Consider the following 367,421-nt stretch of genomic DNA (forward strand, 5'->3'; position numbering starts at 1 on the left):
AGGATGCGGCCTCTGATGCGACGCATGGTGATCGACACCGTGCTGTCGGTCATACTGATCGCCCTGACCGCGCCGTTCGGCCTCGAATGGGTGGCGATCTCACGCGTCATCCACGGTGTGCTTTGGGTGGTGGTCTATGCGCCCCTGATGCGCGAAATGCTCGGCTTGCGCTGGCGTGAGCTGGGCTCGGTCTTCGCCCGCAGCGCTCTGGGCAGCATCGCCGCAGTAGCACCGCTTCTGGTGAGTTACGCGGTCTGGGACGGTCCTGAGCAGATCGGCTTCATGCAAGCCGGCAGCATGGTCGCGCTGGGCATCCTGCTCTGGCTCGGCATCCTGCGCGCGGTGGCTCATCCCCTGCATGACGAGATCGCCGACCTGGTCGGCATCGTGATCCGGCAGCTGCGTTGCATCCGGCATCCTGCAACGCGTTGATTCGCTGGCGCCGAGGACAAGACAGGCGTAGACTTCGCAGCGGGAGAACCGCCATGTCTGCCAGAAGTGCAACCGTGGCATTGAGCATCGCGCTAAGCGTCTGCATCGCGCCTGTTCGTGCTGCCGAGGATACCGCCCCGCTGATCAACCCGGACCTTGTCCAACTGGAAAAGGACCGGACGAACCGCATGACCGTGCCGGTCACCATCGGCAAGCATGGTCCCTTCGATTTCCTGATCGATACCGGTTCGGAACGCACCGTTCTGTCGCGCAAGGTCGCGACCGAAATGGGGCTCCCGGTGACCGGGAGCGGCGTGATTGTCGGCGTGGCCGGATCGCTGCCGGTGGAACTGGTCGATGTGGACGAGCTGACCTTCGGTCGCAGGACATTCTACAGCCTCAACGCCCCCCTGCTCGAGGGTGAGCATATCGGAGCCGACGGCATCGTCGGTCTCGACAGCCTGCAGGAGCAGCGCGTCGTATTCGACTTTGCCCGCAATCGCATGCTCGTGGATGAGGCCAGAAAGAGGACCGGCCTCAGCGGCTTCGACATCGTGGTGAAAGCGCGACGCAGATCGGGCCAGCTCATCATGACCAATGCTCTGGTCGATGGGGTGACGACCGACATCGTTATCGATACCGGATCGGACGGATCGGTCGGCAACCTTGCCCTTCAACGGGCCTTGTCGCGCTCGAGGAAGACGATGACGACATCGCTCTATTCGGTGACGGGGCAGGTTCTCCTTGCTGACATTCGCCTCGCCAAGGTCGTGGAGATTGATGGCATGCGCCTCAACAACACGATGATCGCCTATGCCGACGCGCCCGCCTTCGCGCGACTGGGCCTATCCAAGCGACCGGCCCTGCTGATGGGCATGTCGCAACTGAGGATGTTCAGCCGCGTTGCGATCGACTTTGCCGCACGCCGCGTCCTGTTCGACATGCCGTCGACGATCGCGAGGCTGGACCGCGATGGCTTGCCTTACTGATTGAGGCCCGCTCAGGTCACGGAATGATCGCGGGGGCTGGCACTTGGCCCCAAGCGCCCTATGTGGAGGCGATGCCGCCCGAAACTCCATCGACCTCGCCAGACGCCCGCCACGATGGCTGGCAGACGCTTCGACGCTTCCTTCCCTATCTCTGGCCCGCAGACAATGCCGTGCTGCGGCGCAGGGTCATGGGCGCGTGCCTGATGGTGCTGCTCGGCAAGGCGACGACGCTTGCCCTGCCCTTTGCCTACAAGCAGGCGGTGGATGCAATGACGCTGAACACGGGCAAGTCGCAGGCGGCGCTGACCGTCGCGATGGCCTTCGTGCTGGCCTATGCACTCGGCCGCTTTGCCGGAGTCGCGTTTGACAACTTGCGCAACATCGTGTTTGAGCGCGTCGGGCAGGATGCGACGCGCCATCTGGCCGAAAACGTGTTCGCCCGCCTCCACCGCCTCAGCTTGCGCTTTCATCTTGCCCGCCGCACCGGCGAGGTGACCAAGGTGATCGAGCGCGGAACCAAGAGCATCGACACGATGCTCTACTTCCTGCTGTTCAATATCGCGCCGACGATCATCGAGTTGACCGCCGTGATCGTGATCTTCTGGCTGAACTTCGGGCTGGGACTCGTCATAGCCACCATCCTGGCAGTCATCGCTTACGTCGTGGTCACGCGCACGATCACGGAATGGCGCACGCACTTGCGCGAAAAGATGAACCGGCTCGATGGACAGGCACTCTCGCGCGCGGTCGATTCGCTGCTGAACTACGAGACCGTGAAATACTTTGGCGCGGAATCGCGCGAGGAAGCTCGGTATGCCTCGGCGGCGCGCGCCTATGCCGAAGCTGCGGTCAAGAGCGAGAACAGCCTCGGCCTGCTCAACATTGCGCAGGCGATCATCGTCAACTTGCTGATGGCAGGCGCGATGGCGTGGACGGTGTGGGGTTGGTCGCAAGGCAAGCTGACCGTGGGCGACCTCGTGTTCGTCAACACCTACCTCACCCAGCTTTTCCGCCCGCTCGACATGCTCGGCATGGTCTATCGCACGATTCGCCAGGGCCTCATCGACATGGCCGAAATGTTCCGGCTAATAGACACGCCGGTCGAAGTGGCCGATGTGCCCGGCGCGCCAGCATTGGTGATCCAGCGCCCGAGCGTGACGTTCGACAAAGTCGTGTTCGGCTATGACCGGGATCGCGAAATCCTCCACGGCCTGTCGTTCGAGGTGCCCGCAGGCAGCCGCGTTGCCATCGTCGGGCCCTCGGGCGCGGGCAAATCGACCATAGCGCGGCTGCTGTTCCGCTTCTACGATCCATGGTCGGGCCGCATCCTGATCGACGGGCAGGACATATCGCAAGTGACACAGGCGTCGTTGCGGGCGGCACTTGGCATCGTCCCACAGGACTCGGTGCTGTTCAACGACACCATCGGCTACAACATCGCCTATGGCCGCGACGGCGCAGGACAGGACGAAGTCGACGCGGCCGCGCGCGGCGCATCCATCGCCGACTTCATCGCGCGCCTGCCCAAAGGCTACGACACCGAAGTCGGCGAACGCGGCCTGAAGCTATCGGGCGGCGAAAAGCAGCGCGTCGCCATCGCGCGCACGCTGGTCAAGAACCCGCCGATCGTGCTGTTCGACGAAGCGACCAGCGCGCTCGACAGCCGCACCGAGCAAGACATTCTCACCACGATGCGCGACGTGGCCAGCCAGCGGACCACGCTCTCTATCGCGCACCGCCTGTCGACAATTGCGGATTCGGACACGATCCTCGTGCTCGATCAGGGGCGGCTGGCAGAACAGGGCAGCCACACCGATCTTCTGCGGCGCGATGGGCTCTATGCAGAGATGTGGGCACGACAGGCACAGGAAAGCGCAGAGGTCAGCGAGGCGGCGGAGTAGCGCGCACTGCGCTGGATTGCTTCGTCGCTGCACTCCTCGCAATGACGAATTCTGTTAAGTCCCCAATTTCGTCATTGCGAGCGCAGCGAAGCAATTCAGAGCGGTGCGCACTAACCGCAAATTTCGGCAAACAGGTCGCGCCAGACCGGGTTACCTGCCTCGATCAGCGCAAGCTTTCGTTTGCGTGAACCGCCCTTGATCCGCTTTTCGCGTGTGATGGCATATTCCATCGTGGCGTGCAGTTCGAACCAAACGAGCAGCTTGCATCCGTACCGAGAAGTGAACCCATCAACGATTCCGTCACGATGCTGCCATACGCGTTGAACAAGGTTACTGGTGACACCAACATAGAGCGTCCCATTGCGTGCTGACGCCATGATATAGACCGCTGGCTGAAAATCACGCTTCACCACTCTGGATTGCTTCGTCGCTTCGCTCCTCGCAATGACGAATGGTTTGATATTGGCAGAACCTACTTCACCACATCAGCCTCATGCCACACCACGGCCTGCGCCACCTTGATGCAGTCCATCCCGCCATCATAGGTCATCGAGGGCGAGCCGTAGAGCCGCCAGCCTTGGGCCAGCGCCTCGGACACGCGCTCGCAGAAGGCACGGTCATCCTTGCCGGTGAGCAGGCGGTAGATCGGGCGGTCTTCAGGCGTCTGGTGCATGGGGGTCCTCAAACTTGTGCGCGCCAACAGAAAAGCAGACCATCCTCTTCGTCAAGCCGTTCGCCGGTCCGGGCAAACCCATTGCGTTCAAGCACGCGCTGCGATGCGGTGTTATCGACGCTTGTCTCGGCAACGATCGCGCTCACCCGCCCAATGCCGCGCGCCCATTCGAGCAGAGTCGCGACGGCCGCACCGGCGTGGCCCCTGCCCTGCGAGCCGGGTGCTACGCCGTAGCCGATCTGGACAACGTCGCCACGAACAAGCGCCGTGATCGAGAGCAGGCCGACCACCTCATCGTCCGATATCATCAGCCACGCGGGCGGCGAAAACTGTTCGACCATGGCCTCGGCCAGCCCTGCCAGCATCTCGAGCACCTCAGCACTGGCAACCGGCGTCGCGGCAAGCGCGGTTCCATCGGCCAGTGCCTCGCCCGCGATCATGCTCGTGAAATGCTCCGGCGTTGCAGCCAGAAGCCGAAAGGTCACGTCCGGCGACCTAGTCCTGCCCCGGAAATCGCGCAAAGGTGGGCAGTGCGTGCTGTTCCGCCATCCAATCGATCCGGTCAGCGACCTGAATGTGGCACTGCGGTGGCAACCGGGAAGGATCGTCGAAAGTCGCCGACTGGATGTCGACGATGCCGGGCAGCATCTCTGCATTGCGATAAAACAGCCCCGTCCCGCATTTCGGGCAGAAGCTGCGCATCGCCGAGCCCGACGAGTTGTGCGTCATGACCTCGCCCTGCTCGACGGTCAGTTCACTCTCGGCGAATGCAGCCCAGCCAACCATCGGCGCGCCCGCACTTTTGCGGCAGTCGCTGCAATGGCACAATGCAACGTGCTGCGGCTCACCCTCGACCGAGTAGCGAACCGAACCACAGTGACATCCACCTGCATGCTTCATGAAGCTCACTCCGCTAAGTCGGCGTGAACATTAAAAGAACACTGCGTGGGCTACAAGATATACTTCGAAAGGTCCGCATTCCCGGCAAGCACTGCCAGCTTGGACGCAACATAAGCCTCGTCGACCACGACCGTTTCGCCTGTGCGGTCCTCGGCATCGAAACTGACTTCCTCGAGCAGCTTCTCCATCACTGTCTGCAACCGCCGCGCGCCGATGTTCTCGACGCTTTCGTTGACCTGGGCCGCCGTGCGGGCGATCGCGCGGATCGCTTCGGGCGTCACCTCCAGCGTAACCTGTTCGGTCGCCAGCAACGCGCAATACTGCTGGACCAGATTGGCGCGCGTTTCAGACAGGATGCGCACGAAATCGTCTTCGGTCAGGGCTTGCAGTTCGACCCTGATCGGCAGGCGGCCCTGCAGTTCGGGCAGCATGTCGCTCGGCTTGGCCACATGGAACGCGCCGCTTGCGATGAACAGCACGTGGTCGGTCTTCATCGGACCGTACTTGGTGGCGACCGTCGTGCCCTCGATCAGCGGCAGCAGATCGCGCTGCACGCCTTCGCGGCTGACCGATCCTCCGCGCACGTCGGACACCGCGATCTTGTCGATCTCGTCGAGGAACACGATGCCGTTGGTCTCGGCATTGCGAATCGCCTCGCGCGCGACATCGTCCTGATCCATGCGCTTTTCGGCTTCTTCGTCGACCAGCTTGTCCCAGGCATCGGCTACCCGCATCTTGCGACGCTTGAGGTTCTGCTTGCCGAACGCCTTGCCCATCATGTCGCTGAGGTTGATCATGCCGACACCGCCGCCCATGCCGGGAATCTCCATCGGCATCGAGGGCGCGTCCTCCACCTCGATCTCGACTTCGACTTCGTTCATCGAACCATCGGCCAACCGCGCCTTGAAGCTCTCGCGCGTTGCCTCGCTGGCGCCATCGCCAACCAGCGCCTTGAGCAGCCGGTCCATCGCGGCCTTGCTCGCGGCTTCGCGCACCGCATCGCGGCGGCGGTCCTTCTCCAGCCGGATGGCCTCTTCCACCAGGTCGCGCGCGATCTGCTCGACGTCGCGGCCAACATAGCCGACCTCGGTGAACTTGGTCGCCTCGACCTTCACGAAGGGCGCATCGGCGAGCTTGGCCAGACGGCGGCTGATCTCGGTCTTGCCGCAGCCCGTGGGCCCGATCATCAGGATGTTCTTCGGCGAAACTTCGTCGCGCAAGTCGGCCGAGAGGCGCTGACGGCGCCAACGGTTGCGCAGCGCGACGGCTACGGCCTTCTTCGCGTCGGTCTGGCCAACGATATGTTCGTCCAGCGCGCGGACAATGGCCTTGGGGGTCAGGGATTCGTTCATGGGGATCAGATTTCTTCCAGCGTCACGCGATCGTTGGTGAATACGCAGACTTCAGCTGCAACTTGCATGGCGCGGCGCGCGATCTTTTCCGGGTCGTCTTCGTAATCGGTGAGCGCCTTGGCGGCCGCGAGCGCATAGTTGCCGCCCGACCCGATAGCGGCAATCCCGCCTTCGGGCTCGAGTACATCACCGTTGCCGGTCAGGATAAGCATCGTGTCGGCATCGGCCACGATCATCAGCGCTTCGAGGTTGCGCAGGTATTTGTCGGTGCGCCAGTCCTTGGCGAGTTCGACGGCGGCGCGCATCAGCTGGCCGCGATGCTGCTCAAGCTTGCGCTCGAGCCGTTCGAACAAGGTAAAGGCATCTGCGGTCGCACCTGCAAAACCGGCAACAACCTTGCCTTCTCCAATGCGGCGAACCTTGCGGGCATTCGGCTTCATCACCGTGTTGCCCATGGAAACCTGGCCGTCACCTGCGATGACAATCCGGCCGCTTTTCTTCACCCCGATGATGGTGGTGCCGTGCCACTGGATCAGGCCGTGGCTCGCCCTGCTCTCGTCCATGAAAGGGCATATGGGATGCCCGCTTCAGGGTTCAAGCGTGCGATGCGTCAGCTTCCGTTGGGACCGCTGCCACCGGTCGCGCCGCCAGCGCCGCCGCCAGGGATCGCGCCCACCGCGCCGATGTTGCCGAACAGGTCCTCGAAGAAGCCACGATCGCGGCCCAGCGTCGGCGTTTTGTCCCCTTCGGGCGAGAGGCGGACGACCTTCTCGATGCCTTCGCGGTTGAGTGAGGCGACATTGCCGCGTGCGTCGAAATCGACAACGAGAATCGACTGGTTGTCAGTCTTCGGGCGGTTGAACGGCTTCTGCGTGGTGTTCATCGCGACGTAGTACCAGGTCTGCTTGCCATAGGGGCTGGTGAACGTCGGCCGACCGAGCGTGCGCTCGACCGAAAGCGTGTTGTCCACGCCCGGCTGGACCGAGGCCACGAGAGCTTCATCGATGATATAGCCGCGGTGATCCCTGATGCTGGAACACCCTGCTGCCGCCACGCCCAGGGCCAGCACCGCCGCACCCTGCACCATCAGCCGACTGTTCCGCATTCGATAACTCCGCTTACATCTTGCCTGCACTCATGCCCGTTTGCATCGGGAATGGACAGCCTATATCGGCGGACCCTTAGGGTCCAATCGGGATAACCGCAATGCTGCCCGCAACGCCTCGCCGCGTGCCGCCTTGCCACTGCCTGCTGGACGGCACAGATTTAATCGCCCCTGAACGGGCCTGAAGCCAAGGAAACGCGATGTCATTTTTGGGCAAGCTGTTCGCACGCAAGCGCGACGACCGCGATGTCGCCCGCCCGCTCTGGCACCGGACGGTCGAGATTGCGCGCGAAAAGGAATGGTACCGCGACTGCGGCGTGGCCGACACCGTTGGCGGCCGATTCGACATGATCACGCTGATCCTCTCGATCGTGCTTATCCGGATGGAGCGCGAGTCCGACCTGATCGAGCCATCGGTCCGCCTGACCGAGCTGTTCGTCGAAGACATGGACGGCCAGTTGCGCGAAAGCGGCGTGGGCGATGTCGTCGTCGGCAAGCGGATGGGCCAGCTGATGAGCGTCCTTGGGGGAAGGCTCGGCGCCTATCGCGAAGGATTGGGCGACGAAGCGGTGATGGCCGAGGCAGTCTCCCGCAACGTCACCCTCCATGACGGCACCGATCCCCTGCTGGTCGCGCGCCGTGCTCGCGCATTCGCCGCCGGGCTGGACCTTGTGCCGGCCTTCCGCGTTCTCGATGCGGAGATCGGGAAATGAGCATCGACGACACAGCCGGGCCGGAATTCTCGCATGTCATCGACCTGCGCCAGATTAACGACGAGCCCATCGTCCTCGAACCGGATGAAAACGAGCGCCGCCGCCTCGCAGCACGCTTCGGGATCAGCGCGATCGATGCGATGAAGGCCGACCTGCAGCTCAAGGTTGATGGCAACACCGTCGAGGCCAAGGGCCACCTGACCGCAAGGATCGTCCAGGCCTGCGCCATTTCGGGCGAGGACTTCCCCGTTGCGATCAACGAAGACATCGCGCTGCGCTTCGTGCCGCTATCCAGCCCTCGCGCGCCGGACGAGGAAATCGAGATCACCGCCGACGATTGCGACGAGATCGACTATGAAGGCACAAGCTTCGACCTTGGCGAAGCGGTGGCGCAAAGCCTTGCCCTGGCCATTGATCCTTTCGCCGAAGGGCCTGACGCCGACAGGGCAAGAGCCGAACACAATCTCGGCGGCGATGTCGCTTCCGGGCCATTCGCTGCGCTTGCGGCCATGAAGCCAAGGGACTGAGCGTTTGGCACCTCCCCATGCCCGCTCACGCGACCTGACCAGCGGGCCCATCCTCAAGACACTTGTGCTGTTTTCGGCACCGACACTGGCCTCGAACATCCTCCAGTCGCTCAACGGATCGATCAATTCGATCTGGGTAGGCCGTCTGCTGGGCGAGGGCGCCCTTGCCGCCACTGCCAATGCCAACGTCATCATGTTCCTCGTCTTTGCCGCCGCCTTCGGCTTCGGCATGGCGGCTACGGTCAAGATCGGACAGGCGTTCGGCGCGCGTGACGTGCTGGCCGCCCGGCGAACGTTCGGCTCGGCGGTGGGGTTCTGCGTGCTGCTCTCGCTGGTCGTTGGCACGCTGGGCTGGGTGTTCGCTCCCGACCTGCTCACCGCGATGGGCGCGCCGGGAGAAACCTATATCTACGCGCTGACCTATCTGCGGGTGATCTTTGTCGCCATGCCCGCATCGATGATCACGGTCATGCTCGGCATGGGCCTGCGCGGCGGTGGCGACGCTGCGACCCCGCTCAAGTTCATGATCCTCTCGTCGGTTCTCGACGTCGGGCTCAATCCCCTGCTGATCGGCGGGTTCGGGCCGATCAGGCCTCTCGGGATCGCTGGCGCCGCGCTGGCAACGGCTATCGCCTCGTTCGTGTCGATGGCGGGGATCGTCGCCTACGTCTACGCCAAGGACCTGCCGCTGCGCTTGAAGGGCGCGGAACTCAAGTGGCTCTGGCCGCGCCGCGACGAGCTGCGATACATCCTGACCAAGGGCCTGCCGATGGGCGCGCAGATGCTCGTCATATCGGCGGCAGGCATCATCGCCATCGGCCTGGTCAACCGCGAAGGCCTGCTGGTGAGCGCGGCTTATGGCGCCGCGCTGCAGCTCTGGACCTACCTGCAAATGCCCGCGATGGCGATTTCCGCAGCCGTCAGCGCGATGGCTGCACAGGCCATCGGTGCCGGCCTCGATGACCGACTGGGCAGGATCTCGCGCTCGGGGATCTTCCTGACGCTTTCGGTTACCGGTGCGCTGTGCGCGATCATTCTCCTGTTCGACCGGCCCGCGCTGGAATTGTTCCTCGGCTCGACCAGTCCCGCCGTGGACGAAGCGCGCCATATCCAGTTCCTTGCGAGCTGGAGTTATGTCCTGTTCGGAATCACGATGGTGCTGTTCGGGACGATGCGGGCGGGCGGCGTGGTATGGACGCCGCTGATCATCCTGGCGACGGTCATGTACCCCGTGCGGCTGGGCTTCTACTACGCATTCTATCCCGCGCTTGGAGCAGATGCGCTGTGGCTGGCCTTTCCGGTCAGTTCAGCGATTGCGGTGATGATGTCGGTTTACGCCTATCGCCGCCCGGGCTGGCGCCAGCAGGCGCGGGCCGTTCCGGACGACGAATGCGAGGAAGAGACGCATGCCGACGCCGATACCGCCGGGCGCATGGCACCCAGCATCTGAAACGCAGTCAGCGGCTCTGCGCGCGCCAGCGCTGTACGGTGCGTTCGACCGCCCGTTCCTCGCCGCCGCCCTTGCTCCACAACTCGTAGAATGACGGGTCGTTCGATGCCGGGCGCTTGATCGCTTCGAGTTCATCGAAAGACACGCGCATCGGGATCGAGACGCCCTCGCCCGAGATGATGCACTCGCGGTTGCGCAAAGCCGGAATCGTATCGACAAAGCCGCGCGCGCCTTCGGGCATGGCAGCCTTGACGAAGGCCTGGTCGCGCTCGTTGTTGAGGCGCATCGCGATGATGGTGCCGCACTGCGACAGCACGCCTTCGGCAAGATCCGAGGGACGCTGCGTGATCAGGCCGAGGCTGACGCCATATTTGCGGCCTTCCTTGGCAATGCGCGACAGGATCCGCCCTACAGACGACCCGTCCGAGTTCTTTTCGTTGGGGACGTAGCGGTGCGCTTCCTCGCAGATCAGCAGCACGGGCCGTGTTTCCTCGTCACGCGACCAGATCGCGAAATCGAAGACCAGCCGGCTCAGCACCGCGACAACAGTGGAGGTGATTTCCGAAGGCACGCCGGAAACGTCGATGATGGAGATCGGCTTGCCGTTGGCAGGCATGCGGAAGATCTTCGAGATGAACTCGGCCATCGTATCGCCCACCAACATGCCGGAGAACATGAACTGGTAGCGCGGGTCGCTGCGCACTTCCTCGATCTTGGTCTTGAGCCGCATGTAGGGCACCGAGTTGGTACCCTTGTCGAGCTTGCCCATCTCGTTCTGCAGGATGTTGAGCATGTCCGACAGAAGATAGGGGATCGGCGAATCGACGGTGATCTTGCCGATCTGCTCGGCAAGCCGGTTCTTCTGCCGTGCGGCCAGCAGGCACTTGGCAAGAATGTCCTGGTCTATCTGTCGGTTGGTGCCCGACGAGGTGACGAAGACCTCGCAATGCTCTTCGAAATTCATCAGCCAGTAGGGCATCTGCAGATTCGACACGTCGAGAAGCTGCCCGGTAACCCGGAAGGCGCTGGCATATTCCCCGTGGGGATCGATCATGACGATATGGCCGGCCGGTGCCATCTCGCAGATGCGGTGGAGGATCAGCGCGGCCGAGGTCGACTTGCCGGTGCCGGTCGAGCCGAGCAGCGCGAAATGCTTGCCCAGAAGTGCATCGGGATAGAGCCCGGCGCGAATGTCGCGCGTGGGGAAAACCGTTCCGATCGAAATGTTGGTGCGGCCATCGCTTGCATAAATCTGGCGCAGGTCGTTGCTGGTGGCCGGGTAGACCAGAGCACCGGGCACCGGATAACGCGTCACGCCGCGGCGGAAGCCATAGATCCGTCCGGTGAGCCGCTCTTCCTCGCCCTCGCCCAGAAAATCGATCTGTGCGACCACGCCGCCTTCTACCGAGGTATCCTGACGCTGTGTCCGCACACTGGCCAGAAGCCAGGAATTGCCGACGCGGATCTTGATCTGGCTGCCGACCTTGCCGGAAAGCGCGATCGAAGGATCGGGATCGTTCGAACACTGCTCGAGCCGCGCAAGGTCCAGCCCGATGGCAGAACTTGAGCCCGCAATCTCGCGCACGAATCCAATTGGATGGCGCGCGTTTTCGGAAACCTGCTGCGCCTCGGGCAGGACGAACGGCGCGCGCGCCTCGCGTTCGTTATCGATCGCCGGCTTTGCCTGATCAAATCCCTGCACACCCATGTCGGACATTTAAAGAAATCCCCAGGCCAAACCGGCTCCTTCGTCAGGGGATAGGGGAAACGGGTTAATATCGGCTAAACCAATGGCTCACGCCGCGATACTTACACCAGAGCAAACAAGCGCCCTGCGATCCAACCCATGCCGATCGATACCAGCACGGCAAAGATGCCGTAGATCAGGCCGTTCTCTTCGGCAGCCACGGCAACGAAGCGCTCGAACCCTTCCTTCGTCACATCGACGCGGGTAATCGCCGATGCCACGACCTTGCCATCGCGAATGGCAAATGTTTCGGCAGTATAAGTGCCTACCTGCACGCTTGAAGGCAGTCGCATACGGGCCTGATAGAGCACTTGCCCGCTGATCGTGACCGCGCCTTCCTCCTCGCGATACATGCCCTCGCGGCGCATCAGATCAACAAGGCCGGCAGAGAAGCGATGCTGCTCCTCGGGCTCGATCACGCCGATTGGCGAAAGCTGCAGCCACTTGAGACCAAGTTCGTAGATCGCCGCCGTCTTGTCATCGACGATCTTTCCGATCGGCCGCGACGAGGCAATGGCGAAGTAGCTGGGAGCTGAGCGGAATTCGGTAGAATCCGCGTTGATCCAGATCCCGGCAAGCTTTTGCTTCTCGCGCAGGACGATGGACTGCAGCGGCCCTTCGAGCACGACAACGATATCGTAATCCTGTGCCGCACGGCTGCCTTCGGGGCTGAGGATCGCACCGAACAGCAAAAGGTCGGCCCCGGTGAAGCCTTGCCGCACCTGCACCTTGTGCTGCGAAATCTCGGGCACGAGGATCGGGTCCCGCGCGCCCAGCAGCAGCATGCAGGCAAGGAGCGCCCAGAGCCGCATCACAGCGCAATTACCGTGTAGATTTCATCAGGGCGGTATCCCAGCCCTAGCGCCATCCGCATGGCGACCAGCAGGACGATGACGGCCAGGATCAGACGCAACTGTTCAGGCTTCGCCTTCTGGGCGAACTGCGCACCGATCTGTGCGCCGGTCACCGAACCCACCAGCAGCAGCACCGCCAGCACGATATCCACCGCGCGGGTCGTGAGTGCGTGCATCATCGTGGTTGTCATCGTCACGAACAGAATCTGGAACAGGGACGTTCCGACAACGACGTTGACCCCCATGCCGAGAATGTAGAGCATCGCGGGAACGAGAATGAAGCCGCCGCCGATGCCCATCAGCATCGTCAGGATGCCGGTCAGCAGGCCCAGCAGCAACGGCGCCAGCGGCGAAATGTAGAGCCCCGACCGATAGAACCGCCAGCGCAAGGGCAGGCTTGCCACAAGCGGGTGATGCCGGCGCTTGCGCGCAGGCACGGGCACGCCGGCGCGGTGGGCGCGCAACGCAGTCAGGCTTTCATGCGCCATCAAACCGCCGATGCCACCCAGCAAGAGCACATAGAGAATGTTGATGACCGTATCGATCTGCCCGAGAGCCTGGAGCAGGCGAAACAGCAACGAGCCCAACCCGGTGCCAAGCACGCCGCCTGCCACGAGGACCGCCCCGATATGGTAGTCGATCCCGCCTCTGCGAGCGTGGGCGAAAGCCCCTGAAACACTGGCGCCTGTAACCTGGCTGGCCGCCGAGGCAGCGGCAACGGTCGGCGGAATGCCGTAGAAAATCAGCAATGGCGTGGTCAGGAAACCGCCGCCGACACCAAACATGCCCGAAAGCAGGCCCGTCAGCAGACCGAGGCCGACAATCACCAGTCCGTTGACCGACAGGTTCGCGATGGGAAGATAGACATCCATTGCCGTGCAGACGCTAGGCGCGGGCTGCCGTGCCAGCAACCCCGGACACCGGCGCGACACAAAAAAGCTGTGGTCTCAGAACGACGATGCGATGGTAATCGCCGGTCCCGAACCTGGCCGGGCATTGCCCGCGACCCGGAAGCGCCAGTCGAGCGCAATCCGGCTCGGCACTTCCTCTCCCAGATCTGCCGCGAACGAGACTCTCGGCCCCACGTCAAGCCGCACCGCGCCCTTCTGGCCGCCCGCCCAGAACCCTGCGCCAGCCCGCAAATCGCGCTGCGTCCCCAGCCAGTTGGGCAAGGGATGGTCGACCAGTCCCTGCGCATCGAAGAACGCCGTGCTATCGCGTCCCCCGGCATACCCCGCCTGACCATAAGCCTCCGCGCGGAAGCCGAAGGGCAGTTTCTGCCAGGGAAGCTCCGTTACCACCGTCGCCACAGGCCGCACTCGCATCGGACTGCGGCTGGTATCCTGAAGCCTTGCCTCCACGAGAACGCGCAAGGGGATGCGCGCAACTGGCCTCGCGCCAAGGCCGAGCGCGATTTCCTTGTCGTTGCCCGGCGCGTTGATGGCGAACGATGTGCGCAAATAGCCGTAAGCCGCGTTGTGGTCTCCCTTCCCGAGCCGATAGCGCACGACTGCCCCCGCCTGGCTCGCACCATAGGACGCCGCGCCCGGTGCCTGGGCAGCGGCGCCGCTGCCTCGGCGCATCAGGAGCCAGCGATCGGAACTCCAGCGCGGATCGTCCTTGAGCGGTGACGGGGCCGGTTCGGACGTCGCGGGCGACGCTTCAGGAGGTTTCGGTGGGGGGAGGCGCGGACCGGCAATGGCCGGGTTCATCCGGATCAGATCGCTTGGGGCGGCGAGTTGTCGCACGAGGAACAAGGACTCCCGGTGAGGACGTTCCAGCCTCAAGCCTTGCAACGCTATCGAGGGAATGGAGCCCGCCATCAGCATCGCAGAATTGGCCGCCGATCGCCGGTCGACCCCGGTGACTGCGCTTGCAGCCTTGGTAGCCTGCGCGGATTTCTCGGCCGACCGCGCCTGCGCCATAGCGAGCGCGGGAGGGTCTATAGCCCCCTGCATCACTCCGGGCGACCAGACCGCCGCGCGGACCATGACCCACCCCAAGACGATGGCAAGCAGCGCGACGATGGGCTGTCCGCGCCGTGCAGACGCGGCGTGCGTCATCAGGCCTGGGCCACGACCGGTCTTGCCGGATGAAAGAGGTGGGTCGTATGCTCCCACCTCAGCTTGCCGCCCAGAAGCACCTGCAAATAGGCAACCAGAGCACGGCGACCGGCCATGATCGCGATGATGTTGCCCACCGGAAAGCGGAAGACCGCGCGCACGCCTTCAACAACGCCATACTCGCGCGTGGTGAAACACAGCCGCAGGGCGAGTCGCCAGGCGAAGCTCGCGATATTCAGGCCGAGCAGCCAGCCGACCATCGGATCGGGCGCAATCGGGGCAATTGCGTGCGTGCCTTCGGCAAGCCGCACGAACGGCCAGATCACGATGAGGGAATAGGCTGCCGCCAGCACCAGCGCGACCAGCGGCCCCCGCCGGTCGCGAAGGCGCATCCACAAGTCGCACGGGCGCGCACTCCATCCCAACCTGTCCCAGCCCTGGAACGCGATGCCATGCAGCCAACGCGTCTTCTGCCGTACCGAAGCCGCGAGCGTTGCCGGAAAGAATTCGCGGGTCGCCACGAGTTGGCCGTGCCGGTCGCGCACTCGCAAAAAGCGCGACTTGCCGCCAGTCTCGCTAACCAGAAGCCCGGCCTCATAATCCTCGGTCAGGCAATCGGCGGCGAAGGGTTCGGGCGTTCCCCGTCGCGCCAGAATTCGGTCGATCGCCCGGCGCGAGAACGCGCAGCCCACGCCGGCAGACGGCAAACCGGCACCGATCCAGTTGCGCACGACCATGTCCTTGGCATGGGCCTCGGCGAATTCGTCACAGTAATGGCCGGCGATCCACGGGGAGCGCGCCTGCGGCTCGGCCCGGACAGGAATCTGCACGAAATCGACTTCGTCGAGAGCGCGGTCCATCAACGAAAGCGCGGCTGGATGAACCATGTCCTCGGCATCGTGCAGGATCAGGCACCGGACGGTTTCACCCGAGCGGCGCTCGTCCTCGCACATCGCGCGATAAAGCCGGTTGAGACAATCGGCCTTCGTCGTCGGTCCGTCGCGCGGATGAAGCACGACCCGAAGCCGGGAATCATGACCCATTGCCGTCAGCACAGCCAGCGTCGGCTCGTCATTCCGGTAGACGCCCACGTAGAGCCGGAGGTTGCGTTGTGGCCAGCTTTCCAGGCAATGTCCGACCATCGCACCGATCACGGCCGATTCTCGCCACGCCGGAACGAGCACGGCGGCAATGCCGGACAGTTCGCCCTTTGAATCATCCGTCAGACGAGGGGTCGGCGCCCTGCCGGACAGGCGCAGCCAAAGCCACATGACGTCGACCAGAAGCTCGTCCAGCGCGCCAAGGGCAAACCAGATTGCGGCAAACAGAAGCAGTTCGTGCTCCATGACCGCAAGCCACTGCAATGCCGGTATTGTCGGCGATGCCAGCAAGATCCCTGCCCCCGGAGTTTGACGCGCACCACTCGAGGCGGCACATGATCGCTGGTATGCCCGCTCCCGGCCCTTCGTGAACCAAGGACTAGTTCGAAAATGGCAGAAACTCGGGGACTTAGAGCGCTCTGGCACCGGCTTTCGCACAACGAGGCCGCACCCGGCATAACGCTGATGGTCTGCGCTGCGGTCGCGCTGGCGATAGCGAACTCCCCGCTCGCCCACGCATGGCACGATTTGTTTCACGCTCGCCTTGGCTGGACGCCTGTGCCCAAGCTCGAAAGCGCACATTTGTGGATCAACGACGGGTTGATGGCGGTGTTCTTCTTCGTTGTCGGCCTGGAGATAAAGCGGGAAGTTCTGTCCGGCGAACTGTCCGATGCGCGTCGACGCCGCCTTCCGGTCATCGCAGCCGTCGCCGGCATGGTCGTGCCCGCGTTGATCTACCTTGCCATTACCCACGGTGACCCGGCGCTGCAGCGGGGCTGGGCGATTCCTTCGGCCACCGACATCGCCTTTGCCGTCGGCGTGCTGGCGCTTGCCGGAAAGGGCCTGCCGCCGTCTCTTCGGCTGTTCCTGCTGACCGTGGCCATCGTCGACGATCTTGGCGCGGTCATGGTCATCGCCTTCTTCTACACCAGCGGGATCAAGCTTGCCTGGCTGGGCGCAAGCGCCGCAATCCTCATGGTGCTGGTCCTCGTCAACCGATTGGGCGTGCGATCGCTTGTGCCCTATGTTCTGGGCGCCATCGCCCTGTGGTTCACCGTGCTGCATTCAGGCGTGCACGCAACGATCGCAGGCGTTCTTGCCGCGCTCGCCGTACCGCTCGCGCTCAACCGGCACCATGACAGCCCGCTGCTCAGGCTCGAGCACGCGCTGGTCGCTCCTAACGGCTTCCTGATCGTCCCGCTGTTCGGACTCGCCAATGCCGGCGTCCATCTCGGGCTGCCGGAAGGCGGATCGCTCGCCCTGCCGCTCGGGATCGGTGCCGGGTTGCTGTTCGGCAAGCAGATCGGCATTTTCGGCAGCATCATTCTCGCCGAACGCTTCGGGCTGGCCAATCGCCCGGAAGGTGCGACCCTGCGCCAGTTGTGGGGCATCGCCCTGCTTTGCGGCATCGGTTTCACCATGAGCCTGTTCATTGCAGGGCTTGCGTTTCCGTCCAGCCCGATTCTGGTCGAAGAGGCCAAGCTCGGCATCCTTGGCGGCTCGGCGCTTTCGGCAGTAATCGGAATGGCCCTGTTGAGGGCCAGTCATCTCATCGAGGATTGATCGCAAAAGTCGATCAATGTTCAGATGACAATGCATGAAACCTTTCACCGGATGCCGCGTATAAGCGGCTCATCAAACGGACTCAGGAAAGGGGAACATCATGCCCGGAGACAACGCGAAGAAGGCCCTGATCGAAAGCCTCAATGGCTTGCTGGCCGATTATTTCACGCTCTACCTCAAGACCAAGAGCTACCACTGGCACGTTGCCGGACCGCAGTTCCGCGATCTGCACCTGCTATTCGACGAACAGGCAGCCGAACTCTTCGCACTGACCGACATCATCGCCGAGCGCGTGCGCAAGAATGGCGGAGATACCCTGACCTCGATCGCAAGCATCGCAGGCAAGGCCTCGATCAAGGATGACGAGCGCACCAAGGTGGATGCCATGGAAATGGTAGAGGCGCTGCGCGATGACAACGCCGCGCTCGTCAAGGTCATCCGTGCAGTGAAGGAAGCCGCCACTGCGGCGGGCGACAATGCGACTGAAGGTCTTGCCGATGACTGGACCGATCAGGCCGAACAGCGTGTCTGGTTCCTGACCCAGACGCTCGCCTGATCGTCAGAACCTGCCGCTCGTCCTCAGGCCTACGCCGCCGGGACGAGCGGTAAAGCCGCCCTGCAGCAACGGGCCGGTCGCTTCAGCGGGCAGGCCGGTCAGCGTCAGGTCAGCTTTCCATGTTCCGTCGCCCTCGATCCGCAAGGTAAGGCGCTCCATCCCGCCGGGCCCCTGCATCGGCACGACCAATCCGCCGCGCTCACATCGAGCCTTGCCCGAAAGAGCGATGGTATCGGGCATCAGGGGCCCCGGTGAAGCAAGGGCAAGCCCAATCGAGCCTTGCGCCTCCGCACAGGCGCCATCCTGCATGCGTACCGAAAAGTCGCCAAAGTTGATCGACGTCACGGGCAGGCCGCCCAGGCCACCGGGCAGCGAGACAGCACCGTTCACGCCGGACAAGCGCAGTGCGCCTGCACCGGTCGTCGCGCGCGCGACAAAGGGCGCATCTCCCGATCGCGATAGCGCGAACTGGGCGCGGCCAATCAGGAGCGGCAGGGGCTCGAGTCCCGCCTCGACCGTTCCGAGTGGCAGGGGTCCTACCCTGAGGTTGGCAATACGGCCACTCCAGACCGATCCCTCGATGCTCCGCGCGCTAACGTTGGCGGGTGCGGCCCAGCCAAGCACCAGCCGCAGCGGAAGCAGTACGACGAGCGCAATCACGGTCAACGCCGCCAGCGCAAGCCAGCCCCGACGGGTCATCGCCCGGTCGCGCACGAAGATCCATCGACCGATCATGCCCCGCCTCGCCGCAAGGAAACACTGACCGAGACCGAGCCATCGGGTGCGGGCGTCATCGTCAACTGCTCGACGACCAGGCCCTGCGCCGCAAGACCATCAAGCCACGCCATTGCCGCCGATGGGCGCGCGGTCGGAATCACGAGCACCGCCATGTCGGAGCCCTGACGCTGGTTCGACTGCACGACGAACCCGGCCTCGAGCGCGCTGGCTCCGGCCATCTGTTCGACCGGCCCGGAGAGTGCGTTTACCGATGCTTTCGGCGCAACCTTGAGCGCTGCGAGCCGGGCAGCGATCCGGCCCGCACGCTCGGTCGCCTCGCGATGTCGCACGGCGGCATCATCGAGCGCGGTGCCGACCGGAAGGACGATCCCATAAACCAGCACGATCAGCGCGGCCAGCCCGCCAGCCACGCCGACAAGCCCGCGTTCACGCGCGGTCAGGGCAAGGAACCAGTGCGCCAGGCGTCCCATCATGGTGCCCTCAAGGTAATGGCCGCGACGGTCGCACCGGTAGGATCGGGTGCCAAAGCAGGCGGAACGGTCACTTTCCAGCCTTGGTTCTGCAAGGCAATCAGCACGGCGTTCACGTCTTCCGCGCGCGGCGCGGCAGCGGTGAAACGCAACGTGCCGTCCGCGCCATAGCCAAGATCGCGGAGGCGGACCCCGGCGACCGGGCGCATGGCATCGAACAGGGCAGCGGCGGGCGCGGCAAAGCTCGCCCCACCCTCTCCGCGCCGCGCAAGCTCGGCGTTGAGCAGGCGTTCTGCCATGTCGAGGTCAGTCGCCGCCGGAAAGCGTGCCTGCGCCAGTTCAAGCGCACGCGCTTCCTGCTCCGAACTGTCGAGATTCCATTTCACGATCCACACCAGCATCAGCAGCAGGGCGAGCAGCGCCGCCGTCGCCGCCATCCGCGCAAGTCCCAGCCAGTTGGCAACCCGGAACACCGACACCCGGCGTGGCGCATAGGCGCCCTGGCGCAGGTTGAGCGGCGGCGCGGCATGGACAGCGGCAAGACGCAGGGCGAGTTCGTCGTCGTCCAGGGCAATCTGTTCAAGGTCGCCCGCCAGCGCCTCGACCAGCGCGGCCTCGCCTGCAAACGCCGCCTCGCCCGTGCGCGCAAGCAACTGGCCGCCAAGCTTGCCAAGCGCGAGGACGCCCTCGCTGCCCGGCAAGACGAGCGATGCCGGCACGATGGCCTGGGGATCGAGACCATGTTCGGCCAGAGCGGCGAGCCAGAGGTCCATGTCGCCCGAGCTTACGCTGCACGAGAGCAGGCGTCCCTGAGCCGATCCCACCGCGACATGCCGTTCGACTTGCGAAAGACCACCCTGACTGAGTGCCAGCCGTTCGGCAGCCAGCGCTTGTGCTAACGGCATTTCCGGCAAAAGCCGGTCGCGAACGGGCGCAAGGGCAGCCGGGACCAGCGCAGTAACTTCGCCTACCTCACCCCACGGTGAGGCCTCGCCATTGCCATCAAGCTCATGCTCGCGCCCGACGCCATTTTCGCTCACCAGCCACCAACGCCAGGCATGGCCCGGCTCGGCTGGCAGGAGGACGATCAGGCCGTCTGGAACAGGCGCGGACTGCGGCATCGCCGTGCTTCAGTTCTTGCCGGCGTAGATGTCGGCGGCCAGATCGCTGCCACCGGGCTGGCCGTCGGCACCGAGCGAGAATATCTCGAACGGCTTTCCGTCGCGTCCGGGCACCTGATACTGATAGGCGTGGCCCCAGGGATCGCTCGGCACATCCTTCACGTAACCACCCGAGCGATAGTTCTGCGGCATCGACAGATTCGCTGGCGGCGACTTGAGCGCATTCAGCCCCTCGCCCTGTCCGGGGTAGCTGGCCATGTCGAGCCGGTACATCTCCATGCCCTGCTCGAGCGTCGCGATGTCGGACCGCGCCTTCACCACCATCGCCTTGTCCTGGCTTGGCAGCACGTTGATCAGCACCACGGTGGCCAGCAAGCCGATGATGAAGATCACCACCATCAACTCGACAAGGCTGAAGCCGTTCGCTTCCGGCTCGGTGCCATCCTTCGTCATTCCGATTGGCCTCAGGCAGCGCGGCAATCCGGAGAGTGCGTCACTCCGTCTGGACTGCTGCGTCGCTTCGCTTGTCGCAAAGACGATGGTCCGGGCTTCGGTTCGGGTCATGATCACAATCCGGTCAGGTTCTGGAGTTGCAGGATCGGTAGCAGGATGGCGAGGATGATAAGCGCCACAAGCGTCCCCATCACGACGATGATCGCCGGTTCGAGCAGCGCCATGGCAGCAGCGGTAAAGGCCTCGAACTCGCGCTCGAGATAGTCGGCGGCGCGTTCCAGCATGGTGCCGAGCTGTCCGGCGGCCTCACCGCTGGCGGCGAGATAGACCAGCAACGGCGGAAACGTGCCCGCATCGCGCAGCGCGGTCGAAAGCGAACCGCCGGCGCGAACCTTCTCGGAAATCCTCGCCAGCGATTGCGCCTGCACCGCGTTGGACACCGTGCGCGTCGCCAGCCGCAGCCCGTCGACCAGCGGCAACCGCGCCTCGATCATCGTGGCCAGCGTGCGCGCCAGCGAGGCGGCGTGGACGTCGCGGATCAGCTTGCCGATGAACGGGATGCGCAGCAGCCAAGCATCGAAGCGGAGCTTGAACGCAGGGTTGCGCAAGCCGCGCGCGAAGCCTGCCACCGCCAGCGCCATCAATGCGAGCAGCGCCCACCACCAGGTGCTGAGAAATTGCGATATGCCGATCACCACCCGCGTCAGCATCGGCAGCTGGCGGCTGGCATTGTCGAACTGTTCGACCACGCGCGGCACCACCGAGATCATCAGTCCGGTGACGACCGCAATTGCCACGAGCGACAGCACGATCGGATAGGCAAGCGCGGCGATGATCTTGCCGCGCACCTGCGCCTGCCGTTCCAGCATGTCGGCCAGACGGTCGGCAATCGCGGGAAGGCTGCCCGAATTCTCGCCTGCAGCGATCATCGCGCGGTAGATCGGCGGAAAGCTCGGTTCCTCGCGCCGCATCGCTTCGGCCAAGGGCAGGCCCTCGACGATCCCGGCGTGAACGTTCGACAGGATCGCCTGCGCCCTGGGCTTTTCGGTCTGGCGCGAGATCGTGCGCAGACTTTCTTCCAGCGGGCTGACAGCCATCAACGAGGAAAGCTGCCGCGTGAACAGGGCCAGTTGCTTGGCCGAGAGCCTCGTCGCAAAAAGCGCAATGCCGCTGGTGGAGGTTGCCGCCCGCCGGGCAGAAGCCGCTGCGTCCGGCGTGATGCTCACGACGAACAACGCCCGGGCAACCAGCTTCTCACGCGCCGCAGCCTCACCGGCGGCCTCGATCGCACCCCGCCGCTCGGTCCCCTTGGGATCAATCGCGTGATAGGCAAAGCGCGCCATCAGCTATCGCGCCGCATGATCCGCGCGGCCTCCTCGGGGCTGGTCGTGCCATCCTTGACCATGCGCCGCACAGCCTTGGCCAGAGTCGGCGCATCCGCGAAAGCGTGGCGCGCAATGGCCGCTTCATCGGCGTTGTCGTGGATCATCTGGCGGATCGTATCGTCGACCCGCACTGCCTCGAACACGCCGACGCGGCCCGAATACCCGGTCTGTCCGCACTCGGCGCAGCCCCTTGCTGCATGGACCGTGCGCCCCGTCTTCATGCCCAGCACATCGGCCATTCCGGCATCGAGCGCGCGCTCCTCGCGGCAATGCGGGCACAACCGGCGGACCAGCCGTTGCGCGATCACCGCGCGAAGGGTGGATGCCAGAAGGAACGGCTCCACGCCCATGTCGCGCATCCGGGTGATTGCCCCTGCCGCGTCGTTGGTGTGCACGGTCGAGAGCACCAGATGCCCGGTGAGCGAGGCCTGCACCGCAATCTCGGCGGTTTCACGATCGCGGATTTCGCCGACCATGACCACGTCGGGATCCTGGCGCAGGATCGCGCGCAAACCTGCCGCGAAGGTCAGGCCGACCTTGGCATTGACCTGCGTCTGACCCACGCCGTCCACAGCGTATTCCACAGGGTCTTCCACAGTCAGGATATTGCGCGCGCCGTCGTTCAGCCCGCGCAGCGCGGCGTAGAGCGTCGTCGTCTTGCCCGAACCGGTCGGCCCCGTGACCAGGACGATGCCGTTGGGTTCGGCCAGCGCGCGGCGAAGGGTTTCCTCGGCCTTCGCATCCAGACCGAGGTGCGCGAGGTCCAGCCCGGCATTTTCCTTGTCGAGCAGGCGCATGACCACGCGCTCGCCCGCACGGTTGGGCAGCGTGGAGACGCGCACGTCAACCAGCTTGCCGCCCAGGCTCAGGGAAATGCGCCCGTCCTGTGGCACGCGCCTTTCGGCAATGTCGAGTCGCGCCATGACCTTGATGCGGCTGACCAGCACTGGTGCCACATGCGGTGGCATGCGCAGCTTCTCGGCCAGCACGCCATCGACCCGCATCCGCACGACCAGCGCGGTCTCGTAAGGCTCGATGTGAATGTCCGATACGCCCTGCCGCAGGCTCTCGGCAATCAGCCCGTTGATCAGCCGGATCGCAGGGGCATCGTCGGCGCTGTCGAGCAGGTCTTCGGCACTCGGCAAACCGAGCGCGAGCGGATCGAGCCCGTCGCCGGCAATGCCCATGTCGCCCACCACTTCGGCCGCGCCGTCCATCGCGTAGACTTCGGCGAGAAGCTTCTCGAATTCGCCCGCGCTCACGCAGCGCGTGGCGAGCGGACGGCCGACAACACGGCGCACTTCGAGCAAACCCATCGGATCGGTGCCCTCGCGCATTGCCAATGCCACGGCACCATCGGCCTCGCCTTCGATCAGCATCCCGTGATCGCGTGCAAAGAGATAGGGCACGATGGCGTGCGGCGCCGAAGCTGGCAGGGCGACCGTCATCGCGCCCGCGAGCGGCGTTTCAGGAAGGTCGGCGATGTCCTGCGCGGGCTCCATCGGTTCAGTTCTGCGCGTTGCTCGGCGGGAGCTCCGATTGCTCCAGCGGCCCGGTCGATGCCTTGGGCCGGATCAGCGTGTCGCCCGGGGTTACCACTGCCACTTGCGCCTGCGGGGCCGCCGGAAGCGTCGCACCCATGTAGTCCACGATCAGTTCGTCGATGCTCGGCTCGTGCTTGGGATCGAAATTGGTCTGCGCAGTGCGCACGATGCCGTAGCGCCGCGACGCCAGCGCCGCGCGATCGGCGGCATTGCGCAGGATCGTCGGGCGAATGAACACCATCAGGTTGGTCTTGACCCGGCTGCGCCCGCGCGACTTGAACAGTTCACCCACCACCGGAATGTCGCCGAGGAACGGCACCTTCTGCAGCGTGCGCTGTTCGTTGTCGTCGAGCAGGCCGCCCAGCGCCACGATCTCGCGATCGCCCACGGTGACGGTCGTCTTGATCTCGCGCTTGTTGACGATCAGTTCGTCCGACTTGCTTGAAACCGTGCCCGCGATCGAGCTGACTTCCTGCCGCAGATCCAGCCGGATCATGTTCCCGGCGTTGATCTGGGGGGTTACGTCAAGCTCGATGCCCACGTTCTGGCGCTGGATCGTGCGGAAGGTATCGTTGAAGTTGCCGCCCGAAAGCGCCTCTCCGGTAGAAACCGGGATTTCCTGCCCGAACAGGATCGAGGCGGGCACGTTGTTGTTGGTGGTGATGTGCGGGGTCGAAAGGATGTTCGAATTCTTGTCGCTCTGCACCGCGTTGATGAGCGCGCCGAGATACGTGTTGTTGCCAAGCTCGGTCAGGAAACCGGAATATGCCCCGCGTGCGCCGAGGATCTTGCTCGCCGCGTTCTCGCGCAGCAGATCGCCTGCACTGCTGTTGGTCGTGGTCGTGACGGTGCTGCCGTTCACTACCGTCGTCGTCTGGTTCAGATTGTCGGCCAGCAGCCCGCCCGCGATGTCGATGATGTTGGGCGAGGCGTTGGAGTAATTGGTCACGGCAAAGGGCTTGTCCTTGCCCCCAAACAGCAGCTGCACGCCCAGTTCACGCGCGACGTTGTTCGATACCTCGACGATGATCGCCTCGACCAGCACCTGTTCCTGCGGAATGTCGAGCTGGCGGATCACTTCGCTCAACCGGCGCTGCTCGTCGGCGGGGGCAGCGATGATGATCGCATTGGCCCCAGGGTAGCGCGTGATCGTGGCATTGCCGCGCCCGTTGGCAAGCTTGATCGGACCATTGCCCAGCCCGCCCGTCGTTGCACCGATCGGGCTGGTCGATGACCCGCCGTTCGCCGCCGCGGCACCGGTGCTGCCCTGCGTGCCTGCGGTGGAGGTAGCGCTGCCACCGACGCCCCCCAGCGAAACCGGCGCCGCGCTGGCAGATGCCACCTCGCCGCCGCCGGTCCCGCCGATAAGGCGTTCCAATACCGGCACCAGCGCGGCCGAATCCGCGTAGTCGAGCCAGACCACCTTGATCTCGCCACCGAGCGCGGCCTTGGCATCGAGCTGTCGCGCCATGGACGCCATTCTGGCGAGCGTCGACGCATCGCCGCGCATCAGCACGGCATTGGCGCTGTCCACGGCCACGACCGTTGCCAGCGATCGCGCGCCTTCGCCACCGGCTGGAACGAGTTGGCTCAGCGCAGTCGCGATTTCCCGGGCACCTGCATGTTCGAGGATCAGCGTCTGCGTCGTCGTGCTGTCGCGGTCAATGTCGGCGAGAAGCGCGCGGATGCGGCGCAGGTTGTCGGCATAATCGACCACGACCAGCGAATTGCCCGCCTTGTTCGCCGTGATCGCACCTTCCTTGCTGATCAGCGGGCGCAGCGTCTCTACCGCCTGTGCCGCGTCCACGGTTCGCAGGCGAACGACTTCGGTCACCATCTGGCTCTGCGCCGCGCCCCTGCTGCCGACGCGTGTAGGGTTGGTCGCCGCGCCTTCGGCCGGCTGGATGCGGAACGCGCCGTTGCCGGTCGGCACCGCGACCAGTCCGTTCGCCCGGAGCGTCGACAGGAACACCTCAAAGTATTCGGATCGGCTGAGCGGCCGGTCCGATACCACGCTGATCTTGGCCTGGACGCGCCCATCGACGATGAAGGTACGCCCCGTCACTTCGGCCGCATCGGCCACAAAAGCGCGGACATCCGCATCGCGCACGTTCAGCGTGTATTGCGCCCATGCAACCTGCGGCGTTGCCAGCGCCAGGACAGCTGCTCCGAAGAGCATCTTCGAATGGTTGAGAATGCGAAGTTTCATGGAGCCAATGTTATCGCGAGGGGAAGTTGCCGGTCTCCGCGCCTGACGGTTACCGAAATCGAAGCACCGGGACGCATCGCGCCCGACAGCAGAGCGGCATCGCCGGCGCCGGTCACCGGCTTGCCGTTGACTGCCGTGATCACGTCACCCGGCTGGAACCCCGCTGAGCGGAAGACTGCGCCATCGCCCGACGACAGGACTTCGAGACCGATGACCTTGCCACTTTCGGCCCGCGGACCGAAGTTAACGCCCTGCCGCAGCCGGTCGATACTGATGCCCCCGCCTGCTGCAGCGGGCTGGCCCGGCATTGCGACGGGATTGGCCGCGACCACCCCCTGTGCGCTGGGTGCGGGGCCGGACTGGTCGATATAGAGCAACTCGCGCGTACCGTTGCGCGAAAGTTCGACATGATCGAAAGCCACGCCCGCAAGCGTCACGCCCGGCTGGACTTCGGCACCAGTGCGAAAGACATTCTGCACGCCGTCGGCGCCCGCGATAATCGCGCTCCCACCACCACCAGCTGTTGCGCGCGTGGCGAAAAGCGTCAGGGCAAGCGACGTGACCGCGCCCTCGCCCGGCGCGACCGATGACGGCGGCGTACGGTTGAACGGATCGAGGCTTGCAAAGAGCGCGGCGCGTGCTGTCGGCGACATGTCGCGCACGCCTGCGGGCTGCCATCCGCCCAGCGGGGAAACCGGCGTGACCAGAGCCCAGAACACTGCCGCAGCCAGCCCAGCGATCGCGCTGGCCAGCGCCCACCACAGCACTTCGTGCAGCGGCGGAAAATCCAGGCTTACGCCCGGTCTGGCCAAGTTGAAGCCCCCGAATCTCACGCGCATTATCCCTTCCGATCAACAGGCATACCTTGCCCTCGGCGATTCACAAACGCTGCGGGAGCGATGATCCTGCACAAGTCCGCGTAAGCGGGTGAAGCAACGCTATCGCAGCACATCTGCAGTGCCTCGAGTGATGCAGCGCACGCAGGATGACAACTTTTCGCGCGCGGTCCATTAAGCGGCTCCATGATCCGCTTGCTTCCCCGCTCCGTACACCGCCATGCCTTGCGGATTGCCCACGCCTTGCGGCTCTGGTGGTGGCGCAAGGCGGGGCGCACCGTCCGCGGATGCAATGTAATCGCTGCAAATTCCGTGGGTCAGGTCCTTCTCGTCCGCCACTCCTATCATGCGCGCGATTGCTGGATGCTGCCCGGCGGAGGGCTGGCCGGCAACGAGGATCCCCTTGCCACGGCGGCACGCGAACTGGCCGAGGAAACCGGCTGCATTCTCGAGGAAGCACGGCACCTGGGCACGTTCACGCTCGACCGCAACGGCTGGACCAACCTGATCGAGCTGGTCGTGGGCGAGACCGGCGATATACCGCACGCCGATGGTCGCGAGATCGAGGAAGCGCGCTTCTTCGATCCGCTAAACCTCCCCGAAAACACCAGTGGATCGGTTCGCGCCATGATCTTGCGCTGGCACTGGGTTCAGAACGGCAATTCGGCCTGAATCACCGGCATTGCATCGCTCTCCGACACCTCGTCGGGCTCCTCGCCCTCGAGCGCGGAAAGGGTGAGACCCATCAGCCGGACCGGCTTGGCGAGGGGTAGTTGCGCATCGAGCAACTCGCGCGAAATGCGGGCGAACTCTGCCTTGTCCAAGACCACGCGCGGCAGCGATCGTGATCTCGTGATCGGGGTGAAGTCGTTGAACTTCATCTTCAGCGTCACCGTCCTTCCGCTGGAGCCGCTGCGGTCGATCCGCTCCCACACGATCTCGATGATCCGCTCCAGCGTTTCGCGCAGCGCCGATCCTGACGATATGTCGCGCTCAAAGGTGCGCTCGCCACCCACGGACTTGCGCGGGCGGTCCGCCTTCACTTGCCGCAGGTCGATTCCTCGCGATGCGCGGTAAAGGTAATCGGCGCTGCTTCCGAAGTTCTCGCGCAGGAAGGCAAGGCTGCGGTCGCGCAAGTCGCCTCCGGTTTCGATGCCGAGCGCCGCCATCTTCTCGGCCCCGCGGGGACCGATGCCATGAAATCGCCGCACCGGCAGGCTGGCGACAAAAGTCGCGCCTTCGCCCGGCCGGATCACGCACAGGCCGTCAGGCTTGTTCTGGTCGCTGGCGATCTTGGCGAGGAACTTGTTATAGGACACGCCTGCACTTGCCGTCAGCCCGGTCTCGGCGCGAATGCGCTTGCGGATCAATTCTGCGATGCGGGTGGCCGATCCGATCCCGCGCACGTCGTCGGTCACATCGAGATAGGCCTCGTCCAGCGAGAGCGGTTCTACGTGAGGCGTGTAGTCGAGAAATATCGCCCGGATCTGCTGTGAGACCGACTTGTAGACCTCGAACCGGGCCTTGCGGAAGATGAGATCAGGGCAGAGCTTGGCCGCGCGCACCGAGGGCATGGCCGAACGGACCCCGAACTTGCGCGCTTCATAACTTGCGGCAGCCACCACCCCCCGTTCGGAAGAACCGCCGACGGCGACCGGCTTGCCGCGCAGCGACGGATCGTCGCGCTGTTCAACGCTCGCAAAAAAGGCGTCCATGTCGACATGGATGATCTTGCGCAGGCCTGTCGCAGTGCGGTCCGGTTCGGAGTCGTCTGGCGATGCCTGCATGGGCTGCACCTTAGCGCGTTTCGCATTGCAACATAAAGGGTGGGAATCCGGAGCGTTATGGTCCAAATGACCGTCATGTGTGCTGACCGAACCGCTTCCCGCGTCCCCGAACGCGCCATGGGCCCCCGCGAATCCACCGCGATGATGGCGCTCGTCATGGCGCTGCAGGCGCTCGCGGTGGATGCAATGCTTCCGGCTCTGGGCGATATTGCGCGCGATCTTGCGGTGCCCGATCCCAACCAGCGTCAGCTCGTCATCGGCACGTTCCTGCTCGCTTCGGGCTTTGCCTCGCTAATTCCGGGCTCACTGGCCGACCGCTATGGCCGGCGCCCCGTACTGCTGGCCTGCATCGGGCTCTACGTGCTCTTCTCGCTGGCTTGCGCGCTGGCAACCACGTTCGACATGCTGCTGTACATGCGCATTCTGCAAGCCGTTGGCTGCGGCGGGCTGGCCGTCCTGCCGAGTGCGATCATCCGCGATCGCTTTGGCGGTGACCAGATGGCCAAGCAGATGTCGATCATTGCGGTCGTCTTCCTCGTCGTGCCCATGCTGGCGCCCAGCATCGGACAAGTCGTCCTGCTCTTTGCCGGGTGGCGGTGGATATTCGTGTTCCTTGCCATCATGGCCTGCGGCATGGCCGCCTGGGTTGCGATCCGCCTGCCGGAAACGCTGCACCCGGAACACCGCCAGCCGATCCGGCTCGGCGCGATCGCGACGAACATGATCGGCGCAGCCACGAACCGCGCCGCCATCGGCTATGTCTTCGGCGGCGCCATGACCTTTGGCGCCATGATCGGCTACGTGAACTGCTCGCAGCAGCTTGTCGGCGAACACTTCGGCGCGGGAACGATGTTCCCCGTGCTGTTCGGCTTCTCGGCCCTCATGATGGCGATGGCCAACTTTTCGAACTCGCGCATTGTCGAGCGGTTCGGCGCGCGCCGCGTTTCGCACACGGCGGTTTTCATGTTCATCGTGGTCAGCGCGGTGCAGCTCTGGTTCTCCACGCGCCCTGACGAAACGCTATGGCAATTCATGCCGCTGATCATCACCAACATGATCCTGATCGGCTTCATCGGCGCAAACTTCAATTCGATCGCGCTGCAGCCGTTTGCGCATACCGCCGGGACTGCCAGTTCGATGCATTCGTTCCTGCGCATGGTGATCGGTTCGGTCATGGGCATTTTCGTCGGGCAAGCCTACGACGGCAGTGCCCGCCCCCTCGCGCTGGCCTTTCTTGCCAGCGGCATCATCAGTCTGGCGCTTGTGACATACAGCGAGAGAGGCAAGCTGTTCCGCCGCCTGCACCCGCCGGGCGCGCCACGACCTGTGACCTTCGAGCACTGAGCAGGTGAGCTAGGCCGCGTCGGCGAGGCTCGCCATGGCTTCTGACGCAGGTCCGGGCCGCCCAAAGTGATAGCCCTGCATCAGGCGGACGCCCATGGCGCGCGCGGTCTCGGCCTGCGCCTCGTCCTCGACGCCTTCGATCGTGCAGTCGATGCCAAGCTGCCAGGAGAGCGAGACGATCGTGGCCACCAGTGTCCGCGCGCCCGGTTCGGTGGCCAGCGCGCGCGACAAAGCCTGATCGATCTTGATCATGTCGAGTGGCAGGCGGTGGACCTGGCTGAGGCTCGACCATCCGGCTCCGAAATCGTCGAGCGCGATGCGAAAGCCACGGGCACGAAATGCATTCAATTGAGCTTCCGCGCGCTTGGGATCGTCGATTAGTGCGCGCTCGGTCACTTCGAGGATGATCGAATGCGCAGGCGCCCCCGCCTCCTCGACAATCTTCGCCAGCGATTCGGCGGTTCCGGCGCGCATTACATCGCGCGGCGCGAGATTGATCGAAAGGGTTCGTCCCTGCTCCCATGCCCGGCATTCGGAAAGGGCACGGGCCAGCACCATGCGGGTAAGCTCGCCGGTACGACCGGTCGCCTCGGCAAGGGAAATGAATTGTCCGGGCGCCAGCCAGCGGTCGCCGTCCGGACTCCAGCGGGCAAAGGCCTCGAATCCCGACACGCGTCCGCTGTCGGTCGCGATGATCGGCTGGTAGACCAGCCGGATGCGCTTATCGAGATCGCAATCGTTGAACTGGCGGGTGATGGCCGCGCGGTCCTGCAACTCGGCCTCGTCATCCGGACTGAATACCACCACGGCGCCGTCGGACTGCTCCTTGGCCTTGTACAGCGCCGCGTCCGCCCGTTCGAGGCAGTCGCTTGCGCTTCGACCGGTAATGCGGTGAACGCCGATCGAGCCCGAAAGGCGCAGGACTGCTCCTGCGTGGAGGACCGGCGCACGCAGCGATTCTGCAAGGTCTGTCGCCAGCTGGTGGACCTGCTCATCCCCAAGGCGCGCCTCGATGATGACCGCAAATTCGTCACCGCCCAGCCGGCCATAGCTTCGCACGTGGGCCATGGCCGCCAGGCGGACGGCAACCGCCGCCAGCACCGCGTCGCCCGCGGCGTGGCCATAAGTATCGTTGACGTGCTTGAACCCATCCAGGTCGATAAGGGCCAGCCACGCGGCTGCAGAACCGGAGTGCCCTGCCGCCAGCTCCTCTTCGAGACGCGCCAGAATTGCGCGGCGATTGAGTGCGCCGGTCAAGGGGTCGACGGTCGCCTGCGTCAGGTTCTCCTGCGCCAGTCGGGCGGTCTGCTGCTCGCGCTTGGCGATCTGCTGGCGCGAGAGCTCAAGCCGGACGAAGTCGCGGTGATGGCCGTTGGTGATCAGCAGCAGCAGGGCCGTAACCACGATCTGCACCAGCACGACGGGCACGGCATTGGGATGCCCGCTGAACAACACCTGCCCGGTCGTCGGGATTGTCACCGCAAGTGCGATGCGAAGTGCCGTGAGCGGGGCGTGCCCCAGCCCGAGTACGCCCGAGAACAAGGTCACCGCGATGATATAGTGGATGAACGACTGCTGCGCCTGATTGCCATAGGCGTAGAGCATCATCGCCCAGAGTGCGAACAGGAAGCCCGACGCCGCGCCAACCCAACTCATCACGCGCAGATCGCGCCGCAGCACGACCAGCGAGCGCCGCTCCACGCGTCTTGGCCGCCAATAGGCCGCGCGCCAGAGCGAGAAGGTACCAAGTGCCAAGGGGCCAAACAGGGTCAGCCACGCGGGAGCCACCTGGCGGAACTGCGATGCGACCAGAAGACAGTCGAAGACGACCACTACGTAGAGGAGCGGCAGGCGCTGGGACAAGCTCTTGGCATAGGCAAGCGTGAAGTTGTCGCCCTCGCGCTGGCGCCAGCGACCACCGAATCCCCGACGCACGTCGCCGAGCAATCGCTTCGGCGCGTTCAGAATGCCGGAATCTCGGTAATCCGTCGCCATCGCCCCAATCTAGGCGCGTCAGGTTAACGACGCGTAAGGGCACGCCTCAGGAAGAAAGGGCGGCTACCAGCGCCTTGACCTTTTTCTGCCGCCACTGCGGCAAGGGTGCGACCAGCCAGTAGCCACGCCGCGATTGCTCCGGCTCACCCATCGCAACGACGCGGCCCGAGGCAAGCGGCGCTTCGGCAAGCTGCATCGGAACATGCGCCCGGCCAAGCCCGGCGCGCGCCGCGCTGATCGCTGTCCCCGCATCGCCGACCGAGAAACCGACGTCACCGCCGCCGGGGACTGGATCACCCGGCCAGCCGATCCACGGGCAGTCCGCAGCCGCATCGGGCGCGGCGACCGTCACCATCAGCGGTGCGCCCAAGGGAATGCCTTCGAGGTCCCCCGGTCCTTCGGCCCAGCGTACTGCGAGGTCGAGGTTGGCCTCGGTAAAATCGATGTCAGCATCGCCGCCGACCAGTGCGAAGCGCATCTGCGGATTGCCCGCACGGAACGTGGCCAGCCGGGGCGAGAGCCAGGCCGCGAAGAAATCACGGGGACATGCGATGGTATAGACATGGCTCGATTGCCCGGCCTGTATCGCCTGAACGCCTTCCTCGAAACGCAGGAAGCCTTCGCGGATAGCATCGAGCCCCGAAATCGCCTCGTCGGTCAGTTCCAGCCCTTTCGAGGTGCGGCGGAAAAGAACCACGCCCAGCAGGTCTTCAAGCGCGCGAATCTGCTGCCCGACCGCTGCCGGCGTCACCGCCAGCTCATCGGCGGCGCGGGTGAACGAGAGATGCCGCGCGGCTGCATCGAGCACGCGCAGGCCATTCAGAGGGAGGTGCGTCCGTTTCATCGAGTCCTTGCGTTAGTTCGCAGGAGCCGGGGCCGCCAGTGGAAAGAACGGAATCGCCACGTCGAACAGCCGCCCGTCGGCGCGTTGCATGGTGTAATGCCCCTCCATGCTGCCGTGATGCGTGCCAAGCGGACAGCCCGATACGTAATCGTGCGACTGGCCCGGCTTGAGCACCGGCTGCTCGCCGACAACCCCATCGCCATCGACGAAGTTGACCAGTCCGCGGCCATCGGTGATGCGCCAATGACGCGAAAGCAGCTGGACGGGCTGGTCCGAATCATTCTCGATCCGGATGTGATAGACCCAGAACCACTTGCCCGCTTCCACCCGTGATTGCTCGGGCAGGAAGTTCACGGCAACGCGAACCGTCACCCCGTCCGTGATAGCGGCATGTTGGAAGAGCTGCTTCATGTCCCTCAAACTACCGCACATCGCCGCCTGTTCCAACGGACTTGTGCAACTTTTACGGTTCTTGCCCAAGCGGGCATTCCGGCGCAGAGGCTGAACACACCGTTATGCTGATCCGTGCGCCCGCCATCCTCTGCTCGACCCGCATCCACGGCGAGACCGGCGCAATCGTGCGGCTTCTGACCGCAGACCACGGCCTGGCAGCCGCTTACGTGGCCGGCGCGCGCGGCCGCGAACTTCGCCCCTTGCTCATCCCAGGCAACCTGCTGGAGGTCGAGGTGCGGGCGCGCACCGCCACCCAACTGCCCTCGGCGCGACTCGAACTGGTGCAAAGCCGCGGGCCCTGGCTGTCCGAGCCGCTTGCCAGTGCCGGAATCGGCTGGGCCTGTGCGCTGACCTCCGCCGCCCTGCCCGAGGGTCACGCCTATCCCCCGCTCTATTCAGGGCTTGGCGCGTTGCTGGATGCGATCTGCCATGCGCCCTCGGCACGCGGCTGGGCGCGTGCTCTTGCCGGATACGAGGTGCTCCTGTTGCGCGAGGTCGGCTATGGTGCAGCGCCCCAGCCCCCGCGTGACGAGGCATGGCCCGATTTGCTGGCGCGGCTGGAGCGACAGGGCAAGGCGATCGCCAACCGCCTGCTTGCCGATCGGGCAGGCGATGTTATGGGGTCGCGCGCGATTCTGCTGGATCGGCTGAAGCGCATGAGCGTGACGGGCTAAGGGGTTACTTCATGAAGATTGCAGTTCTGCCGGGCGATGGCATTGGCCCCGAAGTGACGCGCGAGGCAGTCCGCGTGATCGAAGCCCTCGGTCTGGGCGACATCGAGATGAAGGAAGCGCCCGTCGGCGGTGCGGCCTACAAGGCCTATGGGCACCCCTTGCCGCCCGAAACGCTCGAAATCGCGCGGCTGTCCGATGGTATCCTGTTCGGCGCGGTGGGCGATCCCGATTGCGATGCGCTCGACCGCCACTTGCGCCCCGAACAGGCGATCCTCGGCCTGCGCAAGGAACTGACGCTGTTCGCCAACCTGCGTCCGGCGAAGGTCTTCGTCGGTCTCGAGGGCCACTCGGCGCTGCGCCCCGAAGTGGCGGGCGCGATCGACATGGTCATCGTGCGCGAGCTCAACGGCGACGTCTACTTCGGTGAAAAGGGCTTCCGCACCGCCGCCAACGGCGACCGCGAAGGCTACGACGTGATGTCCTACAACGAGAGCGAGGTGCGCCGCATCGCGCACGTGGGCTTCCGTACCGCGATGGGCCGCAACAAGCGCCTGTGCTCGGTCGACAAGGCCAACGTGCTCGAAACCAGCCAGCTCTGGCGCGACGTCGTGATCGAAGTGGCGCGCGAATACCCCGAAGTGTCGCTCGAGCACATGTATGTCGACAACGCCGCGATGCAGCTCGTCCGGGCGCCCGGCAAATTCGACGTCGTGCTGACCGGCAACCTGTTCGGCGACATCCTGTCCGATCAGGCTTCGATGTGCGTGGGCTCGATCGGCCTGCTTGCTTCGGCCTCGCTGGGCGAGCGCCAGACCGCGCACGGCACTTTCGGCCTCTATGAACCGATCCACGGCTCGGCTCCCGATATCGCAGGGCAAGACCTCGCCAATCCGATGGCCACCATCCTTTCGGCTGCCATGCTCCTGCGCCATTCGCTTGGCTTGTCCGCCGCGGCAGAGCGGATCGAAGCTGCGGTTGCGCAGACCCTTGCCGCAGGTGTGCTGGGACGGGACCTCGGCGGAAACGCGGGCACCACGGAAATTGGTGACGCGGTGCTCGCAAGGCTTTAAGGGCGGTCCTGCATGCTTCAACTTGCCGTAATCCTCCCGACCTACCGCGAACGGGCGAACATCGCACCGATGGTCGCGCGCCTTGACGCTGCCCTTCAGGGCGTGGCCTGGGAAGCGATCTTCGTGGACGACAACAGCCCCGATGGCACCGCCGACGAGGCGCGCCGCATTGCACTGGACGATCCGCGCATTCGCGTGATCGAGCGCATCGGCCGTCGCGGTCTTGCCTCGGCCGCGATCGAGGGCATGTGCGCCACCGCCGCGCCCATCGTTGCCGTGATGGACGCCGACCAGCAGCACGATCCGGCGCTGCTGCCGCAGATGCTGGAAGCGGTCTCGGGCGGCGAATTTGATCTAGCCTATGCCTCGCGCTTTGCCGAAGGCGCCAGCACCGAGGCCTGGGGCCGCCCTGATCGCGTAAAGGCATCGGGCATTGCCAACCGTATTGCCAACAAGGTGACGGGCGTCGAGCTGACCGACCCGATGAGCGGCTATTTCATGATCCGCGCAGAAACCCTGCGCGCCGATGCGCATCGCCTGTCGGGCGTCGGCTTCAAGATCCTTCTCGACATTCTCGCGACGGTCGACCGCCCCTTGAGGGTCAAGGAATTCCCTCTCAACTTCGCCGCCCGCACCGAAGGCGAGAGCAAACTGGACCAGACTGTCGTGTTCGAATTCCTCGTTGGCCTCTACGACAAGTGGCTCGGCCGCATCATTCCGACGCGGTTTGCCCTTTTCGGCACGGTCGGCGCACTTGGCGTCGCGGTCCAGCTTGGCGCGCTGTGGGTGCTGCTCAAGCTGATCGCGGGCGAACGGTTCGTCTATGGCAACTGGTCGGAAAGCGCGACGTTCAACACCGCGAACACGCTGGCCGCGATCATCGCGATGACCTTCAACTTCGTGCTCAACAACGAACTGACCTATTCCGACAAGCGCCTGCGCGGCTTCGGCCCGCTGCTGCGCGGCTGGGCGCAGTTCGGCCTGACCTGCTCGCTTGGCCTCCTGACCAACATCGGATCGGCCGCCGTGCTCAAGACCATCGGCTTCCATGCCGTGGTGGCCGTGATTGTCGGCATCGTCCTGGGCTCGGTCTGGAATTTCGCGCTGTCCTCGCGCTTCGTGTGGGGCAAGTACTGATTTGCGTGCGGTTTGGGGCGTTCCCGGACCGCAGGCAATCCTGCTTGGCCTGACCTCCGTCGGCGCTCTGTTCAGCCTCGTCGACACGCCTTACCCCGCGCTCGCGCCACTGCAGAACCTGCCCACGCTGGTGATCGTAGCGGGACTCTGGCTGGCGCTGCGTCGCTGGCCCATGCCGACCAGCGCAGTCGTCTGCATCGCTCTGTTCATGGTCCTGCACACAGTCGGCGGACGCTATATCTACTCGAACGTGCCCTACGAACGCTGGCTCGCAACAGTAGGCCTGCCTTCGGTCGACCACGCGCTTGGCCTCGGCCGCAATTCCTGGGACCGCCTCGTCCATTTCAGCTTCGGTTCGCTCTGGGTCTGGCCCATCGCCTGCTGGCTTTCGCGCCATCGCGGACTCTCGCCGGGCCTTGCCATCTATCTCGCGGTCGAGTTCGTGCTGGCTGGCAGCGCGATCTACGAAATCTTCGAATGGCAGCTCACGGTGGTCATGGCCGGGCCGGATGCTGATGCCTACAACGGCCAGCAAGGCGATATTTGGGATGCGCAGAAGGACATGGCGCTGGCTGGCCTTGGCGCGCTTTCTGCCGTGGCGTGGCTGCGCTTTCGCGCCTACTTCCAGCTGTCCAGCCAGGTGTAGTCCCTGTAGGAATCCTTTCTTGGCAGTTCGCCTGCCGAGATGATCGGGTAAAAGCCGATGGCCATGCCAAAGGCGAGGACCAGCGTCACCTTGCCCGGCCAGCGCAGGCCGAGATCCCACCACTCTGCCAGCACCAGTGCAAGTGCAGCCATGAGAAAGCAGCTGGCGAGCATGTAATGGTAATAGAACTGCACCGGCTTGCCGTTCACCGCCCAGAAGCCGACGAGGAGGACGTAGGCTCCCACCACCAGCAAACGGACCCTGTCGCCCTTCACGCCGTCCCACAGGCAGAACAGCAACGCGGGCAACCCCGCCAGCATGGTGAACGGATTGCCGAGCATCAACACGCCCCGCTGCGCCCCGTCGATCACTTCGTAGAGGAACCAGATCGGGCGGATGTTGGCCACCCACTGCCACCACTGGCTCATGTAGAGGTGCGGTTTCTTCACGCTGTCCTGCAATTGCAACATGTACTGCTGCCAGTGCCACAGCTTGCCCACCGAAAGCGGGGCGACGTCATAGAAGAACGCTGGCAGGAAGGTGGCGAAATAGACCAGAAGAGGCGCCAGCCCCAGCCACACCGCAGCTTCGATCAACGATACGCCCGGCATCGGCCCGGCTCCTGCCGAAGACCACAACAAGCCGATGCGCCTGCCCTTGAGTGCCTCCCAGCGGTTGATGGCGAAAACCAGTCCCGGCAGCGGCACCAGCAGCGCGCCGTTCCATTTCGCGCCAAGCGACAGCCCCATGAAAACGCCGGTCAGTAGAAGGTGCAGGCGCGCTGTTCCGGCCCCACCCGCAGGATTGCGCCAGGCCAGCGCCCATTGCCACATGGCCAGCGCCATGAATCCGCCCATGGCCATGTCGAGCAGGGCGATACGAGCCATGATGAACCAGACGAAATCGGTTGCGACAAACAGGCCGAACAGGATCGTCGCGCTACGCGACAGGCTTGCCCACCACAGCGCGCGCATCATCGCCCACAGTCCGAGGCCGCCCAGCACCGCCGAGGGGAAGCGCCAGCCGAACGGCGTGTCGCCGATCAGCTGCATCGCCCACGCAATGAGCTGCTTGGCGACCAGCGGGTGCTCGGGATTGAGGCGCGCGGTGAGGTCGATCAGCCGGCGCGCAGCGGGCAGGTAGTGGATCTCGTCGAACATCGGCTTGGAGGGAATGCCCAGCCGGTGCAGCACCACGAAGAAGAACGCGGCGGCGATGATCGCGCACCACATGGCAGGATCATGCCCATTGGTGCGGCGGTGAGGTGTGCGAACTTGGAAAGCGGCCGTCATGCCGGGGCACGAATAGGCGCGCACGCCATTGCGCGCAATCCCGCCGCTTGCACGCGCCGACACTCGAAACTAAGGCAGGGCCCATGAAACGCACCACTGGCCAGGACCGCTCGATCACCCGCAATTGGCGCCCCGCGACGCAAGCCATCCGTGGCGGCACGTGGCGGTCCGACATGGGCGAAACCTCCGAGGCGCTGTTCCTGACCTCGGGCTTTTCCTACGACAATGCTGCCACGGTAGCCGCGCGCTTTGCTGGCGAGGCAGATGGCATGACCTATTCGCGCCTGCAGAATCCCACCGTGCAGATGCTGGAAGAACGTATTGCCCTGATGGAGGGCGCCGAAGCCTGCCGCACCCAGGCAACCGGCATGGCCGCGATGACCACGGCGCTGCTTTGCCAGCTTTCGGCGGGCGACCATGTCGTCGCCGCCAAGGCCGCGTTCGGTTCCTGCCGCTGGCTGATCGACAATCTGCTGCCGCGTTTCGGCATCGAAGGCACGACGATCGACGCTTCGGACAACGCGGCATGGGAAGCGGCCATCCGTCCCAACACCAAGGTGTTCTTCTTCGAGAGCCCGGCCAACCCGACGATGGACGTCGTCGATCTCGGATTCGTCTGTGGGCTTGCCAGGTCGCGCGGCATCACCACGGTGGTCGACAACGCCTTTGCCACTTCGGCACTCCAGCGCCCGATGGATTTCGGCGCCGATGTCGTTGCCTATTCGGCCACCAAGATGATGGACGGCCAGGGCCGGGTCATGGCGGGCGCGGTCTGCGGCTCGGCCGACTGGATCAACAACGTTCTCCTGCCGTTCCAGCGCAACACCGGGCCGAACATCGCAGCGTTCAATGCCTGGGTCGTGCTCAAGGGCCTCGAGACGCTGGACCTGCGCATCCACAGGCAGAGCGAGAACGCGCTCAAGGTGGCGAGCTTCGTCGAGCCCCGCGTGCCGCGCCTGCTTTACCCGTTCCTGCCCAGCCATCCGCAATACGATCTTGCAAAGAAGCAGATGAAGGCGGGCGGCACGATCTTCTCGTTCCACCTCGATGGCGGACTTGCGCAGGCCCATGCCCTGCTCGACGCGCTCCAGCTGATCGACATCTCGAACAACATCGGGGATTCGCGCTCGCTGATGTGCCATCCGGCATCGACCACGCACTACGGCGTCGGTGCCGAAACCCGCGCCGACATGGGCGTGGGCGAAGGGATGCTGCGCCTGAACGTCGGGCTGGAAGACCCCGACGACCTGATCGAAGACCTCGATCAGGCGCTGCGCAAGGCTGGCCTCTGACGGCAGTTGCATCGTTGCGTGCTTGCCCTAGAGTGCCGCTCGGGGTGGGTCGCAACGGAGCATGCCAATTTGCTTGCCGAGGCGCATCTTTCTGCGATCATTCAATCTTCCGATGACGCCATCATCAGCAAGGACCTGTCAGGCACGGTCCTGAGCTGGAATCCGGCTGCGACGCGAATCTTCGGGTTCGACGAAGCGGAGATGATCGGCACCTCGATCCGCAAGCTCATTCCGGACGACCGGCAGGACGAAGAAGATGACATTCTCGGCCGCATCGTGCGCGGGGAACGGGTCAAGAGCTTCGACACCGTCCGCCGCCGCAAGGATGGCAGCGAAATCTCGGTCTCGATCACGGTTTCCCCGGTCGTGGATCCTGCAGGAAAAATCATCGGCGCCAGCAAGATCGCGCGCGACATCACCGCACGCGAACGCAACCAGCGCGCCCTTCGCGAGAGCGAGACACGCTTCCGCATGCTGGCGGACAATATCTCGCAACTCGCATGGGTTGCCGACAGGTCGGGCGCGATCGACTGGTACAATCAGCGCTGGTACGATTTCACCGGCGTGCCCGTAGGCTCGACCGACGGCTGGGGCTGGGACAAGGTCCACCACGAAGATCACGTCGCGCGTGTGCAGGAGCATTTCCGCGCAAGCATCGCGGCGGGTCAAGAATGGGAAGATACCTTTCCGCTGCGCCGCCACGATGGCGAATACCGCTGGTTCCTGTCGCGCGCCAAGCCGATCCGCGACGATGAGGGGGAAATCCTATACTGGTTCGGCACCAACACCGACGTCACGGAAATGCTCGAGAAGGAAGAGCAGATCAGGGTCCTGCTGATGGAAGTGAACCATCGCTCGAAGAACCTTCTCTCGGTCATCCAGGCGCTGGCCCGGCGGTCGGGGGGAGGCGATCCCGAATTTCTCAAGCGCTTCGAGAACCGCCTCGCCAGCCTTTCGGCCAATCAGGATCTGCTTGTCCGGCGCGGCTGGTCGACGATCATGATGGACGAACTGGCCGACGCGCAACTGGCGATTCTTGGGCGCGAAAGTCGCGAACAGGTGCTCACGCAGGGCCTGTCCGTTCCGCTCAGCCCGCGAAGCGCGGAGATCATCGGCATGGCGGTGCATGAACTTGCCACCAATGCGCTCAAGTACGGCGCGCTGAAAACGCCCGAGGGGCGCGTTTCGCTTTCGTGGGAAGAAACGGCCGACGGCCATTTCCAGGTCGACTGGCGCGAAAGCGGAGGCCCCGCAATCGTCGCGCCTGATCGCAAGGGCTTTGGCACGACGCTGATCCAGCATATCCCGGCGCGAAGCCTCGATGCCGAAGTCACCCTCGACTACGCGCCGACCGGGCTGTCCTGGCGGCTGCGCTGCTCGATACAGACCGCGCGTGCGCTGGCGAGTTAGCTCTAAGACCTGATACCGGTCACGTTCTCGCCGCTCTTGGCGGCAGCGCGCTTGTCATCGGTGATAAGCTGGTTCTCACCACGCCCCATTGTCCAGTTCTTGCCGAGACGGACCTTGTGGTTGGGCGCACACCAGATCTCGCCCGATTCATCGAGCGCGGTTACCCAGATCAGGTTGTGCTCCTGGCCGTAGTCGATCATTCCGATCGCATAGCCATCGCCCTTGCCCAGCACGTGCAGGGGGATAGTCGGATTGAGTTGCGTAAACACGAAAGGATTTCCCTGACCGCGCCGGATGGCACCGGTTCATCAGGTCAATCGCCGAGCGGTCTTCGCAGTTCCCGCCAGAGGTTAGTCCAGAGGTTACTCGGGTTTCGCAGCAGATTCGAGCGCGGCGATCCGGGCTTTCAGGCTTTCCACTTCCTCACGCGCGGACGAAGCGAGATCCTTGACCGCGTCAAATTCCTCGCGGCTGACAAAGTCGAGACCGCCGAACACTTCCTTGGCCTTCTCGCGGGCGCTCTCGCTGGCCTCGCGGCCCATGCCCGCAAGCGTACCTGCCGCGCTGTTGAGGAGCTTGACGAAGTCGGCGATCAGCGGGTTTTCGCTCTGCATTGTTCAATTCCCGAGTAAGGCGTGTCAGCCCCGCTATGTGGGCGGCAGGACGCGCGCCCGCAAGGGTCAAATCGACACGCGCACCGTACTGGAGGAGCCGAAAGCGCCATCGGCGTCGGGGTTGAGCCGCCCGATTTCGAAGGTCAGCACGCTGGCGAAGCAAACCCAGGCCAGGTAGGGCAGTAGCAGCATCCCGGCCACGGGCCGTATCCGCCAGAACAGCACGATCGTCATCAGGATCGTGACCGCCATCGCCACCGCGATCCAGAACGCCGCGGTGATCTGGTGCATGGCGAAAAACACCGGTGACCAGGAAAGGTTGAGCGCAAGCTGAATCACGAACACTCCAACCGCCAGACCCCGCCCAGCCGCACCGCGTGCCGAAAGGATCATGGCAAGTGAAATGCCCATCAGCAGGTACAGCGCCGACCACACGATCGGAAACGCGATCGGCGGGGGATAGATTGCCGGCTTCACCAGATCATCGAACCAGGGATTGCCCGGACCGCTGCCTGCAGCCTGCCCCGAAAAGAACCCCAGCACGAGCAGCAAGGGCACGGTGAAGAGCGACCAACGCAGGAGGCTGGCACGAAGCTGACCGGAAGAAGCGAGGTAGTTCATGGCACCCGTTTGTAATGCGCAATTGCGCGATTCGCCTTGGATATTGACGGCCCCCAACGCCTTGCGCAATGCGAAGTCGCTCCGACTACAATCCCGCACGGAGACAGTAACCGGGGATAAGTCAGCTTCGTTCCGCCGAAACAAGGAATTCGACGTTTCCTTCAGGGCCCGTGATCGGGCTCGGCACGATCCCCTGGACCACCCAACCCTCGCTTTCGAGCCATTCGCGCACCTCGTCGCAGACACGTTGGTGCAGCGCAGGATCGCGCACCACGCCGCCCTTGCCCACCTCGGCGCGGCCCACCTCGAACTGCGGCTTGATCAGGGCAACAAGCCGCGTCGGGCGTGTCGCCAACGATAACGGCACCTCGAGCACCTTGCGCAGCGCGATGAAGCTCGCATCGCACACCACCCAGGTTGCCGGCCGATCGATGTGGCCCGGCGTGATCACGCGGGCACTGGTCTGCTCGTAAACAGTGACACGCTCATCCTGCCGCAGCTTCCACGCCAGTTGGTTGGTGCCCGAATCAACGGCAAAGACGTGCGCCGCCCCGCCTTGCAGCAGTACGTCGGTAAAACCGCCAGTCGAACTGCCGATATCCATGGCGACGACGCCAGTCGGATCCAGCCCGAAGGCTTCGATCGCGTGGGCAAGCTTGATCCCGCCCCGCGAAACCCACGGGTGGTCGCGCCCACGCACATCGAGCGGAGCATCGGGAGCGAGGGGTTGCCCTGCCTTGGCGATCTTCGTTTCGCCCGAGAACACGAGGCCCGCAAGGATCAGCGCCTGAGCCCGGGCGCGGCTTTCGACAAGGCCACGCTCGACCAGCAACTGGTCGGCCCGGGCTTTCAATTTGGGTTGGCGGGTTGAGGTCACGGCTCGTTACTCCCATAACCCGCCCATGAAGATCAATCGCACCCGCACCTTCGGCCCTGCATTTTCCTGTGCAGCACTCGTGTTGCTCGCATCCTGCTCGGCTCCTCCGGTAGTGCCGCCCCCGCCTCCCAGCGCGCCACGGCCTGCGCCAGCACCGCCGCCCCCCCCGCCGCCGCCGCCCGCCGCGTTCAAGGATTGGCGCGATGCACCGCAGACACCGGGCGATTGGCGACACGAGTTGACGCAGGCGGGGTCGGTGGTGCGCTACGGTTCGCCATCGGGCACGCTGTTTGCCCTTGCCTGCAACCGTGCAGCGGGAACGGTGACCCTGATCCGTACCGGCACATCGACGGTTTCGCTGCCGATGTCGGTCGCCACCACCAGCGAAATCCGCGCGCTTTCTGCTGAGCCCGCCGCACAAGGACAGCCACAATTGCAGGCAACCTTGGCTGCGCAGGACCCGCTGCTCGATGCCATGGCTTTCAGCCGTGGACGCTTTGCCGTGGAAGTGAATGGATTGCCCACGCTCTACCTGCCGGCATGGGCAGAAGTCGGTCGCGTGGTAGAGGATTGCCGCCGTCGCTAGAGACCCGGCCCTTGTGCGGCGGCGAAGCGAAGATACTGACGCCAAAAAAAATCAATGCAAGTCTTGTTGTTCAGATCGAGATGACTCACATTGACCTCAAGGCCGATGGGTTCTTGGTCCCCCGGTCCAGTCATTCGCAAGAGTGGCGCCCTTGGCTCAACAGCGCGAAAGGAGGTGATCCGATGTCTCATGGTTCAGCACAGAGGTCGGTACAGTCCCGCGCGAGGCATTATCGCTGAGTTTCGATTAAGCGATAGAGGCTTCGTGGGCGGCACTTCCGGCCGCTGACCATGCGAAGGGCCGCCCGGATAGACCGGCGCGGCCCTTCACATTTATTACATAACGCTTGCCTTCTGCGCAACAATAGTTCACGGCGCACCATCCGCCGATTCTAGCGCAAGGACCATTTCCCATGGCGACGACCGCCGAAACCAGCCTGACTTTCGCTCGCACGCCTCACCCGGCTCCCGTTGCCGTGGCCGCGCGCGATGCGGTGCTGGCCGATCCGGGGTTTGGTCGCGCCTTCACCGATCACATGGTCGAGATCGACTATGCCGAAGGTCGTGGCTGGCACGGTGCCCGCGTCGTTCCCTACGGCCCGATCCCGCTCGATCCGGCCGCAGCCGTGCTCCACTACGCGCAGGAAATCTTCGAAGGCCTCAAGGCTTACCGTCAGGCCGACGGCGGTATCTCGCTGTTCCGGCCAGAAGCCAATGCCGAACGCTTCAACGCCTCGGCCCGCCGCCTCGCCATGCCCGAACTTCCGCAGGATCTTTTCGTCGAAGCCGTGCGCCAGCAGGTTCTGGCCGACAAGGACTGGTTTCCCAGCGTCGAGGGCGGATCGATGTACCTGCGCCCGTTCATGTTCGCGTCCGAGGCTTTCCTCGGCGTGCGTCCGGCAAAGGAATACAAGTTCCTCGTAATCGCCAGCCCTGCAGGGAACTACTTCAAGTCGGGCGCGCCTGCGGTATCGATCTGGGTTTCGGACTACACCCGCGCCGCCCCCGGCGGCACCGGGGCGGCCAAGTGCGGCGGCAACTATGCCGCCAGCCTCGTCCCCACTGCTGAAGCCTTTGCGCGCGGGCATGACCAGGTTCTGTTTCTCGATGCCGCCGAGCACAAGTGGGTCGAGGAACTGGGCGGCATGAACCTGTTCTTCGTGTTCGACGACGGGTCTATCCTCACGCCTGAACTGACCGGTACGATCCTGCCCGGCATCACCCGTTCGAGCCTGCTCACTCTGGCGGCCGAGGAAGGGCTGAGCGTGCGCGAGGGCCGCTACAGCCTCGACCAGTGGCAGGCCGATGCCGCGTCGGGCAAGCTGGTCGAAACCTTTGCCTGCGGCACAGCCGCCGTGGTCACCCCGGTCGGGAAGGTTGCCAGCCACACAGGTGAGTTCACCATCGGATCGGGCGGCCCCGGCCAGTTGACTCAGAAGCTGCGCCAGAAGCTCGTCGGCATCCAGCGCGGCGAGATCGCCGACACCCATGGCTGGGTCAAGCGCATCGTCTGACGCTGTTGCACGCAAACGAAAAAGGCCCGCCACTCCATTGGAATGGCGGGCCTTTTTCGTAAGCTCAGCGTGCGATCAGAAATCGAACTGCGCGCGCATGCCCAGAACGTCGGCGGAGTAGTTGCGGTCCGTGCCGGCAGCCACTGCAGCATCGTCGATCCACAGGTGGCCATAGTTCACGATGAACCGCACGTAGTCGGTTGGCACCCACAGCAGCGAGGCACCCGCGATCTGCTGGCGACCGCCGATTACGCCCCCACCTGCACCGTCAACGTCGTTGAGATCGAGCCAGTCGTAGCGCACGTTTACCTGAACCGCGCCGATACCGCCCTTGTCCACGCCGTTCTTCGGCTTGATGCGGTTCCACGCGCCGTCGGCAAGCCGATAGGGCAGCGTATCACCCTTGGTGAGGAACATGCCGACTTCGGCATAACCGCCATTGAAGGTCGGGTCTGCAAGCGCGCCGGGGCGGTTGGCCTTCAGCCACTGGGTTTCTGCAGCCACGTGCAGCGGGCCACCCGTCCAGGCGAGCTCGGCGCCATAAGTCGTTTCCGAAACCGCGCCGAACGCCTTGGTGTCCACAAACCGCAGGTCGGTGGTGTGGGTGAACGGACGGGCACGATAGCGGACCGTCGCATAGCCGTCGTTGAGGTCATGGAAGTGGGCCGAACCGCCAACATGGAGCTGGCCACCGAATGCCTTGGGCTGCAGCGCAAAGCGGCCGTCGATCGAATAGCTGTTGTTGCTGTCGGTGTTGAGGTCGGCGGCGTTGTCGGTGAAGGCACCCGCCTGCACCATGACCATGCCCTTCTGGTACTGCGCCGAAAGACCGACGCGACGTTCCAGACCGAATGCCGTGTTGAACGCGGCACGCTCCATGAAGCTAGTGAGCAGGTCCGAGGTCATGTCCTCCATCGAACCGAACGGCTTGTGCTGGCCGAGCGTGATGGTGACGTTCTTGATGCCGTTGTAGGTCAGGTAAAGGTCGGTCAGGTCCACCGCGCTGTTGGCGAAGTCCGCCTCGATGCGATAGCCGAAGTTACCCGGAATGGTGCCATCGGCGCCAAGGTAGGCGCGGCGGAACTCGGTGCCGATGCCGAGGCTCTTGCTGCCGATCGCGCCGGGGGCCTGTACGGTCGCGGTGTCGATTTGCAGACGGCCACGCGGCTTGAAGCTCCACTTGCCCGCCTTGGGGTTCTTGGGATCGACCGGAGCTTCGATGCGGGGCGCACCGTCCCAGGTGATCGCGACAGGGGTCTTGGCCGTGACCGATGCTGCGGGAATCGCGGCAACTGCCGTGGCGGTCGCGTCGGTCTTGGCCCTGGCTTCGGCCAATTGGCCCTGCAGCAGTTCGATCTGCGATTGCATGGCCTGCATTGCCTGCATCTGGCTTTGCATCTGGGCCTGCATCTGCTGCAGCTGCGCCTGCATGGCGGCCAGTTCGGCGTTGCTGCTGGCGGCATGCGCAGGGGCAACCCATCCGGCACCGCAGGCCAGCGCCACGGCAGAAACGCGCGCAGAGACGCATAGGGCAAGCTTCATCGAGAAATCCCTTCGATCGATCCAATCGGATCATGGCCCATTATTGCTGATTCGTTACAGTTTGTTGACGGTGGTCTGTCTGTAATGTCGCGAAGACGCAAACCGTGGTTGCGGTTGCCTTGGCGCAACTCCCGTGGCATCGCTGCGCGCCATGTTAAGCGTGCGGTTAGCTGCACGATCGGAGAGTCGATCCATGAGCATTTCCTTCGAAGGCCGCGTTGCCATCGTCACGGGTGCAGGCGGCGGGCTTGGCCGCGCTTATGCGCTCGAACTCGCCCGCCGGGGGGCGAAGGTCGTGGTCAACGATCTGGGCGGCGCGCGCGATGGCACCGGCCATTCCGACGCCGCTCTGAAGGTGGTCGAGGAAATCGAGGCCATGGGCGGCGAGGCAATGTCGAACGGCGGCTCGGTCAGCGAATACGATCAGATGGTCGAGATGGTCGCACGCGCCAAGGAACGCTGGGGTGGCGTCCACGTGCTGATCAACAATGCCGGCATCCTGCGCGACAAGAGCTTCACCAAGATGGACCCGGCCGATTTCGAGATGGTCGTGCGCGTCCACCTCATCGGCTCGGCTTTCGCCACCAAGGCCTGCTGGGACACGATGCGCGAGCAGAACTACGGCCGCATCCTGATGACGGCGTCGTCCACCGGTCTGTTCGGAAACTTCGGGCAGGCCAACTACGGCGCGGCCAAGCTCGGCCTCGCCGGGCTCACCAAGACGCTCTACCTCGAAGGCGCGAAGAACAACATCAAGGTCAACACGCTGGCCCCGGTCGCCGCCACGCGCATGACCGAGGACATCTTCCCCGAAGAGGCCTTCAAGTTGTTCGGCCCTGAGAACGTGGTGCCCGCAGCGCTGTTTCTTGTGTCAGAGAATAGTCCCACCAACGCCATCGTCGGCGCGGGCGGCGGCGCATACCACGGCGCATGGGTCACGATGAACAAGGGCGTACTACTGGCTCCCGGCGAACGCACCGTGGAAGGCTTTGCGGCCAAATGGGACAAGATCAGCGACCGCACCGGCGATTTCGCGCCCCAGTCTGGCGCGGAGCAGAGTCAGGTAATCATCGGCCAGTTGCAGGCGGCGATGAAGGGCTAGGCGGCGTGGACAAATTCCGGTGAGCGCTGCTGCGTTCAGTCAGGGTCATTACGCTTAGCCGCTTTGACTGCCCAGCGCACGAGAAGGCCGACCCCGATGGCGACAATCGCGGTGGGCAGTAGGACTTGGGTTAGAAAGCCCTTCTTGCACGCGGTGTCCGGTGCGCAGTCGCCCAATGCATCGGCGAGTAGGAGGAACATGAAGACGGGCACGCCCAAGATGGCGGAGGCTATGCATCCCCAACGGCCTTCGACCGTCGCCCCACCTTTATATCCGCCGTCGCTCATTGGCATTGGATAGCCCAATGCCCTGTCAACGCAAAGAAGCCCGTCCATCTGGATGCAAGAACCCGATTGACGCGTGCCGGTGACATTGATTCAAGGCTGCTTTTTGGGAGGCAGGTTTGAGCCGGGGCGATCTGACTGAGACGGAATGGCGCGTTTTGAAGGGATTGTTGCCCATCGAGCCTGAGAGCCGTGGTCGAGGCAGGCCGCCTGAGCAGAACCGCTCAATCATCAACGGCATTTTGTGGCGGCTCCGCTGTGGCGCTCCGTGGCGCGACGTGCCGCCCAAATATGGCAGCTGGAACACCATCTATCGGCGGTTCCGGCGATGGAGCGAAGCCGGGGTCTGGGAAACAGTTGCCGTGACACTCGCAGAAGTCATGGCGGACAGCGGCCACTACAGCATCGATAGCACCACCGTTCGCGCCCATGTGTCGGCAGCGGGCGGAAAAGGGGGACTCATCGACGCGCTCTTGGCCGCTCGCGGGGCGGGTTCACCAGTAAGCTTCACTGTCTGGCCGATGCCCTCGGAAGACCACTCGCCTTCCATCTGACCGTCGGCGAAGCGGCTGACTGCAAAGCCTATTACGCCCTGATCGACCTGCCCGAGCGAGCACCCGACGCTTTGCTCGCCGATAAGGGCTATGATGCCGGCGCAATCCGTGCCGACCTTGCAAAACGGAATATCGAGGCCGTCATTCCTGGCCGGGCAAACCGTCGCTTAAAGATCAAACATGACGGGGCGCTCTACAAGCAGCGCAACCGGATCGAGCGCATGTTCGGCCATCTCAAGATCAACCGCGCCATCGCTACCCGCTACGACCAGCTCGCCAACAGCTTCCTCGGCATGGTCCATATCGCGACCGCCAGATATTGGCTCAAATTTGTCCACGCCGCCTAAGCCAGCTTCAGTACGACCACGATGCCGCCTTTGGGCTGGTTGGAGCCCGTTGTCGTTCTGACGGCATCCGCCCGCGCGCGCGCCAATATTTCTGGTGCCACATCGGCATCATGCATCACTACATCCGCCTGCCCCAACAACCGCGCGGCACGTAATGTCAGATCTTCGGGGTCGTTCGAGGTCAGCGTAATCTCGAACCGCCCGGACTGGCCTTCCGCGCCTGATGCCAGCCAGTCGCCTACACGCCCTTCGCTGCCCGCGCGGAACAGGTCGAGGTCCCCGCCCTCGTCCAGTGCCGCATCGAGGGCACGGCGGCGATCGGCCACCGAGGACCAGCGCTTGCGCATCCCCTCGCGCGCTTCTTCGAGTGCGCTGGCAAGCGCGCCGAGGCCTTGCGGCAGCATCCGCTCCAGCCGCAGGCGCAGGATCTTGGCGAGGCCTGCAGAGGCCCCTCCCGTGCCAACCGCGATCAGCACCGGGTCGCGGTCCAAAATCGAGGGCGTGGTGAAATCGCACAGTTCGGGCCGGTCGACCACGTTGACCAGCAGGCCTGCGCAGCGCAGCCGGATTGCGTCGCCTTCGGCCATCGCGGGATTGTCGTGCGCGATGAACGCAAGGCGCGCGCCGTCGTCGACCCCCGCATTGATGTCGCGGTAGATCACGCCGCCCGCGCGCTCGATCAGGCGTTGCTTGGCCTCGGCGGCATCCCCCTCGCCCAGCAGGATCACCGGCTGGCCCGCGATACGGTGGAAGAGGGGGAGGCTGTGCATGGTCATGGGGTTGTGCGCACGTCCTTCGACAGGCTCAGGACGAACGTGGCCGGGTCTGATCTTCCCTCCCAAACCCGCTCGTGCTGAGCTTGTCGAAGCATGTTTTTCACGCAAGCCACTCCGGCACGCGCTCTGCCGCCAAAATCGTCGCAGGATCGATGCGATCAGCCACCACGGCCCACTTGCCTCCATCCACCATGACTTCGGGCACGAGGGGCCGTGAATTGTAGGTGTTGGCCATCGTCGCGCCATAGGCCCCCGCCGTGCGGAACACGGCGAGATCGCCGCGCCCGACCTTGTCGATGGTCCGCGCCATGGCGAAGGTGTCCGAGCTTTCGCAGATCGGGCCGACGATGTTGGCGGTGAACGTATCGCCATTCGGCTCAACAGCGGCGAAATCGTGCCAGGCATCGTAGAGCGCAGGCCGCGCCAGATCGTTCATCGCGGCATCGACCACGACCCATGGATTGCCCGCACCTTCCTTTACGCGCACGACTTCCGTTACCAGTACGCCGGTATTGCCGGTGATCACGCGGCCCGGCTCGAACATCAGCGTCACGTCCCAGTCCGATGTCACGCGCGCGACCATGGCGGCATATTCGGCGGGCTGCGGGAAGACTTCGCCGGCCTTGTAGGGCACGCCGACACCGCCGCCGAGATCCATGTGGGTCACCGCATGGCCACCAGTGCGAATTGCCTGCATCAATCCACCGACCTTGGTGAAGGCAGCTTCCAGCGGATCGAGTGACGACAGCTGGCTGCCGATGTGCAGCGCGAGGCCGCGCATGTTCAATCCGGGCGTCTCGGCAAGCCGCGCATAGATCGCCGCTGCCCGGTCGAACGGCACGCCAAACTTGTTCTCGGCCTTGCCGGTCGAGATCTTGCCGTGGGTTCCGGCATCGACGTCCGGGTTTACGCGCAGGGCTGCAGAGGCGAACTTGCCCATCGACGCGGCGATCTCGGCAAGCTCCAGGCCTTCTTCCTCGCTTTCGAGGTTGAACTGGCCGATCCCGGCTTCGAGCCCGCGGCGCATCTCGGCTGCGGTCTTGCCGACGCCCGAGAACACGATGCCCTGCGGGTCCATGCCTGCGGCCAGCGCGCGTTCCATCTCGCCGCCCGACACAACATCGGCGCCGTAACCTTCGGCCGCCAGCACCTTGAGCACGGCAAGGTTTGGGTTGGACTTGACCGCGAATGCGATCTTCACGGCGGGCAGAATGCCCAGCGCATCGCGGAACACGCGGGCGTGGCGGGTCAGCGTTGCGCGCGAATAGACGTAGACGGGCGTGCCGACTTCGGCGGCAATCACCGGCAGGGCGACATCTTCGGCATGGAGCACGCCGTTCGAAAGTTCAAAATGATCCATTGGAAATTCTCAAGTCTCAGGGGGCAGGTCGAAAGGATCGTCTTCGCGATCCTGCGAGCGGCGACGCGGCTCGACATTGCGCGCAGGGGCTGCCTGCGCGGGGCTTTTGAGCAGATCGTCCGCACCCGGTTGCACCTCGCGGCCATAGGGGATGGGCGGCGGCGTCTGGTCGGGCGCCAGCTTCAGCTCGGCCCGGTTGCCGCAAGCCCCGAGGGCGAGAGCGACAAGGGTTGCCAGCAAAGATGTGCGCAGAACGCTCAAGCCGATTCCTCCAGCCCCAGCGCCACACGCGCCTGGGCCACGCGCTTCCTTACCTCGTCCGGCGCAGTTCCGCCATGGCTGCAACGCGCCGCCACGCTCGCCTCGACCGATAGCGCGGCATAGACGCGCTCGTCGATGCGTTCGTCGATCGCCTTGAGGTCTTCGATCGAAAGCTGGTCGAGCGCGATCCCGCGCGATTCGGCAAGCTTTACCGCAGACCCGGTGATGTGGTGCGCCTCGCGGAACGGGATATTCGCCTGCCGCACCAGCCAGTCGGCAAGATCGGTGGCGGTGGCATAGCCAAGTTCGGCGGCAGCGCGCATGCGAACAGTGCGGAACGTCGCCTCGGCCACCATCCCGGTCATCGCCGCGATGGACAGCGCGAGCAGCGAGGCAGCTTCGAACACCGGCGGCTTGTCGTCCTGCATGTCCTTCGAATAGGCGAGCGGCAGGCCCTTCATCGTGATCATCAGCGCGGTCAGGCAGCCGACGATCCGCCCCGAATGGCCGCGCACCAGTTCGGCGGCGTCGGGATTCTTCTTCTGCGGCATGATCGAACTGCCGGTCGAAAGGCTGTCGGGCAGCGTGACGAAACCGAAGGGCTGGCTTGCCCAGATGATGAACTCCTCGGCCAGCCGCGAAAGGTGCAGCGAGCATTGAGCTGCGGCCATAAGGAAATCGAGCGCGAAATCGCGGTCGGACACCGAATCGAGACTGTTGTCGGTCGGCCCGTCAAAGCCTAGCGCCTCTGCAGTGCGAAATCGGTCGATCGGGAACCCGGTTCCTGCCAGCGCCGCTGCACCCAGCGGGCTGCGGTTCATCCGCACCCGCGCATCGGCAAAGCGCGAGCGGTCCCGCCCGATCATCTCGTAATAGGCCATCAAATGGTGGCCGAGCGTGACCGGCTGAGCGGTCTGCAGATGGGTGAAGCCCGGCATGATCGAATCGGCGTGCTCACCAGCGCGGCCCACCAGCGCCAACTGAAGCTGCTTCAGTCCGAGTTCGGCCTGATCCATGGCTTCGCGCACCCACAGGCGGAAGTCGGTCGCCACCTGATCGTTGCGGCTGCGCGCGGTGTGCAGGCGCCCGGCCACAGGGCCGATGAGTTCGGCAAGGCGGCTCTCGGTGGTCATGTGAATGTCTTCGAGGTCCCAGTTCTCGGGCACCCCGTTGGCTTCATACTCGGCAGCAACCTTGTCGAGTCCCTGCGCGATCAAGGCCGCATCCTCGGCCGAAACGATGCCTTGGACGCCGAGCATGTCGACATGGGCCTTTGACGCGGCGATATCTTGCCGCCACAGCGCCTTGTCGAAGGGAATCGAGGCGTTAATTTCGCGCATGATGGCCGAAGGGCCGCCTGCGAAGCGTCCGCCCCACATCTGGTTGGAGCCTGAATTGCCGCTCATATCCGTCCGCCCGTCCTCAATGTCGCCCAAGTTGCTGCTTCTGGTCGCGGCCCTCGCCGTCGCGGGGTGCGATAGGCAAGCTGAGCCCGACTCGCAACCGCAGAGCAGCGCGACCCCTACGGAAAGCGCAAGCCAGGGCGAATTCAACGGCACGCTCGATATCGCCAACCGTGGTGCGCAGATGCCCGACTTCACCGTGGCCGACCCATCGGGCAAGACGCTCAAGCTGCGCGACCTCAGGGGCACGCCGGTTCTGGTGAACCTCTGGGCCACATGGTGCGGCCCCTGCGTCCTCGAGATGCCGATGCTCGACAAGCTGGCGGCAGATAGCGCAGGCAAGCTTCGCGTGCTGACGGTTTCGCAGGATATGGCCGGGAACGACAAGGTGGCGCAGTTTTTCGCCGGAAAGAAGTTCGCGCGCCTCGAACCCTGGCTCGACCCAGACAACAATCTCGGCTTCCACTATGAAACCGGCGTGCTGCCAACGACCGTGCTCTATGATGCGCAAGGCAAGGAAGTCTGGCGCATGATCGGCGCGCACGACTGGTCGGGTCCGCGCACCACCGCGATGCTGGCCGATACCTTGGGGCAGTAGCGCCAAACATCATTTGACATATCGGTCCGCGCCACTAGAGCGACCGGCGGGCCACGCGGTCCCAACGCCGCGCGTGCTCTCTGTAAGGAGAGACTACATGTCTGCTACGATTCCGGCTCGCAAGCCTGCGCGCCCGTTCTTCTCATCCGGTCCCTGCGCCAAGCCGCCCGGATACGCCCCCGAAAAACTCGCCACCGAATCGCTGGGCCGGTCACACCGCGCCAAGATCGGCAAGTCGCGCCTTGCGTATTGCATCGACCTGATGCGCGAAGTGCTGCAACTGCCCGATACGCACCGCATCGGCATCGTTCCGGGGTCCGATACGGGCGCTTTCGAAATGGCGATGTGGACGATGCTGGGTGCCCGCCCGGTCACCACGCTGGCCTGGGAATCGTTCGGTGAAGGTTGGGTCACCGATGCGGTCAAGCAGCTCAAGCTCGAACCGACCGTCATGCGCGCCGACTATGGCCAGATCCCCGATCTGAACGCGATCGACTGGTCGAACGACGTGCTGTTCACCTGGAACGGCACGACCTCGGGCGTCCGCGTTCCGAACGCCGATTTCATCCCCGAGACCCGCGAAGGCCTCAGCTTTGCTGACGCCACCTCGGCGGTTTTCGCCTATGATATCGACTGGTCGAAGATCGACGTCGCCACCTTCTCCTGGCAGAAGGTTTTGGGCGGCGAAGGCGGCCACGGCGTGCTGATCCTTGGCCCCCGCGCGGTCGAACGGCTTGAAACCTACACGCCCGCTTGGCCGCTGCCCAAGGTGTTCCGCCTCGTGTCCAAGGGCAAGCTCGCCGAAGGCGTGTTCAAGGGCGAGACGATCAACACCCCTTCGATGCTCGCGGTCGAAGACGCGATCTTCGCGCTTGAATGGGCCAAAGGTCTTGGCGGTCTCGAAGGCCTGAAGGCGCGCAGCGATGCAAACGCCGCGGCGCTCGACAAGATCGTTGAAGAGCGTTCGTGGCTTTCGCACTTGTGCGCCGATGAAGCCACCCGGTCGAAGACCTCGGTGTGTCTCTCGGTCGAAGGCGCGGATGCAGACTTCATCAAGAAGTTTGCCGCCCTGCTCGAAAAGGCCGAAGCCGCCTACGACGTTGCCGGATACCGCGATGCCCCGGCGGGCCTGCGCATCTGGTGCGGAGCCACCGTCAACGCCGAGGACATTGCTGACCTCGGCCCGTGGCTCGACTGGGCCTACGAGACGACCAAGGCCGAACTGGCTACGGCTTAAACCACATCGCTTGGCATCACTCCGAAGCATTGGGGTGATGCCAACGCCTCCCATAAATCGACTGTCACCCTGAACTTGTTTCGGGGTCCATCCCTCCCCAAGCACCGACACTTCATGTCGAGGGATGGATGCTGAAACGAGTTCAGCATGACGAACGCTTTTGCATCGGACTGGATCGAAACATGACCAAGCCCAAGGTTCTCATTTCCGACAAGATGGACCCCAACGCCGCCCGCATCTTCACCGAGATGGGCTGCGACGTTGACGTGATCACCGGCGAAACCCCCGAACAGCTGATCGCCCGCATCGGCGAATACGATGGCCTTGCCATCCGTTCGTCCACCAAGGTGACCAAGGAAATCCTCGCCGCCGCCACCAACCTCAAGGTCATCGGCCGCGCCGGCATCGGTGTCGACAATGTCGATATTCCGGCGGCCTCGGCGCAGGGCGTCGTGGTGATGAACACCCCGTTCGGAAACTCGATCACCACTGCCGAACACGCGATCGCGCTGATGTTCGCGCTCGCTCGCCAGATTCCCGAAGCCAACGCGCAGACGCAGGCAGGCACCTGGCCGAAGAACGGCTTCATGGGCGTCGAAGTCACCGGCAAGACGCTCGGCCTGATCGGCGCGGGCAACATCGGCTCGATCGTCGCATCGCGCGCGCTCGGCCTGCGCATGAAGGTCGTTGCCTTCGATCCGTTCCTGACGCCCGAGCGCGCCATCGAGATGGGCGTGGAGAAGGCCGATCTGGATACGCTGCTGGCCAAGGCAGACTTCATCACGCTGCACACGCCGCTGACCGACCAGACTCGCAACATCCTCAGCCGTGAAAACCTCGCCAAGACCAAGAAGGGCGTGCGCATCGTCAACTGTGCGCGCGGTGGCTTGATCGATGAAGCCGCGCTCAAGGAAGCGCTGGATTCGGGCCAGGTCGCAGGCGCCGCGCTCGACGTGTTCGAAGTGGAGCCCGCCAAGGCATCGCCACTGTTCGGCACGCCCAACTTCATCTGCACCCCGCACCTCGGTGCATCGACCAACGAAGCGCAGGTCAACGTCGCGCTGCAGGTGGCTGAACAGATGGCCGACTACCTTGTCAGCGGCGGGGTGACCAACGCGCTCAACATGCCTTCGCTTTCGGCAGAAGAAGCTCCCAAGCTCAAGCCCTACATGGCGCTGGCGGAAAAGCTGGGCAGCCTCGTCGGCCAACTGGCGCACGACAACCTCACCAAGATCTCGATCGAGGTCGAAGGTGCGGCAGCCCAGCTCAACCAGAAGCCGATCACCGCTGCAGTGCTCGCAGGCTTGATGAAGCAGTATTCGCAGACCGTGAACATGGTCAACGCGCCGTTCCTCGCCAAGGAGCGCGGGCTCGACGTGCGCGAAGTGCGCCATGATCGCGAAGGCGAATACCGCACGCTGGTGCGCGTCACCGTCGGCACCAGCCAAGGCGAACGCTCGGTCGCGGGCACGCTGTTCGGCAACGGCCAGCCGCGTCTGGTCGAAATCTTCGGCATCGGCATCGAAGCCGATCTCGATGGCGACATGCTTTACATCGTCAACACCGACGCTCCCGGCTTCATCGGCCGTATCGGCACGCTGCTGGGTGAAAACAGCATCAACATCGGCACCTTCCATCTGGGCCGCCGTGATGCCGGTGGTGAAGCGGTGCTGCTGCTCTCGCTCGACAACCCGGTTCCGCAAGACGTGCTCAAGGCCGCCTGCGACATTCAGGGCGTCCGCGTGGTCAAGGCGCTGAAGTTCTGATCTTCGGCATCTGACGAACAAGTCGAGGGGCGGGTGCAGCGATGTGCCCGCCCTTCGCGTTTATGCAGTGCCGTTCATCGACATGGCCCTAACTTCCCGCTAAGCGCCCGCGCATGAGCGACGTCGATTCCGATCTGCTGCCTGAGGGCCTCGAAGACCGCCTGCCGCGCGATGCGGCCACGGCAACGCGCGTGATGCGCGCGATCCACGGCACGATGCACGGCCACGGCTATGACCGGGTCATGCCGCCTTCGATCGAATACGAGCGCAGCTTTGCCGCGCGCATGGCCGGTATCCAGTCGCGCCGCATGTTCCGCTTTGTCGACCCGTCCAGCCTGCGGATGATGGCGCTGCGCAGCGACTACACGCCGCAGATCGGCCGCCTTGCCGAGACGCGCCTTGCCGAAGCCCCGCGCCCGTTGCGCCTGTGTTATGCCGGGCAAGTGGTGACGATCAAGGCAGACGGCCTCGATCCTTCGCGCGAAAAGCTGCAGTGCGGCGCCGAACTCGTCGGTGCTGACAATGTCGCCGCCGCCGCCGAAGTCGTGGCACTCGCCATTGAGGCGCTGCAAGCCGCTGGCGCCACCGGCGTCAGCGTCGATTTCACCCTGCCCGATCTGGTCGATACGCTCGCCGTCAAGGCGCTGCCGCTCGATCCGGACAAGGTCGAAGCCGTCCGTCGCGAACTCGACACCAAGGATGCTGGCGGCCTGCGCGATGTAGGCGGAGAAGCCTACGTGCCGCTGCTCTATGCCACCGGCGAATTCGACAGCGCGATCGAGAAGCTCGCCGCGATCGACGCAGGCGGTGCGCTCGCCAGCCGCATCAGGGCCTTGCGCGAAATCGCTGCCAGCCTCGGCGGCGTTGCGCGCCTGACGCTCGACCCGAGCGAACGCCATGGCTTCGAATACCAGACCTGGTTCGGCTTCACGCTTTATGCCGAGGGCGTGCGCGGCATCGTCGGACGCGGCGGCACCTACCGGATCGCCGGCAGCGGGGCGGGCGAAGTCGCGACTGGCTTCTCGCTTTACCCCGATGCCCTGATCGATCTCCTGTCCGCCAGCGAACCCGCCGAAGACCGGGTGTTTCTGCCGCTGGGCCACGATCGCGACGAAGCTGCGCGGCTTCGCTCGATCGGATGGCGCACGGTTGCTGCGCTCAGTGAAATGGACAGCGCCGCAACACTGGGCTGCACTCACGTGCTCGGCGCGGATGGGCCGCACCAGATCTGACGCGAAAACCAGTCGCGCACTTGACTTCGCGCCCCTTACGCCCCTAGGGCGCGGCTCGAAATCCGGGGCCTTTCGTCCCGCTCATCCATCCCGTTTCGCCGAGTCCTGTCGAAGGGCGTCTTGAGGATCCAGCCGCTTGGCGTTGAGGGGGCAGGCTGGAGGAGTATATCCATGGCCAATGTAACCGTGATCGGTGCCCAGTGGGGCGATGAGGGCAAGGGCAAGATCGTCGACTGGCTCGCCAGCCGCGCCGATGCCGTGGTCCGCTTCCAGGGCGGGCACAACGCGGGCCATACGCTCGTCGTGGGCGAGCAGGTCTACAAGCTTTCGCTGCTGCCCTCGGGCATTGTCACCGGCACGCTTTCGATTATCGGCAATGGCGTGGTGCTCGATCCCTGGGCCCTGAAGGCAGAGATCGAGAAGCTGTCCGGCCAGGGCGTTGTCATCAACGCCGAGAACTTCGCGATTGCCGACAATTGCCCGCTGATCCTGCCGCTTCACCGCGATCTCGATGGTCTGCGCGAAACGGCTGCCGGCGCGGGCAAGATCGGCACCACCGGTCGCGGCATCGGCCCTGCCTATGAAGACAAGGTCGGCCGTCGCGCGATCCGCGTTTGCGACCTCGCCCACCTTGATGCGCTCGATTCGCAGCTGGATCGGCTCTGCGCCCACCACGATGCCCTGCGCGCGGGCTTCGGCCAGCCGCCGGTCGATCGCGAAGCCCTGATCAACGAACTGCGGGAAATCGCGCCTTACGTCCTCCAGTTCGCGCAGCCGGTGTGGAAGCGCCTCAACCAGGTGCGCAAGGCCGGTGCCCGCATCCTGTTCGAAGGCGCACAGGGCGTCCTGCTCGATGTCGACCACGGCACCTATCCCTTCGTCACATCGTCGAACACCGTCTCGGGCACCGCTGCCTCGGGCTCGGGCCTTGGTCCCAATGCCACCGGCTTCGTGCTCGGCATCGTCAAGGCCTACACCACCCGCGTCGGCTCCGGACCCTTCCCCACCGAACTTGAGAACGAGACGGGTCAGCGTCTGGGCGAGCGCGGCCACGAATTCGGCACCGTCACCGGTCGCAAGCGCCGCTGCGGCTGGTTCGATGCCGTGCTGGTGCGGCAGTCCTGCGCCATTTCGGGCGTGACCGGCATCGCGCTGACCAAGGTCGACGTGCTCGATGGTCTGGAAAAGGTGAAGATCTGCACCGGCTACCGTCTGCGCGGAAAGGTGCTCGACTATTTCCCCAGCCACGCTGCAGATCAGGCCGAGGTCGAGCCGATCTACGAGGAAATGGACGGCTGGGCCGGCACGACCGCCGGGGCGCGCTCGTGGGCTGATCTGCCCGCGCAGGCGATCAAGTACATCCAGCGCGTGCAGGAACTGATCGAGACCCCGGTGGCACTGGTTTCGACCAGTCCCGAGCGCGAGGACACCATCCTCGTTCGCGATCCCTTCGTCGACTGACAGCCTGCTGGCCCGCTCCTCTTGCCGAGGGCGGGTTGGGATCTGCAGCATTGTGGCCTAAAGCAGGGCCATGACCGTTCGCGCCATGCTGGCCTTGGCCCCACTGGCCCTGTTGCTGAACGCTTCTGCGCGTGCCGACGATCTGCACGCCGAAGACATCCTCTCTGTTCGCGTGGAAAAGGCCGCACGCCGCCTGTTGCTGCTCGGGGCCGACGGTCGTGTCCTGCGCACTTACGATGCAATCCAGCTTGGCGACGAGCCCACCGGCGCCAAGCGTTTCGAGGGCGACGAGCGCACGCCGGAAGGCCGGTACCAGATCGATTTCGGGAACCCGGAGAGCGGTTACCACCTGTCGCTGCACATCTCCTACCCCGATGCGCGCGATCGTGCCTTTGCCGAGTCGCAGGGCCGCTCTCCCGGCGGCCAGATTTTCCTCCATGGCCAACCCAATCAACTCGAAAGAGGGCGAATGTCAGGCGATTGGACCGATGGATGCATTGCCGTGTCCAACGCCGAAATCGAGGAATTGTGGGCACTTGTAGGCGATGGCACGCCAATCGAGATTCTTCCTTGATCCGAAATCGAGGCAAATGTCCTTGACCTGATCCGTGTTTGTTCCACACCTGTTCGCATACGTGGAGCTACTAAGGAACAGCGCAATGGGGCAGGCACTGGCACAGTTCGAATACCCAACCGACGATGTGGCGCTGCTGCGCCCTCTATCGCCGCTCGCCGTTTCGGTCTTCGCAGACCGGGGATACGTGCGGGCCGAAATCGCCGAAGATGCGACGGCGGCGGGCCTGCGCGTTTCGCGCAGCACGGATCTAGGCGCACTTATCGCAGAGCCCGAGCGGCCTCTGGGCGATCTCGTGGTGGTCGATTGCCCGGTGGTCGAGGGCGCTGACATTGCCGCTCTCGTCCATCTCGACATGCGCGTGGCACGAAGCGGGGCGCGCATGATCGTCTCAACCAGCGTGGGTTCGCTCGATGACGTGTTCGGATGCCTTGACCAGTCCGATGTGCAGATTCTCGTCAATCCCAGCCGCGCGGACAGGGTGATCGCACTCGGGCGGCTGCTTCTGGCCGATGGCGCGCGCGTGCGCGAACTGTCCGACCATGATCGCATGTCGCTGCTGCGATTGACCGAGCAGGTATCCCAGCTTGCCCATCAGCTCGAGACGCTCTCGGCCCCTGCCACCGATCCCACCGGGGTGCAGGCTTCGGCGTTCGCCTTCGATGGCACTGGCGCACGCGATCCCGCAACACAGGGCCTGGTGCGGCAATCCCGGCCTGCACTTCCCGATCCCCGGCTGGTGCGCAAGATTATCCGCCAGCGCCAGTTGCGCGCCCGTTTTTTCCAGAGTGATCTTTTCGCCGATCCTGCGTGGGACATGCTGCTCGATCTCACCGCAGCGCGGGCAGAGCACAAGCGCGTATCGGTCACTTCGCTGTGCATCGCCTCGGGCGTTCCGCCCACCACCGCTCTGCGCTGGATCAGCCAGATGACCGAGGAGGGGCTGTTCTGCCGCGCCGAAGACGCAACCGATCGCCGCCGCGCTTTCATCGCCTTGTCGGACAGGGCGGCCGATGCCATGGCCCATTTCTTCGCGGAAGTCGGTAGCGCCGCGAATCTCGTCTGACACAGATATCACGTCCCCGGTCAGGCTATCCCCCCGAGGCCTGATCACCGCGCGCCCGGTCAGCCTCCGCACCGGGCGCGCGCCTGTTCCCGGCCTGTCTGGCGGACACATGACCGGAGCGGACCTCACGACTGAATCGGACTGGCCTGCCGTTGATCTGTCGGCCACGCCGGTCTAGCCAGAGGCAAAGAGGAGAGGTTGATGCGCGGTTTTCTCGTTCTTGCAGGCCTTGCCGTCCTTCCCGCGACTGCCCTTGCACAGGGCGTGCCCGCCTCGGCCCAGGGCGATGTATCGCTCACCATCTACAACAACGATCTCGCGCTGGTGCAGGACGTGCGGCAGATGTCGCTGCCGCTGGGCCGCACACGCCAGGAATTTCCGGACGTATCCGCCGCGATCCGGCCCGAGACAGTCACGCTGAATGCAGGCGGCACCGGCATCATCGAACAGAACTTCGATTACGACCTGCTCACGCCTGAAAAGTTGATGGACAAGGCCGTGGGACAGACTGTCACGATTGTCCGCACCAATCCTGCAACCGGCGCTGAAACGCGGGAGTCTGCGCTGATCCTTGCCAACAATGGCGGCACGGTCGTGCGCATTGCCGATCGGATCGAGGTTCTGCAAAGCTACAGCGCCCGCGTCATTTTCCCCAGTCTGCCCGCAGGCCTGCGCGCTCGCCCGACCCTGTCGGTCACGCTCGACACCACAAGCCCCGGCGCCCGGCCGGTCACGCTCAACTACCTTTCGCGCGGGTTTGGCTGGAAGGCAGACTACGTCGCCCTGTTCGACGAATCCGCGGGCAAGATCGACGTGCAGGGCTGGATCACGCTCACCAACAACAGCGGCACGACGTTTGACAAGGCCAAGGTGCTTCTCGTCGCCGGATCGGTTGGCGATGGAGCGCCTGACTATCGCAGCCCCGATTATCGCCGCCAGCGCCAGATCATGCCCGGAAATCGCCCCGGCACGCAAAGCGCCAACCGCGAAACGCTTGGCGATTTCTACGTCTACCCGATCGCCGGACGCACCACGGTTGCCAATGCGCAGCAAAAGCAGGTAAGCTTTCTCGACGTCGCCGCAGCGCCGGCATCAAAGGCCTACCACTTCCGCAACGGCTGGCTGCAGGGCCAGACCGAGGCGCAAAGCGCCGACACCGTCCTGCGCTTTTCCTCGGCGCGCGAAAGCGGCCTTGGCGATGCACTGCCGGCAGGCACCGTGCGCGTCTACATGCGCGATGCGCGAGGAGCGCCGCAGTTCATCGGCGAGAATACCATCGGCCATACGCCCATGGGTTCCAGTCTCGCGCTGAAGACCGGCGAAGCCTTCGATGTGAAGGTGCTACCCGTGGTCGAGAAGCGGGAACGGATCGATACGGGCGAATGGGAGCGCAGCTCGCGCTATCGCGTCACCGTCAACGGCGAACCCGCGCGCGAGGTCACGCTCGAGCAGGCCAAGGAGTTCTGGCGTACGACCATGACCTACAAGGTCACCAACGCCCGCGCCGTTCCCGTTACAGTCGAGGTCGTGCAGTCTGGCCTCGACAACTGGTGGCACGATGCGCGCGTGCCTTCCGAAAGCATCAAAGGCACGCAGCGTTCGACGGATGAACGCACGTGGAACGTGCCTGTCCCCGCCAATGGCGAGACGACGCTCACCGTCCAGTTCGACACGCGGTATTGAGCGAACAGGTGCGCCGCACGGCCATCCTCGCGTTGCTCCTGTTCGCCACACCGGCCCTTGGGCAGGACGCGGTTACCTCGACCGCGCCAGACAGCGTCTCGGTCAGCGTCTACCGGGCGCCCGACCGGGACAGCGATACCGCAATGGATCTCGACTGGCTGGAAGGCTACGCACTCGTCACCGAGAAACGCACGGTGGATATCCCGGCTGGCAAGGCCACGATCCGCTTCGAAGGCGTCGCCGCAGGTCTGTTTCCGGAAAGCGCAATCGTCACCGGCCTGCCATCGGGCGTGCGCGAGAAGAACCTGGACGCTGACCTCCTTTCACCGCGCAGTATCTATGCCCGGATGTTCGGTCGCCCGGTGATCCTGCGCCGGACGGTGCCAGCGACAGGTGCCGTGCGCGAGGAACGGGCAGTGATCCGCTCGGGGCCCGATGGCGCGGCCATTCTTCAGACTTCGGCAGGGTTCGAAGTCGCCAATTGCGGCGGGCTGAGCGACGAGATTCTCTACCCCGAAACGCCAAAGAACCTTTCCGCCCGGCCCACGCTATCGATCGAGACCGAAAGCGCCGCCGCGCAAAGGGTTACGCTCTTGCTCTCCTACCTCTCCTGGGGCTTCGACTGGCAATCGAACTACGTTATCCGCATGAACCCCGATGGCCGCACTGCGGATCTCTCGGCTTGGGTTACCCTGGCCAGCAGTGATTCCACCAGCTTTCCAGATGCCGAGACGGCCGTGATTGCAGGCGAGGTCAACCGCGAGGATAACGACCAGGGAGAAAAACCGTCGGGCGGTGAACTCGAACTGCGATGCACGCTGTCAACGACTGCTCCTGCGCCGATACCGGCTCCGCCACCGGTGCCCGTCAGTGTCCCTGCCATGATGATGGAATCGGCTGACATCGTCGTCACCGCGCAAGCGATGCGCGCGCCAATGGCGGCGCCTGTCACGGTCCAGCAGGAGGGCTTGGGCGATCTCAAGCTCTACCGCGTTCCGCTGCCTGTCACTGTCGCAGCCAACGCCCAGAAGCAGGTTGCACTGGCCGAAAAGAAGGGCGTCAAGGTCGAAGCGCTTTACCGTGCGGAGGTCTGGGAAGGCAACGTCGACGAAGTGAAGCAACTGCTGCGCACCCGCAACCGCAAGGAAGACGGGCTCGGCCTGCCCCTGCCTGGAGGCCCGGTGACGGTCTTCGAACCGCATGACGATGCCCTCCTGCTGGCAGGGGAAGGCGGCCTTGCCGACCGTGCCGTGGGTGAAGATGTCGAGATCGAACTCTCTGACGCCACGCAGGTGACAATCGAAGCCAATATCGTCGGAAGCACGAACACGACCGAGACCGTCGAACTTGTCGTTCGCAACGCAAGGCCGGTGCCGGTTCGATTCGAAGCCCGCATCGCCAAAGACGCCTCATCGCGCATTGGTTCACCCTCTTCGCGGTTGATCAACAAGGACGGTCGCAGCATCTGGGCCGTAACGCTGCCCCCAAACCACACGAAAACGCTCACTTACAAAGTGGTTAAGCCGGATTAAAAACTTCTCTGTGGTGGTGACATTTCCATCCGGGCTTATATTCCGGAGGAAATGACACTCACGGGCGCAACGGGAAATCTGAAGAGGCGGCACACAGTGGCGCTGGTCATGCTGCTTGTCGCGCTCACGGGCGGTCTTGCCTTGGCCTACTGGCATTCAATCCAGCCCCGAACCAGCGTCGATCGCGCTGGCCGCTATCGCCTCATTGCCTCCAATGGTACCATTTTCGACCGCGCCAGCCTGCGTGGCCACCCCTATCTTGCCTATTTTGGCTATACGCATTGCCCGGACATCTGCCCGGCCATGCTCGCGCAACTCGTCGAGGCGCGCAAACGATTGGGTTTGAGCGACCGGGACCTCCGCATCGTCTTCATTTCGATTGATCCTGAACGCGATACCCCGTCAAGGCTGGCAAAGTTCATTGCCCTGCTTGACGGCCCGGTCATTGCCTTGACCGGTGACCCCGGGGTTATCAGCGAAGTGGCCGACAGCGCCGCCGTATATGTAAAGCGAGTCCCTTCCGGGGATGGCAGCTACACGATCGAGCACACGACATCGGTTTTCGTCTACGACCGAGGCGGCGATTTTTTCGACACGATCCAGCCGAACGCCGGTCGGGAGGGCATTCTCGCCAAACTGCGCGGAGTCATGGCCGATCCCGGGCCTGCAGCGCCTACCCCGGCCGCGTCCGGTACGTCGTAACACTCAGGCGCACGCAACAGTTCTTGCCCGGATCCGGGGCCTGCACGGTTGCAGCGCCGCCCGATCGGGCTAGACAGGGCAAATGGCTGATCCCGCTTCCCTGCTCCATGACGGTTTTCTGCTGCTAGGCTTCGCGCTGGTATTCGTGCTCGTGTTCCGCAGGCTCGGCCTCGGCGCCACGCTGGGTTACCTGCTCGCAGGCGCAGTTGTCGGACCACAAGTCCTGGGGCTTGTCGGAGATGCCGAACAGAAGCTCGGCATTGCCGAGCTTGGCATCACCTTGCTGCTGTTTCTGGTCGGGCTCGAGCTGAATCCGTCGCGACTGTGGCGGATGAAGCGTGACATCCTCGGCCTCGGTCTGCTGCAGGTGACGGCCTGCGGCCTCGCCATCGCTGGCATGGTCGGCCTGACGACCGGGTTCAGCTGGGCCGCAGCCCTTGCGTTGGGACTGCCGCTGGCCCTTTCATCCACGGCGCAGGTCCTTCCGATGCTGCAATCGTCCGGGCGTCTGCGCACGCCGTTCGGAGAGCGCGCCTTCGCGATCCTGCTCTTCCAGGATCTCTCGATCATCCCGATGATCACGATCATCTCGGCGATGAGCCGCAATCCCGCCGATGCCGGCGGCCCTCCCGGCTGGCTGCTTGCGCTCTATACTGCTGCCGCGCTCGCCGGCCTCATCGCCGCGGGTCGCTTCGTCATCCGCCCGCTGTTCCGGCTGATCGGCAACCTTGGCGAGCGCGAAATGTTCGTCGTCGCCGCGCTCTTCACTGTCATGGCATCGGCTGCGGTCATGGAGGCGCTGGGTCTCTCGACGGCGCTTGGAGCCTTCGTTGCCGGCGTCATGCTGGCCGACAGCCCCTATCGCCACGAACTCGAAGCAGACGTCGAACCATTCCGCTCGATCCTGCTCGGTCTGTTCTTCCTCGCGGTCGGCATGATGCTCAACCTGCATGCGATTGCAGAACGGCCACTGTTCGTCATTGGGATGGCGATCGGCCTCATCGTTATCAAGGGCGCGATCATCTTCGCGATCGGCATCGCCTTCCGCATGCCCTGGCGCGGCGCACTCGCGCTCGGCCTGCTGCTCAGCCAGGGCGGCGAATTCGGGTTCGTGCTGTTTGCCCAGGCGCAGGAAGCGCTACTGATCGCGCCCGACGCGGCCAGCCTGTTCGGCGCAGTGGTCACGCTCTCGATGGCGACGACCCCGTTCCTGATGATGGCCACCAGCCGCTTCCGCAAGGAAGCCGAAGTTGCACGCGGCGAGCGCGAAGGCCCCCAGCCTGATGGCTCGAACGCGATCATCGTCGGCTTCGGACGCTTCGGCCAGGGGGTCAGCCAGATGCTGCTCGCCAGCAACATCCCCGTTACCATGATCGACACCGACATCGAGATGATCGACGTTGCCGCCGGCTTCGGCGCGAAGGTTTATTTCGGCGACGGTACCCGGATCGATCTCCTTCGCCAGGCCGGGGCAGACGAGGCCGAGATGATCTTCTTCTGCATCGACGGCGACCAGATCGCACCGGAATTTGTCGAGGCAGTTCACGAATCCTTCCCGCGCGCCGCAATCTACGTCCGCGCCTATGATCGCCGCGCCCTGATCCGGCTCAAGGGCACTCCGGCCAGCGCCGTCGTGCGCGAAGTGCTCGAATCCGCGGTGCGCATGGCGCGCATGGCGCTGAATGACGCGGGTCTTTCCGAAGAGGCGATCAACCGCGCCGAGGATATGTTCCGCGCGCGCGACCGCGAGAGGCTCAAGCTCCAGGTCGAATCCGGAGACATCCGCGTCGCCCGCGACCGCATCATCACCACACCGCAGGCGCCGCAGGACTGACAAGGATCACCACCGCAGGAGTTGACGCCCGCCCCAATCCCGGCAATAGGCGCACGCAGGCCCGGGGCGCTTAGCTCAGTTGGTAGAGCATCTCGTTTACACCGAGAGGGTCGGCGGTTCGAGCCCGTCAGCGCCCACCAGGCCTTTCCCGTCTTCCCACGCGCACTGTCGATCGCAGTGTTAACCCGGCGCTAACCACGCTGTGCAAGACTCTGGCCATGCGCACGAAGGCGATCATGACGCTGTGTCTGACGGCCCTGCTCACAGGGTGCATCGGTTCACCTGAGCCGCCGCGGCGCAAGCCATCACGCAACACCGGTGCCTCGATCACGCAAACGCCGCAAGGACGCGCCTGCCTTTCCAGCCTTGGCGCGACGCAGGCGAATTTCACCCCGCTGCCCGACCAGTACTTCGGTGCGGGCTGTTCGACCCTCAACACCGTCAAGCTCGGCTGGCTGCGCGGTGATGAAGGACGTCTCGATATCACCAATCTGGGTCCGGTGGGATGCCCGGTAGCGAGCGCGCTGCAGGGCTGGGCACGCTTCGGCGTCGATCGTGCCGCGCGCCAGATTCTCGGCAGCCCGCTCGCCCGGATCGAAACGATGGGCAGCTATTCCTGCCGCAATGTTGCTGGAACCGCGCGGCTTTCGGCCCATGCGACGGCCAGCGCCGTCGACGTCGCCGCATTCCGTCTTGCCGATGGGCGACGCATCAGCATCGTCAATGACTGGAACTCGACCTCACCGCAGACCCGCGCCTTCCTGCGGACGATCCGCGACAGCGCCTGCAAGCGTTTCGGAACCGTCCTGACGCCCGACTACAACGCAGCCCATCGTGATCATCTTCACCTCGAACCCGGCGGGCTCAAAGCGTTCTGCCGGTAAGCAAAAAGGGGCGGCCTGTTGGACCGCCCCTGCAGACCGCTCAAAGGTGTCGGGTCAGGCCGCCACGTCCTCCAGCCCGGATGCTTCGATGCGCAGGCGGACTGCTTCGGCTGCGTGGCGAGCGCCAAGCTTGCCCATCATTTTCATGCGATGGATTTCGACGGTGCGCGGGCTGATTTCAAGTTCGCGGGCGATTGCCTTGTTGCTGCAGCCTTCCGCGAGGCGATCGAGCACTTCACGTTCACGGGCGCTGAGGCGCGAGATGCGCTGACGGGCTTCTGCGGCGCGGGCGCGCTGGGCGCGGAATGCGTCAGCCTCGCGCGCGGCACCGGCTACTGCCTCGTTCAGAGGGGCGATCTGCGACGGCATTGCAAGGTAATCGAGTGCGCCAGCCTTGATCGCGCGGACCACGGCCGAAGTTTCAGGCAAATCGGAAATCGCGATCACCGGAAGCCAGTGCCCCGCGTGCATCATCGCCGCGATCAAGTCAGGTATTCCCTGCCCGACCGGTTCATCCTGCGCCAGGACAAGCCCGCCCGATGGCGCGTGCGCCAGCAGCTCTTCAGCATTGGCGTAGATTTCGGCGTGGTGCCCGGCTGCGAACGCGAGGCGTGCGAGCTGGGCCCTGCGGGCGGAGTCACCATCGAGGATGTGAAGGGTTACACGATCAGCCATGCCGCTGATTAACCACGCACTTATGCGATATGGCCACAGGCGTTAGCTTCGTAATGAACTGAATAAGCTGGCAAAGACGGCTCAGCTACACGTTTTTCCTTAGGATGATCTCTTCGGGAACGGACCAAATCGCGTGTGCCGGACCGGTTCATCCGGTGCGATTTGACCGTTTGCGGTCAACAACCGTCGAATCGGATGGCCCGCCGCTTGCTGCGGTTAACCTCGATGTATCGCCGTTGCGCGCATTTGGCTGTCCAAGCGCGATCAGTTGCCGCCCGCCTGTTCACCATCCTGGGCAAAGGAATAATCGGGTAGTGAATGGAATGCCTGGCGCAACGCCTCGCTCCAACTTGACGAGATCGACTTGAAATAGGGATCGCTGGCCAGGATACGACGATTGTGCAGCGGCTCGAACCGGTCGCGTTCCATCACCATCAGGTCGAACGGAAGCCCGACCGAAAGGTTTGCCGCGAGCGTGGAATCGAACGAGACCATCATCAGCTTTACCGCGTTCTCGAAGGTCATCGAGCGGTCATAGCCGCGCAGCAGGATCGGGCGGCCGTACTTGGTTTCGCCGATCTGGAAAAAGGGCGTATCGAAGCTCGCCTCGATGAAGTTGCCTTCAGGGTAGACCATGAACAGGCGCGGCTCCATGTCCTTGATCTGTCCTGCCACGATCATCGATGCGGTGAAACGCGGGCCTTCGCTCTGCATGCCGCCGTCCTGGCGACCCTCGATCACGCCGCGCAGCAGCCCGCCCACCTGGGTGGCGATCTGGAACATCGTGGGGGCTTCGAGGATGGATGGGCGACGATCGCACGGCGCCTTGTTGCGCTCTTCCAGTTGCGAAATCACTGCCTGCGTCGTGGCAAGGTTGCCTGCGGTCATGATCGTGATCTGGCGCTCGCCGGGCACCGACCAGTGAAACATCTTGCGAAACACCGAGATGTTGTCGACGCCCGAGTTGGTGCGGGTGTCGCTCATCAGGACAAGTCCCTTGTCGAGCATCATTCCCACGCAATACGTCATTGGCCTGCCCCGATGTCTTGCCGATGCGATAACCTCGTCCGGCGCGCGCGGCGACTCCGGACCCCCTCGGTCGTCAGCGCGTCCTATTGTTCCACACGCTGCTGCTGCACGGCAAGCTTCACGTGCATGGACTCGTCTCGCGATCCGTACCTTATCCCCGTAATCGGTGCGGCATCGCGATAGTCGCGGCCTGTCGCCACGCGGACGTAGCGCGCATCGGGGCTTATCCCGTTCGAGATGTCGAAGCCGACCCAGCCCAGCCCTTCGACGAACGCCTCCGCCCAGGCATGGCCCGCTTCCTGGTCGACGCGGTCGTCCATCATCAGGTATCCGCTGACATAGCGCGCCGGTATGCCAAGCGCGCGAGCCGCGCCGATGAACACATGGGCGTGGTCCTGGCAGACGCCCCTGCCAGCCGCGAGCACGCCTTCAGCGGTCGTCGCGGCATCGGTATGGCCGGTGGCATATTCAACCCGGCCGCGGATCTGCGCCGACAGGCTGTGGAGCGCTGCCACCGTGTTGCCTTCCGAGGGTAGCGAACCGATCAGGCTGCGCATCCTCTGCCCGGTGCGCGTAAGGTCGGTCTGCTCGAGGAACAGCCAAATGGGCATGAAGCCGGAATGACGACCGATGATGCCAGCCTCGTCGTTGGTGTCGACGATGCCATGGCACCGGATCGTAACTTCGCGGGCACCTGCGTCGAAGGAGATCAACGAGACATGATTGAAATTGGAGTCATCGTATTCGACCTGCAGGTGGGCACCGTCGAACTCCATGTGCCAGTCGAGCACGCGCTGTCCGGACGATGCCTTGGGCGTTAGCCGCAAGCGCTGCATCCCGCGCGATACGGGCTCGGAAAAGACGTAGTGCGTCGTGTGGTCAACCTCGATGCGCATGAAAGTCAGGGCCTATTCGGTGAATCGATAATCGCGCTGGATCTGCAGCGCGAGCGCGGTGTTGGCGCGGATGAACTTGCCGATGAATTCGTGCAGTCCCTGCTCGAAGATGCCCTCGATCGTCGCCTGGTGGAACTGGCAATCGGCATCGCGCAGAATCTCGTGGCTGTGCATCTCGTTGCCGTACTCACGCGCAAGGCTCGAAAGATTGGAGCGCAGCTTGGAATAGCAGAACGCCAGGCTTCGCGGGAAACGGCCATCGAGGATCAGGAATTCGGCGATGCCGCGCGGGTCCATGCGTCCGGCGTTGAGCCAGCGATAGGCACGCTCACCCGCGACCGAGCGCAGCACGTTTTCCCACTGCACGTTGTCGAGGCTCGATCCCACGTAGGAGACCGAGGGCAGCAGCACGTAATACTTCACGTCGAGAATGCGCGCGGTATTGTCAGCGCGTTCGATGAAGCTGCCCATGCGCGCGAAGTTGTAAATCTCGTTGCGCAGCATGGTGCCTTCCATGGCCCCGCGGACCTGGGTCGACTGCCGACGCACCAGATCGAGCACATCGCCCAGCCGCGTTTCTGGCACGGGTCGCGCGAGCGCTTCCTTGAGGCGCATCCAGCCATCGTTGACCGATTCCCACACTTCGCGCGTGATCCCGGCGCGGACCATGCGGGCGTTGAGCCGCGCGGCCTCGGTCATCGCCAGGATGCTGCCGGGATTGTCGCGATCGCGCAGGATAAAGTTGAACACGTGCGGGCCGGTGTACTCGCGTCCATGTCGCGCCTCGAACGCGGGCTGGAGACCCAGCGTGACGATCAGCGAGCGCCATTCGTCGGTCGCGTCCGAAGCCGAACGCGTCAGCGCCATGCGGAAACCGGCCTCGATCAGGCGCGAAATGTTCTCCGCGCGCTCAAGGTAGCGGAACAGCCAGAAAATGCCGTTTGCAGACCGTCCTAGCATTTGATTTCCTTGGGCATCAGTCGTCCAGTACCCAGCTGTCCTTGGTGCCACCGCCCTGCGACGAGTTCACGACCAGCGATCCCTTCTTGAGCGCGACACGCGTGAGACCCCCCGGCGTGATGTCGATGCCGTTGGGGCTGACCAGCACGAAAGGCCGCAAGTCGACGTGACGCGGCGCAAGTCCTGCCTTGGTCAGGATCGGCACGGTCGAGAGCGAAAGCGTCGGCTGCGCGATGTAGTTCTCCGGCCGCGCGCGCAGCTTGGCCTCGAATGCCGCCAATTCCTTCCGCGACGAGGTCGGGCCGATCAGCATGCCATAGCCGCCCGAACCGTGGACTTCCTTGACTACCAGTTCGGCCAAGTTGTCGAGTACGTACTTGAGCGCCTCGGGCTCGGCGCAGCGCCAGGTCGGCACGTTCTGCAGGATCGGCTTCTCGCCGGTGTAGAACTCGACGATCTCTGGCATGAACGAATAGATCGCCTTGTCGTCGGCAATCCCCGTGCCCGGCGCATTGGCAATCGTGATGCCGCCTGCGCGATAGACGTCCATGATGCCCGATACGCCCAGCACCGAATTGGGATTGAACGTCAGCGGGTCGAGGTACTCGTCGTCGACCCGGCGATAGAGCACGTCGATCGGCTGATACCCGCGCGTCGTGCGCATCGCGATGCGCCCGTTCTCGATCCTGAGATCGCTGCCTTCGACCAGCTCGGCGCCCATCTGGTCGGCAAGGAACGCGTGTTCGAAATAGGCCGAATTGTAGATGCCCGGCGTCAGCACCGCGACCACCGGCGTCCGCCCGTCGCACGCAGGCGGCGCGCAGGCCGCGAGGCTGCGGGCAAGACGGCGCGGATAGTCCGAAACCTCGCGCACCCGCACGCGGGTGAACAGTTCGGGGAACATCGCCATCATCGTCTCGCGGTTCTCCAGCATGTAGGAGACGCCGGACGGCGTGCGCGCGTTGTCCTCGAGCACCATGAAATCGTCCTCGCCCGTGCGGACAAGGTCGATCCCGACGATGTGGGTATAGACCCCGCCCGGCGGCGTGAAGCCGACCATCTCGGGCAGGAACGCCTCATTGTTCTTCAGCAGGCGCGCGGGCAAACGGCCGGAACGCACGATTTCCTGGCGGTGATAGAGATCGTGCAGGAAAGCATTGAGCGCGCGCACGCGCTGCTCTATCCCGCGCGAAAGCTTGCGCCATTGCTGCGCGGTGATGATCCGCGGGACCATGTCGAACGGGATCAGCCTCTCTTCGGCGTCCTCGTTGCCATAGACATTGAAAGTGATGCCGGTGCGCCGGAAGAACGCTTCAGCCTCGGTGCCCTTGCGCCGCAAGAGGTCCGGCGGCTGCTCGTCATGCCAGTTGCAGTAACCTGCGTATGCAGGCCTTACCGAGCCGTCGGCTTCGAGCATCTCGTCATAGGACGAGGGCAGAGTTATTTTCATAGGCACATCCCGTCTGGCACCCAAGCTTGCACAACGAATCGGGTTTGCCAAGCGCGCGAATGCTGCACCTGCGAAATATTTTGGAACGGCTGTGGAGGACCGTGCGTGAGCGCGGCCGGACGAGTTCCGATTAGTAGGCGTCGATCAATCGCTTGACGGTATCGGCAACATCGGGGTGCGCGGCGAAGCCAAGGTGCGTGCAACGCAGCGGCACTGCGAGATCGCGTTCACCCTTTCGGCCACGCGCAGACCGCGGCGACACGATCCCGTCACGCGCGCTCCACAGCGCAACCGTCGGCACCGGCGGCTTGACCGACATGTCCTGCCCGATCGGCGGTGCATCGACCGAGTGGCCGGCAATCAACTGATAGGCACGCCAAGCGTTGTTTGCCCGCCGGTCGCCCGAAAACGGAGTGCCCATGGTCACCACCAGTCGGACCGCTTCGGGATGGAGCCGCGCCACTTCGCGCGCAAAAATCCCGCCAAGGCTCCAGCCGACCAGTGCCAGCGGCTCGCCTTCCTTGCGCGCCATCGCGACGACGCGTTCGCACAGGCGCTCAAAGCGCTCTTCGCTAGGGCCGAAGTTGAACCCCAGCCCCCAATCGCTGACCCGGTGACCTGCTGCCTCAAGCACGCGGCCGAGCGGCTTCATCCGCACCGGATGCGTGCCGAAGCCCGGCAGAAGCATGATCGGCCGCGAAGGCCCGGCTGCCTCCACTACGCCGCGCGGACGGCGCAGCGCCTGCCAGTGCTCGACCGGGGTGCGCAGCTCGCCCAGCAACCGCTCCCACGCAGGGCCGCGCGGGCCCTCGGGACGTGGCTGGAACGCCAGTGTCTGTCGCCGCACGAACTCGTCGCGCAGCGCGGCAAGGCGGGCAGAAACCTGCGCGCCTTTATTCCCGCCACTGTCTTGCCTGAACATCATCGCCATTGCCTGCGCCCTATCGGCCTAACCGCGGATGAACGCCAGCACGGTGCAATTGTTTCACATTTGCGTCAAGAAACGGGACATCAGGCAGTTGGGTGCCCTTGGGGAAGTCATGATCAGGATTGCTCGTCGCCCCTGCATTCACCCATGTGCCTGGAAACCAGCCCCATCTGCATGACCATGGCCTTGCCGTTGGGCGCGGTGCCGGTCATGTCCATCGCCATGTCATAATTGTCGGGGCTGTAGGTTCCGGCGAGCGTCATCTTGGCAGTAGTGCCCGCTTCTTCGCCCTTGCCTGCGCAAGTCATTGTGGCGTCGATCTTGCCGCCACCCATGCTGAAGCTGTCATAGCGGCAATCCTCGCCCTGCTGGCCGAAGAACTTGCCGCCGGGCTTCTCGGCCTCTTCCTTGGTCAGGCACGAGGCGAAAGTGCGGGTCTTCCCCAGCATCTTGCCCATCGCGGCCTTTGCCTCGGGCGGCATGCCTTCCACCTCGAACTTCCTGAACTGCATCGTCAGCTCCCAGCGACCGGGATTGAGCTTCATCCCCGCATCGGCAACGGACTTGGCCACTTCCCCGGTGCTGGCATTCTTCTTCTCCACGGTAGCGCCATCGTTGCAGGCAGACAGCATCATCAGCGGGATCAGGGCAATTGCGGCGCGCATGGGCTTCGTCCTTTCTCGTCTCGAACAAGAAGCTATCACCTTGCCCCGAAAGCACCAGTGCGCCCTGTCACTCCGGTTGCGCGGACGCGTTCTGTTCCCCATATCCGCTCCATGGCCGAACTCGTAATCCGCAGGGGGCTCGAAGAGCCCGATACATCCGGCACGTTCGTGCCTCATCGCCCTGCCCGGCCTGACAAGGTCGAGGGCGGACGTCCGTTCAAGGTCGTCTCCGACTACCAGCCCGCGGGCGACCAGCCCACCGCCATAGCCGATCTCGTGGCTGCTGCTCGCGAAGGCGACATGACGCAGGTCCTGCTCGGCGTCACCGGCTCGGGCAAGACCTTCACCATGGCCAAGGTGATCGAGGAACTGCAGCGCCCCGCGCTGATCCTTGCCCCCAACAAGATCCTCGCCGCGCAGCTCTATGGCGAAATGAAGAGCTTCTTTCCCGAAAATGCGGTCGAGTATTTCGTCTCCTACTACGACTATTACCAGCCCGAAGCCTACGTCCCCCGGTCAGACACCTACATCGAAAAGGAAAGCTCGACCAACGAGGCAATCGACCGGATGCGCCACTCGGCCACGCGCTCGCTGCTCGAACGTGACGACGTGATCATCGTGGCCTCGGTCTCGTGCATCTACGGCATCGGCTCGGTCGAGACCTATTCGGCGATGATCTTCGATCTCAAGGCCGGCCAGTCGGTCGACAGCGGCGAAATCATCCGCAAGCTGGTTGCCCTGCAATACAAGCGCAACGACACCGCGTTCGCGCGCGGCACTTTCCGCGTGCGCGGCGACAATCTCGAGATCTTCCCATCGCACTACGACGACACTGCCTGGCGCATCAGCTTCTTCGGCGACGAAATCGAGACGATTGCCGAATTCGATCCGCTCACCGGCAAGACCGGCGCCAAGCTCGACACCGTGCGCGTCTATGCCAATTCGCACTATGTTACCCCCGGCCCGACGATGAAGCAGGCCGCAAGCGCAATCCGCTTCGAACTAACCGAACGGCTCAAGGAGCTGGAAGCGGAAGGCAAGCTGCTCGAGGCCCAACGGCTCGAACAGCGCACCAACTTTGATCTCGAGATGATCGCCGCGACGGGTTCGTGCGCGGGGATCGAAAACTACAGCCGCTTCCTCACCGGCCGCCTGCCGGGTGAGCCGCCGCCGACGCTGTTCGAATACCTGCCCGACAACTGCCTGCTGTTCCTCGACGAAAGCCACCAGACCGTGCCGCAAATCGGCGCGATGGCGCGTGGTGACCACCGTCGCAAGCTGACGCTCGCCGAATATGGCTTCCGCCTGCCAAGCTGCATCGACAACCGCCCCTTGCGCTTCAACGAATGGGACGCGATGCGCCCGCAGACCATCGCGGTCTCGGCCACGCCTGCCTCGTGGGAGATGGAGCAATCAGGCGGCGTCTTTGCCGAACAGGTCATTCGGCCCACGGGCCTGATCGACCCGCCGGTGTTCATCCGCCCGGTCGAGGACCAGGTGCAGGACTGCATCAACGAGTGCAAGGAAGTCGCCGCCAAGGGCTACCGCACGCTCGTCACCACGCTGACCAAGCGCATGGCTGAGGACCTGACCGAGTTCATGCACGAGGCGGGCTTGCGCGTACGATACATGCACTCCGACGTCGAGACGCTGGAGCGCATCGAGCTGATCCGCGACTTGCGGCTTGGCGTCTATGACGTGCTCGTCGGCATCAACCTTTTGCGCGAAGGCCTCGATATTCCCGAATGCGGCCTTGTCTGCATTCTCGACGCGGACAAGGAAGGTTTCCTGCGCTCCGAAACCTCGCTGATCCAGACCATCGGCCGCGCCGCGCGCAACGTCGATGGCCGCGTCATCCTCTATGCCGACCGCATGACCGGCAGCATGGAACGCGCCATCGCCGAGACCGACCGTCGCCGCGCCAAGCAGGAGGAATACAACGCCCTTCACGGCATCACCCCCACCACGATCAAGCGCGACATCCACAACATCGTCGCCGACACCGCCAGCCGCGATGGCGTCATCGTCGACATCGAGGACGGCGAGCGCAACAATCTCGTCGGCCACAACCTGCGCGGCTATATCGAGGACCTCGAAAAGCGCATGCGCAACGCGGCGGCCGATCTGGAATTCGAAGAAGCGGGCCGCCTCCGCGATGAAATTCGCCGTCTCGAAGCCACTGAACTCGGCCTGCCCGAAGCAGATCGAAAAGCCCCGATCGTCGGCCGAAGCAACGAGGGCAAGCCAGGGACAAGGAAGACTCGGTACGGGAAAAGCCAGAAGACGAAGTGGGGGAAGTGATGAGGACCAGGATTATTGCGATTGCCGCGCTCGCTCTCGCCGCCTGCTCGAAATCGCCTGCCCCGCTCACACGTGAGGGCGCGCCCGAGAACGCGGTGCGCATGGCGCTGCCCGAGGGTGAGGCATTGCCGGGCGTGCAGGACGGGTCTTCTCCGGAGGTCTGGGCGGGATCGCCCGATGGCATGTCCGCGCGATTCGGCAAGGCTGGCGAGCAGCCGCTGGTCTCGGTCGCCTGCCGCGATGGCGTGCTGGTGGTGACGCGCAATGCCTATGCACCGGTTGGCGCGCAGGCGCTGTTCGCGCTTGTCGGCAGCGAGGGCATTCTGCGCCTGCCGGTCGATGCGACGGCCATAGCGGGGCAGCGCGGCTATATGTGGCAAGGTACGCTTGCCGCAGACGATGCCCGTGTAAAAGTGCTTGGCGGAGCCTATACCGGAACGCTTCCGGGCGCGGGGATGATCAAGGTCCCGGCCGGCGGCGCGGTCCGCGACGTTATCGCGCGCTGCCGTGCAACCGCTCCGACGAGTGCGCCGGAACCCGTCGCCCCCACGCAAGCGGTTGACTAATTCCGGTATGAAAGCGCGGGAAGAAGTGCGGCTTCAGACCTTGCCGAACTTTGCCTCGTAAGCGGCGGTATCCCCGCTCGCCAGCAACCGTGCCTGTTCGATCCAATTGTCGCGCGTGGCCCGGCCTGCAAACGATCCCAGTTGCGCATCGATCCGCGCGATGTCCTCATCGGACCAGGCCGCGATCTGGGCGTAGCTGGTAATGCCCAGCGAGGCGAGCAGAGCCTTGAGCTTTGGCCCGACGCCCTTGATGCGGCCAAGATCGTCACCTTGCGTCGCTGTGGCGACTGGGGCCGACTCGACAATCTCCTCGCTCGCCGCGGCTGCAACGATTTCGCCAATGCCTGCCATCGTCCCCATGCCCGGCGGCGGGGTTACCAGTGCGGCCGCGCTGGGCGCTTCGATCAGCGCGCTGTTGCGCTCGGCTGGAGCCGCGCCTTCGGAAAGGACATCGACATAATCCCGTCTGGCCGGCGCGGGCTTCGTCCTGCCCCACAGCCACCAGGTGATGAACGCCACCAGCAGGACGATGCCTGCCACCACCACCTGATGGGCCTCGATCAGTTCGCGCATATCAACACACCCCCGTGCAGATCATGCCGCCTGCTGCTTGCGGAACAGCACGCGGTCTTCTGGCCCGAACGAACGGACCCACAACATGTAGCAATAAATACCCAGAATGGCGGGAATGCCGAGCGAAAGTTCGGCCCACTCGGGCAACCACGTTACGGCCGTGCCGACGGCTGCAGCCGGTATGATCGCCCAGGCAAGGCCCCAGCGCCAGTTGCTGATGCTGCGGCCAAGCAACCGCGCAAGCACGCGCGATTTGACGGCCGACGAAAGCCCCAGCGCCAGGGCAAGCGCCAACGCCGCTGCTGCTGCGACATACATCGGTCCCCATCCGGCGTTGCGTGCTGCCACGATAAGCACGATCGTCAGCACCGCCTGGAACGCGATGGTCGCAAGGCTGATCCACAGGTTGCGCATCCGCGCGAGGTAGACGAGAGCTGCCTCGCTGACGACCGCCTTGGACGCCACGACCTCTGCCACCAGCAGGAAAACCAGCGCGGCGGTGCCCGAAACGAAGGCTGGGCCGCCAAGTCCCATCAGCCCCTCGCCCGGAATGCCCAGCGCCATCGCTATGCCGATCTGCGCCGCGCCGATCCAGAAGCCGACCTGGCACACCTGCTTGGCGATCGCGGCGTAGTCCTTGTCCTTGACGCTGCGGGTGATCACCGGCCCCAGCACCGGCTCGAAGCTGGTCTTCAGCTTCTGCGGCAACGAGGCGAATTGTTGCGCGAAATAGTAGATGCCGAGCGGCGCCTCACCCACGAAGAAGCGCAGGATGAATACGTCGAGCTTGCGCGTCCCCCATTCCACGGCGTCAGCTCCGGCCAGCGGCACGTTACGGACCGCCAGTTGCCACAGCAGCATCGGATGCGGCTTCCACGCAGCTGGCAGACCATAGGACCGGACCAGCGAGAACAGCGCTACCGCCGTCGCCGCCCAGACCGACAGGAGATAGGCAAGGCTGAGCCCTGAAGCGGGTGAAACGAAGTAGAACACGCCCGCCGCGATCGAGATCGTCCACGGTTCCACCACAGAGCGCGCCCGCACCGTCGCCCCCACGTCGAACCGATAGGCAAGTGCCGCCAGCGCCAGGTCTCCCAAGGCCAGCCCCGGAATCGCCAGAACCAGCAGCCGATCGGCCAGCGTGAAGCTACTGCTCGGGTACATCGATTGCGGGAAGGCATAGATCACAGCACCCATGCCGAGCGACAGCGCCATCGCCAGCAGGAACGAGTCGCCCACGCTGTTGGCAGGATGCTGGTCGCCTTCGGCCAGTCGCTGCGCAAGGCCGCGCTTCTGCCCCAGCGTTGCCAGCATCCCTGCAAATTCGACCATGACCAGCGCCGAGGCGAAGCGCCCCATGGCAGGCGCTCCATAGAAACGGCTGGCAATGATGAGGAACGGGATGCGCGCCAGAAGACGCAGCAGGAAACCGAGGAAATTCGTGCGCCCGCCCTTGGCCAGCGCGGCAATGTCCTGCTGACCGGATTGTGGTGTCGAAGCCTCAGACAAGCGGGTTTTCCGCCTTCAACGGACGCGACAGCAGCCCTGCCACGACTTCGCGTGCCGGCGCGCCGCCATCCAGCAGAGTCACCACCGCTTCCACGATCGGCATCGAGATTCCGCGCGCGCGCGCAAGTTCCGCCAGCACCGGCGCAGTGAACGCCCCTTCCGCGACCGAATTCTTCGCGCCCAGCACGTCCCCCACGCTCGCGCCCTCGCCGAGCGCCTTGCCCAGCGAGAAGTTGCGGCTCGATGTGGAAGAACAGGTCAGCACAAGGTCTCCCAAACCCGAAAGGCCCGACAATGTTTCCGGCTTGGCCCCCAGGGCCAGTCCGAAGCGCTGCATTTCGGCAAAGCCGCGGCTGATCAGCGCGGCGCGCGCGTTCTGCCCAAGCTGCAGTCCGTCGACCACACCGCAGGCGATCGCCAGCACGTTCTTCACCGCCCCGCCGATCTCGGCCCCGGTTACGTCATCCGAATAATAGGGCCGGAATGCAGGCCGCGCGATCGCCGCCGAAAGGCGGTTCCACTGCGTCTCGCCCCCGGCACAGGCCAGCGTGACTGCCGTCGGCAGACCTGCTGCCACCTCATGCGCGAACGTCGGCCCGGACAGTACCGCAAGGCTCGCGCCGGGTGCCGCATCGCGTGCCACATCAGCCATCAATCGCCCAGTCCCTGCCTCGATCCCCTTCGAGCACAGCACCACGTCGCCATGATCACGGCCGATCCCGGCCAGCACGCGCGCCAGATGCTGTGCTGGAGTCACCAGCAACAGAACCGGCACGCTGGCCATCTGTGCCAGATCGTCGGTCGCGCGGATCGATGGATTGAGCTTGGCCGAGGGCAGGAACAGACCGTTGCGGCGATCGTCGTTGATCTGTGCCACCAGTTCGCTCTCGCGCGCCCACAGCAGGACTTCGCGCCCGTCGCTTGACAGCATCTGCGCCAGTGCCGTGCCCCAGGCTCCGGCGCCCACGACACCAACTTCCAAGGTCATGCCTTCACCCCCGCACCGCGCACCGGCGCGGCGTTGTCATCCAATGGCCAGCGCGGGCGCGCTGCCACATCGAGCGGGTCCGTGTATCCCAGAGCAAAGCGCTCCGCGCCAGCCCAGCCGATCATCGCCGCATTGTCTGTGCACAGTTTCGGCGGCGGGGCGACCAGAGGCAGGTCATGCGCACGGCCCAATGCCTCCAGTGCGCCACGCAGCGCCGTGTTGGCCGCAACCCCGCCTGCCACGACCAACGCGGTCATCCCCGGGGTCGCAGCCTCCAGCGCGATCCGCGTCCGGTCGATCACGCAGTCGATGGCCGCAGCCTGAAATGATGCCGCGATGTCGGCATCGGCATGGATCCCGGCATCCCTGGCCCGCATCACCGCGCTCTTGAGCCCGGCGAACGAGAAATGCACCTCTCCGCTGCCCACAAGCGGTCGCGGCAGGCGCACCGCGCGCGAATTGCCCTCGCGCGCCATGCGCTCCACTGCCGGCCCTCCTGGATAGCCCAGCCCCAGGATCTTGGCGGTCTTGTCGAATGCCTCCCCCAGCGCATCATCGATCGTCGTCGCAAGGCGGCGATATTGCCCGACGCCCGCCACTTCGAGAATCTGGCAGTGCCCGCCCGAAACCAGCAGCAGAAGATAGGGATAGCGCAGGGCAGGATCAGCCAGACGCGGCGAGAGCGCGTGGCCCTCGAGGTGGTTGACCGCGATCAGCGGCTTGTTCGCTGCCATCGCCAGTGCCTTGCCCGTGACAAGCCCTACCATCACGCCGCCGATCAGCCCCGGCCCAGCGGTTGCCGCAATCGCGTCCATATCGCCAAGGCCAAGCCCCGCATCGGCCAGCACCGCCTCGATCATCGGGCTGAGCACTTCGACGTGCGCGCGCGCCGCAATCTCGGGCACCACGCCGCCATAAGGGCGGTGCGCTTCGTCCTGCGAAGCGATGCGCTGCGCCACGATGCGGGTCTCGAGCGACGCGCCATTGCTGTCGATCACCGCGGCCGCGGTTTCGTCGCAACTGGATTCTATGCCAAGGATCAGGGCCATCAGGCGCTTTCCTCTAGAGATAATCCCGTTTACGGCAAGCGGCGCATGACACCTGCCACACCCGAAACGCCGCTGAAGCTCGGCACGCGCCGCTCGCCCCTCGCCATGGCACAGGCCTACGAGGCGCGCGCGCGCCTCTGCGCCGCGCATGGCTGGCCCGAGGACATGGTCGAACTGGTCCCCGTCACGGCCAGTGGCGACAAGGTGCAGGACCGCCCGCTGGCCGAGATCGGCGGCAAGGCCCTGTGGACCAAGGAGCTCGACGCCTGGCTCATCACGGGCGAGATCGACTTCGCCGTCCATTCGATGAAGGACGTCGAGACCGTCCGCCCTGAACAATTCGCGATTGCCGCCGTCCTTCCCCGCGCCGACGTGCGCGACGTGCTGGTAGGTGCGTCCTCTATCCATGCCATCCCGCCCGGTGCGCGCGTCGGCACCAGCGCCCCGCGCCGCGCCGCGCAGATGCTTCACGCCCGGCCGGATCTCACCATCGTCGGCTTTCGCGGCAATGTCGCAACGCGCCTGGCCAAGCTGCAGGCGGGCGAGGCGGACGTCACCTTGCTCGCCGCCGCCGGCCTCGAACGCCTTGGCGAGACCGGCGTCGGCCATGCCCTGTCCGAGTTCGAGTGGCTCCCCGCCCCGGCCCAGGGCGCGATCGGCATCGAATGCCTCGCCGCGCGCGCCGATCTGCGCCACTGGCTGGCGGCCATCGACGACACACCCAGCCACGATGCCATCCGCGCCGAACGCGCGCTGCTTCTCGCACTCGGCGGCAATTGCCACAGCCCGATCGCGGTCCTCACCACCACGCATGACTCCTCGCTCACCCTGCGCGCCGCCATCTACAGCCCCGATGGCGCGGAACGGACCGAGGGACACGAAACCTTTGCGCCTCTCGACGGCGACGGCCCTGCCCGCCTCGCCCGGCGCCTGCTGGCCGAAGCACCCGAGGCGATCACGGTCCATTTCAGCGGAGCACCATGACCACGCTTCCGCTGATCGTGATCCGTCCCGAGCCGGGCAATGCGGCAACGCTAGGCCTTGCCCGCAATCTCGGGCTGCGCGCTCACGGCTTTCCGCTGTTCGACATCGCACCGCGCGCATGGGACCTGCCGAAAGAGCCATTTGCCGCGATACTCGCCGGCAGCGCCAACGTGTTTCGCCACGGCGGGCCGCAACTCGACGCACTCACGCCCATTCCTGTCGCCGCCGTGGGTGAAACCACCGCCGCTGTCGCCCGCAGCGAAGGCTTTGCCGTGGCGCAAATCGGCGAAGGCGGCCTGCAACCCATGGTCGAGGCGCTGCCCCCCGGCACCTACTTGCGCCTCGCCGGTGAAGACCGCGTTGAACTCAACGCGCCCGAAGGCGTGCGAATCACCACGCGCGTGGTCTATGCCGCGCGGCCCTGTCCCATTCCGGGCCCGCTCGAAGCGCTCCTTGCCAAGCCTTGTGTCGTCCTGCTCCATTCGGGCGAGGCCGCGCGCCATTTTGCCCACGAATGCGAACGCCTTGAAATTCCAAGGACAAGCATCCACATCGCCTGTCTCGCGGACCGCATCCGTGATCGTGCCGGTCCGGGTTGGGCCAGCACTGCCACCGCCAGGACAAGAACCGATGCGGACCTGCTGGAACTCGCCGCGCGAATGTGCCAGACAGTGTGACTTCGGGGCGACAGGACAAGAAAAAACGCATGCAGGATTACGGTCATAGCCAGGGCGTGGCACCAGGGCGCAATGGCTTGCGCGGGCGCACCATTGCCGCGCTGCTTGCCACCTGCCTTGTCGCGGGCGCTGCCGGCGCCGCATGGCTTGGCTGGCGCAACGGCCTGATCGAATTCGATGTTTCCGATGGCGTGCCGCAACTCGTCGCCGCGCCCAGCGCCTCGGCCAGCGCTCCTGCCCCCACGGTCGACGTAGCCGCACAGGCCGAATTCAGCGACACCGCAGCCAAGGTTGCCGCGCTCGAACAGCGCCTCGCCGAGCTCAACGCCCAAGCCCTCGCCGCCTCGGGCAACGCCACGCGCGCTGAGTCGCTGCTGCTGGCGTTTGCCGCCCGCCGTGCGCTCGAACGCGGCCAGCCGCTCGGCTGGATCGAGACACAGCTGCGCGCGCGCTTCGGTGCCACCCAGGGCGCTGCAGTCGACCAGATCATCGCCGCCGGAGCCACGCCTGTCACGCTCGCCCAACTGGGTGAGGAGTTCGAATTGCTTGCACCCACGCTTGTCGGTGGCTCGCCAAACGAAGGCACGTGGGACTGGTTCAGCCGCCAGGTCTCCGGCCTGTTCGTCGTCCGCCACGACGACATGCCTTCGCCCACTCCCGAAAGCCGCCTCGTCCGCACCCGCGCCTTCCTTGCCGGCGGCAAGGTCGAAGCTGCCGCCGCCGAAGTCGAGCGCATGCCCGGCAACGCTGCTGCCGCCGACTGGCTGGCCCACGCCCGCGCCTACACCGCCACAGAGCGCGCGCTGGACCAACTGGAAGCGGCGGCATTGATGAACGCGCAGCCACCAGTTGCGACGCCGACGCCCGAGACGCCTTCATCAATCACACCAACTCCAAAGCAGAGTATTGGCGCGACCCGGTCTGAAACAATAATTCCGCCGCCGAATCCTGTGATTTACGATTAAGCCGCCCGCAGCAACTTCGGCAGATCGCCACTCATCCCGCGCGCCTCGTCCATGAACCAGCGCTTCAATGGCCCCACGCGCTGCACGCCGGCCATGCCAAGCCGGCGCACCGCCGAAGGCAGCTTGCCCGGAACGCCAAACAGCCGCGTCAGCACGTCCGTCGCAGTCGCCACCATGAAGGTATCCGCCGCGCGCCAGCGTTCGTAGCGGGCGAGTAGCTGAGCGTCGCCCACGTCCAGCCCCAGCCGCACGCCGTCGGACAGCACCTCGACCAGCGCCGCCACATCGCGCAGGCCGACGTTGAGGCCCTGCCCCGCGATCGGGTGCATCCCGTGCGCGGCGTCGCCGACCAGCGCCAGCCGCTCGTCCACGATCTTCACGGTGTGGTGGAAGTTCAGCGGGTAGGACGTGCGCGGGCTTGCCAGTTCGATCTTGCCGAAGATGCCGTGCATCCGGCTCGACACTTCGTTCAGGAACATCGCCTCGGGCATGGCCAGAACGGCAGCGGCGTCCTTCTCGGCCACGGTCCACACCAGCGCCGAACGGTGCACCCCGTCTGCGCCATCGAGCAGCGGCAGCAGCGCGAATGGCCCTGCGGGATAGAACACTTCCCACGCGACATTTTCGTGGGACTTCTCGTGCGTAAGCCCAGCGATGATCGCGCGATGGCCATAGTCCCACCGCGCTGGCGTGAATCCCGCTTCATCGCGCGTCGGCGATTTGCGACCCTCGGCCCCGACCAGCAGCCGCCCCTTGAGCACGCGGCCATCGGCCAGCGTCACCGCCACGCCATGCTCACCACGCTCGCGCTTCACCACGTTGGCATTGGGGTGGAAGGTGATCGCTTCCTCCTTCGCTGCCACATCGTACATCGCGATTCGCAAGTCGCGGTTGGCGTACATCCGGCCCAGCGAGCCATCCCCTTCGCCCGGCTTGAAGTCGATCCGCCCCGGCTTCATCGCGTCGGTCACGGCAATCGCCTCGATCGGGCAGCCAAGCGGCGTCAGCGCCTCGGCCATGCCCAGATGCGCGTAGAGGTTCCAGCTTGCGGTCGAGATCGCGGAGGCGCGCCCGTCGAAACCGTCAGCCGTCTGTGCGGCGGGGTCGGAATTGTCAACCACGTGGGCACTGATCCCCGCCTTGGCGAGGCCGATCGCCAGCGTCATGCCGACAAGGCCACCGCCAAGGATGACAACGTCGGCGGTAAGGTCATTCATTTCGCGGCTCCACAGGTATTGCCCGGCCCACCATCGAGATCGAGGCAACGCCCGTCAAACGAACCTTCGGGAATCTTCAGGCCGATCAATGCCGCAAGGCTCGGCGCGATGTCCACCGTTTCCACGGCGCTGGGCTGTTCGAACCCGGTCATTCCCTTGCGCCAGAACAGGATCGGCACGCGACGGTCATAGTCCCACGGGCTGCCGTGAGTCGCCACATAACCCGGACCCGGTACCGCAATTGGGACCACTCCGCGCTTCAGGAACACCACGAAATCGCCCGAATGCAGCGGGTTGAACGAAGCGCGTGCGCGCTGCGCCAGTGTCCAGGTTTCCGGTGATCCATGGGGCATCGGCGTCGCCGCAATCTCCGCGGCGGTCAGCGCCACTTCGACTTGCGGATTGGCCTCGAACCACGCCTTGGCATCATCGACGATCCTGCCCTTGAGGCCCGCTGCAACATCCCGGCGCACCCAGTAATCGCCCGAAGCCCCGTCCGACAGGATCAGCCCCTTGGCCTCAAGCCCGTAGCGCTTGCCCAGCACGCCCGAAAGCGCATCAGCCGAAACATCCGCACCGACGCGCGACGACGTTTCAAGCGCCTGTTCGTGCAGCCGCTCAGGGATATCGAACCCGCCGTGATCGGCAGTCAGCACCACCGCATAATCGATCCCGCGCTTGTCGAGGCTGGCGAAGAAATCGCCCAGCGCCATGTCGAGCTGGGTGAGCTGGATGCACATTTCCGCGCCTTCGGTGCCGGTGGCGTGGCCGACATAGTCGGTTGCCGAAAGGCTCACCGCCAGCAGATCGGGCACGGCGCCCTTGCCCAGCTTCTGCTCGTCGACCAGCCCAACGGCCAGATGCAGCGTCGCCCGGTCCAGCCGCGGCGACGCGCGGAAGGCGTCCGCGTCGCCAGCCTTGAGCGCGAAGTGCCCGGTGCCTACGGTCGCCTTGCCCGCCTGAAAGGCGCGATCGGCGCGCGCGCACCACGCGGGAAGCGGGTAGGCTGCCGCACCCTTGCCCAGCGTCGCGGTGATCGCGGCGTTCTGCGTCAGCGCCACCGGGCCGATCTCGCGCCCGGCAAGCGTGACGAACTGCTTGCCTTTCCACCAATAGACCTGATCGATTTCGTGCCCGCCCATCATCAGCGCGCCGCGATCCTTGCCCGAAACCGCGATGTTCCGCGCCGCCGGATTGGCCCGCTTCATCCATTCGCCCAGCGTCGGCACCAGCAGATTGCCAACGGACGCGACATAGTCCTTCGAGCCCGCCACGCGCTTGCTCACATCCTCGGCGCAATAGACCTGCTTCGGGCCCACCGTCACCGACTGGTCGATCCACGAATTGGCAATGATCCCGGTGTGCGCGGGGCGGTTTCCGGTCAGGATCGTGGAATGGCCGGGGCAAGTCTCGGTCGCCGCGTGGCTCTGGTAACCTGCCGGAAACACTGCGCCTTGCGTCAACCGCGCAAGCCCCCCGGTGAAGCGCTGGCGATACTGCGCGAAGATGTCTGCCGAGAACTGGTCGATCGCTATCGCCACCACGAGGCGCGGCGCACCGGACGGTACGCTCTGCGAAACCGCGGGCGCTTCCTGCGCAGCGGCAGGCACGCCCGCAACGGCGACGGAAGCAAGCAGCATGGCGATCTTGCGGGCTTGGCACTTCACGTGGGACATACTCCTTGGGGCAGACCTACTGGACTCATCGGCAGGCCAATCGTAGGACGCCCGAAGAGCGCTACGCATGGCCCCGGTGGCGTTCTCGTTCAAGGGGCCTTGTGGGACCTCCATGTCCGATCGCGCAGTTTGCAGGACGGCCGGGCACAAGATGTCTGGTATCAACATGTTGCGTAGCATAGCGATGTTTGTGACGGCGCTGTTGCTCCCGTTCGGGCTTGCGCTCTGTCCGGCAGCGGCAGCCCCCAACCACATGCGCGCCTCGCTCCTCGCCGAAGGTCCTGTGCAACCCGGGCAGACGGTCACGCTCGCGCTGCTGATGCAGCCTGAAAAGGGCTGGCACGGCTATTGGTCCAATCCCGGCGACGCGGGCTACGGCCTCACGCTCGACTGGACCATGCCCCCGGGCGCCAGCACCGGCACGATGCAGTTTCCCGTGCCGCAGACCCTGCTCATCCAGGGCCTGATGAACCACGTTTACGAACACGATTATGCTGTGCTCGTACCCCTCACCGTGCCCACAAATGCTCGCCCCGGCACACTTTTGCCGATCAGTGTCAAGGCGCAGTGGCTGGTCTGCACCGAGACGATCTGCGTACCCGAACGCGCCGAACTGGAAGGTGCTGTCACAATCGGCCGAGGCACCGGCAACGCGGGCGCTGCCGATCCGCGCTTTGCCGGCTGGCGCGCCGCCCTGCCCGCCCCGCTTGACCGCGAAGGCACATTCGCGCTCGGTCCCAAGGCCTTGCGCATCGCCATACCGTTCCCGGCCAGCGCGCCGCTCGATGGTCCGCATCTGTTTCTGTCGACCGAGCGCCTTGCAGACTACGCCGCGCCCCAGCGCTTTTTCCGCGATGGCGACACGCTGGTGGTGGACGTTCCGCTGGGCAAGGCGTTGGCGCGGCCTGATAAGGTCGAAGGCGTTCTCGCCATGGGCAAGGATGCGGGCGGCATCGCCTTTACCAGCGTACCGGGTCCGGTTCCTGCTGGCGGCAGCGAGGTGGGCGGCGATGCCATCTCGGCCTCGGTGCTTGGCCTTGCCTTGCTCGGTGCATTGCTTGGCGGGCTCATTCTCAACATCATGCCCTGCGTGTTCCCGATCCTCAGCCTCAAGGCGCTTGCCCTGGCGCGCAGCAATTCGCACGACGCCAAGGCCGATGGCCTTGCCTATACCGCTGGCGTTGTCCTCGCCTGCCTTGCGCTTGGCGGCGTAATGCTTGCCCTGCGCGCGGGTGGCGAGCAGGTCGGCTGGGCCTTCCAGTTGCAGGAGCCGGGCGTTGTTGCCGTGCTGCTGCTGCTCGCCGTGGCGATCACCGCCAACTTTGCGGGTCTTTACGAACTACCTGGCCTGTCGCTGGAACGCGGCGCGGGCAAATCCGGCGCGTTCGGTACAGGTCTGCTTGCTGCCTTTGTCGCCACGCCCTGCACCGGTCCGTTCATGGCCGCCGCGATGGGCGCGGCGCTGGTCTTGCCGACATGGGCGGCGCTCGGCGTTTTCGCCGCGCTCGGCCTCGGCCTTGCCCTGCCGTTCCTGGCTCTGGGCTTCGTGCCGGCCTTGCGCCGCCTTCTGCCAAAGCCGGGGGCATGGATGGAGCGCTTCCGCCGGTTCATGGCCCTGCCAATGGGACTGACGGCCCTTGCGCTGATCTGGCTCGCCCGGCGTCTGGGCGGCCAGAGCTTCGCCATTCTTGCAACAGTTGCCGCGCTCGTGCTGATCGGTCTGCTGTGGTTCGTCGGACGCCGCCAGCAACGCGCGCAGGCCGCGCCGCGCTGGGTCGCAGCCGCATGTCTCGCGCTGGTCGCAGGTGTTGCCGTCATCCTGCCGCGCCAGGCGATCACCGATTCGGCTTCAAGCGGAGGATACCTCGACGAGCAGCCCTTCTCGGAGGCCGCACTCGCCAAGGCGCACGCCGATGGCATTCCCGTTTTCGTCTATTTCACGGCCGATTGGTGCCTGACCTGCAAGGTCAACGAAAACATCGCAATCGAAACCGAGAAGACTCGGGCGGCGTTCGGTCTGGCGCAGGTCATGGTCATGCGTGGCGATTGGACGCGGCGAGACCCGGCGATAACCCGCTTCCTGTCTGCCCGGGGCGTAGCAGGCGTTCCGCTCTACCTGTGGTATCCGTCCGGAGGCGGAGAGCCCCGGCAACTGCCGCAAGTGCTGGGGCCTGACACCCTGGTGGAACTGGCCGGCGCACCGGTTGCCGGTTGACCGCTGGTCACTCGGCAACTGACCAAGGCTTGTCCGATCTTCAGCGTCAGAGCGATTGGCCGTCATCCACCGAAATAAACGTCCCCGTTACCTGCCGCGATGCGTCCGAGGCGAAGAACAGCATCATGTCGTCCAACGCGGTGATTTCGGTCAGTCGCTTGCGCGGCCATGAAGCGATCTGCGCCTTGCCACCTTCACTATCGAACCACTCGCCGTCGATCTCGGTGCGGATATAGCCCGGCTGGATCACGTTGACGTTGATCCCAAGGCGCGCCCACTCGCGCGCGAACTGTCGGCCAAGGTGCTGCACCGCCAGCTTCGTCGCGGCATAGGCCGGATCGCCTTGCGCAGTCATCTGCGCGGTGATCGATCCGGTCAGGATGATGCGTCCCTTCTCGCTCTGCTTCGATCCCGCGGCGATCATCCGCCGCGCCCCCTCGCGCGCGGTGAGGTAAACGCCGTTGAAATTCGTATCGACCACGCGGCGCATGGCGTCCGCCGGCAGGTCGATGGACCGCCCCGCCTCTACGATCCCGGCATTGGCCAGCACCACATCGGGCACGCCAATCGCGGCTTCAGCCGCATCGAACGCCGCGATGATCGAACCCTCGTCGGTCACGTCGAGCGCGACGGGCAGCGCCCGACCGCCGCTTGCGGTGATCTCGTCCGCCAGCGCCGCGACACGCTCCACCCGCCGCGCCCCGATCACAACCGCCGCCCCTGCAGCCGCATAGAGCCGTGCAAAATGTGCGCCGAGGCCGGACGACGCGCCGGTGATCAAGGCAATCCGGCCGTCGAGCGAATAGCGTGGGCGGTCCATCACTCTCTCCTGTTCAGGACTGATCGTCTGAGCGCGCCGCTCTGCCCCGCAAACCCCGCAGATCAGTCAGAACTTGTTGTCGCGTGGAAACCCGTTCGGCGGCAACCGTCCCGCAGCACCGCGCGCGACCTTCCACGGCAGCAGGTCCTTTTCGGTTCGTGTGCGGCCGGTATCGCCGCCCATCGCCCAGGAAAGCCCATCCTCCAGCTTCAGCGTGATCACGTCGGCCATGCCGCCATCCTTGTAGCGCTGCAGCGTGACGCCCTGCCCCTTGGCGAGCAGCGGCACTTCGGAAAGCGCGAAAAGCACCAGCTTGCGATTGTCGCCGATCACGGCAACATGGTCGTGCTCGGCCGCGATTTCGCGCACCGCCGCCAGCTTCACGCCCGGCTTGGTCGAAACGACGCCGCGCCCCTTTCGCGTTTCGGCGAGAAGCTCGTCCATCTCGGCGGCAAAGCCCCGGCCCGAATTTGCGGCCAGCAGCAATTGCCCTTTGGGCTTGTAGACCACCAACGCCACGATCTGCGCATCGGGATCGATGTCCACAATGGTGCGGATCGGCTCGCCAAAGCCGCGCGCACCCGGCAGCTTGTCCGCGCCGAGCGTGTAGAACCGCCCGTTGTCCACCGCCACCAGCAACTTGTCGGTGGTCTGGCAATGCAGCGCAAAGGCAGGGCCATCGCCCTCCTTGAACTTGAAGTCGCCATCCAGCGCGAGGTGGCCCTTGGCTGCCCTGATCCAGCCACGCGCGGAAAGGATCACCGTCACCGGCTCCTTCTCGATCATCGCGTCCATGCTGAACTCGCGCGTCGGCGCGGCTTCGGCAATCGTCGTCCGGCGGCGGCCGAGCGGCGTGTCCTCGGCATATTCCTTGCGCAGCGCGGCAAGGTCGCGCTTGAGACGGGTGCGCTGGCGTGCAGGGCTGTCGAGCAGCTTCTGCAGCTCTTCCTGCTCGGCAATCAGCGCGTCGCGCTCCCTGCGCAGTTCCATTTCCTCAAGCTTGCGCAAGGACCGCAGCCGCATGTTGAGGATTGCCTCGGCCTGGCGGTCGTTCAGTTCGAACTCGGCCATCATCACCGGCTTTGGCTCGTCCTCGGTGCGGATGATCTCGATGATCCGATCAAGGTTGAGATAGGCAATGATGTAGCCGCCGAGCAGCTCGAGCCGATTGAGGATCTTGTCCAGCCGGTGCTGCGATCGGCGCAGCAGGATGTCGATCTGACTGATCACCCATTCCTGCAACACCAGCCTCAGGCCCAAAACGCCCGGGGTGCGGCGCGAATCCAGCACGTTGAGATTGAGGCCGAAGCGGTTTTCCAGGTCGGTCAGCTTGTAGAGCGATTCCTTGAGCAGTTCCGGATCGACGTTCCGGCTCTTGGGCACCAGCACCAGCCGGATCTGCTCGTCGGATTCGTCGCGGATGTCCTCGAGGATTGGCAGCTTCTTGTCGGCGATGAGCTGGGCGATCTGTTCGATCAGCTTGCTCTTCTGTACCATGTACGGAATTTCTGAAACGACCAGTTGCCACTGGCCGGCGCTCAGCTTTTCTATCCCGGTTTCTTCCCAGTTCCCGGCTTCGTCGCGCCCGGTAGAGAAGCGCCCGCGCACGCGAATCGCGCCCCGCCCGGTTTCATAGGCGTGCGAGATCACCGCAGGACTATCGACGATCACGCCGCCGGTCGGCAGGTCCGGCCCGTGGAACACTTCCATCAGTGCGGCGTGTTCGGCATGGGGGTTGTCGATCAGCAGCAGCGTCGCGTCGACGATCTCGGCCACGTTGTGGCTCGGAATGTTGGTCGCCATGCCCACCGCGATGCCGCTGGATCCGTTGGCCAGCAGGTTCGGGAACAGGCCGGGGAATATCTCGGGCTCTTCGTCCTCGCCGTTATAGGTCGGCACGAAGTTTACAGTGCCTTCTTCGAGGCCTGCCATCAGCAGCATGGCCGTGCGCGTCAGCCGCGCTTCGGTATAGCGGTAGGCAGCGGCATTATCGCCGTCGATATTGCCGAAGTTGCCCTGCCCCTCAACCAGCGGATAGCGCAGCGACCAGTCCTGCGCGAGGCGGACCATGGCATCATAGACGCTGGCATCGCCGTGCGGGTGATACTTGCCGATCACGTCGCCCACCACGCGCGCCGATTTCTTGAAGGCGTCGTTGGGGTTCAGCTTCAGCTGCCGCATCGCCCACAACAGGCGGCGGTGAACCGGCTTCAGCCCGTCGCGCAGATCGGGCAGCGAACGCGCCGTGATCGTCGACAGTGCGTAGACGAGGTAGCGTTCCGACAAGGCGGAATCGAACGGGGCATCGACGATAGCGTCGAACGGATCGGGGTCGTTGTCGGTGGTGATCGCCATGGCCCCTGCGGCTTAGCAATCCGCCCGCCCGAACGGAAGGGCAAGGCAGAGGCCAGCTCCCGAAAGCCGGGGAACAACCCACCGCACCGTCAATTGTAGGGGGGACACCCGCCGCCGCCCTTTTCGGGCCTTCGCGGGCCGCACCCCATTCTTCGGAGAAATTCCATGACCAAGCGCGTACTCATTCTCGCGACCAACGGCTTCGAGCAGTCGGAACTGATGGGCCCCAAGAAGGCGCTCGAGGACGCCGGCATCGAAACCGTCGTTGCCAGCATCGAACCTGGCTCGATCAAGGGCTGGAAGGACAAGAACTGGGGCGACAGCGTGAAGGTCGATCTCACGCTCGATGCCGTCTCGGCAGAGGACTACGACGCCCTTCTGCTCCCCGGCGGGCAGATGAACCCCGACATCCTGCGGATGAACGACGATGCCATCGATCTGATCAACGACTTCGACGATTCCGGAAAGACCATTGCCGCGATCTGCCACGCCCCCTGGCTATTGGCCGAGGCCGATATCCTTGATGGCCGCACCGTTACCGGCTGGCCCTCGATCCACACCGACCTTGCCAACGCAGGCGCCGACGTGGTCGATCAGGAAGTTGCCATCGACGGCAACTTCATCACCAGCCGCAAGCCCGAAGACATCCCCGCCTTTTCGCAGGCACTGATCGACGCGCTGGCGGACTGATCACATCCAGAATCCCTCTCCCCCTTCAGGGGGGAGGGTCGGGAGAGGGGACTCCGGGCGCCCCTTACCCGAACACACCGGCATAAAGCGCCTCGATCTCCGCGGCATCTGCCAGACGCGGATTGTTCGCAGGAGACCCCGAAGCGAGAGCCTGCCTCGCCATCTCGGGCACAAGCCTCGACCATTCGGCCTCGGCAATGCCGTGGGCACGCGGCGTCGGCACCGCCAGATCCGCATTCAGCGCGCGAAGTTCATCGAGCAGCCGCGCCACGGCCGCCTGATCGCCCTCACCCTCGCTCGCCACGCCCATCGCGCGGGCACAGTCGGCGTAACGCGCCAGCGCGGATGATGCGGAAAACGCCGTGATCGCAGGCAGCAGCATCGCATTGGAAAGTCCGTGCGGCACATGGAAGAACGCACCGATCGGGCGACTCATGCCGTGAACCAGAGCCACGCTGGCATTGGAAAAGGCAATCCCCGCATGATGCGCGCCCACCATCATCGCCTCGCGCGCCGCGCGGTTGCCCGGCTCGGCGCAGGCGGAGCGAAGATTGGGCGCGATCAGCTTCATCGCCGAGAGCGCCATGGCATCGGAAAACGCATTGGCCCGGCGCGAGACGTAGGCCTCGATTGCGTGAGTCAGCGAATCGATCCCGGTATCCGCCGTCAGCCGCGCGGGCTTGCCCATGGTCAGCTCGAAATCGACGATTGCGATGGTCGGCAGGAAGGCAAGGCCTGCGCACAACATCTTCTCGCTGGTCGCTTCATCGGTAACGATGGTGAAGCGCGTTGCTTCCGACCCCGTTCCCGCCGTCGTCGGCACAGCAATGATCGGCAACCCGGGCACGTCGGTTACGGCAGGCGCCTTCATCGTGGGCACGGGGCGCGGTTCCAGCGCCAGCGCGGCGATCGCCTTGGCCGTATCGATCGGACTGCCCCCGCCAAACCCGATCACGCAATCGCATCCGCTCCCGGCCAGCGCCGCGAGCGCAGTCTCCACCACCGCAACCGTCGGATCAGGCACCGTCCCGTCAAAGACTTGCGCGGAAAGACCCGCATCCTCAAGCACGGCCACCAGCTGCGCCACCATGCCCGATTGCACAAGGAACCCGTCGGTCACCACGAACGGCCGGACAAGCCCGCACTGTGCCAGCGCCCCGGGCAGTTCGGTCAATGCGCCACCGCCAATGCGGATCACGCGGGGCAGGTTGATCGCGGCCATGCAGGAGTCCTCTATGCTTCCCCTCATCGGAAGCCCATTCCCCTTGTGGGTGCAAGCCGCGAAAGTGCGAGGGCAATGCAGTCAGGACTGAACTACCGCCGCCCTTTCGCCTCAGCCCTTGCGGAAGTCCGCGACGATTTCCCCGCACTCCGCCAGCTCTGCCTCGTGGCCAACCTCGCGCCAGGTCTCGGCCAAGGCTTCAGCTTCCCATTGCAGCATGGCCGGATGGGCCAGGATATGATCGACCCACGCCTGCCCCTTGCCGACATCGAGCCCATATGTGCGGATACGGAAGGCAACCGGGGCGAAGAACGCGTCGAGCGCGGTAAATGCGGGGCCGGCAAGCCAAGGTCCGCCAAAACTGGCGAGGGCATGCTCGAAAATCTCGCGCACGCGGGCAACGTCGCGCAGCAGGGCATCGCGCATCGGACGGGGCTTCACCCGGACGCCGACATTCATCGTACAATCATTGCGCAGCGCGGAAAAACCGCCATGCATTTCGGCAACGGCGCACATGGCAAAAGCGCGCGCGGCTTGGTCCTGTGGCCAGACGCCGTCGTGACGCTCGGCAAGGTAGAGCGCGATTCCAAGAGAATCCCACACCGTGCGCACACCATCGAGCAGCACCGGAACCTGCCCCGTGGGTGAGAAAGCGCGGAACTCGTCGTAGTTGGTCGGCTTGGTAAAAGGTTCGATCCGGTCATCGAACGCGATGCCGAGCGCCTTCATCAGCACCCATGGCCGCAGCGACCAGCTGGAGTAGTTCCGGTTTGCCGTGATCAGGATGTATGACACCGGAACTCTCCTCTGTGGGTCCTTACTCGACGTAGTGCGCGGTCGTCTTAGCGCGCACGTCCTCGGCGCTGACGCCGGGAGCCAGTTCGACCAGACTGAAGGGCGATGTGTGGTCGGCGCGGGCGAAGACGGCAAGATCTGTTACGATCATGTCCACCACGTTGCGGCCGGTCAGCGGCAAGGTGCAGGCAGGAATGAACTTGGGACTGCCGTCCTTGGCGACATGTTCCATTACCACGATGATCTTCTTGACCCCGGCGACAAGGTCCATCGCGCCGCCCATGCCCTTGATCATCTTCCCGGGCACCATCCAGTTGGCGATGTCGCCGTTTTCGGCCACTTCCATTGCGCCAAGCACCGTCAGGTCGATCTTGCCACCGCGGATCATGGCAAAGCTGGTAGCACTGTCGAAATAGGCCGAGTATGCAAGCTCGCTGATCGTCTGCTTGCCTGCGTTGATCAGGTCGGCGTCTTCCTCGCCCGCGTAAGGAAACGGTCCGATGCCAAGCATGCCGTTTTCCGATTGCAGCGTCACGGTCATGCCCGCGGGCACGTGATTGGCAACGAGCGTCGGGATGCCGATGCCAAGGTTGACGTAAAACCCGTCCTGCAGCTCCTGCGCGGCGCGCGCAGCCATCTGGTCGCGGCTCCATCCGGCTTTCAGCCCGTCATGCGTGGTCATGGATCTGGTGTCTTCCTGCTGATCTTAACGGATGGGGGGCGGCACGAGGAACCAGCCGGCTCCGATATGCTGCTCCAGAGCCAGCGCAACCGGACCGTCCGGATTGCGCAGATAATCGAAAACCTCGTCGAAATCGCCCTTGCGGTCGCCCGCGATGGCCAGCACGCACCAGTCCTGGCTTGCCCGCAGCAGGACTTGCTGCTTGCGCGTTTCGCCCCGGCGCAGGAGCAACGTCTTGTCGATGCCCAGCGGGTCAAGGCCGGTGGCCTTGAGGATCGTGCCAAGGTCCCCGCTCGCGCTCTCGGGCAGCGTTGCGATCCACAAGACAGCAATGCCGGTGCCCCGGATCTTGCGCAGGTGTTCGGCAAGGCCCGGTGCAGGCGACGGCGGATCTGCAAGGTCAAACGGCTTCTCGCCGGGATCGAGATCGATCAGCAACGCGCCGCGTTCGCCGCCGCAGGACTGCATCCGCGGCAGCGAGGCCAGGCTTTGCTGCTCGACCAGGGCCGACCGCCGGGCCTTGCCCGGGTTGGCCGCGCTCGCGACCATGACATATCGCGACATCGCCTCGAAGCCATCACCGTCAACCGGTGTCTGGACCGCGTCAGGCTGTGCAAAGCTGGGCGGGGGAAGCGGTGGCGCGTTGAGCAGCGGAGACGGTGCCGCCTCGGGCTGAGGGGGGGCAACGGTCGGCGCATTCGACGTGAGTGGGGGCGGTGTCGCGGTCCCCTTGCCCACGGTCACAATCGGCCTGACCTTCTTTTTGTCCTTGCTCCCCTTGCCGATGTCGACCGATCGCTTGGCCACGGCGCCACTCGCCGCGAGGGGCACGAGCGCTGCGGCCACGCAGCCACCAAGCTGCGTGGCCGCAAGCGTCAGCGCCAGAATGCCAGACAACGGGCGCAGGGTCATGCCGCCTCGCGCTCGCGCACGGTACGGAATTCGATCTTCTTGTCGTAAGGCGCACCGACAATCATGCGGTGCACGTAAACGCCCGGGAGGTGAATGCTGTCCGGATCGAGCATGCCTGCGGGTACGATCTCTTCGACTTCGACCACGCAGACCTTGCCGCAGGTGGCGGCAGGCACGTTGAAATTGCGCGCGGTCTTGCGGAATGTGACATTGCCGGTCTCGTCGGCCTTCCATGCCTTGACCAGTGCGAGGTCGGCGAAGATGCCACGTTCGAGGACAAATTCCTGGCCGTCAAAGACCTTGGTTTCCTTGCCTTCGGCCACCAGCGTGCCAACGCCCGTCTTGGTGTAGAACCCCGGAATGCCAGCGCCACCCGCGCGCATGCGCTCGGCCAATGTGCCCTGCGGGCAGAACTCGACCTCGAGCTCGCCCGAAAGATACTGACGCTCGAATTCCTTGTTCTCGCCCACGTAGCTCGAGATCATCTTGCGCACCTGGCGCGTGCGGAGCAGCTTGCCGATGCCTTCGTTGTCGATCCCGGCATTGTTCGATGCAAAGGTCAGGTCCTTGACCCCGCTGTCGCGCACCGCATCGAGCAGGCGCTCGGGCACGCCGCACAGGCCGAACCCACCGCAGGCGATGAGCAGGCCATCGCTGAGCAGGCCATCGAGCGCGGCGGCGGCATCGGCGTAAAGCTTCTTCGACATCGGGAAATCTCTCCTGCGTTCAGACGCGCTGGTAGCACGGGGGAGGAATTGAAAAGAGCGATTGTTTTTTATCTGATTCGATAAGACTTACTGATCGAATGAAGCGCATCGCCATTTATCACCTGGAAACCCTGCTGTGGATCGCGCGGCTCGGCACGTTCCGCGCGGCCGCCGAACGGCTCAACACCACGCAGCCTGCCATATCCGCGCGCGTCCGCGAAATCGAGGAGCAACTGGGTATTTCGGTGTTTCGTCGCGAAGGGCGCAACATGGTTCTCACCGCGCGGGGGCGGCGCCTGGTGACAGAATGCGAGCCATTATGGGCAGGCTTCGAAAAGGCGCTGCTCACCGCCTCGGGATTCGAAGGCGCGACCGGCACGGTGCGGATCGGCAGCGGTGAAATCGCCGCCGCCTCATGCCTGCCGGGCTTCGTCCAGGCGGTGGAGACCGACTTGCCCGGCGTCACGCTGGAAATCGAGCTCGATCTGACCGCACGCATGCTCCAGCAATTGCTCGGTGGAACGATCGATCTCGGTCTGCTCGCGGGCCCCGTCGCCAGCCCCGGCATCCGCACGTCCGAAATCGGTTCGGTAGGCTTGGTCTGGGTTGCAAGTCGCGCCACGGCCGAGGCAGGCGGCTTTGCCCAGGGGCTGCCGGTCTGGTCGATCCCCAGCCATTCACCGTTGCACGGCGTGATGCTGGAATCGCTTGCCGAACATGGCATTTCGCCGCGCTCTATCGGCACCTGCAACAATGTGCGCACACTCATCGACATCGTTGGCGGCGGCAGCGGGGCAGCGGTTCTGCCCGAACCAATGGTTCGGGGCCTGCTGACATCAGGGGCGCTTGCCGAAATACTGCCGCGCCCCGCGCGCACGATCCGCTTCGAAGCCGCCATCCGCAGTACCGAAAGTGATCCGGTGGTGTTGGAGCTGTTCCGCCGTGCAGGCGAACTTCGGGTAGATGGATAGACCATCGGCCCGGTGCTACCGCCCCTGCATATCCCGCGCTTCAGTCGGAATATGCACCACCAGCCCATCGATCGCATCGGTCAGTTCGATCTGGCAGGACAGGCGGCTGGTGCGCGTCACGCCAGCGGCAAGGTCAAGCATGTCTTCCTCGTCGTCGACCGCGGCGGGCAGCTTTCCGAACCAGTCGGGGGCGATCACCACGTGGCAAGTGGAGCAGGCCATCTGGCCTTCGCAAGTGCCTTCCAATGGCATGCCCTTGGCTTGGCCCAGTTCGAGCAGGCGCGTCCCCGCCTCGCCTTCAGCGGCAATCTTATCGCCCTGTGGAGTTACGAAGGTGACGCGGACCATGGCTACAAGACTCCCTGAACCCTCGCCGCGGCATGGATTGCCGCTGCGGCCTCGATCAGCTCCTGTTCCCGTGTATAGCGTCCGAACCCAAGCCGGATCGCGGTTTTGCTATCCCTGTCCGAAAGTCCCAGTGCGCGCAAGACATGGCTTGGCCTGCCCGACCCGCTGGCACAGGCCGAACCTGCAGAAAACGCCACACTGCGGCATTCCGACAACAGCCGCCCGACATCCAGCCCCTCTAGCCGTATGTTGAGATTTCCGCGCCAGCGCGCGGTTGCGCTACCGTTCAGTGTCCAGTCCGCAAACAGCGACCGCGCCAACGTCCACAGTGTTTCCACATGCTCCGCATCGCTTTTGCCCAGACTTGTGCACAGTGCGGCTGCCGCGCCGAACCCGGCGCAGAGTGCAGGGCTGAGCGTGCCCGAACGCAAGCCGCCCTCCTGCCCGCCGCCGTGGATCAGTGGCACAATCTCAACCCCGTCCCGCACCCACAGCGCACCTATGCCCTTGGGCCCATGAAGCTTATGCGATGACACCGCGATCAGATCAGCCGCGTCGGGTGCGGCGAGCTTGCCCGCACCCTGCACCGCATCGCACAGGAACAGTGCGCCCATCGCCCGCGCCCGCGCCGCGAGCGCCTCGACCGGCTGGACCGTGCCTATCTCGTTGTTCACCTGCATCACCGCGAGCAGCCCGGTGCCATCGGGGATAGCCACCTCCGGATCGACCAGCCCATCGCCATCCACCGGCAATGACACCATGCCCGGATCGACGAACTTCGCGGTATCCAGCACCGCCGCATGTTCGATGGCGGACACCGCCAGCCGCTTCCGGCTGGACCCGATGATCGCCAGATTGAGCGCCTCGGTCGCCCCGGACGTGAAAACCACGCGACCGCCCGGCGGCAACAGCGCTGCCACTTGCTCCCGCGCCACCTCCACCGCCGCCGCTGCAGCGCGGCCAAAACGGTGCGGGCTGTGAGGATTCGCAAACCCGGCAACATCCGGCCCGGCCAGCCAGGGCATCATCGCCTCGCGCGCTTCGGGTGCCAGTGGCGTCGTCGCCTGATAATCGAGGTAGATCACCCCCGGATCTCCCGCCACACGTCCACGAACCGCGCGATCTCTGCCTCGGTCGTCTCGCGTCCGATCGACACGCGGATGACCTCGCCAAGACCTTCGACACCCATCGCCGTCAGCACATGACTGGCCTTCAAGGAACCCGAAGAACAGGCACTTCCTGCCGATACCGCAATTCCTGCCCCGTCGAAGCGGATCAATTGCGCCGCACTCGATTTGCCGCGCATGCGATAGGCCCCGATCGTCGGGCTTCGCGGCGACTGGGCCGCAATAACTTCCGCGCCCAGATCAAGCAGCTGACTCTCCAGCGATTCCCGCAAACCTGAAGCGCACTTGAGCCATTGATTCCCTGCCTCCAGCGCCGCGGCCATGCCCAGCACCAATGGCAGTGGCTCGGTCCCGGCGCGATACCCGCGCTCCTGCCCGCCACCGGGATGCAGCAGGCCGTACTCGCGCACCAGCAGAGCCCCGATTCCTACCGGCCCGCCGAACTTGTGCGCCGATAGCGCGATCATGTCGGCATCCGGCAGCGCCAGCTTGCCCGCGCCCTGCGCCGCATCGACCAGAAGCTGCGACCTGTGGGCCTTTGCCAACGCCGCGATCGGCGCCAGATCCTGCACCACGCCGGTCTCGCTGTTGACCTGCTGGATCGCAACCAGTGCCGGGCCGCTCATCGCAAGCTCATGGTCCAGCTCGGAAACCTTCACCAGCCCGTCTGCACCCACGCCCAGCCGCATTGCCTCGGGCGCGAGCCGCAACACGGCCTCGTGTTCGACCGCGCTGGCGATGAACCGCAAATGCTTGCCCGGCGACGCATTTCTGGTGGCGATTGCCAAAGCCTCGCTTGCCCCGCTGGTGAAGATCACTTCGCCGCTCCAGCCGAGCGTCGCCTTGATCCGCGCGCGCGCTTCCTCGAGCGCCGCGCGCGCCGCACGGCCTGCCTTGTGCGGGCTGGAAGGATTGGCCCAGATGCGAAAACCCTCTTCCATCGCGGCAAGCGCCTGCGGCAGGATCGGCGTGGTCGCAGCGTGGTCAAGATAGATCGGCAAGGCAAATCCCGGAAAAGTTGCTTTCGTGAGGGTGGTTTCTATATAGCCCTTTGACCAATTCCCAGCCCCGGCAGTGCTCGCCGTCGCGGCCAGAACACAGGCAACCAGGACAGGCAATGCCCTCAGTCATTTTCCCCGGCCCCGAAGGCCGTCTCGAAGGCCGCTTCCAACCCGCATCGCGCCCGCGCGCTCCGGTGGCGATGATCCTCCATCCGCACCCCCAGGCGGGCGGCACGATGAACGATCGCATCACGCAGGCGATGTACAAGACCTTCGTCGCGCGCGGCTTTGCTACGCTGCGCTTCAATTTCCGTGGCGTTGGCCGCAGCCAGGGCAGTTTCGACAACGGCATCGGCGAACTGTCCGATGCCGCTGCCGCGCTCGACTGGGTCCAGTCGATCCACCCCGAAGCCAGCACCACCTGGATCGCGGGCTATTCGTTCGGTGCGCTGATCGGCATGCAGTTGCTGATGCGCCGGCCGGAAATCCGCGGCTTCATTTCGGTCGCGCCGCCTGCAAACATGTACGATTTCAGCTTCCTCGCGCCGTGCCCCGCCTCGGGCATTATCGTGCAGGGCACAGCTGACACGGTCGTCACCCCCAATGCGGTGCAGAAGCTGGTCGACAAGCTGCGCACCCAGAAGCACATCACCATCCATCACGACGAAGTGCCCCGCGCCAATCACTTCTTCGAAAACGAGATGGACGACATGATGCGCGCGGTCGATAACTACCTCGACATGCGCCTCTCGCCGGACTGCCCGATCCGCTGATCGGCGGCAACGCGAACCAAAAACCCCCGCCCTTCCCGGCGGGGGTTTTTGCTTGTCACAAGATGAAATGGTCGCCCGCCGCGCGGACAGTCACATCCGCGATCGAGACGCCCCAAGGCTGGTCGATCGCGTGGATGATCGCATCGGCGATGTGTTCGGGCGCGAGGCTGGCGTAGTCCATGTTCGCGGGATCGAGCCGTTCCGCCGGAAAGGTGCCTTCCGCCATCTGGCCCGACATTGCCATGAACTCGTCGGTGTTCTGGCCAAGGATCCCAACGGCGGCCCCCATGTTGACGATCGTGCCGGACAGGCCCGTGCTCGGCACGCCGGTCGGCTTGATCGTGGTAACCTTGATCCGGCCCCGGCTTTCGACGCGCAGCGATTCCGAAAGGAAATTCACCGCAGCCTTCGACGCGCCATAGACCGCCGCGCCAACCACGGGGAAATTGCCGTAGATCGACGAGAGGTTGACGATCTGCCCGCGCCCGGCCGCCATCATCGGATCGAACGCCGCGACCATGCCGTTGAGCACGCCCTTGATGTTGATGTCGATGCAGCGCTCCCACGCGGGGTAAGCCACCTCGTGATCGGCAATGAACGCAAGCGGCATGATTCCGGCGTTGTTGATCATCACGTCGACCGCGCCGAAAGCCTCGATTGCCATGGCGACGAGCGCCTTGGCAGCGGCAAGGTTGGTAACGTCTACCTCGACCGCCTGGGCCTTGCCGCCATCCCGCACGATCGCATCGACGACGGCCTGGGCCGCCGCGAGGTTGATATCCCCGCACGTCACGCTGGCCCCAAGCGCCGCTGCCTTCCTGGCGACCAGGCTGCCGAAGCCCCCGCCCGCGCCTGTGATGACGATCGATTTGCCCGCGATATGGTTGGTCATGGTCTCTCCCGGATCAAAGTGCCGTTGGCATCGCGTCGATCAGAATGGTCTTCATCTCGAGGTAAGGGAAGAGCCCTTCGGGCCCGCCCTCGCGCCCGATGCCCGATTGCTTGAACCCGCCGAAGGGCAGGCCGAAGTCCATGCGCAAGCCGTTCTGGCCGAAGCCGCCGGTGCGAATGCGGCGCGCGATGCGATAGGCTGCGTCCGCGTCGGTGGTCAGCACCGAACCGTTGAGACCATAGGCGCTGGCGTTGGCGGTGCGGATCGCGTCTTCCTCGTCCTCGACCGGAATCAGACTGAGGACCGGGCCGAAGATTTCCTCCTGCGCGATGCGGCTGTCGTTCCGCACGTTGGCGAACAGCGTCGGTTCGATGAAATAGCCCTGGTTCATGTGGGCCGGGCGCCCGCCGCCAGTGACGAGGTCTGCGGTGCGCTTGCCTTCCTCGATATACATCTCGATGCGTTCGAGCTGGCGCTTCATCGCCACCGGGCCGAGCTGGGTCTCCGGATCATCCGAGTGGCCGATGCGGACCTGCGTCATTTCCGCCGCAATTGCCTCGGCCAGTTCGTCATGGCGATGGCGCGGCACGATAACGCGGCTGAGCATGGCGCAGACCTGCCCCGACATCATCGTGATCGTGCCGGTGAGCATCTTGGCCGCCGCCTCGATCGGGAAGTCGTCGCGAATGATCGCAGCCGACTTCCCGCCAAGCTCGAGCGTACAACGCGCCATGCGACCGCCGCAGACCGAGGCTATGCGCTTGCCGGCAACAGTCGAGCCAGTGAACGAGACCTTGTCGACGCCTTCGTTGCAGACGAGGTGGTCGCTTGCCTCGCGATGGCCGGTGACGAGACCGACAACGCCTGCCGGAATCCCCGCAGCCTCCGCCGCTTCGGCAATGATGTAGGCTTCCAGCGGCGTTTCGGGCGAAGGCTTCATGATCACGGTGCAACCGGTCAACAGCGCGTAAGCGACCTTGTTCGCCATGATCCCGAACGGCCCGTTCCATGGTGCGATTGCTGCGACGACGCCGACAGGCTCGTAGGCGATCAGCGCGGCTTCCGCGGCATGGCTTGGGCGACGTTCGACGAATTCGAACTGTTCGGCAAACCCCGCGATCTGCGCCAGCGCCATCACGCTGCCGCCGTGCATCGGCCCCGCAAACGAGGCAAGCCCCCCCATCTGCGCGGTCCAGGCCTTTGCCAGCTCGGGCACGCGCGTTTCGAGATGCGCGACCATGCGGCGGAAGGCCGCGATGCGCTCGGCCGGCGGCGTCGTGGGCCAAGGGCCGTTATCGAATGCCTCGCGCGCAGCGGCGACAGCGGCGTCCATGTCGGCCTCGTCTGCCTCTGCCACGCGGCCGACGACCTGTTCGGTGTTGGGCGAGACCAGCTCGATCGTGCGACCGGAATGCGCCGGGACCCAGCGTCCGCCGATATAGAGCTTGTCGGGATGTGCGACGTTCACGCCTTCGGGTGTCATCTCGGGATTTCCTCTCACATCGGCGCGAGCGCGCATTCGACACGCTCGATCAGGCCATCGTTGATCTTGTAAAAAATGAATTGCCGCATCTCCTGCACTTCTCCGACCGAAATCGGGAAGAAGCCATGGAGCCCCTGCGCGTCGAGCGCCTCGCGGGTCAGGTCCTTGACGCCTTCGACACGGATGATTGCGTCGATCGCGGTAAGGGTATCGGAGGCGGCGAAGTTCAGCACGCGTACGCTTTCCTTCACGTGATCGTGAAGGAAGGCATAGAAATCCTTGAGAGCCTGGCGCGAGCGGATTTCGACGCCGAAAAATGTCATCAGCGGCGGATCGACATAGAAATCGGCAACCGCGTCATAATCCCTGGCGTTGAAGGCTTCGACATAGCGATCGTAGTCGGCACGGGTCAGCATGGTTCAATCTTTCTTCTGCCAATGCCGCCCCGTGACCGGGTTGGGATAGTGGAAAGGCGGCACAAAGACTTGCGGGTAGGAGCCGTAGTCAACGCTTTGCGGCTCGTCCGGCGCAAACTCGGGCAGTTCCGTGCCCATCGGAATCGCCCCTTGCGCCAGACCCCTGGACCGGTCGGCATAATGGGTCACGAAGCAGTGCAGCTTCGCGATCTTCCACACACCGTCTTCGCGCAAGTAAGCGTTTTCGTAGGTTGCCTCGCCAACCATGTCGACGGCACCGGCAATCGTCACTTCCATGATGGCGCGCCAGCGTCCCCACGCACGGTCGCCATCAAGGGTTATCAGCGGCTGCAGCTGCATGTGATTGAACAGGCTGCCCTCCTTTAGCGAAGGCAGGCATTTCAGGTAAGCGCGTATGCGCTCCTGCCCGCGGTAAAGTCCGCGCGCGGCGATCTCCAGCGTTGCATCGCGGGCGAACAGATCGGCGGCGTCGTCCCACTGCGATTTGTCGACGTAATAGCCATAGGCCGTCTGCAGCCGGACAATGGCGCGCTCGTCTTCGATACGCGCGATGCGTTGCTCAAGCGTCAGCAGTTCGGTCACCACCATCTCCCTCCGCGTCGCTGCATCATCGGCACGACGATATCATTTGTTAGAATAGTGCCAGCATTCCCCGCAAAAGAAAAGGGGCAGCCGTGATGGCTGCCCCCTGATTTTTCCGTCGCCGAGCTGGCGATGACGGATCAGAACTTCTTCTTGACGGTCAGCGCCCATTCGCGCGGACGTCCGGGGTTCCCGAGAACGCTGCCTGCCAGCGTGCTCAGGTCGAACTTCGAGGAGAAGTAATACTTGTCGAACAGGTTGGTCACCTCGAGCGAAATGTCGACGTCACGGTCGGCATTGCGCCACGTCAGGCGAGCATTGGCGATCGTGTAACCTGGCACCTGGCCGAAGATTTCCGAAGCGCTGCCTGCCGCCGGACGAAGCACGTTGCCCGGCAGACGGTTCTGGCGGTTGACGTCGATGCGCGGCGTGAGCGAGCCCGACGTTCCGAGATCGGCCTCATACTGCATGCCGAAGTTCCACTGCCAGCCCTGCGCGGGATCGTTTAGCGCGGTCTTGATGGCCTGGTCCGAAGAGCAGACACCGGCAGGCAGCGTGGTGTTACCCACGACTTGCGGATCCACGCAGTCATAGACGTACTTGAGGTACGATGCTGAAGCGTCGATCGTCAGGCCGGCAACGGGCTGGATGAATGCTTCGAACTCGACACCCTTGATGGTCGCGTCGCCGGCATTCTGCGGCAGGGCGCAGGGGCCGGGACCGCCGAACTGCGGGCAGCTCAGCAGCGTCAGCTGTGCGTCCTTCAGCTTGTTGTAGAAGGCGCTGACGTTGAAGCGCAGCTTGCGGTCGAACAGATCGGTCTTGATGCCCAGTTCGTAGCTGGTGACTTCTTCAGGGTTGAACTCGCGAGCCTGCGCCGCGTTGAACGGACGCGGACCGACGCCGCCCGCCTTGTAGCCCGTGCCGGTGGTCGCATAGACCAGCACTTCGGGCGAGAAGCGGTAATCGACGGTGAAGCGATAGTCCCAGCGGCTGCCGCGGAAGCTGGCCGTCCGGCCCGAGAGCGAGGTGACCGTTTCGGTCAGATCGCCGTTGCCGTTCGAGTCGAACTTGTCCGGACCCGAGTAACCGATGCCATAGACGGCACCCACACCATCGACGAACGGATTGATCGTCCGGCCATCGAGATTGTAGCGGTAGTAGGTGTAGTCCTTGCTGTCCTTGGTGTAGCGGAAGCCACCCGTCAGAGTCAGCGCTTCTGTCGCCTTGAAGATGGCGGTGCCGAAGATGGCCTTCGACTTGGTGCGGACAGGATCGTTGCCGATGAACTGCAGCGGGAAGATCGGGCAGGTCTCCGTGGGAAGCCCGCCGATAAGCCCGCAGACGAAACCAGGCACACCGATCGAAACGTAGCGGATATCCTGCAACGTGTAATAGGTGGTCTGCTCGTCCGAGTAGTAGCCGCCCAGCGTCACCTGAAGCTGGTCGGAAACCTCGGCGTTGATGCGGAATTCCTGGCTCCAGAACCAGTGCGACAGGTTGTTGTTGCCGATCTGCGTGCGCGCGGGCGAAAGGTCACCGTCGATGGTGAAGCTGTTGTCCCATTCGCGGTAGGCGGTGATCGACTGCAGCTGGATAGAATCGTTGAGCTTGAAGTCGATGTTGCCCGAAACGCCCCAGCCTTCGTATTCGTTCTTCTGCTGGCCGTTGACCGTACCAAGCGGCAGGCCGTTGAGCGGCGGGATCAGGCCGGCAATGTACGGGCCGCCGGGCTGGGCAAAGGTGGTGTAGTTGCAGAACTTGCCGCAGATGAAGCGGTTGTCGAACGGAATGCCGTTGACCGTCTGCGTGTTGGGGTTGGCATTGCTGGCGTTGAGCAGAACTTCAGCGCTGCTGTTGCGGCTGTCCTTGTTGTAGTCGGCTGAAATGCTGATATCGAGCGCTTCGCTGGGGTTGAAGCGGACGATCGCCTTCAGCGCCTTGTAGCCGACGTCACCCTGCTTGTAGAGATCGCACTTGGCTCCGCCCGCAAGCGCCGGAACGCCGCTGGCCGGGAACGCGCAGCCATAGTCGATCACGTCGACATAGCCGCCCTGATCCGCAAAAGTGCCCGAAAGGCGGGCAAACAGGTTCTCGGCAAGCTTGAAATCGGCGCTGGCGCGCAGATTGATGCGATTGCGGCTGCCGTATGTGGCCGAGACGTAGCCGCCTTCACCCATGGGCTTGCGCGAAACGAATTTGATTGCGCCGCCTTCCGAGTTGCGTCCGGTCAGGGTTCCCTGCGGACCGCGCAGCACTTCGACGCGCTCGACATCGAGCAGATCGAAGTTTGCACCGGTCAGACGCGGATAATAGACGTCGTCGATGTAGAGACCGACGCCGGGTTCGAGCGCGGGGTTGAAGTCACCCTGGCCCAGACCGCGGATGCTGGCCGAAATCGAGTTGCCGAAAGCGGAGGCCGCCGGACGCAGCACGACGCTGGGCGCCGCCTTGGTGACATCTGCGAGATTGGTGGCGCTGCGCGATTCGATCAGCGCGGCATCGACCGCGGTGATGGCGATCGGCGTATCCTGAAGCTTCTGCTCGCGGAACTGGGCGGTCACCACGATTTCGGCGATCTGGTTCGCGTCCGGATCTGCCTGTGGCTGTGCTTGCTGTGCAACAGCAGTTTCCGAAAGCGCCATTGTCATGGCACCCAAACTGCCAGCAACCAGCAGACGCACGAGTGACGTGGTACGGTTGGCCATTGCCATATCCCCTCTCCTGTTTGGTCCTCTTCGGGACCGTCCTGATGTTTGTTAGTAAGGCATACTAAATTCGACTTGGCAAGCCTAACATTTGCGACGGTAATGCTCCAAGCAACATGATGCAGAAAGTCCACAGACCTCTTGCTCAAGGGCAGGAACGCGGCAATAGATGCGCGCCATGAACGCGACATCGCACCTCCGGCCGAATGATGCCCCTGCCGTTGAAGGCGTGGCCATCGACGGCGACGTTGCCATGCTGGTCGACCTGCTCAAACTTGCCACTTTCATCGGCGGTCCGATGCGCGAAGGTGTGGCTGATCCGATGGGCATCACCGCGACCGACCTGCGCATCGTGCTGGCGCTCGGCGGCGAAGGCGAGCTTGCCGGGCACGAGCTGTCCGAGATCATGGGCGTGGCGCCGATGAACGTGAGCCGCGCGATCACCGGCCTTGCCCAGCGTGGCCTGATTGAACCCGGCCTCGATCGATCGAACCGCAGGCGCAAGCCGGTGCGGCTGACGGCCGAAGGCGAACGGCTGTTCTCGGATACGATCCCGGCAATGGCGAAAGTCGGAGCGGATCTGTTCAAGGGCGTATCGCAGCGCGACCGTGAAGCGTTCCGTCGCGTCGCCGCGGCCGTGCTCGCCCGCATCGGGCGCTGGAGCGTCTGAGGCTTCGCAAGAACGTGCACCGGCGGACTTACCCGATCAGGGCCACTTCTTCTGTAGCGCGGTGAAATCGCCCACAGCAAACGCCTTGGCCAGCACCGGATGGGCGAAGCTCATCGCCACTTCCTGGCGATGCGGCCAGGTCTGGCGCACATCGGTTTCAGGCAGAAGACGATCAGGCCCGATCGGATTTTCGGGGAAGCAGGCCGCGGCAGGCTGGAGATGCGCGGTCGTCTTCGACCAGCCGATTTCGTAATCGGCCTGCCACTGCATCATGTAATCGAGGCGCTTGATCTTCCAGACGCCGTCTTCCTTGACGTAGTCGTTCTCGTAGATGCCGCTTTCCCAGAACTGCTGGGGCACGCCCTCGGGCTTTTCCGCCAGTACGTCGTCATGCCAGCCGCCTGCGAGAATGCCCCGGAAACGCCCCTTTGCGGTCTGCCCATCGGGCGCGATGGTGATCACATCCTGCAGCTGGAAGTGATCGAGCAGAAGCCCGTGGACCGGGCCGCGACGGCCACCGGTGAACAGGTTCTGGAACCACGTGCCATAAAGCCGCATCACCCCTTCGTAGCCGACGTATTCGCCCGAAAGGAACACGACCGCGCCATCCCTGGCGAAGAGCCCGGCCACTTCCTCGGGCCGGTTGTAGTCGATGTAGTAGCCATAGGCCCATTGCAGGCGACGGATGGCGTTGAGATCCTCAAGCTCGGTCACGCGGGCTTCAAGGGCGGCAAGGCGCGTAGCGACATCGGTCATGTTCGACTCTCCCAAGTCGGTGTCTTTGTGGCTGACACTAACAATTGATATGAATTAAGCCAGCAAAAAATGGGCCTGTCAGGGCACCTTGCGCAGGTCCTCCGGCGCGCTAGTCTGCGCGATGGACGGGCACGGAAGGATGGCTGGCGATGTGCGATGAAATGACCGAGGCCGAGAACGCCGCGTGGATGCGGACCCAGGGACTGAACCGCCGGGAATTTGCCGGAATGGGCGCAGGCGTGGCGGCGCTTTCCGTCCTGCCCGGATGCACCACGGCCAAGGACATGAGCGCGGCCACGGCCAGCCGGATGGTGACGATCGACACGCCAAACGGCAAGGCCGATGCTTTCTTCGTCCATCCCGCAAAGGGCAAGCACCCCGCCGTGATCATGTGGCCCGACATTGCAGGCCTGCGCGATGCCTACATGCAGATGGGTACGCGCATGGCAGCGGCGGGCTATGCCGTGCTGGTGGTGAACCAGTATTACCGGTCGAGCCCCGCGCCGATCCTGAATTCACTGATGGAATGGCGCGCACCGGCGGGTCAGGCCAAGCTCAAGCCGATGATCGCAGCTATTACGCCTGCAGGCACGATTTCCGACGCGGCGGCGTTCGTTGGATGGCTGGACGCGCAGAAGGAAGTCGACACGAAAAAGCGCATCGGCACTTGCGGCTATTGCATGGGCGGGCCGTTCACCGTGCGCACCGCCTTTGCCAACCCGGCGCGAATCGGCGCGGCAGCATCGTTCCACGGTGGCGGCCTTGTCGGCACCGATGCGGATGCGCCGAACAAGCTGATTGCCAGCACCAGAGCAGCCTATCTGATCGCTATCGCCCAGAACGATGACGAACGCGCGCCCGACGAAAAGAACGTGCTGCGCGCGGCGGCCGATGCGGCCGGGCGGCCTGCGGAGATCGAGGTCTATCCCGCACAACACGGCTGGTGCACCCTCGACGCGCCAATCTACGACCGCGAGCAGGCGGAAAAAGCCTGGGGCCGGATGCTGGCGCTGTTTGCGGCGAATTTGTGAGGGGTGGGGGCGGCTTTTGCGGTGTTTTGCGCAGAAGCTGCCAGTCCGGAGACGACAACTTTGCGGGCATAAGGTGGACCGCATAAGGATACAGAAATGTTTCGCAAAACCCTCCAAATTGCGTCCCTGTTTTTGACGTTAGGAACCAGCGCCGCATTCGCTGCTCCCACCAACGATCTATTTGAATATTACCCGTTTGCCAAAGATGAATTGACAAAATTCGTCGCATGCAGGGCATTTTATGCTTCTCAGCATTACAATGATCCCGAACCATCTTTGAAAATATCGGAAAAGTCTTCGAATGTATGCAAATTTGAGGCTGACGTTCTTCTTAAAAAAATTCAATCCTCTCCAGATCGATATGCATTTTTGAATCGAATTGACATATTGGTTGCCCGCAAGGTCGATCAAATACGACAGACGGGAATTCCTCAAGGCCCGGGGCCTGTATGGGCTAAATGCGTTACTGAAAAGGTGGATATGAATGAATTCGGAGCAGCAAAATCGCGTGACGCTGTGACTGTTGTCTTCGGCAGTGCGTATGCAGCCTGCCTCCCCGAAGAGCATACACTGTTGGATGTGCTCTCTTTGAGGACTAGCCGCTCTGAGGCTCTGAAAATATTGGAGCGCATGAAGCAAGAAATTGAAGATGGTCTGTATAAAACGCTACAAGCTCAAAGCCGTTAGACAGCGACGCCGACAGTTGCCCATGGTTTGTGGACAGTCCGCTCCCCACCCAAATCGCGCCATAGCGGCTTTTGGAGGCTCATACCAAAACCTGCCGTCACCCCGGGCTTGACCCGGGGTCCCGCTGCCTATTGACCGCCGCCACCAAGAACTTTTGGTGAGAAGAAAAGCGCTGTCGAGGATCAAGTCCGGGACGACGAAGGTTTGATCCAGACGCGATTGAGCCCCTCCCCCTCAAGGGGGAGGCCAGGTGGGGGTGTGCTGCACTGGCGTTGACGCGAGACTTCGCCCCGCTCCCCCACCCCTGCCCCTCCCCGCCGGGGAGGGGTGAAGCGAGAGGTCACGCCCCCCGCAGCATCTCCGCGTTGTCCTCGATCATCTGCCGCACCGAGCGCGCCTTGCGTCCGGTTAGGCTCTCCACATCACCGGTGCACAACTCCAGGAACCCCTCACGAATGGCCGCGCCGAAGGTGACCATGTCGTCGCTGTTCCACGGGATACCGGCGATGGACTGGTCATCGACCGGACGGCGCGGGATGCCCATGGCGTCGAACATGGCGTATTGGGCGTCGTCGTCGAGCGAGACGTATTCGAGCGGTTTGCCGGTCACTTCCGCCATCAGCGCAGTCACTTCGCGGAACGTCTGCAACTCCGGTCCGGTGATGTTATAGGTGCGGTTCTCGTGGCCCTCGCCGGTCAGCACGGCGACGGCGCTTTCTATGCAGTCGTCGCGCCAGACCATGGCCTCGCGGCCCTCGCCGGCGTTGGAGAACCACTTGCCGGTCTGCATCACGCCGGGGCCGGCCATGAGGATCATGGCGTCGGCATAGTGCGCGTCGCGCAGCATCGTCCACGCGCAGCCGCTGGCCTTCATCAGCGCTTCGGTCTCGATGTGATCGTGGCGGACCTCGGCAGGATTGGCGGGATCGTCGATGCCGATGAAGCTGGTGTAGATGATGTGCGCCACACCAGCAGCGGCGGCGGCATCGATTGCGGCCTTGTGCTGCTCCACGCGCGCGCCGACACGGGTGCCGGAGATGAGCAGCATCCGCTCAGCCCCCTGCACCGCTGCTGCCAGCGTTTCGGGCTTGTCGAAATCGCCGTAGCGCACGTCGCAGCCCTGCGCGGCACGGTTTGCGAGCTTTTCCGGCTTGCGCGTGATCAGGATCAGGTCGGCGGCGCGCCCTTGCGCAATCAGGCGATCGGTGACGCCGCGGCCATAGTTGCCCGAAGCACCGGTGATGACGATCCTGCCCATATCAGAGCGCGTCCAGCTGGGCTTGCGGCACCCACCAGCCGTGGACCTGTGGGCGCAGGCGCGTGGGAATGACGACCTTGGCAACCGCGCCGGCGGCGATGTTGCCGGCATCGACCACCCAAGCCTCATGGAGGAACTGGTTGTCGCCGATTTGCTGGTCCACGATGAACACCAGCCAGCCGTCCTTGGCGGGATCGGTGGCGGGGACGTGCACCGGCTCGTTGAACCCGGTCATCGGCGGCAGGGCGAGTGCGTTCGTCACCTGCGGCGCTGGCGTATCCATCCCGTCCAGCCGCAGAAGCATGTTGAAGCTGACGCCGACCGGCCCTGCGAACAGCGGCGGCCCTTGCAGCTGCGGGTTCATCGAGAGCATGAAGCCGGTCTTGTAGGGGCGGCCCTGCAGCTTGGCCGGGATCACCGGGAAATCGCCGGGAGGGCCGATGATCGTTTCAACCACTTCACCGCCATCGGCCCTGGGATCGACCGTCCAGCGGGTGAGCGCGCCGACCACGTCCTGCGGGCCCATGTGGATGCCCGAAGGCTCGCGGATAAAGGCGAAAGCGTTGGTGTTGTTGAGGCAGGCGTCGAAGTGGAGCATGCCGTCGGCATCCTCCCACGCGTTCATCATGTGGTACGAATGGCAGCCCTTGGGGCCCTTGAACCACCTGATTTCCGAAACATCGCCATAGCGCGGCATGACGCCGAGCCAGGAATCGAGTTCGGGCTGGTGATGCCAGTGTTCGCCGCCCGCCTTGAGCCGGTCGAGGTCCGAAGTGGTCGGGTAGATCGGGAACAGCGCATAGTTTTCGCTGATCGTGAAATCGTGCATCATCGCGCAGTAGGGCGCGTCAAACCACTGTTCCGACTTGAGCGTGCCGTCTGGCGCGACCACGCAATAAGCGACCTTGGTCGAGGCTTGGCCATCGGCTTCGTAGCCGTAGAAGAACAGCTCGCCCGTGGCAGCATCAATGCGGACATGCGCGGTCATCGTCTCGCTCTTCAGCGCGCCGCCGAAATCATAGGAGCCGATGGTTTCCAGCGTCCTGGGATCGACGCGATAGGGACGGCCATCTTCCTTGGCCATGAGCAAACGTCCGGCGTGCCAGACCGGCGTGGTGTTGGCCACTGTGCGGTCCGTGCCCTGCACCGAGGGATCATCGGTGAAGGGATTGCGATACTTGCCGAACAGCGCCTTGCCCGCGGCCTTTTCGGCCTTGTAGCGTGCAGTCTCGACGTATTTCTGCACAAAGTCCGCCGTGCCATCGCCGTTGAATGAGAGGCGGCTGACCATGCCGTCTCCCGAAAGGGTGTGGTCGGTTTCGAACATCGGCGCGAAGGCCGGATCGGGCACGGCGCGGTAGAAGCTGCCGCGCACTTCGGCCGGCAGATCGCCCTCGACCTTCAGCCCGTGCAGCTCCGGCTCTTCGCCTACCGGGGCGTTGGCGCCCGTGAAATAGATCGTCTGCGGAAAAGCGCCCATGACCTCAACCTCACCCTATCATTTGTTACTGTTCTTGTAGCGCGTCCCCGCGCAAGATCAAGCCCACCAGAAAGCTGTGGCGCGCATTTCGATACTGACGCGCGGCGGGGCATCGGCAGGGCAGTCGGGCAGGTCGAAAGCGACATGGGGCACGTGGTGGGCACGGGCGGGATCGCTGTCGTTGGTCTTGAACAGGACCGCCTCGTTGATCGTCATGCCCGGATACCAGTGCCAGCGATGGGCGGGATTGTGCGCGACGACCAGACCCTCGAACGACCACTCGGGCTTGCCGGCTTCGTCGAACACCGCGTCGGCCTCGATCAGGTCCTCAGACGCGATGCTGCGTGCATCGCAGAACGCCAGCGGCACGTCCTGCGGCGGCGGCGAGATCGCCCGCCAGACGTTGTAATGGGCGCAGCGCAAAAAGGGCCGCCCCCCGGCACCGCGCGAGGCGAACTGCGCGGCGGTGGGATCGGAAATGTCGATATGCGCAAAGCGCGCGGGCATCGAATTGTTGAGGCTGCCGGCCTTGCCCGACTTCTCCGAGAAACGCAGCAACCCCGGCGCACCGACGTGGACGAAGTCCGCTCCGGTCTGGGCCTGCACGAGATCCTCGATCTCGCGCATGTGCAGCTTTGCCACCTGCTCGCGATCCGCGAAATCGGTGACGGCGCTCTTGTGCGGCACGATCTGGAAGCCTTCGCGGTCAATGGTCGCGCCTGCCACGCGGGCATCGTGCATCGGCATCGGTTGCGGGGCTATGTCCACCTCGTCACGCTCGTGCGCATTGGCATAGTAGCGCGGGCGGGCAAATCTGCGCCCCGAATAGGCAATCAGCGCTTCCATCATGCTCTCCTGTAGCGGCCCGCTTTGGCGCGGGTCCTGCCGGTTCGCCTGGCCTTGCGTGGCACATGCCTTTCGACAGGCTCAGGACGGACGGGCTTCTTGTCTTCATCCACCAAACGAAAAGGCCCGCCGTTTCGGGCGGGCCTTGTCAGTTTCAGCCGGCGGCGAGCTGCTGTTCGAGTTCGCCGAGGACTCGGTAACAGTCGAGCACCTTGGCGACCGAACTGTTGGGTTCGCGGCCCTCGCGGATCGCGGCGATGAATTCGCGGTCCTGAAGTTCGATGCCGTTCATCGAGACGTCCACGTTTGAAACATCGATCGGCTCTTCCTTGCCGTTCACCAGATCGTCGTAACGCGCGATGTAGGTCGCGGTGTCGCCGATATAGCGGAAGAAGGTGCCCAGCGGGCCATCGTTGTTGAACGAGAGCGACAGCGTGCAGATCGCGCCGCTTTCGCTCTTGAGCTGGATCGACATGTCCATGGCGATGCCGAGTTCGGGATGGATCGGGCCCTCGACCGCGTTGGCCTTGACGATCTTGCCAGCCTGATAGGCGAACAGATCGACCGTGTGCGCGGCGTGGTGCCAGAGCAGGTGGTCGGTCCATGACCGCGCCTCGCCCTTGGCGTTCATGTTCTTGCGGCGGAAGAAGTAGGTCTGCACATCCATCTGCTGGATGTTGAATTCACCGCCCACGATCTTGTTGTGCACGTACTGGTGCGAAGGATTGAAGCGGCGGGTGTGGCCGACCATGCAGACCTTGCCGGTTTCTTGGGCCACGCGCAGCACTTCTTGCGAATCCGCCCAACTGTCGGCCAACGGGATTTCGACCTGCACGTGCTTGCCCGCCTTCATGCAGGCGATCGCCTGAGAGGCGTGCATCTGCGTGGGCGTGCACAGGATGACAGCGTCGACATCGTCCCGGGCAAGCGCTTCTTCAAGCTCGGTGCCCGAGTGCTTGGCGCCATACTTTTCAGCGACGGCCGCGGCCTGATCGGCGCGACGACTGATGATCGAGGTGATTTCGACGCCGTCGATGTTCTTGAGGCCGTCGAGGTGCTTTTCACCGAAGGCTCCCGCCCCGGCCAGTGCAATGCGCATTATGTGTCCTTTCCGCAGAAAAGGACCGGGCGACCGGTGAGGCCGCCCGGCAAGGGTGGATGGGGTTCGTCAGTCCGCCGGCTCGAGCACGATGTGCCCGATCGCGGTGTTGGAGCAGGGAATGTGATAATGGCGGTGAAGCGTGTTGACCTTCTTGCCCAGCGCGCCGCGCATGATCAGCCACATCACCATCTCGATGCCTTCCGAACCGGTCTCGCGCAGGTATTCGATGTGCGGGATGAAGCGGACGGCGTCATCGTCGGCCTCGAGCATGTCGAGGAACCTGTTGTCCCATTCCCGGTTCAGCAGGCCGGCGCGCGGGCCCTGAAGCTGGTGGCTCATGCCGCCGGTGCCCCAGATCTGCACGTTGAGGTCTTCGGGGAAGCTTTCGACCGCGCGGGCAATCGCCTCGCCCAGCGCCCAGCAGCGATTGCCCGATGGGACCGGGTAGGTCACGACGTTGACCGCGAGCGGCACTACCTTGACCGGCCACTTTTCGGGCTGGCCGAACATCATCGAGAGCGGCACGGTAAGACCGTGATCGACGTCCATCTCGTTGATGATGGTCATGTCGAAATCGTCGAGGATCAGGCTCTGCGCAATGTGCCAGGCAAGGTCGGCATGGCCTTCGACGTCGGGCACGGGGCGCGGGCCCCAGCCTTCGTCGGCCGACTTGTAGCTCTCGCCGCAACCGATCGCGAAGGTCGGGATGATGTTCGCGTCGAATGCCGAGGCATGATCGTTATAGACGAGGATGACGACGTCGGGTTTGGTCTCGGCCTCCCACTGCTTCGTCCAGTCGTAGCCGGCGAAGATCGGGCCGAAATAGTCGTCGCGGGTCTTGCCCTGGTCGACGGCTACGCCAAGCAGCGGCACGTGGCTCGATCCCACGCCTGCGGTAATGCGGGCCATGTCAGTAGCCTCCCTTGATGGATCGATTGCCGATGGCCGAGCGTCCGCCGTCCAACATCATCTGGCGGTATTCGGGCCAGGTCATGTCGGTCATCGTGCTGACCGCCTCGGCGAAGGGCAGTCCGTCGGACGAAAACAGCTTCGACAGGAAATAGACGTTGCCGCCAAGGTCCAGCAACTTGTTGTAATCGCGCGCCAGAAGGGCCTGTTTGGCATCTTCCGATATTTTCCACTCGTCGAGATAGGCGCGCTCATCCGCCTTGAACCGGTCACGGTTCTCGGCCTTCATCAGGCTCATCGCGAACTGGTTGATCCAGTAGCCCTTGCGGGCGCGGGCAGCAGTGTAGATCCGCGTGCCCGGGATGTCGTCCAGTTCGGCGAGATACTCATGGATGTTCTGCCTGGGCGTGGCGGGATTGTCGGTCACAGGCCCCTCTCCTTCAGCTTGGCATCGAGGCGCGGGAACACCCGGCGGGCGTTGCCCTCGAAGATTGCGTGGCGTTCGGCGTCCGTGATGTCGAGCGCATCGACGTAACGCTTTGTGTCGTCAAAATAGAAGCCGGTGGTGGGATCGATGCCGCGCACCGCGCCAACCATTTCCGAGCCGAACAGAATGTTCTTGTTCTCGATCACGTCGGCCAGCAGGTCGACGCCCGGCTGGTGATAAACGCAGGTATCGAAATAGACGTTGTTCATCAGGTGACCCGACAGGTCAGGCTTCTTGAGCATGTCGGCCAGCCCGCGATAGCGTCCCCAGTGATAGGGCACCGCGCCGCCGCCGTGCGGAATGATGAAGCGCAAGGTGGGGAAGCGGCTGAACAGGTCACCTTCAAGCAGTTGCATGAACGCGATGGTATCGGCCGCAATATAGTACCCACCGGTCGCGTGCATCGCCGGATTGCACGAACCAGAGACGTGGATCATCGCAGGCACGTCGAGCTCGACCATCTTCTCGTAGAAGGGGAACCAGAATTCGTCTGTGAGCGGCGGATGCTTGAAGTGGCCGCCGCCCGGATCGGGATTGAGATTGCAGCCGATGAAGCCCAGTTCGGTCACGCAGCGCTCAAGCTCGGCGATCGACGAGGTCATGTCGGCTTCGGGCGACTGCGGAAGCATGCAGACGCCGGCGAAGGTTTCGGGATAGAGACCAACGACGCGCGCAATCAGGTCGTTGCAGACCTGCGCCCACTTTACCGCGACCGACTGGTCGCCCACGTGAGGGGCCATGGCGGAGGCGCGCGGGGAGAAGATCGTCATGTCCGCGCCGCGCTCCTTGAGCAGGCGCAACTGGTTGCTTTCGATCGTCTCGCGGATTTCGTCGTCGGAAATCTCGGGATACGGCGGGCATTGGGTGCCGGCCTTGAATGCGGCCTTCTGCTTCTCGCGCCATTCGTCATGCGCCTTCGGCAGCACGGTGTAATGGCCGTGGCAGTCGATGATCATGGTCATGCGACTTCAGTCCTCTCTGGGTGGAAGGGAATGGTCTTTCCGGCTTGTTCGCGCTGACGCTGGACCGTGCCTGCGGTCATCACCGGCTCGATGCCGAGGCCGATGAGCGTCTTGGCGGACTCTTCCATCTCGGCGGCGCGGCGCAAGCCATGGGTGGTCATGCGTTCGACGTTGTATTCGGCCCGCTCGGCCCAGCCCTGCGTTTTCTCGCTGGCATCGAGGGAGGACAGGACTTCGTCGACGACGCCCGCCCTGGTGGCCGCCAGCATCATTTCCGCGGTGAGCGCCTCGATACCCTTGACCATGATCGAACGGATCATCTTGATCGCGCTGGCACGGCCGATTTCAGAGCCGACGATGCGTGTCTTCGCAAAGCCCGCCGCATTGAGCATCGCCTCGGCTTGGGCGGCGTGATCGCCCGATATCAGCAGAGGCACGTTCATGCGCGCAGGGTGTACCGGTGCAAGCACGGCGACATCGACGTAGCGCCCGCCCGCAGCCTCGATCGCGCGAGCAGCGGTGCGCTTGGTGTCGGGGGCAACCGAGTTCATGTCGCACCAGATCGCACCCGGCTTCAGCAGCGCAGCGTAATCCTGCGCGGCGGGCAGCGCGGAATCGGCGGTGACCAGGCTGAGCACGATGTCGGCATCGCAAAGCGCATCTTCGGCGGTGGCGCAGGCGACGACGCCCGCTTCTTCCATGACCATGCGGCGCGCAGGGTTCACGTCGAAAGCCAGCGCAGCCGCTTCCCAGCCGGCGGCCTTGGCAAAGGTGGACCCGGCCTCACCGAAGCCGATCAGGGCGATTGTGCTCTCCATGGGGCGGTGTCCTGCGTCGGCGGGCGGGCCGCCACAAATGCAAACATCGCCTGACCCATAAATTTATGCAAAGCCTTCAGCCGCCACCTCGCGCAGGAGTGCGACGAACGCCGCTTGCGGTGCGGTGGGCCGCCAGCCTTCGCGCGTGGTGATCCCGATGGTGCGGGCGACTGGCACCGGGGTGGGACGGGTGGCAAGAACGCCCGCCTGAAGCTCGACCGCAAGCTGCGCGGGCGAGAGCAGCGTCAGGGCATCGGACCCAAGCAGAAGCTGGCGCACAGTCAGGACCGAGCCGCATTCGATGGCGACATGGGGCGGCTCGGCGCCCGCACTGCGCATCATGTCTTCCCAGTAGTGACGCAGGGGCGTGTCGCGGGCGGGGAGTATCCAGGGGAAGCGGGCGAGCGTGGCACCATCCATCACGCTCGACAGCAGCGGATGGCCGGCGCGCATGACCAGCGCGGGCTGATCCTCGAACACGGGTTCCTGTGCCAGATCATCGAGCGTCACAGCTTCGCGCAACGCGCCCAGCATCATGTCGACCTCGCCATCGCGCAAGGGGCCGGAGAGTTCGGAATGACTGCCTTCGACCACGGCGACATCGACGCCGGGATGACTGCGGGTGAAGCGCAGGATCGTTTCGGGAAGCCAGCGCGCGCGGCTCAACGGCATGGCACCAACGACGATGCGGCCCGCCGCCTTGCCCTGCCAGGCGGCGACTTCGGCAAGGCCGCTGCGCAGTTCGGCCATGGCAAGGCCGAAGCCGCGCGCGCGACGCTCTCCGGCAGGGGTGAGCATGACCGAACGGCCCCGCCGGTCGACCAGCCGCTGGCCCAGTGCAACCGACAGGTCTGCCACGGCGCGGTGGAGAGAGGCCGACGACAGGCCGGTGGCCTCGGCCGCCACGGCATAGCTTCCCGCGCGCGCAAGGGCCAGGAAAGCGCGCAGTTGCGTGCCGGTGACGCGGGGGCTGCCGACTTGCACGATAGCGGCTTCGGCACGTGGGGCGAACAGCAGCGCGGGCTCTGTGGGGGTCATTCCCGATGGACCGCGCTCAAACAGGGTGCAGCCAAGGTCTGCCTCGAGCCGGGCGATCGCCTGCGTCAGCGCGGGCTGGGTCAGGTTTACAGCGCGCGCAGCGCGGGTAACGCTGCCATGGCGCACGGTGGCCGCGAAGGCGGCGATGTGGCGGACATTGATCGCGGCCTGGACCATGAGAGGTGACTTAGCATTTCCTTATGGCGGTGAGCAAACATTGCATTGGTGGCGCGGGCGCGGCGGTCGCATGGACAGCGGCATTCAGTTTCGAGGGAGCCTCAAGCATGTCGGGTATCGTCGTCCAGAACATCGAGCGTGCCGATCCTGCGGTGATCGATGGCCTTGCCGCATGCGGCGTTGCCACCGTGCACGAAGCGCAGGGCCGCACGGGTCTCCTCGCCAGCTACATGCGCCCGATCTATCGCGGCGCGCGCATTGCTGGCTCTGCCGTGACGATCAGCGCGGCTCCGGGCGACAACTGGATGGTCCACGTGGCGATCGAGCAGCTTCAGGCGGGCGATATCATGCTGCTCGCTCCCACCTCGCCTTGCGAGGACGGCTATTTCGGCGACCTTCTGGCCACCAGTGCGCAGGCGCGCGGCTGCCGGGGCCTGGTGATCGACGCGGGCGTGCGCGACGTGCGCGACCTGACCGAGATGAACTTCCCCGTCTGGTCCAAGGCGATCTATGCGCAAGGGACGGTCAAGAACACGCTCGGCAGCGTCAACGTTCCGGTGGTCTGCGCCAATGCGCTGGTCAATCCGGGCGACGTGATCGTCGCCGATGACGATGGCGTCTGCGTGGTCCCGCGCGAAAAGGCTGCCGAGGTGCTGGCTGCTGCACAGGCGCGCGAGGCCAACGAGGGCGAGAAGCGCCAGAAGCTCAGCCAGGGTGTCCTCGGGCTCGACATGTACAAGATGCGCGAACGCCTCGAAAAGGAAGGCCTCAAGTATGTCTGAGACGGGCGTCCCCACCGGCGTTCAGTGCATGTGGATGCGGGGTGGAACGTCCAAGGGCGGTTATTTCCTCAAGGACGATCTGCCCGCCGACAGCGCACAGCGCGATGCGTTTCTGCTCGCCATGATGGGCAGTCCTGATCCCGTCCAGATCGACGGGATGGGTGGCGCCGATCCGCTGACCAGCAAGGTTGCGGTCGTGTCGAAATCGGCGCGCGAGGGGATCGATGTCGATTACCTGTTCCTGCAGGTTTTCGTCGATCAGGCCATCGTCACCGACGCCCAGAACTGCGGCAACATCCTTGCAGGCGTCGGCCCCTTTGCCATCGAGCGCGGGCTGGTGGAAGCGAGCGGCGATGAGACGCGTGTTGCGATCTACATGGAGAATACGGGCCAGGTTGCCGTAGCCACGGTCAGTACGCCGAGCGGCAAGGTGACTTACCAGGGCGATGCGAAAATCGACGGCGTTCCCGGAAGCCATGCCGCGGTTCCGCTGGAATTTCGCGACACGGCAGGGTCTTCGTGCGGGGCATTGCTGCCCACCGGCAACGCGGTGGACGTGGTCAATGGCGTGGCGGTGACGCTGATCGACAACGGCATGCCATGCGTGGTGATGAAGGCCGAGGACGTCGGGATTACCGGCTACGAGGACCGCGACTGGCTGGACAATGCGGCCGATCTGAAGGCCAAGATAGAAGCGATCCGCCTGATCGTCGGGCCGATGATGAACCTCGGCGACGTCAAGGAAAAGTCAGTCCCCAAGATGATGCTCGTCTCCCCGCCCAGACAGGGTGGCGCGGTAACCGTGCGCAGCTTCATCCCCCATCGCGCCCATGCCACGATCGGCGTGCTTGGCGCAGTGAGCGTGGCGACTGCCTGCCTGATCGAAGGCTCGCCAGCTGCCGAAGTGGCGCAGATCCCCGATGGTTCACGCAAGCTGCTGTCGGTCGAGCATCCGACCGGTGAAATGAGCTGCGTGCTGGACGTGGACGACCAGGGCGAAGTCCGCACCGCCGCCCTCCTGCGCACCGCGCGCAAGCTGATGGATGGAGTTGTATTCGCATGACCGACCAGAACCGCATCGTCAGCTGGCATGCCAACCCGTCGAAGCCGCGCTACGTGCCGCCGGCTGGCGCGGTCGATGCGCATTGCCATGTCTTCGGGCCGATGGCCCAGTTCCCGTTTTCGGCCAAGGCCAAGTACCTGCCGCAGGACGCAGGGCCGGATATGCTGTTTGCACTGCGCGATCATCTGGGCTTCGACAGGAATGTAATCGTTCAGGCAAGCTGCCACGGCACTGATAACGGTGCGACGCTTGATGCCATCGCAAAGTCGAACGGAAAGGCGCGCGGCGTGGCCGTGGTCGATCCGGCAATCTCCGAGGCAGAGCTTCATGCACTGCACGAAGGCGGCATCCGCGGCATCCGCTTCAACTTTCTCAAGCGCCTTGTCGACAACGCGCCCAAGGACAAGTTCCTCGAAGTCGCGCAGCGCCTGCCCAAGGGCTGGCACGTTGTGATCTATTTCGAGGCCGAAATTCTCGAGGAACTGCGCCCGTTCATGGACGCCATCCCGGTGCCGCTGGTGATCGACCACATGGGCCGTCCCGATGTGCGCCAAGGGCCGGACGGCGCGGACATGAAAGCCTTCCGCGCTTTCCTGAACAGTCGCGAGGACATCTGGTTCAAGGCCACCTGCCCCGACCGGCTTGACGCGATCAAGGAAGGCGGCGCGGGCGATCCGTGGAACGCCTTTGCCGATGCCGTCGCCCCGCTCGTCGCCGACTATCAGGACCGCGTGCTCTGGGGTACCGACTGGCCGCACCCGAACATGGACACCGAGATTCCCGATGACGGGCATCTGGTCGACATGATCCCGCGCATCGCGCCGACCGAGGAACTGCAGCGCAAGCTGCTCATCGACAATCCGATGCGGCTCTACTGGGCGGATTGATCGCGAAAACTGCGGAAGGTGATCGACCAGCGCCGCTGTTCGACCGGCGTTATCGAGTGCTCCCATTCCCAGCGAGCAGGACCGTCGAGGCCATAGGCAGCGCGGGGCGCAAGCGGCACTGTCCGGCGATCGAACCCGCCATCCGCGCGGCGACGTCGCAGACGCAGGACTTCCGGCGCGCCGAGCGACAGCCCGAGTATCCTGCCATATTGCGGACGGTCGCGATGCCAGCCGATGCCGGCGCCCGGATCGTAGCGGAGCACCAGCGCCTGGACGAGATCGCTGGCCGGAAGGCCCGCCCACTGCGCCATCCGGTCGCGCAGGGGTAGCAACCAATCGGGCATGGTCGGCGCAGGAATCACCCGACCGCGCGTGTAATCGTAGTCGCTGCCGAATGCCGCGAACAACCGGCGGCCTTCCCAGCCCTGATACTGGAACGGCTGGAGCGCGCACGCGTCGATACGGGCTGCGAGAGTGGATTCCTCTGCGGGCTCGATCAGGTCGGGACAGGCGGACAGGCCCGGCACAAGTTGTGGGGCGTCGCCGAACAGGTCTGGCTGCAGCAGGCTCATTGCGGCAATATGGGCACGATGAGACAGTCTGCCACAGAAATCGTCATCGCAACGCCAGGCCAGGGACTGCACGAGATCTCGCGCGAGGTTTGCCGGTGGGTCGAGGCGCAAGGCTTCGTCACGGGGCTGCTTACGGTGTTCTGCCGCCACACGTCAGCCTCGCTTGCGATTCAGGAAAACGCGGCAGACGAGGTGCGCGGCGACGTGGTCCGATGGCTCGACCGGATGGCCCCCGAAAGCGCCGCCTATGCGCACGACGACGAAGGGCCCGATGACATGCCCGCCCACCTCAAGGCGATCCTGACCGGGGTCAGCCTCTCGATCCCGGTGGCCGGCGGGCGAGCGGTTCTGGGCACCTGGCAGGGCATCTACCTGTGCGAGCATCGCGATGCTCCGCACCGGCGACGGATCGCGCTGCATCTTATCGGAGATTGAACCGGTGTTTACCACGGGAGCACGCAGCCTTGCTGCGCTTCCGGACTGTTGCGCGGATGCACGTACATTCGATTGGTTAACGCCGCAGTTGCTTGTGTGCGGAGCAATACGAACCTGCAACCTTACCGAAGTTTGGCCTCCCCAAGGCTAGGACCGGCATCAAGCCGATCGTCCTTCGGGGAGCAATGATGTTCAAGTTCAACATATCAGCCAAGTTCGTTGCAGCCTTCACCCTGCTGCTGGCTGTAATGGGAGGCATGGGGGCCTTTGCGATCTCCGAGATCGGCAAGGTCAATGCCATTGCCGCAGAACAGCGCGATCGTTCGATGCCTGCCGCGGCAGCATTGGGCGATGTTCACGCCTACACTTCGCAGTATCGGCTGAAGCAGGACGAGATGTTCTCGGCACCATCGCCCGAGGCGATGCAGCGCAGCGAGAAGCTGCTCAGAAATGCGCGCGCGGCTATCGAGGGGAGCCTGAGCGACTACGACAAGCTTGCTACTTCGCCCGAACAGAAAGCCGGCGTTACGGCAGTGCGTGCAAACTGGAGCACCTTCATCCAGCAGGATGAACAGATGCAGAAACTGGCGCTGTCCGGAAACTCCGCCGCGGCGCAGGCCCTCCACGATGGCGAAGGACTCGACTTCTTCTATGCGCTGGAGGACTCCATCCTGTCCGCGCTTGAAGCCAACAAGAAGGCATCGGACGCGGTGGCATCGCAGAGCGACGCGATCTACGCCTCGGCTCGCAAGTTCATGATCGGTGCGATCGTCTTCGGGCTTACTGTCGCACTCTGCCTGCTCATCTACCTGATGCGCAACATCGCCAAGCCGCTGACGCGCATGTCGGATCTGGTGGCGCGCCTCATTTCCGGCGATCACGCGGTGGTCGTGCCGGGGACCGGCCGGCAGGACGAACTGGGCAGCCTTGCCCGCGCACTCGACCAGTTCCGTGACGTCTTTGCATCCGATCACGCCCGTGCAGACGCCGAGAAGGCCCGCGCCCGCGAGACGCAAGTGACCATCGATGCGATCGGTGAAGGACTGACGGCCCTGGCCGAGGGCAATCTCACGCACCGTGTGGCCGAGAACGGCAGCGGCGCTCTGGCCAAGCTACACGTCGATTACAACGCCGCCGTGGCCGAACTCGAACGCGTGCTCGCCAAGATTGCGGACGGTTGCCACACCATCAAGCTCGGCACCGACGAGATCGCCAGCGCTGCCACCGATCTTTCGCTGCGCACCGAACAGCAGGCCAATTCTCTGGCCGAAACTTCGCGCACGCTCAACGAGTTCACCTCCTCGGTGAAGACCACAGCCGAAAATGCCAAGCAGACAAGCTCGCGGCTTACCGTTGCGCGCAATACTGCCGAGACCGTGGGCGATACCGCCGATCGGGCGGTCGCCGCCATGCGCAGCATAGAGAGCAGCTCGCGTCAGATGGCCGAGATCGTCAACGTGATCGATGGCATCGCCTTCCAGACCAATCTGCTGGCGCTCAACGCCGGGGTCGAGGCGGCGCGCGCCGGTGACGCGGGGAAGGGCTTTGCCGTCGTTGCCACCGAAGTGCGGGCGCTGGCACAGCGGTCTTCCGATGCGGCCAAGTCGATCCGCGAACTGATCGGCAAGAGCACGGACGAGGTCAGCAGTGGCGTGTCGCTGGTGGAATCGAGCGGCGATGCCTTGCGCCAGATCGTGGCCGAAGTGAGCGCCGTGTCCGCGCTGGTCGAGGAAATCGCAGATGCAGCGGGCCAGCAGGCCTCCGGCATCGCGGACATCTCCTCCATGGTCGGGTCGATGGATGCATTTACCCAGCAGAACGCGGCGATGGTGGAGGAAAGCTCTGCCGGTACGCGCAATCTCGCGACCGAGACCGTGTCGCTGGTCGATCAACTTGGACGCTTCCGGTTGGGGTCGACGGGCCTTCCCGCGCCGCTTGCAGCGCCGGTCCGCCAAATGCCCGAACCTTTGGAGCCCGCTTCAAGGCCAGTTGCCTCGCAGTTTGAACCAAGGTTCGAGACCCGCCCTGCGCCGCGACCGCTACCGGTCCATGGCAATGCCGCGCTCGCGCCCGAGGACGACTGGTCCGAGTTCTGAAACCCTGCTCGCAACGTTCCCCCCGAAAACGCAAAAATCACCCATCGCAAGGATTGACGCCATGAAACTGACTGCAAAGTTCGCCCTCGGCCTGACCGCTCTGGCCATTACGACGAGCACTGCGTTCGCCCAATCGGCCGATTGGCAGCGCCAGGTATCGCGGATCATCGCCTCCAAGCAGACCTACCCGCGCTCGGCCCAGATGCGTGGCGAGGAAGGCACGGCGCGGGTCAAGGTCTTCGTCGGCGCCGGCGGCTCCATCGAGCGCACCGAACTGGTCGCGCCGTCGGGTTCGACCGTGCTCGACAAGGAAGCGCTGGCCATGCCGACGCGTGCAGGATCTGTCCCGCCGCCGCCGGGCGGTGCCACCGCTATCGTCGTGCCGGTGACCTGGAAACTGCTCTGAACTGATTTCTTACCCCCCGTCGGCTCCTCTCCCTTGCCGGCGACACGAATGGGGCGGCCCCTTGATCGGGACCGCCCCCTTTTTGTCTTAGCGGACCACCTCGCCACCCTTCATCACGTGAGCGACGCTTTCGAGGGCGGTGATATCGGCCAGCGGATCGCCGGACACCGCGATCAAGTCGGCATAGTGGCCGGGCGAGAGCGCGCCGACGTCCTTGCTCTTTCCGAGAAGTTCGGCGCTGACGGTAGTGGCAGACTGGATCGCCTGCATCGGGGTCATGCCGTAGCGCACCATGTATTTGAACTGGCGCGCATTGAGCCCATGCGGGAAAACGCCAGCATCGGTGCCGTAGCTCAGGCGTACGCCGGCCTTGACCGCCTTGCGGAAGCCCTGCCGCTGTGCCTCGGTCGTCTCATCGTTCTTGCGCAGCATGTCAGCGGGCCAGCCATCGCGTTTCCCGACATCGGCGATGAAGTCCCCGTTGTAGATGTCCATATCCAGCCACACGCCCTTGGCCTTGGCGAGCGCGATGCCTTCATCATCGATCAGGCTGGCATGTTCGATAGCGCGCACGCCTGCATTGATCGCCTGCCGGATGCCCGCCGCGCCGTGGGCGTGGGCGGTGACCCATGATCCGCGCTGTCCGGCGACTTCGACCGCGGCCCTGATCATATCGGGCGTCAGTTCGATCTGGCCGGGCTCGGTGCCCTGTGCAAGCACCGCTCCGGTCGCGATGAGCTTGATCGAATCCGCGCCGTTCTGGAACAGGGCATTGACCTTGCGCGTGGTGTCCTCCGCATTGGTGACGACGCCTGCGCGCATGTCCGCGGGTACGGCCACATCAGGCGCGAAGCCGGTGACCTCACCCCCACCCCCGGGGATGGTGACATAGGCTCCGACTGCGCTGACGCGCGGGCCGATCACGTCGCCGCGCTCGATCGCGTTGCGCAATTCGACATCGGCATATGCGCGGAACGAACCGACATCGTGGACCGTGGTGAAACCCGCCATCAGCGTCCTGCGGGCGTTGCGCGCGCCGATGTAGGCGATTTCCATGGCCGAATGGAGCAGCGGTTCGGCAACGTTGCTCGACTGTTCGACGTCGGCCAGATGGACATGGCAATCGATCAGGCCAGGCAGGACGGTGTAGGCCGACCAGTCCACGATTTTCGCGCCTTGGGGAAGCGGGCCGTCAGGCAGGATCGCAGCGACGCGCCCTTGTTCTACGCGCAAGGTCTGCGCGGTGAGGATGCGGGCGGTTTCGGGGTCGATCAACCTGCCCGCCCGAACGTAGACCGTTTCGGCCTGGACGGCGGCGGGGATCAAGGCGAGGAGTGGGAGCAGGTTGCGCAGCATAGGCGCAGTCTAGCGCCATTGCTGGCCCCGGATAGCGTGTTTTTGGGTTCGTCCCGCCTCTCCCCGAAGGAAGAGGCGGGACCGTAGGCGATCAGCCGACCGAAAACGACAGCGCGCCGTCGCCTTCGTCGATGGTCACGGTGCTGCCGTCGGGGATTTCGCCCGCGAGCAGCCGCTCGGCGAGCGGGTCCTGCAAATGGCGCTGCACCGCGCGCTTCAGTGGCCTGGCGCCATAGACCGGATCGTAGCCCACCCGCCCGAGCCAACGTTTGGCGGCATCGGTAAGCGCGAGCACGATCTTGCGATCCTTGAGCAGCTTGGCCACGCGGGCGACCTGGATCTCGACGATCGGGGCCATATGTTCCTGGCCCAGACGGTGGAACAGGATGATTTCGTCCAGCCGGTTGAGGAACTCGGGGCGGAAATGGCCGCGCACGATGTCCATTACCTGCGGCTCGACGCTCGACACGTCCTGCCCTTCTTCGAGGTTGGCAAGGTACTGACTACCAAGGTTGCTGGTCAGGATGATCAGCGTGTTGGTGAAATCGACCACGCGGCCCTGCCCATCGGTCAGGCGGCCATCGTCGAGGACCTGCAGCAGCACGTTGAACACGTCCGAATGTGCCTTCTCAACCTCGTCGAACAGCACGACCTGGTAGGGTCGCCTGCGAACCGCTTCGGTGAGAACACCGCCCTCATCATAACCAACATAGCCCGGAGGCGCGCCGATCAGGCGGCTGACCGAGTGCTTCTCCATGAACTCCGACATGTCGATGCGGACCATCGCGTTGTCATCATCGAACAGGAAGCCAGCCAGCGCCTTGGTCAGTTCGGTCTTGCCGACGCCCGTGGGGCCAAGGAACAGGAACGAGCCCAGAGGACGGTTCGGATCCTGCAGGCCAGCCCGCGCGCGGCGCACTGCCTTGGACACGGCAAGGACCGCGTCCTTCTGGCCGATCACGCGCTCGCCGATGACATGCTCCATCTTGAGCAGTTTCTCGCGCTCGCCTTCCATCATCCGGTCGACCGGCACGCCGGTCCACTTGCTGACGACCGAGGCGATGTCCTCGGCGGTCACTTCCTCGCGCAGCATCGCATTCTGGCTGACGCCTTCGGCCTCGACCAACTGCTTTTCCAGCTCGGGAATGCGGCCATAGGCAAGCTCGCCCGCCTTGGCGAGGTCACCGGCACGCTGCGCCACATCCAGCTCGCTGCGGGCAGCGTCGAGCGCTTCCTTGATCTTGCCTTCGGCGGCGATCTTGTCGCGCTCGTTCTGCCAGCGGGTGGTCAGTTCGGACGATTGCTGTTCAAGATTGGCAAGTTCCTCGCGCAAGTTGTCGAGCCGGTCTTTCGATGCAGCATCGGTTTCCTTGGCAAGCGCCATTTCCTCGATCTTGAGCTGGATGATCTTGCGATCGAGCTTTTCGATCTCTTCGGGCTTGCTTTCCACTTCCATGCGGATGCGGCTGGCGGCCTCGTCCATCAGGTCGATGGCCTTGTCCGGCAGGAAGCGGTCGGCGATATAGCGGTTGGACAGCGTGGCAGCCGCCACGATCGCGCCATCGGCGATGCGCACGCCGTGATGCAGTTCGTACTTGTCCTTGATGCCGCGCAGGATGCTGATCGTGTCTTCCACGGTCGGCTCGCCCACGAAAACCGGCTGGAACCGGCGCTGCAACGCGGGGTCCTTCTCGACGTACTTCTGATATTCATCCAGCGTGGTCGCGCCGATGCAGTGCAGTTCGCCGCGCGCGAGCGCGGGCTTGAGCAGGTTGGAGGCGTCCATCGCGCCCTCACCCTTGCCCGCCCCGATCAAGGTGTGCATCTCGTCGATGAACAGGATGATCTCGCCCTCGGCACCCTTGACCTCGTCAAGCACGGCCTTGAGGCGTTCCTCGAACTCGCCGCGATACTTCGCGCCCGCGATCAAGCTGCCCATGTCGAGCGCCATCAGGCGACGGTCCTTGAGGCTGTCGGGCACGTCGCCATTGGCGATGCGCAGGGCAAGACCCTCGGCAATCGCCGTCTTGCCCACGCCGGGTTCGCCGATCAGCGCAGGGTTGTTCTTGGTGCGACGGGCGAGGATCTGCACGGTGCGGCGGATTTCCTCGTCGCGGCCGATCACCGGATCGAGCTTGCCTTCGCGCGCGGCCTCGGTGAGATCGCGGGCGTATTTCTTCATCGCGTCATAGGCGTTTTCTGCGCTGGCACTGTCGGCACTGCGGCCACCGCGCAGAGCGGTGATCGCAGCTTCGAGCGCCTGCGGGGTGACATTCGCAGCCTTCAGCGCCTGCCCGGCGGCCGTGGTGGTGGCAAGCGCAAGCGCGACGAGCATCCGCTCGACCGTAACGAAGCTGTCGCCCGACTTGGTGGCAACCTGTTCGGCCTGATCGAGCACACGCACTGCATCATTGTCGAGGCCGGGCGTCTGCTGCGCGCCGGAACCGGATACGGCAGCGAGCTTCGCCAGTGCCTTGTCGACCTCGGCCTGCGCGATGGCGGGATTGCCGCCAGCGCGCTGGATCAGCCCGCTGGCCATGCCTTCGCTATCTTCGAGCAAGGCCTTGAGGATGTGTTCGGCGGTGATCCGCTGATGACTCATGCGGATGGCAACGGTCTGGGCGGCTTGCAGGAAGCCCTTGGCGCGGTCGGTGAATTTCTCGAGATTCATGGGTCGAGTGTCCTCCTGATGCGCACAACATGGTGTGGCTTTTCCGCAACACAAGATGTGTTCCGACGAAATTGCGATACCATCTGTCGGACGGCGTCACGTTGACAGAGCGCAATCCGCGCCCCGCTTTCATGGCGAGGCACGGGCTGCGGTCCGGTCATCTTGTCGGCATGGTTGCCTTGGGCGCGGAAGGCGCAAACTCCTTGCCGAAAAAGCTGTTCGCGTACCAGCGCGGGCGCTCGTTGGCGTTGGCAAGGGTCTGCACCGTGTAGTAATTCACCTTGGCGAAGAGCGCTGCGGCATCCCAGTTGAACGGCAGTTTGAGGTCATCGCTCGGCTGGTGATAATGGTCCTTTAGGAAGCCGCGGAACGCCTTCTCGCCGGGCCCTTCGAAGCCGGTCATCATGAACACCGCAGGCACGCCCTGCTGGACAAAGCGGTAGTGGTCCGAGCGGGTGAACAGGCCTTCCTCGGGCATCGGATCGGGCGAAAGCTTGATGCCCGCCTTGCGCGCCGCTTCGGCCACGACCGGCCCCATCGTAGAGTTTTCCGCGCCGAACGCCACGACATCGGAGAACATGTAGGTCAGGACAGGCATGTCGAAATTGACCACGGCGACGAGATCGGAATTGGCAACAGGATTGCGCGCCAGATAGTCCGAACCGATCAGCCCGCCTTCCTCGCCGGTAAGGGCAGCGAACAGCACCGAGCGGCGCGGCTTTTCCTCGGCAATCGCCTTGGCCACTTCAAGCATGGTGGCAACCCCCGATGCGTTGTCCATCGCGCCGTTGTGCAGCGTGTCCTCGCCCGCCTTTGCATTCTGGCCGTGCACGCCGATGTGATCGAGGTGCGCGGTCATGCCGACGAACTCTCCGGCAAGCTTGGGATCGCTGCCAGGAAGCATCGCGACGACGTTTTCGCTGGTGACGTCTTTCCATGTGCTGGCAAGCGAAAGGCTGGCCTTGCCGGGAAGGGCAAAGCCCTTGGGTCGGCCGCCCTTCCTGTCCGCTTGGGCCAGCACCTTGGCGAGCGGCTTGCGAGCGGCGGCGAACAGCGGCGCTGCAGCCTCGGGGTTCAAGGTAATTCCCGCCTTGAGGGCTGGCGCACGCGAGAACGCCTTGCCGTCGGCCCCGACCCAGCCTTTGGATGGACCATCCGAGATCGCGACGCGCTTGTCCCACGGGCGGCGGCCAGAGTCTTCGTTCGTCGGGATCGAGATGACGGCAATCGCGCCGCGCTTCATCGCCATGACGGCTTTGTCGGAATTGAGATGCGCGCCAAGTTCACTGGGCGTGCCCTTGGGAAAGCCGGTGAGAACCACGACGATCTTGCCCTTTACGTCGAGGCCCTTGTAGTCGTCGAAGCCCAGATCCGGCCGATCGAAACCGAAGCCTGCAAAGACCATCGGGGCGTCGATCGTCACTGACTTGTCGAGCAAGCTGGGTCGCACAAGGACTTGCGCGGTATCCGCCAGAACGGTGTCTTTCCCGCCGTAAGTCAGCGTGAGCCTTGGCGCGCCGTCGAGCCGGGCTTCGCGCACGGTAAGCTTCTGGAAGAAGCTGCCATCGGGTGCAGCAGGCTTGAGCCCCATCGCGATGAACTGGGCGGCGACATAGTTGGCCGCGATGTCAAACCCGCGACTGCCGGTGTCCCTGCCTTCGAGAAGATCGTCGGCCAGGAAAGTGACATGGGCGCGCACGGCCTGCGGATCGAAGACAGGGTTCTGTGCAAATGCGGGGTTGGCGGCGGTGGCAAGCATGGCTGCGATCAGGGCTGACTTGACGTTCATCGGTCTCTCTCGGTCGTTTGTCGAAATGGAGGAAGAAGGCCACGCCCAACGGGCGCGCCCCACTTGCGCGCGCGATGATGGGCACTAGAAAGTTTCTGCACAAACTAAATCTGGTCGCGCTTTTCACTTCCCGAAGGAACGGATTGCCGGCCGGCAAGTCATCCATGAAGGCACACTTCGTGCCGCTTCAGTTTTTTCGGGAACATCATGCAGCGTTTCATCTCCGTCAGCCTGCTTGCAATCGCCGCCGCCATTCCCGCTACAACTGCACAGGCCCGGAACGCCAAACCCGCCCCGTTGGCCGATCTCGTGTCACAGGTGCAGATCCCTTACGAAAGCTTCAAGCTGGACAACGGGCTGACCGTGCTCGTCCACACCGATCGCAAGGCACCTGTGGTGGCTGTGTCGATCTGGTATGGCGTGGGGTCGAAGAACGAGCCCAAGGGCAAGACCGGCTTTGCCCACTTGTTCGAGCATCTGATGTTCAATGGCACCGAGAACGTACCGGGCGATTTCTTCCAGCCGCTCCAGCAGGTCGGCGCGACCGATCTCAACGGTACGACGTGGTTTGATCGCACGAACTACTATCAGACAGTGCCCACGCCCGCGCTCGACATGACGCTGATGATGGAAAGCGACCGCATGGGCCACCTGCTTGGCGCGGTGACGCAGAAGGTGCTCGATAACCAGCGCGGCGTCGTCCAGAACGAAAAGCGCCAGGGCGACAACGAGCCCTATGCCATGGTCGAGTACGAGACCAACGAGACGCTTTACCCGTCCGGCCACCCCTACCACCACGCCACGATCGGTTCGATGGCCGACCTGGATTCAGCCAGCCTCGATGACGTGAAGACCTGGTTCCGCGACAACTACGCGCCCAACAATGCCATCCTCGTGCTGGCGGGCGACATCGATCTGGCGACGGCGAAGGCAAAGGTCGGCAAGTGGTTCGGCGACATTCCGTCTGGCCCCGCGATCAGGCCCGTCAGCGCGCCGGTGCCGACCTTGCCTGCACCGATCGCCAAGACGATCAAAGATCAGGTCGCCACGACACGGATCTATCGCATGTGGGCCATCCCGGGTCTCGACAATCCCGATTACCTGCCGCTCGATCTTGCCGCCTCGGTACTGGGCGGGCTTGCCTCATCGCGGCTCGACGATGCACTGGTACGCCAGCAGAAGGCTGCCGTGTCCGTGGTGGCAGACGCTTCGATCTTCGCGCAGGCCGGGCAGTTTGTGGTCTATGCGGATGTCACGCCAGGACAGGATGCGACGAAGGTTGCCGCAGCGCTTGATGCGGAGATGGCGAAGTTTATCGCCGAGGGTCCAAACGCGGACGAAATGCTGCGCGCGGCGACCTCTGCCACCGCGGGCGAGATTCGCGCGCTGGAGCGGACCGGTGGCGGCAGCGGCAAGGCGCCGACCCTGGCCGAGGGCCTGCTATATAACGGCGATCCGCAGCATTATCGCACGGAACTGGCGCGGATCGCGGCGATGAAGCCCGCCGAAGTAAAGGCGGCCATGCAGAAGTGGCTGACCCGGCCCGCCTTTGCGCTGACAGTCGAACCGGGCACGCGCATTGAAGGTGGCGAGGGGCGCGGCGGATTCTTCACCCGCGAGGCAAGTGGCGGGCACCCCGCCTATTTCCGCGATCCCGATGCCCTGGCCAAGGGAGCGCCGGTTTCCAGCGCAACCGCGGCGGACCGTTCAAAGCTGCCTGATGTGGGCCAACTGGCTCCGCTGGATTTCCCGGCAATCGAGCGCGGCACGCTCAAGAACGGCATTCCGGTCTATTTCGCAAAGCGCACCGCCGTGCCGACCGTATCGGTGCGGGTCAGCTTCGATGCCGGGTATGCTGCCGATCCCAAGACGGCACTGGGAACGCAGTCGCTGCTGCTCAGCCTGATGGACGAGGGCACCGACAAGCTGGATGCGACCGAACTTGCCCGCGAACGCGAACGGCTTGGCGCGAATATCCGCCTTTCCGCCAATGCTGACACGACCTCGTTCCAGATCGATGCCCTGACGCCCAATCTCGCGCCTTCACTTGGCCTGCTTTCGGACGTCGTGCTGCATCCGGCGCTCAATCCGGCCGAACTTGAGCGTGTGCGCGCGCAGCAACTGGCGGGCATCGCCTCCGAGATGAAGAGCCCGGCGGCGCTGGCATCGCGCACGCTCAATCCCGCGCTGTTCGGGAAGGCCTTCCCCTATGCCTTCCCGCCGACCGGCACGGGCGATCCGGCAGTGGTCAAGACGCTGAGCCGCGCCGATCTTGCCGCGTTCCACGCGCGCTGGTTCCGGCCCGACACCGCCAGAATCTTCGTGGTGGGCGACACGTCGCTGGAACAGGTCGTGACAATGCTCAACGGCTCCTTCGGCAGCTGGAAGGCGAACCGCATGGCGCGGCCGACCAAGGACTTCTCGGTCGCCATCCCGCCGGCAAGAGCGCGCGTCATTTTGGTCGACCGTCCCGGTTCTCCGCAGTCGTACATTCTCGCCGGCAAGGTACTCGATGCCAAGGGCACCGACGATCTTCTCGCGCTCAACACCGCGAACGACGTGCTGGGCGGCAACTTTCTTGGCCGGATCAACATGAACCTGCGCGAGGTCAAGGGCTGGAGCTACGGCACCTACAACGGTGTGACCGAGCCGCTCGACCGGATCAGCTTCCGCGTGATCGCGCCGGTGCAGACCGACCGCACTGGCGAGGCGATCGGCGAGATCCGCAAGGAGATCGACGCCTTCACCAGCACGAGCGGCGTGAAGGACGAAGAACTGGACTGGTCAACCAAGGGCAGCGCGCGTGAACTCCCCGGGATGTTCGAAACCAGCGCTGCCGTGCTCGACGGCATGGCCAAGATCATCAATTACCAGCGCCCGGACGACTATTACGAAACGCTCGCCGCACGCTACGGCAAGCTGACGACCACCGAGGCAGACAAGGCCTTCCGCGCGAAGATTTCGAGCGAGGGCATGGTCTGGGTCGTGGTCGGTGACGCCGCCAAGGTAAAGCCCCAGCTTTCCGGCCTTGGCCTTCCGGTCGAGGAAGTCGCCGAAGCAGAGTGAGCCCGTCTTGCTATTGACACTTTTGTAGATAAACTGCCGGAAGCGAATATTTGGGAGACCGAACATGTCCGTTGCCGGCAGCTACAATTGCGTGACCAAGACCCCGATGGGCGACCAGACCAGCACTTTCACGATCGACGTAAACGGTGACACCTTCACCGGCACCAACGCCGGTCAGATGGGGTCGATGGCGGTCGAAAACGGCAAGGTCGACGGCAACGCCCTCACCTGGCAGATGAACATGACCGTGCCGATGCCGATGACGCTCGTCTGCAAGGCGACGATCGACGGCGATACGCTGACCGGCACGGTGACGGCGGGCATGTTCGGGACGTTCCCGATGGAGGGCACGCGGGCCTGATTCAGAGCGGCGTGCGGAATGTCTGATCCGCACTTCGTGCTTTTTTGAAATACCGGACGCAACGAAGGGGAAGGCGCCTGACGCCCTCCCCTTTCTATGCACGCGGCCTGCAGGCCTTGTTCAGGCCAGCTTCTGCTTCAGCAGCTCATTCACCATGCCGGGGTTTGCCTTGCCCTGCATGGCTTTCATCGTCTGGCCGACGAAGAAGCCGAACAGGGCTTCCTTGCCGCCCTTGTACTGTTCGACCTTGTCGGCGTTGGCGGCGAGGATCGCGTCGATCGCGGCTTCGATCGCGCCGGTGTCCGATGTCTGCTTGAGGCCCTCGCGCTCGACGATCACGCCGGCGGCGTCGCCGGTTTCGAGCATCTTTTCGAGGACCTGCTTGGCAATCGAACCGGAGATGGTGCCGTCTGCGATCAGGGCGAGTAGTTCGGCGCCGGCGGCCGGACTGACCGGCGAGTTGCCAAGGTCCTTGCCGAGCTTGTTCAGCGCGCCGAACAGTTCCGAGATCAGCCAGTTGGCGGCCTGCTTGGCAACGTCAGCCTCGGGCTTCTTGGCGCGTGCCGCCGTTTCGGCAAGCAGCACCTCGAACCAGCGCGCGGTTTCGACATCGGCCGTCAATACACCGGCGTTATAGGCCGAAAGGCCCAGTGCGTTCTCGTAGCGGTGGCGCTTTGCGTCGGGCAGTTCGGGCAGGCTCGCGAGGCATTCTGCGAGGAAGGCATCGTCCAGCTCGAGCGGCAGCAGGTCGGGATCGGGGAAGTAGCGATAGTCGTGCGCATCTTCCTTCGAGCGCATGGAGCGGGTCTCGTTGCGATCGGGATCGTAGAGACGCGTTTCCTGCACCACGGTGCCGCCGTCCTCGATCAGTGCGACCTGACGTTTTGCTTCCTGCTCCACCACGGCCATGACGAAGCGGACCGAGTTGACGTTCTTGGTTTCGGTGCGGGTGCCGAATTCATCGCCCGGCTTGCGCACCGAGACGTTGACGTCGGCGCGCATCGAGCCCTGGTCCATGTTGCCGTCGCACGAGCCGACGTAGCGCAAGATCGTGCGCAGCTTCGACAGGTACGCGCCCGCCTCTGCAGGGGACCGCATGTCGGGTCGGCTGACGATTTCCATCAACGCCACGCCCGAGCGGTTGAGGTCGACATAGGACATCGTCGGGTGCTGATCGTGCATCAGCTTGCCCGCGTCCTGTTCCACGTGAATGCGCTCGATCCCGATGGTCTTGGTCGCCTCGGGGTTCTTGTCGTCAAGCGAAACCTCGATCGCGCCCTCGCCCACGATGGGGTGGTAAAGCTGGCTGATCTGATAGCCCTGCGGAAGATCGGCGTAGAAGTAGTTCTTGCGGTCAAACCGCGACCACTTGTTGATCTGGGCATTGATCGCCATGCCGGTGCGCACTGCCTGGCGGATGCACTCGCGGTTGGGCACGGGCAGCATGCCGGGCATCGCCGCGTCGACGAGGCTTACCTGCGTGTTGGGCTCTGCCCCGAAAGCTGTTGCCGCGCCCGAGAACAGCTTGGCATTGGTCGTGATCTGCGCATGGACTTCAAGGCCGATCACGACCTCCCATTCGCCGGTGTCGCCCTGGATACGATATTCGCTCATGGTCATGCCCGATAAGGTGTGTGGGGTGGCTTGGAAAGGGGTCAGTTGGCCGTTTTCGGCTGTTGCTGGCTCACGACGCGGCGCGACCATGCCCGCGCAGGCTGTTCGATCAGCTTTGCGAAAGGAATGGCCGCGGCAAGACACAGCGCCATGATTGCGAGCTTGGCGAAGTTGGCTTGCCAGCCAGGACCAATGAGCGCGTCCTCGCCACCGATGCTGGTTTGCGCGACGACCAAGCCTAAGCGGCCCTGGAGAAGTGCGATGATGTCGAAAACTCGGCCGATCACGAAAATGTGTACCATGTAAAGCGCGTACGAGAGCGTCCCTAGCCACACGAAGGGCTTGAGCAAGAGTATTCGCGAAACCAAACCTTGCTGCAGAGCGGCCAATGCGACGAGCGCTGCAGCCGCGAGGTCGAAAGCGGCCAGATTGCCGCTGCTGCAAAGAACCCAACCGAGCGTGGCGATAGCCGCAAGTTCCAGTGCGGTGGCGGTTTGCGCAGTCACATTAGGACGCGCCTCGCCTAGCGCGCGATAAACGACGACGCCAAGGCCAAACCCGGCGACACCGCGCGCAACGTTGGAGGCGAGGCCGTCGAAGCCGGGGCCGAAGCTTGCAAAGACCAGCAAAGGAAGCGCCAAGCCGAGCCATATGGTCCACGCCCGGTTCCCCAGAAAGTGCCAGCCCAGCGCGGAGAGGACATATAGCAGCATCTCTACGGAGACGGACCAGCTGGGATGATTCCACGTCGGGCCAAGCGACGGGACGATCCCTTGCAGGAGCAGGAACGCGAGTGGCAGATCGACCGGATCATTGCGACCGGCCATCAGGCCGTGGGTCCGCAGATCGGGACGCGCCAGACCGAGCGCAAGCATAGCGATGGCAAAGACCACAAGCATCGTCGCGTGGAGTGGCCAGACCCTGCCCCAACGCAGCCAGAGAAAATGTGGGACGGAGTAGCCAGAGCTGAGCTTCGCGCCATAGGAAGCGGCAATCACAAAGCCCGACAGAACGAAGAACAGGTCGACCATGCGGCCGAAGTTGGAGTCAAACTCAAACGCTGCCACGAATGGCCCTGCATTGGCGGGGATGTGGTGAAAGACCACGCCCAACGCAGCAAGCCCGCGCAGCGCATCGAGGACGGGATAGCGAAAGCCTGCGCCTTCGCCTCTTCCGTCCTGCGCGTTGGTTACCACCACTTCTCGGGACGGGCTGTGAACTGCGCGCGCGCTTCGATCGCGAGGCCCGCATTGAGCACGCCCTGTTCATCGAAGGCCTTGCCGATGACCTGCAGGCCGAGCGGCAGGCCGCTGCGGTCCAGCCCGGCGGGCACCGACATGGCTGGCAGGCCCGCAAGGCTGGCAGGCACCGAGAACACGTCGTTCAGGTACATTTCCAGCGGATCGGCGCTCTTTTCACCCAGCGCGAAGGCCGAGGACGGAGCGGTCGGCGCGAGAATCACGTCGCACAGCTTGAACGCCTCGGTGAAATCGCGACTGATGAGCGCGCGGACTTTCTGCGCCTGCGTGTAGTAGGCATCGTAAAAGCCTGCCGAAAGCACGTAGGTGCCGATCAGGATGCGGCGCTTGACCTCGGGGCCGAAACCGGCGGCGCGGGTGGCGGCGTACATGTCCTGCAGGCCAGCGCCATCGGGAAGGTCACGCAGGCCGTAACGCACGCCATCGTAACGGGCGAGGTTCGACGACGCTTCGGCGGGCGCGATGATATAGTATGTCGGCAGCGCATACTTCGTGTGGGGCAGGCTGATCTCGACGATCTCGGCGCCTGCGTCCTTGAGCCACGCGATGCCATCGTCCCACGACTTCGCAACGTCCGGGTCCATGCCGTCGAGGCGATATTCGCGCGGAATCCCGACCTTCTTGCCCTTCATGTCGCCCGAGAGATTGGCGGTCCATTCGGGCACGGGCAGATCGAGGCTGGTCGAATCCTTGGGATCGAAGCCGGCCATCGCTTCGAGCATGATCGCGCAATCGGTGACGTCGCGCGCCATCGGGCCTGCCTGGTCAAGCGAGGACGCGAAGGCGACGATGCCCCAGCGCGAGCAGCGGCCGTAGGTCGGCTTGATGCCCGAGATGCCGGTGAAGGCGGCGGGCTGGCGGATCGAACCGCCGGTGTCCGTGCCCGTAGCGGCTGGCGCAAGCCGCGCGGCCACGGCCGAGGACGAACCGCCCGACGAGCCGCCAGGGGCGAGCGGTGCCGTGTCATTTGGACGGCGCCACGGCGAAATCACGTTTCCGAAGGCGCTGGTCTCGTTCGACGAGCCCATGGCGAACTGATCGAGGTTGAGCTTGCCGAGCATGCCCGCACCCGCGTCCCACAGCTTCTGCGAAACGGTGGATTCGTACTGGGGCTTGAAGCCTCCGAGAATCTTCGATGCGGCGGTCGTCTGGACATCGCGCGTCGCAAAAAGGTCCTTCATGCCGATCGGCACGCCGGCCATCTTGCCCAACGGCCTGCCGGCAGCGCGCGCCTCATCGACCTTGGCGGCAGCAGCCAGCGCGCTTTCGGGCGTGGTCACGATGAAGGCGTTGAGCGCACCCTGCGCCTCGGCCACGGCAGCATTGAAGGCGGTGGCAACTTCGGTGGCGGAAAAATCGCCCTTGGCAACGCCATCGCGGATGGCGGCAATGCCGAGATCGGTCAGATTGGTCATTATTCGATCACCTTGGGCACGCCGAAGAAGCCGTGTTCGGGGGCGGGTGCGTTGGCCAGCACGGCATCGCGAATGTCGCCGCCGGTCAGCGGATCGGCATTGACCACATCGTCGCGCAGGCGCTGCTGGTTGGGGATGACTGCGGTCATCGGCTCGACGCCGGTCACATCGACTTCGGCCAGTTGCTCGACCCAGGCGAGGATGCCGTTGAGTTCGGGGACCATCGCCTCAAGTTCGGCTTCGCTGACCTTGATGCGGGCCAGCGAGGCGATCTTGGCCACGGTGGCAGTATCTACGGACATGGGCGCAATACTCTTGCGGGAAATGAGGAACGCCGCGCGCTACCAGAGCGCACGGCGTGCTTCAAGCCGAGGAGGACGCTGACGCGCCCGCCCGGCAAGGATCAGGGTTGCGGAGCGCTTTGCGGCATCGGCATCGGCATGGCACCCTCAGGCATCGCACCCGGAGGCATCGGAGCACCAGGTGCGCCGCCAGCGCCGCCCTGCATCTTCTGCATCTGCTCAAGCATCATCCGCTGCTGCTCAAGCTCGGCCGAGCTCTTGTAGTCGATCAGCTCGATCTCGAAGACGAGGTCGGAGTTGGCGGGGATGACGACTTCGCCAGTCTGCGGGTTGCGCTTCTCTTCGGCACCATAGGCCTTCTCGGACGGAATCTCGAGGGTGTACTTGCCACCCTTCTGCATCTTGGCGAGGCCTTCGGCAAAGCCAGGGATCACGGTTTCGAGCGGCAGAACCGCGCGTTCGCCGCGGTCGAATTCCTTGCCGTTGGCGAGGCGACCGACATAGTTGATCAATGCGACGTCGCTCTTCGTCGGCGACGCGCCCGAACCGGCCTTTACCGTCTCGACCTCGACGCCCTTGTAACGCGTGGCATAGGCAACGCCCGAACCGACGAGCACGGCGACGATCACGCCAAGCCAGACCTTGGTGAGCGAGCCCTTTGCAACGGGCTGGAGCGGAACACGGGTGATTTCCGACATGACTTCCCCCTGGAAACGCGACTCGGGCGAGGCGCGCCGGATTCAATGGGTCCCGAACACGAAAAAGGGCGCCGGGGTGCGGCGCCCTCTTGGCCCAACCGGGCTCAAACGGCAAGTGCCAGATGGGGCGTTTCCGCCCCGCCCGGACTTGACCTCGCGCCCTTACTTCGCGCCGTCACGCTCCTGGCGCTTGCGCTCGAGCTTGCGGGCGCGGCGAACGGCGGCAGCCTTTTCGCGAGCGCGCTTTTCCGAGGGCTTTTCGAAGTGGCGACGCAGCTTCATTTCGCGATAAACGCCTTCGCGCTGCAGCTTCTTCTTGAGCGCACGAAGGGCCTGGTCGACGTTGTTATCGCGAACGAGAATCTGCATAAACCGCTACACCTCAATCTGGCGGCGAGAGCCCGCTATGCCTGCGGGAGTCACCCTGATTCGTGGAAACACTAAACGGGCCGAATCCAACAGGATCGGCTCGGACCGGCGGGCCACTACCCAAATCGGGCAGCAAAGGCAAGCAAAGTCGTGCAATTCCCGGCCAGTCGGTTTAAGGGGCGCGGCATGAACCCACCTTCGACATTGCAGGCGAGCACGCTCGTCGCCCTTGGCGGCGCCAGCGGCGCAGTCCTGCGCTTTCATGCCGGCCGCCTGATCGGCACCATTGCCGGCCCCAACGCCGTGTTCCCCTGGGGCACGTTTTCGATCAACGTGACCGGCAGTCTTGCCATGGGCCTGCTGGCGGGATGGCTCGCGCGCCACGGCTCTGGCGGCGAAGCGTGGCGATTGCTGATCGGCGTCGGCATGCTGGGCGGCTTCACCACGTTCTCGGCCTTCAGCCTCGAGACCGCACTGCTAATCGAGCGCGAGCTGATCGGACCGGCGGCGCTCTATGCGCTGGGATCGCTGGTGGCAGGGATCGCGGGCCTGTTCCTTGGCCTTGCGATCACGAGGGCCGTGGCATGAGCAAGGCACCGAAAAAGTCCGGCGACGACCACGTCCGCCAGTTCACCGTCCAGCACGACGACAACGATGTGCGGCTGGATCGCTGGTTCAAGCGGCACCTGCCCGAAGTCGGCTTTGCCACGGTATCGCGCTGGGCGCGCACAGGGCAGATTCGCGTCGACGGCAAGCGCGCCGATGTCGACACCCGCGTAATGAAGGGTCAGGTCCTGCGCGTGCCTCCCGGCGGCGCACTGCCTCCCGGCCCCAAGGGCCAGCGCGTGCGCAAGCCGCTGACCGACGCCCAGATCGAGCTGGCCGAATCGATGGTGCTCGAAAAGGACCGTGCCGCGATCATCCTCAACAAGCCGCCAGGCCTTGCCACGCAAGGCGGCAGTGGCACCTTCGAGCATGTCGACGGACTGCTCGACGCCTACGTGGGCGAGACCGACGCCCGTCCACGCCTTGTCCACCGGCTCGACAAGGATACCTCGGGCGTGCTGCTCGTGGCGCGTTCCGCCACCAGCGCCGCATTTTTCTCCAAGCGCTTTTCCGGCCGCACCGCGCGCAAGATCTACTGGGCGCTGATCGTCGGCATTCCCGACATCAAGGACGGACTGATCGAACTGCCGATCTCAAAGCAGCCCGGCACCGGCGGCGAGAAGATGATGGTGGACGAAAGCGGCGAAGGCCAGTCGGCCCGCACCCGCTATCGCGTGATCAGCCGCGCGGGTAACTCGGCCGCATGGGTCGAGCTCCAGCCGCTGACCGGGCGCACCCACCAGCTTCGCGTGCACATGGCGGCCATCGGCCACCCGATCGTGGGCGACGGCAAGTATGGCGGGCAGGCCGCGTTCCTCACCGGCAGCATCAGCCGCAAGATGCACCTCCACGCACGCCGTCTGCGGATCGAACACCCCGAGGGCGATCTGATCGACGTGACCGCACCGCTGCCTGATCACTTCGCGGCCAGCATGGCGCAAATGGGCTTCCACGAGGAAGAGGGCGATCTGGCGATCGACCCGATCAAGCCGATCCCTGAAAAGACCATGCAGAAACGCGCGGCCAAGGCGCATTCCAAGGAATACCGCAAGGAACGCCGGGGCGAGCGCCGCAAGCGCGCCGACGGCGGCGTTGCTGCTGGCGGCGGTGGACGCAAGGCCACGGGCAAGCGGGCTGTGGCCGAGGCCGCTGCTGCACCAAAGCGCAAGACCGGGCCTCGCAAGAGCGCAGACGGTGCCAGGCCTGCTGGCAAACCGGCTGTCGGAAAGCCGGCTGGCGGCAAGCCTGCGCCGCGCAAGCCAGCGGCACCCCGTTCCGCTCCTCCTCGGCCCAAGGGTCCGCCGAGGGGCAAGGCTGGCTGACGCGCGTCCATGCATCCCAATCCCGCCTTCCGTCACGACGACCGCGCACTGCACGAGGCGCTTATCGCGGAAATCGGTTTTGCCATGGTCTTTGCGGCCACGCCCGACGGTCCGCGCGTGGCGCACGTGCCGCTGGTCTCGACCGGCGATGGCGCGGTGCAGTTTCACCTTTCACGCGGCAATGCCCTGGCGCGGCATCTTGACGGCTTGACTGCGCTGGCCGTGATCAATGGGCCGGACGGCTATGTTTCGCCCCGCTGGTACGCCGATCCGGCACAAGTGCCGACGTGGAACTATGTCGCGCTCGAGCTGGAAGGCCGGGTGCGTCGGATGGACCAGGACGGACTTCAGGCGCAGCTCGAGGCTCTTTCAGCAGCAAACGAAGCGCGCGTGTCTGAAGGCGAGCCATGGACGATGGACAAGATGCCGCCTGATGCCTTGCGCAAGATGATGGCCGCGATCGTCGGCTTCGAGATGGAAGTGCAGGCGTGGCGGCCAACGTTCAAGCTTTCACAAAACAAGCCAGCCGACGAGCGTGAGCGCGTGGCGGCCGGGCTCGAGGCGGAAGGCTCTCCGGCAATTGCCGAACTCATGCGCAGGCTGGTCCCATGAAGCGTCTGATATGAAGCTGGCGATTTTCGATTGCGACGGCACGCTGGTGGATAGCCAGGCCGATATCTGCGCGGCGATGGATGCTGCTTTTGCAGCCGCCGGGCTGATCCCGCCTGAACGTCATGCGACACGCCGGGTGGTAGGCCTTTCGTTGCACGAGGCGATGCGGCAACTGCACCCTGAGGGTGCGCACACGACCCACGCCGACCTTGCCCAGCTTTACAAGGACGCGTTCCGCGCGCGGCGCGATGCGGGCGCGGTAGCCGAGCCGCTTTATGACGGGATCGCCGGGCTGGTCGAGGATCTTGCCGGCGATGGCTGGCAGCTAGCGGTGGCGACGGGCAAGTCGGACCGGGGCCTGGCGCACTGCCTTGCAGCCCACGGACTGACCCGGCATTTCGTCTCGCTCCAGACCGCCGACCGCCATCCCTCGAAGCCCGACCCCTCGATGATCGAGCAATGCATCGCAGATGCGGGCGCTGACCGTGCGCGTACCGCGATGATCGGCGATACGGTCTATGACATTCACATGGCCTGCAATGCCGGCGTGACCGGCCTTGGCGTGAACTGGGGCTACCACGAAAGCGACGAACTGTTCGAAGCAGGCGCCAAAGCGGTCGCGACAAGCGTGGCGCATTTGCGCGATCTGCTGCGGGGCATGGAATGAGCGACGGACGCGACCCTGCGATGGCGCGGTTCGCCGTGCTGCAATTGGTGCGCCTGTCCGGCGCAGTCCTTGTGCTGTTGGGCGTGCTTGTTACCTCGGGCAAAGCCCCTGCGTGGCTCACTGGTGTGCCGGTGGCGGCAGGCTATGCCTTTGCTGCGATCGGCATGTTCGAATTCTTCGCTTTGCCGCGGCTGCTCGCGCGCCGCTGGAGGTCTCCCAAGGAATGAAACGTTTTTACCGGGAAGTGACCGTCGTCGAGGCCGATGGCGGATTTGGCGTGCGGCTCGATGGCCGCGCGATCAAGACCGTGAATGGAAACGCACAGGTCGTTCCGACATGCGCGCTCGCCGATGTGATGGCCGAGGAATGGGCTGGACAGGACGACGAGATCGACCTTTCGCGCTTCCTCTTCCGTGACATGACCGACTACGCAATCGACGTGGTTGCACCTGACCGGGCCGACGCGATCGCAAGCCTGCTGCCTTTCGCCGCGACCGATACGCTGTGCTATCGCGCCGAACCCGATGAGCCTTTTGCAGTCCGCCAGCGCGAGGTGTGGGAGCCGCTGCTGGTGCAGACCGAAGCGCGTCTTGGCGTGCGCTTCGTGCGCGTGGCCGGCGTCATCCACAAACCGCAATTGTCCGGAACGCTGGAGCGAATCCGCGAAGAACTCGACACGCTCGACGCCTTCGCTCTTGCGGCCTTGCGCAACACAGCAAGCCTTGCAGCATCGCTTGTCATCGGGCTGGCAGCGCTGGAGCCCGGCGCCGATGTCGAGGCCTTGTGGAACGCGGCCAATCTCGAGGAAGACTGGCAGGCCGAGCTTTGGGGCAAGGACTGGGAAGCCCTCGAACTGCGCGCCAAGCGGGCGGCTGCTTTTACCGCCGCGGCCCGGTTTGCGGCGCTGGCGCGGGGCTAACTTCCCAACATCCGGACTTAGCCGACCCAGTCGGCCACCTGTCCGGCGACCGTGTTTGCCGCCTCGTTCAGTGCCGGGCCGACGTACTGTGCCTCGGCCTCGGCGACGGGCACCATGCTTTCGAAACGGCGGGTATCGATCCTGCCGCCTCCGGCTTCCTTGACCGCATCGAAGCGGACCACGGCCATGCGCGTGCGGGCATCGTAGCCCATGTCGAGCAGGCGGCCCGAGAGGTGCATGCCGCTGGCGCCAGGATCGCTTTCGATCACCAGTCGGCCGCCCTTGGCTCGGATCGTTTCGGCCAGAAGGCGCTGGAACAGGCGCGAAGGTCGTTCGACCCACATCGTCTTCTTGAGATAGGCGACGTTGGCGTCGTCGATCTGCACCGGCACGCGCGTGACCGCGAGACGCGCTTCGGCCGACGGTTCGAGCACGACGAGCGCGGTCGAGAATGTGCCGCTGGCCGAGGTGCCAGCAGCGGGCGCATTGGCGGGGCGCAGCGAGAGCAGCGTATCGGGCACCTTGGGGCCGAGGCTGACGCAGCCTGCCAGCGCGGCGGAGAGCGAAATCGCGATCAGGGTTCTGGCGTTCATGTCTTGTCGCCTCCTCAGTTCTTGTAATCAGGCAGCTTGGGACCGCCGACAAAGCCACCCACGCCCTGGTCATTGATGCGGTCGGTAACCTCGCGCAGCGACCGGGTGGTCGCCTGGAGATCGCGGATCGCGGCTTCGGCGGCGGGCAGCGTGCGTTCGTTCAACTGGCGTGCGGCGGGCTTGGCCTCGCCCAGCGTCGATTGCAGTTCGTCCGCCGCGCCCTGCGCCGATTTGAGCGTCTGCCGCAACTGCTTGGCAAGGCCGTTGCCTTCGTCGTTGAGCATCGAATCCGCCGAATTGGTCAGCTTCTCGAAACTGGCCAGCGAGTAGTTCGCTTGCCGCAGCGTGGCCTGCAGTTCGGCGAGCGTGCGCTTCACATCGGGCGAGGCATCGGCAAGATTGCCGCTCAACCGGTCGGTATTGGCAAGAATGTTCTCTATCGACTTCTGGTTCTTGTCCGAAAGCACCATCGTCAGGCGTTCGGTCAGGGTCGCGAGGCGTTCAAGCAGGAGCGGCGCGTTCGACAGGAGTTCACCAAGGCCCGAGCGCTTTGTCGGGATCACCGGCACGCCTTCCGGACAAGTCGCCCGCGGGTTTTCCTCAGGGCATTCGATCGGCGGCGCGCCCTTGACCGCGCCGGTCAGCTGAATCGTCGAAACGCCGGTGAAGCTGCCCTGCAGGCTGGCGATGGTACCCTGCAGGATCGGCACCTTCTGGTCGACCGCAATGCGCACGCGCACGAACTCGGGATCGCGCTTCCACAGTTCGATTTCCTTGACCTGCCCGAACGGCACGCCCGAGAACGAGACTTCCGAACCCTTGGCCAGCCCATCGACCGACTGCTTGAAGAAGATGTCGTATTCGTTGAGCTTGCCTTGATTGAGCCGCGCGATCCAGATCGTCAGCACTGCCGTCGCCGCAAGCAGCGCCAGCGTAACCAGACCGACCCAAATGTGGTTTGCCCGCGTTTCCATGGCCTGTCCTTACTCCTCGCCCTTTGGGGGCGTAATTGCTGGTGCGGTTGCGCCATTGCCGGGCAAGGCGGCGCGCACGGCATCGTGCCGCGCTTGTGCATCCTGTGCTGCCCGGCCGCGCGGGCCGTTGAAATATTCCTGGATCCACGGATGGTCGAGCGCGAGCAGTTCGGCAATCGTGCCCACCGCAATCACCTTCTTGTCGGCGATCACCGCCACCCGGTCGCAGATTTCGTAAAGCGTATCGAGATCGTGGGTAATCAGGAAGACGGTCAGCCCGAGCGTCTGCTGGAGCTGGAGAATGAGCTGGTCGAAAGCCGCCGCACCGATCGGATCGAGACCCGCTGTTGGTTCATCCAGGAACAGCAGTTCGGGATCAAGCGCAAGTGCGCGGGCAAGGCCCGCTCGCTTCTTCATGCCGCCGGACAGCTCGGAGGGATACTTGCTCGTCGCCTCGGCGGGGAGGCCCGAAAGCAGCACCTTGTAGCGCGCGATCTCATGGCGCAGGTCGTCGCTGATCTCGGAATAGAATTCGCGCAAGGGGACTTCAACATTCTCGGCGACCGTCAGCGTCGAGAACAGCGCGCCGCCTTGGAACAGCACGCCCCAGCGGCTGCGAATGTCGATATCGGCATCGTCGCGCGCATCGGTGATCGATTCACCCAGCACTTCGACTTCGCCCGATTCCGGGATCTGCAGCCCGATGATCGTGCGCATCAGCACCGACTTGCCGGTGCCCGATCCGCCGACGACGCCGATGATCTCGCCCTTGCGGACGTCGAGGTCGAGCCCGTCATGGATGACGTGATCGCCAAAGACGTTGCGGACGCCGTGGACGCGAATGGGGTATTTGCCGTCAAAGGCGCCGGGCATCTCGGGCAGATCGTGCTCGATGACCAGAGCTTCCGATTCGATCGCGGTTTGTGGCTCGTCCATCAGCCCCACCCGATCTCGGTGAAGAACACCGCGAAAAACGCGTCGAGCACGATGACCGTGAAGATCGCCATGACCACCGCCGCCGTGGTGCGGGTGCCCACTTCCTCGGCGTTATTCTTCACCTGCATGCCCTGGTAGCAGCCTGCCAGCGCGACGATCAGGCCGAACACCGGAGCCTTGGTCAGTCCCACCCAGACATCGTGCAGAGGCACCACTTCCTGGATGCGGGCGAGGAAGGTGAAGAAGGGGATGCCGAGCGTCAGCGTCGAAAGGAACGCGCCGCCGATGATGCCGAGAAATGCGGAATAAAAGCCGAGCAGCGGCATCATGATCATCGTGGCGGCGATGCGCGGCACGACCAGCGCTTCCATCGGCGAAACGCCGATCGTGCGCATGGCGTCGACCTCCTCGGTCAGCTTCATCGTGCCGAGTTGTGCGGCAAAAGCAGAGCCGGAGCGGCCCGCAACCATGATCGCGGTCATCAGCACGCCCAATTCGCGCAGGGTAAGACGACCGACGAGATTGACCGTGTAGATCTCCGCGCCGAACTGGCGCAGCTGGACCGCGCCCTGCTGGGCGATGACGATGCCGACGAGAAAGCTCATCAAGCCGATGATGGCGAGCGAGTTGACGCCGACCAGTTCCATCTGGTGGACCAATGCCTTGCCACGGAAGCGGCGAGGATGGCGGATCAGGCTGCCCACGGAAAGGATGATCTGGCCAAGGAAGCCGATCACCTGCAAAAAACCGGCACCAAGCCCGATCATCACATCGCCGACATGTTCGGGCACGCGCTGCAGCAACGGCAGGCGCGGCGCGCGGATCGAATGAGCGTTGGAATCTGCCTTGCTGATCGCATCGATCAGGCGGCGCGCCTCATCCTTGCAGCCGACCACCTCGGCACCGGTATCTCGCGAGAGGCGCCATACCGTCCAGGCGCCCACGGTATCCATGTCACCCACCCCGGACACATCGATTTTCGCGATGGAATCGCCAAGATCGCGGAGCCGCTTGTCGGTTATGCCCAACGAAGACACGGTCATGGGGCCGCTGAAAGCGAGCACGCTTCCCTCACCCCCGGCCCCCGCCGTCAATTGAAAATCGGTTAATGCCCGCATGTTGTCCGCTTCATGCGGGAATTCGGGCAAGGCGACAAGTGCAACACATGCGCCATAACGCGGGAATTACGCTTGCGGTTCCGCCTAAGCCCTGCTCGCACGCTTGCGGCGACGGCGCTGCAATGGCGCATGTGTGCTTGCAGCGCGAGCGCTGCAATGGCGCATGTGTGCTTGCAGCGCGAGCGCTGCAATGGCAAGGCGCGGCCCCATGAGCGCACAGGATTCCGCAGAACTCGCCAAGACCTTCGAGCCCGCAGGCCTCGAAGCCAAGTGGTATGCCCATTGGGAAGCGAACGGACTGTTCCGCCCCGAGCGGCCAGACGCGGCACCCTATACGATCGTCAATCCGCCTCCCAACGTGACCGGCTCGCTCCACATCGGCCACGCCCTGGACAACACGCTGCAGGACGTGGTGATCCGCTACGAGCGCCTGCGCGGCAAGGATGCGCTGTGGGTGGTGGGCACCGACCATGCCGGCATTGCCACGCAGATGGTGGTCGAACGGCAGATGGAGCAGGCCCAAGACAAGCGCACGAACTACACGCGCGAGCAGTTCGTGGACAAGGTGTGGGAGTGGAAGCACGAAAGCGGCGGTACGATCACCGGCCAGCTGCGGCGCCTCGGCTGTTCGATGGACTGGAGCCGCGAGCAGTTCACCATGGACCCGCATTTCACCCGCGCGGTGGTGAAGGTCTTCGTCGATCTCTACAACCAGGGCCTGATCTACCGCGACAAGCGGCTGGTGAACTGGGACCCCAAGCTCAAGACCGCGATCTCCGACCTCGAGGTGGAAACGCGCGAGACGCAGGGCGGGTTCTGGCACTTCAGGTATCCGCTGGCTGATGGCGTGACGCGCGACGACGGGCTCGATTACATCGAGGTTGCCACCACGCGCCCCGAGACGATGCTGGCCGACATGTGCGTGGCCGTGCATCCAGAGGACGAGCGCTACAAGTCGGTTATCGGCAAGGACATCCTGCAGCCGCTGACCGGCCGCCGGTTCAAGATTGTTGCCGACGAGCACGCCGACCCCGAGCTGGGCTCAGGCGCGGTGAAGATCACGCCGGGACACGATTTCAACGACTTCGAAGTGGGCAAGCGCGCCGGGATCAAGGCAGGCGACATGCTCAACATGTTCGATGCCGAGGCAAAGGTCGTTCAGACGTCCGACGGGCTGGTGCCCGCCGAATTCATCGGGATGGATCGCTTCGATGCGCGCAAGCTCGTGGTGGAGCGGATGAAGGAAGCGGGCTTCCTGATCCCGCACGTGACCCGGGACAAGGAAGACAACGAGGTTCAGCACGATGCCGAACCGCGCACGATCCAGACGCCGTTTGGCGACCGGGGCGGCGTGGTGATCGAACCGTGGCTGACCGACCAGTGGTACGTCGATGCCGAAACGCTCGCCAAGGCGCCAATGGAAGCGGTGCGTTCGGGCGCGATCGAGATCGTGCCGAAGACGTGGGAAAAGACGTTCTTCAACTGGATGGAGAACATCCAGCCCTGGTGCGTTTCGCGCCAGTTGTGGTGGGGACACCGGATTCCGGCGTGGTATGGCTCCGATGGCCAATGCTACGTGGCGGAAACCGAGGAGGAGGCTCAGGCCAAGGCTGGCGCGGGCGTCGCGCTCACCCGTGACGAAGACGTCCTCGACACATGGTTCTCTTCCGCCCTCTGGCCTTTCGCCACGCTTGGCTGGCCGGACGAAGACGCACCGCTGCTCTCGAAGCACTACCCCAACGACCTGCTCGTCTCGGGCTTCGACATCCTGTTCTTCTGGGATGCGCGCATGGCGATGCAGGGGCTGCACTTCATGAAGGAAGTGCCGTGGAAAAAGCTTTACCTCCACGGACTCGTCCGCGCGGCCGATGGCGCGAAGATGTCCAAGTCCAAGGGCAACGTGGTCGATCCGCTGGGCCTGATCGACAAGTACGGGGCTGACGCGCTGCGCTTCTTCATGTGCGCCATGGAGAGCCAGGGCCGCGACGTGAAGATGGATGAGAAGCGCGTCGAGGGCTATCGCAACTTCGCCACGAAGCTGTGGAACGCCGCGCGATTCTGCCAGAGTAACGGGATCACCGGCAGCACTTCGGTGGCCGCACCCGCGGCGACCAGCGCGGTCAACAAGTGGATCATCGGCGAGGTGGTCGAGACGCTCGGCGCGCTCGATCAGGCGATGGCCGACCTGCGCTTCGACGCGGCAGCGAATACCGTCTACCACTTCGTGTGGGACCAGTTCTGCGACTGGTACATCGAACTGGTGAAGGGCAATTTCGACGCCGAGACCAAAGCCGTCGCCGGTTGGGTGCTCGACCAGATCCTCGTCATGCTCCACCCGTTCATGCCCTTCGTGACCGAAGAACTGTGGCATGCGCTCGGGAGCCGGGACGCCGAGCTGATCGTGGCCGAATGGCCGCAGCCGGGAGCGACAGTAGACGCGGCGGCCAAGCGCGAGGTCGAATGGCTGATCGCGCTGGTTTCCAACCTGCGCACTGCCAAGAACGAACTCGGCATTTCGCCCGGCGCGAAGCTTGATGGCTATTTGCCCGATCCTTCGCCGCTCACGCGCGGTATCATCGAGGCCAATCCGGCAGCGATCGAGCGGCTGGCGCGCCTGAACGGCATCCGCTTCGAAGCCGCACCTGCGGGCGCGGCGATGCAGGTTGGCGCGGGCGACGCCAACATCGTCGTGCCGCTGGAAGGCGTGATCGACATCGCGGCGGAAAAGGCGCGGCTCGAAAAGGCACTCGCGGTCTCGCAGAAAGAAGCGAAGTCGCTCGAAGGCCGACTTTCCAACGCTTCGTTCGTCGAGAAAGCCAAGCCCGAAGCGGTTGAAAAGGCACGCGCCGATCATGCGATGCATTCGGCCGAAGCCGAACGGCTTGCTGCAGCGTTGCAGCGGCTGGGTTAATGGTCAACGTCCTGTTCGTGCCGTGCTGACGCTTGCCACCGTCAATCCGGGCGAGCCGGAGATCTTCTCCTCGCTGCAGGGTGAAGGACCGTCGCTTGGGCGGCCTTCGATCTTCGTGCGGCTGTCGCGCTGCAATCTCGCCTGCCGCTGGTGCGACACGGCCTATACCTGGCGCTTCACCGGCGACAATCGCCCGCACCGCGATGAAGTTGCCTTCGAGCGGAGCGAAAACCAGCTTGCGCTGACTGAGGACGAGGTTGCCGCGCTGATCCTCCACCATCCCGAGGACCGGCTGGTCATTACCGGCGGCGAACCGCTGCTGCAGGGCACGGCGCTGGCCAAACTGGTGGCACAACTCAAGTACGCTCGCCCCGGCCTTCACGTCGAGATCGAGACTAACGGTACGGTCGCGCCACACGCGGCGCTCGATGTGCTGGTCGATCAGTATAATGTCAGCCCAAAGCTGGCGCATTCGGGCAATGCGGCGGACCTTGCGCTGATCCCGGCGCGGATGGCGCAATGGGCAGGCGAGCCGCGCGCCTGGTTCAAGTTCGTGGTCGCATCACCGGCAGACCTTGGCGAAATCGCCGACCTGCAGGACCGGTTCGCTATTGCCGCCGATCACCTGTTCGTGATGCCCGAGGGAACCGCCAGTGCTACCTTGCGCGAACGCGCGCGCTGGCTGGCAGAGGAAGCGCTGGAGCGCGGCTGGCGCTTTACCGACCGCCTCCACATCCATCTTTACGGGGATACGCGAGGCACCTGAGCCCCGCGTAATCCTGAGACGGCTACTCAGAACGGGATGTCGTCGTCTAGATCGTCGCCGAAGCCGCTTGCGGCTGCGCCACCGGCAAAGCCGCCAGCCGCAGCGCCACCGCCGCCGCCTTGGTTCCAGCCGCCGCTGCCACCGCGCGAGCCGCCGCCCGATGAGCCGCCTTCGTTCCAGCCGCCCGAACGGCCACCACCACCGCCGCTGCCGCCGCCCGAGGCGCCGTCAAGCATGGTCAGGACCGCGCCGGGGCCCTGCAGCACGACTTCGGTCGAATAGCGGTCATTGCCCGACTGGTCCTGCCACTTGCGCGTGCGCAGCTGGCCTTCGATGTAGACCTTCGATCCCTTCTTGAGGAAGCGTTCGGCAACGCCCGCCAGGCCTTCGCTGAAGATGGCCACGGTGTGCCATTCGGTGCGCTCCTGCTTCTCGCCGGTGTTGCGGTCCTTCCAGCTTTCCGACGTTGCGATGCGCAGGTTGCACACCTTGCCGCCGTTCTGGAACGAGCGAACTTCCGGGTCGGCGCCGAGATTGCCGACGATGATGACCTTGTTGACGCTGCCTGCCATCGAATCGAGTCCCTTCGAATTTGAACGTCGGCCTAGCGCATCGGACCCACGCGGCGCGAGTCACGCCACGGCCTTTCCCACAGCGCAGCGCAGCGCAGGTGGTCTAGCCAAGCCCCAAGGCCGTCGCCGTCCAGAACGTGGCGAGCGAGGCGAGGTAGGCCAGCGCAAAGAGGTAGGCGAGCATGAAGGCGGGCCATTTCCAGCCGTTGGTCTCGCGCCGGGCGACCGCGATGGTCGAGAGACACTGCGGCGCGAATACGAACCACGCGAGGAAGGAGAGCGCCATCGGCAGGGTCCAGTGCGCCTTGAGCTGGTCACCCAAGGCCATGGCGGTCTGATCCTCGTCATCGCTGGCGCCCACGGCATAAGTCGTGGCGAGCGAGCTGACCGCCACTTCGCGCGCGGCCATGGCCGGAATGATCGCAAGGCTCATGTCACGGTTGAAGCCGATCGGTGCGAGCACCACCGAAAGTCCGTTGGCAAGCGTGCCTGCCACCGAAGCGTTGATCTGGTCCTGCCCCGGTTCTGCGCGGGGGAAGTTGAGCAGGATCCACAATGCGATGGTGACCGTGAAGATCATCGTGCCGGCGCGGCGCAGGAAGATCCACGCGCGCTGCCACAGGCCGATCGCGAGATCCTTGACCGTGGGCAACTGGTACTTGGGCAGCTCCATGATAAAGCCCGAAGCCGCACCCTTGGTGACCGAGCGGCGCAGGACAAGCGCGACGACCATCGCGCCGACGATCCCGGCGACGTAGAGCGCGAACAGCACCAGTCCTTGCAACCCGATACCGGGCCCGACCCTATCGTTGGGGATGAAGGCGGCGATGATCACCGCATAGACCGGCAGGCGCGCCGAGCAGGTCATCATCGGGGCGATCAGGATCGTGGTCAGGCGATCCTTGGGATCGGTGATCGAGCGCGTGGCCATGATTCCCGGAATCGCGCAGGCAAAGCTCGACAGCAGCGGGATGAAGCTGCGCCCGGAAAGGCCGACTCCCGCCATCATCCGGTCCATCAGGAATGCCGCACGCGCCATGTAACCGGTCGCCTCCATCGTCAGGATGAAGAAGAACAGGATCACGATCTGCGGCAGGAACACCACGACCGAACCCACCCCGGCAATGACACCGTCGGTCAACAGATCGCGCGCAAGGCTTTGCGGCACGTTGGCGCGGACCAGATCGCCAAGCGCCGAGACCACGCCGTCAAGCGCATCGGCAAAGGGCGTGGCCCAGCTGAATACTGCCTGGAAGACGACGAATAGAAGAGCGAACAGGATCGGCGGCCCTGCCCAAGGGTGAAGCAGGACCTTGTCCATGCGCGCATGGATCCGGTGCTTGGCCGTTTCGGAGATGATCGCTCCGGCTGCGATTTCGTGCGCGAGCATGCGCCGTTCGGGCAGGGTAACGTGGGGGCGCGGCGACGGTGCGTGGGCTTGCGAGCGGTCGCGCGCCTCACCGATGGCGGCAGCCAGCTCGGAAAGGCCGCGCCGGCGCACGGCGACGGTCGGGATTACTGGCACGCCCAGGGCGGCCTGAAGGGCATGGGGATCGATGACGAGGCCGTCGCGCTCTGCCAGATCGACCATGTTGAGCGCGACCACCGTCGGTCGGCCAAGCTCGATCACTTCCTGCGCGAAGACGAGGTGCTGTTCGAGGTTCGAACTGTCGAGCACCAGCACGATCACGTCGGGCCGGGCCTGGCCCTCCTGCTCGCCCATGATGACCTTGCGGGTCACTTCCTCGTCGGGGCTGGCGGCATCGAGCGCGTACGACCCGGGCAGGTCGACCAGCTCGACCGGTTCGCCGGTCGGCAGCAGCAGGCGGCCTGCCTTACGTTCGACCGTGACGCCGGGATAGTTGGCGATCTTCTGGCGCGCGCCGGTCAGCGCATTGAACAGCGCGCTCTTGCCCGCGTTGGGGTTGCCGACCAGCGCGGCGACGGTGGGGTTGCGGCTCATTTCAAGTACTCATGCCGCGATGGTCTCGGCGATCGGTTCGACCGTCATCGCCCGGGCATGGACGCGGCGCAGCGCGACGGTCATCCTCCCGATCTCCACCGCCAGCGGATCACGCCCCATGAATACGCCGCGATAGGCAAGCGTCACCCGCGCGCCGACATCGAGGCCAAGCGCGCGCAGGCGCTGCGCCTCTTCGGCGACGAGCGCGGACCAGTCCACCGCAGCGATTCGCGCAGGCGTGCCGATAGGGAGCAGATCAAGAGTCACCCTTGCGCGCTGCCATAGGGCGGAAGCAATTGCAAGTCGTTCGCAATAGAATTGCGCTGGATCAAATATCGGCCAGCGCCGACGATCAGGTCGCCGGATAGCGCAACCGGCCGAGGAGGCGCGTGAACGAGAAGCTTTCGTCGCGCGGCTTGAGCAGCTTGACCTTGGCTTTTTCGAACTGCATCACGTTCTCGATGCGGCGATCGAGGAAGGCGCGGGCGTCGGTATGGTCCTCGCTCGTGTCCTGCGCGTAGAAGGCCAGCGTCGCTGCGTAGATCGAACCCAGCGTCATGCGCTTGGTGTAGTGGTTGTAGTCGGTCGCCACATCGCCCGCGAGCCGCCAAATGCGGTCCGCGCTCGACCAGCCAAGGCGTGCTGCGGTGCCCACGTTCTGCGGCATCGCCATGATCGAAAGCGCGCGACGCAGGGCCTCTTCATTGCCTTTCAGCGCGTCGAGCCGGAACTGGACAAGACGGCGGATGCGTTCGCGGATCGGCAGGTTGGAAAGCTGCGTGGCCGGAAGGGACTCCGCCATGTCGGCATCGATCCGCGCGATCCAGGCGCTGATCATTGCCATCGGCCCGCCCGAAAAAGCGAAGCGGGCAAGCGCAGGATCGACGCCATCCGCCTGCGCGGCTGCAGCCACCGCCTCCTCGCTCCACCCGTCAAAGGCAACGGCATCGGCGATGGCAGGCGCGAGGCGTAGGCGCAGGTCGTGAAGCGTGGCAGCGTTGGTCATGTCAGAACGAGGGGCCATAGGTCTTCTTGGGGCCGGCGGCCTTGGCGTCCTTGGCGGCGCGTTCGATCTCTCCCAGAACTGGGCTGTTCTTGCCATCGAGCGCGGCGTATTCGCGCGCCGAACGCCCCGAATTGTCAGGCCGGTCCGGATTTGCGCCAGCCTTGATCAGCAGGCGAACAAGCGCGAGATCCTTGCGATGCACCGCGCTGATCAGGGGCGTTTCGCCCGTGTTGTTTGCCTCGTCGACCCGCGCGCCGGACTTGATCAGCTCATCGACGCCCTCGAGAAAACCCAGTTCCGACGCCTGGACCAGCGGGGTCACGCCGCGATTGTCGCGCGCATTGACGTTGGCGCCCTTGGCGATGAGGAACTGCACCCACACGAGATCGCGCCGCGCGACGACGATGTGAAGGCCGGTCTGTCCGGTGGTGTAGTCCTTGGTGTTGACGATCTGTGTGCCAGGCTCGTTCAAAGCCTCGGTCACCTTGTCGCCCTCCTTCTTGCGGACGGCTTCGAGGAACTTGTAGCTGTCCGAAAACTGGGCCTGCGCGGGCACCGACACGGCGGCGGCGAGCAGGATTGCCAGTGCGGCAAGCGGCCTGCGCATGATCGACAGCATTGATTCCTCCTGTTGCGAGCCCCACGGCCTTTGGGCCAAGTCAGGACTCGCCTCTTGCAAGGGCACGGTTAGCAGAGCATGAACCGCCGCGCCATGGCCCTCACCTTTCGATCCCTCGTCGTCGCAGCTGCTGCAAGCTGCACTTTCGCCCTTGCCGCATGCGGCGGTGCGCCCTCCGAGAAAGCGCCGCTCGAAGGCGCCGCGATCGGGGGCGACTTCACGCTGACGGGCAAGGACGGCAAACCGGTGCGCTATGCCGATTTTGCCGGCAAGTACCGCATCATGTACTTCGGCTACACCTTCTGTCCCGACGTCTGCCCGGTCGATCTTCTGAACATTGCGCAAGGGGTCAAGCTGTTCGGCAAGACCCATGGGGATGCAGCCGCCCGCATCCAGCCGATCTTCATCACCATCGATCCCGAGCGCGACACCCCCGAAGTGGTGGGCAAGTATGCTGCTAACTTCGGGCCCACGGTGATCGGCCTCTCGGGAACTCCCGCGCAGATTGCCGCCGTCGCCAAGCAATGGGCAGTATTCCACCAGAAGCGCGATGGGGGCTCGCCGCAGGACTACCTGATGGACCACAGCCGCGCCGCCTATCTGATGGGGCCCGCCGGCGAGCCGATCGCGCTGCTGCCCGCCGAACAGGGTGCGCAGGCCGTGGCAACAGACCTCGCGAAATGGGTGCGCTGAGGCCGCGATGAGCGGTGACCGCTTCTGGGAACGTCCGGTCGAGACACTTGACCGCGAACAGTGGGAAGCCCTGTGCGACGGTTGCGGCAAGTGCTGCCTGCACAAGCTGGAGGACGACGCCACGGGCGATGTCTACCACACCAACGTTGCCTGCCGCCTGCTCGATCTCAAGACCGGCCTGTGCAGCGATTACAAGCACCGCCGCGCCTACGTGCCCGATTGCCTGCGCTTGACGCCGAGGCTGGCGCGCGAACTGCCGTGGCTGCCAGATACCTGCGCCTATCGGTTGCGGGCCGACGGGGAGTCCCTGCCCGACTGGCACTACCTGATTTCGGGTGACCGGGCGACCGTGCACGCCGTCGGTCAATCGGTAATCGGCAAGGCGGTCAGCGAGACGGTGGCGGGGCCACTCGAGGAACACATCGTTCCCTCCGATCACTTCGACGGCGACGACCCGTTCGATGCTTGACTGGCTGCGCCGCGCCGATCCCCGCGCCAAGGAAACGCCTGCCCCGAACAGGATCGCCCCCCGCAAGATCGCGCCACGCACGATCGTGGTGGGCGAGCGCGAACTGCCACTGGTGATCCGCAAGCTGTCACGCGCACGGCGAATGACGCTGCGGCTTGCGCCCGATGGCAGCGAGGCGCGCGTCTCGATCCCCGCATGGGGCCGGGTCGGCGATGCCGAAGCCTTTGCCCGTGACCGCGCAGACTGGCTGGCGGGCCAGCTCGCCAATCTGCCCGAGCCGCGGACCATCGCACCGGGGGCAACCCTCAGCCTGCGCGGCGAAGCGCTGCTGATCGTCTGGACCGAGGTTGCGCGACGCAAGCCGCTCATCGAGAATGGCGTACTGACGATCGGCGGCCCCCGCGAATCGCTGAGCCGCCGCCTGCAACGCTGGCTCGAAGCCGAGGCACTTGCCCTGATGGCAGGCGATCTTGCGCATTATTGTCAGCGTGCAGGCCACGCTGTGCCGCGCCTGTCGCTGTCCCGCGCTCAGCGGCGCTGGGGCAGTTGTGCCGCCGACGGCACGATCCGGATGAACTGGCGGCTGGTCATGGCGCCCGATTGCGTGCGGCGCTCGGTCGTCGCGCACGAGGTCGCGCACATGACCCATTTCGATCACAGCCCGGCCTTCCACGGCCATCTCGACACGCTGTTCGAGGGCGAGGTGCAGGCCGCAAACCGCTGGCTCAAACGCCATGGCCGCACGCTTTACGCGCCCTTCGGCTGATCGCAGGAACGCGGTCTGGCGCTGACGGCCCGCAAGTCCTATCTAGACGCACATGAAAGCCTTCTTCCGCAACGTCTCTCCCCGCCGTGCCATTGCCGATCTGTGGCAGGTCCTCGGCGCGCCGAGCGAATACCGCACGATCGCGCTGGTTCTGGCCGCAATGGTGACCGGCGGCATCTTCTTTGTGATGAGCAACCAGGGCGGTCGAGGGCTACCCCATCCGCCCAAGGTCATCTACTTCCCGAGCTTCCTCGAAGGCCGCACCGACGAGCAGATCCTTGCCGAGAACCGCGCCGCCACGGCCAGGGCCCGCGCCGAGGAAGCCGAAGAAGAGGCCAGCGCCGAACGCGTGCGCCAGATGTACAAGGCCGTGGGCAATGCGACCGGCGTCGACACCAGGACCGCCTACGAAGAAGGCAAGGCGGAACGCGAGGCCGAGCGCCGGAAGCGCGATGCCGCGCGCAAGGCAATCCTCGACCAGCATCTGGTCGACAACCCTGTGTTCGACCGTGCGCAGAAGGCTGAGCAAGACCCGCCGCAATGATCCGGCCGGAAGACACGCGCTGGCTTGATGCGGCGGCCGCCCTGGCCGCGCGCGGTCGCCCCGTCAGCCAGCCCAATCCAGCCGTGGGCGCAGTGATCGTGCTTGGCGGCGTGGTCGTCGGGCGCGGCTGGACGCAGGCTGGCGGAAGGCCCCACGCCGAGGCGCAGGCCCTCGCCATGGCGGGCGATCGCGCGCGCGGCGCAACACTTTACGTGACGCTTGAACCTTGCGCCCACGCCAGCACGCGCGGTCCTTCGTGTACGTCGCTCGTTCGGGAAAGCGGTCTCGCACGCGTCGTAGTCGGGGTGGAAGACCCGGACCCGCGCACCGCGGGCGGCGGGATTGCGGCCTTGTGCGAAGCGGGGATCGATGCCGCGTTGCTGCCCTCACCTGCCGCACGGGAGTCCCTGGCCGGCTATCTGCTCCGCGCCATGCTTGGCCGTCCGCATGTCACGCTCAAACTGGCCGTTTCGCTCGACGGCAGGATCGCGCTGCCCGACGGCACCAGCCGTTGGATCACCGGGCCCGAAGCGCGCGCGCATTGCCATGTCGAGCGCGCACGCGCCGATGCGATCCTGGTGGGCGGCGGGACCCTGCGCGCAGACGCGCCGCGCCTCGACGTCCGCCTTCCGGGCCTTGAGGCGCGCAGCCCGCAGCGCATGGTGCTGACAGCCGGCCCCGCGCCCGCCGGGTGGACGGTTGTCCGCGACATCACTGCATCAGGCGCGTTCGGCGATGCCCAGTACCTGTTCGTAGAAGGCGGCGCGAAAGTCGCGGCGAGCTTCCTGTCCGCAGACATGGTCGACAGACTGCTGATCTATCGCGCACCGATCATCATCGGAGAGGGTCTTGCGGCCATTGGCGACATCGGCCTTCGCGATCTGGCGCAGGCCCATGGGCGCTGGCGCAATGTGGACAGGCGGGCGCTTGGCAGCGATGCACTCGACGTCTACGAGCGGGTGCGCTGAAGGAGATACTTGATGTTTACCGGGATTGTCACCGAAGTCGGCAATATCCTCGCGATCGAGGACAGGGGCGATCGCCACATCACGATTTCCTGCGCGATGGACCCGGCAAAGATCGCCATCGGGGCATCGATCGCCTGCTCGGGCGTTTGCCTGACCGTAGTCGACAGGGGCGGGATCGCCGGCGAAGGCTGGTTCGCAGTCGACGTATCGGGCGAGACCGTCAGCCGTACGGCCCCTGAACAGTGGTCCGTCGGCGCGCCTCTCAATCTCGAACCCGCACTCAAGCTCGGCGATGAACTTGGCGGGCATATCGTGACCGGTCACGTCGATGCGGTGGGCGAAGTCGTGGGTGTCTGCCCCGAAGGCGCATCGCTAAGGTTCGGGATTGCCGCACCGAAAGAACTTGCCCCCTACATCGCAGCCAAGGGCTCGATCACCGTCAACGGCGTCTCGCTGACGGTAAACGAGGTGGCCGATCAGCCTGACGGATCGTGCCACTTTGCGCTGAACATCATTCCACACACCGCGCAAGTGACGACTCTGGGCACGCTGTCACCGGGGCACAAGGTCAATCTCGAAATCGACGTGCTGGCACGCTATCTCAAGCGGATGCAGAGCCTCGCAGCGCAAGGCTGAGCCGCACTCAGGCGCAGCCGAGCACGATCTGCAGCAGTTGTGCGGGCTGATCGCCCATCACATCGTGGCTGGCTTCGGCCTCATGGTATTCCCAAGCCGGATCGTCCTGAACCCGGTCGGCGAACTTGGCGAAGGGCGTCGGCTGCCAGCCATTGGCATAGACGTAGATATGCCGCGGGATCTTAGCCTCCTCGCCGGTAAAGCGCACCGCTTCGACAAGCGTCAGCAACGGGTGGGGTGACAGCACCGGATGTTCGAGCCCCGGCAGAGGAGCAACCGCCCCTGGGGTATGCTTCTGGCTGCCGATGTAGTGGTTGTGTTCCCACTCGCCCGTCAGGTCCCACAGCGACTGACCGTCCTGCGGCAGGAAGGCATCGACATAGACGATGCTTTCGATCCGGCTCCCGAGACGCGTGGCGACGCCGGTGATCACCATGCCGCCCCAGGAATGTCCCACCAGCACGAATCGGCCGAAACCAGCCTCGGCGATCTGCGCGCAGGCATCATCGATGTGCGTGGTAAGCGTGATGCCGGGATGGAACTCGGCCTTGCGCCGCCCCAGTCCGGTCAGGTCGACAGCCAAGGCGCGATGGCCAGCCGCGCGCAGATCGGCCGCGAGCCGATCCCATGCCCAACTGCCGCCCCAGGCGCCGTGGACCAGGACAAAGTCGGTCACTGGTTGATCCCGTGCTTCTTGTTGTAGGCGTGGAGCCATTCGAGCGTCTTGGTGAGCCCGCCGAACGGATAGAAGTGCAAGCGGACCTTGCCGTGCTCAGGGCCGAGCCCCTTTGCGAAAGCATCGACCAGTTTGTCGGGCCCGGCGCTGCCGAGCAGGTTGGTGACCGAGATGCCGTACTTCTTGAGTACCGACGTGGAGGCTCCCACGCCGCAGCGGGCGGCGAATGCCAGAAGACGCTTGATCCCGGCAGGGCCCGGCACGCCGATCCGCACCGGGGCATCGATGCCGCGCGCGCGCAGGTTCTTGAGCCAGGTAAGGAATGCATCGGGATCGAAGCCGAACTGCGTGACGATCAGCGGGGTCATGCCGCGCCTTTCGATTTCGGCGACCTTGCTTTCGAGCACGGCCCAGCATTGCGCCTCGGTCATGTTCGGATGGCCTTCAGGATGGCCGCCGATGCCGATGGCCTTGATCCCCGAGCGCTCGAACGCCCCGGTGGCGATGAGGGCCGAGGTATCGAAATAGGGGCCGACCGGCTCGGGCGGATCGCCTGCGACGATGAAGCAGCGCTCGACGCCGGCCTGTTCGACCACAGCCTTGAGATAACCCTCGAAGTCGTCCTCCGAGGTGATCCGGCGCGCGGAGAAATGAGGCATCGGCTCGAAGCCGAGTTCACGCACCGCCACGGTGGCGGCAACACGGGCGGCGACATCCTCGCCGGGCAGAAAGGTGACTGCTATGGGGGTTTCGGCCGGGATGAGCGGGGCGGCATCGCGCAGCGAAGCCTCGTCTTTCGCGGTCATCTCCAGCGAAAAACCGTCGGTGATCCCGGCGGGCGCCTTGTCCCAGTTGGGATGGAGAAGCGATGCCTTTGCCATGTTCGGGATCCTCTGTGGTTGGAGGCGTTCCGCCCGGCCGCCTTTGCGACGATCCGGGCGGAGCCTGTACTCGTTTTGCCTCAGCGGGCGGTGCGCCAGCCCTCGGCATAGTTCTCACGCGCGACGCGGCTGTAGGGAACCGGCGAAACGATCACGCGGACGTTGAGCTGCTTGTGCGGCTCGACCGTGGTCTTGCGCGTGCCGCCGTTCTCTTCGCCCCAGACGACGTTCAGCTCGGTGCCGAACGGAATTTCCGGATCGATCGTGGCGAGGCTAAGGGCCTGCTTCTCGTTGTAGGAGAAGCCGGTGAACATCGACAGGCCAACGGTCTTGCCGCCAGCGTCGACGACACGGTCGTAGTTCGACGAGGCATAGTTCGCGAGCGGAACGTCGAAGAACTTGTAGGCTTCGCCGTCCGGGTTGAACATCGAGGCCATGATCTTGGCCATGTCCTCGGGGTTCCACGCGAGCGTCACCTTCTTGCGCTGCTCGGCGGGGTTCAGGGCTTCGAGCGCCTCACGACCGTGGAAGTCGTGGTCGAACTTGACGAAGTTGCCGTAACCCAGTTCCCACGGGTTGAGGTAGTAGTCCTCGATGTTGTCGGACACGAACGAACCGCCGATCGAACCGGTGGCTTCGTAGCTGTCAGCCGCAAGCCACTCGCGGAAGCCCTTGAGCTTTTCACCGGTGTAGATGGCGGGCAGCGGCGACGGGATCCAGCCGGATTCCAGCGTGTTCGACGGATAGGCGCGGCTGCCGCAGGCGATCAGGCCGAATTCCTTGCCTGCTTCCAGAATAGCAGCGCGGATCTCTTCCTGCTCGGCATAGGGGCCCCAGATTTCAAGGCCCGGCGCGCCGGACATGCCGTGGCGCAGCGTGCGCACGGTCTTTCCGGCAATGTTCATCGTGCTCATGTTGAAGAACTTGAGCTGTTCGAGCGGGCCGCCGTGCAGCTTCTCGATCACGGCCCAGGCGTTCGGGCCCTGGATCTGGAAGCGCCATTCCTTGCGCGTGACGGGCTTGCCCATCGGGCGCATCGGCGAACGGTCATCGAGTTCGATCTCGCAATCGTAGCCGCCCGTTGCGGCGTGGTAGCGCAGCCAGTTGGATGCAGGCGCGCGGCCGACGTAAGTGAACGATTCTTCTTCTTCCCAGAAGATGATGCCGTCACCGATGACGTGGCCATAAGGCGTGGTCGGCACATACTGTTTGGCCTTGTTGACCGTCCAGCCCTTCGAGCTGTTGATCATCGTGTCCGACAGCAGCTTGGCCGCATCCTTGCCGCGAATGTAGAGATTGACCATGTGGTGCGACTGGTCGAACAGCACCGCGCTGTGCTGCCAGGCCCACTGTTCCGAACGCCAGTTCGAGAACTCCGGTGCGACGACCGGATAGACATAGGCACCCAACTGCGAGTTGCGCAGCATGTCCACCACATTGCCGTTCTGGTTGATTACCTCTTCGAGGTTCTTGGCTGCCATCAGATCTCTCCCGACGTGAAAATGGCTGGTTGATAAATTTGTATGCAACACATACAAGTTTATCAGAGATTCGCAATGCCAAATGTTGCGCCCTATGAGGCGCGGCTCGATGGGAGAGAGACTATGAGCGCATCGTTGATTCTGACGCTGTCCTGTGAGGACAAGCCGGGCATCGTCGCCCGCGTTACGGGCAACCTGTTCGAGGCCGGCGGCAACATTCAGGAGGCGCAGCAATTCGACGATCCGCAGAGCGGGCGCTTCTTCATGCGAGTCGTGTTCAACCCCGGCGAGTCATCGGTAGAAAGCTTCAGGGCAGCATTCGCGCCCGTCGCGCAGCAATTCGCCATGGAGTGGAACATCCGCGACACCTCGGTGAACCGCAAGGTGATCCTGATGGTCAGCAAGTTCGATCATTGCCTGGGTGACCTGCTGTACCGCACGCGAATCGGCGAGCTGCCGATGGAGGTCGTCGCGATCCTCGGCAACCATCCCAAGGAAGCGCTCAACATCTCGCTGATCGGCGACATCCCCTACCATCACCTGCCGATCACCAAGGATACCAAGCCGCAGCAGGAAGCCGAGGTGAAGCGGATCGTTACTGAAACGGGCGCCGAACTGGTTGTGCTGGCGCGCTACATGCAGATCCTTTCGGACGATCTCGCATCGTTCCTGTCGGGTCGCTGCATCAACATCCACCACTCGTTCCTGCCCAGCTTCAAGGGTGCCAAGCCCTATCACCAGGCCCACGCCCGCGGCGTGAAGATGATTGGCGCAACCGGTCACTACGTGACGACAGATCTCGACGAAGGTCCGATCATCCACCAGGACGTCGAGGCCGTCACCCATGCCGACAGTCCCGAGGATCTCGTCCGCAAGGGCCGTGACGTGGAACGCCGCGTGCTGGCCGAAGCCGTACGCCTGCACCTCGAGGATCGCGCCCTCGTCAACGGCACGAAGACGGTGGTGTTCAAGAGCTGATGCTTTGATGCGTTGAATTCGGACGGCGGCGGGAGCACCATGGCTTCCGCCGCCGCTTTTTTCGGTAGGGGAAAGACATGCACGTCAACGCGCTGGACCACGTCAACATCATTACTGACCGGCTCGATGAGACGGCAGAGTTCTATCGTGCGTTGCTGGGGCTGGAGCGGCGCGACGGGCCGCCGCCCCTCACCCCGGACAATGCCCAATGGATGTACGATGCAGGCGGCAAGGCCATCGTCCATATCAACGCGGTCGACTGCCCGCGCGCCTATGACCGCGAGGTCGAGCCCGGCTCCCTGACCGGCGCGATCCATCACGTGGCGCTGAACTGCTCGGGTTATGACGAGACGCTGCGCCGCATCGGTTCGATGGGGCTGGACTGCCAGACCAACCTCGTCGCCGCCATCGGGCTGCGGCAGATCTTCACCGCAGACCCGAACAACGTGTTGCTGGAACTGAACTTCTTCGGCGACTAGGCCGGGATCGCTGCTTCCAGTGCGTCTGCCAATTCGTTCGGCTTCGAGAGATAGGGGCTGTGATCGGCCTCGAGCGTCACCACCTTCGCGCCTGGCGACATCGCGATCATGCGCTGCTGGCTATCGAGCGGAATGGTCCGGTCGAGGGTGCATTCGACATAGGTCCGCGGCAGACTTCCCCAGCGCTCGGGGGTCACGACGACCTTCTGCGAACGTGGCGCGTGCGGTTCGGCAAGCAGCCGTGGCAACACATCGGCGACCAGTTCGGGCGGCGAGACTTGTGCAAAAACCTCTGCAGCATTTTTCGTGTCGACGATCGTCGCGATACCGCCATGAACCTTGCCGATGATGCCATCGAACGCGGGGTTGGGCCCTTCAAGCTCCTTGAACTCGGCGCGGCTCAAACCCGAAGGCAGCATCATCGCACAGATATAGACCAGCGCGTCCATGGCATGTGGATCGCGCTCTGCCGCGGTTGACACGACGAGGCCACCGCGCGAGTGACCGGCCAGCACCACGGGGCCAATGCCTTGCCCTTTCAATTCGCGACAATGCTGCGCAGCAAATTCGCCCCATCCATCAAGCGTGACCGCTGCCATTTCCTCCGCTGTTCCCCCCATTCCCGGCAGCGTCGGCGCGATCACGGTGTGGCCGCGCGCGCGCAGGATTTCCGCAACCGGATCGAAGCACCAGCCGCCGTGCCACGACCCGTGGATCAGCACGAATCCCGCCATCAGCGCACGTGTCCCGACCAGGTGCGCAGGCCCGGCGCGGTGCGGTCTTCGGACTTGAGCGCATCGGCCACGGCGGGACGCGCGGTCACGCGATCGCGCCATTCGCACATGCGTGGTGCGCGCTTTGCCACTTCCATGTCGGGAAACATGCGTTCGACCATCATTCCGCAATGCGAATAGAAATTGATGTCGGCCAGGGTGTAGGTATCGCCCGCCAACCACTTCGTTGCCCCAAGCTGCGCCTCGACCTTGTCTAGCGCGTATTCGATCTTGGCCGTCGCATTGTCGAGATCGGCCTGCGAGAAGCCCGACCGCGCCGTCGCCCATTTCTTGCGCTGATCGGGCAGCGGAATGCTTTCGAGCAGCTTCTCGAAATCGCCACTCTCGATGTTGCGCGCGATCACGCCGACCATGCGGTGCCAGCCATGCATCGAGACGAAGTTCATCACGTGCTCGTCGATGAACTTGTTCCAGTAGCGCATCCGCGCCGCGCCGACCGGATCGCGCGGACGCAAGGGCGCATCTGCGGGCTGGGCGTCGGGAAAGGCGTCTTCGAGGTATTCGTTGATCACCGTGGTGTGGGTGATGATCGTGCCGTCGTGGTCGAGCACGGGCACCTGGCCTTCAGGGTTGATCGCGGTGAACCAGGGCTGGTGCTGCTCGAACTTGTGCAGGTCGACGTAGATGCTCTCGTAGGCAAGGCCCTTTTCCTTGAGCGGGACCATCGATTTGAGCGAATTGGCCAGCGGTTCGGCGTGATAATATTTCAGGGTCATCGCTTCAGACTCTCATGGTGCCGAGCATGCCGCCGTCGACGGCCCAGCTCTGGGCCGTAACGTGGCTTGCGGCGTCGGACAGCAGGAAGGCGGCGACCTGCGCCACCTCGTCGGACGAGCCGGTGCGACCCTGCGGAACGGCTTTCGCCATCTGCGAGGCGGCTTCGGGCGGGAGTCCATCGAGCATAGGCGTCTCGATCAGGCCGGGGAGGATGCAATTGCAGCGCACGCCGAATTCTGCCGCCTCGTTGGCAACCGCGCGCGACAGGCCAAGCACGGCATGTTTGCTGGCCACGTAGCCCGCATTCATCGGAAGGCCACGTTCGCTGGCAAGGCTGCCGGTGACGAGAATCGCGCCCTGCCCCCGCTGCTTCATCGCGGGCAACACGTGCTGGATCGCCCAGAACACCGACTTGAGATTGACCGCCATGACCGCGTCGAAAGCCTCGTCCGTATAGCTTTCGATGGATGCGAACATGCCGCCGATCCCTGCGTTGAGGAACAGGCCATCGACCGGTCCGTTTGCCGCCACTGCCTGGTCGAGCGCGGCGAGAAGCTGCGCCTTGTCGGCAACGTCGGCGGCAGCCCACGCGGTCTTGCCGCCAAGCTCCTTGGCGGCTCGTTCCAGCAGTTCGGCACGGCGCGCGATCAGCGTCACCGTGGCGCCCGCAGCAACGATGCACGACGCGCTGGCGCGGCCGATGCCGGTCGATGCACCGGTGATGACGATGTGCTTGCCCGAAAGGTCTGTCATCTCGCGCTCCTTGCGATGAAGTCGGCCCAAACCCGCGCCTCGGGCCGGTCGTTGCCGTCCGGCGTCCACTGGCGTTCCATGATCGCGCGGGCTTCGGGCTCGGGCATGGCGCGGTAATCGCGATTGAGCCGGTAGAAGAAGGCCGAGACCCGCCAGTTCATGATGCAGTGCACGTGAACGGGGTGTGGCCCCTGCTCGACCGCCATTGCAAAGGCGGTGAAATGGTCTTCGCCGGGCGCATCGAACGGCACGGGAATGTGGGTATAGGCTATCCCGTGCGCGGCAAGCTTGGCCCCTTCGTCCGCCAACGCCTCGGGATGACTTTCGAGCGCGAGATTGACGACATGGGCGACGCCAAGCGCTGCGAGGCGCGCGACGTCCTTGTCCTCGAGGCGGCCCGAGGTGGTCGTCTCCGCATCGAGCCTCTGCCAGGCGCGGATATCGACGGGATCGGCCATGGCCGGGTCAGGCCAGGCCGAGCAGGCGCGCAGCGTTATCCTTCATGATGCCCGGCAGCACCTCTTCCTTGAAGCCGACATTGAGCGCGGCATCGATCCACTTCTGCGGGTGTATCAGCGGGAAGTCCGAGCCGAACAGCATCTTCTTGCGAAGCTGCGTGTTGGCATACTGGATGATCTGAGGCGCGAAGTATTTCGGGCTCCAGCCCGACAGGTCGATGAAGACGTTGTCCTTGTGCAGCGCCATCGACAGGCTCTCGTCGACCCACGGCCAGGACGGATGCGCAAGTATGATCTTCATGTCGGGGAAATCCACCGCGACATCATCGACCAGCATCGGCTGGCCATACTTCAGGCGCATGCCGCCGCCGCCGCGCATGCCGGTGCCCATGCCCGAGTGGCCGGTATGGAAGATGGCAGGCAGCTTGTACTCGGCGATGACCTCGTAGATGGGATAGGCAACGCGGTCGGCCGGATGGCAATCCTGCACGATTCCGTGGAACTTGAAGCCCTTGACACCATAGTTTTCGACCAGATCGCGCGCCTCGCGCGCACCGAACTTGCCCTTGTGCGGGTCGATCGAGGCGAAGGCCATGCAGATGTCGTCGTTCTTGAGCGCCATCTCGGCGACTTCGTAATTCGATACGCGCTTTGCGCCCATGCCGCATTCGGCATCGACCGTGAACAGGCAGAAGGCGATCTGCTGCTCGCGATAGATCTCGACGATTTCAGGCATCTTCGGCCGTTCACGCGGGGCCTTGAAATAGGCCGAGGCGGCATCGAAGAACTTGCCCATGACCGGGTCTTCCGGATCGTGGCACGACACCTCGGCATGGACGTGGACGTCGATCGCCTTGATCTTGGAAAGGTCGATAGGCATGGGCATTACCTCTTTGCTCTCACCCCGTCAGTGGAGAGATAGGAAGGCCTGGCGCAAGGCACCTGGCAGGAGTTGAGAAGGGAGCGGCGCGCGCATCCCCTCTCCCGACCCTCTCCCCCCTGATGAGGAGAGGGCTCTTGCTGGATCAGACCAACGCGTCGCGCTTGACCGTGATGACCTGGCTGTAGGTGAATTCCTTCAGACCCTCGATGCCGTATTCAGCACCGAAGCCCGACTGCTTGTGCCCGCCAAACGGCGCGAAGGGCGACAGGTGGAGGAATTCGTTGATCCAGACAGTGCCGGTTTCAAGCTGTTCGGCAATCGCCACGCCACGATCGATGTCCTTGGTCCAGACCGCGCCCGCCAGGCCGTAGTCCGAATTGTTGGCGCGCGCGATGACCTCGTCGTCGGACGAGAACTTCATCAGCGGCATGACCGGACCGAACTGCTCTTCGGCCACGATGCGCGCGTCTTCGGGCGGATTGTCGAGGATCGTGATCGGCACATAATAGCCCGAACCCGAAGGATCGACGTCGCCCCCGACAAGGAACTTGTAGCCGTTGGCCTTGGCATCCTCGATCAGTTCGCAAACGCGGTCGAACTGCTTCTTGTTCTGGATCGGACCCACGCCGGTGCCCTGGTTGGCACCGTCGCCGACCGTCACGGTCCTGGCATAAGCAGCAATCGCGGCGCTCATCTCGTCATAGATATCCTCGTGGATATAGATGCGCTTGGCTGCAACGCAGATCTGGCCAGCGTTGGTGAAGCTCGACCAGAACAGCTGCTCGGCCACCTTGGCGACGTCGGCATCGGGAAGCACGATCGAGGCGTCGTTGCCACCAAGTTCAAGCGTGATGCGCTTGAGATCCTTCGATGCCCCTTCCATGATCTTCTTGCCGGTCGCGGTCGAACCGGTGAAGGTGATCTTGTCGATATCCGGGTGCGAAGTGATCATCGGACCCAGCGCGTCTTCACCAGTGATGATGTTGACGACGCCTGCAGGCACGATGTCCTTGATCAGCTCGGCAAACTTCAGCGTGGTCAGTGGCGTGAACGGCGAGGGCTTGAGCACGATCGTGCATCCCGAAAGGATCGCAGGCGCGATCTTCTGCACGGCCATCAGCACGGGGAAGTTCCACGGCACGATGCCGCCGACTACGCCGACCGGCACGCGGCGCGTGCGGCTGAGGCGTTCGTCGCTGTCCTCGTTGATCGTCTCTTCGAGGGTCAACGTCGACTGTGCGTTCATCATCGCCGAGCAGCCGCCTATTTCGAACTGGGCCTGCTGATGCGGCTTGCCCTGTTCTGCCGTAAGCAGGCGGAACAGCTCGTCGAAGTTGGCGTCGATGGCGGCGGCCATGGCGCGGATGACGGCGCGACGATCGTCGACCGGAGTCTTCGACCAGGTCTTGAAGGCGGCCCGCGCGGCGGCAACGGCGCGGTCCAGTTCGGCAGCGCCACAGGCCGGGACGCGGCCGATCACCTGCTCGTTGGCCGGGTTGACGACATCGAGCGAAGCTTCGGTCGTGACCAGCTCCCCGTCGATCAGGTTAGGATACAGTTGTGTCATGACTCTCTCCAATCAGTTATGATTGTTCTATCGTATAGCAGTCTCTCAGCGTGCTTCCAACGCTTTGTCTTCATTGGCGCGCTTGATCACGTAATGGCGGATGTTGTCCGCATCCTCGGGCTTGAGCGCCGATTTGAACGAGACCATGCCGTTGTGCTGGAGCGCGCCGTCGATCACGATCGAGCGGATGGCTTCCGGCGCATTGAGCGCAGCCGAGTGGCGCAGATCGGGGTTTACGCCCCCAGCCACCGCGGCATCGCCATGGCAGACGTTGCAGTAACGGCCGAACAGATCGCCACCTGCCGCCACTTGTGCAGGCGTGCCGGTCAGTGCCGGGGGATCCAGCACGAGTTTGGCCATCGGCGGGGCTGCAGGCAGAGTGTTCTTTGCACCGAGCTTGAACACCACGAGACGGCTGATGTTGCGCTGCTGCTTCGCCTTGTGCGCGAGAACGCCGGTGGCCACGTCCCAGACGCCGCCCCAGCCGACCAGCACTGCAACGTACTGTTCGCCACCGATCGAATAGGTCATCGGCGCAGCGATCACGCCCGACTGCACCGGGAACGACCAGAGCTGCTTGCCCTTGTCGGCGGTGTATGCGGCAAAGTTACCTTCGGCGTTGCCCTGGAACACCAGATTGCCAGCAGTCGACAGGATGCCGCCATTCCACGGGCTGGTCATGCTGACCCGCCAGGCTTCCTTCTTCGCCACCGGATCCCACGCGATCAGTGCGCCGGTCGTCGCCTTGAGCGCACCATCACGCGCGGCCTTGTCCGCCGGCATGGAGACGTTGAAGCCGTCGAGCGCGGTCTGGAATCCGATATCGGTCGGCTTCCAGTCCTTCGCCGCAAGATAAGGATAAGCAGCTAGGTTGGCCGGGATGTAGAGAAGACCGGTCTTCGGGCTGAAGCTTTGCGGCTGCCACGAGTGCGCGCCGGCTGCGCCGGGAAGCGAGATGAACGGCTTGCCGGTCTTCTCGTACAGCGCCTCCGGGTTGATCGTTGGACGACCGGTGGCGGGGTCCATCGCCGTAGCCCAGTTGACCGGAGCATAAGCCGTTGCCGAGATAAACTGTCCGGTCTTGGCGTCCAGAATGTAGACATGGCCGTTCTTCGGCGCGTGGAGTGCGACGTGGCGCTTCTGGCCATCGATCATCAGATCGGCCAGCGTGATCTGCGCGTTGGAATCGAAGTCCCAGCGGTCTTCCGGCGTTTCCTGATAGTGCCAGGCGTATTCGCCCGTATCGGCATTCACCGCGACGATCGACGAGGTATAGAGCGTATCGCCCTCGCGTCCGGTGGGCGCAGGGTTCCACGGCTCGGCATTGCCTGTGCCAAAGAGGACGAGGTTGGTGGTCGGATCATAGGTAATCGAATCCCACACGGTGCCGCCACCGCCGAGCTTCCACCATTCGCCGGCCCAGGTCTTGGCGGCGTTTTCCATCGCCTTGTTCTCGAAGCCGTCCGCCGGATTGCCGGGGACCGTGTGGAACTTCCAGACCTCGTTGCCGGTCTTCACGTCGTAAGCCGCGATATAGCCGCGCGCCTTGTATTCGGAGCCGCCGCTGCCGAGCAGGATCTTGCCCTTCACCACGCGCGGCGCGCCGGTGATGCTGTAATCCTGCTGGTTGGGCACGACGACCTTCGACCACAGCACCTTGCCGGTCTTCTGGTCGAGCGCGACGAGACGCCCGTCGAGCGTGCCGACGAACAGGCTGTCACCATAGAGTGCGACCCCGCGATTGACCGCATCGCAGCAGGCGCGGATCAGGGTCTCGCGCGGAACTTCAGGGTCATAGGACCATAGAAGTGCGCCGGTCTTGGCGTCGAAGGCCTTCACCATCGACCACGCGGTGGAAACGAAAAGCTTCCCGTCGTGCATCAGCGGCGTGGCTTCCTGACCGCGTGCCGTTTCCATATCGTGGAACCAGGCGAGGCCAAGCTGGCCTACATTGCCGTCATTTACCTGCGCAAGGGGAGAAAATCGCTGTTCGCCGTAGTCGCGGCCATAGCTCAACCATTCGCCCTCAGGTGCCTGTGCGATCAGCGCATCGGTAACGCCCGATGCGGCAACCGCGACTTCGGCCCCGCCGTCGCTCTTGATGTTGCACGCTGCCAGAGGCAGCAACGCGGCAAATAACGGCAACATTTTCAACCGCATAACCTTAACCTTCTCCCAACTGTCCACTTTCCGGCGGATCAGTTCACCATTCGCTGTGAATCACCCCAATACTTCGTGCGGAGCGCTTTCTTGTCCATCTTGCCTGCTGCGGTCCGAGGAATCGAGTCTACAAATTCAACTGACTTGGGAGCCTTGACCCCGCCCAGGCGCTGCTTGGTGTAGGCGATGATCTCTGCGTCGGATATACCCTCTGCCACCACAACCGCATGGACCTGTTCGCCCCACTTCTCATGCGGGATACCGAACACGCACGCTTCTCGCACTTGCGCCAGTTCGGTGACGGCGGCTTCGACCTCGGCGGTGAAGACATTGAAGCCGCCCGAGACGACCATGTCCTTCTTGCGGTCGACGATGTAGAGGTAGCCTTCCTCGTCGAACTTGCCGACATCGCCGGTGTGATGCCAGCCGAACTTGCGGATTTCAGCGGTTTCCTCGGGCTTCTCGAAGTAGGAATGCGTCACCAGCGCGCCGCGCACGCAAATCTCGCCAGCCTCGCCCAGCGGCACCTGGTTGCCGTCGTCGTCAAGCAGGGCTACCTTGATCGAGCGGGTCGGCTTGCCGCAGGATGCGAGCTTCTCGGGCGCTTCATAAGCAAAGCGCGCAACGTCCTCGGGCGGAAACCACGCCACGATCATCGGGCATTCGACCTGGCCATAGGACTGACACATCGCCGGGCCGAAGATTTCGACCGCCTGACGAAGCTTTTCGGGGCTGCAGGGCGAGCCGACGAGGATGAAAATCCGCAAGGACGAGTAATCGTGATTGCCGATCTCGGGCGAGGCCAACAGCTGGTACATCGCCGTTGGCGGCAGGTACATGTGCGTGACCTTGTAGTCCGCGATCGCTTTGAGCACGTCCTCGGCATCGAAGCCGGGCAGGATCATCTGCGTCGCGCCAAGGCTCATCGTCGAAAGCGCGATCGGACCGGCCGCATGGGTGATCGGCGCGGAAACCAGCGCTACCGGCGCATCCGTGCGTCCACCCATGCCATCGGCAGCAGTCTCGATCATCGTGCCCCAGCCGAGATTGGTGACATTCGCGCCCTTGGACGGACCGGTCGTTCCGCCGGTAGGGAAGATGCCGACCATGTCCATCAGATTGCCGAAGGCATCGATCTCGGGCTCGACGAAGTCTGCTTCGGTGACTCCGGCGATGAACTCCTCGAGGCTCGGGTCATCGCCGATCCGCTTGTCGAGGCACACGAAGTGCTGGAGCGTGGGGCACAGTGCCTTGAGCTGTTCGACCTCGTCGACCTTGGACGAGTGGTAGACCATCCACTTGAGGCGAACGTAATTGATGTAGGCCGCGTTGGCATCGATCGCATTGCGCGTGTTGACCGGCACCCACTTGCCATTGGCGCGCCACATCGCAAGCAGGGCGACCAGCAGCATGCCGTCGTTCGGGCCATAGAGGCCGAGCAGGTCCTGGTTCTCGAAGCCACCCTTCTGCAGCGCGGCGGCGATCCGTTCGGACAGCGCCTTCGTCTCGGCAAAGGTCAGCTTCAGGCCCGTTTCGGTATCGACGATCGCGAGACGCTGCGGGTTGCGGTCGTGACCGCGGTCAAAATAGTCGATGGCGCGCATTGGTTATCCCCAACGGTTGATTTCTGGCCCCGGAGCAAAAGCGCGGAGCGGTTCGGAAACGGTAGCGCGGGCAAGTGCCGCGACGACGGAAGGACGGGCGGCAACACGGTCGAGCCAGGAATTCGTGCTTGCGGCACCGGCAAAGGCATCGGGACGAAGCAGGCGCATTCCCGCAAGCCACGAGAAGGTCACGAGGTCCGCAATGGAGAACGGGCCCATCAGCCATTCGCGACCGTCTGCAAGCTTTGCCTCGCAGCGATCGACGGCGGCATGAACCTTGGCCTCGCTGTCGGCGATCTGCGCGGCATCGATCACATCGTCATGCAGCGCAATCCAGCGCGCGCGCAGGTCATCGGACGCGATGCGCGAGGTCAATGCGGAAAAGGCATCGGCAGGGATTGCCGCAATCGCCGCCTGCGATCCTGCCAGATTGCCAAGCAGCGCCGCAGCGGGCGACAGGCGCTCGGTGATCTGGCGGCACCACATCATCATTTCCCAGTGGGCATAGGCATCGCTCGGCTGAAGACCCGCCCCGCCCGCTGCTTCGTCCATGTACTGAGCGAGAAAGACGGATTCGGTCATGGCCTCGCCATCGATCACCAGTACAGGTCCCTCGCCTTCGACGCCGAGATCGAGCGCGACGGAATCGGACAGGCCGGGAAGCGAATGGCGCTCACCCGCCAACAGGTCGATCGGACGGCATTCCATGGCCAGGCCGGTTTCCTCCAGCGCGGCCAGTACGGTAAGCGAGGCGCCGTTGGGCTGCCCGTGATACAGGATCGTGCTCATCCCTCGATCTCCGCCATGATCAGGCCATAGCGGCTGGCGAGGTCGGTCTTGCCCATCGCCCAAGTCCTTTTGACCGCGTCGCGTGCGTAGACGCGCTTGAGCCAGCGCATGATGTTCGGCGTCTTGTCCTTGCCGGCCAGATCGGGCTGCGACAGCGGCAACGAATAGGTGCTGTTGAAGATGTTGATGTCGGCCAGGGTATACTGTTCAGAGCCAACATAGGGCCGCTTGCCCAGTTCCTCTTCCAGCTTGGCGATGCCAAGGCCGACGCGACGACGGCTTTCGGCCATCTCGCTTTCCGAGAAATCGCCGTTGATCGCCTTGCGCCACGCGGTGCGGCGCTCGGGCAGCGGGATGCGGTCGATAGCTGCGGACAATTCCTCCGGATCGCGCTGGCGCACCATCGGCCCGACAAACACGCTCCAGCCGATCATCGAGAAGCTGGGCCCGAGCCACTGGTCCATGAACTTCATCCACCAGCGCACGCGCCAGCGGTCCTGCGGATCTGTGGGCATGAGATCGGGTCCGGCAAAGCGCTCGTTCACGTATTCCATGATCGCGGTGCTTTCGGTCAGCACGTGTCCGTTATGTGTCATCGCGGGAATCGTGCCTTGCGGATTGATCGCGAGGTATTCGGGCTTGTGCTGATCGAACTGCAGCATGTCGGTATAGCGGCTGGTGAAGGGGATGCCCTTCTCCATCAGCGCAAGCATGGGCTTGCCCGAGTTTGCATTCGGCTCCCAGTGATAGAGGGTTACCTCGTCCATCCGATCGTTGCCTCTCTCCCGATTCCGGTCGTGCCGAAATTTGTTAGTGTTACATACTAAATCAGCGGGAGCGCGGGTCAAGCCCGCATACCTGACAATATGTTGCTCGTGTGCTTGCAGGACTTGGGTTGGCGGCGCACCCGGCGCTTGATCGGTGTTTCACTCAGTGAAACGCACCGGCACGTAAAAAAGGGCACGTCCCCGCGAGGAAACGTGCCCCTTTCCATAAAGCAAGACCACGCGGACTAGCGCGAAGCCATTGACCAGCGGAAGAGGTGCGTGCGGCCCGAGAGTGGGGCGGCCGCGCGCATTTCGTCCGAAAGGCGCAGACCCTGCTCTTCCAGGACCCCCCGCAAGGCTGTCCAGTCGCTCCATCGCGTGAGCCCCGTCACGCGCCGTGGATTGCCGAGCGCGCGCCAGGCCTTTTCGGTGCCAGCAGCAAGATCAAGCTGTCGAAGGCCGGCCTGCGTGGCAGCGAAGGCCACGGATTCGGGAATGCGGCTGTCGAAGATGACCAGCGGCAGGGCCTGTGCAGACATCGCTACGGTCGGCATGGCGACCGCCGTGCCCGCCATCGCCCCGCCCTTGAGCATCGAGCGTCGGGAAAACCGCATCATCCGGCCTTTCCGAGGTACTTCGCCACGGCTTCCAGCTCTGCCTCCGTAATGTCGACCTTGGTCTGCTGCGGCATGGCGCCCTTGCCGATGCGCACCACGGACTTGACGTAGTCTGCCGTCAGGTCTTCGCGATTGGCGAGCAGGCCCTTGTCGGGCGTGTTGCCCGCCATGACCTGTTGCTTGGTCAGCAAGTTGGTGCCCATGCCGCCATTCAGGTGGCAATATCCGCAGTGGACCTCGAACAGCACCTTGCCATCGCCACCGGCCTTGAGCCGGTCACCCTCGGGTGCGACCGGTCGCATCTGGTAGGGCGGCGGCGGGCCTGGGGGCGGCCCCATCGGACCCGGAGGCGCGGCCAGCACGGCAGTTGCGGCAAGGCCTATACCGGCGACGAGCAGGAGCGTTGCGCGGTTCATGCCTTGTTGCTCCTTCCGCGCGCGTCGGCATAGGCAGCGGGCCAGATGCCCTGCTTGCCCGGTGCGATGATCCCGTTGGGATCGAGCGCGTTCTTCACTTTCTCGCCGAAGCGACGCAGCGCGTGGTTGTTGAAGTCGAACGTCTCCATCACCGGGTCCATCCAGCCCAGATGCGTGCGGTATTCGGCGTAACCGGCCTTCGCCGTCTCGACGATCAGCGCGTCGAACAGCTTGCGCATCTTGACGACCTCTTCGGGGTTGTCGCGATCGTACATCAGCATGTTGACGTTGTTGGCAAAGCGCCCGCCGATGGTGAAGCTGGCGTAGAAATCGACGTCGAAGTCGGCGATGATCTTGCGGCTGCGATGCATCTGGTCGAGCACAGCCTTGCCCGTGGCAGGGACAACGGGCGAGAAGCCCATGTGCGCCCCGCGACCGCCGATCCAGTCCGACATCTGCAGCGGAACCGCAGACGGAATGCCCATCGTGGTGTCCACCCCATGGATATAGTCGCCCGGATGCCACCAGTTCTCCGCCGGAGCGGCGTCGAGATGGCGCCTCATCGCCGCCTTGACCACTTCGGCCTTGGCCTTGACCACGCCCTCCTCGCCATAGAGCCGCAGCGCAACCTGCCAGTAGCCGAGCTTGTACTGCTTGAGCAATTCGTCCACGCGCCAGTCCGGGATAGCCGAAGGCTTGTCCCAGAAATCGCGCCGCTGGCCCTTGAGAACCATCTTGCCAAGCCACGATGGGATGAAGACGTTCTGGTCGATCAGGCCGGAAATCTTGAGCGGCGTCACCGTGTCGATCACCCAGCCGATGTCATCGACCTGCGGGATGTCCCAGACCAGTTCGAGCGAACTTTCGGGTGCAGGCTGCAACCACACGCCGGCCTTGGTCACCACGCCGAGATTGGATTGCGTGAAGGCAAGATCGAACGTGGGGCCGTAGCTCATCGGGAAGAGGTGCCACGACGGATTGTCCTTCATCGCACCCATGCCGGTACGCAAGAGATCGCCGTCGGGGAGCACGGCCTCGATCCCGCACAGGTTGCGGGCGTGGAGGCCATAGGGTGTGTAGCCGATGCCGTGTTCCAGCGCGTTGCCCAGAACCGAGCCCCAGGCGTTGCCAGGGACCGACATCCACAGCGGCGCCTTCTCGCGCTGGATGTGCTCGTAAAGATCGAAGAAGCCGACACCCGGTTCGACCACGCAATAGGCCAGCTTCGTATCGAGTTCGAGGATCCTGTTCATGCGGCCAAGGTCGAGCACGACCGTGCCCGGCAGGCGCGGCGCGGCCGTGCCATAGCCAAGGTTCTTGCCACGCGCGACCGGCCAGAGCGGCGTCTTGTGCTCGTTGGCAAGGCGCACGATCGCGCGCACTTCATCGACGCTGGCAGGCGCGACAGCGGCAGACGCCGGCCATTCCTCGGTCGATCCAGGGGCATAGGTATCGGAATAGGCATCGCGATCGGCGTCGCTGTCCATCACCCATTCCTTGCCGACAACGCCGGCAAAGGCGGTCATTGCCGCCTGGAACTGCTTGGGACTGACGCGCGGGGGCAGGTGCAGCTTCACCGTTCAAACTCTCCCGTCATTCTTGTTTCTAACAATTGTTACTGTTTGTAGCGTTCGTCACCGTCGCGTCAAGCGGTCAGGTCAGCGCGTAGTATTTGACGTAATTTCCGTCGGGCTTGCGCTCGCCCACCCCGATGAAGACGTGGCGGGTCAGCCAGTCGTGCTTGCCCGCGCTCGTCTCGAAGGTCGGCTGGGCGCGCAGATAATATTCGGCGTGCGGCACCGGGTCGCCGCCGGCAAAGGCCCAGGCACGCAACCGGTCCATCGTGCCGGGCTCACGCCCCCACAGAAAACCCTTGTTCTGCATGTAGATCAGCGTGCCGTCATCGACCTCGAGCATGTAGCGCGCGTCGAATACCGCAGTGTCATCCGGGCGGAAGAAGGCGTAGTCGCCGCCCGAATTGGGCACCGCGCGGCCTTTCAGGCGCGGCCCTTCGAACTCGCCCTCGTCGACGTAGACCGCGCTGCGCATCCCGCCCGATGGCAGGTCTGGCACCATCTGCACGCGGGTGAAGCGCAGGCGGCAGGCGAAGGCGAATTCCAGGCGGGGATTGTCGAGCGTGGAGAAGTCCATGGTGTGGCTCAATAGTTCGAGAGAATGGTGAGGCTCGGCCCGTCGAGCGGCTTTCCGGCCTTCTGCTTGGCCAGTTCGTCCGCACGGGTCTTGCCTTGCAGGTCGATAAGATAGGCGTGGATCGCGTCGGCATCGTCCACGCTCAGGATATCGTCCCAGCGCGGCATGCCGTTTGGCGTGAGCAGGCCTTCGAGCACGATCTGGCGGAACGCATCGTGCGTTGCCGGCTGCATCCGACGCAGATCAGGCGTGATCGAGCGCGGCTGGTTGGCGTGACAGATCGCGCAATTGCCGAAGAACAGTCCCTGCCCCCGCGCGATGGTTGCTGCGGTGACGCCAGGGGCTTGTGCAGGTGCCTCCGTCGCAACGTCCAGCGCGGGAAGCAGATCGGGCATTTTCACCTTGCCGCCACCCAGCCTGAACACCAGCAACCGGTTCATGTTGCCCCGTGCATAGGCCGCCGAATAGCGCGGCACGAACGGATAACCGCCTCCGCCCCAACCAGCCAGGACCGCGACATATTGCACGCCCTTGACCGAATAGGTCATCGGCGCGGCCATGATCGGGCTGCCGGTATCGATTTCTTTCAGCAGCCTGCCGGTCTTCGTCTCGCGCACGAAGAGCTTGCCGGTGACGCTGCCATGGATGGTCAGGCCGCTGGCGGTGGTGAGCACCCCGGCACGGTCCTGCCAGCCCGCGGTATCGGCCGCCCACACCGTCTTGCCGGTCAACGGATCGATGGCGCGGATCTGCGTCGTCGCGGGATTGCGCTTGGCCTCTGCAAAGGCTGGAAGCTTGCGGACTGCATCGCCGATTTCGGGCGGCAGCGTCGGCAAGGCCGCTTCGACATCGGGCGTGAAGATCAGCGCCGCATCGTTATTGAGTGCGCGCGCGCGCGCCGGCTTCTGGCCCGGCGTCATGAACATCAGATTGCCCATGTCGAGCACCGCGCCGACGTAGAGCCCGGTTGTCGGATCATAGGACGCCGGATGCCAGTTGCGCGCGCCTGGCGTGCCCGGGAAGATGATCTTGGGCCCGGTGGTATAGTCCGCAACCTCGGGCGCGGGGACCGGGCGTCCAGTTACCGGATCGAGTCCCTTGGTCCAGTTCACGCGCACGATCGGATTGGCGCGCAGCAGCTTTCCGTCGCGCCGGTCGAGGATATAGAGGAAGCCGTTCTTGGGCGCATGGAGCAGCACCGGACGGTCCTCGCCCTCGATCGCCATGTGGGTCAGGATCATCGGCTGGGTGGCCGTGAAATCCCAGTTGTCGCCCGGCGTTTCCTGGAAGTGCCATTTCATGCGCCCGGTTTTGGGATCGAGCGCGACGAGGCTGGCGAGGTAGAGATTGTCCCCACCCGAGGGTGAACGCCTCGACGTGGCATAGGGACCGCCATTGCCGGTGCCGACGAGAACCAGCCCGGTTTCCGGATCGAAATTGATCGCGTCCCACGGGCTCCCGCCGCCGCCGATATCCCAGCGGCTGTTCGGGTCCCAGGTCTTGAGCGCGGCCTCGAGTTCGGGCGTTTCCTGAGGCCCCAGCTTGGGATCGTGCGGCAGCACGTGCCAGCGCCAGCGCAGCTTGCCCGTTTCGAGATCGAGCGCGGTGACATAGCCACGCACATCGTATTCCGCGCCGCCCATGCCGATAACGACGACGTCACCCGCGACTTCGGGCGCCCCGGTCGAATTGTCGCCCTTGGCTCGGTTCTCGATGAAATCGCTCTTCCACACGACCGCGCCCGTCCTCGCATCGAGCGCGTACATCCAGCCGTCGAGCGCGGCGACGAAGACCTTGCCTTGCGCCACGGCCACTCCGCGATTGACCATGTCGCAACAAACCGTGCGGTTAACCTGCATGTCGACCTCGGGCTCGAACCGCCACAGTTCCTTGCCGGTTGCAGCATCGAAGGCATAGGCCCTGCCTGCGATGCCCGAGGTATAGAGCACGCCATCGATGACCACAGGCGTGGCTTCCTGTCCGCGCGTGGTGTCGAGATCGACCGACCAGGCAAGGCCCAGTTGATCGACGTTCGCAGCGTCGATCGCGGTCAGCAGCGAATGATGCGTCTTGCCCGGATCGCCACCGGGGCTGGTCCACTGGCTGCCCGCACCCTGCTGCAGGGGCACCGCCGAGACCGCGCAGGCCGCAAGAGCCAGCGCGCCCACGACCAGCGCGCCGCGCCCTCTCGCAAGACTGTGCACGAACGAGGTCATCACGCGGCGCATCACAGCGAATCCCATGGGGACGGCATGCGGTAGGGCACGGTGATGAAGTTCGCCTCGATCTGCTCGATCATGCCGCGATCGATCTTGAACAGTTCCGAGATATAAAAGCTGTGCGGCCGCAGAACCGGGCTTTTCACCGTGCGGCCATCGGTCAGTTGATATTCGCGCAGGCGACCCGAATGGTCGATGAAGCCGAACGCCAGGACAAGGCCGCGCTCTTCGTCCACCAGCGGGAAGCGCCGCGCGCGCAAGTCGTCGTCGTAGCGGTAGTTGCCCATGCGGAACTGCTCTTCGCAGCCCAGCCCCGAAACGGGCACGATCTTGGCGAATTCGGGATTGCGCGTGGTCTGGACGCCGTTTTCCACGCGGTTGCAATCAGGATGGAACTTCGTGTGGATCGTGCCGTCGTTGCGCTGGAGCGTATCGAAGTAGCCGTCGGACAGGCGCACCATCTCCTCGCGTGAAGCCGGCGCTTCGGGCTCGCGGTTGAGAATCGGCTTGTCCCAGTAGCGGCAGTTCTCGAACTTGATGCCGCTGTCCGACTGGCGAACGATCAGCATCTCGCACTCGGCGATCTGGCCTGATCCATTTACCGCAAGGCGCAGCGTGAACGCCGATTCCTCGATCGGCTCGATCACCGTGCCGAAAAAGCCGACCTGCCCCGTTTTCACATCGGCAAAGCGAAGCTGGTAATCGCCCAGCCGGTCGATCGTCCCCCAGACGCCATCGCCGATTTCCAGCATGACGTTGTTCTCGCTGTGGTGCGCCCCCGGCGCCCAGTCGAGCGACTGCCAGTCACGGGCATTCAATGCGGCCAGAAACCGGTCGAGAACAGCGTAGAGCTCTGCGCGGGTCATCACGTCTCCCAAGGATGAATGAGGCTTTGACGGCCTTCTTGATGCAAGGCATACTCTACCAATTGTTATAAATAAAGGGGAGAGAACGCATGTCCCGCACGGCGCAGGAACAGGCCAATCACGACCTCGTGATCGAGATGTACAACAAGGTGCTGATCGCGATGGATAGCACGGCGGTGGACCGCTACATCGCGCCCGAATATGTCCAGCACTCCTCGCTGGCCGAACCCACGATTGATGCGCTCAAGGCCTTTCTCGATCGCGTGCGCGTCGAATCGCCCGATGCGCGGCAGACCATCCACCGCAGTTTCGTCGATGGCGAACATGTGATCGTCCACACCCATGTCGAACGCTGGCCCGCCGACCCGGGGCTTGCCGTGGTCGATATCTTCCGTTGCGAAAACGGCATGATCGTCGAACACTGGGACGTGATCCAGGATGTGCCGGCACAACCGGTCAACCACAACAGCATGTTTTGAAGGGAGAGAAACGATGCGCCTGCTTGCTACAGCGATTGCCCTGAGCCTGACCGCCACCGCCGCCCATGCGGAGGATTGCAAGCTGACCCCCAAGGAGGTCGTCAGCCAGTTCATGGACGAATTCTACATCCAGAAGAAGGTTCGCTCCTCCTTCGAGAAGTGGGTCGATCCGGGCTATATCCAGCACAATCCCTTCGCGGCCACCGGGCGCGACGCCGCGATTGCCTTCCTTGAACCGTTCGTCGCCAACAACCCGTCGCAGAAGACGACGATCCACCGGATTATCGCCGACGGAAACCTCGTTGCGGTGCATAGCCACGGCTGGAACGAGACGGGCGATGCAGCGGCCAAGCGCGGTTTTGCCGTCGTCGACATCTTCCGGGTCGAGGGCTGCAAGGTGATGGAACACTGGGATGTGCTCTCGCCCGTGCCCGAAACCGCCGCCAATACCAACACGATGTTTTGAAGCGATGCGGTTCGACAACAAGTGCGTCGCGATCCTCGGCGGCAACGCCGGGATCGGCCTTGCCGCCGCGAGGATGTTCGCCGCCGAGGGTGCAAAGATTGCCCTGACGGGGCGCAATGCAGAAACCCTGCGCGACGTTGCCGAGGAACTCGATGCCCTGTGCATCCGCTCCGACATGGGCGACCTCGACCAGACCGCCGCAGCCCTTGCCGAGATCGAGGAAGCGCTTGGCGGGATCGACGTCCTGTTCGTCAACGCGGGCGTCGGCGGTTTCGCGATGGTGCCCGACGTAACGCCCGAATTCTGGGACGGCATCCACAGCGTCAACCTGCGGGGCGCTTTCTTCGCGATCCAGAAGGCCTTGCCCCTGATGCGTGACGGCGGATCGATCGTGATCACCGGCTCGATCGGTTCGATGGCCGCTGTGCCAGGCAATGTCGCCTATGCAGCAGCCAAAGCCGGGCTTCGCGCGATGGCGCGGATCATTGGCAAGGAGCTGCTGCCACGCCGCATCCGCGTCAACATGGTCAGCCCCGGACCGACCGATACCGAAATCTTCAAGCGCGACGCCAGCGACGAGGAAATCCAGGGCATGCGCGACATGCTTTCCTCGGTTGTTCCGATCGGGCGCATGGGGACGTCCGAGGAAATCGCACGGGCCGTGCTGTTCCTTGCCAGCGCGGAGGCGAGCTTCATCAACGGCGTCGATCTGTGCGTCGATGGCGGGTGCATCGAGCTGGGGTGATTGAAGCACTTTCCGACCAATGCGGATCATCGTGATTGGTCGGAAAGTGCTCTACTGCTGCGGCCCTTGGGCGGCTGCACCCGCCAGCGTGGTGCCCGCCTTGTCCGGCAAGGTCCAGATGATCAGGTTCATGACCATGATCCCCGCAAGCGTCAGCATCAGTGCCGGACGTTTGCGCTCGCCCCGCCGCAGCAGGAACACCGCCCCGCCGACAAGGGCGATGGCGGCGAGCATCATCAGGGAAAGCGCAGCGTCGAGCATGGGGGCGGATTAACCCCCAAACAGGCCCTTGGCCATACCCGCAAGGTCATTGATCGGATTTCCGTCGCCATCCTTGTCGAGGAAGCCGGTAACTTTCTTCAGGGCGTCGGGGTGCTGGCCGAGCATAGAGGCAAAGCTGCCGAGTGCGCCTTCGCCGCCGATGTGGCTGACGATCTCCTGAAGCTTCGACGCATCGAGGCCCGAATTGGCGGCGGCCGTCTCGATGGTGTCGCCTTTCGACTGATGGCCGGCGGCAAGCGCGGCAATAGCGCTTTCTGCCTGATCGGGATCGAGGCCGACCTTTGCGGCAAGGTTCTTCACGTCGACGTTGCTGGCGACCTGGCCAAGGATCGAATCGAACAGGCTCATCACTATGTCCCCCTTCAAAGGAAGGGCGAGGATAACACCGACCGGTCAGACTTCCAGCGCATGTATCTCCGCTCTGCGACGCATTCCGTCGCGGCGGACGACGAGGGCGGAGTATTCGGGCACTTCGATCCAGGTGGCAAAGTCCCGGGTGAGCGGTTCGGAGGCGACGATGACGCTGTCGGCCCCTGCTGCACCGCCGGTCAGCTTCCATTCGCCGTCGTGCAAACCGTAGTCGCGGCCGAAGGTGTACCACATCGAAAGAAACTCGGTGGTGCCCTGCAACTGCCCGGCATCGAACCGGCCGAAGTCGAAGGTGAAGCGGACGGCGACAAGATTGACGCCATCGCAGAACATCAGGTTGGCCGAGCTGGACCGGGTTATCCCGTGCCGCGCACGCGCCGCGCGCAGGACAGTGAGCGCTCGGCGAATCGCTGCGAGGATCGCGTCGGGCTCATTCACCACGTGCGGATCGGCGAGCGCCGAGACGACCAGCGCGTATATCCATTCGCTGTCGGTCGATCCCTGGATCTGGCGCGCGAATTCGGGGCGCAGGTGCGGAACGAGATCGAAGCGCATGTCGCGGAAACCGGCAAGATCGCCATTGTGCGCCATGCACAGGGGCACGCCCTCGAAGCGGAAAGGGTGGCAATTCTGCTCGTTGACCTGCACGCCGGAATTGTAGGGCACGCCGCGAATGTGCGCGAGCAGGGCCGAAGGGCGAAGCTTGCCTGCCAGCGCCTTGAGATTGCGGTCGAACAGCGCAACCTGCGTGGTGCGATAACGGAACGGCGCCTCCGGCTGATGGCTACCCTCGTCCCATGCTGCCATGCCGAAGCCTGCCAGATTCAGCATCTGCAGCATCTGCGCCCCGATCGTCTGGTTCAACAACGACGAGTCGGGCGAATAGAGCAGGTCCTCGAGAACCACCGGACGCCCGAGATAGCTGAGGATGCGGCACATCAGGCGGCCTCCCCCGCATGATTGAAGCGGCTGAGCGCGAGCGAGCGCCCGAGATGACGATTGGCCTTGCGCTGGTCCTGCACCAGTTGCCGACCCATCGCAGTGTGGAGCCAGGGCAGCCAGGCTGGCCTTTCGCGCTCGAGCTGCTCCAGCGTTTCGGCGGGCAAGTGCAGCAGCAGCGAATCCTCCGCTGCCGTGACCAGCAGCGGCTGGCCCTGCCCGTCACTGTGGCCGGTCAGCCCGACAAAGCAGCCGGGGCCGAACACAAAGACCTGCTCCTGCATCGCACCACGCACCACGCCGGCGCGCACCGCTCCGCGCAGAACAATGTGCAACCCATCCTGAATGTTGCCAGGGCTCGCGATGGTCGCGCCCGCAGCGGTCGCGCAAAGTTGGCCATGGCCCGATACGGCGGTTGCCCCGGTCAGACGCGAAATGCCCGCACACAACGCGGCAGCATCACCTTTCGCGCGGGCAGGGCCAGGTCCGGCATGAAGCTGGCGCAACGCGCCCGGATCGAACAGCCCTTCGGCCACGATCCGTCCCAGTGTCGCTCGGGTCCGCGATGCGACCAGCCGCCGCAGCGCATGGCCCAACCGGATCGCCCATGGCGATCCATCAGCCAGCAGAGCCAGGAAGCGGGCCCGTGGCAAGGCAAGACCTGCCGCATCTTCCACGGCGCGAACGCGCGCTGAACGCGGCCCATCATCGAGTAGGGCGAACTCGCCCACCATTTCGCCGGGACGGATCGCAGACAGGATCGCATCTTCGTCACCGGGCAACCGGGTCGCGATTTCCAGCGACCCGCGTTCCACCAGGTAAAGCGCGTCAGGCGCATCGCCTTGCCGAAACAGCGTCTCCCCCGCCGGCAGCGCGAATCGCGCTGCATGGCCGACAAGGGCCTGCCATTCGTCTGAATCAAAGCCCGCCAGCTGCGGCGAGTTTCGCAAGACTTCTCCCATCGCCGCTCTCCATGCCGAAGGCTGGCGACCCGTTCTGCCTAGTGCCGTGCATGGCGCTGGCTTGCTTTTCGCGTGGGAAAGACTGCGCCGTGTCGGCGAAAGCGTCAATCGGCTTCGCAGAGCGCCTTCAACTGATCGGCACATGCGCCCCAACCAGCCTCGAAACCCATCTCCGCATGCTGGTTCCTTGCCTCTTCGGTCCAGTGCCGGGCGCGGGCGGTATAGCGTGAGCCTTCGCCATCTGGCTCCACTTCCCAGATGCCGATCATGAAGGGCCCGCTGGGAACCAGATCGCCGGTCACCGCGTCGGTCGCAGCAAAGCGGCGGCCTTCGTCCCAGGCCAGATAGATGCCTTCCTGCGGCATCACCTCGCCTTCCGGACCATGCATGGTCATCGCGCTGCGCCCGCCCGGGCGTCGATCCTGCTCGACGATGGTGATGTACCACGGCTTGGGGCACCACCACTCCTCCTGCCGATTGACCATCACGTCCCAGACCTTCTCGGACGGAGCAGCGATGGTGCGGGTGATCGAAAGCTCATTCATGGCAGGTCCTTTCAGTCGCGATCGGGCGCGCCAAGCGGGAAATAGGCGCGGAAGGGGCGGGCATCCTCGACACAGCGCGCCACGGCAGGAATTTCGAGCAGTTCGGCGCGCAGCGCGGCAAGCAGCGGTCGATGATCACCGATGCGCTCGATCCAGTCAGCATAGAACAGGCTGGGTGCGGCGGCGCAGGTGACGATGCTCACGTGAGGCGGAAGGCGATGTTCGCCCAGCCAGTTTTCCAGCCAGTCGTACGCTTGGCGAAGGCGCGCCTTGCCTGCGGCGATCTCGCTCGCGTCCGGTGTTTCGCGCAAGCCCAGTTCGGGCTTGTCACGATTTACGAAGTGGGCGGACACCACGCGCTGCATGTTGCCCATGACATAATTATCGAACACGCGGTCCATCATCCGCGCAACCACCGCTTCGGCGGGGTCGGCTGGAATAAGCGGCGAAACGCCGGGGTAGTGAACGGCCAGATGCTCGACGATCGAGGTTGCCTCGACCACGACCGTGCCGTCATCCTCCAGCACGGGGATGTGCCCGCCGGGATGGGCCCTTCCCGGAAACTGTGCGCACAAGGGCTTGTCTCCGTCCATGCCGACGAATTCAAACGCCGTGCCGTTGGCATAAAGCGGGATCAGCGCCTTCCATGTATAGGATGAAAATGGATGACCATGGAGCCTGAGCATCACGCCACTCCCCTGGCCGCGGCCTCGATCGCCGCGTGGTCAATCTTGTGCATCGTCATCATCGCCTCGAACACGCGCTTGCGCACGGCAGGATCGGGATCGGCCATGCCCGATGTCAGGACTCGCGGCGTGATCTGCCACGAAAGGCCCCACTTGTCCTTGCACCAGCCACAGGCGCTTTCCTGGCCGCCATTGCCGACGATGGCGTTCCAGTAACGGTCGGTCTCAGCCTGCGTGTCCGTCGCGACCTGAAACGAGAATGCCTCGGTATGGGGAAAGATCGGCCCGCCGTTGAGACCGATGCACTTTGCGCCAAGCACGGTGAATTCGACGGTCAGGACAGTGCCCGCGCTGCCGCCGGGAAAGTCGGCCGGAGCGTTGAACACGGCATCCACGCTGCTGTTCGGGAAGGTCTCGGCATAGAACCGTGCGGCGTCCTCGGCATCGCCATTGTACCACAGGCATAGCGTGAGCGGGGCTATCTTGCTTGCCATGGTCACTCTCCTTTTGGCCCGGTAACACCGAACGAAGCTCCCTGGGGATCGGTCGCCACGACGATCCAGTTGCCGCCCGGCACTTCGTGCGGCCCCATCAGCACCGTGCCACCTGCCTGCTCGATCGCGGCCTTGGCCGCCATGACCGATGCAACGCCGAAATAGATCAGCCACGAAGGCTTACGTGCGGGATCGAGGATCGGCATGATCGCGCCGAGCGTCGTGTCACCGAAATCGATGAACGCATACTCGCCCGCCTCGCCCATCGGCATGGCGTTGTTGAACGCGAAGCCGAAATGCCTGGCATAGAAAGCCTTGGCAGCCGCCGGGTCGCTGGTGGCAAGCTCGTTCCAGCGCGCATGTCCGACGCCATCGGCCTTGAACGCCGAACTGGTGGCGTCGGGCCGGTCCTCGGGCGGTTTCGGACGCATCAGGTAGAAACCCGCCCCTTGCGGATCGGTCATCAACGCGAAGCTGCCCTCGGCAATATCGGTGCGCGGCATGCAAGTCCTGCCCCCGTCAGCCTCGATCGCCGAGAGGCTTGCGTCGATATCGGCGACGGCGAGATAGGGAATCCAGCACGGGCTCGCTCCCCCTTCGATCATCGCAGGCGTGAGCCCCAGCACACCGCCGATCATGGCGCCATCAGCCGCCTCGATCATGCGATAGTCCATGGCCGAGCCGGTCTGCGGAGGATGGATGTTCCATCCCACGACCGACTTGTAGAACGCAGTCGCTGCCGTGGCGTCACTGGTCATCAGTTCGTACCAGCAGAAGGGAACGGGATCGCTCATTGTTCCACTCCCAGCGAAAGGAATGTCGAAAAGCCACCGACGATCATCCGCGCGCCATCGAACGGCATGTCCATCGGCATGTCTTCCTGCGAGAACGCCTGCTTCATCGATTCATTTGCCGCATCGCGCGTCGCCTTGTCGGGCCACTCGGCCCAGCTGAACACGATCGTTTCGTCGGCAGTTGCTTCGGTGGCGCGATAGAAGTCGGTGCGCTTGCCGTGGGAGACGTCGTCCCCCCAGGCCTCCACCACGCGCAAGGCGCCGCGGTCGATCAGCATGGCATCGAACTTGCGCGCCATTTCCGTGTACTTCTCGCGATTGGCAGTGGGCACGGCCAGCACGAATCCGTCGATATAGCTCATGGCATCGTCTCCTCGGGGTGGGTCTTTCCGAACAACATCGCAAAATAACGGCGCAAGTGAGCAAGCTGCTCGCGCGCAAGGCTGGCGCCGTCTTCCTCGGGCTGCGTCTTGGCCAGCACGAAGGCACCCTGAATCACTGCCTGAACATGCCGCGCGAGGCTGGCCCCTGTCGTGCCCGAAACGCCGCACTGTGCAATTGCCGCGTCAAGATCGGCCTCGAGCGCGCGGGCATTGCCCATGATGCTTGCCTCGGCGGCAACGCGAATCGCCGCGCTCGAGCGGAACGCTTCCTGCACCAGCGTTCCCGCCACGCAGCTGAAGCTTTCGACCGGCCCACCGATCAAAGCGATGCGCAAGTCGATATAGGCCAGCGCGCGGTCAACGGGATCGGAAAGCCCATGGAACGGCGCATCGGCAAAGAAGGCGCCGGTGCTGGCTGACCAGTATTCGGCGGCCGCCACGCCGAGCGCCTCCTTGGAGGCGAAGTGATGAAAGAACGCGCCCTTGGTCACACCTGCCGCAGCACAAAGCTGGTCGACCGATGTAGCGGCAAATCCATTGGCGCGAATGAGCCTGACCGCAGCTTCGAGCAGCTTGTCCCGGGCGTTCACCGCAGGCGGGCGAAAAGGGCGATTCGGCAACACATGCAAAACATACCGACCGGTTGGTATGGCGCAAGACCCCGGCGACGAGGCGGGCACCCAGTGCGCCCGCCTGCGCGGGTTGCGTTTTTCGTTACATAGCCAGAATGCGCTGGGCGATCGGGTCTTCCTTTTCCGCCACGGCCTGCCAGGCCGGGCGCGAAACCACGCGAGTGTACCACGCCGCCGTCTTAGGTCGGCCCGAGGCATCCACGCCATGCCCGACATAAGCCAGCGTGCGGAAGATCGAGGCGACAGCGATGTCCGCCACACTGAAATCCTCACCGAGCAGCCAGCCTTCATCCGGCACGACCGATTCGAGCCAGTCGATCCAGCGCGGCAGCTCGGCCTCACCCTGAAGAGCAATTGCCTCGTCGCCCCCGACCTTGAGAAGCTTGGGCCCGACCAGACGATTGAACAGGATCTTGAGCCCGGACGCCGCAAGGACGGTATCGGCAAATTCATCCCAGAACACGGCCTTGCCGCGCAGCCGCGCATCTTCCGGGATCAGGCGCGGTTCGGGATACTGCGCATCGAGATAAACCGCGATGGCTGTCGAATCGGCAAGCTGAAACCCGTCATCGTCCATCGCGGGAATTTTGCCCAGCGGGCTGCAGGCGAGGAATTCCGCATCGGTGCTGCCCGGGCCGCCCCGCGCCATCTCGTAGGCAATGCCCTTCTCGGCAAGGATAACCGCCACCTTGCGGACGAAGGGCGAAAGCAGCGCACCGTAGAGCTTCATCGAAAATCTCCCATTCTATCAGACAGGTCCCCTCAAACCTTATTGCAGCGCAAGGCCTGCGCGTATAGGCGAGGCGGTGATGAGCGACCTTCCGAACAGCCACGCGACGACCGTGCTCGCCGCGCCCGACACGCAAATCGATGTCCGCGAGACCTTCGGCATCGACATCGACATGAAAGTCCCGGCTTTCAGCCGCGCGGACGAACGCGTGCCCGATATCGACAATACCTACGTGTTCGATCCGGACACCACGCTCGCGATCCTGGCCGGCTTTGCCTACAATCGCCGCGTGATGGTCCAGGGCTATCACGGCACCGGCAAATCGACTCACATCGAACAGGTCGCAGCCCGCCTCAACTGGCCCTGCATCCGCATCAACCTCGATGCGCACATCAGCCGTATCGATCTTGTCGGGCGTGACGCGATCGTGCTGCGCGATGGCCTGCAGGTCACCGAATTCCGCGAAGGCCTCCTGCCTTGGGCTCTGCAGACGCCGACCGCGCTGGTCTTCGACGAATATGACGCTGGCCGCCCAGACGTGATGTTCGTGATCCAACGTGTGCTCGAAACCGAGGGCAAGCTGACCCTGCTCGACCAGAACCGCGTGATCCGCCCGAACCCGTACTTCCGCCTTTTCGCCACGGCCAATACCGTGGGTCTGGGCGATACTTCGGGCCTCTACCACGGCACGCAGGCAATCAACCAGGGCCAGATGGACCGCTGGAACCTTGTCGTCGCGCTCAACTATCTCGCCGAATCGACCGAGGTCGAGATCGTCACCAAGAAGGTGCCCAACCTCGACCCCAAGATCGTGACCGACATGGTGCGCGTCGCGAATCTGAGCCGTCAGGGCTTCATCAATGGCGACATCTCGACCGTGATGAGCCCGCGCACCGTGATCTCGTGGGCGCAGAACAGCCAGATCTTCAACGACGTCGGCTTCTCGTTCCGCCTCTCGTTCCTCAACAAGTGCGACGAGACCGAACGGGTGCTGGTGGCCGAATACTATCAACGCGTCTTCGGCAAGGACCTGCCCGAGAGCGTCGCTCACAAGAGCTGACCTGGCCGCCGACGACCGACATGCAAAAAAAGGCCCCTGCGATTGCGGGGGCCTTTTTCGTGGCCGGCATTACGCGTTCGGCGTGATCAGGTATTTCTCGCCGGTGCGCCGCGCGTTGTAGTCGGCTGCCGCCTCGCGGGTCAGCGCCTGTTCCAGCGTGACGCGCGCCTTGTAGTTGCTGGCGAAGGTCGTCGTCAGTTCGGCCATCACGCGCTTGCGCATCTTCTCGACGATCTCGGGCCCGAGCCTGCCCATCCACGGCGTAAGCAGCCAGCCCGAGACGTCCCAGCTGAAGCCGAAGTTGCGCGTCAGCACGGTGGGTGACAGGTCCAGCGCGCCATAGATGAAGGCATGCTTGGGGCTGTTCGAGCCATAGCGGCTATAGGCCGCGCCCGAGTTCGAAACCTGCTCCATCACCGTCAGGATCTGGCTGACGAGCTTGCCTCCGCCGATCGCATCGAAGGCCATGGTCGCCTTGGTCGCGCCGATCGCTGCGGCAAGGTCCTCAAGAAAGGTGTCCTTCGAACTGTCGACCACGTGTTCCGCGCCGATGCCCTTGAGGATCGCGACCTGCGCCTCGCTGCGCACGATGTTGACAAGGGGAATGCCATCGGCCTGGCAGATCTTGACCAGCATCTGGCCAAGGTTCGATGCCGCTGCCGTATGGACAAGCGCCTTGTGGCCATGGTGGCGCATCGTCTCGGTAAAGCTGAGTGCCGTCAGCGGATTGACGAACGCCGAAGCGCCCTGCTCGGCGCTGACGCCATCTGGAAGGACCAGGCACATCCGGGCGTCTGCCACCGCATACGTCGAATACATCCCGCCGGGGAAACACGTGACGCGCTTGCCCATCAAACCTTGCGCTTCGGGTGCGTCGCCTGCCGCCACGACCGTGCCCGCGCCTTCGTTGCCCACCGGCATGGCCATGCCGTGGCGCGCCTGCATCGCGCGCACCGCCGGATCGGGCATGCGCGCCACGATCTTGCCAGGCGTGAAGGTGGCGTTTGCAATGTCGGCCGGACCAAACAGCAGGCCGAGGTCTGAAGGATTGATCGGCGCCGCCTCGACCCGGATCACGACCTGCGATCCCGTGGGCGAAGGAACCTCGTGCTCTGCCAGTTCCACGGTGAGAGTGCCGTCCGCATCGAGTTTCGACACGAGTTGCTGGCCGCGAAGCTGGGTCATCTTACTCTCCGGGATAGATTGCTTTTACGAAGTACAGCCCATCAGGTGGGGCGTTCAGTCCCAGTTTGCAACGGTCTTTCGCTTCCAGCGCGTCGACCAGGTCGGCGCGCGTCCACTGCCCCTGTCCGACCATGGCAAGGCAGCCGACCATCGAGCGCACCTGATGATGCAGAAAGCTGCGCGCCGCCGCCTCTACCACCACGCGCTCGCCCTCGCGACGTACCTCCAACCGGTCGAGCGTCTTGACCGGGCTGGCTGACTGGCAATGGACGGATCGGAACGTGGTGAAATCGTGGAGCCCCACCAGCGCCTGCGCGGCATCGTGCATCGCCTCGGCATCTAACGGGCGCGAAATCCGCCATGCCTTGCCCGCATCGAGCGTCAACGGGGCGCGGCGGTTGACGATGCGATATTCATAGGCGCGCCCGGTACACGAAAAGCGCGCGTGCCAGTCCTCGCCCACCTCGGCGCAATCGAGGACGGCAACCGCGTGCCCGCCCATCTGCAAATGCGCATTGAGCGCGCCAGCCATGCGGAACGGATCGAAAGTGCGCGAAAGATCGAAATGCGCGCGCATGCCCAGCGCATGGACGCCCGCATCGGTGCGTCCGGCTGCGTGGAGCCGCACCTCCTCGCCCGTCACGCCGAATGCGGCCTCTTCCACTGCCTGCTGGACGGAGGGACTATGCGACTGGCGCTGGAACCCCGCATAGGCGGCGCCATTCCATTCCAGCGTGAGCGCGAGACGGACCATCAGCCCAGCACCGTCCCCGCCGCAATCGCCCGGCCGCGCAGCAGCGAGGCTGCGTCCATGGCAGGCCGACCCGCTCGCTGGATCAGCGTGGGGCGTATCGCGCCCGAACCGCAGGCGATCGTCAGCGCGTCGTCCATCGTGATGCCAGCAGAGCCCGCTGCGTCCACGACTTGCACCGCCAACACCCGGTAACGCTCGCCTTCGAGTTCAAAAAATGCCCCCGGTGCAGGAGCAAAGGCCCGAACCTGCCGCTCGACGGCAACCGCGTCTTGCGAGAAATCGAGCCGACTCTCGGCCTTCTCGATCTTGTGCGCGTAAGTCACGCCTTCGTCCGGCTGTATCGCTGCGGGATGAGCGGCAAGATCGGCGAGCACCTCGACCATCAGGCTTGCGCCCTTGTCGGCCAGCTCGGTCGTGAGATCGCCGGCGGTCTTGCCCGCAACCGGCGTCTCCACTTTTGCCAGCATCGGCCCGGTGTCCAGCCCGCGCTCCATCTGCATGATTGTCACGCCGGTCAGGTCATCGCCCGCCAAAATCGCGCGCTGCAGCGGCGCGGCTCCGCGCCAGCGCGGCAGTAGCGAGCCGTGGACATTCAGGCACCCAAGGCGCGGCGCGTCCAGCACCGCTTGCGGCAGGATCAGGCCATAGGCCGCGACCACCGCCACATCGGCGTTCAATGCCGCAAAAGCCGCCTGTTCATCGGCACCCTTCAGCGAGACCGGTGTCCGCACATCGATCCCATGCGCCTCGGCTGCCAGTTGCACTGGTGAGGATTGCAGCTTCTTGCCACGGCCTGCCGGACGCGGTGGCTGGCTGAATGCGGCGACCACCTCGTGCCCCGCAGCCACCAGCGCTTCGAGCGTCGGCACCGCGAATTCGGGCGTTCCCATGAAGATGATGCGCATAAGCTGGAAATTGCCCTTCCGTTTGCCGCTCCCGCCCCTATCTGTGCTGCGATGGCATCGCAAGAGATCGAGGCATTATCGGGCGCTCTGGCGCGCCTGCCCGGGCTGGGTCCGCGCTCGGCCCGCCGCGCCGTGTTGTGGCTGATCAAGCGTCGCGAGACTGCGCTCGAACAGCTTCTCAACGCCTTGATGCAGGTGCAGGAACTGCTGGTTGAATGCGACACCTGCGGCAATGTCGATACCACCAACCCCTGCGGCATCTGCGCCGATCCGCGCCGCGACGTGCGCTCGATCTGCGTGGTAGAGGAAGTGGCCGATCTGTGGGCGCTCGATCGCGCAAGGCTGTTCACCGGCAAATACCATGTCCTTGGCGGCAGGCTCTCGGCGCTCGAAGGCGTCCGCCCCGAGGACCTGACCATCGGCAAATTGCTCGACCGCATCGGGCAAGGCGGCGTGGACGAAGTGGTCCTGGCGATGAACGCCACGCTGGAAGGCCAGACCACCGCGCACTACATAGCCGAGCGTCTGGAAGGCGCGACCGTTCGCGTAACGCAACTCGCACACGGCCTGCCGGTCGGCGGCGAACTCGATTATCTTGACGAAGGCACACTGGCTCAAGCACTCAGGGCCCGGCGACCCGTGGGCTGAACCCGCGTCGAGGAGGTTCCGGCATGGCTGTACAGGGAATTGGCGGTTTCTTTTTCCGTGCGAATGATCCCGAAGCACTCGGCAAGTGGTACGAGGAGCATCTCGGCATCGGCGCATGGTGGGAACAGACGCCTGGACCAACCGTGTTCCAGCCTTTCCCGGCCAGCAGCGATTACTTTCCGGCAGACCGCCAGACGATGCTCAACTTGCGGGTTGATGGATTGGATGCGTTGATCGCACAGCTTGAGCAGGCCGGCATCGAAGTGCTGCGCAAGGCCGAATGGGATGGCGAATATGGCCGGTTTGCGCGGATCCACGATCCCGAAGGCAATCCGATCGAACTGTGGGAACCCTGATCGCAGCGGCTAAAACGAATGTTCGGCGTCCCTTGCGACTCCCGTCCATCTTCCTTATCTGCGCCCCATGGCCATCCGCGAAATCATCGAGATCCCCGACCCGCGCCTGAAGCAGGTCTCCGTCCCCGTCGAAAAGTTCGACGACGAACTGCGCACGCTCGTCGCCGACATGTTCGAGACGATGTACGATGCCCCCGGCATCGGCCTTGCCGCGATCCAGGTGGCGGTCCCCCTGCGCGTGCTCGTGATCGATCTCCAGCCCGAAGACCCCGATGCGGAGCCGGTCGCCTGCGATCACGATGGCCACCATCACCATCACACGCCGACCAAGCGTGAACCGCGCGTGTTCATCAATCCCGAGATTCTCGATCCGTCCGAAGAGCACACGATCTATCAGGAAGGCTGCCTCTCGGTGCCCGAGATCTACGCCGAGGTCGAACGCCCCTCGCGCATTCGCGCGCGCTGGCAGGATCTTGACGGCACGTTCCATGAGGAAGAGATGGACGGCCTGATGGCCACCTGCCTCCAGCACGAGATGGACCACCTCGAAGGCATCCTGTTCATCGATCACCTCTCGCGCCTGAAGCGCAACATGGCGATCAAGAAGCTGGAAAAGCTCCGCAAGGTGGCCTGATCTTGATCCGAGCGGGAGACTGAGGATAACTCCGATCTCCCCTTGCCGAATCCAACATTGGTGATACGTTCCCAGTCTGTTCACAACAGATGGAGAACTGTATCGAGAAAGTGTCAGCGCTCAGGGAGCGAATAATACCCGCAGCTTGATTGACTCAATGTCATACGCTCGACGCCAGCCGACCTGAACTCGACAACGCCTGCGAACCGGCAAAAGAACCGGGAACCATAGCAGTCGATGGAATGGTAACTCATGGCAGACATGCATCCCTGACAGAGTCAGCAAAAGCGCTGAAATTTATGCAAAAGGACTTATGCCATGAAAATGTGGCAGCACCTTTTGCGTCAGGAAGACGGGCTCTTCTTTTGGCACATCATCACTTGCTCCGGATATCCGGTTTGTCATTCGACTGTGGGATTTTCTACGGCCGAAGAAGCATATGCGCACATGATGGGTTTCCAACTTAAAGAGCATTTTTGACGCCGGGTCGGTGGGGCATCCCCACCGACTTTGCGGAGACTTGAGATATCTATGCAAGACACATTGAGCCTCATCGCCTTAGTCTTGGCTCTTATTGCTGGTCTGGCGATTGGCTGGTTCCTCGGATCACGGCCTACTACCGAATGGCGCGCACGGTACGACAGCCGTGATGCCGAGGCGAAGGTACATGAAGGCACAGTCAAGGCGATGGCTGTAGATCTTGCGGCAATGAGTGAGCGAGTTCAGCTGTTCGAGAGTTCGATGCGTGAGTTATCGAACCTTCGCACAGAGCATTCCGAATTGATAAAGGCGCTTGCTACTGCTCAACAGCGGGCAACAGATACTGACGCAGTCCGCGCCGAACTGGCGCAGGCCCGGGCCGACCGCGAGGCCTTGCGCACCGCGCTCGAACGCATGAAGGCCGATGCCGAGAACTTTGCCGAACAGAAACGCCTGCTGATCGAAGCGCAGGAAGCCTTGCGCAAGGAATTCGAGAACGCAGGCAACAAGGTGCTCGAAAAGGCGCAGGAAACCTTCCTCATGCGCGCGCAGGCGCGCTTCGAGGAAAGCGAGAAGTCGAGCGCCGAGCGATTGAAGACGCTGCTCTCGCCGGTCGACCAGCGGTTGAAGGCCTACGAGGAGCAGGTCGGCAAGCTCGAGAAGGATCGCATCGACGCCTTCGGCAACCTGACTGGCCTGATTCATTCGATGCGTGATGGGCAGGAAGCGGTCCGCGCCGCCGCCGCGCAACTCGGCAATTCGCTGCGCAACGGGCCCAAGACACGCGGCCGCTGGGGCGAGTTGCAGTTGCGCAACGTGCTGGAGCAGTGCGGGCTTGCCGAACACACCGACTTCGTCACCGAACACTCGGTCGATACCGACGAAGGCCGCCTGCGCCCCGATGCCATCGTGCGTGTACCCGGCAACAAGCTGCTGGTGATCGACGCCAAGGTCTCACTCAACGCCTATCAGGATGCGTTCGAGGCCGAGGACGACGATACCCGCAAGATCGCTCTGAACGCCCACGTCCAGTCGATGCGCAACCATATCCAGACGCTGGGGGCCAAATCCTACCAGTCGCAGTTCGAGGAAGCGCCGGACTATGTGCTGATGTTCGTGCCGGGCGAACATTTCATTGCCGCCGCGCTCGAACGCGATCCGGGGCTGTGGGACTTCGCCTTCGAACGCCGCGTGCTGCTTGCCAGTCCGACCAACCTCGTCGCCATCGCCCGCACGGTGGCGCAAGTGTGGCGTCAGGATGGTCTGGCGCGCGAGGCCCGCGAGATCGGCCGCATGGGCGGCGAACTGTACGATCGCCTCGCAGTAGCCGCCGAACACCTGAAGCGCGTCGGCAACGGGCTCGACAGCGCGGTGACCAACTACAACAAGTTCGTCGGCAGTTTTGAACGCAACGTGCTGTCCGCAGGCCGTCGCCTCAAGGACAAGCATATCGAAATCGGCAAGCGCGAGGTAGAAGAGGTGCCGCTTGTCGAAGCTGCGCCGCGCTATGCCGATGCGGAACCGGCGGCGCTTGCGGCGATTGCCAATGACGAAGGAGAAACGGGCACGTAATGGCCGGACGGGTAACGCCAGCACTCTTTGCCGCCTCGCTCGCACTTGCCGGATGCGGGCCGGATGCCACGCCCGCCCCTGCCCCCACTGCCCGCCCGTCGGCCACCGCCAGCGCCACGCCTGCGCCCGAGCCCTCCGAAGTTCCCGAGCCCGAACCGAGCGCGGAGCCTTCGCGCATCGCCGGTGCCACTTTTGCGCCACGCGATGAATGTTCTTCGGCCCCCGGTTTTACGGCGTTCCGCAAGTCTCTCGTCTCCTCGATCAAGGCGCGCGACGTAGAGGCTCTGGCCGCACTTGCCGCGCCAGACATCACGCTCGATTACGGAGGAGGCAGCGGCACGGAAGAGCTACGCAAGCGTCTTGCCGATCCGGACCGGAAACTGTGGAGCGAACTCGACGGCATCATGCCGTTGGGTTGCGCTGTCGAAGGTGGCCTTGCCGCAATGCCCTGGGTATTCTGGAACGTGCCCGAACAGGTCGACAGCTACAGCGCCATGCTGGTCACCGGCGAGGACGCCGAACTTCTCGACGCAAGCGACCAGAAAGGCAAGGGAAGGAGCAAGGCGCTCGGCCAGATCGGCTGGCGCATCGTCGGCATCGATCCGCTGAAATATGATCCCAAGGCATCGATGACGCAGGTGACGCTCGAGACCGGCGAGAAGGGCTGGGTCGAGAGCCGCCGGCTGCGCAGCCTGCTCGATTACCGGATCATCGCCGAACCCAAGGATGGAAGCTGGCAGATCACAGCATTCATCGCAGGCGATTGAGACCAATCGCCCTATGTCTTCACCTGCAACCTTCGTCATTGCGAGCGTAGCGAAGCAATGACGAGATAGAAAGTTGAACGACCTGGATGGTCACCCGGCCACAAGCTGAAGATCAAGCGCATGACCGCCAGACATCAGGCGCATTGCGGCACCGCTGCGCTGCATTTCCGGCGCGGCGGAAAGCAGAGCGTTGACCGCCTCTTCCTGCTGCCACACCGGCCCTTCGCAGAACATCCGCGTGGCCATCAGCGGCCCTGCGATCAGGCGCGCGCCGTCGACACGATATTCGCCGCCGATGCTGTTGCAGCCGACGCTGGCACCGATCCGATCCTCGTCGAAGCGCATCGTTGCGCGTTCCGGAGCCACGGGCGCGGCGCCATCGATGCGCACGATCGACCAGCGCGTACCGGCAAGGCTTCCCCCGCCCGCGGGCGCTGTCGCACAGCCGCCGAGAACGACGGTCGATGCAAGAACGAGGGCAAGGACTTTGCGCATGAGAGAGACCATACGCGCGCAGGACTGACCGTGCGATTAACCGGACGCTCCGTTTCTATCGCTCGATCGTGGCAAGGACTTCATAAGCCAGGACCGCGCCCGCAACTGCCGCGTTGAGGCTGTCGGCGCGGCCCTTCATCGGCATCGTCACGCGCAGATCGCAGGCCATTTCGTAGTCTTCGGGCAGCCCGCGCGATTCGTTGCCGACCATCACGAAGCAAGGGGCAGCGTAGGGCGCTCCGCGATAGGGCACGGCCTGGCGCAACGATGCCGCCACAAGCTGCCCCTCGTCTTCGCGCAGCCAGCCGATGAATTCGTCCCACCGCGCCTGCGCCAGCCGCTCGGTGAAGATCGCGCCCATGCTCGCCCGCACCGCCTCGACCGAGAACGGATCGACGCAATCGTCGATCAGGATCAGACCGCCTGCGCCCACCGCATCGGCTGTGCGCAGCATCGTGCCAAGGTTGCCCGGATCGCGCATGGCGTGCGCCACCAGCCAGATCGGCGCAGCATTGCGGTCGACCAGCCGGATCGAGGTGTCCCACTCGGCAAAGACCCCCGCCACGGCCTGCGGGTTGTCCTTGCCAGTGACCTTGGCGAGAATGTCGATCGGCAACTCGATCACTTCGCCGCCCGCGGCATCGACTGCGGCTTCTAGTTCATCGAGCAGCGGGTGGCCTTCACGCCCTTGCGCCATGAGCAGTATTTCGGGCAGGCGGCCACCCTCACGCGCATCGGTCAGGAGGCGCAGACCTTCGGCAAGGAACTTGCCTTCGCGCCGCCGGTGCTTCTTTTCGCGCAGAGACCGCACGAACTTGACCGTGGGGTTGGAATAGCCGGTGATGATCTTGCGCGCCATGCCCGCCCCCATGCGTCAGCAACTGCGCTGCGGCAAGACCGATCAGTCTTCCCCGAAGCCGTCCTTGATCAGGCCGGTGAGCTTCATCAGGATGGCATCGGCATCGCCCTCGGGTCCGGCGACCGACACATCGACCGTATCGCCCTTTGCGGCGCCCAGCATCATCAGGCCAAGGATCGACGCACCGTTGGCATCGGTGCCATCCTTGGCCACAATGACCTCGAATTCACCGGGCAGCTTTGCCACGGCGTTGACGAATTTCGCGCTGGCGCGGGCATGGAGACCGCGCTGGTTCACGATCCTTACGGTTTCGCGGGTGACGTAACCCTGTTCTGCCATCTCATGCATCCTGTCCCAGGAATTCCGAAGCGATCGTGATGTAATTACGGCCCGCATCGCGCGCGGCCGATGTCGCTTCCTTGACGCCCATGCAGTTGCGCGCCTTGGCCAGGCGGATCAGCATAGGCAGGTTGATCCCGGCGATGACCTCGACCTTGCCCGCCTGCATCAGCGAGATGGCAAGGTTGGAAGGCGTGCCGCCAAAAAGATCGGTCAGGATGATCACGCCCTCGCCGCTGTCGACGCGCTTGATGGCGTCGGCGATCTCGCGGCGGCGCTTTTCCATGTCGTCATTGGGGCCAATGCAGACGCCTATGACATCGCTTTGCCGCCCGACGACATGCTCCATTGCATGGATGAATTCGTCGGCAAGTGCGCCGTGGGTAACGAGAATGAGACCAATCATGAACGGGGCAGGCTCCGAAGTGCGGCCGGGCATTGTGCCTTGGTCTGCCTGAATGCAGCCTTGGCCGGAATGCGGGGCGCGCAAGACGACTGGGAATCAAAACGCATGGCTTCCAGTACTGCCCCACCCATCTGCTTATCCCTTGCCGCCATGTGCTTGACCGCCTTCCAGCAAGTCAGCCGCCCGTGACGACAGGTTGCGATGCAGCAATGTGGGAGAAAATCCCGCATCACGCAAGGCAGAAGCGATCTGCTCGGCCATGAACACCGAGCGGTGGCGTCCTCCGGTGCACCCGAAGGCGACGTGGACATAAGCCTTGCCCTGCTCCTGATACCGCGGAAGCAGCAGAAGAAGAAGATCGCGGATTCGGGCAAATGCCTCGTCAAATGCCGGATCGCGCCGGATATAATCGCCGACAGGCGCGTCCTGCCCCGTCTGTGGGCGCAAGTCGTCGACCCAGTGCGGATTGTCCAGGAACCGCATGTCGAAGACAAGATCGGCCAGCGGCGGGGTGCCGCGCGAAAATCCGAAACTGCTGATCGTCAACGTGGGTTGCGCGGGCGTTTCGGTGGCGAACTGCGCCCGAATCGCCTGCTGCAGATCGTTCGACGTAAAGGTCGATGTGGTGATCACGACATCGGCCCAGCGGCGCAGCGGTTCAAGCAGTTCACGCTCGGCGGCTATCCCGGTGGCAGCGGGCTTGTCCTCGGACATCGGATGGCGGCGGCGGGTTTCGTTGTAGCGGCGCTCCAGTTCGGTACCGGCGCAATCGAGAAACAGCGTCGTGACCTGGAGATCGCGCCGCTGCGAGAGCTTCTTGACCATTTCGATCGTGCGCGCCGGATCGAAGCCGCGCGTGCGCGTATCGAAGCCGATCGCCATCGGCGCGCCTGATTCGACCCGCGCCGATCCCGGTTCGGTCTCAAGCAGGCGGTCGAGCAGACGGATCGGAAAGTTGTCGATCGCCTCCCAGCCCATGTCCTCGAGCGTGCGCAGCGCGGTCGTCTTGCCCGCGCCGAGCAGGCCGGTGACAAGCAGGATGCGCTGGGGTGACGATTCTGGCGGCATGGGCTGATTCCTTTGCGCCTTCCCAAGGGCCTTGAAAAGTCCGCACGGAAACTTGTCCCGTATCAGGAAATCCGCAACCCGTGCGTGCGCAGCGCCAGTTCGGCACGCAGCGCCAGCACCGGACTGTCGGGATAAAGCCGCAGCATTGGCAGGATCACGCCCGCACGCTCGACCTGTTCCGCCTTCTCGACAAAGCGCGGCGCGTCGGGATCGAGAATCACAAGCAGCGCCACGGGAACCGGCAGGGAAACCGGCATCTCGAGCAAGCCCACATTGCGCACCTCGATACGGCCAGAGGTATTTGGATGCGGCGCCGCGACCAGCATTCCCTCGCACGCCGAAAGCAGCACGCCATCATCGCCGACCAGCCGCGCACCGCGATCGATCAGCGCTAGCGCGAGGCTTGACTTGCCCGTTCCCGGCGCGCCCTCGATCAGCAGCCCCCGCCCGTCGATGGCAACGCATCCGGCCTGGTGTGACGCGCTCATTCGCCTTCCTCGAGAATGAGCGGCAGGCACAGGAGCAGGTTTGCGCCCTGTCTCCCATCGGCGCGATCGGTGACGACCAGCGTGCCGTCATGCGCTTCGGCGATCGTCCGGGCGATGGCAAGCCCGAGCCCGCTGTGCGCGCCGAAGGCTTCCTCGGTCGGCCGCACCGAATGGAAACGCTCGAACACCTTCTCGCGCTCGGTGACGGGTATCCCCGGCCCTTGATCGGATACCGAGAGGTGCGCGGCTTCTTCATCGCCCCACACGACCACCTCTACCGCCCCGCCGGGTGGCGAGAATGACACCGCGTTGTCGAGCAGGTTCTCGATCACGCGCTCAAGCCGTGCGGCATCGCCAGGTACGACAGTATCTCCGCCGCGATCATTGAAGCGGATCGGGGTCGAGACATTGGCCCGCACGTCGCGCGCCCCGACGACCTGCGAGGCGAGCGCCGCGAGGTCGAGCGGTTCGAAAGTCGCGCGGCTCAATTCCGCATCGATGCGGCTTGCGTCCGCGATCTCGGTGATGAGGCGGTCGATCCGCTGCACATCATGCGCGGCGATGTCCGAAAGTTGCCGGCGCAGGGCCGGATCCTCCACCCGCTCCATGCTTTCGAGCGCGCTCGAAAGCGATGCCAGCGGATTCTTGAGCTCGTGCGCGACGTCGGCCGCGAACATCTCGACCGCGTCGATGCGCTGGCGAAGCGCGGTCGTCATGTCCGAGACCGCACGGGCCAGCAGGCCAATCTCGTCGCCGCGATCGGGCAGTCGCGGCACGACGACCTCGCGCTCGCGCCCCAGCCGCACCCTGACCGCGGCGCGGACCAGCGCGCGCAAGGGCTGGACAATGGTGCGCGCAAGAAACAGCGACAGCTGGATCGAGAGGAGCAGCGCGATGCCGATGATGATGACGAGCGTCTGGCGTGCATCGCGGACCGACTGCGTGATGTCGAGCGCGTTGCGCAAGGACAGCAGAACTTCGCCCCTGGCACCAACCGGAGCCGCAGCGGTGATGACTTGCGTTCGATCGGGGGCATAGCGCAGGAACACTTCGGTCCGGCCCGAGGCGCGTGCCGCCTTGATCTCCGGCCAACTCCCGGCCGGTTGTTCCGCCGTATCGCTGTATCGCTCGACGGTCGGCGCGTTGACGATGAAGTCCACGCCGCGATCGAGCAGTCGCGCAGCCTTCTGATACCACGGTTCAGACTCGGGATCGACGAGGGCGAAAGACGGCGGGGCCAGCGCAAAGCTGTCGGCCAGAAGGCGCCCTTGCGCATCGTAGAGGCGCAAGCGCAGGACCTGTTCGGTGCCGATGCGCGCCAGAAGCCTGCGCTGCTGCTCTATCGGTGCGCCATCAAGCGCGTCGGCCGCAATGTCGGCTTCGGCGCGGGCGAGCTTGAACCGCTCTTCGATGAGCTGGGCGCGATAGCTGTCGAGGTAGAAGAATCCACCTGCCAGCAGCGCGAGTGCAATGACGTTGACGAACAGGATGCGCGTCGTCAGCGAAACCCCGCGGATGCGCGGGAGGCGGCGCAAGCGTGAGCGCGGCGGTGCCGGCCCTTCTGCTCCGGCGTCGCGCCCGTCAGTCCTCGGCAAAGCTGTAGCCCGCGCCATAGAGCGTCTCGATCGCGCCGAAGCCGGGGTCGACCGCGCGGAACTTGCGTCGCAAGCGCTTGATGTGGCTGTCGATCGTGCGATCGTCGACGAACACGTCGTCGTGGTAGGCGGCATCCATCAGCTGGTTGCGGGTCTTGACCACGCCGGGGCGCATGGCCAGCGCCTCGAGAATGAGGAATTCGGTAACCGTGAGCGACACCGGCCGCTCATCCCAGGTCACCGCATGGCGGGCAGGGTCGATCACCAGCCGCCCGCGCCGGATCGGCTCGGGCAATGGCTCGCCCGTCTGCTCCTGCTCCTCCGCCTCGCGCCGCACGATATCGCTGCGCCGCAGGATCGCCTTGATCCGCGCCACCAGCAGGCGCTGGCTGAACGGCTTGGCGATGTAATCGTCCGCCCCCATCGACAGGCCCAGCGCCTCGTCAAGCTCGTCATCCTTGCTGGTCAGGAAGATCAGCGGCAGGTCGCTCTTTTCGCGCAGCAGCCTGAGCAGCTCGAACCCGTCCATCCGCGGCATCTTGATGTCGCACACCGCAAGGTCGGGCGGATTGTCGAGCATCGCCTTCAGAGCACTGTCGCCATCGTTGTACAGGCGCGTGACGAAACCTTCGGTCTGCAGCGCGATCGAAACGGTCGTCAGGATATTGCGGTCATCGTCCACCAGCGCGATCGTACGCGGACCGTCGGGAATTTCGGGCCGGGCAATGTGCGTCTGAACCATACACCCTCGATACTTGGCCCCGGCTTCACAAGCAATTGCCTGCGTTGCCACCCAAGTCGGTTACCGTCGAAACTTCGTTGCGCTGCAACTTGCGCGAGGCGCAACTTGCTGCGCAAAAAACTTCGTTGTCGTGTGCCATTTGACGCAGCAAATCGCAGACACTATGCGCCATCGAAGAATCAGCGCATTCGTATTCGCAGTTTTGCACCGATCGGGAACCAATCCCGTTTCGGTGCCGCCATCGGGAGGCTTGAAGTGTCCGATACCAGCCTGAACGTGTCCCTCGCCAGCCAGGGCTTCCCAGAGCCGGCAGAACTGTTCGCCAACCTGGGCACCGCTCCCCTGGTCGAGCATGCCGTCCGCAAAGGCGAAGGGCGGCTCACCCGGGACGGCGCGTTGCTGGTCGATACCGGCAAGTTTACCGGCCGCAGCGTGAAGGACAAGTTCGTCGTCCGCGACGCGACCACCGAAACCTCGATCAACTGGGGCAAGATCAACCAGCCGATGTCGCCGGAGCACTGGGCGAACCTCAAGTCTGATTTCCTTGACGCGATGAAGGGGCAGGAAGAGCTTTATGTCGCCGACCTGTTCGGTGGCAGCCAGCCGGAATACCGGGTCAACGTTCGCGTCATCACCCAGATGGCCTGGCACAGCCTGTTCGTGCGCACCCTTCTGGTCCGTCCGGGCGCGGACGAACTGGCCAGCTTCGTGCCCGAATACACGATCATCAACCTGCCGAGCTTCAAGGCGAACCCGGAACGCCACGGCTGCCGCAGTGACACGGTGATTGCGGTCAATTTCACCGAGAAGCTGATCCTCATCGGCAGCACCGAATACTCGGGCGAAATGAAGAAGGGCGTGTTCGGCCTTCTGAACTACCTGCTCCCGGCCCAGGGCGTGATGCCGATGCACTGCTCGGCCAACATCGGCTCTGACGGCACAAGCGCGATCTTCTTCGGCCTTTCCGGCACGGGCAAGACCACGCTTTCGGCAGACGCTTCGCGTACCCTGATCGGGGACGATGAACATGGCTGGTCGGACACTGCCGTGTTCAACTTCGAAGGCGGCTGCTACGCCAAGATGATCGACCTCTCGGCAGAGGGCGAACCAGAGATCTACGCGACGACCAAGATGTTCGGCACGATCCTCGAGAACGTGGCGATGGACGAGAATACCCGCGAGCTGGACTTCACCGATTCCAGCAAGACCGAGAATACGCGCGGCGCCTATCCGATCGAGTTCATCCCGAACACCAGCGAGAAGAACCTCGGGCCGCCACCGTCGAACATCATCTTCCTCACTGCTGACGCCTTCGGCGTTCTGCCTCCGATCGCGCGGCTGACGCCGGAGCAGGCGATGTATCATTTCCTCTCGGGCTACACCGCCAAGGTCGCCGGCACCGAGATCGGCGTGACCGAGCCGGAAGCCACCTTCAGCACCTGCTTCGGCGCCGCCTTCATGCCGCGTCACCCGTCGGTCTATGGCAACCTGCTCAAGGAGCGCATTGCCAAGGGCGGCGCGCAGTGCTGGTTGGTCAACACCGGCTGGTCCGGCGGCAAGGCCACGCAGGAAGGCATCAAGCGCATGCCGATCAAGGCCACCCGTGCCTTGCTCAACGCCGCACTCGACGGCAGCCTGAACAACGCCACCTTCAAGAAGGACCCCAACTTCGGGTTCGAAGTGCCGGTCGAAGTGCCAGGCGTCGAAACCCGCCTGCTCGATCCGCGCGGCGCGTGGGTCGATAGCGAAGAATACGACCGGACCGCACAGGAACTGGTTCACAAGTTCGTCGACAACTTCCAGCAGTTTGCCGAATACGTCGACCAGTCGGTCCGCGACGCGGCACCTGTCGCGGCCTGATCACACGCTTTTGCGTCCCCGCAAAGGCGGGGACCTCGATCCTGGCAACGAGGCCCTCGCAACAGCGGGGGCCTCGTTTGCTTTGGGGAGTTGCACAGCGATGACCGATCATCCCGTCCGCCTTTTCACCGACAAGGCTGCGATTGTTCGAGTGGGGCTAGGGCTGCTCGACCGGACGCTGCCCAAGGACGACTGGACACATGAGGCCCATCTCGCGGCTTGCCTCTGGCTGGTGCGCGAGCGGCCCGATATCGTCCCGGCGCGCGACCTGCCCGAGATCATCTCGTGCTACAATGAGTCCGTGGGCGGCCAGAACACCGACAGTGCCGGCTACCACGAGACTCTGACCCAGCTCTACGTGCGCGGCGTAAAGGCGTTCAACGACACGCTCCCCGCCGGGATCGCTCTTCCCGACGCGGTCAACGCCCTGCTGAAGAGCGATATCGGCCGTCGTGACTGGCCCTTGCGCTTCTACAGCAGCAAACTCCTGTTCTCTGTCGAGGCCCGCCGCAGCTGGGTGGAACCGGATCTAGTACCCCTGTCCTGACACCCTGCTTCACCTTCAGACGAACGCTGCGCTGGCCTTGAGCAGGTTGTAGGCCTCCACCACCTGCTGGAGTCGGCTCTCGAAACTGCGGTCCCCACCGTTCCTGTCAGGATGGAACTTGCGCGCCAGTTCGGAATAGCGGCTGCGCAGCGCGCGCCGGTCGGCATCGAAGGCAAGGCCCAGCACCTCATAGGCCTTGCGCTCATCCGGGCTGATCCCGCGCCGCGCCGCTTCGGCCGCCTGCTGGTGATCGGCGCGCCGCGCGCGGGCGCGCTTGGCAATCGCCTCGAGCGGATCTTCGAAGTCAGCCCAGCGTGGTGCCTGATCAATCCCGGCATCGGGCCGGAACGCGCGGGTTTCACGCTCCCAGCCGGACAGGGGCGATTGCGCTTTCAGGATTTCCTCAGGCGTCATCCCGGCAAAGAAATCATATCCCGAATTGAACTGGCGAACGTGTTCGAGGCAGAACCAGCGATAGTCGCCCGGACCATCGAAGCCCGGCTTGCGCACGCCCGGCGCGCGGAACTCGCCCGGCTCATCGCAACCGGGGGCATTGCAGAGGCGTCCAGTGCCCTGGACGCGGCCGTGAAACTTGTCATTGCGCATGGAGTGTCCACATGGCGACGGAGCGGCTAGAAGGGAAGTCATGACAGGACCAATTGCACTGGAAATCGAACGGCTTCTTACAGAAGCTCTCGCCCCCACCCACCTTGCCGTAATCAACGACAGCGCAAGCCACGCCGGCCACATGGGCGACGATGGCACTGGCGAATCGCACTTCACGGTGGAAATCGAAAGCGCGGCCTTTGCCGGCCAATCCCGGCTCAGCCGGCAGCGCATGGTCAACAGGGCGCTGGGCGACCTGCCCGGCCAGCGCGTGCATGCCCTCGCGATCAAGGCTCGCGCTCCGGGTGAATAGCCGCCGGATCCGCCGCGCCGCGCGCATCCTTCTGCTCGACGAGCACGACCGCCTGCTCCTCATCCGCTTCGCCCCTGCCGACCGTCCACCGTTCTGGTGCGGCGTCGGAGGCGAATGCGATCCGGGCGAGGATTTCCACGAAGCCGCCGTGCGCGAACTGTTTGAAGAGACCGGCCTGCGCGTCGAAAGCTGCGGCCCGGAAGTCGCGCGCCGGGCAGACGATTATCTCACGCTCGAGGGCGAGCCGATCACTTCGGACGAACGCTTCTTCCGCGTGTTCGCCCGCAGCTTCACCCCCGATACCACCGGTCACACCGCGATAGAGCGCGAACTAATCAAGGAATTTCGCTGGTTTAACCGAGCCGAACTGGCAAACTGGCTCGAGCCGGTGTTTCCCGTAAACATCCTCGAACTCCTCGAATCAGAGGTGCAAGCGTGACCGAACCTTTCATCCAGACGATCACTCCCGTCGCGCACGATCTCGGCGCCTTCGAGGTCCGCCGCGCCATCCCCTCGCGCCAGCGCACGATGGTCGGCCCGTTCATCTTCGTCGACCAGTTTGGCCCTGCGCATCTGCCGCCTGGAAGCGCGATGGACGTGCGCCCTCATCCGCACATCAATCTTGCGACGGTCACATGGTTGTTCGAAGGCGCGATCGACCACCGCGACAGCCTCGGCTCTTTCGCCACGATCCGCCCCGGACAGGTCAACCTGATGACCGCAGGCAGCGGCATCGTCCATTCCGAGCGCTCGCCCGAGACCGAGCGCCCGGGCGGCCCACACCTCTACGGCATGCAGACCTGGCTTGCCCTGCCCGACGGCAAGGAAGAGATCGCCCCCGCCTTCGAACAGATCACCGCCCTGCCGCAGGTGGAAGACGTCTGCGCCAGTGCCACCGTCATCATGGGCACGCTCTGGGGCCAGACCGCACCGACGACGCAACACGCCGCAACGATCTATGCCGAGATCCTTCTGGCTCCCGGAGGCAGCCTGCCGATCGATGCCGATACCGACGAACGCGCGGTCATGCTCGTGGGCGGCGAAGCAAGCATCGACGGACACGCTCTTGCCCTTTACGACCTCGTCGTACTCGCCCCGGGCGCGGTGCTGAAGCTGCAATCCGAAACCGGCGGCCGCGTGATGCTCATGGGCGGTGAGGCCTTCCAGACCCGCCGCCATGTCTGGTGGAACTTCGTCAGCTCCAGCCGCGAGCGCATCAACCAGGCGAAGACGGATTGGCAGGAAGGGCGCTTTCCCAGCGTACCAGAGGACGAAGCGGAATTTATCCCCTTGCCTCGCGTTGCCACGACCGTCAGCTATCCCTGAAAGAAACAAGGAGAGGTGAACGTGGACATGACGAGAGTGAAACTGCCCAGCGGCATCGAACTCGACGTTGTCGACACCGGCCCGCGCGACGCGCCCGTGCTGATCTTCCTCCACGGCTTTCCCGAAAGCCACCGCACCTGGCGCCATCAGATCGCGCATCTCTCAACGCGCTTCCGCTGCATCGCGCCCGACCAGCGCGGCTATCGCGGATCGTCCAAGCCACAGGATGTGGCAAGCTACACCCCCGACAAGCTGATCGGAGACGTGTTCCAGCTTGCCGATGCGCTGGGCGTTGCGCAGTTCACCATCCTCGGCCACGACTGGGGCGGCGCGATTGCCTGGGGGGTGGCGCTGCTGGGACAAGGCACGCGCGTCACTCGCGCGGTGATCGCCAATGCCCCGCACCCCGTCCTCTTTCCCCGCCTGCTCTGGACCGATCCGCAGCAGCGCGCCGCAAGCCAGTACATGCGCGCTTTCCGCGATACGGCCAATGATCAGCTGGTGCGCGAACACGGCCTCGGCGCACTGCTGTTGAAGGCGCTCAACTGGGAGCGTTCGCCGGTGATGGAGGACGAGGAACGCGCGGCCCTGTTCAAGGATTGGTCGAATCCGGACGCCGCCATCGCCATGCTCAACTGGTATCGCGCCAGCCCGATGGCGGTGCCGCCGATGGACGCGCCTTTCGAACTGCCCGCAGGCTATCAGGATGCGCCGCTCCCGCCGCTGCAAATTCCTACGCTTGTGATCTGGGCAATGGACGATCTCGCCCTGCCGCCCTGCAATCTCGATGGCATGGACAGGCTCGTGCCCAACCTCACGCTGGAACCGGTTCACGATTGCGGGCATTTCGTGCCGTGGGAAGCGCCCGAAAAGGTGAACGCGGCATTGGATCGATTTCTTGGCTGAAGACACGACGAAGCAATCCGCCGTCCCTCCCGGTTCGCTGCTGCGCAATCACGATGGCGGCCATGCGCCGGTCAGCTATCTCGAGCTGTTCTTCGATCTCGTCTATGTCTTTGCCATCACGCAGGTTTCGCACTTCCTGCTGATGCACCCGGGCTGGTCCGGCCTGATCGAGGGCGTCGTGCTGTTCATGGCGGTGTGGTGGGCCTGGATGTACACCACCTGGGTCGCCAACTGGGCCAATCCGGAGCGGGTGCCGGTGCGCTTCGTCCTGCTGCTCGTCATGCTCGCCAGCATGATCATGGCCGTCGCGATGCCCAAGGCCTTTGTCCATGGCGACAATGACATGGGACTGGTCTTTGCCGCCAGCTACAGCGGTTTGCAGGTCCTGCGCACCGCGTTCATGGTCTGGGCGATGGGGCGCGACGACCGCGCCGCCGGCATCAACATGGTGCGCATCCTGAGCTGGTTCGTGCTTTCCTCGGGCTTCTGGCTGGCCGGCGCGCTTGCCCATGAAACGCAATGGCGCATCGGACTTTGGCTTGCCGCGCTCGCCATCGAGTATCTTGGCCCCTCGGTCGGCTATCGCATTCCGGGCCTTGGCCGGTCCGATCCGTCCGAATGGCGGATCTCGGGCGGCCACATGGCCGAGCGCTGCGCGCTGTTCATGATCATTGCGCTTGGCGAAGGCATCATCGTTACCGGGGCGAGCTTCGCTGCCCTGCCGATGCAGACGGAACGCATCCTTGCCTTCCTGCTCGCCTTCGTCGGATCGGTACTGATGTGGTGGATATATTTCGATCGCGGCGCGGCGCGGGGCGCCGATCATATCGAACACCATGCCGAACCCGGCCGCATCGCGCGCAATGCCTTCACCTATCTGCACATGCCGATCGTCGCGGGCGTGGTCATCACCGCCGTGGCCGATGCCCTCGTGCTGCAGACGCCCGAGGGCCGCACCTCGACCGGCCTCCTGCTGTTCCAGTCGATCGGCATGCTCGTCTATCTGGGCGGCGTCGGCACGTTCAAGCGGTTCAGCAGCCAGCGCGGCAACTTTCCGATGAGCCACATCGCGGGCGCGGTGATGATAGTCGCGTTGACGGCCTGGACATGGGCGCGGCCGCCGAGCGCCATTGTCTTCGTGGCGCTATCGGTCGCCGTGCTGGCCATCGTGGCCATCTGGGAATGGGTTTCGTTCCACGGCGGCTGGCGCGAAAGGATCGAGGCAGCGGCCGGTCCCGCCGCCTGAGTCCTCAAGCGCCAAACCACTCGACCCACGCGCCATGGGCATGAGCGGTGCCCAGAAGTACCGGCTCCGCCCCGTCCGGCCAGTATCGAACGGTCAGTTCGTGGCGGAACGTCTGCCGGTTGGTTTCCAGCATGACCCACGCCAGCCTGCGTCGGGAATCGGCACGCGCACCCGCCTGCGCCATGGCATCCTCGATCCGTGCCCGCGTTTCGGGCGGCAAGTACTGCCAGACGATCGAATGGAAGATGACGCGCGTGGTATCGTCCTCCTGCGCCGCTGCCAGACGCTGTTCGACCCAGTCTCCTGCATCGGCCTCCACAAGGTCCGGCGCGCGCTCGGCCGCCAGCGCGATCGCCGCATCGATCCGACCGATGCGCTCGGTCACCTCGGCCCAGACATAGGACTTGAGGCGAAGCGCCTGTCCGGCATCGGCCAGGTTCATCGGCGCACGGTCGCATCCCTGCATGCCCACGATTTCGACTTCCGCGCGCGGCGGCGCGTCCCCGCGCCACTCAGGCACGATGCGCATCGGCGAATCGGCAGGACCGGCAATCGTGCCGCCAAGGTTGAAGAAGAACCGCTCCATCATCGTGTTGACGCCTGCGCTCGCGCCCAGCTCGTTCAGTTCGAACCGAGGCCCGACCTTACACGAAAGCCAGAGCAGCGCCGCCATGATCGAGGCCGATCGCCCCGCCTCGTTGGTCTGCGGCGGCCCGTCGAGCCATGGCAACAGGTCCTCGTCATGTTCGCGCGTCATCGCCACGACCAGAGCATCGACCTCCCGCTGATCGGTCACCTCGCCGCGATATACCCCGGCAAGGCGCGTATCCTTGCCGGTAAGCAGCAGATTGTGATGGCCGCCCGCCAGCCGCAGCGGCAGCGCATCTTCCAGCGGCTTTCCCGGCCAGGCGGCGATTCGCGCGCCAACCTGCGTTGTGCCATCCAGCAGCCGCAGTTGCGCCCGCACCACCCGCCCCGTGCAGGGTGCACCATTGTTCGTGGCATGGTCGGCCTGCCAAGCGATGGCCTTTGCGACTTCTTCGATCTCCATGATCGGGTTCATTCGGTTGCCCTTTGCGCCGCTCTGCCATAAGGGCGGCGGGCTATGTCCACCGCCGCACCGCTCGTTTTCGCCCTGCCCAAGGGCCGCATCCTCGACGAGGCCCTGCCTCTGCTCGAGCAGGCAGGGATCGTGCCCGAGGCCGAGTTCTTCGACAAGAGCTCGCGCGCACTCTCCTTCGCGACCAACCGCGCCGACGTGAAGATCATCCGCGTCCGCGCCTTCGACGTCGCGACTTTCGTCGCCCACGGGGCGGCGCACGCCGGCATCGTCGGCTCTGACGTGATTGACGAATTCGACTATGCCGACCTCTACGCCCCGGTCGATCTCGACATCGGTCACTGCCGCCTCTCGGTGGCAGAGCCTGTCAGCATGGTCGAAAGCGGTGCCAACGCGCGCGAGAGCCATGCCCGCGTCGCGACCAAGTATCCCAACCTCACCCGCCGCCACTTCGAGAAGCTGGGCGTGCAGGCAGAGGTTGTGAAGCTCAACGGAGCCATGGAACTTGCGCCCTCACTGGGCCTTGCCAGCCGCATCGTCGATCTCGTCTCCACGGGCCGCACGCTCAAGGAGAACGGTCTGGTCGAAACGAGCCAGATCCTGCCCGTATCGGCACGCCTGATCGTCAACCGTGCGGCCCTCAAGACCGACAGCGCGCGGCTTGGCGGCCTCGTCGATGCGTTTCGCGCCATGGTTTCGACGCGGAAGGCCGCCTGATGCAGCGCCTCAAGTCCAGCGATCCCGATTTCCCGCGCGCTTTTGCCCGTCTGGTCAAGGACCGGCGCGAGAGCGACGAGAACGTCGCGCGCGACGTGCAGACGATCATCGACGACGTTCGCCTGCGCGGTGACGAGGCGCTTGCCGAATATACCGAGAAGTTCGACGGGCACCTGCCTGCAGACGATGCCTGGCGGATTTCGCCCGAGGCCTGTCGTGAGGCCTTCGACGCGCTCCAGCCCGATCTGCGCGCCGCGCTCGAACTTGCCGCCCAGCGCATCCGCGAATACCATCAGGCGCAGCTCCCCGAGGACCGCGACTATACCGATGCCACCGGCATGCGCCTGGGCGCACGCTGGCGTGCGGTCGACGGCGCGGGACTTTATGTGCCCGGCGGCCGCGCGGCCTATCCCTCGTCGCTGCTGATGAACGCCATCCCCGCCAAGGTCGCGGGTGTCGAGCGGCTCGTGGTGGTCACGCCCACGCCCAGGGGTGAGGCCAATCCGCTGGTTCTGGCCGCCGCACACCTTGCCGGTGCCGACGAAGTCTGGCGCGTCGGCGGAGCGCAGGCTGTCGCCGCACTTGCCTACGGGACGAAGCGCATCCGCCCGATCGATGTCATCACCGGCCCCGGCAATGCCTGGGTCGCCGAAGCCAAGCGCCAGCTCTTCGGCGTTGTCGGCATCGACATGGTCGCAGGCCCGTCGGAAATTCTCGTGATCGCCGACAGGAACAACGATCCGCAATGGATCGCCGCCGACCTGCTCAGCCAGGCCGAACACGATCCCGTCGCGCAATCCATCCTGATCACCGACGATGCCGCTTTTGCCGATCAGGTCGCCGACATGATCGGCGTCGAGATCGCGATGCTGCCAACGGCCAAGGTCGCAAAGGCAAGCTGGGACAATCACGGCGTTATCATCGTCGTGGATTCGCTCGATGAAGCACCTGCGCTGGCCAATGCGCTGGCCGCCGAACACGTCGAGATCGCCACAGACAACCCCGAGGTCCTGTTCGACCAGATCCGCCACGCGGGCTCGGTCTTCCTTGGCCGCATGACCCCCGAAGCGGTCGGCGATTACGTCGCCGGTCCCAATCACGTCCTGCCCACGGGGCGGCGCGCGCGCTTCTCCTCGGGCCTTTCCGTTATGGATTTCATGAAACGCACAAGCTTCATCGCGGCAAATGACGCCGCGCTTGCCGCGGTCGGCCCAGCCGCCATCGCACTTGCCGATGCCGAGGGGCTTGCCGCCCACGCCCGCTCGATCGAACTGAGGCTCGGGATATGAGCCGCATTTCCGGCCAGGCCCGTGCTGCCTCGCGGCTCGCCGCCGTCCAAGCGCTGTACCAGCGCGACATGGAGCACACCGAGCTGCACATCCTGCTCGATGAGTTCCACCAGCACCGTCTGGGCGCGGAGATCGAGGACGTCGAATACGCCAAGGCAGACGTCGCCTTTTTCGACGACGTGGTTCAGGGCGTCTATGCCCGCCGCGACGAGATCGACGCGCTGCTCTCGGAAAAGCTGGCCAAAGGCTGGGCGCTGCCCCGCCTCGACAAGACCATGCTGCAGATCTTGCGCGCCGGAACCTATGAACTGATGGCCCGCAACGACGTCAACGTCGGCACCGCGATCAGCGAATACGTGGACGTTGCCCACGCCTTCTTTGACGAGCGTGAGGCCAAGTTCGTGAACGGCATCCTCGACGCCGTGGCCAAGGCGGTCCGCTAACGCGACCTTGGCATCCCCGTTCGAGTCGGGGTGCCAAGGCTGCCGTGACTACAACCGCTCGGCGTGCCAGCGGATGTGATCGTCCATGAAGGTCGAGATGAAATTGTAGCTGTGGTCGTAACCCGGCTGCAAGCGCAGCGTCAGGTCCACGCCCGCCGCCTTGCATGCGGCATCGAGCAGTTCGGGTCGAAGTTGCTCGGCCAGGAACCCGTCTGCATCGCCTTGATCGACAAGGATCGCGCCCGCAGGCCGTTTGCCGTCCTCGATCAGTGCCACGGCGTCATGGGCCCGCCACGCCGCCCGGTCATCGCCCAGATAGCCGCCGAGCGCCTTGTGGCCCCATGGCACCTGCCCCGGTGCGACGATCGGCGCGAAAGCCGAAAGCGACTTGAACCGGTCGGGATAAGTAAGACCCAGCGTCAATGCGCCGTGTCCGCCCATCGAATGGCCGGTAATGCCCATGCGCCCCGTATCGACCGGGAAGTTCGCCGCGAGCAGCGCGGGCAATTCCTCGGCGATGTAATCCCACATGCGGTAATGCTGCGCGAAGGGCGCTTGCGTGGCGTTGACATAGAAACCCGCGCCAAGCCCGAAATCGTAGGCCGCACCCGCATCGTCGGCAACGCCCTCGCCGCGCGGGCTCGTGTCCGGCGCAACGAAGACAATGCCGAGATCGGCGCAGGCCTTGCGATACTCGCCCTTGTCGGTGACGTTGGCATGAGTGCAGGTCAGGCCCGAAAGATAGACCAGCACCGGCAGCTTCGCTCCCGCTTCGGCCTGCGGGGGCAGGAAGACCGAAAAGGTCATCCCCGTCCCCGTCGCGGTCGATTCATGCTTGTACACGCCGAGCGTGCCGCCGTGGGCCTTGCTCGTCGAAACCGTCTCGATTGTCATCAGGCGATAACGTCCAGTGCGCAGAGCTTGTTGCCCGCAGGATCGCGCAGATAGGCAAGGTAATAAGGCGAGCCTGCGCGCGGTCCCGGCGGATCTTCGCAAGCCGTCCCACCAGCGGCCACGCCGGCGGCGTGCCAGGCATCGGCCTGTTCGGGCGTCATGCGGAAGCCGATCGTGCCGCCGTTGGCACCGCAGGCGGGCTCGCCGTTGATCGGCTGGGTCACGATGAACATGCTGCCGTTGTGCTGGTAGATCAGGCGACCCTTGGGATCGGTGATCGCTTCGGGGCCGCCAAAGGCCTTGAAGGTCGCATCGTAGAACTTCTTCGACGCCGCGATATCGTCGCTGCCGACCATGACATGACTGAACACAGGCACTCTCCCTCGATAGGTTGCGAAGTGCGATGTGTGGGGCAATTGCCATGCGGGTCAAGCACCCGTGCGGGAAATCTTTGTTGCACGGGCGTCCGCGATCGGTCCTGTGGCGCGGTGCCGACCGAAATGCCTTGAAGCATAAGGCTTTCATACCATGTAATGGATTGCCATGACCAAGCCTGTCCTGCTCGACCGTCGCCATATGCTGCTCGGCTCCGGGGCCCTTGGCCTTGCTCCACTGTTCCCTGCCTGGGCCCAGTCCGGCCATGGCCATCACGCCAGTCGTGCAGGCGGGCTGGCCGGGCGCAACACTGGCGGCACGCTGTCGGGCGAATCTATCGCGCTTTCCATCGCCGAGGCACGTTATTCGGTCGGCTCGCGCTCGGCCGCGGCGGTTGCGGTCAACGGCACCATTCCTGCGCCTCTGATCCGTCTGCGCGAGGGCCAGAAGGTCCGCATCGCGGTCACCAACCGGCTGAAGGAACCCAGTTCAATCCATTGGCACGGGTTGCTGGTGCCGTTCCAGATGGACGGCGTCCCCGGCGTCTCCTTCCCCGGCATCGATCCGGGCGAAACCTTCACCTATGAATTTCCCGTCGTGCAGTCCGGAACCTACTGGTATCATTCGCATTCCGGCATGCAGGAGGCGGTCGGCCTCTACGGCCCCATCGTTGTAGATCCGGCCACGCCCGACGAGGTGGCATTCGACCGCGAATACGTGTTGATGCTGGCCGACTGGAGCCCGGTGGACCCCCACACCCAGCTGCGCAAGCTCAAGACGATGGGCGGCTACTACAACTGGCAGCGCCAGACGGTAGCGGGACTGCTCAAGGGCAGGGACCAGAGCCTCAAGGATCGTCTGGAATGGGCCAGGATGCGCATGGACCCGACCGACATCTCTGACGTGACCGGCGCGACCTACAGCTACCTGATCAACGGTCACGATACCGCCGCCAACTGGACCGCGCTATTCGCTCCGGGCGAGCGCGTGAAGCTGCGGATCATCAATGCCTCGGCGATGACCAACTTCAATTTGCGCATTCCGGGCCTGCCGATGACGGTCGTGGCAGCCGACGGATGCAATGTAGCCGCTGTTGAAACCGACGAAATCCAGATCGCCATTGCCGAGACTTACGACGTGATCGTCCGACCGACCGAGGCGACCGCTTTCGGGATCGTCGCCGAAGCGATCGACCGCTCCGGTCTGGTCCGCGCAACGCTCGCGCCTCAACTCGGCATGGCCGCCCCCGTGCCCGTCCTGCGCAAGCGTCCACTCCTGACCATGCGCGATATGGGCATGGATATGGGCGGTATGGATATGGACGGCATGGAAGGCCACTCCATGAAGATGCGCGATTTCTCCGCTGCTCCAGGTGTCAAGAAGGGGCCGGGCGTCGCCACCATCTCCCCCATGCCCGCAAATCGCGTTGCCGATCGTGGCACCGGGCTTGAGGACGAGCACCATCGCGTCCTGACGTATGCGGACCTGCGCGCCCGCGTCGCCAATCCCGATCCGCGCACGCCGACGCGGCAGATCGATGTGAACCTCACTGCCAATATGGAACGCTACATGTGGTCCATCGATGGCGACACGATTTCGGGCGGCGCTGACCCGATCCCGTTCCGCACGGGCGAGCGGGTCAGGGTCAACCTCATCAACCACACGATGATGCCGCATCCGATCCACCTCCACGGCCATTTCTTCGAACTGGTCACGGGCGAGCCCGGCCACCGCCCGCGCAAGCACACGGTCAACGTCCTGCCCGGGGGCAAGGTTAGCTTCGACCTTACCGCCGATGCCGAAGGCGATTGGGCGTTCCATTGCCACATGCTGCTGCACATGCATGCCGGGATGATGCGCGTCGTCACCGTCCGCACCGAAAAGGGCGCGGCGTGATGCGCGCATTCGGCACCCTTTGCGTCATCGCTGCCGCCTTCACGGCGCTGCCTGCATCAGCGCAGGAGGTGCAAGACCCCCACGCCGGGCACGACATGGGCGCGATGGAAGGCATGGAAGGTATGGACCACTCCGGCCACGACATGAGCGCAATGGACGGCAAGCCGCAACCCGCGCCTGCCACGCCGCCGATGGACCATTCTGCCCACACCGGCCACGCAATGGCTACAGGTCCTGCCGAAACGATTGGTACTGCGCCGCCGCCTCCTGTCCCGGCCGATCATCCCGCCGATGCGTTCTGGGACAAGGCGCGCATGGACAAGGCACGCGCTGAGCTTGCGCAGGAAAGCCGCTTTTCCGGCGGCGCACTGATCGCGGACCGCCTCGAATACCGGGCGGGCAAGGACCGCGATGGCTATAGCTGGCAGGCAATGGGCTGGACCGGCGGTGACATCGACCGCCTGTCGTTCGAAACGGAAGGCGAAGGCACGTTCCGGGGCGCGGTCGAAAGCGCCGAGGTCCGCGCGGCCTGGCGACACGCGCTCGATCCGTGGTGGAACCTCGAAATCGGCGCAAGGCAGGATTTCGCCCCCGGCCCCGACCGCACTTACGCAGTCGTCGGGATCGAGGGTCTGGCGCCCTACTGGTTCGAGATCGGTGCCCACGCCTTCGTTTCGAACAAGGGAGACGTCCATTTCCGCCTCGAGGCCGAACACGACATGCGCCTGACCCAGCGCCTGATCCTGCAACCCTCGCTTGAGATCAACGCCGCAGCACAGGACGTACCCGAGCTTGCCATCGGCGCGGGACTGGAAAAGATCGAGCTTGGCGCGCGGCTGCGCTACGAGATCGTCCGCGAATTCGCGCCTTACGTCGGCATTCACTGGGAGCGCAAACTGGGTGAAACTGCTCGCCTGTCGCGCGCTGCGGGCGATACACCTTCGGTTGCCAGCGCCGTCGTTGGCATCAGAATGTGGTTCTGATGCGGCTTCCTGTTCCATAATCAGCCCAATGGGGCTGCGCAGACGTATCCTGCTTGCCCATGGGGCTGCCTGCATGCGACTGGAGCAATCCTGCCATCAGAGTCCCGATCCATGAATCCTGCCCATACTGGCGTCATTGCCCAGACCATCCAGCTCGCTCTCGCCCCGGTGTTCGTTCTGGTGGCGATCGGCAACATCATGAACATCCTGACGACGCGGCTTGGCCGCATCGTCGATCGTTCGCGCACCTTGCAGAAGCTGCACGGTGAAACCGCGGGCAAGGCCCACGATGTCGTGGTGATCGAGATTCGCTACGTAGACCGGCGCATTCATCTTATCGGCCGGGCCCTGCTGACGCTGGTCATCTCGGGGCTTGCAATCGGCGTGACGGTCGGCTCGCTGTTCATCGGCGAGATGGCCGGGCTGGAATTGCGCAACCTCACCGGGATCACCTTCTTCGTGGCGATCGCGCTGCTGATGGTCGCGCTGGTCTTCCTTCTGCTGGAAACCCGCATCGCAGCAAACTCGCTGCGTCTTCCGCAGGAACTGCTGGAGCTTGAGCGGGATATCTGACGCAGGATCAGGTCAGCAGCTTGCCCGTCTTTTCCTTGATCACGCCTTCGATCATGCGCTTGGCAAAGCCAAGGCTCGCAGGAAGATCGACATCGACGACCAGTTCGGTGTCGGCAATTTCGACCGAGCAATCGACGCTATAGCCCATCGCTCCCACCGACATGACCATGTGATCATCGTCGGCGAAGTGCGTGGTAATCGTCGCCATGCTCTCGGCCTTGGCCATGGCCGCAGCCGACTTTTCGCGCAGGCGGCGGCGCGCTTCATCGCGGCCGAGCGTATGGGGGATGGCTATGCGCATCAGGCGTCCTTGGGTGCTTGCAACTGGGGTGCGGCGTCTAGCCCTTCGCCATAGCGATAGTCCAGATAGCGCCCGCGCACAGCCAGCGCGTCGAGATCGCCCGCCGCCAGTTGCCGCGTGATCTCGTCGATTTCCTTGCTGATCTTGGCAAGGCCCTCGCCCAGTTGTTCGTCGGCGTTGCGGCCGCCGCGCTCTTCCTTGCGCAAGTGCGGAGGGATCTTGCGCCAGCTTTCGACCATGCCGGGAAGATGCTCGCCAACCAGCCGGCGCACTTCGCCCACCGCAGGTTCGGCCGGATCGATGCCTTCAAGCTGCACGCCCAGTCCATCGAGCTGCACGCCGATCTGGTCGACCAGCCGCACTGCGGGCGCAGGCAACGCGGGCCGCTGCGCTTCCAGCCACAGCTCCGTCCGCCCAACCATCGTGCGCACGTCGCCCGTGTTCAGCGCCGCAAGATCGGGAACCTTGAGCGTGGGATACTTCGCGAAGAACACCAGCACGCCAACAATCGCGAGCGCAAGCATCATCACCCCGGTGAACCCGATGCCGTCGATCACCAGCCCTGCCACCATCGCGCCGACCAGCAGCACGCCGACCGCCATCGCCATGCGCGCCAGCTTCTTTCCCAGATGCTGGCGCTTCAGATCGGCCGAGCGCTGCCCGATCGAGCGGCGCCCGCCCGCCTGCTGGCGCACGAGCGACGACTTCGCGTCTGCAAGGATGCGCGCACTGTCATGCGCCGGGGTATTGGCCATCAGCGCCTCAACCCTCCAGACTCAGCAGTGGTGAGCTTTCGGGGCCCGCCAGCTTGGCCTGCGCCGCCCCTTCGGCCCGCGCGATGTAGCCCTTCGACTTCTCGACCTCGCCCGAAAGCGTGGTCACCGTCTGCTTCATCGAATCCAGTGCCTTCAGCTTGAACGTGTCGATCGTGTCCATCGTGTCGTAGATGTTCTGGAACGCGCGCTGCAGCGTCTCCAGCGGGATCGTGCTCGAAGCCGCCATTTCGTGGATCTTGCCGGTCTGCTCGCGCAGGAGCTTGCCGGTGGAATCGATCATGTTGGCGGTCGTGGTGTTCAGTGCGGTGATCTGCTGCAGCACCAGTCGCTGGTTGGTCATCGCCTGGGCGACGGTTACCGCGGTGCGCAGTGCGGCCACCGTCGTCGTGCTTGCGCGGTCGACGCCCTTGACCAGTTCGACGTTGTTCTTCTTCACCAGATCGAGCGCAAGATAGCCTTGCACCGTGACCGCCATCTGCGTCAGCAGATCCTGCGTGCGCTGGCGCGTGTAGAACAGCGCGCTCTCTCGGATCGCCTTGGCCTTTGCCGGATCGGTATGGTCGAGGTCGGCGGCGGCGTCCTCCAGCTTGGAATCCAGCGTCTTGGAGATGTGGATCATCTGCTCGAGATTGCCCATGGCCTCCCACAGCTTGCCGCGCTCCACGTCGATCGCGGCATTGTCCATCAGCAGCTCGTCCTTGCCCGAAGCCAGCCGTTCGAGGATCGCCTTGATGTGGCCCTGCGCCGATGTGTAGCCATCGAAATAGCGCTTCAGGCTGTTGCCGAAGGGAATGATGCCAAGGAACTTGCGGCCCGAAGACAGCTTGCCCTGACGGCCTGGATCAAGTTCTTCGACCGTTCGGCGCAAGGCGGCCAGATCGTTGCCGACCCCGCTGTCCTTGTCCATGGCGCGGATCGGGCGATCGAGAAAGCGGTTGGCCATCCCCGCCGCCTGCGCAATTTCCTTGCGCCCCATGTTGGTCAGCTGATCGACCTTCTTTCCGAACTCCGGGCTCTGCGCATCCTGCGCGATCAGGTCTGCCACGAAGGCATCGACCTTGGATTCCAGCTTCGACCGGTTTTCGTCCGAAACCGGCACCAGACCTGCTGCCTGCACCGGTGCGACCACCGGCACCGGATCGGGCGGCGTCAGCGTCAACGGAGTGGCGGTTGCAGTTTCCGTAGGTGTCGTGGCCATCGCAGTCTTGCTTTCCGGTAGTGGTCGACCCGCAACATGGGATTTCATCGGGCGCGGTGCAAGCTGTATTATAGCTGCAACACAGCAACCGGCGAAGGGCCATATCGACGCAGGGGCCCTGACGATCCATGAACAGCACCATGACAGACGGCAAGCGATGCGCAATCTTCGGGGCCAGTGGCGGAATCGGCACAGCGCTGGTCGGGCAACTGGCCGCGCGTGACGACGTGGCCGAAGTCCATGCCGTGGCACGCTCCGATCTGGCGGCCAGCGCGAAGATCACGCCGCACCGGTTCGACCTGCTCGACGAAAGCGCGATTGCCGCCGCCTGCGCCGCCATCTCCGGGCCGTTGGACCTCATCGTCATCGCCACGGGGCGTCTTGTTCGCGACACGGGCGAGGGACCCGAAAAATCCTGGCGCGCCCTCGACGCTGCTGCCATGGCCGAGATGTTCGCGATCAACGCCATCGGCCCCGCCCTGATCGGCAAGCATTGCGCGGGGCTGCTGCGCAGGGAAGGCCGTCCGGTCTTCGCCGCGATCTCGGCCAGGGTCGGCTCGATTGCCGACAATCGCCTCGGCGGGTGGCATTCCTATCGCGCGTCGAAAGCGGCACTGAACATGGTCGTGCGCAACTTCGCGATCGAACTCTCCCGCACCAATGCATCAGCGGTCGCCATCGCGCTCCATCCCGGCACGGTCGACACGGCGCTTTCCCGCCCGTTCCAGCGCGGCGTTTCGGCTGACCGGCTGCTGTCTCCCACCCGCTCGGCTGCGCATCTGCTCGATGTGATCGACCGCCTTGATGTCGGCGACAGCGGCAAGTTCATCGCGTGGGACGGAACCGAGCTTCCGTTCTGACGCTTCGAATTTCACACAGTGTAATTTTTCTAGCGCGCACCACTGGTTCTTGCGCCACACGCTGTTAGAGTGCTCTCGATTGTCAAAAGGCGAAGGCGGAGGAACCGCTGCGCATGACGGGATCGAGGAGGCAGGGATGAAGCGATTGATCGGCCCGATACTGGCCGTTGGCGTGATGGCGTGCGCGGCGCCATTGCTCGCAGGGCAGAAACTGGGCGAAGCGCAAGGCCTTCGCACACCCGAACAGATTTATGCCAAGACCTGCGGCTATTGCCACGGGCGTAACGTCGGCCCGATCATCCTCGGTCGCGCTATCCCGGCCGACACCGTCAAGTACATCGTCCGCCACGGCCAGAACGGCATGCCCGCCTTCCGTCCGACAGAGGTCAAGCCATCGGAACTCGATGCCCTGGCCGCTTGGGTTGAAAAGAGCGAAGCGCGCAAGGAGGAGCACGGGCAATGAGCGATATCAACATAGATCGCCGCGGCCTTCTCGGCGCTGGCATCATCGGCGCCGCCAGTCTCGGGCTGGGCACCGGGGCCAGCGCCAAGAACCCCGCCCCGCTCGCGCCCGGCCTGACCAAGGCCGATTTCGCTGGCGCGCTCAAGGCGTTTCGCGGCGTAGTCGGCGCGGAATGGGTGTTCGGTGACGAGGAAGCCGTCGCGCCCTACGCCAAGACCTACATCCCCGACCCCAACGGCTATCACAAGCCGGTCGGCGCGGTCTGCCCGGAAACCGTTGAGCAGGTGCAGGAAATCGTCCGCATCGCCAACAAGTACCGGCAGCCGCTGTGGACGGTCTCCACCGGCAAGAACATGGGCTATGGCATGACCGCCCCGGCCACCCCGGGACAGGTGGTGCTCGATCTCAAGCGGATGAACCGCATTCTCGAGGTCGACGCTGATCTCGGCACCTGCCTGCTCGAACCCGGCGTGACCTACCAGCAGCTCAAGGACTATCTGGTAGAGAACAACATCCCGCTGTGGATCGATGTGCCCACGGTCGGCCCGATTGCCTCGCCTGTCGGTAATACGCTCGATCGCGGCGTCGGCTACACGCCCTACGGCGAACATTTCACGTTCCAGTGCGGCATGGAGGTCGTCCTCCCCGATGGGCAGGTGATGCGCACCGGCATGGGCTCGATCAAGGGCAGCACCGCCTGGCAGGCGTTCAAGTGGGGCTACGGACCCTATGTCGACGGGCTGTTCACCCAGTCGAACTACGGCATCGTCACCAAGATGGGCCTGTGGCTGATGCCCAGGCCCCCGGTCTACAAGCCGTTCATGGTGCGCCACCCGAACATGGAGGACACGCCCAAGATCATCGAGGCGATGCGCCCGCTTCGCGTCTCGAGCCTCGTCGCCAATTGCAACCTGATGATGAGCGCGTCCTACCAGCTCGCCATGTTCAAGCGCCGCAACGAGATCGTGCCTGATGGCGCACCGCTCGATGAAGCGTCGCTCAAGAAGGCGGCCAAGGCCAACGGTCTGGGCATGTGGAACACCTACTTCGCGCTCTACGGCACCGAACAGACCGTCTCCGCGATCGAGCCGATCATCCGCGCGCAGCTTACCGCAAGCGGCGGCGAAGTGATGACCGCCGCGGAGATGGAGGGTAATCCCTGGTTCCACCATCACGCGACCCTTATGGAAGGCGGCCTCAATCTCGACGAGATCGGCCTGCTGCGCTGGCGCGGTGCGGGCGGCGGGCTTGCCTGGTTCGCCCCCGTTGCCGCCGCGCGCGGGATCGAGGCCGATCGCCAGACCGCGCTCGCCAAGGAAATCGTCGAGAAGTACGGCTTCGACTACACGGCGGCTTACGCCATCGGCTGGCGCGACCTGCACCACATCATCGCGCTGCTGTTCGACAAGGCCGACGCCGAAGAGCACCAGAAGGCCGATGCCTGCTATCGCGAACTGGTCACGCGTTTCGGCGCGCAAGGCTGGGCAAGCTACCGCACCGGAGTCAATTCCATGGAGCTCGTCGCACAGCAGTACGGTTCGGTGAACCGCGAGTTCAATGCCAAGATCAAGCATGCGCTCGATCCCAACGGCATCCTTGCGCCCGGCAAGTCGGGGATCATGTGATGGAGCGCTTTGCAGGAAAGGCCGTACTCGTAACCGGCGCGGCCACTGGCATCGGCCGGGCGACAGCGCTCGCCTTCGCCCGCGAAGGTGCCAGCGTGATGATCGGCGATGTCGATGCGCGCGCGCAGGAGACCGTCGACATGATCGTGGCCGAGGGTGGCAACGCGGCCTTCCGCTATACCGACGTACGCAATGCCGCCGAACTCGACGCCCTCGTCGCAGCCTGCGTCGAACGATATGGACGCATGGATGCCGCGTTCAACAACGCCGGCGTCCTCCCGCCCCAGCGCCCGATCCATGAAGTCCCCGAGGATGAGCTGGATCTTGCGATCGATGTCGATTTCAAGGGCGTGTTCTTCGCCATGCAGGCCGAAATCCGCCACTTCCTGAAGGTGGGCGGCGGGGCCATCGTCAACACCGCCAGCGTCGGCGCGCTGATTGCCGACCCGAACATGAGCGCCTATTGCGCGATGAAGCACGCGGTTGCGGGCCTGACCAAGGCGGGGGCGGTGGAGTACGCGCAAGCGAACATCCGCGTGAACGCCATCGCACCGGGCTTCGTCGTCACCCCGATGACGCAGCACTGGGCCGACAGCAATGAGTTCACCCAGATGTTCTTCGCGCAGAACATCTCGGGCCGCGCCGCGCGTCCCGAGGAGATCGCCCCGACCGTGCTGCACTTGTGCTCGGACGGCGCAAGCTTCATCAACGGCGCGACTTTCACCATCGACGGCGGCCAGACCGCGCACTGACCTGGGGGGCGGTCAGCCTGCTGCGGCAGGGTCGACGTGCAACCATGAAGCCTGGCGCGGCGCTCGCCGCGTCCGGCTCCACTCCTCCAGCATGACCGGTGCCAGGTCCTTCAGTTCGGCATGCTGTTCGGGCGTGCCGATGTTGCAGGCCAGTTCAAGTCGGTGCCCGTTCGGATCGAAGAAATAGATCGAGCGGAAGATGCCGTGATAGGTCGGCCCGAGAACCTCGATCCCCTGCGCCTCGATATGTGCCTTGGCGGCAAGCAGAGCGGCCTCGTCCGCCACCTCGAAGGCCAGGTGCTGGACCCACGCCGGGGTGCAGGGATCGCGCCCCATCTCGGGCTGGTTCGGCAGTTCGAAGAAAGCCAGCACATTGCCGCCGCCAGCATCGAGGAACACGTGCATGTAAGGATCGTCCTCGCCGGTCGAGGGCACCTTGTCCTCGGCAAAGGCGGTCACGTAGTCCATGCCGAGCACGCGGGCGTACCACGCTACTGTTTCGGCAGCGTCGCGGCAGCGGTAGGCCACGTGGTGGATGCGGGTCAGCTTCGGCGCCTGCGTCGCTTCGCTCATTTCGCCGTCTCCTCGACCTGCAACACACCGCGCCGCATCTGGTCGCGCTCCATCGACTTGAACAGCGCGGTGAAGTTGCCGTTGCCGAAGCCCTCGTCCTTCTTGCGCTGGATGAATTCGAAGAACACCGGCCCGATCATCGTCTCGGAAAATATCTGCAGCAGCAGGCGAGGATCGCCGTCCTCGGTCGATCCATCTAGCAGGATGCCCCGCCTCTGCAGTTCGGGCACAGGCTCGCCATGCCCCGGCAGGCGCTCTTCCAGCATCTCGTAATAGGTTTCCGGCGGCGGCGACATGAACGGCGTGCCGCTTGCCTTGAGTCGGTCCCAGCATGCCAGCAGGTCGTCACAAGCAAAGGCGATGTGCTGGATTCCCTCGCCATTGTAGGCGCGCAGGAATTCGTCGATCTGCCCGCCGCCCGCCTTTCCTTCCTCGTTCAGGGGAATGCGGATGAGCCCGTCGGGTGCGGTCATCGCACGGCTGGTAAGGCCGGTATATTCGCCCTTGATGTCGAAATAGCGGATTTCCTTGAAGCCGAAGATCCGCTCATAGAACGCAGCCCAGTGCGCCATGCGTCCGCCATAGACATTGTGCGTGAGGTGATCGATCGTGTGGAAGCCGGCCCCCACCGGATGACGGTCGACGCCTGGCAGGTAGCGGAAGTCGATGTCGTAGATCGAGATGTCCTCGTCGTAGCGATCGATCAGGTAGATGATCGATCCGCCGATCCCGCGGATCGCGGGCAGGCGCAATTGCATCGGCCCGGTCTCGACCTGCACCGGCTCTGCCCCGCGCTCGACAGCCACGGCATAGGCCTTGGCCGCATCCTTGACCCGCCAGCCCATACCGCAAGCCGAAGCGCCATGTTCGGCCGCGAAGTAGGCCGCGGGGCTGCGCGGCTCGTAATTGGCGATCAGGTTGATCCCGCCCTGACGCCACAGGTGCGCGTCCTTGGTCCGGTGATCGGCCACATGCGTGAAGCCCATAGCCGCAAACACCGGCTCGAGCAGGCCCGCCTCCGGCGCGGTGAACTCGATGAACTCGAACCCATCGAGACCAAGGGGGTTGGGCAAGCCCGTCACGGGGGATACGTCCATTCGGCATGACTCCTGAAATCGTTTCATCTGATACCACTTCCCGATGGACTTGTCAGCGCAATTCTCACGGGCGCAGAGCGCACGCCCTTTTTGTTATGATATCTTGTATCATTTTTTGAGTCGTTCTAAGTGAGACGCAAGATCAGGCCGCGTTCTCCGGACGGGAATGCAAGCCATGGCAAAAGGTTCGCGCACATGAAGGTTCCGTTTCTCCTCGTAGGCTGCTCGGTGCTGGCAACAGTGGCGCTCGTCACGCCAGCCACCGCCGATGAGGCTCCCGGCGATCAGGACACCCACGCCCAGCCTTCGGCGCAAATCGTGGTAACCGCCGCCTTCCAGCGGGACCGGCTCGATATCCTGTCCGGTGTCTCGGTCATCGCCGGAGAGGAGCTGACTCAGGCCCTGCGCCCCACGCTCGGCGAAACGCTCGACAAGACTCCCGGCGTCTCGGCCACCTCGTTCGGCCCCAACGCCTCGCGCCCGGTCCTGCGCGGTCTCCAGGGCGATCGCGTGCGCATCCTCACCGATGGCATCGGCGCTTTCGATGTTTCCAACACCAGCGCCGATCACGCGGTGGTCATCAATCCGCTGCTGGCCGATCGCATCGAGGTCCTGCGCGGACCTGCCACCCTGCTTTATGGCTCGGCCGCGATCGGCGGCGTCGTCAACGTGATCGACAAGCGCATCCCGCGTGTCGTCCCTGACGAATTCGCCCATGTCGATGCGCTCGCTTCCTACGGCTCTGCAGCGGACGAACGCTCGGCCGGCGCTGCGGTCGATGTGCCGCTCGGCAGCCGCTTCGTCGTCCACGCCGATGGCAGCTATCTCAAGACCGGAAACCTGCGCATCGGCGACCATGTGCTCGCCCCCTCGGCCCGCACCACCGCGCTCGCCAATGCCGGGACCGAGGACGAGGATCAGCTTGCCGAAGGCATCGACCTTGCCAGCAATGCAGCGCTCAAGGGCGGGTTGCCCAATTCGCAGGCCAAGACCTGGACCGCAGGCGTCGGCGCGTCGTTCATCACCGACACCGGCAACATCGGCATCGCCTACAGCCGCTATGACAGCCTCTACGGCATCCCGGTCCGCTATGCGATCGCGCCGGGGCAGGAGCAGGAAGGCCCGCGCCTCGATGTCGCGCAGGACCGGCTGGACCTGCGCGCCGAGGTCGAGACCGGCGGCGGCCTGATCTCTTCGATCCGCGCCCGCGCCGGCTTTGCCAGCTATCGCCACTTCGAACTCGAAGCCGATGGCAGCGTGGGTACGGCCTTCTACAACAAGGGCATCGAAGGACGGCTCGAACTGGTCCAGGCCCAGCGCGGCGCATGGAAGGGCGCCAGCGGCATCCAGTTCTACGCCCGCGATTTCAACGTCGTCGGCGAAGAAGCCTTCCTGCCCAAGAGCAGCAGCACCCAGTTCGGCCTGTTCACCCTTCAGGAGTTCGACCTCGGCGCGCTGAAGATAGAGGGCGGCGCGCGCTTCGAGCACACCGTGGTCGATGCGCGACCCTTGGCGGACCAGCCGCAGTTCGTCACCGCAAGGCGCACATTCGATACGGTCTCGGGCTCGGTGGGTGCTTCATACGCCTTTGCCACCGACTGGCGCCTCGGCCTGAACCTCTCGCGCACTGTCCGCGCACCTTCTGCCGACGAACTCTTCGCCAACGGTCCCCATGCCGGCACGCAGGCCTTCGAGATAGGCAACCCCGATTTCCGCCCCGAACGCGCGACCGGCATTGAGGCCGTATTGAGAGGCAAAGGCGAGGGCTACAGCCTCGAAGCCTCGGCCTATTACAACTGGTTCGACAACTTCATCTACGAGGACCTGACCGGCGCGGTCGAGGATGGCCTCCCCGTCTACCAGTTCACGCAAGGCAAGGCCCGCTACTATGGCTTCGAAATTCAGGGCTCGGCAACGCTTGGGCAAGTCGGGCCGATGACGCTCGTCGCCGATGGCCTTGCCGACTACGTCCACGCGGACATCACCGGCGTAGGCCCTGCCCCACGCATCCCGCCGATGCGGATACAGGGCGGGCTTGCGCTCAACGGCAGCAAGGTCGATCTGCGCGGCGAAGTGGAATGGAGCGCGCGCCAGAACCGCGTCACGCCATTCGAAACACGGACCGCCAGCTTCACGCTGGTCAACGCCGAAATCAACATCCGCCCCTGGGGCACGCAGCGCCCGCTTTCGTTCGCGCTCTCGGCCAACAACATTTTTGACGTCGACGCCCGCCGCCACGCCTCGTTCCTCAAGGACTTCGCGCCCCTCGCCGGTCGCGACATCCGCCTGACCGCGCGGGCGAGTTTCTGAACTTGAGGGGGAAATGGTGGACCCGTCGGGACTCGAACCCGAGACCTACAGATTAAAAGTCCGTTGCTCTACCAACTGAGCTACGGGTCCGTGCCCGGTGCGGCATGGCTGCACCCGGCGTGGCGCGTCACCTAGGGGGCGGGGCGCGGCGGGTCAAGCGGGCGCGCAGATGTTTGAGCGTCAATCCGGTCAATGGGTCGCGCCAGTCGGGCGCAATCGCGCTGGCAGGCCCGAGCACGAAATCGCGCTTGCGGAATTCGCGATGGGGCACAACCAGCCGCTCGTCGGCCCAGGCCCCGCCAGACCACAGCACGATATCGAGATCGAGCGTGCGCGAGCGCCAGCGCTGCCCCATCCGGACGCGCCCGAACTCCGCTTCGATCGCTTGCAGCAGATCGAGCAGTTCCAGCGGCTCCAGATCGCTCTCGATCACCGCCGCGGCATTGGCATAACGGCGCAACGAAGGCCCGACCGGCTTGCTCGATTCGATCCCGCTTTCCGCACGCACCGCCACGCCCTGCCGCGCCAGTTCGTCCAGCGCCGCGCGCAGGATCGCGGCCGGGCCGCCCACGCGCCCATGGCGCTGGTTCGATCCCAGCGCGATCAGGTAGTGGCTCACACGTCCTCGGAAAGGCGCGTGTAAAGCTGCGGGCGGCGATCACGGAAAAAGCCCATGCCCGCACGATGGCGCGCCGCGCGCTCGAGATCGATCGTTGCGCTCAGCACGCCAGTCTCGTTCGCGCCGAATTCCTGGAGGTAATCGCCCCACTCGTCGGAGATGAAGCTGTGGCCGTAGAAGCGCTGGCCATCCTCCGTCCCGATACGATTGGCCGCGATCACCGGCATGCAGTTCGATACCGAATGCCCGATCATCGCGCGGCGCCACATGCGGCTGGTGTCGAGATCGGCGTCGTAGGGCTCGGTGCCGATGGCGGTCGGGTAGAACAGCAGTTCGGCTCCCATCAGCGCCATGGCCCGCGCGCATTCGGGATACCATTGATCCCAGCACACGCCCACGCCGATGCGCGTGCCGAACACGTCCCACACCTTGAAACCGGTATTGCCGGGGCGGAAATAGTACTTTTCCTCATACCCCGGACCATCGGGAATGTGGCTCTTGCGGTAAGTGCCCATCACCTCGCCGTCAGGACCGACCATCGCCAGCGTGTTGTAATAGTGATGCCCGTCGCGCTCGAAGAAGCTCGTCGGGATCGCGATCCCGAGTCCCTTGGCGAGCTTCTTCATCTCGCGCACCGAAGGGTCCTGATCGAGCGGATAGGCCAGCGCGAACAGCGCCTCGTCCTCCACTTTGCAGAAGTAGGGCCCTGCAAACAGTTCGGGCGGCAATACCACTTGCGCGCCGCCGCGCGCGGCTTCTTCCACCAGCGCTGCGACAGCGGCAATGTTTTCGGCTTCGCCTGCGTTCAGGGCGAGTTGCAGGGCGGCGACAGTGATCTGGCTCATGGCCCGGACCTAAGCCGCCGCCGCCCGCAATTCAACCGTCGCTGCTGATCAGGGGCGCTTGCGGAACAGCAGCGTCATCCGGTCGCTCTCGCCGATGGCCCTGAGCCTTGCCTTGTCGGCGTCGTCCTTGGCACCTGCCATGCCCGGAGGCAGGGTCCAGACACCGTCAGGCCAGTTTGCCGGGTCCTTTGGATTGGCATTGGCCTCGCTCTTGCCGACGAAGGTGAAGCCATTCACTTCCATGAACCTGATGACGTCCGCCTCGCGCAGATAGCCCTTGGTGCCATCGGTGAACGAGTAGGGCGCATCCGGCTTGGCGCGATGCTGTTCGATGCCGATCATGCCATCGTCTTTCAGCAATTCGCGCATCTGCTTTATCTCGTGGTCGGCAAGGTTCCACCGGAACAGGTTGTGCATCATGCGCATTACCAGAATGCGGTCGAACGTGCCCTTCTCGCCCTCGGGGATGGTGTCGAGCGCGAAGGCAGAAAAACGTTCGGCCGGCTGATTCGACCAGCCCGCAACTTCGGCAGGATACTTGGTCACGCCTTCGCGAATGCCCGCCTTCATCTTTTCGCCGAACGCTGGCGCGGTGGGATCGAAGAACAAGCCGACCAGCTTGCCCTTGGGGCCAAGATAAAGCCCGAGCAGGCGCGAATACCAGCCGCCGCCCGGCGCATATTCGCCCACCTTCATCGTCGGCTCAACCTGAAAGAACGTCAGCGTCTCGTCCGGGCGGCGATAGACATCGCGCGCCTTGTCGGTCACGCGCAGCGGATCGGCCACGGCCTTGGCCAGCGCCGGATCGATCGCGGTCTTCGCCATCCCCATGGCGTGCCCTTCATGCTGGGCCTGCGCCGGGATCGCGAAGCCGAGACCGGCCGTCACGGCAATCATGGCGAGAGAGGACTTGCGCATCGGGGGGATTCTCCTTGGTGCCGATGACAAGCGCGGTGCGCCTGCCTATCTTGGCGTCATACAAGGAGAATAAGACGCATGAGCGAACAAGCAACGGCCATTCTCGCCGGCGGATGCTTCTGGTGTACCGAAGCCGTGTTCCGTGACGTGATCGGCGTGAGCCGGGTCGAGAGCGGCTATCTTGGCGGGACGGTCGCAAACCCCACCTACAAGCAGGTCTGCTCCGGCACGACCGGCCATGCCGAGGCAATCCGGGTGACGTTCGATCCGGACGTCGTCAGCTATGGCCAGATTCTCGACATGTTCTTTGCCACGCACGATCCCACCCAGCTCAACCGCCAGGGCGGCGATGTCGGCACGCAATACCGTTCAGCCATGTTTCCGCTGGACGATGAACAGAAGGCCGAGGCGCAAGCAGCCATCACCCGCAACCAGCCGAACTGGCCACAGCCGATCGTCACGACGATCGAAGGCCCGGCCACCTGGTATCCCGCCGAGGACTGTCATCAGGAATATTGGGAAGGCGAAGGCCAGCGCAATCCCTATTGCCTCGCGGTCATCCCGCCCAAGCTGATGAAGCTGCGCAAGAGCTTCGCGGACAAGGTGAAGGCCTAAGCCTTTACCCAGCGCGCGGCAAAGAAGCCGTCTATCCCGCCGACTTCGGACAGCATTCCGGGGTCGGCGCGGAAATGGCCCTCCGTCGCCAAAAGACCCGCAGGCAATTCCGCATCGCTGACCGGCTCAGGCGCAAGCTTGTCAAAGGCGCTGGCCCGTGCCTCGCCTTCCTCGGGCTCCAGCGAACAGACCGCGTAGACCAGCCGCCCACCCGGCGCGAGCCAGCCCGCAGCGCGCTCGAGCATCGCCTGTTGCAACTCGCCGAGTTCGCCCATGTTCGCCAGCCGGTGCAGCACGTCGGGATGACGGCGGCAGGTGCCCGTCGCGCTGCACGGCGCGTCGAGCAGGATCGCGTCGAACTGGCCTTGCGGCTTCCAGGTCAGCGCATCGGCCACGACGACCTCTGCCTCCAGCCCGCTGCGCCTGAGATTGTCCTGCAGCCGTTCCACCCGGCGCGCCGACTTGTCGAGCGCGGTGACCTTCCAGCCTGCCGCTGCAAGTTGCAGCGTCTTGCCACCCGGCGCGGCGCATAGATCGAGCGCACGACGGCCATCGCCTGCCCCAAGCAGCCGCGCAGGCACGCTGGCGGCAAGGTCCTGGACCCACCATGCGCCCTCGGCAAACCCCGGCAGCGCCTCGATCGCGCCCGCACGCGCCAGTCGCACATGCCCCGGCGCCAGCGAATGGCCGCCCAGCTTTTCGGCCCACTCCGCCGTCCTGGCGGCATCGCGCAGCGAAAGGTCGAGCGGAGGCGGCTCGGCCAGCCCGCGCGCGATTGCCTCGACCCGTTCGGGCCAGGCAATATCCCAGCGTTCGGCCACGGCATCGGGCAGGCTCGGCGCTTCGGGAAGCTTGGGGTTGGCCTTGGTCACCGCCGAAAACACGCCATGCGCCAGGCGGCGCGGCCCGCCCATCAGCAGCGGCAGACCCGTTGCCACCACCGCGTGGCCCGGCAGGTTCAGCCGCAACGCCTGCGCCAGCATGATTCGCAGCACGCTGCGCACCTTGGCATCGTCGGGCAGGACATCGCGCGTAGCCTGATCGATCAGCGCATCGAGGTCCGCCATCCAGCGCAGCGCTTCCTGCGCGATAGCCGTTGCCAGGGCGCGATCATCACCGCGTTCGATGGCGCGCAGCACAGGCGGCGCGGCCTGATCAAGCGGCTCGCCGCGCCGCAGGACGGCATCGAGCAGCCGCAGCGCGGCTCTGCGTGCAGGGACGCCGGGAATTTCGTCAGGGTGCTTGGAACGGGCCATGGCTTGGGCCTATCGCCCCTGATGCCCGAAATGGCAATTGCGCTTGGACGATTGAGCGCCCATCTGCATGTTCATGGACAAGCCCACTCCCCGCGCCACCCGTCGCCCGGCGGACTTCACACGCCCCGCGCACTGGACCAATGAGCCGATTCCCGCCCCGCAGACAATCGTTCGTGGTGAAGACCCCGACGGCCTCGATCCCACGCGCTTCGGCGATTGGGAAAAGAACGGCATCGCGATCGACTTCTGATCGCTGTGGGGTTCAGCCCGCGATCACGCCCGACGCCGGGTGATGCTTGTCGAGATGCCTGCGCAGGATCTTGAGGTTCTTCGAGTTCGACCTGAAGAAGAAGTCGAACGCATCGCCCACGAACGGCACCGCGCCCAGCGCGGTATCGAAGGCAACGTTGGCACCCATCCGCCAAAGCTTCCACCTGGACAGGCCGAGGTTGCGCGCCTCCCACACCATCCACGCGCCCATCGCAGCGGTCAGCACATCGCCCAGGACCGGCACCAGACCGGCAATGGCATCGAGTCCGACTTCGCGCCGGATACCGGGAATGGTGAAGCTCCGCTCCAGCAGACGCTCCATCATCTCGACCCGCTGCCGCACCGAGGCGGGATCGTTGCCCAGTCCGGGAAGATCGACCGGCATGCGCACGGGGCGGCGAGCGGTGGCATCGGCGGCGGGGAAGATCGGCTTGTCCATGCTTACCTATCTGGGGAGCCATGCCAGCGGCGGCAAGGGATGCCAGCCCCAGGGGTTGCGGGCAAAGCCGGTGGTGCCGCTGCGCACCATCGACCAGCGCAAGGGGCGCGCAATCGGAATGAAGCCATTGGCGGCGGTGATTTCGGCCTCGGCCTCGGCCAGCAGGGCCGATCGCGCCTGCGGATCGGTCGCGCGGCGCGCCTCGGCCACGCGCTCGTCGCCGATCGGGCTGCACACCGCCTTCTGCACGGTGCACGAAAGCTGGTTGAGGAACCACGTTGCCCGGCCATAGCGCGCGGCAACGTCGATCAACCGCAAGTCGGCACGGTTGCGCTCGGGCACGCGACGGGCCGAAAGTCCGATACGGGCAAAACCGTCGCGCAAGGCATCGAACACCAGTGACGATCCGGGTCCATCGGGCATCGCGATGTTGAGCGTGGGCACGCTGCGGCCCGCGCCCTTCCATGCCGCAACCCGCGCGGCAGCCTGCGCCCGACGCTGATCCAGGTTCATCCCCTGCCAGCGTTCGCCGATCGTGCCGAGATCGTCTTCCACGTCGGGGGAAACGATGCGAGTCGTGGCCTGCCAGCCGCCGATATTGAAGCTTCCAAGCAGGGCGTCGCGGTCGATCGCCATCGACAACGCCTCGCGGTTGGCGGCATCGGCCAGAAACCCATCCGCGCGCTCGATCATCAGGCCGAACAGGCCGGTCACGGGATCAAGCTGCACGTTGCCGCGCGTCAGGCCAATGCGCCCGGCGAGCGGCACCGTATCCACGCGCCCGCCCAAGAGCACGTCGACATAGCCATCGTTGAACAGCGCCACTGCCTTGGCCGGCGGCGCAAACGTCACCGACAGGGCCCGCGCGCGCTTGGCAAAGTTGGCCTGCTTGGAAAGCCCTCGAGCCTCGGGCGGGATCAGCGTCATGGAGCGAGTCCCGTCCTCCGCCGTCTTGCCCGCCATCGGCCCGAGACCCCGGCCACCATAGGTCAGACCCAGTTCCGGCTGCGCAAGAATGGTCAGGAGTTCGGGAACCGGCGCGAAAAGATCGATCTCGATGACCCGGTCCGACATCACCCGCACTTCGTCGATCGCTGCAAGATCAAGGCCGAGTGCCGTGCCCTTGAGCGTGGCGATGGTCTTGCGCAGGGCCGCCGCCGCCGTATCGGCAGTGATCCGCTGGCCGTCGGACCAAGTCCCGTCGCGCAGGCGGAAGATGTAACTCTGCCCTTGGTCCGTCACGATCCAGCGATCGGCCAGCGCAGGCACGACCCGGCCCTGCTCGTCGAAGCCGACCAGCCCTTCAACGGTGGCCGAGCGCAACAGCTGGGCCGCAGGGGAAAAGCGGGGACCGCGTTCCTTCAGTGCCGAGGCATCGCCCATTACGGCCACCGCAAGTGTACCGTCACGGCCCGAACCGCAGGATCCGAGCAGGAGGGTGAGCGTCAGGACAATCGTCGAACGGGCAGCCATCGGCCAAGCCTAGCAGAAGGCTGGCACAGGGTCAGCGTGGCAAATGATCAAATCTTGCGAAGTGGGCCCGTGGCCTGATTCGACAGCACCGGCTTGACGAATCGCGGTGTGGCCGGCCCTTGGCCGACCGGCGCACGGGCGGTCATCGGATCGACTTCCTCGATGAAGGCAATGCCGAAGCGATTGTCCTGAATCCAGGCGACAACGCCCTCGACCCAGCCGATGTTGCGCAGGTTCACTTCGACGCGGGTTCCGCGCAGGACCTTCATCGCACCTTCGGCCATCATGCCGCCGGCGGAGAGATTACGCACCTTCACGCGATGTTCGGTATCGGTCCCGACAAGGCGCACCTCGGCCAGGAGGAAAAGGCTGTCACGCCCCAATTGCCGATGGTCCGTCTCAGTCACCAAAGGTCCCGTCGTTCCCAGAGTTCGCCTCAACCTCGCCACGCGCCGGGTGCGCCTGCACACGAAGCAATCGCAGAAATTCGTCGCTTCTTACTAAAGAACCAAGGTAAACAAGGCATTAGCAAGGTCAAGAATTAACCAGACTGTCATGTTTTCACGGGCCGCCCAACGGCGGCCCGCTGCTTACATATCCCGCGAAATTTTCTCGCGCCGTTCGTGCGCTTCCTGCGCTTCGACGGTCATCGTGGCGATGGGTCGCGCAATCAGCCGGCCGAGGCCGATCGGCTCGCCCGTCACTTCGCAGTAACCATATTCACCCTCGTCGATCCGGCGCATCGCGGAATCGATCTTGGCAATCAGTTTGCGCTGGCGATCGCGCGTGCGCAGTTCGATTCCCCAGTCGGTTTCGCTCGACGCACGGTCATTGAGGTCGGGTTCGCGAATCGGACCATCCTGCAGCGCCGAGAGCGTCCCGGCGGCGGCCGAAAGGATCGAGCGCTTCCATTCCAGCAGCAGCTTGCGGAAATAATCCTGCTGCACGTCATTCATGTAAGGTTCGTCGTCGCTTGGCACATAGTCGCCCGGCATCGCGCGTCGCGCCTTTGCCAGTACGTCGATTTCGTCACTCAAGACCCCAGCCATTCGGCCCTCCGCATCACAAGCTATCCGCCCCTCCCGGCTCGCTTCTTTTTCCTTTCGGACGAGCAAGCTCCATTGCTGCGCGCCTATAGGGTTGCCCCGGAATGGGCACAAGCGATTTGGAGACCATCGTGCATTAAGGGCGGCTGAAGAGGTAACCTTTCGGCCCCGGTTATCCCCACCCTGTTCGGAACTTAGCCAAACGTAATCATGCACGTCGGACGCGTTAACCATTTATTGACCAAGATTGGTGACCTTCGCCCTATCGGAGCCTCAAGGCATTTGCGCTCCATGACGGGGGTAAAGGTAAATGGGACAGTCCTGGATCAAGCTGGTCGCCGACGAAACGGCCAAAAGCGCAACCGCCACTTCGACGGCAGCGGCCGACCTTCTGGTCGCCAGTTGCCTCGCCGCTGCGGCCAATGGCGACAGCAACGCACTGTTCGATCTGGGTGTCGCCTACTCCACCGGCAGCCACGGCGTGGACTGCGACATGATCGAGGCCCACAAGTGGTTCAATCTCGCAGCCGTCGGCGGCCACGAGGAAGCCGCTCACTGCCGCGCCGACGTTTCGGACGAAATGACGGCACGCGAAATCGCCGAAGCCCAGCGCCGCGCGCGCGAATGGCTGCGCGCCGGACGCCAAGCCGCCTGATCACTCTTGCCCCTTGGCCGTCTCGCTGCGGGCAACCGCCGCTTCGAACACGGCATACTGCGCATCGAAAGCCTGCCTGAACGCCGGGCGCGCCTCGCCCCTTGCGACGTAGGCGGCGACGATGGGAAACTCATCGAGCAAACCGCTGCTGCGTAGCCGGCGCAGCACGTCGATCACCATGAGATCGCCGGCCGAGAACGGTCCCTCCAGCCATTCCTCCTCGCCAAGGCAGGCGGAAAGATCGCCCAGGCGCTGCCGTATCCGGTTGTCGAGCATTGGTAGCCGCTCATCGTACCAGTTGCGCTCGCGCTCCAGCAGCCATGCCATGGAACGCTCGACGATCGGCGGTTCGATTGTCCCCACCGCCGCAAACATCCACGCGATGACCCGCGCTCGCGCCACGGGATCACGTGGCAACAGGCCCTCGTTCGTCTCCGCTAGATGCAGGACGATCGCGCCCGTCTCGAACAGCGTGAAATCGCCGTGTTCGTAGGTCGGGATCTGGCCGAAGGGGTGACGCTGTCGATGGGCAGGCTGCTTCAGTTCGGCAAATGACAACAGCTTTACATCATAAGGAACGCCAAGTTCGGCAAGCGCCCAGCGGATGCGCGTGTCCCGGGCAAGCCCCTGCCCGCGATCAGGCGAATCGGCAAAAGCGGTGATCGTGGCGAGCATCGGCATTCTCCCGATTTTCAGGACCTTGCGCAGACCAGCCTAACGCCGCCAACGCCACGTTCAAGCAGCGCGTCACCCTTTGCGGAACGGCGTGCGTCCGCCCAGCAGCAACTGGTCCTGCGCAATGCCTGCGCGCTCCTGCGCGAGGAAGTCTGCCACGGCGCGGCGAAACCCCGGATCGACGATGTAGTGCGCAGACCACGTCTGCACCGGTGCATAGCCCCGCGCCAGCTTGTGCCCACCCTGCGCGCCCGCCTCCACCCGGCTCAGCCCCAACGCGATCGCGGCGTCGATGGCCTGATAATAGCACAGCTCGAAGTGCAGGAACGGCTTCTCCACCAGCGCCCCCCAATACCGGCCATAAAGCGCATCGGCGCCGATGAAGTTGATCGCGCCCGCCACCGGCTCACCCTCATGGAAGGCCAGCACAAGCAGTACCTTGTCCGCCATTCGCTCGCCGATCAGGTCAAATGCGGCGCGTGTGAGATAGGGCCGCCCCCATTTGCGTGCGCCGGTGTCCTGGTAGAACAGCCAGAAGGCGTCCCAATGCTCAGGCAGGATCGCATCGCCGTTAAAAGAACGGATTTCCACACCGTCCTGCGCCCGTGCCCGCTCCTTGCGCAGGTTCTTGCGCTTTTCCGAACTCAGCGCGGCAAGGAAATCATCGAAACTGGCATAGCCGCGATTTTCCCAATGGAACTGGATGTCGCTGCGCAACAGCCACCCTGCCTCTTCGAACAAGGGTAACTGGTCGGGCGCGATGAACGTCGCATGGGCCGACGACAGGTCGTTGCTCTCGCACAGCTGCTCAGCCGCGCGCAGAAGAGGCACGGCCAGGTCGGTCCGGTCCCCCAGCAGCAATCGCGGGCCTGTCGCGGGGGTAAACGGCGCGGCAATCTGCAATTTGGGATAGTAGTCCCCGCCTGCCCGCATCCACGCATCCGCCCACGCATGGTCGAACACATATTCGCCCTGGCTGTGGCTCTTGAGATAGGCAGGAAGCGCGGCAGCCGGTCGGCCATCATCGCCTTCGATCACGATCGGCAGCGGCGACCAGCCGGTGCGCGCACCGACCGAGCCCGATTCCTCGAGCAGCGCCAGAAAGGCATGTGAAACGAATGGATTGCCGGAACCGGCCATCCGGTCCCAGTCCGCGGGCGAGATCTCGGAAACGGACTTGTGGATGCGCGCGGTCAGACTCACGCGCCAATCATGCCTTCAGTCCCGCACCCTCGGCAATAGGTCCATCGGCACAGTCGGCAGCACGTGCCGCCAGTTCGGCCGAGCGCACTGTCCAGGTCAGCACCGGAAAGCCGCGCCGCCGCTGTGCATCGACAAAGCGGCTCGGCAGGTCGCGCACGTCCCACGCAAGAAACTGCGGCTTGCCCTGCCAGAACGACAGCAGCAGCTTGATCCGCGCGAGCAGCGTGCGGTTGCCGTTCTCGGTCACCACCAGACCGTGGACGATGTGCGGCGAATAGCGCGCGAACCAGCGCGAAACGCGCGGGTCGAAGCTCATCACCGCCACCGGCCCGCGATAGCCCTCGAGCGCGCGCCGCACCGCAAGGCACAGCGGCGCGGACCGGATTTCGCGCTTTGACTTAACCTCGATCAGCACGGGCACCCGGCCGCCCACCTGATCGAGAAACTGGCGCAAGGTGGGAATGCAATCGCCACTCCCGGTCAGCGCGATCCGGGCGAGGTCCTTGGCCCGCCGCTCGAGCACTGGCCCGCTCTCGCCGGTCAGACGGTCGAGGTCCCAGTCGTGGAACACCACCGCCTGCCCGTCCGCCGTGCGTTGCACGTCGCATTCGATGCCCTGCCCCTGCTCGATCGCGAGCGCAAAGGCGGTGGGCGAATTTTCGGGCACGCCGCTCCCGTGCAGCCCGCGATGGGCGTAGGTCTTGCCCCGCAGCCAGCCCACCCGGCCCTCATCGGGCGCGGGGACCAGCCAGCGGTCAAGCAGGACGGAGGGCAAGGACAGCATCGACTTCAACCGCAGCGCCCAGAGGCAGCACCGGAACGCCCACGGCGCTGCGCGCATGCTTTCCTGCATCGCCGAATGCCGCGACCATCAGTTCAGAAGCGCCGTTGGCGACCTTGGGCTGATCGGTGAAATCCTTGGCCGAACACACGAACGCGCCCAGCTTGACCACACGCTCCACGCGATCGAGCGAGCCGAGTGCCGCCTTGACCTGCGCCAGGATCATCAGCGCGCAGGCCTGCGCGGCAGCCGTGCCCTCTTCAAGGCTCACGTCCTTGCCCAGCCGCCCGGTCACCAGCTTGCCTTCGATGAACGGCAACTGCCCCGAAACGTGCAGCAGCCCGCCTGCTTCCACCGTCGGCACATAGGCGGCAACGGGCGCGGCGGCCTGCGGCAAGGTCAGTCCCAGTTCGGCAAGCCGGGCTTCAACGCTATCGGTCACGCATCTTCTCCATGAATTTGGGCAAGGATCCAGGGGAGCGCCGCTTCCCAATCGTCGATCCGCGCATGGGCATGGCCCGCCTGATGCGCGCAATCGATATGCGGGGCAAGCAGCGGCTCTCCGCACAGGTGCAGGCGGATCACGTCAGGCGTCAGCTGCGACACCGAATCGTGATGCTGCGGCAGGTCGTCGATGAACAGCGCGCGGCTCGGATTGTATTCCTCGAGGATCGCTTTCAGCGCCGGCCCCTTCGGCCCCTGGTTGGTGAAGACGCGGGCATTGATGCCGACATCGGCCAGCTGCTGCGTGCGGGTCTCGCGGCGATGGTCGTTGAGATTGGTCAGGATCACCACATCGGCGTCCTGCGCAATCGCATTGATGCCCGCTACCGCGCCGACGATGGCCTGCTGGCGATACATCTCGGTGTCGAAGAACTTGTTGAGCAGGCTCCAGATCTGCTCGGGCGGCACGAAGCTGCCGTCCCCGGCATAGCGCAGCGCCCTCGAGAAATCGGCATTGTCCATGTGGAAGGTCACGCCTTCCTTTTCGGCCAGCCAGTCGCGGAACGGGGCAACCATGTGCAGCAGCACCTCGTCGCAATCACTGACGATCAGGGGGCGGCTCATGCAAGATCCTTTCGCGCGGCGATGATCGCCTGCGGCGACATGTCGAGAGCGAAGGCCGCGTTGACAAGGTCGGCCTCGTGGTTGGCCAGAAAATCGAGCACCGCACCCTGTACTGCAGGTTCGCCCAAACCGGCCCGCAGTTCCTCGGGCGTCAGCCCGGTCAGCGAAAGGAACCGCTCGGCGCGCGGACCATCGGACAGAACCCAGCCAAGCGCCTGCAGGGCGATCGCGGCGGCATCGGGCGTGGAGGAAGGCTCGCGGATGATTGTCAGGGCCTTTCGCGGGCAATAAGGGTGCCTCGATCGCGGCATCGGTGCCGTTCGGGAACAGGCGTGTCAGTGGCAAAAAGAATTCTGGTTGTCGAGGACAACGACCTCAACCGCAAACTGTTCTGCGATCTCCTGCGCGCCAACGGCTTCGAAGTGGAACCGGTGGCCGACGGCCGCGAAGCGATCGAGAAGACTCGCCTGTTCATGCCTGATCTGGTCATCATGGACATCCAGCTGCCAAACATTTCGGGCATGGACCTGATCGTCGCGCTCAAGGGTGACGACGAACTGAAGACAATCCCGATTCTCGCTGTCACCGCCTATGCCGGAAAGGGCGACGAGGAATCGATCCGCGATGCCGGTGCTGAAGGCTACCTTGCCAAGCCCGTTTCGATCGGGCCGTTCATGGTCGCGGTAAACAAGCTGCTCTGAACGATCACATTGCCGCCGCAACGTTCGATGCGTGCTCGATGATGAAGGTCACCACGGTCAGGCAAAGCCCCGCCATGAAGCTCTTGTAGGCATAAGCCAGATAGCGATACTTCTTGCGCTGCAGGACCTGCCCGTTCTGGTAGATGTCGTGCAGCATCGTGCGGAACACGGTCTCGTCGGCGTGCAATTCGGCCAGGATCGAATCCGTCCACTCGGCTTCGTCCATGTGCGTGAAATAGCCGAAGAACAGCTTGTTGGGCTTGCCATCGTTGATCTTGGCCGCATTCGGCCCGCTTACCGAAGGCAGCACCGCAAACACCGCGCACATTGCCGAGATGAACGCGAAGATCGCCAGCACACCCAGCGACCACGGCATCGTTCCGCTCTTGGCCTGTCCCACCGCGATCGTGAACACGAGGAACGTGGCGCCCATGAGGATCGAAGCCTTGGCATCGGCCATCTGGCTCAGCGTCAGGTTGATCTGTTGCGACGTTCGCACGAGGTGAATGGCATGGTTGGAAAACCCCGTGGGCGAAAGCACCGACGGCGTCGCCTGCGGTTTCGCGGCCTGCGGATCGGTATCTGCCATGGCTCATCCCCTCGAGATATGCGATTTTTCGGTCTAAACCGGGGATGACACAAGCGCGCCGCGCTTGACAAGCGGCGGTATTGGCCGCTTTTCCGCCGCAATCATCTGGCAGGGGCCTTTTCGCCCATTGGAGAAGACATAATGGATCGCGCCGCAACCGCCGAAAAGATCGCCGAACTGATCGGTCCCTTCAACAAGAAGGGCATCGAAGTGACCGAGGCGACGACCTTCGCCGGCGATCTCGAATGGGACAGCCTGACAGTGATGGACTTCGTCGCCGCGATCGAGGACGATTTCGACATCATCATCAGCATGAACCAGCAGGCCGAAATCGAGACCTACGGCCAGCTGATCGACGCGGTGACCAAGCTTCAGGGCTAGGCAGCCTGGTTCGTCATTGCGAGGCCGCAAGGCCGAAGCAATCCAGGGGGCATCGTGAAACGACTGGATTGCTTCGCTCCGCTCGCAATGACGAGTGTGGTTTTGCGACGAATGTGAATTTTCAAACGAAGGTGCCGGAATGACCGATCTCTTTTCGAAGTTCGACCCGCTGATCGAACAGCGGCGCGCGCTGCTTGCAGGCGGGGTCGAGGATCCGTTCAACCTCGTGATGGAGCGGGTGGTTTCGCCCACTGTCGCAGTGTGCAACGGACGCGAGACGATCCTGCTCGGTACCTACAACTACATGGGCATGACCTTCGACCCCGACGTGATCGCGGCGGGCAAGCAGGCACTGGACGATTTCGGCTCGGGCACCACCGGCAGCCGCGTGCTCAACGGCACTTATGCCGGGCACAAGGCCTGCGAAGAGGCGCTCAAGGAGTTCTATGGCATGGATCATGCCATGGTCTTCTCCACCGGCTACCAGGCCAATCTCGGGATCATCAGCACGATCGCCGGCAAGGGTGATTACATCATCCTCGACATCGACAGCCACGCCTCGATCTGGGACGGCTGCAAGATGGGCGATGCCGAAGTCGTGCCGTTCAAGCACAACGACATCGAGGCCATGGAAAAGCGCCTCAAGCGCGTGCCCGAGGGCGCGGGCAAGCTCGTGGTGCTCGAAGGCGTCTATTCGATGCTCGGCGATATAGCCCCGCTCAAGGAAATGATCCGCATCGCCAAGGCGCACGGCGCGATGGTGCTGGTCGACGAGGCACACTCGATGGGCTTCATCGGCCCCAATGGGCGCGGCGTGGCCGAAGACCAGGGCTGCCTCGACGATGTCGATTTCGTGATCGGCACGTTTTCCAAGTCGGTCGGCACGGTCGGCGGCTTCTGCGTCTCGAACCATCCCAAGTTCGAGATCCTGCGCCTTGTCTGCCGCCCTTACGTATTCACCGCATCGCTGCCGCCCAGCGTGGTTCACACCGCCGCCACCTCCATCCGCAAGCTGATGCATGGTGCCAACAAGCGCGCGCATCTCTGGGAAAACTCGCGCGTGCTCCACAAGGGCCTGCGCGATCTGGGCTTCCAGCTCGGCACGGATGAACCGCAGAGCGCGATCATCGCGGTCATCATGCCCGATCTGGAACGCGGCGCGGCCATGTGGGAAGCGCTCCTTCACGAAGGCCTCTATGTCAATCTCGCGCGTCCGCCGGCAACGCCTGCGGGCATGACCCTGCTGCGCTGCTCGCTCTGCGCCGAACACTCTGCCGATCAGGTGCAGACGATCATCGGCATGTTCGAACGCGCCGGCAAGGCCGTGGGCATCATCTGATGAAGCGCGCATTCGCTGGACTGGTTGCGCTGGCACTGACCGCATCGCCGGCGCTCGCGCAGAACCGCACGGCGCCTCCGGTCTTTCCGCCCCCCTCTCCGCCAATCCAGCCTCCGGGCGAAGGCATGATGGACAAGCCCTGCCCTACTGCGGCCGGGCTGTGGTTCGCGCACCCCTATCTTCGCCAGTATGACTGGGCGTGGCAATGCCGGTTCGCCGAAGCCGACAAGCAACTGGCGGCGCCTCCCCGCGTCGTGTTCATCGGCGATTCGATCACCGAGAACTGGGCCGGGCTGGCGCCCGCACTGTTTGACAGCAGCGTTGCAGGGCGCGGGATCAGCGGGCAAACCAGCCCGCAGATCCTCGTGCGGTTCTATCAGGACGTCGTGCGCCTGCGCCCCAAGGTCGTGCACATCATGATCGGCACCAACGACATTGCCGGCAACACCGGCCCGAACAGCGCCGAGATGTATACCAACCATGTCGCCGCCATGGTCGATCTTGCCCGCGTCAACGGCATTGCGGTCGTGCTCGGCAGCGTGCTGCCGGCCGCGAAATTTCCGTGGAAGCCGCAACTCAGCCCGGCCAATCAGGTCGTCGCGCTCAACATCTGGCTCAAGGATTTCGCCAGGGCGCGCGGCGTGGTCTATGCCGATTACCACACGGCACTCGTCAACGCCGAAGGCGGCATAAGCCCCGACCTCGCGCCCGATGGCATCCATCCCAACGCCAAGGGCTATGCCGTGATGGAACCCATCGCGAAGGCGGCCATCGCCGAGGCGGAGGCGTTGGCTGCGGGGGCCAAGCACTAAGTCATAGGCCGCTCGTCAGAGGTTCGGGAACCTCACTTCTGGCACTTCGCGCAGAAGAAGGTGGAGCGCCCGCCCTGCACGATCCGCGTGACAGAGCCGCCACATTCGCAAGGCTCGCCCTCGCGTCCGTAGACTTTCCAGTCCTTGGCGAAATACCCCAGTTCTCCGCTGGGCCGCGCATAGTCGCGCAAGGTCGATCCGCCAGCCGCGATCGATTCGTTCAAAACGTCGCGGATTGCGGGCACCAGCAGGCGCAGCGATTTCATCGTCACCTTTCCGCCCTCGCGCTCGGGATGGATGCGCGCGCGATAGAGCGCCTCGCAGACGTAGATATTGCCCAGCCCCGCCACGATCCGCTGGTCCAGCAGCAGCAGCTTCACCGCTGCGATCCGGTTCTTCATCGCCCGCGCCAGATGCTCGGCGGTAAGGTCATCGCCCAAGGGCTCGGGCCCCAGCGCGGCGAACTGCGGCCAGGCATCGAGCGCTGCCGTATCGACAAGGTCCACCGACCCGAACCGCCGCGCATCGTTGAGCGAAAGTACCCGCCCCTCGCCCGTTTCCAAGACCAGATGATCGTGCTTGCCGATATCCTCGGGATCGATTCGCCAGCGCCCCGACATGCCGAGGTGAAAGACCAGCGTCCGGTCGCGGTCGGTATGGATCAGCCCGTATTTCGCCCGCCGCGAAAGCCCGGTCACGCGAGCGCCGGTCAGGCCTTGCGCCAGATCGACCGGGAACGGACGGCGCAAGTCCGCGCGATTGACCTTCAGCCGCGCGATGACCTGCCCGTCAAGCACGGTTGCAAGGCCTCGGACGGTCGTCTCTACTTCTGGGAGTTCCGGCATATCCTCTCCACCCCTAACACCCTTTGCCGTCCGGGCAATTCCCCACTAAAGGCGCAAGGCATGACCGCTCCCGAAACAGCATCCTTCGGTTACGAAGACATCCCCGCCGCTGAAAAGGAAGGCCGCGTCGGCGCGATCTTCTCGAACGTCGCCGCCAAGTACGATGTGATGAACGATGCCATGTCGGTCGGCATGCATCGGTTGTGGAAGGACAAGTTCGTCCGCCGCGTTCGCCCCAAGGAAGGCGAGACCATCCTCGACATGGCAGGCGGCACCGGCGACATCGCCTTCCGCATGGCCACCTCGGGCGCACAGATCACCGTCTCGGACATCAATCAGGACATGCTCGACGTCGGCATCGAACGCGCGATTAAGCGCGGGATCGACGGCCTTGTCTGGTCGCGCCAGAACGCCGAGGAGCTGACTTTCGGCGACCGCTTCTTCGATGCCTATACGATTGCCTTCGGCATCCGCAACGTTACGCACATCGACAAGGCTCTGGCCGAAGCGCACCGCGTATTGAAGTTCGGCGGCCGCTTCTTCTGTCTCGAATTCTCGACCACGCAGTGGCCGGGCTTTTCCGAGATCTACGACGCCTATTCACACAAGCTGGTGCCCAAGCTCGGCCAGATGATCGCAGGCGACGAGGAATCCTATCGCTACCTGATCGAATCGATCCGCCGCTTCCCGACCATGCCCGAATTTGAAGGCATGATCCGCGCCGCAGGCTTCCGCCATACCAAGGTCGAACCGATCCTGGGCGGCCTCGTCGCGATCCATTCGGGCTGGAAGGTCTGACCCTTTGACCCTTCCCGCCACTCATCTGCGCCGCCTGCTCGGCTGGGGCCGCACGCTTGCCCGCCACGGCGCGCTGCGCGGGATCGAGGCCGATCCGAACACGCCCTCGCCCGTGCGCACGCTGTGCCGGGTGGCGCGGTTCGGCACGATCCAGCCGAAGACGCCGGACTATGCCAATGCCTTCCGCGCCATCGGCCCCGCCGCGATCAAGCTCGGCCAGACGCTTGCCACCCGGCCCGATCTCGTGGGCGAGGAAGCCGCGCACAACCTGCTCGCGCTGCAGGACAACCTTCCGCCGGTCGATTTCACGCTGATCAAGGCCGAGATCGAGCGCACGTTCGAAAAGCCGCTCGAGGCGCTGTTCGCCACGTTCGATCCGGTGCCCGTGGGCGCGGCCTCGATCGCGCAGGTTCACCGCGCCACCACGATCGAGGGCCGCGATGTTGCGGTCAAGGTGCTGCGCCCCGGCGTCCGTGAAAAGCTGGCGCGCGACATCGACACCTATGAGTGGGCGGCCGCGCATCTCGAAGCGCTCGGCGGCGAGGCCAGCCGGTTGCGCCCGCGCCTCGTCATCGCCAACTTCAAGCGCTGGACGGTGCGCGAATTAGACCTGCGGCGCGAAGCGGCTTCGGCGTCGGAACTTGCCGAGACGATGAAGGCCTATGCCGGCTACCGCGTGCCCGCGATCGACTGGGACCGCACCAATGGCCGCGTCCTGACGCTCGACTGGATCGACGGCGTCAAGATCAGCGACACCGCCGCGCTCGACGCTGCCGGGCATGACCGCAAGGATCTCGCCAAACGGCTGGTTCTCGCCTTCCTCACCCAGGCGATCAGCGGCGGCTACTTCCATGCCGACATGCACCAGGGCAACCTGTTCGTGGAAGCCGATGGCACGATCACCGCGATCGACTTCGGCATCATGGGCCGGATCGACCGTCGCGCCCGCCAGTGGCTGGCCGAAATCCTCTACGGCCTGACCACGGGCAACTATCGCCGCGTCGCCGAAATCCATTTCGAAGCGCAATACGTGCCGAGCTATCACTCGGTCGACGAATTCGCCACCGCGCTGCGCGCGGTGGGCGAGCCGATGCGCGGACGTCCGGTTTCCGAACTCTCGGTCGGCCAGATGCTCGACGGGCTGTTTGCGATCACGCGCGATTTCGACATGCAGACCCAGCCACACCTGCTGCTGCTGCAGAAAACGATGGTCATGGTCGAAGGCATCGCCACCCAGCTCGATCCCGAGATCAACATGTGGGACGTCTCGGCCCCGTTCGTGCGCAGCTGGATCCGTGACGAGCTCGGCCCCGAAGCCGCGATCGCCGACCGCATTCGTGACGATGTGCAGACGCTGCTGCGCCTGCCCGACCTCATCCGCCGCATCGAGGACAAGTATCCGCCCAAGGGCGGCGCGCCCGAAGCCCCGCCGCTCCCCGAGATCGACCTGATCGTCGGCCCCGACCGTCGTCGGCGCAACTGGATCGGACAGCTCCTGCCGTTCATGGCAGGCGGGGCCCTTGTTGCGGCTGCCCACGCGCTAGGCTGGCTGGGATAGACCCTTTTTGCGCCATACCTTGTATCCGTTCGTGTCGAGCGTAGTCGAGACACCACAGAACCGCACCAGCGTGTCTCGGCTTCGCTCGACACGAACGGTCGTTTTGCGGTCCTAGGGTCAATTACGCTTGCCCGGCACCGCTCTTTCGCACTTGCGCCTGCCCAAGCGGCATTTCCATGCGCTTGATCTATCGCGCCTGCTCGCGGCGATCATGGTGCTGTTCTGGCACTACCAGCACTTCTTTGTGCCCCCGGTCGAACGCCACTTCAACGTCAACCGCGCGATCCAGCCGTGGTACGAGGCACTGGGCTGGCTCTACGAGCACGGCCACACGGCGGTGCAGTATTTCTGGGCGGTCTCGGGCTTCGTCTTCGCCCACGTCTATCTGTCGGACCCTCGCGCCCACGGCCGGTTCTGGCTGGCTCGCGTCGCACGGCTTTGGCCGCTGCATTTGCTGACGCTGGGCCTGATGGCACTGCTCCAGGGCATCTATGTTGCACGGACGGGCACCGAGTTCGTTTACCACACCAACGATCTCAAGCATTTCGCGCTCTCGATCCCGCTGATGCAGTATTGGGGCTGGCAGGATAACCAGTCGTTCAATGGCCCCTCGTGGTCGCTCTCGACCGAAATCCTCGCCTATCTCGCCTTCTGGCTGGTCCTCCCGCACCTGCGCCGCGCGCCGCTTGGCCTGTCCTTGCCATTTGGTGCGGCGATGCTCTGGCTTACGCTGCAGAACGCACCCGACAAGGACGTGTTCGCCTGCCTCGGCTACTTCTTCCTCGGCACGGCGGCCTATGGCGCGGCGCTCAAGGGCTGGCTGCGCCCTGCCAGCCTCTTGCCGCTCGGGCTGGCACTTTTGCCCATCGCGTTTGCACTCAAGGCGCAATACCGCGATGGCGATGCGGCAACCATCGCCGGCACCTTTGCGGTACTGTTCCTGACGCTGGCGCTCGACCTGTGGGATGAAAGGGGCCGCCTCCAGTTCGGCCAGAAGCTCGGCGATGCCTCTTACGGGATCTACCTGTGGCACATCCCCATCCAGTTGGCGCTCGTGCTGCTGATCGATTCCATCGGCGCGGGCCGCGATCTTGCTCGCCAGCCGTGGTTCCTGATTGCCTATATCAGCGCCGCGATTGCCGCAGGCTTCATCAGCCACGCCCGGTTCGAACGCCCCGCGCAGAAGGCGGTCTTCGCGCTCTGGGCGCGGTGGAAAGCGCGCCAAGGTTAGCGCGCGCGCTCCCTGCTCTGCGTCCCTTCTCCCGGCGTGATATAGATCGCCCGGCCAGCGCTCACGACATCTGCTGTGTGCCACACGCCTTTCGGTACTACCGCAAACTCGCCTGCGCGCAGCGGCACGCGCGATTCACCGCCGTCCAGCTCAAGGATCAGCACCAGTTCTCCTTCGAGCTGGATGATCATCTCCTCGCCCTGCGGGTGGCATTCCCACACCGTCCAGTCGCTTGCGCTGTCAAACATGCTGACCAGCCGTCCCGAGGGAAGTGCTCCCACGCCCGTTTCCCAGAACGCGGCATCTACCCTGACCGGAAGGCACTGGCCCGCGCCGACCAGCTGGGCGAAGTATTCGCCAAGCGCCAGGGCCTGCGAAGTCATCCGGCGATCTCGTTCAGCCGGTGATGCGGAAGCATCCGCCATGCAGCGAGCATCATTATCACGTGGCCCGCCTCTACCGCCATCGGCACCGGCCAGCCGGGATAGGCCCCGGTGACCGCGACATTGATCGCGCGCCCGACGAACGACACGCCGAACAGCAGCGCGGGCACCAGCAGCAGGTCGGCATTGCGCCGCCATGCGCCCCACATCATGCAGAACGCGGCGACGCCGAAGAACGAGGTGAAATCTGCCCGAATCGTCGAAATGCCGGAGATGCCGGTGGCCGCGAGGCCAAAGCCGGTCGCGGCCTGCTCGGGCCCGGTCAGGAAGCTGATAGCCAGGAACAGGTCGAACAGTCCGGCAAGGAACACCAGCGCAGTCAGGACAAGTCTCATGTCATTGCATCCCCTCGATCGTTGATCGCGATGGTGCATCATGGCGAGCGGCCATGCAAAGGGATTAGGTTGGGGGATTGCGCGGTGCCCGCTGCCATTGCACAAGCCGCAGCCATGACAGGCAAACGCATCCTCCTTATCGTCGGCGGCGGCATCGCGGCCTACAAGGCCTGCGAACTGGTGCGGCTGATCCGCAAGGGCGGCGCGGAAGTGACTTGCGTTCTGACCGAGGGCGGATCGCACTTCGTCACGGCCATGACACTGGCGGCGCTCAGCGAGAACCCCGTGCACACGACGCTGTGGGACCTCAAGAACGAAGTGGAGATGGGCCACATCCAGCTTTCGCGCGCTGCCGACCTTGTCGTCGTCTGCCCCGCTACGGCAGACCTCATGGCGCGCATGGCAGCGGGCATTGCCGACGATCTGGCGACCACGCTGCTGCTGGCGACCGACAAGCCCGTGCTCGCGGTTCCGGCAATGAACGTGCGCATGTGGAGCCATGCCGCCACCGTGCGCAATGTCGCCACGCTGCGCGCCTCTGGCGTCACCGTGCTCGATCCCGACGAGGGGGTGATGGCCTGCGGGGAATACGGGCCGGGACGCTTGCCGGAACCGGAGGCGGTCTGGGCGGCGATTGCCGAAATGCTCGGTGCGGGTGCTCCGACAGGCTCAGCACCAACGGATCTCGGTGCAGCGGAGTTTGGCGGCACATCCGCTCGGCCTGAGCTTGTCGAAGGCCGAGCGCAGTCGCTTTCGGGCAAGAATGTCCTGATCACGGCAGGCCCCACCCACGAACCGATCGATCCGGTGCGCTACATTGCCAACCGCTCCAGCGGCAAGCAGGGCTTTGCCATCGCCGCCGCTGCCGCGCGGGCGGGCGCGAAGGTCACGCTGATTGCCGGGCCGGTGAATCTCGACACCCCGCAAGGCGTCACCCGCGTCGACGTCGAAACCGCGCGCCAGATGGCTGCAGCGGTCGATGCGGCGCTTCCTGCCGACGTCGCCATCATGGTGGCTGCCGTGGCGGACTGGCGCTCTGCCGGAGAAGCTGCCCGGAAGATCAAGAAGGACGGATCGGGCGCGGTGCCGCCGCTGCAACTGGTCGAGAACCCCGACATCCTCGCCACGCTGTGCAGATCTGAGCGCCGTCCCGCGTTGGTGGTGGGCTTTGCCGCCGAAACCAACGACGTGCTGGCCCACGCGCAGGCCAAGCGGCTGCGCAAGGGCGCGGACTGGATCGTTGCCAACGATGTCGCGACGCACCGGATGGGCGGCGAGATCAACGGCTTGCACATCGTCAGCGCAGACGGCGTCGAAAGCCTGCCCGAAATGTCGAAGGACGCGGCCGCTGCCGCCCTGATTCAAAGGATTGCCGATGCACTCGCCTGAAGTCCCGGTCCTCGTGAAGCGTCTGCCCCATGGCGAGGGCCTGCCCCTTCCCGCCTATGCGACCGAGGACGCCGCAGGCATGGACGTGGTTTCGGCCGAAGACGTGGAACTTGCCCCCGGCGCGCGTCACGCAGTGGCCACCGGACTCTCGCTCGCGATCCCGCACGGCTACGAAATCCAGGTCCGCCCCCGCTCGGGTCTGGCGCTCAAGCACGGGGTGACCGTGCCCAATACGCCAGGCACGATCGACAGCGATTATCGCGGCGAACTGAAAGTGATCATGATCAACCTCGGGCCTGAGACCTTCGCGATCCGCCGGGGCGATCGCGTGGCCCAGCTCGTCGTCGCGCCGGTCACGCGCGGGTCGTGGGTAGAGGTCAGCGAACTTGACGAGACCGCGCGCGGCCAAGGCGGGTTCGGCTCGACCGGCGGTCTGGCTGCGCTGAAAGGCTGACACGAAAAAGGCTCCGCATCGCTGCGGAGCCCTTCGTCTTCCCGTCAAGGAAACTCAGCGAACCTTCTTCACCGTGGTCTTTTCGGGCGCGATCGAAATGCGCACCGTTTCGCCGTTGTGACCGGGGAAGTCGGTGAACATCGCCTCGACCAGGTTGGGCACGACATAGGACAGGCGATTCGACTGCGAGGCCGCCTCGGCCTTGCCCTCGAACAGGCGCTGGCCATCGGCGCGGCGATCGATCTTCATGTCGACACCTGAGGTGTAGACGGTGATGACATCCACGCCGCTGTTGAAGCCCGAGCCGAAGAAGAACGGGTCATACCAGCCGTAGCCCCAGCCGCGACGACCGTAGAATGCAGGGCGTCCCCAATAACCGCCGCCCCAAGGGCCGCCGTACCACGATCCCCAGTAGGGATCGCTGAAGCCGGTCTGGCGCACGCGCTCACGACCCTGATCGACGCCGTAATCGAAGCGCACGATCAGATCGGCATTCTCGGCATTGGCGGGGGCGTAGCCCAGCTTCTGCATCTGCGCGGCTACGAGCGAGGCATATTGCGAGAATTCGAGCCCACCGGCGTCGCGCGGATCATCGGCGACGACCGCGAAGGTCTGGCCCTGCGGTGCAGGCAACTGGCTCTGGAAACGCGAGACATTGGCATTGAACGGCGATGCGCAGCCACCGAGTGCGGCAAGCAGCAGCGGAACAGCAGCCATTCCGACAAGACGGCGGCGCTTGTTCTGCAGGAACGATTTCATTTTGCGACTCCTCAACTGCAGTCCGCCGCATCGAAGCCCGGATGAGCTTGTCGGACGCGCGCCTGCTTTAGCATGCCGCTTTTATGGACGGGAGGTGCTGAATGCACGTTGAATGGCCCCTGCAACAAATGTTGCACAGGGTTCATGTTCGGCAAGAATTCAGGTTTTGCTTCAGCCCCTTACCAGACCCAGCGCCTTGTAGGTGCGCGCAAGCGTCGGGCCGGCGAGGTCACGTGCCTTCAATGCACCCTTGGCAAGGATCGCGTCCAGCGCCTCGCCATCGACGCGCAATTCGCGATAGCGCGCGGCCATGGGCGAGAGCGTTTCGACCAGCAGTTCGCCGAGCGCAGGCTTGAACTGGCCAAAGCCCTTGCCTTCGAACTGCGCCAGCACGTCTGCCGCGGAAAGCCCGGACATCGCCGCGTAGATACCGACGAGGTTGTTTGCCTCGGGCCGTCCCGCAAGGCCCTCGATCGTGCCGGGGAGCGGCTCCGGATCGGTCTTGGCCTTCTTGACCTTCTGCATGATCGCATCGGCATCGTCGGTCAGGTTGATGCGGCTCATGTCCGACGGATCGGACTTGCTCATCTTGGCACTGCCATCGCGCAGCGACATGATGCGCGCGGCCTCGGGCGGGATGATCGGATCGGGAAGGGTGAACAGCGGCGTATCTTCGGCGCAGAAATCGTTGTTGAATTTCTGCGCGATGTCGCGTGCCAGCTCCAGATGCTGCTTCTGGTCCTCACCCACCGGAACGTGGGTCGCCTGGTAGAGCAGCACGTCGGCCGCCTGCAGCACGGGGTAGGTGAACAGCGCGACCGATGCCCCCTCGCGGTTCTTGCCCGCCTTGTCCTTCCACTGCGTCATGCGGTTGAGCCAGCCCATGCGCGCGGTGCCGTTGAGCAGCCACTGCATTTCGGCGTGGGCGGGAACCTGCGCCTGGTTGAACAGGATCGACTTGTCGGGATCGATCCCGCACGACACCAGCGCCGCGACCATCTCGCGCGTGTTGGCGGCAAGCTCTGCCGGCGAGTGCGGCATCGAGATCGCGTGGAGATCGGCGAGGAAATAGAGGCACTGGCCGCCCTTGGCCGACCATTCGTCTTGCATGCGCACCCAGTTCCGGATCGCACCCAGGTAATTGCCGAGGTGGAGATTGCCCGTGGGCTGGATACCGGAAACGATACGCATCGAAGAGGCCTTCAGTTGGTGCGGCGCCGCCGCAGGAGAAGCTTGAGATCGTCCTTCGAGAATGCCCCCGAAAGCACGGTGGCGAGCCCATAGACGAGCGTCCCGCTGGTGACCAGTGCGGCCATCGCGGCGATGCGGACGGTCCATGTGCCGTGGACATAGGGCATGACGAGGCCCTGGCCCGCCCACATCATGCCGCCCATCGCCAGCGCTGCCAGCGCAAGCCGCCAGGCGCGGCGCTTCAGCCGCGCATCGGCAACGAAGTGCCCGCGCTTGACCAGCGTATGATAGAGCATGCCGACGTTCACCGTCGAGGCGATCGCGGTGGCAAGCGGCGGTCCCATGTGCTGCAGCGGCAGGATCAGCACGAGATTGCCGACGAGGTTCACCACCATCGAAATCGTGGCATAGCGCACCGGGGTCTTCGTGTCCTGCCGGGCATAGAAGCCGGGCGTCAGCACTTTGACAAGGATGTAGCTGGGCAACCCGATGGAGAAGGCAGCGAGCGCCTGTGCGGTGTAGTGCGTGTCGAGCGCATCGAACTTGCCGTAGCCGAACAAGGCAGCGGCGATCGGTTCACCGCACAGGACCAGCGCGGTGGTGGCAGGCAGGGTGAGCAGCAGCGCAAGCTCCAAGCCGCGGTTCTGCGTTTCCATCGCAGCAGCTTCTTCGCCCGCACCCAGTTGGCGCGAGATCGTGGGGAGCAGCACGGTGCCAAGGCCGATACCGATCAGGCCCAGCGGCAGCTGGTTCAGGCGGTCGGCCATGTAGATGTAGGTCACGCTGCCGTGCGCCAGCAGCGAGGCGGCAAGCGCGGTCGAGATGACGAGGTTGATCTGCACCGCGCCTGCCCCCGCCGCGGCGGGCCAGATCAGCTTGAGCAGGCGCTTGACCTCGGGCGAAAGGCGAGGGGCGCGCAGGCGCAGCTTCACGCCGTTCTTGCGGCAGGCCCAGGCCAGCCAGAGCAATTGCAGCGCGCCCGAGACCGAGACGCCGATCGCCTGGTTGCGCGCGGTAACCAGCGGGTCGTCCGAATGGAAGCCGAGCAACGCGACGATCAGCGTGAGGTTCAGCAAGATCGGCGCGGCGGCGTTGACCCAGAACTTGTGCATCGAATTGAGGATGCCGCCGAACAGCGAAACGAGGCTGATCAGCATCAGATAGGGGATCGTCAGCCGCGAAAGATGGACCGCATAGGCAAACTGGTCAGGCGTCACGCCGTTGAACTTGCCCGAAAGCACCAGCGTGACCGGCCATGCGAAGACCTCGAGGAGGACCGTCATCACGATCAGCACTGGCAGCAGCACGGCAAGGGCTGCCTCAGCAAAGTCGAGCCCGTCGCGCAGGCCCTTGCCTTCGGGATCGGCAACCTTCTGGTTGAACATCGGGATGAACGCGGCCGAAAATGCTCCTTCGGCAAACAGCGCGCGGAACATGTTGGGCAGCCGGAACGCCACGAGGAACGCGTCCGACGCAAAGCCTGCGCCGACGAATCGCGCGAACAGGCTGTCGCGCACAAGGCCCAGCACGCGGCTGAGCAGGGTCAGCCCGCCGATCGTGCCAGTGGCCTTGAGGAGATTCATGCTTTCATCTTTTCACCCAAAGCCCGCTCATCCTGAGCCTGTCGAAGGATGCGCGATGTGCAAGCCTTCATACCCGTTCTGAGCGGGATTGGGAGACGTTCGAAAATCAGGCTTCGCCTGCCGGAACCGCCTCGGCGGTTGCCTGGGCCTGCGCCAGCTGCTGCATGTACAGACCGTTGAAGTCGATCGGCTCGAGCATCATCGGCGGGTAACCGGCATCGCGCACCGCATCGGCGATGATGCGGCGGGCGAACGGGAAGAGGATGCGCGGACCTTCGGCGAAGAGGAACGGGTGGGCCTGCTCCTCGGGCACGTTGCGCATGCCGATCAGCCCGCAATAGGCCAATTCGACGATGAAGGCGGTGCCTTGCGCACCCTTCGAGGTCACGTTGATCTTGAGCTCGATCTCGTGGATCTCGGGCTGGATCACGCGAGCCGAGATATTGAAGTCGACCGCCATGTCGGGCGCTTCGGTCCACTGGTAGCTCTCGGGCGCATTCGGGTTCTCGACCGAGAGGTCCTTCACGTACTGCGAGATGAGGCCGATCGCGGGCGAAGTATCTTCGCCGTTGGGGACCGGACCGTTATCCAGATTGAGGTTCGAAATGATGTTGCCTTCTTCGGCCATGATCGGACTGCTTTCTGCGTGGGTTTCCCTTGGCGGCGCGCCTAGCACCACGGCATTCGTGCGGCAATGCGCCTTGTTTGCAGCGCAAAGGCAACATTCCGCCGAAATTCATGCCCGCGTGATCGGCACCAACGGGCATCCACGCGTTGTTCATTTGTATTTCGTACCTATTTGAGGCACGTTGGAATGATGCCACCGACCTTTGCCTGCGGCTTTGGTTGACCGGCCATTTTCGGGATATCTGCGCGTGATTGTTCAAATTGTGATCCTGGCGATGATTGCGGCCTTTCTCGGCCTGCGTCTCTATTCGGTGCTCGGCCGCCGGCCTGAGCGTGACGAGGAACCCATGCGCCGCCGCATCGAACAGCCCGATCCTTCGGCCAAGCAACTGCCGCCCGTGGCACAGCGCCAGCCTGAGGCGGGGTCTGCCGGTGCCCGCCCGCGCGAAGTCGCGCCGCCCGAACCCAACACTTTCGACAACAGCGCCGAGATCGGCGTGCGCGCGATCATCGCGGCAGATCGCCGCTTCGACCTCGCGCAGTTCCTTGCAGGCTCAAAGGCCGCCTACGGCATGACGCTCGAAGCTTTCTGGCGCGGCGACAAGGAAGAGCTGCAGCAGCTTTGCGACGCCGATGTCTATGAAGGCTTTGCCACGGCCATCGACGCGCGCCTTGCCGCCGGCGAAACGGTCGACGCCCGCCTGATCCGTATCGACGAGGCGCGCATCGTTGCCGCTTCGCTTGAAGGGATGACCGCGCGAATCACGGTACGCTTCCTGGCCGACATCGCCTCGGTCACGCGCGATGCGGACGGCCACGTCATTGCCGGCACGCTCGACGACGCGGTCGAAGCGCGCGACCTGTGGACCTTCCGCCGCGACCTGACCTCGCGCGATCCCGACTGGCTGCTCGACGAGACCGACGAAGCCTGAGGCTGGGTCGTGCGGGGGGCTGTTTCGCAACGACACGCCCGACGCGGTGCGGGTTGGCCGATTGTCGCAGCCCTGGCGCTCGCGCTGCTTGGCGGTTGCGTCCGTCTGGTTCCTGAAGGCTCGCGCCCTGCCCCTGCATCACCGCCGGCAAGCGGACCGGTCATCAAGCCGACCTCCGCGCTGGTGGCAGGGGTTATGGCCGGGCCAGTTGCCGCAGGACTGGGCTTCAAGCCTGACAATACGGCCGCAGCGCTGCGCGCTTTCGCCGCGTCCTGTCCGCGCCTTGCCCGGCGCACCGACAATTCGGGCCTTACCCGTCCGGAAGATTGGGCACCCGCCTGCGCCGCCGTCAGCGGCTGGCCCGAAGCCGAAGCCCCGCGCTTCTTCGCTACCTATTTCGAGACGGCGGAAGTGGGCGACGGCGCGGCCTTCGTTACCGGCTATTTCGAGCCCGAGATCGCGGGCGTGCGCCTGCGCCAGCCGGGCTACGACGTCCCGGTCTATGCGCTGCCGCAAGACCTTGTCCGCGCACGTCCCGGCGATGCGCAGCCGCTGCCCGACGGCAAGATGCCACTTGGGCGCTATGACGATGCCGGCGTATTCGTGCCCTATTACGATCGCGGCCAGATCGAGGATGGCGAGCTGGCGGGCAAGGGACTGGAAATCGGATGGGCGGCAGACCCGGTCGAATTCTTCTTCCTGCAGATCCAGGGCTCAGGCCGCCTCCGCGCGCCCGACGGCAGCGTGGTGCGGATCGGCTTTGCCGGGCAGAACGGCCATGCCTACACCGGAATCGGATCGCTGATGCGTGAGCGTGGCCTGATCGGCAACCAGCCTGGCCAGTATTCCGGATCGATGCAGGGCATCCAGCAGTACCTGCGCGACTACCCGCAGGCAGGCCGGTCGCTGATGCGGCAGAACCGCAGCTATGTGTTCTTCCGCGAGCTGACCGGCGCAGGGCCTGTTGGCGCGCTCAACGTGCCGATTGCGGGCCGATCGACCGTAGCGGTTGATCCTGCCTTCGTGCCACTGGGTGCGCCGGTCTGGCTGCAGCTAGATCGCAAGGAAGCCAGCGGGCTGTGGGTGGCGCAGGATACTGGCGGCGCGATCCAGGGCGCAAACCGGTTCGACAGCTTCTGGGGCGCAGGCGAGCAAGCGCGCCAGATCGCGGGCGGGATGAGCGCGCGGGGCCGTGCGCTGATTCTCCTGCCCAAGGGGACGCTGGCGCGTCTGGGCCAGCGCTGATGCGCGCACCGCGAGGGCTTTCGGCCGACGAGGCCGCGCTGTGGGAGAAGGTCGCCGCAACCATCGTGCCGCTCAATCCGGTGCGCAAGGCCAAGCCGGTGCAGGCCGAACCCGCAGTGGTCCATGCGTCGGTGCAGCCCAAGGCGATCAAGGGGCGCGTACCGCCGCCACGCCCGGCGCCGCCACCGCCCTCACCCGTCGCCCGTCCTCTCCAGAGCCACGGGCTCGATTCGACATGGGACCGCAAGCTGGCCCGTGGAAGCATCGCGCCTGACGTGACCATCGACCTGCACGGACTTGGCCTCGATGCCGCGCATGGCCGCCTGAACGGCGGGATCGCGCAGGCGTTGGCGATGGGCGCGCGGGTGATCCTGCTGATCGCGGGCAAACACCGCCCCCACGATGAACACGACCTGCGCGGCTCGCGGCGCGGGGCGATCCGCGCCAAGCTGCTCGACTGGCTGGCGCACAGTGCGCACGCCAGCCAGATCGCAGCGGTGCGCCCCGCACAGCCGCGCCATGGCGGCGCTGGCGCGGTCTACATCGTGCTCAGGAAAGCGCGCTGATCGCTATCCGGCGATAGATGCGCTGAAGCACCGCAAGGTCCGCAATCGCGACGGCCTCGTCCTTTTTGTGCATCGTGGCATTGCACAGGCCGAATTCCACGACCGGGCAAACGCTGCGCAGGAAGCGCGCATCCGAGGTGCCGCCGCTGGTCGAGAGTTCGGGGTCGAGCCCGGTCTCGGCCTTCACCGCATCGGCAATCAGCGTGGAATAGTCGCCCGGCAGCGTGATGAAGCTTTCGCCCGAGATGACCGCGCGAACCTCGCCCTTGTGGCGGCGCGCGATTTCCTCGACCATGGCGACGAGCGTTGCGCCCGAATGAAGGTCGTTGAAACGGATCGAGATTCGCGCGCGGGCTTCGGCAGGGATGACGTTGGTGGCCTTGTTGCCCACCTCGAGATCGGTGATCTCGAGATTCGACGGCTGGAACCATGCGGTGCCGCCATCGAGCACCAGCGCATCGAGATCGGCCAGCAGGGCGACAAGGCGCGGGATCGGGTTGTCGGCAAGGTGGGGATAGGCGACGTGGCCTTGCGCGCCCTTGCACGTGATCCACATGTTGACCGAGCCGCGCCGCCCGATCTTGACCATGTCACCCAGGCGGCGGACCGAGGTCGGCTCACCCACCAGGCACAGATCCGGCTCCGCCTTCAATTCGCGGATCAGGTCGATCAGCGGCACGGTGCCGTAGCGCGCGGGACCTTCCTCGTCGCCGGTGATGATGAAGCTTAGTGTGCCCGCGTCCTGCGGGATTTCCGCCACGGCGGCGACCATCGCGGCGATAGATCCCTTCATGTCAACCGCGCCACGCCCGTAGAGCAGTTCGCCACGCCGCTCGGCCTTGAACGGGCCCGTGGTCCAGCCCTCGCCCGGAGGGACGACATCGAGGTGTCCCGCAAAGGCAAAGTGGCGCGCGCCTTCAGGCCCGCGCCGGATCGCGAACATGTTCTCGACCGGGCCATCGGGCGCCTCGCCCGCGATGAAGCGGTGGATCGCGAAACCCATCGGGGCAAGCATGCCCTCGAGGCAGTCGAACACCGCGCCGGTGGCGGGCGTGACGCTCTCGCAATCGATCAGGGCTTGCGCGAGAACGACGGGATCGCGGTTGGCAGGATCTTGCGACATCAGGCAGCGGGCTCCTCGAACTGCTCGATCACCCAGTCTTCCGCGTCCGCAGCCTGGGCCCAGGCCTGCATCCAGTCATGCGTCCAGACCGCTTCCATGTAGGTCAGCGCAAAGCCGGGGACGGGCACGCCGTAGGTCATGAAGCGCGAGACGACCGGGGCGTAGATCACGTCTGCAGCGCTGAAGGTGCCGAACAGGAACGGCCCGCCCTTGCCAAAGCGCGCCCGCGCCTCGGCCCAGAGCGTGAGAATGCGGACGATGTCGGCGCGGACCTCGGCACTGATCTCGACGCCCTCGACGCGCTTGCGCATGTTCATCGGCAGGCGGCGACGCAGCGCCAGATAGCTTGAATGCATCTCTGCAACCATCGAGCGGGCCATGGCGCGGGCGACGTCGTCCTTTGGCCAGAAGCGGTCGCGCCCGACCTTGTCGGCAAGGTAATCGATGATCGCAAGACTGTCCCAGACCACCGCCTCGCCATCCCACAGGATCGGCACCTTGCCCGAGGACGGGGCGAGATCGTCGCCCTTGCGCATCTCGTCCCAGTCCTCGCCGTAGAGCGGGACCTTGATCTCCTCGAACGCCAGGCCGGACTGCTTGCACGCCAGCCAGCCGCGCAACGACCAGCTCGAGTAATTCTTGTTGCCGATGATCAGCTTCATGCGCGTGCCCCGTTGCCTGGGGGAGCGGTTAGCCGTTCAGATTCGCACTGTCGAGACTGAACGACCTGAATGCGCCGCTTCGCGCCTTCAGATTTCGCTGTCTGCAAGGACTGCGGCGCGCAGTTCCTCGATGCCCATCTTCTTTTCCGACGATGTGACGATGACCTCGGGATAGGCAGCGGTGCGCTTGCGCGCGGCGGCAATGGTTGCGGCGGTCACGGCTTCGAGTTCGCTCGCCTTGATCTTGTCGGCCTTGGTCAGGACGACACGATAGCCGACGCCGGCTTCGTCGAGCATCTGCATCATGTCCTCGTCAACCGGCTTCACGCCATGGCGGCTGTCGATCAGGAGCAGGGTGCGCTTGAGCACGACGCGCCCGCGCAGGAAATCGCGGACCAGCCGGCGCCAGGTCTCGACCACCTTGGGCGGAGCCTTGGCAAAGCCGTAGCCCGGCATGTCGACCAGACGAAGCAGCGTGGGCTCGCCCACCTCGAAGTAGTTGAGTTCCTGCGTCCGCCCCGGCGTGACCGAGGTCCGCGCGATCGACTTGCGGCCGGTCAGCGCATTGAGCAGCGACGACTTGCCGACGTTCGAGCGGCCCGCAAAGGCAATCTCGGGAACCGTCGGATCGGGCAGGAACTTGAGCGCGGGCGCCGACTTGATGAACTCGACGCGGCCCGAAAAGAGCACGCGTGCGCGTTCGATCAGGTCTGCCCGGATGGCGTCTTCTTCGGTCAACGGGTTGCCTTCGGCTTGCGCGCGGACGTGGCCTTCTGATCGCGCGTGGCAACGCGATCGACATCCAGCTGGTCCTTGTCGGCCTGGGCCTTCAACTGCGGGTGCTTGCTGTAGAGATACTTCTGCTGGCCGATGGTCAGCAGGTTCGAGGTGATCCAGTAGATCAGCAGGCCGGCCGCAAACGGGGCCATCACGAACATCATGATCCACGGCATGATCGAAAAGATCTGCTGCTGCGCCGGGTCCATCGCAGCAGGCTGCAGCTTGAACTGGAGCCACATGGTGAAGCCGAGCAGTATCGCGAGCACGCCGATGGCAAGGAAGCTGGGCGGCGTGAACGGCAGCAGGCCGAACAGGTTCAGCACGTGCAGCGGATCGGGCGCGGACAGATCCTTGATCCACAGCGCGAAGGGCTGGTGACGCATTTCAATGGTCAGGACCAGCACCTTGTAGAGCGCGAAGAACACCGGAATCTGCAGGAACATCGGCAGGCATCCGGCCAGCGGATTGACCTTCTCCTGCTTGTACAGCTCCATGATCTTCTGCTGCTGGGTCTGCTTGTCGTCCTTGTAGCGTTCCTGCAGCGCCTTCATTTTGGGCTGGAGCGCGCGCATCGCCGCCATCGAGGCGAACTGGCGCTGGGCGATCGGGAACATCACGCCGCGCACGATCAGCGTGAGCAGGATAATGGCGACGCCAAAGTTGCCAACCTTCTTGAAGATCGAATCGAGCAGCCAGAAGATCGGCTTCTCGAACCAGCGGAACCAGCCCCAGTCGATCGACAGGCTGAAGTTCTGCACGCCTGCGGCCTCGTACTTTTCAAGGACCGCGTTTTCCTTGCCGCCAGCGAACAGGCGCACCGACTGGGTCTGCGCCTTGCCGGGAGCAATCGAGACCGAAGGATAGATCAGGTCGGCGCGGAACACGCCATTGCCGAGCGCGCGGAACGCGGCTTCCGCCTTGGCTCCGGCATCGGGAATGAGCGCGGAAAGCCAGTAGATGTCGGTGAAGCCGATCCAGTTGGCCGCACCCTTGAACGGCACCGCGCCGCCCTGGGCCTCGGCAACGGTCGAGTAATTGTTGTCGAAGTTCACCGATCCGTCGAACGCGCCGATCGGACCCGAGTGGACGTTCCACGTGTCGACGCTCGCGGTCTTGTCGGTGCGGTTGACCAGTGCGAAGGGCTTGACCACGACCGGCGCGGCGCCGGTGTTGGCAACGCTTTGCGTGGCGGTGATCATGTAGTCCGCGTCGATCGCGTAGCGGATCGCAAAGGTCTGGCCCGAGCCATTGGCCCAGCGCAGCGTGACCGGGGTCTGCGGCGTGAGCCTTGCGCCATCGGCGGTCCACATCGTGTTGGCATCGGGCGCGGCCACGCCTTCGCCCACCCAGCCGACCTGTGCAAAGTGTTGCGCGGGCGTGCCTGCGGGCGAGAACAGGCGCACCGGCGCGCTGTTCTTGTCAACGCTCTCACGGTGGCGGGCGAGCGTCACGTCATCGACGAGCGCACCCTTGAGATTGATCGAGCCCTTGAGGCCCGGCGCATCGATGGGAATGCGGTGGCCGGCGGCGAGTTCGGCCGCGAGGTCCTTCTTTTCCAGCGCGATATCAGCCGCGTTCTGCAACCCGCCTTCGCGCGTGGGCTTGGGCTTGTCCGTGCTGGCACCTGCTGCGGCAGGCGCGGCAGCGACGGCGGCGGGCTTGGGCGGCGGCGCGGGATAGAACCAGCGCATGGCCGAATCCCAGCCGAGAAGAATCAGGCCGGTGAGGACCACAGCCAGGATGAGGTTGCGCTGATTCTGCACCGTGTTTCGCGTCCTGTCAGTCAGTGCCGCGCAATCGTGTCGCGGACGTCCAAATCAATCTTGGGGATCGGGCTTCAGGGTACGGGATCGTAACCGTGCCCACCCCATGGGTGGCAGCGCAATAGCCGCTTCGCCGCCAGCCAGCCACCCTTAATCGCGCCATGCTTCTCGAACGCCTCGATCGCATATTGCGAGCATGACGGGCTGTAGCGACAAGTCGGCGGAAGGACCCGGGAAGGGCCCAGTTGCCAGCCGCGCGCGATCAGGATGAGCAGGCGCTTCACTTGCGGGGCTTGCCGCCGGTGCGCCTGCGCGGCGGATCGCCCTTGCCTTCGGCTGCACGCGACAGCGCGACGGCGAGTTCCTCGCGCAAGGCGCCGAAATCGCGCTCCACTCCGCCTTCGCGGCCGATCATCACATGGTCGGCACCGGCAATGCCGGCGGTCGGCAGAGCCTCGCGCAAAAGGGCGCGGAAGCGGCGCTTCATCCGGTTGCGGACAACCGCGTTGCCGATCTTCTTGGTGACGGTGACGCCGAAGCGCATGTCGGCCTCGTCGGCCGGAGCACAATCACGGTTCACCAACAGCACGAATCCGGGCCTTGCGACCCGGATTCCGCGATTGGCGGCAACGAAGTCCGCCCGTTTCCGGATGGTGGCGATTCGGGTCATCCCCGCGACCACTATCCGAAAGATATACTGCCTGGGATCAGGCCGACAGCTTCTTGCGGCCGCGCGAACGACGGGCGGCAAGAACCTTGCGACCGCCAACGGTGGCGGTGCGGGCGCGGAAGCCGTGACGGCGGGCACGCACGAGGTTGCTGGGCTGGAAAGTGCGCTTCATCTGTTTGCTCTTCTCGCTAAAACCAGTGACAGGCAATGATCGCCGCAGACGCGACGTGCCGGAATCAGGTGGTGGCCGATAGGCGAACCCTCAGGTTGCGTCAACCCTGCCGGGGAAGTGGAAGACCTTTCAATACGTTGCCCCGCCATCGCAGAAGCGGTAGGCACGCGCCATGAATAGGGCACCCGAATCCCGGCTGCGCTGGTGGCAGCGTGCCCCGCGCATCCCGACGCTGGCACTTTTCGCGGTGGTGGCGCTCGCCCTGCTTGGCACTTTCGCGCTGATCCTTGCCACGGTCGAGGCCGAACGCACGCAGCGCGAACAGGCGGCGCGCACCAGCGGGATCATCGCCTCGCTCGACGAGATCGTGCGCGCGACGATGAGCGGCGAAACCGGGCAACGCGGCTACTTCATCACCAGCGATACCCGCTATCTGGCACCCTACCGCGAGGGCGAGACACGCTATGCGCAGGAAATGCAGCGCCTGCGCGAGCAGATGGGGACGGGCCTGCCCGAGGAGCAGGCCCGCCTGCTGGCCGAGATCGCGCGGCTGGGCGATGCCAAGTGGGCCGAGATGTCGGGCGTGGTCGAACTGGTGGCGCAGCGGCGGATTCCCGATGCCCATGCACGCGTGCTGTCGGACGAAGGCCAGCTGGCGATGCAGGGCCTGCGCCGCGCGGTCGCACAGCTGGAAAAGATCGAGCGGGTGAAGCTCGACGGTTCGGTTGATCGGGCGGCCATTGCCGAATCGCGCATCCTTCCGTCGCTCGCCGCGCTGTTCGTGGTGATCGTCTGCGCGCTCGCTCTCGGCCTGTGGCAGGCAATCCGCAAGGCCGAGGCCGAGGCGCTGGCCGAGGGCGCAGCAGCGATTGCCGAAGCGCGCGACCGCGCCGACCTGCTCGCCAAGGAGCTGAACCATCGGGTCAAGAACCTGTTCGCTGTCATTCTCGCGATCGTGAAGATGTCGGCCCGCGGCGATACGGCGGCTGCCCCTGCGGTTGACCGGATCGCCAAGCGCATCCATGCCCTCGTTACCGCGCACGAAGTGACGCAGGGCACAGGTCAGGATCAGACAGTCGATTTCGCCGACCTGGTCGGAAAGGTCATCGCTCCCTACAGGTCGAGCAGCGAGCGCTGCGAACTCGAGGGTGGCGAGATGGTCCTGCCCGGTCGCCATGCCGTGCCGCTGGGTCTGGTGCTGCACGAACTGGTGACCAACGCGGTCAAATACGGCGCGTGGTCGCAGGCTGGCGGGCTGCTGCGGGTCTCGTGGAGCCATGCAGACGGTCAGGCGCGAGTCTTGTGGGAAGAACTGGGAGGCGCAACCGTCGCCCCTGAACCCGGCCGCGAGGGCTTTGGCTCGGCCCTGATACGGTCATCCGAGCGGCAGCTGGACGGCACGATCGAGCGCCGCTTCGGCGAGAGCGGAATCGTGGTGGAAATGCACTTCCCGCTGATGGGCGAGGACGGCTGAGCGCCCTCGCCCGGATCAGGGTCATATCCTTGGGGTCAGTGCTTGGATTCGCGGCGTGGCTGGACCATGCCGGGCACAATGAAGCCCAGAGGCCCGGGTTCCATCGCGCGCTTCTTCAATTCGCCCTTCATCCGCCCGTATTCCTCTTCCATCTGGACGGTAACCGTTGCGCGCGAATCGGCCAGCGCCTCGATGAAATCGGCGTTCGTTACGTGCTGGACCTCGCCCCCCGCACGGCGGATGGCGTTGAGGCCGGCGCGGCGCACGACATCTTCCAGATCGGCGCCCGTGAAGCGATCGGTCTCGGCCGCGACGCGATCGAGATCGACGTCATCGGCCAGGGGCATCGCCTTGGTGTGGATGCGCAGGATGTGCGCCCGGCCTTCGGTGCTCGGCGTGCCGACATAGACCAGTTCGTCGAACCGACCGGGCCGCAGCAGCGCCGGATCGACGAGGTTGGGCCGATTGGTCGCGCCGATGACGATGACCGACTGCAGTTCCTCCAGCCCGTCCATCTCGGCAAGGATGGTGTTGACCACCCGCGCCGTCACTTGCGGTTCGCCCTGCCCGCTGCCGCGCGCGGGGACGAGGCTGTCGATCTCGTCGATGAACACGACGCACGGCGCAACCTGGCGGGCGCGGGCGAACAGACGCGAAATCTGCTGCTCGCTCTCGCCATACCACTTGGAGAGCAGGTCCGACGACTTGATCGAGATGAAGTTGGCCTCGGCTTCCTTGGCCACGGCCTTGGCCAGCAGCGTCTTGCCCGTGCCCGGCGGCCCATAGAGCAGGAAGCCCTTGGCCGGACGGATGCCGAGACGGTGGAAAGCCTCGGGGTTCTTCAGCGGCAGTTCGACGCCTTCGCGCAGTTTCTCCTGCGCATCGTCTAGCCCGCCGACATCCGACCAGCTGACGGTGGGCGCTTGCACCATAACCTCGCGCATGGCCGAAGGCTGGACTCGCTTCAGTGCCTGAAGGAAGTCCTCGCGGTCCACGCGCAGGTTGTCGAGCACGTCCTGCGGGATCGTCTGCTGCTCGAAATCGAGCTTCGGCATGATCCGGCGCACGGCCTCGATCGCCGCCTCGCGCGTCAAGGCCGCAAGGTCTGCCCCGACGAAGCCATGCGTGGTTCGCGACAGTTCCTGCAGGTCGACGTCCTCGGCCAGCGGCATGCCGCGCGTATGGATGCCGAGGATCTCGCGGCGCCCCGATTCATCTGGCACACCGACGACGATCTCGCGATCGAAGCGACCGGGACGGCGCAGCGCCTCGTCAATCGCATCGGGGCGGTTGGTCGCGGCAATGACCACGAGGTTGGAGCGGGCCTGGAGCCCGTCCATCAGCGTGAGCAGCTGGGCGACCAGACGCTTTTCCGCCTCGCCGTGCACTTCGCTGCGCTTGGGCGCGATCGAATCGATCTCGTCGATGAAGATGATCGAGGGTGCAGCCTTTGTCGCCTCCTCGAACACCTCGCGCAGCCGCTTCTCGCTCTCGCCATAGGCCGAGCCCATGATTTCCGGGCCGTTGATGGTAAAGAACGAGGCGTCGCTCTCGTTGGCGACGGCGCGGGCAAGGCGCGTCTTGCCGGTGCCCGGAGGCCCGTGCAGCAGCACGCCCTTGGGCGGGTCGACGCCAAGGCGCGTGAACAGTTCGGGATAGCGCAAGGGCAGTTCGACCATCTCGCGCAGTTGGCGGATGGTATCGCCCATGCCACCAACGTCGTCATAGTTGACGTCGGCACGCGACGAGCGCGGCTCCTCATATTCGGGGCGCAGTTCGACGTCGGTGTTCTCGTCGATGTGCACCACACCCTTGGGCACGGTCGAGACCACGGTGAGCCGGATCTGCGTAAGCGCGAAGGCAGGCGCGTTGAGCATCTGGCGCAGTTGCGGCGGCATGTCGTCGCGGCTGACCTGCTGTTGCCCGGCGGTGGCGACGATATCGCCCATCACCAGCGGACGGCCGGCGAAATTGCGCTTGAGGGCAACTGCAGGTCCCTGCAGCCGCAATTCCTTCTGCGCAGGCGCGAACACGACGCGCTGAGCCGCACGCGATTCGATCTTGCGTACCTCGACGTGTTCGCCCGAGCCGACATCGGCATTGGCGCGCTGGAGCCCGTCGAGCCGGATCAGTTCCAGACCCTCGTCCTCGGGATAAGGCTGGATCACGCGCGCGGCGGTCGAGCGCTTGCCGACGATTTCGATGACGTCGCCTTCGGTCAAACCGAGTTGCGCCATCAGGTGGCGGCTGATCCGGGCGATGCCGTGGCCGCTTTCTTCCTGCCGGGCGCCGGCCACCTGCAGGCGTAAGGTACGGCCTTCCGGCCGGGTATCGGTTGCCGCATCTGCCATGAGTGAAATCCCCTTGATCAGTCGTCAGCAACCGATGTGGGATGCGCGCGACAGGATTTCAAACTCGGCAGCGGACGGATGGTTGCGCCGATGGTTGTGCAGGCGCTTGATGGGCCGGCCAAGCTCCCGGAAGAACGGCAAAAAAAAGGCCCGGCAGTTGCCTGCCGGGCCGGAAAGTTTTGGGAGAGGATGCCTGAAAGGCAGGATCTGTATGCTCGGCACACCAATTTTGTGCAAGTGCGAAATGGGCAATCCTGGTTGCGGTTTTTGCAATTTACCCGGCAATCCCCTGAATACCTGCCATTTTATAGTTGTTTCAGACGAAACGATACTTAGCCGTCCCGTTTGCAATGCATTGCTTCGACGCAATGCGACTCGGACTGCTGCGACTGCGAAAAGAGCGTAATGGATATTATCGCCCACAACCCCGCTGGCTGTCCGGCCCGATCCTGCGCACAACCGAAAGAGGATAGACCGTATCGCTCATGCCGTCTGAACAGGTCTCGCGATGCACTTCGAGCTCGATCGGCTTGCCGTCGATCACGCCCGAATAGACGACGCCATCGCTTTCGTCCCGGCGCCAGACGGCAACGGCCTGGGCTGCAGGGGCTTCCGGGGTGGAATAGGAAAGCTTGGTCCCATTGATCTCGGCCGACCAGAACGGCTCGGTGCCGATGGCCTTGAATGCGGTCGGCACAGGTTCAGCGCTGGGCGGGACTTCCCGCGCGGGCGACGGCACGGGCGCACCGGAAGCGAGCGGCGGCGGCATTGATTCGCTTGCTGCGGCGGAAGGCTCGGACTTCTGCGCGGGCGAACACGCGGCGATCAGGGCGAGCAGGGGCAGAATGACGTGATGCTTCATCCGGCCCCTTTCTCCCGCAACCCCGCATTCGCCAAGCCTCAATGCGCCAGCAACAACGGGATCTGCGACCGGTCGAGCATTTCACGCGATACCCCGCCCATAAGCAGTTCGCGCAGGCGGCTGTGGCCGAACAGGCCCATCACGATCAGGCCCGCCCCCACCTCGCGCGCGCATTCTTCGATCGTGAAGGCGATCGAGGCATTGCGTTCCTTTTCATGCACTTCGGCATGAATTCCGTGCCGCGAGAGATAGCAGGCCGCATCGGAAGCGGGGAAGGTGCCATCCTTCTCGCGTACCGTGATCAGGTGGACCCCGCTTGAGCGTGCGAGCAACGGGAGCGCAGCGCGCATGGCGTTGGCGGATTCATGCCCACCGTCCCAAGCGACCAGCACGGGGCCATCGAAAGCCAACATCGCTGACCCGCGCGGTACGGCGAGCACCGGGCTGCGCAACGACAGCACCACTTCCTCGAGCGCGGGATCCTCGAGCGTAGCCACCAGCACATCGGCAAAGCGCGCCGCCGCAGCGGCGGCCTCGACCCGGCCCTGATCCTCGATCCTCACGTCGAAGGCGACGTCCTGCGGAGCAAGGCGTGCGCCGAGCTGGCGCGCAAACTGCTCGTCGAGCTCGCGCGCCTCGCTGATCGCGGTCGCTGAGATCGCCGCGCCGCCGAACGGCTCCCACACCGCCATCTGCGCAAAGGGCGTGGCGATCTGGAACGTGACGTGACCGTCGGTCGCCCGCGCCAGTGCAAGTGCGGTCTCGACGCGATCGTCGAGGGTTTCGGACGTATCGACCGGGCAAAGAATGGAGCGCATGGGGATCCTCCTGTCATGTGATGCACAACCATCCACCCTCACCGTGCGCCCCGCCATGACCTGCGTCAAATAGCGCGCAATCTTGAGGGCTTGCCGGGCTTCAGCGATCGGTTAAGGCGGAGGCCGCTTTCGAGGAGGACCAATGCGCTATTCGGCGGTGATTTTCGATTTCGGCGGGGTCATCACGTCCTCGCCGTTCGAGGCTTTCAACCGGCTTGAGGCTGAGCGCGGGCTGCCGCGGGATTTTGTGCGCCAGGTCAACGCGCGCGACGGCAACTCCAACGCCTGGGCGCTGTTCGAGCGCGCAGAGATCGATGCAGCCGAATTCGACCGCCGATTTGCCGCCGAAGCGCGCGCACTCGGTCATGAACTCGACGGTGCGTCCGTTCTTGCGGTGCTGGCAGGAGCCGTCCGCCCACCAATGGTGGCTGCCCTCGATCGGCTCAAGGCCGAAGGCTACCGGCTCGGCTGCATCACCAACAATGTCCCCTCCGGGCACGGTGCCGGCATGGCCCGCAGCGCCGACGCGCACGACGAACTCGAACGGATCTTCGCGCGCTTCGAGCACGTGATCGAGAGCAGCAAGGCAGGCGTGCGGAAGCCCGATCCGCGCATCTACCTGATGATGTGCGAGCACCTGGGCCTGTCACCCGGAGCGTGCGTCTATCTCGATGACCTTGGCATCAACTGCAAGCCCGCCGCGGCGCTGGGCATGCGGGCGATCAAGGTGACGAGCGGGGAACAGGCGCTGGAAGACCTCGGGGCAGTGCTGGACCTGCCGTTCGACTGAGTTACGCAAGGACGCTCAATCAGTGCCTTCACTGTCCCTGCTGCGCGCGTTGAGCTTGGCCCAAAGACCTTCGGTCCCGGCCTCAACCGCGTTGTTGACGTATTGCGAGGCGACCAGCCAGCCCTTGAACGGACGCAGGGTGGCAAGGCAGCCAATCCCGAGGATCGGCACCGAGGTGATCACGTGCACCCACCACGGCGGCGCATAGGCGACCTCGAGCCAGACGGCGAAGAACGTCAGCGGAAACGCGGTGATGCACAGCGCGAAGAATGCCGGACCGTCGTCGGCATTGGCGAAATCGTAGTTCAGCGTGCACTCGGGGCAGGTCTTCTGCAGCTTCAGCCAGCCCTGAAACATCGAGGCCTTGCCGCAACGCGGGCACAGCCCCTTCCAGCCGCACCGGAATATCCAGTCGAATTTCGGATTTTTGGTGAAAATGGCCATGCCTTGCAATTCCTGTAGGTTAGCAACCGTCCATATGGACCGTCCCGTGCTTGGCAAGTGTGAAGGGGCAGTTGGAACGAAACGCTCCTTTGTGCGATGACACAGTGTGTCAAAACTTTTCCAGCGCTTCCGCGCCCGATTTCTCGACGTGCTCGCGTCGATCTACATCTACAACGAGCATCGCGGTTACACTTCGCTGGATCGCGTGATCGATGCTGTGCGCGTGCGTTGCCCGGATGATCCTGCCTTCATCGCTGCGATCGAGAAGCATCGCGGTGACGAGCGCAAGCACTACGTGATGTTCAAGCGCTGGTTCGAGCTTCAGGGCCGGATGCCGCTCAGCGTCGACAGGACCTGCGGCCACATCGACCGCTTCATCGAGAAGGTATTCGGCTGCTCGATCGACGACCTCGACACACAAGGTGTTATCGCCAGCCCCGAGGCGTTCGAAAAGCTGTGCCGCGTGATCATGCTGACCGAACAGCGCGGCATGCGCCAGGTCGAGATCCTGCTGACTAACAGCCACGTCCGGTCGGACAAGGCGATGAAGCGCATCTTCGAGGTGGTCGAAAAGGACGAGCCCGACCACTGGATGCCCTATGACAAATGGCTGGAAAGGCAGGGCCGTGCCAAGGCCATGTGGCGCGAGCGCTGGGCGGACTACTGGATTCACAAATCGCTGATGCTGATCAAGCTGCCGAGCCTGTTCCTGCTGCGATCAACGCCACGCATGGCGGCGTGGCCTGATGCAGGGGAGGCCTTCGCTACCCACCACCGCTCGTAATGACGAAGGAATCTTGGGCGTTAGACAGCCCTGGCACCTCGCGCTAATCTCCCGCCGGGGGAGAATGGTATGGCAGGGGCAATCGACGACCGCAGGCCAAGCCTGCTATCGCGCATCGTGCGCAAGGCGCTGGTCACGCTTTACCGGATGCGCGGCTGGAAAGCCCATGGGGCACCGCCTGCCGACGGACGCTGCGTCATCATCGCGGCGCCGCACACCTCGAACTGGGATTTCCTCTATTTCATCGGGCTGACCGAGGACCTCGGTCTGAGGCCGCATTTCATGGCAAAGGACAGCCTGTTCCGCTGGCCAATGGGCCGCTTCATGCGCGACATGGGCGGCGTGCCGGTGGTGCGCTCGTCGCGCCAGAACGTGGTGGACACGATGGTGGCCGAATTTGCACGGCGCGACCGCTTCATGCTGACCATCGCGCCCGAGGGAACGCGCGGCAAGGTGGGCCAGTGGCGCAGCGGGTTCTATCACATCGCGCTGAAAGCGGGCGTGCCGCTGGTGGTGGGCATGATGGACTACGGCACCAAGACCGGCGGCCTTGGCCCGGCCATCTGGCCATCTGGCGACTACGAAGCCGACATGGCAAAGATCTTCGAGGTCTATCGCACGGTCACGCCAAAGCATCCCGAGCGTGGCCTGACGCGCCTGCCGGAGAACGCCGATGCCTGACAATTTGCTTCTGGCGTTGCTGATCAACGCCGCCGTGCTCGTGGTCGGAATGCTCGCGCTGTGGCGCGTGGCGATTCGGATCGGCGACGTCAGCTTCATCGATGCGGTGTGGGGCGGCGGCATGGGCCTGCTCGCATTCGTCTCGTGGTTGCACACAGGCGGAGGCCCCGGCACGCGGGCCAACCTGATTGCGGCGATGGCCATGATCTGGGCAGCACGGCTGGCATGGCACCTCTACACACGCTGGCGCGCGCACGGGGAAGACGCCCGCTACGCCAGGATGCTGGGCAAGGCGCGGTCAGAAGGGCGGTTCGGTTCAGCAGCGCTCAAGTACGTCTTTGCCCCGCAGGCGCTGCTGTTGTTCGTGACCTGCCTGCCCGCGCAACTGGGCGTGCTGGCCAGCGGCCGACCCGCACCAGTGGGCGCGCTGGCAATGGCGGGCGCGGCGCTGTGGCTGCTTGGCATCGTGTTCGAGGCGGTGGGCGACGCGCAATTGAATGCCTTTCGCGCCGATCCCGCCAACAAGGGCCGCGTTCTCCAGACCGGCCTGTGGCGCTACACCCGCCACCCCAACTACTTTGGCGACGCCTGCGTCTGGTGGGGCATCTGGCTTGCCGCTGCTGACGCAGGGCTATGGGTCGCGCTGGCGAGCGTGATCGGACCGGCGTTCCTGACCTTCACCTTGACCAAGTGGTCGGGCAAGCCGCTGCTGGAAAAGGGCATGGAAGAGCGGCGGCCGGGGTATGCCGAATATGTGCGGCGCACATCGGGCTTTGTCCCATGGTGGCCGAAAAAGGGCTAGTGTCACGACGCCCCTCGACGGTCACCGCAACAACCTTCAGCGATAGACGCAGGAATCAAGGGCCTCGTTCTTCACCACGGCCACGCGGCGGGCGATCGAATTGCCGTGGCGGCGGGTGAAACCGCCGGCGCCGTTGACTTCGCGCTCCTTGGGCAGCGGCAGCACGGCAGCAATGCGCGCGGCCTCTGTCGCGCTCAGCTTGCGGGCGCTCTTGCCGTAATAGCGCTGGGCCCCGGCCTCGACGCCGTAGGTGCCAATGCCGGTCTCGGCGACGTTGAGATAGACTTCCATGATCCGGCGCTTGCCCCAGACCGTTTCGATCAGGACGGTGTACCAGGCTTCCAGACCTTTGCGGACGTAGCCGCCGTTCTGCCACAGGAACACATTCTTGGCGGTCTGCTGGCTGATCGTGGAGCCGCCCCGGATGCGCCCGCCCTTCTGATTGCGCTTGAACGCCTGCATGATTGCGGCACTGTCAAACCCGTTGTGAAGGCAGAACTTGCCGTCCTCGCCCGAGATCACCGCATCGACCATGTCGCGATCGATGCGGTCGAGCGGCGTCCAGTCCTTGGTCACCGAATTTTCGTCCATCAGCATCGTCAGCGTGATCGGCACGGGCACGAACTTGTAGATCACCACCTGCGCCACCGAGATGAACAGGAAGGCCGCGACGAGTTTCGCGATCAGCCAGCCGAAGCGGCGCAGCGGCCCTGCGGGTGCGGCCTGGGGCCGACGCGGGTTCTTGAGTTCTTCGAGCATGCGCCAGTCAACCTATCCGCGAACCCGCACCGAATGCAATCGGGTCCGTCGCACCGGCGGCTTCATGCCATGTGCGAATGACGGTTGATCCGTTCGGCCAGCCGCTTCAGCGATGGGATCGCGATGCTGCGCCCTTCCTTGACCACGAGCCCTTCCTTCACCAGCAGCGAGAACTCGCGCGTCACGGTTTCGCGATTGGTGCCGATCCGCGCGGCAAGCTCGGCCTGCGTCGGAATGCGCGAGATGGTTGCACCGCCACCTGCACCGGGGGTGCCGGCAAGGCGCAGCAGTTCGGCCTGCAGGCGGGTGCCCACGCCCATCGTCGACAGCTCATAGATGCGGTTGGTGAGATAGCGGACCTGATGCGCGAGATAGCGCGCCAGCCACAGGCTGAGCACGGGTTCTCGCTCGATCAGCGTGACAAAGCTGGGCCCGGGAATGACGACGAGCGTGCTCGGCGCTGTCGCGACGACGTCGGCCGATCGCGGCTGTCCGTCGATGGCGGCAAGTTCGCCGAAGATTTCGCCAGGTCCGATCGCGCGCAACACGGTCTCGCGCCCCTGCGCGGAAACCAGCGAGACGCTGACGCAGCCCTCGACGACAAGATAGACGTCGTTGGCGGGCAGGCCCACCGCGAGCAGGACCTGCCCCTTGCGCACGCGGACCGCGCGCCCGTTCTGGCTGAGTATCTGCCGTACGTCATCTGGCACGGTCAGGTTCGATTCCGGCATTTGCGCCCCAGCCCAAGAAGTTCCCCGGTGCAATGCCTTACAGTCCGGAATGGTACTGTGTCGAGGATCACAATCATCGGGTGTGCTGGACAACGGCGGCGGCACGGCATGCGGGCTATGCATCGCGCCACTGCAACGATTGCCGAGGCCCATGTCCCGTTACCTGATCTGGAATTCCGGACCCGGTCCGCTTGATATAGAATTCAGGCGCGTTGGCGAAGCGGTGCTCAGGCCCTCTCTCCTCATCGTCACGCCGACCGGCACCGTTGCAGTACCACGCGAGGACAGCGACGACGTCGCCCGCTTCCGCCTCTCGGAAAAGGACGTCGAACGACTCCGCGCCTCGGAGGGTGAACTGCGCGCGCCCTGCCTTGCCTTCAGCTGCGACGCGTTTCTCTCCACGGCATCGGCCAAGCGGCGCTGGGGCTGGTCGATCCGCGTATCGCGAAGGGGCAAACCCCTGCCTGGTCAGCATCTCGACGGCACGCCGCTGCCCATGCGGCGCGACGGCTTCACCCGCGCCCGGGTCGGCCGGATTCCGGACCATTCGGTCATGGCGCGCGATCATGACCTGATCGGTCTCGCCTGATGGATTGCATCCAATGCAACGAAATGTCGGAACGCGAACGATTATCGTTGCGAACATCGTTGCAAATTGGGATTGAACCGGTGTCAGGCAGGGCGGCAGGGGTTTCGCCTCGCATGGCATGGGGGCGAAAAGCTGCGCGGTGCAGGGATTGGGCTACGATAGCGCCGGTCGCGGATCCGAATCGGGTCGGACGGCAGCCAATTTTCCGGAAAGTCACGCCGAGCCCAGCAGCGCTCTTTCGGCCGAGCTTGAATCCGTCCGCTTCGCCACGATCCTGTTCGCCGACATCGTCGGCTCGACCTCGCTCATCAGCGCGCTCGATCCCGAAGACGCGCGCGACCTGCTCGACAACTCGATCGGGGTCATCCAGCAGGCCATCCACGAATTCGACGGCCTCGTCGTCCGTGTCCAGGGCGATGGAGTGATGGCCGTCTTCGGCGTCCATCCGGCTGCCGAAGACCACGCGCTCCGCGCTGCGCTTGCCGGCCGCCGCATTGTCGAGCGGCTGAAGAGCGGCGAGCTCGGCGTCCTGCCCGCTCCGCAGGCTAGAGTCGGCCTTCACGCAGGCCCGATCCTGCTGCGCCGCCAGGACAACGATTTCGGCTCGATCGTCGATGTCGTGGGCCACGCCGCCCATCTGGCAGGACAGATCGAAAAACTCGCCCCTCCGGGCAGCGTGGCGATCTCGGCCTCCACCGCATCCTTGATTGCCGAACCGTGCGAGCTGCGCCCGGCTGGCATGGTGCAGGCAGGCACAGACGGCGCGGGCGAAGCCGCCTTCGAACTCCTTGCCATCGACTTTGCCAGCAGCGACCGCGTGCCGGTCAAGGGCAATGCGACCTATCCCGTGATCGGGCGCGACCAGCAGCTCGAGCAGGCGCGCGCGCTTGTCACGCAGGTTGCACGCGGCGGCGCGGCCTCGCTCGCGCTGGCAGGCGAGGCTGGGATGGGCAAGAGTCGGCTCCTGCTCGAAGCCAGCCGCCTTGCCGCAGGGCTTGGCGTGACCTTCGTGGCCATAAGGGGCAATGCCCTGGTCGCGGCCGTGCCGTTCGGCGGCCTTGGCCCGGCAGTGCGCCATCTGGTCGATCTGCTGCGTCCGTTCTGCGCCGACCCGGCTGTCGCAGCCAACCTTTCAGCCGAGCAGTCCGGGTGCCTTGCCGGCTTCGTCGACAATCTCGGCGACTGGTTGCCGCAACTGCCGCCAGGCGATCGCAACCGCATCGCGACCCAGACGATCCTTGCCATCGTGCGTCTGGCAGCCACCCACATGAAGCTCCTGCTGCTCGTCGACGACGTGCAGTACCTCGACAAGGAAACGCTGTCGGTGCTTGCCGGCATCCGGCGCGGTGCCACGGTGGGCATGATCGTTGCGGGCCGGCCGGAAGCGCGCGCGAGAATGGCCACGCTTTGCGGCCAGCCGGTCGAGCTGCCTCCGCTCGAACCGCAGGCCGCGCGCAGCCTCGTCTCGCTGATCAACCGTTTCGCGCCGCTCGAACAGGACGTGATCGAACACATTCTCGAACGGGCCGACGGGCTGCCGCTCGCGCTCCAGGAATTTGCGGTCACCGCGCAATCGGACGCGGGCCTTGCGCGTCTCCCGGCCCGGCTCGACAATCTCCTTGCCGAGCGCCTTGCTTCGCTCGACGAGGATGCCACTCGCCTGTGCCAGTTCTGCGCAGCGCTTGGGCCCGCCTTTCCTGCCGCACGCCTGCGCAAAGGTGCTGCACTCGTGTGCCGCAACCCCGCAACCGCCATTGCGCGTCTGATGGACGGCCGGGTGATCGAGGCGACCTACGGCGACCACGTGCGCTTTACCCACCAGCTGGTGCAGGAAGCCGCCTATCGCACGATGGCGCGACGCCGCCGCACCGCCATGCACCTGCGCGCGCTCGATCTGCTTGCCGACGGCGGGGGCGATACCGAACAGGCCAGCCATGCCGAGCTGGCGACGCATGCGGAAAAGGCCGGCCAACCCCAACGTGCGATCCGTCATCTCTGGGACGCATGTGTCGAAGCGCTGGGAATCGCCGCGCTCGATTCGGTCCTGCTATTCTACCGGCGGGCACGGGACGTCGCCGGACAGCTCGATGCCGGCGCTGCCGCATTCGAGCGCGCGCGCTTCGCCTTGCTGGCGATTGACACGCTTCAGCAGCTTTCGCTCGAACAGGAAACCCGGCCGGAAATCCTCGCTGTTGCAGAGGGCTCGATCGACATGGGTCCGGCAACGCGCACGGTCGCCCGGATCAACATGGCGCTGCTCGACTGGATCAATGGCGATCCGGTGCGCGGCGAACAGTGGCTCGATCAGGCCGAGGCCGATCTCGACAGCTACGAAAGCCTGCCCCGGCGCACCTTTGCCGACGTCGTCGGTGCCTATATCGCCTTCTCGCGCGCGCGTCCGGACGAGGCCATTGCACGGATCGAACGTCTGGGCACCCGTCTGGATGACGGGCTGCGCGGCGCGACCTTTGGCGCGGTGATCGTGATCCCCCACGTTCTCGCGCGCGCCTTCGGTGCCTGGTATCTGGTCGATCTCGGCCAGACCGCCAAGGCCCGCTCGTGGATCGCCGAGGCACTCAACCTGTCGCGGCGCTACAATCACAGGTATTCGCGGCTGCTGGCGGATCTGGCGCACGGCTATCTGCACTATCGCGGTGGCCGGACAGCCCAGGCGCTCGGCATCTTGCGCCGGGCCTATGCCGACTGCCTGCGCAACCATTTCCTCGGCTTCGAACCTGCCTGCGCCAGCTGGCTGGCCCTGTGCCTGATCGAACAGGGGCTGCTCAAGGAAGCGGGAGAGATCGTCGAGGAAACGGTGCGGCGCGGACATTACCGGCACGTACGCACGGCAGCCGTCTATTATCTCCACGAGGCCCGGGCGAGACTGGCACTGGCGCGGGGCGATTTCGACCATGCCGCGGCCTGCGCGGCAGAGGCGCTCGAGCATTGCCGCAATTGCGGGGAAACAATGCACGCGTTCCACGCGCAGGTCCTGCGCGCGCAGGTCGCTGCAGCGCGAGGCGAGCCCATGCCGCCGCACGAGATCGCCGCGCTGGCGCAAGGCATCGCCGGGCTTGGCATTACCACGCTGACGGGCCGACTGGCCTCCCTCGGCGCCCAGGCATGACGAGCGCGGCCGAGATCACGGCCGAGGGGCTGCGACTGCTCGATCCGATGGCTCCGGCTTTGTCGCGATACACGCCATTGGAAGAGGGCAGCGGGATGCGCGTGTTCCTTGCCGCGCGACACGACGCCGTGACCGAAGTGCTGAGCGACGAGGCAACCTTTTCGCTGCGCCATTATGACGAGCTGCTGCAGCAGGTGGCCGGGCCGGTGCGCTATCTGGTCGGCGAGAACGACGCGAACCGAAAACTGCGCTTGGCGCAGCTCATGGCCGCGCAGGCCCACATTGACGCTGTGCGACAGGCACCGGCTTCATCCGATCCCCCCAATCTCGCCCCCAGTTATCGCGCATGGATCGCCGCACTGGCGCGCGAGGAAGCCGATGGCATCCTCGAGATTCTGCAAACCCGCCGCCGCACCGGTGAGACGATCAATTTCGTGCGCGAATACGCCTTCCTGCTGGCCTATCGCATGTCGCGGCGGATTGTCGGCGTTCCTGCTCCGCGCAAGCCCGGCTGGTTCGTGCGGATCGCCGTGATGCTCCGCAATCTCCTGAGGCCGGGGCCATGGGTCCGGCTCAAGGGCGAACTTGGCGCGGCAACGACCGCGCTGATGCTACAGTTGCCGCTGTTCGGTCACGTCTTTGGCACCGTCACCACCAGCCCTGCGCTGCTGCAGGCACTCTGCAAGCCAACGGTGCGCACCGCACTCGATGCCTTCGACGAGGCATGGAACAATCCCGACATCGCCGAGGACACCAGCCTGCTCGCCGCCCTGCGTTCGGTCGAGACCGGTTTTGCCGGGGCCGACGGCTATGCCACGCAAGCGCGCAGCGTCCTGTTCGAACTGACCGGAGCGCTGGTCATGATCGTGGGCAAGGCCCTCGCCGACATCGCCGGCCTCGCCCTTTCGCCGGCCGGTGCCGGTGCCGGAATCGATTGGGACCGGCTGGTGGCACAGCTGTCCGACACGGCGCGAACGCCAGCAGACCATGACGCAACGATCAACGAGATGCTGCGCCTTGCCGGCGGGAGCCGCCTTGTCCGTACCGTGCGCCACGATTGCCATTGGCGCGGCACAGACCTGAAGGCCGGAGACCGCGTTCTGGTGCTTGTCGAATGTGCCTCGCGCGATCCCGCGGTCTTCGCCGAACCCGGCCGTTTTGCACCCGATCCGGCGCGGCCTTATATTACCTCCGGGCCGCTTCAGGGACCGCATGCCTGCTATGGCCGGGTCATCGCCTGGACCATCCTGCGCGAAGCGATCGTCGCGACCGCCGGCAGGATCGTACCCGTCCCCGGCGCAACTCTGGCGACGATCGGCGGACTGCCCGACGACCTGCGTTTCGTTCCTGCAACATGAGGTGACCTGCGTGAGCGTGATCCAGGATTTCGTCACGATCGCGATTCCCTTTTCCGACGACAGCGAATGGTGCTCGATCGCGCTTGCTGACGTGACCAGGGCGCTCGAGGCACTGGGCAATCCGGCAAACGATGGCGTGGCAGATGCCTTGCGCAACACAGGGTGCATTCACTTTGCCAGCATGCACGCCATCGGCCCCGGCGAACCGGGCGGCAAGGCGCATCTCTTGATCGAAGCGACCGTGGACGGAAACGCCGAACAGGGCGTCGAGGCTCTGGCTGCCGCGATCGGCATGGACCTCCTGCCGATCCTGACGATGACCAGCGGGATTTCCGACATCCGCGAAGTCCTGCCGCTGCTCAGAAAGCATAGCCACCGGCTGACCGGTGGGCCGTTCCGCTTCAACCGCGCGCTCGGCGGCCTGCCCTTCAACGGGTTGCCGGGGCTGTCAGTCAAGGCGATCGAGCGCAATCGGCGAATCGTTGCTTGCGCTCGCGAAGTGATCGGACGGCAGCGGGCCATCTCAAGCCTGCATGGCCCGCAGACGCTGTTCTGCGCGGTGGCCAAGGCGCTCGAGGGCACCCTCTCGCAGATCGGAGACAAGGAACCGCCAAGGCTCGCCTTTTCCGAGACGGCTGACGCGCCGTGGCTCGAGTTCGAGCGTTCACACTGGAGCCTCGGCTGGATCGCGCGCGGGCTGAAGCAGGCCTGGCAACTGCTGGCGCTGGCAATCGCCGTCCCCTGGCTGATCGCGCTTGGCGTGCTGTGGGGCAGCGGCCTTTCCTTGCTCGGCGCAGCAGCGGCAGCCATCGTCCCCGGCCTGATCGCCTCGGCCTTGATGCTGGGCCTGTTCGCCGCGCTGCTGCGGCGTGACGAACGGGCCAACACGCCAGTCGATCGCACGCCTTCGGCGGCAGCGCTCGGCGCGATGATGGCGCGGGAGAACCCGGCCAGCTCGGTACAGAACCACATGATCAGCGTGACGCGGCTGCGGGGCGGATGGGTGCGGCGCCTGTCGCTCTCGCTCGCGTTCAGCGCCATCGCGCTGATGGCGCGGATCGGGATCATGCGCAGCGGGTTTCTTGCAACGATCGGCACGATCCATGCGGCGCGCTGGCTGGTGCTGCCGGGCACGCGCCAGCTGGTGTTCTGCAGCAATTACGACGGCAGTTGGGAAAGCTACCTCGAGGACTTCATCACCAAGGCCTCCGAAGGCGTCACGGCGGTGTGGAGCAATGCCGAGGGCTTCCCGAAATCGCGCCTGCTGTTCTTCGACGGAGCGACCGACGGGGACCGCATGAAGCGCTATGCGCGCTGCTCGATGCGGCCGACCGCATTCTGGTTTTCCGCCCATCCCGACCTTACCTGCACCACGATGCGCAAGCACGCGCTGATCGTCAGCGGGCTCCTGTGCAAGGACCGTGTCGAGGCCTCGCCTTCGGACGCCGAAGCATGGCTCGACCTGTTCGGATCGATCCCGCGGCCCGATTACGGCCTGCAGTACGAGGAAATCCAGACGGTCATGTTCGGCGGCCTGCGCCGTCATCCGCGCTCGATGTTGCTGGCCCTGCGCTTCGGCCAACCAGGCTCAGGCGCGGGCGCGGGCCACCCTTACGCTCATGTGCAGCGCTGGCTGGCGGACCTGTTCCGGCAGGATACCATCGCCTTTGGCGACAAGCCTGCCGAAGACTTCGTCTGCAACATCGCCTTTTCCGCCGAGGGGCTGCGCCTGCTCGGGCTCACAGACGAGCTCGATCTTGAAGGCGAAGGCACCGAACAGGGCTTTGCCCCCGCCTTCGCGCTCGGCATGGCGCACGAAAGTCGCAAGCGCCTGCTCGGCGATCCGGCAAATCTCGGCTGGAGCGACGCGGACGCCCATGTCGTGCTGCTGCTCTATGCGAAGAACGATGCGGTTGCCGAGCGTTTCGAGCAAGTGGTCGCCACCGCTCTGGCGGCAGGTCTCAGCGATCCCGTCGCGATCCGCACCGGGCTCGACAGCTTCGACCTCGATGCCTTCAGGCACGCATGGGAACACGGCGACGCCGCCCTTTCCGCACCCGCCGAAGGCAAGGCGGTAACGCCTGCCCGGGCCTCTGCCGATGACGAGCTGACCGCCGAGCCGTTCGGCTTCGTCGATGGCGTATCGCAGCCGCTCGTGCGCGGTTTCCCGGGACGTCACGGCGCCGCCGATCCGATTCATGGCGTCGAGCCGGGCGAGTTCATCCTCGGGTACGCCGACAATCGCGGCTTCTACCCGCCCTCGCCGCTGGTTGCGCGCAGGATGGACGACCTCGGCATGAAGCCCGAGGTGATCCTCCCCGCCCCGCCGACCGACCAGCCCTCACTCTATCCCGACTTTTCGCGCCGCGCCGCCATGGCGCGCGATTTCGGGCGCAACGGCAGCTATCTGGTGATCCGGCAACTCGCGCAGGACGTGGACGGCTTCCGCGAAGCGCTGGACCTCCATGCCCAGGCCGTGTGCCACCAGCCAGACGTAATCAATCCACACAACGGCAGCCTCCACCGCACGCGCGAATGGCTGGCCGCCAAGATGCTCGGCCGCTGGCGCGATGGCTCCTCGCTGGTCGATCATCCTTTCCGACCGGCCTTCAAGAGCGGCGCCGCCGCGATCGCGCGCAACGATTTCCTCTACAAGGACGCCGACCCGCAAGGCCTGCGCTGTCCGTTCGGCGCGCATGTGCGGCGCAGCTTCCCGCGCGATTCGATGGCGCAGACCGATCCGGTCGAACTCTCGGTCAGCAATCGCCATCGCCTGCTCCGTCGCGGACGTCCTTACCTTGGCAAGGACGGCAAAACCGCCGAAGGCACGCTGTTCATGTGCTTCAACGCCGATCTCGAGCGGCAGTTCGAATTCGTCCAGCAGACCTGGGTGGGATCACCGGTGTTCCACGGACTGGAGCGCGAGCCCGATCCCTTCGCCATGCACAAAGGTGACACCGCGCTCGAGAAGCAACGCTTCACCATCCCCGGCCGCAACGCCTCGCTCGAACTGTGCCCCGTGAACCGCTACATCACCCTCCTCGGCGGCGGGTACTTCTTCCTCCCCGGCCGCCACGCGCTGTGGTTCCTCGCCGGCAGCGCCTTTGCCGGAAGCGATGCGAAACTGGCGCTGCCAGAGACGTGTTGATATTCCGGGCAAAGGGATAAGGACAGGAAATCACGTGGCGCGATTGGAAAACGAAACACCTTGGGCCGCACGGCGACGCGTCGCTTTAGCTATCGCAGGAATCGCGTTGCCTTCCCTTATGCGCGACGGATGGACATTCCTCGATGTTGTGGCTTCGGCCTCCAGCATCGCCGCCGGAACAGCAGCCGCATGGTTCATCGAACGGCACACCCATCGTCCGCTTCAGTCATGGCTCTGGCTGACGCTGGGAAGCATCGTGCTTGGCGTTTTACTCGTGCTCTTTCCAGCGCTTGACGGGGCAGCGCCAGTTACGCTTGCTACCCAGACACTGCTTTGGTTTGGCATGGTTTCAATCGCCGGGGCAGGCATATACTGGCTCGAACACGTCGAGCAGCCGCTTCCCTGAACTGAGCCACACACAAAAGACGGCCGGACTTGCGCCCGGCCGTCTTTTATTTCTCACCTTGAACCGGCATTACATCGCCGGGATCAGGCGCTTTTCCGTCGCAATCCGCTGGATCGCCTTCTGCAGTTTTTCAAACGCGCGGACCTCGATCTGGCGCACGCGTTCACGGCTGACGTTATAGACCTGCGAGAGCTCCTCGAGCGTCTTGGGATCGTCGACCAGACGGCGGTCGGTCAGAATGTGACGCTCCCGCTCGTTCAGGCTTTCCATCGCTTCGACCAGCATTTCGTGGCGGTAATGCGCTTCCTCGGCATCGGCCACGGTTTCGTCCTGCAAGGGACGATCGTCGGTCAGCCAGTCCTGCCAGCTGCCTTCGCCGTCCTCGCGCATGGAGACGTTGAGCGAAGCATCGCCGCCCATCATCATCCGGCGGTTCATGTTGATCACTTCCTGCTCGGGCACGCCCAAGTCGGTTGCGATCTTCCGGACATCGTCGGGATGCAGGTCGGTGTCCTCGAACGCCTCGAGGTTCTTCTTCATGCGGCGCAGGTTGAAGAACAGCTTCTTCTGCGCCGCCGTGGTGCCCATCTTGACGAGCGACCAGCTACGCAGGATGAACTCCTGCATCGAGGCCTTGATCCACCACATCGCGTAAGTCGCCAGACGGAACCCGCGATCGGGCTCGAACTTCTTGACGCCCTGCATGAGGCCGATGTTGCCTTCGGAAATGAGCTCGCTCACCGGCAGGCCATAGCCGCGATACCCCATGGCGATCTTCGCCACGAGACGCAGATGGCTCGTCACCAGTTGTGCGGCGGCCTCGGGATCGCCATGTTCCGAATAGCGCTTGGCGAGCATGTATTCCTGCTCGGGCTTCAGCACCGGAAACTTGCGGATCTCCGAGAGATAACGGTTGAGGCTGGCTTCGCCACCCAAAGAGGGGACGGTCAGCGCGGTTCTTTCCTCACTCACCTGAACTTGTCCTTTCTCGCGTCGGTTCCCTGTAGTCGGCCCCCTGATGGGCGACCGGCGGTGGGACCACACATTTGCGGAGCCCCCTTGCGAACGACTCCAATGCTTTTGTCTCTACACCATCGCCAGTACTCTTGCATCCTGCCCTTCAGCGCAGAGTTCGACGATAAGTTCCCGCATATCGACGGGCGTCGGGCTGGTGAAGTGCAGCGCATGGCCACTGACAGGGTGAACGAAACCCAGCTCCGCGGCGTGTAATGCCTGGCGGTGAAAACCGAGTCTCGAAAGCAGCGGCCTGAGCCGTGAGGGTGCGCGTCCATAGACAGGATCGCCCAATAGCGCATGGCCGATTGACGCAAGGTGAACGCGCACCTGGTGGGTTCTCCCCGTTTCCAGCCGACATTCCACCAGCGCCGCACCATCGAGCGCCGCCAATGTCTTGTAATGCGTCACCGCATGCTTGCCCCGGGTGTGGCCGTCGGGACCCTCTTCGACCAGCGCCATCTTCTTGCGGTCGTGGTTCGAGCGCGCGATCGCCCCGCGCACCGTGCCTGCAGGCGGGATCGGCGCGCCGGCGGTCACGCACTTGTAGGCGCGCACGATCGAATGGTCGGCAAACTGCTTCGCCAGCCCTTCGTGTGCCACATCGGTCTTGGCGACGACCAGCAGGCCCGAGGTATCCTTGTCGATCCGATGCACGATCCCCGGCCGTGCCACCCCGCCAATGCCGGAAAGCTGACCCCGGCAATGATGCAGCAGCGCATTGACCAGCGTGCCATCGAGATTGCCCGCCGCCGGGTGAACGACCAGCCCCGCCGGCTTGTCGATTACGATCAGCGCGTCGTCCTCGTAGGTCACGCTCAGCGGTATGTCCTGCGCCACCGCATGGGCGGGCGTCGCTTCGGGCACGCTGATCGTGAAGGCCACGCCCTCGGGCGGCTTTGCCGAGGCATTGGCTGCGCGCACGCCGCCGATCGCAATGCGGCCCTCGCCCAGCAAGGCCTTCACCCGCTCGCGCGACAGCCCGCTCGCCTCGGCCAGCGCCTTGTCGAGCCGCAGCCCGCCGGGCGGGATCGTACCGGAAATGATGCTGTCGGATGCCCCCATCGCGAAGGATATGGGAAGGCCGATGACAACCGGCAAGAGTGCTCAGAAGCTGAAAGTCGTCCGCAGGATCGCGACAAGCGCATCGGGCGCGTCCCGGTCTGCGCCGGGATGCCGAATCCACTGCACGTCGGGCTGAAGCGTCAGCCACGAGAGAAGCTGGTCCGACACGGTGAGTTCGACTGCGGTCTCGTTTCCTGGCTCGACGCCTTGGGCGCGCATCAGGTCGCGGAAATGATCACCGGTCCATGCATGGTGGACACCAAGCGACAGCTGGCTATCGGGACGGCCCGGCAAGGCAGGCGCCATATGCATGCCTGCCTGGAAGCCCGCCCGGAACGGCGTGACATGCGATTCGGACATGCCAACGCGCAGGAAGGCGGTCAGCATGCGGCCCTCTCCCGACAGCAGATCGCCCTCGAGAACGCCGTACACCCCGCGCGAAGCCTCGCGCAGCGGCGTGCCATCCGGCTTCGTCTCGATCAGGTCCTCGGGGTTTCGGGTATAGGTCCATGCGCCAAGCGAGCCTCGCACGCGCCCCTCAGCCCGCCCGACTTCCGCGATCAGCAGCACGCCATCGCGGAAGCTGAAATCGATGCCGCCCTCGTCGCCCAATGTGCTGGCACGGGCGTTCACCACGCCAAGGCGCACAAACGAGCCGCTTGCCCCAAGCGGGACATGCAGGCGTGCGGCGAGCGCGCTCGACGGAAAGATCGACGGCCCGTTCGGCCCCGTCGCCGCAAGTTCCGAGCCGATCCCGAACGGCGGTGCGATCAGCAGGCCAGCCGCTTCGTTGGCATAGAACTCGCTGTTTACGTCATAAAGCCCCATGCGCAGCGAAGCACCTCTACCGAGGTCCTGCTCGACCCAGGCCTCGAACAGCCGCAACCCGGCGTCGGGAACTTCGATGTTGTCGACGCCCTGCAGCGTGCCGATCGAATCGTTGGGACGCGCGCCGCGATTGTCCAGAACGTAGACGTGCGCGCTTGCGCCCTGCCATCCGGCAATGGTGCCCAGGTCGATGTCTGCGGTCACGTCGATGTTCGTCAGCGCGCGCACGGTCCTGACGCCCCCGCCAGCAACCTGTCCCACCGCGTCAACCGTGATCTCGGCGGCGATCTCGACCGGTCGGTCCTGCGCAACGGTCATGGCGGGCAGCAAGCCCGCTGCGGCCAGCGCAGCCAATGCCGACCGCACCAGGATCACGCCGCCTTTGCCCTTGCATTCATTGGATCGTTTACCTTCGGAGCCTCCGCGCCAATCTCGAAACAGTCGAGCTGGCGCATGACATCGCCGATGGATGAGACGACAGTCCGGCTCGCATTGCTGACTTGCTCGGCTACGGTGCTGTTACTTTGGGTGATCTGCTCGATCTGGCGCGAAGTCTCGTCGATCGAGCGCAAGGCGACATTCTGCTCGCTCGCGCCGGCTTCGACCACTTCCATCACGCGGTTGATCTCGTTCATCTTGCCGGTAATCGCGCGCAGGCTCGATCCCGCATCGCGCACCAGCCTTACCCCGTCGCCGACCTCTTGCGACGAGTTGGCGATCAGCGTCTTGATCTCGCGCGCGGCATCGGCGCTGCGCTGGGCAAGCGCGCGCACTTCACTGGCAACGACCGCAAAGCCCTTGCCGGCATCGCCCGCTCGCGCGGCCTCGACACCGGCATTGAGCGCGAGGAGATTGGTCTGGAAAGCGATCCCGTCGATCACGCTGACAATGTTTCCAATCTCCTGCGAAGCCGCCTCGATGCGATCCATCGCCTCTTCGGCGTGCTGGATCACCGCCCCTCCCCGATTGATCTCGGCGCCCACGCTGTCAACCGCATTGCGCGCTGTCGATACAGCCTCGGTCGAGCCGGCGACACGCTGGGCAAGGCTGGCAATGGCAGCCGCAGTCTCCTCGAGGCTCGCCGCCTGATTGGCATTGCGGTTGGAAAGATCCCCTGCTGCGCTGCCGATGTCGCGCGCCACCGCACCCAGCTTCGCAGTCGACTCATACATGCTCGCAAGCACCGTCGCGAGTGCGCCCAGCGCATAATTGAAATCGCACCGCAGCCTTTCGAAAGGTCCGGCCAGAGGCTCGTCGATGCGATAGGCCAGATTGCCGTCCGCAAGCTTGCTGAGTCCCGTGCCGATAGAGGAAACAATGGCACCTGCCTGCCTTTCGGTCTCGGCGCGCGCTTCGGAGAGATTGTCGCGAAGCGCTGTGACCGAACGTGCGAGATTGCCGATCTCGTCGGCACGCTTGCCGGCATCGATCGTCACATCAAGCCGTCCTTCGGCCATGGAGCGTACTCTTTGGGCGATGCCAAGGATCGGATCGACCAGATAGCGGCGGCCCGCACGCGCGATCCAACCCAGCGACAGGAGCACGGCGATCATGCTGGCAAAAGCGATCCAGCGCGCTTGCAGGGCAACGGCGCTGGCGTTGTCGGACGTCTTTTGCGCATGCGCCTGCACCGCATCGGACACCTTCTCCATTTCGCCCTCGAGCTGTTCGAACAGAGCCTGGAACCGCCGGAGCTTGGCATCGTCGGGAACCGTTCCCGCCTTTGCCGCCGACGCGATTTCCCGGCCCGTGGCGACGTAGGCGCGAAAGGCGGGCTCGGCCATGTTGCGCGCCGCTGCGACTATGGGCGCATCGGGAAAGTTCGCGGTGATCGCCATGTGCTTTTCGAAATCGGCGAGTCTCTCGTCGAGATCGGCCGCAGCCTGGGCGGGATCGATCGCCGCGGTCTGGCGCGATGCGATGATGCTGACCACTTCGGCGCGGATGGCATCGTGGCCCATGTCCGCCTCCATGTGGTTGCGCAGCAGACCAGTGGCCGCGTTCACGCCGACGAGAGCCTGTTCCTGACGACTCATGCCGAAGATGCTGAGCGATGTCGATGCGACTGCACCCAGTGCCAGGATCAGGCATCCCGCCCAGACCTTGGCCATGATCGTCTGCTTTCGGAACACCCGACCCCTCCTTGTTGCGTCGCAATTCCGCTCCTGCCCATGGTGGCGACAGGCCCGTGCGGACTTCCAGACCTGCACCATCCTGCCCAAACGAGGTGAAATTCGGCCGTACAGCGGCTTAGGTAATGTCCCTTGAGTGTCCGCGCCCGTTGACCGCCACCATCGACAGGTCTTGTGGTGATGCCAGTGCCGCGCCAGACTGGTGGCGTGAATTTGGTCCTGCCTTACAGCGTTCATGCAAGGATGCTCGCCTGTGCTCGCGATGCAGCGCCGCTGGAGGCCTGCGGCCTGCTCTTGGGCAATGGCTCGCGTATCGAGGAGGCGCGGCCTGCAGACAATGTCGCAGCCGACCCTTTCCGCCATTTCGAGATCGACCCGGCAGCGCTGATCGCCGCGCACCGTGCTGCACGCGCAGGGGGGCCAGAAATTATCGGCTACTTCCACTCGCACCCCAACGGCCTTGCCCGTCCCTCCTCCACCGACGGCGCCAGCGCCGCGAAAGACGGCAAGGTCTGGGTCATCGTTGCGCCGGTCGCCGGGGGGATTATCGACGTATCGTGGGCAATTACGTGTTGGCACGATGGCCAGAACGGGTTCGAACCGCTTTCCTACACCCTCGAGGCTGGCTAAGGCTGTAGGGAATGACGAGAACGACCTCCTCTCCGTGCCGCCCCGAAGCGACCGATCATGCGCGCGGGGACACGGGAAAGGGGCTTCAAGTTTGTTTCTCTGGACAGTGTAAACTGTGTAAACCCCATTAAGCTAAAAGGCCCGTAACCTGAACATGACCGCTTCTCCCGTAGATCTTGCCAGCCTGCTCTGTTCGCGCCTGTGCCATGACATGCTCAGCCCCGTGGGGGCCCTTTCCAACGGCCTGGAACTCCTCGCCGAAGAGAAGGACCCCGAGATGCGCCAGCGCTGCTTCGAACTTCTGGAGCAGAGCGCCAAGGCATCGGCCGACAAGCTCAAGTTCTTCCGCCTCGCCTTCGGCGCGGCGGGCGGCTTCGGCGATCAGGTGCCGGTGAACGAGGCGCGCGCGCTGGTCGATGCGCTGGTCGGCGCCAACGGGCGCGTCAGCGTCAACTGGATGTTCGGCGTGGATTCGCTGGCCAAGCCTGCGGTGAAGACGCTGCTCAACCTCGCACTGATAGGGCTCGATGCGCTGGTGCGCGGGGGCACGCTCGATGTCGGCGCCGAAGTGCGCGACGGATCGACCGAGATCGTCGTGCGCGCCGCCGGACAGCGCGTGGCCTTCGACCCCACGATCGGGCAGGCACTGGAGGGCACGCTGCCCGGCAGTGACCTGTCGAGCCGCACCGCGCCTGCGGCGATGGTCCAGCAACTGGCAGCCTCGGTCGGTGGCGCGGTTCAGGTCCATGTGACCGCCGAAAGCCTCGTCATGGGCGCGGTCCTGCCTTCCGCCTGAAGATGCGCCGCTGGCTCGTCCATCGCGAGGTGCCATCGCCCAACTGGAACGAGCGCAAGCTGCCGATCACGATGGTCGTGCTGCATTATACCGGCATGGAAAGCGCGCGGGCCGCGCTCGACCGGCTGTGCGATCCGGCGGCGGAAGTCTCCGCGCACTACATGATAGACGAGGACGGGACGGTCATCGCGCTGGTCGACGAGGACAAGCGGGCCTGGCATGCGGGACGCGGAAGCTGGCGCGGGATCACCGACGTCAACTCCGCCTCGATCGGGATCGAGCTGGTCAACCCCGGGCACGAATTCGGCTATCGCCCCTTCCCCGATGCGCAGATCGAGGCCTTGTTGCCCCTGCTCGCCGACATCGTGAAGCGCCACAACATTCCGCGCGCCAACGTCGTCGGCCATTCCGACATTGCCCCCGCGCGCAAGGACGATCCGGGCGAGCTGTTCCCGTGGGAACTGCTGGCGCGGCACCGGCTGTGCCTTCCCACGCCCAAGCTGTCGATGCGGCTGCTCTACGACAACGAAGGCGCGTTCTTCCTCGCGCTCGAGCGCTTCGGCTACGACATCACTGACCAGAAGGCGGCGGTGCGCGCCTTCCAGCGGCGCTGGCGGCCACAACGCATCGATGGCGAGGTTGACGGACAGATCGGAGCGTTGCTGTTCGAACTGCTGTTGGAACGCGATCTCGGTCATGCTAGGTGACCGCCCGTGCCAGGGGGCCGGGCAGCCGCGTTGTCGCAAGACACCGAGGAAAGTCCGGGCTCCACGAAACAAGGGTGGCGGGTAACGCCCGCCGGGCCCACGGCTTATCGCCAAGGGTCAAGGGAAAGTGCCACAGAGAGCAGACCGCCTCTCCTTTGAGAGGTAAGGGTGAAAGGGTGTGGTAAGAGCACACCGCGCGACCGGCAACGGAAGCGGCATGGCAAACCCCACCTGGAGCAAGATCGAATAGGGACTGCGCGTTCCCGCAAGGGAACAGGCTTGTTTCGGGCCAGCAGTCCGGGTTGATTGCTTGAGCGTTCCGGCAACGGTCCGCTTAGAGGAATGGCTGCCAGTGCCGACACGGTCCACTTGTGGGATACCGTCGGCGCTACAGAACCCGGCTTACAGGCTCCCTGGCACGTCAATTTCGTATCCCCCGCCGCGCCAAGGCGTTAGGGAAAACCAATGTCCGGTAACCACGACCATCACATTGACGACCACTCGCACGACCACTCGCATGGCCATTCCCACGGCCATTCGCATGCGCCGGCCAGTTTCGGTCGAGCCTTTGCCGTCGGGATCGCGCTGAACCTCGGGTTCGTTGCGGTCGAGGCGATCTATGGCGTGATCGCCGGGTCGATGGCGCTGATCGCAGATGCGGGGCATAATCTGTCCGACGTGCTCGGGCTGTTCATCGCCTGGATCGCCAGCGTACTCGCGGCCCGGCCGCCCTCCTCGCGCTTCACTTATGGCCTGAAGTCCAGCTCGATCCTTGCCGCGCTCGCCAATGCGGCATTCCTGCTGATGGCGCTCGGCGCAATACTGGTCGAGACGGTCCGCCGTCTGGTCGATCCGGAACCCGTTGCGGGCGGGCCGGTGATGATCGTGGCCGCGATCGGGATCGTCATCAACACGGCGACCGCGCTGATGTTCATGCGCGGGCGCAATCACGACATCAATATTCGCGGCGCCTATCTGCACATGGCTGCCGATGCGGCGGTATCGGCGGGCGTGGTCGTTGCCGGGCTGCTGATCACGCTGACCGGCGCGCAGTGGATCGATCCCGTCACCAGCCTCGTGATCGTGGGCATCATCGCGGTGGGGACCTGGGGCCTGCTCAAGGATTCGCTCAAGATGAGCCTGCACGCGGTCCCGCCGGGGATCAATGAGCAGAAGGTCCGGCATTACCTGACCAGTCTCAACGGCGTCGAGGCGGTCCACGACCTGCACATCTGGCCGATGAGCACGATCGAAACCGCGCTCACCGCGCATCTGGTCATGCCGGGCGGCTTTCCGGGCGATGCCTTCCTCCACGCACTGGCGCACGAACTTGAACACGACTTCGGCATTGGCCATGCGACCGTGCAGGTCGAGACCATCGACAGCCACGAGTGCGCGCTAATGAGCGATCAGACCGTCTGACCGTCACAATGGGCCACACCTGATCCTGAGGGCATAAGTCCCAAAGGACATGGTGCGCAGGGTCCGACTTTGAGCCAGATCTTCCTGCGGAGAGGTTCCAACCGGGTCAGATTTACCCCTCCGCCCCGGTTCTCCTTGTGACATTCCGGTCAACTCGTTCCCTTCGGCCGGAGTCCTCTTCCTTTAGCGCGCTGTCCTTTGGGCAGCGCGCTTTTTTTGTGGTGCTTCAAAGGTATGCACCAAGGGTCAGGTCGTTTAGGCGGACGGACATCCCACCTTGGGGGTGGACGGGCAGACCGGCAGCCCCGTTTGACGCGCCGGCCAGACTCATGTTTCCAGCAAGGAGTAACCGATGACCGCCAAGTTCCTGATCGCCGCGCTCGTGGCCACCGCCGCCACCACCGCCCCCGTCTTTGTCGCGCCCGCATGGGCCAACCATCACGAGGAAACCAAGATGGTCGGCGGAGCAGCGATGTATCCGACCAAGACCATCGTCGAGAACGCCGTGAATTCGGCAGACCACACCACTCTTGTCGCCGCCGTAAAGGCCGCCGGCCTTGTCGACACCCTGAACAGCGCAGGCCCCTTCACTGTCTTCGCGCCGACCAACGCCGCCTTTGCCAAGCTTCCCGCCGGCACGGTCGAGACGCTGCTGAAGCCCGAAAACAAGGCAACGCTCGCCAAGGTGCTCACCTACCACGTGGTCGCCGGCAAGGTTTCGGCGGCCGACCTGGTCGCCAGGATCAAGGCCGACGGCGGTTCGACCAAGCTCACCACCGTTGCGGGCGGAACGCTGACTGCCTCGCTGATGGGCAGCACGGTTATGCTGACCGACGAAAAGGGCGGCATGGCGCATGTGACGCAGGCCGACGTGTTCCAGAAGAACGGCGTGATCCACGTAACCGACGCGGTTTCGCTGCCGAACTGAAGCCGGATCCCCAGCCCCTTCCGCTTGCGGGACGGGACCGGGCGCACAAAAATGGGCGGGGCCTTTCGGCTCCGCCCTTTTTCTTGTTCTTGATCAGCAACCGCTCAGGCGGCCTGCTCTTCCTTGCCCTTGAGCACGCGGACCGGCTCCTTGCGGCCCTCGACGACGTCCTTGTCTACGACGATCTCGGCAATGTCGGTCTCGGTCGGCACGTCGAACATGGTGTCGAGCAGCAGGCCTTCGACGATCGAGCGAAGCCCGCGCGCGCCGGTCTTGCGTTCGATGGCCTTCTTGGCAATCGCCTCGAGGGCATCGTCAGTGAAGGTCAGCGCCACGTCTTCGAGTTCGAACAGCTTGGCGTACTGCTTGATCAGCGCGTTCTTCGGCTCCTTGAGTATCTTGACCAGCGCCTCGATATCGAGGTCGTTCAGGGTCGCGATCACCGGCAGGCGGCCGACGAATTCGGGGATCAGGCCGAACTTGAGTAGATCCTCGGGCTCTGCCTTCTGGAGCAGTTCGCCGACCTTGCGCTTATCCGGGTCGGCAACGTGTGCGCCAAAGCCGATCGAGCGCTTCTGCAGACGGTCGGCAATGATCTTTTCGAGGCCCGCAAACGCGCCGCCACAGATAAACAGGATGTTCGTGGTGTCGACCTGCAGGAATTCCTGCTGCGGATGCTTGCGGCCCCCCTGCGGCGGAACGGAGGCAGTGGTGCCTTCCATCAGCTTGAGCAGCGCCTGCTGCACGCCTTCGCCCGAAACGTCGCGCGTGATCGAGGGGTTTTCAGCCTTGCGGCTGATCTTGTCGATCTCGTCGATGTAGACGATGCCATGCTGCGCCTTCTCGACGTTGTAGTCGGAAGCCTGGAGCAGCTTGAGGATGATGTTCTCGACGTCTTCACCGACATAGCCCGCTTCGGTGAGCGTGGTGGCATCGGCCATGGTGAAGGGCACGTCGAAGGTCTTGGCCAGCGTCTGCGCGAGCAGCGTCTTGCCCGAGCCGGTCGGGCCGACGAGCAGGATGTTCGACTTCGAAAGTTCGACCTCGCCGCCCTTGCCGCTGTGCTTGAGTCGCTTGTAGTGATTGTGCACGGCCACCGAGAGCACGCGCTTGGCGCGGTCCTGGCCGATCACGTAATCGTTCAAGGTCTCGAAGATGTCACGCGGGGTGGGTACGCCGCCGTCCTTCTTCCCGGCGATACCGGCCTTGGTCTCTTCGCGGATGATGTCGTTACACAGTTCGACGCATTCATCGCAGATGAACACGGTCGGTCCCGCGATGAGCTTGCGCACTTCATGCTGCGACTTCCCGCAGAAGCTGCAGTAGAGGGTGCTCTTGGTATCCGATCCGGAAAGCTTGGTCATTCGTCCATCCCAGGCGCCCCTCCACGAGGGGCCGGTCCGTCTATCCTACTACCGCAAGGGCATTAATCAACCGGACTCGAAAACAGGTAACAAGGCCTTACCCCCGCGCGCCTTTCGCCAGGCTTAAAGCGCACGAGGGTAGAGCGGAAAAATATCAGGCCGGTGCGCCGCCGGTGCCCTCGCCTTCGCCGACCGAGTCGGTGGCGGGGCGCGATTCGAACACCTTGTCGACAAGGCCGAACTTCATCGCTTCCTCGGCTTCGAGGAACGTGTCGCGGTCCATCGCCTTCTCGATTTCGTCGAGCGAACGGCCGGTGAACTTGACGTAGAGGTCGTTCATGCGCTTGCGGATGCGCAGGATCTCGCGGGCCTGGATCTCGATGTCCGAGGCCATGCCGCGCGCACCGCCCGAGGGCTGGTGCACCATGATGCGCGCGTTGGGCAGCGCGATGCGCATGCCGGGTTCACCGGCGGCAAGCAGGAAAGAGCCCATCGAGGCGGCCTGGCCGATGCACACGGTCGACACGCGCGGGCGGATGTACTGCATGGTGTCGTAGATCGCGAGACCCGCCGTCACCACGCCGCCGGGCGAATTGATATACATCGAAATGTCCTTCGAGGGGTTTTCCGACTCGAGGAACAGAAGCTGCGCGATGATCACCGAGGCCATGTGGTCCTCGACTTCGCCGGTGACGAAGATGATGCGTTCGCGCAGGAGGCGCGAGTAGATGTCGAAGCTGCGCTCGCCACGGCTCGATTGCTCGACCACAACCGGGATCAAAGCACCGGTCACGGGATCGTGGGTAAACTTGCCCTGGGCTCCATAAACACTGGCGCCGGAAGCGCCGAACAGGTCGAGCATGAGAATCCTCATCTGGTTAGGCCTGCTATGTCGCGTGCCACGGCAAGATGTTCAAGGGCGTTAACCGCAAATCCGCGTAAACCCGTGGATCACTGCACTTTGGCCCTGTACAAAGGTGTTGCGATGCATTGCGCGGCCTTGCACTCCAAGTCTCGGGATCGCACGATCGTCAAGTCACGCATCGGGAGTCAGGCGCATGAAATGCAAGGCGATGGTTCTGGCTTTGATGTCAAGCGTCACGCCCCTGCCCGCGCAAGCGCAAACGCCCCTACCCGCGCAGGCGCAATCGGTGGCCGACTACCTCGCGCGGATTGCCGCCATCGACGATGCCGGACCGATGCTCAACGCGGTGCTGGCGATCAATCCGGATGCCGCGCGCGATGAAGCGGCTGCGCGCAAGCTGGCGGGGCCGCTGACGGGCAAGGCGGTGCTGATCAAGGACAACATCGAGATGGCAGGGCCGCTGGCGACGACGGCCGGCAGCCTTGCGCTGAAGGACAACGTGACCGGGCGCGACGCTCCGCTGGTGGCGCGGTTGCGCAAGGCCGGCGCAGTGATCCTGGGCAAGACCAACCTTTCCGAGTGGGCCAACATCCGCTCGTCATCGTCGTCGAGCGGGTGGAGCGCGGTGGGCGGGCAGACCAGGAATCCGCACGCGCTGGACCGGACCGCCTGTGGATCGTCTTCGGGCAGCGGTTCTGCCATTGCGGCGGGGCTTGCCTGGGCAGCGATCGGGACCGAGACCGACGGATCGATCACCTGCCCCGCCTCGGTCAACGGCATCGTCGGATTCAAGCCCACCGTGGGAATGGTCAGCCGCACCCATGTCGTGCCGATCAGCCACAGCCAGGACACGGCGGGGCCGATGACGACCAGCGTGGCCGATGCCGCGCTGCTGATGAATGCACTGGCGGGCAGCGATCCGGCGGACAAGGCAACCGCCGAAGCCGACAGGCGCAAGGTGGATTTCACCGCAGGGCTCGCCAAGGCATCGCTCAAGGGCGTGCGTCTGGGCGTGTTGCGCAAGCAGGCGGGATCGCATCCGGGCGTGCTGGCAGTGTTCGACAAGGCGCTGGCCGATCTCAAGGCCGCAGGTGCCGAACTGGTCGAGATCGACTTTACGCCGCCTGAAGAAATGGGTCGCGACGAGTTTACCGTGCTGCTCTACGAATTGCGCGAAGACATGGGGGCATATCTCGCCTCGCTGCCGGGGACGGGCAAGGCGAAGACGCTGGCGGACCTGATCGCGTTCAACAAGGCACATCCGGAAGAACTGCGCTGGTTCGGACAGGACGTGTTCGAACAGGCCGAAGCGACGACAGACAAGGCGGCTTACGAGAACGCGCGTGCCAATTCGCTGAAGCTGGCGGGCGCAGAGGGCATCGACAAGCTCATGGCCGACAACAAGGTCAGCTTCCTCGTCGCCCCGACCGAGGGACCGGCCTGGCCGATCGACCTGGTGCTGGGCGATCACTTCGTTGGCGTAGGCGCGGGCAACCTGGCCGCGATTGCAGGTTATCCCCACCTGACCGTGCCGATGGGCGCAGTCGAGGGACTGCCGATCGGCCTGTCCATCATGGGGCCCAAGTGGGATGACGCCCGCGTGCTGGGCGCGGGCGCCGCCTACGAACGGGCGCGCACGGTTGCCGTGCCGGTGCCCTCATTCAAGCGCTGGGGCGAATAGGGCGGCGGTTCAATCCGCCTTTGCGACCTCCCGAAGGGCTTCAAGCGCTTCGAACTGGGACTGCAGCGCGCGGTGGCGGGCATTGGCCCGTGCCACGCGGGCGCGTTCGCCAGACTTGCCGGGGCGACGCAGGCGCGCGAGCAATCGGCCTGCCTCGCCCAGCCAATGCGCGATCACTTCACGCAGGGTGCTGCCACGTTGCACGCTCATCGCGCGCGAGCGGGGAATGGTGGTTGCCCCGGCTCCAACGGGATCCATGACCGGGGGCACGGCCGGAGCAGGCTGCGTGGCGGCAACCGGTTCGGGCTTCAGCGCCAGTGCGCGGCCAAGCAGATCGTCAGCGAGCATGACAGGGGTCAACTCCGGAACGGCAAGCGCCGTCAATGCGATGGCGGGCTTGGGTGAAGGCGACTTGCGCGACCGCACGGCAGGGCGTTTCGCCTGCTTGGGCGCGCGTGGCGTGCGGGCCGGGGATTTTCGGGTAGCAACGGTTTTGCGCTTGGCCGGCTTGCGGCGCGTCGACGCCTTGGGGGCGAGTCTGGTCTGTGCTCCGGAGGCAGCGACTTCCGGCCATGGCATCGAGGAAATGATCGCCCCGCGCGGCGCTGGCACGATCAGACCGGCAGGGAATGCGGGCGGGTTGCCGTTGCGGAGGAGGAACGCGGGCTCCTTGCCAACGTGCCCGACACCTGGCGGCGCGGCCTTGCCTTTCTGACGCGGTTTGGATGCAACGCGATTGCGGACCGTGTGCACTGGCAGTCCTCCAAAAGAGAGGGTTCTTGCCATTGGATTCTGACACAGCGCGACTCGGGCGCAATGACCAGATCGGTCAGAATTGGAGCTATCGGCCTATTTCTTAATAACTTACGAATTGATACGCGGTAGAACTACGTAGATTTTGCCCCAAAACGGCAACGGCCCGGTATGCCGAAGCACACCGGGCCGTCCGATATCCCGCCCCGTCGGGCAGGATCAATCCGGAATGGATCAGCCTTCGGCCTTCTTCTTGGCCGGGGCCTTCTTCTTGGGAGCAGGCGCTTCCTCAGCGGCAGCTTCGGCAACCGGCGCTTCCTCGGCAGCAGCCTTCTTCTTCGGAGCAGCCTTCTTGGGCTTCTCCTCAGCAGCAGCTTCTGCGGCAGGAGCCTCTTCGGCAGCGGCCTTCTTCTTGGGAGCGGCCTTCTTGGCCGGCTTGGCCTCGGCGACAGGAGCGCCTTCCTCGGCCTCGATCGCGGCCTGGAGTTCGTCCTTGGTCACTTCACGCTCGGTGACTTCGGCCTTGTCGAACAGGAAGTCGACGACCTTGTCTTCATAGAGCGGCGCACGCAGCTGGGCAGCGGCCAGAGGCTCGGAACGGACGTAATCGACGAAGCGCTGGCGATCCTGTTCACGGTACTGCTGCGCCGCCTGGCGGATCAGCATTTCCATTTCCTGGTTCGAAACCTGCACGCCGTTCGCCTGGCCGATTTCCGACAGGAGCAGACCGAGGCGCACGCGACGCTCGGCGATCTTGCGATAATCGTCCTTCTCGGCTTCGATTTCCTTCAGCGCATCCTCGGGATTTTCTTCACCCTGGGCTTCCTGCTGGAGCTGGGTCCAGATCTGCTCGAATTCGGCTTCGACCATCGAAGGCGGCACGGCGAAATCGTGGCCGGCGGCCAGCTGATCGAGCAGGGCGCGCTTCATCTGGGTACGGGTCAGGCCGGCAGTTTCCTGCTCGAGCTGGCCGCGCAGCAGGGTGCGGAGCTGCTCGAGGCTTTCGAGGCCGAGCATCTTGGCGAAATCATCATTGGCTTCGAATTCGCCTGCGACCTTCACCGCCTTGACCGTGATGTCGAAGGTGGCTTCCTTGCCCTTGAGGTTCTCGGCCGGATAATCCTCGGGGAAGGTGACCGTGATGACCTTTTCGTCACCGGCCTTCACGCCGACGAGCTGTTCCTCGAAGCCGGGGATGAAGCGGCCGGCGCCGAGTTCCAGCGGGGTGTCTTCAGCCGCGCCACCTTCGAAGGCGACGCCATCGACCTTGCCGAGGAAGTCGATGATGATCTGGTCACCATCCTTGGCCTTTGCGCCCTTCTTGGCGTCGGTGAACGACTTCTGGCCAGCGCCGATGCGGGCGACGGCTTCGTCGACCTGCTCGTCGGTGACCGGAACGGTCAGCTTTTCTAGCTTGAGGCCTTCGAGCGAGGGGGTTTCGATCGTGGGCAGGACTTCCAGCTCGACGGTGAGTTCGGCGTCCTTGCCCTCGTCATAGCCTTCGCCCATCGAGACGGCAGGCTGCATCGCGGGGCGCAGCCTGTGGTCGGCGACGAGCTTGTCCATCGCTTCGCGGATCGAGGTCTGCAGCGCTTCCTGATGGATGGCCGGGCCGTGCATCTTGCGCACGAGGTTGGCGGGCACCTTGCCGGGGCGGAAGCCGGGCATCTTGATCTGCGGTGCGATCTTCTTGACCTCACCTTCAACCCGGGCGGCAATGTCCGCTGCAGGGATGGTGACGGTGTAGGCGCGCTTCAGGCCCTCGTTGCTGGTTTCGACGATCTGCATCCTGATCCAACTTTCAGTTAAGTCACTCGCGCCATGCTGGACGCGGCAAAAGCTGTTCGGACGCCGGCGCGCGGACTGGTGCGGGCGAAGGGACTCGAACCCCCACATCTTGCGATGGCAGGACCTAAACCTGCTGCGTCTACCAGTTCCGCCACGCCCGCATCCGGCGAAAAGCGAGCGGTGCCCCTATCGCAGTGTCCGGAAAAGGGCAAGCGCCTTGGATTTGGGGTTGGGATTGGCCTCTTCAACTCTTCGTCATTGCGAGGAGGCGAAGCCGAGGAAGCAATCCATAGCCAGCGCACACCGCCACTGGATTGCTTCGCTGCGCTCGCAATGACGAAAGTGTTGTAACCGTGCGCTTGTCGCCGGAACCTGCTATCCTCGCGGCGAGTTGGGGATGAAACAGCGCTTTCAAGGAGCCGCACGATGGCCACTACCCCCGATTCCCCGCAACCCGACCGAATCGAACCCCAATCGCCGCCGGAAAGCCCGCCGGTGACGCAGCCCGATGAAGTGCCGCCCGCAATCCAGCCAGACGAGACGCCGGTGGTGGAACCCGATCAGGTGGAGCCGGTGAGCCCGCCCGAAGTGGTGCCAACAGCGCCCGACTGATTGATTCGCAAAACAGGCAGGGTGGGCGCCGGATTATCCGATCAGCTTTGCCAGAACCTGCCAGAACCCGATGGTATGTGCCTCGGGCCTTTGCGCTGTCGCCCGATCATCGCTTGCACATTCAAGGCAGTAGGCGCGCATGCCGCCGCCCCTGACGAGAAGGGCAACGTCGGATTCGATGCGCGCGATCAGACCTTGCTGGCGAGCGGAAAGTGCGCCTGCGAGGTCCTGCGCGCGCGCCTCGGTCCCTTTCTCGCTTTCCATCTGCTTGAGGAACTGGACGAAGGGGCTCGGCTCGGTCTGTACGAATTCGGCATGCCATTCGGTCGCACCGGCCTTTTTCGCAGTCCAGGCAACGGCAGCATCGAGATTGCCGAATTCATCGACGAGGCCAAGCTGCCGGGCGGTGCCGCCATCCCAGATGCGGCCCTGCCCGATCTTGTCGATTTCCGCAGGCGTCTTGCCGCGCGACTTGGCGACATAGCCGATGAAGCGGCCGTAGGTCTGTTCGACCTGCCCTTGCAGCAGCGCGCTGACCTGGGGGTTGAGTCCGCCGAGCAGATCGGGCTGGCCCGACAGCGGCGTGGTGCGGACCTGTTCGGTCGTCACGCCATATTCGGGCAGAGTCGCCTCGAAGCTGGGCATGACCGCAAAGACACCGATCGAGCCGGTGATCGTGCTGGGTTCGGCAAAGATGCGCTGGGCGGGAGTGGACACCCAGTATCCGCCGCTGGCCGCAACGCTGCCCATCGAAACGGCAACGGGCAAACCCTTGGCCCGGACACGTTCGACCGCAGCGCGGATGCGTTCGGAGGCCATCACCGATCCGCCGGGCGAATCGACCCGAAGAACCATACCGGCGTAGTCGTCGCTCTGCGTGACGCTGTCGATCAAGTCGGCGATACGGTCACCGCCGGCGGTGCCCGGCCCGGCATCGCCATCGACGATTTCGCCCGCGACGGTCACGACCGCGATGGCCTTGCCCGCCGAGGGCAGCGACTTGTCGGCAAGGTAGGTGTCGAGGTCAGTTGCCTTGAAGGCACCGAGCGGGCCTGATTCATCGGCGCCGACGATCTCGGCAACGCGCTTTCCGAAAGCGATGCGATCGCCGATGCGATCGACCAGGCCCGACTTGACCGCGGCTTGCGCGGCGTCGCCACCTGCATCGGCGACCCACTTGGCCGGATCGGTGAGCGCAGGCTTGATGTCGACCTTGGGCCGTGCGCGCTTCACATCGTCCTGCCAGTTCTGCCAGACCGCACCGAGCACGGCATTGAGCGCATCGCGCGCCTCGGGCGAGGATTCGCTGCGGATGTAGGGCTCGACCGCGCTTTTATAGGTGCCGACCTTGAAGACGTGGGCGTTGACCTTGAGCTTATCGAGCAGACCCTTGTAGAACAGCATCGTGCCGCCGGGTCCGGTTATTGCCGCACCGCCAAGGGGATCGACCCATGCTTCGCTTGCATGGGCGGCAAGCTGGATCGCGTCATCGTTGTAGATCAGCGCGCGCACGAGCACCGGCTTTTTGGCCGCGCGCACCTTGTCCAGAGCAGCGCCGACGCTGGCGACCTGCACGCCCGAGCCGCCTGCGAACTGTTCGAGATCGAGCACGACGGCCTTGATCCGCGTATCGGTTGCAGCGGCTTCGATCGCGCGGACGAGATCGCGTTCGACATATTCGGGCTGGGGCGAATCGCCCGACATGAGCAGGCTGGCAGGCGAAACATCGCTCGCCTCCTCGACGATGCCGCCATCGAGCTTCAGGTACAGCGCACCGTCGCGGACCATGCCCGGGCTGGGGCGCGAGGACAGCGCGGCATAGAGAGCTGCGAAGAACAGCAGCAGCAGCAGCAGGACAAGGCCATCCTTGATGGCGACGAGGATCTTCCAGACCGAACGGGCAAAGCTCATGGTCGCGGACTCTATTGTGGACGAGCGGTCTTTGCCAGCGGGAAACCGCTTGAGCCTGTCCCGCCTGCACACTAGGGGACTGGTTTCAATGCAAAGCCCGAACCCTTCGCAGGCAGGCCGCTACCCAGCGGGCGGTCTTGCCTACCCGCACCGTGACCTGACCGGCATCGGCCAGCTTGCCCGGCATGAGATCCTCTATCTGCTCGACGAGGCCGAGCAATGGGTGGAACTGAACCGGCAGAGCCAGAAGAAGACCGATCTTCTCAGTGGCCTGACGATCATCAACGCTTTCTTCGAAAACTCCACGCGCACGCTGCTTTCGTTCGAGATCGCGGGCAAGCGGCTGGGGGCAGACGTGGTCAACATGCATGCCGCGACCAGTAGCGTGAAGAAGGGCGAGACGCTGATCGACACTGCGATGACGCTGAACGCCATGCGCGCCGATGCCATAGTGATCCGCCATGCGAGTTCTGGCGCGGTGCGGCTGATCGCGGAGAAGGTCGATTGCCCGGTGCTCAATGCTGGTGACGGGCAGCACGAGCATCCGACGCAGGCGCTATTGGATGCACTGACCATGCGGCACGCACTGGGATTACCGGTGGGCTCGGACCTGAACGGGCTGAAAGTGACGATCTGCGGAGACATCCTGCATAGCCGCGTGGCGCGATCGAACATCCTCGCCCTGACCGCGCTGGGCGCCGAAGTGCGCGTATGCGCACCGCCCGCGCTGATGCCCGATGCAGTCGAGGCGATGGGCGTGACGCCGTTCCATGATTTCGATGCGGCGCTCAAAGGTGCCAACGTTGTGATGATGCTGCGGCTGCAGCAGGAGCGCATGTCGGGGCAGTTCATTCCCTCTCCGCGCGAATACCGGCATCTTTACGGGCTTACCCCCGAACGCTTGGGCCGCGCTGAGCCAGATGCTTTCGTGATGCATCCGGGACCGATGAACCGGGGGATCGAGATCGATTCGACCGTGGCCGACCATCCCACGCGCAGCCTGATCACACGGCAGGTGGAGATGGGCGTGGCGATCCGCATGGCCTGTCTCGAAGTGCTGACACGCCGGGCACGCCATGTTCCGGGCTGGGAAGCAGCAGGAGCGGCAGCATGATCGCGCGGCCCTTGACGATCACCGGCGGACGGCTGGTTCTGGAAGCAGGCGAGCCGCAAGCGGGATCGATCCGCTGCGAAGGCGGGCGCATCGTGGCGCTGGGCGAAGTTGCGCCGACCGAGGGTGACGAGGTTTTCGACGCAAAGGGCGCGCTGGTCGCGCCGGGCCTCGTCGACCTTGGCGTCTTCTCGATCGACAAGCCGGCGTTTCATTTCGGCGGGATCACGCGCGCAGGCCTGATGCCCGACCAGGGCCCGCCGCTCGACCATCCGGCGCGCGTCCGATTCGCGGCGCAGTCGGGCAAGCCAGACTTGTGGGTTCACCCGCTCGCCGCCGCCACGCGCGGGCTCGAGGGTGTAGAACTCGCCGAACTGGCGCTGATGCGCGATGCGGGCGCAAAGGCCGTGGCTACAGGACGCGGCTGGGTCGCAGATTCAGGCGTGATGCTCCGGCTGATGCGCTATTGCGCGATGCTCGGGCTGGTGGTGGTGACTCACGCCGAAGACGCCGCAATCACGGGTAGTGCAGTGGCTACCGCAGGCGAAGTGGCAACGCGGCTTGGCCTGCCCGCCGCGCCTGCTGAAGCCGAGGCGCTGGCCGTGGCGCGTGACATCGCGCTTGCGGAGCTATCGGGCGCGCATGTCCATTTTCGCCAGGTAACGACGTCCCGCGCGCTCGATCTGGTGCGCAGCGCAAAGGCCCGGGGCGTGCGGGTGACGGCGGGCGTAACTCCGGCGCACTTCATTCTGTCCGACCTTGAACTCGTGGGTTTCCGCACATTCTGCCGCCTTTCGCCGCCGCTGCGCAGCGACGACGACCGCAAGGCGGTGATCGCCGCGATTGCGGACGGAACGATCGACGTGATCGCCTCGGGCCATGATCCGCGAGGGCCCGAGGACAAGCGCCTGCCTTTTGCAGACGCCGAACCCGGCATGGCCGGTGCCGAAACGCTGCTGCCCCTGACGCTCACGCTGGTCCGCGACGGCGTCATTCCGGTTGCACGGGCGTTCGACCTGCTCAGCGCAAACCCTGCACGCTTGCTCGGCGTGAATGCCGGCGCGCTGGCGACGGGCGCGGAAGCGGATCTTGCCATCATCGATCCTGCGCGTCCGTGGGTGGTTGATTCGGACAAGATGGCAGCCGCAGCAGGCAATACCCCGTTCGATCGCCGTCCGGTCGAAGGCCGCGTTACCGCGCTGTTCAAGGGCGGCGTCAGGATCGACTGAAAAAGCTGGGGCGCAGGAGACGTCTTGCCCCCCGCGCCCCTCCGCCCCCAAACGATGGTTATAGTGCCTTAGCGGCGTGCCATGCGGGTTTCGACCGCACGCTGGCCGGGTGCGACGTCGGCTGAGCCGCGCATGACGAGGCAGACCCCGCCGCGTGCCTTGACCGATCCGCACAGCGAGCTGGCGGCTGCATAGCCGGCAAAACCTGCCGCCTGGACGCGCCAGAATTGGCGACCATTGACCGTGACTTGCGTGGTGACGTTGCGATAATTGACCAGCGCCGGGTTGCGCGAGGAGAAGTGGCGCCATGCACGGCGGGCGCCCTCGGCACTGCCAAACGAGCCAAGCTGGACCAGATGAGTGCCCTTCCCGACCAAGGCAGCAGTCGGCTTGCGAACGGGCGCGATCCCGCGCGGCTGCTCGACCACGCGCGGCGCGACCGTTGCACGGGGCATCGAGACCGGCGCGATCTGCGCAACCGGCTGGGCTGTCGTCGAAGGCGGAAGATCGATCATCGCCAGCTGTTCGGGCTTGCTCTGCGACGATGCGTCTGCAAGCGCGGGCTGCGGCGTCGAAATGTCGGTTGCCGGCAGTTCCTGAACGGCAGCCTCTGCGAGCGGCTCGGCACGCGTTGCTGCTTCGGCAGCGAGCTGCTGCGTGGCCGGGAAATTGGCCAGGGCGAGCGCCGAAGGCTGGCCGACATCGCCGCGAAGGGGCACGGCCAGCAGGCTGGCAACGCGTTCGCGGGTCAGTTCGGACTGGCCCATCATTGCCCACTGCTCCATGCGCTCGCCAAGCTGGTCGGCAGGAAGATCCTGCGCGGCCATCATGCGCGCTTCGCGCCAGTGTCCGCCAAGGGCATAAGCCAACGCCAGATTCTGGCGCATCTTGACCGAGTTGTCGCCGCCACGCAGCGCATCGGAGAGAACCGCAATGCCCTGCGCGGTCTGTCCGGCCAGAGCGAGCGCGAGACCGTAGTCCGACGCTTCGAGCGTATCACGATAGGAATTGAGCGTATCGACCGCTTCGGCATGACGCCCGAGCGCGATGTCGGCGAGCGCGAGGCTTAGCGCGGTGTGGCTGCTGTCCTCGCCCAGTTCCATCGACTCGTCATAAGCCTGACGCGCCGATTCGAAGCGGCCGGCCTTGAGGTAAGCGTTGCCGAGAAGGACACGGTAGGACGCATTGCGCGGATCTGCCAGCACCGCCTTTTCGGCGCTTTCCACTGCCGCCTTGGCGCTGCCCTTTGCGAGCGCGGTCTGCGCCGAAGCCGCAAGCTTTTCGGGGTGCGCGCCCCCGGCGGAACAACCGGTCAGCACGCCGGCCGCGAGCGCCGTCGAGATGACGAGGCGAGCGGCGCGGGAGGGGACGAGAGCGTCGAGAAGGCTGGTCATGGTCCGGATAGTCCTTCGGTCAATCAGTTGCGCGTCGCGCGCCGGGCGAGGTCTTCGATCCCGGGTTGATCGGCGAGAAAACGGTCGAGCGCCTCGAGTACGAGGGCCTGTGCGCTGCGCGATTCGAGCGTGCAGGCAAGGCGCAGGCGGAGGTGGCGATACTGATCGAGCCGCAAGGTAAAGGCCGCCTTGCGACCTTCCTGCAAGGCCGAGCGGACCTCCTTGCCACCCTTGGTACGGCGGCGAGCAGGCGCGACCGAAGCGGACGCAGGCGCAGCAAATTCGGGACTTGCCGCCACGGCAGCGGCAAGAGCCTCGATCTGTTGCACGACGACCGGCGTCTCGGCTTCGACCGGCGCGTCCTCGCCCATGTCGTTCCAGCCAAGATCGTCCTGGGTCACGGCAGGCGCGGCTTCGCCCATGCTGATGAGCACGCGGCGCTGTTCATCGGCACTCAGCGCGAGCTGCGGTCGCATCGCGGGACGGGCCGCGCCCTTGCGGGCGAGCAGTCCCGATGAAAGCGAGGCCAAGGGTTTGGCGGCGCTCATTGGCCCCTCCCCGCTCACGAACCGGCGACGCGGCGGCCGAAGCCGCCCATCGGGCGCTGGGCGCCGCCCGCCATCGGCATGGCGGCGGGCTGCTGCGGCACCGAGAACACTGTGCGGCGGAAATTCTTCTCGAGACGCTCGGAGATGTAGGTCCACAATGCCGTCACTTCGGCGGCGGACTTGCCGCCCGGATCGCACTCCATGACCGTGCGGCCATCGATCATCGACGCTGCAAAATCGGTACGCTGGTGCAGGGTGACCGGAGCAACGGTGCCGTGCTGCGAGAGGGCGACAGCGGCTTCGGAGGTGATTCGCGCCTTCGGGGTGGCGGCATTGACGACAAAGATCAGCGGCTTGCCTGCGCGATCACACAGGTCGACGGTGGCGCCGACGGCGCGCAGGTCATGCGGGCTGGGACGGGTCGGCACGACGATCAGCTCGGCAACCGAAATCACCGACTGGATCGCCATGGTGATCGCAGGCGGCGTGTCGATCACGGCAAGCTTGAAGCCCTGCTGGCGCAGAATCGCAAGATCGCTGGCGAGCCGCGCCACGGTGGTCTGGGCAAAGGCAGGGAATTCGGCTTCGCGTTCGTTCCACCAGTCCGACAGCGAACCTTGCGGGTCGATGTCGATCAGCACGACCGGGCCTGCGCCCGCCCGCTGGGCCTGGACGGCGAGATGGCCGGACAAGGTCGTCTTGCCCGAACCACCCTTTTGCGATGCCAATGCCAGTACGCGCAAAACCAATTCCCCCGAAAATCGCAAACTCCGGCCTATGGATTCGCAGATCGGGTTGAAATTTTGGTTAAGATGAGCGCGACGGCTGCATCAGGATCGGGCTCAGCGATGAAAATGTGCACTGCGCAGCCTCGGGAATGTGCGCTAAGACTTCGCTAACGCCTCGTTGACTATATGCTGCGGCGGTAAAGACCGGCGTCATGACCGGTTGAGACAGGCCCCCTGGGGCAAGCAGGGTTGCAGGATCAACCACGGCCTCAGAATTGCGGGCCAGACCAACAGGGACGGACGTTCTTACCATGGCAAACTACAGGAAGGCTGCGACAGTTCCTCTGGGCCTCGCGCTTGCGCTTGCCGCGAGCCCGGCGCTTGCCGATGTCAAGGCAGGGGTCGATGCATGGTCGCGCGGAGAACATGCCGTGGCCGTCAAGGAATGGCTGGGGCCTGCCGCAAAGGGCGATCCCGATGCGCAGTTCAACATGGGTCAGGCCTTCAAGCTGGGCAAGGGTGTGCCGCAGGACACGGCGCGGGCCGAAGCGTGGTTCCGCAAGGCTGCCGAACAGGGCCACATAAAGGCGGCGGACACGCTGGGCCTGCTGCTGTTCCAGGATGGCCGCAAGACCGACGCCCTGCCCTTCCTCCAGGCCTCGGCGGAGCGCGGTGAGCCGCGCGCGCAATACATTCTGGGCATCGCCCACTTCAACGGCGACATTGTCGGCAAGGACTGGGTCCGCGCCTATGCGCTGATGAGCCGCGCATCTTCGGCGGGTCTCGAACAGGCCACGCGGAGCCTGTCGACGATGGACGGTATCGTTCCGCTGGAGCAGCGCCAGCTCGCGATGTCGTTGAGCGCGGAACTCGAACAGAAGGCGCAAGAGAATCGCTCGCGCCAGTTTGCGGCCTCCGATCTGGGCGTGAGCCCTGCACCGACCGCGCCTTTGCGAAGCTTTCCTGCCGGCACCGCGCTCGAACGCGCCGACTTGCCGCCTTCGACGCCTGCTCAGGGTGGGCCGGTGACCGCCGGGGCCGACTTTGCCAATCCCGTGCCGATGCCTAGCCCGAAGCGGATCGCGGTTGCGCCTGCGCTCGCGACCAAACCTGCTGCAGTCGCGGCGAAGCCGGTGGCCATTTTGGCCAAGCCCGCCACGCCCAAATCCACTGCGCCCAAACCCGCATCCGCTCCCGCACCGGCCGCCAAGGGCAACTGGCGCCTGCAGCTTGGCGCATTCGGCGTGAAAGCCAATGCCGACGGTCTCTGGACCAAGGTGAGGGGGCGACCCGAACTGGCGGGCCACGGACGCATCGATCTGGCCTCGGGCAGCGTCACGCGCCTGCTGGCCGGTGGCTTCGGCAGCCAGACAGAGGCAGACAAGGCCTGTGCCGCTCTCAAGTCTGGCGGCTTCACCTGCCTGGTGGTAAAGCCCTGATGGCTTGGACATTGACCTTCCCCGCAGCCGCATAGAGGCCATCGATTTCCTGCGCGGCGTGGCCGTGCTGGGGATTCTGGCAATCAACGTGACAGGGTTCTGGGGACCGTCGCTGGCGACGTTCTCGCCTGCGATCCCGCGCGCGGAAACCGGCGGCGCGGCGTGGTTCGGCGTGGCCTTCGTGCTTTTCGAGGGCAAGATGAGGGCACTGTTCAGCCTGCTGTTCGGCGCAAGCATGGTATTGTTCGCGCAAGCCGCAGAGCGGCAGGGTGCCGATCCGGACATGGCGCAGGTTCGCCGCCTGCTGTGGCTCGCGCTGTTCGGATACATGCACTACGCGCTGCTGTGGTGGGGCGACATCCTGTTCGTTTATGCGCTGTGCGGGCTTGGCGCACTGGCGCTACGGCAACTTTCGCCCTGGAAGCTGGTTGGCATCGCCGTGCCGTTCTACGCACTGTCGCAGGGCATCGAGGCGCTGCTCGCACTTCCCGGACTTTCAACCGAGCAATCCGTGCTGGCGGGCACTGCCAGTGCAGGCGATATGGCCGAACAGGCGGCGATGATGAGCCGTATCGCGCAATCGGTGGCAGCAGACCTGGCCGTGTTGGAGGCCGGTTTCGTCGAGGCGGTGCGGCTCAAGCTGGCAAGCGCGGCTTTCCAGCCCCTGACTGTTACTCTGGCGACGTTCACTGAAACGGTCCCGCTAATGCTGATCGGCATGGCAATGGTGCGCGGCGGCTTCTTCACCACATGGTCGCGAAGGCGGCTGGCGAGTGTTGCAGTGGGCGGAATCATGCTGGGTGGTGTACCGACGCTGCTGGCACTGCAGTGGCTGGCCGCGCACGATTGGCCGCCCCGCGCGATGTTTCTGGCGATCGAGGACGGGATGGCGCTGCCGCACCTGCTGATGGCTGCAGGTTACGCTGCGGCATTGATGCTGGTTTTTCCAACCGTGAAGGACAGTTCGGCAGGCCGGGCCGTGATCGCCGCCGGACGGTGCGCTTTCACCAACTATCTTGGCACCAGCGTCCTGATGGGCGCAATCTTCTGTGGCTGGGGGTTGGGCCTCGGCCCGGAAATGCCGCGCAGGTGGCTGCCGGTGTTCGTCGTTCTCGGGTGGGCCGCGATGCTCTCCTGGCCGCGATGGTGGCTTGCGATATACAGCCAGGGTCCGCTTGAGGGCCTGTGGCGCAGGCTTGCCCTGCCACGCGTGCATTAACCATGTCCGGAAAGGGTTTGAAGCCCCGCCGTCCCTGTGCGGGACGCCGATTTATCGAGACTCGCAAGCCCATGCGTTAACGCCTATTTCCTAACGTGAAAGGAGCAGCGTGGACATGAGCAAGCAGCAGAACCTCTGGAGCAAGCGCTGGGTGCGCATGCCACTGGGCTTTGTCGCGACCTCGCTCGCCACGCTTCTCGCCTTCCACGCTGGTCAGGACATTGCCGAGATCGCATTCGGCGGCGGCGCGGCTGAGGCTGCGCCGATGGCCGTAGCGGCACCCAAGCCGGTGGCAGTTCCGGCGCTTGCGCAGAAGCCGGTAGACGGCCCGTTCGTGGTCAAGTCGATCCTGCCGATCAATGAGCCGATCAAGTTCGGCAAGTTCTACTGGGACGAAACCCGCGCGCCTGCCACGGGACCGCTGGTGGTGACGGTTGACCTCACCGCCCGCGTGATCAGCGTGTTCCGCGATGGGCACGAGATCGGCGCGGCCGCGATCCTCAAGGGCTATGGCGACAAGCCGACCCCGACCGGGGTGTTCCCGATCACCGAGAAGGACGCAGATCACGTCTCGAACATCTATGACGCGCCGATGCCCCACATGCTGCGCCTGACCAACGACGGCGTTTCGATCCACGGCAGCAAGGTCGAGAAGGGCTATGCCACCAATGGCTGCGTCGGCGTGCCCGACGACTTCGCCCGCAACCTGTTCAAGGTGGCCAGGCTTGGTGACAAGGTCATCATCACCGATGGCCGCAAAATGACCGTCGGCGATCCGATCCTGACCGGCGAACACGCGAGCTGATCACAGGATATCGTAGCCATTGCCAAGGGCGGCCTTCAGCTTCTCGAGCGCCTGGGCCTTCAACTGGTGGACGCGCGGAATGCTGACCGTCAGCACTTCGGCAATTTCAGCCAGATTCAGTTCCTCGACGAAATAGAGCTGGATGATCATCTGCAGCCGCTCTGGCAGATCGGCAATGGCCGCTGCCACGGCACTGCGCGTTTCCTGATCGGCGAGCATGGCAAAGCTGTCGGGCCGATCGTCGGCAAAGGCGGCATTGCTGTCGGAATAGGCATCGTCGATATGCTCGAAGCGCAAGGGTTCGTCGGCTGCCTGCTGATCGGCCAGCTCGCGCTCGGTCAGGCCCATCGCGGCGGCGAGTTCGGCATCGCTCGGCGGGCGGCCAAGCTCTGACGTCAGGGCGGAGGTCTTTTCGCGCAAGGCCCGACGGCGTTCGGAAGCCGAACGCGAGAGCGGGGTCGAGCGGCGCACAAGGTCAACCATCGCGCCACGCACGCGCAGCTTGGCATAGGCGGCAAAGCCGTCCTCGGTAGGTCCGGCATGGCGTTGAGAACACTCGGTGAGCGCAACGAGGCCCGCCTGGATCAGGTCTTCCAGTTCCATTCCCGCCCTGCCCGAGCCGTGGACATGCCAGGCCAGGCGCTTCACCATCGGAAGGAACCTGCGGATGCGGTCAGCGGCCTCGTCCTTCTTGTAGGCCTGTGCGGCGGCAAAGCCTCGTGGATCGTGTTTCATGCGGCAATTCCCTCGGGGATCGGCATCGACTGGGTCGGCTCGGGTTGGGCATCGCCGCCAATGACCGAGATGACCTCGATCGGCTGGGACGGCGGAAGTTCGGAGATGGACAGGACCAGGCACTGCGGCGCGCGCAGGCGCAGCAGGCTGGCCAGCGGACGGCGGGCGCGCGGCTGAACGATCAGCGCGATCGGCGCGGCGCCAGGGCCGCGTTCGGATATGATCGCGGTGATGCGCTCGCCGATGCCACGCGCGAGGTCGGGCTCGATCACCGGCTGGCCGGTGGACGGATCGTGCATGCCCGAGACGATCATCTGTTCGAGGCCTGCTTCGAGCGTGACCACGGGCAGGCGGTCGCTGGGGCCGCAGATGCGCCCGACGACCATCTCGCCCAGCGCCGTGCGCAGGAGATCGACCAGCCGATCGTGGTCGGTCGTCTGCTGCAGCGCCTGGCTCAGCGCCGAAAGGATCGGCAACGGATGGGCGATCGAGATGCCATCCTCGAGTAGCGCGTGGAAAAGGCGGGTCAGGGCGCCCAGCGACATCGGCTGCGGGTGGATCGTCTCGACAAGACCAGCCGAGCGTTCCTTGACACCGTCGAGGATGGCCTTGACTTCGTCGGGTCCGAGCAGCGCCGATGGGCGGTCGCCCAGCACCTGATTGAGATGCGTGGCGATGACCGTGCTCGCATCGACGGTGAGGAAGCCCTCGGCAATGGCGAGATCGCGCTGGGCGGGCTCGATCCAGATCGCAGGGCAGCCGAAGCTGGGGTCGCGGGTCTGTTCGCCGCGCAGGCCATGGTCGGGATTTGCGTCGCCCGCGTCGATCGCCAGCACCTTTTCCGGGCGCATGTCACCTGCGCCGATGGGCACGCCGCCCAGCAGGATGCGGTAGGAGTTCGGAGCGAGCTCCAGCGAATCGCGCACCCGGAACTGCGGCACGATGAAGCCAAAGGTCTGACTGAGCTGCTTGCGCACCCCGGTGATGCGGGCGACCAGTGGAGAGCCGCGCCGTTCATCAACAAGATGGATGAGCCCGTAGCCCATCTCCACGGTGACAAGCGTGTGATCGCTGACTTCGTCGAGCGTGATGCGGCCAGGATCGACTGGGGGCGCTTCCTCGACCACAACCGGCGCTGGACGATCGGCGCGCTTCTTGAGCGTCCACCACAGCCATCCGGCAAGGCCTGCGGCGGGCAGGAAGATGAACTGCGGCATCGCCGGGATCATGCCGATCGCACCCATGACGATGGCCACCGGCAGCCAGATCGCCGGGTTGGCGAACTGCCCGCTGATCTGACCGGTCAGGTCACGGCTGTCCGATACACGGGTGACGATCACGGCGGCGGCAATCGAGAGCAGCAGCGAGGGGACTTGCGCGACGAGCGCGTCGCCCACCGCCAGCGTGACGTAGAACTGCGCTGCCTGCGATGCGGAAAGACCGTGGCTGATCATTCCCAGGCAGAAACCCGCAATGATGTTCACGCCCAGGATCAGCAGGGCGGCGATGGCATCGCCCTTCACGAACTTGGACGAACCGTCCATCGAACCGTAGAAATCGGCCTCGGTCGCCACTTCGCGGCGGCGCGCCTTTGCCTCGTCCGCGGTGAGCAGGCCCGCGGCAAGGTCGGAATCGATCGCCATCTGCTTGCCCGGCAGCGCATCGAGCGTGAAGCGCGCGGAGACTTCCGAGACGCGGCCCGCGCCCTTGGTAACGACCACCATGTTGATGATCATCAGGATCATGAACACGAACAGGCCGACCGCGAAATTGCCGCCGATCAGAAACTCGCCAAAGGCCTCGATCACATGGCCCGCCGCCGCGCCGCCTTCATGCCCGTTGACCAGCACGATGCGGGTCGAAGCGACGTTGAGCGCAAGGCGCAGCAGCGTTGCAAACAGGAGGACCGAGGGGAACGAGGAGAAATCGAGCGGCTTTTCGGCATTCATCGCCGCCATCAGGATCGCGACCGAAAGCGCGATATTGAGGACGAAGAACACGTCGAGCATGATGGTCGGGATCGGGACGACCATCAGCACGATGAGCGTGAGGATGCCGGTGGGAAGGGCGAAGGCGGCGGGCGAGCCGAAACGCTTGAACATTGCCTAGAGTCCCAGCGCCGAGAGACGGCCATAGGCCTGGCGGACATGCGCCGGGGCAGAACCGCCATCGTTGAGGGAAAAGGTCTGGCGCAGGGTATCGGCCATCGAGGCGGCAGGGGCCGGCACGGCATTGCCGGTGCTTGCCGCCGCATTCTGGAACTCGCGGGCAATCGGACCGCCTGCGAACTCTTGCTGCTGCGCGGCGGTGGAAGGCGTGACCCCCATCGATGCAGCCCATTGCAGGGCGTCTTCGCCCGTTCCGACTTCGGCCGCGCCTGCCATGCGCGTGCGGATCAGCGCCATGACTTCGCCAACCGAGCGCGCGGCACCGCCTGCTCCATAGAAGGTCGAGCGGTTGGCGGAGGCAGCGGCGGGAAGAATCGAGGCGGCAGACTGCGAGGGATCGCCGCCGAGCGCGGTCAGAAAGCGGCCGGCCCCTTCAGCACCGAAGAAATGCGCGAGGTAGAGTTCGGCATGGTCGGGCTGACGGCCCAATACGCCGGAAAGAAAGGCGCTGTTGTCGTTGGCCAGTTCGCCCGCCATCAGCGAGGCGACTTGCGGATCGAAGCGCAGGGCCAGCAATTGCGCGCGTGCGGCTGGATCGCGGACCGATCCGCCTTCGATCAGGTCGCTCGCCCAGCCAAGGCCGTGGTCCGCGCCATGCTTGTCGAGCGTGCGCAGCCAGGTCTCGCCGGTGAACTGGTAAAGGCCGCTCGCGCTCGACGTACGGGCGCGGGCACTGGGATCGAGGCTCGATTCAAGCCGCGCCTGAGCCATGAGATATCTGAAATCGACGCCAGTGGCCCGTGCCGCCCCGGCAATCGCGCCGCGCACGGTCGCCCCGGAAACGCCAGGGGCGGCCGGGGCGTTCGGAAAACTTGTTACGTCGTAGGCGCTCACGGCTGATCCCTTCCGGCCGCACGCAGGCGGCATCACGGAAGGGGTTCAGCAAGGCCTGTGCCAAATGGTCAGGCCGTGCGCAGGCGATGGGCCTGCGGGCCCGCGCGATAGAGCGGCGAGGTGCCGGTCAACGCATCGAGGCGCGAGGAAACATTGGCGGCAATCAGGTTGCGCACACGGCGATTTGCCTCGTTCAGACGGCGCGCGGCATCGAGCAGGCCACGGCACTCCTCGTCGACTTTGTCGTTGCCTGCTTCGGCCAGGACGCCGCACAGCTCGGACTTGCTCGAGGCGCAGCCCATGATGAGATCGAGATCCAGCCCGGCAAGCGCATGCCGTTCCTCCTGCAGCACGGCAAGCATCTGCCGAAGCGTCTCTCGCAAGGGGGCGGCGGGAGCAGCAGGGCGCGTGGCGATCTGTGTGGTCATCAGGAGGCAGTCCTCAGCAGCATTCCGGCAGCGATCATGGCGTCGGCGATCTTGGCCGGGACCAGCGGATAGTTGCCCGTCTCGATGGCGTGACGGATGTCCTTGACCCGCTCGACGTCGACGGGCGCGGCAGCCCCGGCATCGAGCGCAGACGAGCGCTGGACCTGGGTGGCCGATCCGGCATTGGCAGCCGCAGTGATCTGCGGATCGACGGCTGCCGGAACCGTCTTGGCGGTGGTTGCAGTCTTGACCTGCACCGGCCCAACCGGGCGCGATGCGCCGATTTCAAATGGCGACATGGTCCGCTCCTAGCGTTTCATGCAGGGAAGGACGGCGCCTTGAACGGGTCTTTAAGGGGCAATACGGAAAATTTTTGCCGGGTGTGTGAACAGACCGGCAAGGCGCACGTCAATCGACCGGCACGACGACAAGTCCGGGACGCACAATGCGGGCGCGGATGGGCGTTGCCTTTACGCTGGTTCTCACGCGAATCCATGCACCGACAGGGCCGGCCTCCATCGCCTCGCCCGATTGCGAGACGGTGAAGCCATCGCCTTCGACGGAAATGGTCAGTGCTTCGCCACGCGCGACCGCAGGCGGCTCGGCAGCCCCGGCGCCTTGCCGGGAGTTAGTGCCGGCAACGGCAACGAACAGCCGCCAGCCGCCGGGATCAGGGCATTGCACCAGCACGTTGTCCTGACGCGTGCCATACCATGAGACGACCAGCGCACCGAAGCAGTTGGCAAGGCGCATGCGGCGATCGACAGGCAAGGCAGCGCCTCCGGGCTGGCCGACGCCTGCGCCGGTGAAGGATGCCACTGCCCTGTCGACGTTTGCCAGATCGTAGAAGCCCGCCTGCGCCGAAGCGGAGCTGGCCGATGCACAAGTGGCAAGGGCAGTCATGAAGGCGAATGCGGATCTCATGGTATTGTCCCGGCAATGAAGTCTGTCGGGAGCGTTCTCGCAATCATCGTGCCAAAGGCGACGGAGCGCTGAGGGTTTCACTCGCATAAGCCAGCGAAACGCTTGCACCCGATCGGACCCCGGGCTCGACCAGGATACGCGCAGCCTTGGCTCGCGCACCCCCGGCCGCGGCAATCTGCATGGCCTGCGCCATCGCCGCCTCGCGCCCATTATCGGCATAGCGCACGATCACCTGCACTTCGAGCCGGGGATCGGCACCGACGCCTGCGAGCCATTGCGCGAGCGGCGGTGCGCCCTCGCCCGCGCTCCACACAGCGACCGGTTCGCTCGCCATGGCGGCCGCGACGGGTGGCGGCGGCGGCGGCACCTTGGCTTGCGTCCCCGACGCGCTGCTGGCCTGTGCAAAAGCCGAAGCGGTGACAAGGAACAGGATCAGGGAGAGATCGGCTAGCGCATATTGCCAGCCGGTCCCGGCGCGCACGATCATGCGTGCTGCCTCGCGCGCGCTGTAATGGGCGTGCGGATGGGGTGGACGCGGTGCGGGAGAGTCGGTTCGAGCTGTGCGGTGAGCCAGTCGATCACTTCCTGCCGCGCAAGTTCCTCTGCCTGTGCCCGGCGTTCGACCATGCGCGCCAGGGGCGCAAACAGCAGATTGGCCAACAGCAGGCCGTAGAGCGTCGTCACGACAGCCATCGAGATCGCCCCGTTGAGCGCCGACGGGTCGAGCCCCGTGGCAGGCAGGCTGCTGAGTGAGACGAGCGTGCCGACCATGCCGAAGACCGGACCCAGTTCCGCCGCCTGTGCCAACGTGCGCACAGCTGCAGTGGCATTCGCCATGCGCTTGCGGCGGTAGGCCTCGTGGCGTTCGATCAGCGGGTCGAGCGAGCGCGAACGGATCATGAGGTCGGTGGCCTCGTCGAACTCGCGATCGCCGGTGGCCTTGGGCGTGACGCGCAGCACGCCATCGCGGCGGATCGCCGTCACCTGACCTGCGAGGTCGGCCTTGCCCTGTTCGCTGGTGAAGCGAGGATGCAGCAGTCCGGCAAGTGCTCGCGCGGTGAGCGCGAGCTCGCGCGGTCCTGCGCGCAGCACGGTAGCCAGCGCGGTCCCGCCCAAAACGATGGTGGCCGACACGCCGTCGATCAGGGGGCTGAATTCCATGGGGCGGAGGTCTCCTCCCATACAAGAACGGCACGAAGCGGCAAGATTTCAGCCCCCAGCCTGCAATTTGCCGCCCTCCGGCAAGCGTTTGCCGCCCGCCACGGGGTTTCCCGCGCGATGGCCGAGCGTTTGCGCACTTGGCACGGGCCTTGCTGAAAGACCGCCAGTGAACCCTGCCGGAAATCCTCTGGCGCGATCAAGGCTTGATACGATGGCTGAATCCCTGTTCGGCATTCACGGCACGGCACTGGAACTGCGCTCGCAGCGCATGGGCCTGCTGACGTCCAACATCGCGAATGCGGCAACGCCCGGCTTCAAGGCCAGGGACATCGACTTTGCCGCCGCGCTGAAAGCACGAACCAGCGGCGCGAGCGACGAACAGGCGATCATGTCTGCCACGCGCTATCGCGTGCCGGTGATGCCGAGCCTCGATGGCAACACCGTGGAAATGGCGACCGAGCAGACCGCCTTTGCCGAAAACGCCGTCGGCTATTCGGCCACGCTCACCTTCCTCAAGGGCCGGGTGGAGACGATCACCCGCGCGATCAGGGGCGAATAATCGATGCCCGCAAACAGCCCCCTCACCCTCTTCCAGGTCACCGGGCGCGCAATGTCGGCGCAGCTCGTGCGGATGAACACGGCCGCATCGAACCTTGCCAACGCAGGCACCGTGACGACAACCGAGGCCGAAGCCTATCGTCCGTTGCGACCGGTCTTTGCCGAGCAGCTCGATCAGGCAAATGGCCTTTCGACCGTGCGCGTGGCCGCTGTGCAGCGTTCGGACGCGACTCCCATCCGCCAGCACGATCCCGGCCACCCGCTGGCCGATGCCAATGGTGATGTCTGGACCGCCCCGGTCGATGAAAACGCCGAGATGGTCGAGATGCTCGAAAGCTCGCGCCAGTACCAGAACGTGGTCGAGGCGATGCAAACCGCAAAGCAGCTCATGCTCGAAACGATGAGGATGAAATAATGTCAGTCGCTTCCGTAACGTCCACTACCGGCGTCAATGGCGCCGCCACATCCTCCAAGGCCGGACAGGGCTGGGGCGCGCTGGGCGCCGAGGACTTCGTCAAGCTGCTGACCACGCAGCTGAGCAATCAGGACCCGACCGACCCGGTCGACAACTCGCAGATGCTGGCCCAGCTCGCACAGTTCTCGTCGCTCTCCGCACAGAACGACATGAAGGACTCGCTCGGCACGATTTCCGCGCAGGGCGACACGCTCGCGCAGATCTCGGCCAAGCTCGACACCCTGAACAGCACTGTCGCCAAGCTCACCGCCACGTCCGCCGCTTCGGCCTGATCCCCAATCCCCGCAGGAGACCCGCATGTCCTTCTATACCTCGCTGAACGGCCTCAAGAACGCCCAGACCGACCTTGGCGTGATCAGCCACAACATCGCCAATGCCGAGACCACGGGCTTCAAGAAGAGCCGCACCGAATTTGCCGACATCGTTGTCGGCAGCGCCTTCACCAATCCCAAGCTGGTCGTCGGCATCGGCGCCGCGGTGGAATCGATCAGCCAGAACTTCGCGCTCGGCCCGATCGAGCAGACCGGATCGGCGCTGGATCTTGCGATCAACGGCGACGGGTTCTTCACCACCAAGAATGTGGTGACCGGCCAGACGATGTTCACCCGCAACGGCAGCCTGACCGTGGACGGAGCAGGTTTCATCTCGGACGGCTCGGGCAATCGCCTGCAGGTCTTCCCTACCGACGCTGCCGGGACAATCACCTCGACCACACCGGGTGACGCAGTCATTCCAGCCTCGAACGGCAATGATGCGAATGGCAATCCGATCGAATTTGCCGGCATCACCGTGGGCGACGACGGCTCGGTGACCGCGTCCTATGCCGACGGATCGAACGTGATCATCGGCAAGGTCGCTCTCGCCAGCTTCATCGCGCCGCAGGGCCTCAAGCAGGTAGGTTCATCCAACTGGGTGACGACCGGCATTTCGGGCACGCCCAACTATGGCCAGCCGAGCACCGGCCAGTACGGATCGCTGCTTTCGGGCGCGCTCGAACGCTCGAACGTGGACATTGCCGAAGAGCTGGTCAGCTTGATCACCGCGCAGCGCAATTTTCAGGCGAACGCCAAGGCAATCGATACCGCCACGCAGATTTCGCAGACCGTGATCCAGCTGCAGAGCTGATCTGATCCCTAACCCGGAAGCCTTGCCATGGACCGCCTGATCTACACTGCCTATTCCGGAATGACCGGATCGACCGTTCGCCAGCGCGTGATCGCCAGCAACATGGCCAACGCCCAGACCATCGGCTTTCGCGCCGAGATGCTGACGGCAACGCCCGTCACGCTCAAAGGGCCGAGCCTTGAAGCGCGTTCGATGACCGAAGGCGAAGTGCGCGGCGCATCGATGGCGCAAGGTTCGCTGATCGAGACGGGCAAGCCGCTGGACGTCGCGCTGTCCGGCGACACCATGCTGTCGATCCAGGCAGACGATGGCAGCGAGGTCTATACCCGGCGCGGCGATCTTGCGGTGAGCGCTGGCGGCGTGCTGCAGAACGGCGATGGCCGCCCGGTGATCGGCGAAGGCGGACCAATCACGGTGCCGCTCGGCTCAAGGGTTACCATTTCCCCCGATGGCGGCGTCAACGTCGCCAATCCAGAGACGCCCGACCAGCCTCCCCAGCTGGTCGGGCGCATCAAGATCGCATCGACCACCGGAAGCAGGATCGAGAAGGGTCTCGACGGCTTCTTCAGGGTAAGCGGTGCCAATGGACAGGGGGGCGGCGTGTTGCCGCAGGACGAGGAAGCCAGGCTGATGGTCGGCAGCCTCGAACAGTCCAACGTCGATCCCACCCGCATCTTGGTCGAAATGGTCGAGGCCCAGCGCCTGTTCGACATCCGCACCAAGGTCGTCAGCCAGGCGCGCGAGGTGGATGAATCCAGCGCCGCGCTGATGCGCATTTCCTGATCCTTTAGGAAGGTAGAACCCCATGCCAAGCTCAGCCCTTCACGTCGCCCGCACCGGGCTTGAGGCGCAGGACACGCGGATGCGCGTGATTGCCAACAACCTTGCCAACATCGGCACCACCGGCTTCAAGCGCGACCGCGCCAATTTCGCCACGCTCGCCTATCAGGATGCCCGCGTGGCCGGGCAGCAGTCGTCGAACGAGACAGCCTATGCCACGGGCCTCAACCTGGGCACGGGCGTCCAGTTGCAGGCAACGACGCGGATCGACACGCAAGGCACGCTGCAGACCACCGGCAATGCGCTCGACCTGGCACTCGATGGCGATGGCTATTTCCAGGTGACGATGCCGGGCGGGCAGCTAGGTTACACCCGCGCGGGCAACTTCAGCCGCTCGGCCGAAGGTACGCTGGTCACGTCGCAGGGATATGCTCTCAACCCCGCGATCACGATCCCCGAAGGCGCGAGTGCGATCACGATCTCGCAAGACGGCACCGTCTCGGCCACGGTCGCAGGCAACACCGAGCCGACCGAACTGGGTCAGATCACCATTGCCAGCTTCGCCAATCCGGGCGGGCTTCGTTCAATGGGCGACAACTTCCTGCAGGAGACCGCAGCGTCGGGCGCGGCACAGGTGGGCATCGCCGGGGATCAGGGCCGCGGCCACATCCAGCAGGGCTATCTCGAATCCTCGAATGTCAACGTCGTCGAGGAGCTGGTCGACATGATCGAGGCGCAGCGCGCCTATGAGATCAATTCCAAGATGATCTCGGCGGTCGACGAAATGCTCCAGAACGCGAACCAGACGCTGTGATCGCCATGAACACGCCTTTCGATCGTCATTTTGCAGATACGCAGGTCGATCCGCTCGAAATGCGACTGGCGCGCCGCCGCCGCAAGAGCGCGATCAGCGCGCTTGTGGCCGGTACGCTGGCGGCTGCAGCAGGAATGTTCCTGAGCGACCCGGCCAGTGCGGCCCGGCCAAAGCCCGGCTTCGAGCCCGCGCTGCCGCAGGCTATCCCGCCGCAGGTGGCCGCGCCAACCGCAGGATCGATCTTCAACGCAAATGCCGGATATGCCGGCCTTGTCGAGGGTCGTCGTGCCCGCTCCATCGGTGATCCCCTGACCGTGGTGCTGGTCGAAAACCTGACCTCGGCCAAGACCGCCGGAGCCAAGACGCAGAAGTCCGGACAGTTCTCGGTGACCCCGCCGACGGCGGGGCCGCTGTCGTTCCTCAACCCCAATGCCCTTAAAGCTTCGGGCGGTTCGTCGTTCAATGGTCAGGGCAACGCCTCGCAGACGAGCACGCTCGCCGGTGAGGTCGCTGTGACCATCGCAGAAGTGCGGGCCAACGGCACGGCGCTTGTCCGGGGGGAGAAGCGCATGATGCTGAGTCAGGGTCAGGAATGGGTGCAGTTTTCAGGGATCGTGCGCCTTGGCGATATCGATCCGGAAAACCGCATCCTTTCCACCCAGATCGCGGATGCGCGTGTCGAGTACACCGGCAACGGTTCGGTCGGGCGCGCCAGTCGCGAAGGCTGGTTGAGCAAGTTCTTCAACGCGATTTCGCCCTTTTGAGGCTGTGACAATGCTGGTTCGGTATCTTCTTTCACTGGCTCTCGGCCTTTTCGCACTCTCCCCCGTGCCGGCGCTGGCCGAGCGCGTGCGCGATCTCGGCGAATTCCAGGGTGTGCGCGCGAACCAGCTGACGGGCTATGGGATCGTGGTCGGCCTCCCCGGCACGGGCGACGACAATCTCGAATACCTGACGCAGGCGATGAAGGGCACGGCCGGACGCCTTGGCGTTCAACTGCCCGCAGGCGTTTCCCCCGGCCTCAAGAATGCGGCGGCGGTGATGATCACCGCAGACCTTCCCGCCTTCGCCAAGCCCGGCCAGCGCATCGACGTGACCGTATCGACGCTCGGCAAGGCCAAGTCCCTGCGCGGCGGAGCGCTGATCATGGCGCCGCTCTATGGTGCTGACGGCCAGATCTACGCGATGGCCCAGGGCAACCTTGCCGTTGGCGGCCTTGGCATCAGCGCACGCGATGGATCGCAGCTGACCGTGAATGTGCCGACCGTAGGCCGCATCGCCGAGGGCGGCAGCGTCGAACGCGCGGTCGCATCCGGGTTCGAGAGCGGCGACGTGTTGCGCTGGAACCTGTTTCAGGCCGACTTCCTGACCGCCCAGCGCGTACGCGATGCGATCAACACCCGCTTTCCCCAGGCGGCCACGATCGAAGACGGCGTGACGCTCGCCTTGCGTCTGCCCGCTGGCGCGGATTCGCGTGCCACGGCGATGGCCTCGATCGAAATGCTCGATATTACCCCGGCTGAGACGGCCGCGCGCGTGATCGTCAACAGCCGCACCGGCACGGTCGTGATCAACAGCGCGGTGCGCCTGTCGCCCGCTGCGATCAGCCACGGCAAGCTTGTCGTCAAGATCGACGAGAAGAGCCAGGTTTCGCAGCCGAACGCTTTTGGCCGCGGCCAGACGGCGGTCACACCCGCCAGCCAGATCGATCTGCAGGAAAAGGAAGCCAAGGTTGCGCTGTTCAGGCCCGGCGCTTCGCTGTCATCGCTTGTCGATGCTCTCAACAAGCTTGGCACGAGCCCGTCAGACCTTGTCGCCATCCTCGAGGCACTCAAGCAGGCAGGCGCCCTCAAGGCCGAGATGGTGGTGATATGAGCACCGTTTCGCCCCCCACCCCTGCGTCCCCCGCGCTTTCGCTCAAGCCCAGGGTGGCAAGCGACCGCGAGAAGCTGGCAGGCGCAGCGAAGCAGTTCGAGGCGATCTTCATCCGCCAGATGCTGGCCAGCGCGCGTGCCACCAATTTTGGCGGAAATGACCTGTTCGGGCAGATGGACCAGACATTCGTGCAGATGCGCGACGAGCGCTTTGCCGAGATCGCATCGGATACCGGCGCGTTCGGCCTGGCCAGGCAGATCGAGAACCACCTTGCCGCGCTGCTTCCTGCAGACGCGGCAAATCCTGCGAAGGGCAAGTAAGCCATGGCTTCCGACCTTCTCTCGATTGCCCGCAGCGGCGCGATGGCCGCCCGCATCGGGCTGGACGTGACCGCGCAGAACATCGCGAACGCCTCGTCCGATGGCTATGTCCGGCGGTCCGCCAGCCTGACCGAGGTTGCGTCCACGGGCGGGGCCTACCGCATCGGCGACCTGTCGCTATCGGGGGTGCGGCTCGATTCCATCACCCGCAATGCCGATGCTTTCCGCCAGGCCGAAGTACGCCGTACCGGCTCTGACCTTGCGCGGGCCACCGCCGAAGTCGAAGGGCTTTCGAACATCGAATCCGCGATCGAGCAATCGGGCGTCTATGACGTCATCGTCGGCTTTGAATCCTCATTGCAGCAGCTGACGCAGGACCCGGTCGACACCGCCTTGCGCGCCTCGGTGATCGAGAAGGCGCGAACGATGGTCGGCACCTTCCAGATCGCCGCGCAGGAGATGGACGCGGCAGGCGATGGCCTGCAGTTCCTGGCAGGCGATGGCGTGACGCAGGTCAACCGCATCGCGCAGGAACTGGCGCGCACCAACACACGCCTGTCGCGCGCGTCGGACGCCAGCAGCGACAAGACCGCCCTGCTCGACCAGCGCGACAAGCTGCTCCAGCAGATGAGCGAGTACGGCAACATCGCCACCACCTTTGCCACCGACGGCACCGTGGCGGTCAAGCTTGGCGGGACAAGCGGCGTCGATCTGGTAACTGGCGGAACGGCTGCATCGGTCTCGATGACCACGGCAAGCGATGGCCAGGTCAGCTTCGCGGTCGGCACCTCGCCGCTTTCGCTCTCGGGCGGATCGCTTGCCGGGCAGCAACTCGCCTTGGGCAAGCTGGCGCAACTGAGGCTCGACGTGGACGGCCTTGCCGAGGATATCGTCAACACCTTCAACGCAGCGCAGCTGACCGGCGACGATCTTGACGGCGATCCCGGGGCGGCGATCTTCTCGGGCAACAGCGCAGCATCGATGGCACTTGATGTCACAGATGTGCGCAAGCTGGCGACGGCTCCGCTCAATGGCACGATCGGCAGCCGCGATGCCACCAACCTCACCGCTATCCGCGCGGCACTGACCAGTCTCAACCCTGCCGATGGGATGGATCAGATAATCTTCGACGTTTCGGGCACACTGGCAGGACGCAAAGTCACGCGGGGTGCGCTCGAGACGATTTCGAACACCGCCAAGGTCGCGCTTTCCGCGCAATCGGGCGTCGATCTCGATGCCGAGGCGGTCAACCTCGTGCGCTACCAGCAGGCATTTCAGGCCTCGGGCCGGGTCATGCAGGTGGCGTCCGACATTTTCGACACCCTTCTGGGAATCAGGTAACCGGCCATGAGCACGATCTACGGCACATCGACCAGCGCGTTCTATGACCGCTCGCTGATGGATCTCACGGCGCTGCGCAAGCAGGCCGAAGAGACGCAGGCCGAACTTTCGAGCGGGCAGCGCCTGCAGCGCTCGTCCGACGATCCGGTGGCTGCATCGCGGCTGCGGCGGCTGTCGCGGACCGATACGCTCGACAAGATCGACGATGCCGCGACCGACCGCGTCACTTCGGACCTGACCCTGACCGACGGCGCCCTGACCCAGTTCGGCAACTACGTGATCAGGCTGAAGGAGCTGACCACACAGGCAGCATCCGAGACGTTGAGCGTCGCACAACGCGCCGGCATCGGCGCAGAAATCGCGCAGATCCATGAAAACCTCGTGGGTCTGGCCAATACGCGTGACAGTTCCGGCGGCGCCTTGTTCGGCGGCGAAGGCGCAGGCGATGCCTATACCGTGACCGGCGGCATCGCTTCCTACGCGGGTACGTCGAGCGCTGGCACCGTTTCGCTCGGTTCGGGGCAGAGTGTTTTGCGCGGCATCACGGGCCCCGAGTTCATGCAATACACATCGGGCGGGACGAGCGTCGACCTGCTCGCGGTCACCAAGAGCCTGGCCGATGCGCTCACATCGGGCACCGGCAGCGCTGCAACAGCCAATGCCGCGCTGACTGCGCTGGAAGACGGACTGCAATCGATCACGACCGCGCAGACCGTGATCGGATCGCGCCTCAACTGGATCGACCTCAACACCGAGCGGCGGACCTCGATGTCCGAACTGCGCACGACAGAGCAGACCGAGATCGGCGGAGCTGACCTCACGGAATCCATCGCGCGGCTGCAGAACACGATGCTCGTTCTCGAAGCCAGCCAGGCAAGCTTCACGAAGCTCGCCACTCTTTCGCTGATGAGCCAGTTGCGCTGATCGGCGCTGCCACACCGGGATAGACCTGCATGTTCGTAATCATCGGCCTTGTCATTCTCCTCGCCATGGTGTTCGGCGGCTTTGCCATCACCGGCGGCGATCTTGGCCCCGTGCTCCACGCGCTGCCGCACGAGATGCTGATCATCGGCGGTGCCGCCGTGGGCGCGCTTGTGACCGGCAACTCGATGCACGAACTCAAGGGCATCGGCGGCGGCTTTGCCAAGACGTTCAAGGGACCCAAACACAACAAGCAGGATCACGTAGACGCGATCGTGCTGTGCACGAAGCTGATGAAGATCCTGCGCAGCGATGGGCCGGTGGCGCTGGAAAGCCACGTCACCGATCCCAAGAACTCGCCAATCTTTGCCGAATTCCCCCGGCTTCTCGCCAACAAGGCGCTGGTATCGCTGATCTGCGATACGCTGACCCTGATCGTGGTATCCTCGGGAACGCTCGAGGTGCACGCGGTTGAAGACGTGATGGATCATGCGATGAAGACGCATTTCCACGAGGAAGCCGAAGCGCAGCACGCGATCCAGGGCCTGGCCGACGCCTTGCCCGCACTTGGCATCGTCGCGGCGGTGCTCGGCGTGGTCAAGACGATGGGTTCGATCGACAAGCCGCCATCGATCCTTGGCGCGATGATCGGTTCGGCACTGGTCGGTACCTTCCTCGGCATCTTGCTGGCCTATGGCATCGTCGCGCCCATCGCGGGACGCCTGAAGCAGGTCCTCGATCAGGACGAGATGATCTTCCAGGCGGTCAAGCAGGTGATCATCGCAAGCCTGCACGGCTGGCCGCAGCCGCTGGTCGTCGAAAGCGCGCGGTCAGGACTTGGGCATTCCTTCCGTCCAGGTCTCTCCGAACTGCTCGACGCGCTGCGCGGACGTTAAGTCATGGCCAAGGCACCGACCAAGGGCAAGAACGAGCCACCGCGCCCGATCATCGTCAAGAAGATCACGGTGGTGGCGGGCGGCCATCACGGCGGCGCATGGAAGGTGGCCTACGCCGACTTCGTGACCGCCATGATGGCGTTCTTCCTGTTGATGTGGCTGCTCGGTGCGACAACCGAGAAGCAGCGCAAGGGCATCGCCGACTATTTCACTCCGACGCTGGTCAAGATGCGGCAGGGCAGTGCGGGCGGTTACGGCGTGCTCGGCGGCTCATCGCTGACCGATGCCGATGACTATCCGCACCGCGCTGGCCAGACCGGCAACAAGACGATCACCATTCCGCGCGACGCCAGCGGTGGCGCGAAGGAAGGCGGCAGCAAGGTCAAGCGCACCCAGGTGATGAAGGAGCGGATTGCCCAGAAGCTGGCAGCCTCCGAGAAGCTCAAGAAGCTCGCTCGGCAGGTGCGCATGACCGAAACCCCCGACGGCATCCGCATCGACCTCGTCGACGATGCCGATTTCTCGATGTTCCTGATCGGCACCACAGTGCTGACTCCCGACGCCGCCGAACTGCTGCGCGCGATCGGACAGGCAGTCGCGCCCGATGGCGGCGAGTTCACCATACGCGGCCACACGGATTCGCTTCCCTGGAAGACGGGCGTTGCCAACAACTGGTCGCTTTCTGCGGGACGCGCGGAAGCCACGCGGCAGACGCTCATGCGTCAGGGCATTGGCGAGAAGCGGTTCCGGCGGATCGAAGGCGTGGCCGACCGTGAGCCCTTGATCGAGAAGGACCCGGCCGACCCGCGCAACCGGCGCATGTCGATCCTCGTGAATTACTGAATGATTTCAGATTGACGACAAATTATTGATATTACCCGGTTGCGAATGCAACTGGATGAGGGCAGCTTCCCGTCAGGCGCGATGAGATGGATCAAAAGGACCGGTCTCGCGCATGTTTGACTGGGAGCCTTGATCCATGAGGAAATTTGCAGGTTTGGCCGCGGTATCCGCTTTGGCCCTGGCCGGGGTGGTCCTTGCGGCCGCAGGTAGCAAATCATCCGTTTCGCCCAACGCAATCGTGCTGCCTGCGACCAAGGGTTCTGCGGCAGGCGTTTCCGCTGCGGCAACGACCGCCGCCGCATCGGGGGCAACGATTCCCGACAGCTGGATCTGCGTGTTCAAGGCCGGCGCCGTTGCGCGTGGAGCCGAGCAGGCAGAGGCCAACAAGGTCGTCGGCAAGGCGGGCGGGCGCATTGGCCATGTCTATCGCCATGCGCTGCAGGGATTTTCAATCAATCTGCCCGCGCAAGCCGCTGCGGCAGTCGCCGCGCACAATCCCAACATCGCCTATTGCGAGGCTGACCAGATCGCAACCGTGATCGATCCGGTCAACGCGCTTGCAAGGCCCGGCGGCGGGGGTGGCAGCACCACCGAAACTACGCCTGTCGGCGTCACCAGCATCGGTGGAGGCACGGCGACCTATACCGGCGCGGGCCGCGCTTTCGTGATCGACAGCGGCATCGATCTGACCCACCCGGACCTCAACGTCGACACCGCGTTGAGCCAGAACTTCGTCTCGCGCGAAACGTCGCCTAACGATCTCAACGGCCATGGCAGCCATGTCGCAGGGACGATCGCGGCCAAGAAGGGCAATGCGATCGGCGTGGTCGGCGTGGCACCGGGCGCGAAGCTTATCGCGGTCCGCGTGCTCGATCGGCGCGGCAGCGGTGCCTATTCCGATGTGATCGCAGGTGTGGACTACGTCGCCTCAATGGGCAAACTGGGCGATGTTGCCAACATGAGCCTGGGCGGACCGGTCTCGGATGCGCTCGACCAGGCCGTGATCAACGCCTCGAACACGAGCAAGGTCCTGTTCGCGCTGGCGGCAGGCAACGAGACGGATGATGCCAACAATCATTCGCCCGCGCGTGCCGACGGCCCCTACATCCTGACGGTGGCGGCGGTAAACAGCACCGATACTTTCGCCAGCTTCTCCAACTATTCGGTCATCAACGATCCGGTGGATTTTGCCGAACCGGGCGTCTCGATCCTGTCGACGTGGAAGGACGGCGGCTACAACACGATCTCGGGCACATCGATGGCAACGCCGCATCTAGCCGGCCTTGTCCTTCTGGGCGGACCTCGTGCAACAACGCGCCTGTCGACGGCCGCCCCCAATGGCGTGCGCTTCCCGATCGGCGTGAAGTAGTGGCAGAGCCTGACTGGCGCTCCCTTTTGGCGCTCCAGTCAGGCGGCTGTTCGTTCTTTCAGCACATAGCCCTCGGCATAGTCCGACACGATCTGGTACTGCCGCGAAATCTTTCGGCGCAGTCGTGATAAGGCCACGCACAGCGATTTGCGGGTTAACTCGCGCACCTGCCCGACCGCAGATTTCTGGAGTTCAGTGGCATGGACGGACTTGTTCTTCCGCGCCGCGAGGCGCGCCAAGAGCAGGAGTTCGCGGTTACTCATCGCCTCCATGGGAATGTCCTCGGCCACATACTTGCGCAGCACCACCCGCAGATCGTCGAGTGGGCCGACCACGCTTAGAGCGTGCCGGTAGTTGCGAATATGTATGGCTGCGACCCGCGCTATGTATTCGGTCCGATGCATGCGGCAATCGACTACCAGATCGAAGCCTGCGTTGAGCAATTGGGCGCGATCGGTCGGCGTACTTTGCGCCATGACCGCGACCTTGATCTTGCTTGTCAGAATGGCGCGATTCCGACGCAACAACTTGCCAAGCCGGACCGGATCCTCTGCATGGGCGATAAAAACGTCATAGCTTTCACGGGCAGCAGAAAAAATATCGGTCTGGCTCTCAAAATAGCGATATTGCATTATATCGCCGTAGAGATCGCGCAGCCATGCCTGGCGCTCTTCAAGACAGCGGTCACGTATGAAGACGATCCTGGCGCGCAACCGCCTGAACTGCCTTTCCATCTCGAGAACTGTTAACGTTCCGGCCTGGGCTAATTTTTGCTCCGCCGACAGCACACGCGCCGAATGAGCAAACGACCTGGCTGCTCCTTGCATTTTATCCCCCAAGGTTTTTTGCGAGCAGGTTCATGCGCTCGCCTCCCTCTGGCGGAAGTGTCTCCAAAACGGTTTAATAAGCCTTCGGCATTTTCGTTTAAATTATGCCAGAAGTGATTTGCATATTGCTAAGTCCTTTTACGCATTTGCAATCCGGTGCCGAGCGCAGCTGCAGACTGCCAGACCAATGCCAACAGCTGACGAATTCAGATTATGGTCTGAGTCGGCCTGAAACGAAGACAACTTACATCCCACAAGACGAAAGGCGGCCTGCAAAATCCGCCCTTCTCGTTAACGACACCGGAGGCGCCAAGAAGCCCGGCGACCCGAAAGGGGTCGCCGGGCGGTTGACGGGCGCCTGGTGGAGACAGGCGCCGGTCGGGGGTTGGTTTAACGCAGGAGCGACAGCACGTTCTGCTGGCTCTGGTTGGCCTGCGCGATCATCGCGGTCGAGGCCTGGCTGAGGATCTGGGCCTTGGCCATCTGCGTCGTTTCGGTCGAGTAGTCGGTGTCCTGGATGCGCGAACGTGCATCGGACAGGTTGGTGATGTTGTCGTTGAGGTTGTTCACCACCGATTCCAGACGGTTCATGCCGGCACCCAGCGTGGCGCGGGCGCTCGAGATCGAGTCGAGTTCCGTGTCGACGGTACCCAGCAGCGTGTTGGCCGCCGTAGCGGTCGATACGTCGTAGGAACCGGCAGCACCGCCGTTGGCAGCCAGCGTGGTCAGGTCTGCCATCGTCAGGTCGACCGTGTCCGATCCGTTGGCGCCGGTCTGGACGGTAACCGTGGCCTGCGAACCGTCGAACAGCTGCACGCCGTTGAACTTGGTGTTGTCGATGATCTGGCCGATCTGCTGCGTCAGTTCGTCAACTTCGGTCTGCATGTAGGCACGGTCGGTGCTGTCCTGATAGGTGCCCGAAGCCGACTGCGCGGCCAGTTCGCGGACGCGCTGCAGCATGTTCGAAACTTCGTTGAGCGCACCTTCCGCCGTCTGGGCGAGCGAGATGCCGTCGTTCGAGTTGCGAACGCCCTGGTTCATGCCCTTGATCTGTGCGGTCATGCTGGTGGCGATGGCGAGGCCTGCGGCGTCGTCCTTGGCGCCGTTGATGCGCTTGCCGGTCGACAGGCGTTCCATCGCCGTGCCGAGCATCTTGTTCGCCATGTTCGACGAGTTGGTCGCCTTGAGAGCGCTGATGTTGGTATTGATAACAGCCATTTTCCTGGTCTCCGGTTGGGTGATGTCGTTCCCGAATGGACTGCCGGTTCAATGGGATGGACGCGGCTGCCAGGACAAAGACCGGCAAAGGCGCGCCGGAATTAAGTGCCGCCCCGGCAAAAGACTGCCGCCTATAGGTATTCGCACTAGGGGTTTCCCGACCCCTTAAAGTTTCGACCTGTTTGTCGGTTACGCGCGAAACAGAGCCCCGGACATGATGGTTAACAGGGGTCTTGAAATGATTCGCGATTGCGGGGCACTTCGCTTCACGGATACAGCGGCAAAAGCACATGCTGCGCTGGTACAGCGCGCGGCATCGGTGCTTTCGAGCTACGGAGCGGAAGGCGAAGTCCTGCTGGCAGACGCCTTCGAGGGGGCCGCCACCGATCCGCGGCGGATGAGCGTGATGCTGGAACGTTCGCCTGACCCCGCAATCGTTCGCACCACCGGCAGCCGCCAGTCCGTGTTGCGTTATGCCGACGGCGCGAGCGAGGCTTCGCTGGCCGCATTGCTGGCAAGTGGCGCCCGCCCCGGCGCACCGATCGCTGCAGACCCTGAAAGCCTTTCAATCCTTGCCCTTGCCGAGCGCATTGCCGCCAGTGACATTCCGGTGCTGATCAACGGCCCCACCGGGACCGGGAAGGAAGTGCTGAGCCGCTTCATCCACGATCGCTCGTCGCGCAAAGACAAGCCATTCGTGGCGATCAACTGCGCCGCCATGCCTGAAGCCATGCTCGAAGCGCTGCTTTTCGGCCATCAGAAGGGTTCGTTCACCGGCGCCAACGCGGCGAGCGAAGGCTTCTTCCGCGCGGCCGACGGCGGCACGCTGCTGCTCGACGAGATTGCCGAGATGCCGCTGACGCTTCAGGCCAAGCTGCTGCGCGCGTTGCAGGAAGGCGAAGTGGTGCCTCTGGGCGCGACCCAGCCGATCAAGGTCGACGTCCGCGTCATCGCATGTGCCAACCGCGACCTGCCGCTCGAGGTTGAGGAAGGCCGCTTCCGCGCCGACCTGTTCTACCGCCTCAATGTCTTCCCTCTGGCCCTGCGCGCGCTGTGCGAACGTCCAGACGACATCGCCCCGCTCGCGTTCGCGATGATGCTGCGCCACGGCACGACTGCATCGTGGATCGCCGACGAAACGCTGGCAATGCTCGCCACGCATTCCTGGCCCGGCAATGTTCGCGAGCTCGAGAACGTGATCCGCCGCGCGCTGGTGCTGGCGGGCAACGCCCCGGTTGTCGGTCCCGAACACATCGTGTTCGACCGCCCCGCCCGTCTGATCTGCGAACCCGTGCAGGCCACTGCGACCGTGTCGGACGGCAAGCTTTCCAACATCGTCCAGATCTCCGAGGCCCGTGCGATCCTCGCCACCCTCGATGCCTGCAACGGCAGCCGCGTTGCCGCCGCCCGCCAGCTCGGCATTTCGGAGCGTACGCTGCGCTACCGCCTCGCCAGCTTCCGTGAAGCCGGTATCGAAGTCAGTGGTCGAGCAGTCGGTGGCCGGCGATGAGCAGCATCGGCGGCATCGGCGGTCGGGCTTCCGGCATTCAGGACATCATGGCCTTGCGCCAGCAGATCATGGAGCGTTCGCAACTGCTCCAGCAGGTCAAGGCGCCCGAGACGGCGCAGGGAACGGCCCCGGCCAGCGAAGCAGGCGGCAGCTTCACGGATTCGCTCAAAGGTGCGCTCGATACCGTCAACTCGAGCCAGCAGAAGGCCAGCGCGATTAGCGAAGCCTATGAAAAGGGCGAAGTCGTCGACGTGGCTAAGGTCATGCTCGCGCGTCAGGAGGCAGGAGTCGCCTTCGAAGCCACGCTGCAGGTGCGCAACAAACTGCTCAATGCCTACCAGGACATCATGAGGATGGGAGTCTGATTAGATGGCCGACACCGCCGATCCTTCCGCCCCCTCCGGCTTTGGCGCACTGACCGACCCTACAGGCGGGAGCTTCGGCTCTCGCGTGAAGACGTTGATGGCCCAGCCGCCCGTGCGCCGGACGCTGCCGTGGTTTGCTGGCGTCTCTGCTGCGGGCCTTACCGCCGTACTGTGGATGACCATGGCCCCGGCCCCGCAGCGGATGCTCTACAGCCAGCTTTCGGACGGCGAGCGCGCCGAGGTCGTCGCCAGTCTCGACAAGGCGGCGATCCCCTACAGCATCGACAACGCGACCGGCGCGGTCAGCGTGGGCGAGGACGACCTCTATCGCGCGCGGATGGCTGCGGCGTCCGATGGTGCGATCGCCACGCCCGAGACGGGCACCCAGATGCTCGACAAGCTGCCAATGGGCGCAAGCCGAGGGCTTGAGGGCCAGCGCCTGCAGGCCGCGCGCGAACGCGAGCTGGAGCTGACCGTCATGGAAATCGACGGGGTCGAGGGCGTGCGCGTGCATCTCGCCGAACCGGAAAAGTCGGTCTTCGTGCGCGATAACGTGGCGCCAACCGCTTCGGTCATGGTCAAGCTCGCCCGCGGACGGCAGCTTTCGGAAAGCCAGGTCCGCGCGATCACGAATCTCGTGGCAGGATCGGTGCCGGGGCTTTCGATCGACGCTGTGCGCGTGGTCGACCAGCATGGCCGCCTGCTGTCCGATGCCGAAGGCGTCGATGGCGACCGCCTGGAATTGCAGCAGCGCATGGAAGAGAAGCTGCGCCTGCAGGTTGCGCAATTGCTGACGCCGATGCTCGGCGACGGCAATTTCTCGTCCGAGATCCAGATCGATCTCGACATGGACCAGATCACCTCCGCGCGCGAAAGCTACGACAAGCAGGGCGTGGTGCGGTCTGAGACGCAAAGCGCATCACAGCAGACCGGTGCCGCGACGGCACAAGGCGTTCCCGGTGTTACCGCCAATACGCCGCCGCCCGCTACCACGGCGCAACCCGGCGCTCCGGCCGGAACGCCTGCCGCAGCGCCGACGACAGGCGCCAACGGCGAGTCCAGTTCGACGCGGACCTACGAGCTTGGCCGCGAGGTCGCCGTATCAAATCAGACGCCGGGCAAGATCAAGCGCCTGTCGGTCGCCGTCGCGCTCAGTGCCGAGACGATGGCGAAGGGCAAGCCGCAGGACATCGAGGCGATCAAGCAGCTGGTCAGCGCTGCCGTCGGCGCGGACCCTGCGCGCGGCGATCAGGTTGCGGTGCAGGTGCGCGCATTCAAGCCCGCCGAAGTTGCGCCCGATCCGTTCTGGGAAACGCCGTGGTTCGCGACGATCCTGCGCAACGCAGTGGCGCTGATCGCCGTGCTGCTCGTGCTGCTGCTGGGCGTGCGCCCACTGATCAAGGCGTTGAAGCGGGAACCCGCCGTGGCTGAGGCGAGTCCCGCCAGAAAGCGCAAGAAAGGTGCCGCCGCCGAAGACGAAGAGGGCGGCGGCGAGGACGAACAGGAAGCGATCACGGCCGATGAAATGGCCGAGGCGCTCCAGCCTGCGCAAAATGCCGAGACAGGCGTGGTCGATGCCGAGGCACTCGCCCGGCAGGTCAGCCTTGCCCAACGGCTCGTGGTCGAAAAGCCCGACAATGCGCTCGTCGCGCTCAAGCAGATGCTCAACACCCCCGAGGAGGAAGCCGCATGAGCGACCTTGCCGAAGCCCCCAACATCACCGATCCCGAACGCGCTGCGGTGATGGTCATGCTGCTCGAGGACGATCAGGCGGCGCAGATCCTTGCGCAGCTCGAGCCTGCCGAACTGCGGCTTCTGGGCGAAAAGATGTGCGCCCTGGGCGAGATCGGCCCGGTCGCCATCGCGCAGGCGATAGCTGGCTTTGTCGAAAAGACCGAGCGCCTCGGCCTGATTGCGCACGACCGCGTCGGCCAGGTGCGATCTTTGATGACCCGTGCGGTAGGCGAGGTGAAGGCCGACAACCTGATGCAGCGCATCCTGCCCGACGATCGCTCACGCACGCCAACCATCGAGCTTGCGCGTTGGCTGACCCCGCAGGTGATCATCCCGCTGATCCGCGACGAACATCCCCAGGCGATTGCCGTCCTGCTGGTCCAGCTCGATCCCGAGGTGGCCGCTGCCGTGCTCCATGGGCTGCCCGATGCAATACAGCCGCAGGTTGTCCACCGCATCGCATCGCTCGGACCCGTCGCGCCCGAGGCGATCACCATGCTCGAGGAGATACTCGACCGGCGGATCGGCGAGTGCCACGGCCAGGCAGCCGTTGCCATGGGCGGCCCGCGCGAGGCTGCAGATATCATCAATGCCTCGGCCCGCACGGTCGAGAAGCGGGTCATGCCCGAAATCGCCAAGCAGGACAAACAACTCGCCAAGGCGATCGAGAACGAGATGTTCAAGTTCGAGCACCTCTTCGCGCTCGACGACAAGTCGATGGGCGCGCTGCTGCGCGAGGTCGACAACGATGCGATGATTGCCGCGCTCAAGGGCATTCCCGAAGAGCAGCGCGAAGTGTTCTTCCGCGCCATGTCGAGCCGCGCCGCAGATGGCGTGCGCGACGAGATCGCGGGCCGTGGCCGCATGAAGATGGCCGAAGTGATCGAGGCGCAGAAGGCCATGGTTACCGCAGCGCGTCGCCTCTCGGCGGAAGGCGTGATCGTGTTCGGTGCCGGCGACGACGATTATGTCTAGCCCCTTGCGCGCGGTTTCACTCGCGGACCTCGGCGCTGCTTCGGCAGGATTTTCGCGCGACCGCCGCTTCTTTCGCGACATCCTGCAGGCATCGCCCCCGCTACCGCCACCGCCTGCGGTCGAGGATCTGCACGAGGAACCTGCCGATCCCGTCGCCGATGCCTGGGCCGAGGGCTATGCGCGCGGTATGGGCGATGCGCAGGAGGCCGCCGCCCAGATCATTGCCGAGCAGGAGGCGGCGCGTTCGAAAATCGAACTGTCGTTGGCAAAACTCGATGCGGCGATGCAGGAGGACCTCAAGGACCGCCTGCGCGAAACCGTGCAGGCGCTGTGCGAGGCGGCGATCGCCCCTGCCGCGCTTGATCCGGAAGGACTTGCCCGTCGCGTGGAGGTTGCTGGCGCAATGCTCGCCCGTGCACAGGATGAGCGCGTGATCCGGCTGCACCCGGAAGACCTTGCGCTTATTGCCGCGCGTCTGCCCGAAGACTGGCATTTCGTGCCTGACGCAGCGCTTGTCCGCGGGTCGGTGCGCGTCGAAGGCGCGGCAGGCGGTGTCGAGGATGGCCCGGAGCACTGGCGCCTCGCAATTGCAGAGGCGCTCCGCCAATGCTGATGGAATCCGCGCTCAATGTATTCGACCGTGCGCTCGATGGCTTTGCCCTCGCCCAGCCCGATTTCACTCCGCCGCGCTATGGACTGCTTGCCTCGTGCGATGGCGGAATGCTGGAAGTGTCGGGACTTGCGGTACCGATCGGCACGCAATGCCGCATCGCGCATGGTTCAGGATCACTGACTGCCGAAACCATCGGCTTCCGTAATGGTCGCACGCTGATGATGCTCCTGGGAGACCCGGTGCTGCTGCGTCCCGGTGCTAAAGTTCGGCCCGAAGGCCGCCCTGGCATGCTGCCGGTAGGCGAGGCCTTCCTCGGCCGCGCGATCGATGGCGAGGGCAAGCCGATCGACGGGCTTGGCCCGATCAATCATCGCCGCGAATGGCCTGCGGGCGGCGTCCGTTCTGCCGCGCTCGACAGGTCTCCCGTGCGCGAGCGCTTCGATACGGGTGTGCGCGCACTCAATGCGTTGACCACCTTCGGGATCGGCCAGCGCATCGGCATCATGGCCGGATCGGGCGTGGGCAAGTCTGTCCTGCTTGACATGATCGCTCACGGTGCAGAGGCCGAAGTGGTGATCGTCGGGTTGATCGGCGAGCGCGCCCGCGAAGTGTCCGACTTCGTCGAGCGGCACATGCACGGCGCCAAACGCGACCGGTCGGTGATTGTCGCCGTGCCAGCGGACCATGCGCCGAACCTGCGCATTCGCGGTGCGATGCTGGCCACCAGCCTTGCCGAGTATTTCCGAGCGCAAGGCAAGCGTGTGCTGCTGATCATGGACAGCCTGACCCGCGTGGCTCACGCCGGGCGCGAAATCGCGCTGCTGCTGGGCGAACCGGGCGCGGCTCGCGGTTATCCCCCTTCGGCGCTGGCCACGATCACCAAGCTGGTCGAGCGGGCTGGCAACTCTGCTGCGAGTGGCGGGTCGGTCACCGGGCTCTACACCGTGCTGGCCGATGGCGACAACCAGGACGACCCGGTGGTGGACACCGCGCGCTCGATCCTCGACGGACACATCGTGCTGTCGCGTGATCTGGCGCAGCGCGGGCAATATCCTGCCATCGATATTGCCGCATCGCTCAGCCGCGTGATGAACGACATCACTGCGCCCGATCACCAGCAGGCGGCACGCACATTCCGCGCGCTGGTCGCCGCTTACGAGGCCAATCGCGATCTGGTGCTGATGGGCGCCTATCGTGCCGGCGCCGATCCGCAGCTCGACCGAGCAATTGCCATGCACGATGCGCTGACGGGCTTCATCAGTCAGCCGCAGCGCGAGATCGTTCCGATGGGTGATTCCGCCACGGCACTGATCCGGCTGTTGGGCGGATGAAGGCCGAACGCGCGCGTCTCGCCCGGTTGCAACGGCTTGAACGCATCCGCGACATCGCGCGCCGCACCGCGCTGGCCGAGGCCGGCAAGGCCGAGGGCACTTTGGCGCAGCTTCAGGGGCTGGTCGAGCGGACCGAGCGCCTCACGGCAGAATACGCGGCGCGGACCGATTTGCCCGATGCCCATGCCCTGCAGCAATTGCGGCACTTCGTGGCGGGACTCGATCGCATCACCACCGGCACGCGCGCCGATGCGGCAAACGCCCGGCGCGTGGCCGATGTCAAGGCGCAGGAAGCCGCTGCCGCAGAGCGTAGACGCGCCGCTGTGGAGGAGCGCGCCGAGGCGCAGGCCCGCCTTATCGCCCGCAAGACTGCCGCCGCCACCGCTCCGCTCGGCGCGCGCAAGGCAACTGGCACGGGTCTTGAATAGACAAGGTTAACGCCGAAGCGACGGAGCCTTGCCGATGTTCGATCTTGCTGCCCTGCCAATGCCTTCCCTGCCAGTGGCTGCTGGCGGCTTCGCGCTGGAAAGCGCAGGAAACGCAGCAGAAACCGGCGAGACGAGGCAATCGGGTGGCTTTGAGGCGCGTCTTGCCATCCAGATTTCCCAGCCGATCAGCCTTGCAAAGGCGCAGCAGCCCGAAGCAGCGAACCCGGCACCATTGCCGGCAAGCGGCAAGATCTTGCCGGATGCGGCAATGCCGCTTGCCGCTCTGACCGCCGCCCTTGCCGTCGACGATCTTGCGGCTGCGTCCGACGCGCCGTTCGATCAGAAAAACGACAATGGCGAGGACACCAGCGCCGAGACGGCCTTGCCCGGGCAGCTGTTGCCTGATCAGGCCATGATAGCGGCGATCCTTGCCGCTCCACGAACGCTTACGGCAACAACTCCCGTTGAGCGAGCCACGAGCGCGCGCATCAATACTGTGGATGCTAGCCAGTCAACCGTGAGGGCGGTCGCCACAAAGGGAGCGGAGGCCACCACGGCTGTGCTTTCAGCGACCGTTGCAATTGCGCGTGCTGCGGTGATCGAAGCCGATCCGTCAGCTTCGCAACCGGTCGACAGCGAAGTGGCCGCACAAGCCGCCGGGGTGCCGCAGGCCGCAGGGGCAAAGGCCGCCCTCGCGAACGAGACCAGCCAGCGTCCCGCACGCCCGCTGCCCGGTGCGCTTTCCGCCAGCGAGAAGACCGACGCGCCATCTGCCCCCGCCGCAACTCTGGCAGCAGAACTTGCCGACGACACCGACACCCTGGCCCCGGTCGAGACCGCCGACGATTTCATCGCTGCGGTTCAGGCCCGTACTGCCGAAACGGCGCAGCGGGCCGAGGTTCCCGCAGGAGTGCGCGCCGAAATCCGGCCTGAGCGGATCGATTTCGCGACGCTGGTCGACACGCTCAACCGTGCGCGCGAGGAGGCAGAGCCCAACAGCGTGCGCGTTGCGATCGCCCATGCCGATTTCGGGCGCGTTTCCATGCGCTTCGATCAGGATGACAAGGGCATGACCATTGCCATGAGCAGCGCTGATCCCGGCTTTGCCCGTGCAGTATCGGCCACCAACGAAGCCGCATCGACCAACACGAGCGCAGACACGCCGCGCGACCAGGCTGCGCAGTCGCAGTCGCGCAATGCAGGCACCGCCGGCGACGGCGCACGACAGCAGCAGCAGCAGCAGCAGGACGCCCGCACGCCAACGGCCGAGCGTCCCGCAGCGCAATTGCGAGACACGCTGCGCCGCGACGCTGACCGCGACGCCCCCGACGGCATCTTCGCCTGATACCTTCTGACATTCGAACCCTGAGAGAACCCGCATGAGCGACAAGGAAGAGAAGCCCAAGAAGAAGGGCGGCGGCATGCTGATGAAGATCGTCATGCCGCTTGGCCTGCTGGCGGTCGGCGGCGGTGGCGTTTTCGGCCTTATGGCAGCAGGCGTCATCGGCGGCGGACATGCCGAGGTCAAGGAAGACCCCAATCCCAAGCTCATCCGCAAGGGCGAGGTCGACCCCTATGCCCCTGCCGCCAAGGAAGGCGAAGGCGAAGGAGGCGGGGCCGATGTGGAGGGTGAAGGCGGCAGCGAATTCCGCACCGTCTATTACAACTTCCCCGAAGACTTCACCTCGAACCTCAAGGATTCGGAGGCGCTGCTTCAGGTCAACATCGCCGCCTCTACACGCCGCGATTACCGCGTGATCATGTGGATGAAGAAGCACGAGCTGGCGATCCGCTCGGCCGTGCTGATCGCGATCGCCGACACGCCTGAGGAAGACGTCTATTCGCCGGTTGGCAAGGATCGTCTGCAAAAACGCCTGACCGCGGCGATCAACAAGGTCCTGACCGGGACCGAAGGCTTCGGCGGGGTGGATGCCGTCTACTTCAAGACCTTCATCGTCCAGTAATCGCGAAAGCCGGCTGCCCGCACATGAAACCAGAACGCGCCTTCATTGCCGAACGTGCCATCGCCCGGCACGATCCGGCCCTGCTGCGCCCCGGCCCGAGCATGGGCGATCTCGTGCCCGCGCTTGCCCGGATGAGCGAGCGCATGGCGCGCACGCTGCGCGGAGCGATCTCGCCGCTGCTGGGTGGAGCCGAACCGCAGATCACGCCGATGAAGCCCATGCAGTCGGACTTTGCCGATTTCTGCGCGGAGATACCGCGCCTTGCCGCCAACAGCCTGTTCCACATCGGCAGCGCGCCGTTCCTCGCCACGATCGAGGGCGAAAGCGTGCTGCGCCTGGTCGACCGCGCGTTTGGCGGCCCCGGCGATACGCCGTCGTCGCTGCCCAAGGAATTCCCGCTCTCTGCCGAACTCATGATCGGCCGGATGGAACAGGTTGTCTCGACCTGCCTCGCGCTTGCGCTGGGCGGGGCAACCGGCGGGACGATCCGTGCAGTTCGTCGCGAGGCCAGCGTTGCCCAGCTGCAAGCGATGCCCGATGTCACCCAGATCGCCGCGCTCACCTTCAACGTGATCGAGCAGGGCCGCATGCCCTGGGCGATCTCGCTCGCCTTCCCGGTCGAGACGCTGGCGCAAGTCTTCGCCCACGGCGAGAGCACGCGTCCGTCGCGCGCACCGCGTGGCCCTTCCTTGCCCACGCAGGCACCGTTTTCCGAGCTGCCGATCGACGTCACCGCGGTGCTGGTCGACATGCGCCTGCCGCTGTCGATCGTCTCCGCGCTCGAGGTCGGTCAGGTCCTGTCCGTTCCCATTGCACGGGCCGTCCCGCTGATCGTCGGCGGCAAGCCCTGCGCGCACGGCACGATCGGCGCGCTCGACGATCGCGTTGCGATCCAGATCAGCCAGCTTTCCTGAATTCCCCAACGAGAGGCCCGACCCAGATGACCTTCCAGCCCCGCGGTTTCGATTTCCTCAAGGATGTCGACGTCCGCCTGACCGTCGAACTCGGCCGCACGTCGATGAAGCTCAAGGATGTGCTCGGACTGGCCGAGGAATCGGTCGTCATGCTCGACCGCCTCACCGACGAACTGCTCGACGTGATGGTCAACGGCAAGCTGATCGCGCGCGGCGAAGTGGTGGCCCAGGGCGACCGCTTCGGCCTGCGCATCGTCGAACTGCTCGGCACCGAGCCCGACGCAGCCGCGCCAGCACCGGCACCGCGCCGCGCCGCCAAGGGGGATGCGGGCTGATGTTCTGGTACATCCTCAAACTGCTGGTCCTGCTGCCACTGATCGGCGGCCTGGCGTGGGCAAGCCTCAAGTTCGCCAAGCGCATGGAAGGCCTCTTCACGGCAGGCAACGGGCAGAAGTCGGTTCGCATCATCGAAACCCAGATGCTCAGCCCCACGCTGCGGCTCGCCGTGCTGGAATTCCACGGCCGCGAGATCCTCGTCTCGGCAGGCAAGAACGGCATCGTCCGCCTTGCCGAAGCCCCCGCGCGTCCGAAAGCGGAAGGGGAGGACGCACAATGAAGCGTCATTTAGTGAAGCGTCTTGTTGCCACGCTGACTGCAACGATCGTCCTTTTGCCGCATTACGCGATGGCAGCCGTTGCTGCCGCGCCCGCCCCGGCGCAGCAGCCTGCGGCAATCTCGGGTGCGCTCGACCGCGCCTTCGGCCAGATCTCGGGCGCGCAAAGCGGCGGATCGCTCTCGCTTTCGCTCCAGCTTCTGCTGGTCATGGGCCTGCTGACGATCCTGCCTTCGCTGGTGCTGATGATGACCAGCTTCACGCGTATCCTCGTGGTGCTCTCGATCCTGCGGCAGGCGATGGGTCTGCAGCAATCGCCGCCCAACCAGGTGCTGATCGGACTGTCGCTGTTCCTCTCGCTTTTCGTAATGGGTCCGACGCTCGACAAGGTGAATGCCAATGCGATCCAGCCTTATTCGGCTGGCCAGATCGGCGCGGAACAGGCCTTCGTGCATGGCGGCCGCGAATTCCACGCCTTCATGATCCGCCAGACGCGCGAGACCGACCTGCGCATGTTTGCCGATATCGCAAAGGCCCCACGCTTCGCCAACGCGGCAGACGTGCCCTGGTCGATCCTGCTTCCGGCTTATGTCACCAGCGAGCTCAAGACGGCGTTCCAGATCGGCTTCATGCTGTTCCTGCCGTTCCTGGTGATCGACCTTGTCGTCTCGTCGGTGCTGATGAGCCTTGGCATGATGATGATGAGCCCGACGATCGTCTCATTGCCGTTCAAGCTGCTGCTGTTCGTGCTGGTGGATGGCTGGGCGCTGCTTATGGGCAGCCTTGCCGCGAGCTTCGGATAGTTGCGATGAACGACACAGCCTCCCTACTGTCGCTGGCCGATCGCATGCTGTGGATCACGGCCCTGGTCGCTGCGCCGATCCTGATCGCCTCGCTTGCCGTCGGCCTTGTCGTCGGCGTGATCCAGGCGGCGACTTCGGTCAACGAACAGACGCTGACCTTCGTGCCGAAGCTGGCGATCACCGCGCTCGTGCTCGTCCTGTTCGGCGGCGCGATGCTCGGGCTTGTCGGGGATTTCACCAAGGAAATCTTCGAACAGATCGCCATGACCGGGCGCTGACAGGGTGCTTCAGCTCAACTTCGGATTTGGCGCGCTCGAAGCCGATTTCTGGCGCTTCGTCTTTGTCATGACGCGGATCGGCGCTGCGATGATGGCCGCGCCCCTGTTTGGCATGGCCACGGTGCCGCCGCAGGTCCGGGTGATCGTGACCGGAGCGATAGCCCTGCTGGTCTGCGCCTGGACGCCGGTAGCTGCTCCGGCTGCGCTCCTGACCTTGCCGGGCATGCTCAGCGTTGCCAACGAAGTGCTGATCGGACTTGCGCTGGGCTTTGCCTTGCAGCTTACGTTCGCGGCGCCCACGCTGGCGGCCGAAATCATCGGCGGCGGCATGGGCATGTCGATTGCGACAACCGCTGACCCCGTCAGCGGCGCAAGCTCGCCTGCCATGGGCCAGTACTTCGCGGTGGTGCTGACGGTGATCTTCCTCGGCACCGGCGCGCATCTCAACTGGATTGCGCTGATCGTCGAAAGCTATCGCACCTTTCCTCCGGGCACGGCCTGGCTTGCACCCGGACGCATGGAACTGATCACGCAGTTTGCCGGCACCATGTTCGTTACCGCGCTGCTGATCGCGTTGCCGGTGACACTGATCCTGCTGCTGGTGCAGGTCACCACCGGGATCATCAGCCGGTCGGCCCCAAGCCTCAACCTGTTTTCGCTCGGCCTGCCTGCGGGCGTTCTTGCGGGCCTTGCCGCGATGATCGCGGCAGCGCCAATGCTGACCGACCTTATGATCGAGATGTCCGCCGGCGCGGTCGAGAATGCCGCTGCCCTGCTGGCGCGCGGAGAGTAACGCGCCATGGCCGAATCCGAGGGCGAGAAGTCCTTTGCCCCTACCGAGAAGCGCAGGAAGGACGCCGCGAAGAACGGCGACGTCCTTCGCTCGCGCGATCTCGCAACTGCCGCCGGCGTACTGGTGGGCGCTGTCTGGCTAAAGTTTGCCGGACCCTGGGTGTTCGACGCGATGCAGGATACGCTGCGCGCCTCGTTGACGTTGGACCGCGCCGCGATCGAGGATTTCGCTCCTCGCAAGTTACTGATCGGGGCAATGATCACCGCGCTGCCGCCCGTATTCCTGCTCGGTGGTCTTGTGCTGGTCGCATCGGTCTTCTCGCAGATCGGCATGTCGGACGGACGTTGGGTTCCCGCCAACCTTGCGCCGAAGGCCTCGCGCATCAATCCGCTATCCGGGCTCAAGCGTATGTTCGGCCCGCAAGGCTGGATCGAACTGGCCAAGGGCCTGGCGAAGCTTGCCCTGCTCGGAACGATTGCATGGAGCTGGGCTTCGGGCGAAGTGTCGCGGCTGGCGGGCCTGGGGCATGGCGACATCCATGGGCAGCTGGTCATGGCCTGGGATGCGATCACCTCGCTCGCCTTTGCACTGGCATCGGGGCTGGTGATGATCGCGCTGATCGATTTTCCGATCCAGTGGATCCGCCGCTTCTTCCGGCTGCGCATGACGTTGCAGGAGATCAAGGACGAATCGAAGGAGTCCGAGGGCTCACCCGAACAGAAGGCTGCCCTCAGGGGCAAGCAGCGCCAATTGGCGATGGGCGCGATGCAGGCGGCGATGCAGAAGGCGCAATTCGTCATCACCAACCCAAGCCACTTTTCCGTAGCGATGATCTATGATCCCGACCTTGCCCCGGCACCGGTCGTGCTGGCCAAGGGTCGCGGCGATAAGGCGCTGGCGATGCGCCAGCTTGCAGCGGAAATGGGCGTGCCGACGCTGGAAATTCCGCCGCTTGCCCGCTCGGTATATTTCACCACGCGCGAAAATCAGGTGATCCGCGAGGATCTTTACTCCGCCGTCGCTGTCGTGCTGGCGTTCGTGCTGTCACTCAAACGCGGCGATGTGCCGGTCCTGCCCCCGATCGACGTGCCGATGCACATGCGGTTCGACGCAGAAGGCCGCCCCGAACTCGTCGCAACCCTTAACCCCGCTGCGGCGCAACCGTCCTAAGGGATCATGGCTACAACCTCGTCCACCTCGTCGACCTCGGCCACAGCCCAGATCATTTCGTCGCTGGGCGCGGGCAGTGGCATCAACACCTCGCAGCTTGCCGAGCAGCTTGCCGCGGCGCAATTCGCAACGCGTATCGATCAGCTTTCCGCAAAGAACGATAAGCTGACCGCGCAGATCTCGAGCGCATCCAATCTCAAGTCGCTGATGAGCACGCTGTCATCGTCGGTCGGGGCGCTTATTCGCACCGGTGATCTTGCCGTGACGCCCGCGATCACCAATGCCAGCGTTGCTACCGTCAGCAAGGGCACGGCGACTGGCAGTGGCACCTATTCGCTCGAAGTGACGAGCCTTGCCAACGCGCAGAAGCTTGTAACGCCTGCCTATTCGTCATCCACCGCAACCGTAGGCGCGGGCACGCTGACTTTGCGCTTCGGAACGGTTTCGGGCAGCAGCTTCACCGCCGATGCAACGCAGGATGCCGTCGACATCACCATTCCCACTGGCGCGACGCTTGCCGATGTTGCCAGTGCGATCAACGCCTCGGGTTCCGGCGTGACGGCCTATGTCGCCAACGGTTCGGCCGGCGCGCAAATTGTGCTCAAGGGCAAGGACGGTGCGACCAGTGGCTTCGTGATCGAGGCGACCGAGACCGCAGGCGAGGAAGGCCTTGCCAATCTGGCCTGGACGCCCGCGACGAACACCACGCATCTCAAGGCAACCGCGAGCAACGCTGCCTACAGCATCGATGGCGTCGCCTACACATCGACGAGCAACACGGCGAACGACGTGGTGCCGGGCCTGAACCTCAAGCTCACCGGCACGAATATCGGCGCGCCCGCAACGGTCAGCTTCAGCGATCCGACGAAAAACATAACCTCGGCCATGACGGACCTGGTCGATGCCCTGAACGAGGTCGTATCGCAATTGACCACGGCGATGGACAAGACCAATGGCGAGCTCAACAACGATCCTGGCGCCCGCGCGCTGCGCACTGCCCTGACCGCGCTGGCCGGCACCAGGATCATGCTCAATGCCGACGACGGCGATCCGGCGACCCTTGGCGATCTTGGTCTCAAGATCCAGCGCGACGGGACTTTTGCGCTCGACAACGACCGCCTCTCGGCAACGCTCAAGGCTGATCCACAGGCAGCCGGGGCGATGTGGACCACCGGCGTCTACGGCGTCTACGGGACGATCGACAAGATTGCGCGTGCCGCATCGTCGACCACAAGCGGTGCTTCGCTTGGCAGTTCGATCACGCGCTACACAGCGCTGCAGAAGACCGTGAGCGAGAAGTCCTCCAGCCTTGCGGACAAGCAGGAGGACATGCGCCAGCGTCTCGTCTCGCGTTTTGCCGTGATGGACACCCGCGTGTCCGGCTCGCAATCCACCCTTACCTTTCTCAAGGCGCAGATTGCCGCCTGGAATTCGACGGGCAATAACTGATGCTGCATCATCGCAATGACCCGACCGAAGCCTATCGCCGCGTTGATTTCGATGCGCGGGTCCGTGGTGCGGATTCGCGTCAACTCGTCGATCTTTGCCTTGAGCAGGTCATCGGATCGGTCGGGCGCGCGATGCACGCGCAGGAGCGCAAGGACAACTCCGCCAAGAGCGCGGCTCTCACCCGCGCGGTTTCGGCGCTCACAGCATTGCAGATGGGTGTCGACATGACGAACCCCACGGCGCCCGCCCTGACTCAGATGTATCAGTCGGCCCGCAACGCGGTGCTCGATTGCGTGACGCGTTTCGATGCCCCAAAACTTGCGCTTATACGCCAGGATTTCTCTGAAATTCGCGAAGCGATGCTGCACGGGATAGTCGCCAGTTGACCAACTCCGACTGCGCAGCACGACGCGCGATCCGAACGGAAAAGAGCCCGGTCGCCAACATGGCGGCCGGGCTCTTCGTTTTCCCGCGCTGCAGGGGACGCGCGGCACGGGAAACTCCAGGATAGGGTCAGCTCATGTTGCAGCATGCGATCAATGCTGCGCCCAGTTCGTCGAGATCGAGTTCGCTTTCGGCACCACCCAGATCGATGGCGGCAGATGGCGCTTCGGAGACCAGGGCGCTCTTGCGGTTCTGCGCGAAGGTCTTGCTGCCGGCGTCACGGAGAATCCTGAGGCCTTTGGCGCCGTCGTTGCCCATGCCGGTCAGCACTGCGGCTGTCGCCGGAACAGAGCCACGCGCGATCGAGCCGAACAAGAGGTTGGCCGAGGGGCGCATGCCCTCCACGGGGTCGCGGTCGATCAGGCGGAGCTTGGCCGGGCTGCCGGGCTCGATAACGACATGACGTTCAGGATCGAACGCGATATGGATAGTGCCGGGGGTCAGCGGCGTGCCGTCCTTGGCGGCCTTTACCGCGCACTTGAGTTCGCCGTCCATGCGCTTGATGAACGTCTCCACCACCGCCGGTTCGGCATTGAGTGCGATGACCGTGGGCGGGCACTTTTCCGGGAAGTAGGCGAGCAGCTGGGTCAGCGCATCGATCCCGCCCATCGACGCGGAAAGCGCGACGAGATGGCCGTTCCATTCGAAATGCGATTCAACGTGCTTGTGCTCGCGCGGGGCGCGGCGATCCTTGACGTTGCTGTTGGCCGCCGCGAGCACGATCTTCCCGAGCTTGCCCACGGTCTTGCTGAACTGTTCGGGCGTCGCCTTCAGCGGCTTGGGAAAGCATTCAACCGCGCCCAGCGCATAGGCTTTCAGCGAGGTCTCGGTTCCGGCCTGGGTAAGGCTCGAAAGCATGACCACCGGGAGCGGCGCCGATCCCATGATCTCTTCGAGAAACTCGATTCCGCTCATGCCGGGCATCTCGACGTCGAGCGTGACGACATTTGGCTTCAAAGCCCGGATCTGATCGCGGGCCTCTGCAGCATTTGCTGCAGCGCCGATCACGGTCACGTTCTTTGCCTGGTCGAGAATGTCGGAGAACAGCGCGCGCATAGCAGCGGAATCATCGACAACCAGAACCCGTGCTTCGTGCATTTTACGATGAACTCCTGCTGTGGCGCATCGGCGCCCTCGACACGTCACTACGGTCGAAGGCGCGAGGAATTCATGTGCCGCACCTTACGTATCTCACCCTAGATGCTGCGAAAGCCGACCTTTGCCCTCCTGCTTTATCCGGTGATCAACACCAGCCGTGGCCGGATTGATCCGGGCCGGTCCAATCCATCCGGAGGGCACCTTTCCGATGTCGTCGATCCTATTGCCAGCCAGGTGTGACCGCGCCGCCGCCGAGGCCCTGCTGCCCGAAATGATTGCGGCGCTCGGCTCGGGACCGTTGATGATCGACGGGCGGGAATGCCAGCAGGTCGGACAGGCGATGCTCCAGTTGCTCGTGAGTGCGCGCCAGACCGGCGATGGTGCAGTGATCACTCCTTCGCCCGCCTTGCGCGAGGCAGTCGTCCTCGCCGGCCTGTCGGACGAGCTTTTCGCAGGGGTCGATGCATGAACGCCGAGGAAATCCAGGCAATCTTCTTCGCCGAGTGCGAGGAGTCGCTCGCCGCGGCCGAACAGGGGCTGGCTGCATGCAAGGAAGGCACGCAGGACGACGATACAGTCAACGCGGTCTTTCGCGGGGTTCATTCGATCAAGGGCGGTGCCGGTGCATTCGGCTATATCGCGCTGCAGGGTTTCACCCACGTGTTCGAAACGCTGCTTTCGGATGTGCGCGACGGAACTGTCGCCATCACCGAACCATTGATCGACCTCATGCTTCGCGCGCTCGACACCCTGAGCGATCACGTGACGGCTGCGCGCGACAGCAGCGAGCCACCCGAGGACGCCGCCCTGCTCGCCGAGCTGACGGCAGCCATGGCCGCGAACGCGGGAGCGCCCACCTCAACGCCACTGGCGGCGGAAGCACCCGCAGGAGAGACGCCGGCTGCGGAGCCAAAGCCTGCATCGGCGGCTGACGATGACTTCGGACTCGATTTCGATCTCGACGCCCTGATGAACGACATCTCGGGCGAAATTGGTGGCGCGGTGGAACCGGCCCCCGTCGAAGCGCCCAGCTGGGAAGTGCGCGTCCGTCCCCACGCACCGGCGATGCGGAATGGCAGCGAGCCTCTGCTGATGTTGCGCGAGATGGCCGATCTCGGCGGTCGCTGCACGGTCTGCGACGTGTCCTCGGTGCCGTCGCTGGATTCGCTCGAAGTTGGCACGGGCTACCTCGGATGGGTATTCACGTTTCCCGGCGCCGTCACTGAGGTGGCCGTTCGCGACATCTTCGATTTCGTTGGGGACGACTGCGCGCTGGCATTTGGCGAGAGTGCCGAGATGCCGGCCGTGCAGTACCCCCCCGCACCTGTCGAACAGGTGCCGACAGCCAAGCCAGCAGCACAGCCGGTCGTCCAGACCGCCGCGCCCCCGCCGCTGCCCGCAACGGCGACCACTCAGGAACCCGCCACTGCCATCGTCGAGAATCAAGTCGCAAGAAATACGCAGGCCCCGCCTGCCCCGCCCGCACCCGGCCAGTCGATCCGCATCGAACTGGGCAAGCTCGACAAGCTGATCGATGCTGTCGGCGAACTGGTCATCGCCCAGGCCATGATGGCCCAGCGCCTCTCGGGTGAAGGCTTTGCCGCATCGGAAGAAATGGCGCTGATCGAGGGGCTTACGCGCGATATCCAGGAATCGGCAATGGCGATCCGCGCCCAGCCGATCGGTTCGGTGTTCAGCCGCGTGCCGCGAATCCTGCGCGAACTGGCCTCGTCCACTGGCAAGCACGTCCGTCTCGAAGTCTCGGGCGAGAGCACCGAACTCGACAAGACCGTGATCGAGCGCCTTGGTGAACCGCTGACGCACCTCATTCGCAACGCGGTCGATCACGGCATCGAACCGGCAGATGAACGGATTGCCGCCGGCAAGTCTGCCGAGGGCACGCTGACGCTTTCTGCCGAGCACCGCTCGGGCCGCATTCTCATCCGCATCGGCGACGACGGCAAGGGAATCGACCGCGAACGCGTCTTTGCCAAGGCGGTCGAAAAGGGGCTGATCGCGCCGGAGACGGTCCTCAGCAAGGAGGAGATCGACCTGCTGATCTTCGCGCCGGGCTTCTCCACCGCGCAACAGGTCTCGAACATTTCCGGCAGGGGTGTCGGGATGGACGTCGTGCGCCAGAACGTGAAGGATCTGGGCGGGCGCATCACCATCGAATCCGAACCAGGCGCAGGCACGACCTTCACCCTGACCCTGCCGCTCACTCTCGCGATTTCCGACGGCATGGTCGTCAATGTCGGTGATCAGACGCTGGTCGTTCCGCTCGCCAATGTTGTCGAAAGCTTGCGGCCCGAACCGCACGAGGTTCAAGGCCTGGGCGCCAGCCGCTGCATGATCAACGTGCGTGGCCGCTTCATTCCAGTGATCCCGCTCAGCGTGGCCGTCGGCGCGGTCGGCGCGGCTGCTCACCCGCAGGACGGGGTCCTGATCGTGGTCGAGACCGAAGGCGCAGGCCGTGCGGCCCTGCTCGTCGATGCGATCTGCGATCAGCGCCAGGTGGTCATCAAAAGCCTCGATACCCATTACCGATCTGTCGAGGGCGTCGCAGGCGCAACTATCCTTGGCGATGGCCGGGTTGCCTTGATCGTCGACGTCGACAGCCTCGTATCGCGCACTCTTGCCTCGAACCCTGCCCCCGCAGCGCTGGCAGAAGCAGCATGAGCCTGATGGAAGCTCTCGACGCGTCGATGCCCGGGGTAAGCCCCGGGGTCTACGACGAAGCCGATTTTCGCGCGATCAGCGAGATCGCCCACGTGGAGGCGGGAATCGTGCTGCCGCCCGGCAAGGCGATGCTCGTTTACTCGCGCCTCGCCCCGCTCGTGCGCAACACCGGCTGCGCAACGTTCGGCTCCTACGTGATCCGCATTCGCGAGGATGCGACAGAGCGCCAGAAGGCGATCTGCGCGCTGACCACCAACCACACCTTCTTCTACCGCGAAGCGCACCATTTCGAACATTTTGCCAGTGACGTCCGTCCCGGCTTTGTCGAGCGGCTGCACGGCGGCGACAAGGTCAGGCTGTGGTCGGCGGGCTGTTCCAGTGGCGAGGAGACCTGGTCCCTGCTGATGACCTTTCTGGGTCCCGACCAGTCCGAAGGCCAGAACATCGCCCGGCGCGATCTGCGTCTGCTCGCCAGCGACATCGCCACCCACGCGCTCACCAAGGCGCGTACCGCAACCTACCGCACCGACGACATCAAGGCAGTTCCCGAATCCTTGCGCCGCAACTGGACGCGTGCCGCAGGCGAAGAATCGACCATCGCGCCCGAAGTGCAGCAGCTTGCGCGCTTCCGCTCGCTCAATCTCCTGGGCGACTGGCCGATGCGCGGACAGTTTGACGTGATCTTTTGCCGCAACGTTATGATCTATTTCGACAATCCCACGAAAGAGAGGCTCGTCGCGCGCTTTGCCGAAAAGCTCGTTCCGGGCGGCTGGCTCTATATCGGCCATTCGGAACGGGTGACCGGGCCTGCGCTCGACCAGCTCTCGACCATGGGACCAACCATCTACCGCAAGGGGCTTGCATGACCATTCGCGTCGTCATCGTCGAGGATTCGCCGACCATGCGCGCGATCCTGATGAATCGGTTGGGCAAGGAGCCCGACATCGAAGTCGTCGCGGCAGCGGCCAATGCCGCCGAAGGTCGCCAGATGATCCGCGAGCTCGACCCCGATGTCGTCACGCTCGACATCGAGATGCCCGGCATGAACGGCCTCGATTTTCTGGCCAAGATCATGGAACTGAGACCCACGCCGGTAATCATCGTCTCGGGATCGACACAGGAAGGCAACGAAATGACGGCCCGCGCGCTCGCGCTGGGCGCGGTCGATTGCTACGCCAAGTCGGGCGGAGGGGCGGGCCTCGACGATGGCGGGCGGCTCGCCGCGATGATCCGCGAAGCTGCCAGGGTGCAGTTTACCGTCCGCGCTCCCGCTGCCCGGCGGGTCGCGCAGGAGGCACGCGGCTCACTGATAGAACGCCCTGCGCTGATCGCCATCGGATCGTCCACGGGAGGGGTCGAGGCGCTTCAGACCGTCCTAGGCAGCTTTCCCGAAGATTGTCCTCCAACGATGATCGTGCAGCACATCAACGCGCGATTCGCGCCGGCGGTGGCGCGCACGCTCGACCAGTCATGCCCGCCACGCATCGTGATCGCCGAACCGGACATGCCGCTGAGACCCGGCCACGTCTATGTCGCACCGGGCGACGATCGCCATCTTTCAGTCGGCGGGTCGGCAAATCTTCATTGCAGGCTGCGTCCCGGCGATCCGGTTTCGGGCCACATGCCGAGTGTTGACGTGCTGTTTTCGTCGGTGGCGGAAGTGGTGGGCGCGCACGGGGTCGGTATTCTGCTCACCGGCATGGGGGCGGACGGCGCACAAGGCCTGCTGGCGATGGCGCGCAAGGGTGCTCACACCATCGCGCAGGACGAAGCGACCTGCACCGTGTTCGGCATGCCGCGCGCCGCGATCAACCTCGGCGCTGCCAAGGTCGTCTCGCCATTGGGTTCGATCGCGCGCCAACTCTTCAGCAAGGCCGCCTGACATGAGCTTCCAGGCTCCCATCACCAGCGCGCCGCCAATCGAGCGGGTGACCGTCATGCAGGGGCAAGCGCTCGCCTCGGCAAAGCCCGCGATCGAATACTCGACGGTCCTGGGCTCGTGCGTGGCCACCTGCCTCTTTGACCCCGAAGCGCATATCGGCGGAATGAACCATTTTCTCCTGTCCGAACCGCCCGCGAACGCTGCGGGCACCCAGATCGATGAACACTACGGCGTTTATCTGATGGAACTGCTCGTCAACGAGATGCTCGCCAGGGGCGCACGAAAATCCGCCCTGAAGGCGCATCTCTACGGCGGGGCCAACGTCAATCGCAACATGATGCGGATCGGCTCGATGAATGCCGACTTTGCCCGCGAATTCCTCCGCCGCGAAGGCATAATGCTAATGCGCGAGGATCTTGGCGGGACGCAGGCCCGCCGCGTCGATTTCCGCCCGGCCTCGGGCCAGGTCCGCTGCCGCACGGTGGAAGACCGGTTCGCGCCTCCTGTTCAACCCACCCCGCGCCCGGCGGTCGCCCACGGCGACGTCGAACTGTTCTGACCGGAAAAGCGAGTCCAAGCATGCACACTACCAGGATCCTCACCGTAGACGACAGCCCGTCCATGCGGGCTCTTCTGAACCATGCCCTTGCCGGTCACGGCTTCGACGTGTCGCAGGCCGAGGACGGCATGGCCGCGCTCGACTGGCTGGCGATGAACGAGGTCGATGTCGTCATCACCGACATCAACATGCCCCGTCTCGACGGGTTCGGCCTGATCGAGCGCCTGCGCGAAGGCAGCCGTCACCGCGACCGCCCTATCCTCGTCCTGACGACCGAAAGCTCCGAGGAAAAGAAGGCACGTGCCCGCGCCGCCGGTGCCACGGGCTGGATCGTCAAGCCGTTCGATCCCGACAAGCTCGTCGCCGCCGTGCGACGGGTTTCCCACTGACCCCCGCTAGAAAGGAGCCAATCCCATGCTGCGCGAACTGATCACATTCGAGGTCGAGGGCCAGGTCTTCGGGCTCGACATCATGGCGATCCGCGAAATCCGCGCGTGGTCGCCGACCACGCGCCTGCCCCGCGTCCCTGCCTATGTCGCAGGGGTGGTGAACCTGCGCGGCACCGTATTGCCGGTGATTGATCTTGCTGCCCGCCTGGGCTGGCGCGCAACCGAAGCCACCCCGCGCCACGCCATTATTGTCACCCAGCAGGGCGCACAGATTTCTGGCTGGATCGTCGATTCGGTCAGCGACATTGTCACGCTCGACAGCCAGACACTGCAACCCCCTCCGCCGACTTCGGCTGGCGATACGGTGGTCCCGTTCCTCGAGGGCCTTGCCGCGATCGAGGACCGCATGGTCATGGTGCTCAACCTTGCCGCGCTGTCGGATGGCGCCGAGATCGCCGAAGCCGCCTGAGCGAAAGGGACCGCTTCCGATGGGCCAAGCCACTCACCGCCAGATCGCCGTCGTGCTCGACGAGCTTGCCGAGGACATCGAGGCACTGGGCACCGCGCTCTGCGACGACATGGCTGTGGCCATCAACCATGTCGACAAGCTTCAGGCGATCGACCTGATAGCGCAGAAGCAGCGTTCTCTTGCGCGGCTGCTTCGGGCCGACCGTCCGACCGAGGAAGTCGAACGCATCGCCATCGATGTCCTGCGCGACCGTCTGCGCCTTTCGGGCTAAAGCCAACCTGCACTGGTTGGTAAAAGGCCAAGTCTTTCATCGGCCAGCACATGTCGTTGGTCGAGCGTGACACGCCAGACCTGCCGTTGTAAGGCACGGCGGGGCATGAAGTTTCCAAAGAAACAATCCGCGCGCCACGGGAGGCGCGCTGCCATCCTCGCCGTGCTTTGCGCGTCCACATCGGTGTTGGCCGCCGAGCCCGATCCGGCGCCAGCGCTCGCCACGAGCGCTCCGCTCCCCGAGACCGGAGAAAGCCGCACAGTCTTCACGCCCGCAGATTTCACGCGCTTTGCCCCACGCAATGCGCTCGACATGCTGCGCCAGGTTCCAGGCTTCTCGATCCGCGAGGGCGAGGAAGCGCGCGGCCTCGGCCAGGCCAGCGGCAACGTGCTGGTCAATTCACAGCGCCTCTCGTCCAAGTCGGACGACATCTTCACCCAGCTCTCGCGCATTCCGGCCTCGACGGTCGAGCGTATCGAACTGGTCGACGGCGCGCGGCTCGACATCCCCGGCCTCACCGGCCAGGTCGCCAATGTCATTGCGCGGACCGACAGCTTCTCCGGCCAGTTCCGCTGGAGCCCCGAGTTCCGCCCGCATTACGCCGACCCGCGCTTTACCAATGGCGAAATATCGCTCTCAGGTCGCCAAGGCCCGGTCGAATACACTGTCAGCCTGGTCGACAATGCCAATCGCGGCGCGGCTGGCGGCCCGACGCTGATCACCGATCGCAACGGCGCCCTGCTTCAGACCCGCGAAGACGTGGTCAAGGCAAGGCGCGACGATCCCAAGCTCGCGGTGCGTCTCGCAATCGATGGGCCCGGTTCGTCCAAGGGCAATCTCAACGGCTCTTTTCAGCGTATCCCTCGCGAGTTCACCGAGCGGTCCGACCGCGTCGATGCCGATGGTACGGTGACCGCGCGCGATCTTGTCGACAAGTCGAGCGAGCGCAACTGGGAGATCGGCGGTGACTGGGACTTCGCGGTCGGCCCCGGCCGCCTCAAGCTGATCGGTCTCAACCGCGAGATCCACAGGCCCTACAGCCAGTCGGTCGTCACGACCTTTGCGGACGGTGGCGCGCCGGTGGGGGATCGCTATGCCGAAACGGCGGACAGTTCCGAAAGGATCGCCCGCGCCGAATACTCGTGGGCGATGCTGGGCGGCGACTGGCAACTGGCCGGCGAAGCGGCGTTCAATGCGCTCGACAACGTCGCCCGCGTAGCCACGCTGGATGCCACAGGGCGGTTCGTCGACGAACCCTTCCCCGAAGGCACGGGCGGGGTAAAGGAGGACCGCTACGATGCGAGCCTGTCCTTTAGTAGGCCGCTTTCCAAAAAGCTGACTGTGCAGTTGATCGCTGGTGCCGAACGGTCGACGCTGCGCCAGACCGGCGCGCCTTCGGGCAATGGCGACGGTCCACTGAGCCGCAGCTTCTTCCGCCCCAAGGGCTCGCTGTCGCTGGCATGGAAGGCATCGAAGACCCTCGATGTCTCGTTCAAGCTCAAGCGCTCGGTTGGCCAGCTTTCGTTCTCCGATTTCCTCGCCCGCCGCTTCCTCGACGATGGCAACGCCAACTCCGGCAATGCCGATCTCGTGCCCCAGCAGGACTGGTCTGCAGAACTCGAGCTGAACCGCAATTTCGGCAAATGGGGCTCGACCAAGCTGCGCCTCGTCGCGCGCGAGATCCAGGACTACGTGACAGTGGTGCCGATTGGCCCCTTCGGCGAAAGCATCGGCAATGTCGGCCGTGCGCGCGAACGCCAGATCGTCAGCAATACAACGCTGCAGTTCGATCCGATCGGCTGGAAGGGTGCCCGTCTCGACGTCAACGTCGAGCTCTACTTCACCAGCCTGAGGGACCCCTTCGACGCGACCCGCGCCATCCCTTTCGGCAGCACAGACCGTTACGTCGAGGTAGAGTTCCGTCAGGACTTTCCCGGCACAGACTGGGCCGCCGGCGCAGATTACGAATACAACCACGCTTCGCGCTACCATCGCCGCTACGAGATCGGCCGCCCCTTCGAAGGTCCGGTCTTCGCTGGGCTTTTCCTTGAACACAAGAACGTCATGGGTCTCACGATCCGCGCAAACGCCCGCAACCTCCTGAACGCCCGCCAACGCTGGGACCGCGAGGTCTATGCCGGGCCAAGGCCGGGATCGCCGATTGCCTTCGTGGAGACGAGAGACCGGCTGATCGGCCCGATTTTCACGCTGACGGTGAAAGGCAGCATCTAGCCACATCAGGCGAGAGCCTGACGTCAAACGCATGGCGGTGTGATGAAAGTCTGGATGCCCCGCGAGGATTCGAACCTCGATAGACGGAATCAGAATCCGTAGTCTTACCATTAGACGACGGGGCAGCGAGAGGCGCGCAATTAGGCGGCGGCCTCCCTTGAGTCAACCCGGTGAAATGGCATTTTTGGGGCTGGCCTTGCGGGCGAGGCGCAGCGGCGCTAGCATTGGTGCCAAGTACCCGGCAGGCATTACGCGGCACGGGAAAACATAAGCGAATACGATCCATGGCGGAGACCAATCCGCCGGCCTCTGGGCACAGTGCGCGATCGAGCAGGAAGAAGGGGCGACGCAAGCCCCGACCGCCTCGAAGCAATGCCGGGAGCACTCTCCCGCCCAAGTCCGCCGGCAAGACCAGCCCGCCCGTGCCAGACGGCGGGGACAAGCAGGCCATCGCAATTGCCCCTGCCATGGCGGCAGAGGCCACGGTTCCTGCGGCCCCGGTTGCCGTCCCGGTGGTCGAGCGTGCACCAACGTGGCAGAAGCCGCTTCCGCACCATCGCCAGGCCTATGCCGCGATCGACCTCGGCACCAACAACTGCCGCCTGCTGATCGCGCGGCCCTCGGGCGAGCACTTCGTGGTGATCGACGCTTTCAGCCGCGTGGTGCGACTTGGCGAAGGTCTTGCGCAGACCGGTCGCCTGTCCGATGCCGCTATGGATCGCGCGCTCGCGGCGCTGCATGTCTGCGCCGACAAGCTGCGCAAGCGCAATGTGCACCTCGCCCGCTCGGTAGCAACCGAGGCCTGCCGCCGCGCCGCCAACGGCGCCGATTTCATCCAGCGCGTTCGCGACGAGACCGGCATCCGGCTCAACATCATCACCGCGCAGGAAGAGGCGCGCCTCGCCGTTCTGGGCTGCCATATCCTGCTCGAGCAGGGCGATGGCCCCGCAATGATCTTCGACATCGGCGGCGGATCGACCGAGATGGTCCTGGTCGAGACCGGGGAAACCGTGCCCCGCATCCTCGACTGGCAATCGGCCCCCTGGGGCGTCGTCTCGCTGACCGAGAGCGTCGGACCGATCGACGATACGCCTGAAGCGCGCGCTATCGGCTATGCCGAAATGCGCCGCCGCGTGGACGAAGGCTTCGCCGATTTTGCCGAGCGCGTGGCGCCCGTGCGCGATGCAGTGCGCGGCATGGGGCGTATCCGCCTGCTGGGCACGAGCGGGACCGTAACCACGCTCGCCAGCCTTCATCTTGAGCTGCCGCAATACGATCGCCGCGCGGTCGACGGGCTGGTGGTGCCCTCCGACGCAATGCGCGACATCAGCCAGCGGCTGTCGACCATGACCCCTGCCGAGCGGGTGGCGCTGCCCTGCATCGGGCGCGAACGCTCCGACCTCGTCGTGGCGGGCTGCGCCATTCTCGAATCGATCCTCGACATCTGGCCTGCCGACCGCCTCGGCATTGCCGATCGCGGCATCCGCGAGGGCATCCTGCGCAGCCTCATGGCTGGCGGAGGCGATCCCGCGCGCGCGCCCCATCAACGGACAAACGCTGCATGAGCCGCTCCGGCAAAGACCCCCACGAACGCCTGCGCACCGCAAAGAAGCGCACCGCGTCCTCGGCCCGCTGGCTTTCGCGCCAGATCAACGATCCGTACGTCAAGCAGGCCCGCGCCGAAGGCTGGCGCAGCCGCGCCGCCTTCAAGTTGATCGAACTCGACGAGAAGTTCGGCCTGCTGCGCGGCGCGCAGCGCGTGGTCGATCTGGGCATCGCGCCCGGCGGGTGGAGCCAGGTCGTGCGCAAGAAGAGCCCTGCGGCAAAGATCGTCGGAATCGACCTTCTGCCGACCGAGCCGATCGAGGGCGTGACCATCTTCGAGATGGATTTCATGGCCGACGAAGCCCCCGAGGCGCTGCAGGGCGCGCTCGATGGCCCGCCCGACCTTGTCATCTCAGACATGGCGGCCAACACCGTTGGCCACAAGCAGACCGACCACTTGCGCACGATGGGCCTGGTCGAGACGGCCGTGGACTTTGCCGTGACGACTCTCGCACCGGGCGGGGCCTTTGTCGCCAAGGTCTTTGCAGGCGGCACGGACACCGAACTGCTGACGATCCTCAAGAGGAACTTCACCACGGTGAAGCATGCCAAGCCTCCGGCCAGCCGCAAGGATTCGTCAGAATGGTACGTTATCGCGCAAGGCTTCAAGGGCCGGGCGCAGTAGCCGACCAGCGATTCGCACAGGTCATGGGTGGCCGAACCGTAATCTGGCAGGACCACCCGATGATACCCTGTCGCGAAGCCTGTTCGCCGCCTTGGCTGTTCTGGCAGGCGCTTCAATAGGCAGCGGTGAAACGCGCACGCGGATGGCGATGTTGTTCAAGCTCGTCGACCATCGCGATGGCATAGTCGGCAAAGCTGATCCGGCTCTCGCCTTTTTCGTCAACAACCAGTTGATCGGTGCCCAGACGGAAATTGCCCGTACGCGGACCTTCCTCGATGAAGGCGGCGGGCGAGAAGAACGTCCAGTCGATCTGCGTTTCCTGCCGCAAGTCCTTGAGGAAGGCGATGCCGCCAAGGATCGCGGGCTTCCACTCGTCGGGCAGGTCCATCGCGTCGAACAGGATCTTGCCCGGCGCCACCTCAAGACTCGCCGCACCTCCCGTCACCAGCAGGCGCGAAACACCGGCGGCCTTGAGCGCATCCAGCAGGGTCTTGGCGGGGATATCGAAGTGCAGCGCGCTGATTACAGCATCGACGCCGTCGATCGCGCCGGCAAGCGACTGCGCATCCGAAGCATCGCCTGCAATCGCGGTCACGCCCGGCGCGGTCTTGATCGCCTCGGGCTTGCGCGCCACGGCGAGGACCTCGTGGCCACGTCGCGAAAGCTCTGCGGTGATTTCGGAACCGGCGCGCCCTGACGCGCCAAGGACTGCAACTTTCATCATCGGACTCCTGGGTAGTTTCCAACGGATACCAAGTGCGCTATCGAGCTCACCTATGCAAGAAGGCACGATTTCCATACCTGGTTACCGCGAGGTAACGCGCGAAGCAGAACCTTCGCCCCGAGGCGATGTCTACGCTGCCAATTGCCCGACCCGGCAGTTGCTCGACCGGATCGCGGACAAGTGGAGCGCGCTGATCCTGCTGCTGCTTTCTGCCGAGGAAATGCGTTTTAACGCGCTCAAGCGGCGCATCCAGGGCGTCAGCCAGAAGATGCTGAGCCAGACCCTGCGCTCGCTCGAGCGCGATGGACTGGTGACACGCACGGTTGTGCCGACAGTACCGGTGACCGTCACTTATGCCATCACGCCGCTAGGCCGGGGCCTGATCGGCGCGATGCGCGCGATGATCGACTGGGCGGAGACCTGCATGATCGAAGTGACCGCCGCCCAGCACGCCTACGATCTGCGGGCGGGTTCGGATCAGGGTTGAGAAGACGGCGCACGCCGACCAAACGAAAAAGGGCGCCCGGATCGCTGCGGACGCCCTTTCGCTATTCTGTCTGTACTCGAAGCTTACTTCTTCGTGTTCAGGTAGGCGATTACGTCGGCGCGCTGCTGCGCATCGGCGATGCCCGCAAAGGTCATCTTGGTGCCGGCGGCGAACTTCGCCGGGCTGGTCAGCCATGCGTCGAGCGTAGCGTCGTCCCAAGTGCCGCCCTTGCCCTTGAGCGCATCGGAGAAGGCATAGCCGCCACGGTCGCCAGCGACCGCCTCACCGGCCACGGCCCACAGGTTCGGGCCGATGCCATTGGCGCCGCCCTGGTCGATGGTGTGGCAAGCCTTGCACTTGGCAAAGACCGCCTCGCCCTTGGCCGCATCACCGACGACGGCAACAGCAGCGGGGGCCGCACCGGCAGCAGGCACCGCAACAGGTGCGGGCAGCGGCAGGTTGGAGCCGAGCGAGTTGAGATAGAGAATGACGTTGGCGCGATCTTCACCCTTGGGCAGGCCCGCGAACGACATCTTGGTGCCGGCGGCGAAGGCCTTGGGGCTCTTCAGCCAGGTGTCGAGCGTGGCGAAATCCCAGTTGCCGCCCTTGCCGGCCAGATCCGCCGAATAAGCGAAACCTGCCGCGTGCTTGCCAACCGGCTTGCCGACGATCCCGTAGAGATTCGGACCGATGCCATTGGCGCCGCCCTGCTCGGCCGTGTGGCAGGCCTTGCACTTGGCGAAGATGGCTTCGCCCTTGGCAACATCGCCTGCGGCAAGAAGATTCGGCAGAGGCAGTTCAGCCGCGCCAGCGCCGCCTTCTTCTTCGACGCCTTCGATCGCGTAGCCCATCTGCTCGGGACGATGTTCCTTGTCGGCGAGGAAATAGTGCGCCGAAAGGCTGGAAAGACCAAGAGCCACGATGCCCCCGAACAAGGTCCACCCGGCGATGGTGTTGAAACGGTCGTCCATTTACGAGCCCCATTGGCGCACGCCGACACCCTGCCGGCCCCCGCGCGAGTTGCGGCACGCTCTAGTCAGCGGCTTGCCGCAGCGCAAGATGCTTTGAGGCCCAAAAGTAATGTCACTTGCCGCAAAACGCGCAGAAGCCTAATCGCGCGGGCATCATGCAGAGCTATCCCGCCCCCGCGCTCGCCCTGGTCGAGCAGATGGCCGCCGCCGCCAAGGCCGATCCGGCTCGTGCCGTCTCGTTCCAGGGCGCCCCTGGCGCCAACTCGCATCGCGCCGCGCTCGAAGCCCTGCCCGATTGCCTGCCCCTACCCTGCTTCTCGTTCGAAGATGCGCTGGATGCGGTCAAGGAAGGGCGCGCAGGACAGGCGATCATCCCGATCGAGAACTCGCAGCACGGGCGCGTCGCCGATATCCACTTCCTTCTGCCCGAAAGCGGATTGTCGATTGTCGGCGAACACTTCCTCGAGATTCATGCCAGCTTGATGGCGTTGGGCGATGGCCCCTTCACGGCGGCCTACAGCCACCCGCAGGCGCTCGGCCAGTCGCGCTTCTACCTCCGCGAACGCAGCATCGTGCCGATGAGCTATGCTGACACCGCAGGCGCTGCCGCCTATGTCGCCGAATTGGGTGATCCGACCGTCGCCGCACTCGCCCCGCGCATCGCGGCCGATCTCTACGGACTCAAGGTGATCGAGGACAATGTCGAGGACGCGCACGACAACACCACCCGATTCGTGATTCTCTCGAAGACCCCACTTGAACCCGCAGCGATCGAAGGACCTGCGATGACCACGTTCGTCTTCGAAGTGCGCAATATTCCGGCCGCGCTCTACAAGGCACTCGGCGGCTTCGCCACCAACGGCGTCAACATGACCAAGCTTGAAAGCTACCAACGCGGTGCGAGCTTTGCCGCGACCGAGTTCTTTGCGGACATCGTTGGCGCACCCGGCGATCCGGCGGTCGATCGCGCGCTCGATGAACTGGGCTTCTTTGCCAAGCGCCTGCGGATGCTCGGCACTTACCCGATGGAGCGTATCCGGGGCTAGTTGCTCTTGCCGGATTCCGGCCTGCGTGCCACGAAGAGCAGGTGACGGCACCTGCGGCGGGAAATACGGCAACGAACGACGCTGCAGCGGCTGATGCCGCATGGCGCGCCATGCGCGATGCCGGTGATATCCAGCTTGCACCCGTCCCGCCCGATCCGCCGCCGGTCTCGCCCGAATGGCTGAAGGCGATTGGCCGTTTCCTCGAATGGCTGCTGTCGCCACTGGGCCGCTTGCTTGGTGCAAGCTGGAGCTGGGTAGAGATTGCATTGCTGGTCGGCGCGGCGATCGGTGTCGCCTGGATCGCATGGAGCCTGCTCTGGCCTCTGTGGAAAGGCCGCAAATCGCGCGGCTCGGCGCCTGCGCCAGAATGGGCACCCGCCCGCGAGGAAGCGCTAGCGCTGCTCGAGGATGCCGACGCGCTCGCTGCCAATGGCCATTTTGACGAGGCCGCGCATCTCCTGCTCCGTCGCAGCGTCGGCCAGATCGCCAAGGCGCGGCCCGATTGGCTGCAACCTTCCAGCACTGCCCGCGAGATCGGCGGCCTGACCGGCCTTCCGCCAAGCGCCCGCCTTGCCTTTGCCGAGATCGCAGCCCTTGTCGAACGCGCCCGCTACGCGCTCCGCGCCCTCGATTCAGGCGACTGGACCCGCGCGCGCGCCGCCTATGCCCGCTTCGCGCTCGAGCGGATCGAGACATCGGCATGAGCGCGCCTGCATCGCCTTTCCCGCGCTCCACCGTGATCGGCATGTTGCTGGTGGGCGCGCTCGCCTTTGTCGCCCTGCTCTGGTTTCTGGGGCACAATACCGGTGGCAGCGGCAACAACGGCGGCGCCCATGTCGGCGGGCACGGCCTCAACGGCTATGCCGGCCTTGCGAAAATGCTCGAGGCCGAGGACCTCGACGTCGTGCGGCAGCGCAACCGCCGCGGCATCGAGACGCAGCCCGGCCTGCTGATTCTTACGCCGCCGCCGGAAGCCGACGGCAAGGAAATCGCCAAAGTGGTCGATGCGCGGCGCTATGTCGGGCCGACGCTTGTGGTCACGCCCAAATGGTTCGCGATGGGCGCCAGCGGCAAGAAGGCCAAGCGCGGCTGGGTCCAGATCCTTGGTACTACCGCGCCCCAGTGGAAGGGCTTTGCCGACAACGTCACGGTCGAGGTCGGCACCGACAAGTCCGCGCCCGCGGGCGGCTGGAGGATCGGGGCCCGGCAGGGCAAGCTGCCCGATGACCGCCAAGTGGAAACCGGGTCGGGCAAGGGCCTGATCCCCATCGTGAATGCGGGCAACGGCAAGGTCCTTGCCGCGTGGCTCGACGACGATGGATATTACCCTGCGCTCAACGATCTTGCCGGCATCGATCCCGGTTATGGTGGCGAGGACGAAGACATCTATCCCGTGGTCCTCGTGTTCGAGCCCGACCTGCTCGACAACTGGGGGCTGGCCGACCGCTCGACCGCCATGCTCGCGCGCGATCTCGTTCTTGCAACGGCTGACAATCGCGCCCAGCCCTTCGCCTTCGACATGACCTTCAACGGTTTCGGCGCGAGCCGGAACCTGCTGACACTGGCCTTCGAGCCACCGTTCCTTGCCGCCACGCTGTGCCTCCTGCTGGCCGCACTGGCTGTGGCCTGGCGGGCGTTCCACCGTTTCGGCCCCGCCCTGCAGACCGCGCCAGAGATCACCAATGGCAAGGCGGCGCTGGTTGCGAACGCCGCCGGACTGATCCGGCGCACCGGCCGCGTCCACCTTGTCGCCGCACCATACGCCGACGCCGCGCGCGACCGTATCGCGCAGGCGCTGGGCCTGCCGCGCGGCACATCTGCCGATGCGACAGAGCGCGCGATCGACGTCGCGCAAGACCGGCGCGGCCTTGTTGGTCCACGCTTCGCCGCCGCTGCCGCACACTTGCGCGCGGCCCGCAAACCCCATGACCTGACCCGGCGCGCCGCCGTGATCCAGCAGATCGAAAAGGACCTGACGTGAGCGATATGACCCTTGAAGACCTCGGCGCGCTCGCCGGCCGCATCCGCGCCGAAGTGGGCAAGGCCGTGGTCGGGCAGGAAGAGGTGCTCGACCATCTCCTCGTCGCCCTGTTCGCGGGCGGCCACGTCCTGCTCGAAGGCCCGCCGGGCACCGCCAAGACCTTTCTCGCGCAGTGCCTTGCTGCCTCGCTGGGGCTGGACTTCGGCCGCATCCAGTTCACGCCCGACCTTATGCCGGGCGACATTCTCGGCTCCAACCTGTTCAATTTCCAGACCAGCCAGTTCACGCTTACGCGCGGGCCGATCTTCCACGAACTGCTGCTGGCCGACGAGATCAATCGCACCCCGCCCAAGACGCAGGCCGCGCTGCTCGAAGCCATGCAGGAACGCCGCGTCACGCTCGATGGCGAAGCGCACGCCCTGTCCGATCGCTTCATGGTCGTCGCAACGCAAAACCCGATCGAAAGCCAGGGCGTCTATCCCCTGCCCGAGGCGCAGCTCGACCGTTTCCTGTTCAAGCTGATCGTGGGCTACCCGTCTGCCGAGGAAGAAGCCCGCATCGTCGCCCGCTATGGTGAAGGCCGAGGCGCGCCCAAGCCAGCCGAACTCGGCCTCACCGCGATAACCGACAGTGCCGAACTCGCCCGCGCCAACGCCGCGGTCGCCAGCGTCACGCTTGCCGAATCGATCGTCGACTATGTCGTCCGACTGGTACGCGCGACCCGCGAGACGGGAGATCTCGTCGCCGGTGCCTCTCCGCGCGCCGCCGTCCTGCTGGCTGGCGCAGCGCGTGCGCGGGCCGCCCTCGATGGCCGCAACTACGTGATCCCAGACGACGTCAAGGCGCTTGCTACTGCCGTCCTGCGCCATCGCCTGCTGCTCAGCCCCGCTGCCGAGATCGAAGGCAAGCAGGTGGAGGCCATCGTCGCTGCGCTGGTCGAAGGCACGGAAGCACCGCGTTGAACCTGCCTGCCGCCCTGTTGCCCACGCAGCGCGCGGTGCTGGTCGTCGCGGGCCTTGCCCCGCTGGCGCTTCTGCTTGCCGCAGCGGCGCCGGGCGCATGGATTGCGGCGCCTGCGCTGGGCGGCACGCTGCTGGTGCTCGTCTTGCTTGACGGAATGTTTGCAGGCTCGCTGGACGATCTGCGCGTGATCGCGCCCGCCGATGCCGAGGTGGGCGAGGATGCAACGCTAACCGTACTGGCCGACCTTGCCCGCGTCGGCCCGCGCGCCCGGCCTGCGGCCGCGCTTGAATGCGATCCGCGCCTCGCGTCGGGTGGCCGGATCGATGTGGCATTGACGCCGGACGAAGGCGCGTGGAGCGGATCGGCCAGACTGACCGCCAACCGCCGCGGCACTGCCGCCGTCAATCGCATCTGGCTGCGCTGGAGCGGACCGCTAGGCCTGGCTTACCGGCAAGTCAGCCGCCCGCTTGTTCAGGCGGTACGCATCTGGCCCAATATCGCCCCGGTCCGCAGCCCTGCGCTCCAGATATTCCTGCGCGATGCCCAGTTCGGCCTGATCGCGCGCCGTATCCGCGGCGAGGGCTCGGAATTCGAAGCGCTCGCCGAATACGAACCGGGTATGGACCGCCGCCGGATCGACTGGAAAAGCTCCGCCCGCCATGCCCGGCTTTTCGCCAAGGAATACGAGGTCGAGCGCAACAACCAGATCGTCTTTGCCTTCGATTGCGGCCAGGCGATGTGCGAACCGATCGACGGACTGCCGCGAATAGATCGTGCCGTCACCGCCGCGCTCACCACGGCCTATGTCGCGCTCAAGGCACAGGACCGCGTTGCCCTGTTCGGCTTTGCCGCGCGGCCTGAAGTCGCCACGCCTTTCGTCACGTCCAGCCGCGATTTCGCCCAGTTGCAGCGGGCCGCCGCGGGCCTCGATTATCACCCCGGCGAACCCAACTTCACGCTCGCGCTGTCCACATTGGCCGCGCGCCTCCAGCGCCGTTCGCTAATCGTGCTGTTTTCCGATTTCACCGACCCCACCAGCGCCGAACTGATGGTCGAGAACGTCGGCCGGCTGGTCGAGCGGCATGTCGTGCTTTTCGTGGTCATGGCCGATGCCGACATGGCGCGCATTGTCTCCGGGCCGGTCGCCGACATGCAATCGGTGGCCGAAGCGGTGACGGCATCCTCGCTCGTCCGCCAGCGCGCGCTGGTGCTCCAGCGCCTGCGTCATCTCGGGGTGCGCGTGGTCGAGGCCCCGCACGACAGGATCGGCACGCGCCTCCTCGATGCCTACCTGGCGATCAAGCGCGAAGGGAGGATCGGCTGACATGGCTTCCACCAGCATTGCGCAGAAGATCGGCGGCTGGTTCTCGAAGGCCCCGGAGCAGGCCGTCACTGCCGAACAGGCCGCGCTGCGCTCCGACCGCTTCCGGCTGGAGCGCGAGAGCGAATGGAAGCGCCTCGAATCCATCGTCACTGCGATGGAGAAAGGGCGGATGCGCCGCGTCCCGGACGATGACCTTCTTGCCCTGCCCGCGCTTTATCGCACCGCCGCGTCCAGTCTCTCGATCGCGCGCGAAACCTCGCTCGACGCCGCGCTCGTCGCCTACCTCGAAGCGCTGACCCAGCGCGCATGGTTCCTCGTCTACGGGCCCCGCGCCTCGTTGTGGTCTTGGTTCAAACGTTTTCTCGGGGGGGAATGGAGCGCTGCGGTGCGCGGCCTCGGTTTCGACATCCTGATCGCGTTCGCACTGATGGTCGCTGGCGTCGCGGTCGGCTGGCTGCTCGTCGCCTCCAACAGCGAATGGTACTACGCGCTCGTCTCCGGCGGCTTTGCCGATGAACGCGTGCCCGGTGCCAGCCGCGAGGTCCTGCGCGGCACCATCTTCGGCAACCAGGGCCAGGAAGGGATGAGCGTCTTTGCCGCCGCCCTGTTCAGCAACAATGCCCAGGTTTCGATCCTGTGCTTCGCGCTCGGCTTCGCCTTCGGATTGCCCACGATGCTGCTGCTGATCCAGAACACCGCGCTGCTCGGTGCGATGCTTTGGCTCTACCACGGACAGGGCCTTCTGCTCGATTTCATCGGCTGGCTCTCGATCCACGGCACGACAGAACTTTTCGCGATCCTGCTTGCTGGCGCTTCGGGCATTCATATTGGCCGCTCGATGGCCTTTCCGGGCAATGCCTCTGTTCTCGATGCAGCAGGATCGGCCGGACGCCGTGCCGCACAGGTGATGACGGGCGTCGTGCTGATGCTCGTCGTCGCCGCGATCCTCGAAGGGTTTGCCCGCCAACTCGTTGATTCAACGCCCTCGCGGCTCACCGTGGGTGGCTTCATGCTGGTCGCGTGGTGTGCCTACTTCTTTGCCTTCCGGCGGGGGATCAAGACCTGATGGCGTTCGCCCTGCCCTATCGCAAGCGATCATCGGCCAACACCCCGCTTGATCATGAGGCGCGACGGCGACGCACGGTCATCACGCCAGAAGGCGTGCCGCTGCCTTTTCTGCTTGCCTCGCGGGGCGCGCGGGCGGCGGCACTGTTCCTCGATCTGGCGATGATCGTCGGTGCCATGATCGGAATGACGGTCATCCTGATGAAGGTGGCCGAGGGCGTGGGGCTGGACTTGAAGGGCAACGATCCGGCCAGCCACGCCGTGCAGGCCCTGGGCGTGCTGTGGATCGTTGCGCTGTTCCTGTTCCGCAATGCCTGGTTTCTGTACTTCGAACTGGGCGCACGCGGCGCAACGCCGGGGAAGCGCATCACCGGCATCCGCGTCGCCGCGCGCGCCAGCAGTAGCGCAGGAGCCCGCCTGACGACCGAAGCGGTGATCGCGCGCAATCTCGTACGCGACATCGAACTGTTCATGCCGGTGATTTTCTTCTTTTCCGCCTGGGCCGAAGGCGGCGACACTGACCTCGCCGGATGGGCTGGCCTTGCATGGTTCCTGATTTTCGCCTTCTTCCCGTTCTTCAATCGCGACCGCTTGCGTTGCGGGGACCTTATCGCAGGAACATGGGTGGTCGAGGCCCCGAAGCGCCGACTGGAGCAGGCGCTTTCAACCGGCGAGGCCGCGCGCGGCCGCTCGCAGGCCACAGGCGCGCAGTACCGGTTCGGTGACGCCGATCTGGCCGTCTACGGGGAGTACGAACTTCAGGTCCTCGAACGCGTCCTTCGCGAAGGACGCGAGGAAGCAATGCGGGACGTGGCGCAGACGATCTGCCGCAAGATCGGCTGGAGCGCAGGCTCGGGAGACGAGCGCGCCTTCCTCGAGGCCTATTACGCGCAATTGCGAGCGCGTCTCGAAACGGGCATGCGCTTCGGCAAGCGCAAGGCAGACAAGCACAGCGGGGGGCAATGACAAATGGGATAGCGCGGTCCGTAAAGGACCGCGCCAGCCAGGTTCAGTTGCGCCATTTCCATGAACGAAGCAGCATGGATCCCAAGACTTTGCGATATTTCGCCCGCTCGCCCGACGCTGCCTCCATCTGCGCCGCAGAGGTAGCCATATACGAATTGTAGGCCTTCTCCCGCGCCTCCTCCTGCGCCGGATCGGCGAATTTGCTGAAACGGGTAACAAGAAAGAAGTCGGGTTCGCCGGGCCGCTTGTTCTCGTTGGTCTGGATTTCGTAACCCGTGATCCATCCCTGCTTCACGGCGAAATCCTGACCTTTGCGCCACATGCCGGCCAGATGGTTCGCATATTCAAGGTCGTGACCATCCTCGACGGAGATCATCGAGACCGTAACGTAATCACCTGGTACAACAGGATATTCCTGGGCCTGGACCGGCATGGCAATTACAAGCAGAGGTAGTAAGAACAACCTTTTCATGACAGCATCCCCCAAGTTGTGCAGAAGAAGTTTTTCTCCGCACGTTCTAACTTGCGTCGGACGACCCTGTTATGACTCGGCTCAAGCGGCAAATGGCTGCGCCTTATCGTGCCCGGAGTCAAATTATTGCGAGGCTCTTGCTTGCACTGAAGTGGTTCGTGTTGTTAGCCGATGCGATCACGATTTGAGGACAGGAGCCATGAACGGTCTGCACATGATCGAGGACGATCTCTCGGGCGAGGCGATCCGACAGCTCGTATCACTGCATCTTGCCGGGATGCATGCGCACTCGCCTGCCTGCAAGGTTCACGCCCTCCCGGTCGACAAACTGCGTCAGCCCGGAGTTACGTTCTTTTCTGCGTGGATCGACTATGATCTGGCCGGAATGGGAGCCATCAAGGAACTGGACGAGCGGCACGGTGAATTGAAATCAATGCGCGTCGCTCCGCAATGGCTGGGCAAGCGTGTGGGCGAGTCCATCCTCCTCCACCTCCTCGCCATCGCCCGATCACGCGGCTACACCCGCGTCAGCCTCGAGACCGGCCAAGGCCCCGCCTTCGAACCCGCGCTCGGACTCTACAGAAAGCACGGCTTCGTCAATTGCGACGCCTTTGCCGACTACGTGCTGGACGATTTCAGCCAGTGCTTGACTCTGGCCTTGTAGGAGAGTTTGCTCGGGGCAACTCTCCTACTGGCTTGCCGGTTAAAGCTTCCCCGTCAATTCC

389 protein-coding genes, 4 tRNA genes and 1 other RNA gene (1 of these 394 only partly in view) are annotated in these 367,421 nt (G+C 64.6%); 188 read left to right on the forward strand and 206 right to left on the reverse strand.

Going from position 1 to position 367,421, the window contains the following annotated elements:
* The 3 genes from AC2A04_RS05505 to AC2A04_RS05515 form a co-directional block, all read left to right on the forward strand.
* Nucleotides 1-432, forward strand: the end of a protein-coding gene (locus AC2A04_RS05505; RefSeq protein ID WP_484211283.1) for an oligosaccharide flippase family protein. The gene continues 1,086 nt to the left of window position 1, outside the view; 432 of the gene's 1,518 nt are visible here — the last part of the coding sequence; the start codon falls outside the window, past its left edge; it ends in the stop codon at nucleotides 430-432.
* A 53-nt stretch (nucleotides 433-485) separates the two neighbouring features.
* Nucleotides 486-1,421: a retropepsin-like aspartic protease gene (locus AC2A04_RS05510; protein WP_484211284.1), complete on the forward strand. Its 936-nt coding sequence runs from the start codon at nucleotides 486-488 to the stop codon at nucleotides 1,419-1,421.
* A gap of 71 nt (nucleotides 1,422-1,492) precedes the next feature.
* The gene (locus tag AC2A04_RS05515; RefSeq protein ID WP_484211690.1) at nucleotides 1,493-3,322 is read left to right on the forward strand and encodes an ABCB family ABC transporter ATP-binding protein/permease; all 1,830 of its coding nucleotides are present in this window, start codon (nucleotides 1,493-1,495) and stop codon (nucleotides 3,320-3,322) included.
* 110 nt (nucleotides 3,323-3,432) lie between these two features.
* Here the strand turns inward: AC2A04_RS05515 and AC2A04_RS05520 are convergent, their stop codons facing one another.
* The 7 genes from AC2A04_RS05520 to AC2A04_RS05550 all read right to left on the reverse strand — a co-directional run bounded on the left by AC2A04_RS05520 (nucleotide 3,433) and on the right by AC2A04_RS05550 (nucleotide 7,352).
* Nucleotides 3,433-3,699, reverse strand: a complete 267-nt coding sequence (locus AC2A04_RS05520; RefSeq protein WP_484211691.1) for a GIY-YIG nuclease family protein — start codon at nucleotides 3,697-3,699, stop codon at nucleotides 3,433-3,435.
* A gap of 95 nt (nucleotides 3,700-3,794) precedes the next feature.
* Nucleotides 3,795-3,995: a DUF1737 domain-containing protein gene (locus AC2A04_RS05525; protein ID WP_465126412.1), complete on the reverse strand. Its 201-nt coding sequence runs from the start codon at nucleotides 3,993-3,995 to the stop codon at nucleotides 3,795-3,797.
* 8 nt (nucleotides 3,996-4,003) lie between these two features.
* Nucleotides 4,004-4,480: a GNAT family N-acetyltransferase gene (locus AC2A04_RS05530; RefSeq protein ID WP_484211285.1), complete on the reverse strand. Its 477-nt coding sequence runs from the start codon at nucleotides 4,478-4,480 to the stop codon at nucleotides 4,004-4,006.
* A 10-nt stretch (nucleotides 4,481-4,490) separates the two neighbouring features.
* Nucleotides 4,491-4,895 (reverse strand): GFA family protein, encoded by a 405-nt coding sequence (locus tag AC2A04_RS05535; RefSeq protein WP_484211286.1) that lies wholly within the window; start codon nucleotides 4,893-4,895, stop codon nucleotides 4,491-4,493.
* A gap of 50 nt (nucleotides 4,896-4,945) precedes the next feature.
* Nucleotides 4,946-6,247 carry an ATP-dependent protease ATPase subunit HslU gene (gene hslU / locus AC2A04_RS05540; protein WP_484211287.1) on the reverse strand — a complete coding sequence of 434 codons (1,302 nt, stop codon included), beginning with the start codon at nucleotides 6,245-6,247 and terminating at the stop codon, nucleotides 4,946-4,948.
* A gap of 5 nt (nucleotides 6,248-6,252) precedes the next feature.
* Nucleotides 6,253-6,810: an ATP-dependent protease subunit HslV gene (hslV, locus tag AC2A04_RS05545; RefSeq protein ID WP_484211288.1), complete on the reverse strand. Its 558-nt coding sequence runs from the start codon at nucleotides 6,808-6,810 to the stop codon at nucleotides 6,253-6,255.
* 47 nt (nucleotides 6,811-6,857) lie between these two features.
* Complete coding sequence (locus tag AC2A04_RS05550) at nucleotides 6,858-7,352, reverse strand: outer membrane protein assembly factor BamE (RefSeq protein ID WP_484211289.1); 495 nt, start codon at nucleotides 7,350-7,352, stop codon at nucleotides 6,858-6,860.
* A 200-nt stretch (nucleotides 7,353-7,552) separates the two neighbouring features.
* Between AC2A04_RS05550 and AC2A04_RS05555 the strand changes: the two genes are divergently transcribed.
* The 3 genes from AC2A04_RS05555 to AC2A04_RS05565 are packed head-to-tail and all read left to right on the forward strand — an operon-like array spanning nucleotide 7,553 to nucleotide 10,042.
* Entirely contained in the window at nucleotides 7,553-8,065 is a 513-nt protein-coding gene (locus tag AC2A04_RS05555) for a ubiquinol-cytochrome C chaperone family protein (RefSeq protein WP_484211290.1), read from the forward strand.
* Nucleotides 8,062-8,592 (forward strand): YceD family protein, encoded by a 531-nt coding sequence (locus tag AC2A04_RS05560; protein ID WP_484211291.1) that lies wholly within the window; start codon nucleotides 8,062-8,064, stop codon nucleotides 8,590-8,592. The genes AC2A04_RS05555 and AC2A04_RS05560 overlap by 4 nt, the downstream gene beginning before the upstream one ends.
* Nucleotides 8,593-8,596: 4 nt before the next feature.
* Nucleotides 8,597-10,042 (forward strand): MATE family efflux transporter, encoded by a 1,446-nt coding sequence (locus AC2A04_RS05565; protein WP_484211292.1) that lies wholly within the window; start codon nucleotides 8,597-8,599, stop codon nucleotides 10,040-10,042.
* A gap of 7 nt (nucleotides 10,043-10,049) precedes the next feature.
* On the opposite strand, the gene AC2A04_RS05570 is transcribed toward AC2A04_RS05565, so the two are convergent.
* The 5 genes from AC2A04_RS05570 to AC2A04_RS05590 form a co-directional block, all read right to left on the reverse strand.
* Nucleotides 10,050-11,759, reverse strand: a complete 1,710-nt coding sequence (locus tag AC2A04_RS05570) for an ATP-binding protein (protein WP_484211293.1) — start codon at nucleotides 11,757-11,759, stop codon at nucleotides 10,050-10,052.
* 92 nt (nucleotides 11,760-11,851) lie between these two features.
* Nucleotides 11,852-12,574 carry a TIGR02186 family protein gene (locus AC2A04_RS05575; protein ID WP_484211294.1) on the reverse strand — a complete coding sequence of 241 codons (723 nt, stop codon included), beginning with the start codon at nucleotides 12,572-12,574 and terminating at the stop codon, nucleotides 11,852-11,854.
* A 26-nt stretch (nucleotides 12,575-12,600) separates the two neighbouring features.
* Nucleotides 12,601-13,515 (reverse strand): sulfite exporter TauE/SafE family protein, encoded by a 915-nt coding sequence (locus AC2A04_RS05580; protein ID WP_484211295.1) that lies wholly within the window; start codon nucleotides 13,513-13,515, stop codon nucleotides 12,601-12,603.
* A 75-nt stretch (nucleotides 13,516-13,590) separates the two neighbouring features.
* On the reverse strand, nucleotides 13,591-14,706 hold the full coding sequence (locus AC2A04_RS05585; protein ID WP_484211296.1) for a hypothetical protein: 1,116 nt from the start codon (nucleotides 14,704-14,706) through the stop codon (nucleotides 13,591-13,593).
* Nucleotides 14,706-16,097, reverse strand: coding sequence for a glycosyl transferase family protein (locus AC2A04_RS05590; RefSeq protein WP_484211297.1), 1,392 nt, complete (start codon nucleotides 16,095-16,097; stop codon nucleotides 14,706-14,708). The genes AC2A04_RS05585 and AC2A04_RS05590 overlap by 1 nt, the downstream gene beginning before the upstream one ends.
* 99 nt (nucleotides 16,098-16,196) lie before the next feature.
* Between AC2A04_RS05590 and nhaA the strand changes: the two genes are divergently transcribed.
* Nucleotides 16,197-17,369, forward strand: coding sequence for a Na+/H+ antiporter NhaA (gene nhaA, locus AC2A04_RS05595; protein WP_484211298.1), 1,173 nt, complete (start codon nucleotides 16,197-16,199; stop codon nucleotides 17,367-17,369).
* A 100-nt stretch (nucleotides 17,370-17,469) separates the two neighbouring features.
* Entirely contained in the window at nucleotides 17,470-17,925 is a 456-nt protein-coding gene (locus tag AC2A04_RS05600) for a Dps family protein (RefSeq protein ID WP_484211299.1), read from the forward strand.
* Between the two features lie 3 nt (nucleotides 17,926-17,928).
* On the opposite strand, the gene gspN is transcribed toward AC2A04_RS05600, so the two are convergent.
* The 8 genes from gspN to AC2A04_RS05640 all read right to left on the reverse strand — a co-directional run bounded on the left by gspN (nucleotide 17,929) and on the right by AC2A04_RS05640 (nucleotide 26,657).
* Entirely contained in the window at nucleotides 17,929-18,660 is a 732-nt protein-coding gene (gene gspN, locus AC2A04_RS05605) for a type II secretion system protein N (protein WP_484211300.1), read from the reverse strand.
* Nucleotides 18,657-19,136, reverse strand: a complete 480-nt coding sequence (gene gspM / locus AC2A04_RS05610) for a type II secretion system protein GspM (RefSeq protein WP_484211301.1) — start codon at nucleotides 19,134-19,136, stop codon at nucleotides 18,657-18,659. The genes gspN and gspM overlap by 4 nt, the downstream gene beginning before the upstream one ends.
* Nucleotides 19,133-20,254, reverse strand: a complete 1,122-nt coding sequence (gspL, locus tag AC2A04_RS05615) for a type II secretion system protein GspL (RefSeq protein ID WP_484211302.1) — start codon at nucleotides 20,252-20,254, stop codon at nucleotides 19,133-19,135. The genes gspM and gspL overlap by 4 nt, the downstream gene beginning before the upstream one ends.
* 9 nt (nucleotides 20,255-20,263) lie before the next feature.
* Nucleotides 20,264-20,707 carry a type II secretion system major pseudopilin GspG gene (gene gspG / locus AC2A04_RS05620; protein WP_484211303.1) on the reverse strand — a complete coding sequence of 148 codons (444 nt, stop codon included), beginning with the start codon at nucleotides 20,705-20,707 and terminating at the stop codon, nucleotides 20,264-20,266.
* Between the two features lie 113 nt (nucleotides 20,708-20,820).
* Nucleotides 20,821-22,050 carry a type II secretion system inner membrane protein GspF gene (gene gspF / locus AC2A04_RS05625; protein WP_484211304.1) on the reverse strand — a complete coding sequence of 410 codons (1,230 nt, stop codon included), beginning with the start codon at nucleotides 22,048-22,050 and terminating at the stop codon, nucleotides 20,821-20,823.
* Nucleotides 22,050-23,540 (reverse strand): type II secretion system ATPase GspE, encoded by a 1,491-nt coding sequence (gene gspE / locus AC2A04_RS05630; protein WP_484211692.1) that lies wholly within the window; start codon nucleotides 23,538-23,540, stop codon nucleotides 22,050-22,052. Before gspE ends, gspF begins: the two co-directional genes overlap by 1 nt.
* Nucleotides 23,541-23,598: 58 nt before the next feature.
* Nucleotides 23,599-25,845, reverse strand: coding sequence for a type II secretion system secretin GspD (gene gspD / locus AC2A04_RS05635; RefSeq protein ID WP_484211305.1), 2,247 nt, complete (start codon nucleotides 25,843-25,845; stop codon nucleotides 23,599-23,601).
* The gene (locus AC2A04_RS05640) at nucleotides 25,842-26,657 is read right to left on the reverse strand and encodes a type II secretion system protein N (protein ID WP_484211306.1); all 816 of its coding nucleotides are present in this window, start codon (nucleotides 26,655-26,657) and stop codon (nucleotides 25,842-25,844) included. Before AC2A04_RS05640 ends, gspD begins: the two co-directional genes overlap by 4 nt.
* Nucleotides 26,658-26,867: 210 nt before the next feature.
* Between AC2A04_RS05640 and AC2A04_RS05645 the strand changes: the two genes are divergently transcribed.
* Nucleotides 26,868-27,353, forward strand: coding sequence for an NUDIX hydrolase (locus AC2A04_RS05645; RefSeq protein WP_484211307.1), 486 nt, complete (start codon nucleotides 26,868-26,870; stop codon nucleotides 27,351-27,353).
* Here the strand turns inward: AC2A04_RS05645 and dinB are convergent.
* Nucleotides 27,332-28,468 (reverse strand): DNA polymerase IV, encoded by a 1,137-nt coding sequence (gene dinB, locus AC2A04_RS05650; RefSeq protein WP_484211308.1) that lies wholly within the window; start codon nucleotides 28,466-28,468, stop codon nucleotides 27,332-27,334. The genes AC2A04_RS05645 and dinB overlap by 22 nt on opposite strands.
* 117 nt (nucleotides 28,469-28,585) lie before the next feature.
* On the opposite strand from dinB, the gene AC2A04_RS05655 reads away from it, so the two are divergent.
* Complete coding sequence (locus AC2A04_RS05655) at nucleotides 28,586-29,812, forward strand: multidrug effflux MFS transporter (protein ID WP_484211309.1); 1,227 nt, start codon at nucleotides 28,586-28,588, stop codon at nucleotides 29,810-29,812.
* Nucleotides 29,813-29,821: 9 nt separating this feature from the next.
* On the opposite strand, the gene AC2A04_RS05660 is transcribed toward AC2A04_RS05655, so the two are convergent.
* The 3 genes from AC2A04_RS05660 to apaG all read right to left on the reverse strand — a co-directional run bounded on the left by AC2A04_RS05660 (nucleotide 29,822) and on the right by apaG (nucleotide 33,062).
* Nucleotides 29,822-31,747: a putative bifunctional diguanylate cyclase/phosphodiesterase gene (locus AC2A04_RS05660; RefSeq protein ID WP_484211310.1), complete on the reverse strand. Its 1,926-nt coding sequence runs from the start codon at nucleotides 31,745-31,747 to the stop codon at nucleotides 29,822-29,824.
* Nucleotides 31,748-31,853: 106 nt separating this feature from the next.
* Nucleotides 31,854-32,651: a LysR family transcriptional regulator gene (locus tag AC2A04_RS05665; RefSeq protein WP_484211311.1), complete on the reverse strand. Its 798-nt coding sequence runs from the start codon at nucleotides 32,649-32,651 to the stop codon at nucleotides 31,854-31,856.
* A gap of 12 nt (nucleotides 32,652-32,663) precedes the next feature.
* Nucleotides 32,664-33,062 (reverse strand): Co2+/Mg2+ efflux protein ApaG, encoded by a 399-nt coding sequence (apaG, locus tag AC2A04_RS05670; protein ID WP_484211312.1) that lies wholly within the window; start codon nucleotides 33,060-33,062, stop codon nucleotides 32,664-32,666.
* A gap of 104 nt (nucleotides 33,063-33,166) precedes the next feature.
* On the opposite strand from apaG, the gene recO reads away from it, so the two are divergent.
* The 4 genes from recO to AC2A04_RS05690 are packed head-to-tail and all read left to right on the forward strand — an operon-like array spanning nucleotide 33,167 to nucleotide 36,631.
* On the forward strand, nucleotides 33,167-33,778 hold the full coding sequence (gene recO / locus AC2A04_RS05675) for a DNA repair protein RecO (protein ID WP_484211313.1): 612 nt from the start codon (nucleotides 33,167-33,169) through the stop codon (nucleotides 33,776-33,778).
* Nucleotides 33,779-33,789: 11 nt separating this feature from the next.
* Nucleotides 33,790-34,848, forward strand: coding sequence for a 3-isopropylmalate dehydrogenase (gene leuB / locus AC2A04_RS05680; RefSeq protein ID WP_484211314.1), 1,059 nt, complete (start codon nucleotides 33,790-33,792; stop codon nucleotides 34,846-34,848).
* A 12-nt stretch (nucleotides 34,849-34,860) separates the two neighbouring features.
* Nucleotides 34,861-35,985, forward strand: coding sequence for a glycosyltransferase (locus AC2A04_RS05685; protein ID WP_484211315.1), 1,125 nt, complete (start codon nucleotides 34,861-34,863; stop codon nucleotides 35,983-35,985).
* Nucleotide 35,986: 1 nt separating this feature from the next.
* Nucleotides 35,987-36,631: a DUF2238 domain-containing protein gene (locus AC2A04_RS05690; protein ID WP_484211316.1), complete on the forward strand. Its 645-nt coding sequence runs from the start codon at nucleotides 35,987-35,989 to the stop codon at nucleotides 36,629-36,631.
* Here the strand turns inward: AC2A04_RS05690 and AC2A04_RS05695 are convergent.
* Nucleotides 36,604-37,986 carry a phospholipid carrier-dependent glycosyltransferase gene (locus AC2A04_RS05695; RefSeq protein ID WP_484211317.1) on the reverse strand — a complete coding sequence of 461 codons (1,383 nt, stop codon included), beginning with the start codon at nucleotides 37,984-37,986 and terminating at the stop codon, nucleotides 36,604-36,606. The genes AC2A04_RS05690 and AC2A04_RS05695 overlap by 28 nt on opposite strands.
* Before the next feature lie 20 nt (nucleotides 37,987-38,006).
* Between AC2A04_RS05695 and AC2A04_RS05700 the strand changes: the two genes are divergently transcribed.
* The gene (locus AC2A04_RS05700) at nucleotides 38,007-39,215 is read left to right on the forward strand and encodes a trans-sulfuration enzyme family protein (RefSeq protein WP_484211318.1); all 1,209 of its coding nucleotides are present in this window, start codon (nucleotides 38,007-38,009) and stop codon (nucleotides 39,213-39,215) included.
* Between the two features lie 18 nt (nucleotides 39,216-39,233).
* Complete coding sequence (locus tag AC2A04_RS05705) at nucleotides 39,234-40,625, forward strand: PAS domain S-box protein (protein WP_484211319.1); 1,392 nt, start codon at nucleotides 39,234-39,236, stop codon at nucleotides 40,623-40,625.
* Nucleotides 40,626-40,627: 2 nt separating this feature from the next.
* Here the strand turns inward: AC2A04_RS05705 and AC2A04_RS05710 are convergent, their stop codons facing one another.
* The 4 genes from AC2A04_RS05710 to AC2A04_RS05725 form a co-directional block, all read right to left on the reverse strand.
* Complete coding sequence (locus AC2A04_RS05710) at nucleotides 40,628-40,894, reverse strand: hypothetical protein (RefSeq protein ID WP_484211320.1); 267 nt, start codon at nucleotides 40,892-40,894, stop codon at nucleotides 40,628-40,630.
* A gap of 93 nt (nucleotides 40,895-40,987) precedes the next feature.
* Nucleotides 40,988-41,239 carry an accessory factor UbiK family protein gene (locus tag AC2A04_RS05715; protein WP_484211321.1) on the reverse strand — a complete coding sequence of 84 codons (252 nt, stop codon included), beginning with the start codon at nucleotides 41,237-41,239 and terminating at the stop codon, nucleotides 40,988-40,990.
* Between the two features lie 66 nt (nucleotides 41,240-41,305).
* Complete coding sequence (locus AC2A04_RS05720; protein ID WP_484211322.1) at nucleotides 41,306-41,860, reverse strand: TspO/MBR family protein; 555 nt, start codon at nucleotides 41,858-41,860, stop codon at nucleotides 41,306-41,308.
* A gap of 121 nt (nucleotides 41,861-41,981) precedes the next feature.
* Nucleotides 41,982-42,737: a TlyA family RNA methyltransferase gene (locus AC2A04_RS05725; RefSeq protein WP_484211323.1), complete on the reverse strand. Its 756-nt coding sequence runs from the start codon at nucleotides 42,735-42,737 to the stop codon at nucleotides 41,982-41,984.
* 25 nt (nucleotides 42,738-42,762) lie between these two features.
* Between AC2A04_RS05725 and AC2A04_RS05730 the strand changes: the two genes are divergently transcribed.
* Both AC2A04_RS05730 and AC2A04_RS05735 read left to right on the forward strand, forming a co-directional pair.
* Nucleotides 42,763-43,323, forward strand: coding sequence for a hypothetical protein (locus AC2A04_RS05730; protein ID WP_484211324.1), 561 nt, complete (start codon nucleotides 42,763-42,765; stop codon nucleotides 43,321-43,323).
* A 412-nt stretch (nucleotides 43,324-43,735) separates the two neighbouring features.
* Nucleotides 43,736-44,836 (forward strand): branched-chain amino acid aminotransferase, encoded by a 1,101-nt coding sequence (locus AC2A04_RS05735; RefSeq protein WP_484211325.1) that lies wholly within the window; start codon nucleotides 43,736-43,738, stop codon nucleotides 44,834-44,836.
* Between the two features lie 75 nt (nucleotides 44,837-44,911).
* Here AC2A04_RS05735 and AC2A04_RS05740 read toward each other — a convergent pair whose 3' ends face one another.
* The gene (locus AC2A04_RS05740; protein WP_484211326.1) at nucleotides 44,912-46,378 is read right to left on the reverse strand and encodes an OprO/OprP family phosphate-selective porin; all 1,467 of its coding nucleotides are present in this window, start codon (nucleotides 46,376-46,378) and stop codon (nucleotides 44,912-44,914) included.
* 193 nt (nucleotides 46,379-46,571) lie between these two features.
* Here AC2A04_RS05740 and AC2A04_RS05745 point away from each other — a divergent pair, with 193 nt between their 5' ends.
* Together AC2A04_RS05745 and AC2A04_RS05750 are read left to right on the forward strand one after the other, a co-directional pair.
* Entirely contained in the window at nucleotides 46,572-47,480 is a 909-nt protein-coding gene (locus tag AC2A04_RS05745; RefSeq protein ID WP_484211327.1) for an SDR family NAD(P)-dependent oxidoreductase, read from the forward strand.
* Nucleotides 47,481-47,883: 403 nt separating this feature from the next.
* A protein-coding gene (locus AC2A04_RS05750; RefSeq protein WP_484211328.1) for an IS5 family transposase occupies nucleotides 47,884-48,665 on the forward strand; the annotation gives its coding sequence in 2 pieces (ribosomal slippage) (nucleotides 47,884-48,208 and nucleotides 48,208-48,665; 783 coding nt in all).
* On the opposite strand, the gene AC2A04_RS05755 is transcribed toward AC2A04_RS05750, so the two are convergent.
* From AC2A04_RS05755 to argH, 4 genes are all read right to left on the reverse strand, one after another.
* The gene (locus AC2A04_RS05755; protein ID WP_484211693.1) at nucleotides 48,662-49,435 is read right to left on the reverse strand and encodes a precorrin-2 dehydrogenase/sirohydrochlorin ferrochelatase family protein; all 774 of its coding nucleotides are present in this window, start codon (nucleotides 49,433-49,435) and stop codon (nucleotides 48,662-48,664) included. The two genes, AC2A04_RS05750 and AC2A04_RS05755, sit on opposite strands and share 4 nt — an antisense overlap.
* A 106-nt stretch (nucleotides 49,436-49,541) precedes the next feature.
* A complete protein-coding gene (gene lysA / locus AC2A04_RS05760) occupies nucleotides 49,542-50,801 on the reverse strand; it encodes a diaminopimelate decarboxylase (protein WP_484211329.1) in 1,260 nt (419 codons plus the stop codon).
* Nucleotides 50,802-50,810: 9 nt separating this feature from the next.
* The gene (locus tag AC2A04_RS05765; protein ID WP_484211330.1) at nucleotides 50,811-51,062 is read right to left on the reverse strand and encodes a hypothetical protein; all 252 of its coding nucleotides are present in this window, start codon (nucleotides 51,060-51,062) and stop codon (nucleotides 50,811-50,813) included.
* Nucleotides 51,059-52,468, reverse strand: a complete 1,410-nt coding sequence (gene argH / locus AC2A04_RS05770; protein WP_484211331.1) for an argininosuccinate lyase — start codon at nucleotides 52,466-52,468, stop codon at nucleotides 51,059-51,061. The genes AC2A04_RS05765 and argH overlap by 4 nt, the downstream gene beginning before the upstream one ends.
* 19 nt (nucleotides 52,469-52,487) lie before the next feature.
* Here argH and AC2A04_RS05775 point away from each other — a divergent pair, with 19 nt between their 5' ends.
* From AC2A04_RS05775 to AC2A04_RS05835, 13 genes are all read left to right on the forward strand, one after another.
* Complete coding sequence (locus AC2A04_RS05775) at nucleotides 52,488-53,063, forward strand: TlpA family protein disulfide reductase (protein ID WP_484211332.1); 576 nt, start codon at nucleotides 52,488-52,490, stop codon at nucleotides 53,061-53,063.
* A gap of 97 nt (nucleotides 53,064-53,160) precedes the next feature.
* The gene (locus AC2A04_RS05780; protein ID WP_484211333.1) at nucleotides 53,161-54,300 is read left to right on the forward strand and encodes a phosphoserine transaminase; all 1,140 of its coding nucleotides are present in this window, start codon (nucleotides 53,161-53,163) and stop codon (nucleotides 54,298-54,300) included.
* 182 nt (nucleotides 54,301-54,482) lie between these two features.
* On the forward strand, nucleotides 54,483-56,066 hold the full coding sequence (gene serA, locus AC2A04_RS05785; protein WP_484211334.1) for a phosphoglycerate dehydrogenase: 1,584 nt from the start codon (nucleotides 54,483-54,485) through the stop codon (nucleotides 56,064-56,066).
* Nucleotides 56,067-56,179: 113 nt separating this feature from the next.
* The gene (locus AC2A04_RS05790; RefSeq protein ID WP_484211335.1) at nucleotides 56,180-57,298 is read left to right on the forward strand and encodes an ATP phosphoribosyltransferase regulatory subunit; all 1,119 of its coding nucleotides are present in this window, start codon (nucleotides 56,180-56,182) and stop codon (nucleotides 57,296-57,298) included.
* A 171-nt stretch (nucleotides 57,299-57,469) separates the two neighbouring features.
* Entirely contained in the window at nucleotides 57,470-58,759 is a 1,290-nt protein-coding gene (locus tag AC2A04_RS05795; protein ID WP_484211336.1) for an adenylosuccinate synthase, read from the forward strand.
* Nucleotides 58,760-58,829: 70 nt separating this feature from the next.
* On the forward strand, nucleotides 58,830-59,333 hold the full coding sequence (locus tag AC2A04_RS05800; protein WP_484211337.1) for a L,D-transpeptidase family protein: 504 nt from the start codon (nucleotides 58,830-58,832) through the stop codon (nucleotides 59,331-59,333).
* Between the two features lie 85 nt (nucleotides 59,334-59,418).
* Entirely contained in the window at nucleotides 59,419-60,399 is a 981-nt protein-coding gene (locus tag AC2A04_RS05805; protein WP_484211338.1) for a MarR family transcriptional regulator, read from the forward strand.
* Nucleotides 60,400-60,600: 201 nt separating this feature from the next.
* Nucleotides 60,601-62,082 (forward strand): DUF4139 domain-containing protein, encoded by a 1,482-nt coding sequence (locus AC2A04_RS05810; RefSeq protein ID WP_484211339.1) that lies wholly within the window; start codon nucleotides 60,601-60,603, stop codon nucleotides 62,080-62,082.
* Complete coding sequence (locus AC2A04_RS05815) at nucleotides 62,079-63,614, forward strand: DUF4139 domain-containing protein (protein WP_484211340.1); 1,536 nt, start codon at nucleotides 62,079-62,081, stop codon at nucleotides 63,612-63,614. The genes AC2A04_RS05810 and AC2A04_RS05815 overlap by 4 nt, the downstream gene beginning before the upstream one ends.
* Before the next feature lie 96 nt (nucleotides 63,615-63,710).
* On the forward strand, nucleotides 63,711-64,316 hold the full coding sequence (locus AC2A04_RS05820) for an SCO family protein (RefSeq protein ID WP_484211341.1): 606 nt from the start codon (nucleotides 63,711-63,713) through the stop codon (nucleotides 64,314-64,316).
* Nucleotides 64,317-64,398: 82 nt separating this feature from the next.
* Nucleotides 64,399-66,150, forward strand: a complete 1,752-nt coding sequence (locus tag AC2A04_RS05825; protein ID WP_484211342.1) for a cation:proton antiporter domain-containing protein — start codon at nucleotides 64,399-64,401, stop codon at nucleotides 66,148-66,150.
* Nucleotides 66,151-66,214: 64 nt separating this feature from the next.
* Nucleotides 66,215-66,290: transfer RNA gene (locus tag AC2A04_RS05830), tRNA-Val, on the forward strand.
* A gap of 78 nt (nucleotides 66,291-66,368) precedes the next feature.
* A complete protein-coding gene (locus AC2A04_RS05835; RefSeq protein ID WP_484211343.1) occupies nucleotides 66,369-67,034 on the forward strand; it encodes an extensin family protein in 666 nt (221 codons plus the stop codon).
* 54 nt (nucleotides 67,035-67,088) lie between these two features.
* Here AC2A04_RS05835 and AC2A04_RS05840 read toward each other — a convergent pair whose 3' ends face one another.
* The 7 genes from AC2A04_RS05840 to AC2A04_RS05870 form a co-directional block, all read right to left on the reverse strand.
* Nucleotides 67,089-67,709, reverse strand: coding sequence for a response regulator transcription factor (locus AC2A04_RS05840; RefSeq protein ID WP_484211344.1), 621 nt, complete (start codon nucleotides 67,707-67,709; stop codon nucleotides 67,089-67,091).
* Nucleotides 67,710-67,973: 264 nt separating this feature from the next.
* Nucleotides 67,974-68,738 (reverse strand): proteasome-type protease, encoded by a 765-nt coding sequence (locus tag AC2A04_RS05845; RefSeq protein ID WP_484211345.1) that lies wholly within the window; start codon nucleotides 68,736-68,738, stop codon nucleotides 67,974-67,976.
* Between the two features lie 83 nt (nucleotides 68,739-68,821).
* On the reverse strand, nucleotides 68,822-69,634 hold the full coding sequence (locus AC2A04_RS05850) for a transglutaminase family protein (RefSeq protein ID WP_484211346.1): 813 nt from the start codon (nucleotides 69,632-69,634) through the stop codon (nucleotides 68,822-68,824).
* Between the two features lie 12 nt (nucleotides 69,635-69,646).
* Nucleotides 69,647-70,594: an alpha-E domain-containing protein gene (locus tag AC2A04_RS05855; protein ID WP_484211347.1), complete on the reverse strand. Its 948-nt coding sequence runs from the start codon at nucleotides 70,592-70,594 to the stop codon at nucleotides 69,647-69,649.
* A 16-nt stretch (nucleotides 70,595-70,610) separates the two neighbouring features.
* Entirely contained in the window at nucleotides 70,611-72,044 is a 1,434-nt protein-coding gene (locus AC2A04_RS05860; RefSeq protein ID WP_484211348.1) for a circularly permuted type 2 ATP-grasp protein, read from the reverse strand.
* Between the two features lie 130 nt (nucleotides 72,045-72,174).
* Nucleotides 72,175-72,969 (reverse strand): esterase/lipase family protein, encoded by a 795-nt coding sequence (locus AC2A04_RS05865; protein ID WP_484211349.1) that lies wholly within the window; start codon nucleotides 72,967-72,969, stop codon nucleotides 72,175-72,177.
* 119 nt (nucleotides 72,970-73,088) lie between these two features.
* Nucleotides 73,089-73,637, reverse strand: a complete 549-nt coding sequence (locus AC2A04_RS05870; RefSeq protein ID WP_484211350.1) for a DUF3617 domain-containing protein — start codon at nucleotides 73,635-73,637, stop codon at nucleotides 73,089-73,091.
* Nucleotides 73,638-73,748: 111 nt separating this feature from the next.
* Between AC2A04_RS05870 and uvrB the strand changes: the two genes are divergently transcribed.
* Nucleotides 73,749-75,938, forward strand: a complete 2,190-nt coding sequence (gene uvrB, locus AC2A04_RS05875) for an excinuclease ABC subunit UvrB (RefSeq protein ID WP_484211351.1) — start codon at nucleotides 73,749-73,751, stop codon at nucleotides 75,936-75,938.
* Nucleotides 75,938-76,504: a hypothetical protein gene (locus AC2A04_RS05880; protein ID WP_484211352.1), complete on the forward strand. Its 567-nt coding sequence runs from the start codon at nucleotides 75,938-75,940 to the stop codon at nucleotides 76,502-76,504. Before uvrB ends, AC2A04_RS05880 begins: the two co-directional genes overlap by 1 nt.
* Nucleotides 76,505-76,537: 33 nt before the next feature.
* On the opposite strand, the gene AC2A04_RS05885 is transcribed toward AC2A04_RS05880, so the two are convergent.
* Genes AC2A04_RS05885 through tsaD form a run of 4 tightly spaced genes read right to left on the reverse strand, consistent with a single transcriptional unit; the run spans nucleotide 76,538 to nucleotide 80,623 of the window.
* Nucleotides 76,538-77,077, reverse strand: coding sequence for a hypothetical protein (locus tag AC2A04_RS05885; RefSeq protein ID WP_484211353.1), 540 nt, complete (start codon nucleotides 77,075-77,077; stop codon nucleotides 76,538-76,540).
* 21 nt (nucleotides 77,078-77,098) lie between these two features.
* Nucleotides 77,099-78,586 (reverse strand): lipopolysaccharide biosynthesis protein, encoded by a 1,488-nt coding sequence (locus AC2A04_RS05890; protein ID WP_484211354.1) that lies wholly within the window; start codon nucleotides 78,584-78,586, stop codon nucleotides 77,099-77,101.
* Nucleotides 78,579-79,574 (reverse strand): NAD(P)H-dependent glycerol-3-phosphate dehydrogenase, encoded by a 996-nt coding sequence (locus tag AC2A04_RS05895; protein ID WP_484211355.1) that lies wholly within the window; start codon nucleotides 79,572-79,574, stop codon nucleotides 78,579-78,581. Before AC2A04_RS05895 ends, AC2A04_RS05890 begins: the two co-directional genes overlap by 8 nt.
* Nucleotides 79,571-80,623: a tRNA (adenosine(37)-N6)-threonylcarbamoyltransferase complex transferase subunit TsaD gene (gene tsaD, locus AC2A04_RS05900; protein ID WP_484211356.1), complete on the reverse strand. Its 1,053-nt coding sequence runs from the start codon at nucleotides 80,621-80,623 to the stop codon at nucleotides 79,571-79,573. Before tsaD ends, AC2A04_RS05895 begins: the two co-directional genes overlap by 4 nt.
* 45 nt (nucleotides 80,624-80,668) lie before the next feature.
* Here tsaD and hemC point away from each other — a divergent pair, with 45 nt between their 5' ends.
* The 3 genes from hemC to AC2A04_RS05915 are packed head-to-tail and all read left to right on the forward strand — an operon-like array spanning nucleotide 80,669 to nucleotide 83,249.
* Nucleotides 80,669-81,607, forward strand: a complete 939-nt coding sequence (gene hemC / locus AC2A04_RS05905; protein WP_484211357.1) for a hydroxymethylbilane synthase — start codon at nucleotides 80,669-80,671, stop codon at nucleotides 81,605-81,607.
* Nucleotides 81,604-82,284: a uroporphyrinogen-III synthase gene (locus tag AC2A04_RS05910; RefSeq protein WP_484211358.1), complete on the forward strand. Its 681-nt coding sequence runs from the start codon at nucleotides 81,604-81,606 to the stop codon at nucleotides 82,282-82,284. The genes hemC and AC2A04_RS05910 overlap by 4 nt, the downstream gene beginning before the upstream one ends.
* Nucleotides 82,285-82,313: 29 nt before the next feature.
* Nucleotides 82,314-83,249 carry a hypothetical protein gene (locus tag AC2A04_RS05915; protein ID WP_484211359.1) on the forward strand — a complete coding sequence of 312 codons (936 nt, stop codon included), beginning with the start codon at nucleotides 82,314-82,316 and terminating at the stop codon, nucleotides 83,247-83,249.
* On the opposite strand, the gene AC2A04_RS05920 is transcribed toward AC2A04_RS05915, so the two are convergent.
* Complete coding sequence (locus AC2A04_RS05920; protein WP_484211360.1) at nucleotides 83,246-84,466, reverse strand: UbiH/UbiF/VisC/COQ6 family ubiquinone biosynthesis hydroxylase; 1,221 nt, start codon at nucleotides 84,464-84,466, stop codon at nucleotides 83,246-83,248. The two genes, AC2A04_RS05915 and AC2A04_RS05920, sit on opposite strands and share 4 nt — an antisense overlap.
* Nucleotides 84,463-86,142, reverse strand: a complete 1,680-nt coding sequence (locus tag AC2A04_RS05925) for an alkaline phosphatase family protein (protein ID WP_484211361.1) — start codon at nucleotides 86,140-86,142, stop codon at nucleotides 84,463-84,465. The genes AC2A04_RS05920 and AC2A04_RS05925 overlap by 4 nt, the downstream gene beginning before the upstream one ends.
* A 166-nt stretch (nucleotides 86,143-86,308) precedes the next feature.
* Between AC2A04_RS05925 and AC2A04_RS05930 the strand changes: the two genes are divergently transcribed.
* Nucleotides 86,309-88,357, forward strand: coding sequence for a protein-disulfide reductase DsbD family protein (locus AC2A04_RS05930; protein ID WP_484211362.1), 2,049 nt, complete (start codon nucleotides 86,309-86,311; stop codon nucleotides 88,355-88,357).
* A gap of 46 nt (nucleotides 88,358-88,403) precedes the next feature.
* Here the strand turns inward: AC2A04_RS05930 and AC2A04_RS05935 are convergent, their stop codons facing one another.
* A complete protein-coding gene (locus AC2A04_RS05935; RefSeq protein ID WP_484211363.1) occupies nucleotides 88,404-89,177 on the reverse strand; it encodes an SDR family NAD(P)-dependent oxidoreductase in 774 nt (257 codons plus the stop codon).
* Between the two features lie 66 nt (nucleotides 89,178-89,243).
* Nucleotides 89,244-91,532 carry a DNA topoisomerase IV subunit A gene (parC, locus tag AC2A04_RS05940; protein ID WP_484211364.1) on the reverse strand — a complete coding sequence of 763 codons (2,289 nt, stop codon included), beginning with the start codon at nucleotides 91,530-91,532 and terminating at the stop codon, nucleotides 89,244-89,246.
* 165 nt (nucleotides 91,533-91,697) lie between these two features.
* On the opposite strand from parC, the gene AC2A04_RS05945 reads away from it, so the two are divergent.
* Nucleotides 91,698-92,222: a type 1 glutamine amidotransferase domain-containing protein gene (locus tag AC2A04_RS05945; RefSeq protein WP_484211365.1), complete on the forward strand. Its 525-nt coding sequence runs from the start codon at nucleotides 91,698-91,700 to the stop codon at nucleotides 92,220-92,222.
* Nucleotides 92,223-92,286: 64 nt separating this feature from the next.
* Here the strand turns inward: AC2A04_RS05945 and AC2A04_RS05950 are convergent, their stop codons facing one another.
* The 5 genes from AC2A04_RS05950 to AC2A04_RS05970 form a co-directional block, all read right to left on the reverse strand.
* Complete coding sequence (locus tag AC2A04_RS05950; protein WP_484211366.1) at nucleotides 92,287-93,444, reverse strand: iron-containing alcohol dehydrogenase; 1,158 nt, start codon at nucleotides 93,442-93,444, stop codon at nucleotides 92,287-92,289.
* Nucleotides 93,445-93,555: 111 nt separating this feature from the next.
* Entirely contained in the window at nucleotides 93,556-94,239 is a 684-nt protein-coding gene (locus AC2A04_RS05955) for a glutathione S-transferase family protein (protein ID WP_484211367.1), read from the reverse strand.
* 22 nt (nucleotides 94,240-94,261) lie between these two features.
* The gene (locus AC2A04_RS05960; RefSeq protein WP_484211368.1) at nucleotides 94,262-94,921 is read right to left on the reverse strand and encodes a CoA transferase subunit B; all 660 of its coding nucleotides are present in this window, start codon (nucleotides 94,919-94,921) and stop codon (nucleotides 94,262-94,264) included.
* A 24-nt stretch (nucleotides 94,922-94,945) separates the two neighbouring features.
* Entirely contained in the window at nucleotides 94,946-95,833 is an 888-nt protein-coding gene (locus AC2A04_RS05965) for a hypothetical protein (RefSeq protein ID WP_484211369.1), read from the reverse strand.
* Complete coding sequence (locus AC2A04_RS05970; RefSeq protein WP_484211370.1) at nucleotides 95,830-96,540, reverse strand: CoA transferase subunit A; 711 nt, start codon at nucleotides 96,538-96,540, stop codon at nucleotides 95,830-95,832. Before AC2A04_RS05970 ends, AC2A04_RS05965 begins: the two co-directional genes overlap by 4 nt.
* A 98-nt stretch (nucleotides 96,541-96,638) precedes the next feature.
* Here AC2A04_RS05970 and AC2A04_RS05975 point away from each other — a divergent pair, with 98 nt between their 5' ends.
* Nucleotides 96,639-97,511, forward strand: a complete 873-nt coding sequence (locus AC2A04_RS05975; protein WP_484211371.1) for a LysR family transcriptional regulator — start codon at nucleotides 96,639-96,641, stop codon at nucleotides 97,509-97,511.
* A gap of 15 nt (nucleotides 97,512-97,526) precedes the next feature.
* Here the strand turns inward: AC2A04_RS05975 and AC2A04_RS05980 are convergent, their stop codons facing one another.
* The 3 genes from AC2A04_RS05980 to AC2A04_RS05990 are packed head-to-tail and all read right to left on the reverse strand — an operon-like array spanning nucleotide 97,527 to nucleotide 99,987.
* Nucleotides 97,527-97,859 (reverse strand): 2Fe-2S iron-sulfur cluster-binding protein, encoded by a 333-nt coding sequence (locus AC2A04_RS05980; RefSeq protein WP_484211372.1) that lies wholly within the window; start codon nucleotides 97,857-97,859, stop codon nucleotides 97,527-97,529.
* A gap of 2 nt (nucleotides 97,860-97,861) precedes the next feature.
* On the reverse strand, nucleotides 97,862-98,944 hold the full coding sequence (locus tag AC2A04_RS05985; protein WP_484211373.1) for a cysteine desulfurase family protein: 1,083 nt from the start codon (nucleotides 98,942-98,944) through the stop codon (nucleotides 97,862-97,864).
* A complete protein-coding gene (locus AC2A04_RS05990; protein ID WP_484211374.1) occupies nucleotides 98,941-99,987 on the reverse strand; it encodes a cysteine desulfurase family protein in 1,047 nt (348 codons plus the stop codon). The genes AC2A04_RS05985 and AC2A04_RS05990 overlap by 4 nt, the downstream gene beginning before the upstream one ends.
* Nucleotides 99,988-100,103: 116 nt before the next feature.
* Between AC2A04_RS05990 and AC2A04_RS05995 the strand changes: the two genes are divergently transcribed.
* On the forward strand, nucleotides 100,104-100,760 hold the full coding sequence (locus AC2A04_RS05995) for an alpha/beta hydrolase (protein WP_484211375.1): 657 nt from the start codon (nucleotides 100,104-100,106) through the stop codon (nucleotides 100,758-100,760).
* A 55-nt stretch (nucleotides 100,761-100,815) separates the two neighbouring features.
* Here the strand turns inward: AC2A04_RS05995 and AC2A04_RS06000 are convergent, their stop codons facing one another.
* The 5 genes from AC2A04_RS06000 to AC2A04_RS06020 form a co-directional block, all read right to left on the reverse strand.
* Nucleotides 100,816-101,652: an SDR family oxidoreductase gene (locus tag AC2A04_RS06000; protein ID WP_484211376.1), complete on the reverse strand. Its 837-nt coding sequence runs from the start codon at nucleotides 101,650-101,652 to the stop codon at nucleotides 100,816-100,818.
* 13 nt (nucleotides 101,653-101,665) lie between these two features.
* Nucleotides 101,666-103,135, reverse strand: a complete 1,470-nt coding sequence (locus AC2A04_RS06005; RefSeq protein WP_484211377.1) for an aldehyde dehydrogenase — start codon at nucleotides 103,133-103,135, stop codon at nucleotides 101,666-101,668.
* Between the two features lie 14 nt (nucleotides 103,136-103,149).
* A complete protein-coding gene (locus AC2A04_RS06010) occupies nucleotides 103,150-103,551 on the reverse strand; it encodes a nuclear transport factor 2 family protein (RefSeq protein ID WP_484211378.1) in 402 nt (133 codons plus the stop codon).
* A 3-nt stretch (nucleotides 103,552-103,554) separates the two neighbouring features.
* A complete protein-coding gene (locus AC2A04_RS06015; protein WP_484211379.1) occupies nucleotides 103,555-104,160 on the reverse strand; it encodes a nuclear transport factor 2 family protein in 606 nt (201 codons plus the stop codon).
* A 134-nt stretch (nucleotides 104,161-104,294) separates the two neighbouring features.
* The gene (locus AC2A04_RS06020; RefSeq protein ID WP_484211380.1) at nucleotides 104,295-106,862 is read right to left on the reverse strand and encodes a TonB-dependent receptor; all 2,568 of its coding nucleotides are present in this window, start codon (nucleotides 106,860-106,862) and stop codon (nucleotides 104,295-104,297) included.
* A gap of 178 nt (nucleotides 106,863-107,040) precedes the next feature.
* On the opposite strand from AC2A04_RS06020, the gene AC2A04_RS06025 reads away from it, so the two are divergent.
* A complete protein-coding gene (locus AC2A04_RS06025; RefSeq protein ID WP_484211381.1) occupies nucleotides 107,041-107,532 on the forward strand; it encodes a MarR family winged helix-turn-helix transcriptional regulator in 492 nt (163 codons plus the stop codon).
* Between the two features lie 36 nt (nucleotides 107,533-107,568).
* Here AC2A04_RS06025 and AC2A04_RS06030 read toward each other — a convergent pair whose 3' ends face one another.
* A complete protein-coding gene (locus tag AC2A04_RS06030) occupies nucleotides 107,569-108,288 on the reverse strand; it encodes a nuclear transport factor 2 family protein (protein WP_484211382.1) in 720 nt (239 codons plus the stop codon).
* Between the two features lie 149 nt (nucleotides 108,289-108,437).
* Between AC2A04_RS06030 and AC2A04_RS06035 the strand changes: the two genes are divergently transcribed.
* Both AC2A04_RS06035 and AC2A04_RS06040 read left to right on the forward strand, forming a co-directional pair.
* Nucleotides 108,438-109,319 (forward strand): dienelactone hydrolase family protein, encoded by an 882-nt coding sequence (locus AC2A04_RS06035; protein ID WP_484211383.1) that lies wholly within the window; start codon nucleotides 108,438-108,440, stop codon nucleotides 109,317-109,319.
* Nucleotides 109,320-109,415: 96 nt separating this feature from the next.
* Nucleotides 109,416-110,006 carry a hypothetical protein gene (locus AC2A04_RS06040; RefSeq protein WP_484211384.1) on the forward strand — a complete coding sequence of 197 codons (591 nt, stop codon included), beginning with the start codon at nucleotides 109,416-109,418 and terminating at the stop codon, nucleotides 110,004-110,006.
* 340 nt (nucleotides 110,007-110,346) lie between these two features.
* On the opposite strand, the gene AC2A04_RS06045 is transcribed toward AC2A04_RS06040, so the two are convergent.
* From AC2A04_RS06045 to ligR, 9 genes are all read right to left on the reverse strand, one after another.
* Nucleotides 110,347-111,264: an NAD(P)H-binding protein gene (locus tag AC2A04_RS06045; protein WP_484211385.1), complete on the reverse strand. Its 918-nt coding sequence runs from the start codon at nucleotides 111,262-111,264 to the stop codon at nucleotides 110,347-110,349.
* A gap of 1 nt (nucleotide 111,265) precedes the next feature.
* Complete coding sequence (gene nov2, locus AC2A04_RS06050) at nucleotides 111,266-112,744, reverse strand: lignostilbene-alpha,beta-dioxygenase NOV2 (protein ID WP_484211386.1); 1,479 nt, start codon at nucleotides 112,742-112,744, stop codon at nucleotides 111,266-111,268.
* Nucleotides 112,745-112,801: 57 nt separating this feature from the next.
* A complete protein-coding gene (locus tag AC2A04_RS06055; RefSeq protein ID WP_484211387.1) occupies nucleotides 112,802-113,590 on the reverse strand; it encodes a CmcJ/NvfI family oxidoreductase in 789 nt (262 codons plus the stop codon).
* A 154-nt stretch (nucleotides 113,591-113,744) separates the two neighbouring features.
* Nucleotides 113,745-114,689, reverse strand: a complete 945-nt coding sequence (locus AC2A04_RS06060; RefSeq protein ID WP_484211388.1) for a Gfo/Idh/MocA family oxidoreductase — start codon at nucleotides 114,687-114,689, stop codon at nucleotides 113,745-113,747.
* 69 nt (nucleotides 114,690-114,758) lie between these two features.
* Nucleotides 114,759-115,601, reverse strand: a complete 843-nt coding sequence (locus AC2A04_RS06065) for a class III extradiol dioxygenase subunit beta (protein ID WP_484211389.1) — start codon at nucleotides 115,599-115,601, stop codon at nucleotides 114,759-114,761.
* A 1-nt stretch (nucleotide 115,602) separates the two neighbouring features.
* Nucleotides 115,603-116,028 carry a protocatechuate 4,5-dioxygenase subunit alpha gene (gene ligA, locus AC2A04_RS06070; RefSeq protein ID WP_484211390.1) on the reverse strand — a complete coding sequence of 142 codons (426 nt, stop codon included), beginning with the start codon at nucleotides 116,026-116,028 and terminating at the stop codon, nucleotides 115,603-115,605.
* The gene (locus AC2A04_RS06075; RefSeq protein WP_484211391.1) at nucleotides 116,025-117,050 is read right to left on the reverse strand and encodes an amidohydrolase family protein; all 1,026 of its coding nucleotides are present in this window, start codon (nucleotides 117,048-117,050) and stop codon (nucleotides 116,025-116,027) included. The genes ligA and AC2A04_RS06075 overlap by 4 nt, the downstream gene beginning before the upstream one ends.
* A complete protein-coding gene (locus AC2A04_RS06080) occupies nucleotides 117,047-117,868 on the reverse strand; it encodes an NAD(P)-dependent oxidoreductase (protein WP_484211392.1) in 822 nt (273 codons plus the stop codon). The genes AC2A04_RS06075 and AC2A04_RS06080 overlap by 4 nt, the downstream gene beginning before the upstream one ends.
* Before the next feature lie 63 nt (nucleotides 117,869-117,931).
* Entirely contained in the window at nucleotides 117,932-119,083 is a 1,152-nt protein-coding gene (gene ligR / locus AC2A04_RS06085) for an aromatic metabolism transcription factor LigR (RefSeq protein WP_484211393.1), read from the reverse strand.
* A 107-nt stretch (nucleotides 119,084-119,190) separates the two neighbouring features.
* On the opposite strand from ligR, the gene ligK reads away from it, so the two are divergent.
* The 3 genes from ligK to AC2A04_RS06100 are packed head-to-tail and all read left to right on the forward strand — an operon-like array spanning nucleotide 119,191 to nucleotide 121,815.
* The gene (ligK, locus tag AC2A04_RS06090) at nucleotides 119,191-119,865 is read left to right on the forward strand and encodes a 4-carboxy-4-hydroxy-2-oxoadipate aldolase/oxaloacetate decarboxylase (RefSeq protein ID WP_484211394.1); all 675 of its coding nucleotides are present in this window, start codon (nucleotides 119,191-119,193) and stop codon (nucleotides 119,863-119,865) included.
* Nucleotides 119,858-120,928, forward strand: coding sequence for a 4-oxalomesaconate tautomerase (locus AC2A04_RS06095; protein ID WP_484211395.1), 1,071 nt, complete (start codon nucleotides 119,858-119,860; stop codon nucleotides 120,926-120,928). The genes ligK and AC2A04_RS06095 overlap by 8 nt, the downstream gene beginning before the upstream one ends.
* Nucleotides 120,925-121,815 carry an amidohydrolase family protein gene (locus AC2A04_RS06100; protein ID WP_484211396.1) on the forward strand — a complete coding sequence of 297 codons (891 nt, stop codon included), beginning with the start codon at nucleotides 120,925-120,927 and terminating at the stop codon, nucleotides 121,813-121,815. The genes AC2A04_RS06095 and AC2A04_RS06100 overlap by 4 nt, the downstream gene beginning before the upstream one ends.
* Here AC2A04_RS06100 and AC2A04_RS06105 read toward each other — a convergent pair.
* Nucleotides 121,800-122,387, reverse strand: coding sequence for an alpha-ketoglutarate-dependent dioxygenase AlkB (locus AC2A04_RS06105; protein ID WP_484211397.1), 588 nt, complete (start codon nucleotides 122,385-122,387; stop codon nucleotides 121,800-121,802). The genes AC2A04_RS06100 and AC2A04_RS06105 overlap by 16 nt on opposite strands.
* Before the next feature lie 18 nt (nucleotides 122,388-122,405).
* Between AC2A04_RS06105 and AC2A04_RS06110 the strand changes: the two genes are divergently transcribed.
* From AC2A04_RS06110 to AC2A04_RS06120, 3 genes are all read left to right on the forward strand, one after another.
* A complete protein-coding gene (locus tag AC2A04_RS06110) occupies nucleotides 122,406-122,822 on the forward strand; it encodes a secondary thiamine-phosphate synthase enzyme YjbQ (protein ID WP_484211398.1) in 417 nt (138 codons plus the stop codon).
* Nucleotides 122,823-123,007: 185 nt separating this feature from the next.
* Nucleotides 123,008-124,918 carry a methyl-accepting chemotaxis protein gene (locus AC2A04_RS06115; RefSeq protein ID WP_484211399.1) on the forward strand — a complete coding sequence of 637 codons (1,911 nt, stop codon included), beginning with the start codon at nucleotides 123,008-123,010 and terminating at the stop codon, nucleotides 124,916-124,918.
* A gap of 61 nt (nucleotides 124,919-124,979) precedes the next feature.
* Nucleotides 124,980-125,324, forward strand: coding sequence for an energy transducer TonB (locus AC2A04_RS06120; RefSeq protein WP_484211400.1), 345 nt, complete (start codon nucleotides 124,980-124,982; stop codon nucleotides 125,322-125,324).
* An 87-nt stretch (nucleotides 125,325-125,411) separates the two neighbouring features.
* Here the strand turns inward: AC2A04_RS06120 and AC2A04_RS06125 are convergent, their stop codons facing one another.
* The 3 genes from AC2A04_RS06125 to AC2A04_RS06135 all read right to left on the reverse strand — a co-directional run bounded on the left by AC2A04_RS06125 (nucleotide 125,412) and on the right by AC2A04_RS06135 (nucleotide 131,140).
* On the reverse strand, nucleotides 125,412-126,680 hold the full coding sequence (locus AC2A04_RS06125; RefSeq protein WP_484211401.1) for a Xaa-Pro dipeptidase: 1,269 nt from the start codon (nucleotides 126,678-126,680) through the stop codon (nucleotides 125,412-125,414).
* A gap of 91 nt (nucleotides 126,681-126,771) precedes the next feature.
* On the reverse strand, nucleotides 126,772-129,351 hold the full coding sequence (gene clpB / locus AC2A04_RS06130; protein WP_484211402.1) for an ATP-dependent chaperone ClpB: 2,580 nt from the start codon (nucleotides 129,349-129,351) through the stop codon (nucleotides 126,772-126,774).
* A 157-nt stretch (nucleotides 129,352-129,508) separates the two neighbouring features.
* Nucleotides 129,509-131,140: a M28 family metallopeptidase gene (locus AC2A04_RS06135; protein ID WP_484211403.1), complete on the reverse strand. Its 1,632-nt coding sequence runs from the start codon at nucleotides 131,138-131,140 to the stop codon at nucleotides 129,509-129,511.
* 207 nt (nucleotides 131,141-131,347) lie between these two features.
* On the opposite strand from AC2A04_RS06135, the gene AC2A04_RS06140 reads away from it, so the two are divergent.
* Both AC2A04_RS06140 and AC2A04_RS06145 read left to right on the forward strand, forming a co-directional pair.
* The gene (locus AC2A04_RS06140; RefSeq protein ID WP_484211404.1) at nucleotides 131,348-134,206 is read left to right on the forward strand and encodes a M16 family metallopeptidase; all 2,859 of its coding nucleotides are present in this window, start codon (nucleotides 131,348-131,350) and stop codon (nucleotides 134,204-134,206) included.
* A gap of 64 nt (nucleotides 134,207-134,270) precedes the next feature.
* Nucleotides 134,271-134,567, forward strand: coding sequence for a hypothetical protein (locus tag AC2A04_RS06145; protein ID WP_484211405.1), 297 nt, complete (start codon nucleotides 134,271-134,273; stop codon nucleotides 134,565-134,567).
* Between the two features lie 120 nt (nucleotides 134,568-134,687).
* On the opposite strand, the gene gatB is transcribed toward AC2A04_RS06145, so the two are convergent.
* From gatB to rpsU, 6 genes are all read right to left on the reverse strand, one after another.
* Nucleotides 134,688-136,187, reverse strand: coding sequence for an Asp-tRNA(Asn)/Glu-tRNA(Gln) amidotransferase subunit GatB (gene gatB / locus AC2A04_RS06150; protein WP_484211406.1), 1,500 nt, complete (start codon nucleotides 136,185-136,187; stop codon nucleotides 134,688-134,690).
* A 35-nt stretch (nucleotides 136,188-136,222) separates the two neighbouring features.
* On the reverse strand, nucleotides 136,223-137,380 hold the full coding sequence (locus tag AC2A04_RS06155) for an acyltransferase family protein (RefSeq protein ID WP_484211407.1): 1,158 nt from the start codon (nucleotides 137,378-137,380) through the stop codon (nucleotides 136,223-136,225).
* Complete coding sequence (gene gatA / locus AC2A04_RS06160; RefSeq protein ID WP_484211408.1) at nucleotides 137,371-138,855, reverse strand: Asp-tRNA(Asn)/Glu-tRNA(Gln) amidotransferase subunit GatA; 1,485 nt, start codon at nucleotides 138,853-138,855, stop codon at nucleotides 137,371-137,373. Before gatA ends, AC2A04_RS06155 begins: the two co-directional genes overlap by 10 nt.
* Nucleotides 138,855-139,157, reverse strand: coding sequence for an Asp-tRNA(Asn)/Glu-tRNA(Gln) amidotransferase subunit GatC (gatC, locus tag AC2A04_RS06165; protein WP_484211409.1), 303 nt, complete (start codon nucleotides 139,155-139,157; stop codon nucleotides 138,855-138,857). The genes gatA and gatC overlap by 1 nt, the downstream gene beginning before the upstream one ends.
* Before the next feature lie 101 nt (nucleotides 139,158-139,258).
* Nucleotides 139,259-139,855 carry an FKBP-type peptidyl-prolyl cis-trans isomerase gene (locus AC2A04_RS06170; protein ID WP_484211410.1) on the reverse strand — a complete coding sequence of 199 codons (597 nt, stop codon included), beginning with the start codon at nucleotides 139,853-139,855 and terminating at the stop codon, nucleotides 139,259-139,261.
* Between the two features lie 162 nt (nucleotides 139,856-140,017).
* Nucleotides 140,018-140,224, reverse strand: coding sequence for a 30S ribosomal protein S21 (gene rpsU / locus AC2A04_RS06175; RefSeq protein ID WP_011446475.1), 207 nt, complete (start codon nucleotides 140,222-140,224; stop codon nucleotides 140,018-140,020).
* 186 nt (nucleotides 140,225-140,410) lie between these two features.
* On the opposite strand from rpsU, the gene crcB reads away from it, so the two are divergent.
* The 6 genes from crcB to AC2A04_RS06205 are packed head-to-tail and all read left to right on the forward strand — an operon-like array spanning nucleotide 140,411 to nucleotide 144,350.
* Nucleotides 140,411-140,812 carry a fluoride efflux transporter CrcB gene (crcB, locus tag AC2A04_RS06180; protein ID WP_484211411.1) on the forward strand — a complete coding sequence of 134 codons (402 nt, stop codon included), beginning with the start codon at nucleotides 140,411-140,413 and terminating at the stop codon, nucleotides 140,810-140,812.
* A complete protein-coding gene (locus tag AC2A04_RS06185; protein ID WP_484211412.1) occupies nucleotides 140,809-142,152 on the forward strand; it encodes an RluA family pseudouridine synthase in 1,344 nt (447 codons plus the stop codon). Before crcB ends, AC2A04_RS06185 begins: the two co-directional genes overlap by 4 nt.
* Nucleotides 142,153-142,161: 9 nt before the next feature.
* On the forward strand, nucleotides 142,162-142,764 hold the full coding sequence (locus AC2A04_RS06190) for an FMN-binding negative transcriptional regulator (RefSeq protein WP_484211413.1): 603 nt from the start codon (nucleotides 142,162-142,164) through the stop codon (nucleotides 142,762-142,764).
* A 10-nt stretch (nucleotides 142,765-142,774) separates the two neighbouring features.
* The gene (locus AC2A04_RS06195; protein ID WP_484211414.1) at nucleotides 142,775-143,431 is read left to right on the forward strand and encodes an HAD-IA family hydrolase; all 657 of its coding nucleotides are present in this window, start codon (nucleotides 142,775-142,777) and stop codon (nucleotides 143,429-143,431) included.
* Nucleotides 143,428-143,658: a hypothetical protein gene (locus AC2A04_RS06200; RefSeq protein ID WP_484211415.1), complete on the forward strand. Its 231-nt coding sequence runs from the start codon at nucleotides 143,428-143,430 to the stop codon at nucleotides 143,656-143,658. Before AC2A04_RS06195 ends, AC2A04_RS06200 begins: the two co-directional genes overlap by 4 nt.
* On the forward strand, nucleotides 143,655-144,350 hold the full coding sequence (locus tag AC2A04_RS06205; protein WP_484211416.1) for an ATP12 family chaperone protein: 696 nt from the start codon (nucleotides 143,655-143,657) through the stop codon (nucleotides 144,348-144,350). The genes AC2A04_RS06200 and AC2A04_RS06205 overlap by 4 nt, the downstream gene beginning before the upstream one ends.
* A 17-nt stretch (nucleotides 144,351-144,367) precedes the next feature.
* Here the strand turns inward: AC2A04_RS06205 and AC2A04_RS06210 are convergent, their stop codons facing one another.
* The 4 genes from AC2A04_RS06210 to AC2A04_RS06225 all read right to left on the reverse strand — a co-directional run bounded on the left by AC2A04_RS06210 (nucleotide 144,368) and on the right by AC2A04_RS06225 (nucleotide 147,971).
* Nucleotides 144,368-144,943 carry an ABC-type transport auxiliary lipoprotein family protein gene (locus AC2A04_RS06210; RefSeq protein WP_484211417.1) on the reverse strand — a complete coding sequence of 192 codons (576 nt, stop codon included), beginning with the start codon at nucleotides 144,941-144,943 and terminating at the stop codon, nucleotides 144,368-144,370.
* A 14-nt stretch (nucleotides 144,944-144,957) separates the two neighbouring features.
* Nucleotides 144,958-145,917 carry an MlaD family protein gene (locus AC2A04_RS06215; RefSeq protein WP_484211418.1) on the reverse strand — a complete coding sequence of 320 codons (960 nt, stop codon included), beginning with the start codon at nucleotides 145,915-145,917 and terminating at the stop codon, nucleotides 144,958-144,960.
* A 9-nt stretch (nucleotides 145,918-145,926) separates the two neighbouring features.
* Entirely contained in the window at nucleotides 145,927-146,790 is an 864-nt protein-coding gene (locus AC2A04_RS06220; RefSeq protein WP_484211694.1) for an ABC transporter ATP-binding protein, read from the reverse strand.
* A gap of 62 nt (nucleotides 146,791-146,852) precedes the next feature.
* The gene (locus AC2A04_RS06225) at nucleotides 146,853-147,971 is read right to left on the reverse strand and encodes an MlaE family ABC transporter permease (RefSeq protein WP_484211419.1); all 1,119 of its coding nucleotides are present in this window, start codon (nucleotides 147,969-147,971) and stop codon (nucleotides 146,853-146,855) included.
* Nucleotides 147,972-148,179: 208 nt separating this feature from the next.
* Here AC2A04_RS06225 and AC2A04_RS06230 point away from each other — a divergent pair, with 208 nt between their 5' ends.
* Both AC2A04_RS06230 and AC2A04_RS06235 read left to right on the forward strand, forming a co-directional pair.
* Entirely contained in the window at nucleotides 148,180-150,882 is a 2,703-nt protein-coding gene (locus tag AC2A04_RS06230) for a valine--tRNA ligase (RefSeq protein ID WP_484211420.1), read from the forward strand.
* Nucleotides 150,883-150,904: 22 nt separating this feature from the next.
* On the forward strand, nucleotides 150,905-151,648 hold the full coding sequence (locus tag AC2A04_RS06235; RefSeq protein WP_484211421.1) for a 7-carboxy-7-deazaguanine synthase QueE: 744 nt from the start codon (nucleotides 150,905-150,907) through the stop codon (nucleotides 151,646-151,648).
* 26 nt (nucleotides 151,649-151,674) lie between these two features.
* Here the strand turns inward: AC2A04_RS06235 and ssb are convergent, their stop codons facing one another.
* The 5 genes from ssb to AC2A04_RS06260 form a co-directional block, all read right to left on the reverse strand.
* Entirely contained in the window at nucleotides 151,675-152,220 is a 546-nt protein-coding gene (gene ssb, locus AC2A04_RS06240) for a single-stranded DNA-binding protein (RefSeq protein WP_484211422.1), read from the reverse strand.
* 103 nt (nucleotides 152,221-152,323) lie between these two features.
* Nucleotides 152,324-154,183: a ferrous iron transporter B gene (gene feoB / locus AC2A04_RS06245; RefSeq protein WP_484211423.1), complete on the reverse strand. Its 1,860-nt coding sequence runs from the start codon at nucleotides 154,181-154,183 to the stop codon at nucleotides 152,324-152,326.
* Between the two features lie 9 nt (nucleotides 154,184-154,192).
* A complete protein-coding gene (locus AC2A04_RS06250) occupies nucleotides 154,193-154,450 on the reverse strand; it encodes a FeoA family protein (RefSeq protein WP_484211424.1) in 258 nt (85 codons plus the stop codon).
* An 85-nt stretch (nucleotides 154,451-154,535) separates the two neighbouring features.
* A complete protein-coding gene (locus tag AC2A04_RS06255; RefSeq protein WP_484211425.1) occupies nucleotides 154,536-155,189 on the reverse strand; it encodes a COQ9 family protein in 654 nt (217 codons plus the stop codon).
* Between the two features lies 1 nt (nucleotide 155,190).
* Nucleotides 155,191-155,808: an ankyrin repeat domain-containing protein gene (locus tag AC2A04_RS06260; protein ID WP_484211426.1), complete on the reverse strand. Its 618-nt coding sequence runs from the start codon at nucleotides 155,806-155,808 to the stop codon at nucleotides 155,191-155,193.
* 93 nt (nucleotides 155,809-155,901) lie between these two features.
* Between AC2A04_RS06260 and AC2A04_RS06265 the strand changes: the two genes are divergently transcribed.
* Genes AC2A04_RS06265 through AC2A04_RS06290 form a run of 6 tightly spaced genes read left to right on the forward strand, consistent with a single transcriptional unit; the run spans nucleotide 155,902 to nucleotide 159,884 of the window.
* Nucleotides 155,902-156,501, forward strand: a complete 600-nt coding sequence (locus AC2A04_RS06265) for an SCO family protein (protein ID WP_484211427.1) — start codon at nucleotides 155,902-155,904, stop codon at nucleotides 156,499-156,501.
* Nucleotides 156,502-156,508: 7 nt separating this feature from the next.
* A complete protein-coding gene (locus tag AC2A04_RS06270; protein WP_484211428.1) occupies nucleotides 156,509-156,970 on the forward strand; it encodes a YcgN family cysteine cluster protein in 462 nt (153 codons plus the stop codon).
* Nucleotides 156,963-157,736: a M48 family metallopeptidase gene (locus AC2A04_RS06275; protein ID WP_484211429.1), complete on the forward strand. Its 774-nt coding sequence runs from the start codon at nucleotides 156,963-156,965 to the stop codon at nucleotides 157,734-157,736. Before AC2A04_RS06270 ends, AC2A04_RS06275 begins: the two co-directional genes overlap by 8 nt.
* A 52-nt stretch (nucleotides 157,737-157,788) precedes the next feature.
* Nucleotides 157,789-158,280 (forward strand): hypothetical protein, encoded by a 492-nt coding sequence (locus AC2A04_RS06280; protein ID WP_484211430.1) that lies wholly within the window; start codon nucleotides 157,789-157,791, stop codon nucleotides 158,278-158,280.
* On the forward strand, nucleotides 158,277-159,248 hold the full coding sequence (gene ribD, locus AC2A04_RS06285) for a bifunctional diaminohydroxyphosphoribosylaminopyrimidine deaminase/5-amino-6-(5-phosphoribosylamino)uracil reductase RibD (protein ID WP_484211431.1): 972 nt from the start codon (nucleotides 158,277-158,279) through the stop codon (nucleotides 159,246-159,248). Before AC2A04_RS06280 ends, ribD begins: the two co-directional genes overlap by 4 nt.
* A 12-nt stretch (nucleotides 159,249-159,260) precedes the next feature.
* Nucleotides 159,261-159,884, forward strand: a complete 624-nt coding sequence (locus tag AC2A04_RS06290; protein ID WP_484211432.1) for a riboflavin synthase — start codon at nucleotides 159,261-159,263, stop codon at nucleotides 159,882-159,884.
* 7 nt (nucleotides 159,885-159,891) lie between these two features.
* Here AC2A04_RS06290 and AC2A04_RS06295 read toward each other — a convergent pair whose 3' ends face one another.
* The 3 genes from AC2A04_RS06295 to ligM all read right to left on the reverse strand — a co-directional run bounded on the left by AC2A04_RS06295 (nucleotide 159,892) and on the right by ligM (nucleotide 162,922).
* On the reverse strand, nucleotides 159,892-160,560 hold the full coding sequence (locus AC2A04_RS06295) for an alpha/beta hydrolase (RefSeq protein ID WP_484211433.1): 669 nt from the start codon (nucleotides 160,558-160,560) through the stop codon (nucleotides 159,892-159,894).
* Entirely contained in the window at nucleotides 160,557-161,441 is an 885-nt protein-coding gene (locus AC2A04_RS06300) for a methylenetetrahydrofolate reductase (RefSeq protein WP_484211434.1), read from the reverse strand. The genes AC2A04_RS06295 and AC2A04_RS06300 overlap by 4 nt, the downstream gene beginning before the upstream one ends.
* An 80-nt stretch (nucleotides 161,442-161,521) precedes the next feature.
* The gene (gene ligM, locus AC2A04_RS06305) at nucleotides 161,522-162,922 is read right to left on the reverse strand and encodes a vanillate/3-O-methylgallate O-demethylase (RefSeq protein ID WP_484211435.1); all 1,401 of its coding nucleotides are present in this window, start codon (nucleotides 162,920-162,922) and stop codon (nucleotides 161,522-161,524) included.
* A 123-nt stretch (nucleotides 162,923-163,045) separates the two neighbouring features.
* Here ligM and purU point away from each other — a divergent pair, with 123 nt between their 5' ends.
* Together purU and AC2A04_RS06315 are read left to right on the forward strand one after the other, a co-directional pair.
* Entirely contained in the window at nucleotides 163,046-163,900 is an 855-nt protein-coding gene (gene purU, locus AC2A04_RS06310) for a formyltetrahydrofolate deformylase (RefSeq protein WP_484211436.1), read from the forward strand.
* 77 nt (nucleotides 163,901-163,977) lie between these two features.
* Nucleotides 163,978-164,379 carry a VOC family protein gene (locus AC2A04_RS06315; protein WP_484211437.1) on the forward strand — a complete coding sequence of 134 codons (402 nt, stop codon included), beginning with the start codon at nucleotides 163,978-163,980 and terminating at the stop codon, nucleotides 164,377-164,379.
* Here the strand turns inward: AC2A04_RS06315 and AC2A04_RS06320 are convergent.
* The 16 genes from AC2A04_RS06320 to AC2A04_RS06395 form a co-directional block, all read right to left on the reverse strand.
* Entirely contained in the window at nucleotides 164,376-165,113 is a 738-nt protein-coding gene (locus tag AC2A04_RS06320) for an alpha/beta fold hydrolase (protein ID WP_484211438.1), read from the reverse strand. The two genes, AC2A04_RS06315 and AC2A04_RS06320, sit on opposite strands and share 4 nt — an antisense overlap.
* Nucleotides 165,113-165,889 carry a glutathione S-transferase family protein gene (locus AC2A04_RS06325; RefSeq protein ID WP_484211439.1) on the reverse strand — a complete coding sequence of 259 codons (777 nt, stop codon included), beginning with the start codon at nucleotides 165,887-165,889 and terminating at the stop codon, nucleotides 165,113-165,115. Before AC2A04_RS06325 ends, AC2A04_RS06320 begins: the two co-directional genes overlap by 1 nt.
* Nucleotides 165,890-165,893: 4 nt before the next feature.
* Nucleotides 165,894-166,643, reverse strand: a complete 750-nt coding sequence (locus tag AC2A04_RS06330) for an SDR family NAD(P)-dependent oxidoreductase (protein WP_484211440.1) — start codon at nucleotides 166,641-166,643, stop codon at nucleotides 165,894-165,896.
* Nucleotides 166,640-167,101 (reverse strand): protein tyrosine phosphatase family protein, encoded by a 462-nt coding sequence (locus AC2A04_RS06335; protein ID WP_484211441.1) that lies wholly within the window; start codon nucleotides 167,099-167,101, stop codon nucleotides 166,640-166,642. Before AC2A04_RS06335 ends, AC2A04_RS06330 begins: the two co-directional genes overlap by 4 nt.
* Before the next feature lie 7 nt (nucleotides 167,102-167,108).
* Nucleotides 167,109-167,981, reverse strand: coding sequence for an amidohydrolase family protein (locus AC2A04_RS06340; RefSeq protein WP_484211442.1), 873 nt, complete (start codon nucleotides 167,979-167,981; stop codon nucleotides 167,109-167,111).
* A gap of 145 nt (nucleotides 167,982-168,126) precedes the next feature.
* The gene (locus AC2A04_RS06345) at nucleotides 168,127-169,551 is read right to left on the reverse strand and encodes an aldehyde dehydrogenase family protein (RefSeq protein WP_484211443.1); all 1,425 of its coding nucleotides are present in this window, start codon (nucleotides 169,549-169,551) and stop codon (nucleotides 168,127-168,129) included.
* A gap of 45 nt (nucleotides 169,552-169,596) precedes the next feature.
* Nucleotides 169,597-171,699, reverse strand: coding sequence for a PQQ-dependent dehydrogenase, methanol/ethanol family (locus tag AC2A04_RS06350; RefSeq protein ID WP_484211444.1), 2,103 nt, complete (start codon nucleotides 171,697-171,699; stop codon nucleotides 169,597-169,599).
* A 50-nt stretch (nucleotides 171,700-171,749) separates the two neighbouring features.
* Entirely contained in the window at nucleotides 171,750-173,315 is a 1,566-nt protein-coding gene (locus tag AC2A04_RS06355; protein WP_484211445.1) for a class I adenylate-forming enzyme family protein, read from the reverse strand.
* A gap of 3 nt (nucleotides 173,316-173,318) precedes the next feature.
* A complete protein-coding gene (locus tag AC2A04_RS06360) occupies nucleotides 173,319-174,104 on the reverse strand; it encodes a glutathione S-transferase family protein (RefSeq protein ID WP_484211446.1) in 786 nt (261 codons plus the stop codon).
* Nucleotides 174,101-174,871 (reverse strand): glutathione S-transferase family protein, encoded by a 771-nt coding sequence (locus AC2A04_RS06365; RefSeq protein ID WP_484211447.1) that lies wholly within the window; start codon nucleotides 174,869-174,871, stop codon nucleotides 174,101-174,103. The genes AC2A04_RS06360 and AC2A04_RS06365 overlap by 4 nt, the downstream gene beginning before the upstream one ends.
* A gap of 245 nt (nucleotides 174,872-175,116) precedes the next feature.
* Nucleotides 175,117-175,485, reverse strand: coding sequence for a twin-arginine translocation signal domain-containing protein (locus AC2A04_RS06370; protein WP_484211448.1), 369 nt, complete (start codon nucleotides 175,483-175,485; stop codon nucleotides 175,117-175,119).
* Nucleotides 175,485-175,904: a c-type cytochrome gene (locus AC2A04_RS06375; protein WP_484211449.1), complete on the reverse strand. Its 420-nt coding sequence runs from the start codon at nucleotides 175,902-175,904 to the stop codon at nucleotides 175,485-175,487. The genes AC2A04_RS06370 and AC2A04_RS06375 overlap by 1 nt, the downstream gene beginning before the upstream one ends.
* Entirely contained in the window at nucleotides 175,901-177,481 is a 1,581-nt protein-coding gene (locus tag AC2A04_RS06380; RefSeq protein ID WP_484211450.1) for an FAD-binding oxidoreductase, read from the reverse strand. Before AC2A04_RS06380 ends, AC2A04_RS06375 begins: the two co-directional genes overlap by 4 nt.
* Nucleotides 177,482-177,557: 76 nt before the next feature.
* The gene (locus AC2A04_RS06385; RefSeq protein WP_484211451.1) at nucleotides 177,558-178,055 is read right to left on the reverse strand and encodes a DUF3237 domain-containing protein; all 498 of its coding nucleotides are present in this window, start codon (nucleotides 178,053-178,055) and stop codon (nucleotides 177,558-177,560) included.
* 8 nt (nucleotides 178,056-178,063) lie between these two features.
* Nucleotides 178,064-180,283, reverse strand: coding sequence for a PQQ-dependent dehydrogenase, methanol/ethanol family (locus AC2A04_RS06390; protein ID WP_484211452.1), 2,220 nt, complete (start codon nucleotides 180,281-180,283; stop codon nucleotides 178,064-178,066).
* Nucleotides 180,283-181,140 carry a DUF8021 domain-containing protein gene (locus tag AC2A04_RS06395; RefSeq protein ID WP_484211453.1) on the reverse strand — a complete coding sequence of 286 codons (858 nt, stop codon included), beginning with the start codon at nucleotides 181,138-181,140 and terminating at the stop codon, nucleotides 180,283-180,285. Before AC2A04_RS06395 ends, AC2A04_RS06390 begins: the two co-directional genes overlap by 1 nt.
* A gap of 89 nt (nucleotides 181,141-181,229) precedes the next feature.
* Between AC2A04_RS06395 and AC2A04_RS06400 the strand changes: the two genes are divergently transcribed.
* Genes AC2A04_RS06400 through AC2A04_RS06410 form a run of 3 tightly spaced genes read left to right on the forward strand, consistent with a single transcriptional unit; the run spans nucleotide 181,230 to nucleotide 182,830 of the window.
* Nucleotides 181,230-181,619: a nuclear transport factor 2 family protein gene (locus tag AC2A04_RS06400; RefSeq protein WP_484211454.1), complete on the forward strand. Its 390-nt coding sequence runs from the start codon at nucleotides 181,230-181,232 to the stop codon at nucleotides 181,617-181,619.
* Between the two features lie 13 nt (nucleotides 181,620-181,632).
* Nucleotides 181,633-182,085 (forward strand): nuclear transport factor 2 family protein, encoded by a 453-nt coding sequence (locus AC2A04_RS06405; protein ID WP_484211455.1) that lies wholly within the window; start codon nucleotides 181,633-181,635, stop codon nucleotides 182,083-182,085.
* A gap of 4 nt (nucleotides 182,086-182,089) precedes the next feature.
* Nucleotides 182,090-182,830, forward strand: a complete 741-nt coding sequence (locus AC2A04_RS06410) for an SDR family oxidoreductase (RefSeq protein ID WP_484211456.1) — start codon at nucleotides 182,090-182,092, stop codon at nucleotides 182,828-182,830.
* 51 nt (nucleotides 182,831-182,881) lie between these two features.
* On the opposite strand, the gene AC2A04_RS06415 is transcribed toward AC2A04_RS06410, so the two are convergent.
* The 11 genes from AC2A04_RS06415 to AC2A04_RS06465 all read right to left on the reverse strand — a co-directional run bounded on the left by AC2A04_RS06415 (nucleotide 182,882) and on the right by AC2A04_RS06465 (nucleotide 189,646).
* On the reverse strand, nucleotides 182,882-183,091 hold the full coding sequence (locus AC2A04_RS06415) for a hypothetical protein (protein ID WP_484211457.1): 210 nt from the start codon (nucleotides 183,089-183,091) through the stop codon (nucleotides 182,882-182,884).
* Between the two features lie 9 nt (nucleotides 183,092-183,100).
* Nucleotides 183,101-183,460, reverse strand: coding sequence for a hypothetical protein (locus AC2A04_RS06420; RefSeq protein ID WP_484211458.1), 360 nt, complete (start codon nucleotides 183,458-183,460; stop codon nucleotides 183,101-183,103).
* Between the two features lie 45 nt (nucleotides 183,461-183,505).
* The gene (locus tag AC2A04_RS06425; RefSeq protein WP_484211459.1) at nucleotides 183,506-184,420 is read right to left on the reverse strand and encodes a class II glutamine amidotransferase; all 915 of its coding nucleotides are present in this window, start codon (nucleotides 184,418-184,420) and stop codon (nucleotides 183,506-183,508) included.
* Nucleotides 184,420-185,382 (reverse strand): Crp/Fnr family transcriptional regulator, encoded by a 963-nt coding sequence (locus AC2A04_RS06430; protein WP_484211460.1) that lies wholly within the window; start codon nucleotides 185,380-185,382, stop codon nucleotides 184,420-184,422. Before AC2A04_RS06430 ends, AC2A04_RS06425 begins: the two co-directional genes overlap by 1 nt.
* Before the next feature lie 104 nt (nucleotides 185,383-185,486).
* Entirely contained in the window at nucleotides 185,487-185,927 is a 441-nt protein-coding gene (locus AC2A04_RS06435) for an SRPBCC family protein (RefSeq protein ID WP_484211461.1), read from the reverse strand.
* A gap of 11 nt (nucleotides 185,928-185,938) precedes the next feature.
* The gene (locus AC2A04_RS06440) at nucleotides 185,939-186,613 is read right to left on the reverse strand and encodes a glutathione S-transferase family protein (RefSeq protein ID WP_484211462.1); all 675 of its coding nucleotides are present in this window, start codon (nucleotides 186,611-186,613) and stop codon (nucleotides 185,939-185,941) included.
* Complete coding sequence (locus AC2A04_RS06445) at nucleotides 186,613-187,107, reverse strand: VOC family protein (RefSeq protein ID WP_484211463.1); 495 nt, start codon at nucleotides 187,105-187,107, stop codon at nucleotides 186,613-186,615. Before AC2A04_RS06445 ends, AC2A04_RS06440 begins: the two co-directional genes overlap by 1 nt.
* A gap of 2 nt (nucleotides 187,108-187,109) precedes the next feature.
* Nucleotides 187,110-187,901, reverse strand: coding sequence for a VOC family protein (locus tag AC2A04_RS06450; RefSeq protein ID WP_484211464.1), 792 nt, complete (start codon nucleotides 187,899-187,901; stop codon nucleotides 187,110-187,112).
* On the reverse strand, nucleotides 187,898-188,263 hold the full coding sequence (locus AC2A04_RS06455) for a DUF1428 domain-containing protein (RefSeq protein WP_484211465.1): 366 nt from the start codon (nucleotides 188,261-188,263) through the stop codon (nucleotides 187,898-187,900). The genes AC2A04_RS06450 and AC2A04_RS06455 overlap by 4 nt, the downstream gene beginning before the upstream one ends.
* Nucleotides 188,260-188,874: a TetR family transcriptional regulator gene (locus tag AC2A04_RS06460; RefSeq protein WP_484211466.1), complete on the reverse strand. Its 615-nt coding sequence runs from the start codon at nucleotides 188,872-188,874 to the stop codon at nucleotides 188,260-188,262. The genes AC2A04_RS06455 and AC2A04_RS06460 overlap by 4 nt, the downstream gene beginning before the upstream one ends.
* A gap of 124 nt (nucleotides 188,875-188,998) precedes the next feature.
* Complete coding sequence (locus tag AC2A04_RS06465) at nucleotides 188,999-189,646, reverse strand: glutathione S-transferase family protein (protein WP_484211467.1); 648 nt, start codon at nucleotides 189,644-189,646, stop codon at nucleotides 188,999-189,001.
* 79 nt (nucleotides 189,647-189,725) lie between these two features.
* Between AC2A04_RS06465 and cobS the strand changes: the two genes are divergently transcribed.
* Nucleotides 189,726-190,706, forward strand: coding sequence for a cobaltochelatase subunit CobS (gene cobS / locus AC2A04_RS06470; RefSeq protein WP_484211468.1), 981 nt, complete (start codon nucleotides 189,726-189,728; stop codon nucleotides 190,704-190,706).
* Nucleotides 190,707-190,775: 69 nt separating this feature from the next.
* Here cobS and AC2A04_RS06475 read toward each other — a convergent pair whose 3' ends face one another.
* The 3 genes from AC2A04_RS06475 to fmt are packed head-to-tail and all read right to left on the reverse strand — an operon-like array spanning nucleotide 190,776 to nucleotide 193,550.
* Complete coding sequence (locus AC2A04_RS06475) at nucleotides 190,776-191,891, reverse strand: zinc-binding dehydrogenase (protein ID WP_484211469.1); 1,116 nt, start codon at nucleotides 191,889-191,891, stop codon at nucleotides 190,776-190,778.
* A gap of 1 nt (nucleotide 191,892) precedes the next feature.
* Nucleotides 191,893-192,645, reverse strand: a complete 753-nt coding sequence (truA, locus tag AC2A04_RS06480; RefSeq protein ID WP_484211470.1) for a tRNA pseudouridine(38-40) synthase TruA — start codon at nucleotides 192,643-192,645, stop codon at nucleotides 191,893-191,895.
* A complete protein-coding gene (gene fmt / locus AC2A04_RS06485) occupies nucleotides 192,645-193,550 on the reverse strand; it encodes a methionyl-tRNA formyltransferase (RefSeq protein ID WP_484211471.1) in 906 nt (301 codons plus the stop codon). Before fmt ends, truA begins: the two co-directional genes overlap by 1 nt.
* A 51-nt stretch (nucleotides 193,551-193,601) precedes the next feature.
* Here fmt and recR point away from each other — a divergent pair, with 51 nt between their 5' ends.
* The 6 genes from recR (at nucleotide 193,602) to AC2A04_RS06515 (ending at nucleotide 198,007) form a co-directional block, all read left to right on the forward strand.
* Nucleotides 193,602-194,198, forward strand: a complete 597-nt coding sequence (recR, locus tag AC2A04_RS06490) for a recombination mediator RecR (protein ID WP_484211472.1) — start codon at nucleotides 193,602-193,604, stop codon at nucleotides 194,196-194,198.
* Between the two features lie 23 nt (nucleotides 194,199-194,221).
* Nucleotides 194,222-194,554 carry a VOC family protein gene (locus AC2A04_RS06495; RefSeq protein WP_484211473.1) on the forward strand — a complete coding sequence of 111 codons (333 nt, stop codon included), beginning with the start codon at nucleotides 194,222-194,224 and terminating at the stop codon, nucleotides 194,552-194,554.
* 67 nt (nucleotides 194,555-194,621) lie between these two features.
* Nucleotides 194,622-195,188: a peptide deformylase gene (gene def / locus AC2A04_RS06500; RefSeq protein ID WP_484211474.1), complete on the forward strand. Its 567-nt coding sequence runs from the start codon at nucleotides 194,622-194,624 to the stop codon at nucleotides 195,186-195,188.
* Between the two features lie 318 nt (nucleotides 195,189-195,506).
* Nucleotides 195,507-195,668 carry a hypothetical protein gene (locus AC2A04_RS06505; RefSeq protein WP_484211475.1) on the forward strand — a complete coding sequence of 54 codons (162 nt, stop codon included), beginning with the start codon at nucleotides 195,507-195,509 and terminating at the stop codon, nucleotides 195,666-195,668.
* A 51-nt stretch (nucleotides 195,669-195,719) separates the two neighbouring features.
* Entirely contained in the window at nucleotides 195,720-197,240 is a 1,521-nt protein-coding gene (locus AC2A04_RS06510; protein ID WP_484211476.1) for a DNA recombination protein RmuC, read from the forward strand.
* On the forward strand, nucleotides 197,240-198,007 hold the full coding sequence (locus AC2A04_RS06515; RefSeq protein WP_484211477.1) for a hypothetical protein: 768 nt from the start codon (nucleotides 197,240-197,242) through the stop codon (nucleotides 198,005-198,007). The genes AC2A04_RS06510 and AC2A04_RS06515 overlap by 1 nt, the downstream gene beginning before the upstream one ends.
* 90 nt (nucleotides 198,008-198,097) lie before the next feature.
* Here the strand turns inward: AC2A04_RS06515 and AC2A04_RS06520 are convergent, their stop codons facing one another.
* The 8 genes from AC2A04_RS06520 to AC2A04_RS06555 form a co-directional block, all read right to left on the reverse strand.
* Nucleotides 198,098-198,502, reverse strand: coding sequence for an META domain-containing protein (locus tag AC2A04_RS06520; RefSeq protein ID WP_484211478.1), 405 nt, complete (start codon nucleotides 198,500-198,502; stop codon nucleotides 198,098-198,100).
* A gap of 55 nt (nucleotides 198,503-198,557) precedes the next feature.
* The gene (locus tag AC2A04_RS06525) at nucleotides 198,558-199,361 is read right to left on the reverse strand and encodes a TrmH family RNA methyltransferase (RefSeq protein ID WP_484211479.1); all 804 of its coding nucleotides are present in this window, start codon (nucleotides 199,359-199,361) and stop codon (nucleotides 198,558-198,560) included.
* A gap of 42 nt (nucleotides 199,362-199,403) precedes the next feature.
* Nucleotides 199,404-199,700: an HPr family phosphocarrier protein gene (locus AC2A04_RS06530; RefSeq protein WP_484211480.1), complete on the reverse strand. Its 297-nt coding sequence runs from the start codon at nucleotides 199,698-199,700 to the stop codon at nucleotides 199,404-199,406.
* A 1-nt stretch (nucleotide 199,701) separates the two neighbouring features.
* On the reverse strand, nucleotides 199,702-200,106 hold the full coding sequence (locus AC2A04_RS06535; RefSeq protein WP_484211481.1) for a PTS sugar transporter subunit IIA: 405 nt from the start codon (nucleotides 200,104-200,106) through the stop codon (nucleotides 199,702-199,704).
* 135 nt (nucleotides 200,107-200,241) lie between these two features.
* Nucleotides 200,242-201,174: an RNase adapter RapZ gene (gene rapZ, locus AC2A04_RS06540; RefSeq protein ID WP_484211482.1), complete on the reverse strand. Its 933-nt coding sequence runs from the start codon at nucleotides 201,172-201,174 to the stop codon at nucleotides 200,242-200,244.
* Between the two features lie 62 nt (nucleotides 201,175-201,236).
* On the reverse strand, nucleotides 201,237-201,662 hold the full coding sequence (locus tag AC2A04_RS06545) for an HPr kinase/phosphorylase (protein ID WP_484211483.1): 426 nt from the start codon (nucleotides 201,660-201,662) through the stop codon (nucleotides 201,237-201,239).
* Entirely contained in the window at nucleotides 201,659-203,275 is a 1,617-nt protein-coding gene (locus AC2A04_RS06550) for a sensor histidine kinase (RefSeq protein ID WP_484211484.1), read from the reverse strand. The genes AC2A04_RS06545 and AC2A04_RS06550 overlap by 4 nt, the downstream gene beginning before the upstream one ends.
* Complete coding sequence (locus AC2A04_RS06555) at nucleotides 203,244-203,999, reverse strand: response regulator (protein WP_484211485.1); 756 nt, start codon at nucleotides 203,997-203,999, stop codon at nucleotides 203,244-203,246. The genes AC2A04_RS06550 and AC2A04_RS06555 overlap by 32 nt, the downstream gene beginning before the upstream one ends.
* 255 nt (nucleotides 204,000-204,254) lie before the next feature.
* On the opposite strand from AC2A04_RS06555, the gene AC2A04_RS06560 reads away from it, so the two are divergent.
* Together AC2A04_RS06560 and AC2A04_RS06565 are read left to right on the forward strand one after the other, a co-directional pair.
* Nucleotides 204,255-205,859 carry a phosphoenolpyruvate carboxykinase gene (locus AC2A04_RS06560; RefSeq protein ID WP_484211486.1) on the forward strand — a complete coding sequence of 535 codons (1,605 nt, stop codon included), beginning with the start codon at nucleotides 204,255-204,257 and terminating at the stop codon, nucleotides 205,857-205,859.
* 100 nt (nucleotides 205,860-205,959) lie between these two features.
* Nucleotides 205,960-206,406, forward strand: a complete 447-nt coding sequence (locus tag AC2A04_RS06565; protein ID WP_484211487.1) for a hypothetical protein — start codon at nucleotides 205,960-205,962, stop codon at nucleotides 206,404-206,406.
* Between the two features lie 15 nt (nucleotides 206,407-206,421).
* Here AC2A04_RS06565 and AC2A04_RS06570 read toward each other — a convergent pair whose 3' ends face one another.
* The gene (locus AC2A04_RS06570) at nucleotides 206,422-207,012 is read right to left on the reverse strand and encodes a J domain-containing protein (protein ID WP_484211488.1); all 591 of its coding nucleotides are present in this window, start codon (nucleotides 207,010-207,012) and stop codon (nucleotides 206,422-206,424) included.
* Nucleotides 207,013-207,052: 40 nt separating this feature from the next.
* On the opposite strand from AC2A04_RS06570, the gene AC2A04_RS06575 reads away from it, so the two are divergent.
* Genes AC2A04_RS06575 through AC2A04_RS06595 form a run of 5 tightly spaced genes read left to right on the forward strand, consistent with a single transcriptional unit; the run spans nucleotide 207,053 to nucleotide 210,803 of the window.
* Nucleotides 207,053-207,325 carry a BolA family protein gene (locus AC2A04_RS06575; protein WP_484211489.1) on the forward strand — a complete coding sequence of 91 codons (273 nt, stop codon included), beginning with the start codon at nucleotides 207,053-207,055 and terminating at the stop codon, nucleotides 207,323-207,325.
* On the forward strand, nucleotides 207,318-207,764 hold the full coding sequence (locus AC2A04_RS06580) for an NUDIX hydrolase (protein ID WP_484211490.1): 447 nt from the start codon (nucleotides 207,318-207,320) through the stop codon (nucleotides 207,762-207,764). Before AC2A04_RS06575 ends, AC2A04_RS06580 begins: the two co-directional genes overlap by 8 nt.
* Complete coding sequence (locus AC2A04_RS06585) at nucleotides 207,761-208,651, forward strand: pirin family protein (RefSeq protein WP_484211491.1); 891 nt, start codon at nucleotides 207,761-207,763, stop codon at nucleotides 208,649-208,651. The genes AC2A04_RS06580 and AC2A04_RS06585 overlap by 4 nt, the downstream gene beginning before the upstream one ends.
* Nucleotides 208,652-208,678: 27 nt before the next feature.
* On the forward strand, nucleotides 208,679-209,557 hold the full coding sequence (locus AC2A04_RS06590; protein ID WP_484211695.1) for an alpha/beta fold hydrolase: 879 nt from the start codon (nucleotides 208,679-208,681) through the stop codon (nucleotides 209,555-209,557).
* Nucleotides 209,550-210,803 carry a low temperature requirement protein A gene (locus AC2A04_RS06595; protein WP_484211492.1) on the forward strand — a complete coding sequence of 418 codons (1,254 nt, stop codon included), beginning with the start codon at nucleotides 209,550-209,552 and terminating at the stop codon, nucleotides 210,801-210,803. Before AC2A04_RS06590 ends, AC2A04_RS06595 begins: the two co-directional genes overlap by 8 nt.
* 4 nt (nucleotides 210,804-210,807) lie before the next feature.
* On the opposite strand, the gene AC2A04_RS06600 is transcribed toward AC2A04_RS06595, so the two are convergent.
* On the reverse strand, nucleotides 210,808-211,866 hold the full coding sequence (locus AC2A04_RS06600) for a DUF2332 domain-containing protein (RefSeq protein ID WP_484211493.1): 1,059 nt from the start codon (nucleotides 211,864-211,866) through the stop codon (nucleotides 210,808-210,810).
* 42 nt (nucleotides 211,867-211,908) lie between these two features.
* Here AC2A04_RS06600 and hisG point away from each other — a divergent pair, with 42 nt between their 5' ends.
* The 3 genes from hisG to nusB are packed head-to-tail and all read left to right on the forward strand — an operon-like array spanning nucleotide 211,909 to nucleotide 214,312.
* Nucleotides 211,909-212,580, forward strand: coding sequence for an ATP phosphoribosyltransferase (gene hisG / locus AC2A04_RS06605; protein WP_484211494.1), 672 nt, complete (start codon nucleotides 211,909-211,911; stop codon nucleotides 212,578-212,580).
* Complete coding sequence (gene hisD, locus AC2A04_RS06610; RefSeq protein WP_484211495.1) at nucleotides 212,580-213,869, forward strand: histidinol dehydrogenase; 1,290 nt, start codon at nucleotides 212,580-212,582, stop codon at nucleotides 213,867-213,869. The genes hisG and hisD overlap by 1 nt, the downstream gene beginning before the upstream one ends.
* Nucleotides 213,866-214,312 (forward strand): transcription antitermination factor NusB, encoded by a 447-nt coding sequence (gene nusB / locus AC2A04_RS06615; RefSeq protein WP_484211496.1) that lies wholly within the window; start codon nucleotides 213,866-213,868, stop codon nucleotides 214,310-214,312. The genes hisD and nusB overlap by 4 nt, the downstream gene beginning before the upstream one ends.
* Before the next feature lie 48 nt (nucleotides 214,313-214,360).
* Here nusB and fghA read toward each other — a convergent pair whose 3' ends face one another.
* Both fghA and AC2A04_RS06625 read right to left on the reverse strand, forming a co-directional pair.
* Nucleotides 214,361-215,206, reverse strand: coding sequence for an S-formylglutathione hydrolase (fghA, locus tag AC2A04_RS06620; protein WP_484211497.1), 846 nt, complete (start codon nucleotides 215,204-215,206; stop codon nucleotides 214,361-214,363).
* Entirely contained in the window at nucleotides 215,206-215,577 is a 372-nt protein-coding gene (locus AC2A04_RS06625) for a VOC family protein (protein WP_484211696.1), read from the reverse strand. The genes fghA and AC2A04_RS06625 overlap by 1 nt, the downstream gene beginning before the upstream one ends.
* 172 nt (nucleotides 215,578-215,749) lie before the next feature.
* On the opposite strand from AC2A04_RS06625, the gene AC2A04_RS06630 reads away from it, so the two are divergent.
* The 3 genes from AC2A04_RS06630 (at nucleotide 215,750) to AC2A04_RS06640 (ending at nucleotide 219,033) form a co-directional block, all read left to right on the forward strand.
* Nucleotides 215,750-217,477: a copper resistance system multicopper oxidase gene (locus tag AC2A04_RS06630; RefSeq protein ID WP_484211498.1), complete on the forward strand. Its 1,728-nt coding sequence runs from the start codon at nucleotides 215,750-215,752 to the stop codon at nucleotides 217,475-217,477.
* Nucleotides 217,477-218,460, forward strand: a complete 984-nt coding sequence (locus tag AC2A04_RS06635) for a copper resistance protein B (RefSeq protein WP_484211499.1) — start codon at nucleotides 217,477-217,479, stop codon at nucleotides 218,458-218,460. Before AC2A04_RS06630 ends, AC2A04_RS06635 begins: the two co-directional genes overlap by 1 nt.
* Before the next feature lie 111 nt (nucleotides 218,461-218,571).
* Complete coding sequence (locus AC2A04_RS06640; RefSeq protein ID WP_484211500.1) at nucleotides 218,572-219,033, forward strand: DUF2721 domain-containing protein; 462 nt, start codon at nucleotides 218,572-218,574, stop codon at nucleotides 219,031-219,033.
* Nucleotides 219,034-219,040: 7 nt separating this feature from the next.
* Here the strand turns inward: AC2A04_RS06640 and AC2A04_RS06645 are convergent, their stop codons facing one another.
* The 3 genes from AC2A04_RS06645 to AC2A04_RS06655 are packed head-to-tail and all read right to left on the reverse strand — an operon-like array spanning nucleotide 219,041 to nucleotide 221,308.
* Nucleotides 219,041-219,334 carry a polyhydroxyalkanoic acid system family protein gene (locus AC2A04_RS06645; RefSeq protein WP_484211501.1) on the reverse strand — a complete coding sequence of 98 codons (294 nt, stop codon included), beginning with the start codon at nucleotides 219,332-219,334 and terminating at the stop codon, nucleotides 219,041-219,043.
* The gene (locus tag AC2A04_RS06650; protein WP_484211502.1) at nucleotides 219,334-220,089 is read right to left on the reverse strand and encodes a hypothetical protein; all 756 of its coding nucleotides are present in this window, start codon (nucleotides 220,087-220,089) and stop codon (nucleotides 219,334-219,336) included. Before AC2A04_RS06650 ends, AC2A04_RS06645 begins: the two co-directional genes overlap by 1 nt.
* A 7-nt stretch (nucleotides 220,090-220,096) precedes the next feature.
* Nucleotides 220,097-221,308, reverse strand: a complete 1,212-nt coding sequence (locus AC2A04_RS06655; RefSeq protein WP_484211503.1) for a toxic anion resistance protein — start codon at nucleotides 221,306-221,308, stop codon at nucleotides 220,097-220,099.
* A gap of 128 nt (nucleotides 221,309-221,436) precedes the next feature.
* Between AC2A04_RS06655 and AC2A04_RS06660 the strand changes: the two genes are divergently transcribed.
* From AC2A04_RS06660 to AC2A04_RS06675, 4 genes are all read left to right on the forward strand, one after another.
* Nucleotides 221,437-222,168 (forward strand): SDR family NAD(P)-dependent oxidoreductase, encoded by a 732-nt coding sequence (locus tag AC2A04_RS06660; protein ID WP_484211504.1) that lies wholly within the window; start codon nucleotides 221,437-221,439, stop codon nucleotides 222,166-222,168.
* Between the two features lie 136 nt (nucleotides 222,169-222,304).
* Nucleotides 222,305-222,631, forward strand: a complete 327-nt coding sequence (locus AC2A04_RS06665; protein WP_484211505.1) for a c-type cytochrome — start codon at nucleotides 222,305-222,307, stop codon at nucleotides 222,629-222,631.
* Nucleotides 222,628-224,256 carry an FAD-binding oxidoreductase gene (locus tag AC2A04_RS06670; RefSeq protein WP_484211506.1) on the forward strand — a complete coding sequence of 543 codons (1,629 nt, stop codon included), beginning with the start codon at nucleotides 222,628-222,630 and terminating at the stop codon, nucleotides 224,254-224,256. Before AC2A04_RS06665 ends, AC2A04_RS06670 begins: the two co-directional genes overlap by 4 nt.
* Entirely contained in the window at nucleotides 224,256-225,008 is a 753-nt protein-coding gene (locus AC2A04_RS06675) for an SDR family NAD(P)-dependent oxidoreductase (RefSeq protein ID WP_484211507.1), read from the forward strand. The genes AC2A04_RS06670 and AC2A04_RS06675 overlap by 1 nt, the downstream gene beginning before the upstream one ends.
* 12 nt (nucleotides 225,009-225,020) lie before the next feature.
* Here the strand turns inward: AC2A04_RS06675 and AC2A04_RS06680 are convergent, their stop codons facing one another.
* Both AC2A04_RS06680 and hppD read right to left on the reverse strand, forming a co-directional pair.
* The gene (locus AC2A04_RS06680) at nucleotides 225,021-225,581 is read right to left on the reverse strand and encodes a VOC family protein (RefSeq protein ID WP_484211508.1); all 561 of its coding nucleotides are present in this window, start codon (nucleotides 225,579-225,581) and stop codon (nucleotides 225,021-225,023) included.
* Nucleotides 225,578-226,678, reverse strand: coding sequence for a 4-hydroxyphenylpyruvate dioxygenase (gene hppD, locus AC2A04_RS06685; RefSeq protein WP_484211509.1), 1,101 nt, complete (start codon nucleotides 226,676-226,678; stop codon nucleotides 225,578-225,580). Before hppD ends, AC2A04_RS06680 begins: the two co-directional genes overlap by 4 nt.
* Before the next feature lie 195 nt (nucleotides 226,679-226,873).
* Between hppD and AC2A04_RS06690 the strand changes: the two genes are divergently transcribed.
* Nucleotides 226,874-228,988: a TonB-dependent receptor gene (locus tag AC2A04_RS06690; RefSeq protein WP_484211510.1), complete on the forward strand. Its 2,115-nt coding sequence runs from the start codon at nucleotides 226,874-226,876 to the stop codon at nucleotides 228,986-228,988.
* Between the two features lie 14 nt (nucleotides 228,989-229,002).
* Here AC2A04_RS06690 and AC2A04_RS06695 read toward each other — a convergent pair.
* The 4 genes from AC2A04_RS06695 to AC2A04_RS06710 all read right to left on the reverse strand — a co-directional run bounded on the left by AC2A04_RS06695 (nucleotide 229,003) and on the right by AC2A04_RS06710 (nucleotide 231,370).
* A tRNA-Lys gene (locus AC2A04_RS06695) sits at nucleotides 229,003-229,078 on the reverse strand.
* Nucleotides 229,079-229,115: 37 nt separating this feature from the next.
* Nucleotides 229,116-229,607: a 2-amino-4-hydroxy-6-hydroxymethyldihydropteridine diphosphokinase gene (gene folK, locus AC2A04_RS06700; RefSeq protein ID WP_484211511.1), complete on the reverse strand. Its 492-nt coding sequence runs from the start codon at nucleotides 229,605-229,607 to the stop codon at nucleotides 229,116-229,118.
* Complete coding sequence (gene aguB / locus AC2A04_RS06705; protein ID WP_484211512.1) at nucleotides 229,604-230,452, reverse strand: N-carbamoylputrescine amidase; 849 nt, start codon at nucleotides 230,450-230,452, stop codon at nucleotides 229,604-229,606. Before aguB ends, folK begins: the two co-directional genes overlap by 4 nt.
* Nucleotides 230,453-230,500: 48 nt before the next feature.
* A complete protein-coding gene (locus AC2A04_RS06710) occupies nucleotides 230,501-231,370 on the reverse strand; it encodes a class I SAM-dependent methyltransferase (protein WP_484211513.1) in 870 nt (289 codons plus the stop codon).
* A 78-nt stretch (nucleotides 231,371-231,448) separates the two neighbouring features.
* Here AC2A04_RS06710 and msrA point away from each other — a divergent pair, with 78 nt between their 5' ends.
* Complete coding sequence (msrA, locus tag AC2A04_RS06715) at nucleotides 231,449-231,985, forward strand: peptide-methionine (S)-S-oxide reductase MsrA (protein WP_484211514.1); 537 nt, start codon at nucleotides 231,449-231,451, stop codon at nucleotides 231,983-231,985.
* On the opposite strand, the gene AC2A04_RS06720 is transcribed toward msrA, so the two are convergent.
* Complete coding sequence (locus AC2A04_RS06720) at nucleotides 231,982-233,241, reverse strand: RsmB/NOP family class I SAM-dependent RNA methyltransferase (RefSeq protein WP_484211515.1); 1,260 nt, start codon at nucleotides 233,239-233,241, stop codon at nucleotides 231,982-231,984. The genes msrA and AC2A04_RS06720 overlap by 4 nt on opposite strands.
* Nucleotides 233,242-233,314: 73 nt before the next feature.
* Here AC2A04_RS06720 and AC2A04_RS06725 point away from each other — a divergent pair, with 73 nt between their 5' ends.
* Complete coding sequence (locus tag AC2A04_RS06725; RefSeq protein ID WP_484211516.1) at nucleotides 233,315-233,491, forward strand: DUF1674 domain-containing protein; 177 nt, start codon at nucleotides 233,315-233,317, stop codon at nucleotides 233,489-233,491.
* A gap of 12 nt (nucleotides 233,492-233,503) precedes the next feature.
* On the opposite strand, the gene AC2A04_RS06730 is transcribed toward AC2A04_RS06725, so the two are convergent.
* The 4 genes from AC2A04_RS06730 to dksA form a co-directional block, all read right to left on the reverse strand.
* Nucleotides 233,504-233,896: a DUF4112 domain-containing protein gene (locus AC2A04_RS06730; protein ID WP_484211697.1), complete on the reverse strand. Its 393-nt coding sequence runs from the start codon at nucleotides 233,894-233,896 to the stop codon at nucleotides 233,504-233,506.
* Between the two features lie 60 nt (nucleotides 233,897-233,956).
* Nucleotides 233,957-235,423, reverse strand: coding sequence for an ABC transporter substrate-binding protein (locus AC2A04_RS06735; protein ID WP_484211517.1), 1,467 nt, complete (start codon nucleotides 235,421-235,423; stop codon nucleotides 233,957-233,959).
* A gap of 47 nt (nucleotides 235,424-235,470) precedes the next feature.
* Nucleotides 235,471-235,830 carry a PilZ domain-containing protein gene (locus tag AC2A04_RS06740; protein WP_484211518.1) on the reverse strand — a complete coding sequence of 120 codons (360 nt, stop codon included), beginning with the start codon at nucleotides 235,828-235,830 and terminating at the stop codon, nucleotides 235,471-235,473.
* 183 nt (nucleotides 235,831-236,013) lie between these two features.
* Nucleotides 236,014-236,472 (reverse strand): RNA polymerase-binding protein DksA, encoded by a 459-nt coding sequence (dksA, locus tag AC2A04_RS06745; protein ID WP_484211519.1) that lies wholly within the window; start codon nucleotides 236,470-236,472, stop codon nucleotides 236,014-236,016.
* Nucleotides 236,473-236,779: 307 nt separating this feature from the next.
* Here dksA and AC2A04_RS06750 point away from each other — a divergent pair, with 307 nt between their 5' ends.
* Nucleotides 236,780-237,124, forward strand: a complete 345-nt coding sequence (locus AC2A04_RS06750) for an SEL1-like repeat protein (protein WP_484211520.1) — start codon at nucleotides 236,780-236,782, stop codon at nucleotides 237,122-237,124.
* On the opposite strand, the gene AC2A04_RS06755 is transcribed toward AC2A04_RS06750, so the two are convergent.
* The 6 genes from AC2A04_RS06755 to AC2A04_RS06780 all read right to left on the reverse strand — a co-directional run bounded on the left by AC2A04_RS06755 (nucleotide 237,125) and on the right by AC2A04_RS06780 (nucleotide 241,162).
* On the reverse strand, nucleotides 237,125-237,799 hold the full coding sequence (locus AC2A04_RS06755) for a glutathione S-transferase family protein (RefSeq protein WP_484211521.1): 675 nt from the start codon (nucleotides 237,797-237,799) through the stop codon (nucleotides 237,125-237,127).
* Nucleotides 237,800-237,871: 72 nt separating this feature from the next.
* Nucleotides 237,872-239,002 (reverse strand): GNAT family N-acetyltransferase, encoded by a 1,131-nt coding sequence (locus AC2A04_RS06760; RefSeq protein WP_484211522.1) that lies wholly within the window; start codon nucleotides 239,000-239,002, stop codon nucleotides 237,872-237,874.
* Between the two features lie 7 nt (nucleotides 239,003-239,009).
* Nucleotides 239,010-239,786: a glycerophosphodiester phosphodiesterase family protein gene (locus tag AC2A04_RS06765; RefSeq protein ID WP_484211523.1), complete on the reverse strand. Its 777-nt coding sequence runs from the start codon at nucleotides 239,784-239,786 to the stop codon at nucleotides 239,010-239,012.
* Nucleotides 239,758-240,225 carry a RidA family protein gene (locus AC2A04_RS06770; RefSeq protein ID WP_484211524.1) on the reverse strand — a complete coding sequence of 156 codons (468 nt, stop codon included), beginning with the start codon at nucleotides 240,223-240,225 and terminating at the stop codon, nucleotides 239,758-239,760. The genes AC2A04_RS06765 and AC2A04_RS06770 overlap by 29 nt, the downstream gene beginning before the upstream one ends.
* Nucleotides 240,222-240,851: an HAD family hydrolase gene (locus AC2A04_RS06775; RefSeq protein WP_484211525.1), complete on the reverse strand. Its 630-nt coding sequence runs from the start codon at nucleotides 240,849-240,851 to the stop codon at nucleotides 240,222-240,224. Before AC2A04_RS06775 ends, AC2A04_RS06770 begins: the two co-directional genes overlap by 4 nt.
* Nucleotides 240,848-241,162, reverse strand: coding sequence for a DUF3572 domain-containing protein (locus AC2A04_RS06780; RefSeq protein WP_484211526.1), 315 nt, complete (start codon nucleotides 241,160-241,162; stop codon nucleotides 240,848-240,850). Before AC2A04_RS06780 ends, AC2A04_RS06775 begins: the two co-directional genes overlap by 4 nt.
* 27 nt (nucleotides 241,163-241,189) lie before the next feature.
* Between AC2A04_RS06780 and AC2A04_RS06785 the strand changes: the two genes are divergently transcribed.
* Nucleotides 241,190-241,552: a response regulator gene (locus AC2A04_RS06785; protein ID WP_484211527.1), complete on the forward strand. Its 363-nt coding sequence runs from the start codon at nucleotides 241,190-241,192 to the stop codon at nucleotides 241,550-241,552.
* Between the two features lie 4 nt (nucleotides 241,553-241,556).
* On the opposite strand, the gene AC2A04_RS06790 is transcribed toward AC2A04_RS06785, so the two are convergent.
* Nucleotides 241,557-242,141: a Pycsar system effector family protein gene (locus AC2A04_RS06790; RefSeq protein WP_484211528.1), complete on the reverse strand. Its 585-nt coding sequence runs from the start codon at nucleotides 242,139-242,141 to the stop codon at nucleotides 241,557-241,559.
* Nucleotides 242,142-242,282: 141 nt separating this feature from the next.
* Between AC2A04_RS06790 and AC2A04_RS06795 the strand changes: the two genes are divergently transcribed.
* From AC2A04_RS06795 to AC2A04_RS06805, 3 genes are all read left to right on the forward strand, one after another.
* Nucleotides 242,283-242,522, forward strand: a complete 240-nt coding sequence (locus AC2A04_RS06795) for an acyl carrier protein (protein ID WP_484211529.1) — start codon at nucleotides 242,283-242,285, stop codon at nucleotides 242,520-242,522.
* Between the two features lie 139 nt (nucleotides 242,523-242,661).
* On the forward strand, nucleotides 242,662-243,861 hold the full coding sequence (gene spt / locus AC2A04_RS06800) for a serine palmitoyltransferase (protein WP_484211530.1): 1,200 nt from the start codon (nucleotides 242,662-242,664) through the stop codon (nucleotides 243,859-243,861).
* A complete protein-coding gene (locus AC2A04_RS06805) occupies nucleotides 243,861-244,673 on the forward strand; it encodes an SGNH/GDSL hydrolase family protein (protein ID WP_484211531.1) in 813 nt (270 codons plus the stop codon). Before spt ends, AC2A04_RS06805 begins: the two co-directional genes overlap by 1 nt.
* Before the next feature lie 32 nt (nucleotides 244,674-244,705).
* Here AC2A04_RS06805 and mutM read toward each other — a convergent pair whose 3' ends face one another.
* A complete protein-coding gene (mutM, locus tag AC2A04_RS06810) occupies nucleotides 244,706-245,518 on the reverse strand; it encodes a bifunctional DNA-formamidopyrimidine glycosylase/DNA-(apurinic or apyrimidinic site) lyase (protein WP_484211532.1) in 813 nt (270 codons plus the stop codon).
* A gap of 60 nt (nucleotides 245,519-245,578) precedes the next feature.
* Here mutM and AC2A04_RS06815 point away from each other — a divergent pair, with 60 nt between their 5' ends.
* The 3 genes from AC2A04_RS06815 to AC2A04_RS06825 all read left to right on the forward strand — a co-directional run bounded on the left by AC2A04_RS06815 (nucleotide 245,579) and on the right by AC2A04_RS06825 (nucleotide 249,105).
* Nucleotides 245,579-246,316, forward strand: coding sequence for a class I SAM-dependent methyltransferase (locus AC2A04_RS06815; RefSeq protein ID WP_484211533.1), 738 nt, complete (start codon nucleotides 245,579-245,581; stop codon nucleotides 246,314-246,316).
* Between the two features lie 4 nt (nucleotides 246,317-246,320).
* On the forward strand, nucleotides 246,321-247,874 hold the full coding sequence (ubiB, locus tag AC2A04_RS06820; RefSeq protein ID WP_484211534.1) for a 2-polyprenylphenol 6-hydroxylase: 1,554 nt from the start codon (nucleotides 246,321-246,323) through the stop codon (nucleotides 247,872-247,874).
* Between the two features lie 127 nt (nucleotides 247,875-248,001).
* Entirely contained in the window at nucleotides 248,002-249,105 is a 1,104-nt protein-coding gene (locus AC2A04_RS06825; protein WP_484211535.1) for an acyltransferase family protein, read from the forward strand.
* On the opposite strand, the gene AC2A04_RS06830 is transcribed toward AC2A04_RS06825, so the two are convergent.
* Together AC2A04_RS06830 and AC2A04_RS06835 are read right to left on the reverse strand one after the other, a co-directional pair.
* Nucleotides 249,102-249,488, reverse strand: a complete 387-nt coding sequence (locus tag AC2A04_RS06830; RefSeq protein WP_484211536.1) for a cupin domain-containing protein — start codon at nucleotides 249,486-249,488, stop codon at nucleotides 249,102-249,104. The two genes, AC2A04_RS06825 and AC2A04_RS06830, sit on opposite strands and share 4 nt — an antisense overlap.
* Nucleotides 249,485-249,883, reverse strand: a complete 399-nt coding sequence (locus tag AC2A04_RS06835) for a hypothetical protein (protein WP_484211537.1) — start codon at nucleotides 249,881-249,883, stop codon at nucleotides 249,485-249,487. Before AC2A04_RS06835 ends, AC2A04_RS06830 begins: the two co-directional genes overlap by 4 nt.
* 114 nt (nucleotides 249,884-249,997) lie before the next feature.
* Between AC2A04_RS06835 and AC2A04_RS06840 the strand changes: the two genes are divergently transcribed.
* Together AC2A04_RS06840 and dut are read left to right on the forward strand one after the other, a co-directional pair.
* On the forward strand, nucleotides 249,998-251,272 hold the full coding sequence (locus AC2A04_RS06840; RefSeq protein ID WP_484211538.1) for a bifunctional phosphopantothenoylcysteine decarboxylase/phosphopantothenate synthase: 1,275 nt from the start codon (nucleotides 249,998-250,000) through the stop codon (nucleotides 251,270-251,272).
* Nucleotides 251,259-251,726, forward strand: a complete 468-nt coding sequence (dut, locus tag AC2A04_RS06845) for a dUTP diphosphatase (protein WP_484211539.1) — start codon at nucleotides 251,259-251,261, stop codon at nucleotides 251,724-251,726. The genes AC2A04_RS06840 and dut overlap by 14 nt, the downstream gene beginning before the upstream one ends.
* Nucleotides 251,727-251,780: 54 nt before the next feature.
* Here dut and AC2A04_RS06850 read toward each other — a convergent pair whose 3' ends face one another.
* The 4 genes from AC2A04_RS06850 to secB all read right to left on the reverse strand — a co-directional run bounded on the left by AC2A04_RS06850 (nucleotide 251,781) and on the right by secB (nucleotide 255,887).
* Nucleotides 251,781-252,485, reverse strand: a complete 705-nt coding sequence (locus tag AC2A04_RS06850) for a DUF4136 domain-containing protein (protein ID WP_484211540.1) — start codon at nucleotides 252,483-252,485, stop codon at nucleotides 251,781-251,783.
* A 171-nt stretch (nucleotides 252,486-252,656) separates the two neighbouring features.
* On the reverse strand, nucleotides 252,657-253,676 hold the full coding sequence (gene trpS, locus AC2A04_RS06855; protein ID WP_484211541.1) for a tryptophan--tRNA ligase: 1,020 nt from the start codon (nucleotides 253,674-253,676) through the stop codon (nucleotides 252,657-252,659).
* 11 nt (nucleotides 253,677-253,687) lie between these two features.
* Nucleotides 253,688-255,259, reverse strand: coding sequence for a murein biosynthesis integral membrane protein MurJ (murJ, locus tag AC2A04_RS06860; RefSeq protein ID WP_484211542.1), 1,572 nt, complete (start codon nucleotides 255,257-255,259; stop codon nucleotides 253,688-253,690).
* 106 nt (nucleotides 255,260-255,365) lie between these two features.
* Nucleotides 255,366-255,887 carry a protein-export chaperone SecB gene (secB, locus tag AC2A04_RS06865; protein WP_484211543.1) on the reverse strand — a complete coding sequence of 174 codons (522 nt, stop codon included), beginning with the start codon at nucleotides 255,885-255,887 and terminating at the stop codon, nucleotides 255,366-255,368.
* Here secB and AC2A04_RS06870 point away from each other — a divergent pair.
* The 4 genes from AC2A04_RS06870 (at nucleotide 255,886) to AC2A04_RS06885 (ending at nucleotide 258,629) form a co-directional block, all read left to right on the forward strand.
* The gene (locus AC2A04_RS06870) at nucleotides 255,886-256,062 is read left to right on the forward strand and encodes a hypothetical protein (RefSeq protein WP_484211544.1); all 177 of its coding nucleotides are present in this window, start codon (nucleotides 255,886-255,888) and stop codon (nucleotides 256,060-256,062) included. The genes secB and AC2A04_RS06870 overlap by 2 nt on opposite strands.
* Before the next feature lie 72 nt (nucleotides 256,063-256,134).
* Nucleotides 256,135-256,818, forward strand: coding sequence for a Tim44/TimA family putative adaptor protein (locus tag AC2A04_RS06875; RefSeq protein ID WP_484211545.1), 684 nt, complete (start codon nucleotides 256,135-256,137; stop codon nucleotides 256,816-256,818).
* A gap of 9 nt (nucleotides 256,819-256,827) precedes the next feature.
* The gene (mltA, locus tag AC2A04_RS06880) at nucleotides 256,828-258,063 is read left to right on the forward strand and encodes a murein transglycosylase A (protein WP_484211546.1); all 1,236 of its coding nucleotides are present in this window, start codon (nucleotides 256,828-256,830) and stop codon (nucleotides 258,061-258,063) included.
* Entirely contained in the window at nucleotides 258,063-258,629 is a 567-nt protein-coding gene (locus tag AC2A04_RS06885) for a Smr/MutS family protein (protein WP_484211547.1), read from the forward strand. Before mltA ends, AC2A04_RS06885 begins: the two co-directional genes overlap by 1 nt.
* Here the strand turns inward: AC2A04_RS06885 and dapE are convergent.
* From dapE to rpmH, 7 genes are all read right to left on the reverse strand, one after another.
* The gene (gene dapE / locus AC2A04_RS06890; protein ID WP_484211548.1) at nucleotides 258,613-259,752 is read right to left on the reverse strand and encodes a succinyl-diaminopimelate desuccinylase; all 1,140 of its coding nucleotides are present in this window, start codon (nucleotides 259,750-259,752) and stop codon (nucleotides 258,613-258,615) included. The genes AC2A04_RS06885 and dapE overlap by 17 nt on opposite strands.
* Nucleotides 259,752-260,414: a glutathione S-transferase family protein gene (locus AC2A04_RS06895; RefSeq protein ID WP_484211549.1), complete on the reverse strand. Its 663-nt coding sequence runs from the start codon at nucleotides 260,412-260,414 to the stop codon at nucleotides 259,752-259,754. The genes dapE and AC2A04_RS06895 overlap by 1 nt, the downstream gene beginning before the upstream one ends.
* 87 nt (nucleotides 260,415-260,501) lie before the next feature.
* Nucleotides 260,502-261,152: a ribosome biogenesis GTP-binding protein YihA/YsxC gene (gene yihA, locus AC2A04_RS06900; RefSeq protein ID WP_484211550.1), complete on the reverse strand. Its 651-nt coding sequence runs from the start codon at nucleotides 261,150-261,152 to the stop codon at nucleotides 260,502-260,504.
* Nucleotides 261,149-262,957: a membrane protein insertase YidC gene (gene yidC, locus AC2A04_RS06905; RefSeq protein ID WP_484211551.1), complete on the reverse strand. Its 1,809-nt coding sequence runs from the start codon at nucleotides 262,955-262,957 to the stop codon at nucleotides 261,149-261,151. The genes yihA and yidC overlap by 4 nt, the downstream gene beginning before the upstream one ends.
* 74 nt (nucleotides 262,958-263,031) lie before the next feature.
* Nucleotides 263,032-263,241, reverse strand: a complete 210-nt coding sequence (gene yidD / locus AC2A04_RS06910) for a membrane protein insertion efficiency factor YidD (RefSeq protein WP_484211552.1) — start codon at nucleotides 263,239-263,241, stop codon at nucleotides 263,032-263,034.
* Entirely contained in the window at nucleotides 263,238-263,627 is a 390-nt protein-coding gene (gene rnpA, locus AC2A04_RS06915) for a ribonuclease P protein component (protein WP_484211553.1), read from the reverse strand. Before rnpA ends, yidD begins: the two co-directional genes overlap by 4 nt.
* A 37-nt stretch (nucleotides 263,628-263,664) precedes the next feature.
* Nucleotides 263,665-263,799: a 50S ribosomal protein L34 gene (gene rpmH, locus AC2A04_RS06920; protein ID WP_484211554.1), complete on the reverse strand. Its 135-nt coding sequence runs from the start codon at nucleotides 263,797-263,799 to the stop codon at nucleotides 263,665-263,667.
* Nucleotides 263,800-263,971: 172 nt separating this feature from the next.
* Here rpmH and AC2A04_RS06925 point away from each other — a divergent pair, with 172 nt between their 5' ends.
* The gene (locus AC2A04_RS06925; RefSeq protein WP_484211555.1) at nucleotides 263,972-265,273 is read left to right on the forward strand and encodes a sensor histidine kinase; all 1,302 of its coding nucleotides are present in this window, start codon (nucleotides 263,972-263,974) and stop codon (nucleotides 265,271-265,273) included.
* 35 nt (nucleotides 265,274-265,308) lie between these two features.
* On the opposite strand, the gene AC2A04_RS06930 is transcribed toward AC2A04_RS06925, so the two are convergent.
* The 4 genes from AC2A04_RS06930 to AC2A04_RS06945 form a co-directional block, all read right to left on the reverse strand.
* A complete protein-coding gene (locus AC2A04_RS06930; protein WP_484211556.1) occupies nucleotides 265,309-267,624 on the reverse strand; it encodes a CDC48 family AAA ATPase in 2,316 nt (771 codons plus the stop codon).
* 24 nt (nucleotides 267,625-267,648) lie between these two features.
* A complete protein-coding gene (locus tag AC2A04_RS06935) occupies nucleotides 267,649-267,861 on the reverse strand; it encodes a hypothetical protein (RefSeq protein ID WP_484211557.1) in 213 nt (70 codons plus the stop codon).
* A gap of 175 nt (nucleotides 267,862-268,036) precedes the next feature.
* The gene (locus AC2A04_RS06940) at nucleotides 268,037-268,486 is read right to left on the reverse strand and encodes a COG3650 family protein (RefSeq protein ID WP_484211558.1); all 450 of its coding nucleotides are present in this window, start codon (nucleotides 268,484-268,486) and stop codon (nucleotides 268,037-268,039) included.
* Between the two features lie 38 nt (nucleotides 268,487-268,524).
* Nucleotides 268,525-269,304: a universal stress protein gene (locus tag AC2A04_RS06945; RefSeq protein WP_484211559.1), complete on the reverse strand. Its 780-nt coding sequence runs from the start codon at nucleotides 269,302-269,304 to the stop codon at nucleotides 268,525-268,527.
* A 142-nt stretch (nucleotides 269,305-269,446) separates the two neighbouring features.
* On the opposite strand from AC2A04_RS06945, the gene AC2A04_RS06950 reads away from it, so the two are divergent.
* Nucleotides 269,447-270,094 (forward strand): HAD-IA family hydrolase, encoded by a 648-nt coding sequence (locus AC2A04_RS06950; protein ID WP_484211560.1) that lies wholly within the window; start codon nucleotides 269,447-269,449, stop codon nucleotides 270,092-270,094.
* Between the two features lie 15 nt (nucleotides 270,095-270,109).
* Here AC2A04_RS06950 and AC2A04_RS06955 read toward each other — a convergent pair whose 3' ends face one another.
* Nucleotides 270,110-270,538 (reverse strand): DUF983 domain-containing protein, encoded by a 429-nt coding sequence (locus AC2A04_RS06955; RefSeq protein WP_484211561.1) that lies wholly within the window; start codon nucleotides 270,536-270,538, stop codon nucleotides 270,110-270,112.
* Between the two features lie 106 nt (nucleotides 270,539-270,644).
* Here AC2A04_RS06955 and AC2A04_RS06960 point away from each other — a divergent pair, with 106 nt between their 5' ends.
* From AC2A04_RS06960 to AC2A04_RS06970, 3 genes are all read left to right on the forward strand, one after another.
* Nucleotides 270,645-271,322 carry a ferritin-like domain-containing protein gene (locus tag AC2A04_RS06960; protein ID WP_484211562.1) on the forward strand — a complete coding sequence of 226 codons (678 nt, stop codon included), beginning with the start codon at nucleotides 270,645-270,647 and terminating at the stop codon, nucleotides 271,320-271,322.
* Between the two features lie 69 nt (nucleotides 271,323-271,391).
* Nucleotides 271,392-272,003 carry a lysophospholipid acyltransferase family protein gene (locus tag AC2A04_RS06965; RefSeq protein ID WP_484211563.1) on the forward strand — a complete coding sequence of 204 codons (612 nt, stop codon included), beginning with the start codon at nucleotides 271,392-271,394 and terminating at the stop codon, nucleotides 272,001-272,003.
* The gene (locus AC2A04_RS06970; RefSeq protein WP_484211564.1) at nucleotides 271,996-272,805 is read left to right on the forward strand and encodes a DUF1295 domain-containing protein; all 810 of its coding nucleotides are present in this window, start codon (nucleotides 271,996-271,998) and stop codon (nucleotides 272,803-272,805) included. Before AC2A04_RS06965 ends, AC2A04_RS06970 begins: the two co-directional genes overlap by 8 nt.
* Before the next feature lie 36 nt (nucleotides 272,806-272,841).
* Here the strand turns inward: AC2A04_RS06970 and mtgA are convergent, their stop codons facing one another.
* The gene (mtgA, locus tag AC2A04_RS06975) at nucleotides 272,842-273,564 is read right to left on the reverse strand and encodes a monofunctional biosynthetic peptidoglycan transglycosylase (protein ID WP_484211565.1); all 723 of its coding nucleotides are present in this window, start codon (nucleotides 273,562-273,564) and stop codon (nucleotides 272,842-272,844) included.
* Between the two features lie 62 nt (nucleotides 273,565-273,626).
* Nucleotides 273,627-274,295 carry a Crp/Fnr family transcriptional regulator gene (locus AC2A04_RS06980; RefSeq protein ID WP_484211566.1) on the reverse strand — a complete coding sequence of 223 codons (669 nt, stop codon included), beginning with the start codon at nucleotides 274,293-274,295 and terminating at the stop codon, nucleotides 273,627-273,629.
* 151 nt (nucleotides 274,296-274,446) lie between these two features.
* Here AC2A04_RS06980 and AC2A04_RS06985 point away from each other — a divergent pair, with 151 nt between their 5' ends.
* The 5 genes from AC2A04_RS06985 (at nucleotide 274,447) to AC2A04_RS07005 (ending at nucleotide 282,923) form a co-directional block, all read left to right on the forward strand.
* Entirely contained in the window at nucleotides 274,447-274,884 is a 438-nt protein-coding gene (locus AC2A04_RS06985; protein WP_484211567.1) for a hypothetical protein, read from the forward strand.
* 139 nt (nucleotides 274,885-275,023) lie between these two features.
* Nucleotides 275,024-278,011, forward strand: coding sequence for an ATP-binding protein (locus tag AC2A04_RS06990; RefSeq protein ID WP_484211568.1), 2,988 nt, complete (start codon nucleotides 275,024-275,026; stop codon nucleotides 278,009-278,011).
* Nucleotides 278,008-279,369: a cytochrome P450 gene (locus AC2A04_RS06995; protein ID WP_484211569.1), complete on the forward strand. Its 1,362-nt coding sequence runs from the start codon at nucleotides 278,008-278,010 to the stop codon at nucleotides 279,367-279,369. The genes AC2A04_RS06990 and AC2A04_RS06995 overlap by 4 nt, the downstream gene beginning before the upstream one ends.
* Before the next feature lie 10 nt (nucleotides 279,370-279,379).
* Nucleotides 279,380-282,517 (forward strand): Dyp-type peroxidase, encoded by a 3,138-nt coding sequence (locus AC2A04_RS07000; RefSeq protein WP_484211570.1) that lies wholly within the window; start codon nucleotides 279,380-279,382, stop codon nucleotides 282,515-282,517.
* A gap of 118 nt (nucleotides 282,518-282,635) precedes the next feature.
* Nucleotides 282,636-282,923: a hypothetical protein gene (locus AC2A04_RS07005; RefSeq protein WP_484211571.1), complete on the forward strand. Its 288-nt coding sequence runs from the start codon at nucleotides 282,636-282,638 to the stop codon at nucleotides 282,921-282,923.
* A 69-nt stretch (nucleotides 282,924-282,992) separates the two neighbouring features.
* On the opposite strand, the gene rpoH is transcribed toward AC2A04_RS07005, so the two are convergent.
* From rpoH to AC2A04_RS07025, 4 genes are all read right to left on the reverse strand, one after another.
* The gene (gene rpoH / locus AC2A04_RS07010; RefSeq protein ID WP_484211572.1) at nucleotides 282,993-283,895 is read right to left on the reverse strand and encodes an RNA polymerase sigma factor RpoH; all 903 of its coding nucleotides are present in this window, start codon (nucleotides 283,893-283,895) and stop codon (nucleotides 282,993-282,995) included.
* A gap of 114 nt (nucleotides 283,896-284,009) precedes the next feature.
* Nucleotides 284,010-285,002, reverse strand: a complete 993-nt coding sequence (locus AC2A04_RS07015; RefSeq protein WP_484211573.1) for an RluA family pseudouridine synthase — start codon at nucleotides 285,000-285,002, stop codon at nucleotides 284,010-284,012.
* 42 nt (nucleotides 285,003-285,044) lie between these two features.
* Nucleotides 285,045-286,205: a carbohydrate porin gene (locus AC2A04_RS07020; RefSeq protein ID WP_484211574.1), complete on the reverse strand. Its 1,161-nt coding sequence runs from the start codon at nucleotides 286,203-286,205 to the stop codon at nucleotides 285,045-285,047.
* Entirely contained in the window at nucleotides 286,202-287,962 is a 1,761-nt protein-coding gene (locus tag AC2A04_RS07025; RefSeq protein WP_484211575.1) for a methyl-accepting chemotaxis protein, read from the reverse strand. Before AC2A04_RS07025 ends, AC2A04_RS07020 begins: the two co-directional genes overlap by 4 nt.
* Before the next feature lie 219 nt (nucleotides 287,963-288,181).
* Here AC2A04_RS07025 and AC2A04_RS07030 point away from each other — a divergent pair, with 219 nt between their 5' ends.
* The 6 genes from AC2A04_RS07030 (at nucleotide 288,182) to AC2A04_RS07055 (ending at nucleotide 292,445) form a co-directional block, all read left to right on the forward strand.
* Entirely contained in the window at nucleotides 288,182-288,592 is a 411-nt protein-coding gene (locus AC2A04_RS07030) for a M67 family metallopeptidase (protein ID WP_484211698.1), read from the forward strand.
* A 154-nt stretch (nucleotides 288,593-288,746) separates the two neighbouring features.
* Entirely contained in the window at nucleotides 288,747-289,388 is a 642-nt protein-coding gene (locus tag AC2A04_RS07035; protein WP_484211576.1) for a histidine phosphotransferase family protein, read from the forward strand.
* 2 nt (nucleotides 289,389-289,390) lie between these two features.
* Nucleotides 289,391-290,095 (forward strand): N-acetylmuramoyl-L-alanine amidase, encoded by a 705-nt coding sequence (locus tag AC2A04_RS07040; RefSeq protein ID WP_484211577.1) that lies wholly within the window; start codon nucleotides 289,391-289,393, stop codon nucleotides 290,093-290,095.
* Nucleotides 290,096-290,104: 9 nt separating this feature from the next.
* Nucleotides 290,105-290,516, forward strand: an RNA gene (gene rnpB / locus AC2A04_RS07045) — RNase P RNA component class A.
* Between the two features lie 44 nt (nucleotides 290,517-290,560).
* On the forward strand, nucleotides 290,561-291,517 hold the full coding sequence (locus AC2A04_RS07050; protein ID WP_484211578.1) for a cation diffusion facilitator family transporter: 957 nt from the start codon (nucleotides 290,561-290,563) through the stop codon (nucleotides 291,515-291,517).
* 352 nt (nucleotides 291,518-291,869) lie between these two features.
* Nucleotides 291,870-292,445 (forward strand): fasciclin domain-containing protein, encoded by a 576-nt coding sequence (locus tag AC2A04_RS07055; RefSeq protein ID WP_484211579.1) that lies wholly within the window; start codon nucleotides 291,870-291,872, stop codon nucleotides 292,443-292,445.
* 104 nt (nucleotides 292,446-292,549) lie between these two features.
* Here AC2A04_RS07055 and clpX read toward each other — a convergent pair whose 3' ends face one another.
* Together clpX and clpP are read right to left on the reverse strand one after the other, a co-directional pair.
* Complete coding sequence (gene clpX / locus AC2A04_RS07060; RefSeq protein WP_484211580.1) at nucleotides 292,550-293,809, reverse strand: ATP-dependent Clp protease ATP-binding subunit ClpX; 1,260 nt, start codon at nucleotides 293,807-293,809, stop codon at nucleotides 292,550-292,552.
* Between the two features lie 154 nt (nucleotides 293,810-293,963).
* A complete protein-coding gene (clpP, locus tag AC2A04_RS07065; RefSeq protein ID WP_484211699.1) occupies nucleotides 293,964-294,671 on the reverse strand; it encodes an ATP-dependent Clp endopeptidase proteolytic subunit ClpP in 708 nt (235 codons plus the stop codon).
* 196 nt (nucleotides 294,672-294,867) lie between these two features.
* On the opposite strand from clpP, the gene AC2A04_RS07070 reads away from it, so the two are divergent.
* Nucleotides 294,868-296,355, forward strand: a complete 1,488-nt coding sequence (locus tag AC2A04_RS07070; RefSeq protein WP_484211581.1) for an amidase — start codon at nucleotides 294,868-294,870, stop codon at nucleotides 296,353-296,355.
* Between the two features lie 9 nt (nucleotides 296,356-296,364).
* On the opposite strand, the gene AC2A04_RS07075 is transcribed toward AC2A04_RS07070, so the two are convergent.
* From AC2A04_RS07075 to AC2A04_RS07085, 3 genes are all read right to left on the reverse strand, one after another.
* The gene (locus AC2A04_RS07075; RefSeq protein ID WP_484211582.1) at nucleotides 296,365-297,108 is read right to left on the reverse strand and encodes a hypothetical protein; all 744 of its coding nucleotides are present in this window, start codon (nucleotides 297,106-297,108) and stop codon (nucleotides 296,365-296,367) included.
* 234 nt (nucleotides 297,109-297,342) lie between these two features.
* Nucleotides 297,343-298,896, reverse strand: coding sequence for a trigger factor (tig, locus tag AC2A04_RS07080; protein WP_484211583.1), 1,554 nt, complete (start codon nucleotides 298,894-298,896; stop codon nucleotides 297,343-297,345).
* 76 nt (nucleotides 298,897-298,972) lie between these two features.
* Nucleotides 298,973-299,057, reverse strand: a tRNA-Leu gene (locus tag AC2A04_RS07085).
* 265 nt (nucleotides 299,058-299,322) lie between these two features.
* Between AC2A04_RS07085 and AC2A04_RS07090 the strand changes: the two genes are divergently transcribed.
* The gene (locus AC2A04_RS07090; protein WP_484211584.1) at nucleotides 299,323-299,508 is read left to right on the forward strand and encodes a hypothetical protein; all 186 of its coding nucleotides are present in this window, start codon (nucleotides 299,323-299,325) and stop codon (nucleotides 299,506-299,508) included.
* Nucleotides 299,509-299,541: 33 nt separating this feature from the next.
* Here AC2A04_RS07090 and sppA read toward each other — a convergent pair whose 3' ends face one another.
* Nucleotides 299,542-301,419, reverse strand: a complete 1,878-nt coding sequence (gene sppA, locus AC2A04_RS07095) for a signal peptide peptidase SppA (protein ID WP_484211585.1) — start codon at nucleotides 301,417-301,419, stop codon at nucleotides 299,542-299,544.
* An 88-nt stretch (nucleotides 301,420-301,507) separates the two neighbouring features.
* Between sppA and AC2A04_RS07100 the strand changes: the two genes are divergently transcribed.
* Nucleotides 301,508-302,533: an aspartate carbamoyltransferase catalytic subunit gene (locus tag AC2A04_RS07100; RefSeq protein ID WP_484211586.1), complete on the forward strand. Its 1,026-nt coding sequence runs from the start codon at nucleotides 301,508-301,510 to the stop codon at nucleotides 302,531-302,533.
* Nucleotides 302,530-303,759 (forward strand): dihydroorotase, encoded by a 1,230-nt coding sequence (locus AC2A04_RS07105; protein WP_484211587.1) that lies wholly within the window; start codon nucleotides 302,530-302,532, stop codon nucleotides 303,757-303,759. Before AC2A04_RS07100 ends, AC2A04_RS07105 begins: the two co-directional genes overlap by 4 nt.
* A 68-nt stretch (nucleotides 303,760-303,827) precedes the next feature.
* On the opposite strand, the gene AC2A04_RS07110 is transcribed toward AC2A04_RS07105, so the two are convergent.
* From AC2A04_RS07110 to AC2A04_RS07120, 3 genes are read right to left on the reverse strand one after another with little or no spacing between them, the layout of a single operon-like run.
* The gene (locus tag AC2A04_RS07110; RefSeq protein ID WP_484211588.1) at nucleotides 303,828-305,153 is read right to left on the reverse strand and encodes an SPOR domain-containing protein; all 1,326 of its coding nucleotides are present in this window, start codon (nucleotides 305,151-305,153) and stop codon (nucleotides 303,828-303,830) included.
* A gap of 23 nt (nucleotides 305,154-305,176) precedes the next feature.
* Entirely contained in the window at nucleotides 305,177-305,701 is a 525-nt protein-coding gene (locus AC2A04_RS07115) for a hypothetical protein (RefSeq protein ID WP_484211589.1), read from the reverse strand.
* A 14-nt stretch (nucleotides 305,702-305,715) separates the two neighbouring features.
* Complete coding sequence (locus tag AC2A04_RS07120) at nucleotides 305,716-306,444, reverse strand: AAA family ATPase (RefSeq protein WP_484211700.1); 729 nt, start codon at nucleotides 306,442-306,444, stop codon at nucleotides 305,716-305,718.
* Nucleotides 306,445-306,740: 296 nt separating this feature from the next.
* On the opposite strand from AC2A04_RS07120, the gene AC2A04_RS07125 reads away from it, so the two are divergent.
* From AC2A04_RS07125 to AC2A04_RS07135, 3 genes are all read left to right on the forward strand, one after another.
* A complete protein-coding gene (locus AC2A04_RS07125) occupies nucleotides 306,741-307,868 on the forward strand; it encodes an SPOR domain-containing protein (RefSeq protein WP_484211590.1) in 1,128 nt (375 codons plus the stop codon).
* 4 nt (nucleotides 307,869-307,872) lie between these two features.
* Entirely contained in the window at nucleotides 307,873-309,087 is a 1,215-nt protein-coding gene (locus tag AC2A04_RS07130) for a DUF418 domain-containing protein (protein WP_484211591.1), read from the forward strand.
* Nucleotides 309,088-309,202: 115 nt separating this feature from the next.
* A complete protein-coding gene (locus AC2A04_RS07135) occupies nucleotides 309,203-309,892 on the forward strand; it encodes a L,D-transpeptidase family protein (protein ID WP_484211592.1) in 690 nt (229 codons plus the stop codon).
* Here AC2A04_RS07135 and AC2A04_RS07140 read toward each other — a convergent pair whose 3' ends face one another.
* The 8 genes from AC2A04_RS07140 to AC2A04_RS07175 all read right to left on the reverse strand — a co-directional run bounded on the left by AC2A04_RS07140 (nucleotide 309,893) and on the right by AC2A04_RS07175 (nucleotide 316,142).
* Nucleotides 309,893-310,627, reverse strand: a complete 735-nt coding sequence (locus AC2A04_RS07140; RefSeq protein WP_484211593.1) for a sigma-70 family RNA polymerase sigma factor — start codon at nucleotides 310,625-310,627, stop codon at nucleotides 309,893-309,895. It abuts the gene before it with no gap.
* Nucleotides 310,624-312,729, reverse strand: coding sequence for a flagellar biosynthesis protein FlhA (locus tag AC2A04_RS07145; protein ID WP_484211594.1), 2,106 nt, complete (start codon nucleotides 312,727-312,729; stop codon nucleotides 310,624-310,626). The genes AC2A04_RS07140 and AC2A04_RS07145 overlap by 4 nt, the downstream gene beginning before the upstream one ends.
* 3 nt (nucleotides 312,730-312,732) lie before the next feature.
* On the reverse strand, nucleotides 312,733-313,629 hold the full coding sequence (locus AC2A04_RS07150; protein WP_484211595.1) for a lytic transglycosylase domain-containing protein: 897 nt from the start codon (nucleotides 313,627-313,629) through the stop codon (nucleotides 312,733-312,735).
* A gap of 68 nt (nucleotides 313,630-313,697) precedes the next feature.
* Nucleotides 313,698-314,057, reverse strand: a complete 360-nt coding sequence (locus tag AC2A04_RS07155) for a flagellar protein FlgN (protein ID WP_484211596.1) — start codon at nucleotides 314,055-314,057, stop codon at nucleotides 313,698-313,700.
* Nucleotides 314,057-314,356, reverse strand: a complete 300-nt coding sequence (gene flgM, locus AC2A04_RS07160) for a flagellar biosynthesis anti-sigma factor FlgM (RefSeq protein ID WP_484211597.1) — start codon at nucleotides 314,354-314,356, stop codon at nucleotides 314,057-314,059. Before flgM ends, AC2A04_RS07155 begins: the two co-directional genes overlap by 1 nt.
* A gap of 109 nt (nucleotides 314,357-314,465) precedes the next feature.
* Nucleotides 314,466-314,960 (reverse strand): flagella basal body P-ring formation protein FlgA, encoded by a 495-nt coding sequence (locus tag AC2A04_RS07165; RefSeq protein WP_484211598.1) that lies wholly within the window; start codon nucleotides 314,958-314,960, stop codon nucleotides 314,466-314,468.
* Between the two features lie 64 nt (nucleotides 314,961-315,024).
* Nucleotides 315,025-315,468, reverse strand: coding sequence for a hypothetical protein (locus tag AC2A04_RS07170; RefSeq protein WP_484211599.1), 444 nt, complete (start codon nucleotides 315,466-315,468; stop codon nucleotides 315,025-315,027).
* Nucleotides 315,465-316,142 carry a MotA/TolQ/ExbB proton channel family protein gene (locus tag AC2A04_RS07175; protein WP_484211600.1) on the reverse strand — a complete coding sequence of 226 codons (678 nt, stop codon included), beginning with the start codon at nucleotides 316,140-316,142 and terminating at the stop codon, nucleotides 315,465-315,467. The genes AC2A04_RS07170 and AC2A04_RS07175 overlap by 4 nt, the downstream gene beginning before the upstream one ends.
* A gap of 211 nt (nucleotides 316,143-316,353) precedes the next feature.
* On the opposite strand from AC2A04_RS07175, the gene flgB reads away from it, so the two are divergent.
* The 14 genes from flgB to AC2A04_RS07245 all read left to right on the forward strand — a co-directional run bounded on the left by flgB (nucleotide 316,354) and on the right by AC2A04_RS07245 (nucleotide 327,459).
* On the forward strand, nucleotides 316,354-316,701 hold the full coding sequence (gene flgB, locus AC2A04_RS07180; RefSeq protein WP_484211601.1) for a flagellar basal body rod protein FlgB: 348 nt from the start codon (nucleotides 316,354-316,356) through the stop codon (nucleotides 316,699-316,701).
* A 3-nt stretch (nucleotides 316,702-316,704) separates the two neighbouring features.
* Nucleotides 316,705-317,115, forward strand: a complete 411-nt coding sequence (gene flgC / locus AC2A04_RS07185) for a flagellar basal body rod protein FlgC (RefSeq protein ID WP_484211602.1) — start codon at nucleotides 316,705-316,707, stop codon at nucleotides 317,113-317,115.
* On the forward strand, nucleotides 317,115-317,447 hold the full coding sequence (locus AC2A04_RS07190; protein WP_484211603.1) for a flagellar hook assembly protein FlgD: 333 nt from the start codon (nucleotides 317,115-317,117) through the stop codon (nucleotides 317,445-317,447). The genes flgC and AC2A04_RS07190 overlap by 1 nt, the downstream gene beginning before the upstream one ends.
* Before the next feature lie 25 nt (nucleotides 317,448-317,472).
* The gene (locus AC2A04_RS07195; protein WP_484211604.1) at nucleotides 317,473-318,300 is read left to right on the forward strand and encodes a flagellar hook-basal body complex protein; all 828 of its coding nucleotides are present in this window, start codon (nucleotides 317,473-317,475) and stop codon (nucleotides 318,298-318,300) included.
* A gap of 27 nt (nucleotides 318,301-318,327) precedes the next feature.
* Nucleotides 318,328-319,083, forward strand: a complete 756-nt coding sequence (locus AC2A04_RS07200; RefSeq protein ID WP_484211605.1) for a flagellar basal body rod protein FlgF — start codon at nucleotides 318,328-318,330, stop codon at nucleotides 319,081-319,083.
* A gap of 22 nt (nucleotides 319,084-319,105) precedes the next feature.
* The gene (gene flgG, locus AC2A04_RS07205) at nucleotides 319,106-319,894 is read left to right on the forward strand and encodes a flagellar basal-body rod protein FlgG (RefSeq protein WP_484211606.1); all 789 of its coding nucleotides are present in this window, start codon (nucleotides 319,106-319,108) and stop codon (nucleotides 319,892-319,894) included.
* A 5-nt stretch (nucleotides 319,895-319,899) separates the two neighbouring features.
* Nucleotides 319,900-320,658: a flagellar basal body L-ring protein FlgH gene (locus tag AC2A04_RS07210; protein ID WP_484211607.1), complete on the forward strand. Its 759-nt coding sequence runs from the start codon at nucleotides 319,900-319,902 to the stop codon at nucleotides 320,656-320,658.
* 10 nt (nucleotides 320,659-320,668) lie between these two features.
* Entirely contained in the window at nucleotides 320,669-321,769 is a 1,101-nt protein-coding gene (locus AC2A04_RS07215) for a flagellar basal body P-ring protein FlgI (protein WP_484211608.1), read from the forward strand.
* Nucleotides 321,766-322,089 (forward strand): rod-binding protein, encoded by a 324-nt coding sequence (locus AC2A04_RS07220; protein WP_484211609.1) that lies wholly within the window; start codon nucleotides 321,766-321,768, stop codon nucleotides 322,087-322,089. Before AC2A04_RS07215 ends, AC2A04_RS07220 begins: the two co-directional genes overlap by 4 nt.
* 3 nt (nucleotides 322,090-322,092) lie before the next feature.
* Entirely contained in the window at nucleotides 322,093-323,430 is a 1,338-nt protein-coding gene (flgK, locus tag AC2A04_RS07225; protein ID WP_484211610.1) for a flagellar hook-associated protein FlgK, read from the forward strand.
* A gap of 6 nt (nucleotides 323,431-323,436) precedes the next feature.
* Nucleotides 323,437-324,354, forward strand: a complete 918-nt coding sequence (locus tag AC2A04_RS07230) for a flagellin N-terminal helical domain-containing protein (protein ID WP_484211611.1) — start codon at nucleotides 323,437-323,439, stop codon at nucleotides 324,352-324,354.
* Between the two features lie 29 nt (nucleotides 324,355-324,383).
* Nucleotides 324,384-325,247, forward strand: a complete 864-nt coding sequence (motA, locus tag AC2A04_RS07235; RefSeq protein WP_484211612.1) for a flagellar motor stator protein MotA — start codon at nucleotides 324,384-324,386, stop codon at nucleotides 325,245-325,247.
* 3 nt (nucleotides 325,248-325,250) lie between these two features.
* Nucleotides 325,251-326,090 (forward strand): flagellar motor protein MotB, encoded by an 840-nt coding sequence (locus AC2A04_RS07240; RefSeq protein ID WP_484211613.1) that lies wholly within the window; start codon nucleotides 325,251-325,253, stop codon nucleotides 326,088-326,090.
* Nucleotides 326,091-326,226: 136 nt separating this feature from the next.
* Entirely contained in the window at nucleotides 326,227-327,459 is a 1,233-nt protein-coding gene (locus AC2A04_RS07245; protein WP_484211614.1) for a S8 family serine peptidase, read from the forward strand.
* 38 nt (nucleotides 327,460-327,497) lie between these two features.
* Here the strand turns inward: AC2A04_RS07245 and AC2A04_RS07250 are convergent, their stop codons facing one another.
* Complete coding sequence (locus tag AC2A04_RS07250) at nucleotides 327,498-328,286, reverse strand: winged helix-turn-helix domain-containing protein (RefSeq protein ID WP_484211615.1); 789 nt, start codon at nucleotides 328,284-328,286, stop codon at nucleotides 327,498-327,500.
* 390 nt (nucleotides 328,287-328,676) lie between these two features.
* The gene (locus AC2A04_RS07255) at nucleotides 328,677-329,504 is read right to left on the reverse strand and encodes a flagellin N-terminal helical domain-containing protein (protein ID WP_484211616.1); all 828 of its coding nucleotides are present in this window, start codon (nucleotides 329,502-329,504) and stop codon (nucleotides 328,677-328,679) included.
* Nucleotides 329,505-329,718: 214 nt separating this feature from the next.
* On the opposite strand from AC2A04_RS07255, the gene AC2A04_RS07260 reads away from it, so the two are divergent.
* The 18 genes from AC2A04_RS07260 to AC2A04_RS07345 all read left to right on the forward strand — a co-directional run bounded on the left by AC2A04_RS07260 (nucleotide 329,719) and on the right by AC2A04_RS07345 (nucleotide 344,830).
* Nucleotides 329,719-331,014 (forward strand): sigma-54 interaction domain-containing protein, encoded by a 1,296-nt coding sequence (locus tag AC2A04_RS07260; protein WP_484211617.1) that lies wholly within the window; start codon nucleotides 329,719-329,721, stop codon nucleotides 331,012-331,014.
* Nucleotides 331,011-331,379 (forward strand): flagellar hook-basal body complex protein FliE, encoded by a 369-nt coding sequence (gene fliE, locus AC2A04_RS07265; RefSeq protein WP_484211618.1) that lies wholly within the window; start codon nucleotides 331,011-331,013, stop codon nucleotides 331,377-331,379. Before AC2A04_RS07260 ends, fliE begins: the two co-directional genes overlap by 4 nt.
* Before the next feature lie 4 nt (nucleotides 331,380-331,383).
* Nucleotides 331,384-333,072 (forward strand): flagellar basal-body MS-ring/collar protein FliF, encoded by a 1,689-nt coding sequence (gene fliF, locus AC2A04_RS07270; RefSeq protein ID WP_484211619.1) that lies wholly within the window; start codon nucleotides 331,384-331,386, stop codon nucleotides 333,070-333,072.
* The gene (fliG, locus tag AC2A04_RS07275; protein WP_484211620.1) at nucleotides 333,069-334,088 is read left to right on the forward strand and encodes a flagellar motor switch protein FliG; all 1,020 of its coding nucleotides are present in this window, start codon (nucleotides 333,069-333,071) and stop codon (nucleotides 334,086-334,088) included. The genes fliF and fliG overlap by 4 nt, the downstream gene beginning before the upstream one ends.
* Entirely contained in the window at nucleotides 334,081-334,701 is a 621-nt protein-coding gene (locus AC2A04_RS07280) for a FliH/SctL family protein (RefSeq protein WP_484211621.1), read from the forward strand. The genes fliG and AC2A04_RS07280 overlap by 8 nt, the downstream gene beginning before the upstream one ends.
* Entirely contained in the window at nucleotides 334,701-336,032 is a 1,332-nt protein-coding gene (locus AC2A04_RS07285; protein WP_484211701.1) for a FliI/YscN family ATPase, read from the forward strand. Before AC2A04_RS07280 ends, AC2A04_RS07285 begins: the two co-directional genes overlap by 1 nt.
* On the forward strand, nucleotides 336,029-336,460 hold the full coding sequence (locus AC2A04_RS07290) for a hypothetical protein (RefSeq protein WP_484211622.1): 432 nt from the start codon (nucleotides 336,029-336,031) through the stop codon (nucleotides 336,458-336,460). The genes AC2A04_RS07285 and AC2A04_RS07290 overlap by 4 nt, the downstream gene beginning before the upstream one ends.
* Nucleotides 336,461-336,494: 34 nt before the next feature.
* Complete coding sequence (locus AC2A04_RS07295) at nucleotides 336,495-337,805, forward strand: hypothetical protein (RefSeq protein WP_484211623.1); 1,311 nt, start codon at nucleotides 336,495-336,497, stop codon at nucleotides 337,803-337,805.
* A gap of 34 nt (nucleotides 337,806-337,839) precedes the next feature.
* Complete coding sequence (locus tag AC2A04_RS07300) at nucleotides 337,840-338,424, forward strand: flagellar basal body-associated FliL family protein (RefSeq protein ID WP_484211624.1); 585 nt, start codon at nucleotides 337,840-337,842, stop codon at nucleotides 338,422-338,424.
* Nucleotides 338,425-338,447: 23 nt separating this feature from the next.
* On the forward strand, nucleotides 338,448-339,338 hold the full coding sequence (locus tag AC2A04_RS07305; RefSeq protein WP_484211625.1) for a FliM/FliN family flagellar motor switch protein: 891 nt from the start codon (nucleotides 338,448-338,450) through the stop codon (nucleotides 339,336-339,338).
* Nucleotides 339,339-339,364: 26 nt separating this feature from the next.
* Entirely contained in the window at nucleotides 339,365-339,673 is a 309-nt protein-coding gene (gene fliN, locus AC2A04_RS07310; protein WP_484211626.1) for a flagellar motor switch protein FliN, read from the forward strand.
* Nucleotides 339,673-339,954 (forward strand): flagellar biosynthetic protein FliO, encoded by a 282-nt coding sequence (locus tag AC2A04_RS07315; protein ID WP_484211627.1) that lies wholly within the window; start codon nucleotides 339,673-339,675, stop codon nucleotides 339,952-339,954. The genes fliN and AC2A04_RS07315 overlap by 1 nt, the downstream gene beginning before the upstream one ends.
* Before the next feature lie 68 nt (nucleotides 339,955-340,022).
* Entirely contained in the window at nucleotides 340,023-340,754 is a 732-nt protein-coding gene (gene fliP, locus AC2A04_RS07320) for a flagellar type III secretion system pore protein FliP (protein WP_484211702.1), read from the forward strand.
* Between the two features lie 5 nt (nucleotides 340,755-340,759).
* The gene (locus tag AC2A04_RS07325; RefSeq protein WP_484211628.1) at nucleotides 340,760-341,032 is read left to right on the forward strand and encodes a flagellar biosynthetic protein FliQ; all 273 of its coding nucleotides are present in this window, start codon (nucleotides 340,760-340,762) and stop codon (nucleotides 341,030-341,032) included.
* 4 nt (nucleotides 341,033-341,036) lie between these two features.
* Nucleotides 341,037-341,825: a flagellar biosynthetic protein FliR gene (gene fliR, locus AC2A04_RS07330; RefSeq protein ID WP_484211629.1), complete on the forward strand. Its 789-nt coding sequence runs from the start codon at nucleotides 341,037-341,039 to the stop codon at nucleotides 341,823-341,825.
* Nucleotides 341,826-341,831: 6 nt separating this feature from the next.
* A complete protein-coding gene (locus AC2A04_RS07335) occupies nucleotides 341,832-342,995 on the forward strand; it encodes an EscU/YscU/HrcU family type III secretion system export apparatus switch protein (RefSeq protein ID WP_484211630.1) in 1,164 nt (387 codons plus the stop codon).
* Between the two features lie 6 nt (nucleotides 342,996-343,001).
* Nucleotides 343,002-344,444 carry a flagellar filament capping protein FliD gene (gene fliD / locus AC2A04_RS07340; protein ID WP_484211631.1) on the forward strand — a complete coding sequence of 481 codons (1,443 nt, stop codon included), beginning with the start codon at nucleotides 343,002-343,004 and terminating at the stop codon, nucleotides 344,442-344,444.
* The gene (locus tag AC2A04_RS07345; protein WP_484211632.1) at nucleotides 344,444-344,830 is read left to right on the forward strand and encodes a flagellar export chaperone FliS; all 387 of its coding nucleotides are present in this window, start codon (nucleotides 344,444-344,446) and stop codon (nucleotides 344,828-344,830) included. The genes fliD and AC2A04_RS07345 overlap by 1 nt, the downstream gene beginning before the upstream one ends.
* Nucleotides 344,831-344,957: 127 nt before the next feature.
* On the opposite strand, the gene AC2A04_RS07350 is transcribed toward AC2A04_RS07345, so the two are convergent.
* Nucleotides 344,958-345,986 (reverse strand): chemotaxis protein CheB, encoded by a 1,029-nt coding sequence (locus AC2A04_RS07350; RefSeq protein ID WP_484211633.1) that lies wholly within the window; start codon nucleotides 345,984-345,986, stop codon nucleotides 344,958-344,960.
* Nucleotides 345,987-346,143: 157 nt separating this feature from the next.
* On the opposite strand from AC2A04_RS07350, the gene AC2A04_RS07355 reads away from it, so the two are divergent.
* The 9 genes from AC2A04_RS07355 to AC2A04_RS07395 all read left to right on the forward strand — a co-directional run bounded on the left by AC2A04_RS07355 (nucleotide 346,144) and on the right by AC2A04_RS07395 (nucleotide 354,467).
* Nucleotides 346,144-346,455 carry a chemotaxis protein CheX gene (locus tag AC2A04_RS07355; RefSeq protein ID WP_484211634.1) on the forward strand — a complete coding sequence of 104 codons (312 nt, stop codon included), beginning with the start codon at nucleotides 346,144-346,146 and terminating at the stop codon, nucleotides 346,453-346,455.
* On the forward strand, nucleotides 346,452-348,665 hold the full coding sequence (locus AC2A04_RS07360) for a chemotaxis protein CheA (protein WP_484211635.1): 2,214 nt from the start codon (nucleotides 346,452-346,454) through the stop codon (nucleotides 348,663-348,665). The genes AC2A04_RS07355 and AC2A04_RS07360 overlap by 4 nt, the downstream gene beginning before the upstream one ends.
* Entirely contained in the window at nucleotides 348,662-349,531 is an 870-nt protein-coding gene (locus tag AC2A04_RS07365; protein ID WP_484211636.1) for a CheR family methyltransferase, read from the forward strand. The genes AC2A04_RS07360 and AC2A04_RS07365 overlap by 4 nt, the downstream gene beginning before the upstream one ends.
* Nucleotides 349,528-350,547: a chemotaxis-specific protein-glutamate methyltransferase CheB gene (gene cheB, locus AC2A04_RS07370; RefSeq protein WP_484211637.1), complete on the forward strand. Its 1,020-nt coding sequence runs from the start codon at nucleotides 349,528-349,530 to the stop codon at nucleotides 350,545-350,547. The genes AC2A04_RS07365 and cheB overlap by 4 nt, the downstream gene beginning before the upstream one ends.
* A gap of 1 nt (nucleotide 350,548) precedes the next feature.
* Complete coding sequence (locus AC2A04_RS07375) at nucleotides 350,549-351,106, forward strand: chemotaxis protein CheD (protein WP_484211638.1); 558 nt, start codon at nucleotides 350,549-350,551, stop codon at nucleotides 351,104-351,106.
* A 20-nt stretch (nucleotides 351,107-351,126) separates the two neighbouring features.
* Nucleotides 351,127-351,495 carry a response regulator gene (locus AC2A04_RS07380; protein WP_484211639.1) on the forward strand — a complete coding sequence of 123 codons (369 nt, stop codon included), beginning with the start codon at nucleotides 351,127-351,129 and terminating at the stop codon, nucleotides 351,493-351,495.
* A gap of 25 nt (nucleotides 351,496-351,520) precedes the next feature.
* Nucleotides 351,521-351,964 carry a chemotaxis protein CheW gene (locus AC2A04_RS07385; protein WP_484211640.1) on the forward strand — a complete coding sequence of 148 codons (444 nt, stop codon included), beginning with the start codon at nucleotides 351,521-351,523 and terminating at the stop codon, nucleotides 351,962-351,964.
* Between the two features lie 19 nt (nucleotides 351,965-351,983).
* The gene (locus tag AC2A04_RS07390) at nucleotides 351,984-352,235 is read left to right on the forward strand and encodes a hypothetical protein (protein ID WP_484211641.1); all 252 of its coding nucleotides are present in this window, start codon (nucleotides 351,984-351,986) and stop codon (nucleotides 352,233-352,235) included.
* A 105-nt stretch (nucleotides 352,236-352,340) separates the two neighbouring features.
* Nucleotides 352,341-354,467, forward strand: a complete 2,127-nt coding sequence (locus tag AC2A04_RS07395) for a TonB-dependent receptor plug domain-containing protein (RefSeq protein WP_484211642.1) — start codon at nucleotides 352,341-352,343, stop codon at nucleotides 354,465-354,467.
* 51 nt (nucleotides 354,468-354,518) lie between these two features.
* Here the strand turns inward: AC2A04_RS07395 and AC2A04_RS07400 are convergent.
* Nucleotides 354,519-354,592 (reverse strand) — tRNA-Gln (locus tag AC2A04_RS07400).
* Nucleotides 354,593-354,751: 159 nt separating this feature from the next.
* On the opposite strand from AC2A04_RS07400, the gene AC2A04_RS07405 reads away from it, so the two are divergent.
* Complete coding sequence (locus AC2A04_RS07405) at nucleotides 354,752-356,032, forward strand: Ppx/GppA phosphatase family protein (protein WP_484211643.1); 1,281 nt, start codon at nucleotides 354,752-354,754, stop codon at nucleotides 356,030-356,032.
* A complete protein-coding gene (locus AC2A04_RS07410; protein ID WP_484211644.1) occupies nucleotides 356,029-356,697 on the forward strand; it encodes an RlmE family RNA methyltransferase in 669 nt (222 codons plus the stop codon). The genes AC2A04_RS07405 and AC2A04_RS07410 overlap by 4 nt, the downstream gene beginning before the upstream one ends.
* A gap of 112 nt (nucleotides 356,698-356,809) precedes the next feature.
* On the opposite strand, the gene AC2A04_RS07415 is transcribed toward AC2A04_RS07410, so the two are convergent.
* Entirely contained in the window at nucleotides 356,810-357,418 is a 609-nt protein-coding gene (locus AC2A04_RS07415; RefSeq protein ID WP_484211645.1) for an NAD(P)-dependent oxidoreductase, read from the reverse strand.
* A gap of 55 nt (nucleotides 357,419-357,473) precedes the next feature.
* Between AC2A04_RS07415 and AC2A04_RS07420 the strand changes: the two genes are divergently transcribed.
* On the forward strand, nucleotides 357,474-357,908 hold the full coding sequence (locus tag AC2A04_RS07420) for a winged helix-turn-helix transcriptional regulator (RefSeq protein ID WP_484211646.1): 435 nt from the start codon (nucleotides 357,474-357,476) through the stop codon (nucleotides 357,906-357,908).
* 83 nt (nucleotides 357,909-357,991) lie between these two features.
* Here AC2A04_RS07420 and AC2A04_RS07425 read toward each other — a convergent pair whose 3' ends face one another.
* Nucleotides 357,992-358,879 (reverse strand): c-type cytochrome, encoded by an 888-nt coding sequence (locus AC2A04_RS07425; protein WP_484211647.1) that lies wholly within the window; start codon nucleotides 358,877-358,879, stop codon nucleotides 357,992-357,994.
* Nucleotides 358,880-359,034: 155 nt separating this feature from the next.
* On the opposite strand from AC2A04_RS07425, the gene AC2A04_RS07430 reads away from it, so the two are divergent.
* From AC2A04_RS07430 to AC2A04_RS07460, 7 genes are read left to right on the forward strand one after another with little or no spacing between them, the layout of a single operon-like run.
* A complete protein-coding gene (locus AC2A04_RS07430; protein ID WP_484211648.1) occupies nucleotides 359,035-359,925 on the forward strand; it encodes a prephenate dehydratase in 891 nt (296 codons plus the stop codon).
* Between the two features lie 41 nt (nucleotides 359,926-359,966).
* Complete coding sequence (locus AC2A04_RS07435) at nucleotides 359,967-360,629, forward strand: DUF4129 domain-containing protein (RefSeq protein WP_484211649.1); 663 nt, start codon at nucleotides 359,967-359,969, stop codon at nucleotides 360,627-360,629.
* Entirely contained in the window at nucleotides 360,626-361,906 is a 1,281-nt protein-coding gene (locus AC2A04_RS07440) for a DUF4350 domain-containing protein (protein ID WP_484211650.1), read from the forward strand. Before AC2A04_RS07435 ends, AC2A04_RS07440 begins: the two co-directional genes overlap by 4 nt.
* Nucleotides 361,907-361,911: 5 nt before the next feature.
* Complete coding sequence (locus AC2A04_RS07445) at nucleotides 361,912-362,868, forward strand: AAA family ATPase (protein WP_484211703.1); 957 nt, start codon at nucleotides 361,912-361,914, stop codon at nucleotides 362,866-362,868.
* Entirely contained in the window at nucleotides 362,865-364,193 is a 1,329-nt protein-coding gene (locus AC2A04_RS07450) for a DUF58 domain-containing protein (RefSeq protein WP_484211651.1), read from the forward strand. The genes AC2A04_RS07445 and AC2A04_RS07450 overlap by 4 nt, the downstream gene beginning before the upstream one ends.
* Nucleotide 364,194: 1 nt before the next feature.
* The gene (locus AC2A04_RS07455; RefSeq protein WP_484211652.1) at nucleotides 364,195-365,259 is read left to right on the forward strand and encodes a stage II sporulation protein M; all 1,065 of its coding nucleotides are present in this window, start codon (nucleotides 364,195-364,197) and stop codon (nucleotides 365,257-365,259) included.
* Complete coding sequence (locus tag AC2A04_RS07460; RefSeq protein ID WP_484211653.1) at nucleotides 365,259-366,224, forward strand: RDD family protein; 966 nt, start codon at nucleotides 365,259-365,261, stop codon at nucleotides 366,222-366,224. Before AC2A04_RS07455 ends, AC2A04_RS07460 begins: the two co-directional genes overlap by 1 nt.
* Nucleotides 366,225-366,267: 43 nt before the next feature.
* Here AC2A04_RS07460 and AC2A04_RS07465 read toward each other — a convergent pair whose 3' ends face one another.
* Nucleotides 366,268-366,696: a hypothetical protein gene (locus AC2A04_RS07465; RefSeq protein ID WP_484211654.1), complete on the reverse strand. Its 429-nt coding sequence runs from the start codon at nucleotides 366,694-366,696 to the stop codon at nucleotides 366,268-366,270.
* A gap of 199 nt (nucleotides 366,697-366,895) precedes the next feature.
* Between AC2A04_RS07465 and AC2A04_RS07470 the strand changes: the two genes are divergently transcribed.
* On the forward strand, nucleotides 366,896-367,360 hold the full coding sequence (locus AC2A04_RS07470) for a GNAT family N-acetyltransferase (RefSeq protein WP_484211655.1): 465 nt from the start codon (nucleotides 366,896-366,898) through the stop codon (nucleotides 367,358-367,360).
* Nucleotides 367,361-367,421 lie beyond the last annotated feature (61 nt).

It is taken from the genome of Novosphingobium sp. HNCC26DJ243, from assembly GCF_057180545.1.

What these genes read in the sequence shown, in the direction of transcription:
- AC2A04_RS07385 (WP_484211640.1), top strand. Translation starts at nt 351,521, where the DNA reads ATGCTGCGCGAACTGATCACATTCGAGGTCGAGGGCCAGGTCTTCGGG.
- AC2A04_RS06575 (WP_484211489.1), top strand. Translation starts at nt 207,053, where the DNA reads ATGACAGGACCAATTGCACTGGAAATCGAACGGCTTCTTACAGAAGCT.
- AC2A04_RS07255 (WP_484211616.1), bottom strand. Translation starts at nt 329,504, where the DNA reads ATGGCTGTTATCAATACCAACATCAGCGCTCTCAAGGCGACCAACTCG.
- AC2A04_RS05845 (WP_484211345.1), bottom strand. Translation starts at nt 68,738, where the DNA reads ATGACGTATTGCGTGGGAATGATGCTCGACAAGGGACTTGTCCTGATG.
- AC2A04_RS05535 (WP_484211286.1), bottom strand. Translation starts at nt 4,895, where the DNA reads ATGAAGCATGCAGGTGGATGTCACTGTGGTTCGGTTCGCTACTCGGTC.
- cheB (WP_484211637.1), top strand. Translation starts at nt 349,528, where the DNA reads ATGACCATTCGCGTCGTCATCGTCGAGGATTCGCCGACCATGCGCGCG.
- AC2A04_RS07145 (WP_484211594.1), bottom strand. Translation starts at nt 312,729, where the DNA reads ATGTTCAAGCGTTTCGGCTCGCCCGCCGCCTTCGCCCTTCCCACCGGC.
- AC2A04_RS06335 (WP_484211441.1), bottom strand. Translation starts at nt 167,101, where the DNA reads ATGGCCGATCCCGTCGATATCCGCGCCTGGCAGAGGCTCGATGCGGAG.
- gspL (WP_484211302.1), bottom strand. Translation starts at nt 20,254, where the DNA reads ATGCCGCAGTCCGCGCCTGTTCCAGACGGCCTGATCGTCCTCCTGCCA.
- AC2A04_RS06280 (WP_484211430.1), top strand. Translation starts at nt 157,789, where the DNA reads ATGAAAGCCTTCTTCCGCAACGTCTCTCCCCGCCGTGCCATTGCCGAT.
- AC2A04_RS06275 (WP_484211429.1), top strand. Translation starts at nt 156,963, where the DNA reads ATGCTTGACTGGCTGCGCCGCGCCGATCCCCGCGCCAAGGAAACGCCT.
- motA (WP_484211612.1), top strand. Translation starts at nt 324,384, where the DNA reads ATGTTCGTAATCATCGGCCTTGTCATTCTCCTCGCCATGGTGTTCGGC.
- AC2A04_RS07230 (WP_484211611.1), top strand. Translation starts at nt 323,437, where the DNA reads ATGAGCACGATCTACGGCACATCGACCAGCGCGTTCTATGACCGCTCG.
- AC2A04_RS06425 (WP_484211459.1), bottom strand. Translation starts at nt 184,420, where the DNA reads ATGTGCCGCATCCTCAGCTATCTCGGGCGTCCGGTGGTTCTCGAGGAC.
- flgC (WP_484211602.1), top strand. Translation starts at nt 316,705, where the DNA reads ATGCCCGCAAACAGCCCCCTCACCCTCTTCCAGGTCACCGGGCGCGCA.
- AC2A04_RS06840 (WP_484211538.1), top strand. Translation starts at nt 249,998, where the DNA reads ATGACAGGCAAACGCATCCTCCTTATCGTCGGCGGCGGCATCGCGGCC.
- AC2A04_RS06970 (WP_484211564.1), top strand. Translation starts at nt 271,996, where the DNA reads ATGCCTGACAATTTGCTTCTGGCGTTGCTGATCAACGCCGCCGTGCTC.
- AC2A04_RS07290 (WP_484211622.1), top strand. Translation starts at nt 336,029, where the DNA reads ATGAAGGCCGAACGCGCGCGTCTCGCCCGGTTGCAACGGCTTGAACGC.
- hisG (WP_484211494.1), top strand. Translation starts at nt 211,909, where the DNA reads ATGTCCACCGCCGCACCGCTCGTTTTCGCCCTGCCCAAGGGCCGCATC.
- AC2A04_RS07165 (WP_484211598.1), bottom strand. Translation starts at nt 314,960, where the DNA reads ATGACTGCCCTTGCCACTTGTGCATCGGCCAGCTCCGCTTCGGCGCAG.
- AC2A04_RS06510 (WP_484211476.1), top strand. Translation starts at nt 195,720, where the DNA reads ATGCAAGACACATTGAGCCTCATCGCCTTAGTCTTGGCTCTTATTGCT.
- AC2A04_RS06065 (WP_484211389.1), bottom strand. Translation starts at nt 115,601, where the DNA reads ATGGCCCGCATTACCGCAGGCGTGGGATCGAGCCACGTGCCGCTGCTT.
- AC2A04_RS05840 (WP_484211344.1), bottom strand. Translation starts at nt 67,709, where the DNA reads ATGGCTGATCGTGTAACCCTTCACATCCTCGATGGTGACTCCGCCCGC.
- dapE (WP_484211548.1), bottom strand. Translation starts at nt 259,752, where the DNA reads ATGTCGCAAGATCCTGCCAACCGCGATCCCGTCGTTCTCGCGCAAGCC.
- AC2A04_RS06660 (WP_484211504.1), top strand. Translation starts at nt 221,437, where the DNA reads ATGAACAGCACCATGACAGACGGCAAGCGATGCGCAATCTTCGGGGCC.
- AC2A04_RS06410 (WP_484211456.1), top strand. Translation starts at nt 182,090, where the DNA reads ATGCGGTTCGACAACAAGTGCGTCGCGATCCTCGGCGGCAACGCCGGG.
- AC2A04_RS06025 (WP_484211381.1), top strand. Translation starts at nt 107,041, where the DNA reads ATGAACGCGACATCGCACCTCCGGCCGAATGATGCCCCTGCCGTTGAA.
- AC2A04_RS06690 (WP_484211510.1), top strand. Translation starts at nt 226,874, where the DNA reads ATGAAGGTTCCGTTTCTCCTCGTAGGCTGCTCGGTGCTGGCAACAGTG.
- AC2A04_RS06670 (WP_484211506.1), top strand. Translation starts at nt 222,628, where the DNA reads ATGAGCGATATCAACATAGATCGCCGCGGCCTTCTCGGCGCTGGCATC.
- AC2A04_RS06205 (WP_484211416.1), top strand. Translation starts at nt 143,655, where the DNA reads ATGAAACGTTTTTACCGGGAAGTGACCGTCGTCGAGGCCGATGGCGGA.
- nov2 (WP_484211386.1), bottom strand. Translation starts at nt 112,744, where the DNA reads ATGGGCGCTTTTCCGCAGACGATCTATTTCACGGGCGCCAACGCCCCG.
- AC2A04_RS07215 (WP_484211608.1), top strand. Translation starts at nt 320,669, where the DNA reads ATGCTGGTTCGGTATCTTCTTTCACTGGCTCTCGGCCTTTTCGCACTC.
- AC2A04_RS06945 (WP_484211559.1), bottom strand. Translation starts at nt 269,304, where the DNA reads ATGCGCTCCATTCTTTGCCCGGTCGATACGTCCGAAACCCTCGACGAT.
- AC2A04_RS07195 (WP_484211604.1), top strand. Translation starts at nt 317,473, where the DNA reads ATGTCCTTCTATACCTCGCTGAACGGCCTCAAGAACGCCCAGACCGAC.
- AC2A04_RS05835 (WP_484211343.1), top strand. Translation starts at nt 66,369, where the DNA reads ATGCGCACGAAGGCGATCATGACGCTGTGTCTGACGGCCCTGCTCACA.
- AC2A04_RS07155 (WP_484211596.1), bottom strand. Translation starts at nt 314,057, where the DNA reads ATGACCACACAGATCGCCACGCGCCCTGCTGCTCCCGCCGCCCCCTTG.
- clpX (WP_484211580.1), bottom strand. Translation starts at nt 293,809, where the DNA reads ATGACCAAGCTTTCCGGATCGGATACCAAGAGCACCCTCTACTGCAGC.
- AC2A04_RS05515 (WP_484211690.1), top strand. Translation starts at nt 1,493, where the DNA reads ATGCCGCCCGAAACTCCATCGACCTCGCCAGACGCCCGCCACGATGGC.
- flgG (WP_484211606.1), top strand. Translation starts at nt 319,106, where the DNA reads ATGCCAAGCTCAGCCCTTCACGTCGCCCGCACCGGGCTTGAGGCGCAG.
- AC2A04_RS06635 (WP_484211499.1), top strand. Translation starts at nt 217,477, where the DNA reads ATGCGCGCATTCGGCACCCTTTGCGTCATCGCTGCCGCCTTCACGGCG.
- AC2A04_RS05935 (WP_484211363.1), bottom strand. Translation starts at nt 89,177, where the DNA reads ATGGACCGCCCACGCTATTCGCTCGACGGCCGGATTGCCTTGATCACC.
- AC2A04_RS06400 (WP_484211454.1), top strand. Translation starts at nt 181,230, where the DNA reads ATGTCCCGCACGGCGCAGGAACAGGCCAATCACGACCTCGTGATCGAG.
- AC2A04_RS06850 (WP_484211540.1), bottom strand. Translation starts at nt 252,485, where the DNA reads ATGAAATCGTTCCTGCAGAACAAGCGCCGCCGTCTTGTCGGAATGGCT.
- AC2A04_RS06930 (WP_484211556.1), bottom strand. Translation starts at nt 267,624, where the DNA reads ATGGCAGATGCGGCAACCGATACCCGGCCGGAAGGCCGTACCTTACGC.
- AC2A04_RS06630 (WP_484211498.1), top strand. Translation starts at nt 215,750, where the DNA reads ATGACCAAGCCTGTCCTGCTCGACCGTCGCCATATGCTGCTCGGCTCC.
- AC2A04_RS07280 (WP_484211621.1), top strand. Translation starts at nt 334,081, where the DNA reads ATGTCTAGCCCCTTGCGCGCGGTTTCACTCGCGGACCTCGGCGCTGCT.
- feoB (WP_484211423.1), bottom strand. Translation starts at nt 154,183, where the DNA reads ATGAGCCGCAACCCCACCGTCGCCGCGCTGGTCGGCAACCCCAACGCG.
- AC2A04_RS06640 (WP_484211500.1), top strand. Translation starts at nt 218,572, where the DNA reads ATGAATCCTGCCCATACTGGCGTCATTGCCCAGACCATCCAGCTCGCT.
- AC2A04_RS06035 (WP_484211383.1), top strand. Translation starts at nt 108,438, where the DNA reads ATGTGCGATGAAATGACCGAGGCCGAGAACGCCGCGTGGATGCGGACC.
- AC2A04_RS06395 (WP_484211453.1), bottom strand. Translation starts at nt 181,140, where the DNA reads ATGACCCGCGCAGAGCTCTACGCTGTTCTCGACCGGTTTCTGGCCGCA.
- AC2A04_RS06260 (WP_484211426.1), bottom strand. Translation starts at nt 155,808, where the DNA reads ATGCTGTCGATCATGCGCAGGCCGCTTGCCGCACTGGCAATCCTGCTC.
- AC2A04_RS06680 (WP_484211508.1), bottom strand. Translation starts at nt 225,581, where the DNA reads ATGAGCGAAGCGACGCAGGCGCCGAAGCTGACCCGCATCCACCACGTG.
- AC2A04_RS06140 (WP_484211404.1), top strand. Translation starts at nt 131,348, where the DNA reads ATGCAGCGTTTCATCTCCGTCAGCCTGCTTGCAATCGCCGCCGCCATT.
- clpB (WP_484211402.1), bottom strand. Translation starts at nt 129,351, where the DNA reads ATGAATCTCGAGAAATTCACCGACCGCGCCAAGGGCTTCCTGCAAGCC.
- AC2A04_RS06390 (WP_484211452.1), bottom strand. Translation starts at nt 180,283, where the DNA reads ATGCGCCGCGTGATGACCTCGTTCGTGCACAGTCTTGCGAGAGGGCGC.
- AC2A04_RS06230 (WP_484211420.1), top strand. Translation starts at nt 148,180, where the DNA reads ATGAGCGCACAGGATTCCGCAGAACTCGCCAAGACCTTCGAGCCCGCA.
- AC2A04_RS06965 (WP_484211563.1), top strand. Translation starts at nt 271,392, where the DNA reads ATGGCAGGGGCAATCGACGACCGCAGGCCAAGCCTGCTATCGCGCATC.
- AC2A04_RS05730 (WP_484211324.1), top strand. Translation starts at nt 42,763, where the DNA reads ATGAAGATCAATCGCACCCGCACCTTCGGCCCTGCATTTTCCTGTGCA.
- AC2A04_RS07105 (WP_484211587.1), top strand. Translation starts at nt 302,530, where the DNA reads ATGATCGCGCGGCCCTTGACGATCACCGGCGGACGGCTGGTTCTGGAA.
- crcB (WP_484211411.1), top strand. Translation starts at nt 140,411, where the DNA reads ATGAACCCACCTTCGACATTGCAGGCGAGCACGCTCGTCGCCCTTGGC.
- AC2A04_RS06445 (WP_484211463.1), bottom strand. Translation starts at nt 187,107, where the DNA reads ATGGCAAGCAAGATAGCCCCGCTCACGCTATGCCTGTGGTACAATGGC.
- AC2A04_RS06300 (WP_484211434.1), bottom strand. Translation starts at nt 161,441, where the DNA reads ATGGCAAAGGCATCGCTTCTCCATCCCAACTGGGACAAGGCGCCCGCC.
- AC2A04_RS06475 (WP_484211469.1), bottom strand. Translation starts at nt 191,891, where the DNA reads ATGACCCAGCTTCGCGGCCAGCAACTCGTGTCGAAACTCGATGCGGAC.
- AC2A04_RS06210 (WP_484211417.1), bottom strand. Translation starts at nt 144,943, where the DNA reads ATGAACGCCAGAACCCTGATCGCGATTTCGCTCTCCGCCGCGCTGGCA.
- AC2A04_RS05920 (WP_484211360.1), bottom strand. Translation starts at nt 84,466, where the DNA reads ATGAATGACCTTACCGCCGACGTTGTCATCCTTGGCGGTGGCCTTGTC.
- fmt (WP_484211471.1), bottom strand. Translation starts at nt 193,550, where the DNA reads ATGCGCATCATCTTCATGGGAACGCCCGAATTCGCGGTGCCGACGCTC.
- AC2A04_RS07345 (WP_484211632.1), top strand. Translation starts at nt 344,444, where the DNA reads ATGCTGCATCATCGCAATGACCCGACCGAAGCCTATCGCCGCGTTGAT.
- AC2A04_RS06290 (WP_484211432.1), top strand. Translation starts at nt 159,261, where the DNA reads ATGTTTACCGGGATTGTCACCGAAGTCGGCAATATCCTCGCGATCGAG.
- trpS (WP_484211541.1), bottom strand. Translation starts at nt 253,676, where the DNA reads ATGCGTATCGTTTCCGGTATCCAGCCCACGGGCAATCTCCACCTCGGC.
- fghA (WP_484211497.1), bottom strand. Translation starts at nt 215,206, where the DNA reads ATGACAATCGAGACGGTTTCGACGAGCAAGGCCCACGGCGGCACGCTC.
- AC2A04_RS06120 (WP_484211400.1), top strand. Translation starts at nt 124,980, where the DNA reads ATGAAACTGACTGCAAAGTTCGCCCTCGGCCTGACCGCTCTGGCCATT.
- AC2A04_RS07465 (WP_484211654.1), bottom strand. Translation starts at nt 366,696, where the DNA reads ATGAAAAGGTTGTTCTTACTACCTCTGCTTGTAATTGCCATGCCGGTC.
- AC2A04_RS06465 (WP_484211467.1), bottom strand. Translation starts at nt 189,646, where the DNA reads ATGAAGCTCTACGGTGCGCTGCTTTCGCCCTTCGTCCGCAAGGTGGCG.
- AC2A04_RS07135 (WP_484211592.1), top strand. Translation starts at nt 309,203, where the DNA reads ATGAGCAAGCAGCAGAACCTCTGGAGCAAGCGCTGGGTGCGCATGCCA.
- AC2A04_RS06835 (WP_484211537.1), bottom strand. Translation starts at nt 249,883, where the DNA reads ATGAGACTTGTCCTGACTGCGCTGGTGTTCCTTGCCGGACTGTTCGAC.
- AC2A04_RS07125 (WP_484211590.1), top strand. Translation starts at nt 306,741, where the DNA reads ATGGCAAACTACAGGAAGGCTGCGACAGTTCCTCTGGGCCTCGCGCTT.
- AC2A04_RS06365 (WP_484211447.1), bottom strand. Translation starts at nt 174,871, where the DNA reads ATGGACGAGGTAACCCTCTATCACTGGGAGCCGAATGCAAACTCGGGC.
- AC2A04_RS06665 (WP_484211505.1), top strand. Translation starts at nt 222,305, where the DNA reads ATGAAGCGATTGATCGGCCCGATACTGGCCGTTGGCGTGATGGCGTGC.
- leuB (WP_484211314.1), top strand. Translation starts at nt 33,790, where the DNA reads ATGAAGATTGCAGTTCTGCCGGGCGATGGCATTGGCCCCGAAGTGACG.
- AC2A04_RS07390 (WP_484211641.1), top strand. Translation starts at nt 351,984, where the DNA reads ATGGGCCAAGCCACTCACCGCCAGATCGCCGTCGTGCTCGACGAGCTT.
- tig (WP_484211583.1), bottom strand. Translation starts at nt 298,896, where the DNA reads ATGCAGATCGTCGAAACCAGCAACGAGGGCCTGAAGCGCGCCTACACC.
- AC2A04_RS06805 (WP_484211531.1), top strand. Translation starts at nt 243,861, where the DNA reads ATGAAGCGCGCATTCGCTGGACTGGTTGCGCTGGCACTGACCGCATCG.
- AC2A04_RS07285 (WP_484211701.1), top strand. Translation starts at nt 334,701, where the DNA reads ATGGAATCCGCGCTCAATGTATTCGACCGTGCGCTCGATGGCTTTGCC.
- AC2A04_RS06225 (WP_484211419.1), bottom strand. Translation starts at nt 147,971, where the DNA reads ATGCGGGCATTAACCGATTTTCAATTGACGGCGGGGGCCGGGGGTGAG.
- AC2A04_RS05825 (WP_484211342.1), top strand. Translation starts at nt 64,399, where the DNA reads ATGGCTGATCCCGCTTCCCTGCTCCATGACGGTTTTCTGCTGCTAGGC.
- AC2A04_RS06545 (WP_484211483.1), bottom strand. Translation starts at nt 201,662, where the DNA reads ATGAGCGCGTCACACCAGGCCGGATGCGTTGCCATCGACGGGCGGGGG.
- AC2A04_RS06350 (WP_484211444.1), bottom strand. Translation starts at nt 171,699, where the DNA reads ATGTTGCCGTTATTTGCCGCGTTGCTGCCTCTGGCAGCGTGCAACATC.
- AC2A04_RS07100 (WP_484211586.1), top strand. Translation starts at nt 301,508, where the DNA reads ATGCAAAGCCCGAACCCTTCGCAGGCAGGCCGCTACCCAGCGGGCGGT.
- AC2A04_RS06375 (WP_484211449.1), bottom strand. Translation starts at nt 175,904, where the DNA reads ATGAACCGCGCAACGCTCCTGCTCGTCGCCGGTATAGGCCTTGCCGCA.
- mtgA (WP_484211565.1), bottom strand. Translation starts at nt 273,564, where the DNA reads ATGCTCGAAGAACTCAAGAACCCGCGTCGGCCCCAGGCCGCACCCGCA.
- dut (WP_484211539.1), top strand. Translation starts at nt 251,259, where the DNA reads ATGCACTCGCCTGAAGTCCCGGTCCTCGTGAAGCGTCTGCCCCATGGC.
- AC2A04_RS06415 (WP_484211457.1), bottom strand. Translation starts at nt 183,091, where the DNA reads ATGCTCGACGCTGCGCTTTCCCTGATGATGCTCGCCGCCATCGCCCTT.
- AC2A04_RS05950 (WP_484211366.1), bottom strand. Translation starts at nt 93,444, where the DNA reads ATGGCCGCGATCAACCTGCCCCGCGTGATCCGCATTGGCGGTGGCGCA.
- AC2A04_RS06645 (WP_484211501.1), bottom strand. Translation starts at nt 219,334, where the DNA reads ATGCGCATAGCCATCCCCCATACGCTCGGCCGCGATGAAGCGCGCCGC.
- AC2A04_RS06095 (WP_484211395.1), top strand. Translation starts at nt 119,858, where the DNA reads ATGTCTGAGACGGGCGTCCCCACCGGCGTTCAGTGCATGTGGATGCGG.
- AC2A04_RS06315 (WP_484211437.1), top strand. Translation starts at nt 163,978, where the DNA reads ATGCACGTCAACGCGCTGGACCACGTCAACATCATTACTGACCGGCTC.
- secB (WP_484211543.1), bottom strand. Translation starts at nt 255,887, where the DNA reads ATGGCCGAAGAAGGCAACATCATTTCGAACCTCAATCTGGATAACGGT.
- AC2A04_RS06345 (WP_484211443.1), bottom strand. Translation starts at nt 169,551, where the DNA reads ATGACACAACTGTATCCTAACCTGATCGACGGGGAGCTGGTCACGACC.
- AC2A04_RS06030 (WP_484211382.1), bottom strand. Translation starts at nt 108,288, where the DNA reads ATGACCGATGTCGCTACGCGCCTTGCCGCCCTTGAAGCCCGCGTGACC.
- AC2A04_RS05525 (WP_465126412.1), bottom strand. Translation starts at nt 3,995, where the DNA reads ATGCACCAGACGCCTGAAGACCGCCCGATCTACCGCCTGCTCACCGGC.
- aguB (WP_484211512.1), bottom strand. Translation starts at nt 230,452, where the DNA reads ATGAGCCAGATCACTGTCGCCGCCCTGCAACTCGCCCTGAACGCAGGC.
- truA (WP_484211470.1), bottom strand. Translation starts at nt 192,645, where the DNA reads ATGGTCCGTCTCGCGCTCACGCTGGAATGGAATGGCGCCGCCTATGCG.
- recO (WP_484211313.1), top strand. Translation starts at nt 33,167, where the DNA reads ATGCTGATCCGTGCGCCCGCCATCCTCTGCTCGACCCGCATCCACGGC.
- AC2A04_RS05915 (WP_484211359.1), top strand. Translation starts at nt 82,314, where the DNA reads ATGCAGGATTACGGTCATAGCCAGGGCGTGGCACCAGGGCGCAATGGC.
- AC2A04_RS07365 (WP_484211636.1), top strand. Translation starts at nt 348,662, where the DNA reads ATGAGCCTGATGGAAGCTCTCGACGCGTCGATGCCCGGGGTAAGCCCC.
- AC2A04_RS05745 (WP_484211327.1), top strand. Translation starts at nt 46,572, where the DNA reads ATGAGCATTTCCTTCGAAGGCCGCGTTGCCATCGTCACGGGTGCAGGC.
- AC2A04_RS06790 (WP_484211528.1), bottom strand. Translation starts at nt 242,141, where the DNA reads ATGGCAGATACCGATCCGCAGGCCGCGAAACCGCAGGCGACGCCGTCG.
- fliG (WP_484211620.1), top strand. Translation starts at nt 333,069, where the DNA reads ATGAGCGACCTTGCCGAAGCCCCCAACATCACCGATCCCGAACGCGCT.
- AC2A04_RS07445 (WP_484211703.1), top strand. Translation starts at nt 361,912, where the DNA reads ATGACCCTTGAAGACCTCGGCGCGCTCGCCGGCCGCATCCGCGCCGAA.
- AC2A04_RS05665 (WP_484211311.1), bottom strand. Translation starts at nt 32,651, where the DNA reads ATGAAACGGACGCACCTCCCTCTGAATGGCCTGCGCGTGCTCGATGCA.
- rpsU (WP_011446475.1), bottom strand. Translation starts at nt 140,224, where the DNA reads ATGCAGATTCTCGTTCGCGATAACAACGTCGACCAGGCCCTTCGTGCG.
- AC2A04_RS07470 (WP_484211655.1), top strand. Translation starts at nt 366,896, where the DNA reads ATGAACGGTCTGCACATGATCGAGGACGATCTCTCGGGCGAGGCGATC.
- nusB (WP_484211496.1), top strand. Translation starts at nt 213,866, where the DNA reads ATGAGCCGCATTTCCGGCCAGGCCCGTGCTGCCTCGCGGCTCGCCGCC.
- AC2A04_RS05790 (WP_484211335.1), top strand. Translation starts at nt 56,180, where the DNA reads ATGAGCGACGTCGATTCCGATCTGCTGCCTGAGGGCCTCGAAGACCGC.
- AC2A04_RS07210 (WP_484211607.1), top strand. Translation starts at nt 319,900, where the DNA reads ATGAACACGCCTTTCGATCGTCATTTTGCAGATACGCAGGTCGATCCG.
- def (WP_484211474.1), top strand. Translation starts at nt 194,622, where the DNA reads ATGGCCATCCGCGAAATCATCGAGATCCCCGACCCGCGCCTGAAGCAG.
- AC2A04_RS06430 (WP_484211460.1), bottom strand. Translation starts at nt 185,382, where the DNA reads ATGGGAGAAGTCTTGCGAAACTCGCCGCAGCTGGCGGGCTTTGATTCA.
- clpP (WP_484211699.1), bottom strand. Translation starts at nt 294,671, where the DNA reads ATGCTCGACCTGTTCGGCGCTTCCGGCGCCAGTGTTTATGGAGCCCAG.
- AC2A04_RS05865 (WP_484211349.1), bottom strand. Translation starts at nt 72,969, where the DNA reads ATGATGTTCAGGCAAGACAGTGGCGGGAATAAAGGCGCGCAGGTTTCT.
- AC2A04_RS07220 (WP_484211609.1), top strand. Translation starts at nt 321,766, where the DNA reads ATGAGCACCGTTTCGCCCCCCACCCCTGCGTCCCCCGCGCTTTCGCTC.
- AC2A04_RS05715 (WP_484211321.1), bottom strand. Translation starts at nt 41,239, where the DNA reads ATGCAGAGCGAAAACCCGCTGATCGCCGACTTCGTCAAGCTCCTCAAC.
- AC2A04_RS05995 (WP_484211375.1), top strand. Translation starts at nt 100,104, where the DNA reads ATGCCCTCAGTCATTTTCCCCGGCCCCGAAGGCCGTCTCGAAGGCCGC.
- AC2A04_RS05880 (WP_484211352.1), top strand. Translation starts at nt 75,938, where the DNA reads ATGAGGACCAGGATTATTGCGATTGCCGCGCTCGCTCTCGCCGCCTGC.
- AC2A04_RS06530 (WP_484211480.1), bottom strand. Translation starts at nt 199,700, where the DNA reads ATGGCAGAACAGGGTTACGTCACCCGCGAAACCGTAAGGATCGTGAAC.
- AC2A04_RS06325 (WP_484211439.1), bottom strand. Translation starts at nt 165,889, where the DNA reads ATGACCCTGAAATATTATCACGCCGAACCGCTGGCCAATTCGCTCAAA.
- AC2A04_RS07260 (WP_484211617.1), top strand. Translation starts at nt 329,719, where the DNA reads ATGATGGTTAACAGGGGTCTTGAAATGATTCGCGATTGCGGGGCACTT.
- AC2A04_RS06520 (WP_484211478.1), bottom strand. Translation starts at nt 198,502, where the DNA reads ATGCGCAAAGTCCTTGCCCTCGTTCTTGCATCGACCGTCGTTCTCGGC.
- hemC (WP_484211357.1), top strand. Translation starts at nt 80,669, where the DNA reads ATGACACCTGCCACACCCGAAACGCCGCTGAAGCTCGGCACGCGCCGC.
- fliF (WP_484211619.1), top strand. Translation starts at nt 331,384, where the DNA reads ATGGCCGACACCGCCGATCCTTCCGCCCCCTCCGGCTTTGGCGCACTG.
- AC2A04_RS07070 (WP_484211581.1), top strand. Translation starts at nt 294,868, where the DNA reads ATGAAATGCAAGGCGATGGTTCTGGCTTTGATGTCAAGCGTCACGCCC.
- AC2A04_RS06265 (WP_484211427.1), top strand. Translation starts at nt 155,902, where the DNA reads ATGGCCCTCACCTTTCGATCCCTCGTCGTCGCAGCTGCTGCAAGCTGC.
- cobS (WP_484211468.1), top strand. Translation starts at nt 189,726, where the DNA reads ATGAGCGACCTTCCGAACAGCCACGCGACGACCGTGCTCGCCGCGCCC.
- AC2A04_RS05965 (WP_484211369.1), bottom strand. Translation starts at nt 95,833, where the DNA reads ATGACCCTGCGCCCGTTGTCTGGCATTCTGGCGCTGACGCTTGCGGCC.
- msrA (WP_484211514.1), top strand. Translation starts at nt 231,449, where the DNA reads ATGAGCGAACAAGCAACGGCCATTCTCGCCGGCGGATGCTTCTGGTGT.
- AC2A04_RS07300 (WP_484211624.1), top strand. Translation starts at nt 337,840, where the DNA reads ATGAGCGACAAGGAAGAGAAGCCCAAGAAGAAGGGCGGCGGCATGCTG.
- AC2A04_RS05580 (WP_484211295.1), bottom strand. Translation starts at nt 13,515, where the DNA reads ATGGATGTCTATCTTCCCATCGCGAACCTGTCGGTCAACGGACTGGTG.
- AC2A04_RS07380 (WP_484211639.1), top strand. Translation starts at nt 351,127, where the DNA reads ATGCACACTACCAGGATCCTCACCGTAGACGACAGCCCGTCCATGCGG.
- AC2A04_RS05520 (WP_484211691.1), bottom strand. Translation starts at nt 3,699, where the DNA reads ATGGCGTCAGCACGCAATGGGACGCTCTATGTTGGTGTCACCAGTAAC.
- AC2A04_RS06950 (WP_484211560.1), top strand. Translation starts at nt 269,447, where the DNA reads ATGCGCTATTCGGCGGTGATTTTCGATTTCGGCGGGGTCATCACGTCC.
- ligM (WP_484211435.1), bottom strand. Translation starts at nt 162,922, where the DNA reads ATGGCAGCCAAGAACCTCGAAGAGGTAATCAACCAGAACGGCAATGTG.
- argH (WP_484211331.1), bottom strand. Translation starts at nt 52,468, where the DNA reads ATGAGCGGCAATTCAGGCTCCAACCAGATGTGGGGCGGACGCTTCGCA.
- gspG (WP_484211303.1), bottom strand. Translation starts at nt 20,707, where the DNA reads ATGACGAAGGATGGCACCGAGCCGGAAGCGAACGGCTTCAGCCTTGTC.
- AC2A04_RS07420 (WP_484211646.1), top strand. Translation starts at nt 357,474, where the DNA reads ATGCAAGAAGGCACGATTTCCATACCTGGTTACCGCGAGGTAACGCGC.
- AC2A04_RS06655 (WP_484211503.1), bottom strand. Translation starts at nt 221,308, where the DNA reads ATGGCCACGACACCTACGGAAACTGCAACCGCCACTCCGTTGACGCTG.
- ribD (WP_484211431.1), top strand. Translation starts at nt 158,277, where the DNA reads ATGATCCGGCCGGAAGACACGCGCTGGCTTGATGCGGCGGCCGCCCTG.
- AC2A04_RS07055 (WP_484211579.1), top strand. Translation starts at nt 291,870, where the DNA reads ATGACCGCCAAGTTCCTGATCGCCGCGCTCGTGGCCACCGCCGCCACC.
- AC2A04_RS06675 (WP_484211507.1), top strand. Translation starts at nt 224,256, where the DNA reads ATGGAGCGCTTTGCAGGAAAGGCCGTACTCGTAACCGGCGCGGCCACT.
- AC2A04_RS06215 (WP_484211418.1), bottom strand. Translation starts at nt 145,917, where the DNA reads ATGGAAACGCGGGCAAACCACATTTGGGTCGGTCTGGTTACGCTGGCG.
- AC2A04_RS05805 (WP_484211338.1), top strand. Translation starts at nt 59,419, where the DNA reads ATGGGGCAGGCACTGGCACAGTTCGAATACCCAACCGACGATGTGGCG.
- AC2A04_RS05755 (WP_484211693.1), bottom strand. Translation starts at nt 49,435, where the DNA reads ATGCACAGCCTCCCCCTCTTCCACCGTATCGCGGGCCAGCCGGTGATC.
- AC2A04_RS06080 (WP_484211392.1), bottom strand. Translation starts at nt 117,868, where the DNA reads ATGGAGAGCACAATCGCCCTGATCGGCTTCGGTGAGGCCGGGTCCACC.
- AC2A04_RS07115 (WP_484211589.1), bottom strand. Translation starts at nt 305,701, where the DNA reads ATGAGCGCCGCCAAACCCTTGGCCTCGCTTTCATCGGGACTGCTCGCC.
- AC2A04_RS06385 (WP_484211451.1), bottom strand. Translation starts at nt 178,055, where the DNA reads ATGGACTTCTCCACGCTCGACAATCCCCGCCTGGAATTCGCCTTCGCC.
- AC2A04_RS06145 (WP_484211405.1), top strand. Translation starts at nt 134,271, where the DNA reads ATGTCCGTTGCCGGCAGCTACAATTGCGTGACCAAGACCCCGATGGGC.
- AC2A04_RS07360 (WP_484211635.1), top strand. Translation starts at nt 346,452, where the DNA reads ATGAACGCCGAGGAAATCCAGGCAATCTTCTTCGCCGAGTGCGAGGAG.
- flgM (WP_484211597.1), bottom strand. Translation starts at nt 314,356, where the DNA reads ATGTCGCCATTTGAAATCGGCGCATCGCGCCCGGTTGGGCCGGTGCAG.
- AC2A04_RS06115 (WP_484211399.1), top strand. Translation starts at nt 123,008, where the DNA reads ATGATGTTCAAGTTCAACATATCAGCCAAGTTCGTTGCAGCCTTCACC.
- gatA (WP_484211408.1), bottom strand. Translation starts at nt 138,855, where the DNA reads ATGACCAATCTGACCGATCTCGGCATTGCCGCCATCCGCGATGGCGTT.
- ligK (WP_484211394.1), top strand. Translation starts at nt 119,191, where the DNA reads ATGTCGGGTATCGTCGTCCAGAACATCGAGCGTGCCGATCCTGCGGTG.
- AC2A04_RS07325 (WP_484211628.1), top strand. Translation starts at nt 340,760, where the DNA reads ATGAACGACACAGCCTCCCTACTGTCGCTGGCCGATCGCATGCTGTGG.
- AC2A04_RS07395 (WP_484211642.1), top strand. Translation starts at nt 352,341, where the DNA reads ATGAAGTTTCCAAAGAAACAATCCGCGCGCCACGGGAGGCGCGCTGCC.
- AC2A04_RS07050 (WP_484211578.1), top strand. Translation starts at nt 290,561, where the DNA reads ATGTCCGGTAACCACGACCATCACATTGACGACCACTCGCACGACCAC.
- flgB (WP_484211601.1), top strand. Translation starts at nt 316,354, where the DNA reads ATGGCTGAATCCCTGTTCGGCATTCACGGCACGGCACTGGAACTGCGC.
- rapZ (WP_484211482.1), bottom strand. Translation starts at nt 201,174, where the DNA reads ATGCCGCCAGAATCGTCACCCCAGCGCATCCTGCTTGTCACCGGCCTG.
- AC2A04_RS06440 (WP_484211462.1), bottom strand. Translation starts at nt 186,613, where the DNA reads ATGCTCAGGCTCCATGGTCATCCATTTTCATCCTATACATGGAAGGCG.
- AC2A04_RS06765 (WP_484211523.1), bottom strand. Translation starts at nt 239,786, where the DNA reads ATGCTGTCCTTGCCCTCCGTCCTGCTTGACCGCTGGCTGGTCCCCGCG.
- fliP (WP_484211702.1), top strand. Translation starts at nt 340,023, where the DNA reads ATGGCAGCCGTTGCTGCCGCGCCCGCCCCGGCGCAGCAGCCTGCGGCA.
- spt (WP_484211530.1), top strand. Translation starts at nt 242,662, where the DNA reads ATGACCGATCTCTTTTCGAAGTTCGACCCGCTGATCGAACAGCGGCGC.
- AC2A04_RS05600 (WP_484211299.1), top strand. Translation starts at nt 17,470, where the DNA reads ATGCCCGGAGACAACGCGAAGAAGGCCCTGATCGAAAGCCTCAATGGC.
- apaG (WP_484211312.1), bottom strand. Translation starts at nt 33,062, where the DNA reads ATGAAGCAGCTCTTCCAACATGCCGCTATCACGGACGGGGTGACGGTT.
- AC2A04_RS07375 (WP_484211638.1), top strand. Translation starts at nt 350,549, where the DNA reads ATGAGCTTCCAGGCTCCCATCACCAGCGCGCCGCCAATCGAGCGGGTG.
- AC2A04_RS06270 (WP_484211428.1), top strand. Translation starts at nt 156,509, where the DNA reads ATGAGCGGTGACCGCTTCTGGGAACGTCCGGTCGAGACACTTGACCGC.
- gatC (WP_484211409.1), bottom strand. Translation starts at nt 139,157, where the DNA reads ATGTCCGTAGATACTGCCACCGTGGCCAAGATCGCCTCGCTGGCCCGC.
- AC2A04_RS06535 (WP_484211481.1), bottom strand. Translation starts at nt 200,106, where the DNA reads ATGATTGGTCTCATTCTCGTTACCCACGGCGCACTTGCCGACGAATTC.
- AC2A04_RS05585 (WP_484211296.1), bottom strand. Translation starts at nt 14,706, where the DNA reads ATGACGCACGCCGCGTCTGCACGGCGCGGACAGCCCATCGTCGCGCTG.
- AC2A04_RS06190 (WP_484211413.1), top strand. Translation starts at nt 142,162, where the DNA reads ATGCATCCCAATCCCGCCTTCCGTCACGACGACCGCGCACTGCACGAG.
- AC2A04_RS05555 (WP_484211290.1), top strand. Translation starts at nt 7,553, where the DNA reads ATGTCATTTTTGGGCAAGCTGTTCGCACGCAAGCGCGACGACCGCGAT.
- AC2A04_RS06195 (WP_484211414.1), top strand. Translation starts at nt 142,775, where the DNA reads ATGAAGCTGGCGATTTTCGATTGCGACGGCACGCTGGTGGATAGCCAG.
- AC2A04_RS06570 (WP_484211488.1), bottom strand. Translation starts at nt 207,012, where the DNA reads ATGCGCAATGACAAGTTTCACGGCCGCGTCCAGGGCACTGGACGCCTC.
- AC2A04_RS06005 (WP_484211377.1), bottom strand. Translation starts at nt 103,135, where the DNA reads ATGACACCCGAAGGCGTGAACGTCGCACATCCCGACAAGCTCTATATC.
- AC2A04_RS06360 (WP_484211446.1), bottom strand. Translation starts at nt 174,104, where the DNA reads ATGAGCACGATCCTGTATCACGGGCAGCCCAACGGCGCCTCGCTTACC.
- AC2A04_RS05655 (WP_484211309.1), top strand. Translation starts at nt 28,586, where the DNA reads ATGGGCCCCCGCGAATCCACCGCGATGATGGCGCTCGTCATGGCGCTG.
- AC2A04_RS07110 (WP_484211588.1), bottom strand. Translation starts at nt 305,153, where the DNA reads ATGACCAGCCTTCTCGACGCTCTCGTCCCCTCCCGCGCCGCTCGCCTC.
- AC2A04_RS06925 (WP_484211555.1), top strand. Translation starts at nt 263,972, where the DNA reads ATGAATAGGGCACCCGAATCCCGGCTGCGCTGGTGGCAGCGTGCCCCG.
- AC2A04_RS06815 (WP_484211533.1), top strand. Translation starts at nt 245,579, where the DNA reads ATGACCGCTCCCGAAACAGCATCCTTCGGTTACGAAGACATCCCCGCC.
- AC2A04_RS06185 (WP_484211412.1), top strand. Translation starts at nt 140,809, where the DNA reads ATGAGCAAGGCACCGAAAAAGTCCGGCGACGACCACGTCCGCCAGTTC.
- parC (WP_484211364.1), bottom strand. Translation starts at nt 91,532, where the DNA reads ATGGCGATCACCACCGACAACGACCCCGATCCGTTCGACGCTATCGTC.
- AC2A04_RS06710 (WP_484211513.1), bottom strand. Translation starts at nt 231,370, where the DNA reads ATGCGCAAGTCCTCTCTCGCCATGATTGCCGTGACGGCCGGTCTCGGC.
- AC2A04_RS07040 (WP_484211577.1), top strand. Translation starts at nt 289,391, where the DNA reads ATGCGCCGCTGGCTCGTCCATCGCGAGGTGCCATCGCCCAACTGGAAC.
- AC2A04_RS05740 (WP_484211326.1), bottom strand. Translation starts at nt 46,378, where the DNA reads ATGAAGCTTGCCCTATGCGTCTCTGCGCGCGTTTCTGCCGTGGCGCTG.
- AC2A04_RS05980 (WP_484211372.1), bottom strand. Translation starts at nt 97,859, where the DNA reads ATGGTCCGCGTCACCTTCGTAACTCCACAGGGCGATAAGATTGCCGCT.
- AC2A04_RS06980 (WP_484211566.1), bottom strand. Translation starts at nt 274,295, where the DNA reads ATGCCGGAATCGAACCTGACCGTGCCAGATGACGTACGGCAGATACTC.
- AC2A04_RS05810 (WP_484211339.1), top strand. Translation starts at nt 60,601, where the DNA reads ATGCGCGGTTTTCTCGTTCTTGCAGGCCTTGCCGTCCTTCCCGCGACT.
- AC2A04_RS07090 (WP_484211584.1), top strand. Translation starts at nt 299,323, where the DNA reads ATGGCCACTACCCCCGATTCCCCGCAACCCGACCGAATCGAACCCCAA.
- AC2A04_RS07335 (WP_484211630.1), top strand. Translation starts at nt 341,832, where the DNA reads ATGGCCGAATCCGAGGGCGAGAAGTCCTTTGCCCCTACCGAGAAGCGC.
- AC2A04_RS06650 (WP_484211502.1), bottom strand. Translation starts at nt 220,089, where the DNA reads ATGGCCAATACCCCGGCGCATGACAGTGCGCGCATCCTTGCAGACGCG.
- tsaD (WP_484211356.1), bottom strand. Translation starts at nt 80,623, where the DNA reads ATGGCCCTGATCCTTGGCATAGAATCCAGTTGCGACGAAACCGCGGCC.
- AC2A04_RS06055 (WP_484211387.1), bottom strand. Translation starts at nt 113,590, where the DNA reads ATGGAAGCGCTGATTGCCTATTCGGGGCGCAGATTTGCCCGCCCGCGC.
- AC2A04_RS05855 (WP_484211347.1), bottom strand. Translation starts at nt 70,594, where the DNA reads ATGCTAGGACGGTCTGCAAACGGCATTTTCTGGCTGTTCCGCTACCTT.
- serA (WP_484211334.1), top strand. Translation starts at nt 54,483, where the DNA reads ATGACCAAGCCCAAGGTTCTCATTTCCGACAAGATGGACCCCAACGCC.
- AC2A04_RS05970 (WP_484211370.1), bottom strand. Translation starts at nt 96,540, where the DNA reads ATGTCGAAGAAGCTTTACGCCGATGCCGCCGCCGCGCTCGATGGCCTG.
- AC2A04_RS06255 (WP_484211425.1), bottom strand. Translation starts at nt 155,189, where the DNA reads ATGACCAACGCTGCCACGCTTCACGACCTGCGCCTACGCCTCGCGCCT.
- AC2A04_RS06750 (WP_484211520.1), top strand. Translation starts at nt 236,780, where the DNA reads ATGGGACAGTCCTGGATCAAGCTGGTCGCCGACGAAACGGCCAAAAGC.
- AC2A04_RS07410 (WP_484211644.1), top strand. Translation starts at nt 356,029, where the DNA reads ATGAGCCGCTCCGGCAAAGACCCCCACGAACGCCTGCGCACCGCAAAG.
- hppD (WP_484211509.1), bottom strand. Translation starts at nt 226,678, where the DNA reads ATGGACGTATCCCCCGTGACGGGCTTGCCCAACCCCCTTGGTCTCGAT.
- AC2A04_RS07245 (WP_484211614.1), top strand. Translation starts at nt 326,227, where the DNA reads ATGAGGAAATTTGCAGGTTTGGCCGCGGTATCCGCTTTGGCCCTGGCC.
- AC2A04_RS07415 (WP_484211645.1), bottom strand. Translation starts at nt 357,418, where the DNA reads ATGAAAGTTGCAGTCCTTGGCGCGTCAGGGCGCGCCGGTTCCGAAATC.
- AC2A04_RS06720 (WP_484211515.1), bottom strand. Translation starts at nt 233,241, where the DNA reads ATGGCCCGTTCCAAGCACCCTGACGAAATTCCCGGCGTCCCTGCACGC.
- AC2A04_RS07305 (WP_484211625.1), top strand. Translation starts at nt 338,448, where the DNA reads ATGAAACCAGAACGCGCCTTCATTGCCGAACGTGCCATCGCCCGGCAC.
- AC2A04_RS05510 (WP_484211284.1), top strand. Translation starts at nt 486, where the DNA reads ATGTCTGCCAGAAGTGCAACCGTGGCATTGAGCATCGCGCTAAGCGTC.
- AC2A04_RS06795 (WP_484211529.1), top strand. Translation starts at nt 242,283, where the DNA reads ATGGATCGCGCCGCAACCGCCGAAAAGATCGCCGAACTGATCGGTCCC.
- dinB (WP_484211308.1), bottom strand. Translation starts at nt 28,468, where the DNA reads ATGCAGGCATCGCCAGACGACTCCGAACCGGACCGCACTGCGACAGGC.
- hslU (WP_484211287.1), bottom strand. Translation starts at nt 6,247, where the DNA reads ATGAACGAATCCCTGACCCCCAAGGCCATTGTCCGCGCGCTGGACGAA.
- AC2A04_RS07425 (WP_484211647.1), bottom strand. Translation starts at nt 358,879, where the DNA reads ATGGACGACCGTTTCAACACCATCGCCGGGTGGACCTTGTTCGGGGGC.
- AC2A04_RS05930 (WP_484211362.1), top strand. Translation starts at nt 86,309, where the DNA reads ATGTTGCGTAGCATAGCGATGTTTGTGACGGCGCTGTTGCTCCCGTTC.
- AC2A04_RS06725 (WP_484211516.1), top strand. Translation starts at nt 233,315, where the DNA reads ATGGACAAGCCCACTCCCCGCGCCACCCGTCGCCCGGCGGACTTCACA.
- AC2A04_RS06370 (WP_484211448.1), bottom strand. Translation starts at nt 175,485, where the DNA reads ATGCGGTTTTCCCGACGCTCGATGCTCAAGGGCGGGGCGATGGCGGGC.
- AC2A04_RS07175 (WP_484211600.1), bottom strand. Translation starts at nt 316,142, where the DNA reads ATGGAATTCAGCCCCCTGATCGACGGCGTGTCGGCCACCATCGTTTTG.
- mutM (WP_484211532.1), bottom strand. Translation starts at nt 245,518, where the DNA reads ATGCCGGAACTCCCAGAAGTAGAGACGACCGTCCGAGGCCTTGCAACC.
- recR (WP_484211472.1), top strand. Translation starts at nt 193,602, where the DNA reads ATGGCATCGCAAGAGATCGAGGCATTATCGGGCGCTCTGGCGCGCCTG.
- AC2A04_RS07190 (WP_484211603.1), top strand. Translation starts at nt 317,115, where the DNA reads ATGTCAGTCGCTTCCGTAACGTCCACTACCGGCGTCAATGGCGCCGCC.
- uvrB (WP_484211351.1), top strand. Translation starts at nt 73,749, where the DNA reads ATGGCCGAACTCGTAATCCGCAGGGGGCTCGAAGAGCCCGATACATCC.
- AC2A04_RS06495 (WP_484211473.1), top strand. Translation starts at nt 194,222, where the DNA reads ATGGCTGTACAGGGAATTGGCGGTTTCTTTTTCCGTGCGAATGATCCC.
- AC2A04_RS06320 (WP_484211438.1), bottom strand. Translation starts at nt 165,113, where the DNA reads ATGGCGGGATTCGTGCTGATCCACGGGTCGTGGCACGGCGGCTGGTGC.
- AC2A04_RS06420 (WP_484211458.1), bottom strand. Translation starts at nt 183,460, where the DNA reads ATGAGCCTGTTCGATTCGATCCTTGGCCAGGTCGCCAGCAACGTCGAC.
- rpmH (WP_484211554.1), bottom strand. Translation starts at nt 263,799, where the DNA reads ATGAAGCGCACTTTCCAGCCCAGCAACCTCGTGCGTGCCCGCCGTCAC.
- AC2A04_RS06040 (WP_484211384.1), top strand. Translation starts at nt 109,416, where the DNA reads ATGTTTCGCAAAACCCTCCAAATTGCGTCCCTGTTTTTGACGTTAGGA.
- AC2A04_RS06435 (WP_484211461.1), bottom strand. Translation starts at nt 185,927, where the DNA reads ATGAATGAGCTTTCGATCACCCGCACCATCGCTGCTCCGTCCGAGAAG.
- ligR (WP_484211393.1), bottom strand. Translation starts at nt 119,083, where the DNA reads ATGGTCCAGGCCGCGATCAATGTCCGCCACATCGCCGCCTTCGCGGCC.
- purU (WP_484211436.1), top strand. Translation starts at nt 163,046, where the DNA reads ATGAGCGCATCGTTGATTCTGACGCTGTCCTGTGAGGACAAGCCGGGC.
- AC2A04_RS05850 (WP_484211346.1), bottom strand. Translation starts at nt 69,634, where the DNA reads ATGCGCATCGAGGTTGACCACACGACGCACTACGTCTTTTCCGAGCCC.
- AC2A04_RS07440 (WP_484211650.1), top strand. Translation starts at nt 360,626, where the DNA reads ATGAGCGCGCCTGCATCGCCTTTCCCGCGCTCCACCGTGATCGGCATG.
- AC2A04_RS06045 (WP_484211385.1), bottom strand. Translation starts at nt 111,264, where the DNA reads ATGGGCAGGATCGTCATCACCGGTGCTTCGGGCAACTATGGCCGCGGC.
- AC2A04_RS07460 (WP_484211653.1), top strand. Translation starts at nt 365,259, where the DNA reads ATGGCGTTCGCCCTGCCCTATCGCAAGCGATCATCGGCCAACACCCCG.
- AC2A04_RS05895 (WP_484211355.1), bottom strand. Translation starts at nt 79,574, where the DNA reads ATGACCTTGGAAGTTGGTGTCGTGGGCGCCGGAGCCTGGGGCACGGCA.
- AC2A04_RS06220 (WP_484211694.1), bottom strand. Translation starts at nt 146,790, where the DNA reads ATGCCCGGCGCCTTTGACGGCAAATACCCCATTCGCGTCCACGGCGTC.
- AC2A04_RS05550 (WP_484211289.1), bottom strand. Translation starts at nt 7,352, where the DNA reads ATGCGGAACAGTCGGCTGATGGTGCAGGGTGCGGCGGTGCTGGCCCTG.
- AC2A04_RS06015 (WP_484211379.1), bottom strand. Translation starts at nt 104,160, where the DNA reads ATGGTGGTGACCGAACTGCTGACGCTTGAGCAACGCATCGCGCGTATC.
- AC2A04_RS06170 (WP_484211410.1), bottom strand. Translation starts at nt 139,855, where the DNA reads ATGTCGGAAATCACCCGTGTTCCGCTCCAGCCCGTTGCAAAGGGCTCG.
- fliD (WP_484211631.1), top strand. Translation starts at nt 343,002, where the DNA reads ATGGCTACAACCTCGTCCACCTCGTCGACCTCGGCCACAGCCCAGATC.
- AC2A04_RS07170 (WP_484211599.1), bottom strand. Translation starts at nt 315,468, where the DNA reads ATGATCGTGCGCGCCGGGACCGGCTGGCAATATGCGCTAGCCGATCTC.
- murJ (WP_484211542.1), bottom strand. Translation starts at nt 255,259, where the DNA reads ATGAATCTCCTCAAGGCCACTGGCACGATCGGCGGGCTGACCCTGCTC.
- AC2A04_RS06555 (WP_484211485.1), bottom strand. Translation starts at nt 203,999, where the DNA reads ATGGTTCAGACGCACATTGCCCGGCCCGAAATTCCCGACGGTCCGCGT.
- AC2A04_RS06870 (WP_484211544.1), top strand. Translation starts at nt 255,886, where the DNA reads ATGATCGGACTGCTTTCTGCGTGGGTTTCCCTTGGCGGCGCGCCTAGC.
- AC2A04_RS05975 (WP_484211371.1), top strand. Translation starts at nt 96,639, where the DNA reads ATGAAGCGCATCGCCATTTATCACCTGGAAACCCTGCTGTGGATCGCG.
- fliE (WP_484211618.1), top strand. Translation starts at nt 331,011, where the DNA reads ATGAGCAGCATCGGCGGCATCGGCGGTCGGGCTTCCGGCATTCAGGAC.
- AC2A04_RS06020 (WP_484211380.1), bottom strand. Translation starts at nt 106,862, where the DNA reads ATGGCCAACCGTACCACGTCACTCGTGCGTCTGCTGGTTGCTGGCAGT.
- sppA (WP_484211585.1), bottom strand. Translation starts at nt 301,419, where the DNA reads ATGAGCTTTGCCCGTTCGGTCTGGAAGATCCTCGTCGCCATCAAGGAT.
- AC2A04_RS06735 (WP_484211517.1), bottom strand. Translation starts at nt 235,423, where the DNA reads ATGGCTGCCCGTTCGACGATTGTCCTGACGCTCACCCTCCTGCTCGGA.
- AC2A04_RS06995 (WP_484211569.1), top strand. Translation starts at nt 278,008, where the DNA reads ATGACGAGCGCGGCCGAGATCACGGCCGAGGGGCTGCGACTGCTCGAT.
- AC2A04_RS07200 (WP_484211605.1), top strand. Translation starts at nt 318,328, where the DNA reads ATGGACCGCCTGATCTACACTGCCTATTCCGGAATGACCGGATCGACC.
- AC2A04_RS05735 (WP_484211325.1), top strand. Translation starts at nt 43,736, where the DNA reads ATGGCGACGACCGCCGAAACCAGCCTGACTTTCGCTCGCACGCCTCAC.
- hslV (WP_484211288.1), bottom strand. Translation starts at nt 6,810, where the DNA reads ATGGACGAGAGCAGGGCGAGCCACGGCCTGATCCAGTGGCACGGCACC.
- AC2A04_RS05925 (WP_484211361.1), bottom strand. Translation starts at nt 86,142, where the DNA reads ATGTCCCACGTGAAGTGCCAAGCCCGCAAGATCGCCATGCTGCTTGCT.
- AC2A04_RS05860 (WP_484211348.1), bottom strand. Translation starts at nt 72,044, where the DNA reads ATGAAAATAACTCTGCCCTCGTCCTATGACGAGATGCTCGAAGCCGAC.
- AC2A04_RS07455 (WP_484211652.1), top strand. Translation starts at nt 364,195, where the DNA reads ATGGCTTCCACCAGCATTGCGCAGAAGATCGGCGGCTGGTTCTCGAAG.
- AC2A04_RS05910 (WP_484211358.1), top strand. Translation starts at nt 81,604, where the DNA reads ATGACCACGCTTCCGCTGATCGTGATCCGTCCCGAGCCGGGCAATGCG.
- AC2A04_RS06985 (WP_484211567.1), top strand. Translation starts at nt 274,447, where the DNA reads ATGTCCCGTTACCTGATCTGGAATTCCGGACCCGGTCCGCTTGATATA.
- AC2A04_RS07405 (WP_484211643.1), top strand. Translation starts at nt 354,752, where the DNA reads ATGGCGGAGACCAATCCGCCGGCCTCTGGGCACAGTGCGCGATCGAGC.
- AC2A04_RS06730 (WP_484211697.1), bottom strand. Translation starts at nt 233,896, where the DNA reads ATGCCGGTCGATCTTCCCGGACTGGGCAACGATCCCGCCTCGGTGCGG.
- AC2A04_RS05720 (WP_484211322.1), bottom strand. Translation starts at nt 41,860, where the DNA reads ATGAACTACCTCGCTTCTTCCGGTCAGCTTCGTGCCAGCCTCCTGCGT.
- AC2A04_RS07350 (WP_484211633.1), bottom strand. Translation starts at nt 345,986, where the DNA reads ATGCACGAAGCACGGGTTCTGGTTGTCGATGATTCCGCTGCTATGCGC.
- AC2A04_RS07430 (WP_484211648.1), top strand. Translation starts at nt 359,035, where the DNA reads ATGCAGAGCTATCCCGCCCCCGCGCTCGCCCTGGTCGAGCAGATGGCC.
- AC2A04_RS06100 (WP_484211396.1), top strand. Translation starts at nt 120,925, where the DNA reads ATGACCGACCAGAACCGCATCGTCAGCTGGCATGCCAACCCGTCGAAG.
- ssb (WP_484211422.1), bottom strand. Translation starts at nt 152,220, where the DNA reads ATGGCAGGCAGCGTCAACAAGGTCATCATCGTCGGCAATCTCGGCGCC.
- gatB (WP_484211406.1), bottom strand. Translation starts at nt 136,187, where the DNA reads ATGACCATGAGCGAATATCGTATCCAGGGCGACACCGGCGAATGGGAG.
- AC2A04_RS07035 (WP_484211576.1), top strand. Translation starts at nt 288,747, where the DNA reads ATGACCGCTTCTCCCGTAGATCTTGCCAGCCTGCTCTGTTCGCGCCTG.
- AC2A04_RS07015 (WP_484211573.1), bottom strand. Translation starts at nt 285,002, where the DNA reads ATGGGGGCATCCGACAGCATCATTTCCGGTACGATCCCGCCCGGCGGG.
- AC2A04_RS06450 (WP_484211464.1), bottom strand. Translation starts at nt 187,901, where the DNA reads ATGAGCGATCCCGTTCCCTTCTGCTGGTACGAACTGATGACCAGTGAC.
- AC2A04_RS06110 (WP_484211398.1), top strand. Translation starts at nt 122,406, where the DNA reads ATGAGACAGTCTGCCACAGAAATCGTCATCGCAACGCCAGGCCAGGGA.
- AC2A04_RS06105 (WP_484211397.1), bottom strand. Translation starts at nt 122,387, where the DNA reads ATGAGCCTGCTGCAGCCAGACCTGTTCGGCGACGCCCCACAACTTGTG.
- AC2A04_RS05775 (WP_484211332.1), top strand. Translation starts at nt 52,488, where the DNA reads ATGTCGCCCAAGTTGCTGCTTCTGGTCGCGGCCCTCGCCGTCGCGGGG.
- AC2A04_RS06125 (WP_484211401.1), bottom strand. Translation starts at nt 126,680, where the DNA reads ATGCTGCGCAACCTGCTCCCACTCCTCGCCTTGATCCCCGCCGCCGTC.
- AC2A04_RS06135 (WP_484211403.1), bottom strand. Translation starts at nt 131,140, where the DNA reads ATGAACGTCAAGTCAGCCCTGATCGCAGCCATGCTTGCCACCGCCGCC.
- AC2A04_RS06600 (WP_484211493.1), bottom strand. Translation starts at nt 211,866, where the DNA reads ATGAACCCGATCATGGAGATCGAAGAAGTCGCAAAGGCCATCGCTTGG.
- AC2A04_RS07315 (WP_484211627.1), top strand. Translation starts at nt 339,673, where the DNA reads ATGTTCTGGTACATCCTCAAACTGCTGGTCCTGCTGCCACTGATCGGC.
- AC2A04_RS05870 (WP_484211350.1), bottom strand. Translation starts at nt 73,637, where the DNA reads ATGCGCGCCGCAATTGCCCTGATCCCGCTGATGATGCTGTCTGCCTGC.
- gspN (WP_484211300.1), bottom strand. Translation starts at nt 18,660, where the DNA reads ATGATCGGTCGATGGATCTTCGTGCGCGACCGGGCGATGACCCGTCGG.
- AC2A04_RS06755 (WP_484211521.1), bottom strand. Translation starts at nt 237,799, where the DNA reads ATGCTCGCCACGATCACCGCTTTTGCCGATTCGCCTGATCGCGGGCAG.
- AC2A04_RS06505 (WP_484211475.1), top strand. Translation starts at nt 195,507, where the DNA reads ATGAAAATGTGGCAGCACCTTTTGCGTCAGGAAGACGGGCTCTTCTTT.
- AC2A04_RS06355 (WP_484211445.1), bottom strand. Translation starts at nt 173,315, where the DNA reads ATGCGCGCCATCGACTATTTTGACCGCGGTCACGACCGCAACCCGCAG.
- AC2A04_RS07295 (WP_484211623.1), top strand. Translation starts at nt 336,495, where the DNA reads ATGTTCGATCTTGCTGCCCTGCCAATGCCTTCCCTGCCAGTGGCTGCT.
- AC2A04_RS05685 (WP_484211315.1), top strand. Translation starts at nt 34,861, where the DNA reads ATGCTTCAACTTGCCGTAATCCTCCCGACCTACCGCGAACGGGCGAAC.
- AC2A04_RS06895 (WP_484211549.1), bottom strand. Translation starts at nt 260,414, where the DNA reads ATGAAGCTGATCATCGGCAACAAGAATTACTCGAGCTGGTCGTTGCGC.
- AC2A04_RS06940 (WP_484211558.1), bottom strand. Translation starts at nt 268,486, where the DNA reads ATGAAGCATCACGTCATTCTGCCCCTGCTCGCCCTGATCGCCGCGTGT.
- AC2A04_RS06885 (WP_484211547.1), top strand. Translation starts at nt 258,063, where the DNA reads ATGCGCGCACCGCGAGGGCTTTCGGCCGACGAGGCCGCGCTGTGGGAG.
- AC2A04_RS05570 (WP_484211293.1), bottom strand. Translation starts at nt 11,759, where the DNA reads ATGTCCGACATGGGTGTGCAGGGATTTGATCAGGCAAAGCCGGCGATC.
- AC2A04_RS06515 (WP_484211477.1), top strand. Translation starts at nt 197,240, where the DNA reads ATGGCCGGACGGGTAACGCCAGCACTCTTTGCCGCCTCGCTCGCACTT.
- AC2A04_RS05960 (WP_484211368.1), bottom strand. Translation starts at nt 94,921, where the DNA reads ATGACCACGCATGACGGGCTGAAAGCCGGATGGAGCCGCGACCAGATG.
- AC2A04_RS06060 (WP_484211388.1), bottom strand. Translation starts at nt 114,689, where the DNA reads ATGCGCATTGCACTGGCCGGGGCGGGAGCCTTCGGTGAAAAGCACCTC.
- AC2A04_RS06590 (WP_484211695.1), top strand. Translation starts at nt 208,679, where the DNA reads ATGACGAGAGTGAAACTGCCCAGCGGCATCGAACTCGACGTTGTCGAC.
- flgK (WP_484211610.1), top strand. Translation starts at nt 322,093, where the DNA reads ATGGCTTCCGACCTTCTCTCGATTGCCCGCAGCGGCGCGATGGCCGCC.
- AC2A04_RS06830 (WP_484211536.1), bottom strand. Translation starts at nt 249,488, where the DNA reads ATGACTTCGCAGGCCCTGGCGCTTGGCGAATACTTCGCCCAGCTGGTC.
- AC2A04_RS05575 (WP_484211294.1), bottom strand. Translation starts at nt 12,574, where the DNA reads ATGCTGCTGCTGGGCGCGCGGGACCCGATCCTCGTGCCCGAGATTTCG.
- AC2A04_RS06565 (WP_484211487.1), top strand. Translation starts at nt 205,960, where the DNA reads ATGACCGATCATCCCGTCCGCCTTTTCACCGACAAGGCTGCGATTGTT.
- AC2A04_RS06455 (WP_484211465.1), bottom strand. Translation starts at nt 188,263, where the DNA reads ATGAGCTATATCGACGGATTCGTGCTGGCCGTGCCCACTGCCAATCGC.
- AC2A04_RS07250 (WP_484211615.1), bottom strand. Translation starts at nt 328,286, where the DNA reads ATGCAAGGAGCAGCCAGGTCGTTTGCTCATTCGGCGCGTGTGCTGTCG.
- AC2A04_RS05885 (WP_484211353.1), bottom strand. Translation starts at nt 77,077, where the DNA reads ATGCGCGAACTGATCGAGGCCCATCAGGTGGTGGTGGCAGGCATCGTC.
- AC2A04_RS06955 (WP_484211561.1), bottom strand. Translation starts at nt 270,538, where the DNA reads ATGGCCATTTTCACCAAAAATCCGAAATTCGACTGGATATTCCGGTGC.
- AC2A04_RS06010 (WP_484211378.1), bottom strand. Translation starts at nt 103,551, where the DNA reads ATGCTGACCCGTGCCGACTACGATCGCTATGTCGAAGCCTTCAACGCC.
- AC2A04_RS05800 (WP_484211337.1), top strand. Translation starts at nt 58,830, where the DNA reads ATGACCGTTCGCGCCATGCTGGCCTTGGCCCCACTGGCCCTGTTGCTG.
- AC2A04_RS06775 (WP_484211525.1), bottom strand. Translation starts at nt 240,851, where the DNA reads ATGAGCCGCCCCCTGATCGTCAGTGATTGCGACGAGGTGCTGCTGCAC.
- gspM (WP_484211301.1), bottom strand. Translation starts at nt 19,136, where the DNA reads ATGATGGGACGCCTGGCGCACTGGTTCCTTGCCCTGACCGCGCGTGAA.
- fliN (WP_484211626.1), top strand. Translation starts at nt 339,365, where the DNA reads ATGACCTTCCAGCCCCGCGGTTTCGATTTCCTCAAGGATGTCGACGTC.
- AC2A04_RS06330 (WP_484211440.1), bottom strand. Translation starts at nt 166,643, where the DNA reads ATGACAGACCTTTCGGGCAAGCACATCGTCATCACCGGTGCATCGACC.
- AC2A04_RS05945 (WP_484211365.1), top strand. Translation starts at nt 91,698, where the DNA reads ATGACCAAGCGCGTACTCATTCTCGCGACCAACGGCTTCGAGCAGTCG.
- rnpA (WP_484211553.1), bottom strand. Translation starts at nt 263,627, where the DNA reads ATGACCCGAATCGCCACCATCCGGAAACGGGCGGACTTCGTTGCCGCC.
- gspF (WP_484211304.1), bottom strand. Translation starts at nt 22,050, where the DNA reads ATGGCGCGCTTTGCCTATCACGCGATTGATCCCAAGGGGACCGAGCGG.
- AC2A04_RS07005 (WP_484211571.1), top strand. Translation starts at nt 282,636, where the DNA reads ATGCGCGACGGATGGACATTCCTCGATGTTGTGGCTTCGGCCTCCAGC.
- gspE (WP_484211692.1), bottom strand. Translation starts at nt 23,540, where the DNA reads ATGACGGTCGCCCTGCCAGCTTCGGCGCCGCACGCCATCGTGCCCTAT.
- AC2A04_RS05560 (WP_484211291.1), top strand. Translation starts at nt 8,062, where the DNA reads ATGAGCATCGACGACACAGCCGGGCCGGAATTCTCGCATGTCATCGAC.
- AC2A04_RS06340 (WP_484211442.1), bottom strand. Translation starts at nt 167,981, where the DNA reads ATGCCTATCGACCTTTCCAAGATCAAGGCGATCGACGTCCACGTCCAT.
- AC2A04_RS07240 (WP_484211613.1), top strand. Translation starts at nt 325,251, where the DNA reads ATGGCCAAGGCACCGACCAAGGGCAAGAACGAGCCACCGCGCCCGATC.
- lysA (WP_484211329.1), bottom strand. Translation starts at nt 50,801, where the DNA reads ATGGATCATTTTGAACTTTCGAACGGCGTGCTCCATGCCGAAGATGTC.
- AC2A04_RS06405 (WP_484211455.1), top strand. Translation starts at nt 181,633, where the DNA reads ATGCGCCTGCTTGCTACAGCGATTGCCCTGAGCCTGACCGCCACCGCC.
- AC2A04_RS06200 (WP_484211415.1), top strand. Translation starts at nt 143,428, where the DNA reads ATGAGCGACGGACGCGACCCTGCGATGGCGCGGTTCGCCGTGCTGCAA.
- AC2A04_RS06780 (WP_484211526.1), bottom strand. Translation starts at nt 241,162, where the DNA reads ATGCCGCGATCGAGGCACCCTTATTGCCCGCGAAAGGCCCTGACAATC.
- AC2A04_RS05700 (WP_484211318.1), top strand. Translation starts at nt 38,007, where the DNA reads ATGAAACGCACCACTGGCCAGGACCGCTCGATCACCCGCAATTGGCGC.
- AC2A04_RS06550 (WP_484211484.1), bottom strand. Translation starts at nt 203,275, where the DNA reads ATGGCGCGGGCTACAGCTTTGCCGAGGACTGACGGGCGCGACGCCGGA.
- hisD (WP_484211495.1), top strand. Translation starts at nt 212,580, where the DNA reads ATGCAGCGCCTCAAGTCCAGCGATCCCGATTTCCCGCGCGCTTTTGCC.
- AC2A04_RS05645 (WP_484211307.1), top strand. Translation starts at nt 26,868, where the DNA reads ATGATCCGCTTGCTTCCCCGCTCCGTACACCGCCATGCCTTGCGGATT.
- AC2A04_RS06075 (WP_484211391.1), bottom strand. Translation starts at nt 117,050, where the DNA reads ATGACCATGATCATCGACTGCCACGGCCATTACACCGTGCTGCCGAAG.
- gspD (WP_484211305.1), bottom strand. Translation starts at nt 25,845, where the DNA reads ATGAAACTTCGCATTCTCAACCATTCGAAGATGCTCTTCGGAGCAGCT.
- AC2A04_RS06525 (WP_484211479.1), bottom strand. Translation starts at nt 199,361, where the DNA reads ATGGCGCGCAAGATCATCACCGGCTATTCCAACCCCACGGTCAAGTTC.
- AC2A04_RS05780 (WP_484211333.1), top strand. Translation starts at nt 53,161, where the DNA reads ATGTCTGCTACGATTCCGGCTCGCAAGCCTGCGCGCCCGTTCTTCTCA.
- nhaA (WP_484211298.1), top strand. Translation starts at nt 16,197, where the DNA reads ATGGCAGAAACTCGGGGACTTAGAGCGCTCTGGCACCGGCTTTCGCAC.
- dksA (WP_484211519.1), bottom strand. Translation starts at nt 236,472, where the DNA reads ATGGCTGGGGTCTTGAGTGACGAAATCGACGTACTGGCAAAGGCGCGA.
- AC2A04_RS07140 (WP_484211593.1), bottom strand. Translation starts at nt 310,627, where the DNA reads ATGAAACACGATCCACGAGGCTTTGCCGCCGCACAGGCCTACAAGAAG.
- AC2A04_RS06000 (WP_484211376.1), bottom strand. Translation starts at nt 101,652, where the DNA reads ATGACCAACCATATCGCGGGCAAATCGATCGTCATCACAGGCGCGGGC.
- AC2A04_RS05795 (WP_484211336.1), top strand. Translation starts at nt 57,470, where the DNA reads ATGGCCAATGTAACCGTGATCGGTGCCCAGTGGGGCGATGAGGGCAAG.